General features: G+C 68.5%; 451 protein-coding genes, 6 tRNA genes and 4 pseudogenes (2 of these 461 running past the window's edge). 207 read left to right on the forward strand and 254 right to left on the reverse strand.

Going from position 1 to position 454551, the window contains the following annotated elements; genetic code table 11:
• From rplJ to J2853_RS29455, 7 genes are all read right to left on the reverse strand, one after another.
• Positions 1–430: the 5' portion of a 50S ribosomal protein L10 gene (gene rplJ, locus J2853_RS29425; protein ID WP_307563589.1), read on the reverse strand. The gene continues 95 nt to the left of window position 1, outside the view; only the first 430 of its 525 coding nucleotides appear in the window; it begins with the start codon at positions 428–430; its stop codon lies beyond the left edge, outside the window.
• 332 nt (positions 431–762) lie between these two features.
• The gene (locus tag J2853_RS29430; RefSeq protein ID WP_307563591.1) at positions 763–1593 is read right to left on the reverse strand and encodes an SCO4651 family lipoprotein; all 831 of its coding nucleotides are present in this window, start codon (positions 1591–1593) and stop codon (positions 763–765) included.
• A gap of 151 nt (positions 1594–1744) precedes the next feature.
• Positions 1745–2458 (reverse strand): 50S ribosomal protein L1, encoded by a 714-nt coding sequence (gene rplA, locus J2853_RS29435; RefSeq protein ID WP_307563593.1) that lies wholly within the window; start codon positions 2456–2458, stop codon positions 1745–1747.
• Positions 2459–2635: 177 nt separating this feature from the next.
• Positions 2636–3067 (reverse strand): 50S ribosomal protein L11, encoded by a 432-nt coding sequence (rplK, locus tag J2853_RS29440; RefSeq protein WP_307563595.1) that lies wholly within the window; start codon positions 3065–3067, stop codon positions 2636–2638.
• Positions 3068–3183: 116 nt separating this feature from the next.
• Entirely contained in the window at positions 3184–4086 is a 903-nt protein-coding gene (gene nusG / locus J2853_RS29445; protein WP_307563597.1) for a transcription termination/antitermination protein NusG, read from the reverse strand.
• Between the two features lie 68 nt (positions 4087–4154).
• Positions 4155–4403, reverse strand: coding sequence for a preprotein translocase subunit SecE (gene secE, locus J2853_RS29450; protein ID WP_307563599.1), 249 nt, complete (start codon positions 4401–4403; stop codon positions 4155–4157).
• 74 nt (positions 4404–4477) lie between these two features.
• Positions 4478–4550, reverse strand: a tRNA-Trp gene (locus tag J2853_RS29455).
• A gap of 280 nt (positions 4551–4830) precedes the next feature.
• On the opposite strand from J2853_RS29455, the gene J2853_RS29460 reads away from it, so the two are divergent.
• On the forward strand, positions 4831–6042 hold the full coding sequence (locus tag J2853_RS29460) for a pyridoxal phosphate-dependent aminotransferase (RefSeq protein ID WP_307563601.1): 1212 nt from the start codon (positions 4831–4833) through the stop codon (positions 6040–6042).
• Positions 6043–6279: 237 nt separating this feature from the next.
• On the opposite strand, the gene J2853_RS29465 is transcribed toward J2853_RS29460, so the two are convergent.
• The gene (locus tag J2853_RS29465) at positions 6280–8295 is read right to left on the reverse strand and encodes an ATP-binding protein (RefSeq protein ID WP_307563603.1); all 2016 of its coding nucleotides are present in this window, start codon (positions 8293–8295) and stop codon (positions 6280–6282) included.
• A gap of 26 nt (positions 8296–8321) precedes the next feature.
• Positions 8322–10271, reverse strand: coding sequence for an ATP-binding protein (locus J2853_RS29470; protein ID WP_307563605.1), 1950 nt, complete (start codon positions 10269–10271; stop codon positions 8322–8324).
• A gap of 269 nt (positions 10272–10540) precedes the next feature.
• Here J2853_RS29470 and J2853_RS29475 point away from each other — a divergent pair, with 269 nt between their 5' ends.
• Positions 10541–11560, forward strand: coding sequence for an adenosine deaminase (locus J2853_RS29475; RefSeq protein WP_307563606.1), 1020 nt, complete (start codon positions 10541–10543; stop codon positions 11558–11560).
• Here the strand turns inward: J2853_RS29475 and J2853_RS29480 are convergent.
• The 4 genes from J2853_RS29480 to J2853_RS29495 form a co-directional block, all read right to left on the reverse strand.
• Entirely contained in the window at positions 11549–12313 is a 765-nt protein-coding gene (locus J2853_RS29480; protein ID WP_307563608.1) for a hypothetical protein, read from the reverse strand. The two genes, J2853_RS29475 and J2853_RS29480, sit on opposite strands and share 12 nt — an antisense overlap.
• Positions 12300–12884 carry an RNA polymerase sigma factor gene (locus tag J2853_RS29485; protein WP_307563610.1) on the reverse strand — a complete coding sequence of 195 codons (585 nt, stop codon included), beginning with the start codon at positions 12882–12884 and terminating at the stop codon, positions 12300–12302. Before J2853_RS29485 ends, J2853_RS29480 begins: the two co-directional genes overlap by 14 nt.
• A gap of 287 nt (positions 12885–13171) precedes the next feature.
• Positions 13172–15226: an ATP-binding protein gene (locus J2853_RS29490; RefSeq protein ID WP_307563612.1), complete on the reverse strand. Its 2055-nt coding sequence runs from the start codon at positions 15224–15226 to the stop codon at positions 13172–13174.
• A 468-nt stretch (positions 15227–15694) separates the two neighbouring features.
• The gene (locus tag J2853_RS29495; protein WP_307563613.1) at positions 15695–17908 is read right to left on the reverse strand and encodes an ATP-binding protein; all 2214 of its coding nucleotides are present in this window, start codon (positions 17906–17908) and stop codon (positions 15695–15697) included.
• Positions 17909–18429: 521 nt separating this feature from the next.
• Here J2853_RS29495 and J2853_RS29500 point away from each other — a divergent pair.
• The 8 genes from J2853_RS29500 to J2853_RS29535 all read left to right on the forward strand — a co-directional run bounded on the left by J2853_RS29500 (position 18430) and on the right by J2853_RS29535 (position 26781).
• Positions 18430–19161 (forward strand): class I SAM-dependent methyltransferase, encoded by a 732-nt coding sequence (locus tag J2853_RS29500; RefSeq protein ID WP_307563615.1) that lies wholly within the window; start codon positions 18430–18432, stop codon positions 19159–19161.
• Positions 19162–19518: 357 nt separating this feature from the next.
• Entirely contained in the window at positions 19519–20073 is a 555-nt protein-coding gene (locus J2853_RS29505) for a hypothetical protein (RefSeq protein ID WP_307563617.1), read from the forward strand.
• A 151-nt stretch (positions 20074–20224) separates the two neighbouring features.
• A complete protein-coding gene (locus J2853_RS29510; protein ID WP_307563618.1) occupies positions 20225–20914 on the forward strand; it encodes a response regulator transcription factor in 690 nt (229 codons plus the stop codon).
• Positions 20914–22317 (forward strand): sensor histidine kinase, encoded by a 1404-nt coding sequence (locus tag J2853_RS29515; protein ID WP_307563620.1) that lies wholly within the window; start codon positions 20914–20916, stop codon positions 22315–22317. The genes J2853_RS29510 and J2853_RS29515 overlap by 1 nt, the downstream gene beginning before the upstream one ends.
• 32 nt (positions 22318–22349) lie before the next feature.
• Entirely contained in the window at positions 22350–24224 is a 1875-nt protein-coding gene (locus tag J2853_RS29520) for an acyl-CoA dehydrogenase family protein (protein WP_307563622.1), read from the forward strand.
• Positions 24225–24443: 219 nt separating this feature from the next.
• On the forward strand, positions 24444–25109 hold the full coding sequence (locus J2853_RS29525; RefSeq protein ID WP_307563624.1) for an RNA polymerase sigma factor: 666 nt from the start codon (positions 24444–24446) through the stop codon (positions 25107–25109).
• Positions 25106–26104, forward strand: a complete 999-nt coding sequence (locus J2853_RS29530; RefSeq protein ID WP_307563626.1) for a CU044_5270 family protein — start codon at positions 25106–25108, stop codon at positions 26102–26104. Before J2853_RS29525 ends, J2853_RS29530 begins: the two co-directional genes overlap by 4 nt.
• Before the next feature lie 503 nt (positions 26105–26607).
• A complete protein-coding gene (locus J2853_RS29535) occupies positions 26608–26781 on the forward strand; it encodes a hypothetical protein (protein ID WP_307563628.1) in 174 nt (57 codons plus the stop codon).
• A gap of 116 nt (positions 26782–26897) precedes the next feature.
• Here J2853_RS29535 and J2853_RS29540 read toward each other — a convergent pair whose 3' ends face one another.
• The 3 genes from J2853_RS29540 to J2853_RS29550 all read right to left on the reverse strand — a co-directional run bounded on the left by J2853_RS29540 (position 26898) and on the right by J2853_RS29550 (position 29886).
• On the reverse strand, positions 26898–27431 hold the full coding sequence (locus J2853_RS29540; protein WP_307563629.1) for a nuclear transport factor 2 family protein: 534 nt from the start codon (positions 27429–27431) through the stop codon (positions 26898–26900).
• Between the two features lie 366 nt (positions 27432–27797).
• Positions 27798–28943 (reverse strand): acetyl-CoA C-acetyltransferase, encoded by a 1146-nt coding sequence (locus tag J2853_RS29545; RefSeq protein WP_307563631.1) that lies wholly within the window; start codon positions 28941–28943, stop codon positions 27798–27800.
• A gap of 103 nt (positions 28944–29046) precedes the next feature.
• Positions 29047–29886 (reverse strand): phosphotransferase enzyme family protein, encoded by an 840-nt coding sequence (locus J2853_RS29550; RefSeq protein ID WP_307563633.1) that lies wholly within the window; start codon positions 29884–29886, stop codon positions 29047–29049.
• 309 nt (positions 29887–30195) lie between these two features.
• Here J2853_RS29550 and J2853_RS29560 point away from each other — a divergent pair, with 309 nt between their 5' ends.
• Positions 30196–30783 (forward strand): DinB family protein, encoded by a 588-nt coding sequence (locus J2853_RS29560; RefSeq protein ID WP_307563635.1) that lies wholly within the window; start codon positions 30196–30198, stop codon positions 30781–30783.
• Positions 30780–31241 (forward strand): VOC family protein, encoded by a 462-nt coding sequence (locus J2853_RS29565; RefSeq protein WP_307563637.1) that lies wholly within the window; start codon positions 30780–30782, stop codon positions 31239–31241. Before J2853_RS29560 ends, J2853_RS29565 begins: the two co-directional genes overlap by 4 nt.
• Positions 31242–31359: 118 nt before the next feature.
• Here the strand turns inward: J2853_RS29565 and J2853_RS29570 are convergent, their stop codons facing one another.
• The 4 genes from J2853_RS29570 to J2853_RS29585 form a co-directional block, all read right to left on the reverse strand.
• Positions 31360–32214: a class F sortase gene (locus J2853_RS29570; RefSeq protein ID WP_307563641.1), complete on the reverse strand. Its 855-nt coding sequence runs from the start codon at positions 32212–32214 to the stop codon at positions 31360–31362.
• Positions 32215–32227: 13 nt separating this feature from the next.
• A complete protein-coding gene (locus J2853_RS29575; protein WP_307563643.1) occupies positions 32228–32953 on the reverse strand; it encodes a hypothetical protein in 726 nt (241 codons plus the stop codon).
• A gap of 579 nt (positions 32954–33532) precedes the next feature.
• A complete protein-coding gene (locus tag J2853_RS29580) occupies positions 33533–34315 on the reverse strand; it encodes a class I SAM-dependent methyltransferase (protein ID WP_307563645.1) in 783 nt (260 codons plus the stop codon).
• Positions 34316–34403: 88 nt separating this feature from the next.
• Positions 34404–35552 carry a glycerophosphodiester phosphodiesterase family protein gene (locus tag J2853_RS29585; RefSeq protein ID WP_307563647.1) on the reverse strand — a complete coding sequence of 383 codons (1149 nt, stop codon included), beginning with the start codon at positions 35550–35552 and terminating at the stop codon, positions 34404–34406.
• Between the two features lie 559 nt (positions 35553–36111).
• Between J2853_RS29585 and J2853_RS29590 the strand changes: the two genes are divergently transcribed.
• The gene (locus J2853_RS29590; RefSeq protein ID WP_307563649.1) at positions 36112–37029 is read left to right on the forward strand and encodes a TIGR03619 family F420-dependent LLM class oxidoreductase; all 918 of its coding nucleotides are present in this window, start codon (positions 36112–36114) and stop codon (positions 37027–37029) included.
• A 169-nt stretch (positions 37030–37198) separates the two neighbouring features.
• Here the strand turns inward: J2853_RS29590 and J2853_RS29595 are convergent, their stop codons facing one another.
• On the reverse strand, positions 37199–38035 hold the full coding sequence (locus J2853_RS29595; RefSeq protein ID WP_307563651.1) for an ATP-grasp domain-containing protein: 837 nt from the start codon (positions 38033–38035) through the stop codon (positions 37199–37201).
• A gap of 310 nt (positions 38036–38345) precedes the next feature.
• Between J2853_RS29595 and J2853_RS29600 the strand changes: the two genes are divergently transcribed.
• From J2853_RS29600 to J2853_RS29615, 4 genes are all read left to right on the forward strand, one after another.
• The gene (locus J2853_RS29600; RefSeq protein WP_307563653.1) at positions 38346–39500 is read left to right on the forward strand and encodes an inorganic phosphate transporter; all 1155 of its coding nucleotides are present in this window, start codon (positions 38346–38348) and stop codon (positions 39498–39500) included.
• Complete coding sequence (locus J2853_RS29605) at positions 39497–39700, forward strand: hypothetical protein (protein ID WP_307563655.1); 204 nt, start codon at positions 39497–39499, stop codon at positions 39698–39700. The genes J2853_RS29600 and J2853_RS29605 overlap by 4 nt, the downstream gene beginning before the upstream one ends.
• A gap of 223 nt (positions 39701–39923) precedes the next feature.
• Positions 39924–40226, forward strand: a complete 303-nt coding sequence (locus tag J2853_RS29610; protein WP_307563657.1) for a threonine dehydratase — start codon at positions 39924–39926, stop codon at positions 40224–40226.
• 261 nt (positions 40227–40487) lie between these two features.
• The gene (locus J2853_RS29615) at positions 40488–40964 is read left to right on the forward strand and encodes an STAS domain-containing protein (protein WP_307563659.1); all 477 of its coding nucleotides are present in this window, start codon (positions 40488–40490) and stop codon (positions 40962–40964) included.
• A gap of 1223 nt (positions 40965–42187) precedes the next feature.
• Here the strand turns inward: J2853_RS29615 and J2853_RS29620 are convergent.
• Positions 42188–43198, reverse strand: a complete 1011-nt coding sequence (locus J2853_RS29620; protein ID WP_307563661.1) for a TetR/AcrR family transcriptional regulator C-terminal domain-containing protein — start codon at positions 43196–43198, stop codon at positions 42188–42190.
• A 301-nt stretch (positions 43199–43499) separates the two neighbouring features.
• Between J2853_RS29620 and J2853_RS29625 the strand changes: the two genes are divergently transcribed.
• Complete coding sequence (locus J2853_RS29625; RefSeq protein WP_307563663.1) at positions 43500–44642, forward strand: FAD-dependent monooxygenase; 1143 nt, start codon at positions 43500–43502, stop codon at positions 44640–44642.
• On the opposite strand, the gene J2853_RS29630 is transcribed toward J2853_RS29625, so the two are convergent.
• Positions 44624–44749 (reverse strand): hypothetical protein, encoded by a 126-nt coding sequence (locus tag J2853_RS29630; RefSeq protein ID WP_307563665.1) that lies wholly within the window; start codon positions 44747–44749, stop codon positions 44624–44626. The genes J2853_RS29625 and J2853_RS29630 overlap by 19 nt on opposite strands.
• A gap of 200 nt (positions 44750–44949) precedes the next feature.
• On the opposite strand from J2853_RS29630, the gene J2853_RS29635 reads away from it, so the two are divergent.
• Positions 44950–45465, forward strand: a complete 516-nt coding sequence (locus J2853_RS29635) for a BP74-related protein (RefSeq protein ID WP_307563667.1) — start codon at positions 44950–44952, stop codon at positions 45463–45465.
• An 84-nt stretch (positions 45466–45549) separates the two neighbouring features.
• Here J2853_RS29635 and J2853_RS29640 read toward each other — a convergent pair whose 3' ends face one another.
• The 4 genes from J2853_RS29640 to J2853_RS29655 form a co-directional block, all read right to left on the reverse strand.
• Positions 45550–45768, reverse strand: a complete 219-nt coding sequence (locus tag J2853_RS29640; RefSeq protein WP_307563669.1) for a DUF397 domain-containing protein — start codon at positions 45766–45768, stop codon at positions 45550–45552.
• Positions 45769–46359 carry a DUF5753 domain-containing protein gene (locus J2853_RS29645; protein ID WP_307563671.1) on the reverse strand — a complete coding sequence of 197 codons (591 nt, stop codon included), beginning with the start codon at positions 46357–46359 and terminating at the stop codon, positions 45769–45771.
• Positions 46360–46461: 102 nt separating this feature from the next.
• A complete protein-coding gene (locus J2853_RS29650) occupies positions 46462–47040 on the reverse strand; it encodes a PIN domain-containing protein (protein WP_307563673.1) in 579 nt (192 codons plus the stop codon).
• 18 nt (positions 47041–47058) lie between these two features.
• Positions 47059–47565 carry an excisionase family DNA-binding protein gene (locus tag J2853_RS29655; RefSeq protein WP_307563676.1) on the reverse strand — a complete coding sequence of 169 codons (507 nt, stop codon included), beginning with the start codon at positions 47563–47565 and terminating at the stop codon, positions 47059–47061.
• Positions 47566–48017: 452 nt separating this feature from the next.
• Here J2853_RS29655 and J2853_RS29660 point away from each other — a divergent pair, with 452 nt between their 5' ends.
• Complete coding sequence (locus tag J2853_RS29660) at positions 48018–48218, forward strand: hypothetical protein (protein ID WP_307563678.1); 201 nt, start codon at positions 48018–48020, stop codon at positions 48216–48218.
• Between the two features lie 26 nt (positions 48219–48244).
• On the opposite strand, the gene J2853_RS29665 is transcribed toward J2853_RS29660, so the two are convergent.
• Together J2853_RS29665 and J2853_RS29670 are read right to left on the reverse strand one after the other, a co-directional pair.
• Entirely contained in the window at positions 48245–49018 is a 774-nt protein-coding gene (locus J2853_RS29665) for a class F sortase (RefSeq protein WP_307563680.1), read from the reverse strand.
• Positions 49019–49311: 293 nt separating this feature from the next.
• Positions 49312–50634: a hypothetical protein gene (locus J2853_RS29670; RefSeq protein ID WP_307563682.1), complete on the reverse strand. Its 1323-nt coding sequence runs from the start codon at positions 50632–50634 to the stop codon at positions 49312–49314.
• A gap of 286 nt (positions 50635–50920) precedes the next feature.
• Here J2853_RS29670 and J2853_RS29675 point away from each other — a divergent pair, with 286 nt between their 5' ends.
• Positions 50921–52066 (forward strand): acyl-CoA dehydrogenase family protein, encoded by a 1146-nt coding sequence (locus J2853_RS29675; protein WP_307563684.1) that lies wholly within the window; start codon positions 50921–50923, stop codon positions 52064–52066.
• A gap of 252 nt (positions 52067–52318) precedes the next feature.
• Here J2853_RS29675 and J2853_RS29680 read toward each other — a convergent pair whose 3' ends face one another.
• A complete protein-coding gene (locus J2853_RS29680) occupies positions 52319–52849 on the reverse strand; it encodes a hypothetical protein (protein ID WP_307563686.1) in 531 nt (176 codons plus the stop codon).
• Positions 52850–53258: 409 nt separating this feature from the next.
• Here J2853_RS29680 and J2853_RS29685 point away from each other — a divergent pair, with 409 nt between their 5' ends.
• The 7 genes from J2853_RS29685 (at position 53259) to J2853_RS29715 (ending at position 58650) form a co-directional block, all read left to right on the forward strand.
• Positions 53259–53669: a TOBE domain-containing protein gene (locus J2853_RS29685; protein ID WP_307563687.1), complete on the forward strand. Its 411-nt coding sequence runs from the start codon at positions 53259–53261 to the stop codon at positions 53667–53669.
• Positions 53670–53679: 10 nt separating this feature from the next.
• Positions 53680–54501, forward strand: coding sequence for a molybdate ABC transporter substrate-binding protein (gene modA, locus J2853_RS29690; RefSeq protein ID WP_307563689.1), 822 nt, complete (start codon positions 53680–53682; stop codon positions 54499–54501).
• Between the two features lie 6 nt (positions 54502–54507).
• Positions 54508–55368, forward strand: coding sequence for an ABC transporter permease (locus J2853_RS29695; protein ID WP_370879356.1), 861 nt, complete (start codon positions 54508–54510; stop codon positions 55366–55368).
• The gene (locus J2853_RS29700; protein WP_307568868.1) at positions 55365–56396 is read left to right on the forward strand and encodes an ABC transporter ATP-binding protein; all 1032 of its coding nucleotides are present in this window, start codon (positions 55365–55367) and stop codon (positions 56394–56396) included. Before J2853_RS29695 ends, J2853_RS29700 begins: the two co-directional genes overlap by 4 nt.
• A complete protein-coding gene (locus J2853_RS29705; protein WP_307563691.1) occupies positions 56393–56701 on the forward strand; it encodes a hypothetical protein in 309 nt (102 codons plus the stop codon). Before J2853_RS29700 ends, J2853_RS29705 begins: the two co-directional genes overlap by 4 nt.
• Before the next feature lie 154 nt (positions 56702–56855).
• Positions 56856–57017: a hypothetical protein gene (locus J2853_RS29710; protein WP_307563693.1), complete on the forward strand. Its 162-nt coding sequence runs from the start codon at positions 56856–56858 to the stop codon at positions 57015–57017.
• A gap of 127 nt (positions 57018–57144) precedes the next feature.
• Complete coding sequence (locus J2853_RS29715) at positions 57145–58650, forward strand: protein kinase domain-containing protein (RefSeq protein ID WP_307563694.1); 1506 nt, start codon at positions 57145–57147, stop codon at positions 58648–58650.
• 17 nt (positions 58651–58667) lie between these two features.
• On the opposite strand, the gene J2853_RS29720 is transcribed toward J2853_RS29715, so the two are convergent.
• From J2853_RS29720 to pdxH, 5 genes are all read right to left on the reverse strand, one after another.
• Positions 58668–59441: an alpha/beta fold hydrolase gene (locus tag J2853_RS29720; protein ID WP_307563696.1), complete on the reverse strand. Its 774-nt coding sequence runs from the start codon at positions 59439–59441 to the stop codon at positions 58668–58670.
• A gap of 208 nt (positions 59442–59649) precedes the next feature.
• On the reverse strand, positions 59650–61890 hold the full coding sequence (locus tag J2853_RS29725; protein ID WP_307563699.1) for an ATP-binding SpoIIE family protein phosphatase: 2241 nt from the start codon (positions 61888–61890) through the stop codon (positions 59650–59652).
• 120 nt (positions 61891–62010) lie between these two features.
• Positions 62011–62715: an iron-dependent transcriptional repressor DtxR gene (locus J2853_RS29730; protein WP_307563700.1), complete on the reverse strand. Its 705-nt coding sequence runs from the start codon at positions 62713–62715 to the stop codon at positions 62011–62013.
• Between the two features lie 158 nt (positions 62716–62873).
• Positions 62874–64121, reverse strand: a complete 1248-nt coding sequence (locus J2853_RS29735; RefSeq protein ID WP_307563702.1) for an MFS transporter — start codon at positions 64119–64121, stop codon at positions 62874–62876.
• 63 nt (positions 64122–64184) lie between these two features.
• Entirely contained in the window at positions 64185–64838 is a 654-nt protein-coding gene (gene pdxH, locus J2853_RS29740) for a pyridoxamine 5'-phosphate oxidase (protein WP_307563704.1), read from the reverse strand.
• Positions 64839–65007: 169 nt separating this feature from the next.
• Between pdxH and J2853_RS29745 the strand changes: the two genes are divergently transcribed.
• Together J2853_RS29745 and serC are read left to right on the forward strand one after the other, a co-directional pair.
• Positions 65008–66114: a citrate synthase 2 gene (locus J2853_RS29745; protein ID WP_307563706.1), complete on the forward strand. Its 1107-nt coding sequence runs from the start codon at positions 65008–65010 to the stop codon at positions 66112–66114.
• 148 nt (positions 66115–66262) lie between these two features.
• Positions 66263–67372, forward strand: coding sequence for a phosphoserine transaminase (serC, locus tag J2853_RS29750; RefSeq protein ID WP_307563708.1), 1110 nt, complete (start codon positions 66263–66265; stop codon positions 67370–67372).
• A 71-nt stretch (positions 67373–67443) separates the two neighbouring features.
• Here the strand turns inward: serC and glyA are convergent, their stop codons facing one another.
• The 13 genes from glyA to J2853_RS29815 form a co-directional block, all read right to left on the reverse strand.
• Positions 67444–68781, reverse strand: a complete 1338-nt coding sequence (glyA, locus tag J2853_RS29755) for a serine hydroxymethyltransferase (RefSeq protein WP_307563710.1) — start codon at positions 68779–68781, stop codon at positions 67444–67446.
• Positions 68782–68939: 158 nt separating this feature from the next.
• On the reverse strand, positions 68940–69362 hold the full coding sequence (locus J2853_RS29760) for a BlaI/MecI/CopY family transcriptional regulator (RefSeq protein WP_307563712.1): 423 nt from the start codon (positions 69360–69362) through the stop codon (positions 68940–68942).
• Between the two features lie 189 nt (positions 69363–69551).
• Positions 69552–70205 carry a GntR family transcriptional regulator gene (locus J2853_RS29765; RefSeq protein WP_307563713.1) on the reverse strand — a complete coding sequence of 218 codons (654 nt, stop codon included), beginning with the start codon at positions 70203–70205 and terminating at the stop codon, positions 69552–69554.
• A 129-nt stretch (positions 70206–70334) separates the two neighbouring features.
• Positions 70335–70979 (reverse strand): rhomboid family intramembrane serine protease, encoded by a 645-nt coding sequence (locus tag J2853_RS29770; RefSeq protein ID WP_307563715.1) that lies wholly within the window; start codon positions 70977–70979, stop codon positions 70335–70337.
• 156 nt (positions 70980–71135) lie between these two features.
• A complete protein-coding gene (locus J2853_RS29775; RefSeq protein WP_307568870.1) occupies positions 71136–71885 on the reverse strand; it encodes a crotonase/enoyl-CoA hydratase family protein in 750 nt (249 codons plus the stop codon).
• A 79-nt stretch (positions 71886–71964) separates the two neighbouring features.
• Positions 71965–72738, reverse strand: a complete 774-nt coding sequence (locus J2853_RS29780; RefSeq protein WP_307563717.1) for an SDR family NAD(P)-dependent oxidoreductase — start codon at positions 72736–72738, stop codon at positions 71965–71967.
• Positions 72739–72771: 33 nt separating this feature from the next.
• Complete coding sequence (locus tag J2853_RS29785; RefSeq protein WP_089211686.1) at positions 72772–73125, reverse strand: STAS domain-containing protein; 354 nt, start codon at positions 73123–73125, stop codon at positions 72772–72774.
• A gap of 104 nt (positions 73126–73229) precedes the next feature.
• On the reverse strand, positions 73230–73961 hold the full coding sequence (locus J2853_RS29790) for an energy-coupling factor ABC transporter ATP-binding protein (RefSeq protein WP_307563720.1): 732 nt from the start codon (positions 73959–73961) through the stop codon (positions 73230–73232).
• Positions 73958–74725, reverse strand: coding sequence for a cobalt ECF transporter T component CbiQ (gene cbiQ / locus J2853_RS29795; protein WP_307563722.1), 768 nt, complete (start codon positions 74723–74725; stop codon positions 73958–73960). Before cbiQ ends, J2853_RS29790 begins: the two co-directional genes overlap by 4 nt.
• The gene (locus tag J2853_RS29800; RefSeq protein WP_307563724.1) at positions 74725–75747 is read right to left on the reverse strand and encodes an energy-coupling factor ABC transporter permease; all 1023 of its coding nucleotides are present in this window, start codon (positions 75745–75747) and stop codon (positions 74725–74727) included. The genes cbiQ and J2853_RS29800 overlap by 1 nt, the downstream gene beginning before the upstream one ends.
• A gap of 91 nt (positions 75748–75838) precedes the next feature.
• Positions 75839–77767 carry a glycosyltransferase family 2 protein gene (locus tag J2853_RS29805; protein ID WP_307563725.1) on the reverse strand — a complete coding sequence of 643 codons (1929 nt, stop codon included), beginning with the start codon at positions 77765–77767 and terminating at the stop codon, positions 75839–75841.
• A 210-nt stretch (positions 77768–77977) separates the two neighbouring features.
• A complete protein-coding gene (locus tag J2853_RS29810) occupies positions 77978–78919 on the reverse strand; it encodes a fimbrial biogenesis chaperone (RefSeq protein ID WP_307563728.1) in 942 nt (313 codons plus the stop codon).
• Positions 78920–78977: 58 nt separating this feature from the next.
• Positions 78978–79466 (reverse strand): hypothetical protein, encoded by a 489-nt coding sequence (locus J2853_RS29815; RefSeq protein ID WP_307563729.1) that lies wholly within the window; start codon positions 79464–79466, stop codon positions 78978–78980.
• A gap of 461 nt (positions 79467–79927) precedes the next feature.
• Here J2853_RS29815 and J2853_RS29820 point away from each other — a divergent pair, with 461 nt between their 5' ends.
• Positions 79928–82210, forward strand: a complete 2283-nt coding sequence (locus tag J2853_RS29820) for a transglycosylase domain-containing protein (RefSeq protein ID WP_307563731.1) — start codon at positions 79928–79930, stop codon at positions 82208–82210.
• Between the two features lie 121 nt (positions 82211–82331).
• Here the strand turns inward: J2853_RS29820 and J2853_RS29825 are convergent, their stop codons facing one another.
• The 3 genes from J2853_RS29825 to J2853_RS29835 all read right to left on the reverse strand — a co-directional run bounded on the left by J2853_RS29825 (position 82332) and on the right by J2853_RS29835 (position 85114).
• Positions 82332–83225 (reverse strand): helix-turn-helix transcriptional regulator, encoded by an 894-nt coding sequence (locus J2853_RS29825; protein ID WP_307563732.1) that lies wholly within the window; start codon positions 83223–83225, stop codon positions 82332–82334.
• 42 nt (positions 83226–83267) lie between these two features.
• The gene (locus tag J2853_RS29830; protein WP_307563734.1) at positions 83268–84137 is read right to left on the reverse strand and encodes a helix-turn-helix transcriptional regulator; all 870 of its coding nucleotides are present in this window, start codon (positions 84135–84137) and stop codon (positions 83268–83270) included.
• Between the two features lie 137 nt (positions 84138–84274).
• Positions 84275–85114, reverse strand: a complete 840-nt coding sequence (locus tag J2853_RS29835; protein WP_307563736.1) for a helix-turn-helix transcriptional regulator — start codon at positions 85112–85114, stop codon at positions 84275–84277.
• An 86-nt stretch (positions 85115–85200) separates the two neighbouring features.
• Here J2853_RS29835 and J2853_RS29840 point away from each other — a divergent pair, with 86 nt between their 5' ends.
• Positions 85201–85326, forward strand: coding sequence for a hypothetical protein (locus J2853_RS29840; RefSeq protein WP_307563738.1), 126 nt, complete (start codon positions 85201–85203; stop codon positions 85324–85326).
• A gap of 5 nt (positions 85327–85331) precedes the next feature.
• Here the strand turns inward: J2853_RS29840 and J2853_RS29845 are convergent, their stop codons facing one another.
• The 5 genes from J2853_RS29845 to J2853_RS29865 form a co-directional block, all read right to left on the reverse strand.
• A complete protein-coding gene (locus J2853_RS29845; RefSeq protein WP_307563740.1) occupies positions 85332–86270 on the reverse strand; it encodes an aldo/keto reductase in 939 nt (312 codons plus the stop codon).
• A 207-nt stretch (positions 86271–86477) separates the two neighbouring features.
• Positions 86478–87335 carry a helix-turn-helix transcriptional regulator gene (locus J2853_RS29850; protein ID WP_307563742.1) on the reverse strand — a complete coding sequence of 286 codons (858 nt, stop codon included), beginning with the start codon at positions 87333–87335 and terminating at the stop codon, positions 86478–86480.
• A gap of 165 nt (positions 87336–87500) precedes the next feature.
• Positions 87501–88085, reverse strand: coding sequence for a hypothetical protein (locus J2853_RS29855; RefSeq protein WP_307563744.1), 585 nt, complete (start codon positions 88083–88085; stop codon positions 87501–87503).
• Positions 88086–88365: 280 nt separating this feature from the next.
• Positions 88366–88554: a hypothetical protein gene (locus J2853_RS29860; RefSeq protein ID WP_307563746.1), complete on the reverse strand. Its 189-nt coding sequence runs from the start codon at positions 88552–88554 to the stop codon at positions 88366–88368.
• Positions 88555–88736: 182 nt separating this feature from the next.
• Positions 88737–88976 carry a hypothetical protein gene (locus tag J2853_RS29865; protein WP_307563748.1) on the reverse strand — a complete coding sequence of 80 codons (240 nt, stop codon included), beginning with the start codon at positions 88974–88976 and terminating at the stop codon, positions 88737–88739.
• Between the two features lie 531 nt (positions 88977–89507).
• On the opposite strand from J2853_RS29865, the gene J2853_RS29870 reads away from it, so the two are divergent.
• On the forward strand, positions 89508–89891 hold the full coding sequence (locus tag J2853_RS29870; protein ID WP_307568871.1) for an STAS domain-containing protein: 384 nt from the start codon (positions 89508–89510) through the stop codon (positions 89889–89891).
• A 271-nt stretch (positions 89892–90162) separates the two neighbouring features.
• Here the strand turns inward: J2853_RS29870 and J2853_RS29875 are convergent, their stop codons facing one another.
• Positions 90163–91692, reverse strand: coding sequence for a S1 family peptidase (locus tag J2853_RS29875; RefSeq protein WP_307563749.1), 1530 nt, complete (start codon positions 91690–91692; stop codon positions 90163–90165).
• Between the two features lie 243 nt (positions 91693–91935).
• Here J2853_RS29875 and J2853_RS29880 point away from each other — a divergent pair, with 243 nt between their 5' ends.
• Complete coding sequence (locus J2853_RS29880) at positions 91936–92262, forward strand: tyrosine-type recombinase/integrase (RefSeq protein ID WP_370879358.1); 327 nt, start codon at positions 91936–91938, stop codon at positions 92260–92262.
• Positions 92263–92314: 52 nt separating this feature from the next.
• Here the strand turns inward: J2853_RS29880 and J2853_RS29885 are convergent.
• From J2853_RS29885 to cysS, 3 genes are all read right to left on the reverse strand, one after another.
• Positions 92315–92387, reverse strand: a tRNA-Thr gene (locus J2853_RS29885).
• 70 nt (positions 92388–92457) lie between these two features.
• Positions 92458–93447: a 23S rRNA (guanosine(2251)-2'-O)-methyltransferase RlmB gene (rlmB, locus tag J2853_RS29890; protein WP_307563751.1), complete on the reverse strand. Its 990-nt coding sequence runs from the start codon at positions 93445–93447 to the stop codon at positions 92458–92460.
• 23 nt (positions 93448–93470) lie between these two features.
• Entirely contained in the window at positions 93471–94865 is a 1395-nt protein-coding gene (cysS, locus tag J2853_RS29895; RefSeq protein ID WP_307563753.1) for a cysteine--tRNA ligase, read from the reverse strand.
• 508 nt (positions 94866–95373) lie between these two features.
• Here cysS and J2853_RS29900 point away from each other — a divergent pair.
• Complete coding sequence (locus J2853_RS29900) at positions 95374–96699, forward strand: hypothetical protein (RefSeq protein WP_307563755.1); 1326 nt, start codon at positions 95374–95376, stop codon at positions 96697–96699.
• 374 nt (positions 96700–97073) lie between these two features.
• Here the strand turns inward: J2853_RS29900 and J2853_RS29905 are convergent, their stop codons facing one another.
• From J2853_RS29905 to J2853_RS29920, 4 genes are all read right to left on the reverse strand, one after another.
• On the reverse strand, positions 97074–97340 hold the full coding sequence (locus J2853_RS29905) for a GlsB/YeaQ/YmgE family stress response membrane protein (protein ID WP_307563756.1): 267 nt from the start codon (positions 97338–97340) through the stop codon (positions 97074–97076).
• Positions 97341–97433: 93 nt separating this feature from the next.
• On the reverse strand, positions 97434–97700 hold the full coding sequence (locus tag J2853_RS29910; protein ID WP_307563758.1) for a GlsB/YeaQ/YmgE family stress response membrane protein: 267 nt from the start codon (positions 97698–97700) through the stop codon (positions 97434–97436).
• A gap of 167 nt (positions 97701–97867) precedes the next feature.
• Positions 97868–98347, reverse strand: a complete 480-nt coding sequence (gene ispF, locus J2853_RS29915) for a 2-C-methyl-D-erythritol 2,4-cyclodiphosphate synthase (protein WP_307563760.1) — start codon at positions 98345–98347, stop codon at positions 97868–97870.
• Between the two features lie 17 nt (positions 98348–98364).
• Positions 98365–98847: a CarD family transcriptional regulator gene (locus J2853_RS29920; protein WP_030924410.1), complete on the reverse strand. Its 483-nt coding sequence runs from the start codon at positions 98845–98847 to the stop codon at positions 98365–98367.
• 261 nt (positions 98848–99108) lie between these two features.
• Between J2853_RS29920 and J2853_RS29925 the strand changes: the two genes are divergently transcribed.
• The gene (locus J2853_RS29925; RefSeq protein ID WP_307563763.1) at positions 99109–99723 is read left to right on the forward strand and encodes a copper chaperone PCu(A)C; all 615 of its coding nucleotides are present in this window, start codon (positions 99109–99111) and stop codon (positions 99721–99723) included.
• A gap of 381 nt (positions 99724–100104) precedes the next feature.
• Here J2853_RS29925 and J2853_RS29930 read toward each other — a convergent pair whose 3' ends face one another.
• Together J2853_RS29930 and J2853_RS29935 are read right to left on the reverse strand one after the other, a co-directional pair.
• Positions 100105–100794, reverse strand: a complete 690-nt coding sequence (locus J2853_RS29930; protein WP_307563765.1) for a response regulator — start codon at positions 100792–100794, stop codon at positions 100105–100107.
• Positions 100791–101972: a sensor histidine kinase gene (locus J2853_RS29935; RefSeq protein ID WP_307568872.1), complete on the reverse strand. Its 1182-nt coding sequence runs from the start codon at positions 101970–101972 to the stop codon at positions 100791–100793. Before J2853_RS29935 ends, J2853_RS29930 begins: the two co-directional genes overlap by 4 nt.
• A 158-nt stretch (positions 101973–102130) precedes the next feature.
• Between J2853_RS29935 and phoU the strand changes: the two genes are divergently transcribed.
• Positions 102131–102790 (forward strand): phosphate signaling complex protein PhoU, encoded by a 660-nt coding sequence (phoU, locus tag J2853_RS29940; protein ID WP_307563767.1) that lies wholly within the window; start codon positions 102131–102133, stop codon positions 102788–102790.
• Positions 102791–102889: 99 nt separating this feature from the next.
• On the opposite strand, the gene J2853_RS29945 is transcribed toward phoU, so the two are convergent.
• From J2853_RS29945 to mshA, 3 genes are all read right to left on the reverse strand, one after another.
• Positions 102890–103633, reverse strand: coding sequence for a phosphoglyceromutase (locus tag J2853_RS29945; protein WP_307563769.1), 744 nt, complete (start codon positions 103631–103633; stop codon positions 102890–102892).
• A 29-nt stretch (positions 103634–103662) separates the two neighbouring features.
• Positions 103663–104142: a type III secretion system chaperone family protein gene (locus tag J2853_RS29950; RefSeq protein WP_307568873.1), complete on the reverse strand. Its 480-nt coding sequence runs from the start codon at positions 104140–104142 to the stop codon at positions 103663–103665.
• A gap of 128 nt (positions 104143–104270) precedes the next feature.
• Positions 104271–105554: a D-inositol-3-phosphate glycosyltransferase gene (gene mshA / locus J2853_RS29955; RefSeq protein ID WP_370879544.1), complete on the reverse strand. Its 1284-nt coding sequence runs from the start codon at positions 105552–105554 to the stop codon at positions 104271–104273.
• Positions 105555–105653: 99 nt separating this feature from the next.
• On the opposite strand from mshA, the gene J2853_RS29960 reads away from it, so the two are divergent.
• The 18 genes from J2853_RS29960 (at position 105654) to J2853_RS30045 (ending at position 127926) form a co-directional block, all read left to right on the forward strand.
• Positions 105654–106391, forward strand: a complete 738-nt coding sequence (locus tag J2853_RS29960; protein ID WP_307563771.1) for an SDR family oxidoreductase — start codon at positions 105654–105656, stop codon at positions 106389–106391.
• Positions 106392–106393: 2 nt separating this feature from the next.
• Complete coding sequence (locus tag J2853_RS29965) at positions 106394–107185, forward strand: class I SAM-dependent methyltransferase (RefSeq protein ID WP_307563773.1); 792 nt, start codon at positions 106394–106396, stop codon at positions 107183–107185.
• A gap of 55 nt (positions 107186–107240) precedes the next feature.
• On the forward strand, positions 107241–107759 hold the full coding sequence (locus tag J2853_RS29970; RefSeq protein ID WP_307563775.1) for a GNAT family N-acetyltransferase: 519 nt from the start codon (positions 107241–107243) through the stop codon (positions 107757–107759).
• Positions 107760–107820: 61 nt separating this feature from the next.
• Positions 107821–108189 (forward strand): BlaI/MecI/CopY family transcriptional regulator, encoded by a 369-nt coding sequence (locus J2853_RS29975; RefSeq protein WP_307563776.1) that lies wholly within the window; start codon positions 107821–107823, stop codon positions 108187–108189.
• Positions 108189–109106 carry a M56 family metallopeptidase gene (locus tag J2853_RS29980; RefSeq protein WP_307563778.1) on the forward strand — a complete coding sequence of 306 codons (918 nt, stop codon included), beginning with the start codon at positions 108189–108191 and terminating at the stop codon, positions 109104–109106. Before J2853_RS29975 ends, J2853_RS29980 begins: the two co-directional genes overlap by 1 nt.
• Before the next feature lie 73 nt (positions 109107–109179).
• Positions 109180–109707 (forward strand): helix-turn-helix domain-containing protein, encoded by a 528-nt coding sequence (locus tag J2853_RS29985; protein WP_307563780.1) that lies wholly within the window; start codon positions 109180–109182, stop codon positions 109705–109707.
• 3 nt (positions 109708–109710) lie between these two features.
• A complete protein-coding gene (locus tag J2853_RS29990) occupies positions 109711–110160 on the forward strand; it encodes a hypothetical protein (RefSeq protein ID WP_307563781.1) in 450 nt (149 codons plus the stop codon).
• Positions 110161–110546: 386 nt separating this feature from the next.
• The gene (locus tag J2853_RS29995) at positions 110547–110873 is read left to right on the forward strand and encodes a DUF2516 family protein (protein WP_307563783.1); all 327 of its coding nucleotides are present in this window, start codon (positions 110547–110549) and stop codon (positions 110871–110873) included.
• A gap of 248 nt (positions 110874–111121) precedes the next feature.
• Complete coding sequence (locus tag J2853_RS30000; protein WP_307563785.1) at positions 111122–111676, forward strand: GNAT family N-acetyltransferase; 555 nt, start codon at positions 111122–111124, stop codon at positions 111674–111676.
• 105 nt (positions 111677–111781) lie between these two features.
• Complete coding sequence (locus tag J2853_RS30005; RefSeq protein WP_307563787.1) at positions 111782–112786, forward strand: LacI family DNA-binding transcriptional regulator; 1005 nt, start codon at positions 111782–111784, stop codon at positions 112784–112786.
• Positions 112773–114158, forward strand: coding sequence for a serine/threonine-protein kinase (locus J2853_RS30010; RefSeq protein WP_307563789.1), 1386 nt, complete (start codon positions 112773–112775; stop codon positions 114156–114158). Before J2853_RS30005 ends, J2853_RS30010 begins: the two co-directional genes overlap by 14 nt.
• A gap of 217 nt (positions 114159–114375) precedes the next feature.
• Positions 114376–115041, forward strand: a complete 666-nt coding sequence (locus J2853_RS30015) for a gluconokinase (protein ID WP_307563791.1) — start codon at positions 114376–114378, stop codon at positions 115039–115041.
• A 1-nt stretch (position 115042) separates the two neighbouring features.
• Positions 115043–116416: a GntP family permease gene (locus J2853_RS30020; protein WP_307563793.1), complete on the forward strand. Its 1374-nt coding sequence runs from the start codon at positions 115043–115045 to the stop codon at positions 116414–116416.
• A 395-nt stretch (positions 116417–116811) separates the two neighbouring features.
• On the forward strand, positions 116812–118395 hold the full coding sequence (locus tag J2853_RS30025) for a cellulase family glycosylhydrolase (protein ID WP_307563795.1): 1584 nt from the start codon (positions 116812–116814) through the stop codon (positions 118393–118395).
• A gap of 270 nt (positions 118396–118665) precedes the next feature.
• On the forward strand, positions 118666–121611 hold the full coding sequence (locus J2853_RS30030; protein WP_307563797.1) for a glycoside hydrolase family 48 protein: 2946 nt from the start codon (positions 118666–118668) through the stop codon (positions 121609–121611).
• 189 nt (positions 121612–121800) lie between these two features.
• A complete protein-coding gene (locus J2853_RS30035; protein WP_307563799.1) occupies positions 121801–124470 on the forward strand; it encodes a glycoside hydrolase family 9 protein in 2670 nt (889 codons plus the stop codon).
• Positions 124471–124568: 98 nt separating this feature from the next.
• Positions 124569–126146, forward strand: a complete 1578-nt coding sequence (locus J2853_RS30040) for a cellulase family glycosylhydrolase (protein ID WP_307563801.1) — start codon at positions 124569–124571, stop codon at positions 126144–126146.
• A 133-nt stretch (positions 126147–126279) separates the two neighbouring features.
• Positions 126280–127926: an endo-1,4-beta-xylanase gene (locus J2853_RS30045; RefSeq protein WP_307563803.1), complete on the forward strand. Its 1647-nt coding sequence runs from the start codon at positions 126280–126282 to the stop codon at positions 127924–127926.
• Between the two features lie 205 nt (positions 127927–128131).
• On the opposite strand, the gene J2853_RS30050 is transcribed toward J2853_RS30045, so the two are convergent.
• Complete coding sequence (locus J2853_RS30050; RefSeq protein ID WP_307563805.1) at positions 128132–128740, reverse strand: SGNH/GDSL hydrolase family protein; 609 nt, start codon at positions 128738–128740, stop codon at positions 128132–128134.
• Positions 128741–128889: 149 nt separating this feature from the next.
• Here J2853_RS30050 and J2853_RS30055 point away from each other — a divergent pair, with 149 nt between their 5' ends.
• Positions 128890–129624, forward strand: a complete 735-nt coding sequence (locus J2853_RS30055) for an alanyl-tRNA editing protein (protein WP_307563807.1) — start codon at positions 128890–128892, stop codon at positions 129622–129624.
• Here the strand turns inward: J2853_RS30055 and J2853_RS30060 are convergent.
• Together J2853_RS30060 and J2853_RS30065 are read right to left on the reverse strand one after the other, a co-directional pair.
• Positions 129621–131192 carry a sensor histidine kinase gene (locus J2853_RS30060; RefSeq protein WP_307563809.1) on the reverse strand — a complete coding sequence of 524 codons (1572 nt, stop codon included), beginning with the start codon at positions 131190–131192 and terminating at the stop codon, positions 129621–129623. The two genes, J2853_RS30055 and J2853_RS30060, sit on opposite strands and share 4 nt — an antisense overlap.
• Before the next feature lie 184 nt (positions 131193–131376).
• Complete coding sequence (locus J2853_RS30065; RefSeq protein WP_307563811.1) at positions 131377–132204, reverse strand: helix-turn-helix transcriptional regulator; 828 nt, start codon at positions 132202–132204, stop codon at positions 131377–131379.
• 197 nt (positions 132205–132401) lie between these two features.
• Between J2853_RS30065 and J2853_RS30070 the strand changes: the two genes are divergently transcribed.
• The gene (locus tag J2853_RS30070; RefSeq protein ID WP_307563813.1) at positions 132402–132698 is read left to right on the forward strand and encodes a putative quinol monooxygenase; all 297 of its coding nucleotides are present in this window, start codon (positions 132402–132404) and stop codon (positions 132696–132698) included.
• Positions 132699–133233: 535 nt separating this feature from the next.
• Here J2853_RS30070 and J2853_RS30075 read toward each other — a convergent pair.
• The gene (locus tag J2853_RS30075) at positions 133234–134274 is read right to left on the reverse strand and encodes a neutral zinc metallopeptidase (protein ID WP_307563815.1); all 1041 of its coding nucleotides are present in this window, start codon (positions 134272–134274) and stop codon (positions 133234–133236) included.
• A gap of 173 nt (positions 134275–134447) precedes the next feature.
• On the opposite strand from J2853_RS30075, the gene J2853_RS30080 reads away from it, so the two are divergent.
• Positions 134448–136154, forward strand: a complete 1707-nt coding sequence (locus J2853_RS30080) for a DUF2207 domain-containing protein (protein ID WP_307563818.1) — start codon at positions 134448–134450, stop codon at positions 136152–136154.
• Between the two features lie 35 nt (positions 136155–136189).
• On the opposite strand, the gene J2853_RS30085 is transcribed toward J2853_RS30080, so the two are convergent.
• A complete protein-coding gene (locus J2853_RS30085) occupies positions 136190–137131 on the reverse strand; it encodes an asparaginase (RefSeq protein ID WP_307563820.1) in 942 nt (313 codons plus the stop codon).
• Positions 137132–137188: 57 nt separating this feature from the next.
• On the opposite strand from J2853_RS30085, the gene dtd reads away from it, so the two are divergent.
• Together dtd and J2853_RS30095 are read left to right on the forward strand one after the other, a co-directional pair.
• Positions 137189–137614, forward strand: coding sequence for a D-aminoacyl-tRNA deacylase (gene dtd, locus J2853_RS30090; RefSeq protein WP_307563821.1), 426 nt, complete (start codon positions 137189–137191; stop codon positions 137612–137614).
• A 93-nt stretch (positions 137615–137707) separates the two neighbouring features.
• Positions 137708–138592, forward strand: coding sequence for a hypothetical protein (locus J2853_RS30095; protein ID WP_307563823.1), 885 nt, complete (start codon positions 137708–137710; stop codon positions 138590–138592).
• A gap of 61 nt (positions 138593–138653) precedes the next feature.
• On the opposite strand, the gene ygfZ is transcribed toward J2853_RS30095, so the two are convergent.
• From ygfZ to J2853_RS30115, 4 genes are all read right to left on the reverse strand, one after another.
• A complete protein-coding gene (ygfZ, locus tag J2853_RS30100; protein ID WP_307563825.1) occupies positions 138654–139637 on the reverse strand; it encodes a CAF17-like 4Fe-4S cluster assembly/insertion protein YgfZ in 984 nt (327 codons plus the stop codon).
• A 19-nt stretch (positions 139638–139656) separates the two neighbouring features.
• Positions 139657–140070: a Fur family transcriptional regulator gene (locus tag J2853_RS30105; protein ID WP_307563827.1), complete on the reverse strand. Its 414-nt coding sequence runs from the start codon at positions 140068–140070 to the stop codon at positions 139657–139659.
• A 708-nt stretch (positions 140071–140778) separates the two neighbouring features.
• Entirely contained in the window at positions 140779–141084 is a 306-nt protein-coding gene (locus tag J2853_RS30110; protein ID WP_307563829.1) for a DUF2470 domain-containing protein, read from the reverse strand.
• Positions 141085–141122: 38 nt separating this feature from the next.
• On the reverse strand, positions 141123–141632 hold the full coding sequence (locus J2853_RS30115; protein WP_307563830.1) for a heme-binding beta-barrel domain-containing protein: 510 nt from the start codon (positions 141630–141632) through the stop codon (positions 141123–141125).
• 68 nt (positions 141633–141700) lie between these two features.
• Between J2853_RS30115 and J2853_RS30120 the strand changes: the two genes are divergently transcribed.
• A complete protein-coding gene (locus tag J2853_RS30120) occupies positions 141701–142063 on the forward strand; it encodes a DsrE family protein (RefSeq protein ID WP_307563832.1) in 363 nt (120 codons plus the stop codon).
• Positions 142064–142244: 181 nt separating this feature from the next.
• Here the strand turns inward: J2853_RS30120 and J2853_RS30125 are convergent, their stop codons facing one another.
• From J2853_RS30125 to J2853_RS30140, 4 genes are all read right to left on the reverse strand, one after another.
• The gene (locus tag J2853_RS30125; RefSeq protein ID WP_307563834.1) at positions 142245–142961 is read right to left on the reverse strand and encodes a type 1 glutamine amidotransferase; all 717 of its coding nucleotides are present in this window, start codon (positions 142959–142961) and stop codon (positions 142245–142247) included.
• Positions 142951–144237, reverse strand: coding sequence for a Mur ligase family protein (locus J2853_RS30130; RefSeq protein WP_307563836.1), 1287 nt, complete (start codon positions 144235–144237; stop codon positions 142951–142953). The genes J2853_RS30125 and J2853_RS30130 overlap by 11 nt, the downstream gene beginning before the upstream one ends.
• 107 nt (positions 144238–144344) lie before the next feature.
• Positions 144345–147317, reverse strand: a complete 2973-nt coding sequence (locus J2853_RS30135; protein ID WP_307563838.1) for an ATP-binding protein — start codon at positions 147315–147317, stop codon at positions 144345–144347.
• A 172-nt stretch (positions 147318–147489) separates the two neighbouring features.
• Entirely contained in the window at positions 147490–149442 is a 1953-nt protein-coding gene (locus J2853_RS30140; protein ID WP_307563840.1) for a hypothetical protein, read from the reverse strand.
• A gap of 168 nt (positions 149443–149610) precedes the next feature.
• Here J2853_RS30140 and J2853_RS30145 point away from each other — a divergent pair, with 168 nt between their 5' ends.
• The 3 genes from J2853_RS30145 to J2853_RS30155 are packed head-to-tail and all read left to right on the forward strand — an operon-like array spanning position 149611 to position 152155.
• The gene (locus J2853_RS30145) at positions 149611–150276 is read left to right on the forward strand and encodes a hypothetical protein (protein ID WP_307563842.1); all 666 of its coding nucleotides are present in this window, start codon (positions 149611–149613) and stop codon (positions 150274–150276) included.
• Entirely contained in the window at positions 150273–150929 is a 657-nt protein-coding gene (locus J2853_RS30150) for a hypothetical protein (RefSeq protein ID WP_307563844.1), read from the forward strand. Before J2853_RS30145 ends, J2853_RS30150 begins: the two co-directional genes overlap by 4 nt.
• Positions 150929–152155: a hypothetical protein gene (locus J2853_RS30155; RefSeq protein WP_307563846.1), complete on the forward strand. Its 1227-nt coding sequence runs from the start codon at positions 150929–150931 to the stop codon at positions 152153–152155. The genes J2853_RS30150 and J2853_RS30155 overlap by 1 nt, the downstream gene beginning before the upstream one ends.
• A 63-nt stretch (positions 152156–152218) precedes the next feature.
• Here the strand turns inward: J2853_RS30155 and J2853_RS30160 are convergent, their stop codons facing one another.
• A complete protein-coding gene (locus J2853_RS30160; protein ID WP_307563849.1) occupies positions 152219–153508 on the reverse strand; it encodes a hypothetical protein in 1290 nt (429 codons plus the stop codon).
• Positions 153509–153614: 106 nt separating this feature from the next.
• On the opposite strand from J2853_RS30160, the gene J2853_RS30165 reads away from it, so the two are divergent.
• Positions 153615–154466: a DsbA family protein gene (locus J2853_RS30165; protein ID WP_307563851.1), complete on the forward strand. Its 852-nt coding sequence runs from the start codon at positions 153615–153617 to the stop codon at positions 154464–154466.
• 74 nt (positions 154467–154540) lie between these two features.
• Here the strand turns inward: J2853_RS30165 and J2853_RS30170 are convergent, their stop codons facing one another.
• The 9 genes from J2853_RS30170 to J2853_RS30205 form a co-directional block, all read right to left on the reverse strand.
• Positions 154541–154837, reverse strand: coding sequence for a DUF1416 domain-containing protein (locus J2853_RS30170; protein WP_307563853.1), 297 nt, complete (start codon positions 154835–154837; stop codon positions 154541–154543).
• Positions 154837–155676: a sulfurtransferase gene (locus J2853_RS30175; RefSeq protein ID WP_307563855.1), complete on the reverse strand. Its 840-nt coding sequence runs from the start codon at positions 155674–155676 to the stop codon at positions 154837–154839. The genes J2853_RS30170 and J2853_RS30175 overlap by 1 nt, the downstream gene beginning before the upstream one ends.
• A 15-nt stretch (positions 155677–155691) precedes the next feature.
• A complete protein-coding gene (locus tag J2853_RS30180; protein ID WP_307563857.1) occupies positions 155692–156090 on the reverse strand; it encodes a DUF4395 domain-containing protein in 399 nt (132 codons plus the stop codon).
• 63 nt (positions 156091–156153) lie between these two features.
• Complete coding sequence (locus J2853_RS47960) at positions 156154–156243, reverse strand: Ms5788A family Cys-rich leader peptide (protein ID WP_370879359.1); 90 nt, start codon at positions 156241–156243, stop codon at positions 156154–156156.
• 118 nt (positions 156244–156361) lie between these two features.
• Positions 156362–156778, reverse strand: a complete 417-nt coding sequence (locus J2853_RS30185) for a TlpA family protein disulfide reductase (RefSeq protein WP_370879360.1) — start codon at positions 156776–156778, stop codon at positions 156362–156364.
• 291 nt (positions 156779–157069) lie between these two features.
• Positions 157070–157927: an anti-sigma factor family protein gene (locus J2853_RS30190; protein ID WP_307563859.1), complete on the reverse strand. Its 858-nt coding sequence runs from the start codon at positions 157925–157927 to the stop codon at positions 157070–157072.
• Positions 157924–158475, reverse strand: a complete 552-nt coding sequence (locus tag J2853_RS30195; protein WP_442480519.1) for a sigma-70 family RNA polymerase sigma factor — start codon at positions 158473–158475, stop codon at positions 157924–157926. The genes J2853_RS30190 and J2853_RS30195 overlap by 4 nt, the downstream gene beginning before the upstream one ends.
• An 8-nt stretch (positions 158476–158483) precedes the next feature.
• Positions 158484–159164, reverse strand: a complete 681-nt coding sequence (locus J2853_RS30200; protein WP_307563861.1) for an LmeA family phospholipid-binding protein — start codon at positions 159162–159164, stop codon at positions 158484–158486.
• A gap of 354 nt (positions 159165–159518) precedes the next feature.
• Positions 159519–159770, reverse strand: coding sequence for a MoaD/ThiS family protein (locus J2853_RS30205; RefSeq protein WP_307568879.1), 252 nt, complete (start codon positions 159768–159770; stop codon positions 159519–159521).
• 204 nt (positions 159771–159974) lie between these two features.
• Here J2853_RS30205 and J2853_RS30210 point away from each other — a divergent pair, with 204 nt between their 5' ends.
• Positions 159975–160688: a winged helix-turn-helix transcriptional regulator gene (locus tag J2853_RS30210; protein ID WP_307563863.1), complete on the forward strand. Its 714-nt coding sequence runs from the start codon at positions 159975–159977 to the stop codon at positions 160686–160688.
• Between the two features lie 135 nt (positions 160689–160823).
• Here J2853_RS30210 and J2853_RS30215 read toward each other — a convergent pair whose 3' ends face one another.
• Positions 160824–162638, reverse strand: a complete 1815-nt coding sequence (locus J2853_RS30215) for a bifunctional metallophosphatase/5'-nucleotidase (protein WP_307563865.1) — start codon at positions 162636–162638, stop codon at positions 160824–160826.
• A gap of 131 nt (positions 162639–162769) precedes the next feature.
• On the opposite strand from J2853_RS30215, the gene mshD reads away from it, so the two are divergent.
• The gene (gene mshD, locus J2853_RS30220; RefSeq protein ID WP_307563866.1) at positions 162770–163759 is read left to right on the forward strand and encodes a mycothiol synthase; all 990 of its coding nucleotides are present in this window, start codon (positions 162770–162772) and stop codon (positions 163757–163759) included.
• 116 nt (positions 163760–163875) lie between these two features.
• On the opposite strand, the gene J2853_RS30225 is transcribed toward mshD, so the two are convergent.
• The 3 genes from J2853_RS30225 to dcd form a co-directional block, all read right to left on the reverse strand.
• Positions 163876–164880, reverse strand: coding sequence for an inorganic phosphate transporter (locus J2853_RS30225; protein ID WP_307563868.1), 1005 nt, complete (start codon positions 164878–164880; stop codon positions 163876–163878).
• The gene (locus J2853_RS30230; RefSeq protein ID WP_307563870.1) at positions 164881–165498 is read right to left on the reverse strand and encodes a DUF47 domain-containing protein; all 618 of its coding nucleotides are present in this window, start codon (positions 165496–165498) and stop codon (positions 164881–164883) included. It lies immediately after the preceding gene.
• A 627-nt stretch (positions 165499–166125) separates the two neighbouring features.
• Positions 166126–166701 (reverse strand): dCTP deaminase, encoded by a 576-nt coding sequence (gene dcd / locus J2853_RS30235; protein ID WP_307563872.1) that lies wholly within the window; start codon positions 166699–166701, stop codon positions 166126–166128.
• Here dcd and J2853_RS30240 point away from each other — a divergent pair, their 5' ends adjacent.
• Together J2853_RS30240 and J2853_RS30245 are read left to right on the forward strand one after the other, a co-directional pair.
• Positions 166702–166830: a hypothetical protein gene (locus J2853_RS30240; RefSeq protein ID WP_307563874.1), complete on the forward strand. Its 129-nt coding sequence runs from the start codon at positions 166702–166704 to the stop codon at positions 166828–166830. It abuts the gene before it with no gap.
• 4 nt (positions 166831–166834) lie between these two features.
• Positions 166835–166908: transfer RNA gene (locus J2853_RS30245), tRNA-Gly, on the forward strand.
• Between the two features lie 102 nt (positions 166909–167010).
• On the opposite strand, the gene J2853_RS30250 is transcribed toward J2853_RS30245, so the two are convergent.
• The 9 genes from J2853_RS30250 to J2853_RS30290 form a co-directional block, all read right to left on the reverse strand.
• On the reverse strand, positions 167011–168327 hold the full coding sequence (locus J2853_RS30250; RefSeq protein ID WP_307563876.1) for a tyrosine-type recombinase/integrase: 1317 nt from the start codon (positions 168325–168327) through the stop codon (positions 167011–167013).
• Positions 168327–168533 carry a helix-turn-helix domain-containing protein gene (locus J2853_RS30255; protein ID WP_089212647.1) on the reverse strand — a complete coding sequence of 69 codons (207 nt, stop codon included), beginning with the start codon at positions 168531–168533 and terminating at the stop codon, positions 168327–168329. The genes J2853_RS30250 and J2853_RS30255 overlap by 1 nt, the downstream gene beginning before the upstream one ends.
• An 11-nt stretch (positions 168534–168544) precedes the next feature.
• Complete coding sequence (locus J2853_RS30260; protein ID WP_370879361.1) at positions 168545–170272, reverse strand: replication initiator; 1728 nt, start codon at positions 170270–170272, stop codon at positions 168545–168547.
• Positions 170269–170463 (reverse strand): hypothetical protein, encoded by a 195-nt coding sequence (locus J2853_RS30265; RefSeq protein WP_307563878.1) that lies wholly within the window; start codon positions 170461–170463, stop codon positions 170269–170271. The genes J2853_RS30260 and J2853_RS30265 overlap by 4 nt, the downstream gene beginning before the upstream one ends.
• Positions 170460–171908 carry an FtsK/SpoIIIE domain-containing protein gene (locus J2853_RS30270; RefSeq protein ID WP_307563880.1) on the reverse strand — a complete coding sequence of 483 codons (1449 nt, stop codon included), beginning with the start codon at positions 171906–171908 and terminating at the stop codon, positions 170460–170462. The genes J2853_RS30265 and J2853_RS30270 overlap by 4 nt, the downstream gene beginning before the upstream one ends.
• A gap of 87 nt (positions 171909–171995) precedes the next feature.
• Positions 171996–172280 (reverse strand): hypothetical protein, encoded by a 285-nt coding sequence (locus J2853_RS30275; protein ID WP_307563882.1) that lies wholly within the window; start codon positions 172278–172280, stop codon positions 171996–171998.
• Positions 172280–172711 (reverse strand): plasmid replication, integration and excision activator, encoded by a 432-nt coding sequence (locus J2853_RS30280; protein WP_307563884.1) that lies wholly within the window; start codon positions 172709–172711, stop codon positions 172280–172282. The genes J2853_RS30275 and J2853_RS30280 overlap by 1 nt, the downstream gene beginning before the upstream one ends.
• A 112-nt stretch (positions 172712–172823) precedes the next feature.
• Positions 172824–173555, reverse strand: coding sequence for a GntR family transcriptional regulator (locus J2853_RS30285; RefSeq protein ID WP_307563885.1), 732 nt, complete (start codon positions 173553–173555; stop codon positions 172824–172826).
• A 261-nt stretch (positions 173556–173816) separates the two neighbouring features.
• A complete protein-coding gene (locus tag J2853_RS30290) occupies positions 173817–174107 on the reverse strand; it encodes a hypothetical protein (protein WP_307563887.1) in 291 nt (96 codons plus the stop codon).
• A gap of 349 nt (positions 174108–174456) precedes the next feature.
• On the opposite strand from J2853_RS30290, the gene J2853_RS30295 reads away from it, so the two are divergent.
• Together J2853_RS30295 and J2853_RS30300 are read left to right on the forward strand one after the other, a co-directional pair.
• Complete coding sequence (locus J2853_RS30295; RefSeq protein ID WP_307563889.1) at positions 174457–175746, forward strand: NsdA family TPR-like regulatory protein; 1290 nt, start codon at positions 174457–174459, stop codon at positions 175744–175746.
• Positions 175747–176165: 419 nt separating this feature from the next.
• Positions 176166–177056, forward strand: a complete 891-nt coding sequence (locus tag J2853_RS30300; RefSeq protein ID WP_307563891.1) for a DUF4231 domain-containing protein — start codon at positions 176166–176168, stop codon at positions 177054–177056.
• 22 nt (positions 177057–177078) lie between these two features.
• On the opposite strand, the gene J2853_RS30305 is transcribed toward J2853_RS30300, so the two are convergent.
• The 3 genes from J2853_RS30305 to istA form a co-directional block, all read right to left on the reverse strand.
• Entirely contained in the window at positions 177079–179433 is a 2355-nt protein-coding gene (locus tag J2853_RS30305; RefSeq protein WP_307563893.1) for a P-loop ATPase, Sll1717 family, read from the reverse strand.
• Between the two features lie 855 nt (positions 179434–180288).
• Entirely contained in the window at positions 180289–181068 is a 780-nt protein-coding gene (istB, locus tag J2853_RS30310; RefSeq protein ID WP_307558420.1) for an IS21-like element helper ATPase IstB, read from the reverse strand.
• Entirely contained in the window at positions 181065–182552 is a 1488-nt protein-coding gene (gene istA / locus J2853_RS30315; RefSeq protein WP_307558417.1) for an IS21 family transposase, read from the reverse strand. The genes istB and istA overlap by 4 nt, the downstream gene beginning before the upstream one ends.
• A gap of 2118 nt (positions 182553–184670) precedes the next feature.
• Between istA and J2853_RS30320 the strand changes: the two are divergent.
• Positions 184671–185159: pseudogene (locus J2853_RS30320) on the forward strand (IS110 family transposase); the annotation flags it as partial.
• 113 nt (positions 185160–185272) lie between these two features.
• Here the strand turns inward: J2853_RS30320 and J2853_RS30325 are convergent.
• Complete coding sequence (locus J2853_RS30325) at positions 185273–185920, reverse strand: hypothetical protein (RefSeq protein ID WP_307563895.1); 648 nt, start codon at positions 185918–185920, stop codon at positions 185273–185275.
• Positions 185921–186212: 292 nt separating this feature from the next.
• Between J2853_RS30325 and J2853_RS30330 the strand changes: the two genes are divergently transcribed.
• The 3 genes and pseudogenes from J2853_RS30330 to J2853_RS30340 all read left to right on the forward strand — a co-directional run bounded on the left by J2853_RS30330 (position 186213) and on the right by J2853_RS30340 (position 188485).
• Positions 186213–186692, forward strand: a complete 480-nt coding sequence (locus J2853_RS30330; protein ID WP_307563897.1) for a hypothetical protein — start codon at positions 186213–186215, stop codon at positions 186690–186692.
• Between the two features lie 6 nt (positions 186693–186698).
• On the forward strand, positions 186699–187178 hold the full coding sequence (locus J2853_RS30335; RefSeq protein WP_307563899.1) for a hypothetical protein: 480 nt from the start codon (positions 186699–186701) through the stop codon (positions 187176–187178).
• A gap of 321 nt (positions 187179–187499) precedes the next feature.
• Positions 187500–188485 (forward strand): annotated as a pseudogene (locus tag J2853_RS30340) (IS5 family transposase).
• Positions 188486–188628: 143 nt separating this feature from the next.
• On the opposite strand, the gene J2853_RS30345 reads toward J2853_RS30340, so the two are convergent.
• From J2853_RS30345 to J2853_RS30355, 3 genes are all read right to left on the reverse strand, one after another.
• Positions 188629–189540 (reverse strand): IS3 family transposase, encoded by a 912-nt coding sequence (locus J2853_RS30345; protein WP_307563901.1) that lies wholly within the window; start codon positions 189538–189540, stop codon positions 188629–188631.
• Positions 189537–189899, reverse strand: a complete 363-nt coding sequence (locus J2853_RS30350) for a transposase (RefSeq protein WP_307563903.1) — start codon at positions 189897–189899, stop codon at positions 189537–189539. The genes J2853_RS30345 and J2853_RS30350 overlap by 4 nt, the downstream gene beginning before the upstream one ends.
• 66 nt (positions 189900–189965) lie before the next feature.
• Positions 189966–190556: a DUF6461 domain-containing protein gene (locus J2853_RS30355; RefSeq protein ID WP_307563905.1), complete on the reverse strand. Its 591-nt coding sequence runs from the start codon at positions 190554–190556 to the stop codon at positions 189966–189968.
• A 592-nt stretch (positions 190557–191148) separates the two neighbouring features.
• Here J2853_RS30355 and J2853_RS30360 point away from each other — a divergent pair.
• Entirely contained in the window at positions 191149–192048 is a 900-nt protein-coding gene (locus J2853_RS30360) for an Imm10 family immunity protein (RefSeq protein ID WP_307563906.1), read from the forward strand.
• 104 nt (positions 192049–192152) lie between these two features.
• Here the strand turns inward: J2853_RS30360 and J2853_RS30365 are convergent, their stop codons facing one another.
• From J2853_RS30365 to J2853_RS30385, 5 genes are all read right to left on the reverse strand, one after another.
• Positions 192153–192695 carry a hypothetical protein gene (locus J2853_RS30365; protein WP_307563908.1) on the reverse strand — a complete coding sequence of 181 codons (543 nt, stop codon included), beginning with the start codon at positions 192693–192695 and terminating at the stop codon, positions 192153–192155.
• Between the two features lie 272 nt (positions 192696–192967).
• Complete coding sequence (locus J2853_RS30370; RefSeq protein WP_307563910.1) at positions 192968–193393, reverse strand: type II toxin-antitoxin system VapC family toxin; 426 nt, start codon at positions 193391–193393, stop codon at positions 192968–192970.
• Positions 193390–193635 carry a hypothetical protein gene (locus tag J2853_RS30375; RefSeq protein ID WP_307563912.1) on the reverse strand — a complete coding sequence of 82 codons (246 nt, stop codon included), beginning with the start codon at positions 193633–193635 and terminating at the stop codon, positions 193390–193392. Before J2853_RS30375 ends, J2853_RS30370 begins: the two co-directional genes overlap by 4 nt.
• A 346-nt stretch (positions 193636–193981) precedes the next feature.
• A complete protein-coding gene (locus J2853_RS30380) occupies positions 193982–194116 on the reverse strand; it encodes a hypothetical protein (protein ID WP_307563914.1) in 135 nt (44 codons plus the stop codon).
• Positions 194117–194185: 69 nt separating this feature from the next.
• Positions 194186–194836, reverse strand: coding sequence for a uridine kinase family protein (locus J2853_RS30385; RefSeq protein ID WP_307563916.1), 651 nt, complete (start codon positions 194834–194836; stop codon positions 194186–194188).
• Between the two features lie 319 nt (positions 194837–195155).
• Between J2853_RS30385 and J2853_RS30390 the strand changes: the two genes are divergently transcribed.
• Together J2853_RS30390 and J2853_RS30395 are read left to right on the forward strand one after the other, a co-directional pair.
• Complete coding sequence (locus J2853_RS30390) at positions 195156–195572, forward strand: hypothetical protein (RefSeq protein ID WP_307563917.1); 417 nt, start codon at positions 195156–195158, stop codon at positions 195570–195572.
• A 715-nt stretch (positions 195573–196287) separates the two neighbouring features.
• A complete protein-coding gene (locus J2853_RS30395; RefSeq protein WP_307563919.1) occupies positions 196288–198120 on the forward strand; it encodes an IS481 family transposase in 1833 nt (610 codons plus the stop codon).
• Between the two features lie 241 nt (positions 198121–198361).
• Here J2853_RS30395 and J2853_RS30400 read toward each other — a convergent pair whose 3' ends face one another.
• From J2853_RS30400 to J2853_RS30415, 4 genes are all read right to left on the reverse strand, one after another.
• Positions 198362–199225, reverse strand: coding sequence for a hypothetical protein (locus J2853_RS30400; protein WP_307563921.1), 864 nt, complete (start codon positions 199223–199225; stop codon positions 198362–198364).
• Between the two features lie 2 nt (positions 199226–199227).
• Positions 199228–199722, reverse strand: coding sequence for a SigE family RNA polymerase sigma factor (locus J2853_RS30405; RefSeq protein ID WP_307563923.1), 495 nt, complete (start codon positions 199720–199722; stop codon positions 199228–199230).
• A 427-nt stretch (positions 199723–200149) separates the two neighbouring features.
• The gene (locus tag J2853_RS30410; RefSeq protein WP_307563925.1) at positions 200150–200710 is read right to left on the reverse strand and encodes a DUF1697 domain-containing protein; all 561 of its coding nucleotides are present in this window, start codon (positions 200708–200710) and stop codon (positions 200150–200152) included.
• 263 nt (positions 200711–200973) lie between these two features.
• Positions 200974–202416 (reverse strand): amidase, encoded by a 1443-nt coding sequence (locus tag J2853_RS30415; protein WP_307563927.1) that lies wholly within the window; start codon positions 202414–202416, stop codon positions 200974–200976.
• Positions 202417–202927: 511 nt separating this feature from the next.
• Here J2853_RS30415 and J2853_RS30420 point away from each other — a divergent pair.
• The 13 genes from J2853_RS30420 (at position 202928) to J2853_RS30480 (ending at position 215375) form a co-directional block, all read left to right on the forward strand.
• Positions 202928–203923: a 2-keto-4-pentenoate hydratase gene (locus J2853_RS30420; protein WP_307563929.1), complete on the forward strand. Its 996-nt coding sequence runs from the start codon at positions 202928–202930 to the stop codon at positions 203921–203923.
• The gene (locus J2853_RS30425) at positions 203920–204855 is read left to right on the forward strand and encodes an acetaldehyde dehydrogenase (acetylating) (protein ID WP_307563931.1); all 936 of its coding nucleotides are present in this window, start codon (positions 203920–203922) and stop codon (positions 204853–204855) included. Before J2853_RS30420 ends, J2853_RS30425 begins: the two co-directional genes overlap by 4 nt.
• A complete protein-coding gene (gene dmpG / locus J2853_RS30430) occupies positions 204852–205892 on the forward strand; it encodes a 4-hydroxy-2-oxovalerate aldolase (RefSeq protein WP_307563933.1) in 1041 nt (346 codons plus the stop codon). Before J2853_RS30425 ends, dmpG begins: the two co-directional genes overlap by 4 nt.
• Positions 205889–206674: a 2-keto-4-pentenoate hydratase gene (locus tag J2853_RS30435; protein ID WP_307563935.1), complete on the forward strand. Its 786-nt coding sequence runs from the start codon at positions 205889–205891 to the stop codon at positions 206672–206674. The genes dmpG and J2853_RS30435 overlap by 4 nt, the downstream gene beginning before the upstream one ends.
• Complete coding sequence (gene thmT, locus J2853_RS30440; protein WP_307563936.1) at positions 206674–206874, forward strand: 2-hydroxymuconate tautomerase; 201 nt, start codon at positions 206674–206676, stop codon at positions 206872–206874. Before J2853_RS30435 ends, thmT begins: the two co-directional genes overlap by 1 nt.
• Positions 206867–208312, forward strand: coding sequence for an aldehyde dehydrogenase (locus tag J2853_RS30445; protein ID WP_307563938.1), 1446 nt, complete (start codon positions 206867–206869; stop codon positions 208310–208312). The genes thmT and J2853_RS30445 overlap by 8 nt, the downstream gene beginning before the upstream one ends.
• 178 nt (positions 208313–208490) lie before the next feature.
• Positions 208491–208907 carry a RidA family protein gene (locus J2853_RS30450; RefSeq protein ID WP_110697420.1) on the forward strand — a complete coding sequence of 139 codons (417 nt, stop codon included), beginning with the start codon at positions 208491–208493 and terminating at the stop codon, positions 208905–208907.
• Positions 208908–208966: 59 nt separating this feature from the next.
• The gene (locus J2853_RS30455) at positions 208967–209488 is read left to right on the forward strand and encodes a 3-hydroxyanthranilate 3,4-dioxygenase (protein ID WP_110697418.1); all 522 of its coding nucleotides are present in this window, start codon (positions 208967–208969) and stop codon (positions 209486–209488) included.
• 25 nt (positions 209489–209513) lie between these two features.
• The gene (locus J2853_RS30460; RefSeq protein WP_307563942.1) at positions 209514–210257 is read left to right on the forward strand and encodes an ABC transporter ATP-binding protein; all 744 of its coding nucleotides are present in this window, start codon (positions 209514–209516) and stop codon (positions 210255–210257) included.
• A gap of 2 nt (positions 210258–210259) precedes the next feature.
• A complete protein-coding gene (locus tag J2853_RS30465) occupies positions 210260–211132 on the forward strand; it encodes a branched-chain amino acid ABC transporter permease (protein ID WP_307563943.1) in 873 nt (290 codons plus the stop codon).
• Positions 211120–213018, forward strand: a complete 1899-nt coding sequence (locus J2853_RS30470) for a branched-chain amino acid ABC transporter ATP-binding protein/permease (protein WP_307563945.1) — start codon at positions 211120–211122, stop codon at positions 213016–213018. Before J2853_RS30465 ends, J2853_RS30470 begins: the two co-directional genes overlap by 13 nt.
• A 149-nt stretch (positions 213019–213167) precedes the next feature.
• Positions 213168–214376, forward strand: a complete 1209-nt coding sequence (locus J2853_RS30475; protein ID WP_307563947.1) for an ABC transporter substrate-binding protein — start codon at positions 213168–213170, stop codon at positions 214374–214376.
• 111 nt (positions 214377–214487) lie between these two features.
• A complete protein-coding gene (locus J2853_RS30480) occupies positions 214488–215375 on the forward strand; it encodes an MBL fold metallo-hydrolase (protein ID WP_307563949.1) in 888 nt (295 codons plus the stop codon).
• Between the two features lie 224 nt (positions 215376–215599).
• Here the strand turns inward: J2853_RS30480 and J2853_RS30485 are convergent, their stop codons facing one another.
• The 6 genes from J2853_RS30485 to J2853_RS30510 form a co-directional block, all read right to left on the reverse strand.
• Positions 215600–216292 carry a FadR/GntR family transcriptional regulator gene (locus J2853_RS30485; protein WP_307563950.1) on the reverse strand — a complete coding sequence of 231 codons (693 nt, stop codon included), beginning with the start codon at positions 216290–216292 and terminating at the stop codon, positions 215600–215602.
• 59 nt (positions 216293–216351) lie between these two features.
• Positions 216352–217380, reverse strand: coding sequence for an amidohydrolase family protein (locus J2853_RS30490; protein WP_307563952.1), 1029 nt, complete (start codon positions 217378–217380; stop codon positions 216352–216354).
• A 259-nt stretch (positions 217381–217639) separates the two neighbouring features.
• Positions 217640–217816, reverse strand: coding sequence for a GrpB family protein (locus tag J2853_RS30495; protein WP_307563955.1), 177 nt, complete (start codon positions 217814–217816; stop codon positions 217640–217642).
• Positions 217817–218948: 1132 nt separating this feature from the next.
• On the reverse strand, positions 218949–220355 hold the full coding sequence (locus J2853_RS30500; protein WP_307563957.1) for a serine hydrolase domain-containing protein: 1407 nt from the start codon (positions 220353–220355) through the stop codon (positions 218949–218951).
• A gap of 167 nt (positions 220356–220522) precedes the next feature.
• Positions 220523–221131: a hypothetical protein gene (locus tag J2853_RS30505; protein WP_307563959.1), complete on the reverse strand. Its 609-nt coding sequence runs from the start codon at positions 221129–221131 to the stop codon at positions 220523–220525.
• A gap of 571 nt (positions 221132–221702) precedes the next feature.
• Positions 221703–222173 (reverse strand): GNAT family N-acetyltransferase, encoded by a 471-nt coding sequence (locus tag J2853_RS30510; RefSeq protein ID WP_307563961.1) that lies wholly within the window; start codon positions 222171–222173, stop codon positions 221703–221705.
• 438 nt (positions 222174–222611) lie between these two features.
• On the opposite strand from J2853_RS30510, the gene J2853_RS30515 reads away from it, so the two are divergent.
• Positions 222612–222977 carry a ClpX C4-type zinc finger protein gene (locus J2853_RS30515; RefSeq protein ID WP_307563963.1) on the forward strand — a complete coding sequence of 122 codons (366 nt, stop codon included), beginning with the start codon at positions 222612–222614 and terminating at the stop codon, positions 222975–222977.
• A gap of 339 nt (positions 222978–223316) precedes the next feature.
• Here the strand turns inward: J2853_RS30515 and J2853_RS30520 are convergent, their stop codons facing one another.
• The 4 genes from J2853_RS30520 to J2853_RS30535 form a co-directional block, all read right to left on the reverse strand.
• Complete coding sequence (locus tag J2853_RS30520; protein WP_307563965.1) at positions 223317–223805, reverse strand: DUF5946 family protein; 489 nt, start codon at positions 223803–223805, stop codon at positions 223317–223319.
• A gap of 341 nt (positions 223806–224146) precedes the next feature.
• Positions 224147–224878: a phytanoyl-CoA dioxygenase family protein gene (locus J2853_RS30525; RefSeq protein ID WP_307563967.1), complete on the reverse strand. Its 732-nt coding sequence runs from the start codon at positions 224876–224878 to the stop codon at positions 224147–224149.
• A gap of 169 nt (positions 224879–225047) precedes the next feature.
• The gene (locus tag J2853_RS30530) at positions 225048–225395 is read right to left on the reverse strand and encodes a hypothetical protein (protein ID WP_307563969.1); all 348 of its coding nucleotides are present in this window, start codon (positions 225393–225395) and stop codon (positions 225048–225050) included.
• Between the two features lie 96 nt (positions 225396–225491).
• Positions 225492–228275 (reverse strand): ATP-binding protein, encoded by a 2784-nt coding sequence (locus J2853_RS30535; RefSeq protein WP_307563970.1) that lies wholly within the window; start codon positions 228273–228275, stop codon positions 225492–225494.
• Positions 228276–228377: 102 nt separating this feature from the next.
• Here J2853_RS30535 and J2853_RS30540 point away from each other — a divergent pair, with 102 nt between their 5' ends.
• Together J2853_RS30540 and J2853_RS30545 are read left to right on the forward strand one after the other, a co-directional pair.
• Positions 228378–229067: a hypothetical protein gene (locus J2853_RS30540; protein WP_307563972.1), complete on the forward strand. Its 690-nt coding sequence runs from the start codon at positions 228378–228380 to the stop codon at positions 229065–229067.
• 194 nt (positions 229068–229261) lie between these two features.
• Positions 229262–229891 carry a GNAT family N-acetyltransferase gene (locus tag J2853_RS30545; protein WP_307563974.1) on the forward strand — a complete coding sequence of 210 codons (630 nt, stop codon included), beginning with the start codon at positions 229262–229264 and terminating at the stop codon, positions 229889–229891.
• 153 nt (positions 229892–230044) lie between these two features.
• Here J2853_RS30545 and J2853_RS30550 read toward each other — a convergent pair whose 3' ends face one another.
• Positions 230045–231055 (reverse strand): hypothetical protein, encoded by a 1011-nt coding sequence (locus tag J2853_RS30550; protein WP_307563975.1) that lies wholly within the window; start codon positions 231053–231055, stop codon positions 230045–230047.
• A gap of 190 nt (positions 231056–231245) precedes the next feature.
• Between J2853_RS30550 and J2853_RS30555 the strand changes: the two genes are divergently transcribed.
• Positions 231246–231752, forward strand: coding sequence for a hypothetical protein (locus J2853_RS30555; protein ID WP_307563976.1), 507 nt, complete (start codon positions 231246–231248; stop codon positions 231750–231752).
• Positions 231753–231850: 98 nt separating this feature from the next.
• Here J2853_RS30555 and J2853_RS30560 read toward each other — a convergent pair whose 3' ends face one another.
• Both J2853_RS30560 and J2853_RS30565 read right to left on the reverse strand, forming a co-directional pair.
• Positions 231851–232975, reverse strand: a complete 1125-nt coding sequence (locus J2853_RS30560; RefSeq protein WP_307563977.1) for a CU044_5270 family protein — start codon at positions 232973–232975, stop codon at positions 231851–231853.
• Positions 232975–233562 carry an RNA polymerase sigma factor gene (locus J2853_RS30565; protein WP_307563979.1) on the reverse strand — a complete coding sequence of 196 codons (588 nt, stop codon included), beginning with the start codon at positions 233560–233562 and terminating at the stop codon, positions 232975–232977. The genes J2853_RS30560 and J2853_RS30565 overlap by 1 nt, the downstream gene beginning before the upstream one ends.
• Positions 233563–233885: 323 nt before the next feature.
• Between J2853_RS30565 and J2853_RS30570 the strand changes: the two genes are divergently transcribed.
• Together J2853_RS30570 and J2853_RS30575 are read left to right on the forward strand one after the other, a co-directional pair.
• On the forward strand, positions 233886–234548 hold the full coding sequence (locus J2853_RS30570; protein WP_307563981.1) for a DUF6461 domain-containing protein: 663 nt from the start codon (positions 233886–233888) through the stop codon (positions 234546–234548).
• Positions 234549–234572: 24 nt separating this feature from the next.
• Positions 234573–235061 (forward strand): GNAT family N-acetyltransferase, encoded by a 489-nt coding sequence (locus J2853_RS30575; protein ID WP_307563983.1) that lies wholly within the window; start codon positions 234573–234575, stop codon positions 235059–235061.
• Between the two features lie 56 nt (positions 235062–235117).
• On the opposite strand, the gene J2853_RS30580 is transcribed toward J2853_RS30575, so the two are convergent.
• The 4 genes from J2853_RS30580 to J2853_RS30595 form a co-directional block, all read right to left on the reverse strand.
• Complete coding sequence (locus J2853_RS30580) at positions 235118–235948, reverse strand: CPBP family intramembrane glutamic endopeptidase (RefSeq protein ID WP_307563985.1); 831 nt, start codon at positions 235946–235948, stop codon at positions 235118–235120.
• Between the two features lie 241 nt (positions 235949–236189).
• Entirely contained in the window at positions 236190–236621 is a 432-nt protein-coding gene (locus tag J2853_RS30585; RefSeq protein WP_307563988.1) for an SgcJ/EcaC family oxidoreductase, read from the reverse strand.
• Between the two features lie 209 nt (positions 236622–236830).
• Positions 236831–239221 carry an ATP-binding cassette domain-containing protein gene (locus J2853_RS30590; protein WP_307563990.1) on the reverse strand — a complete coding sequence of 797 codons (2391 nt, stop codon included), beginning with the start codon at positions 239219–239221 and terminating at the stop codon, positions 236831–236833.
• A gap of 154 nt (positions 239222–239375) precedes the next feature.
• Positions 239376–239762, reverse strand: a complete 387-nt coding sequence (locus J2853_RS30595; RefSeq protein WP_307563992.1) for a VOC family protein — start codon at positions 239760–239762, stop codon at positions 239376–239378.
• Positions 239763–240028: 266 nt separating this feature from the next.
• Here J2853_RS30595 and J2853_RS30600 point away from each other — a divergent pair, with 266 nt between their 5' ends.
• The 3 genes from J2853_RS30600 (at position 240029) to J2853_RS30610 (ending at position 242203) form a co-directional block, all read left to right on the forward strand.
• A complete protein-coding gene (locus J2853_RS30600) occupies positions 240029–240934 on the forward strand; it encodes a LysR family transcriptional regulator (protein WP_307563994.1) in 906 nt (301 codons plus the stop codon).
• Positions 240935–241018: 84 nt separating this feature from the next.
• The gene (locus J2853_RS30605; RefSeq protein WP_307563996.1) at positions 241019–241201 is read left to right on the forward strand and encodes a hypothetical protein; all 183 of its coding nucleotides are present in this window, start codon (positions 241019–241021) and stop codon (positions 241199–241201) included.
• Positions 241202–241360: 159 nt separating this feature from the next.
• On the forward strand, positions 241361–242203 hold the full coding sequence (locus J2853_RS30610) for a TIGR03621 family F420-dependent LLM class oxidoreductase (protein WP_307563998.1): 843 nt from the start codon (positions 241361–241363) through the stop codon (positions 242201–242203).
• A gap of 28 nt (positions 242204–242231) precedes the next feature.
• Here J2853_RS30610 and J2853_RS30615 read toward each other — a convergent pair whose 3' ends face one another.
• The 7 genes from J2853_RS30615 to J2853_RS30645 form a co-directional block, all read right to left on the reverse strand.
• Positions 242232–243197: an alpha/beta fold hydrolase gene (locus tag J2853_RS30615; protein ID WP_307563999.1), complete on the reverse strand. Its 966-nt coding sequence runs from the start codon at positions 243195–243197 to the stop codon at positions 242232–242234.
• Between the two features lie 177 nt (positions 243198–243374).
• Complete coding sequence (locus tag J2853_RS30620) at positions 243375–244469, reverse strand: hypothetical protein (RefSeq protein WP_307564001.1); 1095 nt, start codon at positions 244467–244469, stop codon at positions 243375–243377.
• A 132-nt stretch (positions 244470–244601) separates the two neighbouring features.
• Positions 244602–244970, reverse strand: a complete 369-nt coding sequence (locus J2853_RS30625; RefSeq protein ID WP_307564002.1) for a DUF4345 family protein — start codon at positions 244968–244970, stop codon at positions 244602–244604.
• Between the two features lie 62 nt (positions 244971–245032).
• Entirely contained in the window at positions 245033–245800 is a 768-nt protein-coding gene (locus J2853_RS30630) for an alpha/beta fold hydrolase (protein ID WP_307564004.1), read from the reverse strand.
• Between the two features lie 96 nt (positions 245801–245896).
• Entirely contained in the window at positions 245897–247231 is a 1335-nt protein-coding gene (locus tag J2853_RS30635; protein WP_307564006.1) for an MFS transporter, read from the reverse strand.
• A 367-nt stretch (positions 247232–247598) separates the two neighbouring features.
• Complete coding sequence (locus J2853_RS30640; protein WP_307564007.1) at positions 247599–248120, reverse strand: phospholipase; 522 nt, start codon at positions 248118–248120, stop codon at positions 247599–247601.
• 288 nt (positions 248121–248408) lie between these two features.
• On the reverse strand, positions 248409–249062 hold the full coding sequence (locus tag J2853_RS30645; RefSeq protein WP_307564009.1) for a class I SAM-dependent DNA methyltransferase: 654 nt from the start codon (positions 249060–249062) through the stop codon (positions 248409–248411).
• Between J2853_RS30645 and J2853_RS30650 the strand changes: the two genes are divergently transcribed.
• Positions 249061–249591, forward strand: a complete 531-nt coding sequence (locus J2853_RS30650; RefSeq protein ID WP_307564011.1) for an NUDIX hydrolase — start codon at positions 249061–249063, stop codon at positions 249589–249591. The two genes, J2853_RS30645 and J2853_RS30650, sit on opposite strands and share 2 nt — an antisense overlap.
• A gap of 47 nt (positions 249592–249638) precedes the next feature.
• Here the strand turns inward: J2853_RS30650 and J2853_RS30655 are convergent, their stop codons facing one another.
• Positions 249639–250343, reverse strand: a complete 705-nt coding sequence (locus J2853_RS30655) for a TetR-like C-terminal domain-containing protein (protein ID WP_307564013.1) — start codon at positions 250341–250343, stop codon at positions 249639–249641.
• On the opposite strand from J2853_RS30655, the gene J2853_RS30660 reads away from it, so the two are divergent.
• Together J2853_RS30660 and J2853_RS30665 are read left to right on the forward strand one after the other, a co-directional pair.
• Entirely contained in the window at positions 250342–250746 is a 405-nt protein-coding gene (locus J2853_RS30660) for a nuclear transport factor 2 family protein (RefSeq protein ID WP_307564014.1), read from the forward strand. The two genes, J2853_RS30655 and J2853_RS30660, sit on opposite strands and share 2 nt — an antisense overlap.
• Before the next feature lie 227 nt (positions 250747–250973).
• On the forward strand, positions 250974–251543 hold the full coding sequence (locus J2853_RS30665; protein WP_307564016.1) for a hypothetical protein: 570 nt from the start codon (positions 250974–250976) through the stop codon (positions 251541–251543).
• Between the two features lie 14 nt (positions 251544–251557).
• On the opposite strand, the gene J2853_RS30670 is transcribed toward J2853_RS30665, so the two are convergent.
• On the reverse strand, positions 251558–251935 hold the full coding sequence (locus J2853_RS30670) for a barstar family protein (RefSeq protein WP_307564018.1): 378 nt from the start codon (positions 251933–251935) through the stop codon (positions 251558–251560).
• Positions 251936–251943: 8 nt separating this feature from the next.
• Complete coding sequence (locus J2853_RS30675; RefSeq protein WP_307564019.1) at positions 251944–252357, reverse strand: ribonuclease domain-containing protein; 414 nt, start codon at positions 252355–252357, stop codon at positions 251944–251946.
• A 221-nt stretch (positions 252358–252578) separates the two neighbouring features.
• On the opposite strand from J2853_RS30675, the gene J2853_RS30680 reads away from it, so the two are divergent.
• The 5 genes from J2853_RS30680 (at position 252579) to J2853_RS30700 (ending at position 258961) form a co-directional block, all read left to right on the forward strand.
• On the forward strand, positions 252579–254195 hold the full coding sequence (locus tag J2853_RS30680; protein WP_307564021.1) for an AMP-binding protein: 1617 nt from the start codon (positions 252579–252581) through the stop codon (positions 254193–254195).
• 166 nt (positions 254196–254361) lie between these two features.
• Entirely contained in the window at positions 254362–255861 is a 1500-nt protein-coding gene (locus J2853_RS30685) for a CehA/McbA family metallohydrolase domain-containing protein (protein WP_307564023.1), read from the forward strand.
• Between the two features lie 151 nt (positions 255862–256012).
• Positions 256013–256549, forward strand: coding sequence for an NUDIX hydrolase family protein (locus J2853_RS30690; protein ID WP_307564025.1), 537 nt, complete (start codon positions 256013–256015; stop codon positions 256547–256549).
• 104 nt (positions 256550–256653) lie between these two features.
• Entirely contained in the window at positions 256654–258126 is a 1473-nt protein-coding gene (locus J2853_RS30695; RefSeq protein ID WP_307564027.1) for a glycosyltransferase family 39 protein, read from the forward strand.
• A 94-nt stretch (positions 258127–258220) separates the two neighbouring features.
• Positions 258221–258961 carry a metallophosphoesterase family protein gene (locus J2853_RS30700; protein WP_307564028.1) on the forward strand — a complete coding sequence of 247 codons (741 nt, stop codon included), beginning with the start codon at positions 258221–258223 and terminating at the stop codon, positions 258959–258961.
• Between the two features lie 551 nt (positions 258962–259512).
• Here J2853_RS30700 and J2853_RS30705 read toward each other — a convergent pair.
• Complete coding sequence (locus J2853_RS30705; protein ID WP_307564030.1) at positions 259513–260076, reverse strand: GNAT family N-acetyltransferase; 564 nt, start codon at positions 260074–260076, stop codon at positions 259513–259515.
• Between the two features lie 160 nt (positions 260077–260236).
• A complete protein-coding gene (locus J2853_RS30710; RefSeq protein ID WP_307564032.1) occupies positions 260237–260485 on the reverse strand; it encodes a cell division protein SepF in 249 nt (82 codons plus the stop codon).
• 245 nt (positions 260486–260730) lie between these two features.
• On the opposite strand from J2853_RS30710, the gene J2853_RS30715 reads away from it, so the two are divergent.
• On the forward strand, positions 260731–261411 hold the full coding sequence (locus tag J2853_RS30715) for a response regulator (protein WP_307568883.1): 681 nt from the start codon (positions 260731–260733) through the stop codon (positions 261409–261411).
• 103 nt (positions 261412–261514) lie between these two features.
• On the opposite strand, the gene J2853_RS30720 is transcribed toward J2853_RS30715, so the two are convergent.
• The gene (locus J2853_RS30720) at positions 261515–261868 is read right to left on the reverse strand and encodes a hypothetical protein (RefSeq protein ID WP_307564033.1); all 354 of its coding nucleotides are present in this window, start codon (positions 261866–261868) and stop codon (positions 261515–261517) included.
• Between the two features lie 183 nt (positions 261869–262051).
• On the opposite strand from J2853_RS30720, the gene J2853_RS30725 reads away from it, so the two are divergent.
• Together J2853_RS30725 and J2853_RS30730 are read left to right on the forward strand one after the other, a co-directional pair.
• Positions 262052–262996 (forward strand): ribose-phosphate diphosphokinase, encoded by a 945-nt coding sequence (locus tag J2853_RS30725; protein ID WP_307564035.1) that lies wholly within the window; start codon positions 262052–262054, stop codon positions 262994–262996.
• 55 nt (positions 262997–263051) lie between these two features.
• Positions 263052–263861, forward strand: coding sequence for an SAM-dependent methyltransferase (locus tag J2853_RS30730; RefSeq protein ID WP_307564037.1), 810 nt, complete (start codon positions 263052–263054; stop codon positions 263859–263861).
• Here J2853_RS30730 and J2853_RS30735 read toward each other — a convergent pair.
• Positions 263858–264772 (reverse strand): alpha/beta hydrolase, encoded by a 915-nt coding sequence (locus J2853_RS30735; protein WP_307564039.1) that lies wholly within the window; start codon positions 264770–264772, stop codon positions 263858–263860. The two genes, J2853_RS30730 and J2853_RS30735, sit on opposite strands and share 4 nt — an antisense overlap.
• Positions 264773–264803: 31 nt before the next feature.
• Positions 264804–265640, reverse strand: coding sequence for an MBL fold metallo-hydrolase (locus J2853_RS30740; RefSeq protein ID WP_307564041.1), 837 nt, complete (start codon positions 265638–265640; stop codon positions 264804–264806).
• Positions 265641–265762: 122 nt separating this feature from the next.
• On the opposite strand from J2853_RS30740, the gene J2853_RS30745 reads away from it, so the two are divergent.
• Together J2853_RS30745 and J2853_RS30750 are read left to right on the forward strand one after the other, a co-directional pair.
• A complete protein-coding gene (locus J2853_RS30745; protein ID WP_307564043.1) occupies positions 265763–266098 on the forward strand; it encodes a winged helix-turn-helix transcriptional regulator in 336 nt (111 codons plus the stop codon).
• Between the two features lie 409 nt (positions 266099–266507).
• Entirely contained in the window at positions 266508–267374 is an 867-nt protein-coding gene (locus J2853_RS30750) for a TIGR03619 family F420-dependent LLM class oxidoreductase (RefSeq protein WP_307564044.1), read from the forward strand.
• 84 nt (positions 267375–267458) lie between these two features.
• On the opposite strand, the gene J2853_RS30755 is transcribed toward J2853_RS30750, so the two are convergent.
• Complete coding sequence (locus J2853_RS30755) at positions 267459–267833, reverse strand: hypothetical protein (protein ID WP_307564046.1); 375 nt, start codon at positions 267831–267833, stop codon at positions 267459–267461.
• 288 nt (positions 267834–268121) lie between these two features.
• Between J2853_RS30755 and J2853_RS30760 the strand changes: the two genes are divergently transcribed.
• From J2853_RS30760 to J2853_RS30795, 8 genes are all read left to right on the forward strand, one after another.
• Entirely contained in the window at positions 268122–269696 is a 1575-nt protein-coding gene (locus tag J2853_RS30760; protein ID WP_307564048.1) for an amidase family protein, read from the forward strand.
• A gap of 163 nt (positions 269697–269859) precedes the next feature.
• On the forward strand, positions 269860–270144 hold the full coding sequence (locus J2853_RS30765) for a YiaA/YiaB family inner membrane protein (RefSeq protein ID WP_307564050.1): 285 nt from the start codon (positions 269860–269862) through the stop codon (positions 270142–270144).
• Positions 270145–270395: 251 nt separating this feature from the next.
• Positions 270396–271145 (forward strand): STAS domain-containing protein, encoded by a 750-nt coding sequence (locus tag J2853_RS30770; RefSeq protein WP_307564051.1) that lies wholly within the window; start codon positions 270396–270398, stop codon positions 271143–271145.
• Positions 271146–271427: 282 nt separating this feature from the next.
• Positions 271428–272111 (forward strand): hypothetical protein, encoded by a 684-nt coding sequence (locus tag J2853_RS30775; RefSeq protein ID WP_307564053.1) that lies wholly within the window; start codon positions 271428–271430, stop codon positions 272109–272111.
• A gap of 51 nt (positions 272112–272162) precedes the next feature.
• Entirely contained in the window at positions 272163–272813 is a 651-nt protein-coding gene (locus tag J2853_RS30780; protein ID WP_307564055.1) for a thymidylate synthase family protein, read from the forward strand.
• Positions 272734–273396, forward strand: coding sequence for an HAD-IA family hydrolase (locus tag J2853_RS30785; protein ID WP_307564057.1), 663 nt, complete (start codon positions 272734–272736; stop codon positions 273394–273396). Before J2853_RS30780 ends, J2853_RS30785 begins: the two co-directional genes overlap by 80 nt.
• Positions 273397–273591: 195 nt before the next feature.
• On the forward strand, positions 273592–274215 hold the full coding sequence (locus tag J2853_RS30790; RefSeq protein WP_307564059.1) for a winged helix-turn-helix domain-containing protein: 624 nt from the start codon (positions 273592–273594) through the stop codon (positions 274213–274215).
• Positions 274212–275540 carry an MFS transporter gene (locus tag J2853_RS30795; RefSeq protein ID WP_307564061.1) on the forward strand — a complete coding sequence of 443 codons (1329 nt, stop codon included), beginning with the start codon at positions 274212–274214 and terminating at the stop codon, positions 275538–275540. The genes J2853_RS30790 and J2853_RS30795 overlap by 4 nt, the downstream gene beginning before the upstream one ends.
• Here the strand turns inward: J2853_RS30795 and J2853_RS30800 are convergent.
• Entirely contained in the window at positions 275498–277990 is a 2493-nt protein-coding gene (locus J2853_RS30800) for a GcvT family protein (RefSeq protein WP_307564062.1), read from the reverse strand. The genes J2853_RS30795 and J2853_RS30800 overlap by 43 nt on opposite strands.
• Before the next feature lie 75 nt (positions 277991–278065).
• Here J2853_RS30800 and J2853_RS30805 point away from each other — a divergent pair, with 75 nt between their 5' ends.
• Both J2853_RS30805 and J2853_RS30810 read left to right on the forward strand, forming a co-directional pair.
• The gene (locus J2853_RS30805; protein WP_307564064.1) at positions 278066–279013 is read left to right on the forward strand and encodes a phosphotransferase family protein; all 948 of its coding nucleotides are present in this window, start codon (positions 278066–278068) and stop codon (positions 279011–279013) included.
• The gene (locus J2853_RS30810; protein WP_307564066.1) at positions 279010–280578 is read left to right on the forward strand and encodes an amino acid permease; all 1569 of its coding nucleotides are present in this window, start codon (positions 279010–279012) and stop codon (positions 280576–280578) included. Before J2853_RS30805 ends, J2853_RS30810 begins: the two co-directional genes overlap by 4 nt.
• Before the next feature lie 43 nt (positions 280579–280621).
• Here the strand turns inward: J2853_RS30810 and lipB are convergent, their stop codons facing one another.
• Both lipB and J2853_RS30820 read right to left on the reverse strand, forming a co-directional pair.
• Entirely contained in the window at positions 280622–281260 is a 639-nt protein-coding gene (gene lipB / locus J2853_RS30815; protein ID WP_307564068.1) for a lipoyl(octanoyl) transferase LipB, read from the reverse strand.
• Positions 281261–281276: 16 nt separating this feature from the next.
• Positions 281277–281462, reverse strand: coding sequence for a PspC domain-containing protein (locus J2853_RS30820; protein WP_307564070.1), 186 nt, complete (start codon positions 281460–281462; stop codon positions 281277–281279).
• A gap of 214 nt (positions 281463–281676) precedes the next feature.
• Between J2853_RS30820 and J2853_RS30825 the strand changes: the two genes are divergently transcribed.
• Positions 281677–283227: a M28 family peptidase gene (locus J2853_RS30825; protein ID WP_307564072.1), complete on the forward strand. Its 1551-nt coding sequence runs from the start codon at positions 281677–281679 to the stop codon at positions 283225–283227.
• 113 nt (positions 283228–283340) lie between these two features.
• Positions 283341–284828: a M28 family peptidase gene (locus J2853_RS30830; protein WP_307564073.1), complete on the forward strand. Its 1488-nt coding sequence runs from the start codon at positions 283341–283343 to the stop codon at positions 284826–284828.
• A 135-nt stretch (positions 284829–284963) separates the two neighbouring features.
• On the opposite strand, the gene J2853_RS30835 is transcribed toward J2853_RS30830, so the two are convergent.
• Both J2853_RS30835 and J2853_RS30840 read right to left on the reverse strand, forming a co-directional pair.
• Positions 284964–286103 carry a hypothetical protein gene (locus J2853_RS30835; RefSeq protein WP_307564076.1) on the reverse strand — a complete coding sequence of 380 codons (1140 nt, stop codon included), beginning with the start codon at positions 286101–286103 and terminating at the stop codon, positions 284964–284966.
• Positions 286100–286591: a SigE family RNA polymerase sigma factor gene (locus J2853_RS30840; RefSeq protein WP_307564077.1), complete on the reverse strand. Its 492-nt coding sequence runs from the start codon at positions 286589–286591 to the stop codon at positions 286100–286102. The genes J2853_RS30835 and J2853_RS30840 overlap by 4 nt, the downstream gene beginning before the upstream one ends.
• Before the next feature lie 402 nt (positions 286592–286993).
• Between J2853_RS30840 and J2853_RS30845 the strand changes: the two genes are divergently transcribed.
• The gene (locus J2853_RS30845) at positions 286994–287821 is read left to right on the forward strand and encodes an undecaprenyl-diphosphate phosphatase (RefSeq protein WP_442480524.1); all 828 of its coding nucleotides are present in this window, start codon (positions 286994–286996) and stop codon (positions 287819–287821) included.
• A gap of 39 nt (positions 287822–287860) precedes the next feature.
• On the opposite strand, the gene J2853_RS30850 is transcribed toward J2853_RS30845, so the two are convergent.
• Complete coding sequence (locus J2853_RS30850; protein ID WP_307564081.1) at positions 287861–288520, reverse strand: DUF899 domain-containing protein; 660 nt, start codon at positions 288518–288520, stop codon at positions 287861–287863.
• Positions 288521–288616: 96 nt separating this feature from the next.
• Here J2853_RS30850 and J2853_RS30855 point away from each other — a divergent pair, with 96 nt between their 5' ends.
• Positions 288617–289087 (forward strand): winged helix-turn-helix transcriptional regulator, encoded by a 471-nt coding sequence (locus J2853_RS30855; RefSeq protein ID WP_307564083.1) that lies wholly within the window; start codon positions 288617–288619, stop codon positions 289085–289087.
• 24 nt (positions 289088–289111) lie between these two features.
• Here the strand turns inward: J2853_RS30855 and nadE are convergent, their stop codons facing one another.
• The 3 genes from nadE to J2853_RS30870 all read right to left on the reverse strand — a co-directional run bounded on the left by nadE (position 289112) and on the right by J2853_RS30870 (position 291754).
• Entirely contained in the window at positions 289112–289942 is an 831-nt protein-coding gene (gene nadE / locus J2853_RS30860) for an NAD(+) synthase (protein ID WP_307564085.1), read from the reverse strand.
• 85 nt (positions 289943–290027) lie between these two features.
• A complete protein-coding gene (locus tag J2853_RS30865) occupies positions 290028–290213 on the reverse strand; it encodes a hypothetical protein (RefSeq protein ID WP_307564087.1) in 186 nt (61 codons plus the stop codon).
• Complete coding sequence (locus tag J2853_RS30870) at positions 290210–291754, reverse strand: alpha/beta hydrolase (RefSeq protein ID WP_307564089.1); 1545 nt, start codon at positions 291752–291754, stop codon at positions 290210–290212. The genes J2853_RS30865 and J2853_RS30870 overlap by 4 nt, the downstream gene beginning before the upstream one ends.
• A 466-nt stretch (positions 291755–292220) precedes the next feature.
• On the opposite strand from J2853_RS30870, the gene J2853_RS30875 reads away from it, so the two are divergent.
• From J2853_RS30875 to J2853_RS30915, 9 genes are all read left to right on the forward strand, one after another.
• Positions 292221–293420: a sensor histidine kinase gene (locus J2853_RS30875; protein ID WP_307564091.1), complete on the forward strand. Its 1200-nt coding sequence runs from the start codon at positions 292221–292223 to the stop codon at positions 293418–293420.
• Between the two features lie 22 nt (positions 293421–293442).
• Entirely contained in the window at positions 293443–294114 is a 672-nt protein-coding gene (locus J2853_RS30880) for a response regulator transcription factor (RefSeq protein WP_307564093.1), read from the forward strand.
• A gap of 450 nt (positions 294115–294564) precedes the next feature.
• Positions 294565–297297: an ATP-dependent RNA helicase gene (locus tag J2853_RS30885; RefSeq protein WP_307568885.1), complete on the forward strand. Its 2733-nt coding sequence runs from the start codon at positions 294565–294567 to the stop codon at positions 297295–297297.
• A 126-nt stretch (positions 297298–297423) separates the two neighbouring features.
• The gene (locus J2853_RS30890; RefSeq protein WP_307564095.1) at positions 297424–299424 is read left to right on the forward strand and encodes a S9 family peptidase; all 2001 of its coding nucleotides are present in this window, start codon (positions 297424–297426) and stop codon (positions 299422–299424) included.
• A 31-nt stretch (positions 299425–299455) separates the two neighbouring features.
• A complete protein-coding gene (locus J2853_RS30895; protein ID WP_307564097.1) occupies positions 299456–300307 on the forward strand; it encodes an SPFH domain-containing protein in 852 nt (283 codons plus the stop codon).
• Positions 300300–300497: a type II toxin-antitoxin system antitoxin gene (locus J2853_RS30900; protein ID WP_307564099.1), complete on the forward strand. Its 198-nt coding sequence runs from the start codon at positions 300300–300302 to the stop codon at positions 300495–300497. Before J2853_RS30895 ends, J2853_RS30900 begins: the two co-directional genes overlap by 8 nt.
• Positions 300498–300589: 92 nt before the next feature.
• Positions 300590–301981, forward strand: a complete 1392-nt coding sequence (locus J2853_RS30905) for an amidase (RefSeq protein WP_307564101.1) — start codon at positions 300590–300592, stop codon at positions 301979–301981.
• A gap of 162 nt (positions 301982–302143) precedes the next feature.
• The gene (locus tag J2853_RS30910) at positions 302144–302572 is read left to right on the forward strand and encodes an RrF2 family transcriptional regulator (RefSeq protein ID WP_307564103.1); all 429 of its coding nucleotides are present in this window, start codon (positions 302144–302146) and stop codon (positions 302570–302572) included.
• Positions 302573–302644: 72 nt separating this feature from the next.
• Positions 302645–303826 (forward strand): globin domain-containing protein, encoded by a 1182-nt coding sequence (locus J2853_RS30915; protein ID WP_307564105.1) that lies wholly within the window; start codon positions 302645–302647, stop codon positions 303824–303826.
• A gap of 116 nt (positions 303827–303942) precedes the next feature.
• Here the strand turns inward: J2853_RS30915 and J2853_RS30920 are convergent, their stop codons facing one another.
• From J2853_RS30920 to deoC, 5 genes are all read right to left on the reverse strand, one after another.
• Entirely contained in the window at positions 303943–305271 is a 1329-nt protein-coding gene (locus J2853_RS30920; RefSeq protein ID WP_307564107.1) for an ABC transporter permease, read from the reverse strand.
• A complete protein-coding gene (locus tag J2853_RS30925) occupies positions 305271–306020 on the reverse strand; it encodes an ABC transporter ATP-binding protein (protein WP_307564109.1) in 750 nt (249 codons plus the stop codon). The genes J2853_RS30920 and J2853_RS30925 overlap by 1 nt, the downstream gene beginning before the upstream one ends.
• Before the next feature lie 338 nt (positions 306021–306358).
• Positions 306359–307279 carry an aldehyde dehydrogenase family protein gene (locus J2853_RS30930; RefSeq protein WP_307564111.1) on the reverse strand — a complete coding sequence of 307 codons (921 nt, stop codon included), beginning with the start codon at positions 307277–307279 and terminating at the stop codon, positions 306359–306361.
• A gap of 191 nt (positions 307280–307470) precedes the next feature.
• The gene (locus J2853_RS30935; protein WP_307564113.1) at positions 307471–308895 is read right to left on the reverse strand and encodes an aldehyde dehydrogenase family protein; all 1425 of its coding nucleotides are present in this window, start codon (positions 308893–308895) and stop codon (positions 307471–307473) included.
• Between the two features lie 3 nt (positions 308896–308898).
• Positions 308899–309837, reverse strand: coding sequence for a deoxyribose-phosphate aldolase (gene deoC, locus J2853_RS30940; RefSeq protein WP_307564115.1), 939 nt, complete (start codon positions 309835–309837; stop codon positions 308899–308901).
• Between the two features lie 442 nt (positions 309838–310279).
• Between deoC and J2853_RS30945 the strand changes: the two genes are divergently transcribed.
• From J2853_RS30945 to J2853_RS30960, 4 genes are all read left to right on the forward strand, one after another.
• Positions 310280–310813, forward strand: coding sequence for a DUF4240 domain-containing protein (locus J2853_RS30945; RefSeq protein ID WP_307564117.1), 534 nt, complete (start codon positions 310280–310282; stop codon positions 310811–310813).
• A gap of 204 nt (positions 310814–311017) precedes the next feature.
• Positions 311018–311182 (forward strand): hypothetical protein, encoded by a 165-nt coding sequence (locus J2853_RS30950; RefSeq protein WP_307564119.1) that lies wholly within the window; start codon positions 311018–311020, stop codon positions 311180–311182.
• 122 nt (positions 311183–311304) lie between these two features.
• Positions 311305–314160 (forward strand): helix-turn-helix transcriptional regulator, encoded by a 2856-nt coding sequence (locus J2853_RS30955; protein ID WP_307564122.1) that lies wholly within the window; start codon positions 311305–311307, stop codon positions 314158–314160.
• Positions 314161–314305: 145 nt separating this feature from the next.
• Positions 314306–314935 (forward strand): hypothetical protein, encoded by a 630-nt coding sequence (locus tag J2853_RS30960; protein WP_307564124.1) that lies wholly within the window; start codon positions 314306–314308, stop codon positions 314933–314935.
• 41 nt (positions 314936–314976) lie between these two features.
• Here the strand turns inward: J2853_RS30960 and J2853_RS30965 are convergent, their stop codons facing one another.
• The 8 genes from J2853_RS30965 to J2853_RS31000 form a co-directional block, all read right to left on the reverse strand.
• A complete protein-coding gene (locus tag J2853_RS30965) occupies positions 314977–315546 on the reverse strand; it encodes a TMEM165/GDT1 family protein (RefSeq protein ID WP_307564126.1) in 570 nt (189 codons plus the stop codon).
• A 345-nt stretch (positions 315547–315891) separates the two neighbouring features.
• A complete protein-coding gene (locus J2853_RS30970) occupies positions 315892–316929 on the reverse strand; it encodes a UDP-N-acetylmuramate dehydrogenase (protein WP_307564128.1) in 1038 nt (345 codons plus the stop codon).
• A gap of 36 nt (positions 316930–316965) precedes the next feature.
• The gene (locus J2853_RS30975; RefSeq protein WP_307564130.1) at positions 316966–318204 is read right to left on the reverse strand and encodes a CysS/YqeB C-terminal domain-containing protein; all 1239 of its coding nucleotides are present in this window, start codon (positions 318202–318204) and stop codon (positions 316966–316968) included.
• Between the two features lie 124 nt (positions 318205–318328).
• Complete coding sequence (locus J2853_RS30980; RefSeq protein ID WP_307564132.1) at positions 318329–318757, reverse strand: MaoC family dehydratase; 429 nt, start codon at positions 318755–318757, stop codon at positions 318329–318331.
• Between the two features lies 1 nt (position 318758).
• The gene (locus J2853_RS30985; RefSeq protein WP_307564134.1) at positions 318759–319205 is read right to left on the reverse strand and encodes a MaoC family dehydratase N-terminal domain-containing protein; all 447 of its coding nucleotides are present in this window, start codon (positions 319203–319205) and stop codon (positions 318759–318761) included.
• A 259-nt stretch (positions 319206–319464) separates the two neighbouring features.
• Positions 319465–319629, reverse strand: coding sequence for a 50S ribosomal protein L33 (rpmG, locus tag J2853_RS30990; RefSeq protein WP_030921771.1), 165 nt, complete (start codon positions 319627–319629; stop codon positions 319465–319467).
• Positions 319630–319707: 78 nt separating this feature from the next.
• Positions 319708–319781 (reverse strand) — tRNA-Met (locus J2853_RS30995).
• 204 nt (positions 319782–319985) lie between these two features.
• Positions 319986–320058 (reverse strand) — tRNA-Thr (locus J2853_RS31000).
• 341 nt (positions 320059–320399) lie between these two features.
• On the opposite strand from J2853_RS31000, the gene J2853_RS31005 reads away from it, so the two are divergent.
• On the forward strand, positions 320400–320711 hold the full coding sequence (locus J2853_RS31005) for a hypothetical protein (RefSeq protein ID WP_307564145.1): 312 nt from the start codon (positions 320400–320402) through the stop codon (positions 320709–320711).
• Positions 320712–320720: 9 nt separating this feature from the next.
• Positions 320721–320975 carry a hypothetical protein gene (locus J2853_RS31010; RefSeq protein ID WP_307564147.1) on the forward strand — a complete coding sequence of 85 codons (255 nt, stop codon included), beginning with the start codon at positions 320721–320723 and terminating at the stop codon, positions 320973–320975.
• A 207-nt stretch (positions 320976–321182) separates the two neighbouring features.
• On the opposite strand, the gene J2853_RS31015 is transcribed toward J2853_RS31010, so the two are convergent.
• Positions 321183–321692 carry a GNAT family N-acetyltransferase gene (locus J2853_RS31015; RefSeq protein WP_307564148.1) on the reverse strand — a complete coding sequence of 170 codons (510 nt, stop codon included), beginning with the start codon at positions 321690–321692 and terminating at the stop codon, positions 321183–321185.
• Between the two features lie 211 nt (positions 321693–321903).
• Between J2853_RS31015 and J2853_RS31020 the strand changes: the two genes are divergently transcribed.
• From J2853_RS31020 to J2853_RS31030, 3 genes are all read left to right on the forward strand, one after another.
• Positions 321904–323040 (forward strand): threonine aldolase family protein, encoded by a 1137-nt coding sequence (locus J2853_RS31020; protein WP_307564150.1) that lies wholly within the window; start codon positions 321904–321906, stop codon positions 323038–323040.
• Between the two features lie 105 nt (positions 323041–323145).
• A complete protein-coding gene (locus J2853_RS31025; protein ID WP_307564152.1) occupies positions 323146–323481 on the forward strand; it encodes an ArsR/SmtB family transcription factor in 336 nt (111 codons plus the stop codon).
• Positions 323478–323936 (forward strand): SRPBCC family protein, encoded by a 459-nt coding sequence (locus tag J2853_RS31030; RefSeq protein WP_307564154.1) that lies wholly within the window; start codon positions 323478–323480, stop codon positions 323934–323936. The genes J2853_RS31025 and J2853_RS31030 overlap by 4 nt, the downstream gene beginning before the upstream one ends.
• 284 nt (positions 323937–324220) lie before the next feature.
• Here J2853_RS31030 and J2853_RS31035 read toward each other — a convergent pair whose 3' ends face one another.
• Positions 324221–325069 carry a glutaminyl-peptide cyclotransferase gene (locus J2853_RS31035; protein ID WP_307564156.1) on the reverse strand — a complete coding sequence of 283 codons (849 nt, stop codon included), beginning with the start codon at positions 325067–325069 and terminating at the stop codon, positions 324221–324223.
• A gap of 194 nt (positions 325070–325263) precedes the next feature.
• Here J2853_RS31035 and J2853_RS31040 point away from each other — a divergent pair, with 194 nt between their 5' ends.
• Positions 325264–325938, forward strand: a complete 675-nt coding sequence (locus J2853_RS31040) for a hypothetical protein (RefSeq protein WP_307564158.1) — start codon at positions 325264–325266, stop codon at positions 325936–325938.
• Between the two features lie 153 nt (positions 325939–326091).
• Complete coding sequence (locus J2853_RS31045) at positions 326092–326520, forward strand: hypothetical protein (RefSeq protein ID WP_307564160.1); 429 nt, start codon at positions 326092–326094, stop codon at positions 326518–326520.
• A 9-nt stretch (positions 326521–326529) separates the two neighbouring features.
• Here the strand turns inward: J2853_RS31045 and J2853_RS31050 are convergent, their stop codons facing one another.
• Both J2853_RS31050 and J2853_RS31055 read right to left on the reverse strand, forming a co-directional pair.
• Positions 326530–327429 (reverse strand): hypothetical protein, encoded by a 900-nt coding sequence (locus J2853_RS31050; RefSeq protein ID WP_307564162.1) that lies wholly within the window; start codon positions 327427–327429, stop codon positions 326530–326532.
• Positions 327430–327664: 235 nt separating this feature from the next.
• Positions 327665–328708 carry a saccharopine dehydrogenase family protein gene (locus J2853_RS31055; protein ID WP_307564164.1) on the reverse strand — a complete coding sequence of 348 codons (1044 nt, stop codon included), beginning with the start codon at positions 328706–328708 and terminating at the stop codon, positions 327665–327667.
• Between the two features lie 101 nt (positions 328709–328809).
• Here J2853_RS31055 and J2853_RS31060 point away from each other — a divergent pair, with 101 nt between their 5' ends.
• The 3 genes from J2853_RS31060 to J2853_RS31070 all read left to right on the forward strand — a co-directional run bounded on the left by J2853_RS31060 (position 328810) and on the right by J2853_RS31070 (position 332011).
• Entirely contained in the window at positions 328810–329757 is a 948-nt protein-coding gene (locus J2853_RS31060) for a helix-turn-helix domain-containing protein (protein ID WP_307564165.1), read from the forward strand.
• 134 nt (positions 329758–329891) lie between these two features.
• The gene (locus J2853_RS31065) at positions 329892–331076 is read left to right on the forward strand and encodes a hypothetical protein (protein WP_307564167.1); all 1185 of its coding nucleotides are present in this window, start codon (positions 329892–329894) and stop codon (positions 331074–331076) included.
• 248 nt (positions 331077–331324) lie between these two features.
• Complete coding sequence (locus tag J2853_RS31070; protein WP_307564169.1) at positions 331325–332011, forward strand: Lsr2 family DNA-binding protein; 687 nt, start codon at positions 331325–331327, stop codon at positions 332009–332011.
• 171 nt (positions 332012–332182) lie between these two features.
• On the opposite strand, the gene J2853_RS31075 is transcribed toward J2853_RS31070, so the two are convergent.
• The 3 genes from J2853_RS31075 to J2853_RS31085 all read right to left on the reverse strand — a co-directional run bounded on the left by J2853_RS31075 (position 332183) and on the right by J2853_RS31085 (position 336346).
• Complete coding sequence (locus tag J2853_RS31075; RefSeq protein WP_307564171.1) at positions 332183–332863, reverse strand: alpha/beta fold hydrolase; 681 nt, start codon at positions 332861–332863, stop codon at positions 332183–332185.
• Between the two features lie 114 nt (positions 332864–332977).
• Positions 332978–335227 (reverse strand): ATP-binding protein, encoded by a 2250-nt coding sequence (locus J2853_RS31080; protein ID WP_307568887.1) that lies wholly within the window; start codon positions 335225–335227, stop codon positions 332978–332980.
• Between the two features lie 645 nt (positions 335228–335872).
• Entirely contained in the window at positions 335873–336346 is a 474-nt protein-coding gene (locus tag J2853_RS31085; RefSeq protein WP_307564173.1) for a MarR family winged helix-turn-helix transcriptional regulator, read from the reverse strand.
• A gap of 105 nt (positions 336347–336451) precedes the next feature.
• On the opposite strand from J2853_RS31085, the gene J2853_RS31090 reads away from it, so the two are divergent.
• Positions 336452–336637, forward strand: coding sequence for a hypothetical protein (locus J2853_RS31090; RefSeq protein ID WP_307564175.1), 186 nt, complete (start codon positions 336452–336454; stop codon positions 336635–336637).
• Positions 336634–338034, forward strand: a complete 1401-nt coding sequence (locus J2853_RS31095) for an FAD-binding oxidoreductase (RefSeq protein ID WP_307564177.1) — start codon at positions 336634–336636, stop codon at positions 338032–338034. Before J2853_RS31090 ends, J2853_RS31095 begins: the two co-directional genes overlap by 4 nt.
• Positions 338035–338423: 389 nt before the next feature.
• On the opposite strand, the gene J2853_RS31100 is transcribed toward J2853_RS31095, so the two are convergent.
• The gene (locus J2853_RS31100) at positions 338424–339437 is read right to left on the reverse strand and encodes an aldo/keto reductase (RefSeq protein WP_307564179.1); all 1014 of its coding nucleotides are present in this window, start codon (positions 339435–339437) and stop codon (positions 338424–338426) included.
• Positions 339438–339567: 130 nt separating this feature from the next.
• Here J2853_RS31100 and J2853_RS31105 point away from each other — a divergent pair, with 130 nt between their 5' ends.
• From J2853_RS31105 to J2853_RS31120, 4 genes are all read left to right on the forward strand, one after another.
• Complete coding sequence (locus tag J2853_RS31105; protein ID WP_307564181.1) at positions 339568–340179, forward strand: TetR/AcrR family transcriptional regulator; 612 nt, start codon at positions 339568–339570, stop codon at positions 340177–340179.
• Between the two features lie 147 nt (positions 340180–340326).
• Positions 340327–341457: a F420-dependent hydroxymycolic acid dehydrogenase gene (locus J2853_RS31110; RefSeq protein ID WP_307564183.1), complete on the forward strand. Its 1131-nt coding sequence runs from the start codon at positions 340327–340329 to the stop codon at positions 341455–341457.
• Between the two features lie 139 nt (positions 341458–341596).
• On the forward strand, positions 341597–341836 hold the full coding sequence (locus tag J2853_RS31115; protein WP_307564185.1) for a hypothetical protein: 240 nt from the start codon (positions 341597–341599) through the stop codon (positions 341834–341836).
• 15 nt (positions 341837–341851) lie between these two features.
• Entirely contained in the window at positions 341852–342628 is a 777-nt protein-coding gene (locus J2853_RS31120) for an aldo/keto reductase (RefSeq protein ID WP_307564187.1), read from the forward strand.
• A 754-nt stretch (positions 342629–343382) separates the two neighbouring features.
• Here the strand turns inward: J2853_RS31120 and J2853_RS31125 are convergent.
• Positions 343383–343751: a VOC family protein gene (locus J2853_RS31125; protein WP_307564189.1), complete on the reverse strand. Its 369-nt coding sequence runs from the start codon at positions 343749–343751 to the stop codon at positions 343383–343385.
• 419 nt (positions 343752–344170) lie between these two features.
• On the opposite strand from J2853_RS31125, the gene J2853_RS31130 reads away from it, so the two are divergent.
• From J2853_RS31130 to J2853_RS31140, 3 genes are all read left to right on the forward strand, one after another.
• Positions 344171–344941 carry a GNAT family N-acetyltransferase gene (locus J2853_RS31130; protein ID WP_307564191.1) on the forward strand — a complete coding sequence of 257 codons (771 nt, stop codon included), beginning with the start codon at positions 344171–344173 and terminating at the stop codon, positions 344939–344941.
• A 222-nt stretch (positions 344942–345163) separates the two neighbouring features.
• A complete protein-coding gene (infA, locus tag J2853_RS31135; protein WP_307564192.1) occupies positions 345164–345388 on the forward strand; it encodes a translation initiation factor IF-1 in 225 nt (74 codons plus the stop codon).
• A 235-nt stretch (positions 345389–345623) separates the two neighbouring features.
• Entirely contained in the window at positions 345624–345932 is a 309-nt protein-coding gene (locus tag J2853_RS31140; RefSeq protein ID WP_307564194.1) for an NUDIX hydrolase, read from the forward strand.
• A 12-nt stretch (positions 345933–345944) separates the two neighbouring features.
• Here the strand turns inward: J2853_RS31140 and J2853_RS31145 are convergent, their stop codons facing one another.
• Positions 345945–346445, reverse strand: a complete 501-nt coding sequence (locus J2853_RS31145; protein WP_307564196.1) for a hypothetical protein — start codon at positions 346443–346445, stop codon at positions 345945–345947.
• A 2-nt stretch (positions 346446–346447) separates the two neighbouring features.
• Between J2853_RS31145 and J2853_RS31150 the strand changes: the two genes are divergently transcribed.
• Positions 346448–346939, forward strand: coding sequence for a hypothetical protein (locus tag J2853_RS31150; RefSeq protein WP_307564198.1), 492 nt, complete (start codon positions 346448–346450; stop codon positions 346937–346939).
• Here the strand turns inward: J2853_RS31150 and J2853_RS31155 are convergent.
• Complete coding sequence (locus J2853_RS31155; RefSeq protein WP_307568692.1) at positions 346936–348207, reverse strand: IS256 family transposase; 1272 nt, start codon at positions 348205–348207, stop codon at positions 346936–346938. The genes J2853_RS31150 and J2853_RS31155 overlap by 4 nt on opposite strands.
• Before the next feature lie 180 nt (positions 348208–348387).
• Here J2853_RS31155 and J2853_RS31160 point away from each other — a divergent pair, with 180 nt between their 5' ends.
• Positions 348388–348765 (forward strand): site-specific integrase, encoded by a 378-nt coding sequence (locus tag J2853_RS31160; RefSeq protein WP_307564200.1) that lies wholly within the window; start codon positions 348388–348390, stop codon positions 348763–348765.
• 68 nt (positions 348766–348833) lie between these two features.
• On the opposite strand, the gene J2853_RS31165 is transcribed toward J2853_RS31160, so the two are convergent.
• Both J2853_RS31165 and J2853_RS31170 read right to left on the reverse strand, forming a co-directional pair.
• The gene (locus tag J2853_RS31165) at positions 348834–349475 is read right to left on the reverse strand and encodes a GNAT family N-acetyltransferase (protein ID WP_307564202.1); all 642 of its coding nucleotides are present in this window, start codon (positions 349473–349475) and stop codon (positions 348834–348836) included.
• Between the two features lie 113 nt (positions 349476–349588).
• Positions 349589–349670, reverse strand: a tRNA-Tyr gene (locus tag J2853_RS31170).
• A 285-nt stretch (positions 349671–349955) separates the two neighbouring features.
• Here J2853_RS31170 and J2853_RS31175 point away from each other — a divergent pair.
• Positions 349956–350450 (forward strand): YajQ family cyclic di-GMP-binding protein, encoded by a 495-nt coding sequence (locus tag J2853_RS31175; protein ID WP_307564204.1) that lies wholly within the window; start codon positions 349956–349958, stop codon positions 350448–350450.
• Positions 350451–350708: 258 nt separating this feature from the next.
• Here J2853_RS31175 and J2853_RS31180 read toward each other — a convergent pair whose 3' ends face one another.
• Complete coding sequence (locus J2853_RS31180; RefSeq protein WP_307564206.1) at positions 350709–351572, reverse strand: alpha/beta fold hydrolase; 864 nt, start codon at positions 351570–351572, stop codon at positions 350709–350711.
• Between the two features lie 10 nt (positions 351573–351582).
• Positions 351583–351978 (reverse strand): hypothetical protein, encoded by a 396-nt coding sequence (locus J2853_RS31185; protein ID WP_307564208.1) that lies wholly within the window; start codon positions 351976–351978, stop codon positions 351583–351585.
• A 163-nt stretch (positions 351979–352141) separates the two neighbouring features.
• Between J2853_RS31185 and J2853_RS31190 the strand changes: the two genes are divergently transcribed.
• From J2853_RS31190 to J2853_RS31200, 3 genes are all read left to right on the forward strand, one after another.
• The gene (locus tag J2853_RS31190) at positions 352142–353080 is read left to right on the forward strand and encodes a LysR family transcriptional regulator (protein WP_307564210.1); all 939 of its coding nucleotides are present in this window, start codon (positions 352142–352144) and stop codon (positions 353078–353080) included.
• A 109-nt stretch (positions 353081–353189) separates the two neighbouring features.
• On the forward strand, positions 353190–353765 hold the full coding sequence (locus tag J2853_RS31195) for a pyridoxamine 5'-phosphate oxidase family protein (protein WP_307564212.1): 576 nt from the start codon (positions 353190–353192) through the stop codon (positions 353763–353765).
• Positions 353766–353884: 119 nt separating this feature from the next.
• The gene (locus J2853_RS31200) at positions 353885–354778 is read left to right on the forward strand and encodes a WD40 repeat domain-containing protein (protein ID WP_307564214.1); all 894 of its coding nucleotides are present in this window, start codon (positions 353885–353887) and stop codon (positions 354776–354778) included.
• 66 nt (positions 354779–354844) lie between these two features.
• On the opposite strand, the gene htpX is transcribed toward J2853_RS31200, so the two are convergent.
• From htpX to J2853_RS31235, 7 genes and pseudogenes are all read right to left on the reverse strand, one after another.
• Positions 354845–355696, reverse strand: coding sequence for a zinc metalloprotease HtpX (gene htpX / locus J2853_RS31205; RefSeq protein WP_307564216.1), 852 nt, complete (start codon positions 355694–355696; stop codon positions 354845–354847).
• A gap of 94 nt (positions 355697–355790) precedes the next feature.
• Positions 355791–357425: an NADH-quinone oxidoreductase subunit N gene (locus J2853_RS31210; RefSeq protein ID WP_307564217.1), complete on the reverse strand. Its 1635-nt coding sequence runs from the start codon at positions 357423–357425 to the stop codon at positions 355791–355793.
• The gene (locus J2853_RS31215) at positions 357422–359038 is read right to left on the reverse strand and encodes a complex I subunit 4 family protein (protein WP_307564219.1); all 1617 of its coding nucleotides are present in this window, start codon (positions 359036–359038) and stop codon (positions 357422–357424) included. Before J2853_RS31215 ends, J2853_RS31210 begins: the two co-directional genes overlap by 4 nt.
• Before the next feature lie 147 nt (positions 359039–359185).
• A complete protein-coding gene (locus J2853_RS31220; RefSeq protein ID WP_307564221.1) occupies positions 359186–361117 on the reverse strand; it encodes an NADH-quinone oxidoreductase subunit 5 family protein in 1932 nt (643 codons plus the stop codon).
• 233 nt (positions 361118–361350) lie between these two features.
• Positions 361351–361653, reverse strand: a pseudogene (gene nuoK, locus J2853_RS31225) (NADH-quinone oxidoreductase subunit NuoK); the annotation flags it as partial.
• Position 361654: 1 nt separating this feature from the next.
• Complete coding sequence (locus tag J2853_RS31230) at positions 361655–362191, reverse strand: NADH-quinone oxidoreductase subunit J family protein (protein WP_307564223.1); 537 nt, start codon at positions 362189–362191, stop codon at positions 361655–361657.
• Positions 362188–363003: a 4Fe-4S binding protein gene (locus tag J2853_RS31235; protein ID WP_503167748.1), complete on the reverse strand. Its 816-nt coding sequence runs from the start codon at positions 363001–363003 to the stop codon at positions 362188–362190. Before J2853_RS31235 ends, J2853_RS31230 begins: the two co-directional genes overlap by 4 nt.
• Between J2853_RS31235 and J2853_RS48210 the strand changes: the two genes are divergently transcribed.
• Complete coding sequence (locus tag J2853_RS48210; protein ID WP_503167749.1) at positions 362921–363103, forward strand: hypothetical protein; 183 nt, start codon at positions 362921–362923, stop codon at positions 363101–363103. The genes J2853_RS31235 and J2853_RS48210 overlap by 83 nt on opposite strands.
• Here J2853_RS48210 and J2853_RS48215 read toward each other — a convergent pair.
• The 6 genes and pseudogenes from J2853_RS48215 to J2853_RS31260 form a co-directional block, all read right to left on the reverse strand.
• A pseudogene (locus tag J2853_RS48215) lies at positions 363022–363243 on the reverse strand (NADH-quinone oxidoreductase subunit I); the annotation flags it as partial. The gene J2853_RS48210 and the pseudogene J2853_RS48215 overlap by 82 nt on opposite strands.
• 462 nt (positions 363244–363705) lie before the next feature.
• A complete protein-coding gene (locus J2853_RS31240) occupies positions 363706–364644 on the reverse strand; it encodes a hypothetical protein (RefSeq protein WP_307564226.1) in 939 nt (312 codons plus the stop codon).
• A gap of 239 nt (positions 364645–364883) precedes the next feature.
• Entirely contained in the window at positions 364884–365837 is a 954-nt protein-coding gene (nuoH, locus tag J2853_RS31245) for an NADH-quinone oxidoreductase subunit NuoH (protein ID WP_307564228.1), read from the reverse strand.
• On the reverse strand, positions 365830–366369 hold the full coding sequence (locus J2853_RS31250) for an NADH-quinone oxidoreductase subunit C (protein WP_307564230.1): 540 nt from the start codon (positions 366367–366369) through the stop codon (positions 365830–365832). Before J2853_RS31250 ends, nuoH begins: the two co-directional genes overlap by 8 nt.
• Before the next feature lie 172 nt (positions 366370–366541).
• Positions 366542–367039 carry an NADH-quinone oxidoreductase subunit B gene (locus tag J2853_RS31255; protein WP_442480520.1) on the reverse strand — a complete coding sequence of 166 codons (498 nt, stop codon included), beginning with the start codon at positions 367037–367039 and terminating at the stop codon, positions 366542–366544.
• A gap of 54 nt (positions 367040–367093) precedes the next feature.
• On the reverse strand, positions 367094–367465 hold the full coding sequence (locus J2853_RS31260) for an NADH-quinone oxidoreductase subunit A (protein WP_307564232.1): 372 nt from the start codon (positions 367463–367465) through the stop codon (positions 367094–367096).
• A gap of 204 nt (positions 367466–367669) precedes the next feature.
• Between J2853_RS31260 and J2853_RS31265 the strand changes: the two genes are divergently transcribed.
• From J2853_RS31265 to J2853_RS31275, 3 genes are all read left to right on the forward strand, one after another.
• A complete protein-coding gene (locus J2853_RS31265; protein WP_307564234.1) occupies positions 367670–369166 on the forward strand; it encodes a polysaccharide deacetylase family protein in 1497 nt (498 codons plus the stop codon).
• Between the two features lie 355 nt (positions 369167–369521).
• The gene (locus tag J2853_RS31270) at positions 369522–371375 is read left to right on the forward strand and encodes a 2-oxoacid:acceptor oxidoreductase subunit alpha (protein ID WP_307564235.1); all 1854 of its coding nucleotides are present in this window, start codon (positions 369522–369524) and stop codon (positions 371373–371375) included.
• Entirely contained in the window at positions 371368–372441 is a 1074-nt protein-coding gene (locus tag J2853_RS31275) for a 2-oxoacid:ferredoxin oxidoreductase subunit beta (protein WP_307564237.1), read from the forward strand. Before J2853_RS31270 ends, J2853_RS31275 begins: the two co-directional genes overlap by 8 nt.
• 204 nt (positions 372442–372645) lie before the next feature.
• On the opposite strand, the gene J2853_RS31280 is transcribed toward J2853_RS31275, so the two are convergent.
• Positions 372646–374274, reverse strand: a complete 1629-nt coding sequence (locus J2853_RS31280; protein ID WP_307568890.1) for a polysaccharide biosynthesis tyrosine autokinase — start codon at positions 374272–374274, stop codon at positions 372646–372648.
• Between the two features lie 194 nt (positions 374275–374468).
• Here J2853_RS31280 and J2853_RS31285 point away from each other — a divergent pair, with 194 nt between their 5' ends.
• Positions 374469–376088, forward strand: coding sequence for an outer membrane protein assembly factor BamB family protein (locus J2853_RS31285; protein ID WP_307564239.1), 1620 nt, complete (start codon positions 374469–374471; stop codon positions 376086–376088).
• Positions 376089–376097: 9 nt separating this feature from the next.
• Here the strand turns inward: J2853_RS31285 and J2853_RS31290 are convergent, their stop codons facing one another.
• Positions 376098–377189, reverse strand: a complete 1092-nt coding sequence (locus tag J2853_RS31290; RefSeq protein WP_307564240.1) for a hypothetical protein — start codon at positions 377187–377189, stop codon at positions 376098–376100.
• A 179-nt stretch (positions 377190–377368) separates the two neighbouring features.
• On the opposite strand from J2853_RS31290, the gene J2853_RS31295 reads away from it, so the two are divergent.
• The 6 genes from J2853_RS31295 to J2853_RS31320 all read left to right on the forward strand — a co-directional run bounded on the left by J2853_RS31295 (position 377369) and on the right by J2853_RS31320 (position 386354).
• On the forward strand, positions 377369–378265 hold the full coding sequence (locus J2853_RS31295) for a glycosyltransferase family 2 protein (protein WP_307564241.1): 897 nt from the start codon (positions 377369–377371) through the stop codon (positions 378263–378265).
• Positions 378266–378272: 7 nt separating this feature from the next.
• Positions 378273–379625 carry an O-antigen ligase family protein gene (locus J2853_RS31300; RefSeq protein WP_307564243.1) on the forward strand — a complete coding sequence of 451 codons (1353 nt, stop codon included), beginning with the start codon at positions 378273–378275 and terminating at the stop codon, positions 379623–379625.
• The gene (locus J2853_RS31305; RefSeq protein WP_307564245.1) at positions 379618–381216 is read left to right on the forward strand and encodes an oligosaccharide flippase family protein; all 1599 of its coding nucleotides are present in this window, start codon (positions 379618–379620) and stop codon (positions 381214–381216) included. The genes J2853_RS31300 and J2853_RS31305 overlap by 8 nt, the downstream gene beginning before the upstream one ends.
• Positions 381213–382106 (forward strand): sulfotransferase domain-containing protein, encoded by an 894-nt coding sequence (locus J2853_RS31310; protein ID WP_307564247.1) that lies wholly within the window; start codon positions 381213–381215, stop codon positions 382104–382106. Before J2853_RS31305 ends, J2853_RS31310 begins: the two co-directional genes overlap by 4 nt.
• A 212-nt stretch (positions 382107–382318) precedes the next feature.
• Positions 382319–385105 carry a fibrinogen-like YCDxxxxGGGW domain-containing protein gene (locus J2853_RS31315; protein ID WP_307564249.1) on the forward strand — a complete coding sequence of 929 codons (2787 nt, stop codon included), beginning with the start codon at positions 382319–382321 and terminating at the stop codon, positions 385103–385105.
• A gap of 1 nt (position 385106) precedes the next feature.
• On the forward strand, positions 385107–386354 hold the full coding sequence (locus J2853_RS31320; protein WP_307564251.1) for a glycoside hydrolase family 26 protein: 1248 nt from the start codon (positions 385107–385109) through the stop codon (positions 386352–386354).
• A gap of 56 nt (positions 386355–386410) precedes the next feature.
• Here J2853_RS31320 and J2853_RS31325 read toward each other — a convergent pair whose 3' ends face one another.
• From J2853_RS31325 to J2853_RS31360, 8 genes are all read right to left on the reverse strand, one after another.
• Positions 386411–386965 carry a glycosyltransferase gene (locus tag J2853_RS31325; RefSeq protein WP_307564253.1) on the reverse strand — a complete coding sequence of 185 codons (555 nt, stop codon included), beginning with the start codon at positions 386963–386965 and terminating at the stop codon, positions 386411–386413.
• Positions 386962–387411: a PssD/Cps14F family polysaccharide biosynthesis glycosyltransferase gene (pssD, locus tag J2853_RS31330; protein ID WP_307564254.1), complete on the reverse strand. Its 450-nt coding sequence runs from the start codon at positions 387409–387411 to the stop codon at positions 386962–386964. Before pssD ends, J2853_RS31325 begins: the two co-directional genes overlap by 4 nt.
• Complete coding sequence (locus J2853_RS31335; RefSeq protein ID WP_307564258.1) at positions 387408–388694, reverse strand: phosphotransferase; 1287 nt, start codon at positions 388692–388694, stop codon at positions 387408–387410. The genes pssD and J2853_RS31335 overlap by 4 nt, the downstream gene beginning before the upstream one ends.
• Before the next feature lie 83 nt (positions 388695–388777).
• Positions 388778–390217: a sugar transferase gene (locus J2853_RS31340; protein WP_370879385.1), complete on the reverse strand. Its 1440-nt coding sequence runs from the start codon at positions 390215–390217 to the stop codon at positions 388778–388780.
• A gap of 352 nt (positions 390218–390569) precedes the next feature.
• Positions 390570–390920 carry a hypothetical protein gene (locus tag J2853_RS31345; protein WP_307564260.1) on the reverse strand — a complete coding sequence of 117 codons (351 nt, stop codon included), beginning with the start codon at positions 390918–390920 and terminating at the stop codon, positions 390570–390572.
• A gap of 59 nt (positions 390921–390979) precedes the next feature.
• Complete coding sequence (locus J2853_RS31350) at positions 390980–391603, reverse strand: GntR family transcriptional regulator (protein ID WP_307564261.1); 624 nt, start codon at positions 391601–391603, stop codon at positions 390980–390982.
• Complete coding sequence (locus tag J2853_RS31355) at positions 391600–392592, reverse strand: DMT family transporter (protein ID WP_307564263.1); 993 nt, start codon at positions 392590–392592, stop codon at positions 391600–391602. Before J2853_RS31355 ends, J2853_RS31350 begins: the two co-directional genes overlap by 4 nt.
• Positions 392593–393147: 555 nt before the next feature.
• The gene (locus J2853_RS31360; protein WP_307564265.1) at positions 393148–393489 is read right to left on the reverse strand and encodes a hypothetical protein; all 342 of its coding nucleotides are present in this window, start codon (positions 393487–393489) and stop codon (positions 393148–393150) included.
• Positions 393490–393794: 305 nt separating this feature from the next.
• Between J2853_RS31360 and J2853_RS31365 the strand changes: the two genes are divergently transcribed.
• Together J2853_RS31365 and J2853_RS31370 are read left to right on the forward strand one after the other, a co-directional pair.
• A complete protein-coding gene (locus J2853_RS31365; RefSeq protein ID WP_307564267.1) occupies positions 393795–395720 on the forward strand; it encodes a sensor histidine kinase in 1926 nt (641 codons plus the stop codon).
• Positions 395717–396073 (forward strand): DUF742 domain-containing protein, encoded by a 357-nt coding sequence (locus J2853_RS31370; protein WP_307564268.1) that lies wholly within the window; start codon positions 395717–395719, stop codon positions 396071–396073. Before J2853_RS31365 ends, J2853_RS31370 begins: the two co-directional genes overlap by 4 nt.
• 101 nt (positions 396074–396174) lie before the next feature.
• Here the strand turns inward: J2853_RS31370 and J2853_RS31375 are convergent, their stop codons facing one another.
• On the reverse strand, positions 396175–396666 hold the full coding sequence (locus J2853_RS31375; protein WP_307564270.1) for a GNAT family N-acetyltransferase: 492 nt from the start codon (positions 396664–396666) through the stop codon (positions 396175–396177).
• Between the two features lie 103 nt (positions 396667–396769).
• Between J2853_RS31375 and J2853_RS31380 the strand changes: the two genes are divergently transcribed.
• Positions 396770–397399, forward strand: coding sequence for a GNAT family N-acetyltransferase (locus J2853_RS31380; protein ID WP_307564272.1), 630 nt, complete (start codon positions 396770–396772; stop codon positions 397397–397399).
• A gap of 282 nt (positions 397400–397681) precedes the next feature.
• The gene (locus tag J2853_RS31385; protein WP_307564274.1) at positions 397682–397915 is read left to right on the forward strand and encodes a hypothetical protein; all 234 of its coding nucleotides are present in this window, start codon (positions 397682–397684) and stop codon (positions 397913–397915) included.
• A gap of 126 nt (positions 397916–398041) precedes the next feature.
• On the opposite strand, the gene J2853_RS31390 is transcribed toward J2853_RS31385, so the two are convergent.
• Positions 398042–398584 (reverse strand): TIGR03086 family metal-binding protein, encoded by a 543-nt coding sequence (locus J2853_RS31390; RefSeq protein WP_307564275.1) that lies wholly within the window; start codon positions 398582–398584, stop codon positions 398042–398044.
• A gap of 50 nt (positions 398585–398634) precedes the next feature.
• Here J2853_RS31390 and J2853_RS31395 point away from each other — a divergent pair, with 50 nt between their 5' ends.
• Positions 398635–399513, forward strand: coding sequence for a helix-turn-helix transcriptional regulator (locus J2853_RS31395; protein ID WP_307564277.1), 879 nt, complete (start codon positions 398635–398637; stop codon positions 399511–399513).
• A gap of 169 nt (positions 399514–399682) precedes the next feature.
• Here J2853_RS31395 and J2853_RS31400 read toward each other — a convergent pair whose 3' ends face one another.
• The 3 genes from J2853_RS31400 to J2853_RS31410 form a co-directional block, all read right to left on the reverse strand.
• Entirely contained in the window at positions 399683–399970 is a 288-nt protein-coding gene (locus J2853_RS31400; RefSeq protein WP_307564279.1) for a DUF6295 family protein, read from the reverse strand.
• 13 nt (positions 399971–399983) lie between these two features.
• Positions 399984–400736 carry a dienelactone hydrolase family protein gene (locus J2853_RS31405; RefSeq protein WP_307564281.1) on the reverse strand — a complete coding sequence of 251 codons (753 nt, stop codon included), beginning with the start codon at positions 400734–400736 and terminating at the stop codon, positions 399984–399986.
• A 126-nt stretch (positions 400737–400862) separates the two neighbouring features.
• The gene (locus J2853_RS31410) at positions 400863–401306 is read right to left on the reverse strand and encodes a MarR family winged helix-turn-helix transcriptional regulator (RefSeq protein WP_307564283.1); all 444 of its coding nucleotides are present in this window, start codon (positions 401304–401306) and stop codon (positions 400863–400865) included.
• A gap of 346 nt (positions 401307–401652) precedes the next feature.
• Here J2853_RS31410 and J2853_RS31415 point away from each other — a divergent pair, with 346 nt between their 5' ends.
• The 3 genes from J2853_RS31415 (at position 401653) to J2853_RS31425 (ending at position 404438) form a co-directional block, all read left to right on the forward strand.
• Complete coding sequence (locus J2853_RS31415; protein WP_307564285.1) at positions 401653–402312, forward strand: hypothetical protein; 660 nt, start codon at positions 401653–401655, stop codon at positions 402310–402312.
• A 195-nt stretch (positions 402313–402507) separates the two neighbouring features.
• A complete protein-coding gene (locus J2853_RS31420; RefSeq protein WP_307564287.1) occupies positions 402508–402819 on the forward strand; it encodes a hypothetical protein in 312 nt (103 codons plus the stop codon).
• Between the two features lie 5 nt (positions 402820–402824).
• Complete coding sequence (locus J2853_RS31425) at positions 402825–404438, forward strand: amidase (RefSeq protein WP_307564288.1); 1614 nt, start codon at positions 402825–402827, stop codon at positions 404436–404438.
• A 115-nt stretch (positions 404439–404553) separates the two neighbouring features.
• Here J2853_RS31425 and J2853_RS31430 read toward each other — a convergent pair whose 3' ends face one another.
• The 8 genes from J2853_RS31430 to J2853_RS31465 all read right to left on the reverse strand — a co-directional run bounded on the left by J2853_RS31430 (position 404554) and on the right by J2853_RS31465 (position 408169).
• The gene (locus tag J2853_RS31430; protein WP_307564290.1) at positions 404554–404943 is read right to left on the reverse strand and encodes a type II toxin-antitoxin system death-on-curing family toxin; all 390 of its coding nucleotides are present in this window, start codon (positions 404941–404943) and stop codon (positions 404554–404556) included.
• Positions 404943–405143, reverse strand: coding sequence for an Arc family DNA-binding protein (locus J2853_RS31435; RefSeq protein WP_307564292.1), 201 nt, complete (start codon positions 405141–405143; stop codon positions 404943–404945). Before J2853_RS31435 ends, J2853_RS31430 begins: the two co-directional genes overlap by 1 nt.
• A 396-nt stretch (positions 405144–405539) precedes the next feature.
• Positions 405540–405896, reverse strand: coding sequence for a type II toxin-antitoxin system RelE family toxin (locus J2853_RS31440; protein WP_307564294.1), 357 nt, complete (start codon positions 405894–405896; stop codon positions 405540–405542).
• A complete protein-coding gene (locus J2853_RS31445) occupies positions 405893–406363 on the reverse strand; it encodes a hypothetical protein (RefSeq protein WP_307564295.1) in 471 nt (156 codons plus the stop codon). Before J2853_RS31445 ends, J2853_RS31440 begins: the two co-directional genes overlap by 4 nt.
• A 241-nt stretch (positions 406364–406604) precedes the next feature.
• Positions 406605–407021 (reverse strand): PIN domain-containing protein, encoded by a 417-nt coding sequence (locus J2853_RS31450; RefSeq protein ID WP_307564297.1) that lies wholly within the window; start codon positions 407019–407021, stop codon positions 406605–406607.
• Positions 406997–407308, reverse strand: a complete 312-nt coding sequence (locus J2853_RS31455) for a hypothetical protein (RefSeq protein ID WP_307564299.1) — start codon at positions 407306–407308, stop codon at positions 406997–406999. Before J2853_RS31455 ends, J2853_RS31450 begins: the two co-directional genes overlap by 25 nt.
• 208 nt (positions 407309–407516) lie before the next feature.
• The gene (locus J2853_RS31460) at positions 407517–407774 is read right to left on the reverse strand and encodes a helix-turn-helix domain-containing protein (protein WP_307564301.1); all 258 of its coding nucleotides are present in this window, start codon (positions 407772–407774) and stop codon (positions 407517–407519) included.
• Between the two features lie 38 nt (positions 407775–407812).
• Positions 407813–408169, reverse strand: a complete 357-nt coding sequence (locus J2853_RS31465; RefSeq protein ID WP_307564303.1) for a type II toxin-antitoxin system RelE/ParE family toxin — start codon at positions 408167–408169, stop codon at positions 407813–407815.
• 371 nt (positions 408170–408540) lie between these two features.
• On the opposite strand from J2853_RS31465, the gene J2853_RS31470 reads away from it, so the two are divergent.
• Positions 408541–409488 carry an NADP-dependent oxidoreductase gene (locus tag J2853_RS31470; RefSeq protein ID WP_307564305.1) on the forward strand — a complete coding sequence of 316 codons (948 nt, stop codon included), beginning with the start codon at positions 408541–408543 and terminating at the stop codon, positions 409486–409488.
• A gap of 157 nt (positions 409489–409645) precedes the next feature.
• Positions 409646–409777: a hypothetical protein gene (locus J2853_RS31475; protein WP_307564307.1), complete on the forward strand. Its 132-nt coding sequence runs from the start codon at positions 409646–409648 to the stop codon at positions 409775–409777.
• A 233-nt stretch (positions 409778–410010) separates the two neighbouring features.
• On the opposite strand, the gene J2853_RS31480 is transcribed toward J2853_RS31475, so the two are convergent.
• The 5 genes from J2853_RS31480 to J2853_RS31500 all read right to left on the reverse strand — a co-directional run bounded on the left by J2853_RS31480 (position 410011) and on the right by J2853_RS31500 (position 413459).
• Positions 410011–411363 (reverse strand): acyltransferase family protein, encoded by a 1353-nt coding sequence (locus tag J2853_RS31480; RefSeq protein WP_307564309.1) that lies wholly within the window; start codon positions 411361–411363, stop codon positions 410011–410013.
• Positions 411364–411846: 483 nt separating this feature from the next.
• Entirely contained in the window at positions 411847–412365 is a 519-nt protein-coding gene (locus J2853_RS31485) for a type II toxin-antitoxin system RelE family toxin (protein ID WP_307564311.1), read from the reverse strand.
• A gap of 2 nt (positions 412366–412367) precedes the next feature.
• A complete protein-coding gene (locus J2853_RS31490; RefSeq protein WP_307564313.1) occupies positions 412368–412661 on the reverse strand; it encodes a type II toxin-antitoxin system Phd/YefM family antitoxin in 294 nt (97 codons plus the stop codon).
• Positions 412662–412839: 178 nt separating this feature from the next.
• A complete protein-coding gene (locus J2853_RS31495; protein WP_307564315.1) occupies positions 412840–413256 on the reverse strand; it encodes a type II toxin-antitoxin system VapC family toxin in 417 nt (138 codons plus the stop codon).
• The gene (locus J2853_RS31500; RefSeq protein WP_307564317.1) at positions 413253–413459 is read right to left on the reverse strand and encodes a hypothetical protein; all 207 of its coding nucleotides are present in this window, start codon (positions 413457–413459) and stop codon (positions 413253–413255) included. Before J2853_RS31500 ends, J2853_RS31495 begins: the two co-directional genes overlap by 4 nt.
• Positions 413460–413721: 262 nt before the next feature.
• On the opposite strand from J2853_RS31500, the gene J2853_RS31505 reads away from it, so the two are divergent.
• On the forward strand, positions 413722–414714 hold the full coding sequence (locus tag J2853_RS31505; RefSeq protein ID WP_307564319.1) for a hypothetical protein: 993 nt from the start codon (positions 413722–413724) through the stop codon (positions 414712–414714).
• Positions 414715–414814: 100 nt separating this feature from the next.
• Here J2853_RS31505 and pip read toward each other — a convergent pair whose 3' ends face one another.
• Positions 414815–415780 (reverse strand): prolyl aminopeptidase, encoded by a 966-nt coding sequence (gene pip, locus J2853_RS31510; protein ID WP_307564321.1) that lies wholly within the window; start codon positions 415778–415780, stop codon positions 414815–414817.
• 146 nt (positions 415781–415926) lie between these two features.
• Here pip and J2853_RS31515 point away from each other — a divergent pair, with 146 nt between their 5' ends.
• Complete coding sequence (locus J2853_RS31515) at positions 415927–416163, forward strand: hypervirulence associated TUDOR domain-containing protein (protein WP_307564323.1); 237 nt, start codon at positions 415927–415929, stop codon at positions 416161–416163.
• Positions 416156–416485: a DUF3140 domain-containing protein gene (locus tag J2853_RS31520; protein ID WP_307564325.1), complete on the forward strand. Its 330-nt coding sequence runs from the start codon at positions 416156–416158 to the stop codon at positions 416483–416485. The genes J2853_RS31515 and J2853_RS31520 overlap by 8 nt, the downstream gene beginning before the upstream one ends.
• A 220-nt stretch (positions 416486–416705) precedes the next feature.
• On the opposite strand, the gene J2853_RS31525 is transcribed toward J2853_RS31520, so the two are convergent.
• A complete protein-coding gene (locus J2853_RS31525; protein ID WP_307564326.1) occupies positions 416706–418781 on the reverse strand; it encodes a WD40 repeat domain-containing protein in 2076 nt (691 codons plus the stop codon).
• Between the two features lie 233 nt (positions 418782–419014).
• Here J2853_RS31525 and J2853_RS31530 point away from each other — a divergent pair, with 233 nt between their 5' ends.
• Positions 419015–420406 carry an alpha/beta hydrolase domain-containing protein gene (locus tag J2853_RS31530; RefSeq protein ID WP_307564328.1) on the forward strand — a complete coding sequence of 464 codons (1392 nt, stop codon included), beginning with the start codon at positions 419015–419017 and terminating at the stop codon, positions 420404–420406.
• A 184-nt stretch (positions 420407–420590) separates the two neighbouring features.
• Here the strand turns inward: J2853_RS31530 and J2853_RS31535 are convergent, their stop codons facing one another.
• On the reverse strand, positions 420591–422411 hold the full coding sequence (locus tag J2853_RS31535; RefSeq protein WP_307564330.1) for a flavin-containing monooxygenase: 1821 nt from the start codon (positions 422409–422411) through the stop codon (positions 420591–420593).
• A gap of 137 nt (positions 422412–422548) precedes the next feature.
• Here J2853_RS31535 and J2853_RS31540 point away from each other — a divergent pair, with 137 nt between their 5' ends.
• Complete coding sequence (locus J2853_RS31540; RefSeq protein WP_307564331.1) at positions 422549–423178, forward strand: TetR/AcrR family transcriptional regulator; 630 nt, start codon at positions 422549–422551, stop codon at positions 423176–423178.
• A gap of 114 nt (positions 423179–423292) precedes the next feature.
• Here the strand turns inward: J2853_RS31540 and J2853_RS31545 are convergent, their stop codons facing one another.
• The gene (locus J2853_RS31545) at positions 423293–425776 is read right to left on the reverse strand and encodes a tetratricopeptide repeat protein (protein WP_307564333.1); all 2484 of its coding nucleotides are present in this window, start codon (positions 425774–425776) and stop codon (positions 423293–423295) included.
• A gap of 176 nt (positions 425777–425952) precedes the next feature.
• Here J2853_RS31545 and J2853_RS31550 point away from each other — a divergent pair, with 176 nt between their 5' ends.
• From J2853_RS31550 to J2853_RS31560, 3 genes are all read left to right on the forward strand, one after another.
• Positions 425953–426408 carry a carboxymuconolactone decarboxylase family protein gene (locus tag J2853_RS31550; protein WP_307564335.1) on the forward strand — a complete coding sequence of 152 codons (456 nt, stop codon included), beginning with the start codon at positions 425953–425955 and terminating at the stop codon, positions 426406–426408.
• Positions 426409–426551: 143 nt separating this feature from the next.
• Positions 426552–426692, forward strand: coding sequence for a hypothetical protein (locus tag J2853_RS31555; RefSeq protein WP_307564337.1), 141 nt, complete (start codon positions 426552–426554; stop codon positions 426690–426692).
• 203 nt (positions 426693–426895) lie between these two features.
• The gene (locus J2853_RS31560) at positions 426896–427930 is read left to right on the forward strand and encodes an ion channel (RefSeq protein WP_307564340.1); all 1035 of its coding nucleotides are present in this window, start codon (positions 426896–426898) and stop codon (positions 427928–427930) included.
• A gap of 168 nt (positions 427931–428098) precedes the next feature.
• Here the strand turns inward: J2853_RS31560 and J2853_RS31565 are convergent, their stop codons facing one another.
• The gene (locus J2853_RS31565; RefSeq protein WP_307564342.1) at positions 428099–428683 is read right to left on the reverse strand and encodes a TetR/AcrR family transcriptional regulator; all 585 of its coding nucleotides are present in this window, start codon (positions 428681–428683) and stop codon (positions 428099–428101) included.
• A gap of 170 nt (positions 428684–428853) precedes the next feature.
• On the opposite strand from J2853_RS31565, the gene J2853_RS31570 reads away from it, so the two are divergent.
• From J2853_RS31570 to J2853_RS31580, 3 genes are all read left to right on the forward strand, one after another.
• Positions 428854–429801, forward strand: coding sequence for an SDR family NAD(P)-dependent oxidoreductase (locus J2853_RS31570; protein WP_307564344.1), 948 nt, complete (start codon positions 428854–428856; stop codon positions 429799–429801).
• Positions 429802–429975: 174 nt separating this feature from the next.
• A complete protein-coding gene (locus J2853_RS31575) occupies positions 429976–430518 on the forward strand; it encodes a helix-turn-helix domain-containing protein (RefSeq protein WP_307564346.1) in 543 nt (180 codons plus the stop codon).
• On the forward strand, positions 430443–431045 hold the full coding sequence (locus J2853_RS31580; RefSeq protein ID WP_307568892.1) for a transposase: 603 nt from the start codon (positions 430443–430445) through the stop codon (positions 431043–431045). Before J2853_RS31575 ends, J2853_RS31580 begins: the two co-directional genes overlap by 76 nt.
• A gap of 186 nt (positions 431046–431231) precedes the next feature.
• Here the strand turns inward: J2853_RS31580 and J2853_RS31585 are convergent, their stop codons facing one another.
• The 3 genes from J2853_RS31585 to J2853_RS31595 form a co-directional block, all read right to left on the reverse strand.
• Entirely contained in the window at positions 431232–431495 is a 264-nt protein-coding gene (locus J2853_RS31585) for a GlsB/YeaQ/YmgE family stress response membrane protein (RefSeq protein WP_307564348.1), read from the reverse strand.
• Between the two features lie 167 nt (positions 431496–431662).
• Positions 431663–432100 (reverse strand): MarR family winged helix-turn-helix transcriptional regulator, encoded by a 438-nt coding sequence (locus tag J2853_RS31590; RefSeq protein WP_307564350.1) that lies wholly within the window; start codon positions 432098–432100, stop codon positions 431663–431665.
• 298 nt (positions 432101–432398) lie between these two features.
• Complete coding sequence (locus J2853_RS31595) at positions 432399–433106, reverse strand: SDR family NAD(P)-dependent oxidoreductase (RefSeq protein ID WP_307564352.1); 708 nt, start codon at positions 433104–433106, stop codon at positions 432399–432401.
• Positions 433107–433208: 102 nt separating this feature from the next.
• Between J2853_RS31595 and J2853_RS31600 the strand changes: the two genes are divergently transcribed.
• Complete coding sequence (locus J2853_RS31600) at positions 433209–434048, forward strand: helix-turn-helix transcriptional regulator (RefSeq protein ID WP_307564355.1); 840 nt, start codon at positions 433209–433211, stop codon at positions 434046–434048.
• Here the strand turns inward: J2853_RS31600 and J2853_RS31605 are convergent.
• Positions 433967–434242 carry a hypothetical protein gene (locus J2853_RS31605; protein ID WP_307564357.1) on the reverse strand — a complete coding sequence of 92 codons (276 nt, stop codon included), beginning with the start codon at positions 434240–434242 and terminating at the stop codon, positions 433967–433969. The two genes, J2853_RS31600 and J2853_RS31605, sit on opposite strands and share 82 nt — an antisense overlap.
• A 79-nt stretch (positions 434243–434321) precedes the next feature.
• Between J2853_RS31605 and J2853_RS31610 the strand changes: the two genes are divergently transcribed.
• Positions 434322–434927, forward strand: coding sequence for a TIGR03086 family metal-binding protein (locus tag J2853_RS31610; RefSeq protein WP_307564358.1), 606 nt, complete (start codon positions 434322–434324; stop codon positions 434925–434927).
• A 29-nt stretch (positions 434928–434956) separates the two neighbouring features.
• Here the strand turns inward: J2853_RS31610 and J2853_RS31615 are convergent, their stop codons facing one another.
• Positions 434957–436021, reverse strand: coding sequence for a DUF3800 domain-containing protein (locus J2853_RS31615; protein ID WP_307564360.1), 1065 nt, complete (start codon positions 436019–436021; stop codon positions 434957–434959).
• A gap of 454 nt (positions 436022–436475) precedes the next feature.
• Here J2853_RS31615 and J2853_RS31620 point away from each other — a divergent pair, with 454 nt between their 5' ends.
• The 6 genes from J2853_RS31620 to J2853_RS31645 all read left to right on the forward strand — a co-directional run bounded on the left by J2853_RS31620 (position 436476) and on the right by J2853_RS31645 (position 440719).
• Positions 436476–437198 (forward strand): CPBP family intramembrane glutamic endopeptidase, encoded by a 723-nt coding sequence (locus tag J2853_RS31620; RefSeq protein ID WP_307564362.1) that lies wholly within the window; start codon positions 436476–436478, stop codon positions 437196–437198.
• Positions 437199–437212: 14 nt separating this feature from the next.
• Entirely contained in the window at positions 437213–437590 is a 378-nt protein-coding gene (locus J2853_RS31625; protein ID WP_307564364.1) for a PadR family transcriptional regulator, read from the forward strand.
• Positions 437587–438327, forward strand: a complete 741-nt coding sequence (locus J2853_RS31630; RefSeq protein ID WP_307564365.1) for a hypothetical protein — start codon at positions 437587–437589, stop codon at positions 438325–438327. The genes J2853_RS31625 and J2853_RS31630 overlap by 4 nt, the downstream gene beginning before the upstream one ends.
• A 166-nt stretch (positions 438328–438493) precedes the next feature.
• Positions 438494–439462, forward strand: coding sequence for a GlxA family transcriptional regulator (locus J2853_RS31635; protein WP_307564366.1), 969 nt, complete (start codon positions 438494–438496; stop codon positions 439460–439462).
• A gap of 1 nt (position 439463) precedes the next feature.
• Positions 439464–440087, forward strand: coding sequence for a DJ-1/PfpI family protein (locus J2853_RS31640; protein ID WP_307564367.1), 624 nt, complete (start codon positions 439464–439466; stop codon positions 440085–440087).
• Between the two features lie 215 nt (positions 440088–440302).
• On the forward strand, positions 440303–440719 hold the full coding sequence (locus J2853_RS31645; protein ID WP_307564368.1) for a glutaredoxin domain-containing protein: 417 nt from the start codon (positions 440303–440305) through the stop codon (positions 440717–440719).
• A gap of 274 nt (positions 440720–440993) precedes the next feature.
• Here J2853_RS31645 and J2853_RS31650 read toward each other — a convergent pair whose 3' ends face one another.
• Positions 440994–441632, reverse strand: coding sequence for a maleylpyruvate isomerase N-terminal domain-containing protein (locus J2853_RS31650; RefSeq protein ID WP_307564369.1), 639 nt, complete (start codon positions 441630–441632; stop codon positions 440994–440996).
• On the reverse strand, positions 441629–442513 hold the full coding sequence (locus J2853_RS31655; RefSeq protein WP_307564370.1) for an NAD(P)-dependent oxidoreductase: 885 nt from the start codon (positions 442511–442513) through the stop codon (positions 441629–441631). The genes J2853_RS31650 and J2853_RS31655 overlap by 4 nt, the downstream gene beginning before the upstream one ends.
• Before the next feature lie 125 nt (positions 442514–442638).
• Between J2853_RS31655 and J2853_RS31660 the strand changes: the two genes are divergently transcribed.
• On the forward strand, positions 442639–443634 hold the full coding sequence (locus tag J2853_RS31660) for a GlxA family transcriptional regulator (protein ID WP_307564371.1): 996 nt from the start codon (positions 442639–442641) through the stop codon (positions 443632–443634).
• A gap of 389 nt (positions 443635–444023) precedes the next feature.
• Here the strand turns inward: J2853_RS31660 and J2853_RS31670 are convergent, their stop codons facing one another.
• The gene (locus J2853_RS31670; protein WP_307564372.1) at positions 444024–444446 is read right to left on the reverse strand and encodes a type II toxin-antitoxin system VapC family toxin; all 423 of its coding nucleotides are present in this window, start codon (positions 444444–444446) and stop codon (positions 444024–444026) included.
• Positions 444443–444673, reverse strand: coding sequence for a hypothetical protein (locus tag J2853_RS31675; protein ID WP_307564373.1), 231 nt, complete (start codon positions 444671–444673; stop codon positions 444443–444445). The genes J2853_RS31670 and J2853_RS31675 overlap by 4 nt, the downstream gene beginning before the upstream one ends.
• Before the next feature lie 601 nt (positions 444674–445274).
• On the opposite strand from J2853_RS31675, the gene rarD reads away from it, so the two are divergent.
• Positions 445275–446183: an EamA family transporter RarD gene (gene rarD / locus J2853_RS31680; protein WP_307564374.1), complete on the forward strand. Its 909-nt coding sequence runs from the start codon at positions 445275–445277 to the stop codon at positions 446181–446183.
• Positions 446184–446370: 187 nt separating this feature from the next.
• Here rarD and J2853_RS31685 read toward each other — a convergent pair whose 3' ends face one another.
• From J2853_RS31685 to nuoI, 8 genes are all read right to left on the reverse strand, one after another.
• Positions 446371–446769, reverse strand: coding sequence for a MarR family winged helix-turn-helix transcriptional regulator (locus J2853_RS31685; RefSeq protein WP_307564376.1), 399 nt, complete (start codon positions 446767–446769; stop codon positions 446371–446373).
• A 299-nt stretch (positions 446770–447068) separates the two neighbouring features.
• Positions 447069–448064, reverse strand: coding sequence for a polyprenyl synthetase family protein (locus J2853_RS31690; protein WP_307564377.1), 996 nt, complete (start codon positions 448062–448064; stop codon positions 447069–447071).
• Between the two features lie 16 nt (positions 448065–448080).
• Positions 448081–449634 carry an NADH-quinone oxidoreductase subunit NuoN gene (gene nuoN / locus J2853_RS31695; protein ID WP_307564378.1) on the reverse strand — a complete coding sequence of 518 codons (1554 nt, stop codon included), beginning with the start codon at positions 449632–449634 and terminating at the stop codon, positions 448081–448083.
• The gene (locus J2853_RS31700) at positions 449631–451160 is read right to left on the reverse strand and encodes an NADH-quinone oxidoreductase subunit M (protein WP_307564379.1); all 1530 of its coding nucleotides are present in this window, start codon (positions 451158–451160) and stop codon (positions 449631–449633) included. Before J2853_RS31700 ends, nuoN begins: the two co-directional genes overlap by 4 nt.
• Positions 451160–453001, reverse strand: coding sequence for an NADH-quinone oxidoreductase subunit L (gene nuoL, locus J2853_RS31705; RefSeq protein WP_307568894.1), 1842 nt, complete (start codon positions 452999–453001; stop codon positions 451160–451162). Before nuoL ends, J2853_RS31700 begins: the two co-directional genes overlap by 1 nt.
• A 70-nt stretch (positions 453002–453071) precedes the next feature.
• Entirely contained in the window at positions 453072–453368 is a 297-nt protein-coding gene (nuoK, locus tag J2853_RS31710) for an NADH-quinone oxidoreductase subunit NuoK (RefSeq protein ID WP_307564380.1), read from the reverse strand.
• Entirely contained in the window at positions 453365–454159 is a 795-nt protein-coding gene (locus tag J2853_RS31715) for an NADH-quinone oxidoreductase subunit J (protein WP_307564381.1), read from the reverse strand. The genes nuoK (J2853_RS31710) and J2853_RS31715 overlap by 4 nt, the downstream gene beginning before the upstream one ends.
• Positions 454152–454551: the 3' portion of an NADH-quinone oxidoreductase subunit NuoI gene (nuoI, locus tag J2853_RS31720; RefSeq protein WP_307564382.1), read on the reverse strand. The gene runs 116 nt beyond the window's last position; the window shows 400 of its 516 coding nt (coding positions 117–516); its start codon lies off the right edge, out of view — the gene reads right to left on this strand; its stop codon occupies positions 454152–454154. The genes J2853_RS31715 and nuoI overlap by 8 nt, the downstream gene beginning before the upstream one ends.

A 454551-nucleotide genomic window follows, 5' to 3' on the forward strand; every position in this document is an offset into this window, starting at 1 on the left:
GCTTCGCCTTCAGAGCGCCGGCCAGCTTCGCGAGGAGAACCTCACGCGACTCGAGGTCGGCAAGCTTGCTGATCTCGGCCGGGGTCATCGCCTTACCGTCGACGACACCGCCCTTGATGATCAGGAGGGGATTGGCCTTGGCGAAATCACGCAGACTCTTGGCAGCCTCGACCACGTCGCCGTTGACGAAAGCGATCGCCGACGGACCCGCGAGCAGGTCGTTGAGCTGGCTGAACCCGGCCTCATTGGCCGCGATCTTGGTCAGCGTGTTCTTCACCACGGCGAAATTCGCATTCTCACCGAGGGAAACGCGCAGCTGCTTGAGCTGGGCGACGGTGAGACCGCGGTATTCGGTCAGAACGGCAGCGTTGGAGCCGTCGAAGCTGCTCTTGAGCTCGGCTACTGCCGTTGCCTTTTCTGCCTTCGCCATGGGCCTCCTTCCAGATGTGCCGCCGGCGTGAAGGCCCATAAAAGCGAACAAGCCCCGGCGCAGGCGCACGGGGCTCACATAAGGAGGTTAATCCAGATGAAAACTCACATCACAACCTGCGCAGGCCGTCCACTTGGGTGGATCCTTGGGTCACCAGGCCATGAGGCTTGATGACGACCGGCGGTCTTCGGCGTTGACAGCTTACGTCCTGATCAGGACTTGTGCCAAATCAAACCTCGAACCCGGGTCGAATCGAGGCAGGACCCCGCACCGGAGCGGGGAAAGGCCCGCGCCCCCGGCCGTCGGCCGGGGGCGCGGGTCGTGCGTGAACGTCAGTTTCCGACGTGGTTCTTCGGCAGCTCGCTCACCTGGTCGGCGGGCGGGGCGGTGATCTCCACGGGCTCGTTGAAGCCCTTGAAGAACGCCGTCAGGTTGAACGTGGCGCCCTGCTGGGCGCCGCTCAGCGCGACCTTGCGCGGCAGGCTCTGGGCGTCGGCCCAGAAGTCGAACTTCACGTTCTTGGCCTGCGAGAGGTCCCGCTGGAGCTGCGCGCTCTTGGCCGGGTCGATCACCTGTGCGGCTTCGGCCACCGGGAAGGTGCCGCTGTAGTGCGTCGTGTCGACTCCGCCGACCGTCTCGGTGCCGACGGCCTTGACGTCCTTCGACGCGGTCAGCAGCTTGACGGTGCTCGCCAGGTCGAACTGCTGGATCTGGTCCATGAAGCCCTTGATCCCGGCCTGCTCCTTGGCGTTGACGTCGGTGAGCGACACCTTGACCCAGGGCTTGGCCGCGCCCGCGAACTTGTTGAGGAGTTGCGACTTCACGTACACGGTGTCACCCGACAGGATGGCGCGGGCGCCGCCCGGCACGTTCTGGCCGCCGTAGGTGATCGTGTCCAGCTTGACGTCCGTCGCGAGCTGGGGACGGCTCTGGTAGAGCAGACTGCCCTGGATCTTGCTCGTGCCCTTGTCGCCGCCGGTGGCCTCGAGAGCCACGTCGGCGGAGTAGGAGGTGACCGCCTCAGCCTTCTGCACACTCTGCTGTACCGCCTCGGCGGCGGCCAGCTTGACGTTTCCGAGGGAGCTGGTGCTCTGCGCACCGCATCCCGCGACCGCGACCAGCGCGGCCCCTCCCAATGCAAGTGCGGGAGCCAATCGACGCATTCGCCTTCACCCTTTCGTGTCCCCCGATGAACTTGTCTATGACACTACGTGGCGAGAAAGTCGATCGCGTCCTCCATGAGAACGAAGAAACAACAAAAGACCTCAACCGAATGGCCATTCGGTTGAGGTCTTTCGAGAAAAACGGTTTATATCAGGCGTCGAGCTCTGCGGCCAGGCCGCGCGTCGCGTTGGGGTCGACCGGAATGCCGGGGCCCATGGACGTGGCGAACACGACCTTCTTGATGTAACGGCCCTTGGCCGCGGACGGCTTCAGACGCAGCACCTCGTCGAGGGCGGCGGCGTAGTTCTCGATGAGCTGACGCTCGCCGAACGACACCTTGCCGATGATGAAGTGCATGTTCGCGTGCCGGTCGACACGGAACTCGATCTTGCCGCCCTTGATGTCGGTGACGGCCTTGCCGACGGCCGGCGTGACGGTGCCGGTCTTGGGGTTCGGCATCAGACCACGCGGGCCGAGCACGCGGCCCAGGCGGCCGACCTTGCCCATGAGGTCCGGGGTGGCGACGACCGCGTCGAAGTCGAGGCGGCCCTTGGCGACCTCTTCGATCAGCTCGTCGGCACCGACGATGTCGGCACCCGCGGCGCGGGCCTCCTCGGCACGGTCGCCGGTCGCGAAGACCAGGACCCGGGCGGTCTTACCGGTGCCGTGCGGGAGGTTGACGGTGCCGCGCACCATCTGGTCCGCCTTGCGGGGGTCGACGCCCAGTCGCAGAGCGACTTCGACGGTGGCGTCGAACTTGGCGACGTTGGACTCCTTGGCCAGCTTGGCGGCTTCGGCCGGGGAGTACAGGTTGTCGAGGTTGATCTTGGCCGCTGCTTCGCGGTATCCCTTGCTGCGCTTCACGTGCTCACTCCTATGGATCCGAGTGTCCGTGGTGCGGGCCAGCGCCTGGCCCCTCCACTTACTTCGACGGTGGGGTGACGAACGCGCTCCAGGTCGCGTCCGACGCCGGGCTCCTGGCGGGTGTCACGGATCCTGGTGGATGTCCGCTTCACCGCCGGCCCGGGTGGTCCGGTACTGCTAGTCGACGATCGTGATGCCCATCGACCGGGCGGTGCCGGCGATGATCTTCTCGGCCGCCTGAACGTCGTTGGCGTTGAGGTCCTGCATCTTGGTCTCGGCGATCTGGCGCAGCTGCTCCTTGGTGAGCTTGCCGACCTTGTCCTTCTGCGGGACGGCCGAGCCCTTCGCCACGCCGGCGGCCTTCTTGATCAGCTCGGGCGCCGGAGGCGTCTTCGTGATGAAGACGAAGGTGCGGTCCTCGAAGATGGTGATCTCAACGGGGATGATGTTGCCGCGCTGGGCTTCGGTGGCAGCGTTGTACTGCTTCACGAATTCCATGATGTTGACGCCGTGCGGACCGAGGGCGGTACCGACCGGCGGTGCGGGGGTGGCCTGGCCAGCGGGAAGCTGGACCTTGACCAGTGCCGCGATCTTCTTCTTAGGAGGCATGGTTCTCTCCGGGTCCTCATCGGGTTAGTGCGGCTCCCACGCAGACACGGGGAGCATGTCGGTGGGCCGCGCTTCGCGAAGCACGGCCCCCGAACGACTTAGTTTATGTGATCGAGTCAGATCTTCGAGACCTGGTTGAACGAGAGCTCAACCGGAGTCTCACGACCGAAGATCGACACCAGCACCTTGAGCTTCTGCGACTCGGCGCTGATCTCACTGACCGTGGCGGGCAGGGTCGCGAACGGGCCGTCCATGACGGTGACGGACTCGCCGACCTCGAAGTCGACGGTCGCGGCCGAGGCCTTGGCGGTCGACTTCTTGACTTCCTCGGACGGCTCCGGCGCCAGCAGCTTGGCGACTTCTTCGAGGCTCAGCGGGCTCGGCTTGTTGGACAGGCCGACAAAGCCGGTCACACCGGGCGTGTTACGCACCGCGGACCAGGACTCGTCGGTCAGTTCCATCCGGACCAGCACGTAGCCGGGCAGCACGCGCTCCTTGACGAGCTGGCGCTTGCCGCTCTTCACCTCGGTCACGTGGTGGGTGGGCACCTCGACCTGGAAGATGTAGTCCTCCATGTTGAGGGACTGCGTGCGGGTCTCGATGTTCGACTTCACGCGGTTCTCGTAACCCGCGTAGGAGTGGATGACGTACCACTCGCCGAAGAGGCTCCGCAGGTGGTCCTTGAACTCCTCGACCACGTTGACCTCGGGGAGGACGTCGCCGTCCTCGTCGACGGCGCCCGCCTCCGCGACCGCTTCGTCGTCGTCGGCCTCGTCATCCTCATCGGACTCGAGGTCACCGTCCTCGTCAACGACACCGGCCGCTGCCGCGACCTCGGTGTCATCGTCGGCGGCCTCGGCCTCTTCGGCCTCGGTTTCAGCGTCGACGTCGACGTCGGATCCGGCATCGACGGCCGACTCAGCGGACTCGTCGAGCGAACCCTTCGTCACATCGACGGCTTCCGACTCGTCCACGCGCTCCGCGCGGGACTCGCCAGCCGACTGTGAAGACTCGGACACTGTGACTCATTCTCTTTCCGTCGATGGGCTGAATGGACTGATCGAGGGACGACCCGCCGGATGCCGGCTCAGGCTCCGCCGAAGATTCGCAGCACACCCTCGGTGAACACGTAGTCCAGCAGGGACACGATTCCGATCATGATCACAACGAAGACCAGAACGATGATGGTGTAAGAGATGAGCTCCTTGCGCGTAGGCCAGATGACCTTACGCAGCTCAGCTATGATCTGCCGATAAAAAAGGGCGGGAGAAGTACGCTTGGTCTTCTTCTCACCACTCGGCTTGTCTGCGGTTTCGCCGCGCGTGTCGATCGCCACAGTCCTCACCTGATCCGTCGAATCCAACGCATATCAGCGGCGCGCTAGACGCCAGATGCGCGGACCGCTCCTCGCAGGGCACGAAGGACTCGAACCTTCAACCGCCGGTTTTGGAGACCGGTGCGCTACCAATTGCGCTAGTGCCCTAAGACATGAACCACCATACATCGGTTGGACCGAAGTTTGGCCGCGGCTCACGGTCTCACACCGCCGGTTCAGGCATTCGGCGGAAAGACCACGTCGGATTCTACGTCGGAATGGCCACTACGTCGAACCGGCGGACGATTGCCCAGATCAAGCCCAACTGACGTGCTTGTACGGCTTGTCGCGGGCCGTCCGCCTCCTGGAGGCCGTACGGCCGCCGCGGGGCCGCCCGCATCCTGGATAAGCGACGGAAACGACGAGGCCGATCTGTAAGCATGGGCGTATGACCCGTCCTCGCGTCTCCGCGCGCATCTCCGCGATCTCCGAGTCCGCCACGCTCGCCGTGGACGCCAAGGCCAAGGCGATGAAGGCGGCGGGCCGCCCGGTCATCGGCTTCGGCGCCGGCGAGCCGGACTTCGCGACTCCCGGCTACATCGTCGAGGCGGCCGCCGAGGCGTGCCGGAACCCGCGGTTCCACAAGTACACGCCGTCGGGCGGCCTCCCCGAGCTCAGGCAGGCCATCGCCGACAAGACGCTCCGCGACTCCGGCCACCGGGTCGACGCGGCCCAGGTGCTGGTCACCAACGGCGGCAAGCAGGCCGTCTACCAGGCGTTCGCCACGCTGCTCGACCCCGGTGACGAGGTCGTGGTCATCGCCCCCTACTGGACCACCTACCCCGAGGCCGTCAAGCTGGCAGGCGGGGTCCAGGTCGACGTCGTGACCGACGAGACCACCGGCTACCTCGCGAGCGTCGAGCAGCTCGAGGCGGCACGCACCGACCGCACCAAGGTCCTGCTGTTCGTCTCCCCGTCCAACCCGACCGGCGCGGTCTACAGCCCCGAGCAGGTCGAGGCGATCGGCCGCTGGGCCGTCGAGCACGACCTGTGGGTCGTCACGGACGAGATCTACGAGCACCTCACCTACGGCGACGCGACGTTCACGAGCATCGCCACCGCCGTTCCCGAACTGGGCGACAAGGTCGTCGTGCTGAACGGCGTCGCCAAGACCTACGCGATGACCGGCTGGCGGGTGGGCTGGCTGATCGGCCCCAAGGACGTCGTGAAGGCCGCGACCAACCTGCAGTCGCACGCCACCTCCAACGTCTCCAACGTGGCCCAGGCCGCGGCCCTGGCCGCCGTCACCGGCGATCTGTCGGCCGTGGCCGCGATGCGCGAGGCCTTCGACCGCCGCCGCCGGACCATGGTCCGGATGCTCGGCGAGATCCCGGGCGTGCTCTGCCCCGAGCCCCTGGGCGCGTTCTACGTCTACCCGTCGGTCAAGGAGCTGCTGGGCGGAGACTTCGGCGGCAGGCGCCCTCAGACGTCCGCCGAGCTCGCCGAGCTCATCCTTGAGGAGGCCGAGGTCGCCCTCGTTCCCGGCGAGGCCTTCGGCACCCCGGGTTACTTCCGCCTGTCCTACGCCCTCGGCGACGACGACCTCGCCGAGGGCGTGAGCCGGATCGCCACGTTCCTGAGTGAGAGCCGCCGGCCGTGACCGCGGGCGAGACCGGTCCCCGCGAATCCGGGGCCGGGCCTTCCAGACGCGAGAGGCCCCGGCAAGCCTGACTTTCAGGACATAGGCCACGTGGCCTCGCTCGGCACAAGACCGTGGCCGGATCTTCAGGACATGGGCCACGTGACCTCGCTCGGCACAGGGCCGTGGCCGGACCCTCAGGGCATGGGCCGGGGTGGCCCGGCTCGACGAGGTGGAAGACCGCCCTTTCCGGGCGGGTCAGGCTTTCAGGGCATAGGCCACGGTGGCCTCGATGGGGGAGGCCATGCCCTCCCTGAACGCCGTGTCGTAGTCGGCCGCGCCGATCAGCTCCAGGGCGCGGGTCGCGGCGCCCTGGCGGAGCGTGGTCATGGCGTCGGCCCCGAGGCCGGGCAGGCCGAAGGTGATCCAGATGCGCTGGGCGGCGCCCAGGAGCCAGGCGGCGCGCCCGCCGTCACCCGCGGCGGCGGCGACCCGCGCGAGCTGGTCGACGGCGAGGACGGTGCCGACCACGTCGCGCAGCTGCCATTTGATCTCCAGTGACGTCCGGGCGGCCCTGGCCGCCTCGGCGACCTCGCCACGGTTGAAGAGAGCGAGGGAGAGCGCGTAGTCGCAGAGGGAGCGTATGGACAGCTCGCCGTGGTCCTCGCAGCGGAGGCGGACCTCCCTCAGAATCTCCACCGCCTCGTCGAAGTCGCCGCCGAACGTGGCCGCCATGGCGAGGAGCAGTGGAACGGACGGCTCCCCCGCCGAACCCAGCTCCACCTCCTTGAACTTGACCGCCCCCTCCAGCGCGTACGCCCGCGCACCGTCGAGGTCGGCGGTGAACAGGCAGCTGCCGGCGAGACGGAGGTAGGCGTTCGCCTCCGCCTCCGCGTCGCCGTACCGCCGCGCGTTCTCGACGCACTCCTCGGCCCGGCTGCGGGCCAGGACCATGTCCCCCTGGACGAGCGCGAGGTGGGCGACGACCCAGAGGGTCCTGGATTTGACCGGGTCCGGGCCGGGAGAGCAGGCGGCCAGTGCGCGTTCGAGGTAGTAGCGGCCCTCCCTGATGAGGCCCAGATGGCACCAGAGCACCCACAGGGCTCCGCCCAGTTCCAGGGCCGCCCGATGGTTGCCCGCGTCAAGACAGCGGTTGAGGGCCGTGCGGAGGTTGGGGAGTTCCTTGTGCGCCCAGTAGGCCCATTCGAGCTGGCGCGGGCCGTACCACTCGGCGTCCATCCGGCGGGCGGCGGACAGGTAGTGGTCACGGTGCCGGCGGATCATGAGCTTGCCCTCGCCGAGCTCGTTCAGCCAGTCGCGCCCGTAATCCCTGATCGTGTCGAGCATGCGGTAGTGATCGCCCACCCGCGCGAGGACGGACTTCGTCGCGAGCGAGGAGAGCACGGCGGGTACGTCGGGCAGGCGCTCGTCCTGGCAGACGCCGCAGGCCGACTCGACGTCGAAAGCGCCCGCGAAGACCGACAGGCGGGCCCAGAGCAGGCGTTCGGCGGGGGTGCACAGCTCGTGGCTCCAGCCCGCGGCGGTGCGCAACGTGTGGTGGCGGATGAGGAGCCCCTCGCCGTCGGCCAGCAGCTTGAACCGGTCGTCGAGCTGGTCGGCGAGCTGGGTCGCGGACAGGCCGCGCATGTGGCTGGCCGCCAGCTCGATGGCGAGCGGCACCCCGTCGAGCCTGCGGCAGAGCCTGGCGACGGCCATCATGGCCCGTTCGTCCGTGCGCAGCCCGGGCGCCACGGCCTTCGCGCGGTCCAGGAAAAGGCGCATCGCGTCGTAGCGGGCGAGGTCGGCGGCCTCCGGCGGGGGGACGGGGAAGGGGTTGACGACCATGACGACCTCCAGCGGGAGGCCCAGCTCCTGACGGCTGGTGGCGATGATCCGGACATCGGGCGCGCCGGTCAGGATGGAGACGATCAAATCGGCGCACGGACCGGCCAGGTGCTCGCACGTGTCGAAGAGGAGAAGCAGGCGCCGCTCGGCGAGAAACTCGGTGAGCGTCTCCAGGACCGGGCGTTCGGACTGCGGGTGCAGGCCCAGCAGCCCGGCGACGCGACCGGCGAGCAGATCGCCGTTGATCTCCGACGACAGCTCGGCCACCCAGACGCCGTCGGGATAGTCCTCACGCACGTTCTGCGCGGCTTTCAGAGCCAGCCGCGTCTTACCGACCCCACCGGCGCCGTGCAGGGTGAGCAGGCGCGTCCGGGCGAGGAGCTTCCCGATCTCCTCCAGCTCGTCGGCCCGGCCGACGAAACTGCTCATCTCAACCGGAATGTTCCCCCGCGAGATCAAGAAAGGGCTCCCTGGAGCGCGTGGTCCACCGCCGTCCGAAGATCGATCGACTCTCCCGACGCGCGCAGCCGCTCGAACTCCGCCCTGCCCATCCGCCCGCGCAACCTCAACTCCGCCTTGCGGAGCAGGCTCTCGATCAGGGGGGAACGGCTGGGCGGGATCTCGGCGTTCTCCCATGCGGCACCGGACGCGCCGAGCATGGTCGCGGCGAACGTGTCGTTCACGTCGGCCTCGGCGATCACGACGAACACCTCGAGCGCCTCCATGAGGGAGATCGTGTCGCCGAACAGCCGGGCGCCGCGCAGGGCGCTACGGGCGGCCACCACGGCGGCGGCGGTGTTGCCGAGGAGGTGCTCCGCCTGGGCGAGCAGGAGATCCAGGCGGATGAGGGTCCAGTAGTCACCGCAGGACTCGCAGAGCTCGCGGCCCTCGTGGAGAACGGCCACGGCCTGGTCGTGGCGGCCGGTGAGCATCATCGCGGTGGCGACGACCGTGTAGGTGGGCAGGAAGCCGGGGAAGACGTTGCCGGTCGATCGGTGGCGCACCCGCGCGTGCTGGATGAGCTGGAGCGCCTCCACCACGTCGCCCTTGACTACCGCCAGGTGAGCCTTGAACTGGCTGACGTAGGCCGTGGCGTAGCCGTCGGAGTCTTCCGCGGCGCATTCGGTGAGGATGCGCTTCGCCCGTTCGAGGTCGCCGCGCTGGATCGAGACCCAGGCGTGCACCCACAGCGCCTTGACCCGCTCGGGGCTGGGGGTGTGGTCGAGATCCAGCCCGCGCTGGAGCAGGTCGTCCCCGGGAGACTGCATGCCGCAGCACGCCCACAGGAACCAGAGGTTGCCGACCAGGTCGAGGCCCTTGCGGTACTCCGAGGGCCGGGAGTAGCAGTATTCGATGGCCCCGCGCATGTTGGCGCATTCGAGCACCAGCCTCCGGTACCACTCGAGTTGCTTGCCCTGCCAGCTCATCTCGGCGCGGGCGGACAGGCCGAGGAAGTGGTCGCGGTGGCGCCGTCCCGTCTCGTCCGTCTCGCCGAGGCGTTCCAGCCAGACGGCGCCGAACGCGCGGACGGTGTTGAGCAGGCGGTAGCGGACGCCGCCCTCGCCCTCCTCGCGGGCGAGGATCGACTTGTCGAGCAGGCCCAGCAGCGCGTCGAGAACCTCCTCGACGCCGAGCGCGCCGCCCGCGCAGACGCCTTCCGCGGCTTCGAGGTCGAAGGTGCCGGAGAAGACCGAGGCCCGAGCCCACAGGAGGCGTTCCTGCGGGCTGCAGAGCTCGTGGCTCCAGCCGTAGGCGGCACGCATGGAACCGTGCCGCCGGGTGCCGGAGGCGGTGGCGAAAACGTCGGCGGCCCCCGGGCCGGGGCCCGCCGCGGCGAGCTCGATCGCCAGAGGCAGGTTGTCGAGCCGTTTGCAGAGTTCGGTGGGATCCGTCTCGCTGAGCCTGCCGCCGGCGAGGATGGTGAGCAGGTGGACGGCGTCGTCCTCGGGCATGCCGCCGACCGGGTAGAGGTGCTCGCCGGGCAGCCCCAGCCGCTGCCTGCTGGTGCTCAGGACCCGCAGCCCCTCGACCGATCGCAGCAGCAGGCCGATCAGGGCGCCCACGGCGCCGACGACGCGGTCGCAGGTGTCGAGAACGATCACGCTGCGGCGCGGGACGAGTTCGTCGATCAGGGATCGCAGGACGGGCACGTCCGGCTGCCGGCGGACGCCGATCGCGTCGGCGAGCATCTCGGTCAGGGCGTCCAGGTCCGCGGGGGCGTCGGCCAGTTCGACGACGTGGACGTCTCCCGGGAGCTCGTGTTCCAGGGTTCTGGCGAGGCGCAGCGCGATACAGGTCTTCCCGGCGCCGGCGGGACCGGTCAGTGTGACGTGACGCACCCTTTCGAGCAGGGTGGAGACGTCGGCCAGTTCGGTCTTCCTGCCGACGAAGACGTCCGCTCTCATGGCAGCCCCAGCATTGTCCTGACTACACGTGCCCCTACGGTCGCACGGAGGCAGGGTCTGCTGAAACCCCGTTGCTCACATTTCCATGGATAAGACTCAACCTGTAATGCGAACCATACTCTCGCTGTAATGCGAGCAGCGCTCCTGTTTCATGAATAAAACACAATCCGTAGCACGTTCCGTGCTTCCGGCCCTCCATCTCACGAGCGAACCGTCAGGCTGAGACCAAAAATTGTCGGGGCACGTCAGACGTACGGCACCATGTTGAAATGCCACGTCCCCTCATCGAACTGCCCAAGGCTCACCTGCATCTGCACTTCACCGGCTCGATGCGGCACTCGACCCTGATCGAGCTCGCCCGCGAGCAGAGCCTCCATCTGCCGGACGCCCTGGAGGAGGACTGGCCACCCCGGCTGCGGGCGACCGACGAGCGGGGCTGGTTCAGGTTCCAGAGGCTGTACGACATCGCGAGGTCGGTCCTCCAGCGGGAGAGCGACGTCTACCGGCTGTTGCGCGAGGCCGCCGAGGACGAGGCCGCGGAGGGGTCGGGCTGGCTGGAGATCCAGATTGATCCGTCCGGATACGCCCAGAAGTTCGGCGGGCTCACCTCGACCATGGAGCTGATGCTCGACGCGGCGCACAAGGCCGCCGACCACGCACAGATAGGCGTCGCGATCGTGGTGGCCGCCAACCGGACCCGCCATCCCCTCGACGCCAAGACCCTCGCCCGCCTCGCCACGCACTACATGGACCAGGGCGTCGTCGGGTTCGGGCTCTCCAACGACGAGCGCCGCGGCCGGGCCCGTGACTTCGACGGGGCCTTCCGGCTCGCCAAGCGGGCGGGGCTGCTGGCCGTACCGCACGGAGGGGAGTTGCTGGGCGCCGAAAGCGTGGCCGAGTGCGTGGACGTGCTGAGCGCGGACCGGGTGGGGCACGGGGTGCGGGCGGCCGAGTCGCCGCGGCTGATGGAGAAGCTCTCCCGCAGGCAGATCACATGCGAGGTGTGCCCGACCTCCAACGTCGGGCTCGGAGTGGCGGCGAGCGCCGAGGACGTGCCCCTGCGGCGGCTGTTCGACGCGGGCGTGCCGATCGCGCTGGGCGCCGACGACCCGCTGCTGTTCGGAACCCGGCTGCTGCCCCAGTACGAGCTGGCCAGGCAGGTGTACGGCTTCACCGACGCGGAGCTGGCCGAGCTGGCCAGGCAGTCGATCCGGGCGTCGGCGGCCCCGGAGTCGGTGCGCAAGGACCTCTTCCAGAGGATCGACGACTGGCTGGCGTCAGAGGACTGACCGGGCGATCCGCTGAGCCTCATGGACGTCGTCGACGCCTTCCAGGCGCATGCCGACCCCCTTCCGCTGCCAGATGAGAGTGGGATCGGCCGGCCGGGCGCGGGCCGTGGCCTCGCCGCCGCCCCGGGGAAGGTAGGTCAGACCGTGCCTGGCCGGGATCCACCACCCCTGGCCGGAGACGCCCAGGTTGACCGCCTGCGGCCAGGGCGGCCCCAGCTCCTTGCGGAAGACGACCTGGAGCGCGCCGTCGTACTGGTCCAGCCTGACGCCCGGCCAGAACAGCGACACCACCCGTCCGCCGTCGCTCACCCTGACCTCGGACGGCCGGCCCAGCCGGGACGGGACGGAGATCGCGAACGTCACCTGCTCGCGGGCCTGCTCCAGGGTGACCCTCCGCTCCCCCGGCAGCGGGCTCGGCACCCCCGACGGCAGCGGCCCGGGGCCGCCGATCCTGAGCTCGACCCCCGCGAACCGCAGGACCTCCACGACCGCGGCCCTTCCCACGGGCGTGGCGCCGAAGAACAGGGCGAGGAGGACGGCGACGGCGGAGACGACCACCCGCCCCCGCAGGCGGGCGCCGGACCTCGGCGCGCCCCGTGCCCGCCGTGCCGGCGCGGGCGACCGGTCCGCGCCCGCCGGGGATTCGAGGCGTTCTCGTACGGCCCGCGCCACGTCGGCGGGAGGCGGGGACGGGACGTCGAGGGACTCCCCGAGGGCGAGAAGCCCGGCTTCGAGATCGTCAGATGAGGTCACGTGCCACCTCCTCGCGCAGACGGGCCAGACCGCGGAAGGTCCGGGACTTGACGGTACCGACCGGGAGGTCGAGCACCTGGGCGGTCTCGGCCTCGGACAGCTGAAGGAAGTACCGGCAGACGACGGCCTGGCGTTCCCGCTCGGGCAGCGTACGCACCGCGTCGAGCAGCCGGGCCCGCCGATCGGTCGCGACGGCCACGTCCTCGGGAACCTCGCCCCCGGGGTGGTCGGCCTCGGTGAGCTTCACGACGAGCTCGGCGCGACGGCCCCGCGAACGGGTCAGATTGTGGGTCTCGTTGGCCACGATCCGCAGCAGCCAGGGGCGGAACGGAGCGTCGCGGCGGAAGGTGCCCAGGTGGCGGTAGGCCTTGACGAACGCCTCCTGAACCACGTCCTCGGCCTCGTCCCCCGCGCCGAGCATGGCCGCGGTGCGGTGCGCGAGCGTGCTGTAACGGGTGACCAGCGCCTCGTAGGCGGCCAGGTCACCGGCCAGCGAGCGGGCTATCGCCTCGTCGTCGTCCGTCGGAGCTCCTTCACGGATGTCGTGACAGATCTCACAGCACGGGAGCATACAAAGGGAAGCCCATCAAACCCACGAAGTCCGCAAAGCCCATAAAACCATCGAGGTCCATAAAACCCGCACAAACACGGAATTCATGCGGGCCGACTCTGTACAACCGGGGAACCCGCGGGCCGTGGACTCGTACAACCGGGAACCCGCCGGGCCGGGGATCCCGTGCAGCCTTGGACCGTGGAACCCGCGGGCCGTGGAACGCGTGCGGGGACCGTACGGGCCGTGGAGGCCCGCAGGTCCCTGCAAGAAGGCCGAGGAGCCCTCGTGGAGGCTCCTGGGAGCCCTCAGCCGAGGGCGTAGGCCATCGCGGAGTCGAGATCGTCGTCGTAGCCCTCGGCGAAGATCGCGTCGTAGGCGTCGTCCCCGAGCAGTTGCCTGGCCGTGCGCTCGGCCACCGTCCTCGGCTCCGACAGGCCCTTCGAGCCGAAGCCCCGCAGTCCGAACGTCTTCCACAGCCTCACCCCCGAACCCTGAAGTCTGGCCGTACGGTGGCCGTCGCCCTCGACCGCGGCGATCACCGCGAGCTGGTCCAGTGCCAGTGCCACGCCGGCGGTGTCGCGGAGCCGCCATTTGACGTCGAGCGACTGCCGGGCCGCCACCGTCGCCGCGGCGAGGCGGCCGAGACCGAGCTGGGCGATGGAGAGCACGTAGTCGCCGCAGGCGCGGACCCAGAGCTCGCCGCGCGCGTCGCAGAGCCGCTGCACCTCCTCCAGCACGGAGACGACCTTGGCGAACTCGCCGCGCCACGTCGCGGCCATGGCCAGCGTCACCAGGGCGATCGGCTCGCCGACGGTGACCACGTCGGCCTTCCTGAAGTATTCGCGCGTCAGCTCCACGGCGGACTCGACCTCGTCGGTGAGACCGGCGAACAGGGAACGGCGGGCCAGCCGGAGCTGGGCGTGCCCGGCCGCCGCGTAGTCGCCCCAGTCGAGCGCCGCCGACAGCGCGGCCTCCACCCGGCACCGGCCGAGCTCCAGCTCGCCCTGGGCGATGGCCACGCAGCCGTCGGCCCACAGGAGTCTGGGCAGCCCGGGATCGGTGATGGGCGCGGAGTCGATCGCCCGCCTCATGTAGTGGCGCCCCTCCCTCATCCGGCCCAGGCAGAACCAGAGGACCCAGAGCGTCCCGGCGAGCTCGACGGACAGCGAGGTGGACGGGGAGTCGGAGTCGAGCGCGAGCCGGAGGTTGGTGATCGAGAAGTTCAGGCGTTCCGCCCATTCCTCCTGCCGGGGGCCGTACCAGTCGGCGTCGGCCCTGCGGGCCAGGTCGAGATAGTGGTAGCGGTGCCGCCGGGTCAGGCGCTCCTCGTCGCCGAGCCGGGCGAGCCGCTCCCTGCCGTAGTCCCTGATCGGGTCGAGCTGGCGGTAGCCGCCGGGGACCGGGACGAGAAGCGACTTCTCCACGAGTCCGGCCAGGAGGTCCCGCACGTCGGCCAGGTGCCTGTCGCCGCACACCCAGGTGACGGCCTCCACGTCGAAGTTTCCCGCGAAGACCGACAGCCGGGCCCAGAGCAGGCGCTCCTCGTCGCCGCACAGCTCGTGGCTCCAGCCGATCACGGTCTGCAGGGTCTGGTGACGGGCGAGCAGCGCCCCGTCCGGGTACTCCGGGTACAGGGCGCCGAACCGGGCCTCCAGCTGATCGGCGAGTTGTTCCATCGAGAAGGTCCGGAGCCGTTCGGCGGCCAGCTCCAGGGCGAGCGGGATGCCGTCCAGCCGCCGGCAGATCCTCCCCGCGGCCGCCAGCTCCGCCTCGCCCACCTCCAGGGCCGGCACCGCGGTCCCGGCCCGGTCGAGGAGGAACCGGAGCGCGTCGTTCGCGTCCGGCGTCACGGCCCCGGGCTCGGGCACCTCGAAGGGCTCGACGAACAGCAGCGTCTCCTGCGGCAGTTCGAGGGCCTGACGGGAGGTCGCGACGATCCGCACGCCGGGAGCCGCCGCCAGGATGTCGGCGGCGAGGCCGCGGCAGGCGGGCAGGAGATGCTCGCAGGCGTCGAGGAGCAACAGCAGCTCCTTGTCCGCGAGGAACTCGACGAGCACCTCGATCTGCGATCGTGCCGACTGTTCGCAGAGGCCGAGGGCCGCCGCGACGGTGTGGGCGAGCAGGTCGCCGTTGTGCTCACCCGACAGCTCCACCAGCCATGCGCCGCCGGAATAGGAGTCTCGGCACTCCTCCGCGGCCTTCACCGCGATTCGTGACTTGCCGACTCCCCCGGCGCCGATGACCGTGATCAGCGGTGCCTCGGGCAGGAGCCTCAGCAGTCGCCGCACCTCGCTCTCGTGGCCGATGAAGCCGCTCATCTCCGCGGGGAGGTTCCCGCGCCACCATGGAACCTGTGCCATCGGTTCGCGCTCCTTCCACCTGGTGGAAATCCCACCTGGGATGAATCGCACCTTCTCAGCATCACGAAGCGGGTAGCACGCCGCTCGCGGGTGGGGTTTCCTTCTCCTCCGGTACAAATCTGACTGCCGTGTCAGGGTCGAATTTCCCCCGCGCGCCGCGAAAATTGGGAATTGCTCCTTTTCGATAGTCGAAGCGTCAGATTTGACGATCGAGGTAAGAGTGGGCGAATTCAGGAGACCAATCTTCGGTCCGAACCGGGAAACGGCGATCCGCCGTCGGCGACGTCATGCCCCGTCCGCCCTTCCACGACCGCCGGCGTTTCATCCCGCCCGCCCCACCCGGCACACGGAAATCCGCGCATCCCGCCGAACGGAAGGGGCGGGCAAGAACCGGTGGTCACCGATGAAAAGAGGAGTGATTCACAATCTCCTCAGAGATGCATTTTCTTCTTGAAGGTTGTCAAACCCTTACGCATCCCGGATCCAGGCCACCGCGACGTGTGAATCCATGATCAGCCCCCGGGAGAAGGCACGGTCGTAGCAGAGGTCGCCGATCAGTGCCCTGGCCTCGGTTTCGGTGCGTTCCCGAGAGAACGCGAGCCCGTACGGACCGCTCCGGGGCGGTCGCGGAGCGGGCCGCGTCGGCCGAACCGCCTCGGGCCCGGGCGACTCCGGAGGCCGAACCGCCTCGGGCACGGGCGGCCCCGGAGGCCGAATCACCTCGGGCACGGGCGGCCCCGGAGGCCGGATCACCTCGGGCACGGACGGCCCCGGAGGCCGAGCCGCCTCCGGCCGGAGCCGTTCCCGGCCCAGGCCGCCCCGCGACCGTTCCGAGGCCGTTCGCATCCGCTGCGCCACGCCGAGCAGTCCGGCGGCCCTCCGTCCGTCGCCACGGGCCGCCACGACGGCGGCGAGCCGGTCCACCACCGTGGCACTGCCCGTCACGTCGCCCAGACGCCACTTCACGTCGAGCGCCGCCCGCGCGTACTCCTCGGCCGTGTCGAACTCCCCCCGGCCGAGCTCCGTGAGCGACCGCGCCTGATCGCCGTGCGACCTCGCCCACTGCTCTCCGCGCTCCGTACAGCGCCCCCACTGCCGCGCGAGCACCTCCTCGGCCCTGCCGGGCTCCCCCTTGGCGTCGAGCACCGCCGCCAGCGTCACCTCGGCGACGGGCAGCCCTATGTGGGAGTGGATCGCCCGCTCGAACAGCTCGACCGCCTCGGTGGCCAGGCGTTCGGCCTCGTCGAGGTCTCCGCCGGCGAGGGCGACGGCGGCGGCGCATCGCCGGGCGCATCCCGCGGCGGCGAGGTCGCCGTCCGCCATCGCGGCCGCGTAGGCCTCGTCCGCCCGCTCCCCGGCCGCGGCCGTGTCGCCCGCGTCGAGTGCGGCCCACGCGCACACCCACAGAGCCTTGGTCCGCCCCGGACTCGGCTCCGGGTGCCGCTCCAGCGCCCGCTCCAGGTAGTGACGGCCCTGCTCCGCCCTGCCGAGACAGCACCAGACGAACCAGAGCGCCGTCACCGGCTCGAACCCCTCGTCGTGATCGAGGATCGCCTCCAGGTTCGGCAGTTCGCGGTGTGCCCAGGCGGCCCATCGCGGCTGGCGGGGGCCGTACCACTCCGCCTCCGCCCGGCGCGCCTGCGCCAGGTAGTGATCGCGGTGGCGGCGGACGAAGGTCTCCTCCTCGCCCAGCCTCCGCAGCCACTCCCTGCCGTAGTCGCTGATCGTGCCGAGCATCCGGTAGCGCGACCCCTCCGCGATCAGGATCGACTTGTCCGCGAGCCGGGGAAGGGCGAACCCGGTGAGCCACTCGTCGGCGCACACCGCCCGCGCGTCGTCGGCGTCGAACCACCCGGCGAAGACCGACAGGCGGGCCCAGAGCAGTCGCTCCTTCGCCGTGCACAGCTCATGGCTCCAGCCGACCGCGGTGCGCATGGTCTGGTGGCGCCCGAACGGAGTACGGCTCCCGCCGACGAGCAGCGCGAAGCGGTCGTCCAGCCGTTCGGCGAGCTGCCGCGGAGACAGCGCCCGCAACCGCCGGGCGGCGAGCTCGATGGCGAGCGGGATGCCGTCCAGCACGCGGCAGAGCTGGGCCACCGCCTCCGGATCGAGATCGAGCCCGGGAACCAGCGCGTGAGCCCGCTCGGTGAACAGGCGCACCGCCTCCGTCCCCGCGCCCCCGGCCTCGGGGACGGGCAGCGGTTCGATCGGGAAGATCCGTTCTCCGGGCAGTCCGAGCGGCTGGCGGCTGGTGACGAGCACCCGCGCGTGCGGGGCGTCCGACAGGACACGGCGCAGCAGCGTGGCGCAGGCGTCGATCAGGTGGTCGCAGGTGTCCAGGACCAGCATCAGGCGTTTGTCCGCGAGGAAGTCGGCCAGCACCTCCCACTGGGGCCGGACCGACTGCTCGCGCAGGCCGAGCACCGCGGCGATGTCGTGACCGATCAGATCGCCGTTCCGCTGGTCGGAGAGCTCGACCACCCACGCCCCGTCGGCGAAGGAGTCACGGAGGCGACCTGCCGTCCTGATCGCCAGTCTGGTCTTGCCCACCCCGGCGACCCCGGTGATGGTCACCAGCGGTGACCTGCCGATCAGTGTGGCGAGCTCGTCGAGCTCACGCCTCCGCCCGACCAGGCTGCTCGTCTCCGGCGGGACGTTGCCCCGGCGTATGCGTGTCTCCACCGAACTCCAGCCCCTCCAGTGAGGTGGCAAGCCAACCACGAAACCCATTACATATCCGATGCGATCGGACACCACCGGTTACGCAGCTTTCTCCTCCAGTGCATATTTCACAGCCAGCACCAGGTCAAGCCCTCGGCCTCGGGCAAAGAGGGTGTCGAATCCTCCACCGCCGAGGGTTCCGAGGGCCCGCGCGCCGGGACGGGACCACGCGGTCGCGCGGCGTGGTCGTCGCGGCGGGGTCGCCGCGGCCCCGACCGGGAGTGGCAGGGAGTGGCCGGGGTGGCCGAGGGTGGCAGGGAGTGACAGGGAGTGGCCGGAGATGGCACGACGCGGGCCGGCCGGTCACGCCGGGGTTGCCGGTCACCGTCTCCGGAGGCGGTCGCGGATCGGTCTCCGCGTTATCACGGAGCGGACCCGGCGCTCCGTCTGGGGCCGCTCCGTGATAACCGCCACTAGACTCTGGCTGTCCGTAACCGTGGCCCTCGCGCCACGCTTTCCTTGAGCGAGCTGGACGGAACCGCATGTCTGGGTATGACCGCGTAGTGCAACCCGCGGCCGGTGACGAGGCCCTGGAGAACCACCTCGGTGGGGACGAGGCCAAGAACTACCGGCAGTACGAGCTCGACATGGTCGCCCCGCACGTGGGCCGGTCCATGCTGGAGATCGGCTCTGGCCTGGGCCACTTCGCCGAGGCCTTCCTGCCCCGCCTCGACCGGCTCGTGACCAGCGACTTCGATCCCTACTGTGTGGAGCAGCTCAAGAAGCGCTTCGCCGGACGTGACGACATCGACGTGCTGCAGTTCGGTCTGCCGACCGAGATCCCGATCGGTGAGAAGGTCGACACCGTCGTGATGATGAACGTCCTGGAACACATCGAGGAAGACGTCGAGGCCCTGCGATCCCTCGCCAAGGTCACCCTCCCCGGTGGCCGGATCATCATCTGGGTCCCGGGCTACATGCAGCTGTACGGAGACTTCGACCGCAAGGTCGGCCACGTCACCCGCTACACCCCCGCCACCCTGCGCAGCACGGTCTCCAAGGCGGGCCTCGACATCGACGTGCTCAAGCCGATCAACTTCCTCGGCGGCATCGCCTGGTGGGCCGCCGTCCGCCGCGGCGGCGTCGGTTATCCCGACCCCCGCCTGGTCAAGATCTACGACCGTACGGTGGTCCCCGCGACGCGTTTCATCGAGCGCTTCATCCGCCCGCCGTTCGGGCAGACGGTCTTCTGCGTCGCCCGCGTCCCCCAATAACCTCGAACCACCCCCGGAGGGCACCGGGCGACGGTGCCGCGAGGTCCGTTCCGCGGACGGCGTCCGGTCTCCCTGCCGACGACCCGGCCCATGGCGTCTCTTCCGTCCTGGGCCGGACGCGTTCCCGTCCCGGGCCGGACCCGTTCCCTTCCTGATCGGGATGTGACCGCGGCCGGGCTCGGCCGATCTCGGGGCCCGTGGCCGCCCATGAGCGGGCAGGCCGTGGGCGGCGTCCCGCGCCGGCCTCGGCCACCTGCGCTCTCAGGAAATTCCCAGGCTTCTCCTTCGAGGATCCCAGCGCGAGACGGTTGTCTGATCAGCGTCTCCCCGCCGGGAAACACTTCCTGAAGGAGAATCATGAAAAAGCGACTCATCCTCGGTGCCTCGACCGTTACGGCGGCGATCCTGCTGATGGGTTCCTCCGCCTGGGCCATCGAGTCGGTCACCCCCGCGTCGGACGGCGTGACCACCATCGCGAAACGGCCGCCGAAGGCGAACGCCAAGCCGCGCAAGGCGAAGGCGCGCGCCCGGATGGCCGGGATCCACGGGCAGGCCACGGTCGGCGGCAAGGACTCGACGTTCGTCGAACGTACCTGGCAGCGAGGCGTGATCACGGCCAAGAGCGAGAGCTCGCTGACCGTCAAGAGCAAGGACGGGGTCACCTGGACCTGGACCCTCGACCGGTCCACCAGGATCCACAAGCTCGGCGCGCGCGCCGACCTCTCCAAACTGGTCGCCGGGTCCACCGGTGACAAGGTCTTCGTGATCGGCACCGCGACCTCCGCCAACCCCACGGCGACCTCGGTGTTCGCACCCCGCAAGCCCGCCGCGCCCACCGCGCCCACCGCTCCCACCGCACCCGCACCCGCCGCTCCCACCGCCCAGGAACCACCGGTCACCTCCGGGAGCTGACCGGGAGGCGGTGGGGTCACCTGATGCGCGGCGGCCCCACCGCCTCATGGTGTTCGCCCGAGAACGCGCGCCATCCGCGCGCCCCGAAAGCGACATACATCCAGCGAAGGGTGGCTTTCACATGGAACGAATGGGCGAGAATTAGTTCCCCATGAGTGAAACCACCATCCTCGTCGTCGAGGACGATCCCAACATCCGCGACATCGTCGAGGTCGCTCTGCGATTCCACGGGTTCCGGGTGACGGGCGTGGAGAACGGCAGGGACGCCCTCGCCGAGGTGGACCGCGAGCCTCCCGCGCTGATCGTGCTGGACGTGATGCTTCCCGGCATCGACGGCTTCGAGGTGTGCCGCAGGATCCGGGCGGCGGGACAGCACGTTCCCGTGATCTTCTTGACCGCCAGGGACACCCCCACCGACACCGTGCGCGGTCTCACCCTGGGCGGGGACGACTACGTCACCAAGCCCTTCTCCGTCGAGGCCCTCGTCGCTCGCGTCCGGGCGGTGCTCCGCCGGACCGCCGTCTCCGGCGAGCCGACGGGCGGTGTGCTCCGGGTGGCGGATCTGGAGCTCGACGAGTCACGCTGGGAGGTACGGCGCGCCGGGATTCCCGTGGAGCTCTCCCCCACCGAGTTCCGCCTGCTCGCCTTCCTGATGGAGCACCCCGGCCTGGTGCTGACGAAGCGCCAGTTGCTCGAACACGTGTGGGGTTACGGCGGCTCCTCCCAGGTCGTCGAGACCTACGTCTCCTACCTGCGCCGCAAGCTGGATCCGCTCGGCCCACCTCTGATCCACACCCAGCGCGGGGTCGGCTACGCGCTACGCCCGCCCCAGGTCCCCTGATGTCGCTCAGGGCACGCCTGCTCGCGGGCCTGCTCGCGGTGAGCACGGTCCTGCTGATCACGCTGGCCGGCGTGAGCGTCCTCGTCCTGCGCGAGCACCTGCTCGAAAGGATCGACGGGCAGTTGCGCGCGGCCACCGCGACCGCCGCCCAGCGGATCGCCGCGGCCCCCAACGGACGGCTCGCTCAGACGCTGACCGGATCCACCTACGCGGTGGCCTCGGTGAGCCTCGTCACCGGACGCGCCCGGCTGGTCAACGGCGACGCCCCGGAGGCGGCGGCCGTACCGCGGCTGGTCGAGGCGCTCGGCCTCAATCTCCTGAAGGACTACGCCGCGCGGCGGGAACAGTTCACCCTCGATCCTTCGAGCGGCTATTCCATGATCGCGAGGGTGTCCGGGACCAAACAGGGCAACCGGCTGGTGATCGTCGCCGTTTCCCTGGAATCGGTCGACGCGCCGGTTCGCCGGCTCGTCGTCGCCGAGTTCCTCACCGGCGGCGTGCTCATCCTGCTGCTCGCCCTCGTCGGCCGCGCTCTGATCACCAGGGGGCTCTCCCCATTGGCGCGGATAGCCGGTGCGGCCCACGGCATGGCCGGCAACGGCGACCTGTCGGTCCGCATGCCCGAGGGCCCCTCGGAGATCGGGCGGCTCGGGGCGGCCGTGAACCTCCTGCTCGACCGGATCGCCGAGGCCTTCAGGGACCGCTGGGCGTCAGAGGATCGCGTCCGCCGCTTCGCCGCCGACGCCTCGCACGAGCTCCGTACCCCGCTGTCCACCATTCGGGGATACGCGGAGCTCTACCGGACCGGCGCGCTGCGCACCGAGGACCTGCCCAGGATCATGGGCAGGATCGAGAACGAGGCGACGCGGATGGGCGATCTCGTCAGCCAGATGCTCGAACTCGCCCGCCTGGACCGGAACGCGGCACTGGAGCCGTCGGAGACCGATCTGGCCGAGATCGTCCGCGACGTGAGCGCGGACCACACGGCGATCGACCCCGGATCACAGGTCGTCGTCGACGCCCCGGACTCGCTGTCCGCCGTCGTCGACGAGGCGCGGATCCGCCAGATCCTCGTCAACCTCCTGGCCAATGTGCGGGCTCACACCCCCGAGGGCACCACGGCCACCGTACGGCTCGCACGGACGCCGGGCGGCGTGCTGATCGAGGTGTCCGACGACGGCCAGGGAATGTCAGGCGATCAGGTGGCCAGGGCCTTCGACCGCTTCCAGCGGGGTGAGGAGCGGCTGCCGGACGGCGCCGGGCTCGGATTGTCGATCGTCAAGGCGATCACCGACGCGCACGGCGGCCGTTGCTGGATCACCTCGGCCCCCGGCGAGGGCACCTCCGTGCACGTCGAACTCCCCGCGCACCAGCGTCTTCCGGGACCCTCCGTCTGGGCATAATCCCGGCATCATCCGCGCCCGAGGAGGTCACGATGACCGATTACGCCAAGGCACGAGAGGTGGCTGAGCAGGCCAGAGAGAAGGAATGGTCCCGCCCCAGCTTCGGCAAACAGCTTTTCCTGGGAAATTTCCGTCTCGATCTGGTCCATCCCGCCCCCGCTCTGTCCGAGGCAGAGACCGAGCGGGGAGAGGAGTTTCTGCGGGCCCTGAGGCGGTTTCTGGAGACCCAGGTGGATCCGGCCCTGATCGAGCGGACCTCGCAGGTGCCCGACGAGGTGGTCAAGGGGCTCGCCGAGCTCGGCGCGTTCGGGATCACCACCGAGAAGGAGTACGGAGGGCTGGGACTCAGCCACCTCGACTACGGCCGGGCGTTGATGCTGGTCGGGTCGTACAGCCCGGCGCTCAGCACGCTGCTCTCGGCACACCAGTCGATCGGGGTGCCGCAGCCGCTGAAGCAGTTCGGCACCCCGGAGCAGAAGCGGAGATTCCTGCCCCGTTGCGCGAAGGGCGAGGTGTCGGCCTTCCTGCTGACCGAACCCGATGTCGGCTCCGACCCCGCCAGGCTCGCCACCACCGCGGTGCGGGACGGCGACGACTACGTGCTGAACGGCGTGAAGCTGTGGACCACCAACGGGGTCGTCGCGGGCCTGCTGGTGGTGATGGCCCGCACCGGCAAGGGGATCTCGGCGTTCGTCGTCGAGGCGGACAGCCCCGGGATCACCGTCGAACGGCGCAACGCGTTCATGGGCCTGCGCGGCATCGAGAACGGCGTGACCAGGTTCCACCAGGTCCGCGTCCCCGTCGCCAACCTGATCGGCCGCGAGGGCCAAGGCCTGAAGATCGCACTGACCACGCTCAACACGGGGCGGCTCTCGCTGCCCGCCGTCTGCGCGGGAAACGCGAAGTGGGCGGTGAAGATCGCCAGGGAGTGGTGCAACGAGCGGGTTCAGTGGGGACACCGGGTCGGCGACCACGAGGCGGTGGCGCAGAAGATCGCCTTCATCGCCGGCACGGCCTACGCCCTCGAAGCGGTGATGGACCTGTCGTGCCGTCTGGCCGACGACGAGAGCAACGACATCAGGATCGAGGCGGCGCTCGCCAAGCTGTACGCGTCGGAGATGGCCTGGAAGGTGGCCGACGAGCTGGTCCAGATCCGCGGCGGACGCGGCTACGAGACGGCCGAGTCGCTGGCCGCCCGGGGTGAGCGCGGCGTCCCCGCCGAGCAGGTGCTGCGGGACGTGCGGATCAACCGGATCTTCGAGGGGTCCACCGAGATCATGCACCTGCTGATCGCCCGCGAGGCGGTGGACGCGCACCTGACGGTGGCCGGCGAGCTCATCGACCCGTCCCTGGACAACCGGGCCAAGGCCCGCGCCGCGGTGAAGGCGGGAGGGTTCTACGCGCGCTGGCTGCCGACGCTGGTCGCGGGCTCGGGAAACCGGCCCGGCTCCTACGCGGAGTTCGGCGCCCTCGCCCAGCACCTGCGCTACGTCGAGAGGACCAGCCGCAGGCTCGCCCGCTCCACCTTCTACGGCATGTCCCGCTGGCAGGGGAAGCTCGAACACCGGCAGGGGTTCCTCGGCCGGATCGTGGACATAGGCGCCGAGCTGTTCGCGATCACCGCGACGTGCATCCGGGCCAATGAGGAGGCCACCGATCTGGGGCGCAAGTCCGCCGAGATCGCCGACACCTTCTGCCACCAGGCCAGGATCCGCGCCGACGCGCTGTTCGACCGCCTGTGGGACAACAACGACTCGCGAGACGTACGACTGGCGCACCACCTGCTCCAGGGCCGCTACACGTTCCTGGAGGAGGGTGTCCTCGACCCCTCGATAGAGGGGCCGTGGATCGCCGCCGCCGAACCCGGCCCGTCGGCCACGGAGAACGTGCACCGGCCGATCCACTGAGGAGGCGCGGGTACGGCGCGCACGCACGCCGTACCCGCCCCCGCCCGGACCCGGTGCCGGACCTGACAGTGGCCGGAGGCGGCTCCGTCCTCACCGGTTCGGAGCGCTCCCCGATCGTCCGGCGGGCGCCGGCGACGGGTCGGCGTCACAGAACCGGCTGGATCTCCGTCCGCGGCTTTCCGGCGGGAACCTCAACCGATCCTCCGGATAAGTACCGTCGTGACAATCACCCCCGAACAGGAGCTCGCCTTGGCGGATCCTCCGCTTCGCACGGCCACGCGGTCGTCGATGCACGACCACGCCCGGCGGGCGGACCAGCGAGACGACTCATCGATCATCGAGGCGTCGCTGCGCACCCCCGAATGCTTCGCGGAACTGTTCGACCGGCATGCCGCCGTGCTGCACCGCTACGTTGTCCGGCGTCTCGGCCCCGAACACGCGGAAGACGTGGTCGCCGAGACGTTCACCAGGGCGTTCGAGAAGCGGCACCGGTACGACTTCGGCCGCCCGGAGGCACTGCCCTGGCTGTACGGCATCACCACGAACGTCATCGGCAGTCACCGGCGGGCGGAGATGCGCGGTTACCGGGCGCTGGCCCGCACCGGTGAGGATCCCGTGGCGGTGGCGTTCGACGAGCAGGTGGCCGCCCGGGTCTCCGCCTCGGCCACCCGGAAGCCGCTCGCCACCGCGCTGGCGAAGCTGGGGCGCGGTGAGCGCGACGTACTGCTGTTGATCGCCTGGGGCGACCTCACCTACGAGGAGACGGCGCAGGCGCTGAACATCCCCATCGGCACGGTGCGCTCGCGCCTGTCGCGTGCCCGAAGCAAGGTCGTCCGCGCCCTGGGCGGCGTCAACCCGACCCGTATGAGTGAGGGAACCTCGTGAACGACCTTGATCTGATCCAGGACCTGCGTTCGGAGGTACGGCGGAGCGACCCCCGCGCCCTGCACGCCGCGCGGGAGCGACTGCTCGCCGCGATGGTTCCCGAGCCGTCTCCCCGCCGGTCCCGGCGTACGGTGCTGAGTCTGGCCGGCGCCGGAGCCCTCGGTCTCGCGCTCGCCCTCGGCGTGACGGTCGCGCAGAATCTCGATGGCACCGCTTCGAGGAAGGGAATCGCCGGTGCTTCCGCATGGGTTCCGATGGCCAGCGTGGAGAGCCTGGCACAACGCGCGATGGCGGCTGCCGCGAAGCGGACGGACGTCTACCCTCGTGCCGACCAGTGGCTCTACACCAAGGCGTTGATTCATACCTCCTACGAGGAGAGCACCCCGGGGGCGGTCAAGCCGCAGATCCACGAACTCTGGCAGAAAGGTGACGGCAAGAAGCAGGCACGGCGTCCCACCATAAAGGGCGGCGGGGTCGCCGCCATCGGCAACGGCGTGATCACCACCAGCGTTATCACTGGCGACTCCGGGCTTCCCCGATGGGACGTCGCCTACCTGCGCTCCCTTCCCGTGGATCCGACCGCCCTGCTGGATCGTCTGCGCAAGGACCGTGAGGACCACCCCGCCCGGTCAGAGGCACAGGCTCTGTTCAATCAGGTCCAGATGATCCTTCAGCAAGGTGCCCCTCCGCCCCGCCTGCGGGCCGCCCTCTACACCGTCGTGTCCAAGCTGGAGGGCATCGGGGTCGAGGAGAACGTGCGGGACCTGATGGGTCGCCAAGGCATGGGAATCTACTTCGACGACACGGACGGGACGCGCCACGAGATCATCATCGACCCGGACGACTACACCTGCCTCGGAGGCCGACGGATCTTCATCGGGAGCGGTGAGCGGACTCCTCGTTCCCCCCAGGGCCAGTACGCCGAGGGCCATGTGATCGTCGCATGGACCCAGACGGCTCGTGGCATCGTCGACCGCGTGGGCGATCTTCCGTAACGCCTGGGACTCCGAGGGACTTGCCTCTGAACCTTGGGCCCGTGCGAAGAGCCGCAACAGGGCGGCGCCTGAAAACCAGCAGGACCCTCCGTACGGCCGAGGGCGGCCCGTCCTCCGAAGAGGGCGGGGCCGTCTTTTGGTCCCCCTACCGCTGAATCGCGTGTTCCGCGACGCATCCGACCGGGAAGCCGGCACCGCGCCTTCGACTCCCCCGAACCCGCGTCCGCATCCGCTCCGGAGCCCGTGTCCCTGTCGGCGGTCCCCGCTCACGCCGAGGCTTCCATCCGTACCGACGGGGTTCTGTCCGGGTCTGAAAATAAATAGGTTGCACCGTTCAAAGGGCCGTCGTACGGTCTTGGCATGTGGATTAACTCCTAAGAGCCGGCGTCGATCAGCCCTAGCTGATCCGCCCGCACTCAGCACTCTGGCCCGTTCGTCTGACGCGGCAGCTGAGTTTCCGACCCGGGATTTCGCCGCGTCGTCACAATCTTCAAGGAGTCCATATGCGAATTCATGCCGGCAAAAAGCGCAGCGGTAAAGGTAAGACCACCAAGACCCACACCCCGTTGCCCGAACGGAACCTGCCTCCGGCGGCGCCCCGGCACCTGCCGATGCCGCACCTGCCGATGAGGCCCACCCAGCAGCCGCGCCGGATTCCCGGCAAGGGCGGCCGCTGAGACGAACGTCCCGGCCCCGGCCTTCGCTTGCGGGGCCGGGACGTTCCCGCTTCCCAGGTGATCCCTCTGACCTGGCATGATGTCGTCGGATCCCCGCCCGTCGCCCTTCCGGTTGTTCAGCCCTTAAGCGCCTCGGCGACCGAAAGACTGTCCTCGTAGATGTGATAGCGGGTGATCAATCCGTCTTCGACCGTCAGGTGCAGGGCGAAGGCCGAGCTGTAGGATCGGCCGCCGGCCTTGACCGTCTGGGCGATGTGCCCGAGGACGACGGCGTGGTCCCCGTCCACCAGAATCCGCGTGACCGAGGTGCCGTTCAGCTCGGGCACGTGATGCGCGTCCAGCAGCCGGAAGTGCTGTCCGATGTCGGCACGGCCGGAGCGCGGGCGGATCCACGGGACCGCCGGATGTCCTTCGGCCGGCCAGTTGAGCTGCCAGTCGATCCGTTCGGCGAACAGCTCGGCGACCTTGTCATGGTCGCCCTCGCCGATCCGGCGGAGCAGCTCTCCCACGATTTCACGGGTCACGCCCTCGGCGGTCGCCACCGGATCGATGGAGGCGCCGTTCTTGGTCCGTGTCTTCTCGCCGGCGACGGGGTCGGTCTCGTCCAGGGCGGCGTCATGGCGGGCAATGGGCTGGTTGATGTGACTCATGGGAGAGACGTTAGGGGAACCGCCACCATGAGGAATCTGTCGTAGTTAAGTCACTCGACAGGTGTACTTAGGTAGTTTGTCGCTCATGCCGTACGGGGGCGAAGATATCCGTCATCGCCGGGATTCGCTCAGGGTATCCGCGCTCCGGTCGCCCGGTGAGAGCCGGGGATCGGCAAGACCGCCCTGCCGACGTACGCGGCTCCGATCGGTCGCGCGACCGATCGGAGCCGCCCCCACGAGCGGCCCGTTTCCGACGTCCGCCGGTCGTCGCTCCCGGGGGCGTCCCCGCTCTCGGCGAACGCCCCCGAGGCGAGACGCGAAGGGGACGACACCGGCGTGTGCCTGTGGCGGGCCGACGGTCGTCCGTTACAGGCGCTCGATGATGGTGACGTTGGCCTGGCCGCCGCCCTCGCACATCGTCTGCAGGCCGTACCGGCCGCCGCTGCGCTCCAGCTCGTGCAGGAGCTTGGTCATCAGGATCGCGCCGGTCCCGCCCAGCGGGTGGCCGAGGGCGATCGCGCCGCCGTTCGGGTTGACCTTGGCGGGGTCCGCGCCGATGTCCTTGATCCACGCCAGCGGCACCGGGGCGAACGCCTCGTTGATCTCGGTGACGTCGATGTCGTCGATGGACAGACCGGACTTCTTGAACGCCTTCTGCGTCGCGGGGATCGGCGCGGTCAGCATGTAGACCGGGTCGTCGCCGGTGAGCGCCAGAGTGACGATCCTGGCTCGGGGGGTCAGGTTGTGGTCGCGGACCGCCTGCTCGGAGGCGATCAGGAGCGCACCGGAGCCGTCGGAGATCTGCGAGGAGGTGGCGGCCGTGATGCGGCCTCCCTCCTTCAGGGTCTTCAGCGACGCCAGCTTCTCCAGCGTGCTGTCCGGACGCGGGCCCTCGTCGTCCTCGACGCCGTTGAGCGGGGCGATCTGGTCCTTGAAGTAGCCGTTCGCGATGGCCTTGGCCGCCCGCTGGTGGCTCTCGTAGGCGAACCGCTCCAGTTCCTCGCGTTCGAGCCCCCACTTCTCGCACATGAGCTCGGCGCCCCGGAACTGGGAGATCTCCTGCTTGCCGTACCGCTCCACCCATCCGGCGCCGAACGGGAAGGGCATGCCCTTCTCCATCGCGGCGCTGATCGAGGAGCCCATCGGCACGATGCTCATGGACTCCACACCGGCGGCCACGACGAGGTCCTGGGTGCCGGAGAGCACGCCCTGGGCCGCGAAGTGGATCGACTGCTGGGAGGAGCCGCACTGGCGGTCGATGGTCACCCCGGCCACGTTCTCCGGCAGACCGGCCGACAGCCAGGCGTTACGCGCGATGTCCATGCTCTGCGGGCCGAACTGCATGACGCAGCCCATGATCACATCTTCCACCGCGGACGGGTCGACTCCCGTGCGGTCGATGAGCGCCTTGAGAGTGTGCGCGGCCAGGTCAGTGGGGTGGACGGTGGACAGACCGCCCTTCTTCTTACCGACCGGGGTACGGACCGCCCCGACGATGTACGCCTCTGCCACAGTGCCTCCTGCTCATTAAACCGAGCATTGTTCGGTTACTAAGAGGCTACAACAGAACCTTTGTCCGTGTCCTGTCCAAGCCGACGACGGCCGGAGGCCGGTCCTACGGGGCGGCGGTGAGCCGCGTGGCGATGGCCGGACCCTCGTCCCGGATCCAGGCTTCGGCCCGGGGCAGGCGGTCCTTCAGTCCCTCGTCCCAGAAACGCCTGAACACCGGGTCGACCTCGGCGGCGGCGCGCATGTTGACGTGGAAACGGTGGATCATGGTGGTCGCCAGGGGAATCAGGGCGCGGCGCTGGGCCGCGTTCATGCCGTAGGCGTCGGCGAACACGGCGACGCGGTGAGGGATGTCGAGGTCCGCGAAGGCGGGCGCCCTGTCCTTCGGGTGCAGCAGCGGCGCCCAGTAGTAGACGGCGTTGGCGATGTCGTAGACCCTCGTCGTCGGCTTGGCGAGATCGAAGTCGATGAGAGCCGCGGGCAGCCCGTCGCGGAAGACGACGTTGCCGGGACAGTAGTCACGGTGGCTGACCACCGGGGGCTCGTCGTCGGGCGTCGAACTCGCGCCCTGCGTCCCGGGGATCCCTCCCCAGATCGCGTCCGCGGGCGGTGTCCAGCTCTGGGCGGCGTCGTGAAGCCGGCGAACGAGCCGTGCGAGCTCGACCAGGACCTCCTCGCCCGCCGTGTCCGGCGGGAGCGGTTCGCGGGGAACGTCTCCGGGGACGAACGACAGCACTTCGCGCCCCTGGTCATCGAGCCCGAAGGGGACCGGGGCTCCCGTGAACCCCTCGTCACGCAGGTGCGCCAGGTATGCCTGGACCGTCAGGGTGAAGGGCCGGACCGGGCGGCGGACGGTGTCTCCCACCCGCACGATGCCCTGCGTGACGCCGTCACCGACCAGCGGAATCTCGTCCTGCCGGTCGGCACCGCGGTCCAGGTCTTCCATGAGGCTGCTCCGTTCGCGATGTCACCGTGCGCTTCTCCCGAACGAGAACGCGTGATCCACCGTAGCGAGGCCGGAGTCCTTCACCGGCCGTCCGGTCCCGCACGTCAGGCCCGCTCACCGGCGACTGGGGGGAACGTCGCACCGGCCGCCAGCAGCCTCTCCGCCAGCACGCGGCAGCGCGTCCCGAGCTCCGGGGGGTCGAGCACCTCGAAGTCGTGCCCCGCTCGTCACCGCTCGCCACGTCCATGTCGCCCACCCTGCCAGAGATAGCGGACCGATTCTGTCCGCCAGGGGTGCCAGGGTGGCCGCATGGACACAGACGAACCCGACTGGAACCGGGCGCTGCGCGAGCAGTGGGAGTTCCACTGGAACCATCAGCTCCGAGCCCGGCTCGACGGCCTCACCGACGACGAGTACTTCTGGTCACCGGCGCCGGACGCCTGGAGCGTGCGGCCGCGCGGCAGCTCGACGGCGCCCGTGCAGTTCGGCTCCGGGGACTTCACGATGGACCACGCCTTCCCCGGCCCGGTCCCCGCGGCCTTCACCACGATCGCCTGGCGGCTCGGTCACGTCATCGTCGGCGTGCTCGCCATGCGCAACGCGGCGCACTTCGGCGCCCCCGCGGCGTCGCACGAGACCTGGGAGTACGCCGGCGGCGCGGCCACCGCGCTCGACCAGCTCCAGGCCCAGCTCGACGTCTGGCTGGCCGGGGTGCGCGGCCTCGGCGAGGCCGGACTCCTGGTCCCGGTCGGCGCGAAGGAGCCCTATCCCGAGGCGCCCATGGCCGATCTGGTGCTGCACATCCACCGTGAGCTGATCCACCATCTGTCCGAGGTCTGCCTGCTGCGCGACCTCTACTCGCACACGAAATCCGCCACGAACGGAGCGACCCGATGAGCCGCCACATCCAGATCACCTTCGACGCCCACGACCCGCGGGCGCTGTCGTCCTTCTGGCGCGACGCGCTGGGCTACGTCCACCCCGGCCCGCCCGGGGTCGACCTGCCCGAGGGCGCCGACCCGCTGGCCGCGTGGGACGACTTCCTCGCGCGGATCGGCGTGCCGGAGGAGCAGCGCAACACGAGATCGGCCATCGAGGACCCGGACGGCCACGGCCCGCGGCTGTTCTTCCAGCGGGTGCCGGAGGACAAGGTCGTCAAGAACCGCGTCCACCTCGACGTCCGTACGGCTCCCGGGCTGCGGGGAGAGGAGCGGATGGCGGCGCTGGAGGCCGAGTGCGACCGGCTCGTCGCGCTGGGAGCGAAGCGGATACGTCGCGACGAGCCGGAGCCCCCGATGAGCGCCGGCTTCATCGTGATGGCCGACCCCGAGGGCAACGAGTTCTGCCTGGACTGACCCTGGGCTGACGCGGCCCGGCCGTGGTCGCCGGGGCCACCGGCGGCAGACGTGCCGGCCCGGAGGACGACGCCGTCGACCGGCCTGGATCACCGGCCCTCGCCGGGCCGGGCGGCCCCTATTTCTTGCGGGTGCCCGTCATGGTCGCGTAGGCGATGACGTTGTCGGTGTAGTGGCCGGTCGCGTGGTTGTAGACGCCGCCGCACGTGATCAGGTGAAGCTGGGGGTTGGGTGATTCGCCGTACACCCGCTGCGTCGGGAACACCTCCTTCTCCGCCTGTTCGAGACCGCCCACGGTGAACACCGCGATGATGCCGTCCTTGCGGTACACCTCGATGACGTCGCCGTTGCGGATCTCGTCGAGCCGGGTGAAGACCGCGCTTCCCGACCGGGTGTCCTTGTGCCCGAGCAGGACGGCGGGACCGGCCTCCCCCGGGGTGGGGCCCGAGCGGTACCAGCCGACCAGGTTCGGAGCGGAGACCGGCGGCACCTCGATCGCGCCCTGCCGGTCGAGCCCGACGGACTTGATCGGCGCGTTGACGCCGAGCCTCGGGATGACCAGGCGCACCGGGGTCGAAGGCTGCATGGCCGGGGCGGGGGGAAGGCTCGGCTGGGGAGGCGGGGCGTTCGCGGGCCCCTGGAAGTACGGGTTCACCGGTTCGGCGGCGTTCACCTGGCTCCGCGGCGGCAGCGTGGTGCGCTGGTCCGCCAGGCCGTACTCCTCGGGCGAGGCGATCACGAGCAGCATGCCCACGAGGATCGTGACCACCCCGGCGATCCCCGCCAGGATGAGCACCGAGCGCAGGATCCTGCCGCCCGCGACGGGCTCGCCGGACGGCCACTCCTCGTACGGCGGGCCGTAGGGCTGGTATCCCGGTTGCCCGTACTGCGGCTGGATCGGCGGCTGCCCGTAGTGCGGAGCGGGCCCGTGGGGGTACCCGGGCGGCATGCCTTCCGGTGTCGGGGTGCTCATCCCGCCACCCCGATCAGCCTCGGTTCGCGGCGGTACGGCGCCGCAGCGCCAGCCCGCCGATTCCGGCGAACGCCACCAACAGCGCGCCACTCATCATGAAGAGCCGGGCATCCGGACCGGCGTCCCCGCCGCCGCCCGTGGAGGCGGCGCCCGCGGGAGTCCTCTCGACCTGGCCCGTCTTGGGCGGCTGTGACGTCTCGGTCTCGGTGACGGTGATGGTCGGGGAGGGAACGGTGACCGGAGGAGTGGTGGAGGGCGTCACGGGCGGGGTCGTCGAGGGCGTGGTCGTAGGGGAGGTCCCGGTGCCGGGAGACTGCACATTGAGCACCAGCGCCGCGGCGGACGCCTCCGCCGGGGTCGCGAGGGTGCAGTCGAGCATCTCGACATCGCTGTTGGTCCCGGTCCCGGTCCCGGTCCCGGAATTCAGGTACAGGGTGAATCCCCCGGGCTGAAGCGTGACGGCGCCGGTCGCCGTGGGCGTCACCGTGACGAGCATGGGGGGCGGTACCAACGCGGCCCCGGCCGCCACCGCGGCCGGAGCGGCGGTGGCGTCGACCACGCGGGACTCCGAGGGGGTCGGGAGGGGACCGGCGACCACCATGTCCGCCTCGACGATGAGGCGCCCGGTCGCGGGAATGCTCGCGGTGGCGGTGACGGCAGGGGAAGGCGCGGTGATCTTCCACGTCGCCACGACGGCGGTGTTCGGCGCCGGCGTCGTCAGCGGACCGGTGAGATCCATCTGGAACAGGTACGGGGAGGGCGACGTACCCGTCTCCCCGACCGTACAGCTGTAGTTCACAGGCTTGGGAGCTGCGGAAATGGAGGCGATCGCAGGAACTGCACCAAAAAGGATGCCCGCACCCGCTGCGGTGATCGCGGCTGTCTTGACCGCGACTCGACGTCGCGCCGTGGACTTCCGCACAGTTTCTCCCTGTTCCAGATTGATCGACCGGTTTTATGCCGGTTGCTAAGGCTTACAGGTCATGGTCACGGTTCGGCATAGATACTACGAAGAGAGAGTAAGACACGCGAGACGAGTGGGCTAAACGGACACAAATTCCCATCTATCTCACAGTGAACATCGCCGCAAATCCGCGGAACCCTCAAAAGGCCGGCTCCGGGGAGGGGTTTCGGAGCCGTCCGCGACCGATCACCCGGCCCCGCGAACGACGAACAGCAGGCCAGGCGCCTCGCGGGCGACACGGCCGATCATCGGGGCGGACGGGCCAACGCGCCGATCACGGATTTGGAGGTCGCGCGGCACCTGCTCGCCGGACCCACCTGATCACTCCGGGCCGAGCTCCGGGCCAAGCTCCGGTCAGTGAAGCAGTGCCCGGATCACCACCGTGACGATCGGAAGCTCGAACTCGCCGTGCGCGGTCTCGGGGGTGGATCGCAGGTAGTCGATGACCCGGGCCGTCAGCTCGGCCCGCTCGTCCGCGGGAAGGGTCAGCACGTGGGAGTGGGTGGCGATCGTCGCCGCCATCGACTCGACGGTCCGCCGCTGGCCGTGCGGGAACCGGGCATTCTCCACCACGAGGACGTCCGGTCCCTCCAGGGAGATCGACTCGGGCCGCCACCGGCTGAACGACACCGTGCTCCTGGCCACCTCCTTGAGCCTGCCGACCCACGGAACCTGGTCGTCGTCGAGGTTCCAGAGCCCCGCCAGCACCCCTCCCGGCGTCAGGACGCGGGTCATCTCGGGGATGGCCCGGTCGAGGTCGAACCAGTGCAGCGCCTGCCCGATCAGGATCGCGTCCACCGAGCCGTCCGGCAGCGGGATCCCCTCCGCCGACCCGGCCATGGCCCGCACTCCGGGCACCCGGTGGCGGAGCTGGTCGAGCATGGCCGCGTCGGGCTCCACCGCCACGACGTCGGTGACGTGCCGCAGCAGGACCCCGGTCAGCTTCCCCGTCCCCGCCCCGAGATCGAGGACGCGCAACGGCGCGCGACCCGAGACGGGTTCAAGCGCCCACAGCACGGCGTCGTCGGGGTAGTCGGGCCGTTCCTCCGCGTACGCCGCCGCCTCGGCGCCGAAGGACGAGGCTCGCAACGCGAGGACCTCGGAGGCGACATTCCGGAAAGGGGATGAACTGCTCATCCGACCACAGTAATCCTCTCTCCCCCGCCGCTCCTCAGGTCGGCTCTCTCGATTCTCCCCCCGCCGCTCCTCCGATCGGCCCTCTCGATCAGCCGCGCCGCGGGTGGCCGGCCCCGGCGAGCAGGCGGTCCCGGGTGACCCGGGCGACCCCGGGGTCGTCGGCGAACGCTCCGTCCACCCCGAGTTCGTACAGCCGCCGCACCCAGCCCACCGCGTCGCCCTTGGCGCGCGAGTAGTCCCTGTCGCCGGGATCGCCCCGTCTGTAGATCGCGGGAAGCTCGGAGTTCTCGCCGCGAACCGTCGCGGCGTGAACCACGAGGCCCGCGCGGTGAGCGTCCTGGACGAGCGAGGTGGGAGAGCCCAGCTTCCCTCGGGGACCCGCGGGCACGATCCACGTCGTGGTCACGCCGATGCCGTCGGCGTACCGGGCGACCTGCCGCAGCCCCTCCGGGGTGAGCAGATCGTGGTGGGCGGGCGCGCAGTCGAGCTTGATCTGACCGGAGGGGGTACGGGGCGCGCCGACGAGCTGGATGAGCCGTAACCGCGTGGCGGGCCGCAGCGCCTTGAGACTTCCGGGCTCGAAGGACTGGATGAACACCGGGTCCTTCGCGTCGTCCCAGCCGTGTCGCTTGAAGATCTCCAGCATCGGCTTTTCGAGCGGCAGCCCGATCGAGGCGGAGTAGGCCGGATGCTTGATCTCGGCGTAGATGCCCACGCCGTGCTTCTGCGCGAGGTCGGCGATCTCCTCCAGCGTCGGGATCAGTGCCTTCCCGTCGTACACCGTGTTGCTCGGCCGCCGTTTGGGGAGGCGTTCCCTGGCCCGAAGCGTGCGCAACTCGGCGAGCGTGAAGTCCTCGACGAACCAGCCGGTCCAGGTGTGACCGTTGATGATCTTGGTCGTCTTCCGGCCGGCGAATTCGGAGTGCTTCCCGACGTCGGTGGTCTTCGAGATCTCGTTTTCGTGCCGGGCGACCAGTACGTGGTCCTTGGTGGAGACCAGATCCAGCTCAAGGAAGTCGGCGCCCATCCGGATGGCGGACCTGTAGGCGAGAAGCGTGTGCTCGGGCCGGACGGCACTGGCGCCGCGGTGGGCGATGACGATCGGCACACGGCCGCCGTTCCTGAGCGTGAACCGCTCGGCCGACCGGCCCCCGTTCGTGAGGGCGACGGCCGATGCGTGCTCGCCGTACGCGGGTCGCTCACCTTTTCCCCCCGAGTACGGGAGGGTGGCAATCACCGCACATCCCACAAAAACGACCAGCGCATGCGTCGTTATCTTGCCCATCGCCCGATTACCCCTCATTCTCCGGACTCGCGGGGTAACCCATTGATATCATCGCATCTACCCAGAGTGACCAGAGGGGTGGCGGTCCGAGGCTAACTCACCGTTGTGTGCCTCATCGCCCAAGATCGACGGTGTTTCCGACAGCCGTCCCGGCATCGTCGCCGGACGACGGGGCGAGCCCGGCGCCCCGTCGGGCGCGGGCGTCGCGACGCCGGGCGCGGACCTGACGACGGTCACCACACCGCCGGACTCAGGCTTTGCGAGGGTCCCGGAACACCAGGGAAGCGCCCCCGCTGCCGTTCACCATAAAGTTCCCTTTAAGCATGTAAATGTCCAAATATACCAAATGATCCTGAAGTGACCCTAATGTACGCTATACATTCTTAATGGCGCCCAACAGAGGCTGTAAGCGCTTTGTGTCATCGCCGGGTCATGGATGCCCGCAGCGCGCGAGATCCGCGCGTCGTGACGAAACCCATCGCGCGAGATCCACTTCCAGGAGTTTGATCACATGCGTATCGGATTGGCCGTTCCTCAATACGGCGCATTCGCAAACCCCGAGGCCGTCATCGAGGTGAGCCGGGCAGCCGAGGCGATGGGCTTCGACAGTCTGTGGGCCGGCGACCGCATCCTCAACCCGATCAATCCCAGCAATCCCTATCCCACCAACGACGGCGTGATGCCGCGCGAGTTCGCCATTTATCTTGAGCCGCTCAGCGTCCTCACCCTGGCCTCCGCTCACACCGAACGGGTCCGCCTGGGCACCAGCACCCTCAACGCCCCGTGGTATCCGCCCGTGCTCCTCGCCCGCGCCCTGACCACTCTTGATGTGCTCAGCAGCGGTCGCCTGGACGCCGGATTCGGACTGGGCTGGCTGGAGGACGAATACACCGCCGTGAACGTGCCCTGGGAAGACCGGGGCGCCAGATTCGACGAGACGCTCGACGTCCTGGAGAAGATCTGGTTCTCCGACGTGATCGAACACAACGGGCCGCTGTTCACGATCCCCCCGACGAAGATCATGCCCAAACCCAAGCAGGGCTCCCGCCTGCCGATCCTGCTCGGCGGCTACACCCCGGTGAGCCTGAGACGCGTCGGCCGGCGAGCCGACGGCTGGCTGGGAGTCGGCAGACCTCTGGAGTACCTCACCGGCCTGTGGACGATCGCCCAGCGGTCGGCCGAGGCCGCGGGCCGCGATCCCTCCAGCCTGCGCTTCGTCCTTCGCCTCAACGTCAAACTGACCGACCACAAAGCCGAGCCCGACCAGATCCCCAGGTCCGGCACGCTCAACCAGATCATCGACTACGCGCTGGCCGCCACCGCCGCGGGCGCGGACGAGATCTTCCTCGACCTCGCGCAGACCGCCACGACCACGACCGAGGTGATAGACGTCGGCGGTACCTTCCTCCAGGCGATGCGCGCCGGATAGCGAGGACGGCGAACCACTTCCGGGGCCCTCGCCCGGGGTGCCCGTGAAGCGGCGTGGACGACGCGCGACCATCGAAGCGGGAACCCGCCTGGGCGCCGCGTGACGCGGCGCCGCAGGAGTCATCGGCCTTCAGACGCGGGAGTCCTCGGCCTCCAGATCGAGGAGGACGTCAGGAACGGCTCTCGGCGAGAAGACCGCGGAGGGAGCCCTTCATGCCGGAGACGAAGACCTCGCGGGTCGCGGAGTCGAGAAGGTCCAGGGACAGGTAGGGGTTCAGGTCCTCCAGCTCGACCAGCAGGAGTTCCCCCTGGGGGGTACGGCAGGCGTCGACGCGCTGGATGCCGCGGTCGACGGCGTTCCAGTCGACGAAGCCCTGGGCGAAGTCCAGGTCCGCGGGGGTCGGCTCATACCTCTCCAGGCGCCATCGCTGATCGGGCTGGGGAGCGTACAGGGCGTACTGGAAGGTGCGGTCCACGAAATAGAACGACACCTCGTAGCGGAAGCGGATGCGCGGCTGGACCAGGAGGTCGTCGAACGCCAGCCCCTCCAGCTCGTCCCGGGTCACGAAGGTCAGCCCGATGGAGTCCGCCCCGAGCTTGGGCTTGGCGACGTACTCCTCCACCTCGGGCAGCTGGTGGAGATCCGCGTGGCGGTCGACGGTCGGGATGACCGGAGACCCGGCGGCGCTCAGGTCGACCAGATACTGCTTGCCCGCCATGTCGGCCTTGCCCGTCAACTGGGTGTAGACACAGGTGCCGCGCCGGCGGGCCTCGGCCCGGAAGGCGTCGTAGCGATCCTGATAGCGCAGCACGGGCCCGCTGTTACGGATCACGACGGCGTCGAAGGAGTCCATGAGCGCCATCGCCTCCAGCGGATCGCACAGCGCGACGGTGAAATCCTCGCGAAGCCGCGAGGACAGGTAGATGTCCTCGTCGCAGTATCGGCGGCCCCTCGCCTCGTACATCAGATCGGTGACGTAGAGGAGGCGGATCGGCGTGGATGACATGGTGCTTTTTCCTGTCAAAAGTGGCAGCCTGATACGAAAGCAACTCGTCGTCGAGGATGCCAAGGGGGGATGGATACTATCCGGCGAGATGGGACAAAAGTCCCACACTCGACGCCGAGTTTTCCACGTTGATCGACTTCACGGGGGGCCCTCCAACGTGCGAACCTCTCGCTCTCGGGGCTACGAGGGCAAGATCATGCTTGCGCCCCGGGCTCGGAGACGGTAACGCGTGGCCGACGGGAGCATGAATTTTGCGTGAAGGTCGTCGTCAGACGATTGGACGACGACCGAAGTGTCATATGTGTCTGGTATGGACGCGAACCTCGTGCTGCTCGCCATCGTGGTCGTCACGGCTCTGTCATTCGACTTCACCAACGGCTTTCACGACACCGCCAACGCCATGGCGACCTCGATCGCCACCGGGGCGTTGCGGCCCAAGGTCGCGGTCGCGCTCTCTGCGGTACTCAACTTCGTTGGAGCGTTCCTGTCTTTAAAAGTCGCGGCGACCATCGCGACCGGCATCGTCGAAACCGGTGCCGTCACCCTCACCGTGGTCTTCGCCGGCCTGGTCGGCGGCCTGGCCTGGAACCTGGTGACGTGGTACTTCGGCATCCCGTCCAGTTCCTCCCACGCGCTGATCGGCGGCGTGGTCGGGGCCACGCTCATCTCGGCGGGCGCCTCGGCCGTCAAGGGCGCCGAGATCGTGTCCCACGTGCTGGTCCCGGCGGTGCTGGCACCGCTGGCGGCGATCCTCGTGGCCACCGTCGGCACCTACCTGGTCTACGTCCTCACCGCGAAGGTGCCCGGCAAGGTGCGCGACCGCGGGTTCAAGTACGGCCAGATCGGCTCGGCCTCGCTGGTCTCGCTCGCGCACGGCACCAACGACGCGCAGAAGACCATGGGCATCATCACGCTCGCGCTGATCGCGAGCGGCGCGATCGGCAAGGACGCGGGAACCCCGACGTGGGTGATCGCGACCAGCGCGACCGCGATCGCGCTCGGCACCTACCTGGGCGGCTGGCGGGTGATCCGTACCCTGGGCAAGGGGCTGACCGATATCGAGACCCCGCAGGGTTTCGCCGCCGAGAGTTCGTCGGCGGCGGTCATCTTCGCCTCGTCCCACTTCGGGTTCCCGCTGTCGACCACGCACGTCTGCACGGGCTCGGTGATCGGCTCGGGCATCGGCAAGCGGCTGGCCCAGGTCCGCTGGCACGTCGCGGGCAAGATGGCCGCCGCATGGCTGATCACCCTTCCGGCCGCCGGTATGGTCGGCGCGCTGGCCTGGGCCGGCGCCAACCTGATCGGCGGCTCGCTGGGCGTGGCGGTCGTCTTCTTGATCGCGCTGCTGCTGTCCGGAGGGCTGTACCTGGCCTCGCGCCGCCGGCCGGTGAACGCCGACAACGTCAACGACGAGTGGACCGGGCGGGTCGCCTCCGTCCCGGCGGTGAGGGAGCGCGCGGCATGAGCGACTACATCGATCTGGACGCGCTGTGGAAGGTCCTGGTCGCCTCGCTGCTGGCGGGCGCCGGCCTGGCCGCCGTCTTCTCCCTGTCCCTGGTCGGCCTGTCCAGCGGTCGTACGGCGGGCCGCGCGGGAGCCGCGCTCTGCCTCCTGGTCGTGGCCGCGGGCATCGTCCTCGGCCTCTACGTCATGCTCGCCAAATAAGCCAAATAAGCCGAACAAGGCGCGGGGCGAGGCCGGCGGAACGGCGAACGCGGGTTCCGGCAGAGGGTGTGCTTTCCCGCATGCCCATAGATCTATAGGTTGCCCCGCTTAAAGATCCCTGTGCCTGTAGTGACCTGGGAAAACGTGAAGGGTAGCGTTTTTGTCGGGGTACGTACATCACGCTCGCCGCTGTCTTGAAGCGGCATTTTCCACGGGGGTAGGCATGAGCGTTTCCACCGAACATCGCCAGCACACCGACCACGACCACAAGCATGGGCTCGGATGCGGGCACGTGGCCGTACCGCACGACGATCACGTCGACTACGTCCACGACGGTCACCTGCATCAGGTCCATGGGGATCACGTCGACGAATGCGAGGCGAGCGGGCACAGCACGCACGACAGCCATGACCACGATCACGGCTCGGGGTGCGGGCACGTGGCCGTACCGCACGGAGGGCACGTGGACTACATCCACGACGGGCATCGTCATGTCCAGCACGACGGCCATTGGGACGATCACTGACCTCCCTCGGCCGAGACGGCGGGCGTCCCGTGCCCGATCCGCGCCGTACGTCGGTGCGCCCCGCCTTCTCCGGAAAGCCATGAATCTCCGGCAGGCGGAGATCAACCGGTGGCATGTATGGTGTAAGGCAGGCCCAGAGACATGGCCGCCTTTCCGCCGTTCTCGCGGAGGTGACTCTCACATGTCCTTGGTTGAGTTCATGCGTTCCCACCTCGGGTGGATGATCATCCGCAACCCAGACCGGATCGACGTGCTTCTCTCATGAACCTGTCGGTGCATCCCACCATCGTGCACAAGGACTCGGCCGTGGTCGCGATCGACGGCGAGCTCGACATCAGCACCGTCTCGCTGCTGGACACGGTGTTCTTCCCGCTGCTCGGCCGCGGCATCCGCCATCTCGTCGTGGACGCCAGGCTGCTGCGCTTCTGCGACGTGTGCGGCTTCCGGGCGCTGAGCACCGTGCACACCACCATGTCGGCGACGGGCGGCGACCTGACGATCGCCGAACCCTCGGCCGCGCTGCTACGGCTGATGCACCTGATCGCGATGACCTCGTCGAGCGTCCCGAGCACGCCGATAAAGGTCTACGCCACGGTGGGTCACGCCCTGCGGCACGAGAACGATCGGCCGATCTCCTTCCTGGCTCACGCCGGATGTCCGGACGCTCCGCTGCGCCGGCTGCCGGTGAAAGCCGGTCACGGCCCCGGCGGCTCGAAGGGGCATCGACGCCACCCATAGGGCCCTGGCCAGGCCGGTTCCCCGGGAAGGACCGGGGAACCGGTGTCCGTGACCGCGCCGGCGAGCACCGCCGGCGCGGTTTTGCGAGGCTACGATCCTCAGCCGGTCAGTTGTCGTCGGCCGACGGGCTCAGCCAGTCGGCGATCGGCCATCGACCGTCCCGCTCCTCCTCGCGCGGGCGGGATCGGTCCGCTCCTCCCCGCCGGTAACCTCTGAGCTCCCGGTCTCGTGCCCGGTGACCCGCGTGAGGACCTCGACGGTGCCCGGGTCCGGCCCGATGCGCTCGGCGTCCCTCCCACTCATCCTGCGCCCACTGCCGGCCCCGGCCACCACGCGACCAAGGCCCCTCTTCCTCGCCCCGAGGCCCGCGCCCCTCCCGCTCGTCCTGCGGCCCGCGCCACTCTTCCTCGTCCTGCGGCCACTGACGGTCCCGGCCACCGCGTGGCCGGCGTCCTTCCTGCTCGTCCCGGAACCGGCGTCCCTCCCGCTCGCCCTGCGGCCACTGACGGTCCCGGCCGGCGCGCGGCCACGGATGGTCCCGCTCGCCCCTGCGCGAGTGAGCTCGATTCGCCCCTCGATCCCGGTGGCCCCTGAACTCGCGGTCCCGGGCGTGACGACCTCGATGATGACCGGATCCGGCCCGATGCGACCACTTCCCGTTCGGGTGGCGATCCTCCCGGAAAGAACCGCGGGATCGACCGGAGGAGGCCGCCCCCTCGTCTCGCGACGACGGCCGGCCGAAGATCAGGTCACCCAGCCCGCCCGACTGCCGGCCGTACGAGTCGTCCGACCGTCGCCCCCCGGGACGCTTGGCCATCCGGTCCTCAAACCGCTTGAACGCCCGATCCCTGTGCCGCTTGGCGGCCGAGCCCCTGTGGTGTTTCCCGTGTCCGTTGACGGCCGCGTTCGCCGGCCGTTTCGCTGTCCAACTCGCGGAACGGTCGGCTCCCGGCTTCGAGTGCTGGACCGCGCCGATGCCCGCCAACCCAATGATCACGGCCAACACACCGGCTCGCATGGCAGTCAATCGAATGCACCCCCCGTTTCCTCATCGTTCGGGGGGCAAACGCGTATAGAGCTACACAGCTCCCTACCCGGCATGACCAACCGGCTAACGATCAAGAACTCCCGTCACCCCGGGCCGTCCCGGAACGACCCGTGATCGGACAGCCCGGATTGCTCGATGAACGGCGCCCGCGGGCAGGCGGTCCGCCGGGGCGGATTCACGCCCCGGCGCGCCGGATGAGAATCGCGAGGCCGTCGAGCATCGACTGCAGGCCGAGCTCGAAGAGCACATCGAGGTCAAGGTCGTAACCGTCGCCGAGACCCGTGACGACCCTGGAGAAGGTCGGAGCCTCACCCGAGGCGGTGAGCGCGGTGAGGGCGGCGTTCTGGGAGTCCATCCACTCCTCCTCCGTCATGCCGGTGTCCGCTTCGGCCTGGGCCTCCGATTCGAGGTTCACGGCGATCCCCCGGACGTAGCTGTACAGCAGGACGTGCACGTTGAGCATGGTCTCCGCGTCGAGGCCGAGGCCGTCCACCGCGTTCAGCACCCGCTCCGCGTACGTCATCAGGTTGGGCAACGGCACCGGCCGGGTGATCGAGATGACCTGCGCCAGCCATGGGTGCCTGCGGTACATGACCCACTGCGCCCGCGCCGCCGTCTCCAGGCGCGCTCGCCAGCCGGAGGGAGGATCCTCCGGGTAGACGACCTCACCGGCCACGGCGTCGGTCATCAGCAGGACCAGCTCATCCTTGCTGCCCACGTGGCGGTACGGCGACATGGTGGCGACGCCGAGTTTGGCCGCGACGCCGCGCATCGACAGCGCGGCCAGCCCTTCGACGTCGGCGATGTCGATCGCGGCACGCACGACGCGTTCGCGGGTCAGCTCCTGATCGGGCTCATGCGCCGCCCGACGCGGAGGGGCGGGCCTCGGCTCCGGGCGAGACCCGGAACGGAGTTCGGGACGGAGCGGGGAGGGGGGCACGGACGGGGGTTCGGGGACGGTCACCACGGTCCCGACCCGGGGCATCGCCTGGACGAGGCCCTGCCGGCGCAAGGTCGTCAGCGCCTTGGTGGCGGTCGCGATCGCGACCCCCCACTCCTGGGCGACCTGCCGGGTCGAGGGCACCCGGTCTCCGGCACGCAACTCACCGGCCGCGATGCGGCGCCGGATCTCGGCGACGATCCTCAGGTAGGGCGGATCAGGTCGCGCGACAGGCCGGTTCATCATCGCCTCTTCCCCCGGATGGAGCGTTCTGTACTAGTACAGGGTGACTCGCTCAGAGAATAGCGGAACTCCCTGGTGAGCCGGGAGATTGAGGCGATCCGCCCCCTCACGGAGCACGTCATCCCTTACCTCTGTCCTAGTACAAAGAAGCGAGGCCATCTATCTTCTACCAGCGAATTCCTGGAATTCATCGCTTGCGCCATCGATGCGTACGCCGTACATTCAGCATGTGTACGGCGTAGCCGGCATGACCGACAGGTCGGCCGGGCGGCGACTTTCCCGACATCGACCAGGAGACCCCCGCATGAGAAACACCACCGTCCTCATTTCCGGTGCGAGCGTCGCCGGGCCCGCGCTGGCCTACTGGCTGCGCCGCCACGGCTTCACCCCCACCGTGGTGGAGAAGGCTCCCGGGCTCCGTCCCGGGGGTCAGGCGATCGATGTCCGTGGCTCGGCGCTCGGTGTCGCCGAGCGGATGGGGCTCCTGACCGACATCCGGCGGGCGAGCACCGCGATGCGCGGGATGAGCTTCGTCGGCGATGACGGCGAGGTGCTGTACAGCACCACCGAGGAGACCCTGACCGGCGGTGCGACCGGCGGCGAGGACGTGGAGATCCTCCGCGACGACCTGGCCGACATCCTCTACCGGGCCACCCGCGACGACGTCGAATACGTCTTCGACGACTCGATCACCGCCCTCTCGCAGGGCGACGACGAGGTGCGGGTCACCTTCGAACGGGCCGAGCCGCGCACCTTCGACCTCGTCGTCGGCGCCGACGGGCTGCACTCCAACGTGCGCGCGCTGGCTTTCGGCGAGGAGTCCCGATTCATCACCCACCTGGGCACCTACCTGTCGGTCTTCACCACCGACAACTTCCTGGACTTGGACCACTGGCAGGTGTTCCACCGTACGGCGGACCGGATGTCCGGCCTCTACAGCGCGCGGGACAACACCGAGGCCAGGGCGATCCTCGGCTTCAACTCACCGCCGCTGGACTACGACCGCCGCGACACCGCCCGGCAGAAGCAGATCATCGCCGATCGCTTCGCCGACGACGGCTGGGAGACCTCCCGGCTGCTCAAGGCCATGTGGGACGCGCCCGACTTCCACTTCGACTCCATGAGCCAGATTCGCATGGATTCCTGGACCAGCGGACGGGTGTCACTGGTCGGGGACGCGGGCTACTGCGGCTCGCCGCTGTCGGGCCAGGGCACCAGCCTCGCGCTGGTCGGGGCCTACATCCTGGCCGGGGAACTCATGGCCGCGGGCGGCGACCACCGGACGGGGTTCGCCCGCTACGAGGAGGAACTGCGGGGGTTCGCCGAGCTGAACCAGGACTTCGCACTGCGGATGAACGAGTGGCAGCAGGACCAGAGCGGCGAGATGCCGGACATCCAGCGGCTGTCCAACTCCATCATGCTCAAGGACTATCCCGGGGCCGAGTAGCCGTACGGCAGGACGTGCACGTTGTGCATGGTCTCCGACTCCGGGCCGAGACCGTCCACCGCGTTCAGCACCCACTCCGCGTACGTCATCGGGTTGGGCAACGGCACCGGACGAGTATCGACCGCGGAGCTCGATACGCATTCGGAATCGACGCGGCGCCTCCTTGACCGACCGATCCGTCGGGGGTGGAAAGATCCGGCAGAAGTCGGGGATTTTCTGATCAAGCTCGGGGTGGGGACCGGGTGGCCGGCAGGCGAAGGAGATTGGGTCGTGGTGATCACGACCCGGCACGACACAGGAGGAATCCGTGCGACGCTTCTTCACCAGGACCGGCGGTCTGGCCGCCATGGCGATGCTCGCCGCCATGATGGCCACGCCCGCCCAGGCCGCGCCCGCACCGCGCGCCTGCACGATGTCCCTCTCCGCCCAGGCCGACTCCGCCGAGACGGATTCGCCGTCGCGGGCCGCCACGGTCGCCCCGGCCTACTTCCAGATGACGACCATCGAACGCCCCAAGCCGTTCGTCATCCAGCTCACCGACGCCGCGAAGATCGAGCACGCCAGGAAGATCCTCAGCGGAAAGGAGACCGAGAGAACCCACATCCACGGCCGGATCATCAAGAGGACGGCCCCCTACAACCCCGCCTACAGCTTCTATCTCGACCCGAACACGATCGATTTCTTCCAGATGGCCATCGAGGTATGTGACGCGACGCTGTCCTACACCGAGGACCACCTGGACGAGGCCTGCGGCGCCTTCCTGCCCGGCTGCCACTTCTGCCCCTGGACCTCCAAGCTCATCGCCGAGATCCCCGCCCCCTGACACCCACCTCACCACGGACGACCGGGCACCCCTGGCGCCCGGTCGTCATCTCCGGCCCACCCAGCGGCAGTGCGCCATCCGTTCTCAGCCGTCGAACTCGCCCCGCTTCACGCCCTCGACGAAAGCGCCCCACCCGGACTCGGTGAACTCCAGGATCGAGCCCTGCCGATTCTTGCTATCGCGCACCGCCCAGCCTCCATCGGCCAGATGTGCGACCTCTACGCAGTTGTCACCGGTCGGTCCCGAGCGCGAACTTGTCCGCCAGGTCAGAGCCTGCACCACGCTTCGATCCAATTTGCTCACCTATCCCCGCAACTGCTCGATCACGGATTCCATGCACCGAGTCGACTCGTCCGGCGAGAGCGCCAATGCCTGTGCATGACCATAAATCACCGTATATCGATGCAACTCTTCCTGCTGCTCTAGATAGAGACCATCGGTAGCGGTCTCCAGGTATACGAGACTCGGATCGAGTGGGGATGCGAAGTCGAGGATGACAAAACCGCCCATGATCGCCGCATGCGCGCCGATGGAGAGCGGCAGGACCTGGACCGTGACATTTGGCCGCTCGTTCATCTTGATGATGTGCTCCAACTGATCGCACATCACCCTCGCTCCGCCTACGGGACGACGCAGAACAGCCTCGTCAATGACCACCAGGAGCTGAGGCGGAGTATCGCGGTCAAGGATTGCCTGCCTGGCGATGCGAGCCTTGACCCTCCGCCCGATCGCCGCCTCGTCGAGCTGCCGACCGCCTTTGAAGATCGCATGAGCATAATCAGGCGTCTGGAGGAGTCCAGGAACGATCGTGGGTTCACAGGTACGGATGACTCCGGCGCCGACTTCGATGTAGCGACGACCGGGAGAAGGACGCCTCTCCAGGGGCCGGCTCACGATCGATTTCTTCCCGATGGCGATCGAGGGTCGACTACCCACAGAGCCAACCAAGGCTGAGCCTTAATTGTCCTTTTGGACAGAAGTAGGAACGAGGGCTTCTCAATGCTGCAACAGCGACCGCGCTGTAGCGGCAAAAACAGGGGTGCCGCAGTTTTCCAACGAGCTCAGCACATCCTCAAGGGACATTGGGAGATGGGGTGGCTTGCCGGTTGCAGCGGCTTGCTCCCGTAACACCTGAAGGATGACGTCCGGCGCCTGCTCCAGCTCATAGCACAGAAATGTATCGGGGTGCTGGATCTCAATATCGAGATGCTCGCATGCCGAGCTTGGGAAATCACGCAGATTAAGAGTCACAATCACGTCAGCGTGGCCCCGGACCGCGGCAGCCAGGACATGGCGATCCTTGACATGGCGATCCTTGACATGATTTCCCATCGAGTCCTCAAAAGGCTCCCACCCCTCGATCATGGCTTCAGGGAAGGCGCCTCGAACAAATGACAACGTACGGTCAACAGCCTGTTCGGGGCGCCCGTTCCTCACAAGGGCTCCCCGAACTTCTGCCAGAATCCGCTCGCTCCATAGGGGCTGGTAGATGCCAGCCTCTGCTGTTCTTAAGAGGGTGTCTCGCAGCGCATTGGGGTAGAGCACGCAGGCATCGAGCACGGCAGAGAACGGCACCGGAACAGCATAATCCTCTTAGAACTCATTGGCGGGCTTGTCGTACATACCCGCACCCACAGACTCCGCAGTTAGCTCATCCAGAAGCCGTCGCCGCTCTGTACGACGCCTTTCCTTGAAGGCTATGACGTCTTGAAGCTTCACCCGTCGATGCGCTCCAGGACGATCTGTGGCGCGCTGGTAGGGAATCTCCCCGCTTTCTAGAAGCTTCACCAGAGTCGGCCTGGAGATCCCTAGCAGCTCAGCCGCTTCGTACGTGGACATGGTCATGTGCTGTGGCGCGACGGTGACAGCCAGGCCCTTTGACAGAGCCTCTGCCACTTGCAAGAGAGCCTGATAGACCTGCGTCGGCAAGGGAAGCCGTGGTGATCCATCAGGACCTGTGAGTAGCGCTGGGTAGTCAGCTACTGATCGCCCCCGTTTGCGCAGCTCCTCAACTAGGTCAACGATGGCAGCCCGAGTCTGAGGATCCTCCCCTGGCAGGAATGTCCTAGCGTCTGCTGCGGCCAACGACGTGTCGCCCATGTGAGTCCTCCGTCACCGCATAGTCCTGTATTTGGACGGTACCTCAAAACGAAACTAACGAAAACCCGCTTAAGCAAAGAGATACTCTCGCAAGGCGAGGGATCACGGTGACCCCCTCCCCAAACTGCGGTTTCAGCCAGAATGATCCATCTGTCCCTTCCAAAGGGATCATGAGATCCCCCTGTCACCGGAAATGACTTTGACTCCCTACATGGGTGTTTGAGAGGCGATCGCTGGGTTGTTTCGCCAGGTGGGTAGGGGTGAGACATGACACGAAACCGGCTTTTACCCTTCTGGCCTGACCGATGAGCAGTGGGCGCTGATCGAGCTGCTGCTGCCCGCTCTCCGTCACTGACGACGCCGGGATCGAGATCTCCGCGATCACAGCGACCGCCCACCTGACCCTTCTGGCCGAGCGCCTCCGGAAACTCGGCCTGCACTCCCGGGTCAACATGGCCTCCCGCCGGCTCCCAGAGCTGGTCGTCGTCAACCCTGACGCCTCCGCCCTCTCGGAGAGCATCCACGCGCTACCGGAGAAAGGAACCTGGTGGTTCTTGTGGTCCTGGAACGAAAAGATCGCGCCCGTCGCCGAGACCGACGCCGTCGCGGCGAGGATCCGCCACGTCCTGACCCCGATGGGCCAGGATCGGTGACGCTCCTCCGCCCCACTCTCACGTGATCAGGCGCGTATGACCTTGGACAGGGTCGCGTAGACGATGATGTTGTCGGTGTAGTGGTGGGTCTTGGCGTTGTAGACGCCGCCACAGGTGATCAGCCGCAGGGTCGCCTCGCCGGTGTTGCCGTAGACCCGCTTCGCCGGGAAGGCGGTCTTGCTGACCTGCTCCACCCCGTCGACCGTGAACTCCGCGATGTTCCCGTCCGACCGGGACACCTTGATCTTGTCTCCGCGCTTGATCTCCTTGAGACGGCTGAAGACGGCGGCACCGCTCCGGGTGTTCACATGCCCGAGGACCACCGAGGGTCCCTGCTGGCCGGGGATCGGCCCGTTCTTGTACCAACCGGCCTGGTTCGGCTTGCTCAGCGGAGGAGTCTGGATCTCCTTCTTGGCGTCCACGCCGAGGGCCATCAGCGGGGCCAGCAGGCCGATCTTCGAAATCGCGATCCGGTTCGGCCGCACGCCGACGCTGTTCAAGGGCGCCGGAGGCTGCACCACGGGCAGGGGCGGCGGCGCCGTGGGAGCGGCGGCCGTCAACGGCACGTCCAGCCCTCCCGGTCCCACCACGGGCGGCAGGCCGGCCGGGTCCTGGGGCTGGCCTCCCTGCTGCTCTCCCGGAGCCGGAGCGTTCTCCAACGCGAGGGTGTTCGCCGCCTCCGAGATCGGAGGCCCGTACGGCGCGTCGTCGGCCACCGGGCTCAGGTAGGCGAGCAGCCCCGCCATGATCACGCCCACCCCGCCCAGCGACCCGGCCACGAGCAGCGCGGGAAGCGCCATGCTCTTCATGGTCCTCGGGGGCTTCGGCGCCTTCGGGAGGTGGCCGTGGGGAGGAGGGCCACCGTAGGGAGGCTGCCCGGGGTAAGAAGACTGACCGGCGTAGGGGGGCTGCCCAGGGTAGGGAGGCTGTCCGGCGTAAGGGGGCTGGCCGGCGTAGGGAGGTCGGGCGACATAGGGAGGCTGGCCGGCAGGAATCCCCCCGTGCGCCGACTGGCCGTCCTGAGAAGGCTGGCCGGCGCCGTGGGGATCAGGGTCGCCCTGCGCAGGTCCTGGGTACATCCGGCGCTCCCTACTCAGTCCTGGCCGCGCACGTGCGCCGCCCGCCGCCTCTTCAACGCCACTCCCCCGGCAACGCTTCCGACCAGCATGACCGCTCCGAGGCCGAGCAGCCCCGCTCCGGAGGACTGCTCGTCGGGAGCCTCACCGGTCTGGGCGCCGCCCACGGGCGTGATGATGACCTGGGGAGCGGTCGGAGTGGCCCTGGTGGGCGTGACGGTCGCCGTCACGGTCAGGGTCGGCTTGGGCGTCGCGCTCGTGGTCGACCCGGCCGGCGGAGTGGTCGTAACCGTCACGGTGGGACTGGGGGAAGGCGACGGCGACGGACTGGGAGACGGACTGGTCGGCTCCTTCTCCACCTTCACAGTGACCGTTTCAGCCTTCGCAGGCGCGCAGATCGCATTGAAGTTGTTCACACCTGTGTAGAGCTCAGGCTTGGGCTCACGAAGCACCCTGAAAGCATCGACCATCATGTACTTATTGGCCGAGAGATTCTTGAGATTGATCGTATGCTGACCATACTTCAAGCCCTTGACGGACCAGAGAACCTGCTGGGTCTTTTTCTCGTCGGCCGGAACAGGGGTCCTTCCGTCCGCTTCCATGGAGGCATTTACCTTCTCCACCAACGGAGCCCCTCCGCCGGCTTTCTGAAAGGAAACTTCGACTTCACCCATGTCATCATCACGTTCGGTGATGTATTCGATGCCAGTACCCTCAAATGTGTAGCTCGCGGTGGCACCAAAAGTCTTGCTCGCGTGTACATCATTCTCGATGTCATCTATCTGAGGTTCGGCCCTTCGCGCCCAGTCATCAGGAGTCGCCGCGTAACGGATCTCAGCATTTTCGCCTCCATCAACACTGTCATTGACAATAGGTACCGACTCAGGCGGAATGAATTGCACCGTCAAGCTCTTGGGTGTGACCTTGATCTCGCCTTCCTTGCCGACGATGTAGGAGCCCGCAGTAAGCGTGGGCAGAGCCAGCGGGTCACCCTCCTGCAACGCATCGGGAATGGCAACTTCGCCCATTGAGTCGAGCGTCCCTACGCCACTCCAGTAATCGGAAATCCCAGCACTACCTCTGGCGATCACACGTGCCTTCTGCTCGAAATCACCCGGAGCCTCGAAAATCGAATCCCCAAGAGTCCATTTGAGCTCAAGTGGCTGACCAACAGAGACCGTTGTCGGAATCGAGACTTTGACCGAGATCTTCGCTCCCGCCGGGAACAGCTTGCTGCCCCCCTCGGGAAGGGTGCAGAGAAAATCAGAGGTGTAGTTGTCGGTCTCCGCGAAGCTCTGCGAACTGGACAAGATGACCAAAGAGCCAACCGCCAGCCCCATGACGGACGCTGCCGTGGCTGTCCTACGGAGTCTCGCTCCCCACCGCACCACTGGATACTCCACTCACGAGGCTCTGGTCGCAAAACGGGCGATCTCATCACAACTAGGACTGGATCGTACTGTCCTGTGATCTCGCTCCGCAGTGGTACGCCAAGACCCCCAGGGGACTGTGGCGGATTTGTGATGTTTCGTTCACGGGGCGCGTGCCGTACCGGCAGGTGGGTCAGGTGTACTAGGGAGTAACAGGATCTTATTCTGTCCCTGTAACCCCCTTAGGAGGCAGACGATGCAGCGAGACCTCTTCGAGGAGGAGCACCAGCTCTTCCGTGAGACCGTGCGCGAGTTCCTGGCCCGCGAGGTCGCGCCCCACCACGACCAGTGGGAGAAGGACGGCATCGTCCCCCGCGAGGTCTGGAAGAAGGCCGGAGAGCTCGGAGTGTTCGGCTTCGGGGTGCCGGAGGAGTTCGGCGGGGCGGGGATCACGGACTTCCGCTACAACGCCGTGATCGTCGAGGAGGTCATCAGGATCGGCGCGACCGGTCTGGGCTTCTCCCTGCACAACGACGTGATGGCCCCGTACTTCGTGGAACTCACCAACGACGAGCAGAAGGCACGCTGGCTGCCCGGGTTCGCCAGTGGCGAGCTCATCACGGCCGTCGCCATGACCGAGCCCGGTGCGGGCAGCGACCTGCAGGGCATCCGGGCCACCGCCGTACGCGAGGGCGACCACTACGTGCTCAACGGCCAGAAGACCTTCATCACCAATGGGATCAACTCCGACCTGGTCGTCGTGGTCGCCAAGACCGACCCCGCCGCGGGCTCCAGGGGCATCTCGCTGCTCGTCGTCGAGCGGGGCATGGAGGGCTTCAGCAGGGGCCGCAACCTCGACAAGGTCGGCATGCACGCCCAGGACACCGCGGAGCTGTTCTTCGACAACGTGCGGGTCCCCGCGGCCAACCTCCTGGGCGACGAGGAGGGCCGGGGCTTCTTCCAGCTCATGGGCAACCTGCCGCAGGAGCGCCTGTCGATCGCGGTGATGGCCGTGGCGGCGGCGGAAACCGTCCTGCAGGCGACCATCGAGTACTGCAAGAGCCGCAACGCCTTCGGCCGCAGCATCGGCAGCTTCCAGAACACCCGGTTCGTCCTGGCCGAGCTGGACACGGAGGTGGAGATCGCCCGCCACTACGTGGACAAGTGCATCCGGGCCCTCAACGCCAAGGAGCTCAGCGCCGTCGACGCCGCCAAGGCCAAGTGGTGGACCACCGAACTGCAGACCAAGACCATCGACCGCTGCCTCCAGTTGCACGGCGGCTACGGCTACATGATGGAGTATCCCGTCGCCAAGGCCTGGGTCGACAGCCGCGTCCAGACCATCTACGGCGGCACCACGGAGATCATGAAGGAGATCATCGGGCGCTCCTTCGGCTTCTGACCCGACACGGCTTCTGACCCGACACGGCTTCCAACCCGACACGCGACCTCTGCCCCGGCGCGGCCCGCGCCCATGAGAACCGCCGCCCTCCAGACCGGAGGACGGCGGTTCCTCGCGCGATCACCCGGTGGGTGCCGCCACCCCCTGACGAGCCCTCCGGCCGGACGGCCGTCTCACCCCGCACCGGGCCCCCTTACACGAAGCCGACGAGGGGAACGGCAAAGACGGAGGGCGAGGCAGCCGCCGGAGCCGTCACTTCTTGGCCATCTCCTCGATCTCCGTGGCCACGCCGTCCTTGATCGTCACCTTGGCGTAGAGGGAGCCGCCCGCGGAGAGCGTCTTCTGCATCTGCTGCACGTTGCACTCGTGCGGGACTCCACCCTGGTTGCAGATCTTCCCCCGGATGTCGAGGACCACCGTGAAGGGCGTGAGCTCGGCCTCCTGCGCGCCGCCCTGCTTGGGGGCCACCTTGATCGCGTTGCTTCCCCGCAGGCTGACCTGTCCCAGGAGCACGGCGTCGGTCCCCCTGCCTCCGGGCACGGGGACCGCGCTCGGCGTCGCCGGTGCCGAGGTCGACGGCTCCGGCACCGCGCTCTCAAGCGCCGAGGGGCCCGGGTTCGAGGGAGAGGGGGTCGCCGACTCGGAGGCAGACGCGGAGGCGGTGACGGTGACGGTGGCGGTGGGCGCCGCCGCGGAGGAATCGCCCCCACCGGAACATGCGGAAAGACCGGCGGCGAAGGCTGCCACCAGCAGGATGTGCGTTGCCTTCAACGATCTACTCATGAGGCGCAACGATCCCACGAGAGTCGACACCGCGCTTACTCGGCCCCGTGGGAGATATTCCTCAATACAGTCGAACCTGTCGACGCCGTCGAGCACCATGATGTTCAGGCCGGGTTCGGTGACTCCTCCAGGCTTCGCCCCAGGTCGCCCACCGTCGAGACGGCCAGGGGATCGGCCGACCCAGAAGGCCGGGAGGGGCAGGGAGGGGCAGGGAGGGGCAGGGAGGGGCAGGGAGGGGGCGCCGCCGTCCGGTTCCGGTCGCCCGAAGGGTGGTCGGTGACAACGGTCGACGGGACCGCCGGGCGCCGCGACCGATCTCTCAAGTGCCATGGAAAATCGGCCAACCCTTGCGAAGTTGCCATGGAATCCGGCTATCAGCTCCTGATTATGCGAAGGTATGGTGTTGTTCGTGACGACGTTTCGGATCAGTGAGGCCGCCGCGCTGCTCGGGGTCAGCTCCGACACCGTGCGGCGATGGGTCGACATCGGCCGGCTCCCGGCTCACCGGGATGAGCACGGTCACCGGACGGTGGCCGGTGCGGATCTGGCCGCGTTCGCGCGCGCCCAGATCGAGGCCGAGAACGGCTCGGGTCATTCCTCGGCGCGTAACCGCTTTCGCGGGATCGTGACCGAGGTGATCAAAGACGCGGTGATGGCCCAGGTGGAGATCGCCGCCGGGCCCTACCGGGTGGTGTCGCTGATGAGCCGCCAGGCCGCCGACGAGCTGGGCCTGGAGGTGGGGGTGGTGGCGATCGCCGTGATCAAGTCCACCAACGTCGTCGTGGAGATCGCCGACCACACTCACATGGTGAGTTCCTAAGGAGTCCTCGTTGTTCAGGCGTCTTTCCCGCTGGGCCGTCACCGTCCCGCTCGCCCTCACGCTGTCCGCGGCGCTGACCGGCTGCGGCTCCGGCGACCCGGCCACCCCCGCCGCCTCCACCGCCTCCGCCTCGGCGTCGGCCTCGGCCGCCGGGGCCGCGTCCGGGACACTGACGGTGTTCGCCGCCGCGTCGCTGACCGGCACCTTCACCGAGCTGGGCAAGACCTTCGAGGCCGCCCACCCCGGCACCACGGTGCGGTTCAACTTCGGCTCCAGCGCCACCCTGGCCCAGCAGATCGTCCAGGGCGCCCCGGCGGATGTGTTCGCCGCGGCCAGCCCGGCGACGATGAAGACCGTCACCGACGCCTCCCTGGCCGCGGCCCCGACCACGTTCGTGCGCAACTCGCTGCAGATCGCCGTCCCGGCCGACAACCCGGCGAAGGTCGACGATCTCAAGGATCTGACCGACCCCAAGGTCAAGGTCGCATTGTGCGCCGAGCAGGTGCCGTGCGGCGCGGCGGCGATCAAGGCGCTGGACGCCGCGGGCCTGAAGGTCACCCCGGTCACCCTGGAGCAGGACGTCAAGGCCGCGCTGACCAAGGTCGAGCTCGGTGAGGTCGACGCCGCCCTGGTCTACAAGACCGACGTGCTGGCCTCGGCGGGCAAGGTGACGGGCATCGACTTCCCCGAGGCCGCCAAGGCGATCAACGACTACCCGATCGCCGTGCTGTCCAAGGCGCCCGCGCCGGAGCTCGCCCAGCAGTTCACCGATCTGGTGCTGTCGCCGCAGGGCACCGAGGTGCTGACCAAGGCCGGCTTCGACGGCCCCTGACCTGACATGACACCCACCGCGACACCAGCCGATCGGGGCGGGGCCCGGCCCCGCCCCGGCCGGGCGGGCAGAGCGCCCGGCGGCGTGACGGGCCGCCTGCCCTGGGTGCTGGTCCTGCCCGCCGTGATCGGCATGGGCTTCCTGGTCCTGCCGCTGGCCGGGCTGCTCGTGCGTGCCCCCTGGTCCACGCTGGGCCCGCGGCTGGCCGAGCCGCAGGTGCTGGAAGCGCTACGGCTGTCGCTGGTGACCGCGACCCTGGCCACCGCGTTCTGCCTGCTGTTCGGGGTGCCGCTCGCGTGGTTGCTGGCCCGCGTCGACTTCCCCGGCCGGAGGCTGGTGCGCGCGCTGGTCACCGTCCCCCTCGTGCTGCCTCCCGTGGTGGGCGGCGTCGCGCTGCTGCTCGTGCTGGGACGGCGCGGCCTGGTCGGCCAGTGGCTGGAGTCCGCCTTCGGCATCACCTTGCCGTTCACCACCGCCGGAGTCGTGGTCGCCGAGGCGTTCGTCGCCATGCCGTTCCTGGTCATCAGCGTCGAAGGCGCGCTCCGGGCCGCCGACCTGCGCTTCGAGGAGGCCGCCGCCACCCTGGGCGCCTCCCGCTGGACCATCTTCCACCGTGTCACCCTGCCGCTGATCGCCCCGGGCATCGTGGCCGGGGCCGTCCTGTGCTGGGCCCGCGCCCTGGGTGAGTTCGGCGCCACCATCACCTTCGCCGGCAACTTCCCCGGACAGACCCAGACCATGCCGCTGGCCGTCTATCTCGCCCTGGAGACCGAACCGGAGGCCGCGATCGTGCTCAGCCTCGTCCTGCTCGCCGTCTCTGTGATCATTCTGGCCAGCCTGCGCGACAGGTGGGTGAACAGCCCGTGACCCTGCGCGCCCACCTCGTCGTCGAACGCCCCGCCTTCCGCCTGGACATCGACCTCACCGTCGCCGCCGGCGAGGTCGTCGCCCTGCTCGGCCCCAACGGCGCGGGCAAGACCACCGCGCTGCGCGCCCTCGCCGGGCTCGCCGCCCTGTCGGCCGGCCACATCGACCTGGACGACCGGCCGCTGCACACGATCGCCACCGAGCGCCGCCCGATCGGCATGGTCTTCCAGGACTACCTGCTCTTCCCGCACCTGTCCGCGCTGGACAACGTCGCCTTCGGTCCTCGTTGCCACGGCGCCTCCAAAACCGACGCGCGTCGCGACGCGGCCGTCTGGCTGGAGCGCGTCGGCCTCGCCGGCCACACCGGCGCCAAGCCCCGGCAGCTTTCCGGCGGCCAGGCCCAGCGCGTCGCCCTGGCCCGCGCCCTGGCCGTGCGGCCGCGCATGCTGCTGCTGGACGAGCCGCTGGCCGCCCTGGACGCCCACACCCGCCTGGAGATCCGCTCCCAGCTCCGCCGCCACCTGGCCGACTTCGACGGCGCCGTCGTCCTGGTCACCCACGACCCGCTGGACGCCATGGTCCTGGCCGACCGGCTGGTGGTCATCGAGAACGGCGCCGTCGTGCAGCAGGGCGAGCCCGCCGAGGTCGCCCGCCGCCCGCGCACCGACTACGTCGCCCGCCTGGTCGGCCTGAACCTGTATCGGGGAGCCGCCACCGGGCGGCAGGTCACGGTCGGCGACGTGTCCTTCAGCGTCTCCGAGTCCCTCGACGGACCCGCGTTCGTCGCCTTCTCCCCCGCCGCCGTCGCCCTGTACCGCACCCGGCCGGACGGCACGCCGCGCAACCTGTGGCAGGCCACGATCGAGGGCATCGAACGGCACGGCGACAACGTCCGCATCCACCTGCAAGGGCCGATCGTCGCCTCGGCCGACGTCACCCCCGCCGCCGTCGCCGACCTCGACCTGACCCCGGGCCAGAAGATCTGGGCCTCGGTCAAGGCCGCCGAGACCCACGCCTACCCCGCATGAACAGCCACCGGCCGCACAACGCCATCTGCCTGGGCGGTCCCTGCCACGGCATGCTCACCCACATCGACCAGGACATCGGCGTCCTCAGCGTGCCGGTTCCGCGCCGCTCCCCCGAGGAGCCCGAGGCCGCCGCCCGCTACCGCGTCACCCGCGAACGCGTGCACCACCCCTCCTGCGCCGAGCCGTTCATCGCGCTGTACTGGGCGGAGCCGCCTCCCTCGACCTGCTCCTGCGACCTCGGGGACGCGAGCACGTCAGGCGACGGCTCCAGCCGGTTCTCACGCGGGACGAGGACACCGACGTAACGGCGGCCCGGCGACGGGCCTCGCGCCGCCGGCCCGCGAGCCGTCCGCGGGATCCGGGCGCGCGGCTCACCGACAGCAAGATCTGGCCAGTTCCTCACGCGACCGGCGTCGCCGACGCATACTGGTCACCGTAGGCTTCCCCGAGGCGGTGACGATGGACAGCGGACTGATTCTGCTGATCTTCCTGGCGTTCCTGTTCGCCTGGGGCCTCAACCGGGTGCGCAGAGCCGTCCGGATGGGTCCCGTCGCCTACCTGGGCGTCATGATCGTGTTCATCATCGCGATGCTCGCCATCTGGGGACAGACCTACCGCTAGGGCGCCGCCTGCCCAGACGGTCCGGGCGAGTCGCGTTCCCGTTCCCGCCGTGCTTTCGTCATGCGGTCCCGGCGGGCACCCGTAGGGTGGGGTGCCAATCGCGAAGTTCGGATCAATGGCGGGAATCGTGAGTGCTGGGGAACGGACCCCGGTCGTGCTCGCAGGTCGGTATCGGCTGGCCGAGCTGATCGGCCGGGGCGGAACGGGCGAGGTGTGGCGTGGGCATGACCTGCGGCGAGACTGGCCGGTAGCGGTCAAGATCCTGTCGCCGCAGGTGGCCGACCTCTCGATGCGCGAGCGGTTCGCCAGGGAGGCGCGGATCGCCGCGCGGGTCGTCCATCCCAATGTGGTGACCGTGTTCGACGTGGGCGAGCACGAGGGCCGGCCCTACCTGGTGATGGAGTTGCTGACCGGCCGCGACCTCGCCGCCGAACTGGCGGAGAAGGGGCCGTTGAGCATTTCCGCGATGTGCCGCCTGGCGGGTCAGGCGGCGGTCGGGCTGGACACCGCTCATCGAGCCGGAGTCGTGCACCGCGACGTCAAACCGGCCAACCTGCACCAGAGCGCGGACGGCGTGCTCAAGGTCGTCGACTTCGGGACGGCCCGGAGCGCGGCCGAGGCCTCGATGCGGCTGACCTCCGTGGGAAGCGTCATCGGCACGGCCGCCTACCTGTCCCCCGAGCAGATCCTCGGCGAGGCGGGAAACGCGGCCTCCGACCTGTACTCGCTTGGCTGCGTGTGTTACGAGCTGCTGTGCGGGCGGCCTCCGTTCGTCGGATCGGCGCCGGAAGTGATCTTCCAGCATGTCCACAACGCTCCGGACTCACCTCGCCGGTACCGCCCGGACATTCCGGTGGAGCTGGAAAGGCTGGTGCTGGCGCTGCTGCAGAAGGACCCCGCCGTACGGCCCGCCAGCGGAGAGGTCGTCCGTCAGGTCCTGGCCGCGGTCGCCCGCCAGGCGCCGCCGCCCGCCCGGGACACCGCGCTGCTATCTCCTGCGGTGTCCGGCTCTCTGACGGAGCCGCGGGCGGCGAAGCCCGCGCCGGATCGGCTGCGGAATGATCTGCCGGGGCAGGGCGCCGGTGCCGCGCTGGGCATCGTCCTCGCCCTCATGATCGCGGTCTGGTGGATATCGGCCCCGTCGGGTCCGGCGGAGCCGCCCGTCTCCACGATCCCGGCCGCGATCTCGTCCGCGCCCGCCCCCACGACCCCGCCCCCGCCCACGTCGCCGGCCGTCTCGCAGAGCGCGTCGGCGAGCCCGACCCCGTCCCCGGCCCGGACCTCACCGTCGCCGCGGTCGGCGGCGGAGATATGGCGGACGCGCCTGGCGGCCTTCAGCCGTGCCGTCACCGACCAGGAGAGTCAGGGCGGCATCGGTTCGAGGCTGGCCCGCGAAACGCGCGAGAGGATCAGCCGACTGGCCGGGAAGATCCAGGAGGGCAAGGACAAGGAGGCTCGTGACGAGCTGAACAGGATCGGCCGCGAGCTGGTCGAAGCACAGCGAAGGGGCCGGCTCGCCTCCACGGGGCCTCTCGTCTCCTTCCTGCGAGACTCCGGGCTCACCTTCGCGCCGGACGATCGCAGGCCCGGCGATCACGACCGCGACCGCGACCGCGACGATGACGACGACTGAGGCCGCGTTCCGTCACCTCACTCCGAGGCGGCCAGAAGGACGCTCGCGACCAGCTCGGGATCGTCGCTCATCGGCACATGCCCGCACCCCTTGAGCAGCTTCACCCGCTGCCCCGACCATCTGGCGGCCCGTACGGCCTGCCGCCGCAGCAGCAGACGGTCGTGCTCGCCCCAGGCGATCGTGATCGGCACCTTCGGCGGGCCGGGGGGCATCAGCCACTCGAAGGAGTCGAGGGTGTCGTCGAAGCCCTGAGCCTCCCTGATCGCCTGCGAGGCCGCGAGCAGCGCCTCCGGGGAGAGCCGGGAGGGATGGGCCACCAGGAGTCCTGAGAAGGCGATCCGGCCCAGGGGGTTCGACGCGACGGCGAGCGCCCGCTCCGGAGAGATCGCGTCGGTCGAGGCCCTGATCGCCCTGAGGACGGCTCGCGCGTACGCGAGTTCGGTCCGGCTCCAGAACCCGGCGGGAGACAGTGCGGTGGCCGTACGGACCGATCCGCGCGAGGCCAGCTCAAGGGCGACGTAACCGCCCAGGGAGTTTCCCGCCACGTGGGGGTCGCGCAGGCCGAGCAGGTCGAAGAAGGACTCGATCGCGTCGGCGAGGCTTTCCGCCGTGTACGGCGTGCCAGGCGGCAACGGCGGCGAGACGCCGAAGCCGGGGAAGTCCACGGCGATCACATCCCGTCTGGCGGCGAGCCGGTCGAGCACCGGCAGCCATGCCTGCCAGTGATGCCCGATGCCGTGCAGCAGGACCAGGGGAGCCCCGGTCCCGCGTCGTTCGAAGGCCAGCTCCATGTCACCGAGTCAAGCACCGATCGGAGATCGCTTCCAGCCCTGCCCCGCCAAGCTCGGCGCGATTCACCGGAGACCGTTCCGGCTTCTCCGCGGGCGAACTCGGCGAGACCTGGTGAAAAAGGATTCCCGCCTCACCACGCCGGATCGGATCCGGCGTGGTGAGCACGGCTCCGGCCCATCGGACCGGACGCCGCGAGACGGGCCGGGCTCAGCGAGATTTGGTGGGAATCTCGAACCAGACGGCCTTGCCCTCCTTGGTCGGACGCGAGCCCCAGCGCTTGGCGAGCTGGTCGACGAGGTAGAGACCGCGTCCGCCCTCGTCGTTCTCCCCCGCGCTGCGGATGCGGGGAAGCCGCAGGTCCTGGTCGAAGACCTCCACCCAGACGGATTCCCCGCCCCGGCGGATCCGGAGCGTGAACTCCTTCTCGTTGGCGATCTCGTCGTCGAAGCCCGGGACGTCCCACGACTCCTCGAACGGCAGCGGCGGGCCGTCCATCGACAGCTCCCGGCGCGGGATGCTGGCGGTGGCGGCGTGGAGCACGACGTTCGTGACCACCTCGGAGACCAGCAGGCAGGCGAGCTCGGCGCGCTCCTCGGGGACGTCCCAGTCCGTGAACGCCTCCGCCGCCATCCGGCGGGCCTCACCGACCATGATCGGCTGGGCGGGGAAGGTGCGCTCCTCGACCTGGAGATCGTCGGAGGCGGACCTGACCACCAGGATGGCCATGTCGTCGTCGATCTCGCCGGGCACCGCGCCCGTCGCGGCGTCCGCGATGCCCTCCACCGTGATGCCGTCCGCCGCGGCGTCGGTGATCTCGACGAGCTTGCCGCAGAGCAGCGCGAGGGTCTCCTCGTCGTTGGGATTCCTGCCGTCGGCGTCACGCACGGGGCGCCGGTCCACGAGGCCGTCGGTGTAGAGGAGCAGCGCGGCGCCCGGAGGAAGGGTCCGGGTCTCCTCCTTGTAGACCAGGTCGGCGTGGAGGCCCTTGGCGCGCACGCCCAGCGGCTGGCCGACCTCCTTGATGTCGAGCTCGGTGCAGACGCCCTTGATGAGGAGCAACGGCGGGGCGTGACCGGCGTTGGCGAACGAGAGCTGCCTCGACCAGGCGTCGTAGACGAGGTACTGGCAGGTGACGATGGGCGGGATGCTGATGTCCGCGCCGCTCTCGTCCTGCTCGGGGGTGGCGATGATGCGCGTCCACTCGTCGAGCCTGGCGAGGATCTCCGCGGGCGGCTTGTCGTCCTGGGCGAAGGCCCGCAGGGCGGCGCGCAGCTGCCCCATGACGGCCGCGGCCTTGGCGCCCCGGCCCTCGACGTCGCCGATGACGATGCCGACCCGGCCCGCCGACAGCGGGATGACGTCGTACCAGTCGCCGCCGACCTGGGTCTGGATGCCCTGCCCGTGACTGGCCAGGGGTGCGGCGGGGAAGTAGCGGACCGCGATCTCCAGCCCGTCGAGCTGCGGGAGCGCCCTGGGCAGCAGGTATTTCTGGAAGGACTCCGCGGTGTGCCGCTCCTCCTCGAACAGCAGCGCGTTGTCCACCGCCAGCGCCACCCGGGTGGCGATGGCTCCGACGAAGTCGCGGTCGAAGGCGTCGTAGTGCGGGCTGCGCCGGTCGGTCAGGTTCGACAGTCCCAGGTACAGCAGCCCGAGGGTCTCGCCGCGCACGCACAGCGGCGCCACGATGGCCGAGGTCAGCCCGATCTCGGCGGAGAGCCGGGTCTGGGGTTCGCCGGGGCTGGGATAGTTCGTCTGGGAGAAGTCCTCGACGAGGATCGTCTCCTGGCGGCGCAGCGCGATGTCCGCGTAGTGACCCGTCGGGTAGAAGATCTCCGCGCCGAGCGGCGCCCAGGTGTCGGGCGGCGGGCTCCAGCCCAGGACGTGGGTGGAGACCTTGCGGAACAGCCGTCCGTTCTCCATCAGCTCGATGAAGCAGTGGTCGGCGAACTGCGGGACGAGCATCTCGGCGACGCGCTTGAGCGTCTCCTCGACGTAGAGGGAGCCGGCGAGGCGCTCGCCGATCCGCTCCAGCAGACCGAATCGGTCCTTCTCCCGCTCGTTGCTGCGCATCGCCTCGCGGGCGGTGATGACGATGCCCGTCACCGACCCGGAGGGGTGGCGCAGCGGCACGGCCTGGGCGCGGACGTAGATGATCGTCCCGTCTCCGCGCCTGACGTCGAACGTGCCCTCCCAGACGCCGCCCTTGAGCACGTGCTTGGAGAGCTCGACCGCGAGCGGATGGTCCTTCTCCATGATGCCCAGGGAGAGCGAGTGGTCGCGGGGTCCCGAGGTTCCGGGGCGGCCGAACAGCTTCTCCGCGAACGGATTCCAATAGAGCAGATTGCTGAACCTGTCGGTGACAACCACCGCCATTTCGGCATGATCCAGGACGGAACCAGCCGTAAGGTGATCGGCGGCGTCCTGGGAAAGATCCCCCCACCGCTTCATCCGGTGACCGCCCCTCGCGGGCGGGTATGCGCAAAGCGAACCACGGTTGCTCCTGCTGCAGTCTCGGCCGGGGAGTGGAGGGTCTCCCGCAGGGGATTCAACCAAGCGGAGGGGCCTGGGTCAGCGTGTGGAGACGAAGACATGTGCGGCGACGTCTCGCGGAAGCTCCGCAAGATGATTGTCCGCTTTGTCGTCACCTGTCACCCGCACACCATCGTCGCTCGCCGCGAGCATTACCTCGCGTCCGGGTTGTATCCCAACTTGCTTGAGTTTAAGCATCACAGCCGGATCACTTTGCACTTGTTCGCTAATTCGACGAACGACAACGGGTATATCCCTGGGTCCGGCCAGGGCGGCCATCGACGGCAGGGTCTCCCACCTGGTCTCGGGACAGTCCGCGACGCCGAGCTCCTCAAGGCCGGGGATCGGGTTGCCGTGCGGGTCCTCTTTGGGATTGTTGAGCAGGCTGACCAGCCGAGCCTCCACGGACTCGGACATGACGTGCTCCCAGCGGCACGCCTCGATGTGCACGTCTTCCCAGGGAAGACCGATCACATCGGTGAGCAGGCATTCAGCGAGGCGGTGCTTGCGCATGACGCGCGTGGCGAGCGTCCGTCCCAGGTCGGTCATGGTCAGGTGGCGATCACCCTCGACCCGGACCAGGCCGTCGCGCTCCATCCGCGCGACCGTCTGGCTGACGGTCGGACCGCTCTGCTGCAGCCGCTCGGCGATTCGTGCTCGCAGGGGGACGATGCCCTCCTCTTCCAATTCGAAAATCGTCCGGAGGTACATCTCGGTGGTGTCAATCAAACCGTGTGCGGTCAAGGTTCCTCCCGTCCTCTCTCGATGCTACGTCCATCGCGCGACGTTCCCGAGGGGCGGCGCTGAACTGAAAGATCTCGGACCCCGTACCCTATTGCGAGAACCACCTGTGGTGACAAAAGAAGGCAACATCCGAGGCGCTCGAATCCTTCCCAAGCCGCTCAAAGGCTCCGCACCGCGGGACGATATTTTCTGAAGGCCGGCACGCTCATCCCGACGGCGATCACCACGATCGCGCACGCGATCCCGCCGCCCACCCACGCCCCCGTGGCCCCGAACCAGGACGCCGTTCCCCCCGCCCTCAGGTCCCCCAGCCGGGGGCCTCCGGCGACCACAACCATGAACACGCCCTGCATCCGTCCTCGCATGTCGTCGGGCGCGTGGGTCTGCAGGATCGTCTGCCGCCACACCGAGGAGACCAGGTCGGCCGCTCCGCCGAACGCGAGCAGCGCCACCATCAGCCACAGCTGCCCCACGAGTCCGGCGGCGGCGACGGTCAGCCCCCAGAGGGCGATCACATACGTGAGCGCCATGCCCTGGCGCTGGACCCGGCCCACCCAGCCCGACATCAGGCCGCCGATCACCGAACCGATGGCCATGCTCGCCGACAGCCAGCCGAACGCGATCAGCGAACCGCCGAACCGCTCGGCCACGACCTCCGGGAACAGCGCCCTGGGCAGCGCGAACGCCATGGCGATGATGTCCACGACGAACGACATCATCACGATCGGGTGCCCGGAGACGTAGCGCAGGCCGTCCACGACCGACCGCAGGCCGGGACGGGTCACCTCGCCGATCGGCTTGAGCTGCGGCAGCCGTACCGCGGCGTAGAAACCCGCGCCGAACAGCACAGCGTCGATCAGGTAGGCGAAGGTGAAACCGCCCTGGGCGAGCACGACCCCGGCGATCAGCGGGCCGAGCGCGCTGCCGACCCCGCTCACCAGGTAGTTGAGAGTGTTGGCCGCCGGTACGAGATCGACGGGGATCAGCCTGGGGATGATGGCGCCCCGGGTCGGCCCGGTGATGGCGAATCCGGTGGCGTGCACGGCGACGGTCGCCATGAGCAGGCCGATGTTCGTCATGCCGAGGGCCGCCTGGAGCAGGAGCGCGAGTGTCGCGCTCCAGGCGATCAGCGCCCCGACGAGAAGCAGCCTCCGCCGGTCGACCGCGTCGGCGATCGCGCCGCCCCAGAGCCCGAAGATGATCAGAGGGATCAGGTTGGCCGGGCCGAGCATGCCGACCCAGAAGGACGATTTGGTGATGTCGTAGATCTGCGCGCTGACCGCCACCGAGGTGAGCTGGAAGCCGATGAACGACACACCCTGGCCGGCCCAGAGCCGCCGGTAGGCCGCGATGCCGAGCGGACGGGTGTCCACTCCCTGCCTCCGGACGAAGTCCCCGAACCCCACGCCGCTCCCTCCGCCCACCGACAAGACATATGTGGATATATCACTAAAAGGGCGGTTTGGGTGTCACGGGGCCAGGCGCTCGATGATCCACGAATCCCCGGAGCGGCGGTAACGGAGACGGTCGTGCATGCGGTCGAGCTGCCCCTGCCAGAACTCCACCTCCGTCGGCACCACCCGGAATCCGCCCCAGAAGTCCGGCACGGGCGGATCCTCCGGCCAGCGCTCCGCCAGTTCCTCGTAGCGGGCGTCCAGCTCCTCCCTGGAGTGCACGACCGCGGACTGCCGCGACGCCCAGGCCCCGATCCGCGAACCGTACGGACGGGACCTGAAGTAGGCGGCCGACTCCTCGCGCGACAGCCGTACCACCGGCCCGTCCACCCGGACCTGGCGCCGGATGGAGTGCCAGGGGAACAGCAGACCGGCCCGCGGGTTCTCCGCGAGATCACGGCCCTTGCGCGACTCGTAGTTGGTGTAGAAGACGAACCCGTTCTCGTCGTACCCCTTGAGCAACACGGTCCGGGCCGTCGGACGCCCGCCCGCGGAGCTGGTCGCGACCACCATCGCGTTCGGCTCGGGGAGCCCGGCGTCCACGGCCTCGCCGAACCAGGAGGCGAACTGTGACACGGGGTCGGGCGCGAGATCCGCCTCCAGCAGGGGCAGACCTTGATAGGTGCGGCGAAGTCCCGCCAGCGAGGGCGGTCTCGATGTGGCATCCACGGGAAGGTATTCTCCCGTGCCCGGCTGAAAACATGCGCGGCGGCCCCCACCTGGGGCAATCGCGCTTCAGAGGGTCCGGCGGCACACCGTCGCGGCCCAGGGGGTTGAATAAGACCCGCCGGTATCTCGACATCAAGGCTTTGACTTCAAGAAAGGGAGGCAGCCGAGAATGTCCGACTTCAAACCCGGGCTCGAAGGCGTAGTAGCTTTCGAGACGGAGATCGCAGAACCGGACAAAGAAGGGGGCGCCCTGCGGTATCGGGGTGTCGACATCGAAGAGCTGGTCGGCCGTGTCTCCTACGGACACGTGTGGGGCCTGCTCGTCGACAACAAGTTCCAGCCGGGTCTCCCCCCGGCCGAGCCTTACCCCATTCCTGTCCACTCCGGTGACATCCGCGTCGACGTGCAGAGCGCACTGGCCATGCTGGCCCCCGCGTACGGCTTCCGCCAGCTGCTCGACATCGACGAGGACCAGGCCCGCGACGACCTCGCGCGCGCCAGCGTCACCGCACTCAGCTTCGTCGCCCAGTCGGCGCGCGGCCTCGGCCTGCCGATGGTCTCGCAGAGCCAGGTCGACAAGGCCGAAAGCATCGTCGAGCGGTTCATGGTCCGCTGGCGGGGCGAGCCCGACCCCAAGCACGTCAAGGCCATCGACGCCTACTGGACCTCCGCGGCCGAGCACGGCATGAACGCCTCCACGTTCACCGCCCGGGTCATCGCCTCCACCGGCGCCGACGTCGCCGCGGCGATGAGCGGTGCGGTCGGCGCCATGTCCGGACCGCTGCACGGTGGTGCCCCCGCCCGCGTGCTGCACATGATCGAAGGCGTCGAGCAGATGGGCGACGCCAAGCGGTACGTCCAGACGGAGCTCGACAAGGGCCAGCGCCTCATGGGCTTCGGCCACCGCGTCTACCGTGCCGAAGACCCCCGGGCACGGGTGCTCCGCCGTACCGCCAAGGAGCTCAACGCCCCCCGTTACGAGGTCGCCGCGGCACTGGAGCAGGCCGCACTGGAGGAGTTGCACGCCCGCAAGCCCGACCGGGTGCTCGCCACCAACGTCGAGTACTGGGCCGCGGTCATCCTGGACTTCGCCGAAGTTCCCCCTCACATGTTCACTTCGATGTTCACCTGCGCTCGCACCGCGGGCTGGGCGGCCCACATTCTTGAGCAGAAGCGCACGGGCAGGCTCGTCCGCCCCAGCGCAGACTACGTGGGCCCGCCGCAGCGCTCGGTCAACGAGGTCCCCGGCGCCTCCGAGGTCGTCGACGCCCTCTGATCCGTGTCCTGTACGGCTGTCGCGCGATCTTCTCGCGCGGCAGCCGTTTCGCGTTCCGGGCCTGCCCGATGTCAAGGCCCGTCACGGATTTCATCTCAAAATCCGGACCCAGTCCTGCACCAATCCACAAGCTCAGTAGGCTGGTCAGGTGGCTGACATCGTGATTCCCTCTGACATCAAGCCCGTCGACGGCCGTTTCGGCTGCGGGCCCTCGAAGGTGCGCCCCGAGCAGCTCTCGGCTCTCGCGGCCTCCGGAGCCGACGTGATGGGCACCTCACACCGCCAGAAGCCGGTGAAATCGCTCGTCGGGCGCGTCCGGGCGGGGCTGTCAGAGCTTTTCTCCCTTCCCGAGGGCTACGAGGTCGTCCTCGGCAACGGCGGCACCACCGCGTTCTGGGACATCGCCTCCTTCGGGCTCATCCGTGAGAGGTCGCAGCACCTGCACTTCGGCGAGTTCTCCTCCAAGTTCGCCTCCGTGGCGGCGAAGGCCCCGTGGCTGGGCGACCCGACCGTGATCAAGTCGGAGGTCGGCACTCACCCCGAGGCCCGCCTGGAGGAGGGCGTCGACGTCTACGCGCTCACCCACAACGAGACCTCGACCGGCGTCGCGATGCCGATCAGGCGCGTCGGCGAGGAGGGCTCGCTCGTCCTGGTCGACGCCACCTCCGGCGCCGGCGGCCTGCCCGTCGAGGCCTCCGAGTTCGACGTCTACTACTTCGCCCCGCAGAAGAGCTTCGCCTCCGACGGCGGCCTGTGGATCGCCCTGATGTCCCCGGCCGCGCTGGCCAGGGTGGACGAGATCGCCGCGAGCGGGCGCTACGTTCCCGAGTTCTTCAGCCTGCCGGTGGCGATCGACAACTCCGGCAAGGACCAGACCTACAACACCCCGTCGGTCGCGACGCTGTTCCTGCTCGCCGACCAGATCGAGTGGATGAACGGCAACGGCGGCCTGGCCTGGACCACCGCCCGCACCGCCGACTCGGCCCAGCGCCTCTACACATGGGCCGACAAGAGCTCCTACGCCACGCCGTTCGCCGGGCCGGAGTTCCGCTCCAACGTGGTCGGCACGATCGACTTCGCCGACAGTGTGGACGCCGCCCAGGTCTCCAAGGTCCTGCGCGCCAACGGCATCGTGGACACCGAGCCCTACCGCAAGCTCGGCCGCAACCAGCTCCGCGTCGCGATGTTCCCGGCCGTCGACCCGAGCGACATCGAGGCCCTGACGCACTGCGTCGACTACGTGGTCGAGCGGCTCTGATCTCCGCCGCCGTACGGAGGGGCCGGTCATCCTGCCCCTCCGTACGGTCGCCGCGCGCGGCCCGATCCGGTTCAGACGGGCTGATCCGCGGTGAAGTGCACGCCGGAGAACCCGCTCCGCCACTCGGTCACCTCGGACGCCACGACGCCGGGGTCGACGGACGGATCCAGGCCGCGGGCGACGAACGAGGCCAGGGCGGGCATGTCCGCCTCGGTCATCCCGAGCCGGACGATCTCGGGGGTGCCGATGCGCAGCCCGTTCACGTCACCGTCGATCGGCTCGGCGGGCAGGCCGATGCCGCAGGCGAGCAGGTTCGCCCGCCTCAGCCGCCGGGCGGCCCGCTGGCCTCCGCCGTACCCATGGGCCATGACCGCGAACTGGTGGGACAGGGTGCAGCCGCGATCGGCGGCGAAGACCGGGACGTCGAGGGCGAGCAGCTCGGCCGCCAGCCGTCGCGCCGTGGCGATCATCATCTGCGCGTACGCCGGTCCCGCGGCCTTCCAGTCGAGCATCGTCATGGCGAGCGCCGCGGTCTTGCCCGCGTCGAAGTTGGCCGTCAGACCGGGGTAGGCGATCGCGTCGAGACGCTCGGCCAGCCCGGCGTCGTTGGTGACGACGAGCCCGCCCGCCGGCCCTCCCAGGCTCTTGTACGTGCTCATGCTCATCAGATGGGCCCCCTCGTCGAGAGGCTGCGGCCAGGTCTTTCCGGCGATCACGCCGCACAGGTGCGCCGCGTCGAAGAGCACGAGCGCGCCGACGGAGTCGGCGATCTCCCGGATCCGCGCGATGGGGTGGTGGAAGAGGTTGAGGCTGCCGCCGATCGTGATCAGCTTCGGCCGCGTCTCCTCGGCGAGCGACCGCAGGGCGTCGACGTCCACCGTGTAGCCGTCCGCCTCGACCGGGGCGGCGACGGTGTTCAGCCCGTACATGCCGGCCGCGCCCTGCCCGTGGTGGGTCACGTGGCCGCCGATGCTCGCCGGCGGGGCGATGATCGTGTCACCGGGCACGCAGGTGGCCATGAACGCGTAGAGGTTGGCGAGCGCCCCCGAACCGACGCGCACCTCGACGTAGCTCGCGCCGAAGACCTCCCCGGCCAGCTCGGCGGCGATGATCTCGATCTGCTCGATCGCCTCCAGGCCCATCTCGTACTTCTCACCCGGATAACCCAGAGACGGGCGTGAGCCGAGATTCGCCGACAGCAGTGCCTCGGCCCGCGGGTTCATGACATTCGTGGCCGGGTTCAGGTTGACGCACTCGACGTCGTGGATCCGGTGGTTCTCGGCCACCAGTCGCTCGATCTCGGTCTCGATCGAGGGGACGGCCTGATCGGTCACCGTCTTCGAGACGAGCCGGATTCGATCCTCGGTGACAGAAGGCACCCATGGGCGGGATGCGAGGGCACGGGGCATCAGTGGATCTCCTGGTGAGCAGGCAGACGGCAGGCAGGCCGCTGCCATCCGTCGTGTGTCGTCGGCGGTATCGGCAATACGACGTTAGGTCGCAAACGACGCCCGGCACATCGGGTGAACGACGGGACTTCAGCCACCCTTTCCTACATTTGTAGGAATCAGGACAGGGGCTGCGGCAACCTGTCCTGATCCTGGCCGGACACGGTCTGCTCACCGGCCCGGCGCGCCAGCTCGTGCAGCAGCCGCAGGGCGTCGTCCAGGTCCACCTTCTGCGCGAACTCGGAGAGCACGGGAGCCCGGTCGGGGCTGCCGGCCAGGGCGTCGAGCATCAGCCCGGCGACGTGCTCGTCGCGGGAGCGGCTGGCGGTGTAGCGGAAGGCGTTGCGGAAGGCGTGATTCGAGGGTGCCCTGATCAGCAGGCCCTTGCGGACCAGGCGCTCGGCGACCGTCTGGACCGTGGTGTAGGCGAGCGGACGCTCGGCGCGCTCGTTCAGCATGACCTGCAGCTGGCGAACCAGTACCGGTTCCTCACAACCCCACAGCACATCCATGATCGCGCGTTCCAGGGATCCCAGGTTCACCTGCGCCACCTTTCGAGGGTCGCGCCCGGCGGTGGTGGCCCTTGCGGAACGTGTACGGGCACGAGGCCAGGCAGGTTCACACCATCAGCTTTGACCACATTGTCACTTAAATACCTCGATGCGGCCATAGGTGATCTCGACCCAGGAGCCACCTCCCGCGCGATCGACCCCCAGGAGGCTCTCGTTCCCTCAGAACTCGTCGGCGCCGGCGACCTGGACGATGGGGAAGATGTGACGGGAGGCGGCGCAGATCGTTTCCAGGACGTGCACGGGGATGCCGTCGTCGGAGTAGCCGGCCCGCAGGATCTGCACGACCCACTCACCGGGGTCGAGCAGCAGTGTCTCAGCCTCGAACCCGGTGGGACGGCGGGCGATGAGGTGCTCCTCCGCATGGCCGAAGCGGTGACCGAGGGCCTCGATCCCGGCCTGCAGGCTCGGCCTCACGAAATCCGGGGCGGCGACGGGGGTGCCGCCGAAGAGGTCGAGGCGGAGGTAACTGGTGGCGATCCGCACGGGCACGTCGTCGGCGAGCAGCAGCTTCCGGCGGGCGAGGACATCCGTGCCCGGTTCGACGCGCAGGGCGGAGGCGATGTGGTCGGCGGCCGGTTCGGCGCCGACGTAGAGCATGCGGCGACCCGGGCGGACGCCCTGCTTCGCCGACTCGGTCATGAAGAGCGACGCCGACGCCCGTACGGCGGGGTCGGTGGGAAGCGCGCGCCGGACCACCACACGAGGCTCCCTGTGCGGCCCTGAAAGCCCGCCTGCCGCCTCCCCGGCGGCTGTCGTGACGCTTGCCGCCACGGCGCCGTTCGCCGTGGCGTCGGTCGGAATCTCGTCGCTCACGCGTATCGGCCCCTCCTGCGAGCAATCCTCCGAACCGACGATAATCCCTGGATCGATCCCTGGATCCACCGGGCGACGCCCGGACCCGCCGGATGCCCGGACGGTCAGACCTGCCGGATGCCCGGACGGTCAGGCGAGGATTTCCGCCCGGCGCCTGCGGCGCAGGAACCAGGCCGCCATCACCCCGCCGAACAGCCCGAACAGGTGGCCCTGCCAGGAGATGCCGGGCTGACCCGGGAGCACGCCCCAGACGATCGAGTAGTAGGCGACGGCGACGCCGACGCCGATCACGATGTCGAGGGCGCGGTGGTCGAACAGGCCGCGGGCGACGACGAAGCCGAAGTAGCCGAACACCAGCCCGCTCGCGCCGACCGTGAGAGCCCCCGGCGTGCTGGTGAACCAGATGCCCAGGCCGCTGACCACGATGATGATCAGGCTGGCGCCCAGGAACCGGACGATCCCGCGCAGCGCGGCGAGGAAACCGAGGATGAGCAGGGGCAGGGAGTTGGCCATCAGGTGCTCGAAGCCCGCGTGCAGGAAGGGGGCGAGGAAGATGCCGCCCAGCCCCTCCGGATCCCAGGGCTTGATGCCGTAGACGTCGAACTCCCCGGGCATCACGTAGTCGGCGACCTCGATCACCCACATGGCGGAGACCAGCAGGATGCTGAGGACCGCGGCCCCCGCGGCCCCCGCGGCCAGGCTGCCGACCCTGCGCTTGAGGTCCTCGCCGGAGGAACGGGTCGCCGGGGTCGTGCCGGTCACGTGGTCGTTCATTCGCTCTCCTGGCCTCGGAGCCGTCACGTGGACGTCAAGTGCCCCTGCCGAAGGCGCCCACACCTTTACCGTACGCACTCCTGGCCGTGAACGCGCCGGGCGCGACCCCACGGATCGCGCCCGGTACGGAGAAAAAACGAAGAGGAACCGGAAGGGCTACTCACCCTTCCACTGGGGGGCGCGCTTCTCGGCGAAGGCCGCCGCACCCTCCATCGCGTCCTTGGAGCCGAACACCGGACTGATGATCTCTCCTTGCTTCGCGAACATCTCGTCCCTGCTCCAGTCGGCGGACTCGACGATCACGCGCTTGGTCGCGGCGAGCGCCAGCGGAGCGTTCGCCGCGATCTTCTTCGCCAGTTCGAGTGCCCTGGCCAGCGCCTCGCCCGCGGGCGTGACGTGGTTGACCAGGCCGAGCTCGTACAGCCGGGAGGCCGGGAAGTGATCACCGGTCAGGGCGATCTCCATGGCGATGTGGTACGGAATGCGCTGCGGCAGCCGCATCACACCGCCCGCCCCCGCGACCAGGCCGCGCTTGGGCTCGGGCAGCCCGAACTTGGCCTCCTCGGAGGCGATGATGATGTCGCAGGCCAGCGCCAGCTCACAACCGCCGGCCAGGGCGTAGCCCTCGACGGCGGCGATGATCGGCTTCTTCGGCGGCGCCTCGGTGATGCCGCCGAAACCCCTGCCTTTCACGACCGGGAAGTCCCCGCTCAGGAACCCCTTCAGGTCCATGCCCGAGGAGAACGTGCCACCGGCGCCGGTGAGGACGTAGGCGGAGACGTCCTTGCGCTCCTCCAGTTCGTCCAGTGCCGCGGCGATGCCCCGGGCGACCGCGCCGTTGACGGCGTTTCTGGCCCGGGGCCGGTTGATCGTGATGACGGCGACGCCGCCGTCCACCTCGACCAGGACTTCAGCGGTCTCAGCGGCTGCAGCGGCTTCAGAGGGGGGTGTGGAATTGCCGGACGCGTCGGACACCGGATGACTCCTACTTGGGCTGGAAGCGGATGCCGCCGTCGAAACGGACCGTCTCGGCGTTCATGTAGTCGTTCTCGATCAGGGAGCGCACCAGCTGCGCGAACTCCGAGGCCTGTCCCATGCGCTTGGGGAAGACCACCGGGGCCACGAGCTTGGCCTTGAACTCCTCCGCGTTGGGCGAGAAGCCGTAGATCGGGGTGTCGATGATGCCCGGGCAGATGGTGTTGACGCGGATGCCGACCGCGGCCAGGTCACGCGCGGCCGGGAGGGTCATGCCGACGATGCCGCCCTTGGACGCCGAGTAGGCCACCTGGCCGGTCTGGCCCTCCAGCGCCGCCACCGACGCGGTGTTGATCACCACGCCGCGCTGGCCGTCCGCGTCGATCGGCTCGGTCTTGGCGACGGCCGCGGCGCCGATGCGCATGAGGTTGAAGGTGCCGATCAGGTTGACCTCGATGACCTTGCGGTAGGAGGCCAGGTCGTGAGGCGAGCCGTCGCGGTTCACCGTCCGGGTCGCCCAGCCGATGCCCGCGCTGTTCACCACGACGCGCAGCGGCTTGCCGGTCGCCACCGCCGCGTCCACGGCCGCCTGCACCTGCTCCTCGTCTGACACGTCGGTCTTGACGAAGACCCCGCCGAGCTCGTCGGCGAGAGACTTGCCGCGCTCCTCGTTGAGGTCGGCGATGACGACGGTGACACCGTGCGCGGCGAGGTCGCGGGCCGTGGCCTCGCCGAGGCCGCTGGCACCGCCCGAGATGATTGCTGCTGCTCCGTTCAGGTCCATGAGCGGACTTTAACGCGGAGACCGAATGAAGTTCTACTCGGGGTGGGCTAAATTTCCCCCGATGGCGCTGCCGACGTCGGGATAAACCTTTATCCGCCGGTCAAGTCCCGTCGTCCGCAGGATCCGCGCGACGGGCGCCTGGGGCGCGGCCAGGGAGACCCCTCCGCCCTCCCCGGTGGCCAGCCGCCAGGCCTCGATCAGCACGGACAGGCCGCTGGAGTCCATGAAGGACAGGGCTGTGAGGTCGAGGACCAGCCAGGCGCCGTCGAGCTTGATGGCGTCACGGACCTCGTCGCGCAGGAAGGGGGCGGTGAAGAGGTCGAGCTCACCCTCGATGGCCACCACCACGGCGTCACCAACAGCGCGGCGAGCCAACCGTAGTTTCATCAGTCCTCCTCGCGCCCATGGGGCAGACCTACTTTACGTCGCCGACATGGCGTGCGAGGTCATGCAACTCTACGATCATTCATGATCCTTTACCAGGAATTCCCTCAGGGCGGGGCGAAGCCGTACGGCAGCTCCAGCCTGTGGGCGGCGAGAAGGTCGGCGTCGGAGAGGATTCTCCGGGTCGGCCCGTCGGCGGCGATCACCCCGCCGGAGAGGATGAGCGCGCGATCACACAGCTCCAGCGCGTAGGGCAGGTCGTGGGTGACCATCAGGACGGTCACGTCGAGGCCCCTCAGAACCTCGGCGAGCTCGCGCCGGGAGGCCGGGTCGAGATTCGACGACGGCTCGTCCAGCACCAGGATCTCCGGCTCCATGGCCAGCACGGTCGCCACCGCCACCCGGCGGCGCTGGCCGAAGGACAGGTGATGCGGGGGCCGGTCGATCGTCTCCAGCATGCCCACGCGATCCAGCGCGTCCTTGACCCGGCGTTCCAGCTCCTCGCCCCCGATCCCGAGGTTGGCCGGGCCGAAGGCCACGTCCTCGCGGACGGTCGGCATGAAGAGCTGGTCGTCGGGGTCCTGGAAGACGAGCCCGACCCGCCTGCGGATCTCCTTGAGCGAGTTCTTGGCGACCGGCAGCCCGGCCACGGTCACCGTGCCGTGCCCGGCGGTCAGGATGCCGTTGAGGTGCATCACCAGCGTCGTCTTGCCCGCGCCGTTCGGGCCGAGCAGCGCGACCCGCTCCCCGCGCCCGATCGCGAAGTCCACTCCGAACAACGCCTGCGTGCCGTCCGGATAGGCGTACGCGAGACGGCTCACCTCCAGCGAAGGTGTCATGCCAGCAGCCCCCAGGTCCCGAGCAGCGCCACGAGCGCCGCGCCAGGCAACATACCCGCGATGAGCCACTGCCGCGAAGACGCGGACAGGTCCTGGATGATCGGCAACGAGCCGGTGTAGCCGCGGCTGAGCATCGCCAGGTGCACCCGCTCGCCCCGCTCGTAGGAGCGGATGAACAGCGCCCCGGCCGACTTGGCGATCACCGGGATGTGCCGTACGTCCCTGGCCGCGAATCCCCGTGACTCCCTGGCCACCCGCATCCGGCGCATCTCGTCCAGGATCACGTCCATGTAGCGGAGCATGAACATCGCGATCTGCACCAGCAGCGGCGGCAGCTTCAGCCGCTGCGCGCCCAGCAACATCAGCCGGGGCTCGGTGGTGGCCGCCAGCAGGATGCTCGCGACCACGCCCAGGGTGGCCTTGGCCAGGATGTTCCAGGCGGCCCACAGGCCCGCGGCGCTGAGCGACATCCCCAGGAAGGACACGCGCTCGCCGAGCCCGATGAACGGGATCGCCACCGCGAAGACCACGAAGGGGATCTCGACCACCATCCGCCGCAGCACGAAACCGGCCGGGATCCGCGCGGTCAGCGCGACGGCGGCCAGGAGCAGGACGTAGAGCCCGAAGGCCCAGAACCATTCGCGCGGGGTGGCCACCACCACCAGCGCGAATCCGGCCACCGCCGCCAGCTTGCACTGGGGCGGCAACCGGTGGATCAGCGTGTCGCCGGCCCGGTAGAGCTGATGGTGATGACCCGCGCCCACTAGACGGTCGCCTGTTCCTTGCCGGTACGGCGACGCACCACGAGGAACAGCCCGCCGCCGGCGGCCAGGGTCACCCCGACGCCGATCAGACCGGCCACGCCGACCGGGACGCCTCCCGCGTCGCCGTAGTCGGCGAGCGGCTGCTCACCCAGCGCGTGGTCGGTGGCCTGGCCGATGAAACCCTTGTCCTGGGCGACCCGCTCCAGGCCGTCGGGCGAGGAGGAGGCGTAGAAGCTGACGAGGCCCGCGAGCAGCGCCGCCACCGCGATGCCCGCCGGCAGGAACCAGCCGCGGCGGTGCGAGGCCGCCGCCACCGGGGCCGGGGACCTCCCCGCCACCGTGACGTCGCCGTCGGCGCCGCGCAGGACCAGCGGCGCGACCAGACCGCGCGCGCCGTACACCAGGTCGGGCCGGATCGCCAGCACGGTGCTGACGGTGACCGCCGTGATCAGGCCCTCGCCGATGCCGATGAGCACGTGCACCCCGCCCATGGCCATCGCGACCGTGCCGACGTCGATGGGCGCGGTGCCGCCGATCCAGAACAGCAGGCTGAACGCCAGCGCCGCGGCGGGCACCGAGAGCAGGGCGGCGACGAACGAGGCTCCCACGACGGCGGCCCTGCTGTGCAGGGCCCGGGTGATCAGGCGGAAGACGAACCACGCGACCACGATCGCGACGATGCCCATGAGCGTGATGTTGACGCCCAGGGCGGTCAGGCCGCCGTCCGCGAAGAAGAAGCCCTGCACGAGCAGGACCACGGCCACGCACAACACGGCCGTGTACGGCCCGACGAGTATCGCGGCGAGCGCGCCGCCGAGGAGGTGACCGCTCGTGCCCGCGGCGACCGGGAAGTTGAGCATCTGGACGGCGAAGATGAAGGCGGCGACCAGGCCCGCCATGGGGGCGGTGCGGTCGTCGAGCTCGCGTCGTGCGCCACGCAGGCAGACCGCGACGCCGGCCGCGGCGACTGCTCCCGCCGAGAGGGAGACGGCAACGTTGAAGAAACCATCGGGTACGTGCACGACAAGCCTCCGAAGTGCGGAATCGACCCCACTTTAGGCCATGGGCTTGTTGTTGCAACAGATTGGCATTAACGACGGGATGGCTGGAAGGTTAACGGAGCAGCCGCCGCAGGAACGTCCTGGGGCCGAAAGTGCGGACCACCGTGCTGAGCCGCCCCTTCCCCGCCGTGGCATAGGGCCTGACGCTCCACCTGGCCAGGCCCCTCCACCACGTGCGCGGCGGCACGATCGTCTCCGCCGTCGCCTCGATCCGGAAGCGCGCGGGCGGCCCTCCCAGGTCAAGCTCCAGGTAGGCGTCCCAGGTGCCGGATCCCAGCCGGCTCATCGCCTGCCGGATGGTGAACGCGCCGCCCGCCCTGACCGTGACCGGCACGCGCCGCTCCCGCCCGGACTCCCGCTCCCGCCACACCAGATGCCGTACGGCGCGCGTCGCCGGAGTGGCGGCGCCCACCGTGACCCTGCCGTCGAGCACCAATCTGTTCCCCGCCGTCCAGCGGGTGCGCGCCAACCGCACCCCGCCGGGGACGCCGACCACGTAACCGCCGATGTCGAGGCTGAGATTGCCGTAGGGCCGGGTGAAGTACGGGAGGACGACCACGTCGCCGACCATGTGGGCCACCGGCTGGGCGATCCGCCCGTCCCGGTCGGCGCCAAGCCGCGCGAGGCGGGGAACGCCCTCGAACTCGACGCTCACGTAGACGTCCCAGACGCCCGAGGACAGCTCGGCGACATCGATGATTCCGGTGAACTCCTCGCAGTCGCCGGTCACGGGGACCACGACGTCCGTCACGGAGTCGGCGAGGTCGGCGAGCGGCCCGGCGCCGCCGGGCCGGCGCCGCAGCACCAGGGCGAGGGCGCCGCCGACGATCTCCGGGCGGTCGCCCTGATCCAGCGTGCTCAGCGCGACCCTGCCGGAGACGGTCAGCCGTCCCTCCCGCTCCCATCGGAGCCCGGTGAGCTCCCGGCGGACCACCGCAGACTCGATGTGCGCCAGCCGTACCAGCCGGTCGATGTCCTCAAGCGCGGCGATCCGGCTCCGGTCGATCGCGGGGAGCCGGGCGCGGACCCCGTCGGTCAGCCACCGCTCGCACATGTCGGTCACCTCGGCGACGATCTCCTTGCGCTGGACGGACCCCGCCTCCAGGAAGGGCTTGCCGAGGCTGCCGAAGGCGTCCATCCGGAAGTGGCGCCGCAGGAGATGGTCGCGGAGCGTGCCGGGCTGCACGTGCTCGACCATCAGCTCGATCGGCCGCTTGATCATCTGGAGCCAGGAGACCGGGTCGCGGCTCCCCTGCCGCTGCATGATGCTGGTGCCGTCGGGCCGGGCGACCAGGTGGTAGCAGTCGTAGTCGGCGACCACCGAGATCACGTCCGCGTGGCAGTAGGCGTGGGTGGTGAAGATGAGGTCCTCGCCCACGAGCATGGTCTCGTCGAAGCGGATGGCGTGCCGCTCCAGCATCTCCTTGCGGAACAGCTTGAAGCAGCTCAGGCTGTTGTAGACCGAGCTGTCTTCGAGCGGCACCTGATCGGCGCTCTCGCGGAACATCGAGGCCGGCGCCTTGCGGCCGTGCCCCACGATCTTCCCGAGAACCATGTCCGAGCCGTTGCGGTCGGCCATCGCGAGCATCCGCTCCAGCGCCTCGGAACCGAGATAGTCGTCCGCGTCGCAGAAGAACACGTATCTGCCGCGGGCATGGGAGAGCCCGACGTTGCGCGGGCGACCGGCTCCGCCGGAATGCCCCTGCCGGATGACGCGGACGACGCCTCGATGGCAGGAGGCGTAGAGGTCGAGCAGTTCGGCGCTGCCGTCGGTGGAGCCGTCGTCCACGACGACGACCTCCAGGCTGACCCGCTGGATCAGCAGGGACGTCAGGCATCGGTCCAGATAGGACCTGCAGTTGTGGACGGGCACGATCACGCTGACGTCCACGTCGGACTGGCCGGTCTCTTCCCTCGTGATCTCGCCGGCGCTCTCGCTGCCGAGCTCCGTGCGGACTCGCTGGAGGATCGTTCTCGTCACCGCCGCGCCCCTCGTCGGTCACATAGCGCTTATGTAGCGTCTCAGTATGTGACGAAGAACCGTGCGCAGGCGGCCGATCTACTTTGTTGGTCCTTCCACCTGTCTATTTTGTTGGTTCTCCAACCCGCGCGCCGAGGTTGCCGTACCTGGTGAACGGCACCCGATTCGTGCGACTTGCCCCCTCAAACCCGGGCATCCTTACCCCCGGGCCTACACCTTCTCGTTCTGGTCGAGATCGTCGCGGTTCTGCTCGTGCAATGTCCGCGCGGCGACGAGCAGGTGTTTCCGGTAGCGCCGCCGCGCCAACCGCATGAGGACGTAGAACGCCACCGGTATTCCGACCAGCAGCGCGAGGAGGTGGACCGGGAAAATGATCAGGGTTCTGGTCTGGCTGGACGTCCCGTCGGTTCCGGAGGCCGACACCGTCGCGTGACAGATGCACATGAACGGCGGGTCCTCCCACTTGAGGGCGACCTCCCGGCTGGTTCCGCGGAGCACCGTGAAATCAGGGAACGGGACGTCGCGCCCGTCCACACGGACATTCAGGCTCTTCTTCCCGAAGAAATCCCGGTGCACGGTTCCGAGGTTGTCGACGGTGACCCCGAACTCCACGGGACCGCCCATCGCGAACTCCGGTACGCGCAGTCCATGGACCCGTATCGAGGTGTCGGTCGGCCCCGGCACCGTGATGTAGAGCGGCGTACCGATCGCCCGGTTGAGCTTGATGTTGCCGCCGCCGGGACCGGCCGGCGCCACGAAGAGCAGGGCGACCTGATGCTCTCCGTTCTCAGGTTTCGCCGGGAGGTCGATCCGTACGGTCACCTGCTGCTGCCCACCTGGAGCCAGCCGGAAGTCGCCGGGCCTGACCTTCAGCCAGTCCACCGCCGAGTGGGGGGAACTCGGCTGGAAGATCACCTTTCCGCTGCGGTCCGTGGTGAAGTCGGTCCGGTCGACGACGATGTCGACCGGCAACCGCCCCTTGTTCGTGACCATGAACGACTGACGGTCGCCGATCGCCTTGGGTTCGATGACGAGTCTCGTCGGACTCACCATCAGCGAGAAGTCCGGATCAGGGGCCGCGCCCGACATTCCAGATGCTCCCGGGTACGCCACCGACGCGACGCCGCCCGCCATCAGGAATGCGGCGATCACGCGCTGAAACGTTCGGACCACCGCGCAGCCCCCTTAATACGGTCGTTTGACGAGTGCCCTACAGGGTGATCGCGGAGTAGAGGAGCGTGCCGCTGTAGGTGTCCGGACGGACGGCCGGGATGGTGATCCGGTAGCCGTTGGTGATGACGTCGCCCCCGTCCGCCGACCGCTCGGTCTTCCGTGCCACCTGCACCGGGGCGTCGGGATCCAGCGGAACGTAGGCGCCCGCCTGGAACGGCCCTCTGACCTCCAGCAGGTTCATCGGGATGACGTCGGTGTTGGCCCCGATGGAGGGGGTGAGGTTCTGGGACGTCGGCTGGACCGTGACGGTGTAACCGGCGAAGTTGTTCGTCGTCACCCTCATGGTCACGGCGTCCGGGTCGGTCACCGTGTCACCGGGGTTACCGCTCAGGGTGAACGTGGGGGTCAGCTCGGTCAGCGTGATCGCCAGTCCGACCTCCACGTTCGCGACGGTGGTGTCGGTGCTGGTGTCCGCCTGAGCCGTCGTGACCTGGCCGGACAGTTGCCCGATCGTTACGCCGGTCATCGCGAGACTCATAACCATTAAACGGGCTTTAGATACCGTTGACATGAAAACCCCCAAAGATCTTTTCGCTCACAGTAGTCAGACAATCACAAAACGTGCAAGCATTTAGAGGCCGTGTCGCCGCCTCATCAAAAGTTATGAACCCGGCCGATCGCACAGGGCACCCAGATCCCCACCTATGCACACGCACATCGCACAAAACCTTCTGCGCACTTATGCGGGCATACCGATTGCGAGATCTCCCTGTTTCTGCCGGGCCGGCCGAATGATCCGGCTGCGGATTCCCCGGAAACACACGCGTTCTCCACGCGAACGCACGCATCGCGGATCGTGTCCGGCGCCGATCAGGGCAACCCTTTCCGACCTGTGATCGTCACCGACGGAAAGCAGTCACGCACGCTCTGGAATCATCGCAATCCGGTGCAGTCACATAAGGCACATAGACCTAATAATCTGGTCGCATGCCAAAACGGGGGATTGTTTGGACAGGGGCTGGCAGGGGCATCGCGCTTCTCCTGGCGGCGGGGCTCGCACTGGGCGTTCTGGCGGCGGGGATCATGCTGCCGGCGGTCGGCGGGGTGGGCGTCGGAATCATGGCGGCGTCGAACGAGCTGGACCTCAAGGCGGCGGACCTCCAAGAACCCCCTCTGGCGGAGAAGACGACCGTGGTCGACGCGCAGGGCCACCAGATCGCCCAGTTCTACGATCAGTACCGGGAGAGCGTTCCGTTCGACCAGGTGGCCGACGTGATGAAGACGGCGATCGTCTCGATCGAGGACGACCGCTACTACGAGCACGGGCCGATCGACATCGAGGGAACGATCCGCGCCCTGGCGAAGAACCTGACGTCGGGCGGGGTGAGCCAGGGCGGTTCGAGCATCACCCAGCAGTACGTCAAGCAGGTGCTGCTCAACAAGGCCTCGACGAAGGCCGAGCAGGACAAGGCCCTGGAGACCAGCTACGCGCGCAAGCTCAACGAGCTGCGGTACGCGATGGGCATGGAGGAGAAGTACTCCAAGGACGAGATCCTCGGGAAGTACCTGAACATCGCCTACTTCGGGGCGTCGGCCAACGGGGTGGAGGCCGCGGCCAAGCGGTTCTTCGGGGTGCACGCGTCCGATCTGAACCTGGCCCAGGCGGCGACCCTGGCGGGAGCCGTCCAGCAGCCCAGCAGAACCGACCCCGCGGCGGGCAAGGCGGCTCAGAAGCGGCTGCTGGAACGGCGAAACGTCGTGCTCGACCGGATGGCGGAGCTTAAAAAGATCACGCCGGAGCAGGCCGCCGAGGCCAAGGACGAGCCGCTGGGTTACAAGGGCACTCCCCTGCCCGGCGGGTGCGAGGCCAGCCGCTATGTCTACTTCTGCATGTACGTGCGCGACGACATCCTCACCAACCCCGTTTTCAAGGCGTTCGGCAAGACGGCGAAGGCCCGCGGCCTCTACCTCGACCGCGCCGGCCTGACCATCAAGACCACGATCGACCCGAAGATGCAGGCCGCGGCCGACAAGGCCATCAAGGACCGGGTCTTCACCACCGACAACCCCGTGGCCGCCGAAGCCCTCGTCGAGCCGGGCACCGGCGAGATCAAGGCGCTGGCGGCCAGCCGGAAGTACGGCACCGACAAGAAGAAGAACGAGATCTCCTACAACCTGCCGGCCAACGTCGCGCACGGCGGAGGCATCGGCTTCCAGGCGGGCTCGACCTTCAAGGTGTTCACGCTGCTCACCGCCCTCGACCAGGGCATGAAGATCAACGACGGGTTGCAGGCCCCCGCCGGTTACACCGCGCCCGGCTACGCGTCCTTCAAGAACTGCAAGGGCGGGAACATCGGCGACCCGACGCACACCGTCACCAACGACGAGGGGTCGGGCGGGTTCAAGACCCTGCAGACGGGCACCTGGCAGTCGGTCAACACCTTCTTCCTGGCGCTGGAGCAGCGGGTCGGCCTGTGCGACGTGGTCACGACCGCCAAGTCGCTGGGCATCAAGCGCGCCGACGGCCAGGCGCTCCAGGAGTACGAGACCTTCACGCTCGGCATCAACGAGATGGACCCGGTGACCGTCGCCACCGCCTACGCCGCCATCGGCGCGCGCGGCGAGTACTGCCCGCCCCAGGCCATCACCGCGATCACCGACCGCGACGGCAAGACCACCTCCTACGAGCCGCAGTGCAGGCAGGCCCTGGACCCGGAGGTCGCCGACGCGGCCGCGGACATCCTGTCGGGGGTCTTCACCAAGGGCACGATGTCCGCGGTCGGCGGCATCGGCCGCCCGGCCGCGGGCAAGACCGGCACCAGCGACGACTCCTCCACCGCGTGGTTCGCCGGATTCACTCCGGACCTCGCCGGCGCGGTCAGCCTCGGCGACCCCCGCGGAGCGAACGACCACAAGCTGAGCAACGTGACCATCGGCGGCCAGTACTACCCCGTGGTCTTCGGCGCGGACATCTCCGGCCGGATCTGGAAGTACACCATGATCAACGCGCTGAAGGGCATCGAGGCCACGCCCTTCACCCCGATCAACAGCGAGCGCTTCGGCGGCTGCAGCACCAACTGCCAGCCCCAGAAGGACCCGGTGGTGGACGACGGGGACCGCGTCGGTGTGGACCTCGGGACCGATCCGAACGGCAAGCCCGGCCCCGACACGCTGAACGACAACCCCGGCGCCCTCGGCGGCCCCGGCCAGGGACCCGGCCAGGGACCCGGCCCCGGTCAGGGACCCGGCAGGGGCGGGCGTGGCAATTGATCTCTGATCGGGCGCCCGTACCGGCCGGGTGATTTCCTCGGCGCCGGACGCGGACCTCCGCGCCGTCCCGGCCGGCGCCGGGCTCGGGCCCCGCGCGTCGTCCCGGCCGGCGCCGGCCTGCTCAGCGGTCGGCCCGGAGCCCGGCCTTCGGGCAGGGCCAGCCGCACGCGCCCGCGTTCAGGGGGTCACGCGACGTCACGGTGGAGAGTCCGCCCAGCAGGGCCAGTGCGTGAGCGGAAGGGCTCCCGGGCTCGGTGTGGAAGATGCAGAGCTGCTGACCGGGAGCTTTGTCGACGCTGAACACCTCGTAGGCGAGTTCCAGCTCGCCGACCTCACGATGACGGATGCGCCTGCTCTCCCCGCACATGTCCCACACGTCATGGAGGGCCCATATTCGACGGAAGTCGAGGCTTTTGAATGAGAGTTCACTGACCAGCTCGGTCAGGTATGGATTGTCGAGATCCGCTCCCCAGGCGGCGCGCAGCTGGGCCACCCTGTGACGGGCGATTCGCTCCCAGTCTCGGTAGAACTCCCGCGCCCCGGGATCCAGAAAGATCAGCCAGAGCATGTTGTCCGTGTATTTCAGCCCGCGATGCAGGGCCGCGGCCAGCGAGTTCCTGGCCCGCACATCCTGCCAGCGGTCGAGCACGAACGCCGGGGTGTGCTGCCAGCTGTGCATCAACCGCAGCAGGTTCGGATCCACCGGATCCCTCCGGCGGACCGTTTCGCGCTGCCGTGACCCGGGGTGGGCGAGCTCGTACAGGTACGTCGCGGCTTCGGGGCTGAGGTTCAGCACCCGCACCAGGGCGTCGAGCACCCGATCGGACGGGCGGTGTTCGCGTCCCTGTTCCAGGCGGACGTAGTAATCGGTGCTGACCCCGGCCAGCGTCGCCACCTCCTGCCGGCGCAGTCCCGGCGTCCGGCGCGGACCGGAGGGCAGCAGTCCGGCATGCGCCGGGGGGGTGGCCTCACGCCGAGCGCGCAAGAACTCCCCCAGCAGCTTTTCAGTGCCCATTTAGTAACGTTATGTCACGGATTAGTGGGCAAGGTAGCTGTGTTACTCCCAGGACCGGCCCGGCTCCCCGACGGAAGGGCCGCCTGACTCCATGTCGGCGAGACTGCTCAGCAGGATCAGGGCACGTTCGGAACGACTGCCAGGCTCGGCGTGATAGATGGCCAGTCGCTGGCCGGGAGCGCTGGTGATGCTGAGCACCTCGCTGGTCAGGTCCAGCTCGCCGACCTTGCGATGGTGGAAACGCCTTTTCTCCTGGGTTATGCCGGATACGTCATGGCGCGCCCACAGCCTGCGGAAGTCGGCGCTTCTGAGGGAGAGTTCACCGACCAGCTCGATCATGTACGGGTGGTCGAGATCCGCCCCCGCGGCGGTGCGCAGGTGAGCCACCCTGGTCCGGGCGATCTGCTCCCAGTCCGGGTAGAGCTCGTGCGCGGCGGGGTCCAGGAAGACCAGCCGGAGCAGGTTGTCGGCGTACTCCAGTCCATCGTGGAGGAGGGCTCCCAGGGGGTTCCTGGCCAGCACGTCCAGCCAGCGGTCGAACACGAAGGCCGGGGTGTACGACCAGCTCCGCATGAGCCGCAGCAGGGCCGGACTGACCCGTTCCCTCGTCTCGCCGGTCGGCTTGCGCGGCCGGGCATGGGGATAGGCGAGCTCGTAGAGGTAGTCGGTGGCGTCGGCGTCGAGACACAGCACCCGTGCGAGAGCGGTCAGGACCTGGTCGGACGGCCGGCGTTCGCGTCCCTGTTCCAGGCGGACGTAGTAATCGGTGCTGACCCCGGCCAGCATCGCCACCTCCTCCCGGCGCAGTCCAGGCGTCCGGCGCGGACCAACCCCGAGCAGCCCCACCTGCTCGGGAGTGGTGATCTCGCGCCGAGCACGGAGAAAGTCACCGAGAAGCTTGTCGCCACCCACTTCTTTACCGTACGCCCGTAAACAGACAAAAAGGTGGCAGCGTCACTCCCAGGATCATTCCGGTCAAAACACCAAGCCCACCCGGGACGCGACGGGCAGAACGTTCGAACCCCATGTCCGCCCAGGGCGGGGATCCGTCACCGCGCCGTATCGGCGAGGCTGCCCAGCCGGGACAGCGCACGCTCGGCGGGGCTGCCGGCCTCGGCGTGAAGAGTGATCAACTGCTGGCCGGGGGCGCTGTGGACGTTGAACACCTCACAACTGAGAGCCAGGTCGCCGACCTTGGGATGCCGATAGAAGTGCTTGGTCTCGCGAGACCTGCAGGTCACGACGGACATGCCGGGACAGGACCACATCCGGCGAAAGTCCGCGCTCTCGAACGCGAGCTCACCGATCAGTTCGGTCAGGTACGGATCGTCGAGGTCAGGCCCCGCGACGGTGCGCAGGTGGGCGACCCTCGCGGTGGCGACCTGCTCCCAGTCCCGGTAGAACTCGCGCGCCGCGGGGTCCAGGAAGACCATCCGGAGCAGATTGTCCATGTGTTTCAGTCCGTCGTAGAGGACGGCGGACACCTGGTTCATGGCCAGCACGTCCATCCGGAGACCGCACACCATCGCCGGGGTGCGCGGCCAGCTGCGCATCAGCCGCAGCAGGTCCGGGCCGACCGTCTGCCGCCGGCCGGTCGTCTTGTCCCGCGGCACCCTCGGGCAGGCGAGTCCGTACAGGTGCGCCGCGGCTTCGGGGCCGAGCCCCAGAGCCCGGACCAGGGCGCCGAGCGCCTCCTCCGACGGGCGGCTCTCGCTCCCCTCCTCCAGACGGCCGTAGTAGTCGGCGCTGACACCGGCCAGCATCGCCACCTCATCGCGGCGCAGTCCCGGCGTCCGGCGCGGACCGGAGCTCAGCAACCCCACCTGGCTCGGAGCCGTGGCTTCGCGCTGAGCGCGCAAGAACTCCCCGAGGAGCTTGTTGCTGTCCATTTCGCAATGGTATGTCGGGATTCCATTGGCAAGGTGGCAGTGTCACACCCAGGTTCAACCTGTCCCCTTGCCGGATGTGGCCGAGCGTGCTCCTCACCCTGCCCGACGTCCCCGTCCCCGTCCCCGTCCCCGTCCCCGTCCCCGTCCCCGTCCCCGTCCCCGTCCCGGAGCGGAGCGGGTCAGCGGCCCGGACCGCCGGGCGCGGCATCTGACGGCGTCATCTGACGGCGTCCAGGCGGGCGCGGTGCTCATCGTCGAGTTTGAGATCCAGGGCGCCCAGAGACTCCTCCAGCTGGGCGAGGGAGCTCACGCCGACGATGGGAACCGTCGTGACGTCACCGCCGATCAGCCAGGCCAGCACCACCTGGTTGACGGTCACGCCCAGCTCACTCGCGATCTCCCGCAGTACCGCGAGCCCGCGCGTGGTGCCCGGGTGGTCGTAGATCTCCTGGATCGGCCGGTCCTCGCGGGTGTAGGCGCCGAACATGAGCGTGTTGTACGCCCACAGGGTCAGGTCGGGCTCCGAACGCAGGTAGTCGAGCATGTCGTCCTGAACCAGGACGTGGCCCGCCTCCGGCAGCCGCACTCCGGGCCGGGGCCGCAGGTAGGTGTGGCGGAGCTGCACGTTGGTGTAGAGCGGCCAGCCGCCCGCGCGCGAGATGGCCCGGGCGCGCTCCAGGCGCCAGGCCGACATGTTGCTCGCGCCGATCTCACGGATCTTTCCCGCCCGCGCCAGTTCGGCGAAGGCGCCCAGCGTCTCCTCCAGGGGGACGGAACGGTCCTCGACGTGGGCCCAGTACACGTCGACGTGGTCGGTGCCCAGCCGCCTCAGGCTGCCCTCGGCCGCCGTGGCGATCGTCGTGGCGGACAGACCTTCGGCGGAGTTCAGGGTCCGGTCACCGGGAACGGTCGGCCGGGCGCCGCACTTGGTGCTCAGCACCATCCGGTCGCGGTTGCCCCGGGCGGCCAGCCAGCGGCCGATGGCCAGTTCGCTCTCGTCGCCGGTGGCGCCCTCGTTCCAGAACGGGTAGTTGTTCGCGGTGTCCAGCAGGGCGCCTCCGGCCTCGGCGAACCGGTCGAGGATCGCGAAACCGGCCTTGTCGTCGAGGGTCGTGCCGAACGGGATGGTGCCCAGGGCGAGGGGGATGTGTGTCATGGGAATCACCTTGCAACCTGGAGCTCACTCCAGGTCAAGCCAGATCGCACAAGAACATGCCCGGATTTATCCTGACTCGCCCGAGGGCGGATGAGCGTGAGCCGGCAGCCACCGCGACCCGGGCCATCCCCCGGTACGGCTGACGCCCTCCCCTGACCCTCGGAGCCCGCGAGGGCGGGAGGCGGCTGCCGCCTCGTCCCTCACCGCCTACGTCGAGACCGGTGGCACCAACCCGGGCGAACGATCCGTCACGGCGGCGATGCTGCCCAGCAGGGCCAGGGAATGCGCGGAGGGACTTCCGGGCTCCGCCTGAAAGGTGAGCAACTGCTGGCCCGGCGCGCTGGCGACGCTGAACGCCTCGCAGGTCAGGTCCAGGTCGCCGACCTCGGGGTGACGGAGACGCCTGACCTTGCAGGGAATGCCGACGTCGTGACGGGCCCAGATCCGGCGGAAGTCCGCGCTCTTGAGAGAGAGCTCACCGACCAGTTCGATCAGGTTGGGATCGTTGAGGTCCGCTCCCGCGACGGCACGCAGGTAGGCCACCTGCGCGCGGGAGATCTGCTCCCAGTCCCGGTAGTACTCGTGCGCGGCCGGATCCAGGAAGATCAGCCGGACCAGGTTGTCCGTGTACTCCAGCCCGCCGTGGAGAGCGGCGACCAACGGATTGGCCGCCAGTACGTCCAGCCAGCGGTTGCACGCGATCGCCGGGGTGCGCGGCCAGTTGTGCATCATCTGCCGCAGGTCCGGGTTGACCCGGTCCGCCCGGCCGACGGTACGCCACTGCCGTGGCCGCGGAAAGGCGAGCTCGTACAGATGCGTCGCGGCGGCGGGGCCAAGGTCGAGTGCCCGTACCAGCGAGCCGAGCACCTGATCTGACGGATGGCGTTCGCGTCCCTGTTCCAGGCGGACGTAGTAGTCGGTGCTGACCCCGGCCAGCATCGCCACCTCCTCCCGGCGCAGCCCCGGCATCCGGCGGGGACCGACGTCCACCAGCCCCACCTGCTCGGGAGAGGTGACTTCACGCCGAGCGCGCAGGAACTCCCCCAGAAGCTTGTCGCTGTCCATTTATGAACGGTATGTCGGAAATAGGGCGACAAGGTGGCCGTATCACTCCCAGGGTCGATCCTCGCCGCGAAGGCCTGCGGGGGGCTGAACGACCACATCGACCCGCTCGACAAAGCACAAGAACGATTCAGCGGTGATTGTTGACACGACTCCGCGTCCGATGCGTCAGTCGTAGTCGGTGCACGTCGCGTACCAGTCGCCGGTCACATGATCGAATGAGGACACACCGAGATCCTCCACACGCCCATCCGGAACGTGAGCGAATCCGCACTTGATGAACATTCCACCGGAATTGGCAAGACCAAGACGGGTGATCCCCTTCCAGCGCTGCGCCGTGTCGACGGTGAACAGGCCGACGCGCTTTTCTCCGAATGACAAACGCTCCTGTTCGGGAAGCGACCGCGCATAGCCGGTGAGAGCAGGCTCGGAGATCAGGAAAGCCGCCCGCATCGGAAGCCGAGAATTCACCAGGGCGAGTGTGAGTGCCCCGATGAGTGGCGTCGCGATGATCCATGGACTGCGCCTGTAGCCACTGCCCCGGGTCATGAGGAGCGAGATCCATATGAGGCCGGACAAGAGCCATACGGGGACGGCGAGGAAAGCCAGGAGATGGTTACCCCCGGGATGAGTCGCGGCGGAGAGCGTCAGGACGGCACCCACGGTGACGGGGCCGAGGAGGAGCGCCGCTCGCCGGCGCCGGCTTCTGTCGGGTGCCTGATGCTGGAGATCCGCGACTGAGGGGGTGTCCACGCGAAGGACCCTAGCCCGGCGAACAGGATGACGCCCGGGATTCTTGCCGCGCGGGCCGTCCACGCCGGAACGCGATTCCCCTTGTTCCCCGGCCTTACTGGTTTTCCCCGCCTCACTGGCACGCGAACGACATGCCCTGAACGCCCGACCCCGTACGGAGATCAACCCTCATCAGGCGGTCGTGAGGGTGGTACCGGCCTCGGCGCCGCATCACCGGCTTGAAGACAGCGCCTGTCGTGGGATCGACGGTGGACAGCGTGGGCCAGGGCGGGCAGGCTGATCACACGGCGATGAGGGAGAAATCATGAATTTCAATGCCGCGGGCGTGAGCGTGCTCTTCATGCTGATTGGCGCTCTCATTCAGTTCCTGGTCATCTATTTCGCCGTACGCCTGGCTCTGAAGCATGACCGCGAACGTTTCGAGCGCGGCCGGCCGCAGAGGTAACCCCGGACCGTCGATCGCCCTCACCACCCACCAGGGTCAACCATCGCAGGGCGACCGCGAGGGTGGCATAGGCGCGGCGACATCATGAAGGCGGCCAAGCCAGATCAGCAACTTGGAGCGCGACCATTCAGGGCGGTTCCATTTAAGCCGAAACCCTTCGGTGATCCTCCCGGAATGGCTGGTGCGGTGAACCGGACCCCATCAGGTCAGCCGGAGGTTCGCCACCACTTCATGACGCTAGGCCAGACGCTCTTCGTCCATACCCACCAGGCAAACCCCCCCAAGCTCAAGAGAAGCAGGCCGTACAGGTAAGACCACCAGCCATCCCCCTCGGAGAGGTGGCGGATGCCGTGATTGATCCAGAAGACGCCTGCGATAGGGAGGAGAATCTTTCCCCAGAACCACGCAAAATCAGACTGCTTGCTGGACGGTTCATCGGCAGCCATACCACCACTATAAAACTCTTTCCATCCTTCGCGATCTTCAGTCTGGGCTGGGACGATGCGTCTAACCGTCACGATGTCTCTAGTCAGTGTGACGCTCGGCAAGCGGGAGCTGCGGAGCGAAAAGTGAGCTCAACGATCAAAGGGCCAGGTCTCCGGATACCGGTTGACCTGACCCTTTGTTATGAGCCGACGAGGGGAATCGAACCCCTGACCTACAGTTTACAAGATTGCGGCGCGCGACCCTCTGAGCTGCTGAGTCCCAGGTCAGGGACAGTCCCGCCTTACCCGTGAATCCCCGTGATTCCCCCTTGCTCACCCTCCTGACGGGCACGCAACGGGCACGGCTGGAAGGGGTGTCACGACCCGCCGACCGGCCCTGTGGTGGCATGCTCCTACACTGCCTTGACGCGTAGATGTCACCGCTTGATGCCTAGACCTCACGTGAAACAAGCAAGACAATCGTCTTGTTGGCCAGGGGCGTGACCGTAGGGGGGTGGCGCCGTGGCTCGGGATCCGGAGACGCAGCTGGAAGTGCGGAGCTGGCGCCTGGACTCGCTGTGGGTCCTTCGTCTTGTGGGTGAGCTGGATGCCTGTACGGTCCCCAGCGTCTGGGTGAAGCTGGACAGGGTCTTGCTCACCTTCGAGGCGCTCACGTTGGTCGTGGATCTTACGCATGTGACCTTCATGGCCTCGGCGGGTGTGGGTGCCATGGTGGAGATCCAGGAAAAGGTCTTGGAACGTAGCGGGCGCTTGATGGTGGTCCTTCCTGCTGGGGGCTGTCCTCACCGCCTCTTTGAGCTGACCGGCATGATGGGTTATCTCGATGTTCGAGAAACCTTGGAAGGCGCTGTGCGTGCGCTGCGAGAGGGAGAGCTGTCTCCGGCTCCGGGGACCGTGGCCGGCGAAATGCCGTAGGTGCACGTAGAGGGGGAATCGAACCCCTGACCCACAGTTTGCAAGATCTCGCTACGCACTCCTTTGAGTTGCTGCTGCCCAGGTCGGCGACGGTCTTGTCCTGCCCGTGAGCCCCCGTGATTCCTTATTGTTCCCCGTGAGATCCGGCACGCCTGTGGCACGTGAATCGGGGTGTATCTGGGGGGGAGGGGTCGAGCCGCCTGAAGGCTGTTTGCCCCGCCTCCGTACCCGCAGTACGGAGGCGGGGGGTCACGGGGGAAGACGGGGCGGGTTACGGTGCCCTGAACCCCAAGGTGTAGGGGCTGGAGCCGTTGGAGGCGACCACTCGGTAGCGGTAGTAACCGGGGGTGCCGGTGTAGGTGATCTTCTCGTCGGAGCCCGCGCTCTCAGAGGTGGCGACGGTGGGCCAGGTCGAGCCGTTCCACTTCTGCAGATACAGGTCGAAGTCGACGCCCGCGTTGGCGTCCAGGCAGCCGGTATGAACGCCGCGGACGGTCGACTGGTAGTAGCGGTTGCTGGGCTGGTAGGCCGACTGACCCCTGGTCAGGGTGCCGGTGAAGGCGTTCGGGTAGCCGGTGCAGGCGCCCGGGACCGGCGGCGGGGGGGTGACCGGTGGTGTGGGGGTGCCCGTGGTGGTTTTCAGGGACAGCCCGTAGGCGGTGAGGATCTCACCGATCGGCTGGAAGTAGGTGGTGCCGCCCGAGCTGCAGTCGCCGGTGCCGCCGGAGGTGACGCCCTGGGCCTGGTCGATGGAGATGAAGGCGCCGCCCGAGTCGCCGGGCTCGGCGCAGACGTTGGTGCGGGTCAACTGGAGGACGGTGCCCTGGGGGTAGGTGACGCTGGCGTCGCGCTGCTGGATGACGCCGCAGTGAAAGTCGGTGGTGGAGCCGGACCGGCAGACCGAGGCACCCTCGATGGCCACCCTGTCGCCGGCGACGGGCAAGAGGCCACCCTCGCCGTTGTCCACCGACGACTTCGACGTCCAGTTGGTATTGACGGCAATCCAGGAGTAGTCGCTGCCGGGGAAGACCGATCCCTGGAAGACGCCCTGGGCGATCCGGTTGAAGCCGGTGGTGGTGGCACCGGTCTTGCCGCAGTGGCCGGCGCTGACGAAACCGTTCTGGGCGCCCTTGGTCACGGGAAAACCGATCGAGCAGCGGCTGGTGGTGCCGATGTAGTAGGCGGTGCCGCCCACCAGGTCATACAAGGGCTGGGGGACCTCGGTGGAGGGCAGCACGATCACCGCCTCGGTGTCCACGCCGGCGCTGTCGACGACGTTTTCGGCCTCGTCGGGTTTCGGGGCCAGGACGACCACCTTGTTGCGCTTGACGTCGACGTAGCGCGCGCTCGACACCAGCGGATTCGCGGGCAGAGTCTGATCGAGCTTCTGCTTGATCGTGGCCAGTTCCGCCAGCGACCTGGTGACGACCTCGGCCTGGGCGCCCGCGGCGAGGATCAGGGGAATGTCGGCGGCGCTGGTGGTGGCCACCACCAGCGCTTGTGCGCTGTTTCCGCGCAGCCAGGCACCGCCGAAGCGGGGGCCGAGCGCCTTGCGGATCCGCGTCTCGACCGGCACCAGGCGGGCCTCGTTGATCAGGCGGGCCTCGGCCTGTGCCTTGCTGAGATTCAGGTCGCGCTGGAGCGCCTCCACCATGCCCGGCGGCGGTTTCAGCGCGGCCGGAGCGGCCGCGGCGACCGGGGGGCCCGCTGCCCGGCGTTCGGCGCCGGCCGGAACCGCGACCAGGGTAAGTGCGGTGATCGACAGAACGCATCCCGTTGTAACGACATGTCTTCGGGGCATGGGGTCTCTCCTCGGCCTCGGCTTTCACAGCATGAGGGGGGAGATCACCCCGTATCGCAGGTTGATCATGCGATGTGGGCAACGCCACCCTAATTCAGCCGTTGCCGTTCAGGGCCGCAAAAGCCGCGCGCCACGCGGGCGGCAATTTCCCGTTGAGCCGTTGGCGCGCTCGACGAAGAACAGAGGTGTCTATCAAACGAGGTCAACTCCACACGACCAGCACGTCCCCGATCCTTTGCTCTGGTGAACGGTGGGCCGTTGAAGCACTCTGGGTTCCGCCGGACATGGCACCGGACCCGTACGGCTGTCGGCCTCCCCAGCCTCCACTTCCATGACCTCCGCCACATCGGCAACACCCTGGCGGCCTCCAGTGGGGCGAGCCTCAAAGAGTTGATGTCCCGCATGGGGCACTCCTCCACGCGAGCGGCGCTGATCTACCAGCACGCCAGTCAGGACCGGGACAAGGCCATCGCTCGGGTGCTCGGGCAGGCATTCAAGAAGGCACAGGCAGGAGGGCACAAGAAGCCATCGGGCACGCAACGGGCACGGAAGATCATAAAATTTCAGTGAACAGCAAAAGGCCAGGTCACCGGATATTGGTTGACCTGGCCTTTTGTATGCGAGCCGACGAGGGGAATCGAACCCCTGACCTACAGTTTACAAGACTGTTGCTCTGCCGATTGAGCTACGTCGGCACTGCCGCCAGACGAGTGTAGTCGGCTCGCACCCCGCACGTCACCGCGACAGGGTTGCGAACCGGAAAAGCTAGCGGCGGCGGTGGCGAGCCACCTCGTAGAGGGCGATGCCCGCGGCGACACCCGCGTTGAGCGACTCGGCCGCGGCGTGCATGGGGATGCGGACGATCAGGTCGCAGGACTCTCGGATCAGGCGGGACAGGCCCTTGCCCTCCGAGCCCACGACGACGACCAGCGGGCCGTCGAGGAGATCGCTGTCGCCGATGTCCACCGTGCCCTCGCCGTCCAGGCCGATCACGAACAGACCGGCCTCACGGTATTCGCGCAGTGCGGCGGTGAGGTTGGCCGCACGGGCGACCGTCATGTTGGCCAGCGTGCCGGCCGAGGTCTTCCAGGCGCCTCCCGTCACGCCGGCGGAGCGGCGGGAGGGGATGACCATACCGTGGGCGCCGAAGGCGGTGGCCGAGCGGGCGATGGCACCGAGGTTGCGTGAGTCGGTCACGCTGTCGAGGGCGACGATCAGAGGCGCCTCACCGGCGTCCTGGGCGATGCGGACCAGGTCCTCGGGGTGGGCGTAGTCGTACGCCGGGATCTGCAGGGCCACACCCTGGTGGACCGCGCCCTCGGTGAGGCGGTCGAGCTTCTCCCTGCCGACCTCCAGCATGGCGATGCCGTTGTTGGCGGCGATCCGGATCGACTCCTTGACCCGGTCGTCGTTGTCGATGCGCATGGCGACGTAGAGCGTGCTCGCGGGCACGCCCGCCCTGAGCGCCTCGACGACGGGGTTACGGCCGCCGATGTACTCCGGCGCGTCGTCACTCCGCCTCGTGCGGACCTGGGGACGCGAGGAGGCCGAGGCGCGAGGGGAAGAGGGTCTGCCGCCCTTCTCCTCGCGCTCGATCCGCTCGGTGCGCGCCTTGTCCTTGTGCCAGTGCCGCATGTGCGCCGGCGGGGTAGCCCCCTTGCCTTCAAGACCACGGCGGACGTTGCCGCCGGTGCCCTTGATCGGATTCTTCTTCTTCGCGGGTCGCCCGGACCCCTTGTTACCCCCACCAGCCATGCTGTCTAGGGTACGGCCTGCTTTTACCGCGACAGTTCCCAACGAGGACCTTGGGGGGTGTCCTCCACGTGGATCCCGGCATCGGCAAGCTGGTCACGGATGCTGTCCGCCGCCGCGAAGTCCTTTCGCGCCCGGGCCGCCTGCCGCTGTTCCAGAGCCACGGCGACCAGCGAGTCGACGGTCGCGCGCATGCCGAGGTCGCCGCCCGATGAGCGCCACTGCTCCGAGCGCGGGTCGAGACCGAGCACGTCGAGCATGTTCTGGGTCTCGGCCAGCAACCTGGCGACCTGCTCCTTGTTGCCCTGGGACAGGGCGACGTTGCCCTCGCGGACCACCTCGTGCACCACGGCGAGCGCCTGCGAGGTGGCCAGGTCGTCGTCGAGCGCGTCGGTGAACGCCTGGGGCAGCGGCGCGTGCGCGTCGACGTCGTGGATGACCTCGGCGGCCCTGGTGACGAAGCCCTCGATGCGCTGGTAGGCCGTCGCGGCCTCGAACAGCGCCTCCTCCGAGTATTCGATCGGGGACCGGTAGTGCGGGGCGGCCAGGTAGTAGCGGAGCTCGACCGGGCGGACCTTCTTGATGACCTCCGGGACCAGCAGGGAGTTGCCGAGCGACTTGCTCATCTTCTCCGCGCCGATCTTGAGCATGCCGTTGTGCATCCAGTAGCGCGCGAAGCCGTCACCGGCCGCCTGGGACTGGGTCAGCTCGTTCTCGTGGTGCGGGAAGATCAGGTCGACGCCGCCGCCGTGGATGTCGAAGGTCGGCCCGAGGTATTTCGTCGCCATGGCGGAGCACTCCAGGTGCCAGCCGGGACGGCCGCGGCCCCACGGGGTCGGCCAGGTCGGCTCGCCCGGCTTCTCGCCCTTCCAGAGCGCGAAGTCGCGCGGATCCCGCTTGCAGTCGGTCTCGGTGTCACCCGCGGCTCGCATGTTCTCGAGCTTCTGGTTGGACAGCGAGCCGTACCGGTCCGCGTAGGACATGACGTCGAAGTAGACGTCCCCCTCGGCGGCGTAGGCGTGACCGGCTGCGATCAGCCGCTCCATCAGCTCGATCATCTCGGGCACGTGGCCGGTGGCTCGCGGCTCGACCGTCGGGGGGAGGCAGCCGAGCACCTCGTAGGCCCAGGTGAAGGCGCGCTGGTTGCGCTCGGCGATGACGAACCACGGCACGCCCTCGGCCGCCGCGACCCTGATGATCTTGTCGTCGATGTCAGTGACGTTCCGGACGAAGGTGACCTCGTAGCCAGACCGGGTCATCCAGCGCCGGAGCACGTCAAAGTTGACGCCGGAGCGGATATGCCCGATATGCGGCGGGGCCTGCACGGTGGCACCACACAGGTAGATCGAGGCCAGGCCGGGTTCGACCGGAACGAATTCGCGGACCGTACGTACGCTGGTGTCGTATAGGTGCAGACTCACGAGGCCAAGGCTAATGCCTCACCTCGCCTCACAAGCCGGGTTGCGCGACGTTGAAGCCTCCTTGCAGAGTCTTTTGTGGACATTAAGTGGCGAATGCCAGTCATACCCGCTTAAAGAACAACCTTGTAGGCATACTCCCCCCAGAAATGACATGTCCGGTCGATCACCGCACGCGTACCGCCGGCAGCCGCGTCTCCGGACGCACCCCCTCGGGACGGCACACCCTCTCTCCGGACACACCCCTCGGGACGGCGCACACCCTCTCCGGACGCACCCCCTCGGGACGGCACACCCTCTCTCCGGACGCACCCGGTCTCTCCGGACACCCCCTCGGACGGCTCCGCTGCCCGTCCCCGGGCGGGCCCCTCTCCCCCGGCTGATTTCCGTCGATCACTCCACGTGCTGATTCTGTAGGCTCGTGGTCGCCATGGACGTGAAATCTCCCGCGGCGGCAGACGTGATCTCCCGCCCGTCCTCAACCCTGTCCGCACCCGCCGAACCGAGCCGAGTGACCGTTGCCCTGCGCCGCGCCGGGATCGCCGTCGCCGGAGTCGGCGTAGCCGCCCTCACCGCCGCCGCCTGCGTGCTCTCCTTCGAGGACCTGCGCACCCTCGCCGTCATCGGCGAGGCCCGCCCCGACCTCGCCTACCTCTACCCGGCGGCCTTCGACGCGCTGGTCGTCATCGCGATGATCAGCGTGCTCCTGCTGAGGGGCGGGTGGTGGCCGGTCCGCCTGCAGGCAGGCGCGATCCTGACGCTGCTGTTCGCCGCCGCCGCCACCGCCGAGGTGACGACGGCCATGCGGACCACGACGGCGGTGGACGTACGGCAGGCGGCCATCGTGGTCGCCGTCTCCCCCTGGGTGATCCTGGTCGTGGCCCTGTGGCTCTGGCTCCTGCTGATCAAGCATGCCGCCGCACGGCGCACCGCCGTCGACGAGGCGCTGCCCGACCATGAGCGCGACATCGTCCCGTTCCCCGACACGAACCGGCCGACCGCGGAATACCCGGCCCAGCCGGAATGGAGGGACCGCCCGAGCCGCCCGGACCGGCAGGTCCATCCGGACCCGCTACAGCACGGACGACCGGCGCAGCCGGTCCGGCACGAGGAGCCGCTCCAGCGCGAGGAGCCGGTACGGCGAGACCGGGACGACCCGGCCGTCCGGCCCGACCGTCAGGCCTCGTCGACCCGTCCCGGCCAGCTGGTCCACCATCCCGCGGCCGAGATCATGCTCGACCCGCAGGCCGCCCCTCCGATGGAGTCCGCACCGCATCACGATCTTCCCGCGAGCGTCCCTGTCGTCGGCCCCACCCCCGCCCCGGAGACCCCCGAGGTCACCGAGATCCCCGCGGTCCCGCCGCCGGCCAAACCCATGCGCTGGGGTGACCTGGTACGGCCCCGCCAGGGCGACATGCTCGTCCACCCGCCCCGCCCCGCGCCGGAGGCCGTACAGGAGCGGCAGGAGGAGGCCAGGCCCGGCGGCAGGGTCAGCGAGCGCGTAAGAACCTGGGACGCCGACATCGACTCCCCCGAGGAGGAGCCGGAGCGGGAGCGGGCGGCCGAGGAGAGCGAGGTCGGCGACCGGGACGCCGACACGCAGCCCATCCGCACGATGAGCGGTCAGGCGACGGATCGCACGGCGGCCGATCGGGCGGCCGATCGCACGGCGGACGAGACGGCCGGCGACACGGCCGGCGAATCGTCCCCGGATCTCGCCCACGGTGCCGAGGCCGCGGATCCAGGGGAGGGTCTGGAGTCCGGATCACGAGAGAAGGACACCGTGGCCCCGCCGTCCGGACGGATGCGCAGCACTCCGGTTCCTCCGGGCGAATGAGAATCCGCCCCTGTCCCGGCGTCCCGGCCTGATCGGGAGGAACCGCGGCGCCCTGGAGAGGGGCGGCGACGGGGACGCCGGGACTTCCCACGTGGGGGACCGGCCCGCAGCTATTCGCTCACACGTGGTGAGCGGCGCCCCGCTGCGGACCGGCGATTGCTCACCTCCGGGCCCGTTTCAGGATTGGCCGTTCCAGGCCGGTTCGAGGAGTGTTCCGAACCGGCCTGGAACGGCCGAGACCCGCTCGGTGCAGACGGGACCGAGCGGGTCTCCCTGGAGAAGCGGTGACATCGTGCGTGTCACTGCGGGCGCCTCCGGACCGGAGGGTGTCCAGTTAGGCCTCGATGAGGTGACCGGGATGGTCCATCCCGTTGTCAGACTCTGGACCGCTTCAGGCCGGCGACCAGGCCGACACCGACGACGGCCAGGACGACCTGCATGACGAGTTCGATCCAGTCGATGCCGTTCGTGGTCGCCACGCCGAGGACCTGCGCGAGGGCGGTTCCGATGAGCGCGGCGACGATGCCGACGACGATGGTCAGGATCCAGCCGATCGGCTGCTTACCGGGAAGCAGCAGCCGCCCGAGGGCGCCGATGACAGCGCCGATGACGATGGCCCCAAGGATGGACGCGATAGTCATTACAACCTCCCAGTGAGCGTGATCCCTTCACTCTCACAAGAAGGTGGATACCCCCCAGGTCAAGGTTATTCCTGGCGATGTAAAAATCCCTGATCAGCGGGCCTTCCTCGCCCCCATCTGGACCACGAGCAACACGCCGAGCACCGCGAGCGCCAACTGGAGAATGTGCTCCCACCAGTCGATCCCCCGCGTATTGGCGAAACCGAGCGCGCTCGCGATGAGAGTGCCGATGAGCGCCGCGACGATGCCGACGACGAGTGTCAGACCCCAGCTGAAATTCTGCCGCCCGGGAACGATGAGCCGCGCCAGCGCTCCGATGATGGCCCCGATGATGATCGCCGAAACGATCGATCCAATCATGTCCAGCTCCCCCTGTTACGAGACATGGTCAATAGGGGGCTACCCAGGACATTCATAGATCATCCGTAAAAAGGGGGTGGCCCGCACCGCGCCAGGAAACGGGCCACCGCCCCGGATGTGTCGACGGGCATTCCGCACCGCCCGCCGGAGCGTTTTCACGCTCCGTATTAAAAGACGTCTGGCCCCGGGTTCAGGTTCACCACGATCGCGGTCGCGACGGCCGCCACACCTTCGCCACGCCCGGTGAGACCCAGTCCGTCGGTCGTGGTGGCGATGACGCTCACCGGAGCGCCCACGGCGGCGCTGAGCGCCTTCTCGGCCTCCGCCCGGCGGGGGGCCACCTTGGGCCGGTTGCCGATCACCTGGATGGCGACGTTGCCGATCTCGAAGCCCGCGGCGCGCACCTTGCGGGCGGCCTCCCGCAGCAGGGTGACGCCGGAGGCCCCTGCCCAGCGGGGATCGGAGGTGCCGAACAGCCCGCCCAGGTCACCGAGACCCGACGCGGACAGCAGCGCGTCACAGGCGGCGTGAGCGGCCGCGTCACCGTCGGAGTGACCGTCCAGGCCGGTTTCGCCCGGCCAGTGAAGACCCGCGAGATGCAGCTCGCGTCCGGATGCAAACGGGTGGACGTCGACTCCGACGCCCACCCGTGGAAATGTCGTGTTCAGGAGTTGAGAACCTCATCCAGCAAAGCCTCGGCCTTGTCCTCGTTTGTCTTCTCCGCGAGCGCGAGCTCGCTGACGAGGATCTGCCGTGCCTTGGCCAACATGCGCTTCTCTCCTGCGGAGAGTCCGCGTTCCCTGTCTCGTCGCCATAGGTCGCGAACGACCTCGGCCACCTTGTTGACGTCACCGGACGCCAACTTCTCAAGGTTGGCCTTATAGCGGCGGGACCAGTTCGTAGGCTCTTCGGTGTGAGGCATGCGAAGCACGTCGAAAACGCGCTCAAGGCCCTCTTGTCCGACGACATCGCGAACACCGACGAGTTCGGCGTTGTCTGCCGGCACCTGGACGGTAAGGTCGCCCTTGTCGACCTTAAGAACCAGGTAGGTCCTTTCCTCACCTTTGATGGTTCGGGTCGTGATCGCCTCGATCCGAGCAGCCCCGTGGTGGGGGTAGACGACAGTGTCGCCGACCTGGAAAGTCATGTGACAAGTACCCCTTCCGCTGTACTCAAGAGTACCACGTATCCACAGCCTCCCGGAACAGTGAAATCACCATAACTGCAGGTCAAAGCCGCATCTTATGGCTTGACAAGCGCTCAACAGTATGAATCAAGGGGCTAAAAAGCACCTATGACCTGCATTCCCCGCCTTCCGGCGATCAGGTGGGCCACCGCAAAACCCGGGAATCCTGACGGATAGGGTTGCCCTTGCCCTACCTCATGTGTGACAAGGAGAACTCGCACCGTGACCCGCAACAGCCGTCACCGGGTGATCGCCGCCGCCGCGTTCCTCGCAGCCGCCCCGGCCTTGGCCGGCTGCGGTGCCGGATTCGACGCGATCACCAACCACCCTTACGCCCCGACCGAGGCCCTGGCGACGGAGGCGAAGGGAATCAGCATCTCCCAGGCCTTCTTCCTGGGCCCCGACTCCGGCACGACGATCCCCGCAGGTGCGGCGACGCCGCTCTACCTGTCCATGGTGAACACCAACCAGGCCCCCGACACGCTCGTCGGCATCGGCGTCGACCCCGCCCTGGGCACCGCGAAGGTGAGCGCCCCGGTCACGCTCCCCGTCCAGACCCGGGTGGGCGTCGGCAAGCCCACTCCCACGATCCTGATCGAGGGGCTGAAGAAGCCGCTCTCGGGCGGCGAGAGCATCCAGGTGCAGCTGCAGTTCGCCAACGCGGGGCTCATCCCCCTCACGATTCCGGTCATCACCCGCAGCCGCGAGTTCACCAGCCTCCCGCAGGCTCCGGGCGTCAGCGCGACCCCCACTCCGACGCCCACCTCCACTCCCACCCCCTCCACCTCTGCCTCCACCGACTCCACGGAGGACGTGGGGCACTCCACGGACGGGTGAGGTCCGTACGGGGGGCCGGGAGCGCCGAGCACGGCCGCTGAGCGCGCCGGGACGAGCGTGAACGCCCCAGGATACGAACGCCGAAGTCGGCGGCTCTTCTCCAAGAGCCGCCGACTCTGTTTCGCCTGAGGCGCATCGTGGGTCGCCAGAACCAGGACCGGCGACCGTGGACAGCCGGAGACGCACCGTGGGTCGCCGGAGGACATCGTGAATCGCCGGGGCCGCCGACCGTGGACGGCCAAGGGCCTCACGGCCCCTGAGACCGCCTCACGCCACGGGACGGGACCGCTCGGAGGCGGCACGCCACGAGACCGGAGCCCGAGGGACGGCAGGCCTCAGGGCCGGATCGCCTGAGGCCTCGGCCCGGAGCCGCCGTGAGCCTCAGACCTCGGCGGGGTCGAACTTGTAGCCCAGACCTCGGACGGTCAGGATGCAGCGAGGGTTGGAGGGATCGGCCTCGACCTTGGCGCGCAGCCGCTTGACGTGGACGTCCAGGGTCTTGGTGTCGCCCACGTAGTCGGCGCCCCAGACCCGGTCGATGAGCTGGCCCCGGGTGAGCACCCGGCCGGCGTTGCGCAGCAACACCTCCAGCAGCTCGAACTCCTTGAGCGGGAGCTGTACCTGCTCACCGCGGACGGCGACGATGTGCCGGTCGACGTCCATCCGGACCGGTCCCGCGGCCAGCACGGCCGTCTCCAGCTCCTCCACGTCACCCTGGCGGCGCAGCACCGCGCGGATGCGGGCCACCAGCTCTCTGGAGGAGAAGGGTTTGGTCACGTAGTCGTCGGCGCCGAGCTCCAGCCCGACGACCTTGTCGATCTCGCTGTCCTTGGCGGTCAGCATGATGACCGGCACGTTCGAGCGCTGGCGGAGCGAGCGGCACACCTCGGTGCCGGGCAGGCCGGGAAGCATCAGGTCGAGCAGCACCAGGTCGGCGCCGTTGCGGTCGAAGGTTTCCAGCGCCTCGGGGCCGGTGGCGGCCACCACGACCTCGAAGCCCTCCTTGCGCAGCATGTATGACAGGGCGTCGGAGAACGACTCTTCGTCCTCGACAACAAGCACGCGAGTCACTGCGCGGCCTCCAGGGGAATCGTAGTGGTGCCGGGTGCGGCTACCGCCATGCCGCCGAAGGCGGGCATGCGGAGGGTGAAGGTGGAGCCTGAGCCTTCCTTGCTCCACACCGTGACCGCGCCGTTGTGGGCGGCGGCCACGTGTTTGACGATGGCCAGGCCGAGGCCCGTGCCACCGGTCGCGCGTGAGCGGGCTGCGTCCACGCGGAAGAACCGTTCGAAGATCCGCTCTTGAGCGCTCTCGGGGATGCCGATCCCCTGGTCGCTCACGCTGATCTCGACCGATTCGGTGTGAGCGCCCGCCGCGCGCGCGCTGACCACGACCCGGGTGTGCTCGGGACTGTAGGCGACGGCGTTGTCGATGAGGTTTCGCAGCGCGGTGACGAGGAGTTCGTCGTCACCCCAGATCTGCAGGCCCTCGACACCCCCCGCGACCAGGGTGATGTCCTTGGCCGCCGCGGTGGTGTTGCAGCGGTCGATGGCCTCGTGCACCACCTCGTCGATCGGGACCGGGCCCGGGGTGGGGATGGGTTCGGCTCCCTGGATCCGGGAGAGGGTGATGAGGTCCTGGACGAGGTAGGTGAGTCGTGCGGCCTCGTGCTGCATACGCCCGGCGAACCGGGTGACCGCCTCGGGGTCGTCGGCGGCGTCCTGGATGGTCTCCGCCAGGAGGGACAGGGCGCCCACCGGCGTCTTGAGCTCGTGGCTCACGTTGGCCACGAAGTCGCGGCGGACCGCCTCGACGCGACGGTGCTCGGTCTGGTCCTCGGCGAGCACGAGCACCTGGCCGTAGGAGCCCAGCGGCGCGACCCGTACCGCGAAGTTGGTTGATTCCTGGCCGAACTTGTGTCCGGCCACCTCGATCTCGCTCTCGCGGATCTCGCCGTCCCTGCGCACCTGCCTGGCCATCGCGAGCAGCTCCGCCGCCATCAGGTGGTCGCCCTTGACCAGGCCGAACACGCGTGCGGCCGAACTGGCCCGCAGCACCCGGTCTCCCTTGTCGAGCACCACCGCCGAGGACGGCAGCACGGCCAGCACCGAGGCGACGCCTTGGGGCAGCGCGTCGGGCTCGACATCGTCTGTCGGTGTCATGACCTGCCTCTGTCCCACGCTCTGGCGGACGACCATCACGGCCAGTGCTCCCACGACAAAACCGGCCAGTGCGGCCAGGCTCGCCATCAGTTCACTCACGTGGTCCTCCTGTAGGCTTCACGCCCTCGATGGTAGGTGGGTGTTTTCGGTTTCGGGGCAGCTCAGGGGGCATGACCACGGGCTTTCCCATAAAGTTCACTTTATGGTCGAGGTTCGTTCATTGTTTCGCACATACGGTGGCTTTCATGCGCGATGCCTATCACGACGAACTTGATGCCCTCACCGACCAACTGGTTGAGATGACCCGCCTCGTCAGGTCGGCGATCTCAAGGGCCACCACCGCCCTTCTGGACGCCGATCTCCACCTCGCCGAAAGCGTCATCTCCCAGGACGAGGAGGTCAACAGGATCTTCGCGGAGATCGAGGCGTCGATCTTCGAACTGATGGCCAGGCAGCAGCCTGTGGCGGTCGACCTCCGGATGGTCATCGCCGCCCTGCGCATGGGCACCGACCTTGAGCGCATGGGCGACCTGGCCGAGCACGTGGCGAAGGTGGCCAGGCTGCGCCACCCCGAGTCGGCGATCCCGCCGGAGATCCGCTCCACCATCCTGGAGATGGGCCAGATCGCCGAGCGTCTCATCACCAAGACCGGTAGCTGCATCGCCTCGCGCGACGTGGACACGGCCATGGAGCTGGAGGCGGACGACGACGCGATGGACAAGCTGCACCGCAAGCTGTTCAAGGTCCTGATGGCCAAGGACTGGAAGTACGGTGTCGAGCCGGCCATCGACGTGACGCTGATCGGCCGCTACTACGAGCGTTACGCCGACCACGCGGTCCGCGTCGCCCACGACGTGGTCTACCTGGTGACGGGCTCCCGGCCGCAGGACGTCACCACCGTTTAGTCCCCGGTCCTTCCGCATCGGCGAAGGAGAAGGGCCCGCCCTCGGCGGGCCCTTCTCCTTTTGTTCTCCGGTTGCTCGTCCGCCTACCCGGCCGGGGACCTACTTGCCCTGGTTGGCCACGGCCTCGATGGCGGCCTCCGCGGCGGCGGGGTCGAGGTAGCGGCCGCCCTTGACGGTCGGGTGGAAGTCGCCGTCCAGCTCGTACCGGAGCGGGATGCCCGTGGGGATGTTGAGCCCGGCGATCTCGTCGTCGCCGATGCCGTCCAGGTGCTTGACCAGGGCCCGGAGCGAGTTGCCGTGCGCGACGACCAGGACGGTCCTGCCCTCGGCGAGCTCCGGCACGATCCGGTCGTACCAGTAGGGCAGCATGCGCGCGACGACGTCCTTGAGGCACTCGGTCCTCGGCATCAGCTCGCTCGGCAGCAGCGCGTACCGGGCGTCGCCGACCTGGGAGAACTCGTCGCCGTCGGCGATCGGGGGCGGCGGGACGTCGTAGGAACGGCGCCAGAGCATGAACTGCTCGTCGCCGAACTCGGCGCGCGTCTGCGCCTTGTCCTTGCCCTGGAGCGCGCCGTAGTGACGCTCGTTGAGCCGCCAGGACCGCGAGACCGGCAGCCAGAGCAGATCGGCGGCGCCCAGTGCGAGATTGGCGGTCTGGATCGCCCGGGTCATCACGGAGGTGTGGACCGAGTCGGGTCGCACCCCGGCGTCGACGAGCAGCCGTCCGCCGCGCCGCGCCTCCTCCTCGCCCTTGGCCGAGAGCCCCACGTCCACCCACCCGGTGAACAGGCCCTTGGCGTTCCATTCGCTCTCACCGTGCCGCAACAGCACCAAAGTCGACATGAAAGCAAGCTAGCTTAACCAACGGCCGTTCAGCGCTCGGGGTCGGCGAATCGGGCGAACGCCTGGAGGTTGGCGAGCGACTCCCCGCGCTTGGCCCGCCACTCCCACTCCCGCCGGATCGAGGAGGCGAAGCCCAGCTCCAGGGCGCGGTCGAACCCCTCGTCCGAATAGGTGAGGACGCACCCGAGAAGCCGGTCGATCTCCTCGTCGGAGATCGCCGCGAGGGGGATCCGGCCCACGAGATAGACGTCGCCGATCGGGTCGAGGGCGAAGTGCACGCCGTACATGGAGCCGTTCTTGGTGAGCAGCCAGCGGTAGAACTCCACGTGGTTCTCGTCGGGCTGGCGGCAGAAGAACGCCTCCACGTGCAGGACCTGGTCCCCGACGATCAGCCAGGTCATGGTCGCGAGTTTGTGCTGGCCGGGCAGCTTCACCAGGAAGGCCCCCGGCCGGGGCTGCTCGAAGGAGACCTCGGCGCTCTTCAGCGCCGACTCGATCGCTTCACTCATGGGACCCCGACTCTCGACACCGGTGAACCGGCTCCTCATGGACAGGCTCTCGATCGCCTCCGCGGACCGGCTCCCGATCGCCTCACGCATGATCCCAGCTTACGATCCGGCCGCGACCGGGACACGCCTCATGAGTTGATCGTGAGCGGAACGCGGTGCAGGTTCGCCATCGCCCCGGCGTAGACGTCGGCGAGCCGGGCCGCGGTGGCCGACCAGCCGAAGGCCGCGGCGTGGGCCACCGCCCCCGCCGCCAGCGCCTCCCGCCAGACGGGCCGATGGAGGAACTTGGTGAGCACCTGCGCCCAGTCGTGTGGGTCGTGCCCCTCGACGAGCACACCGGACACACCGTCGCGTACGGCGGTGCGCAGCCCGCCCACGGACGCCGCGGCGACCGGGGTGCCGCAGGCCTGTGACTCCAGCGCGACCAGGCCGAACGACTCGCTGTGCGAGGGGACGACGGTCACGTCGGCGGCGCGGTACCAGTCGGCCAGTTCGTACTGGGGCGCCGGGGGGACGATCCTGACCACGTCCGAGATGCCCAGTGAGGCGGCCACGTCGGTGAGGTAGGAGGGCCGGGCCAGGCCGTTGCCGCTGGGGCCGCCGACGCAGGCGACGACGAGCCTCGACCTGAGCGAGGGATCGTCGATGAGCATCCGGGCCGCGGCGCGCAGCAGCACGTCCGGGGCCTTCAACGGCTGCACGCGGCCGACGAACAGCAGCACGTGGGCGTCCTGGGGCAGGCCGAGCCGGTGACGGGCCGCCCCCTTGGAGGCGGGCTGGAAGACCCTGAGGCTCACCCCGGGGGTGACGACCTCGACCCGGCCGGGGGCGGCGCCGTACAGGTCGACGAGTTCCTGGGCCTCGGTCGGGGTGTTGGCCACCAGCCGGTCGGCGACCTCCACGACCTGCTGCTCGCCCAGCACGCGGGCGGTCGGCTCGGGCCTGTCGTCGTCGGCGAGGAGGAGGTTCTTCACCTTGGCCATGGTGTGCATGGTGTGCACCAGCGGCACGCCCCAGCGCTCCTTGGCCAGCCAGCCCACCTGGCCGGACAGCCAGTAGTGAGAGTGGATCACGTCATACCGGCCCGGCTCGTACATGGCCTCGGTGCGCAGCACGCCCGAGAGGAAAGCGCAGAGCTGACCGGGCAGATCGCCCTTGTCGAGCTCCTCGTAGGGTCCGGCGGTGACGTGGCGGACCCAGACACCGGGAACGATCTCGGCGACCGGCGGCAGGTCACGTGCGGTCTGCCGGGTGAAGATCTCGATTTCCATCCCGAGCTCGGCCAGACGCTTGGCCACCTCGACGACATAGACGTTCATGCCGCCCGCGTCCCCTGTCCCGGGTTGATCCAGGGGGGACGTGTGCATGCTGATCGTCGCGACTCGGCTGACCCGCCGTCGCCTCACCGACACCACCTCCAAACGGGCTACAACCACCCATTTGTTCGCAACATTCCCGTCATGTGAGCGCCATGGGCCTGATACCTCCCACTCCTGGCAGGATTGGGTGCCATGAACAGGACAGCTGTGGTTACAGGGGCCAGCAGTGGCATCGGGGAGGCGACGGCGCGCCGTCTGGCGGCCGAGGGCTTCGACGTGGTGGCCGCGGCACGGCGCCGGGACCGGCTGGACCGGCTGGCCGCCGAGGTGCCCGGCATCCGCGCGGCGACCCTGGACGTGACCTCCCAGGAGTCGGTGGACGAGTTCGCCGCCTCGCTGGACCGGTGCGACGTGCTGGTCAACAACGCCGGCGGCGCGGTCGGCCTGGAACCGGTGGCGAGCGGCGACACGGCCGACTGGCAGCAGATGTACGACGTCAACGTGCTCGGCACGTTGCGGGTGACCCAGGCGCTGCTGCCCCGTCTCATCGACTCGGGGGACGGGGTGCTGCTGATGCTGACCTCGGTGGCCGGGCTGGTCTCCTACGAGGGCGGCGGCGGCTACAACGCGGCCAAGCACGCCCAGACCTCGATGACCGAGGTGCTCAGGCTGGAGCTGGTCGGCAAGCCGATCCGGATCGTCGAGGTCGCCCCCGGCATGGTCCACACCGAGGAGTTCTCCCTGAACCGCTTCCGCGGCGACTCCGCTGCCGCCGACCGGGTCTACCAGGGCGTTCCCGACCCGCTCTCCGCCGACGACGTGGCCGACGCCATCTCCTGGTGCGTGACCCGCCCGGCTCACGTGAACATCGACCGCCTGGTCATCCGCCCCCGCGCCCAGGCCGCGCAGTACAAGATCCACCGCGTCTGACCGTGCCGAAGCCGATCGGGGAGATCACCAGGGGGACGACGGGGCACAACCGGCTACGGCGAGCCGACCGGTGGATCGCGGGCGTCCACGGCCGCCTCCTGCGTGGCGCGGACCGCCCGCTGGTGGTCGACCTCGGCTACGGCGCCTCGCACACCACGACGCTGGAGATGTTCCTGCGGCTGCGCGGCGTCTGCCCGTCGGTCGAGGTCGTCGGCATCGAGATCGACCCGGCCAGGGTGGCCGCGGCCAAGCCGTACGAACGCCCGGGGCTGTCCTTCGCCCTGGGCGGTTTCGAGCTGCCGGTGGACCGGCCCCCGCTGGTGATCAGGGCGTTCAACGTGCTCAGGCAGTACGGCGAGGCCGAGGCGTGGGGGTACTGGGCGATGCTCAGGGAGCGGGTCGCCGAGGACGGGGTGATCGTCGAGGGCACCTGCTCGGAGGTGGGCCACCGCGCGGTCTGGGCCACGCTGGACCGCTCAGGCCCTCGCACCCTCACCCTCTCCGCCCGGTTCGACGGCTTCGACCGCCCGTCCGACCTCGCGGAACGCCTGCCCAAAACGTTGATCCACCGCAACGTCCCCGGTGAGCCCATCCACGCCTTCCTGCGCGACTTCGACCACGCCTGGGCGGTCAACGCCCCCCTCGGCTCGTACGGCTCACGCCAGCGCTGGATCGCCTCCGCGAAGACGCTCGCCGGGACCTGGCCCGTGGCGGGCCATCCCCCCTACGGCGGCCGGGCCCGGTGGCGGCTCGGCGAGCTCACCCTCCCGTGGACCGCCGTCTCCCCCAGGTGATCCGGGGCTCCTCCCGGCCTCCGCCCTTTCGGAACGCCCGGATAAAATGCCCCGCATGTCCGAACTTCGCTTCGTGGTGAACCCTGAACTCACCACTGAGCTGATCGACGAACTCATCGGCTGTTGGGTCGACGTGACCAACGCGGGTGGAGCCGTGGGGTTCGTGCCCCCGGTCACCGCCGACGACGTCAGGAAGACGGCGGTCTCCTCGTTCGAACGCTGTGGCGGCCTCGACCACCTGCTGGTCGGGTTCGACGCGGAGGACCGGGTCGCCTGCTGGCTGATCCTGGCCGACTCCGGGTCGTGGCTGCACGCGCACTGGCGCTGGCTCCTGCGCGTGATGGTCCACCCCAAGCACCAGGGCGACGGCTACGGGGCCGATCTCATGCGCGCCGCGGACTCCGCCGCCCGGGACCTGGGCCTCGACGCCCTGCACCTGACCGTTCGCGGCGGCACCGGAATCGAGGGCTTCTACACTCGCCAGGGGTACACCGAGGTCGGCCGTATCCCCCGGTCGATCCGCCTCGCCGAGGGCGACGAACGCGACAGCATCTACATGGTGAAACATTTGTGACGCATATCACTCGACAACCCGTAGTACTACCCCTCGTGGTGCGGGAGTTAGGCTGGGATGTGTGAAAGGTTTGGGCGAGCTGGAACGCAGCGTTATGGACATCATCTGGGCGCAGCCATCCCCTGTGACGGCGCGGGAGGTCGGGCGTCTGATCGCCGACCGTGACCTCGCGCCCACCACGGTGATGACCGTGCTCGACCGGTTGACCCGCAAGGGCTTCCTGGTCCGCACTCGCGACGGTCGCGCCTGGCGGTACGAACCGGCAGAAAGCCGCGATGCTTACATTGCGGAGCTTATGCTGGGGGCACTGGACTTGACCGGCGACCGGTCGGCGGCCCTCACCAGGTTCGCCCAGGCCGTCACCGGCACTGAGGCCGAGATCCTGCGCAAGGCCCTGACGGGTCTGGAGACGGAGCTGGAGGACGAGTGATGACCGCTGCGGTCCTGGCGACACTCGCCCTGGTCTGCACGGTCGGAGCCTGGCAACTCACCCGGGCTCGGTGGCCCTATCGCGCTCCGCATGTGGCCATCGTCCTGTGGCAGGCGCTCGGGGTGACCTGGGGGCTGGCCGGGACCGGCGCGCTGCTCGCTTATGCTCTCTCGCCCTACGGCCAGGGAGTGCTGCACGGACTTCACGCGCTCCTCACCTCCGAGCTCGGCGGCCGGGGTCTGCCCGAGTCGTACGGGGCGCCGAGGGTCGTCGCCCTCATCGCGGGACTGGCCGCGCTCGCCGTACTGATCGTGGTGCTCCTCGCCGCGGGCGCGCAGACGTCCCGCGCCCGGCACCGCCACCGCGCCCTGCTCGCCCTGATCGCCCGCGAGGACCCCGTGGTCCCCGGCGTGCGAGTGCTCGACCACCCGGGCGCCGCCGCCTACTGCGTGCCCGGCCTCCGCTCCCAGGTCGTGGTCAGCGAGGGCACCTTGAGGCTGCTCTCGTCGGCCGAGCTGACCGCGGTGCTCGCGCACGAGGCCGCCCACGTCCGCGAGCGGCACGATCTGGTGCTGCTGCCGTTCGCCGCGCTGCGCAGGGCACTGCCCTGGTCGAGCGTGGTCAGGGACGCCCAGAGCGAGGTCAGCCTGCTGGTGGAGATGGCCGCCGACGACGTCGCCCGCCGGTTCTGCTCCCCGCGCCGCCTGGCCACCGCCCTCCTCCGCTTCGGTACGGCGGGCGCCGTACCGGCTCCGCACGGAGCCCTGGGCGCCACCGGCTCCGCCGCGGTGATGGCCAGGGTCGAGCGCCTCGTCACTCCCGGACCCGCCCTGTCCGCCGGCATCCGCTACAGCATCGTCGTCTTCTCCATCACGCTGACCTCCTCCGCCCCGTTGCTCTGGTTGATCCCTCATTAATCTCACTTCCAAATGCTTGCAACTGTTAGCCATAGCGTTTGCAATTGCAAGCAGTGCCGTGCAGACTGGTGCCATGGCACTACCCAAGGTCGGCTCGATCGGCGAGTACATCCGCGAGCAGCGCACGGTGGCGAAGATCTCCCTGCGCCAGCTCGCCGCCTCGGCGGGGGTCTCCAACCCCTACCTCAGCCAGATCGAGCGGGGATTGCGCAAGCCCAGCGCCGAAATCCTGAACCAGATCGCCAAGGGCCTGCAGATCTCGTCGCAGGCGCTCTACGTTCAGGCCGGTCTCATCGAAGAGCGTGAGCCGGACAGCGATGTGCTGACCGCGATCAGGGCCGATCACCTCATCACCGAGCGCCAGCGCCAGGTGCTGATCGACATTTACGAGTCGTTCCGCAAGGAGAACCGGGCCGAGGCTCCGGATGAGGACGCGCAGACCTCCCAGAAAGCGCATCCCGCACCGGAGCCCCCGCAGGGTGACCCGGACTCCTCGCCGGCCGGCGAGGAGTCACTGCCCAAGGGATATCTCAGCGCGCTGAAGCCCTACGAGACTCCCCCGAGCAACGGTCACGTCACACAGGAAGCCAAGGAAGGTTAACCCATGCCCATCGCCACCGAGATCGCCACCGAGGTCGAGAAGCTCGTCAAGTCCAAGCCGTTCTACGCCGTCGCCGGCGCCGGCGACCTGGCCGTCAAGGAGCTCCGCAAGCTTCCCCAGCGGATCCAGAGGCTGCAGGGCCGCAGCGAGGAGATCCGCGAGGTCGCCAAGGACCTCCCGGAGAAGGCCAAGGAGCTCGCCGGCAAGGCCGAGGTGTACGCCCAGCACTTCCCGGAGAAGGCGCGCGTCTACGCCGACCACGTCGCCGACAGAGCCACCAAGATCTACGACGAGTTCGCCACCCACGGCCGCAAGGTCGTCTCCAAGGCGAGCGGGGAGGCCGCCCGCGAGCTGGAGGAGGTCTCCGAGGCCTCCGCGCCTCCGCGCGCCTCCGCGCCCAAGAAGAACGGCCGCGCCCGCGCCCCGAAGTCCACCGCCGCTCCGAAGTCCTGATCCAGGCCGTCGAACGCGCGCGACACGATTCCGGGCATCGGGGTCTCGGGGTCCCGGGATCGGATCCGCGCGCCCGCCTGATCCAGGCCGTTCGGACGCGGGCGATCCCGGCGAGCGGCGCGCTCGCTCCGGTGAGGTCGCGTGAGAGGTCTTCGCGAGAGGTCTTCATGAGGCGCGACGGGGCGGACCCCCGGCGCAGAAGACCCGTCCCGGCATGCCGGGACGGGTCTTTCACCTCCGGCGCCCACGCCTCGATGACCGCTATGTCCCAAAGACACGCTCCTCGGCCCCTATCGGATTGAGCACGCCGGACCGAGGACGCCACGAATGGGATTTTCAGCATTAGGCTGATGAGAATTACCTGAGGCAAGCGGTTGGGAGAGACGATGTTCCAGGTGTACGGCGTTCTGGGCCTGATCTTCACGGCTCTGGCCATCGGCGTGTTCGTCATGGCGGCCTGGGCCCTCATCCACGCCGTGAAGACCCCGGCTCGCGCGTTCGCGGTCACCGGCAAGCAGACCAAGAACCTGTGGTTGATCATCCTGAGCCTGGCCGCGCTCTTCGGGTTCTCCGCCGCCGTGGGGTTCATTCAGCCTCTGAGCATCTTCACCATCGCGGCCGTCATCGCCGCGGGCATCTACCTCGCCGACGTCCGCCCCGCCGTGAAGGAGATCGGCAAGGGCGGGAACCAGGGCCCCTACGGCCCCTGGTGATTCACCCGGTGAATCACCGGCGAATCAACCCGGCGAACGCACCGGCGGATTCGGCCGGCGAGCGAACGGATGAATCGGCTGACAACAAAACGGCGAATCGGCTGGGAAAAACCGGTGAATCGGTCGGTGAACGAGTTCGCGAATCGCGCCGGTGAATGATCCGGTGAACGACTCGGCGAACCGGCCGCCGGACGCACCGGCGGATCAATCCACTTGCCCTGGGAGACCTGGGCCGATAGACACGCCGGATGATGTTCGCGAACAAACCCACCCTGGCCGGCGAGCGTGTGATCCTCCGGCCCGTCGGCCCCGAGCACGTCGACGGCCTCTGGGAGCTGATCAACGACCCGGAGACCGTACGGCTGACAGGGTCGCACGGACAGCCCGACTATGAGACGACCAAGCTGTGGTACGGCTCGCGGGGCGACCACGACGACCGGCTGGACCTGGCGATCTGCAGGGCCGAGGACGACTCCTACGTCGGCGAGATCGTGCTCAACGATCTCGACGTCCACAACTTCTCCTGCAACCTGCGCATCGCCCTGGTCGGGCCTCGCGTGTTCGGCAAGGGGTACGGCAGCGAGGCGATCAGGCTCATGGTCGACCACGCCTTCACCACCACCCCGCTGCACCGCATCGGCCTTGAGGTCTTCGACTTCAACGACCGGGCCGCCCATGTTTATCGCAAGGCGGGTTTCGTCAAGGAAGGCGTGTGCCGTGACGCCCTTTTCCAGGGAGGCGAGTGGCATGACTCGATCATCATGTCGGCACTTGCGCCTGACTGGGGTGTCAAGGAAGTCTGACACACATATGGTGATTTTCCGGAAACATCTTTTGACACTCTCGAAACAATGCTACGTTCATTGGGAGCGCTCCCACCTGTGCGGAATCTTGGTGTGGAGGAAGTTATGGCCGATCTACCCACACTTGCCCATGTCGCCGCGGAAGCAGGGGTCTCCCCCGCTACCGCGTCCCGGGTAATCACCGGTTCAGTCAGAGTCAGCACATCGACTCGTAGGCAGGTGCATGACGCAATCTCGCGTCTAGGTTACGTACGACACCGCGCTCCCCGAGGCGGAGCCGGGCGGCGATCCGACCAAGTCGTGGCGATAGTGGTCTGTGAGCCCGCGCACCGGCTGTTCACCGAGCCCTTCTACGCCAGAATGATCACCGCGGCGGAGGAGGTGCTCACCGGTCACGGCGTGCCCCTCGCCGTGATGACCGCCACGGCGGCCACGTCCACCATCGCCACGCCACCGCTTGTCGCCGGCGGGGTCGACGGTGTCCTGCTGATCAGCGCGCGGGACAGGCACCCGCTCGTGGTGACGCTCGCCGCCTCCGGCATTCCCGTGCGGAGCGCGGGCCGCCCACCGGACGGGATCGATCTCCCCCACGTCGACATGGACAACCGCGACGGCGGCAGGCAGGCGGCGGAACACCTCCTGCTCGGCGGCCGGCGGTCCATCGGTGTCATCGCGGGGCCGCCCACCCTGCCCGCGGCGCGGGATCGGCTCGACGGCTTCATGCAGACGCTCACCCTGGCCGGGATGACCGGCGTGCCGGTCGCCTACGGCGACTTCAGTCACGCGTCGGGCGTGCACGGCATGCAGTGGCTGCTGCGCAGGATGCCGAACGTCGACGCCGTGTTCGCCGCCTCCGACGTGATGGCCGCGGCGGCCCTGCAGACCCTGCGCCGCACCGGCCGCCGGGTGCCCGAGGACGTGGCCGTCATAGGGTTCGACGACGCCCCCATCGCCCGGCGGACCTCGCCCGCTCTCACCACCGTGCGCCAGCCGGTGGAGGAGTTCTCGGCGCTCGCCACCCGGTTGCTGCTGCTCTCGATGAGCGCGGACGACGCCCCCCCGAACAACCCTGTCCTGCCCACAGAGCTGGTAGTCCGTGAGTCCGCCTGAACTCGGCGGACTCCGTGCGGGAGACGTGCTCACCCGCAGGTATCTGTTGCTGGAGCAGATCGCGTGGGGCGGCATGAGCGTGATCTGGCGTGCCTTCGACCAGTCGCTGCAGCGGATGGTCGCGGTCAAGCTGCTCGACGGAGAGCTCGGCTCCGACCGTGGGGGCCGGGAGCTCATCCGCCGCGAGGCCCGCGCCACCGCCCGCCTCATCCACCCCGACGCGATCGAGGTCTACGACTACGGGGAGACCGTGACCCCGCACGGCCGCCTCGCCGCCTACGTGGTGATGCGCCTGCTGGAGGGGCGCCCGCTGTCCGACCGGATCTCCGAGGGCCCGCTGCCGTGGGCGGAGGCCGCGCTGATCGCGGCCAGGCTGGCCACCGTGCTGGCCGCCGCCCATGAGAGGGGGATCGTCCACCGGGACGTCACCGCCGAGAACGTGCTGCTGACCGCGACGGGCGCCAAGCTGCTCGACTTCGGCATCGCGGCGTTCATCGGGGAGGACGACGACGACGGCACCTCCGACTACGGCACCCCTCCCTACGTCGCGCCCGAACGGCTGACCGGTAGGACCGCGGACCCGGCGAGCGACGTCTACGCGCTCGGCGTGCTGCTGTTCGAGATGCTCACCGGCAGCCCGCCGTACCCCGAACGGACCTGGGAGGAGATCGAGAACGCCCGCCGCGAGGGGCCGCCGCCCGAGATCGGCGTCCCGGGGCTGCCTCCCTGGATCGGCGCGCTCTGCCGGACCTGCCTGTCGCACCGGCCCGAGGCCCGGCCGAAGGCGCAGGAGATGGCCGACGGCCTGGCGGAGGCCCTGGTCGTGGTCCGCAGGCCCACCGAGAACGAGGTCATGCGCTGGGCGGTGGCGGCGGCGGCGACGGTCGTGGTGCTGCTCGCGGGCGCCCTGGTGTGGAACCAGCTCGCCAACCCCGCCGGTGGCCGATCCACCCCTTCCGTGGCCCTCAGCTCCGGCGCCACACGTCCCGCACCGGTCGTGACCCCCGGGCCCGACGTCTCCAAGCCCTTTCCCCACCCCACCGCCCAGGACCACCGCACCACCGTTCAGGAGCATCGGGCGACGAAGAGGCCTCCCGAACCGAAGGTGATCCCATCGTCGGCGCCGGGCCTCAACCAGAGCGTCCGGCGCTTCAACGCGCTGCTGGCGGAGGGCGAGGGCAAGGGCAGGATCCGCCCGGACGTGGCCCTTGACCTGCGGCAGGTGCTGGCCAACAGCATCTGCTGCTCGCGCGATCTCACCTCGATCCGCGGAAAGATCGCCGACCGGCATCGGGAGGGCTCCCTGCCCGACGAACTCCGCCACGCCCTGGAGACGCAGCTCATCCGCGTATCGGTCGCACTGACCCGGTGACCTCCGGCCGGGACGCCTTGAGACGCCCCACATGGGGAATAACCCTCTTATCCGAGTCAATCGGAAACGCGAGCGATGAAACTTGTGCGAATCGTGTGACGGAGCGGGCGCCACGGGCAGTGCGATGACGCCGGCACCGCGGTGACCGATCATCTGCTGATCGCAGACGACCAGGCACGCGACGCCGTCGCGAAGCTCGACACGAGAGGCATTTCCGATGGATACCGCTCCGAACTCCGCCGCTCCGGCCTCCGCCGTCCCGCTGCTCGTCGTCATGGGCGTGACCGGGTCGGGCAAGACCACCGTGGGCATCGCCCTCGCCCAGCGGCTACAGGTGCCGTTCGCGGACGCCGACGACTTCCACAGCGAGGCCAACGTCGCCAAGATGTCGGCCGGCGTTCCGCTCGACGACGACGACCGGCTGCCGTGGCTGCGGTCGGTCGGCTCCTGGCTCGCGGGGAAGGCCGGCACCGGCGGGGTGATGAGCTGCTCAGCGCTCAAACGGAGTTACCGCGACCTCCTGCGAGACTCGGCGCCGGAGGTGGTTTTTGTCCATCTCCACGGCGACGCCGAGGTCATACGCCGCCGGGTCTCCGGCCGGCCAGGGCACTTCATGCCGGTTTCCCTGGTCGACTCGCAGGTGAAAACCCTGGAACCCCTGGAGCCGGACGAGCCCGGGATCGTCCTCGACTTCGGCAGGCCCGTCGACGAGCTCGTCGACGCCTATCTCGCCGCGGCGCCACTCCCCCGGACGCCGTCGCGGTCCGAATCACCTCCCGGGGCGCCGTCACGCCCGCGACCGTCCTCAGAAACGCCGTCGCGCCCGGCGCCCTCCGCCGATCCGGGGTCGGGCCCCAGGATTCCAGAGAAGCCGGGAGCGTGACATGCCGACCGTCCTGATCGCACTCGCCCCGCCCGACGCGGTCTCCCCCGGCCGGCTGATCCCCGCGGCGCTCATCGGCATCGCGCTGATCGTTCTGTTGATCACGTACTACAAACTGCATCCCTTCCTGAGCCTGACCCTCGGCTCGCTGGTCGTCGGGGTCGTCGCGGGCCTGTCGATGGCCGACACCATCGACGCCTTCACCAGCGGGTTCGGCAGCACGGCGGCCGGCGTCGGCACGCTCATCGCACTCGGCGCGATGTTCGGCAAGCTGCTCGCCGACTCCGGCGGGGCCGACGAGATCGTCGACACGATCGTCGGACGGTCGAGCCCTCGCTCCCTGCCCTGGGCGATGGCCGCGGTGGGTGCGCTGATCGGCCTGCCGATGTTCTTCGAGATCGGCCTCGTCCTGCTGATGCCGGTCATCTTCCTGGTCGCCCGCCGTGCGGGACTGTCCCTGGTCCGCGTCGGAATCCCCGCGCTGGCGGGCCTGTCGGTGATGCACGGGCTCGTGCCTCCCCACCCGGGACCGCTGGTCGCCATCGACGCGCTGAAGGCCGACCTGGGCGTCACCCTGCTGCTCGGCGTGCTCGTCGCCATTCCCACGGTGGCCGTCGCCGGGCCGTTGTTCTCCAAGTACGCCGCCCGGTGGGTGGACGTGCCGGCCCCGGAGCTCTACGACACCCCGCCCCCGGCGCAGGACGCCCGGCGGCCGTCGTTCGGCGTCACCCTGGCCACCGTGCTGCTGCCGGTCGTCCTGATGATGGGCAAGGCACTCGCCGACATCTTCACCCCCGAGGGACACCCCGTCCGCACCGTGCTCGACTTTCTCGGCACCCCGCTGGTGGCGCTGCTGATCGCCGTCATCGTCGCGATGTTCACCCTCGGTCGCGGCGCCGGCATGGGCAGGAAGGAGATCGCGAAGTCCCTGGAGCAGTCGCTGCCCCCGATCGCGGGCATCCTGCTGATCGTGGCCGCCGGAGGCGGTTTCAAGCAGACCCTGATCGACACCGGAATCGGCGGCCTCATCGCCGGCTGGGTGGAGAACAGCGGGCTGTCGGTGTTGCTGCTGGCCTGGCTGGTCGCCGTGCTCATCCGGCTCGCCACCGGATCGGCGACCGTCGCGACCGTCACGGCCTCCGGAATCCTGGCCCCGCTGGTCGCGGGCCTCGGCACAGGGGAGACCTCGCTGCTCGTCCTGGCCATCGGCGCCGGTTCGCTGTTCTTCTCCCACGTCAACGACGCCGGGTTCTGGCTGGTCAAGGAGTATTTCGGGCTCACCGTGGGTCAGAACATCAAGACCTGGTCGACGATGGAGACCATCATCTCGGTGACCGGGCTGGTGCTGGTCCTGGTGCTGGACGTGTTCATATAGGCCGGTTCGTATGAGCCACCCCATGCGGGCCGCTGCGGGTAGGCCGCCTCATGCGGGCCGGTTCGCGTAGGTCGGTTCGCGTAGGCCGCTTTGTACAGGCCGCTTTGTACAGGCCGCGAACGGCCACGGCCGCCTCCGGGTCCATGAAACTTTCACGACCCGGACCTTCGCGGGGGAGCCGTGCAGGGCGAGCTAGAGGGGGTCGTGCGTACGCGGGGAGGCGGAAGACGGCCCGGTGGGCGGTTGACGGGCGACGGGCGAGCGCCGAAGCATGACGAACGCGACCGGCCGCACTTCTGTTCACGGGGCCCCGTGAGCGGATCCCGTCCCCGAAGGGCATCCTTCTTGACACCCTCCCCACGGCTGAGGCCCGGGGCCCACACAGAGGGAATTCGATGAAAGTCCTGCGTGCTCGCAGGTGGTCGGCGGCGCTAGCGGCGCTCGTGACCACCTCGGCGCTGGCGGTCGCGCTCGGTTCCTCTCCCGCGGGTGCCGCGGGCGGAACCGGTACCGGCTACCTGCACACCTCCGGCAACAAGATCGTTGACAGTACGGGGGCGACCGTCCGCCTGACCGGCATCAACTGGTTCGGCATGGAGACCGACAACAAGACGTTCCACGGGTTGTGGGCGAGCAATCCGTGGAGGGGCCAGCTCGACAAGATGGCCTCGCTCGGCTACAACACCCTCCGCGTGCCGTTCTCCAACGACGCCCTCAAGCCCGGAGCGGTGGCCAGCGGCATCAACGACTTCGTCAACCCCGACCTGGTCGGCAACACCCCGCTGCAGATCCTCGACAAGGTCATCGACTACGCGGGCGGCAAGGGCATGCGGGTCATCCTCGACCGGCACCGCCCGACCGCCGCCGGGCAGTCGGCCCTCTGGTACGTCGCCGCGACGCCGGAGAGCACATGGATCGACGACTGGAAGATGCTCGCCCAGCGGTACGCGGGCAACACCACCGTCATCGGGGCCGACCTGCACAACGAACCGCACGCCGAGGGCACGAACCCGGCCGCCACCGGGGCCTGCTGGGGCTGCGGCGACACCGCGCGCGACTGGCGGCTGGCCGCCGAGCGGGCGGGCAACGCGGTGCTGTCGGTCAATCCCAACTGGCTGATCTTCGTGGAGGGCGTGAGCTGTCCGAGCGGCGGCCTGTCCAACGTCTGGGACAACGACCCCGGCAACGACGAGGACTGCGGGTGGTGGGGCGGCAACCTGTCCAAGGCGGGGCAGTTCCCCGTACGGCTCGACGTGGCGAACCGGCTGGTCTACTCTCCCCACGAGTACGCCACCTCGGTCTTCCACCAGACGTGGTTCGACGCGCCGGACTACCCGGCGAACATGCCGGCGATCTGGGACAAGTACTGGGGTTACCTCCACAGGCAGAACATCGCCCCGATCATGATGGGTGAGTTCGGCACCACCCTCCAGGCGCCCGTGGACAAGGTCTGGCTCCAGGAGCTGATGAAGTACACGGGCACCGGGGTGAACGGCATGTCGTTCACCTACTGGTCGTGGAACCCCAACTCCGGCGACACCGGTGGCATCGCCAAGGATGACTGGACCTCGATCAACCAGGACAAGCAGGACATCCTCCAGCCCTACCTGATCCCGCCGGTCGGCGGCGGGGGCGGGGGCGGGGGCTCCACTCCGAGCCCGACTCCCACGCCCGCCCCGGCGTCGTGCACGTCCGCGTTCAGGCTCACCAACTCCTGGCAGGGCGGCTTCCAGGGCGAGCTGACGATCAGGAACACCGGCGACTCGGCGCTGAACAACTGGACGTCCGCCTGGACCATGCCGTCCGGCGTGACGCTCGGCAGCGCCTGGAACGCCGTCGTCACGGCCGGCGGGACGAACTGGACGGCGAAGGGGCCCGACTGGGCCAGGAACCTCCCCGCCGGGCAGTCGGTCGTCATCGGCTTCACCGCCAACGGCCCCCAGGGACAGCCCTCCGGCATCACCTGCTCCGGCGGCTGAGGGGCGCCGAAGATCACCCGGCTCCGAAACAAAGCAAGCGCTCGGCTTGAAAGTTTCAGAACCGGTGAAATCATCCGTTCGGATCACAGCAGCCTGGTGGCGTGACACATGAAACATCGGCGTAACCGGGGACGCCCGCCATTGACATCCCGTCCGCTGTCTCCAGAATCCCTTATGGGAGCGCTCCCACCCCCTCTCTCCCTTGCTCGATCCGGCGTGAGGTCGCTACCAGCGGTTTCACCTCGGGCCCACCCATGGAGGCCATTCTCAATGCATCTGTTACCTATCAAAGCGGGAGCGCTCCCACGCTTCCGGAGGCGAATCGCCGTGCTGGCGCTGTTCAGCATGGCGGCCGGCACGGCCACCGCGCTGGCAGCCTCGCCCGCGATGGCGGCCGTCGCCTGCGACGTGACCTACACGACCAACGACTGGCAGGGCGGGTTCACCGCCAGCGTGTCGGTCAAGAACCTGGGTGACCCGCTGAACGGCTGGACGCTCGGATTCACCTTCCCGACGACCACCCAGCAGGTCACGCAGGGCTGGAGCGCCACCTGGGCGCAGAGCGGCCAGGCGGTCACCGCCAGGAACCTCGCCTGGAACGGCAGCCTCGCCACCGGCGCCTCGACCAGCATCGGCTTCAACGGCTCCTGGTCCGGGACCAACCCCAAGCCGACCGCCTTCACGATCAACGGAACCACCTGCGGCGGGACCACCCCTCCCGTCAACCAGCCGCCCACGGCGGCGATCACCAGCCCGTCGGCGGGCGCCACCTTCACCGCCCCCGCCACGGTGGCGATCGCCGCCAACGCGGCCGACGGCGACGGCACCGTCGCCAAGGTCGACTTCCTCAACGGCACCACCCTGCTGGGCAGCGACACCACCGCGCCCTACGCCTACAACTGGACCGGCGTCGCCGCCGGCAGCTACTCCCTCACCGCGAGGGCGACCGACAACCAGGGAGCGGTCACGACCTCCGCCCCCGTCGGGATCAGCGTCACGGGCACCTCCACCACTCCCGCGGTGGTCGTCACCCCGGCCACCCTCACCGTCGCCGAGGGCTCGAACGCGAACCTGGCGGTCAGGCTCTCCAGGGCTCCGACCGCGAACGTCACCGTGGCGACCACCAGGACGAGCGGCGACGCCGACCTGACGGCCTCCCTCGGCGGGTCGCTGACCTTCACCCCGGCGAACTGGAACACCGCGCAGACGGTGAGGATCTCCGCCGCCGAGGACGCCGACCAGACCTCCGGCAGCGCCGTGTTCACCTCGACCGCCACCGGCCACACCTCGGCCACGGCGACCGCGACCGAGGTGGACAACGACGGCACCGGCGGCGACAACGAGTACATCCGGCGGTTCACCACGCTGTACAACAAGCTCAAGGACCCGGCCAACGGCTACTTCTCGCCGCAGGGCGTGCCGTACCACTCCGTCGAGACCTTCCTGGTCGAGGCGCCGGACCACGGGCACGAGACCACCTCCGAGGCCTACAGCTACTACCTCTGGCTGGAGGCCGCCTACGGCAAGGTGACCGGCGACTGGAGCAAGTTCAACGCCGCCTGGGCCTCGATGGAGAGATACATCATCCCGGCCACCGCGGACCAGCCGACCAACTCCTTCTACAACCCGGCCAAGCCCGCCACCTACGCCGGCGAGTGGGACGACATCAGGCAGTACCCGTCCACCCTGGACGGGGGCGTGAGCGTCGGCGTCGACCCGATCGCGAACGAGCTGAAGACCGCGTACGGCACCAGCGACGTCTACGGCATGCACTGGCTGCTCGACGTCGACAACACCTACGGCTTCGGCCGCTGCGGCGACGGCACCACCAAGCCCGCCTACATCAACACCTACCAGCGCGGCCCCGAGGAGTCGGTCTTCGAGACCATCCCCCAGCCGTCCTGTGACACCTTCGCCCACGGCGGCCCGAACGGCTACCTGGACCTGTTCACCAAGGACAGCAGCTACGCCAAGCAGTGGAAGTACACCAACGCCCCCGACGCCGACGCCCGCGCCGTCCAGGTCGCCTACTGGGCGCACACCTGGGCCACGGAGCAGGGCAAGGCGTCCGACGTCGCGACCACGGTCGGCAAGGCCGCCAAGATGGGCGACTACCTGCGCTACTCGATGTACGACAAGTACTTCAAGAAGCAGGGCTGCACCAGCACCTCGTGCGCGGCGGGCACCGGCAAGGACAGCTCCGCCTACCTGATGAGCTGGTACTACGCCTGGGGCGGCGCCAGCGACAGCTCCGCCGGCTGGGCCTGGCGGATCGGCTCCAGCCACAACCACTCCGGCTACCAGAACCCGATGGCCGCCTGGGCCCTGTCCAGCGTGGACGCGCTCAAGCCCAAGGGTGCGACGGCCGTACAGGACTGGACCACCAGCACGAAGCGGCAGCTGGAGTTCTACCGCTGGCTGCAGTCGTCCGAGGGCGCGATCGCCGGTGGCGCCACCAACAGCTGGCAGGGTCACTACGCGGCCCCGCCGTCCACGCTGCCCACCTTCTACGGCATGGCCTACGACTGGCAGCCGGTCTACCACGACCCGCCGTCCAACCAGTGGTTCGGCTTCCAGGCCTGGTCGATGGAGCGGGTCGCGGAGCTCTACTACGCGACCGGCAACGCCGAGGCCAAGGTCGTGCTGGACAAGTGGGTCAAGTGGGCCACCGACAACACCACGATCAACGCCAACGGGACCTACCAGATCCCCTCGACGCTGGTGTGGACCGGCCAGCCCGACACCTGGAACGCGTCCAACCCCGGCTCCAACGCCGGACTGCACGTGAGCATCAGGGACTACACGACCGACGTCGGCGTGGCGGGCTCCTACGCCAAGGTGCTGATGTACTACGCGGCCAAGTCCGGTGACGCCACGGCCAAGGCCGTCGCCAAGGGCCTGCTCGACGGCATCTGGCAGAACAACCAGGACGCCAAGGGCGTCTCGGTCTCCGAGACCAAGGCCGACTACAGCCGCCTCAACGACCCGGTCTACGTTCCCCCGGGCTGGACCGGCGAGATGCCCAACGGCGACGTCATCAACTCCGACTCGACCTTCATGTCCATCCGGTCCTTCTACAAGAACGACCCGGACTGGCCGAAGGTCGACGCGTACCTGAAGGGCACCGGCCCCGCGCCGTCCTTCAACTACCACCGGTTCTGGGCCCAGGTCGATGTGGCCGTCGCCCTGGCCGAGTACGGCCGGCTCTTCCCCTAAAAGGAGCCGGGTAAGGCCGGGCCTCTCGCTCCCGAGGACGAGGCCCGGCACCCGAGGACCTCGGGGCGCGGCGGCATCCCTGACCTGTCACCGCGCCCCGAGCACCACCCTTTGAAGACCTCGGGGCGCGGCGATGCCTCCGACGCACCGCCGCGCCCCGGGCACCACCTCCTTCCGCGAGAGGCACCCATGAGATCCAGCGAAGGGACCGCCGGGTTCGCCCGGCGGGGGAGTCACCTCCCCGACGGCCTTTCTCCGCTTGAGACGGGCAGGACCGACCCGTCGCCCACCCGGGCCGGGAGGACCCCCTCCGGGCTCGGAGGAGTCGCGAGGAGATCCCTGGCGGCGCTGGCCCTGCTGGCCCCGCTGGCGTTCGTCGCCGCGCCGGCGCCCGCCGCCCAGGCCGCCGCGCCCGCGTTCAGCTACGGCGAGGCGCTCCAGAAGTCCCTCTGGTTCTACGAGGCCCAGCAGTCGGGGGACCTGCCGAGCTGGAACCGCGTCGGCTGGCGCGGCGACTCCGCGCTCGACGACGGCAAGGACGTCGGACTCGATCTGACGGGCGGCTGGTACGACGCGGGTGACCATGTCAAGTTCGGGCTGCCGATGGCGGCCTCCGCGACGATGCTGGCCTGGGGCGCGGTGGAGTACCGGGACGCCTACGTCTCCTCGGGGCAGCTCACCCACCTGCTGAACAACCTCGCGTTCGTCAACGACTACTTCATCAAGGCCCACCCGTCGCCGAACGTGCTCTACGGGCAGGTCGGCAACGGCGGCACGGACCACGCCTGGTGGGGCCCCGCCGAGGCGATGCAGATGCAACGGCCCGCCTACAAGATCGACGCCTCCTGCGGCGGCTCGGACCTGGCCGGGGAGACGGCGGCGGCGATGGCCGCCTCGTCGATCGTCTTCCGCCCGACGAACCCGGCCTACGCCGACACGCTGGTGACGCACGCGAAGCAGCTCTACACCTTCGCCGACACCGTGCGGAGGAAGTACAGCGACTGCATCACCGACGCGTCCGGGTACTACCAGTCGTGGAGCGGCTACAACGACGAGCTCGTCTGGGGCGCGATCTGGCTGTACCGGGCCACCCAGGACGCCTCCTACCTGGCCAAGGCCGAATCCGCCTACGACGCCCTCGGCACCGAGCCGCAGTCCACGACCAAGTCCTACAAGTGGACGATCGCCTGGGACGACAAGTCCTACGGCGCCTATGTGCTGCTGAACAAGCTGACCGGCAAGCAGAGATACCTCGACGACGCCAACCGCTGGCTCGACTTCTGGACGGTCGGGGTCAACGGGCAGCGGGTGAGGTACTCCCCGGGCGGCCAGGCCGTACTCGACCGCTGGGGATCGCTGCGCTACGCGGCCAACACCTCGTTCGTGGCCCTGGTCCACAGCGACACCATCACCGACGCCGCCCGTAAGACGAGATATCACGACTTCGCGCTCCGGCAGATCAACTACGCGCTCGGCGACAACCCGCGTAACTCCTCCTACATGGTCGGGTTCGGCGCCAATCCCCCCAAGAACCCGCACCACCGCACCGCGCACGGCTCGTGGACCGACCAGCTCACCTCGCCGGTCGCCAGCCGCCACACCCTGTACGGCGCGCTCGTCGGCGGCCCGCCCGACCCGGACGACGTCTACACCGACAAGCGCGACGACTACGTGATGAACGAGGTCGCCACCGACTACAACGCGGGCTTCACCAGCGCGCTCGCCCGGCTCTACCGGGAGTACGGCGGAGCCCCGGCGGCGAACTTCCCCGTCGCGGAGACCCCCGACGGCCCGGAGATCTTCCTTGAGGCCGGGGTGAACGCCTCGGGTTCGACGTTCACCGAGATCAAGGCGATCGTCAGGAACCAGTCCGGCTGGCCCGCGCGCCCGTTGACCAACGGCTCGTTCCGCTACTACTTCACCCTCGACGGCGCCACCACCGCGAGCCAGGTCTCGGTCTCCTCCGCCTACAACCAGTGCAAGGCGCCGACCGGGCCGACCCTGCTGTCCGGCAAGACCTACTACGTCACGATCGACTGCTCCGGCACCTCGATCTCCCCCGCGGGGCAGTCGCAGCACCGGCGCGAGGTGCAGTTCCGCCTCGCAAGCTCCGGCACGTGGGACCCGTCCAACGACTGGTCGTATGCGGGGGTCGCCACCACTCCCGGCGCGACTCCCGTGATGGTGCGGAACATGACGCTCTACGCGGGCACCACGAAGATCTGGGGAGACCCCCCGGGTGACGAGCCGCCCCCGGTGGAGGACACGACGGCCCCGGCGAGGCCCGGCAAGCCCGTCGTCTCCGCCGTCACCGGGAGCACCGCCAGGCTGACCTGGACGGCGTCCACCGACAACGTGGGCGTGAGCGGCTACGACGTCTACCGCGGCACGACCAGGATCGCGACGGCTCCGGGCACCTCCTTCGACCTCACCGGCCTCACCCCCTCGACGGCCTACACCGTTCAGGTGGTGGCCAGGGACGCGGCGGGCAACTCCTCCCCCGCGTCCGAGAGCACGGCCTTCACCACCACCCAGGCTCCGCCCACGCAGACCGGCGGGTGCGCCGCCACCTACACGATCGGGAACTCCTGGCAGGGCGCCTTCCAGGGCGAGGTGACCGTCAGGAACGAGGGTGCCTCCGCCATCGCCGGCTGGACGGTGACCTGGAGGTTCACCGGCGGCCAGACCATCAGCCAGCTGTGGAGCGGTACGCACACCCAGACGGGAGCGGACGTGTCGGTCAGGAACGTGGCCTGGAACGGCGCCCTCGCCCCCAACGGCTCGACGACCTTCGGGTTCACCGCGAGCCAGAACGGCACCAACGGCGTCCCCGTCCCGGTGAGCTGCACCGTGAGCTGACGCCTCCCTCCGCCCCGGCCGGGTGTGATGACCCCTCCACCCGGCCGGCCACATCCCCTCAAGACCGCCGACCACACACTCCCCCACAGAGGTGGGTCATGCGAATCCGAATCGCGATGCTCATCGCGCTCCTCCTGTCGTTCCTCGTCCCGATGGCACCCGCCCACGCCGCCGTCGGCCTCCACGTCAGCGGAACGAGGATCCTCGAATCGGACGGCAGCGCGTTCGTCATGCGCGGCACCACCCACGCGCACGCCTGGTACACGACCCAGACCGGCTCCTTCGCCGCCATCAAGGCCCTCGGCGCGAACACCGTGCGCGTGGTGCTCAGCGGCGGCCGCTGGCCCGCCAACAACACCGCCGACGTGGCGAACGTCGTCTCGCTGTGCAAGCAGAACAAGCTCATCTGCGTGCTGGAGAACCACGACACCACCGGATACGGCGAGCAGAGCGGCGCCTACACCCTGGACCAGGCCGTCGACTACTGGATCAGCGTGAAGAGCGCGATCACCGGCCAGGAGGACTACGTCGTCCTCAACATCGGCAACGAGCCCTTCGGCAACAACGCGACCACCCCCGGCTGGGTCCAGGCCACCTCCGCCGCGATCACCAGGCTGCGCGGGAACGGATTCCAGCACCTGATCATGGCGGACGCGCCCAACTGGGGCCAGGACTGGGGCTTCACCATGCGCGACAACGCGGCCACGGTCTTCGCCGCCGACCCGCAGCGCAACACGGTCTTCTCCGTCCACATGTACGGCGTGTACGACACGGCGGCCGAGGTCACCGACTACATGCAGCGCTTCCAGACCGCCGGGCTTCCGCTGGTGATCGGCGAGTTCGGGTTCAACCACTCCGACGGCGACCCCGACGAGGACACGATCATGGCCCAGGCCCAGGCCAGGGGCATCGGCTACCTCGGCTGGTCCTGGAGCGGCAACGGCGGCGGCGTCGAATACCTCGACCAGGTGACCAACTTCAACCCCGCCGGCCTCACCAGCTGGGGGCAGCGGCTCTTCAACGGCCCGAACGGCATCGCGCAGACCTCCGTCCAGGCCAAGATCTACGGTGGGACGAATCCTCCGGATCCGGCGGACACCACCGCACCCAGCAGGCCCGGCACTCCCACCGCATCAACCGTCACCGCCACCGGCGCCACCCTCACCTGGACCGCCTCCACCGACAACCGCGCCGTCACCGGCTACACCGTCTACCGAGGCACCACCCAACTCGCCACCTCCACCACCAACACCGTCACCCTGACCGGCCTCACCCCCGCAACCGCCTACACCGTCAACGTCGTCGCCCGCGACGCCGCCGGAAACACCTCCACCGCCTCACCCACCACCACCTTCACCACCCCCGCCGGACCCACCAACCCCGGCACCGGCTGCACCCCCACCTACCGCACCACCAACACCTGGCAAGGCGGCTTCCAAGGCGAAGTCACCATCCGCTGCACCAGCGCCGCCACCACCTGGCGAACCACCCTGACCTACCCCACAGGCGTCAACGTCACCCAAAACTGGAGCTCCACCCTCACCACCAACGGCACCGCCTTCACCTTCGCCAACGCCCCCTGGAACGGCACGATCCCCGTCGGCGGAACCACCACCTTCGGCTTCATCGGCTCCTGGAACGGCACCGGCACCCCACCCACCCCCACCCTCTCCTGACACCCCGGAAGGGGGTACGGCCCGCGTGCCGTACCCCCTTCCCTTGGCATCTCACCGAAAGTTTCGGAGAATGTCCATAAGTTTCCATCCCCTCGGACCCCCACAGGTTCCCGCACCCCCAGGAAGGAATCCCATGCCCAGTCTCCGCAGAGCGATCTCGATCGGGGCGCTCGCCGTCCTCCCGATCCTCGCGGCCGTTCTTCCGGCGCTTCCCGCTCACGCCGATCAACCCCTGCGCGCGCACGCCGAGGCGCGCGGCAAGTTCATCGGCACCGCGCTCTCCACCTCCCCCCTGGCGAACGAGACGGCCTACCGCAACATCGCGGCCACCGAGTTCAACCAGATCACCCCCGAGAACGCGATGAAGTGGGATGCCACCGAACCAAACCAGAACCAGTTCAACTGGTCGGGGGCGGACGCGATCGTCAACTTCGCCACGCAGAACAACCAGCAGATCCACGGGCACACGCTGGTCTGGCACAGCCAGACACCGGCCTGGGTGCAGAACCTCGGCGCCGACGCCATGCGTACGGCGATGCGCAACCACATCGCCCAGGTCGCCGGCCGCTACGCCTCCAACCCCACCCTCGTGTCCTGGGACGTCGTGAACGAGGTCTTCGACGACAACGGAAACATGCGCAACTCGTTCTGGTACCAGAGGCTGGGCGACACCTACATCGCCGACGCCTTCAGGGCCGCGAAGGCCGCCGACCCCGACGCCAGGCTCTGCATCAACGACTACAACGTCGAGGGCATCAACGCCAAGAGCACGGCGATGTACAACCTGGTGAGGTCACTGCGGGCGCAGAACGTGCCGGTCGACTGCGTGGGCTTCCAGGGCCACCTGTCCACCCAGTACGGCTTCCCCAGCCAGGTCCAGCAGAACGTGCAGCGCTTCGCCGACCTCGGCGTCCAGGTCAGGTTCACCGAGATCGACATCCGGATGCTGACCCCGAGGACCGCGGCCAAGGACACCCAGCAGGCCACCTACTACAGAGACATCGTCAACGCCTGCCTCGCGGTGACCCAGTGCGCCGGCATCACGATCTGGGGCTTCACCGACAAATACTCCTGGGTTCCCGAGACCTTCCCCAGTGAGGGCGCGGCCCTGATCTACGACGAGAACTACGCCCAGAAACCGTCCTACACGGCGGTGCACAACGCCCTGGCCGGTGGGACGAATCCTCCGGATCCGACGGACACCACCGCACCCAGCAGGCCCGGCACTCCCACCGCCTCAGCCATCACCGCCACCGGCGCCACCCTCACCTGGACCGCCTCCACCGACAACCGCGCCGTCACCGGCTACACCCTCTACCGAGGCACCACCCAACTCGCCACCTCCACCACCAACACCGTCACCCTGACCGGCCTCACCCCCGCAACCGCCTACACCGTCAACGTCGTCGCCCGCGACGCCGCCGGAAACACCTCCACCGCCTCACCCACCACCACCTTCACCACCCCCGCCGGACCCACCAACCCCGGCACCGGCTGCACCCCCACCTACCGCACCACCAACACCTGGCAAGGCGGCTTCCAAGGCGAAGTCACCATCCGCTGCACCAGCGCCGCCACCACCTGGCGAACCACCCTGACCTACCCCACAGGCGTCAACGTCACCCAAAACTGGAGCTCCACCCTCACCACCAACGGCACCGCCTTCACCTTCGCCAACGCCCCCTGGAACGGCACCATCCCCGCCGGCGGAACCACCACCTTCGGCTTCATCGGCTCCTGGAACGGCACCGGCACCCCACCCACCCCCACCCTCTCCTGACATCGAACGTCCTCTGACACCCGCACGTGGGGGTGCGGCCGCCGGCGATCTCTCCGGCCGGCGGATCGTCAGAGGCGAACGGCGGGCGGTGGCACGATCACACCGCCCGCCTCCGGGGGCGGCGATGCGGCGATCGCCGCCCCCGGGTCACCTCGGTGTGCGCCCGGGACAGCCCAGGCGTCCCCGGCGGTCATCCGGCCCACGCTCAGGCGCTCGGACCGAACCCGTACTTGCGCAACCCGCCGACCAGCCACTGCGCGATCTTCGTATGGCCCTCGTAGGTGGGGTGGACGCCGTCGGACAGGGTCGCCCCACTGCCCCAGCTCCGGCCGAGCGGATCCAGGAAGGGCGTCTTCGCCTCCTCGGCCGCGACCGCGATGGCATCCCTCACCTGGTAACTCCACTCGGGGGCCTTCGCCATCCAGATGGGACCGATCACCACGACCCTGGTCCGCGGCCATCGGCGGCCGACCAGCTCCAGCAGGCGCTCGACCGCCTGATGAACCGTCCCGGGGCTGACCTCCCGGTCGTTGTGCCCACCGGAAATGATCAGCAGACTGGGGGGCGGACGCCAGGAGAGCTCCTTGTCGAAGGACGTCTCGAAGGTCCGGCCCACCGAGCCGGGGTTGACGAAGCCCGTTCCGGACGCGCCCGCCGTGACCAGCTGCCAGCCCATCGCCCGCGCGGCCTGCGCGGCGTAGCTGTCCCACCCCCCGACCGGGCCCGACCCGACCGTGAAGCTGTCACCGATGATCATGACCAGTGGAGCCGCCGACCGGTGCAACGCGAACGAGGGAGTGGAGGACAGGGGCACCCGGGCCCCGGTCTCATCCGTCGGCGATGCGAACCCACTACATCCCGATATAAGGCAAGAAATCGCCGTAAAAGAAGCGATGGTGAGCACCGGGAGTCGCCTGCGCACCTGCCCGTGCATGCCACCTCGGTGAGCTTTAGGCTGCCGACATGAGTAGTGACCTCTACGGGCGCACGCGGCGACTCGAACTCGCCGACCAGAACCTGCGCTCCTTCGAAGCTGTGGTCCTGGCGTCGTCGCCCGACGGGATCGTTCTGAGCACGTCGGCATTCTACCCAGGCGGAGGAGGCCAGCCCGCGGATCGCGGAGTTCTCCTCTGGCAGGGAGTGGAGACCCGCATCGCCGGTGTGCGCAAGGGCGACGACCTCTATCTGATTCCGGTCGAGGACGACCCGATCCCCCCGCCGGGGACGACCGTGCGGGCGGCGGTCGAGGACGAGAGACGCTCCGCCCTGATGCGCACCCACTCGGCCCTGCACGTGCTGTGCGGGGTGGTCTTCCGCGACTTCGGCGCCCTCGTCACGGGCGGCAACATGGAAGAGCTGACCGCTCGCATGGACTTCAACCTGCCCGAGGTGCCGCCCGGCTTCAAGGAGACCGTGGAGGAGGCCTGCAACGCGGAGGTCACCGCCGACCGCCGGATCGACGTCCGGGTCGTCCCCCGCGCGGAGGCCTTCGCGATCCCCGACATCATCAGGACCGCCACGAACCTGGTGCCCGAGACGGTGGAGGAGGTACGGATCATCGACATCGTCGGTCTCGACTGCCAGGCCGACGGCGGCACCCACGTCGCCTCCACCAAGCAGATCGGCCGCATCCGGGTCGCCAAGATCGAGAGCAAGGGCAAGGGCTTCCGCCGCCTCCGCATCGAGGTGACGGACTAGCCGTCCGCCTCCCCCGCGCCGTCACCCGGTTTCACCGAGCAGAGGTCCCGGCCGAACAGGGCGGCTCGTTCACGTCGATTCAGGCGGTTCATCCCCCGCGTAAAAGGACGAATCAATCCCACCTGCTCGGAGGGGACCGCTCCTTGCCCGGCAGGGCGGCTCGTGCCCGCCGGCTTCGGGCGATCCGTTCCCGTCAGCTCCTCCGAGGAATCGGGTTCCACGGGCTGGTTCCCGGCCGTTCGTCCGGCGTGCAGCAGAGGGAGCCGCAGGACGAAGCGGGCGCCCCGGGTGGAATCCTCGATCCGCAGGGTGCCGTGGTGGGCCTCGGCGATGTCACGGGAGATGGCCAGACCGAGCCCGCTGCCGCCCGAGTCGCGGCGACGCCCGTCGGCCAGGCGGGTGAAACGCTCGAAGACCCGCTCCCGGTCTCCCGGGGCGATCCCGGCGCCGTCATCGAGCACCGTCACCACGGCATGATCGCCGACCGCGCCCACCGAGATCTCCACACCGGTGGCGGCGTGCCGGCGCGCGTTGCTCAGCAGGTTTCCGATCACCCGGATCAGCCGGATCTGCGAGCCGGAGACCCACACCCCGGAGGCCGCGTGAACATGCACCGGTACCCCGGTGCCCTGCGTGGCCTCCTCGGTCACGAGCCTGCCCAGATCGATCAGCTCCCGGGCCGCGGGCTCGGCCACCCGCAACCGCGCCAGCAGCAACAGATCGTTGACGATCGCCTCCAGCCGGCCGGTCGCCGTCAACGCCCCCTGGATGCTCTCCATCGGATCGACCTCGCCGGGGTACAGCAACGCCTCCTCAAGTTGCATGCGCAACCCGGTGATCGGAGTCCGCAGTTCGTGGGAGGTGGTGGAGGCGAACTGCCGCTGCTGCTCCACCGCCCCTTCCAGCCGCTCCAGGCTCTGGTTGGCGGTACGCGCCAGCAGCGCGAACTCGTCCTCTCCCTGCGGCACCGGCACCCGCAGGCTCGCATCACCCACCGTGATCTCCGCCATCCGCGCCCGGATCGCCGCCACCGGACGCAGCGTCCGGCCGACCGTCCACCACGTCATCCACCCCGCCAGGCCCAGCAGGGCGAGAGCGCCCGCGGCGAGGTAGAACTCCAGGAGGTGCCCGCCCAGGAGAGGCGGCTCCGCGATGCCCGCGTAGACGACCGGAGCGTCCGCCGCGGGAGAGATCCGGATGGCCATCAGCATGAGACCGTTCCCGGTCAGCCGCTGGAAACGATCGTCGGCCGGCGGCCGGATCGTGCTCAGGGGCGGCCTACCCCACGCATGCCTGCTCGCCCCCAGCACCGTGCCCCGGGCGTCCACCAACTGGACGAGATCGGCGCCGGCCGAGGCCGGGATCGGAGCCGGCACGGTGCGGTCACGCGCCGCCGCGCTCCACTGGCCGGCCACCCGCTCGGCGTTCTTGAACACGTCGTCCTGAATCCGGTACCGGATCGCCAGGTCGGAACTCACGCTCACCACGACCAGCACCACCAGCAGCAGCGCCGTCACGATCGTCGTGTAACGCGCCTGGATCGAACGCGGGCGCGGTGGCAACCTCACCGGGTCCTCGTCCCGGGAAGAGCGCCGCTCACGAGCAGGCCGTCACGCGGCAGAGGCCCGAGGAGGCCATGCCGTCGTCCTCGCACGCCGGCGGGGGCCGAAGGCACATGGACCGCCGAACTCGGTGACTCCCGCCGAACGGCACATCGGGACCGGGAGTCGTGGCGGGTCGGGAGGCACGCCGTCATGGCGTCATGATGGCGAGGCTGCCCAGCAGGGCCAGGGCGTGCTCGGAGGGGCTGGCGGGCTCGGCCTGGAAGACGTGCAGTTGCTGGCCGGGAGCGCTGCCGACGTTGAACAGCTCGCAGGTGAGGGTCAGGTCGCCGACCTCGTGATGGTGGAGGCGCTTGGCCTCGTGGGTCTTGCCGACGACGTCATGACGCGCCCACATCCGGCGGAAGTCATCGCTTTCGCCGGAGAGCTCGTCGACCAGTTCGGTCAGATAGGGGTGGTCGAGGTCCGCTCCCGTGGCCGCGCGCAGGTGTGCCACCTTGGAACGGGCGACCTTCTCCCAGTCCCGGTAGAACGTGCGTGCGGCGGAGTCCAGGAAGACCGCCCGGACCAGGTTGTCTCCGTGCTCCAGTCCGGAGAAGAGAGCATCGGCCAGCATGTTCGTGGCCAGTACGTCCATCCAGCGGTTGCAGACGAACGCCGGGGTGTACGCCCAGCCCCGCATCAGCCGCAGCAGGTCCGGGCCCACCCGCTCCGCTTCGTCGACCGCACGGCGCGGCCGTGTCCTCGGGTGGGCGAGTTCGTACAGGTGCGCCGCGGCGTCAGGTCCGAGATCCAGCACCCGCACCAGGGCGCAGAGCACCCGCTCGGACGGATGGCGTTCGCGTCCCTGCTCCAGACGGATGTAGTAGTCGGTGCTGACATCCGCCAGCATCGCCACCTCCTCCCGGCGCAGTCCCGGCGTCCGGCGAGGACCGACGTGCAACAGCCCTACCTGTCTGGGAGTGGTGACCTCGCGTCGAGCACGCAGGAATTCACCAAGAAGATTCTCGCTGTCCATTTCGTCACCGTATGTCGGAAGTCTCTCGACAAGGGGGCCGCGTTACACCCAGGAACACCCCTCGGCGTCGGCCGGAGTCCCGGATCGCGCGCCGGGCGCGGCCGTCCGTGCGAGCGAGCGTCCCGTGGCCGTCCGGGATCTGTCGGTGCGGGGATCTAATGTGTCGGGTGTCGTCCGCTCGATGCCATCTCGATGCCATGGAGACCCTTTTGATCATCGTGTCAGGGAAGCTTTATGTGAACCCGGATGTCCGCGACAAATATCTTGTCGGGTGCCTCGACGTCATGGAGCGGGCCCGCGCCACCCCCGGCTGCCTCGACTTCGTGCTGACAGCCGACCCGCTCGAACCGGATCGGATCAACGTCTACGAACGCTGGGAGTCGGACGCGCACCTTCACCGGTTCCGCGACACCGGCCCGGAGCCCGAACAGACGGCCGAGATCCGCGAGGCGCAGGTCGCGAAGTACCGCATCTCCTCCTCCGAGGCCCCGTAGCCCTTCACCGCGCCCCCGGCGGCACGGCAGGTGGCCGACTCGCCGGAGCCCTGCGGACTCCGGACCGGAGTCGCGCCGCCACCCCGGAAAGGGCGTCCCCGCGGGCGCGGGAGGCCCCTCGGGTCTCATAAGTTCACACCCGCCCCACCCGTCTCCCACCAGGAGAAAATCGGAGCTTTGTGCAGGTAAAGCCTTGCCAACGATGCATGGCATGGGCATTATCTGGCATTACGGGTCGTCTTATCTCAGCCTTGCGCAGCCGCTCCCTCAAAACTCGGGTAGGACGACCCGTCCACTTCCAGAACCGCGTCATCACATGATCATCGGATGACGCGGTGTCACAACAGACCACGCATCCGGCAGAGGGCTCTCCTGTGAGCGCACCGAATCCGAACCGGGCACCCGTACCGCCCCAGCAAGGACGAGGGCCCCATGTGTCTCTGGCAGATGTCCTGCCGGACGGCCCCCGTCCCTACATCCCGGGAACCAGGCGGGGGCCGCGTCTCCCCGATCTCTCAGGGGTGAGGGCCGTGTCTCAGCTGACCTGCGAGGCGGCGACGGACCAGGTGTTGCAGTAGCCGATCCGGGCGTACTTCCAGCCCTGCTGGAGCCAGCCGGCGTAGTGCTCGCCGCTGCCGTGGTCGCGCAGTCCCAGGCCGTTCTGGTCGTCGCCGCGACGGTACTCCGTCTGCAGCACGGCCTGCCAGCGGGCGGCGGTGACGCCGAGCGGAACCCGGACCGCGCGGGTGAAGACCCCGGCGAGACACTGGGCCTGGAGCTCGGACCTGCGCGAATGGGCGTCCTGCGCGGCCTTGGACTTGTTGGAGACCTCCCACCACCACGCGCCGCCGATGCCGGCCATGGACTGCACGTGGTGACCGTACTCATGGGCGAGCACGGACAGGTAGGGCACGTGATTCTCGGCGGGATCGATCCGGTCGGTCTGCTGGATGAGGTGGGTCAGGCCGATGTACATGCCCCGGTTGGACGGGCAGTAGTAGGCCGCGGCGCCGGAGGCCGGGTAGCTGCCGCAGGGGCCGCGGCCCGGACGGGACCAGTAGACCCGGCGCGGCGCCAGGAAGACCGCTCCCGCCTGGGAGAACTTCCCCGCCCACGCCCGGTCCAGGCAGCCGGTGACGGCGTTGAGATAGCTGAGCATGGCGCGCGGCTGCGTCGAGGGCCGGGGGGCGCGGCAGGACACGGGGCTCATCTGGCTGGTGGCGTACAGCGGGTTGCGCTTGAGCCGGGCGCCGGTGTCCGAGCGCTGCATGTAGCGGAGGTCGACGACCATCTTCCCCTGCGCGGCGCTCTCCTGCGCGGCCAACGCGATCTTGGCGTCACCCAGCCCGTTGAGGTTCAGCTTCTGCGGAGGGGCGAAGGTAGGCGGCGTGACCTCGGTCTCGCCGGTCTGCGTGGGCTCGGCGTTGCCGGTCGCCACCGGACCGGTCTCGGGGCCGGCCGGAACCTCGGCCTCCTCGCCACCGGCCAGACCGGAGACCACCACGATCACGGCGAACGTCATGGCGACAACACCGAAGACACCGAGGGCCAAGGGGTTCGGCCCGCGTGAGCGCATGCGACCGCCTCTCCGGAAGAGAATCTTCGGGCGGCAATCTAGCGGATATCTATCTATAGGTGCTTGTAGACGGAAAAATATGGAAGAAAGCGCTCTTCGAGGGGCGCCGGTTCTCGCTAAGCTCCCCAGCCATGGCGGGATCTTCCTTATACCGGGCAGCCGGGCGCGCGACCGTGACGGTCGCCCTCGCGGTGACGTTGAGTGCTCTCTCGACCCTGGCGGCCGGTACGGCGAACGCGGCCGGTATCACGGACGCGGCCGGTATCGCGGACGCCGCGAACACGCCGGGCCTCCCGGAGGCGGCCGGTCCCGCGAACGCGGCGCTCGCCCAGGCCGGAAAGATCACGAACGACACGGTCCAGCTCGAACTGCGGCAGGACGGCGTGCTGCACGTCAAGGAGACCGTCACCTTCGAAGGCGGCGCGCCGACGCGGAGCCTGGTCGACCGCACGCGTTACGACGACGGCAACGACCGGCTCTACCAGGTCACCGGCCTCAAGGGCGACGCCACGCTGGCCGACGCCTCGATCACCCTGAAGGGCTCGGGCACCGCCGAACTCGAATACGACGTCAAGGGCGCGGTGACCCCGCTGGCCGGCGCCCAGGAACTGCGGTGGTACGCCGTGGGAGGCTGGTCCGTCCCGGTCGAGCAGGCCAGGGTCACGCTGAAGGGCCCCGCCCAGCTCCAGAACCTCTCCTGCTTCGCGGGCCCGCTGAGTTCGGCGATCGCCTGCACCGAGGCCTCGATGGATCACACGGGCGTCACCGCCGAGTTCGGCCAGCAGGCCCTCGGCACCGGCGAGGTGTTCACGGTGGTCGTCGGCTACCCGACGGGGGCCACGAAGGGCACGCCGATCCTGGAGCGCCGCTTCGAGTTGTCCAACGCCTTCGCCCTGAACGCCGTCACCGGCGGCGCGCTGGCCGGTCTGATGCTCCTGCTGCTCGGCGGCATCGGCATCCTCTACTGGACGCGAGGCCGCGACGAACGCGTGGTCGGTCACGAGTCCGGCGCGCAGAGCGGCGTCGAGAACGGCCACTTCGCCCCGCCGGACGGCGTGCGTCCCGGCCAGATCGGCACGCTCATGGACGAGCAGGCCGACGTGATCGATGTGACCGCCACGATCGTGGACCTGGCCGTCCGAGGCTACCTCAGGATCGACGAGCAGCCCCGGCAGACCTACGACGCGCCCGACTGGACGCTGGTCCAGATGCCCAACGCACCGGTCAACTCCCTGATGTCCTACGAGCGGGCGCTCTACGACGCCATCTTCGACGGCCGCGACGCGGTGCTGCTGTCGCAGCTCAAGGGGTCGTTCGGCCACAAGCTCGGCAAGGTCCGCGACGCCCTCTACCGCGACGTGGTCACGCAGGGCTGGTTCGCCCGCCGTCCCGACAGTGTCCGCACCCGCTGGACGACCCTCGGCGTGGTGCTCACCGTGGCCGGGGTCGTCGCCACCGTCGCGCTGGCCTGGTTCACCTCGTACGGCCTGCTCGGCCTGGCCCTGATCATCGCGGGTGCCGCCCTGTCCGTCGGCGGCCAGCACATGCCGGCCAAGACCTCCAAGGGCGCGGGAGCCCTCGCCCACACCCTGGGCTTCCGGGAGTATCTGGCCGGCGGCGACCTCGGCGGCGACGTTCCCGTGGCCCAGCGGGTGGAGCTGTTCTCCCGCTACCTGCCCTACGCCGTGATCTTCGACAGCGTGGACCGCTGGGCCCGGGTGGTCTCCTCCGTGAACGGCAACGGCCGGCAGGTCGACCATCTGTACTGGTATCACGGCCCGGCCGAGTGGGACCTGTCCAAGTTCGCCGACTCGATGCGGACGTTCACCATGACGACCTCGGGTGCGATCTCCTCCACCCGCCAGTTCCGCTCCTTCTGACCCCGGAGGCCGGGCACGGGGAGGCCGCTCCGCCGCTACCGCACGCGGACCTCGCCGACCGGACGGCCGCCGCCGAGCAGCACACCGGTCGCGAGCTCGTCGAGTTCGGCTCCCCCGAAACCGAGGGCGACCAGGGCCGCGACGGTGACCGGGGTCCGGGCCCGCTGCCCGCCGTCCTCGATCTTGACCGCGCCCGCGCGGCCGTCCTCGAAGGCGAAGGCGTCGAAGGCCTCGGCCCCCGCCTTGATCATCAATCCCGGGATCGCGCGCATCAGCCGGGCCTCGGGACGGGTCGTGCCGGAGGTCCACTCGGGGTGGGCGCGGAAGGCGTCGGCGACGCGGCGCTCGGGGGTGCCGGGCTCGGCCTGGACGAGGGCGCGGAACGCGCGTGCCACACCCGTCATCGACACGAAGAACAGCGGGGCACCGCAACCGTCCACTCCCGTGGCGGCGACGCGCTCACAGGTCAGCTCCTCGACCGTGGCCCGGATGGCCTTCTGCAGCGGGTGGGCCGGGTCGAGGTAGGTCTCCAGCGGCCAGCCGTTGGCCGCGCAGGTGGCGAGCATCGCCGAGTGCTTTCCCGAGCAGTTCATGTAGATCCTGGCCGGGCCTCCGCCCGAACGCAGCACCTCGTCGCGGGAGGCGACGTCCCCGGGCAGGTCCTCGGGGCAGCGCAGCGCGTCCTCGTCCAGCCCCGCCCCGGAAAGGATCTTCCTGGCCCCGTCCACGTGGAACGGCTCTCCCGCGTGACTCCCGCACGACAGCGCGAGCAGCTCCCCCTCCAGGGCGAGCCCCGCGCGCACCATGGCGAGCGCCTGCAGGGGCTTCATCGCCGAACGAGGCGAGACCAGGGCGTCCACCGCCCCGTGCGCCCTCACGATGGAACCGTCGGAGGCGACGGCCAGCATCCGCGCCCGATGCGTGGACTCCACGAAACCAGAACGGACAACCTCGACAACCAATGACTCAATAGACACTTTTATCCCCTTTCATCCAGAGTCTAGGGATACCGGCGAACACGAGATGATGGGGCCATGCGTGCGGTCGTACAGCGGGTGAGTTCCGCTTCTGTGGTGGTGGACGGCGTGACGGTCGGAGCGATCGACGAGCCCGGACTGCTGGTCCTGGTCGGCGTGACCCACACCGACACCCCGGCGGAGGCGGCCAGGCTCGCCGCCAAACTCTGGGGCCTGAGAATCCTGTCGGGCGAGAAATCCTGCTCCGACATCGGCGCGCCGCTGCTCGTGGTCAGCCAGTTCACCCTGTACGGCGACGCGCGCAAGGGCCGCCGCCCCACCTGGCAGGCCGCGGCTCCGGGGCCGGTGGCCGAGCCGCTCGTGGAGGCCGTCTGCACCGGACTACGCGAGCTGGGCGCCCAGGTGGAAACCGGGGTGTTCGGCGCGGACATGAAGGTCACGCTGACCAACGACGGACCCATCACTTTGGTCCTGGAGATCTAAAAGGGCTACAAAGAAGCGGGGTGCATCCAAGATCTGACTCGTAGGGTCGCGACTTGTTCGCAACAAGTCCGCCATCACCCACGGGGAGGGTCAATGCGCATCTTCGTCAAGGCATGCGTCGCCGCCGCCGCGCTGGTCACCGCACTAGCGCCCATCGCACACGCACAGACGAAAACCGCCAACGCCACCAACGCACCGAGCGCACAGAGCGCACCGGCCGCCGCCGCGCCGAGGCAGGCACCGGTTTTCTCCGCCTACCACGGCGTCACACCCGGTAAGCAGACCGAGCGCCTCAACACCCTGCGCAACCAGGGCTACCGGCCGATCACCCTCACCGTGGACAACGCCGCCGCACCGCGTTACGGCGCGGTGTGGGTGCAGACCCCCGGGGCTCCGTGGGTGATGTACCAGGGCATGACGTCGAACGGGTACCAGAACCGCTTCAACGCTCGCGTCGCCGACGGCTACCGTCCGACCTCCGTGAGCGCCAGCGGCTCCGGGAACGCCGCGGTCTTCGCCGCGATCTTCGAGAAGGTCCCGGGGAGGTTCACCGCCAGGCACGACCTCAACGCCGACCAGTTCGCCAAGGCCAACGCGAACAACGCCCGGCGCGGATACATGCTCACGGCGCTGAACGCCTACGGCACCGCCAACGACCCGCGCTACGTCGCGGTCTGGGCGCAGGCTCCGGGAAGCTGGACCGTCACCACGGCCCTCAGCCCGCAGGAGCACCACCAGGAGTTCCTCACCCGCACCAGCAACGGTGAGAAGCCCTCGCTGATCACCGTCGGCCCCGGCAACACCTACACCGCCGTGTGGGTCAAGGATGACGGAGAGAAGTGGCACGAGTTCACGGACATGAGCTCTGCCGGCTACCAGAACCGGTTCAACAACCTGAAGGAGAGGGGATTCCTCCCCGTCAAGCTGGACGCCGAGGATGGTCGCTACGGGGCCATCTGGGCCCCGGCCGCTTCCTGAGTGAACCGCTCCCGGTCGCGCCGCCGTACCGTCCCGGTACGGCGGCGCAGACCCGGGACCGTCAGCGGATGCGACGGCGCAGCGCGGGGTCGATCTGGACGTTGCGGCCCGCGTCCGGCGGCACGATGACCTCCTGGGTCGCCGCCACCTCACCGGCCGTCAGCGTGGCGTCCACCGGCACGGTCCGCTTGACCACGGCCAGCGCGATCGGGCCGAGCTCGTGGTGCCGGGCGGCGCTGCCGACGAAACCGACCTCCCCCTCGTCGAGGACGACGGGGGTGCCGTGCTTCGGCAGCGTGTCCACGCTGCCGTCCAGGTGGAGGAAGACCAGGCGGCGCGGCGGGTGGCCGAGATTGTGCACGCGGGCCACGGTCTCCTGGCCCTTGTAGCAGCCCTTGTTCAGGTGAAGGGCCGAGCCGATCCAGCCCACCTCGTGCGGAATCGTCTTGTGGTCGGTCTCGAAGCCCAGGCGGGGACGGTGGTCCTCGATCCGCAGCGCCTCGTAGGCCCAGAGCCCGGCGAGCTTCAGCCCGAGCCGTCCGGCCAGCAGGTCGCGGGGAAGCAGCACGTCGTCGCCGACGAGAACGGCCCCCTCCGGCAGGGCGAGCCTCCCGGCCTCGACCACGGACACCACCGCGTAGTCGTCCGTCACCTCGGCGACCTCGACCCTGAGCATGAACCGCATCCTGTCGAGGAACGCGGTGAGCCCGGCCGCCGTGCCCGGCTCCACGTGCGCCCACACCGCCTCGCCGTCGTCGACGAGCGTGAGGTGGTGCTCCACCCGGCCCTGAGCGTCCAGAAGCAGCGTCTGGGTGGCCTCGCCGGGTTTCAGGATGTCGAGTTTCTGCGAGCTCAGATTGTTGAGCCAGCTCAACCGGTCGGGCCCGGAGATCCGGACGACCTCACGGTTGCTCCGGTCGACCATCGCCTCACCGGCGATCAGCGCGCGCTGCTCGGCGAAAGGATCACCGTAGTGTCCGGCGACGTCGGCGTCAGGGGTCTCGGCCGCGACCGCGCCGGGAGTGTCCAGCAAAGGGCTTCGCATGCTCCCAGACTACGAGGCCTCAGCGGCACTTTCGGCAGCGGCCGAAGACCGTCAGGTGATGCACGTCGGTGGCGAACCCGAGCTCGGTGTCGAGGCTGTCGACGAAGGCCCGCACCAGCTCCGGGCGGGCCTCGCTGATCTCCCCGCAGTTGCCGCAGACCAGGTGCACGTGATTGGCCTCGGCGGCCAGGTGATAGGTGGGCGCGCCGTGCCCGAGATGGGTATGGGTGACCATGCCGAGCTCCTCGAGCAGTTCGAGGGTCCGGTAGACGGTCGAGATGTTCACTCCGCGAGCGGTCTCCCGCACCCGGGCGCAGATCTCCTCAGGGGTGGCGTGGTCCACCGCCTTGACCGCCTCAAGCACCAGCTGGCGTTGCGGAGTGACCCGGTAACCGCGCGCCCGCAGTTTCTCGTGCCACGACGTCTCGGTCATGCCCAGAGTCTAAGAGCATCGGAGCACGATCGGGATTACGTCCTCCTGCACCGGAAGACGTGCCTTGGCCGGCGGGCCCCGGGAGACCTTTCCCACCTGTGAAAACTTGATCACGAATATTCGTTTTTTCCTGACCGAAATCACCGGACCGAAATCGCGTCCGACGCCGGTCCGGGAGCCCCGCCAGTGGTGACGAGGCCCGCGACCGCCCGCGGGGCGTCCCCCCTCGCCGGACCCGATCCGGGATCCGTTCAGGGCCCTGACCTGGGGCGGGACGGAGATCGAGGCCGACCGCGAATATTCATTTGCCCTGGCCCCGCGAATTTCATACGGTACAGACACGCTGAAAGGAGGTGGTCCGAACGATGGTTAGTCATAGTTGGGCTAGCGAGGTGGCTGTCCGCTAGGACGCCGCAGCTCCGGACTTCTGTCCGGACGTCTTGCGACGTTCGGCGAATCCATGACAATCACCGGAACCCCGGGTTGCCGGAAGGCGGTTCATCCCGTCTTTGGTCCATCCGGCCCTTCTGCCGAGCAGGAGGAGCAGGCCCGGGGTTCTTCCTTTTCCCGACTTCCCGACCGTCTTCACGGTCGTTCCCGGCCGCCTTCACGGTCGCCTCTCGTATCGCCTCTCCGAACCTCTCTCGTGTCGCCTCTCCGAGACGGGCGGTGGCGAGGTCGCCTCAGTGCTCACCGAGGACGGGAAGCTCAGTGCTCGCCGCGGGCGGGAAGCCCGAGCGCGGCGCAGGCCTCCCGGTAGAGGCGGACGACCTCCCCGCGAACCTGGGAGCGCTCGGTCAGCGTGGTGCCCCACGGCACCCGGACCGTGACGTCCTCGCCGTCGACCACCGCGACGAACTCGATCGCCTCGGAGTCCACCCCCGTCGTCGTCGCGCCGGTGGCCTCGGACTGTCCGCCGAGGCCCCGGCAGATCAGCAGCGCGTCGTCACCGTGGTCGTCGTTCATGTGACGCTTGATGGCCTCGACCGCTTCGGGGGTGAAAGGAGTGCTCATCCTCCAGAGCGTATCCAGGCGGGCCCCCGGACGGCTCGCTAGACGGTGTCCGGCACGAAGTCGCCGACCTTCTTGAGCTCGGCCGAGAGGTGCGACTGCAGCGACTGACCCATGGCCGCCATGTCGTAGGCCCACATGAGGTTGCCGTTGACCAGGCCGTAGAGCCGGTGGGCGGCGGTGTACTCCTTCGCGGTGGAGGTGCGGGCCACCACGTCGGTGTGAAGCTCGATCTTGTTGAAGACCACCTCGCCGAGATAGATCTCCACGATGCCCGTCGGGTGCGCCAGGCACACCTCCAGCCGGCGGTTGGGCAACTGGCGCCAGAAACCGGTCTCGGTGCCCAGGGGGCGAACCTTGTCACCCGCCTCGTCGAGCAGCCAGGTGCGGCTGGTGTAGCTCAGGAACGGCTTGCCGTTGTGGCCGAAGACGACCTCCTGGCCGAAATTGAAGCTCTCGATGGTCGGATATCCCCCGACTCCGGCTCCCTCCCACCTGCCCACGAGGAAGGCGATCGGCTCAAGATCAGGATGCAGTTCGGGAACGTCCATGAAAACGAGCCTAAAGGCGTCCCGATGCGGTTCGCGCCCGTGACACGGACCCGCATAGGCTTCAGGGCATGGCACGATCACTGGTGATCAAAGTGACCGCCGGCATGGAGTCACCCGAGCGCTGCAACCAGGCGTTCACGGTGGCCGCGGCGGCGTTGGCGAGCGGGGTTCCCGTCTCGCTCTGGCTGACAGGCGAGTCGGCGTGGTTCGCCCTGCCCGGACGGGCCAAGGAGTTCACGCTGCCGCACGCGGCCCAGCTCGGCGACCTGCTCGACGCGGTTCTGGCGACCGGCAAGGTGACCCTGTGCACGCAGTGCGCGGCCCGGCGGGACATCACGGTGGACGACGTGATCGAGGGCGTGCGCATCGCGGGCGCCTCCACCTTCGTCGAGGAGATCCTCGGCGAAGGTGTTCAGGCACTCGTCTACTGACCGGCGCGGTCCTGCTCCCCCGGCCGGCGGGGTACGGCCTCTCCGTGCGGCGCCGGCCCGGGTCCTGAGCCCGGCCCGGCCCTCTCCGGCCGCCGCCGGGAGCCCGTCCCGAGCCCGGCCGCGGGTCGCTCCACGGTCACGCCCGCGGAGCGACGATCTCAGGCCGCTCCGCGAGGATCCGTCAGTGGGGCAGCACCGCGTTCAGCCGCTCCTCGCGAAGCCGCTCGAACCAGGAGTCGTCGATCGGCGGGAGCTGGGCGCCCACCGCCCAGGTGAGCAGCAGGTCCGCCAGGCCGGGGTTTCGGGCGAGCGCGGGACCGTGCAGGTAGGTGCCGACGATCCTGCCCGTGTAGCAGCCCTCGGTGCCGTCGCCGTTGCCGACGCCGACCGTCGTCCGGGCCAGCGGCCGGACGCCGGGGCCCAGCCGGGTGACGCCCATGTGGTTCTCGAAGCCGGTGAGCGTCGGAAGACCGAGCGCCGCGTCCGTCTCGCCGGCCAGCTCGCCGACGGCGCGGCCCTCGCCGCGGCCACTGGCGATGTCGATCAGTCCGATGCCGTCCACCGGCTGGCCTTCCTCACCGCCGAACGTGGTGCCCATGATCTGGTACCCCGCGCAGACGGCCAGCAGGGACGCGCCCCGGGCGATGGCCCGATGCAGGCCGCCGTCCCGCCGGAGGCGCTCGGCGGCGAGGATCTGCGGCCGGTCCTCTCCGCCGCCGATCAGGTAGATGTCACCGCCCTCAGGCACCGGGTCGGCCGAACGCACGTGGACGGTCTCGACCGGGATTCCGCGACGCCGGGCCCGCTGTTCCAGGATCAGGACGTTGCCCTGGTCTCCGTAGGTGCTCAACAAATCCGGATAAATCCAGACGAGGCGCAGGGCGCTGTCAGACTGCACGACCGAACTCCGATCGAATGTTCTGGAAGGCGGTGTAGTTGGCGATCACATCGACCTTGCCCGGCGGCTGCGCGGCGAGCGCCTGCCCGAAGGATCCGGCCAGCTGGAACGGCACGCCCGCCACGTCGAGCCGGAGCGCGAGGTCCAGCCGCCGTTCCCCGGCCACGAAGACCGGTCTGCCGCGCAGCACGCGGTAGTCGACGTCCCACAGCCAGGAGGTGTCGCGACCGTCGGGACCCTGGGCGTTCACCGAGAGGATCACCGGCAGCGAGGGGTCGAGCACGTCGAAGGCCTCCAGCCAGCCGGCCGGGTTCTTGGCCAGCAGCAGGCGGGCGTGCCGGCCGTCGCGCTCCACCGTGGTGTAGCGGCCGGCGACCGAGGTCACCTCGCGCAGCCGGGGCAGCGCCCGCTCGACCGGCAGGCCGAACACCTCGGCGGTGGCCAGCGCGATCGCGGCGTTGGCCCGGTTGGCCCGGCCGGGGAGCCGGAGGTCCAGCACCCAGCGCCGGCCGCGCGGGTCGATCACCGCGTCGTCGTCGAGGACCCAGGCCGGCACGGGCCGCCGGAAGGTGCACTCCCGGCAGGCCCAGTCGTTCTCCGTCGTGCCGGGTTTCGACCCCGACCCGGCGCTGCCGGGCGGGACGTACTCCATCCCCTTGCGGTCCAGCGGACCACCGCACTGGGGGCAGCACCAGGAGTCTTCCTTCCACGGCTGCCCGGCCGACACCCAGGTCACCGAGGCGGCCGTGGAGGCGCCCCAGGTCACCAGCGGGTCGTCGGCGTTGGCGATCACGTGGGTGTTCCTGCCCGCCAGGGCCCGCCGCCACTTCTGGGCCAGCAGCCAGATCTCACCGGCCCGGTCCATCTGGTCGCGGCTGAGGTTCATCAGGCAGACGACCCCCGCGTCGGTGGCGTCGATCACCTCGGGCAGGTATTTCTCGTCGACCTCCAGGACTCCGTAGGGGGCGTCCTTGGCCGACGACAGCGCCGAGACGTGCCCGGCGGGCATGTTGGCGCCGAAGGCGTTGGTGGCGACCTCGCCGAGCTCCTGCAACGCGGAGGTGATCAGCCGGGTCGTGGTGGTCTTGCCGTTGGTGGCGCTCACCAGCGCCAGTTTGCGGTCATGCGCGAGCTGGCGCAGCAGATCGGGCTCCAGGACCAGGCTGACCCGGCCACCGATCACTGATCCGTCGCCGCGCCCGGTCGCTCGGGACAGGGTCGCGGCCGTCCGGCCGAGAGCACTTGCGAGCTGCGCCCGCAGCGGAAGCTGGGTCATGTCAGGGATCCTAGCCGCGGATGGGCATGGTCACCGACCACCGGGAGACCGCGGCACGCATGCGCGGACGGTTCCGCGGACGATGATCCACCGTGGTCCCCGTGGTCTCACTGCTCGGCGAAGGCGAGCTCCGCGGTCTCCGGCGACCCGGCGTCGAACGGCAGCACGAACCGGTGCGGCCAGGACAGCACGCTCTCCATCCACCCCGCCCCCATCGTCTGGGCCACGTGCCGGAGCCGCTCGGCCGGATCGATGCCGATCGTGACCGTGAGGATGTCGCGCTGCACGCCCTCGTGCTCGTCGTCGCCGAGGATCACCCGCCAGGCCAGTGCCCGGTTGCGGTCCACCTCCATGGACAGCGGGTGGTGGCGGAGCGCCTTGGCCCGGTGGCCGAGCAGCTCGGGACCACCCGCCGGGCGGTTGAACAGCGCGTAGTCCATGACCGGCGCGGGACTGCGCGGGTTGGGCGCGGGCTGCCCGTAGGGGAAGAGCCGGTCCACCTCGTGCAGCCACCGGATCTGCGGGATGACCCAGGCGGGACCGGCCCGCTCGCCGGCGTCCCGGTCGGGCCCCAGCAGCCGGGTGGAGATCTTGGCGACCTGCTCGGTCAGTTTCCCCGGATCGCTGACGGTCCGCAGCGACCACGCCCGGCGGCCCACGCTCCGCTCCACCGCCGTGGCCAGCAGGCATTCGCGCCTGCGCAGCGGGAGCTCCGCCCACAGATCGGCCAGCGCCCTCGGCACCCCCGGCATCGGCCGGTCGGTGCAGTGCGCCAGCACCACGGTGTCGGTCCAGATCCGCAGCCAGGCCCACTCGGGCGAGGCGACGAGCAGGTCGGCCTCCCGCAGCTCGACCAGCGTGCACGCCCGTCCGCTCCGGCACTCCTGCCCGCACGCCGCCGAACGGCGTCCGCAGATCGGCGGCATGTGGCCGGGGATCAGCCGCTCGCGGTCCTCGCCCAGCGGCACCTGGATGCGCAGCGGCCGGTCCATCCCGTCGGCGAAGACCGCCGCGACACCCGGCGGCAGCGAGACGACCTGCCGGGACTGCTCCTCGTTCAGGTTCATCGCGGCCCCGACCAGCTGGCGGTCGTCCTCCGCCGGAAGCCGGTGCACGACCTTCAGCGCGGTGTTCTTCACGACGTCGGAGACCAGCTTGGTGGGGATCTGCTCGGCCACCACGATGCCCTCGCCGTACGCGCGGATCTCCGCCAGCATGCCCGCCAGGAGCTCGACGGCGTGGGTGCTGGCCCGTCCGGCGCCGCGGTCGCGGAGCAGCCGGTGCGCCTCCTCGATCACGATGACGTGCCGGAGCCCGGTGCTCCGTTCCTTCCTGGCCCGCATCCGCAGGTGCTCCACGATCCGGATGATCAGCGTGCCCATCAGGAACGCCTTGTCCTCGTCGTTGGCCACGTCCTCGATCGCGAACACCACGTTGCGCTGGAGCAGGTCGCCGATGTCGGCGGGGTGGCCGCCCTCGAAGAACCGGCCCGCGGAGCCGACCCGCAACGATCGCAGCCGCAGCGAGATGAAGCCCTCGACGTCGGCCTGGACCTCCCTGCCGTAGCCGATCTCCTTGATCACGTCCATCGCGTGCTGCTGCAACTGCTCAAGGGTCGGTACGGCGGGCCGCACGGCCGCCCCGGGCGCCGCCCAGCCGGTGACCACGTCCCAGCCGTTGGCCTCGTACACCCGCTGCAGGGCGAGCGACATGATCTGCGGGAACGGCTCCTCGGCGTCGAAGGCCGCCATGAACAGCGCCCGGACCATGTCGATGTGGGCCTGGACCGGATAGCCGGGCTCGGGAGCGAGCGGGTTGACGCTGAACGGCACGCTGTCGGGGGCGGAAGGATTGATCACGGTCACCGGGGCGAGGTGCTCGATCCGGCCGCCCATCGCGGCGTATTCGGACTTGGCCGGCTCGATGGCGAGCCACGGGATGCCCGCCCCGGTGAGCTGCTCCAGCAGGTGCCTGACGGTCTGGGACTTTCCGGAGCCGGTGGCGCCGGTGATGAACGCGTGCCGGTTCAGGGTGGCGAGGGGAACCTTGAACGAGCCGACCGCCCTGTCCTGTCCGTCCAGGATCGACCCGAGATCGATGGTCAGCGCGCCGGGGACGACGTCGGCCTCGCTGGTCACGTCGAAGAAACCCGCCTCCAGCACCCGGACCCCCGGCACCTCCCTGCGGGGCAGCCCGGCGAGCGCGGCGAGCGCCCCGGCGGTGGCCGCGAACGGGGCCGCGGTGCCGTCCGCCGGATCCTGGAGCGTCGTGGACAGCGCCTCGGCGAAGCCGTACACCGGCCCGGACAGCGCGCTGCGCAGGCGGTAGGGGTGGTGGCTCATCTCGGCGGAGCCGACCAGCACGGGGGCGATCTGGCGTAACTCCTCGGGACTCGCGGCCCCGGCCAGCACCCGGACGCTCCAGAGCCCGGCCTCGCGGAAGGCGTCCAGCTCCTGCATGCGCCGCTCGGCCCGCTCGGCGTCGTAGCGCGAGCGCTCGGAGGCGTCGCCGTACTGCCTGAGCACGTTGAGCTGGGTCCGCAGGTGCGCGACCTCGGCGTCCAGGAGATCGGTCTGCTCGGCCACCACCAGCCAGGCGAACGGCCGGGACATGAGCGTGACCAGCGTGGACTCGAAGAGTGTGGGCCGCTTGGTCTCGTCGGCGTCCGGCTCGCGGCGACCGCCGAGCGGCGGGGCCTGACGTCCCGGGCAGATGGTCCAGGCCAGGTCCGACAGGTCACGGAGCCATTCGTCGCCGATCCGCACGCCTCGGGCGCCGCTGGGGAAGAGCAGCGGCTCGGGACCGATGGGGGGCGGCTCCGGCTCGTTGGCGGACCGGCGGGGCGGGCGCGGCGGGGTCAGCGGCCCGGCGTTGGTGACGAGCTCCAGCGGCGCGCCGGACCCCCGGGATAGCCAGCCGACCACGAAGGGCCGGTTACGCTGTGCCGCGGAGAGCACGGCGGGCAGGACCGTGACGAAGTCCCACTCGGCGGAGGAACTGCGCGAGGGAGCCGTGATCGCCTGGATTCTGTACCAGGGACCGGTCAGGGCATGGGGCGGACGGGACACGCTTGGCTGCATTTGGTCTCCACCCGGGGGACCCGGCTCCAGGCCGGGGGGTTGACGCTTCACGGATCGCTCCGTCGTACCGGCCGACGGGGAACCGGGGGCGGGTCACCCCCACCACCAAGGTCGAACCTCACTCGGGGATCGCACCTCCGCATTGACCATGCCATTACCGCAAACAGACGCTTCATTGACGCTTGCGCCAGTCCAGCCGCGCCGGAGGCGGCCCGAGGTTGGGTGGGGCGTCCTCGAAGGGGTTCGGTTCGCGGGTCTCCGCGGCCGTCTCCTCCTCCGCCCGGTCCAGCACGGCTTCCTTGATCGCGTCGAACTCGCCCAGCGTCGTCTTGGGGAAGGTCAGTATCGCCGGGTTGGCGTCGGCGAGGCGAACCCGGCGCCCCTGCGCGGTGGCGTCGGTGACGATCACCGAGGTGGTGGGGAGCTGCTGGAGCTGGTGGGGCTCGACGAGGAACTCCCTGGAGCGGTGCAGGACCCGCTCGGTCTCCCCCATCGCCTTGGTCGCGCGGCGGCCCCACTCGGTGGATTCGGTGATGTCCTCCTTCAGGTCCTGACGGCTCACGTCGCGCTCGTCCTCGCCCTCCTCGGTCTGGCCCACGGTGGAGACGTAACCGCCGTCCAGCCCGGCCCCGGCGGCGCTGATCGTCTCGGTGAGCTGGGCGAGCTCCAGCCGGTGCTCGGTGCCGACGTGCTCGCTCGCCACCCGGGCGTCCTCGGCGTTGCCAAGCCGCATGAACGTCACCGCCGCGTGCCCCCGGCCGAGCCGCTCCCGCACGGTCGGGGTGAGCGACCTGTAGGTCAGCACCAGCCCGGTCCTGGAGGTCTCGCAGGCGTCCATCAGCCGGTCGAGCACGTCGCCCCGGAGCTTGTCCGCGCCCGCGACGATGATCGTGTGATACCAGGGCCGCTCGGAGGCGGGCGACTGGCGCAGGATGTGGGTGAGCGCGGTGGTCACGTAGGTGCCGAGGACGCGGTTGCCGAACACCCCGGCCTGCCGGTCCATCGACACGACCCGCAGGCGCGCGGGCGGCAGCCGTACCGCCTCGGAGCCGAGGGTCTCCAGCTTGCGCAGCTGCGACTCCAGCGCCCACGCCCGCTCGATCACCACGCGGTCGCTGACCCCGCGGCCGAACAGCGTGCCGATCCGCTCCAGCTGAGTGGCGGTGATCAGGCCGAACCTGAGGTCTTCTCGTGGATCCCCGACCTGGGCCAGGGCTCGCAGGGCGGCGGTGACCTGATTGATCGTGGCGCTCTCGCCGAGGACCTCCAGGACCCGCTCCAGGATCGCGTTGTCGAACGACAGATCCCTGGTCGTGCGGTGCTCCTCGCTGACGCTCACGACGTGGGCGAGGACGTCGGCGAACGCCTCGGGGGCCAGCGTGGCCCCCAGGTCGAGCCGGGGAAGGTCCACCGGCAGCACCCAGACCAGCGGCTCGTCGCCGCCCCTGCGCGCCAGCTCGATCAGGTCCTTGGCGATCGCGCCCTCGGACAGGTCGAGCACGGTCAGGTGGCCGCCGCTGTAGAGGCGGGTCGCGCCGAGCAGGGTGATCAGCGCCGACCAGCCGGGCAGGGTGCCTCCGGCCACGTCTATCCGGTCGATCTCGTCGGGCACCGCCACGGCGTACCAGGTCAGCTGACGGTCGTGGCGCTCCTTCTTCTCCGCCCACTCCCGGTATCTGGCGGCGTGCTCCTCCTGGGCGCGGAAGAGCTCCCTGTCGCGTTCCTCCCGCTGCCGGTCGCCGACCGCCTGGTGCTCCCGGATCCGGTGGCGGACCGCCCTGTCGCCCTGGTGGACCGCGTAGGTGCAGAACGCCGCGATCCCGCCGGTGGCGATCAGGCCGGCGGCGACGAAGGACCAGCTCAGCATCTGGGTGAGACCGAGCCCGAGGATGAGTGCGGCGAGCGCGAGCATGAACACTCGGACGATCTTCACCGGCCGGTTCAGCAGGTCTTCGTTGAGCCGCTCCCGGCGCACCCACTCGTTGTCGACGGGGTCGGCGGGGTTCTCGACGGGAGAGGGTCGCTTCGGAGCCGGACCCGGATCAGGGTGCAACAAGGCATACTGCCAGCCCAGGTAGATCCGGTCCGCCTGGAGCTGCGCATGCTCGGGATGCACGTCCGCCACGGAACCTCCGCCATCGGGCTCATCGGAAGCCTCGATGACAGCGTAAGAGTTGGACCTCCTATTCGGGCAGCGTTCCCGCCAATCCGCTCCATATTTCCCCGCATTCGCCATTACTTAGGGGACAAATGAGGCGGAGGGGGCGGACGCCAGCGATTACCATCCTTTGTCATGACGTCTGCCCCCGGTGACGGTCCCAGAGGTACCCGGCGACGGCGCGCGGTCGCAGTACCCGTCGCGGCTCTGGTCGTTTTCACCGGTCTGGGCGTCGTCACGGCCTTCGGCGGACTCGGCGACGCCCCGGACAGGCCTCCCAAACAGCTCGGTCCGGGTTCGATCCTGGATCAGGAACAGTTTCTCACCACATTCGTGGGGTCGCGCGCTACCGTCGAGCCTGGAACGTTCGATGCTCCGGACAAACACGTCGTGGAGATCGAGATGGAGGTCACCAACAAGGGTGACACGACCACTCTCGTGGGGCGGCCCAACGACAAGGGCTACAACAGCCCGTTCTTCGCCGGATCCCTGCTCAAACTGACCCCCGAGATCAAGATGGAGTACGGCCCGGACGCCTTCGCCTCGGCCGACGGCGTCCAGAGCGGCCAGCTACAGCCCGGCATGCCGACCAAAGTCGTGATCAAATACGAGCTACCGAACGGGCAACGGGTGCCTGAGCGGGTGAGAATGGACGTCGGCACATTCGAGTTCTCGGAGGGGATCACCCTGACTCCGGGCTGGCACCTGGTGACGGAGGACGCGGTCGACGAGACCAGGCCCTCCCTCACGGTCGCGGCCCAGGTGACCCTCCCCGTCCAGTCGGAAGGAGCGTCCGGATGAGCGCGGTCACCCGATCCCGGCCCGAGCCGGTCGCCCCTCCGCCTGCTCCGGCGCCGCCCGGCCGGTGGCGCAGGGCGGGCGCCGTCCTCGTCGGAGTCGCCCTGGCGGCGGCGGCCGTGAGCCTGCAGGCGTTCGGATCCGACGCCGCGGATCACAACTCCCCCCTCACCTGGACCGGAGGCGTCGGCGACGAGGTCGTCGCCTCCCGGTTCTCCGCGCGGGTGAAGGCGGTGCAGGCCGCCAAGGCCCTCGAGACGAAGGGCTTCTCGGACGAGGTGAAGCGGGTGACCACGAAGGGGATCTTCGTCATCGTGCAGGTGGGCGCCATGTCGGCCCGCGAGCCTCTGAAACTGGGGACGCCCGTGCTTCTGACGGACAGCGGGCACGGCTACGAGGCGACGGACAAGGTGGACGCCTCGCTGACCGTCACCGAGCTCTACATCCAGCCCGGCTGGTGGGGCGAGGGCATCACCGTGTTCGAACTCCCCACCGGCGAGCTACCGGGCTCCCGGATCGTGCTCAGTCCCTTGTCCTCGGCCCTCGTCGAACCCAGCGGCCCCGAGATCGAGATCGACCTGGGCCTGGACGAGGCGGCCGCGCGGCGCCTCGTCTCCACCGCCAAGGACGTCTACACGGTGGCGGGCAGGACCTGATGGAAAGCACCCCACCCACCGGAGCGCCGGAGGACGAGCAGCACCGCGACTGGTTCACCCCGCAGGAGAAGCGGCCTCCCGCGCCCCTGCGTCGTCCGCGAAGGTTCAGGCAGGCCTCACCCGAGGAGCCCGACGGGCCCTCGTCCCTGTTCCCCCCGCAGGACGACAGGCCTCCGACCATGTTCCCCCCGCCGCCCGCACCGCGCGGCTCGGCCGCCCCCGGCGCTCCGGGCCCTCAGCGAGCGGCCTCCGGTCCGGCGGGCCCTCCCGGCACGGCTCCGACCGGCAGGCGGTGGGCGCCCCGCCCCCAGCGGGTGTTCGGCGACGAGCAGGTCTGGCCGCCGCGTCCGCAGCGGCCGGCGGAAGAGGCGGGGATCTCGACCCAGCCGTTCCCCGCCGTCACGGCGACCCCGTTGCCCAGACGCGCCACCGCCGCTCCCACACCGTCTCCCGCCGCTCCCACACCGTCTCCCGCCGCTCCCACACCGTCTCCCGCCGCTCCCTCGCCGTCTCCCGTCGTTCCTTCGCCGTCTCCCACCGCTCCCGAGACCCCTCTCGCCGCTCCCGCGCCGGCTTCCGCACCGCCCCTCGCCGCTCCCGAGCCCCCTCCCGTCTCCCCCACGGAGAAGCTCGCTCCGGCATCCGAGGAGCGGGCCCCGCGCCGGCGGGGCCGTACGGCGCTCAAGGTCGGCGTGACGATCGTGACCGTGGTGCTGGCGGCGGCGTTCCCCGCCTGGAACAACTACGACGTCTACAAGGCGAGAAACCCCGATGACAGGATCTACACGGTGGCCGCCGGCGGCAGTGCGACGCTGATGCAGGTGTCCTGGAAGGCGGCGATCGAGCCGGCGGACGGCACGCCCGGCCTGAACGACGTCCCGGCCGACCGCCAGTGGCTGAAGGTCAGGCTGACCCGGACCTTCCTGGACGCCGACGGAGCGCTCAGGCGCGGCGCCCCCCAGGTCGAGTTCAGGGACGCCGACGGCCGTAGCTGGCAGACCCAGGTCACCAAGGACGACCTTCCGACCGAACCCGGGGAGCAGCGGATCGGCACCGGCTACGACTACGAGGTGGTCGGCCTGGTGCCCAAGGCCCTGGCCTCGAAGGTCGAGGTCTACGTCCGTCCCGCCCTGGCCCGCATCATCCCGGACCAGCCCGTCGAAGACCTCTTCAAGCCGTCCGAGGAGGAGGTCCCCGCCGACCAGGTGCTGCGCTTCAGGCGGTGAGAGTCTCTCCGGCCGCCCCGGTTACGGGTGGCCGCGATTCGAGAAGGAGGAGGTCCTCGCGCTTCAGGCGGTGAGCGTCTCCCCTGCCACGCGACTGCGGGTGGCCGCGATGTCGAAGGTGGCCGCCAGCACGGCGACCGTCAGCACCATGATCACCAGATCTCCGACGAACTCCACCGGGCCTCCGATGACCACCCAGCCGAACGGCTGCTCGCTGCCGATCAGCATCTGCACGCCCCGGGTGGCGTAGTCGGTCGCCACGCGAATCGCGACGTAGCAGAGGCAGAACATGCCGAACAGCGCGGCACCGCCGCGGGTGGTAAGCCGGAAGGCGTTCGCCGGGGGGACCCAGCGCTCCTGGAACCCGCCCGTCGCCTGGGTCACGGTGTTCCGGGTGAGGGAGTGCGTGCGCTCCATGCGGTCGGCGACGGTGTCCAGCCGGGTGCCGCGGACGACCGCGCGGGTGTCCTCGGCGAACGCGCCGTAGACGAGCGAGGCGACCGTGAGCCAGACGAGCGGGAGGATCAGCCCGTCCGAGAAGTACGGCCAGACCTCCCCGACGGCCTTCCAGAAGTCCTTCCACCACGGGACGGCGTCGCTCACCCGCTCAAGCCAGTCGGCGACCGCCGCCACGGCGACCCGGTGTTCCAGCCAGTCCGCCCGCGCGGTGGTGAAGACGAACAGCGCGTTGAGGCTGTAGAAGGCGAAAGCCAGCTCGAAGAAGGTGGTGAGCACGCCACTGCCCCTGACCTTGCCGTTCGCGTACCACCAGCCGAACAGCGCCTTGAGGAGATAGGCCGCCACCGCGACCCCGAGGGAGACCCATGGGTCCAGCCCGACGAGCCCGGTACCGCCTTCCGGCGCGCCCCCGCCGGCGAGGACCGCCGCGTCCGCGTCGATCTGCCTGTTGAAGTCCAGCGCGATGAACTCCTGGGCGTCCTGGTTGTGGAAGCTCCAGGCGAGGTAGATGGTGGCGAAGACGAGCGTGGCGCGGTTGAGCGCGCCGAGCATGCTCTCGTCGGCCTCGCCGTCCTCCCGTCTCGCCTGGATCTCCCTGAGCGCGCCGCGCGCCGAGTGCAGCATGCCGACCATGACGACGAGTTCGTTCAGCACGATCAGGGTGAAGACGAACATCGTGATGACGAGCCGCACCTGGCGGTGGTCGCCGTGGGAGAGCTCGCTGCCCATCAACATCAGAGCCGCGCGGACCGCCCGGCCCGCGGAGAACCAGAGCACCAGCGACAGACCGCAGGAGCCGAGGATCCTGAGCGCGTGCGCCGGAAGCCCGTACGCCGAGAGCGCCCGGACAGCGACGGGGGGTGGCGGGGGTGGCGTGACAGTCGTTCCGGACACCCGAGGCATGGTAGCGCCCCACCGTGACGAATCATGGTCAAACACCGCATGGTCTCGCGGAACGCTCCGGCGGTATGGAAATGACACATATTTTGTTACACCGGTCATGAAGCGCATCGAAGTCTGGGCCGACGTGGTCTGCTCGTGGGCTCACATCGGCAAGCGGCGTCTGGAGAAGGCCGAATTCGGCGAGGACGTGGAGGTCGTCTGGCGTCCGTACCTCCTCGACCCTGCCGCGCCCGCCCCCTCCGGCACGTTCGACGCCCACCGGGTGCTCGCCCTCGCCCTCGAACGAGGCGGTCCCGAACTGCAGAACACGCTCGTCGAGCGGATCATGAACGCGTACTTCGTCGACGGCGCGGACATCGGCGATCGGGCCGTCCTGGCGGCGCTCGCCGCCGAGTCCGGCCTGGACGGCATGGCCGAGGCACTCGACGCCGGAGAGGGAACGGACGAGGTCCACGACCAGCTCCTGCGCGGCAAGGCCATCGGCGTGACCACCTCACCCACCTTCGTGGTGGGCGAGTCGGCGATCGCCGGGGCGCAGCCGCCCGAGGTCCTGGCCGATCTGGTACGGCATGCCGTCCCGGCGCGCGAGCTCCCCGACGAGGTCACGCGTCTGCGTCACGCCGAATCACTGCTGGAGGCCCGGGACCCCCTCGGCGCCCTGCGGCTCATGGGACCGTTGCTGGCCGAGCACGGCGACGACCCCTCCGTCCGTCTGCTGGCCGCCCGCGCCTACTTCGGCTCGGCCCAGCTCGGCCGGGCGAGGGAGACGCTGGAGTCTCTGCTGGAGCGCACCCCCGGCGACCACTACGTCAGGTTCCTGCTCGGCAGGACCCTCCAGCGGTCCAACCGCCTCCCCGAGGCCCTGCCTCATCTGAGGATGGCGGCGGCCATGTCCTCCGACCCCGACTACGCCGACGCGCTCCGGCGCGCCGAGAGCGAGGTCTCCTGACCGGCCGCGAGCCGGGCACGCGAAAGGACCGGCACCCCGCGAACGGGATACCGGTCCTTTCGGTGAATCACAGGTCAGACGGCCACGGCGAGCTGGGTGACCTCGCCCAGGCGGGCCTGGGCGGGGATGTCCTTGGTGATGCCGCCGCCCGCGATGATACGGACGGTCCAGTCACCGGGAGCGGCGAAGAAGCGGAAGATGCCCTCGTCGGACACCACGACCTCGCCGGTGAACTCGCCGGCGTGGTCCAGCAGGCGGGCGTAGGCCGTGCCCGTGCCGGAGACCACACCCTGGATGACGGCCTGGCTCGAAAGATCGATCCCGGCCGGAATGGCAACCGTCTGCTCTGGAGCAGCGCATCCGTCAGTCATTATCGTGCCTCTCCAAGTTCGATCGGCACGCCGACGAGCGAGCCGTATTCGGTCCATGAACCGTCGTAGTTCTTGACGCTTGCCTGGTCGAGAATCTCGTGCAGCACGAACCATGAGTGCGCCGAGCGCTCGCCGATGCGGCAGTAGGCGATGGTGTCCTTGGCGAAGTCGATGCCCTCGGACTCGTAAAGGGCCTTCAGGTCCTCGTCGGACTTGAAGGTGCCGTCGTCGTTGGCGGTCTTGGACCACGGGATGTTGCGGGCCGTGGGCACGTGACCGCCGCGCTGTGCCGCCTCCTGCGGAAGGTGGGCGGGGGCGAGCAGCTTGCCGGTGAACTCGTCGGGCGAGCGCACGTCGACCAGGTTGAGCTTGCCGATCGCGGCGACGACGTCGTCGCGGAAGGCGCGGATGGACAGGTCCTGGTCCTTGGCCTTGTAACTCGTCGCGGGCCGGTCGGCGATCTCCTTGACCAGCTCGCGGGACTCGAGCTCCCACTTCTTGCGGCCACCGTCGAGCAGCTTGACGTTGTCGTGGCCGTAGAGCTTGAAGTACCAGTACGCGTAGGCGGCGAACCAGTTGTTGTTGCCACCGTAGAGGACCACGGTGTCGTCGTTGCCGATGCCCCGGGCGGACAGCAACGCCTGGAAGCCCTCGCGGTCCACGAAGTCACGGCGGACCGGGTCTTGAAGGTCCTGCTTCCAGTCAATCTTCACGGCGCCACGGATGTGGCCCTTGTCGTAGGCACTGGCGTCCTCGTCCACTTCGACGAGAACGACACCAGGGGTGTCGAGGTTCGCCTCGACCCAGTCAGCGTCGACCAGGACGGCAGAGCGGCTCATGTAGATCCTCCGGAATTATCTTGCGGCGGGCAATAGGCGGCGAATGATCAAGTACATCTCGCAGCCGAGGCAGAAACCGAAAGCGGCGTTGAGAAAGGCGGCGAAGAGGGCCGCGGCGGTGGCTCCGTAAGCCAGCGGCGCGATTTGTGCGACATATCCGACCAAACCCACCAGGGCGAAGGCGAGTCCGACCCCCTGCGCGAAGCGCGGCGGGGCGGCGTCCTCTAATTCCCGGGGAGGGCTCTTCACTATCCCTTTGAAGATCATCCCGTACGGCGAGGCACCCAGAAGGCCCAGTGCGAACACCACGGCCTGAACGGCGAGCAGCCACGCGCTGCCTGTGATCAGGACGAGCGCGAGGACGACAGTCGTGACGACCGCGGCGAAACGGAGAGCCCGGGGATCAGCTTGCATCGCTTGATGCTCCTGCAGGGTTGTGCAGATCGGTGCGGCTCGACGGCCGCTTGAGATCGCCCTTTAGGAAGTGCGACAGAGCGCGGTGGCCACGCGGCAGAAATCAACCGCGCGCCGCTTCGTCAGCAGCTCTGTCCCGGAGTTCATGCTCATGACATTACCCCGACGCTCCGCCGCCTGTCACATCTCTGTCCAATTTCTGAGACAGAATTGTTCATTCAACGGTAGGGTGCCTCGCGCTCGCCCGCTGAACACCCTATTCATTCTCGGCTCATTCGCCGATCGCCAGGCCCAGGGCGCCGATCACGTCGGCCTTCCGCGGCTGGCCGGAGGCACGTTTCACCACACGTCCCGACGCGTCGAGGACGAGGACCGTCGGAGTCCGGAGAATGTTCAGCGACCGGACCAGATCCAGGCGGGACTCCGCGTCGATCTCCACGTGCGCCACCCCGGGCACCAGCCTCGTCACCTCGTCGAGGACCCGCCGGGTCGCCCGGCACGGCTGGCAGAAGGCGCTGGAGAACTGCACGAGCGTGGCCCGTTCCCCGAGCTCGGCGTGGATGTCGCCGGACGTCAGCAGCTCCACGTCACCCCTCACCTCGCGTGGCACGCCGCTACGGCGCCGCATCACCACGCCCACGAGCGTGGCCACGACGAGCGTGACGACCACCACGATCAAACCGGTCACAGAGCACGACAACACGCCGCCCCCGCCGGCCATTCCCCGTGCGGGTCCGCGAGCGGCCCCGCACCCACGCGCGCCGCCCGCGTTCGGGGCCGTCGGTCCGCCGTGTTCGCGAACGCCCCGTGTGCGTGGGCGGCCCGCGTTCGGGCCGTTTGGTCCGCAGTGCCCGCGGACGCCCCATGTGCGTGGGCGGCCCGTGTTCGGGGCCGTCGGTCCGCCGCGCTCACGGACGGCCCGTGTTCGCGGACGGCCCCGTGTTCACGGACGGCCTCGTATATGCGGACGGCCTCTCGATCAATGCCCGGAACGGGCGGGAACCGAGAGCAGCACCCGGCCTCCGGCGGTGGCGATCTCGAACCTGGAGATGTCCCGCGGCCGCATCGTGGTGGTGGCGAAGCCGTCCGACTCGTCGTAGGCGGCCTTGTCGACGATCCAGTTTCCGGCCCTCTCCCTGCTCCCGTCGATTCCGATCACGTCCAGCCGGCAGCGGGTGCCCTTGGCCACCCCGGAGAGCATGACCTTGATCTTGGTCCCTCCCTCTCCGGCCAGGGCGGTCACCGTGGCGCGGACGGAGCCGTCCGCGCTCCCGCCCTCGACCCTCAGATCCCCCGGCCTCAGCTCGCCGGGCTTCTGGTCGCCGAACCCCTGCGCGGCATCGGACTCCGGCCCCTCCGGAGCGCCCATCAGGGTCTCCGCGTCGGAGGTGGACGATCCGGAGGGGCTGGGTGGCGCGGCGAGGTCGGACTTGCGCTGCGCCGCGAAGGGTTCGCCGGCGCTCGCGGCGGCCGACTGGGACGCGGACGCCGTCGTGGCCTCGTGCGTGGGCCGGTTCACGGCCCAGATGCCCCCGCCGAGCCCGACCACCAGGACCGAGGCCGCGAGAGAGAGCATCACCCGGGTCATCCGGCGTCGCTTGACCGTGGCGCCGAGCAGCCGGTCGAGCACCACCTGGGGCGGGCTGGCCACCTGCGCCACGTCGCCCTCGGACACCTTGCCGAGGAACGCGGACACCCCGGTCAGCTCGTCGAACTCCGCCCGGCAGTCGGCGCACTCGGCGAGATGCGCCTCGACCAGGACGCACTCGTCCGGCTCCAGCGCGCCGAGCACGTACACCCCGAGCGACATCCGTACTTCTTCACAGGTCATCATCATGGCGCGAGCCCCCGCTCCTCCAGCGCCAGCTTGAGCGCCCGAAGCGCGTAATACGTGCGCGATTTCACCGTTCCGGCGGGGATGCCGAGTGCCTCGGCGGCTTCCTTGACCGACTTCCCCTGGTAGTAGACCTCGGCGAGCACCTCGCGATGCTCGGTCCGCAGGGTGGCCAGCGCCTCGGCGACCGCCCACGACTCCACGGCGCGGTCCAGCTCGTCGTCGGCGGGCACCACGGCGAGCGCCTCGTCTCCCGTCTCCGGGGGACGCGACCTTCGCGCCCGATGCTGGTCGACGACAAGGTTGCGGGCCACTGTGAACAGCCATGCGCGGATGGAGCCGCCGCCGATCGCGTCGGGATGCCGCCAGGCCCGCAGCAGCGTCTCCTGCACGACATCCTCCGCTCTCCCCGGGTCCCCCGTCAGCCGCAGGACATAGCCGTAGAGTGGCCCGCCGTGTTCGTCGAAGAGCGCTCTCACGAGCTGCTCGTCGGCGGTTCCGGCCTGGCTCACATCCTCACGACGTACGGTGAAGCGCCTCGGTTCATCCACGGGCCGCCTCAGTTGTGAAGCGGGACATCGGTGGCCTCGCCCGAGACCTCGATGCCCTCCGGAACGACCTTCACCCCGGTGACCTTGAGATCGAAGGGCAGGTTCTTGATCGGGATCGTGTAGGCGATGAACCGCTCCGGCTGCGGCACGGGGATGCCCTCGCCCAGCGTCACCTTCTCCGGGGTGAACCGCAGCTCGTCCTTGACCAGCTCGATCTTCATGGTGGCCTTCGCCGACACCTTCTGACCCAGCACGGTGATCTCTCCGTCGACGTTGAGCCCGTCGCCGGCGACCGCGACCTTGATCCCCTGCGGCGCCTTCTGGTTCAGCGTCGCCACGGGAATCACCACGGTGCCCGCCACGCGCTCGGCGCGCATGTCCAGCTGGTCGGCGCGGAGCACCAGGTCCTCCAGCGGCGCGGTGATCCCGTACAGCGTGAAGTCGACGCTGGACAGGCGGACCCCGGCGACGCTCATCGCGCCCGCGTCGACCTTGACCTCGTCGTACCGTCCGGCGATCGCCTGGGTCAGGAAGGGGACGCCGACGATGGTCACCTCGGGCGGGGTGTCGAGGTCGTACACGGCCATCGCCCTCGTGGCGATCTCCCGCTGCGCTCCGGCGACCGCCACCCTGTCCAGGATCACACCGAGAACGAGCAGCAGGATCAGGAAAGCGACCAGCTTGCGCATCTGACTCCCTGTTCATTCTGCGGATTCAGCCTGGGTGCCACCGCAGCACATCCCCTGGCAATCTTGTCTGAAACGCCGCGCCGCCGGTAGCACTTGCCCGCATATGAGGGGTCTGATCTATCGACTTTCTCCTCGCTTTTCCCCCGATAGTCCCCCGCCTTTCCCCCCAATGGTCTCCCGCCCGCCTCTCCCCGCGCGCCGATTTCCCGCGATGATCTTCCCGTCCGGGTCTCACGGCGCACCGGCTCCCCGTCGATCTCCCGCCAGGCTTCCCCGGTGATCTCCCGTCCGGGTCCTCGGTGATCTCCCGTCCGGGCCTCGCGGCGTGCCGCCCCGCAGGGAGGGCGCCAGCGGTCAGCCGCCCGCGAAGGGGGGAAGCACCTCGACCGTCGCGCCGTCCGCGAAGACGATCGTGTCGTGGGCCCGCGTGCCCACCGGATCACCGTTCACGAGGAACGACGCCCGCCGCATCACCCGGGCGAGCTCGTCGCGGCCCAGCGTGACCTTGCCTGTCAGCTCGGCCAGCGTCGCCGCCTCGAAGGACTCCTCCGCGACACCCGCCGCGTCCTTCGCCGCCGCCCAGTAACGGATCAGGCCCGTCGCCATACGCACACCAACTCCTTACGAACACATACAGTTACCACATCATTACGGCGAATCCGCCGGGGAAACATGTTCACCAGGTGGACGCTTCATGGACGCTTCCTCCTCGTGGGCTATCCTCACCTACTACGGGACCTGGGCGACGTAGCCCCCGGGTCCTTACGTGTTTGTACGGCTCTCGCCGACATAACGCGGGAAGGAGGCATCGTGAGCAATCTCCTGCTGCTCACCAACGCCCTGGAGCCCTCGACTGAGGTACTCCCGGCGTTGGGGCTGCTACTGCACTCGGTACGGGTCGCGCCGGCGGAGGCGTCCGCGCTGATCGACGCTCCGCCCGCCGACGCCATTCTGGTGGACGCGCGACGCGAACTCGCTCAGGCGAAGAGCCTGTGCCGCCTGCTGCGCACCACGGGCGTCGCCTGTCCCCTGGTGGTGATCGTCACCGAGGGCGGCCTGGCCGGGCTGACCGCCGAATGGGGTGTCGACGACGTCATCCTCGACAGCGCCGGGCCCGCGGAGGTCGAGGCGCGACTCCGGATGGCCGTGGGCCGCCTCAACCTGTCCGCCGCCGAGGAGGTCCCCGACGAGATCCGCAACGGCGACCTGTCGATCGACGAGGCCACCTACACCGCCCGGCTCCGCGGACGCGCGCTGGATCTGACCTTCAAGGAGTTCGAGCTCCTGAAGTATCTGGCGCAGCACCCCGGCCGGGTCTTCACCCGGGCCCAGCTCCTCCAGGAGGTCTGGGGCTACGACTACTTCGGCGGCACCCGGACCGTGGACGTCCACGTCCGGCGGCTCCGTGCCAAGCTCGGCGCCGAGTACGAAGCGCTGATCGGCACCGTCCGCAACGTCGGCTACCGGTTCGTTCCCGAGCGCGGCAACGAGGCCGCCGAGGAGCGCGAGCCCGTCCGGCGCTAGCCGTACCCCCAAAGTCGTTCAGATTTGCGCAAAATCATGTGCAGCAAATTTCGCGCAGGAGATGGTTCGCGCAAAAAACGGCGTAAGGCCCACCGGAGGAATCCGGTGGGCCTTACGTGTTCGGCTACGAGGTGACTACGGGACGACGGTGATGTGGTTGGGGACCGGGGGCGTGATCAACGGGTTCGCGGCGAAGTAGGCGGCGAAGGCGTCGATGTCGAGCGGTCCGCTCCACAGGTCGGTGCCGCCCTGGAAGGCCAGGAAAGCGTCACCGCCGCCGACGAGGAAGTTGTTGGCGGCGACCCTGATGCTCTGGGTGTCCGTCACGGCGACACCGTCGATCTTCATGTTGGAGATCTTCGAACCCCACGGCGCACTCGTGCTGTAGGTGTAGGTGAAGTTCGACGACGGCTGAAGGATCTTGGTGAAGGCCTGGTTGTTGGGCCCGCCGGTGAACTGCTGCTCCAGAACGGTCTTGAGCTGCGCACCGGTCAGCGTGACGGCCTGCATGAGGTTGTTGAACGGCTGCACGGTGAAGGCCTCGCCGTAGGTCACCACGCCGTCGCCTTCGAGGGCAGGCGAACCCGCGTAGGTGAGAGGGGCACGCACGCCGCCCGGGTTCATCAGGGCGATCTGGGCGTTGCCGCCGGTCCTGGTGGCCGCGAGCTGGCCGTCGGCGATGAGGTTGCCCAGGGAGGACTCGCCGGACGCGCCGCCGCTGCTGGTGATGTCAGCGGTGATCTTGCCGAGCGGCTTGTTGGCCACCGACGCGACCTTGCCCTTCCAGTAGTCGACGAAGTCGGAGATCTCCTTGTCCGGGGTGACGGTCCGGGTCACGACCTGGTTGTCGGCCACGACCGAGGAGCGCACGACGTCGCGGGTCTTGACGTCCACCTGGAAGTCGACCTTGGTGATCACTCGGCCGAACGAGCCGCCCTGGCTGTACAGGCGCGTGCCGCCCTTGGGGTCGGACACCTTGCACAGGTAGGCCTGGTGGGAGTGGCCGCTGAGGACCATGTCGATCTCGGCGTCGACCTGCGTGGCGATCCGGTTGCCCGCGCCCGGCTGGGCGGCGCAGGCGTCGGGCGACTGGCCCGCGGCGACCTGGTCGCCCTCGTGCACCAGCACGACCTGGGCCTTGACGCCGACGATCTGGAGGAGCTTGGAGGCGACGTTCGCGGCCTTGACCTCGTCGGTGAACTCCAGGTCCTTGATGCCCTCGGAGGTGACGATGTTCGGGGTGGTCTGGGTGACCAGGCCGATGAAGCCGATCGGCACGCCGTTCATCCAGCGGATGGCGACCGGGGGCAGGGCCGGGATGCCGTAGCCCTTCAGCAGCTTGCGCAGCTGGCCGGTGTGGCCGCCGCCGAGCGCGTCGAGCGCCTCCTTCTCGGCGGTGTTGTTCGGCCGCTTCAGGAGCACGTTCGCGCCGAGGTAGCTGTACTGCGCGCCCTTCCACTTGCCGGCGGGCGAGCAGCCGTCCACCGGGTGGCAGCCGCCGTTCATGATGCGCTTCAGCTCGGTGTAGCCCTCGTCGAACTCGTGGTTGCCCACGGCCGAGGCGGTGACGCCGACCTTGCCGAGGAACTCCACCGACGGCTCGTCGTGGTAGGCCGCGGAGATCAGCGGGGAGGCGCCGATCAGGTCGCCCTGGGCGACCTTCAGCGTGTTCTTGTCCGACATCTGCTTGAGGTGCGTGGCGACGTAGGCGGCGCCGCCCGCGTCCACGGTGGTACCGGTCTCATCGACCATACGGCCGGACGAACCCGTCGGCGGCTCCAGGTTGCCGTGGAAGTCGTTGAGGGAGAGCAGCCGGACCGGCACCGTCTTGGCGGGCTTGGAAGGCTTGGAGGGCTTGTTACCCGCTTCGGCCGTCCCGATGAGGAGCATCGAGCAGGCCCCGGCGAGAACGCCGGCCATAGCCAACCGCTGGAAGGAACGAGACATCATGAACCATGACACTAGGGTCACTATCTATGCAGAGAGTGTCTTAGAGATAACGATTCATCCGCCCAGAAGCTGGCGGATTTTGCCAGTCCCCGGTGATTCGCCGAACCGAAAGTCCCCTTAGAGTCCAGAACATGAACGTGCGTGTGGAACACAGAGGACGACTCGGCGAACAAGAGGTGACCGCCGTCCTCGCGGTGGTCGAGGCCGCCACGGAAGCCGACGGGGTCCGGCCACTCAACGAACACGTGATGCTCCACCTACGTTACGGCGGCGACGAGCGGGCGGGCGCCGTACTCCTGTACTCCGGGGAGGACCTCGTGGGCTACGCGCACGTGGACCCGACCGACCCGGTCGAGGGCCCGAGCGGGGAACTGGTGATCCACCCCGCCTTCCGCGGACGGGGTCACGGGCGCGACCTGCTGCGGGCCGTACTGGATCGGACGGGCGGGCACCTGCGCCTCTGGGCGCACGGCGGACACGCCGGCGCCGAGGCGCTCGCCGCGTCGGCGGGGTTCGCCAAGGTCAGGTCGCTCTGGCAGATGCGCCGTTCGCTGTTCTCCCCGATTCCCGACTTCACCCTCCCCGAGGGGGTACGGCTGCGCACGTTCGAGCCCGGATCCTCCGACGAGGAGGCCTGGGTCGCGCTCAACGCCAAGGCCTTCGCCCATCACCCGGAGCAGGGCGCGTGGACGCTGGAGGATCTGAAGCGGCGCGAGCAGGAGCCGTGGTTCGACCCGGCGGGGTTCTTCCTCGCCGATCGGCAGGCCCTCGCCGATCTGCGGGCCGGATCCGACGGCGACGGCCCGCCGGGAGCACCCGGCGCGGACGGCGGCACGGCGACGGCCGGGAGCCGGCTGGTCGGTTTCCACTGGACCAAGGTTCACGGGAACGGCGACCACGGGCACGAGCCGATCGGCGAGGTCTACGTGGTCGGCGTGGATCCCGCGGAGCAGGGAGGCGGGCTGGGCAAGTCGCTCACCCTCGCGGGCCTGGCCCACCTGCGTTCGCGGGGCCTGGCCCAGGTGATGCTGTACGTGGACGAGAGCAACACCGCGGCGATCCGCCTCTACGAGGGGCTGGGCTTCACCCAGTGGGACGTCGACATCATGTATCGCAAGTAGAGGTCTGCCGTCGATGGGAGAACGCCGGTCGGAACGGTCCCGACCGGCGTTCTTCGATCATTCGGCCGAACGCGGGTTCCCGGCGGCCCGATGGAACGCCGTGGATCCCGCGACGGTTACTCGACCATCCAGTGGAGCGCGTAGTAGGACAGCGCGGCGACCAGCGCGGCGGCCGGGATCGTGAGGATCCAGGCGGTCACGATGTTGCCCGCGACACCCCAGCGCACGGCCGACAGACGCTTGGTCGCGCCTACGCCCATGATCGCGCTGGTGATCGTGTGGGTGGTGGAGATGGGTGCGCCGAAGCCGATGGCCGCGGTGTAGAGCACGGTCGCCGCGGCGGCCTCCGCGGCGAACCCCTGCGGAGGCGTGAGCGCGATGATCCGGCGGCCGAGGGTCCGCATGATCCGCCAGCCACCCGCGTAGGTGCCCAGCGAGATCGCCGTCGCGGCCGAGAGGATGACCCACTGCGGAATCGGATCGCCGTCGTTCTGGTACCCCCCGACCACGAGCGCCAGGAAGATCACACCCATGGTCTTCTGCGCGTCCTGCAGGCCGTGACCGAGGGCCATGGCCGCGGCGGAGATCGTCTGCGCGTGACGGAATCCGCGGTTGGTCTTCGACGGCTGGGACCGGCGGAAGCCCCACAGGATGCCGATCATGATGACCGCGGCCAGGGTGAAGCCGATCAGCGGGGACAGGATCATCGGGATGACGACCTTGTCCAGCACACCGTCCCAGTGGACGGCACTCGACGAGGCCAGCGCCGCCCCGACCAGGCCGCCGATCAGCGCGTGGCTGCTTGAGGACGGAAGGCCGAAGTACCAGGTGACGAGGTTCCAGACGATCGCCCCGATGAGGCTGGCACCGACGATCACCAGACCGTGGGTGCCCTGCGGGGCGTCGATGATGCCCTTGCCGACGGTCGCCGCCACCTGCGTACCCAGATGGGCACCCAGGAAGTTCATCGCCGCGGCCATGAAGAGCGCGGCCCTGGGCGTCAGCGCGCGCGTCGAGACGGAGGTCGCGATCGCGTTCGCGGCGTCATGGAAACCGTTGGTGTAGTCGAAGACCAGCGCCACGACCACCACGCCGATGACAAGTGCAAGTGAAAGATCCACTTAACTTTCCTTGACCGCGATCGACTCGATCGTGTTGGCCACGTGCTCGAAGGCGTCGGCGGCCATCTCCAGCTGATCGATGACCTCCTTCATCTTGAGCACGGTCAACGCGTCGTACTCCCCGCCGAAGAGCTTGGCGAGAAGGCGGCGGTAGACCTGGTCGGCCTGGTTCTCCAGTCGATTGATCTCGATCCAGTACTCGTTCAGGTTCTTCATCGAGCGCAGCCGGGGCATGGCCTCGGCGGTCAGCTCGGCGGCGCGTTCCAGCACCTCGACCTGTCGGATGACCTCCTTGGGAAGGTGGTCGATCTGGTACAGGACGATGAGGTCGGCGGCCGCCTCCATGTAATCCATCACGTCGTCGAGGTTCGACGCGAGACGGTAGATGTCTTCGCGGTCGAAAGGCGTGATGAAGCTCTCGTTGAGCCGGTTCATGATCGCGTGAGTGCGTTCGTCGCCGGTGTGCTCACAAGCGCGCATCTTCTCGGCCAGGGCTTCCCTGTCCGATCCGTCACTGATGATCTCGACCAGCAGACGGGACGCTGTGACGAGGTTGTTCGCCGAATCAGCGAACAAGTCGTAGTAGCTGTCCTCACTAGGCGTGAGACGCAGGCGCACGTCGTTCTCCAGATGTGCGGGGATGGTCCGCAGAGAAGGGTACGGGTTACCAGCGGAAATGCGAACTTCACCCGCTCGACACACACTCTTCCACTAGTCGCCACCTGGCGTATACCCAGCGACCTTCGGTTTGAGGGAGTCTTGAGGGCATCTTCCCGATGACCGTTTTTGCTCGTTTTCGGCCACATTATGCCGAAGACAGGTCACGTATGGGACTCTCCCCCCGGGGGGACGTCCGGGTCGAGGCACTCGCCCCGCCCTCAAGCTCCGGCGCCGTCGACCGTACCGCCCGAAATCCATTGACGTGAGATCACGGACGGATTCGGAATCCGGGGACGGTCACGGTGACATCCGCCATGACGATCCACCGAATCGGCGCGGAGGCCGTCGCTCGCGATCGTCCTGAGGCGGGGTCACCCTGAGGCGTGCCCCGAGGTGTCTCCTTCCCGAGGTGGCTCCTTGAGGTGTCTCCCGCCTCGGGGGCTTGCGTCGGGTCCCGTCCGGCGCCGGGGTGTCAATGGTCGATCCGGGGATGTCTCGCCGGTCCACCTCGGAGTGAGCCTGTCCGCCTCGGAGTGAGCCTGTCCGCCTCGGAGTGAGGCGGCCTCGTTCACCCGATGAGCGGCCTCAGATCCGGGTCTGGTGAAAGTTCAGATAGGAACGGCTCGGCGTCGGCCCCCGCTGCCCCTGGTAGCGCGAGCCGTACTTCTCGGAGCCGTAGGGATGCTCGGCGGGCGAGCTGAGCCTGAACATGCAGAGCTGCCCGATCTTCATGCCGGGCCAGAGCTTGATCGGCAGTGTCGCGACGTTGGAGAGTTCGAGAGTCACATGCCCGTTGAAGCCCGGGTCGATGAAGCCTGCCGTGGAGTGGGTGAGCAGACCGAGCCTGCCGAGCGAACTCTTCCCCTCCAGCCTCGACGCGATGTCATCGGGAAGGCCGACCACCTCGTACGTGCTGGCCAGGACGAACTCTCCCGGGTGGAGGATGAACGGCTCGTCCTTCTCCGGCTCGACCAGCCGCGTGAGATCAGGCTGCTCGATCGCCGGATCGATGTGCGGGTATCGATGGTTCTCGAAGACCCTGAAGTAGCGGTCCAGGCGGATATCGATGCTGGACGGTTGCACCATCTCCGGTTGAAAAGGATCAATTTTGACCCTCCCGGATTCGATCTCGGCAAGGATGTCACGATCGGAAAGCAGCACGTGAAGCAACCTACCAACCAACGCCACATCCCCGGGCAGCCGCCGGCGCCCCTGCTCGGCAGGTTGCCGATCTTCGGCCCCGTGGACGACGAGGGGCTCGGTTTCCGCTACAGTGGTGTCGCGACATAACGCTGCGGGTGTAGTTCAATGGCAGAACATCAGCTTCCCAAGCTGACAGCGCGGGTTCGATTCCCGTCACCCGCTCCAATCTTTAAGGCCCAGGTCACGGATAACTTCCGGAGCCGGGCCTTAATCGTTTCTCGGACTGTTCGATCTTCTCGGGCCATTAGCGGGCCATTAGCTCCGCGATCATCCTGCGGGCACCTCATCGGCGTCGCCGTCGTTCCGCTTCGTCAGCTGCCTGTCGATCGCGTCTGTGATCGCCCGGTCGGCACCCCGTACGGCGTGCTGATAGATCATCGCGGCGCGCACGTTGTCGTGCCCCATCCTGGCCATCAGGTCCTTGAGCCCTGCGCCCGACTCGGCGGCGAGCATGTTGCCTGTGTGCCGAAGGTCGTGAAAGTGCAGACCTGGCATGCCCATCTCCTTAACCACGTCCACCCACCGCGTGCGGGTGTTGAAGCCACTCCGTCGTAGTGGCCCGCCCTTGGCACCGGGGAACAGCAACGCGCCCGGCTCGTCCTGAACGTAGGTGGCGATGTGCTCGCGCAGCGCCGAAACGATGTCCTTGGGAATGCCGACCACGCGCCGACCGGCTTTGGACTTGAGCGGACCAAGAACCAGACCACCGGTCGAGCGTTCAACGTAGGCAACTCGGATACGTACTGTTCCCGCATCAAGGTCGACGTCTGTACGGCGCAGCGCACTCACCTCACCCCATCGCAGACTGGCGAAGGTGGCCAGCAACACCAGGGCGCGGAAGCGCCGGTCATGGGTGCAGTCGGCCCGCCCGTCCGTCCCCATCTTCCACAGCGCCCTTTCGGCGTCGGCACGACCAGTGAAGACCTCGGGATGGGTGCGCATCTCGCCGTACCGCTGAAAGCGCAGCCGGTAGGCGTTGTCTTTGAGCTTGCGGACGTTGCCGACCGGACGACGGCCCACCAGGTCGGCCAGCTCGAAGACCTGAGCCACGGTGAGCACCGGGCGCTCCTGGGCGTGCTCGTCGCCGGCCCCGCGGATCCGGCACGGGTTGCGCGAGATGATGTGATCCTCTTCGACCGCCGTCATCAGCACGGCCCGCAGCAGGCGATACGCCTTAGACGCCACGCTGACTGAAACCCCGTTGCCGAGCAGGTCGGCTCGCCACTGCCGAACCATCGCGGTGGAAATCTTCCCGACTGCGGTGTTGCCGAGATACGGGGTGATGTGTTTCTTAAGGAGCCAGCGATAGAGATCGACCGTGCGCGGCCGGAGGCCGGGACGCTGGGAGATCCACGTCTCGGCATAGTCCTTGAACTTGACCTTGCCGCGTTCCGGGTCGGTCCACTCGCCCCGGATGATCTGCGCCTCGATCAACAACAGCGCCCGCTCTGCGTCGGACTTGCGTTCGTAGGTCTCGGTACCGCTGCGCATCAGCCCATCTGGACCGGGATAGCGGATCTGGTAGCGGCCGGACTCGCGCTTGCGGATGTTGCCGAAACGTCGGTGACCGTCTCTGTTGGCCATCAGGCCGCCCTCCCAGTGATGTCGGAAGCCGCCAGGGGTTCGACCGTCCCTGCGGCGACGAAAGCGAGTAGTGCGGACTCCCGGATGCGGACGTGACGGCCGATCTTCACGAACTCGATCCGGCGTTCCGCGATCAGTCGGCGGATGAAGCGCTCCGAGGTGTGGAGCAGTGCGGCGGCCTCATGGGCCTTGAGTAGTTCGTCCATGCGTTCTCCTGTCAGGCGGCCAGTGACGTTGCCGAAAGATCTGGGGTGGGTCTTCCGTCTGCTCTGGCTTGGAGTTCGGCCAGTCGCGCACGGGTGCGGTGGCGGTTGGCGACGCCGCGCAGCAGGCGTTTGGCCAGCGGGGTCCGAGTCGGGTCGGAAGTGGAGACCGGCCGCCAGAGGTAACGGTGTGGGTCAGTGGCCGTCTCATCGGGCAGGCCGAGCATGTCGAGCACCCAGGCACGGCGATCTTGCTTGTGCTCGCGCAAGGTCTTGTTCGACCACTTGCGCGAGACCAGGACGCGGCGTCCGGCGTAGCCGAGGTGCTCGGGCTTGTGCGCCTTGCCCTTGCACCGGCCCGGCATCATCCCGGCTTTGGCGCCCTTGGGCTGCACCCCGTAGCGCAGCCAGTTGGCACACGTCGGCGAGCACGGTTCGTAGCGCAGCGCCTCCACCATCCGGGCGGCATGGTCGCGGCGAACACGGTCATCAGCGTCGAGGGTGTCGCCGAGGGACTTGGTCAGGTACTTGGTCAGGTAGCTGACGCGCTTGTGAGCATCCGGGGACCCGGCGACGATGCCCTGAACATCGACCTGGGCGCCGAAGCGCAGCACGTGCAGCGGTTCGGCCGTCTCGTCGGCGTCGAGCTGGTCGAGCGCCTCATCCCAGGTGGCCAGGAGTTCACCGGTGGCCGGGTCGAGGTAGTCACCGCTCTGCCCATCCAGGTAAGCGGCCCCATCGCCGAGGTCGGCCCGTTCGGCCCAGACCGGCAGGTGATCGCCGTCGAAGCGGACCTCATCCACGGCAGGCCACCACACCTGGTGGTAGGTCGCGGCGGCGATGGCCTTGATCTCCGCACGGGGCAGCGTCCCGCGGATCGCCATGTGCAGATGCGGCGCGAACCTCTTCTGTGGTTCCACGGTGGCGAAGTACTGCACGTCGTAGCCGGCCACCCGCCGGAGGTTTTGCACGAACCGGTCGACGAGCTTGGAGAAGTGCAGCGCGTCCCGAGCCGCCGCCGCGTAGTCATAGGTGCTCGGATCGACCGGCACCCCCTGACCGGAGCGGATCCGGCCGTAGGAGGGAAGGGTGAGGGTGACGAACAGCGACGGCCGATACACCCTGCCATCAGGAGCGCTGAACGTGCGCCCGAGGGTGGTGTCCTGCTTGGCGCGCTTGGGCAGGTCCGGGGCATCTTGGCGACGCCGGGTGGAGCGCGAGCGCTTGGGAGCACTCCGGCCGCCCAGGACGTTGCCGCGTATCCCGGAGGCGTTGATCTCCGCATCGATGCCCACGATCGCCTCGTCCCAGTCGGCGACCTCTTCGCCGTGACCGTCGCGTTCGGCCTCATCGCGCTTGGCCTGCACGTCGGCGCGGAACTCGATCAGCCACTGTTGCTCTTCGGTGGAGGGGTTCGGTTCGGCGACGGGTTCGGCTTCCAGGTGCCAGCCCTCGCGGCATTGGGCCATCCGGAGTTGCCGGTTGCGCTTGGCGCACGGCGGGCACTTGGCTTCTTGGGTGGCCCCGCATGGGACGTCGAATGACTCGCTCTGGCCGGTGTGGACGTCGAGGCGCCGTAGTTCGATGGGGCGGATGCAGACGCCGTTGAGTTTGGCGACCTCGATCGCCACATCCAGCGCCAGGGGCAGGGTGTCACGGACCAGGCGGGGAAGCGTGCGGTCGGAGGCGTCTGCCGGGATCTCGGCCGCGGGGGTGGATGGGTGGGTGGGGATGTCGGTCACATGGCCTCCTCTGCGGTGAGCACGTCGGCGGTGAATCGGTAGGAGGGGCTGTAGGGGTCGCGGCGGAGCCGGATGTTGACCAGGTTGGAGAGCACCAGCTCAAAGCGCGCCGGGGAGTCGGACAGGGTGTCGAGCAGGCGGAAGGGGATCGCGTCGATCTCGGCGAGGGTGCCCTGAATGATGATCTTCATCGGGCCACCTCACCCGTCAGCGGTAAGGGCAGGGTGTTCGCGGTGAAGGCGGCGGCCATGGCGCGGATGTCGGCGTCGGAGACGTAGCTGGCACGGGCGCGCATCGGCTCCGGCGAGGTCTCCAACCGGGCGTAGGCGATGCCCGCGCCGAGGTCCGGCTGAGGGGAGATCAGGTCGGCCAGCGCTCCCCTATCGCGTGCGCCGTCGCCGAGGACCATGTCCACCTGTTCGGACTCATCCAGCCGTAGCGCGATCTTGTCGGGGAACAGGTTGCGGATGCTCAGCACGTCTTTTCGCGGGTCCTGGAGAGCGGCCAGCACGCCGACCCCGACCGCGCGCCCTTGGGTGGTGAGCGTGGCCAACGCGGCCGAGATACGGACCTTGAGGCCCTTGTCGGATTGGTAGGCGGTTAGGAACGCCACCTCGTCGACCACCACCAGGACGAACGGATCATCCACGGTGGGGATGTGGTTGCGTTGGATGCCGGCGAAGCGGCCCGCCCGCTCTTGCATGACCTTGACCGCGTCTTCCAGAAGGTCGGCGCAGGCGGCCGGATCGGCGGCGTAGCGGTCGAACAGGTCACGGCCGAAGGACAGCTCCATCAGCTTGGGATCCAGTGCCCAGATCTGGACCAGGCCCGCGCGCATCGCAGGCAGCAGGCCCCGGATGGCCGACCAGATGATTGAGCCCTTGCCCGCCCCGGTAGCCCCGGCGACCAGAACGTGCGTGCCGTGGACTTTGAGCCGCCACGGGGTGCCGTCCTCGCGCTTGCCGATCTCGACCGGCCCGACCGAGGCCACCGCGGGAATCGGCAGGGCCGGTAAGGGGACGGCCAGCGGATCACGCCGGGGAAAGGCCAGCAGCAGGCGGCCCGGCCGAGCGACGGTGACCCGGCAGGAGGTCGCGCCGAACCCGTGGGCGAGGTTCTCGATGCGGTCGGACCAGTCGGTGACTGATTGGCCGGTGAGCATCTTCACCGTGACCAGGTCGGCCCAGGAGGTGCACCGGACACCGACGAGGTGGGGCAGGTAGTCGCGGCCCTTGAGGTGGCGGCCGAGGCCGGAGATGAACATCACCGGTTGCCAGTGCCGCCGGTAGATCCAGGTGAGCCGCCACCAGGCCAGCAGCCGCCAGCCGACCAGCCGCAGGAATGAGGGACGGTCGGCCACGCGCCAGGCGGTGAGGCCGACGAGCGCCAGGACGACCAGAGCCACGCCCCATTGCCAGCCGACCAGCCAGGCCAGCGCGCAGGGGGCGGCGATGGCGGCCGAGGCGATCGGGTGGCGCCAGAGTAGCCGTACGAGGCCGGCCAGCAGTCGCCAGGCGAAGATGACGATGGTGATGATCGCCGGGGTCTGGACCACGGCCGGGCGAAACACCACAGCGGTGTCGGGGGTGGTGGAGACGAGGTGTTGCGCCTCGTCTCCAGGCAGTTTTTTGAACATTAGGCTTGAGCCTTCTTCCTTGGATTTGCGTGTGAGGGAGAACTGAGGGGCCGCCGGAATGCCAGTTCCAGCGGCCCCGCTTGCTTGTCAGGCCGCTTTGCCCTGGTCGGGCTTGCTGGTCTGGGGCGAGGTAGTGAACTTGCTCTCGACCGAGCGGGCAAACTGGTCGGCCTCGTGGGCGAGCTGGCGGGCGAAAGCGACATCGGAGGCGGTGACCAGGTCGCCGGCGGTGGTGGTGACCAGGACCGAGAGGGCGCCGAAATCGAGCGCCAGGACCGGGGTGCGTGACGGGTAGGGGTGGTTGGTGGCGCGGGCGCCACGGCCGGTGTTCAGGCTGATGGTGCTGATGCGGTGGGTTCTACGACGCGTCATTAGGCGACGTCCTTTCCAGCGGTAGCGGGGGTCTTGGCAGGTGCGGCACCGGAGCCGGTGCGGGGGGCGCGCATCGCGCGGACCTTGATGGAGTAGGCCAGGCGTCCAGTGCCGTTGACGTAGGGGGTGACGGTGATGTGGTCGAACTCGACCGGGGTGAAGGGCAGGCCCGGCATCGGGGCCGGCGGCACCGGCTGAACCGGGGTGAGGATCTTGACGGCGACGGTTTTCTGTCCGGGCTTGACGGTGGGGTCGGCGTCCATGACAGCGACCTGCCACATCGGCTCGCCGGTGGACTTGTCGCGGGACTGAACGAAGCGGCCGTTGGTGGAGGCGTCGAAGTCCTTGACCGGTTCGACTTCGCCGACGATGTAGCAGCCGTGGGGGAAGACCATGTCGAAGGTGACGGGGATGGGTCCTTGTAGAGCCATGATGGCACTCCTCTTGTTGACTGACAGGCACTTGACCTATCAAGTGATTTGAGAATAAGAGAGCCCGCTTGATAGGTCAAGTGCCTAAGCGGACTCAGAGGGTGAGACTGACCTAACCGATCGGATAGGCATCCTCCAACTCGTGGCGATCGGCCGGAAGCAGCACCTCGACGACGACCAGGGCGTGGCCGGCCGCATCGCGCACCGCCGCATAGACGCCCAGCAGCGGGACGTTCTTCGGCATGCCGAGCCGCTTGATCTCCTCGGGGGTAGGCATGCGCGCGGTGATCTGTTCCACGATGTGATCGAAGCGCACCCCCTTACGCGAGCGCAGATGCTCCCCCAACCCCTCGGGCAGCGGTTCCGCGCTGGTCAGGTCGGTGCCCTCCGACAGCTCCAGCGGCAACCACACCGAAACGATCTCAGCCGGTTCGCCATCACGGCTGACCAGACGCCGGCGCAGGAATGCCTTGCTCTTCGGGGCGATGCCGAGGAGAGCGGCGATCCGGTTGGGTGCGGCCAGTGCCGCAGCTTCCAGTACCTCACCCGTAGAGCGGGTCTCGGCGCCGGTCAGGTATGCCTGTCCGGGGCGGGGTTGTTCCATCGTGGTCATCGCCGGGCGTCCGCGGACGAAGCGGCCCTTGCCCTGCTGGGAGTCGATCCAGCCTTGTTCGCGCAGTACGCGTAGTGCGGCGACCACGGTGGGCCGGGAGACGCCGAACTCGTTGATCAGCTGGTTCTCGCTGGGCAGGAGCGAGCCCGGAGGGTAGTCCCCCGACTCGATGCGCCGTTGAAGGGCCTGGACAAGCTGGGCATACTTCGGCGGCACGGACTCTAGTGACATTACGACCGTCCATCACCCGACAGGTTGTTTTACCAAGCTAGAGCGTAACTTGGCTTCCCCCACCTGTCACGCGACGCAGGACAGGAAGGCCATACAGAACAGAGCCCGGCAGGCAGCGAGCGGGAAGAAGGACGTATGGGTACGGGGGTGGGCCGCATACGTCGGCTCTGCTGCCTGCCGGGAGGTGAAGAGCGTGACGAGGCAGAGGTAATGCTCCCTGGCGCCCCTCCGCGCCGGAGGACACCGCCTCGCCACGCCCGTCTATCGGCCGATGTAATCGGCCAAGACCTGAGCCGCGCCCGCCACGTCATTCACCGGGTGCCGCTTCTCGGCGGACTGCCAGGAGTAGAAGGTGCCGCCGTAGCCGACGAACACCCACACCGGCAGACCAACACCGGGCCGGGGAATCATCAGCGCGCTGTCGTTGTCACGCAGCTCAGCGCGCACCCCGAGCCGCACCAGCGCCTCCCGCAGCAAGGTGAGGGCGAGGGCGTCGTTTTGCTGCTGTTGCTCGTACAAGCGGGCTGCGGCGGCTTGCATGATCGGATTCATCTCACGTTCCCTTCGGCCCGGCCGCTTGCGAGGCAGTCGAGACATTCCTGTTCTCCATACGTCTCGGGATCACTGCCGCTCTCGCCGAGGAAAAGGGCACGGCGCGAGCTGCGCAGCTTGGTTCCACGTCCCCGACAGGCAGGGCAGGGGCGTGTCTCGCTGGTCTCCTCTGGCCGGGTCACCGTCGCCATCTCCTCGAATGTGATCCGCGCTCCCTGCGGCGGAAGGCGGGCTGACGTACCGTGGTTGCTTGATGGCAAGTCCACCGGCAAACCACGAACGGCAGGACCCCCGAAAGGCCCCCCTCATTCCCCCCTCTTGAGCCCCCAGCCGGGAGGAAGGCCCCCAGATGCCCGATAACATCCCCAACGTCCAACTCCGGGCGTGGCGGAACGAGCACTATCTGACGCGTGCCGATATGGCCGTCCGGGTCAACGCCACTGCGATTGGTATCGCCGAACGGCTGACATGCGACGAGGAGCGCATCAGGCGTTGGGAGGCGGGCGAGGTCTCCTGGCCGCACACGTCCTACCGGCTTGCGCTGATGCAGTTGACCGGCATGCAACCCGAAGCACTGGGATTTCGCCAAAACCGGCGTGGTCAGAGCCGCCTCATTGAGGCCACGGCGATGCCCATGGACGCACTCCGGGCCGAGGCCGACCTGTACGGAACCATGGAACTCGCCCAGCAGCTCCAGGCGTCCGACGTCGGCAACGGAACGCTTGAAGCTCTCGCCGAGGCTGTCGATCTCCTCTGCCGCGCCTATCCCATCGTTTCGGCCGCCACGTTGCGCGACCGGACCCAGAAACGCCTGGCTCAGATCACTCGGCTGTTAGCCGGTCGAGTCACCCTCGACCAGCACCGCGAACTCCTGGTCATCACAGGCTGGCTGACCGCGCTACTGGGATGTGTCCATTACGACCTAGGCGAGCGCGAAGAGGCCGAGACCGCCCGCCGTGCAGCCTATGAGATGGGTCGCCAGGTCGGACACGGTGAACTCATGGGCTGGGCCTATGAGATGTCGGCGTGGTTCGCCCTGGTCGAAGGCCGCTACGAAGACGTGGTCGCCTCAGCCCGCATGGGCCAGGCCGCTGCCGGCCAGTCCAGCGCCATGGTCCAACTCACCCTGCAAGAGGCCCGCGGACTGGCCCGCATCGGCGACCGCCGCGAAGCCGACAAGGCCCTCAGTCGAGGAGCCGACATCCTCGCCAAGCTCCCGCTCCCTGGAAACCCTGACCATCACTTCGTGTTCGACCACGCCAAGTGGGTCTTCTACGCCGCCACGGCATACACCTGGCTCGAAGACAACGACCGCGCCGAAGAACATGCCCTTGAGACGATCCAAATGCACACCCGCCCCGACGGCACCTCCAACGCCCCCATGCGCGTCGCCGACGCTCACATAGACCTCGGCATCATCCATGCCCGACGCGGCGATCTCGACGCCGCCGTAGAGCAGGGAATGACAGCGTTCGACATCGACCGCAAATCTCTCACCGACCTTGTCAACCGCGCCGCAGATCTGGACCGCGTCATCCGACAGCGCTACCGTCGCGAAGCTCTCGCTGAGGAGTTCCACGAACGTTATGTGACCGCCCGCCGCGCCCTAACCACTCGCCGTCCCGAGCTCCTTGGCTGACCGCTTTAGAGCGACCACCAGCGGCACCTGCCAAACATGTCCCAGGACTGATATGCCAAGCGCATTCTGGAGCAGGACATAACAGCACATATCGCCAGATGGGAACCTTCTCCACATCGCCAAGGCACATGCCGCCTGCGGTGTCCCACGCGTCGGGCGGTCGCTGGCCGTGCTGCGGCTCTTCGGCCGGCCAGCACTGCCCACGCACTCGGGAAGCCATGGAGTTTCCAAGGCATGCTGCAGATGCATCGGGGACAACAACGCCAAGTTGCCAAGACTTGCGCCGAAGAACATGACCACAGCACAATCCAACATGAAGCTCTCCGCTAATGCGCCCAGAGCCGTAACAGCCGAGATTCGATTACTACGCAAGGCGTTTCTGAGGTCTAAGCAATCCAGCAATCAATGGGATGTGAGAGTTGAACAAGTTTAACCCCTCATTAGAGGATACGCCATCCCTGTATCGTGCTGCTGACTCAGCATCAACTAGCGGCCAACGACGGTTCCTCCATGCTACTAAAACTAGGTTGATCCTATTATCCTTAGCGGCAGCATCCGCGATAACTAGTTGGCGAGTTGGGGGCACTGAAGTATTAGCGTTAGTATCTGCAGTAGCATTCGCCGGAGCCCTTATCGCAGAAATATATCTCGCACTGACGAAGCCCGAGAAATTATGGTATGAAGGGCGAGCTGTTGCCGAGTCAGCGAAAACGCTAATGTGGCGTTTCATGGTAGGTGGTGCGGCGCTAGGAATAAAAGAGCCCAAGCTAGCTGCAGAAGACCATCTTCTAAGCAGATACCGAGAGATTGCAAATGACCTGCCCGGCCTAGAGCTAATCCCTACCGTAGGACTATCGGATCAAATAACTGAATATATGCGCAAGGTTAGGGCCTTGCACCTGAAAGAACGCATGCGATACTACATAAAAGGACGACTTGATAATCAGATAGATTGGTACGGCCAACGGTCCAGATGGAACCGCAAACATGCGACTATATGGGTGACGTTATTGCTCATGCTAGAGCTAGCGGGACTAATCGCGGCGATCCTTAGAGCTACCGGAATGCTCCCGATCGATATCATGGGGATTCTCTCCGCGGTAGCTGCTGGCGGGATAGCGTGGGTGCAAGCGAAACAATATCAGGCACTTGCAGCAGCATACGCTGTTGCTTATCATGAGTTGGCCATCATCAAGACAGGCGCTTCAAAGGTTCTTTCTGAAGAGGCTTGGGCAACTTACGTGGCCGCAGCCGAAGATGCCATCTCGCGTGAGCATACTTTGTGGCGCGCATCGAGACCCTTCGCCTAAAGCAAACGCACTGCGCCCTGAGCTATTCGCGTATCTCTAGATAAGGGCGATAGGCTGGATGAATCTCAAATCGCGCTTGCTTTCCGGAAGATTTCTCCAATTTGCGCGCCAAGACTTCTGCTCGCCGCATTTCTCCAGGCGTTCCGTAGTAGTCGAAAACACCTCGACTAGTCTCGATGCCAATGAATCCATGCCTACGAAGAATACTGAGGATGGAATCGATGGCTTTCTCATCTTTCGCGTTGGACTGTAAGAGCTCTCTGATCTGGGCAAGTTCTAGAATGGCAGGTTCTCCTGCAAACTCAAAAAGTATAGGCTCAAGATCGAGCGATGCCGCAATCCCTTCCACTAAGAGCGCCTCATACGCGAACAGGCTGTAGGATCGCTCAGCTTCGAGGACATCCTCCTCAGTCACGAGCGCATGTCGAGCGTTAGCGGCACGACTGACAGCTGCATTCGCGAAAAAAACTAGGTCTCTAGGACGAGGCTGCACCCGTGACAGTACGTATTCTTTGGAGTCGATGCCGCGGATCTTTTTTTGAAATAGCATGGTCCACAGATCTTCTGGACTGCCTTTTTTCCGAGAATCCCAGAATCTATCCTCAAGGACTCGAGCTAGGAGATCCTTATCGCGCCATTCTATCTCCGAAACAACGATCTTATCAGGCTCTCTGGCATGGTTGCGCACATACGCAAAAATATCGCTTCGAATAAACACAGTGAGCGACACGTTGACTGGATTCTTGGCTGACTTTTCGCGATGGAATTCGTCTGTTATTCGACCAATCGTAGACAATAATCCCAGGAGCAGGCGAGAGAGCAGATCAAGGTCTGCGCCATTTTCCCATGCCTTATCGAGGTTGTCGATCAAGAGAGCCACTCTTTCTCGCCTCGCGAGAGCGGCGCCTAGAAGCCGCCGCAGTTCTTTAAGCGTGCCTCCGAATAGTGCTGAGTTGATTTGATTGCGAGCATTCTGCACACCAATAACAGCTAGATCGGCATCGAGCCAGCCCTTCAGTGATTCTGTCAAAATATCGAGACGCACGGCGAAGCTCGCTTCGAGACCGCCGTGCTTCTCTTCAATACAGCTTCGGAGATCATCTAGTGGGGACCCAACAGCAATGCCGGCAGGCATTCGTTCTGCCTCATCTATGGCACGTATGGCTATTTCGGTATAGATGAGATATTTCCAGAAACCCTCTATTAGATAGTCTTCGAGATGCTTCGGATTTAGCTTTTGAAGTATCTCAATGAGACCATCCAGCTCATAACTTGCAGGCTTTATAACACATACGAGATTGCGAGCATCCTGCTGAAGTGTTTGAGCCGCCTGTAGCATATTGGCCGTTTTCCCAGTTCCCTTTCGGCCACTGAAAATTACAGCTCGCGCTTCTAGAACATCCTTGTAATCTCGCGTTTCTACAAAATATCTATCGAGTCCGGATTTATCGGATTCCGCAACATGGTTCCCGAATTGTAGAGATTCTAGCCCCATCGACAAATGTTTCCGGACTCTCGATGCCGGTCGAGAATCAGGGAGGCGGATGTTTTCCATCCAGGCCTCGATGCCCTTACGTATCTCTCGTGTTGCTGAGTATCTAATCGCCAAGTCTCGATAGTCGATCGCAGTCTCTTCCTGGCGTTCGGTTACCAGGAGAACGTCCCTACTGAGCCCTCGAGCCAAACCCGCCAGAAGAGACACCCTCGGATTCCATATTTCAGCAAGATAGGCTCGCGAGGGAGTTAGGTGGAAAATAGCGGCATGCGACTTATGCACTTCTTCTGCAAACCATGCTAACGGGGCGCTACCATACTCGGACAGATCAAGCTGTTCAATTGAATACTTTTTGTATAGCTTGAGAGTTCGATCGAGCATATGTGATGGCTCGTCTCGCTTTCCACTGGGGATGTATAGCAGTCGCGATTCCTCGTATGATTCGGAGGATCCACCTAGCAAATCATCCAGAAGTGGAGTTGAGGCTTTTTCTATGGAAGAAGCTATTTTATAAGTAAGCTCTTCCGAGTTTGCGTAGCCAATATATCCTGTAGTAGTTAGGAGGGCAAAGTCACGCCATCTCTTCTCTGCATCTTTGTCTTGAGAGTCCCGCACGATTAAAACTTTCTTACTTTTTCCAATCGCAAGGCCCAATTCAAAGAGAACGTTGTGGTTCATGCTGGTCAGGTCAAATATTCCAATTGTGCAATTATCAATCGCGCTTTCGACTTCATTTATGATGAGTCGGCCATCTACCTGAAGGTCTTCCCACGTAAGAGACTCAGTTACGAGATCGCTTGAGGATAGTTGTGCTGCAACGCTGGCCAACGTCTCACGTAGGACTTCGGGCTTCGTGCTGTAGCCAAAGAAAAGACGGTCCATAATTTCCCTTTCATGGAGTCTTTATCCGTGATCGACTCACGGTCCCAGACACCGTGCAGGCTCCTCGAGAGAAGTAAGCGGACGCGCCAGATTATATGAGCCCATTTCTTAATCTTCTAGCAATGTCTAAAATGTCTTCAAAATATCACTTTTTGAAGATTTGCGCGTTTTGGTACCTGTGGGGCCAAGGATGCCTCGCTGATTGCCGAAGAAGCTTAGGGTGGTTGGCTGCCTCGCCGCTTCCAGTGCTCGAGCCTTGGCCGACCCTGCGCCCCGGGTGGCCTGCCATCGGATGACGTGGTGACCACAGCTGATGGGCTACATGGGATATTCGCGAGATAATCGAAATGATCAAGCTGCCCGGATGAGCCATCACCGCGTTTCAGTAGTTCAGTTCATATGGGCAGCCAGCCCCGCCCGCGCTCTCCTAATGTGAGTGCCCTTAGACCATTGCCGAATTGTTCTTGTAGGTATCAAGGCGGCGGCGCGGCGCGCCGCCGCACGGCCCTCCACCCGCCCGCCGTCCGGGCATGCGGCGTGGGCGCCGGTCCCGAACGGCGGCGGAAATCGGGCCGCCCGCCGCACCGCCCGCGCGCCGCACCCAACCAACCCGCCGCACCGGGGCCACACCACCGCGGCCCGCAAGGAGACTCGGGCCATTGACCTAACAGCCGCATGACCCCGGCACCTCCGGATCGGAACAGGCCCTTCCATTCTTGTGGATATGCACAAGCTATCCCGCGAGTAACGCCTTACCCTACGATCACCCGTTATGGTCGTCTACTGGGACTGTCAATGGCCAGGTGCGTGTCGCCGCTGGTGGCCAAGAAAAAGTCCCCAGCTCTTCGTAGTTGACTACTTCATGGTGGGTCGTCCTGGGCCTCGGATGCGGGCCTGTCGCATGCGGAAGGACTCGCCCTCGGTGACCACGACGATGCTGTGGTGTAGGAGCCGATCCAGCAGGCTGACCGCGGTGGTGTGCTCGGGCAGGAAACGCCCCCACTGATCGAAAGGCCAGTGCGAGCCGATCCCGAGCGCGCGGCGCTCATAGGCGGCGGCGACGAACCGAAACAGTAACTGGGTGCCGGTATCGTCCAGCGGAGCGAATCCCACCTCGTCGATGACGACCAGATCGGCGCGCAGTAGATTCTCGATCACGCGGCCGACGGAGTTGTCGGCCAGACCCCGATAGAGCGTCTCGACCAGCTCGGCGGCGGTGAAATAACGGACCTTGTAACCGGCCTGGATAGCGGCGACGCCGAACGCGATGAGGCTGTGGGACTTGCCGGTGCCGGCCGGCCCGACCGCGCAGTAGTTCTCCGCCGCTCGAACCCACTCCAGCGAGGCCAGGTAGTCGAACGTTGCCCGGGGGATCGAGGAGGCGGCGACGTCGAACTCCTCGATCGTCTTGATGACCGGGAACGCGGCGGCCTTCATCCTCATTCGGGCGTTGGAGGCATCCCGAGCAGCCAGCTCGGCATCGATGAGCGTGCGCAGGAACTCCTCGGGGTTCCACCGTTGCGTGCGGGCAGTGAGGAGCAGCTCCGGTGCCAGAGCCCGGATCGTTGACAGCTTCAGACGGCGCAGCCCGCCATCGAGGTCGGCGGCCAGTGGCGGAAGAGCGGGCGCGGTCATGACACCTGCCCGATCTGGTTGAGCTTGTCGAGGGTATAGGCCGACAGCGGCCGGGTCGGCACCTGCGGCAGCTCCAAAACGAGGGCCTCTCCGGCCGGGCAGGGCTGCGCGGTTCCGGCTCCAGCGGCCAAGATCGAGCGCACGTCCTCGGCCCGCCAGCGGCGAAAAGCGACTGCGCGCTCCAGCGCCGACAGCAGGGCCGCTTCGCCGTGCGCGGCACGCAGTGCGGCCAGCTCCTCCAAGTCAGCGGCCAGGCGGGTGTTGCCGGAGGCGGCCGAGGCTGCCAAGAACGCCTCCGCGACCGGGCCGAGTCCCAGGAAGGTCTTCTCCGCCTCGGTCCTGGGCCGGGCGGGGCGGCGTGGTGCGGGCCGGGGACCGCCGTAGTGTGCGTCGGTGACCGCTGCCTCGCCGGGAGCGACCGGGACGTGCTCGGCGACGATCTCACCGGTGGCCAGGTCCGAGACCAGCAGCCGCCCGTCGGCCTCCACGACGGCGACGGCGGCGCCGATCAGCCGGGTCGGCACCGAGTAGCGGGCCGAGCCGAAGCGCACGCATGAGAGTTTGTCGACCTTGCGGGTGGCCGGCGCCTTGCCGATCGCGGGCCGCAGCGACGGCAGCGCGCTCAGCAACTCGCGCTCAGCGGCCAGTCGCTCGACCGGGATCGCGCAGATCTCCGAGTGCGGCACCGCGTTGACCTCGGCGCACCACTGCCGCGCCGCGACGTTGGCCGCCGTCAGATCATCGAACGGGGCGTGCGGTGCAATCAGGTCACGCTTGGCATAGCCGACCAGGTTCTCCACGATCCCCTTCGATTCGGGATCAGCGGCCTCGCACCAGTCCGGCCGAAAGGCGTAGTGCGTCGCCAAGCGGACGTAATCGGCGGTCGGGATGACCTTGTTGGCGACCACGCCGCCCTTCAGGCAGCCCATCCGATCGGCCAGCACCGCTTTGGGCACCCCGCCGAGTTCTTCGAAGCATTCAGCCAGCATGGCCAGGGTGGTGGCGGCCCGCTGGTTGTCGGCGAAGCGCACGAACCGGATCCTGGACCAGGCCAGCACCGCGCAGAACACGTGCAACCCACCGCCGGCGTCCCCCCAGTCGATGACCAGCATCTCGCCCGGCGTCCAGATCGCCGGACGCCGCCCGCGATGGTGATCGCGCCGCCAGGTCTTCTTCGCTGATGCGACCAGACGCCGCAGGTTACGCGCCGATCCGGTATACCCGGCGGCCTGGGCCAGCGGCAGCAGCCGCTTGGCCGAGATCTTCCCCGCGGTGGCCTGCACCTTGCCGGCTACCAGTTCGGTGACCGCGTCGAAGTTGTGTTCACGGCGTTTGCGGCAGGTCGGCTTGTTGCCGGTCAGGGAGCGCTCGATGATGCGTCTGACGGTCTTGTGCGTGGTGCCGCATATCTGCGCGGCCCCGCGATAGGTGCCTACCTCGCGGTAGGCGGCGATGATGTCCATGACTTCCCCCGAAGATTTCATGGCCGAACAGACCCCCTGAGCGGTGATCTCGTGACTGGCTGACACCGTCACGATCACCGCTCAGGGCACACACCTCCCGACGACACGCGAACGAGAAGCGGGGACCTAAATCGGCCATCAGTGGTGACCTCGAACTGGCCACCTGTGGGGACTTTTACATGGCCACGGACAGGGACATAGAGAAACTGTTTTCATACATCTGGCTACTGTTCGCACTTGCGATACCTCTACTGCTCACGCTTCGGCATCGTTCACGTACAGGGTCATGGCCCACCGCCCTGAGAACCGCTAGCACAACATTCCTGATCATCGGGTCTTGGACTCTGCTGCGTGCTGGCTGGGCCCTCCTGGAACATGGCGCCGCTGGCGCCCAGTTTGCTGATGCAGGGAGCAAGGTTGGAGGAGGACTGGTGATCACAGCGGCCATCTTCACTCTTATTGATTACCTCCGAAGAGAGCAGCCTCCGGCGGGGGCACTCCGACTCCGGGATGATCGCCAGGAGCAAGAGCTAGGTCTGTAGGTGGCTGCGAGCCGGCTCTTCCCGTCGCCGCCGTCCCAGGGCAAGCCGAGCAGACCGGAACCAGGGCGCCAAGGTCGTTCGTCCGGTGGGGCGCTCCACCTTGGCGCCCTGGCCCCGGCCCGCTCCCCAGAGGGTGGGACGACGGCGACGGGAAGATCCAGCGGGCGAGGTGTGTGCGTCCGCACGGGGTTCTCAGGCCGTGCCCGCTGCGTGCCCGTCAGGAGGGTGAGCAAGGGGGAATCACGGGGACTCACGGGTACTCGGCCCTCTCCCCCGCAGGTCAGCACTTCGCCAGCTCAGGGGCCAAGTGCGTTAGAGACTTCCCAAGCTGACAGCGCGGGTTCGATTCCCGTCACCCGCTCCACACAGAGCTACCGTATGACTCCGTACGCTAGCCGCCATGGACCCTGAATCTGTGGACTGGGCTGCGATTCCTGGCCCCGAGTGGTACCAGTCTTGCAACGTGGTGGACGTCTTTAAGATCTTGATGCGGACCACACAAGCTGACGGGGATCAGGGAGGTGGTGTTCGCTCAACCCTGGGAAATGATCACTCTGGGACGCTCTACCCGGCCGCTGTTGCCGGCACGGACGTATTGCTGCACATCATCGCCACGTGTCCTGGCCCACCGAGAAACGTTGCTTTATGCATCCTATTGGATTGGTGGGGATGCTTCCAACCCGAACCAGGCTTCGAGTCGTACATAGATCAGGACGGGCAACAAGTTGAGGTTGTTCCCACCATCATCCAGCGGGTCGAGCGAGCAGCCGGCACCCTATGTGCGATCGAGGAGCAGGACACGAACGCGCGGGGTCTGGTTCGCCGACTGCTCCGGAACATGGGCCAAGGGTGGACGATCGAGGAGTAGAAGACCGCGGACAGCTCACAGCAAGCCCAACCCATGGGCGGTACCCGGGCCATTAGCGGGCCATTAGCCAGGGTGACGAGGGGTCAACCACGGTCACTCACGACCGGCCCGGCACCCAGGCCAGCCGCCCTACGAGGCGTGATCGATGTACTTCCCAAGCTGACAGCGCGGGTTCGATTCCCGTCACCCGCTCCAAACGAAAAGGCCCAGGTCACGGATAACTTCCGAACCCGGGCCTTATTCTTTTCGGGGCTCACTTCGATCTTCCGTGCCCGTTACGTGCCCGATCCCTCTTGATCTTGGGCCTTTCTCAGCGCTTCGTCGGCCAGTCTGCCCATGCCATCGGCGATCATCTGGTCCCGCCCGTTCTCGGTGTGCAGATAGATCAGCGCGGCCCGCGTGGTCAAGACGGCGGCGCGGCGTGCCGCCGCACCCCGGCCCTCCGCCCGCCCGCCGTCCGGGCGTGCGGCCTAATGAGAGCTACCGGGTCAGCTTCGAGTTTCGGGCAGACTCGGTAACGGTAGCCGTCGGCAGGTGAGCACTCGTGCGGCCGGAACCCTTTCGGGGAGTTCTACCCCCAGATCGTGCCCCTGTCGGTGGTCGGGAGAGTTGATCGCTGATGGGATGTCGTGCCAGGCAGTCGGCCTTGAGCACTAGATCATTAGGTTGCTGATAGTTCTCCCGCGAGCTGCTGAACGAGGGTGCCGTCAATGGCTGGGAGGAACTGAGGTGCTGTTCGTTGGGGATGACTGGGCCGAGGAACACCATGACGTCGAGCTGCAAGATGAGACGGGACGACGGCTGGGCAAGGCGCGGATGGAGGAGGGCGTTGCCGGGATCGCGAAACTGCATGAGCTGATCGGCCGGCATGTGACCGAGGACGCCGCAGCCGATCAGGTGGTGATCGGCATTGAGACCGATCGGGGTCCGTGGGTGCAGGCGTTGATTGCGGCGGGCTACCAGGTGTATGCGGTGAATCCGTTGTCGGTGGCACGTTACCGCGAGCGGCACAGCGTGTCGGGGGCCAAGAGCGATGCCGCGGACGCGCGCACCCTGGCCGACATGGTGCGAACCGATCGGCATCAGCATCGGGTGATTGCCGGTGATACTCCTCAGGGTGAGGCGATCAAGGTAGTGGCCCGGGCGCATAAGACGCTGGTCTGGGAGCGCACCCGTCACGTGCAGCGGCTACGCCATGCGTTGCGCGAGTACTTCCCCCGCGGCTCTGGCCGCCCACCGACCGCCGGCCCCGCCGCACTCAACCAACCCGCCGTACCCGGGCCGCACCGCCACCCAAGGCAGATTACGTCCGCTCACCACCACGGCGAACCTCAACCATGCAGACCCCAGCGGTCCAGGCCCGTATAGACGAACGCGGTCCGGCACACAGGAGCAGACAGACACTCCGCCTCTCCTCTGTAGACCGCCACAAGCGAATCCGGTCCCCTCCACCAGGTATCCGCCAGCCCGGCCACCTCTTGCACAGGCTCATGACCTTCGAGCCGGATCGCTTCGACCTCATCTGCCACAACCTTCACGACCTTCTTGGCGTACATGGCCGCGTGATAGGCCAGGGCCACCGATTCCACCCAGCCCTCGACCGTCGCGTGCAGTGGCACCCAACGATCACCATGAACACCGAACTCACCACCAGGACCGATCATGAAGGAATAGGGAACCGCCGTCCGCTGCATACCGGCCTCGAACCACCAACCTTCAGCCGGTGAACCTTCCGGTGTATCCGGACACAGGATCCTGGGGCCACCGTCGTAATGCGGAGCCGGAGGAAGCACAACCCCACCCCAGCGAGCCGAATACTCCGCGACCCGATCGACCTCACGTGCCGGAATACCCAACGCAAGCCAACCGTCCCGGTATTGATCAATCTTTAAAGAGTCCACCCGCAGGCCATGAACCTGGACAAAGCTGCGTGCCCTACGAGTGAGCCCTTGAGGAACATCGGCGAGGTAGAGATCCATTCGGCGACGTTACAACGCCTCCGGCGGGGGCGCTCCGACTCCGGGATGACCGCTGAGGGCACGCCCATTACTGCCGGCCTGTCGGTGGCTGGGGTAGGGGACCTGATCATCCCGTCTGCCATCAACCCGGGACAAGCCGAGCAGACCCCAAGTCAGGGCGCCAGGTCGTTCGTCCAGTGGGGCGCTCCACCTGGCGCCCTGGCTCGTGGCCCGCTTCCCCTTCGGGCGGGTCGACGACAGACGGGATGATCAGCCGGGCGAAGCTTGCGCGGGCGCGCGGGACAATGAACCCGTGCAACGATTCGACGCCGCAGGAGCTGACCTCGTCCCTGGTCAGCGCGTCCGAGTTCATGTGACTCATCAGCACCCCTGGGGCGTCAGCGTGACGATCATCGGACATGAGGACATCGGAGCATCGATCGACGGCGCAGCGATCGACAGTCCTTCTGGCAAAAGCCGCGCTGGGTTAGAGGAGTATCCCGCGGTCGGGTCGGAGATTGACGCCGTGGTGCAGCAGATCCGCCGCTGGCATCCACCGGCATGGGTGCGATTGACCATCCGCGCCCGGGACCTGGACAGCTTTCAATGGCCGTGCGACTTCTGCGACAAACCCACAATCTTGAGCCCGGGAGGCGATGGTGTGGTCATGGACGTCAGGAGCGCCGAAGGCCCCGGTAGCCATGCCATCGTTGCCCACCGAGAGTGTCTGAGAGACCGTCTGAATGAGCGCAGCTACGAACGCGCTCGCGTCGACTCGGTCGGCCGAAGCTGAGTGAAGATGGCAGACGGAGACGGCTCGGCCGAGGCTGGCGACGTACGCAACCAGTGGATAGCCGCCTATCAGCTCAACCAACTCCATGCTCAACTCCCCGAGCAAGGTGAGGGCCGACGGGTGTTCGCCCGCATGGTCTTCTTCGCACTGGACGGCGCGGAGAAGGCCGGCTACCCCAAGCGGAATGCAGACGCCGTGCGGTTCAACCTCCGCGGCTTGCTGATCGAAGAGCTACCGCCGGACGGAGATCCCCTATGGGATCCCGATGCGCTGGGCGCGGACGTGCTGGCCGCATTGCCGCTGTCCCTACAGCGAGCCCAAGCATGGAGCACAGATTGGACCACCCGACCCCGAATCGAGATCCTGGCTCTGCGCACCTGCAAGAACCTGCTCGGATCGATGAGGACGATCGCCGACCGTGTGACCGCTGAACCACTGAGAACACAGGTTGATCAATGGTTGGAACTCTGGCCGCGTCTACCCTGATCGTCGTGCCATTAGCGTACCATTAACCCCGGTAACGAGGGGTCAACCACGGCCACTCACGACCGGCCCGAAGCCCAGGTCAGCCGCCCAACAAGGCATGATCCATACGATTCCCAAGCTGACAGCGCGGGTTCGATTCCCATCACCCGCTCCAATCTTTAAGGCCCAGGTCACGGATGGTTTCCGGACCCGGGCCTTGATTGCTTCCAGGGCGTTCTCGATCTTCCGTGCAATTAACGTGCAATTAGGGCCTGTGTGATGTTGTGATCAATCTTCGGGTTCCGCTCCCGTCCCGGGGCGGGATCCGGTAGAACACTGGGCGTGACGCGTAGGCAACTCACCGACGAGCAGTGGAAATTCATCAAGCACTATCTGCCGATCGGCCGCTTCGGCCCATACCCCGAGAGGCTGCGCGACCAGTTCGAAGGGGTGATCTGGCGGTTCCGGTCCGGTGCCCAGTGGCGGGAGATGCCTCCCGAATTCGGTCCCTGGCCGACTGTCTACGGCCGCTTCCGAATCTGGCGAGACGCCGACGTCTTCACCGCCCTGCTGGAAGGCCTGATCGCCGAGGCCGCCCGCCAGGAAGAGACGGACTTGTCCCTGGTCAGCGTGGACTCCACGATAGCCCGCGCCCACCACGACGCCGCCGGGATGCACATCGACAAGGAGGTCCTGGACGCCCTGGAGGAAGCCGCGCGAGAGCAAGAGCAGGCCCGGGAAAAGGGGGCGGACAGGAGGAGGGAAACGACCCCGAGCGGGAAGAGCGACGACGCATTCGGCGCCGGCGCAAACTTCGGTTGAAAGCTGCCCTGCTCGGACGATCGAGGGGCGGACAGACCAGCAAGGTCCACCTCGCCGCTGACCGGAAGTGTCGCCCGCTGTCGATCGTCTTGACCGCGGGACAGGCCGCCGACAGCCCGCAGTTCATTGCCGTGCTCAAGAAGGTGCGGGTCCGCCTGCCCGTCGGTCGTCCCCGTACCCGGCCCGATGCGGTCGCCGGCGATAAGGCCTACTCCTCTCGCGCCAATCGCGCCTACCTGCGCAGACGCGGCATCAAGGCGGTCATCCCGGAGAAGAAGGACCAGGCCGCCAACCGAAAGAAGAAGGGCGGCAGGGGCGGGCGGCCCGTCAGCCACGACGCTGATCTTTATAAGGAGCGGAACACTGTCGAGCGCCTGATCAACAAGCTGAAGGCCTGGCGGGGTATTGCCACCCGTTATGACAAGACGCCCGGGAGTTATCTCGCCGGCCTTCACCTCCGCGCTGCGATGATCTGGATCGACGACCTCCTGCCGACGACCGATTGATCACAACATCACACAGGCCCTAGCCCACGGAGGCGAGCACCCCGGCTGAGCCGTTCTCATCGTCGTCCCGCTTCTCAAGCGGCGGCGCACTGCGCCGCCGTACTTACCAGTCCTGTCAATCCCCTCAAAGCGTGGAGACGGTCCTATGCCACAGCAGCCCTCACCAGGGCCAATGACGCTTGCCTTTTCTCCATCATCTGACGCTCGAAGGTGATGGGCGGCAGCCCATCGTTGGCGCTGTGCCGCCTGCGCGTGTTATAGAAATCCGCGATCCAGGTCGCGACCCTCAACCGGGCCTCGGCCCTGGTCCGGAACCGGTGCCGGTACACGAACTCGACCTTCACCGTGCTGTTGAACGCCTCAGCGGCGGCGTTATCCAGTGCGCAGCCGACCCGGCCCATCGACTGCACCACCCCGCTGCGGTGGCAGGCCGCCTGGTAGGCCGCCGCGGTGTATTCCGACCCGCGATCCGAATGGAAGATCACTCCGTCCACTCCGCCGCCCCGTGTCGCGACCGCCATCTGTAAGGACGCGACCGTCAGTGCGGCATCATGGTGCTCGCTCATCGCATAGCCCAGCAGCCGCCGGGAGAACAGGTCTTCGACCGTGGCGAGATACAGCTTGCCCTCATCGGTGATGATCTCGGTGACGTCGCCGCACCACAGGACATCGGGTGCGACCGAGGTGAATTGGCGGTGCATCAGGTCCGGCGCGGCCGGCCGCCGGCCCTGACGGGTCGGCGAACGTGGCCTGCGGCGCACCCGGGCGACCAGGCCGAGCTCGGCCATCCGCGCCGCGACCGTGTTGACCGAGATCCTCCACCCCTCCTCGCGCAGGTCACGAGCGATGCGCGGCGAGCCGTAGGTGCCACCGGAGGCGGTGAAATGCTCTGCGATCGCTTCGTCCAGATCGGCGCGCCGTTGCTGTCGCGGCGTCGGGGCGCGGTCCTTCCACTTGTAGAACCAGGACGGCGAGACCCCCAGCGCCCGGCAGGAGGTGACGTGGCTGATGCCGTGCTCGGTCTTCTGGGAGCGGATGAAGGCCGCCACGCTCACCGGCCCATCGCCTCTTTGACCCACAAGACCACCGAGCGCTTGAGGACATCACGCTCGTCTTCCAGTTCGGCGCGTTCCTTCTCCCAGGCCGCCTTCTCCTGAGCGAGTTCACGCGTCAGCTCGGTCTTTTCTCGCCGTAGCCGGGCCAGTTCTTCCTGCTCGGACTCCGCCGGCGCCGTGGTCTGGTCGCCGCTGCCGTGCTGGGCGGCGAGCCGGTCCATGTGCATCCAGTTGTTCAGCGTGTAGGGGTTGATTCCCAGGTCCCGCGCGACCTGCGCGACGGGCTTGCCGGTCTCCTTGACGATGCGCACCGCGCCCGCCCGAAACTCCGGATCAAATCGGCGCCTTTTGCTTGCCACGACCCAACCTTCTCTCAGGTTCGGGTCTCCACGCTATGAGGGGAAGCCCAGTCCCGATGGGAACGCTCACGTGGTGGTCGGCGGCTTGGAGATGACTCCGGATAGGTAAGCGGACCCCTCCAGGATCTGGGGGGTGAGCTTGATCCCGGTGAGGCTCTCGATCAGGATGAGCCCTGGCCCCCGGTAGAGCTCCCACTTGTGCTCCCCGTAGTCGCGATCGAGCTGCTCCATGGTCTCCACGAGTTCGTCGGGAACCTCGGAGAAGCCGTCCTGGGCCCAGAAAGCGAACCGGGTCTCCCCGTCCTCCACCCAGCGGAACTCCTCCAGGCCCTTAATGTCGAGGTGGTAGAGGGAGACCAGGCGGGTGCCCGCCGACAGCGGCACGATGAATTCGTCGTTGGCGCCGAGCCAACTGTTGTACTGCGCGACGAACGCCCAGTCACCGACGGTCGTCACCGCGACGAACTCGGTCTTGTAGTCGTAGCGGGCGCCGGCGTCGCCCGACTCATAGAGCGTCATCCAGGAGAAGTCTTCTGCTCGACCACCCATCCGGGCTATGAGCTGCTCGGGTGTGAGCCCCCGGACGAAGATGAAGCTGTAAGCCTCCGCGAGATCGGAGTCGGCGAACCAGGCATAGTCACCAGGGGGCGTGATCATGCAGCGATCATGGCAGAGCCCACCGACACAACCTGCTGAGGAATCGGTCTCTCTTGACCGATCGTCGATCGGTCACAGGTGCCGATAAGGAAAAGGTCACGTCCATGATCGCGTTCCAGATCCGTGCCAGAACAGGCGGGGAACCACGGTCACTCACGGGGACTCGACCCGCCCCGGCAGTCGTCATCCCCGTTGTAATGGCTATCGCGCTTATCCGCCTCTTCCGAAGCTGACGCCTCCGGCGGGGACTCCGCTCCGGGATGATCGCGACTGCCGACCGCAGAGCCGTGGTGGGCTGGGGTGGGGCCGGACCTTCCCGTCTGCCATGTCCCAGGCGAGCCCAACATCTCGACTCCTCCGGATCAAGGTCGTCTGTGACCGTTGGCATCCGATGGTCGAGGAACGTCTACCGGTTGAGGTACACGCGAAGACGGCCTTGATCCTCCGTCTTCGGGCTGTTGCCCCTCCGGGGTGGGACGAGGCAGACGGGCGAAGCATGCGCTTGAGCGCATCCCTGATCGGACGTAGCCACCCAGAAAGACGCCCAATAAGCTCCTGTTCTCGTTCGCCCGATGGAAAAGGCACGGTGAGTATGTCATCCGACCTCACACACGAACTCTGCATCGAGATCGGGTGGGCCGTGAAGGCCGGCGCCCCAGACGGCTGGCAATGGGTCGATGTCCATCGCTGCCAGCTCGGCACCTTCAGCACAACCGTGATCACTTATCAGATGGCGGACGGTTCCCAGCAGATTCGACATGTCGAGGACCTCGACGACCTTTTCCACCGGTTGAAGGTGGCCCAGTACAAGCCGAGCGAGGGGACGTGGTTCGTCTGCCGACTCGATTACAGCCCGCGCGGGAAGTCCTACAACTCCATGCTGCACACCTTCGTCGCTGAGTCGCCCTTCGCCCCGGACATCGAGGTGCCCGCTTCGGCCTACGTGGAGGAACTGACCATGTTTCCGCGCAAGCCGGCTCTCATACCGCAATGGATGACCGCGGCTTGGCCCGAAGGTGTGCCCCTGTCAGAAGGCGGCTCCGCCCCCACCTCGCTGGCAGACGAGGTACCCGGCTCTGCCTGGCCTCCTCTGGGAACCATGGTCGTGCGAACTGTCGGTCGAGACGATGACTCGGAGACGACCGTTTTCGGAATGGCCGAGCATGAGGACGGCACCGGGAATGCCTTGATCTTCATGATGTCCGCTGAGGAACCGGACGAGCAGGAGATCGGGCTGGGCATGGACACCTACTGCGTCGTCCGAGAGGACCAGGCGGGCACCACCTATGGCGGCGTGACTCACTGCGAGATCGCCTCCGGCCGGCTGACACTCCACTTCACCGAGGACGCCGCGAAGGAACTGAACGTGGAGCCGGTCGTCCGGATCGATCTCCAGATCGATGACAACGGCGTCGAGCTCCTCCGAAACGGCTTACGAGAGATCTTGCTGTCTGGCCGTCACGACCAGCACCCCCACGGCATGCACCTCTGATCGCCGGGCCATTAGCGGGCCATTGACCAGGGTGACGAGGAGTCAACCACGGGCACTCACGGCTGGCCCGAGGTTGTCGTTGGCCAGGGGCCCAAAGTCCGTGATCATTGCGATTTCCAAGCTTTGGGGTTCAGCAAGTACTGGAGGAATTGACTCGTAGTTTTCAGCACGGCGGGATCATGCTGCGGCGCGGGCCATATCTGAAGGTAGTAGCCATCTATGGGCCAGCTCTCCATATCCCCTTGGGTGTGATACCGCAAGCGGTATGTTCCGGGACCAGCAGGCAACGGAGGAAGGCTGTGCGCCTTTTCATCGTCCCAATCCATTTGCCATCCATCCAGGAGGAGCTCGCCCGACGAGGACTCAAAACTGATCTCCACGATGTCTTCGTAGCCGTCAAAGTGGGCGCCCGGGTCCTGATCGGCGACAGCCACCGTGAAGTCCACCACCCCACACTGAGCGGCGATATGCAGGCAGGCGATGCCTCTCCCCTCCACTTCGATGAGCCCGATGGAGTGAGTCGGGGAGTCATCTAACCCAACGCCGGCCCCATAGTCCTCCCGGTCCAGGAGATAGACCGAACCGCAGTCCTCCACCTTCACCTCCATCCGCTTGATGTGCACGACAGGGGTCTCATCTCTGCTCATGGGCGGGAAGCATGGAGTCCGTCAGCGACAATTTCGGCTGTCGGGGCAGCGCAAGCGGGCTGCCCGCGAGCGATGGATATCGAGCGGCTTCCGTGCCAGATCCGTGCCAGGACAGGCGGGGAACCACGGCCAACCAGGGGAACTCACGGGGACTCGACCTGCCCTGACCTACACCTCTGTTTTCCCAGCTCAGGGCAGCAAGGTCAGTAGATGATCCCCAAGCTGACAGCGCGGGTTCGATTCCAGTCACCCGCTCCAAGCTTTAAATCCACTCAGACGAGCACTTCGGGTAGCAATGTGAACGCCGACACATGCCGAGGCCGAATCAGGGTGAAGTCACGGCGATCGATCGTGGCGATCTGGGTAACACCGAGACGTTCCGCGATGGCGACCACGGACATGTCAGCGGGGTCGAGTCGAGCATCCTTGTAGAGCCGGACGAGTTCGGCCATGCGCCGCACATCGGCAGGAAGCAGATCGACCAACTCGAACTCTTCAATCACTTGATCAAGGAACCGCGCGTGCACTGAGGAGCCCATATGCCTGTTGATGATCCAACCAGCTTCGATAAGGACCGTCGAAGGCAGCAGCAGCGGCCCCTCCAACTCCTCCAGAAGGCGCAGACATGAGGCGTGGTGCTTGTCATCTCGATCAACGACGGCGACCAAAGGCCCGGTGTCCAAGAGCGTGGCGTTCACACTGACTGATTGAACCGCTCCGCCAGCAGATCTTCGACCCGTTCCGACAGATCGCCCTCCCCAGATGCGCCGATCCCAGCAATCGACAACCGACGACGCCGAACGGGCTCATCCGGCTGCTCGTCCGTGGCCTCGGCCAGTTCCGGATCCGTCTTCACCAGGCTCAGCAGACGACGCGCCTGGTTCGGCGAAAGCCGGTCCACCAGGTGGTGAAGCTCCTCATGCGCATGTCCAGCGGTCATGGACACGAGTCTACGCAAGCGGTTCCGCTTGCGGCAGCAGCACGTGCACGCCAACGGCCACGAGCCGAACGGTTCACCGTCCTTTGAAGTGTCAGAAAATCTCTCGACATCGAGATTTCGTGCCAGATGCGTGCCAGAACAGGCAGGGAACCACGGTCACTCGACCCGCCCTGACCTGCACTCCCACTTTCCCAGCTCAGGACACCAAGACCAGGAGATGATTCCCAAGCTGACAGCGCGAGTTCGGTTCCCGTCACCCGATCCAATCTTCAAGGCCCAGGTCAGGATGCGAATCCGGACCAGAGCCTTCGTTGTTTTCGGAGCCGATTCTCACTCGCGTGCCAGATCAGTTGATCTTGACTTCGACAAGAGGCAGATCATCGCCGTCGCCTTCCTTGGACTTGAGCCCTTTCCTGATGATCTCCCCCAGTGCGTCAGTGATGGCCCGGTCCCGATCCTTGACGGTGTGCAGATAGATCATCGCGGCCTTGGTACTGGAGTGGCCCATCCGCGCCGTCAGTTCCTTGAGCTGCGAGGTGGGTCGGCCGGCCTAAAGGCTGGTCGGCGGGGCGACGACCAACTCGGTGTCCGGGTCGTGGTCGATCTGCGGAGGGCCGGCGACGGTCATGGTGGCTCGGGCCCATGGCTGTTCTCGCAAGATGAACGGCAGTTCCTCCAGCAGCCAGTTCGCCACGTGCTCCAACTGCTCGAGAGAGTCACCGTCGCGGACGACCAACAAGCGTTCTTGCTCATCGAGGTCACCCTGCATCCACACCGAGGCGTCCAACCACGGGGCAAGCTCCTCACGGATGATGCCGGTGCCCTCGACCCAGATGAAGTCGGCGCCGGCGGGGAGGGTGATCGATCCGGGCCGGTCGTGGGCGATCCAGGCATCAGGGCGGAAGTCCACCGCCGTACCCCGATGCAGGGGTTGCAGGATGTTCTCGATGAGCACGGCGCCCCAGTCGAAGTAGGCGTGGTTCCAGGCGATGTCGTCGGTGTGCACGATGGCGGAGTTGGGCACCACCTTGCGTAGCCGTTCGGCCAGGGTCGTCTTGCCGGCGCCGCCCCGGCCGTCGATCGCGATAATCCGCGGACGTCCGGTGACGTCGGGTGATGCATCGCGCAGTTGCCGGACGGCGTCGAGCACGGTCATCACCCGCCAGCCAGCGGCCTCGGTCTCGCCTGGATGTAGACGCATCGACACCCTGTCTCCAGTGGTGAGGCCACGGGTCCGGCCTGCCCGGATGGACCGCCGGTCACCTGACCATATCGACGTTATCGGCAAACCGTTAACGGCGTTCAGACGGCAGTCCACCCACCGGCGCGACGGTGTGCGTCCTATCCCCAGCACTGGCATTCGAGCGGAGTCGTATCGGACAGTTCCCCGCCAACAAAATCGCCTGAGAACCGGTCCAACAGGAACTCTGTCACCGTCATGCCGACCACCCGGTGGACATACCGGATTCCACTACTAGATTGTTCACCGTGGGATGATCTATTTTCCCTACGCTTCTGTCATGGACCCCTTTGATCCCATTAATAACTTTGTGCGATCTGTGTCTGAACCCGCCTTCGCATACGCACTCGGACACGCCAGTTTCTTTCTCTTGACGACTCTGATCGCTTTGCTACTTATCTTCGGCAGCTACTACCTGCGGAATCGTCGCGCAGACGTGCCCAGACCTTTCGCGGCCCGCGCCCTTCGGACTTCCTTTTTCGTCCTCGGCTCCATGGTTCTCATCCGAGTCACCTATTTCTCGGTCGTTCACGGAGGAGTCCATGACGTACTTGACATCCAGGTCAAGGCAGGGATAGGCCTGATGATCGGCGCACTCGTATGCGCGATACTCGAAAAGCGGCCCGAAACAGAACCTGCCTCCGGCGGGGGCGCTCGGCTCCGGGATGATCGCCAGGAGCAGGAACCCGGCTCGTAGGTGGCTGGGGTGGAACCCGGATCTTCCCGTCTGCCACGTCCCAGGCGAGCCCAACATCTCGACTCCTCCGGATCAAGGCCGTCTGTGACCGTTGGCATCCCATGGCCGAAGAACGTCTACCGGTTGACGTACACGCGAAGACGACCTTGATCCTCCGTCTCCGGGCTGTTGCCCCTCCGGGGTGGGACGAGGCGCACGGGAAGATCCGGCGAGCGGGATGCGTGCGTCCGCACGGAGATCTCAGGCCGTGCCACTCGCGTGCCCGTAAGGCCGGGGAACAAGGGGGAATCACAGGAACTCACAAACCGCCTCTCACCTGCACCGCAGCAGGTCAGGGAGCCGCGTACCGAACTGGTGGTCACGCATGGAGCAGGATGTGCTGATCAAGTGCGTCGCAGCAGACATCGAATCCACTGCGCCGGGGGCATTCGACCTCCCTGGACCGCGGACAGTAGTAGATGTCCGCGCAGCCGCAATCAAAGAACTCGGGCAGGGGGTCGGGAAGACCGTTCATGATCATGGACATGTGCCGAGGATCCCCTGTTACGAGGTAGAGCCGAGGCGACCGCCGGGCCATTGGCGGGCCGTTGACCAGGATGACGAGGGGTCGACCACGGTCACTCACGACCGGGTGTCAATGTGAGGTCTCGGGACATGCTTAACCGGTCGTTCTCAGGACACGCTTGACGATTGCGCGGCACCATGTTCACCCGGAATGGTGGTCGGATCGAACTCCGCACGGGTGGCGATCGTGGATCAACAGGCGTTGGTGGAGTACCGGTATCGAGCGGTGCGCGAGGTGCTGGCCGGTTCGCCGATCGGGGAGGTTGCGGCCCGGTACGGGACCTCACGCCAATCGGTGCACACCTGGCGGCAGCGCTTTCAGCAGGAAGGCATGCCCGGGCTGGCCGACCGCTCGCGGCGGCCCCGCACCAGTCCGACCCGGCTGTCGGCCGAGATCGAGGCGCTGATCTGTGAGATGCGGCGCCGGCATCCGCGCTGGGGCGCCCAGCGGATTGCACACGAGCTCGGCGCATGCGATCTGGAGCGGGTGCCGGGCCAGGCCACGGTGCACCGGGTGCTGGCCCGGAACGGGCTCGTCACCGCCCAGCAGCAAGAGCACAAGCGCACCTGGCGGCGCTGGCAGCGTGAGGCGCCGATGCAGCTGTGGCAGCTTGACCTGGTCGGTGGGGTGCCGCTGGCCGATGGCCGGGAATGCAAGCTGGTCACCGGCATCGACGACCACTCCCGGTTCGTGGTGATCGCCGCCGTGGTGGCGGTCCCGTCCGGGCGCGCGGTGTGTGCGGCGTTCACCGCGGCGATGCGCCGCTACGGCGTTCCGTTCGAGGTGCTCAGCGACAACGGTAAGCAATTCACCGGCCAGCACATCCGCCCGCAGCCGGTCGAGGTGCTGTTCGAACGGGTGTGCCGGGAAAACGGCATCATGCAGCGGCTGACCAAACCCCGCTCGCCGACCACCACCGGCAAGATCGAGCGGTTCCACAAGACCCTGCGCCAGGAACTGCTCGACCACGTGGCACCGTTTGAATCACCGGACGCAGCCCAGGAGGCCATCGATGCCTGGGTGCACACCTACAACCACGCCCGGCCGCACCAGGCGCTGAACATGGCCACCCCGGCAAGCGTGTTCCGTCCGCACGGACCCACCCGCGACGACGCCTTGTCCGCCGCCTCTGCTGAACCCCACCCCGAGCCGACGCCGGCACCGCAGCCGATGATGATCGAGGTCGCCGAGCCGCCCGTTGCGCCATCACCGGCCGCGGCGGTGGAGTTCGACATCCGCGTCCCGCCCAGCGGGGAACTCAGCCTGGTGCCCGGCAAACAGCGCGTCGGGGTGAGCCAGGGCCTGGCCGGTCGAACCCTGACCATCTGGGCGGATCTGCGCAGCATCCACCTGCTGTTGGAGGGGCATCTGGTGCGCACCGTCGCCTCCCGGCTGCTGCCCGAGGATCTGGCCTACCTGGCCATGCGCGGTGCCCGCCCGGCCGGAGCCGAACCCGCCACGGCGGCACTGCCGCGCCTCAACGGTCGGCCGGTGCTGGCGGCGGGCCAGGCGGTGGAGGTGGATCGCAAGGTCCACCGCGATGGCCATGTCCTGATCGCCGGCATCAAGTGCCAGGTCGCCTTCGCGCTGGCCGGACGCTCGGTCACGCTGCGGCTGGACGGTCACCTGATGCATGCCATCGCCGATGGCGCTCTGGTCGGCACGTGGCCCTGCCCGATCAGCACCGACCGGCTGACCAGCCTTGCTGGAGCGCGAGCGGCGTCAGCGCCGCTGCCGCCGCCTCCGCTACCGGCAGGGTCAATCCGAGCGCAGCGGCGTGTCCACGCCAGCGGCCGGATCATGGTCGCGAAACAGGCCATCAAGCTCGGGTCGCGTCACGCTGGCAAGCTCGTCACCGTCGTCATCGAAGACACTCATTTCCGGATCCTGCACGGTGAGGAAGAGATCGCCGTCAGGCCGCGCAAGGACCTCACGCCCATCACCCGGCTCTATGTCCGTGGCGTGAACACCCAGCCGAGCTGACGTCAACCATGTCCTGAAACCAAAGCGTCAAGGATGTCCTGAGACCTCACATCGACACCGGGCCGACACCCAGGCCAGCCGCCCTACGAGGCGTGATCGATGTACGTCCCAAGCTGACAGCGCGGGTTCGATTCCCGTCACCCGCTCCACACTCGAAGGCCCCGATCAGGATGTACATCCCGACCTGGGCCTTCGTTGTTTTCGGAGCCGATTCTCACTCACGTGCCAGGCTCATACCACATCAATTGATCTTGCCCTCGACAAGGGGCGGATCATCTCCGTCGGCGTCTTTCGAAGGTTCAGCGTCTTTCGGAGGTTCGCCGTTCGGTACGGGCTCGGCTGCGGGGCGGTCGTAGATCCCGACGGCCCACTCGCCTGGTTGTTCGCCGACCTCGGCCGTCAGACGTTCGCGCACTTCGGGGCTCCCCAGCGCGCTGGACTGGGCCCTCTCGTCACACCCTTTCGACTCCAGGATCGGTTTGCAGCCCGTGACGGCTTTCGCCACCTCTCTGACCGGGGCGTCCGCCGGAAAGACCCAGACCTGCAGGGACTGCGGACGCTTCAGCCAGTTGGAGGGCGCCGAAAGCCGGTCGTGGTGTCCGCCCACCGAACCGTCGCACCGTCCGATCGCACCGCCCGATTCGCCACCCTTGAGCTGATGTGAGATGACAACCCAAGCTCGAGGATCGTCGCAGACCACCTTGTACCCGGTGAAGAAACTGCTCGGAGTGAAGGTCACCGTCCGGGCGACACCCTCTGTCTCGAACCGCTGGGAGTGGATGAGGGAGAGATCAAATTTATTGGCTCCCAACACCACGGGAAACGTTTCGGGGAGCTTCGGTCCGGGATCCACCCGGGCCGAGTCCACAGGACGTTGGGCGACCATCGTCTCGACCACCCCGGATGGCCCGGTCAGCAGGCCGCTCACCGGTCCGACGGCGATAACGGCGAAGGCCACCGCTGCCCCGGCCGTCACCGCCCGCCGAATACGGCGCGTGCGGTGGCCCCGCTTTACGATCGCGTCGAGATGAACGGACGGTCCGTGGGCCCGTTCCCGGCCCTGCTCGGTCAGGAGCTTTCGCAGATCACCCTCGGTGTGCCTCATCGCTAAACCCTCTCCAGCTTCATGGTCTGCATGTCCGGATCGACTCGAAGACGGGTGAGGGCCCGGCTGAGCTGACGCTTCACCGCCCCCAGTGAGCACCCAACGATGTCCGCGACCTGGGCGAGCGTCCGTCCCTCGAAGTAGTGCAGAACGATCACCGCACGTTGGCGCGGGGAAAGTGTGCCGATCGCGCTCCACAACACGGCCTGATCGTCTACCTCGGCGGCCGTGTCGCGTGGATCGGCCGTCTCAGGGATACTCGCGGCCGGCACCTCCCCGCGCCAGCGCCTTCGCCACCATGAGGCGTGGGTGTTCACGATGATCCGATAGACGTATGGGTCGGGGTTGCCCTCGACCCGCCGCCAGGCAAGCCAGGCTTTCGACAGTGCGGTCTGCACTAAATCCTCGGCTGTGCCCCAATCCTGGGTGAGGAGATATGCCATCCGACACAGCCGTAAGCGCCGGTGCGCCACATACTCGGCGAATCCGTCGTCCATCCATCATCTCCGTTTCGTTGTTCCCGGCGATGACTACCGTCCGGGGGACGCATTCGGATGACAGGTGTCCCGTACCAAGATGACCCATGGGAAAAGGAGGAGGAGAGAAGCGCGATGGGGCTCCGCCTCAGACCCCGGCCGACCGTCGGCCGTCATCCGGGGTAAGGGGGAACCGGTCGGGAGGACTTCCTCTGCCGGAGCCGGCTCTTTCTCTCGCGGTTCGCGCACCGCGTCTTCCAAGGTTTCCCGAACATCGAGATAACCCATCGTGCCGGGCAGCTCAAAAAGACGGTGAGGACGGCCTCCAGGAGGAAGAGCCACCGTCAAACGCCCGCCACGTGCGGACTGCGTCCGTCTTTGATCGTCGGTATTCGCGGCGAGGCCGGAGCGGGCGTCGATGACGGCGGCCCGCCGTTCACAGCGGCAGTCAGGCGGGCTGGGCCTGGGTCAGCTCCACCAGCTTGGTGACGGTGTTCCAGTTGCGGCTGGTGGCGATGACACCATTGGCAGGCACGGATCTCGTCAGGGCTTCCGCGAGCTTGGAGCGGCCCAGGCCGTCCGGAGCGTAGAGGTAGAGCGCACGGTCGCCGAGCCGGAACTCTTCGGGGAGGTACCTCGCCGCGTCGAAGGACGCCAAGCGCGACGCGGCGACCGGCTCGGAGAAGTACGTGACGTGCAGTTGCTTACCTTCAAGCGAAGCCGCAGGAAACGGGCAGGTGTCGACCACCGCCTTCAGATACGCGTGATCACGCACCAGGACGTCGACGCCGAAACCGAAGTGCTTCTCGATGGCCTGCTCCAGCTGCGCCGCGAGCGCCTGCTCATCGCCCAGGGCACTGGTGAAGACGGCATTGCCGCTCTGCAGATAGGTGCGTACGTCGCCGTGGCCGAGCTCGGTGAGCAGCGCTCGCAGTTCGGCCATCGGGACCTTCTTGTGGCCGCTCACGTTGATGCCCCGAAGGAGCGCCGCGTACGCCTTCGTCGTCATCCCCACACATTACTGGTGATCAAAGGTTGGCGTTGTCCGGAAAACTCCTGTTCTCCGAGACCGGAGTCATGATCACAGGTGATGTCGAGCTTTCGGGTTCGGCACTGCGACGAACACCCGTCCGGCACCGTTCGGGGTCGGACGGTAAGCCCTCGACCGTGGCCGGGATGGTCCCGATGAGGAAGAGGTCCTGGTAGCCCCCAGCTCAGAGGTCCGGTGAACCCGAGTGGTCACCGTACCGGACAACGCGACCGCGAGACGCCCTAGTGCGGATCGACCGGTGTCAGGACACCCGCGTTGGCCTCGATCAGCGCGCCGGCGTCGAGCAGCGCGGACTCGTCGAATCGTCGGGCCAGCAACTGCACCCCGACCGGCAGGCCGTCGGCGACTCCGGTCGGTACGGACAGCGCCGGAAAGCCGAGTACGGGAATCGCCATCATCGAATACTGGATCGCCGCGAGCTCGCACATGCTTTCAGGCGTGACGATGTCCCGGTCCCATTCGAATGCCTGTTCGGCAGAGGTCGGCATGAGGATGATCGGATAATCCTCGAGGAACTGTTGCAACTGGCTGATGAGCGTGCCACGCCGGGCCCAAGCGGCGAGGCACTCGTCGAGTGTCGGCTCGGCGCCCCACCATTGCTCGGCGACCGCATAGCAGTGCGCGACGATTCGCTGCAGTCCGATGTCACCGACCTGGCCGACCAGCGGCAGCATCGGACGGAAGTCCTGCATGCAAAGCAGGTACCAGAGCCGGTAGGCCTCCTCGAGCAGAGGCAGTTCGATCTCTTCGACCTCGTAGCCCGCGGCCGCCAGCCAGCCGGCGGCCGAGTCGACGGCGTCGTCCACCGCTTGGATGTTCGTGCTGACGCCGTTACGGCGAAGCACGCCGACCCTGCGCGGTTGACGTGCCGGCGAAGGGGACGGGACGGTGTGAAGCGAGAGGGGATCGCGAGGATCGAAGGACGACATCGCGTCGAGGGCGAGCCGTACGTCCTCGACGGTGCGGGCCAGCGGGCCTTGGACCGCCATGAGCTGCATGGACAGCGAGTCGTCGACGTCGGGCGGCACCATGCGTCCCGGAACGCGGCCTACCGTCGGGCGCAGGCCGACCACCCCACACGCATAGGCGGGATACCGGAGCGAGCCCCCGATGTCGTTCCCCTGGGCGATGGGAACCATGCCGCTCGCGACAGCGGCCGCCGCTCCTCCGCTGGAGCCGCCGGGCGTCCTGGTGGAGTCCCACGGGTTGGAGGTCCGGCCGAACAGGTCGTTCTCCGTGAACCAGCGATAGGAGAGAGTGGGCGCGTTGCTGCGTCCGACGAAGATGCCTCCCGCGCTGCGCAGAAGCCGGGCTTGCGGGCTGTCGTCGGTCGCGATCGCGTCGGCGAAAGCCACGACGCCGTTGCTGGTCGCGAAGCCTTCCTGGTCACTGTTGATCTTTAGTGAGGTCGGCACTCCGTGTAGCGGCCCGAGGGCCATGCCGGCCGCCACCATGTCATCGGCTACCTGGGCGGCCTCGACCGCCTCATCGAAGGACAGGTCCACGAGCGCGTTGATCCGTGGATTCACCTCGCCGATGCGCTTGACGCAGTTGTCGAGGACTTCGCGGGCCGACACCTCTTTGGCTCTGATCGCCCGTGCCAGATGGGTGGCCGACCAGCGCCAGAACTCGTCAGACGTCGGTAGATGCGGATCGGGTCGCATATCGTGCCCTTTCGTGTGCAGGCTGAGCGTGGACGGAAAGATCGGGCTTTATCTCGGCAGCTGAGCGCGTTCGTCTGCGCGCCCGAGGCGCCGCCCACGCTGAAAAGGGAACGGACGTCCTGATCAGCTTGGTCAGGACAAGCCGCCGCGCCGCAGGATGCCATCCACCCGAGAGACTCGAGGGAGTCGAGTGGGGAGCCGAGCGCCGCGACGAACTGATTCGTCAGGTCGCGCCGACGGTCGAGCGGTCGCCGGCCGGGCTCGCCCTCTTGAGGGATCCGCACGGCTTGCGCGGCATGGATGCCGTCGACGGGACGCGGGTTGAACCGGCTCTGAACCGACTGGATCGCCACTCCGGACAGTCGCGCATGCGCCAATGCCTCCGTACCCGTACCGGGGCCACCACCGTCTGAGCGTGCGGCGGCACGAGGGCGATGACCGACTACCGCAGCGACCATATTCATTATATTCAAAATGGTCAAGGGTCGACAGGGGGACGTAATGACGACCCATGCGGGTACGCGTCGAGCGACCGGTCGAGAAGCCGGCGACGTCCATGACCAGGACCGACTCGATCATCGTCGGGCCGCGGAGCCCGGTCGCCGACCAGGCCAACAACAGGCCATTGACGCCAATCAATATGATGAATATGGTGAAAACGATGAATGAGCAAGATGGCCCGGTAACCGCGTCGCGACCCACGCCCAGGCGGGCGGCGTCGCCGTCCCTCCTAGCCGGCCTCGCAGGACGCCTGTCCGCCGCGCGTACCAAGCGAGAGCCGATTCCGCCGCTGCAGGACCCCGATGTCCCGCTGACCATTGATGACGCCTACGCGATCCAGCAACATCAGCTTGATCAGTGGATAGCGTCCGGCTCGCGTTTACTCGGGCACAAGGTCGGGTTGACCAGCGCCTCGATGCAACGCCAGCTCGGCGTCGAGCAACCCGATTTCGGCAACCTCATGGATGACATGTTCTTCCCGGAGAACGTGGCCATACCGGCGCGGCGATTTCTGCAGCCCCGGATCGAGCCGGAAATCGCCTTCGTTCTCAGTCGGCCGCTGCGCGGCCCGGGAGTGACCGTCGCCGAGGCGATCCGGGCGGTCGAGTACGTCGTGCCCGCGCTCGAACTGATCGACTCGCGCATCGCCGACTGGAAGATCGGCATCGTCGACACGATCGCGGACAACGCGTCCTCGGGCGGTGTCGTGCTGGGTAGCCGGCCGGTGCGGCTGGATCAGATCGACTTGCGTCTCGCCGGCTGCGTACTGCACCGCAACGGCGAGCTCGCCGGAACCGGTGCCGGTGGGGCGGTCCTCGGATCACCGATCAACGCGCTGGTCTGGCTGGCGAACGTCCTGGGCGAGCGTGGTGTCGAACTCGGCGCCGGCGAGGTCGTGCTGCCCGGCTCCATGACCGCCGCCATTCCCTTCAACCCAGGTGACGTCGTCACGTCCACCGTCGCCGGACTGGGCAGCGTCACCGCTCGGATGGGAGATCTCGCATGACCGCCACCGCGGCGATCGTCGGGTCGGGCAACATCGGCACCGACCTCATGTTCAAGCTCTTGCGGCGCAGTGACGTGCTCACGCCGCGCTGGATGATCGGCGTCGACCCGGCGTCGGACGGTCTCGCTCGCGCCAAGCGGCTCGGGCTGGAGACCAGTGCCGAAGGTGTCGACTGGCTGCTCAGACAGGACGAACTGCCGGACATCGTCTTCGAGGCGACGAGCGCCAAGGCACACCTCGCGAACGCGCCGAGGTACGCCGAGGCCGGCATCACCGCCGTGGACCTCACGCCGGCGGCCGTCGGGCCGTACGTCTGCCCACCGGTGAACCTGGACCTGAACCTGGACGCGCCGAACATCAACCTGATCACCTGCGGTGGACAGGCGACCACGCCGATGGTCGCGGCGATCAGCCGGGTGGCCCCGGTCGAGTACGCCGAGATCGTCGCCTCGATCGCGTCCAAGTCGGCCGGGCCCGGAACCCGCGCGAACATCGACGAGTTCACCGAGACGACCGCGGAGGCGCTGTCGGCCGTCGGCGGGGCGAAGCGCGGAAAGGCGATCATCGTCCTGAACCCCGTCGAGCCGCCGATGATCATGCGTAACACGGTGTTCTGCTCGATCCCGGCCGAGGCGGCCGAACCCGGCGACGTCCAGACCGCGATCCTCGAGTCGATCCACACCATGGCCGACAAGGTGCGCGAGTACGTCCCGGGCTACCGCCTCAAGGCGGATCCACAGTTCGACGCGCCGCGCGACACCTGGAACGGCATGGCTCGCGTGGCCGTCTTCCTGGAAGTGAAGGGCCGCGGCGACTACCTGCCGGACTACGCCGGCAACCTCGACATCATCACTGCCGCGGCCGCCCGCATCGGCGAGCTCCTCGTCGAGCACAAGGCCGCGACCGCCATTGCAGGAGGTGCATCGGCATGACGGAAATCCAGCGGAAGGTCCGGATCACCGACTCGACGCTGCGTGACGGCAGTCACGCCATGCGTCACCGGTTCACCGAGGGGCAGGTCCGCGGCATCGTGTCGGCGCTGGACACCGCCGGGGTGCAGGTGATCGAGGTGTCGCACGGCGACGGCCTGGGTGGGTCGTCGTTCAATTACGGCTTCTCCGGCACCGACGAGTTCGCGCTGATCAAGGCGGCCGTCGACGAAGCCGAGCAGGCCCGCATCGCGGTGCTGCTGCTGCCCGGCGTGGGAACGATCCACGACCTGAAGCACGCACACGACTGCGGCGCGCAGGTCGCCCGTATCGCCACTCACTGCACCGAGGCGGACGTGTCGATCCAGCATTTCGCCGCGGCCCGCGACCTGGGCATGGAGACGGTCGGTTTCCTCATGCTCTCGCACCGCCTGGGGCCTGAGGAACTGGCCAGGCAGGCGCGCGTCATGGTCGACGCCGGTGCGCAGTGCGTCTACGTCGTCGACTCCGCCGGCGCCCTCATCCTCGGCGACGCGCAGGAGCGGATCAAGGCCTTGTACGCCGAGATCGGCCACCAGGCCCAGGTCGGCTTCCACGGCCACCAGAACCTGTCGCTGGGCGTGGCCAACTCGGTGCTCGCGGCGCAGAACGGCGCGCTGCAGATCGACGGCGCGCTGTGCGCCCTCGGCGCGGGCGCGGGCAACGCGCCCACCGAGGTCGTGGCCGCGACGTTCGAACGGCTCGGCATAGCGACCGACGTCGACGTGCAGCGGGTCATGCAGGCGGCCGAGGACGTGGTCAAGCCGATGCTGCCGCGGCTGCCGTGGATGGACCGCGCCGCGATCACCCAGGGGCACGCCGGCGTCTACTCCTCGTTCCTGCTGCACGCGGAGCGAGCGGAGGAGCGGTACGGAGTGCCCGCGCACGAGCTCTTGCAACGGGTCGGCGAGCTCGGATACGTCGGCGGCCAGGAGGACATGATCATCGACGTGGCCCTGTCCATCCTGGAAGAGCGCGAGACGGCCGGGAGCGCGCGATGAGCACCTGGACCGTCGACCGCGCGGCCACCACGCTGCTGGCGTGCGAGGACGAGCGCACCGACCGCGAGCCGATCACCGACCAGTGGCCCGACCTCGACCTGCGTACCGCGTACGAGATCCAGGACGAGACGCTGCGCCGCCGCCTCGCCCGCGGCGAGCACCTGGTGGGGGTCAAACTCGGCCTCACGTCGAGGGCCAAGCAGGAGCGGATGAACATCTCCTCGCCGCTGGTCGCCTGGCTGACCGACGCGATGGTGCTGCCGGCCGGCGCCCCGGTCCCGGGCGCGCGGCTGATCCACCCGCGGGTCGAACCGGAGATCGTCTTCCTGATGCGCGAGCGTCTGGCCGGCCCGGGCGTCACAGCGGCGCAGGCCCTCGCGGCCGTCGACCGCGTCTACGCCGGCGCCGAAGTGATCGACTCCCGCTACCGCGACTTCCGCTTCACCCTGCCCGACGTCGTCGCGGACAACGCGTCGTCGGGCGCGTTCCTGGTCGGGGCGATCGGGCTCAGGCCCGAGCAGCTGGACCTGACGCTGGAGGCGGTGCTCGTCGAGATCGACGGCCGTGTCGTCGACTCCGCGACCGGCGCCGCCGTACAGGGCAACCCGGCCGAGGCGCTGGCCCTCGCGGCCAACGACCTCGCGCGGCGCGGCCTGGCGATCGAGGCGGGGCAGCTGGTCCTCACCGGCGGCATGACCGACGCCGTTCCCGCCCCGGCCGGGGCGCGGATCGCCTTCCACTTCAGCAGCCTCGGTTCGATCCACCTGTCCGGAGGCGCGTGATGCCACTCGTCCAGGTCACTCTGCGCGAGGGCCGGTCGCCCGAACAGCTCCGCGCCCTCATCAGCGCGCTCACCACCGCCGTCACCTCGACGGTCGGAGCCCCGAAGGAGGCGGTCCGCGTGATCATCTCCGAGGTGCCGCCGACCCACTGGGCAGCCGGTGACGTCACACTCGCGGAAAGGACACAAGCAGATGGCTGACCTGCCCTTCTTCGGACATGTCATCGACGGGGCCGAGGTTCCCTCGCTCGACGGCGCCCGGTTCCCCTCGATCGACCCCTGGACGCGTGAGCCGTGGGCGGACGTGGCGCTGGGCGGCCAGGCCGACTCCGACCGCGCCGTCGCCGCGGCGCGGAAGGCGTTCGACGAGGGGCCGTGGCCCCGGATGAGCTTCGATGAGCGCGGGGCGATCCTGCACCGTCTCGCCGACCTGATCGAGGAGCACGCGGACGAGCTGGGGCTCGCCGACACTCGCGACATGGGCAAGCCGATCGCCCAGAGCAAGGGCAACGACGTAGCCCGTGCGGCGCACAACTTCCGCTTCTTCGCCGACCACGCGCGCCTGTCGGTCGGCGAGGTGCTGCCGATGGGCGACCGGCACCACACGTACACGCTGTTCCAGCCCGCCGGCGTCGTAGCCGCGATCGCCCCGTGGAACTTCCCGCTCATGCTGGAGACCTGGAAGGTCGCGCCCGCACTCGCGTGGGGCAACACCGTGGTGCTGAAGCCGGCCGAGGACACCCCGACGTCGGCGACGATCCTCGCCCGCCTGGCGATCGAGGCCGGCATGCCCGCCGGCGTGTTCAACGTCGTGCACGGGTACGGCCCCGACTCCGCCGGTCAGGCGCTGACGGAGAACCCGGACGTCGACCGGATCACGTTCACGGGTGAGTCCGGGACCGGGCGGATCATCGCCCGTGCGGGGGCGGCGAACCTCGTCCCGGCCAGCCTGGAACTGGGCGGCAAGGGCGCCAACATCGTCTTCGCGGACGCCGACCTCGACAACGCCGTGGACTGGTCGATCCGCGCGATCTTCACCAACGCCGGCCAGGTCTGCCTGGCCGGGTCCCGGCTCTACGTCGAGCGCTCGGTCTACGACGAATTCCTCGCGCGGTTCGTGACCGCGGCGGAGGCCATGGTCATCGGCGACCCGAAGGAGCCGACGACCCAGTTCGGTCCGCTGGCCGGCGAGGAGCACTACAACAAGGTGCGGTCGTACGTCGAGAGCGTCGAGGCGGAGGGCGGCAAGATCCTCACGGGCGGTCTCGGCGACGGCTGGATCGTTCGGCCCACGGTCGCGGTCGACCTTCCCGACGACTCCAAGCACGTGTGCGAGGAGATCTTCGGGCCGCTTGTCCGGGTCGCGCCGTTCGACACCGAGGACGAGGTCGTCCGGGCCGCCAACGACACCCCGTACGGACTGAACGCGATGGTCTTCAGCGAGAACCTCAGTCGCGCGCACCGTGTCTCGGCGCGGTTGAAGGCGGGGACGGTCTGGGTGAACTGCTTCTTCATCCGCGACCTGCGGGCCCCGTTCGGGGGCGTCGGCGACTCCGGCATGGGGCGCGAAGGCGGCAACTTCAGCCGTGAGTTCTTCACCGAGCCGAAGGCCGTCGTCATGCAGATCGCCCGGAGCTGACAACCGATCCGGAGGCATTGACGCCAATCATTATTATGAATATGTTGCCTGCAACCGGCGGGAACGGACACGGACGGCGTGCGACCGGGAAACGGTTGCCTCAGCCGGGCGTGCGGACGTCCCGCCCGCGACGTCAAAAATCCACTCACTCGACCAGTCTCGATCAGTAAGGAAAGGCATGTCTCCTCACCCCGTTTACACTCCCGCGGCCCCGATGCTCGGCTTCTCGGCCGGCACCCCGTCGCCGCTCTCGCAGGCGGTCGTGCACAACGGCGTCATCTACTGCTCGGGCAGCGGCCCGCTCGACGCCGAGACACTCGAGATCGTCTCGGACGACATCGCGGAGCAGACCCAGAAGGCGCTGACGAATCTGCTCGCGGTCGTCGAGGCCGGCGGCGGCACGAAGTCGTCCATCCTCAAGGTCAACACCCACCTGCGCGACCTCGCCAACTTCGCCGAGTACAACCGCGTTTACCGCGCCTTCTTCGAAGGCGTCGAGTTCATGCCGGCCCGTACGACGACCGAGTCCTCGCCGCCCCGCGCCGGGGTGCTCGTCGAGATCGAGTGCATCGCCGCGGTCGTCTCCGACGAGTGACCCGACCGATGTCGTCAACGCGGCCCGTAACCGGTGGCCGCGTCAGATAGGAGCTTCAGATGTCCAGCGAACCGCTCACCCTTCCCGTCATCGACCTCGACGAGGTCACCCGCCGAATCGAAAGCAGCACCGCTCGGGTCGAGGTCCTGTGGCAGCAGGGGGAGACTCTCGCCTTCGTGGCGCGGGGCCGCGAGTACCGCAGCGAATTCCACATCAATCCGAGCGACGAGATGTCGTACGTGATCCGCGGTGAGATGAACCTGCACTACCTGACGCCGGAGGGCGAGGAGAAGATCGCCACGATCCCGCAGGGATCGATGAACTACACCCCGGCCGGCGTCCCGCATTCGCCGCGTTTTCCGCCGGAAGCCTACATCGTCGTGATGGAGCGGCAGCGCCGCCCGGAGGAGATGGATCGCTTCCAGTGGTTCTGCCCGTCGTGCGGCGAGTTCCTCCACGAGGTCACGTTCCACGTCGGTGACTACTCCGCGGATCCGGTCGGCAAGGCGTACCGGAGCTTCTGGGACGACCTCGACGCGCGCACCTGTGACAAGTGCGGCTCAGTCATGCCCGCCGAGTAGTCAGACACCGAAGGCACTCACCCCCATGATGACTACTGAGCCGAGCCCGATCCTGCGGGCCAGCGGCATCTCGGTCCGCTACGGCCTCGCCACCGCGGTCGCCACGTGTTCGCTCGAGATCGCGCGCGGAAGCTACGTGTGCCTTCTGGGCCGCAACGGCGCCGGAAAGACGAGCCTGGTCAGCGCCCTGGCCGGTGCCCTTCCGCGAGATGGCCGCATGTGGTTCGACGGGCATGAGGTGGCGACGAGCAAGTCCACGTGGTTGGCGCGCAACGGAATGCTGGTCATCCCCGAGGGACGCCACCTGTATCCCAGCCTGACGGTCGAGGACAACCTCGTCCTCGGGGCGTACGCCTGGACCCGCAGCGCCAGGGAGGCGCGCCGGGCCCCCGAGCTGGAACAGGTCTACGACCTGTTCCCCCGCCTGGCCCAGCGCAAGCGGCAACTGGCCGGGACGATGTCCGGCGGTGAGCAGCAGATGGTGGCGCTCGGCCGGGCGCTGATGGGACGCCCGCGGCTGTTGATGTTGGACGAGCCCTCGCTGGGCCTGAGCGAGGCGATGATCGAGAAGACGTACGAGGTGTTGCGCGACCTGCGGGCGACCGGATTGAGCGTACTGCTCGTCGAGGAGAGCCCGCACCGCGCACTCGAACTGTGCGACGTCGGCATCGTCATGTCCTCGGGATCGATCATCGCCGAGCGGCCCACCGCGGAGCTGCTGGCTCCGGGCGTCCTCGAGTCTTATTACCTCGGAACGAAAGCCGCCTGACCATGACGACGTTCCTGCAGCTCATAGTGTCCGGGATCATCTCAGGCGCCGGCTTCGGTCTGTTCGCGCTGGCCCTCTCGCTGGTCTACCGGGTCACCAACGTCATCAACCTGGCCTTCGGCGAGATCGCGATGGTCGGCGTGCTCGGGGCCGTTTTCCTGCACGACCACGGACTGCCGTGGGCGGTCGCGGGAATCGTGATGATCGCGGTGGGCGGTGTCCTCGGTCTGGTCTTCGACCTGCTCGTGACGCGCTCCGGCAGGGCCGGCAAGCTCGGCGGCTCCGACTTCACCCAGAAGTTCCTGCTGACCCTGGCGCTGTCGATCACGCTCCAGGGTGTGGGTCTGCGGATCTTCGGTCGCGACGTGCACACCCTGGCTCCGATTCTGGAAGACAAGGCATGGCGGCTGGGCTCGGTCGCGATCGACCCCAACGGCGTGCTGGTCGTGCTCTTCGGGTTGGCCGTCGTGGCCGCGCTGTGGGTCGCCTTCCGTACGACCCTGGTCGGCAAGGCGATGCTGGCCTGCGGCATCAGCGAGCGCGGCTCGCTGGCCGTCGGGATCAACCTCCGGTCTTTCCGGACCGCGGCCTTCGTCATCGCCTGCGCGATCGCGGCGACGACCGGTGTCCTCATGGGCTCGTCGGTTCCGTTCAGCTACACCAGCGGGTTCTCGATCGCGATCATCGGCCTGGTGGCGGCAAGTCTGGTATCACTCGGCAACCCCATCCTCGGCTTCTTCGGCGGCATCGGTGTGGGCTTGCTGCAGTCAATCGTTGGAGGCTACATGAGTGGTGACTACCAGAGCAGCATCACCATCGCAGTGATGATCGCGGTCATTCTGGTCAAGCCGAGGGCCACGCAGTGGGCAACCTGACTCTTCGCCGTCCGTCCCGTGGCGGCTCCGGCGCCCTCGGTGAATGGGCTCGCCCGCTCGGCCACGGCACGCTCGTGGCCGGATGCGGCGTCATCGCCCTGCTGGCGATGCAGAACAGCTACCTGCTTCCGACCCTCGTCCTGGCCATCGTCTTCTCGATCGTGGTCGTCGGCCTCGACGTGCAGCTCGGCTACGCCCGGCAGCTGGTGTTCTCGCAGCCGGTGTTCATGGCGGTCGGGGCGTACTCGACCGGGTACCTCACCTCCGTCCGGCAGATGGGCACGGTGCCGGCGTTCCTCATCGGGCTGGGCATCTCGCTCGTGCTGGCCGTGGTCGTCGCCCTCGCGGTCAGCCGCGCGCGCGGAATCGCGCTGACGATCGTCACCGTCTTCCTCGTCCTGATCCTCACCAACATCCTGAGCGTGACCAAGTCGCTCGGTGGTACCGACGGCCTGGCGGGCATCCCGGCGGCGGCGATCGGCGGGCACGAGATCTCGACCCCGCTGCAGTTCGGCTGGCTCGCGCTGGTCGTCCTGGTCCTGTGTGTCGGCGTGGCCTCCCGCTTCGTGCACTCGGGTACCGGCGTCGAGGTGGCGCTGGCGGCGGAGAGCGAGGAGGCGGCCCGGGCGTTCGGCGTGCACGTCGCCCGCCGTCGTCTGCTCGTGTTCGTGTTCGCGGCGGCCTGCGCGGACATCGCGGGGTCGCTGTACGCGCAGTCGCAGGGGTTCGTCTCGCCGGACGGGTTCAACATCACGCTCGCGATGAATCTGCTGCTCATGCTGTACCTCGGTGGCAAGCGCTCGGTGATCGGCGGCATCGCCGGGTCCGTGATCCTGACGTTTCTGCCGGTGGTGTTCTCCGGCATCGCCGACTACTTCCTGCTCGTCGAGGGTGCGGCGTTCGTCCTGGTGCTCCTGGTCGCGCCTGACGGCATCGTCGGCCTCGTGAGCACCGGTGTTCGCCGGCTGACCGCCCGGTGGGGCGTACGGTTCGGCCGGGCGCGTCTCTCCGGGGCCGTGACCGGCGAGGAGGCGACGACGCCCGCCCACGCCGCCGCCACGGTGGACACCGTCGTTCATGCGCGCGACCTGACCAAGCGCTACAGCGGCATCACCGCCGTCAACGAGTTGTCCCTGGCGGTGCCGGGGACCGGCATCACCGCCGTGATCGGCCCGAACGGCGCCGGCAAGTCCACGTTCTTCGACCTCATCGCGGGAGCGCAGCGCAGTGATGCGGGAACGCTCCAGTTCCGCGGTGCCGACGTCACCGGCGAGCCCGACTGGCGCCGTGCCCGGATGGGCGTCGCGCGCACGTTCCAGCGAGTACGGCTCGCCGAAGAGCTCAGCGTGCTCGACAACGTCGCGGCCGGTAGCCGTCTCGCGAACAAGGCCGGACTCGTCCGTACCCTCTTCGTCCCGAACCTGACCAGGGCGCGGCGTGCGGCCTGGCAGACGCTTGAGCGGATGGAGCTGTCTCACCTGGCGGCCGTCCGGCCGGGCGAGCTGACCCTGGCGAACCAGCGCATGGTCGAACTCGCCCGCTGCCTGGCCGGAAGCCCGGCGCTGTTGCTCCTCGACGAACCCGCGTCCGGGCTCAGCGACAGTCAGCGGTCTGACCTGGCGCAGGTGTTGAACGCACTCGAGAACGTGCCCGTGCTGATCATCGAGCACGACCTGGATTTCGTCGGAGCACTCACCGACCACGTCGTGGTCGTGGCGCTGGGCGAAACGATCTTCGACGGACGGTTCGACGAACTCGCGGCGGACCGGGGAGTCGCCGACGCGTTCCTGTCGGCCGGCCGGCACAAAGCCAACGGCGAGAGCCGTACCGAGGACGCCGACCGAAGTCTCGAAGCCGCGACGGGGGCACCGACCGGCGACGGGTGACGGTTGACACGGAGAACACCTGGTACAGCGGGCCGCCCGACGTGCGGGCGGCCCGGAAGTCGATGTACCGCAGCTGGTGCGGCATGCCGCCACACCGGTAGGTCGAGCTGCGCCGATAGCGGGCGCACTCACGAAATGAGGTAGTTGAAGTGAAAGTTCGATCTGCTGTTGTCGCGGGTGTGCTCGGTGCCGTGCTCGCGACCAGCCTGACGGCCTGCGGTTCCTCGTCGGCCTCCGACGCCGACTCCGCCGGCGGCTCCGGCTCGGGCGGCGACATCCAGCTGGGCGCCGTCTACTCGCTGACCGGCCCGACCTCGGTGCTGGGTCTGCAGGACAGCGAGGGCGCCAAGGCGGCGGTGAAGTACCTGAACGACAACGGCGGGCTGCTGGGCAAGCAGATCAACCTGACGGTACTGGACGACAAGTCCCAGCCGTCGCTGGCCGTGCAGCTCGTCGGCCAGCTCACGAGCCGCAACCACGTGTCGGCGATCGTCGGCCCGGACGAGCAGACCGCGGTGACGGCCGCCGTGCCGGCCGCCGCCCGGGCCCAAGTGCCGATCATGACGAACGGCGGCAGCTGGCCGGGTCCGCTCAAGGCCGACCAGCAGAAGTGGGGCTGGGCCGCCACCACGCCGACCACGGTGATGATCGACCAGTTCATCGACTACTTCAAGGCCACCGGCGTGAAGAAGGTCGCCATCCTCGGCAACGGTACGTCGTTCTCCGACGCGCTGCCGGCGTACCTGGCCACGAAGACGGACCTGCCGTTCACGGTCGTGGTGAACTCGAAGTTCACCTCGGGGGCCGTCGACGTCTCGCCGCAGGTCCTCCAGGCGGTCAACGCCAAGCCCGACTTCGTCATGTCGTGGATGTCGGGTCCCGACGCGGTGAACGTGGTCAAGACGTTCAAGCGGCTGAACGTGGACGTCCCGCTGGGCATGAACGGCGGCACGACGACACCGAGCTTCGTGGACGCGGCCGGCAAGGACGCCCTGACCGGGGTGATCGCCGGCACCTACTCGGCCCAGCTGTACGACTCGCTGCCGGCGGACACCGCCAACAAGACGCAGGTCAAAGCCTACCTCGACGGTATGGCCGCGGCAGGCCTCGACGCCGCCGGCGGCGCGAGCAACGCGATCATGGGCTGGGAGTCCGTGATGTCGCTCGCCGACGCCATCAAGACGGCCGGCTCCGCCGACTCCGAGAAGATCAACACGGCTCTGGCCGGCCAGCACTTCGTCGGCGCGATGTCGGTGTGGACGCGCACGGCCGACGACCACGCCGGCGCCGAGGGCGGTTACCTCCTCGCCAAGTTCGACGGCAACGAGTGGAAGGGCCTGAGCAACCCCGAATCCTGACCCGGCTCGCGGGACCGGTATCCACCATCGTGGGTATCGGTCCCGGCCCGTTTCACCACTACAGACGACGACAGTCGCTCGGGCCGCCGCCCGGCACCGCTTGGAGGACGAATGGACAGCATTGAGATCGGCGACGTCTCGGTCAACCGCATCGAGGAGTTCGTCCACTGGGCGATGCCGATCGATCGGTACTTCCCCGGAACCGACGAGGCCGCCTGGCTGGCGAACCGGGACTGGCTTGAGCCGGACCACTGGGACGCCACCTCCAAGCGGGCGCACACCGTGTTCCACAGCTGGTTGATCCGCAGCGGCGGGCAGAACATCCTCGTCGACACCGGGGTCGGCAACGGCAAGCTGCGCCCGTCCATGCCGGACTTCAGCATGCGGCAGACGCCGTACCTGCAGACCCTGGAGTCCGCCGGCTTCCGGCCGGACGACATCGACCTGGTGATCTGCACGCACCTGCACGTCGACCACGTCGGATGGAACACGCACGGTGTGGACGGCGAGTGGGTCCCGACGTTCCCGAACGCGCGTTACGTCTTCGCCCGGCCCGAGGTCGAGTTCTGGGATCCCGGCAACAAGATCCGCCGCCGCGGCGAGCAGGTCAACGAGAACGTCTTCGACGACAGCGTGCGGCCGATCCTGGACGCCGGCCTGGCCGACGTCTGGGACGGACCGAGCCTGACGATCGACGAGAACGTCCGCCTCGAACTCGCCCCCGGTCACACGCCGGGCCTGGCGGTCGTGAAGGTGCGGGCCGGATCGGACCAGGCGATCTTCGTCAACGACATCCTGCACTCGCCGATGCAGGTGCTGGACTGCGCATTGAACAGTTGCTTCTGCGAGGACGAGGCCGAATCCGTCGAGACCAGGAAGAACGTTCTGGGCTGGGCGGCCGACAACCGTGCGCTGATCTTCCCGGCCCACTTCAACGGACAGCACGTCTTCCGTGCCGAGCGGCGGGACGGCCGCTTCGCGATCGCCGAGTGGATCTGAACCCGCGGCGACTGCCGCGCTCCGGGCGGCCCCGGATCCGGCCGCTCCGGAGCGACCCAGTCTCGGTTTGTGGTGCCTCTTCCTGATCACGTATCGCCCGGGGTCAGGGAGAGGCTCGTGGTCCGCGCGTCTACCGCGGCCGACGTCGCGGAGGCAGCCGTGACGGACGCCATCGCGGCCGACCGAGTATCGGCCGGCCGCCTGACGACGGCATGACCGGCGCTCTAGCGACGCGAGGCGGTCAGGCGGGCATGCCGCGCCGCCATCGTCTCCGCACGCTTGCGCGAACCGCTTTCGATCGCGTCGACCAGGTCGCGGTGCACCATCACACCGTCGCCGTTGAGGGCCGTTTCGGTCGTCACCGCGGAAACTCGGCTGGATACGAAATCCAGGAGCCCCAGGTACAGATTCCGCAGAATCAGGTTGGGCGAGATCTCAGCCATGCGGCGGTGTAGTTGCCAATTCGTCTTCAGGTATTGAGCAGCGTCGCCGGCGGCGCTCATCTGCTCCAGGATCTTGCGTAGGTCCGCGATATCGGCCTCGGTGCGGTGCTTGGTGGCATCGCGAATGACGAGTGGCTCCAGGCCGTCACGAATGTCCAGTGAGTCGGCGACGGATACCGATTCCCCGCTGAGTTCGAGCATTTTGCGCCCGAGACGAACAACAAGGGTCGGGCTGGCCACGAAGAGGCCTCCGCCGATGCCCGGCCTGACCTCGATCGTGCCGCGCGAACTCAGCAGCCGAACCGCCTCGTTGACGGTCGCGACCGCGACGTTGAACTCTTGGCGCAGGCTTTCCTTGGTGCCGAGGTGGTGACCGGCAGGCAAGTTCTGTTCGCTGATCCGCTCCTCGATCCGCTTCGCCACGGCGTCGGAGCGGGATGTCCACGGCACGCCCGACGTCTGGTCGCTGCTCACAGCCTTGCCTTTCCATTCGTCCGCGTAGATACAAGCCTAGCGTGCTATGGGCCTTGATCCTAAGGGGCGGGTCGTGCTCGTTCCGCCAAGGCGCTGATCAAACGCTCGGCGTTCCCTCCGAGGATCGCATCCCTTGCCTCTTCGGCGACCGACAACTTGCCGACCGTCGAGGCGGCGTCGACGTCGGCGAGATCGAAGGGCATGTCGGTGCCCAGCAGCACCCGCTCGGCACCCACTTCTTCGATGAGCCGCTCGAGCATCTCGCCGCTGAACACCGCGGTGTCATAATGCAGCCGCCGCAGATAGTACGCCGGAGGATTGGGGACCGTCTGGGTCTCGGCTTTGCGCGTCCACCCGATCGTCAGGCGGGGGGCGAGGCCGGTGAGGCACCCGCCGCCGTGGGCCAGGCAGAGCACCGGACGGTGGCGGTCGAGAACACCGCCGAAAATGAGGCGCGCGACGGCGAGAGCGGTCTCGGCCGGGTAGCCCAGCAGCTGCGCCAGGTGATAATCGCGCAGTCGCTCCGGTGACGACGTCCGGCTCGGATGGACGAAGCAGAAGGTCTGTCGTTCGCTCAGGAAAGCCCACACCGGCTCGTTGATCGGGTCATCGAGTTCGCGCCCACCGCCGAACGTGCCGATCGTGACCCCGGCCATTCCCAGTTCCTCAACGCATCGGGCGGCCTCCTGGGCGGCGCCTTCGATTCCGATCGGAACCGTCGCGAGGGCGACCAGACGTTCGGGGGCCGCTGCGACGAACTCGGCCAGCGCGTCGTTCGAACGGCGTGTCACGTCCATCACGAACGCCGGGTCCGTGGACATCGACGCGAAGACGAACGGCGCCGCCGAGACCGCTTGGATGTCGATGCCCGCCGCGTCCATGGACGCCAGCCGGTGGGAGACGCTGTACTGGTCCGGCGGCAACGGGATACGCGCGCTCTGGGCGATGCCCGAGATGCTCGGGTGCAGGTGCAGCGCCATCTCGTCCACGTGGGACAGGTCCGCCAGCCCGTGCGCTGCGAGGTCCTCGAGCAGCCGCATGGGCAGTGCGTGGGCGTGGACGTCGACGACAGGTCGGTGGGTGCTCATCGACACGCGCACCCGGCCCGATGAACCGCGTCCGAACCCTCGGAACGCATCGCCCGACACGCAGGACCGGCACCCATTCAATTAGACCCTTCGCCGTGGGAGTGGAGGCCGGCTCGACCGGACCGAGTTGCGGTCGGCACATGGACGGCCGGGGACACGCGCGATCACTGTTCCCGTACCGGATCGCCGACACCGGGCAACTAGCGCGTGTCCACACACAACATATTGGTAATAATGGTTGCTGTCAATGACGAGGGCTTCAGGCGTCGCTGGGCCCGGGCTCCCATCCGGTCTGTTGCGCCCACTCGTCGGCCCGCTGGATGATCTGCCAGCAGATCGCATCCTTCGCCTGGGTGTATGTCAGCCGGTCATGCCGGTGGCGTTCCGCCGGCTCGCGTTTGACCTCGGCGTAGGCGTCCCTCGACGGTGCATCCATGATTACCGACGTTTTCCCGGTCCGCGGCGCGGATCCGGCGGGCCCGGCACCGTCGCGACCACTCTCCGAGCCCGTTCCCCGCCGCCTCCGGCGGGCGGGTCGACGGCAAGGGAGGTGGGATGTGCGCGGGTACGCGAACGTGGTTGCGGACAGGATCACCGCTTTGTCATGGTGTCCGCCATGAAGCGTGAGCCAGGCACCGACCCCGACCGCCACCGCGACCCGGGACGGTGGTTGGCTCAGTTCGCCGGCCGGATCCTCGTAGTCTGCCCACAGTGCGGTGGGCGTGCCGTCGTCGTTCCCCGGCCGGGTCTTCCTGAACTCAAATACTTCAGTGAGCTGTTGTTCCGGCCGCGCCGTTTGACGTGCGGGGAGTGCGGCGCCATCGCCGAGTGGGCATCCGAACTGCGAGGGGGCGGGTTGGTCGGCGCGGCATTGGGAGGCACTGAGGACCCGTTCTTCCGTCGACCTCTGTGGCTGCAGACCCGTTGTGCCGGTCAGATCCTCTGGGCCTACAACGAGGAGCACGTCAACGAACTGGCGGCCTACGTTGACGCCCGGTTACGAGAGCGCGGCGTCGCTCGGCCGACGATGGCCATGTTCGCGCGATTGCCACGATGGATGAAGACCTCTGGCAATCGCTCAGACGTCCTCGCCGGCTTGGAGAGGCTGCGAGTTCTTGCCAGGCGATCGGCGTCCGCCGACCGGTCCGACGTCGCACATGAGCGCGGCGACCGTCCTCGGCCACACGGGAGCGTGTTTTTCCGGGGCGGCCCGTACTAGGCAGGGTCTTCAGAGCACCGAGTCAAGTGGCCGACAAGCTTCCACGGCCCATCGTCGATCCACCTTGAGCCATTCAGTCTGGCTCCCGGGCCATTGACCAGGGTGACGAGGGGGCGACCACGGTCACTCATGACCGGTCGCACACCCAGGTCAACACCCCTGACGGTCGTGATCCACACGATTCCCGAGCTGACCGCGCGGGTTCGATTCCCGTCACCCGCTCCACGTCGAAGGCCCAGGTCCCTGATTGTTTCCAGAGCGTTCCCGATCTTCCGTTTTCCAGGCCGGGAGTTCACTGCCGTATCTGCGAGCCCAGCCGGCATCACCTACGCGACGTCGGGCCGTGTCATCAGCGGCGACCGCACATGCAACGCCAGACTGGGGCTGGCCAGGGGCACGGTACTCCACGTCGCCACCGCTGTCCCCGCGCCGGCGTCGACCACCAGCCGGACCCGGTGCGGGGTGGTGATGACGTAAAGCTCGGCGACGAACGTGTCGCCCTGCCAGGCGCCGGCCGCGACGACAGGACGGCCGAGCGGCGAACTTTCCCGCCATTCGCCGTGACCGACCTCGACGTCGAGGACGACCCGAATCGCAGGAGCCATCCACCGTCCACGGGATCGACGATCACCGTGGTTCCGTCGGGCAGAGCCGAATCCTCGGCGGAGGCGTCGAGTCTCGCCTTGACGGAACGCTCCGGGGCTGCCGAACCCGGCACCGGCGCGAATGACAGCCGCCGCAGCCGATCGGCGAGGATCTCGTCGTCCCGGGTGCTTCCCGCGTGGTCCATGCCGGGCAGCAGGCACTCCCATATCGCGTCGAGCATCACCTGTGCCTGCGTATGGGCGCCGGTCACGGCAACCACGAGATCGTGCGACGGGACGACCACGCATAGCTGGCCGAAGGAGCCGTCACCGTGGTAACCGTGACGCGACACCCAGAACTGGTAACCGTAACCGCAAAGGTAGTCGGCGTCCTGCGACCCGTCCTCGAACGGCAGGGTATCGATGTGCCGTCTGGTCGCGAGCTCCACCCATTCGCGCGGGACGAGCCGCCGGTCGCCCCACAGGCCACCGCGCAGCAGCAGTTCACCGAAGGCGGCGACGGCCTCGGTCGTGAGGTGCAGTCCGTGGAATCCGAAGGCGGCACCGCTCGCCACCCGGTCCCATTCGGCGTGGTCGACGCCCATCGGCGTGAAGAGGCGCTCGTCGAGCAGTTCCGGGAGGCCGCGGCCCGTGACCCGTTCCACCATCCGGGCCAGGATGAAGGTGGTCGGATTGTCGTAGGCGTGCCGTGTTCCCTCGACCTCGGGAAACGGTACGCGCAGGAAGCCCTTCACCAGGTCGCCCGGTTCCCGTTGCCAGGCCTCGGCGAGGCTGTCCGTACGGTGTCCGGCCGTCATGGACAGCAGGTGATGAACGGTGAGACGGCGTCCCTGCTCCGAGATGTCGGCCGGAACGTGGCCGGGCAACACGTCCACCACCCGATCGTCCAGCGAGAGCAGCCCGTCGGCGATCGCGAGCCCCACGGCGATCGAGGTGAACGACTTGGTCAGCGAGTAGAGAAGATGCGGGCGCTCGGCCGAGTACGGCGCCCACCAGCCTTCGGCGACGACGTGACCGTGGCGTACGACCATGATGGAGTGACACTCGACGGATTGCGCTTCGAGCCGGTCCAGCAGCGCGGTGATCGAACGGGACGACATCCCCGAGGCTGCCGGTGTCGAGCGCGGCAGGAGGATGCGCTGAGAAGGCATCCGGGAACCCTAACAAACCCACCCAATCGAGTGATCTGCCGGTCGATCGCGTCCGTGATCGTTCTGACGGGGTGCGCCGACGAGGAAGGCGTCCGCCACCGGTTCGTAGCCCGACTCCAGTTCGACATCCGCCTCGGCGCTGAAGTCGATCCCGTGAGCGGACACTCTCACTCTTCGACGCCGCCCACCAGAAGGTCATAAAGGCCATCCCCCTGCGGGACCTTCTTGGTGGCGGAGAAATCGACCACATGCAAGGAAGCCCTGTCATAGAGGCTGTACGACATGAAGTCCTCACCTTGAGCAAGGATCATCAGCCGGGACCCGACCCGCCAGACCGCGTGATGCCAATCGTCGTCGATGTCCCCATGCCGACCCACGGTCTCTGCCGGCCCCAACAGATTCGACACCGCCTCGAAGCCCGTTTGCCAGGCGGTGCCGAATTGCTCCCGGGTCGCCGACTTGTCAAAACGCCACTGCTCGGACGGCGCGCTCTCCGGTAGGTCCAGTAGATCCTGATCTTCCTCGGGATCGTCATCGTCGTCCGGCTCGTAATAGAGAGCGAACGTTACATCGAACATCTTCACTCGGCCGCCGTCCACACCGTCGCCCCAGGAGACAGTGACGTTCCAGTCACCGGCGGTCAGCGCGGGCGGCGCATTCTGGACATCACTGAGGTATCGAGCGATCGGGCCGCCGGGAGGAGCCGGCCATCCTGTACGGTCCCAGGCGGCGTCCAACGATCCTTGGTCCCAACCGGAACCGGCAAGGCTGATCATGGAGTGGACCAGTGCAGGATCGATGGGACACCACACAAGGGCCACGGCAATCGAATCCCTTCACACGAGCGCGACGCAGAGGCTCGGAAACGGTAGGACCTGAATCACCCCGACCCGCAAGGCCGGGTAAATCATGATCGTAGTGCGATCATCCCCTGGTGGAATGCAGACTTGATCACGTACCGGATGCGCGCCGGAACAGGCGGGAGGTCACGGTCGTTCACGAGGACTCGGCCCGCCCTGACCTGCACCCGCGGCTTCCCGGGCCAAAGCATCAAGATCAGTAGATGCTTCCCACGCTGACCGCGCGAGTTCGATGCCCGTCGCCCGCTCCACGCTTCAATGTTCAGATCAGGGAAATGATCCCGACCCGGGCCTTGATTCTTCCGGGGCCGTTTTCACTCGCGTCAGATTGATCGATCTTGGCATGAGAGGCCACCGGCAGGCAGGTCTGTCATGACGGCGGTCCCACCACGCCACGGCCTCGGTCTCCGATCTGGTGCGACAGGCCCGATCGGCGACAGGCGGGAATCAGGTGGGCACATCACGCGGAGTCGTCCCCCTCTCCGGCTCAGAGCGCCCTGCTCAGCCGCACCTCTTCCTCGCTGTAGCCCAGAGCGGCGTAGAAGTCTCGAGCGTTCGTGTTGGCCGCCCCCGTTTCGAGCGTGCTCCGAGCATGCCCCCGATCCTTCACCCAGGATTCGGCGGCCTCGATCAATGCCCGACCAACACCAAGCCTCTCCTTGTCGCGCGCGACGACGAGTTCGCCGATGTAACCGTCCGTCTCCCCGGTGAAGTGAGCTCGTTCGGTGACGCCGACGAATCCGACGACTCCGTCGGCATCTTCCGCGACGAACACCGCCGCCTTGTCACCCTCGGCTCTCCTCACGGAATCTCTGACCCAGCCACACGCAGCGTCCGCTACCGCGACGGAGTCGCGCCAGGCGGCTCCCCCCTCTGCGAGCCGCGGAGCCAGAGCCATCACCGCGTCATGATCGGTCTTCTCGTAACGGCGAATCCCTATCCGAAGCCCATCTGCCATGAGATCACCATGACACGTCACCCCCGCCATAAAAAAGATCATCTTCGCCGGGGATCGTCCCGGCCACGCCATGATCGTCGTGCCGCCGGCGCACTGTTAGTCCCGAACCCACATCACGTGCGACTGCCGGGCCCCCACCCGCCAGGAGACACCGCCGGCCGCGAACTCACGGGCATTTCGGAGCTTCACGGCCGGCAGGTCGTTCACCGAACCGTTGTCCTTGGGAATGCCGGCCCGATTGCCGGCCTGCGAATCACCACCTTGTCCAGGTTCGGACGGCGCTGGGAGCGTGTCTCAGCAACGGCGATCGTCCCGCTGCCGTAGTGGCGTCAGCGAGGCGCTTCAGAGCGGTGCGACGCACATACGAGTTGTCAGGGCGTCCCTGACGGCCTAAGGTTGTCAGGGACGCCCTGACAACCTTAGGAGTGTGCTGTGACAATGCCTGACACCCTGACCGGACTCGCCCGGTGTTCCTTCTGCGGCAAGCCGACCACCGAGATCGACAAGCTGGTCGCCGGCCCCGGTGTGTACATCTGCAACGAGTGCGTGGCCCTGTCCGTGTCGATCATCGACGGGAGCCCCAAAAGCTCCGCGGCACCGCGCGTGCCCATGTGGGAGTCGCTGACCGACGAGGAGATGCTGAGCCACATTCCGCGCGTCGCCGCGCACATCGACCAGGCCGAGGCCGACCTGCGCTCGTGGGCACAGGAACTGCGCCGACGCGGCGTCACCTGGGCCAGGCTCGGGGAAGCCCTCGGAATCACCCGCCAGTCCGCGTGGGAGCGATTCTCCGGCGAGGAGTGACGCGATCTGGGGCAGCCCGCCCGCGCCTGGGGATCTTTCGTACGGCATGATCCCGGCATGTGTGGCAAGAGCGGGTTGTTCCAGGCCGGCCTCTCACGATCGCCCAGGGACTGCCGACCTCCACAGGTGGCCGGGAGTTCCGTGATCGCCCTGTCAGCACCCCGCACGGCGTGCTGGTAGATCACCGCGGCACGCAGGTTGCCGCCGTACCAAGTGAACCCGCCGACCACAGCGCCACGCCGCCGCGCAAACCCGGTCGCACCGTCGTCGGCGGTGTCTTGAGACAGGGTTCATCTGCCGCCCTCCTTCGGGAGGGCGGCAGCCAGAGCGGGCCGAGGATCAGGCCTGGACGGATCTCCAGGATTCCACCGTCGCTTCGACAATGGTTTCGATGCGGCGCCCGTACGCCAGATGCCCGTCAGACACGAAGCTGCCGTCGCTGAACGGCAGTTCGCAGAACGCGGCGCGGAAGTGCCCGGGGGGTCCGCCCGGCGGGAGCGACCCGTATCCCTCGAACGGCCTCATGTCGTAGCTCGACCGTGTTCCGTGCTTGTTCCTCGCCACCTGATGAGCCGCCACCCGAAGCAGCGCGTCGAGGCCCTTGTCCACGTAAAGCTGCAGCATGCGGAACTGAACGTCGAGGTACTTCTCATGAGCTCCGGAAGGATGCTGCAGGAGATACGCGCAGACCACAGGCGCGTGCCACCTGTACATCTGAGGATCGGCCTGCTCTTCAGCCAGGATTCCGTGATAGTAATCCGCGCACACGCCCAGCGGACCGGCGACCGCACCGCACTCACACTGACCCATGCCGGGACCATCTGTCATGGCCTGCACCATAGGCGGCCGGTAACGGCCCTGTCGACGGCGTTTCGGGGCCGCCTCGCCACAGGCTGACCGCGCGGGTTCGATCGGGTACGGATGCGCCGCGGCGGCCACCGTTCAGCTCGGACCGACGCCGCGGTCTTCGCGCCGTATCTCCCCGGTGCCGGGGATCCCCGCACCGAGGCCGTAACGCAGGAGCACCGCGCCTTTGGGCGAGGCGACGGGCGGCTCCAGATCGGCCGCCGGCCCACGCCGGAGCCCGGGTCCACTGTACTCGGCGCGCTCCCCCGAGCCGACAGCGCAGGTCCGGCTCCCGTCGACCACTCCACGTACGGGGGCCCGGTTCAGCCGCCGTTCGCGAGGGCCCGGGCCAGTGCGTTGCTCCCCTCCGGGGTCACCGGCTCGGTCAGGAAGATGGGGCCCTGGGCCATGAACCTCGGCTCGTCACCTCGGTGTTCGTCGGCGGCGTGGACGGTGAAGGGATGCACCAGGTACATGTCGCCCGGCCGGCCCGTCGCGTAGACCAGTGGACGGTGCGCGCTGGCCGCGTCCACCAACGGCCCGGCCTCGAACGGGTCGAGTGTGCGGCCTGCCAGCACCGCGGCCGCGTCCCGGTGCGACCCGACCCGGATACGGGTCGGCGCGTCGTCGGGACCGACCTCTGACAGCAGGGTCAGCAGCAGCATCGTTTCGGGCTTCCCGCTGCACAGGTAACCACCGTCCGGCTGTGGGGCGTTGGCGTCGATATGCCATCCCCGGTCGTCAGCGGGAGGGAGACGCGGGAACCGGACCGGCACCATGCCGAGCGCACCGCGAGGCCCCCAGCCGCCGATCCCGCAGAGCTCGTCCAGCGCACCGGCCAGCCGCGCACTCCGCATGATCTCCCCGAAGGGCCCTTCGCCGGTGAGATCCGCGGCCCACACCACGGGCTCTTTCCATCCGGCGGGATCCTGTGGCGACAACCCGATCTGTTGCCACAGCAGTGTTCTGGCGGCGTCGCCGACCTCGCGGGGAGCGGCTGCCTCCAGCTTGACGAACCCGTCCGCGATGAACCGGTCAATCTCAACAACACCCATACCTGGAACGCTAACAACCACGTCCACCCGTTTTCAGGAAGCCGTGACCTGAGCCGAACGACAGCGCGGGCTCGACTCCCGTCATGAAGACCAAGGTCAGGGAACGGTTCCCGGCCTGGATCCGCTCGCTTTCCCGGCCGTTCGAGCTTCACGGGCCGCCGGTTCCCGTTCAGCCCATCGGCACCGGCGCGCCGGCCTTCCCGTCCCCCTCGTCGTCATCGCGCCACCGGCCCGCGTGGGCGACGATCTCGACGGTGGTCAGAACGGTGCTGACGAGGCCGACCCGGGCGGCCTGCCGGGTGCCGCTCTCGACGAGTGCCTTGAACACGTCGGCCGACTCCTGATCGCCGAATACGGCCGTCGTGTGGCTCCTGCCGCTCTCCGGATCATGCATCCAGCAGCCGACCAGGAACCCGGGCTGGCGCGTGACCAGCGGGACGATCTCCTCCCGCAGCAGGCGGCGTTGCTCGTCGTGCCAGGCCGGGTCCACGGTCCAGATACCGATCACCGCATGCATCACGCCGCCTCCTCCCCCGGCCGATCGGCCGACTCCATCGCTCACGCTAGGCGCCGCGACGGTGGTGGCCATCCGGGAGACCACTCAGGCCGGTACTCAGCCTGGGTGCCGGCGTGCGGTGTACCAGGCGGCGACGCGGGCGCGGGAGTCGAAGCCGAGCTTGGTCAGGATGTGCGTGACGTGGTTTTCCGCCGTGCGTTCCGCCATGCGCAGGCGGTGGGCGATCTGCCGGTTGCTGAGCCCCTCGGCGACCAGCTCGGCGACCTGTTCCTCGCGTGGGGTGAGCACGCCCGCGCGTCCCCGGGCCTCGTGCAATGTCTCGGCGTGGGCCAGCAGCGACGGCATTCCCACGCGGCGGGCGATCCGCATCGCGCCGTCGAGATGCTCGTCGGCGGCCGCTCCGGTGCCGGACGGCGGGCGCAGCCGCAGCAGCCTGGCCAGTTCCAACCGGGTGTACGCCTCGTACGGCGCCGAGCCCATCGCCTGGCAGGACGCCAGCGCGGCGTGCAGATGTTCCCCGGCCGCCTCCCACCGCCGTAGGAGCGTCGCGAGCATGCCGAGATACAGCGAGACGGGGCCGGAGCTGGGGGTGTGCGCCCCGGAGGCGACCTGCCGGTCGGCGTACGGCAGCAGGGCCTCGTAGACGGCGGCGGCCGTGACCCGGTCGTCGAACGCGACGCAGAGCTGCGCGTTCCCCGCCCCGGAGACGATCCACTCCGGTGCGTCCCGGGGGAAGGCCGCCAGATGCGGGGTGATGGCCTCCCACAGGGCCGCGGCGTCGTCGAGCCGCCCCATGCCGGCGAGCACGAGCGCATGCCAGCTCCGCGCCAGGTAGGGGCCGGTCTCCACGAAACCGCGCACGGCGGCCTCGGCCTGATCCAGCCCCGCCCCGTCCTGCAGGCCCATGTGCGCGAGGAAGACCAGGTGGACGAACTCCGCACCCTCGTGTCCGGCGCGCAACCCGATCGCCAGCGCCTCGTCGGACAGCAGGCGCGCCTGCTCGAACCGGCCCTCCAGCAGGGCCACCGCGGCCCGCGTCAAGGTGAGCCTCCACTGCCACAGCGGCTCTCGCAGCTGCGCCACCACGACGCCGAACGCCTTCAGCTCGGCGTCGAGCTGGACTCTCCGGCCCAGCGCCCAGAACGCCTCCAGCCGCCAGGTGTGTCCCCACGCCGCGTATTCATGGTGTCCGGTCTCGCTCGCGAGACGGATCGCGCGCTCGCCGATCGACAGCCGCTCCAGCACGTGCCGGCCGTCGACCAGCTCGGTGTAGCGCGCCTGCATGGCCAGAAACCGGGCGTCGGCGTCACCGGTCGCCTCGGCCATCCGCAGGGCGCGCAGGCCCAGGTCGCTCTCACCGCGTTCGGCGAAAGGGTCCGCCGTGATGACGAGCTGAGCCAGCGCCTTCGCCTCGCGCACCTCGTCGGAGCCGCCCAGCATGGTCAGCGCCTCCCGGCACAGCACATGGATCGCGGCCGTCACCGGCGAGTTGGAGATGCCCCGCAGCACGGTCGCGGCATCCGCGACGACCGCTCCCCCGCCCGTCGCCCGCCCCAGGTCGGCCGCCGCCTGGCACGACCGCCACGCCTCCTCCACCGCGCCGGAACGGAACTCGCATCGCGCCAGCTCCAGCAGCAGCTCCGGCCGCTGAGCGGCGCCGTACGGCACCAGCGTCAGCAGGTCGAGCGCCGCGCGATATTGGAAGGCCGCGTGCTCGTAGGCCAGTTGGGCACGTGCCCTCGTCGCGGCCGTACGCGTGGCCCGCAGCGCCTCCTCCGCGTTGCCGAGCGGAGCGGACTGGCGCAGGTGGTACGCCAGGGCGTCGACCGGGATCTCCCCCGCACTCGTCGACCTGACGACGTCGGCGGCCTGCGCGTGCAGCCGGCGGCGCGCGACGGTGGGCAGCTCGGCGTACAGCACCTCCTGCGTCAGCACATGCGTGAAGCGCAGGGAATGCCCGTCGGCGCGGATCACGTTCGCCGCGAGTGCGGGGTCGAGGAGGTCGAGCACATCCTCGATCTCCTCGCCGACGAGCGCGCCCACCGCCTCGCCGGTGAACTCGCGCCCCAGCACCGCGGCGTGCCTCAGCAGTCGGCGGGTCTCCGGCGGCAGGCCGTCCAGTCGGCGTCCGACGACGTGGCGCACGCCGCCGGGCAGTCCGGGGTCGAGGCTCCCGATCGTCTCGACCAGCCGCAGCAGCTCCAGCACGAACAGCGGATTGCCCTCGGCGCGCTCATCCACCGTGCGCAGCAGAGCGGGTTCCGGGCGGCGTCCGAGCACCCGCGCGGCCAGCTCGGCGACCTCGGCCGGGGCGAGGCCTCCCAGGCTCAGGCGGGTGACGGCCCGCTCCCTGGTCAACGGCCGCAGCGCCTCGGCCGGCCCGGCATGCGAGGACGCGTCGCGGGTGCGGCAGAGCCCGATCACCAGCAGCCGGGAATCGGCGACCGTCGACGTGACCGCCTGCAGCAGGCGTATCGACGGCACGTCCGCCCAGTGCAGGTCGTCGAGGATCAGCAGCAGGCCCGCGTCTCCGGCGGCGTCGTGGAGCATTCCCACCACGTCCTCGAAGACGTGGAAGCGGCTGCCCGTCTCGGTGACCGCCGGATCGAGCAACACCGTGGAGGACCGCCCCAGCCCGCGCAGGATCTGAACCCACGGCTGGTAGGCCGGGGCGCCTTCGCCCTCGCGGCAGGAGCCCCACGCCGCCCGCACACCGGCACGCCGCGCGCTGCGTGCGACCGAATGGGCCAGTGCCGTCTTCCCGGCACCGGCCTCGCCCTCCACCAGGACCAGCGCGCCGCCGCCCTCGCGGGCCGCGGCCACGCGCCGTTCCAAGTCCGCCAGCTCCCTGGCCCGGCCGACGAAGACACCGTCCTCCATTGAGTGATCGTAAACTGCGATCCCGGAGCGTGGTGAGTCTGAGTACTCCACTGAGTGGTTTCCCGGATGGCCCCGCCCCGGCCGTTCCCTACCGTCCGGCATATGAACATCACCTCCACAGCCGGAACGCGGCCCGGCTTCGTGCGCACCTCCGGGCGGCTCTGCCTGATCGGCGCGGTCATCGGCGTGCTCGTCGCGCTGGTGGGCCTCCTGATCTCGCCCGCCGTCGGCACCGACCGGTACAGCTACCCCCACACCCCCGGGGCCTTCGCCGTCTCGGAAAGCATGATCATCGTCAACCACCTGCTGCTGCTCGCCGGTGTGTTCGGGCTCATCCGCTCCGGTGCCGCGGGCGGCGGTCTGGGACGCGCCGGTTCGTGGACGGCCGTGGCGGGTCTCGTGGGGCTGACCTTCTGTGAGGTCGGCGCGATCCTGCTGGCCGACTCCGCGTATCCCACGTCTCAGACCGATGCCCTCGATGCGGGCTACGGCATCACCAGCATCGTCATCGGCGCCGGGTTCGTCCTGGCCGGAATCGCCACCGTCAGGACCAGGCGGTGGACGGGATGGGCCGCGTACGCCCCGCTCGCCTGCGGCCTGGCGGTCTTCCTGCTGGTCCTCCCCGGTGTCTTCCTGTTCGGCGACGACACCTTCACCGTCGGCCGGCTGACGCTCATGGCCTGGATGCTCACCTTCGCCGCGCTCGGCCTGGCTCTCGCCCGCCGGACACCGGTGGAAACGACCGATGGTCTCCGGCCCGCTCAGAGCCGGCCCGCTCCGAGCGATCGGTGAGGTTCGCGTCGGCACGTCGCCGGTCGCGCTCCGAGAAACGACGAGGTCCCCGGCCCGCGACGGCGGATCGGGGACTCCCGGGGTGCGACGGCGGATCGGGGACTTCCGGGGGTGCGGCTTCAGGCCGATTGTGGCAGCGTGTGGTCCGGAGACCCGCCCTTGAAAGCACGTCCACGAGTAACTACGGTTTCTCGGTGATCACCTTGCCCGATGTCCTCACCGCTGCGGCCGGTGGGCAGATGCCCCGGCCAGGAGCCGGTCCCACGATCGTCCCGCAGCCGTCGGCGCGTGACGCGGGGGTCATCGCCTTCACCGCCCACAATGTGATCTTCGCCGACCTCGACGAGGACTGGATCAGATCCCGGCTTCCCGACGGCGACCTGTCGGCACCGCTCAACCCGCCCTTCCTCAAAGACCTCGAAGAACGCATGGGACGCCAGGTCACCAACATCGACATGCTCGCCCTGGCCACCCCGTGCGCCGGTCACCCGCCGATCGAGCTGACCGAGGTCACGGACAGAGACCATCCACGGGTCGAGCGTGCCCGCCGCTACCGCGACGACGTACGCGTCTGGACCTGTCCCGGAGGGCTCTTGGTCATCGGGCGAGGCGTGGCCGGGCGGTGGGAGGTCGCCATCGAGGTGGACCCTGCCGTCCGAGGACACGGCCTGGGCCGGACCCTCGCCCGCGCGGCCCGGCACCTCACCGTCCACCCGCTCTGGGCTCAAATCGCCCCGGGCAACGCCGCGAGCGTTCGGGCGTTCCTCTCCGCCGGCTACGTCCCGATCGGCGCCGAAGCACTTCTCGTCCCGCCTTCCCCCTGACTTCGGCGCCGTCGCCGAAAGCCTCCGGCGGGGGCACTCCGGCTCCGGGATCATCACCCAGCAGGCGCGAAGGCCGTAGGCGGCCAAGAAGGAGAGATTTCCTACCCGGGCTTCCTTCACTCCGGGCCACCCGTCGCGCAAGCCGATCCCGGCTCAGCCCGGGGAGGGGGACCACGGTGGCAGCGGGGCGTGACGTGGCAGCGAGGCATCCGGGGTCGGCGAAAGCGGAGCAGGCGAGGGCAGCGAGGCATCCGGGGTCGGCGAAAGCAGGGAGATGTCCGGGGTCGGCGAGGACAGGGAGGCATCCGGCGGCGGCACGGCCGGGAACCGCTCTACCCCGTACGGCACCGGCAGCCCGCTCGACGCGTCCAGCATGATCCGGTCGCCGAGCGGCTTGGCCAGTGTGACCTCGGTGGTCCCGACCAGTCCCACGGCGGTGCAGGCCCCCTCGGCCGTCTCAACATCAAGATCGACCACCACCAGGTCGTCCGTCTCGAAGCTTCGCACGCCCTGCGGCTCGTCACAGCTGCCGGACATGTATTCGAGCCGGACGGTCGTCCCTTCACCCGGCCGGTAGCCGTTGACCTCGGCCGCTCCGAGAGCGGGAGGAAGGCTGGAACGTGCTGTGGGAGCGATCGCGACCCGGCTGAACGTGCCCGGTACGTCCCGCACGCTGAACTGCCACGCCGGGACGACGGCCGGCCCCCGGCTGGTCTGGATCCGGACCTCGCCCAGGCGCGCCCCGATGACCGTGAGCAGCCCGCACTCGCCCGGAGCGCACTTCTGGTGCGGGTTGGGCACGCTCATCTGCTCGTACGCCGCCGAAGCCCGCAGCATCGGCGACGTCATCGTCGTCCCGTCACGCCACCGGATCTCACCGTGGGAGGGAGCGCCGTCCGGCAGATCCGCGTGCCGTTCCCATTTCCCGGCGAGGAAGGCCAGCTTGCTGCGACCGGTGAACCGAACGTCCTTGCCCAGGACCGTGAGCGCCTCCTGGGGGACGAACCCGCGCACCCATTCCTCGGACAGCCCCGTCGCCCGCCACCGCTCCGCGACCGCGCGCATATCGACGTCCGGCGAACCCGGGGCGACCAGGGCGCCCCCCTGGCCGCAGCCGGCCAGCAGGATCACCCCGGCCACCGGTGCGAACCATGAAGCCCTCACACCTTCTACGACGCGTCCCGCCTTCAACCGGTTCACCGTTGCCGTCCCTTGGCCGCCCTCCTCTGCTTGCCTTCGTCCCGGTGACGTCGCCGTTCGCGGACCGGCCGGGAGCCGGACAGATGCGCGTTGGTGCTCGAACCGTGAGATCAGGCGACTTGTGCCCTGCTGCAAAGTGTCCGATGTTGAAGGCATGAAGATCTCAATCGCCCTCGTCGCGGTACTACTCGTGGCCGTGGTGAACGGCTGTGGCGTCGTACGGGCGGAGGGTGCCGGCGCGTCGCCGTCGCCGTCGTTGCTTCCCTGCCCGGCCGCCGCCGAGGTGCCGCCCGGCGATTGTGTGACGATGCCCTCTTGGGAGGAGAAGCACGCGGACAACGAGGCGTATCGCCGCCGCGCCGCGCTGCCGGAGAAGGTGGCGGCTGAGGCCGAGCCGGTGGCCGAGGCCTTGCATGTCAAGCTCGCCGAGCTTCGCGAGCAGTCGTTGTACGGCGAGGCCCACGTCGGGAAGGCGGTCCGGGCGGTCGCCCCGGCGGGGACGAACGTCATCATCCGCCCTGTGGACGCCCGCTCCGGCGTGGTGTTCGCGATCGAGATGGCAGGTGGATGCGTGACCGGTTTCTACGATGAGCGCGATTCAGAGGTGGAAGTGGGAGGCTACATCGCCGACGGTGGGTGCCTTACGGCTCCCGGCAACTGAACCTCGACGGCCGGCGATCGAACGCGCCACGGCCACCCGGGAGAAACCATGACCCGCATCGATTTGATCGTCGTCTACACCGAGGCGACCAGGGATCGCTAACAGTACGCTGGCGCATCGGCGTCCTTGGGAACCTCCGGCATGGAATCGACGACCTTGATCGTCATCATCGCCGTGCCGGCGCGCATGGTCTCTCTGGTGCGTCCGTCCTCCTGCTTCGTTTCCGTCCAGCTCCGCCAGCCGAGAAATCTGTATGTCCCAGGCTCGAAGATGAGCTCCTCACGTTCCTGGCCGTCAGGGCCTTGGTAGCTGATCGAGGCGCCCACTCCGTGGCGGCCCGCCGGATCGGTGAGGTCTGGAACCATGGTCGTGGTGGGCATCTTCGACAGGGCGCCGAAGACCACGGCGCGAGTCCGGGAAGAGCCGAAGGGATTCTCGACCAGGGAGACGAGCTTCATCGCGACGGCTCTTTCGATCCGGCGTTTGATCTGGTCGCCGCTCGGAGGGGTCTCTCCCTGTGCGGGCTTTTCGGCGCGGACAACCGCTTCCGCGTCCTCGCGGATCCGCGTGAGAAGCCGGTCGGGGTCGGTGGGAAGATCGCTGACATCCTGCGACGGCACGTGTAGAACGTCCATGGGGCACTGACCGGCACGCTGATACTCCACCGTTCCGGAAGCTACGCCCACCTGGCTCTGGTCGCCGCTCGTATGTTTCTCTCCGTACGTGGAACGCGCCAGGGCCTTGCCGGGATCGGCGGCGGGGATCCACACCTCACGGCGAACATCCTGCGCCAATTCGTACCTCCCGGTACGCAAGGCGCCGACAAAATGCCACTCGACGTCCTTACGGTCGACGTAGACGAACTGATCCGGTCGCGGCCGCGGGTCCTCTTCGACTGCCACCGCGGCCGCATACCGAAGCAGCTCCGCGGCGTTGGCCGGCCGGGTCCCCAACAGAGATGAGCCGTCGTCTCCGCGTACCACGATCACGCCCGCGGTCATCGCCGCCGCAAGCCCCACGACGACGCCGGCCCTGAGCGCGATGCGGCCACGGCCAGGAACATGTGAGCGTCGAGGACGCGACGGAGCCGGCGTGTGGGGACCGCCACCGGCCCGCTCGGCCTCGGCCTCAGCCGCCAGCCGGTCCCACGCTCGTGCGGCGACCTGAGGAGCGGGCCCCGGCAGACTGTCGTGGTGAGCCTTGATTGTCTGGAGATCATTCATCACAGCGCCTCCTCATAGGGACCGATGACCTTGCGGAGCTTCTTACGGGCGCGGTTCAGACGTGAACCGACTGTCCCCCGGGGTATGCCGAGGGCGTCGGCCACCTCCTCGTAGCTGAGCTGAGCGCACGCGACCAGCATCAGAACATCCCGGTCTCCGGCCGAGAGCCGGGCCAGACCGGAGGCCAGTTGCGGCTGCATGGTCGCCGCGGACACGCGTTGGACGACGCGGTCGTCATGACTCGCGACATCTGGGAGCTCGGCGCTTCTGGCCAGGGCTCGATACCTCCGGGCCTCATTGCGCCGATGGTCGGCGACCAGGTTGGAGGCGATGCCGTACAGCCAGGCGCGGGCACTGGGGCGACCGACGTCATAGCGCTGCCGACTGCGGAAGGCGCGTAGGAAGGTCTCCGCGGCGATGTCGTCCGCGGCCGACTCGCCCAGGCGCATGTGCACATAGCGATGGAGGATGTCGAAATAACGATCGAAGAGGGCGCCGAACCGTTCGGGCTGACGCCATGATTGCTCTATCAGGTGGGCGTCGGTGACCTCGATCGGAGGCGCTGAGCCTTGAGGGGGAGCTGACATGCACACTGTTCCTTCGGAGGGGTACGTCGGACACGAGTAGTTCGGCGCAACCCCGATCCCTGTTCACGAAGGGTCGGTCTCCCAACGGTCCGGCAGGGGCCTGTCGTCACCGGGGGGAACGCCGCCCAGCGGATCAGCGGCGCGAGTGACCGCTCAATCTCAGTGGCGGCGGAGGAGACGCCTCTCCCGGAGATCGAATGAGTGAATTCTTCCCAACCCGACGGCGCCGGTCGCGATGAATACGGAGAGCCCGGTTGAGAAGAGGGCCGCTTCTTTGAAATGACCGTTCTCATTGTGTCGGTGGGTGCTGCGAGCATGACGAGGTGATCGCGACTCCCGATGATTACTCCTGGTTCTCCAGCGAGCGTTTCCCCGGACTCGCGGGTGCCCACTGCTTCACCTACGTCCGCGGCCTGACGCCCGAGGAACTGGTGACCCGGCTCGGTGCCCGGGTCGAAGACCGCTCTCATATGACGCTTGACGAGCTGATCTGGGATTTCTCCTTCGACCCTTACGCGTGGCAAACCTTCGGTGCCGTCGCCGTCGGAGACTGGGTGCTCATGGTCGAGGCCAACGGCCTGCTCGGCATCACCGAAGAGGTCATCACGCCGCTGTCGGCGGGCACCCGCCTCGTCTCCCATCTCTACTTCGAGGGCGAAGGGGTTGAAGACTTCCGCTGGATCGACGACGGAGAGCTCCGGTTCGATTTCACGCATGACGACGGCTACTCCCACTGGATCGAAGACGGCAGGATCCAGCTCAAGTTCCCACTCCCGGAATGGGGCTTACAGGAACGCTACTCGGAGAAGACGCCGGACGAACTCGCGGAGACCATGGAGCGGATCGACTCCGTCTACCCTCCGTACACCGACCCCCACGAAGGGCCGGCGTTCCTCCTGGCCGAGCGCCTCACCGGGATCACGCTGACGCCGCAGCTGCTCAAGGAGCCCACTTACCTATGCGGAGCCGTTCCCAGATCGAGGTGAGCAGGGGGCGATAACATCCCAATCATGGCGGATTGGGAGCTTCGGCCGGCTTCGGTGGCGGACCTCGAGGGAGTGGCCGAGTTGCGGGCCGTGGTGCTGAGACCGGATCTCGAGCGGCTCGGACGGTACGACGAGCATCGTGTGCGGCAGCGGCTGCGGGACGGGTTCGCACCGGCGCACACCTGGATGATCGAGGTGGGCGGCGCCTTGACCGGCTGCGTGGCGCTACGGCCGGCGATGGACGCCTACTGGCTGGAACACTTCTACCTGGCCCCGGATCGGCAGGGAAGGGGTGTCGGTTCCGCCGTGCTGAGCCGGCTGCTGGAGCGGTGCGACCGCGAAGACGCCGTGGTCCGGCTGAACGTGCTGCGAGGCAGTTCGGCCCTCCGGCTGTACGAGCGGCACGGGTTCACGGTCGAGACCGAGGACGAGGTGGACGTGTTCATGGTGCGCGCCCCCTTCTCCACCAGAGAACCCGCGCCGGACTCGGTGAACCTCGCCCGATCCCGATGAGTCGGACGAGTGACCGCCGGGCCGCCGGCCGGTGCGGCAAGGGGTTCGGTCCGTCGTCAACGGGCAGGGTCCGGTTCGAGGGCCTGCCAGTTCAGGCGTTCCCGGTAGAGACGTTCCACGGCCATCCAGCCGAGTGAGAACGGCAACGCGCCCAAGGCGACGATTCCCAGGACGTCGAACCCGGTCACGTCGAAAACGGCTCCCGCGCCGTCGAACAACTGGGCAACGGTCTGGAAGGCCAGATGGAAGCCGATGCCCGCCCAGATGTCGCCGGTGGCGACGCGTAAGCCTCCGAGGACGAGGGCGAAGAAGAAGAAGATAAGCAGCCTGTCGAGGGAGCCGGCGGCTCCGACGAGGAATCCGAACAGGGTGAACAACGCGGCCTGCGCGATGACCGTCTGCCAGGCCGGCAACGCGGTGACGAGGTTGCGTTGCAGGTAGCCGCGGAAGACGAGTTCCTCCGGCAGCGCCTCGTACAGGAAGACGAGCACGACCAGGAGCGCCGCCACCTGGAGGGCGTCCGCGACGGAGGTGCGCAGGCTGATCTCGACCCAGCCGAAGCCGAGACAGAGCGCGAACCCGATGGCGGCGGGGACGAACCAGCAGGCCATTCCGAGCAGCAGGCGCCGCCGGCCGGTGCGCAAGGAGGGCAGCCCGAGGCCGGTCCAGGGACGACGGTCGAGCAGCCGGCGAGCGGCCACGACCATGGGAACGACGAGAACCGTCGTGAGGACGGCCCTGACGGCATGGGTGAGGCGGTCGTAGTCGTGGCCGAGCGGGATGCCGCGGTAGACGAACAACCAGAGCAGGACGGTGGCGGCGAAGACGATGAGGATTCGCCAGAGCAGGGCGAGGCGGGGGGCGGGGGGTGTCGGGGGGTCAGGCACGTCAGGCTCGCTCTCCACGAATGGCCCGGCAGCGGATCTTACGTTTGATTCCATGGTGGCCGCTCGGCGCCCGCCCCGCGAGATGGGTTTTCGGGCAGGTGCCTCGCGGCCTTCACCACCCCGGGGTTTCCGCCCTGCCCCCTCCGGCGGCGCTCATCGTGATCGGCGTGCCAGGTTCACGCCGGGTCGGCCGGGCTTTTTTCGAGACCTGGGGCGCGGGGCCGGCGAGGGCCGGTCGTCATCAAGCGGGCGGGGCGCCGACCGCGGTGTTCTGACCGGCCACGATCTTCCAGCCGTCCGCCTGCTTGGCGATCACGTAGAGCGCCGCTCCCCGGACACCTTCGACGGGGTCGCCCGAGCTGTCGGTGGGCGTCTGCGCCACGTTCACCGCGATCACATCGGGCGCGATCTCCAACAGCTTGACGACGTCGTACCGTGCGTAGGAGTCGCGCAGGAAACCCTTCATCGCCGGGGCGCTGAACTCGGCGATCGCCTCGCGATCGTCCAGGCGCGTGCCCATGGCGTTGCTCCAGGACGTCATGTGGGTGAACTGCTCGCTCAGCGCGAGGGGGTCTTTGACGTTGAACGCCTTCTCCAGCCCCTTCACCACCCCGGTCACCGCCTCCTGGGTCTCCGGCGAAATGACTCCCACCACAAGAATGTCGTTCGTCATGACCGTTCCTTTTTGATGCCGGACGCCGTCCGGGGCGACGGTGTTCGCCGCCATCGCCGATCCAACGCCCTCAACCTCGGTTGAGGTCAAGCCGGGGCGCCGTCTCCCCCGGGGACCCCGGGGGAGACGACGCCCCGCGGCCACCGCGCCCGGTCCCAGGAGGGTGTGTTCCGGGTCCGCGAGTATCACGGCGTCCGCGAGCGCCTCGGTCAGGCGTCGATGTAGGCCGCGAGGTGCTCGCCGGTGAGGGTCGAGCGGGCGGCGACGAGGTCGGCGGGTGTGCCCTCGAAGACGATCCGGCCGCCGTCGTGGCCGGCGCCGGGGCCGAGGTCGATGATCCAGTCGGCGTGCGCCATGACCGCCTGGTGGTGCGCGATGACGATGACCGACTTGCCGGAGTCGACGAGCCGGTCGAGCAGGCCGAGCAACTGCTCGACGTCGGCGAGGTGCAGGCCGGTGGTCGGCTCGTCGAGGACGTAGACGCCGCCCTTGTCGCCCATGTGGGTGGCCAGCTTGAGCCGCTGCCGCTCGCCGCCGGACAGCGTGGTGAGCGGCTGGCCGAGGCTGAGGTAGCCGAGGCCGACGTCGACGAGCCGTTCGAGGATGGCGTGCGCGGCCGGTGTGCGCGCCTCGCCGGCGCCGAAGAACTCCTCGGCCTCGGTGACCGACATCGCGAGCACCTCGCTGATGTCGCGGCCGCCGAAGTGGTACTCCAGCACCGAGGCCTCGAACCGCTTCCCCTCGCACTCCTCGCAGGTCGTGACGACGCCGGCCATCATCGCCAGGTCGGTGTAGATGACGCCGGCGCCCTTGCAGGTGGGGCAGGCGCCCTCGGAGTTGGCGCTGAACAGCGCGGGCTTCACGCCGTTCGCCTTCGCGAACGCCTTGCGGATCGGGTCGAGGAGTCCGGTGTACGTCGCCGGGTTGCTTCGCCGCGAGCCGCGGATCGGCGTCTGGTCCACCGACACCACGTCCGCGGAGGCCGGGATGGAGCCGTGGATGAGCGAGCTCTTGCCGGAGCCCGCCACGCCGGTGACGACGACCAGCACCCCGAGCGGGACGTCGACGTCGACGTCGCGCAGGTTGTGCGCCGTCGCGCCGCGGATCTCCAGCGCGCCGGTGGGCGTGCGCACCTTCTCCTTGAGGGCGGCCCGGTCGTCGAGGTGGCGGCCGGTGATGGTGTCGCTGCCCCGCAGCCCCTCGACGGTGCCTTCGAAGCAGACGGTGCCGCCCGCCGTACCGGCGGCCGGACCGAGGTCGACGATGTGGTCGGCGATCGCGATCGTCTCCGGCTTGTGCTCCACGACGAGCACCGTGTTGCCCTTGTCCCGCAGCCGCAGCAGCAGGTCGTTCATCCGCGCGATGTCATGGGGGTGCAGGCCCGTGGTGGGCTCGTCGAAGACGTAGGTGATGTCGGTGAGCGAGGAACCGAGGTGGCGGATCATCTTGGTGCGCTGCGCCTCGCCACCCGACAGCGTGCCCGCCGGCCGGTCGAGCGAGAGGTAGCCCAGCCCGATCCCCACGAACGAGTCGAGGGTGTGCACCAGCTTGGCGAGCAGCGGCGCCACCGACGGCTCGTCGAGGCCGCGCACCCAGTCGGCCAGGTCGCTGATCTGCATCGCGCAGGCGTCGGCGATGCTGATCCCCTTGATCTTCGACGACCGCGCCGCCTCGGACAGGCGGGTGCCGCCGCAGTCGGGGCAGACGGTGAACGTCATCGCCCGCTCCACGAAGGCGCGGATGTGCGGCTGCATCGCCTCGACGTCCTTGGACAGCATGGACTTCTGGATCTTCGGGATCAGCCCCTCGTACGTCAGGTTGATACCGTCGATCTTGATCTTGACCGGTTCCTTGTAGAGGAGGTCGTGGAGCTCCTTCTCGGTGAACGCGCGGATCGGCTTGTCCGGGTCGAAGAAGCCGCTGCCGCTGAACATGCGGCCGTACCAGCCGTCCATGCTGTAGCCGGGGATCGTGAGCGCGCCCTCGTTGAGCGACTTGCCGTCGTCGTACAGCGCGGACAAATCGATGTCGGTGACCGATCCCCGGCCCTCGCAGCGCGGGCACATGCCGCCGGTGACGCTGAAGGTGCGCCGTTCCTTCGTGGTCTTCCCGCCGCGCTCGATCGTGACCGCGCCCCCTCCGCTGATCGAGGCGACGTTGAAGGAGAACGCCTGGGCCGAGCCGATGTGCGGCTGCCCGAGACGGCTGAAGAGGATGCGCAGCATCGCGTTGGCGTCGGTGGCGGTGCCGACCGTGGAGCGGGGGTCGGACCCCATCCGCTGCTGGTCGACGATGATCGCGGTCGTCAGTCCTTCGAGGACGTCGACCTCGGGCCGCGACAGCGTCGGCATGAAGCCCTGCACGAAGGCGCTGTAGGTCTCGTTGATCATCCGCTGCGACTCCGCGGCGATCGTGTGGAACACCAGCGAGCTCTTGCCCGAACCGGAGACACCGGTGAACACCGTCAGCCGGCGCTTCGGGAGCTCGACGCTGACGTCCTTGAGGTTGTTCACGCGCGCGCCCTGCACGCGGATCAGGTCGTGGCTGTCGGCGACGTGCAGTTCAGGCGACTGCGTGTCCGTCCTCGTGACCATGCTCATGGTGTCTCCATCCGTTGCAGGGGGGTGGCCGCCTTCTCGGTCTTCCTCGGCGTCGCCTGGCTCGATCTAACCAGCTTCGAGCGGTACGTCTGGTTTCCTTCGTCAGCGCCGGGAGACGCGGATTCGCATCCCGGCCGGCCGGGCGATCGCGCTTCTACCCCTCGGCGTCCTGCGGGTACCAGCGCAGTTCGACGGTGTTGCCGTCGGGGTCCCGCACGTAGATCGAGGTCGCGCTGCCGCGCGCGCCGAACCGGCCCACGGGCCCCTCGATGACGGTGAAGACACCGGACTCGACGACCTCCTGCCAGTCCAGCGGTTCCACGACCAGGCAGATATGGTCGACGTTCGACTCGTTCCGAGGGCGGCGGACCAGATCGACGATGGTTTCCGGAGTGACCCTCACCGAGGGGAATCCGACGTCACCGGCCCGCCACTCCGCGACCCGTACCGGCTCCAGCCCGAGAAGCCCGCAGTAGAACCCCAGCGCGCGCTCGACGTCCTCGACGTTGAGCACCAGGTGATCGAAGGCTTTCACCCGCATGCCCGTCACCTCGTTTCCAGGTCGCAGGCCTGACGCGGCCGGTCGGCGAGAGGCCGTGGCGGGCCGTCGGGCCCCGTCGGACGGTCGACGGTGTCCGTGGTGGTGCCGAGCATGTGATCACTCCGTGTGTCGTCGAGGTCGGGGACCGGTCCCGGGATTCTTGCCGTGTGACCGGATGACGCTCTCCACGATGCTCCGTGCGACGGCGGCCACCAAGCCGTGAGGTGGCTACGATTGTTGACGCAGATTCAACGATGGAGAGGCACATGCTCGAACGCCACGAGATCGAGACCTTCCTTACGCTGGCCGAGGAACTGCACTTCGGTCGTACGGCCGATCGTCTGAGGGTGACGACCGGGCGGATCAGTCACGTGATCAAAAAGCTTGAGCGTCGCATCGGGGCTCCGCTGTTCGAGCGCACCAGCCGCGTCGTGCGTCTCACCTCGATCGGTCGACGACTGGCCGACGACCTGGCGCCGCTGGCGTCCCAGATGGACGAGGCGATCCGCCGGGCCGTCGACGCCGGCCGCGGCGTCACCGGAAGCCTTCGGGTGGCCTTCCTCGGCGAGTGGACCGCGCCGACGCTGCTCAAGGCAGTCGCCCTGTTCAACGAACGCCACCCCGACTGCGAGGTCAGCGTCCACGAGGTGCAGCTGTTCAACTCACGAACGAGCCTGCTCGACGGCTCCATCGACGTCCTCTTCGCCGCGCGTCCCTTCGACCGCATGGCCTGCGGGCCGACCCTGCTGACGGAGAGCCGCTCACTGGCCGTGGCCGCCGGGCATCCGCTGGCCCGTGAGAAGTCGGTGTCCCTCGAAGTTCTCGCCGACCACCCCGTGGTGCAGTACCCGGAGGTCACGTCGGTGGAGTTCAAACGCGACCGCACACCCGAGCACACCCCTTCGGGTCGACCCGTCCCGAAGGGGCCGACGGGCAATACGTTCTCCGAGATGTTGTCCTTTGTCGCGATGGGCAAGGGCGTTCTCCCGGTGGGCGAGCACAGCCGGCAGTACTACCCCCGCCCCGATGTCGCATATGTGCCGATCCATGACGCGCCACCGGTCGAACGGGGACTGGTCTGGCTGGAGACCAACACGACCGCTCGGATCCACGAATTCGTGCGGGCCGCGACAGACGCCTGCCTCCGGAGCGCGGCGCCGTCCGCGTCGTGATCGGTCGCCGCCCGCTCCACCACCGGAGACGAGTGGCCGCCTCAACCCGTCCAGGTGATCTGACGGACCTGCGGGCAGGCGGCTGTGACGTTGGTCACGGCGCGAGCCGTGGGCGGCGACCTTCGCGGCGGCGCCGGAGCCGACGAGTTCGTCCGGATCTCCGCCGCGGTCGGCGACGGTCCGCTCGGCGCTCCTCGCGGTCCGATGCGCGGTGTGGAAGGCGTCGAGGCCGCCCGGCCGGAGCCGGAAGGCGCGCCTGTCCGGTAATGCGGTGGATCACAGACGCGGTGATCATCTGTGTTCCACCGCCCTGGACACCCGGACCGCCACCCCGGTGACAGGCGTCGGGCGAAGGGCCGCCCCGGCATAATCCGCTGGTGGGAGGCGTATACACGTAGGTTTGTATCGCCTTTCGGAAGGTTGCCCATGAACGATCGATCGTTCCGTTTCGGGGCCAGTCTCCTCAGTGCCGGACCTTCCCGATCGACCTGGCGCGCGCGGGTCCAGGAGGTCGAGGATCTGGGGTACGACGTCCTGCAGGTGCCCGACCACCTCGGCATGATGGCGCCGTTCCCGGCGCTGGTGGCCGCGGCCGATGTGACCGGCATCCGGCTGGGGACGTACGTGCTCAACGCCGGCGTATCGAGCCCGGCCTACCTCGCCCGGGAGGTGGCCGACACCTACCGGCTCACCGACGGCCGGCTTGAGCTCGGTCTGGGCGCCGGTTACGTGCCGGAGGAGTTCGCGGCGGCGGGCCTGTCGTTCGGCACGCCGGGGTCGCGTCTGCGCAGGCTCGAAGAGGTCCTCACCGGGGTTCGGGAGCTGCTGGCGGCCGAGGCCGACGCTCCGCGACCGCCGATCATGCTGGCCGGTTCGGGCGACCGCATCCTCTCGCTGGCGGCCCGCAACGCCGATATCGTCAGTTTCCCGATCACGGCCGGCTTCGGCGCGGGTACCCCGGAGCAGGCGTTGGCGGCCCGCGTCCAGCGGGTCCGGGAGGCAGCCGGCGAGCGAATCACCGACATCGAGCTGAACCTCTTCGTGGCCGGCGTCGGCCGCCAGGTGACCGACATCGATCTCTCGGTGATCAGTGCGGCCACGGGCATGTCACCCGAGCAACTGGCCGACCTGCCCGGCGTCCTGGTCGGCTCGCCGCAGCGGATCGCCGACGATCTGCTGCGTTACCGCGAGGAGTTCGGCATCGGGTACATCAGTGTCCTGGAGCCTCACATGAGGACGTTCGCCGAGGTCATTCCGCTGCTGCGGTGATCGCGGGCATTCGTTCGGGCGCGCCACGCTACGGGCCGACGATCCGGTCCGCGGCGGACGGGTGCCCCTGCTCCACGGATGAACGGCCGGCCCGTGAGGCGGTGTGTTCGAGGATCGGCTCGGCGATCCGGCGGGGCAGTCCCGGAGAGAAGAACCCGTGCCCCATTCCGGGGATCGTCCGCAGACGCGCGTTCGGGATCTGAGCCGCGACGGCCCGACCGTGCGGCAACGGGCGGAGAGGGTCTTCGGTGCCGTGGACGACCAGCGTCGGCGCCGTGATCGAGGAGAGCGGGACCAGCCGGTCTTCGGTCATCCGCCGGGAGGCCAGATCGTGGTTGGTGGCCGCGGCGGGGTCGGCGGCCTGGTCGTGGGCGGTCTCCACGAACCGCCGTGCGGCCTGCTCGTCGAAGGGGAGGACGTCGCCGTTCAGCACCCGCCAGGTCTCCACGTTCGCGGCGACGTGCTCGTCACGCGTCGTCGGCGGCGTGGTCGCTCGCCGGACGAGGTGGTGCAGGAACTCCGGCGTGGGTGGCGGCAGATCGCCGGGATCCGGTTCCTGTCCCGCCATGGCACGCGCCCACGCGGGCCCGGCGCTCTGGCCCATCGGGCCCGACATGATCGCAGTCAGGGTCAGCACGCGCTCCGGCCGGTGAGCCGCCAGCCACTGCCCGATCGCTCCGCCGAGGGACGCGCCCACGACATGCGCGGCGGCGATGCCGAGCCCGTCCAGCACCGCGACGGCATCGGCCGCCATGTCCGCCAGCGTGTAGGGACGCGTGGCGAACGTCACGCACGTGGATCGCCCGGTGTCTCGATGGTCGAAGCGGATCACTTGCCGCCCGGCTCCGACGAGCGTCTCCACCATGTCGTCGGGCCATCCGGCACCCGGCGCGGAGGTGCCCATGATGAGCAGCACCGCGGGGTCGCCGGAATCACCGAATCGTTCCGTCCACAGCCGCAGATCGCCGGAGGCGACGTATTTTCCGTCGGTCATGTCTTTAATGTAAAGACGATTAGGCCATTGATGCAAATATGCGAATATCTGCAATTCATGCTATAATACATTTATAAGAATGGCATTTTAATCGCGAGCGGCGAGCCGCTCTGATTTCACCTCGGAGTGCGGACGACCACCGCCGTGATCACGCAGGCGTCACCCCGGCCCGCGCGATCAGATGGGCAGGGTCGCGGTCAGCGGTGCGCCGATCTGGATGTCGAAGTACCCCGAAAGACCGTCTCGGCCGACAGCGCCCCGGTGCGCGTCGATGATCAGAATCGTCCCGGCCACGATGCCGGTGAAGCCGGTTCCGGACCGCCGCGACTGTTCGATGCGCTCGGTGATCGGGCCGCGAACCGCCTCGGTGAGAAAGGTGAGGCCGTGCGGGAACTCCTCGCCGAGCGGATGACGTTGCCGCCCCGCCTCGATCTGGCTGCCGATGCCGAACCAGGCCGAAACGATCTGATCACCGCGGAGGGAGACCCGGAAGTCGCCGTTCGACTGAGGGCGGTCGCAGTTCTGCTGGGGCGGATAGAAGCAGTCGTAACCACCGGCCCGAAGATCGTCCACCGCCGAGCTCATCGTGGTCGCGTAGTGCTCGGCGCCGAACGGCCAGCGCCGCACGGAGCCGTCCCGGGCGGCGACGACCAGCCCGTTGATCATGGAATAGTCGTAGTCCGCGTGCGCGTCCCGCCATGTGGCATGGGGGACCCCGTCGTCCTGTCGCACCGTCCGGTCCCGGAGGTCGTCCTCGAAGTCGTCGATCTCCTGTCGCGCGCGATCACCGGCGTCGGACCAGATCGCGGCCAGCGCCGGCGCCGCGGCGGCGACGGCCTGATCGTCCGTCTCGGGGTCCGCCGACCGTTCGGTGGGAGGGGGGAACCACGCCCAGGCGAGGCGGTTGTCGTGGTCGAGCAGGAACTGCGCCACCTGCGAATGGACGGTGTCCGCCTGGTCACGGTGACCGATCCGGCACCACAGGGCGCGGCCGTCCGCATTGGCCCGGACCTGCGCGCAGAACCAGCCGGCCTCCTCCAGGGGCCGGGTGACGGCCCCTGCCGCGCCGCCGGCCGGAACGGGTCCGGCTTGGGAGTCCTCACCCGCCGCGGCGTGGTCGTAGACGCCGGCGGGCGGCAGCGACGGCGGCTCGGCCGATCGGGTGCAGCCCGTCAGCGCGAGCGGGCCGAGGATCATGATCATTGAGGCGATCGCGATCGCGCGAACGGCCGGTCCGCATCGGCGTGCGGCCAGGGAGAACGGACGGGACACGGATTCATCGAAGCCGCTGGACCGGCGATTCTGCAACTTCGATCACCAGTCGCGGGTTCGCGGTGACGTCGAGACGATCGGCGGACGGTACCCGTCCAGGAGCCGAGGACACCCCGTGAGCCGCCTGCGCGCTCACCAGCCGGTGGCGAGGAGAAGACCACCGCCGGCCGCCTCGACCCAGAAGTAGAGCCAGGAAGGGTAGAACGCCGAGGGCCGCTCGACGAGGTGCGCCGTCAGCCGCCCGAGGGCCATGCCCAGTAGCGCCACGGCGACGGCCACCACGGCGCCGCGCCGAATTCCGCCGACATCGGCGAGCGCCAGGGCCAGCAGTACGGCGATGCCCACCCCGAACCCCCCGTACACGGCACGTATCTCCGCCCGAGCTTCGGCGGAGCCCGCGATCATCCCGAACGGCCTGATCAGCGCGGCCGGCACGAGGAGTCCGTACAGGCCCATCGCCAGGAAGAAGACCATCATGACGATGACGACCGCGGTGGCCATAAGCTCGCTCCTCGTGTCGTGAAAGAGTCGTTCGCCGGAGATGATGCCGCTGTGAGCCGGTCTCACCGATCCAGGTGTCCGGTCAGGAGACGGAGCAGGGCCTCAGGATCTTCGATATGCGGATCGTGCCCCGTCGGCAGGGACGCTTCCCGCACCAGGGACGACTCTCGCACACTCGCGTCAAGCCGCCGCCGTGTCCAGACGCAATAGGCGCTCCAGGCGGGGACGAGATGCTCCGGGAACACGCCTGCGAAGGCCATCGCGTCGCCGCTGACGACCAGGAGCGGACAACGCGCGGCACGATAGGCGGCGAACAGGTCGAGGGCGTCTATCTCACGCATGATGTGGAGGAACGACTCGGGGAGCCCCCGCCCCATCTCGGCCAGGAACGAACCCATCTCCCGGCAGGCACGTTCCGCCGAGTCCTCGTCCAGGCCGAAGAACTGGTCAGGCCGCGTCGGGTTGCCGTGCCCGTCGAGGTTGACCGCGAGGGGGCACTCCGGGTGCTCCCCGGCCCACAGGGCGGCGACCATTCCCCCGAGGGAATGCCCGACGATCACAGGCCGGCGGAGTTCGTACTCCGTGACGACGGCGGCGACGTCCGCGAGCGCCTCTCGCCACGACCACGGCGCCTGGCCGGATTCGCCGTGGCCACGGAGATCCATGGACACCGGGCGGAACCCGTCGTCGACGAGAAGCCCCGCGAAGACCTCCCAGTCCTCGCGGGTCCGCCCGCCGCCGTGCAGGAGGAGAACGTCCCTGCCGTGTCCGCCGTGGTCTTCCGCCACGATCGGCACATCACCGGCCATGAGCTTCCTGATCGCTCCCACGTCGTCCGCGCCTCTCGTCCTCGTCCCTCGCATGCCGCCCTTCGTAACACCCCGGCGCGGGCGGTCGCCACGGCTTTTCCGACGGCCGGCCCCCGCCTACGACCGCTGCTCGGTCAACTCCGTCCGCCCCGGGCCCTCGGCGTGCTCGGCGCCCTCCTGCCGGTCATCGGCACGGTCATCGTGACGTCGTTCCTTCTCCACGGGCCCGCCGTCGTGGCCGTCCTGCCGCCCATGCGCGGCGGAGGAGACGAAGTTCCGGCCGAAGGGGCGCCAGGCCACGACCGTGAGCACGGCCATCACCACCGCCGACACCCAGAACGGGCCCGTGATGCCCAGCCAGCGGGCGATGGATCCGCCGACCAGGGCGCCCAGCGCGGAGCCGCCGACGACGAGCATCATGTACACGCTCTGGACACGGCCGCGCAGCTCGTCGGGCACACTCCGCTGGCGCAGCGTGACGCTGACCGCGCCCAGGATCGAGCCGTGGACGCCGAAGGCGATCAGGACCGGTCCGGCGACCCACACCGTGGTGGCGAGCGCCAGCCCGACGTGCGTCAGCGTCTCGATGATCAGGCCGATCCGCAGCAGCAGCGAGTCGGAGAACCGTGCCTGGAGGCGAGGGGCGATCATCACCCCGATCAGCGAGCCGACCGCGGACACCGTGATGAGGATGCCGTAGCCGTACTCGTTGAGTCCGAGCCGCTCACGGCTGTAGAGCACGAGGATCGAGAAGCCGGCGAAGAGCGTGATGTTCATCAGGAACAGCGAGATGGCGAGCATCCGGATCGCGGAGTGGTGCCAGAGCCAGCGCATGCCCTCGCCGATGTCGGCGCGTACCGACCGCCGCCCGGCCGGAACGACCTGCCGTACCCCGCGCAGGGTGGAGATCAGCACGGCCGCCAGCACGAACGACACGGCGTTGATCCCGAACGGCAGCGCCGCCGCCACCACGAACAGGGCGGCGCCCACGGGCGGCGCGGCGAACTGGTTGACCACGAGGAAGACGGTCTGCATGCGCGCGTTGGCGCGCGGGAGATCCTCCGACTTCACCACCATCGGCACCAGCGTCCCCGAGGCGTTGTCGCCCAGGGTCTCGCACGTGCCGAGCAGGAACCCGGCGGCGTAGATGATCGGGATCGTCGCCATGTCCTGCCATACCGCCAGTGTCAGCGCGCCCACGATCAGGCCGCGGAGCACGTTGATCACCACGATCAGCCGCCGGCGGTCGAGGCGATCCACGAAGACGCCGCTGACCAGCGAGAACAACAACCAGGGCACCTGCTGGACGAACACGGCCAAGCCGACCAGCACCGGATCGTCGGTGAGCGAGGCGACGAGCAACGGCGCGGCGGCCGCCGCTATGCCGTCGCCGATGTTGGAGACGGCGGTGGCCGCCCACAACGTGTTGAAGTTCCTGCCCAGCCCGGCCATCTTCCGCACTCCTGTCGCTGAGAACGCCCGGCAGAACGGCCGTCGCGCCGACGTCGAGGGTCTGTTCCCAGGGGAGGGGAGAGCCTCGACGCCAGGTGATGCTCAGGTCGGCGGCGTCGAACACCGGCCGAGAGCCGAGATCATCCTCGCAGAGTGCGCATACCGGGAAAACCGCGACGCCGCCGTACCCGGGCAGGTGGCCTGGGGACCGGCCCCGGGCGGCGGCGATCCGAGTCGTCGCCGCACCACACGCCCGCCGTACCCCGGGCGACGTCACGGCCGCTCACGGATCCGCCGGGCCGGCACGAAGCCGGCCCGGCGGAGAGCGCAGGTATGAGTGACCCGCGCGTGCGGGGAATGGGACGGGTCAGTTATCGGCGTTCTGGGCGGCCCGTTCGGCGGTCTGGCGGATCTGTTCGATCTGCGCCTCGGTGACGTTGAGGTTGCCGAATGTCTTGACCGCCTGGTAGTAGGTCCAGGCGAGGCTGTTGCAGCTGGCCTTGGGAATGGCGGAATATCCCGCGCAGATCTGCTTCATATCGAAGTAGAACGCGTCGTCGATACGTGGCTTGTTCGCCGGGAACTGGCCCACCACCTTGTAGTTGCGGTAGCCGAAGTCGTGACGCCGGCACGGCATTCTGAAGTCGAATCCGAGTGGCTGGTCGGGGCTGGTCGAGCAGAGGTCGGTCGACCAGTCGAAGGCGTAGTCCGCCCAGCCGGCCTGGTTCTGCCAGGCGGAGCGCCAACTGTTGGCGCTGGCTGTCGTGGGCTGGCTGAAACCGGAAAGTGCGGCCAGCTTTTGCTCCGGCGTCACCGCGTAGGCAGGAAGCGTTAATCCGAGTAATGTCGTGAGGGAGAGGGCGACGGTTATGAGGGCGCGTTTAACCATGGGGGGATCCGCCTTTGACTGGGATTACCTCACGGCAGGGTTCTGCCACCGCCTAACAATGAAACGAAACATCCTGGAAAGCCGGAACGGATCTTCGCAAAGATCGGCATGAGTGCTTGTCGACAATCACCGTTTACAGGGATTACCGAATCCTGTAATATCGCCTTCCGAAAAGTCGAGCCATAAAGGCGCGCGCCCTGCTCACGGTGGCCCCGGAAAGCCGATGGGTTCCTCCGCCCGCGAAAAGGCGCCCCCTCCCCCGCGCACCGCCCGCCTGCCCGCCGCCGGTCACGGCCGTTCGGGCTTGCGGGCCAGCAGGCAGACCTGCTGCCTCTTCTGTCCCTCGCGGGGCTCCTCCAGCAGTCGCGCGGTGACGACGAACCCGGCCTCGGTGAGCAGTTCGGCGATGCGGTCGGGCGGCAGCAGGTAGGACTCGTAGGACACCGGGTGGCCGTACCCCTGCTGCGGACGCAGGTGCTCATCTCCGACGTGAGTCCCCAGCAACAGGTAGCCGCCCGGCGCCAGCGTCCGGTGGAACTCGGCGTACACCACCGGCAGTTGCTCCCACGGGATGTGGTGGGTCGACCACCAGGCGAGGACTCCGCCCAGTTCGCCGTCCTTGAGATCCAGCGCGGTCATCGAACCCTCGCCGAACCGCAGGCCCGGGTGCCTGCGCCGGGCCACCTCGACCATCCCGGGCGAAAGGTCGACGCCGAACGCCGGCACTCCCAGCGCGTCCAGGTGCGCCGTCACATGGCCGGGCCCGCAGCCGATGTCGGCGACCGGCCCACCCCCGGCGGCCTGTACGAGTTCGGCGAACGCGGCCAGCATCGCGCGGCTCAGCGGCATGCTCGCAAGCGCGGTTCCGTAGCGTTCCGCGTAGTCGACGGCGACGGTGTCGTAGGACATCCGGATGGCGTTCAGGTAGGGGAGCTCGGTCATGCGGATCACCGTAGCCCGTCGCTCTCGTCGTCTCCTCCCCGTTCCGGGTACGGCCGACCTGCGGGCGGACCCGCCCTCGATAGGATGCGCCGAGGTCAGGCAGACGTGGGAGCGGGGAGGCGGCGCGATGTCCAAGGTCATCGACAAGGTGGCGTGGGTGCGCCTGGAAGACGGCAGGATCCTCAGCACGCGCTCGCGGGGCAAGGACGTCTACTACATTCCCGGCGGCAAGCGGGAGACCGGAGAGAGCGACGCCGAGACGCTGGCACGGGAGGTCGAGGAGGAGCTCACCGTGGCGATCCTGCCGGAGACCGTCGCCCGTCTCGGCACCTACGAGGCTCAGGCCCACGGTCATCCGGAGGGCCTGCTGGTCCGCATGACCTGCTACACCGGCGACTATCGCGGCACGCTCACCCCGAGCAGCGAGATCGAAGAGGTCCGCTGGCTGTCCTACGCCGACCGCGACCGGGTGTCCCCGGTGGATCAGCTGATCTTCGACGACCTCAGGGCATCGGACCTCCTGGCCTGACCCCTCGGCCGGACCTCGGCGTCCCCGGTGGAAGTGCCTGCGTGGCCCTACGCGGGCTTCGGCAGCCCCGCGATGATCATTTTTGCCAGCAGTTCGTAGCTGTCGTCCAGGTCGAAGGGGAGCCCGAAGCCACCCGCGGCCTCCAGGACGGCGAAGCCGTGGACGGCCGCGCGCAGGCACCTCGTCGCGTGGATGGCGTCCGCCCCTTCCAGCCCGTACGCGCGAAGCGTGGCGAGCACGATGTCGACCAGCCGCCCGCCCACCGCGGTCAGATCGGCCCAGTCGGGGTCGAGGGTGCCCACGAGGACCAGCGCGGGGACGCGGAGGTTCGGGAGCTGGGCGCCCGCGTCGGTCGGGGCGGACGTGCCCATCCTGCTGACCACGGCCATCCGGCCCGGCCGGCGCAGCGCCCTCTCCAGCGCGGCCATGGACTCGTCGTAGTCGGCGGGCTTGGCCCCGGGGTAGGCGTGGTCGAGGTAGCGCATCCACAGCCCCACGCTGCGCAGCATCCCGGTGACCATGAGCAGGGCGATGCCCTTGCGGTGCCGGCCGTTGCGCAGCAGGCCGCCCAGGTCCGGCTTCTGGGCCCGGGTGAACGGGGCGATCTCGACGATGGCGCTGACCAGCTCCGGATCCAGCGCCGCCGCGATGGTGGCCGCGCCTCCGGCGAAGGAGTGACCGACGACGACCGCCGGCCCGCCCAGGAGGCGGATCGCCCCGGCGGGGATCGTCGTGAGCGAGGATGGACTCATGGACACTCGGGAAGCGGCGGAACGGTTCGCCCAGACGTGGGAGCGCGGCTGGACGGCGCACGACGTGGATCTGCTCGGCGCCCTCTACGCCGGCGGCTGCACACATCGCTCGATGCCGTTCCGGCCCGTCCATCAGGGCCGGACGGGGCTGCTGGACTACATTCGATGGTCGTTCGTCAGCGAACGCGCCACCGACGTGCGCTTCGGAAGCCCGATCGTCGACGGCGACCGGGCGTTCGTGGAGTACCGCGCCTTCCTCGTCGAGAACGAAGGGGACAAGCCGGTCACCCTCGCCGGGTGCGCGGCCGTACGGTTCGACGAGGACGGGCTGGTCGTCGAGGCCCGCGACTACTGGCACATCGCCGACGGCCATCACGAGCCGGAGGGCGACCTCTTCCTGTGAGCCGCCGGTCTCCGCGGCGGCCGGGTCCGGTCGCTCGACGGGTGCCGGGGACGCCCCTCACGACCGGGCCGTCGGGTCGGCGAGGATTCACCGCGCCCGGATGAGAGCCCGGATGAGAGCTCGGATGAGAGAACGTTAACGTTCGTCTCACCGAGCCCTCACCGCCGGTCGAAATCCTTCGTATGGCCGGGCAGACAGCCCGAGCCGAAGCTGACGGAGGGTGCGACATGAACAAGATCAAGCTGACGCTGGCCGGAGCCGTCCTCGGTACCGTCTTCGGCGGGCTGACCGTGGCCACCCCGGCGTTCGCGGACGAGCGTTCCTGCCGGGGCACCATCCGCGCCGTGACCGTCGACGACATCCGCGTGCCGAAGGGCGCGAGTTGCACCCTCGTCGGCACCAGAGTGAAGGGCAACGTCAAGGTGGAGCGGAATGCCACCCTGACGGCCCGCAAGGTGAACGTCGACGGCAACGTCCAGGCCGAGGGCGCCCGTGCCGTGTCGGTGACCGGCGGCTCGACGGTGCGCGGCAGCGTCCAGGTGAAGCAGGGCAACGCCGCCACGGTGACCTCGTCGCGGATCAACGGTGACATCCAGCTTGACGCCAACCGCCGCTACCTGCGGGTCAACGACAACCGGGTCGGCGGCAACATCCAGGTGGTCGGCAACCGCGGCGGCGCGCAGATCCACCGCAACGCGGTCAAGGGCGACCTGCAGTGCAAGGAGAACCGCTCGAAGCCGACCGGTGGAAAGAACTCCGTCGGCGGCGACAAGGAAGACCAGTGCCGCCGCTTCTAGATCCGCGCGACCGGTCACGCCAGGGCGGCGGCGACCTGGCGGCGGAGCAGGGCCTCGTGACCGGGGTCGGTGCACAACGTCACGGTCAGCCCGGTGCCGGCGGCGTCCGCCAGAACGGACAGCAGGGCGGTGAACTGCTCGGGGGGCTCCGCGCCGAGCAGTTCCTCGGCGTGCTCCACGATCAGGGCGACGTTCCCGGCGCGGGTCACGTCGCGCAGGGAGTCGGCGAGTGCGTCCCAGTTGCGGCCGAAGTAGCCGGGCAGGCGCAGAACCCGCGCCACCTCCTCGAAGAAGGCGGCGCGGGTCTTGCACGCGCGTCCGTCGACGACCGCCGGCGCGGGACTGGTGGACACCGCCAGCCATTGCGGCAGCGGACGTGCGGCGGATGTCATGGGAGTCCTTAGAGCCTGTAGAAGTCGGTGTAGTGGTTCGGCGAGAACCAGGTCACGCCGGTGCTGCGGTTGACGACGATCCGGTACGCGTCACGCGCGGCACCCCGCGTCCGGGGGTACACGTCGTACTCGTAGTAGGTCCCGCCGCTGGGAAGCTGACCCTCGCGGTTCTGGAAGCGCCCTCCGGTGTAGTTGTACTTGCCTCCGGACCAGGTGTACCAGCCGGCGCTGGTGGGGTAACCCTTGGAAGACCAGGTCGCCTTGGCCGAGCGCGCGTCGGCGCACCGTGAGATGGTGCAGGAGTTGATGACCGACGCGTCGGCGGGGGTGATGCCGACGACGCCGGTCAGGGAGACGATGGCGGCGAGCATGACGATGAGCCGTGCCGGCCAGAAGGGGCGGGGGCGTTGCAGGGTGTGCACGAAGCCTCCATGCGAGGGGTGTGAGTGACAGACACCCGTCAGGATCCTCGCCCGAACGCGGTCAGGTAAAGGCAAAGATCACCAAAGGTACGGTGAACTTTTCGCGACACCTGACCGGCGCCGCGACGGGGACACCGTGCCGGACCCCGCGTTGTCAGGGAGTCCGCCGCCCCTATCCCCGGCGCCGAATCCATGAGATCTATGGAGGTGGAGGTTCTGTCATGCGCGCGTACTCATCTGGCGTCTCCGGCATCGCTCTCCTGGGCGAGACGATCGGCGAGAACCTGGAGCGGACCGTGGCCCGCTTCGGAGACCGGGAGGCGCTCGTCGACGTGGCCACCGGCCGCCGCTGGACCTATGCCCGGCTCGACGCGGACGTCGACCGGCTCGCGCTCGGCCTGCTGGGCCGCGGCGTCGCGAAGGGCGACCGGGTCGGCATCTGGGCGCCCAACTGCGCCGAATGGGTGCTCGTGCAGTACGCCACCGCCAAGATCGGCGCGATTCTCGTCAATGTGAATCCGGCGTACCGCGGCCACGAACTGAAGTACGTCCTCGACCAGTCCGGCGTGCGGCTGCTCGTCAGCGCGGTGCGACACCGGACGAACGACTACCGCGCGACCCTTGAGGAGATCGGGTTCGGCGACGTCGTCTACATCGGCGAACCGAGCTGGGACGCCCTGTTCGCCGAAGGGGACACCGCTCCCGTCCGCGAGCGCATGGCGGACCTCGCGTTCGACGATCCCATCAACATCCAGTACACGTCGGGCACCACGGGATTTCCCAAGGGCGCGACGCTCTCGCACCACAACATCCTCAACAACGGCTACTTCGTCGGCGAGCTGATCCACTACGACGAGACCGACCGCGTCTGCGTCCCGGTGCCCTTCTACCACTGCTTCGGCATGGTGATGGGCAATCTCGGCGCGACGTCACACGGGTCGTGCATCGTGATCCCGGCTCCCGGTTTCGACCCCGAGGCGACACTGCGGGCCGTGGAGCGGGAACGCTGCACCTCCCTGTACGGCGTCCCCACGATGTTCATCGCCGAACTCGGTCTCGGCGGGTTCGGCGAGTTCGACCTGTCGAGCCTGCGCACCGGCATCATGGCGGGCTCCCCCTGCCCCGTGGAGATCATGAAGCGGGTCGTCACGGAGATGAACATGACCGAGGTCGCCATCTGCTACGGCATGACGGAGACCTCGCCGGTCTCCACGATGACCCGGTCCGACGACAGCCTGGCCCGCCGTACGGAGACGGTGGGCACGGCCATGCCGCACGTCGAGATCAAGATCGTCGATCCCGCGACGGGCCTGACGGTGAGACGCGGGGAGTCCGGGGAGCTGTGCACCAGGGGATACTCCGTGATGCTGGGCTACTGGAACGCGGCCGACCAGACGGCGGAGGCCGTCGACGCCGCCCGCTGGATGCACACCGGCGACCTCGCCACCATGGACGCCGACGGATACGTGAACGTCGTCGGAAGAATCAAAGACATGATCATCCGTGGCGGCGAGAACGTCTACCCGCGAGAGATCGAGGAGTTCCTCTACGGCCACCCGGACATCGCCGACGTCCAGGTGATCGGCGTGCCGGACGAGAGGTACGGCGAGGAGCTCATGGCATGGATCGTGATGCGGCCCGGAACCCGGCCCCTGACCGCCGAGGCCGTACGGGAGTTCTGCGACGGAAGGCTCGCGCACTACAAGATCCCGCGCTACGTCCATCTGGTCGAGGGATTCCCGATGACGGTGACCGGGAAGATCCGCAAGGTCGAGATGCGCGAGAGCGCCGTCGACGTCCTCGGTCTGCGCTCCGCCGCGGAGATCCGGAACGCCTGATCGGGTCCGGACGGCGACCGGACGCCGGAAGCCCCTGCGCAGCGGCGATTCGAGGGTAAGTCCGTTTGTTTTCGATCAGCCCGACCGCCGTTCATGTTGCGTTCAGCGCGCTCTTCGAGACTGACCCGCCGGCACCCTCTTGAAGTGACGTACGGAAGGCTTCATCGTGAAAGACAAAAATATCGAGGATCCCGAGCGCTCGACGGTCTCGCGGCGCCAGTTGGTCAAGTACGCCGGTCTCGGAGCGACGCTGGTCGCCGCGAGCCCGATGGTGACCGGCACTCCGGCGTGGGCGGACGACGACGACCGTCAGCACGGGAAGCCCAGCGACTCCCGCGGCCGCGTGTGGCGCGCCGGCGACCACCACGTGCACTCGGAGTACAGCGGCTCGTTCGACACGAAGACGAACCCGCCGAAGTTCACCAAGGGCGGCGACGCCGTCTACCCGATCGTCACCAACGCGATCATGGCCAAGTACTTCGGCCTCACCTGGGCGATGTGCACCGACCACGGCGGCCCGACGCACTCGAAGGTCAACCTTGAGCAGGCCTACCCCGACCTCCTGCGCTCGCGCGTGATGGTGCCCGAGGTACTGCAGTTCTGGGGAATGGAGTTCGACGCCCCGGCGCTGGACCACCACACGCTGATGATCCCTCACCACGCGGACGAGGCGCAGCAGCTGTTCGAGCTGGAGAGCCGGTTCGCCAAGCTCGACCCCTTCCCCGCCGACCCCGGCCGCGACACCGAGGCCAAGATGGTCGAGTTCCTGAAGGCCGCGAGGGGCATGCCCCGGCAGCCGCTGGTGATCGCTCACCACGCCTCCCGCTCGGCGACCGGCCTCGGCGTCTACGGGCAGGACACTCCCCGTGAGTTCCGTAACGGCAACAACGCCGCCCCGGAGATCTACGTCGGCTTCGAGGGCGCTCCCGGTCACCAGGCGGCCCCGCTCAACGGCGGCGCGCGCGGGTCGTACGGCAGCCACCCGACCTACGGCGGCTTCGACCAGATGACGGCCCGCGTCGGCGGCCTGTGGGACTCGCTGCTCGGCGAGGGCCGCCGCTGGTGGATCACCGCCACCTCGGACTCGCACGTGCACTGGACGCGCGGTGGCTCCGACTTCTGGCCGGGCGAGTACAGCAAGACCCACGTGCTGGCCAGGCAGGACTACGCCGACATCATGGACGGCCTTCGCAACGGGCGCATCTGGGTCGGCACCGGTGACCTGATCACCAGCCTCGACCTCACGCTGAGCAACCAGGGCAGTGACGCGGCCATGGGCGAGACCCTCACCGTGAACCGCCGCAACCGCACCGACGTCGACATCGAGATCAAGTTCCGGCCGCTGGACGGCAAGAACGGCAACGACGAGCGTCCGGAGGTCAGGCGTGTCGACCTGATCGTCGGCAAGGTCACCGGCGTCAGCTCCAACCTCGACGCCGACACCAACCCCACCACGAAGGTCGTGGCCCGCTTCGGCCCCCGCGACTGGCGCAAGCAGGGCAAGGACTACGTCATCCGCTACACCCTGCGCGACGTGGACGGCGACCTCTACGCTCGCGTGCGCGGCACGAGCACCGATGAGGCCGAGCCCCTCGCCGACGGCAAGGAGAGCCCCTGGGACGACCTGTGGTTCTACTCCAACCCCGTTTTCGTCGAGCTTCGCTAGTCCTCCGACCGGTCGGCCTCCCTCCCCGCGAGGGGGGCCGCCCGGTCATCGCGTCCGGTTCGATGTCCGGTTCGATCGGAGCCGCGCCCGCGGCGCGACCCGGCCGCCCCCGTTCCCTCCACGACGGCCGACCGGGAAGTACGATCGGGAGATGATCGATAAGACCGAAACCGTACCTGGGTGGCTCGCTCCTGAAGAACTGGAGTCGGTACGGGGGCGGATGCCGATCCTCTACGTCGACGCCGTGCCGGTGCGCGTCGACGACACCGGCGTGGTGACCCACGTCGGCCTGCTGCTGCGCATCGCATCGGACGGGACGGTCAGCCGGGCCCTGGTCTCCGGGCGGGTCCTTCACCACGAGCGTGTCCGCGACGCGCTGCTGCGCCACCTGGAGAAAGACCTCGGTCCCGTGGCGCTGCCCCATATCCCGGCCTCCCCGCAGCCGTTCACCGTCGCCGAGTACTTCCCGACGCCGGGCGTCACGCCGTACCACGATCCGCGCCAGCACGCCGTGTCCCTGGCCTACGTCGTCCCGGTGGCCGGTGACTGCCGCCCCCGCCAGGACGCCCTCGACCTCGTCTGGTTCACGCCGGAGGAGGCCTCCTCTCCGCTGGTGCAGCAGGAGATGCCCGGCGGGCAGGGAGTCCTGCTGAAGCAGGCCCTCGCACACGTCGGCCGCCTTTCCTGAACGGCCGGCGGCCCGGCGGACGGCCGAGCGCCTCGGCGGTCGTCCGGCCCCGTCGACGCGGGACGAGTACCGCAGCAGTCTCGTCAATGGTGTGAAATAGCCCGATGACGATGGACGTTGCGGAGACGACCAGGGTTCGGCGACGTGCCCGATCCCGTCTGCCGGAGGTGATTCCGGCGGTGGCGGCGACCCTGATCGGCCTCTGGAGCATCACCACGCCCTCGTTCTGGCGGGACGAGTCGGTCAGCGTGATGGCCGCCTCGATGCCCCTCGGTGACCTGTGGAACCTGCTCGACAGCATCGACCGGGTGCACGCGCTCTACTATCTCCTGCTCCGGCCGATCGCCGCGATCTCGACCGGCGAACTGGCCATGCGCCTGCCCTCGGTCGTCGCCACAGCCGTCGCCGCGTACGGCATCGCGCTCCTGGGCGGGAAACTCGCCACCCCGAGGGTGGGCCTTCTCGCCGGGTTGTTCTACGCCACGCTGCCGATGGTGAGCCGGTACGCCCAGGAGGTCCGCAGCTACGCCATCGTGACGGCGGTGGCCGTACTGACCACATGCGTGCTGGTCGAGGCGGCGCGGCGATCGAGCCTCCGGTGGTACCTGGGCTACGCGGCCGGCCTGGTGCTGCTCGGCTGGTTCCACGTCTACGCCCTGCTCCTGGTCGTCGCGCACGTGGTGACGGTGCTCCTGTGGCGCCGCCGTGACGTCGCGCCGACGGCGCCGCCCCGCCCGGAGATCGCGAGGTTCGCCGGCGCGCTGGTCGTGGCCGGGGCCGGAATCGCCCCGCTCGCGCTCCTCACGGCCGGGCAGCGCGAGGCCCAGCTGTCGTGGTTGACGTCGCCGGGGCTCTCCGACGTCTCCACGTTCGGACAGGAGCTCGCGGGCAACGCGTGGGTGGCTTTGCCCATGGTCGCCCTCATGATCTTCGGGGCGTTCGCGGGCGGGCGGCTGACCAGGGTCGCGCTGCCCTGGGCGCTGCTGCCGTTCGTGTCCATGGTCGTCTCGCAGATCTATCCGGTCTACAGCCCGAGGTACGTGCTCTTCGCCGTCCCCGCCATGGCGCTGCTCGCGGGGGCGGGCCTGAACGCCCTGCGGCCCCGGGCGCTCCCCTGGGCCGGGCTGGTCCTCATCGCGGCGCTGACCGTCCCGGCGCACCTGACGATCCGCGAGCCGAACACCCGGCCCGACGATCTGCGCGGCATGGCGGCCGCCCTGCTGGCCAAGGAGCACCCCGGAGACGCCGTGCTCTACGTGGGCGCGCACTGGCGCCTGTTCGCCGCCGTGTACGAGGACGCGTACCGGAACCTGCGCGATCTCACCTACGCTCCCGGTCAGACCACGCCGAGAACCGGGGCGCAGCTCAGGGCCGCCCTGGACGGCGTCGAGCGCGTCTGGGTGGTCACCGGCGGCAGAAAACACCAGAACAGCGCCTTCGTGGAGGACGACGAGCGCTACCTGGCCCTCATGGGTGACCGCGATTTCACCCTGAGGTCCACCGACGACTTCGGGTATTCGTGGATCGGCCTCTACGTCCGCACGCCGGTCGGCGACGAGAGCGACGCGTCGAACTGAGACACCTTCAAGGGCGAGGATCGCCCGGCCGCCGCCTGTTCCATGCCCGCCCCGGTAGGACCGGACCCGCCCCGATGGGAGTAACCTGCCCGCCATGCGTATCGCGGTTATCTCCGATCTTCACGGCAACCTCCCGGCTCTGGAGGCTGTGCTCGCCGACATCGCGGAACGCGGTGCCGACGTGGTGGTCAACCTCGGCGACATGGTCTCCGGCGGCCTGGCCCCCGGGGCGACGGCCGACCGGCTGATGGAGCTCGGCCAGGTCAGCGTGCGCGGCAACCACGAACGCCAGGTCCTTCAGAACCCCTACGAGCGGATGTCCAGGTCGGACCGGCTCGCCCACGACCAGCTCACCGAAGCCCACCGTGCCTGGTTCGCCTCCCTGCCGCTGACCGCCGAGATCGTGCCCGGCGTGCTGGCCTTCCACGGCAGTCCGTACGACGACCTCGTCTACCTGCTCGACACCGTCGAGCAGGACGGCGCCAGGCCCGCCACCGAGGAGGAGGTCACGGCGAGGCTCGGCGAGTACGCGACGTGGCCGCTTCTCCTCTGCGGCCACACCCACCTGCAGCGGCGGGTACGGCTCAGCACGGGGGCGCTCGTCGTCAATCCCGGGAGCGCGGGCTGGCCCGCTTACGACGATGACCAGCCGTACCCGCACGTCATGGAGTCGGGCACCCCGCACGCCCGCTACGCGATCGTCGACGATGCGAGCGGACGCTGGGAGGCCGAGCTCCTGGCCGTGAATTACGACTGGGAGGCCGCGGCGATGCTGGCCGAGAGCAACGGCCGTCCGGACGTCGCCGGGCAGCTGCGCACCGGCCTGGCCCGTTAGAGAGCTCCCGCCGCCGGTGAAAGGCCGGGCCGGCCGCGGCGATGAAGGGCCGCGAGCGCGAGGCGCCGGTGTCCAAGGGCCGGGCGGGGTGAGAGCCGGACGACAACCGGCTCGCGCGACCGGAGCGGGTGCCGGGCGAAGGGCCGACGGCCCGCGGGTCGCCGGACCCGTGGGCGGCCGACGAGCCGAGGTGATTCCGGGTCGTGCGTCGGAACGCACGGGGACCGCGTAATCCAAGAAATGTGGCTAGCATTATTGGCATGCCTGAGCCAGTCACGCTTCCCAATGGCCAAAACCTGAGTTGTGACACGTGCGAAAATCAGCTCTTCGATTCATTCCAGTGGAAGCTTCAGACCACGGGGATGACATTCTTCAACCTTGACTGGGCCAATCGCAGTGCGACCTGCTTTGTATGCGCCTCGTGCCGTCGCATTCACTGGTTCCATTTGTAAACCGGGGTCGTCGGCACGCCTGCCGGCACCGCCGTATCGGTCACCCGGCATTCGGCCGTTCTCCCACCGGGGGCGTTTCCCCGCCCGGTCCGGAGAACCTCAGGGACGCGCCTCCCAGTCGGCCTTGGTCAGCGCGTACTCGACCTCTCCGTGTTCGGAACCCTCGATGGCGTCCGGCCAGTCCTGATGGAAGGTGCGCACCAGCGTCAGGCCGCACTTCTCCATCACCCGCCGGGAACCGAGGTTGACGGCCATCGTCTCCGCGAACACCCGCTCCACGCCCAGTTCGGTGAAGCCCTTGCCGATCAGCGCACGCGACCCCTCGGTGGCGTAGCCCCTGCCCCAGGCGGACGCGCGCAACCGGTAGCCGAGCTCGATCTCGCCGTCCTTCGGCTCCTCCAGCCGTGGCCGGAAGTGGAACCAGCCCAGGAACCGGCCGGTGGATTTCTCCACCGCCGCCCAGAAGCCGAACCCCTTGAACCGGCTGTAGTACCCGAGGAACGCCGGCAGGACCCTGTCTCGGATCTCTTCGCGGGGGGTGGCCCTGCCTCCGTTGAGGAAACGCATGACCGCGGGGTCAGCGTCGAGCTCGACCAGATCGTCCTCGTCGGCCTCGGTGAAGCGGCGCAGCGTCAGACGCCCGGTCTCAAGGAAGATCGTCATGTGCCGCAACGTATCGAATCCGCCGATCGGCCGGCCACCGTATAAACCGCGCCACCGCACCGCGCCACCACACCGGGCACCCTCGCACAGAGCACCCTCACACCGGGCACCCTCACACCGGGCACCCTCACACCGGGCCCGCCGCCACCCGGCCCTCCGTTCACCGCACCTCGCCGACGTCCGATCCGCGGCCGGCCGTTCCCCGGGGCATCAGCAAGAACACCCTTGGAGCCAGACGGTCCATATCCCCGCCCCTGCCGAACACCAGGCCGGCGGCGAAGTCGACGAACTGCTTGGCCTCGCCGTTCGGCATCTTGGTGAGGTCCATCACCACGGGGACCCCCGTACGGAAGTAGTGCCCGACGTAGAGCGCCTCGTTGTAGGTCTGAGGACAGAGTGTCTTGAACACCGCACCAGTCTCCCCGCTCAGCGCCGGCAGTTCCATCTCATTGACGTGCCCAGCGCGTTGTCCCGGTTCCGGGCCTCTCCCCGGCGGTGGCCGACGTCGCCGGTTCATGTGCGGACGGTGGCAGCCACGTCAGATGTTCCCGGATCCGCTGGGGCACCCGCGGCTCTCCGCCGACGACCGTTTACCCTCTGCCGATGACCGTCACGATCGCGTGGCGGATCGCTCGTAAGGAGCATTCGATGAGCATGCACGGCAGTGCGGTCGGCGACGGACCGATCCGGGTGGTGGTCGCCGACGACCAGGAACTGATCCGCGGCGGCTTCGCGATGATCCTCGACGCCCAGCCGGACATCCAGGTGGTCGCCGAGGCGGACGACGGGCACACCGCCGTCGCGGCCGTACGCGAACATCAGCCCGACGTCCTCCTCCTCGACATCCGCATGCCGCGTATGAACGGCATCGAGGCGGCGACCGTGGTGTGCGCGGAGACCACGTGCCGGGTGCTCATGCTCACCACGTTCGACCAGGACGACTACGTCTACGACGCCCTGCACGCGGGGGCCAGCGGCTTCCTGCTCAAGGACGTGCGCCGCGCCGACCTCGTGCACGCCGTACAGGTGGTCGCCGCAGGGGAGTCGCTGCTCTCGCCCTCGATCACCCGGCGCCTGATCAGCGACATGGTGAGCAAAGGGCCACGGCGACAACCCGCGCCCACCGGACTGGACGTACTCACCGTCCGGGAGAAGGAGACGCTGGAGCTGCTCGGCCGCGGGCTCTCCAACGCGGAGATCGCCGCACACCTCGTCGTCAGCGAGCACACCGTGAAGACCCACGTGAGCAACGTGCTGTCCAAACTCGGCCTGCGCGACCGCGTCCAGGCCGTGATCCGCTCCTACGAGTCCGGTCTCATCCTTCCCGGAGAGTGAGTCCCTCCCGCATGGCTCTCGGCGACGCCCGTCCCCATGTCCTCCGGCGCGTGAGAGCCGGCCGGAGGATTCGGCCGTCGCGCCGACTCCGCGGCGGTCGCGATCAGACGGACGGCGTGCGCGCGGCTGGGCCCCGGTCCGCGGTGCCCGGCATCCGGCGGAGCAGACTCCCCTGCGCGTGCGTGATGCCCCTGACGACCCAGGGAGTCGCGAAGACGATCGCCACCGGAAGCACCAGCAGGGCATAAAGCGTTCTTCGCCATGTGTCGGCCGTGAACGGCATCCGCCACCAGGAAACCCTCGGCGATTTCGAGGGCAGGCGGGGATATAAGGAGTCCGGATCAATGGCGGACACGTCATCTCCTTCGCCCCGATCACCGATTCGGCCCGGCACCGCCCACGACGCAAGGTCCGACAAGTCGCGCAGCGCCTTTGAACGACGTTCTTTTGAATCCATGTCCTTTCATCGGCGCGTGGCGGATTCGTTCGAATCGCTTCGCACCGGCGTCCGCCGCCCGGATTTCATGACGACGGTCATGCCCTTACGCCCCCCACACCGGCGGTGAGGTGGGCGGGGGCCACCGGTAACATTCCGCTCGCCTGGCCGATCCGGAACCGGTCCACAAGCAAGGAGCGCCTCGTGCGAGACATCACCGTGTTCAGCGGTAGTGCCCACCCCGAACTGGCCGCCGAAATCTGCTCTCACCTCGAAACGCCGCTCCATCCGGTCCGGGTCAAGCGTTTCGCGAACGACTGCCTGGAGGTGCAGCTACAGGCCAACTGCCGGGAACGGGACGTGTTTCTCATCCAGCCCCTTGTTCCGCCGGTTCAGGAGAACCTCGTCGAGCTGCTCCTCATGCTGGACGCCGCCAGGGGGGCCTCGGCGGCCAGGACGACCGTGGTGATGCCCCACTACGCCTACGCCCGATCGGACAAGAAGGACGCCCCGCGCATCTCCATCGGGGGGCGCCTGGTCGCCGATCTCCTGGTGGCCGCCGGAGCCGGCCGGGTGCTGACCATGACCCTGCACTCGCCCCAGGTGCACGGTTTCTTCAGCGTCCCGGTCGACCATCTGCACGCCCTGCGCGAGCTGGCCTCGCACTTCCGTCAGTACGACCTCTCCAATACCGTCATCGTCTCCCCCGACCTGGGAAACGCCAAGGAGGCCGCGGCCTTCGCCCGCCTCCTGGGAGTCGACGTCGCCATGGGCGCCAAGCAGCGGCTCAGCGACGACCGCGTCACCATCAGCTCGATCATCGGTGACGTCGCGGGCAAGGACGTCATCGTCCTGGACGACGAGATCGCCAAGGGCACGACGGTCATCGAGCTTCTCGACCGCCTCCGCGAACGCAAGGTCAACTCGGTACGCATCGCCTGCACCCATGGCCTCTTCACCGACGGAGCCATCGATCGCCTCGGTGACCAGCCCGATGTCGAGGAGATCGTCTGCACCAATACGGTGCCCCTGCCCGAGGCCAAGCCCGGCTCCAAGCTTCGCATCCTGTCGATCGCCCCCGCGCTGGCCGAGGCCATGCGCCGCATCCACGACGGCGAATCGGTCAGTGCTCTGTTTGACACCCCCTGACCCATGCGGACGGGTCATAATACAAGTCTGATTACTCCATTAAAGGACGGCATAAATGGAAACGGAACAGGCACCGGCAGGGATCGATCCGACCGTTCCAAGCGTTGCCCGCATCTATGACTACCTTCTCGGCGGTAAGGACAATTTCGCCTCCGATCGGGCGGCGGCCGACAAGCTCATCGAGCTCACGCCGAATGTCAGGGAGGGCGTCCAGGCCAATCGGCGTTTCCTCAGCCGTGCCGTGAACCTGCTGGTGGAGGCGGGAGTCCGCCAGTTCCTCGACATCGGCGCCGGCCTGCCCACCCAGGAGAACGTGCATCAGGTGGCCCTGCGCGTGGCACCCGACGCCCGTGTCGTCTACGTCGACAACGACCCGATCGTGCTCACCCACGGACGCGCCCTTCTCGCGGACAACGGGCAGACCATCGTCGTGGACGGCGACCTGAGAGATCCCAAGGCCATCCTCGATGACCCGCGGATCCGCGAGCACATCGACTTCGACCAGCCGGTGGGCCTGCTCATGCTCGCCGTGCTGCACTTCATCCCCTCCGACGACGTCGCCCAGAGCGTCGTCACGACCCTGCGGGACCATCTGGCTCCCGGCAGCGGCATGGTGATCAGCCACCTCTCCTTCGGAGACCTCGACGAGGACAAGCTGCGCGAGGGCCGCGAGCTCTACACCCGTACGTCCGCGGGTTCCGCGACGCCCCGTCCCCGGGCGGAGATCCTGCGCTTCTTCGACGGATTCGAGCTCGTGGAGCCCGGCCTGGTGCCCACCGAGGACTGGCGTCCGGAGACGGACCTGCCCGCCCTTCCCCGGCTCCCCGGCGTCAACGGATACAGCGGCGTGGGTCTGCTCCGTTAGACGTCCGTGGTGGCGGGCCTTCCCCACAGGCGGCGCAGGAAGGCGGTGGTGGCCTCGGCCGCCTGGGTGACGTGGGGTTCCACGTCGTACAGATCGATGTGCCGGTCGCAGTCCAGCCAGACGATCTCCTTGTCCCCGCCGGTGTTCTCGTACAACTCCGCGGCGAGGTCCGGCGAGCAGTAGGCGTCGGCCTTCCCGTGGACGACGAGAAGGGGCGTGTCGGCGAGCAGCGGCGCGGCGCCGAGCGCGTCGAAGGTCATCAACGAGTGGAGCGATCCTCTCGTCACCCGGCTCTCCCAGTGTGACGAGGCGGATCGGGCCGTGCCGTAGTAGGCGTACGGCTCGTCACCCCCCATCGCGGCCTCGCCTCCGGACGGGGCCACCACCGGCAGATACTCGTCGTAGCGGTCCAGGAACGATGCGAGTGCCGCCCGGTAGGGACCGTGTCCCATCTGCCGGGCGAACCACGCCGGGCTGTTGTAGGCGCCGGCGATGCCCGCCACGGCCTTCACCCTGGGGTCCTCCGCGGCCGCGCGCACCGCGTATCCACCCCCCAGGCACACCCCGACCAGGCCGATCCGGTCCGGGTCGACCTCATCCCGCGCCGCCAGCATGCCGACCGCCGCCCGCAGGTCGGCCAGCTTGCCCTGGCTGTCCTCGTGTCCCCGCCGGCCCCCGCTCTCCCCGAAGCCGCGGTGGTCGAGGGCGAGGGTGGCGAAGCCGTCCCGGGCGAGCCGGTCGGCGTACACCCCGGCGACCTGGTCCTTGACGCCGGTGAACGGCCCGGTGAGGGCGACGGCGGGCACGGGCCCGCCGGCCTCGGGAAGCCGGAGCGTGCCGACCAGCTCGACGCCCTCGCTGACGAATCTGACCTTCTCCTCGCGGATGCCTCCGCGCCCACGGTCGTCCATGTCCTCATCCTTCACGTGTTCGGTCGGGTGTTCAGGCGGGCACGGCCCGCGCGGCCAGTTCCGTGGCCACGGCATCGGCGCCCAGGCCGATCAGCCAGGCCAGTGGCGCGTCCGGCAGGAAGCGGGTCATCACGTCGGTCAGTTCCCGCTTCTGCGGGTCGGTGAGGGTGGCGGCGCCCCCGGCGATCCTCCGCACCGCCTCCCGGTACATCAGCAGATACCGTCGCTGCTCATCCAGCAGTGCGCGCCCCCGCGGCGCACCGTGGCCGGGATACAGCCGCACGCCGTTCAACTCTCCGGTCAACCGGTCCAGCGCGTCCAGCCACCGGCCGGTGTGCCCGTCGGCGGTGTAGGAATGCACGCCGTCGAAGGCGAGGTCACCGATGAAGGCCTCCCGCCGCGAACCCGCGTGGACGAGAAGGTAGGAGTCGGCGTGGCTCTCCGCCGCGCCGAGACCGTGCACCTCGACGCGCAGCCCGCCGACCTCCACGACCTCTCCGGACGCCAGGGGGTGGTCGGGAACCCGATACCGGTCGGGCCACTCGTCGCCGTAAAGCGGCTGCCACTGCTCCCGCTTCGGCAGCGCGATCTCACCGATCGTCTCCGCGACGGCGGCCGTGGCGTAGACCGGCACGTCATCGCCCGCCACGTAGGGCAGGCCGTTGAAATGATCGGGGTGGGCGTGGGTCACGAACGCCGCCAGCAGCGGCTTTCGCAGCGCGGCCAGCCGTGCGGCCAACGCCCGCGCGTCCGACACGAGCAGGTTGGCGTCCACGAGGACGACCCCGTCCTCGCACTCCAGCAGATAGCTGTTGGCGAAGATGCCCGGCTCGGCGGCGGTGTAGGGGTGAACTCTGAGATCGGTCATGGTGGGGGGACCCCTTCGGCGCGTATCGTTGATCTCGACGCTAGGCGGGGCCGGATTCACTGACCAGAAGGCACCTTTCGGTGCCCATGCCCGGCCGGCGGCCGGGGCGACGAGGAGGTCTGATGGCGCTGGTGATCCCGGACGTGCTGGAGGAGAGCTGCTCGACCCGGCAGGCTCTCGAACGGCTGGCCGCGAAGTGGCGGGTGCTCGTGATCTACGCGCTTCTGGCCGGCCCGCAACGGCACGCCGAGCTGCGCCGCCGGTTGCCCGACATCACGCAGAAGGTGCTGACCGAGACGCTGCGCGGGATGGAGTCCGACGGGCTGGTCGAGCGGCGGGTCCTGAAGGAGACCGCACCGCAGCACGTCGAGTACTCCCTGACCGCCCTGGGAAAGACCCTGCAGGAACCGCTGGCCGCGATCTGCGACTGGGCTGCGGCACAGGCCGCCTCCCGCTGACCCCGGTGCTCTTCGCGCGAAACGTCCCGGCCCCGGGCTCTCCGCCTTTCCCGTTCCGGCCCGCGGCGGGTGCCGGAGGGGAGGGCGGACGCACGGCCGGACGACCTCCGCGCGTCGAGTCACGGCCGTACGGCCAAAAGACCGAAAGATCCGCGCCAATAATCCCGCAACGCCGCAAAAATCCCATTCACCCGGCCGGGAGCACCGCCTAGGCTTTGTACGGAACGACACTCCGCGAGCGCGTCACGCGACGGCCGGTGACGGCCGCCGGGACGCTCCAGCCGGATGGCGCGGGGACGGGGAAGCCCGGCCTGGCAGGTCGATCGCATCGAACCTCACCGTTTGATCCGTTGCCATGTGACGAAATACACCGACAAGCACCCCAAACGATTGATCTATGGAGTATTAAGTGCAAATAGGCGTGAACGTCCCCAACTTCGGTCCGGGCACCAATCCGGACACGCTAGAGCGGTGGGCGCTGGTCGCCGAGGGGCTCGGCTTCGACCTGCTCATGGTGTCCGACCACGTGACGGTGACTCCCGACGTCGCCACGCAGTATCCGGCGCCGTTCTACGAGCCGTTCACCACGCTCGCGTGGCTGGCGGGCATCACGAAGCGGATCCGGATCGGCACCACGGTCCTGATCATGCCGTACCGGCATCCGCTGCTGACCGCCCGCATGGCGGCGAACCTCCACCTGCTCAGCGGGGGAAGGTTCGTCCTCGGCGTCGGCGTGGGATGGGCGCGGCAGGAGTTCGAGGCACTGGGACTGCCGTTCCAGCGACGCGGCGCGATGACCGACGACTACCTCGCGGCGGTGCGCGCCCACTGGAACCAGGACGTCGCCGAGCATCACGGGCCGTTCGCCGACTTCACCGACGTCCACACGACGCCCCGGCCGTCCGGGCTGCCGATCTGGATCGGCGGCAACAGCGGCGCGGCCATGCGCCGCGCGATCCGGTACGGCGACGCCTGGCATCCCATCAGCTTCACCATGCCCTGGTTCCGGGAGGCACTGACCCGCCTGCGGGCCGAAGGGCAGGTCGCCCTCGCCCCGCGGATAAAGCTGCGCATCACCGACACGCCTCTCACCGCCGAGGACCGGCCGGCGGGCGAGGGCACGCTCGATCAGGTCCGTGCCGACCTGCGGGAGCTGCGGGACCTCGGCGCCGAGAGCGTCGTCCTGGACCCGTTCGGCGGCGACCCCGAGGAGACCTTCCACCCCGAGCGTCACTGGAGCGATCTGGCCACCGTCGCCGCCGCCCTGAAGGAGTAGGGCGTCACACGCCGGCGGCCTCGGCGAGGTCGCCGGAGATGTCCGGGCTCACGACGCGCCCGGTCCGGTCGATACGCCGGAACGTCATCGATAACGGAAGCCGTCGAGGAAGCGCCGGAAAACCCCGCCGATCCGGGGCAGGGGCGGGGCCGGAGGCGGCGCCACCGAGCGTTGCCGGGCGATGGGCCGGTCGTAGTCGGTCCGCACGATGGCGTCGAGAGCCTGCTGCTCGTCGAAGTCCTCGGACCCTTCGATGACGGGCACGAAACCGACCAGCATGCCGTTCCGCATCACCTGGGCTTCGAGGCCCGCCGTGCCGTCGGTGTCCCATTCCGCCTCACGCCCGTCGGGCAGTGACACGCGTATCCCGAACTGATACACGCCGACCCTCGCCAGCTGGGCGTTCACACCACGCTCGCGCAACGCGTCAACGATCCGTCGTGCCCGGTTCTCTTCCACCTCTCCCAAGATAGCTCCGCCGGAGCACATCCGCTTTCATGATCATGACCGAACGCGGCCGACGCCGATCACCAAGCCGCTGACACCTTCCACTTCGAACCTTCTGCGATGTAACACATTCGAAATGTAGGCATAACGCCCGTAATGCACCCTTCTGTGTGATCATCCCTGTGTGATCATCGTTTTCTCGGGCTCCGCCTCCGAGATTGGGACCCACCTAAGGACGTGCGCGTCATGAATCGTTCTGGTTTCCGACCTGGATTACGCCGTCTAACCTCTCGCACCAGCGTGTACGCCACCTCGCTCGCCACCGCCATGGCTCTGGGCACGGTGGTGCTGACCTCTCCGACCGAAGCGGCGACCGGCAACAAGCCTCCGTTCTCCATCGACCTGGAGACGGCGACGGTCACGCAGCTGCAACAGGCCATGAGTTCGAGGAAGATCACCTCCGAGTGGCTCGTCAACGCCTACATCGAACGTATCCGGGCGCTCAATACCCACGGCCCCGGCCTGAACGCCGTCCGGGTGCTCAACGACGACGCTTTGAACGAGGCCAGACAGGCCGACAAGGACCGCAGCAGGGGCAGGGTCCGCGGCCCGATGCACGGCATTCCCGTGCTGGTGAAGGACAACACCGACATCAAGAAGTTGCCGACGACCGCGGGCGCGCAGGCATTGGCCGACTCCTATCCCGCGGACGACGCCTTCCTCGTCAAGCGACTGCGGGCCGCGGGAGCGGTCATCCTCGGCAAGACGAACCTGACCGAGTTCGCGAACTTCACCACGGCGGGGATGCCGTCCGGATACAGCGGGCTCGCCGGACAGGTCCTCAACCCCTATGACGTCAGCCAGACCCCGAGCGGATCGAGTTCGGGCTCCGGCGCGGCGGCGGCCGCCTCCCTCGCCGCGGTGACCATCGGCACCGAGACCTCGGGCTCGATCCTCAGCCCGTCGGTGGCCAACTCGCTCGTCGGCGTGAAGCCGACCGTCGGGCTGGTCAGCCGGACCGGAATCATCCCGATCGCCGCGAGCCAGGACACGGCCGGACCGATGACCCGTTCCGTGTACGACGCGGCGGCGCTGCTGACCGCGATCACCGGCATCGACCCCGAGGACCCGGCGACCGCGACCAGCAAGGACGTCGTCGGCACCGACTACACGGCGGCGCTGTCGAAGGACGCGCTCAAGAACGTGCGGATCGGCGTCGTCGGCACGCCGACGGGGAACCAGGGCGCCGCCTTCACCAAGGCCGTCGATGTGCTGCGCGCCCAGGGCGCCACGGTCGCCCCGGCGACGGTGGACACGAGCGGGCTGCCCGCGAGCATCCTCAACTACGAGTTCAAGCGCGACCTGAACGCCTACTTCGCCCGGCTTCCCGCCCGCGCTCCCATGAAGACGCTGGACGACGTCGTGCGTTTCAACCTCGCCCACGCCGGCGAGGGATCGATGAAGTTCGGCCAGACCCTGCTGGAGACCTCGAACAACATCAATCTGGACGACCCCGCGACCAAGGCCGCCTACGAGGCCGACCGCGACAACGGCATCTCCGGTTCCCGCCAGCGCATCGACTCGGCCCTGCAGGCCGGCGACTTCGACGCGCTCGTGTTCGTCGGCCCCGGCTCGGCGGGCATCGGCGCGCGGGCGCAGTACCCCTCGGTCGCCGTGCCCATCGGGTACGACCCGGCCAACGGCCGGCCGTTCGGCATGACCTTCCTCGGCACGGCCTACACCGAGGCCAAGCTCCTCGCCTACGCCTACGCCTACGAGCAGGCCTCACACGAGTGGCGCCCGCCGTCGGTGATCAACCCGTCCCTGTTCCGCTGCGCCCAGCCCGGCAAGCAGCCGCGAGACTGCGCGCCCTGACCCTGTGATCCCTGATCCCGCCTCGCACCCACCTTTTCCGGGTGGGCGCGAGGCGGGATCCGCCGTTTCCATATCGGTACGGCGGGCCGGTACGAAATTACTCACCAGTAACTAAGTAGCCGCGCTCATGACCCGAGGACAAATCGTCCCGACGATGGGGTACATGACACGACAGGTGAAATCCACTACGACGACTGCTTTCTACGTTCAAGCCGTCATCTCGTTCGGGCTGGCCGTGACGGCTCTCACGATCGGCATCACCTATCTCCCGGTGAACGCCTGGGTCCGATCCTTCATGGGGCTCGGGCTGCTCTACGTGGTGACGTCGACGTTCACGCTCGCCAAATGCGTCCGCGACCGGAACGAGGAGGCCACCGTCGTCAGCCGGGTCGACCAGGCCAGGCTGGACAAGCTGCTGGCCGAGCACGACCCCTTCAAAACCGACTGACCCCGGGCTCGCGGGAGGCCGCCCCTCCGTCAGGCGTCCGCGGGGAGTCCCCACGCGCCCGCTCGAACCGAGGCCGGACGGAGCCGACCTGCCGTCACGGCGGAGCACGATGCACGTTTAACCGTCCCCAGGATGGGATGAAATCTCCCAGGTACACTGTAATTCCTCACCGTCCCGGGCTGCCGAATCTGCATACCCGGCAGGACGGAGGGAACGCCCGCCCTGTGAATCGCGGGTCTAAGGAGACTTCCATGCCACCCGAGGGTGTTAACACGCTCTCCATCTCGTCCGGCGTGCACGGGACCGCCCTCGTTATCCGGGCGATCGGAGAGCTCGACTACGACTTCGCACCGATCTTCCGGAGGAGGATCACCCAGATCTGGAGCATGAGCGCCGGCGACCCGTCACCGCTCTCGTCCGAGCTTCTGACTCCGCCCTCCGGCGCGTCACCGCTCTCGCCCCCGCCCGAGACCCCCTCACCGCTCTCGTCCGGGATCTCGTCACCGCTCTCCCCCGCGACCCCCTCACCGCTCTCCCCGGAAAGCCCGTCACCGCTTTCCCCCGCGACGCCGTCACCGCTCTCCCCGGAGACCCCCTCACCGCTCTCCCCGGAAAGCCCGTCACCGTTTTCCCCCGCGACTCCCTCACCGCTCTCCCCGGAAAGCCCGTCACCGCTCTCCCCCGAACCCCCGGTGACACCGGCTCCCCTCTCAGCGGGGCCCGCGCCCCCGCTTGAGGCGCCGTCCGGCATGCCGATCCAGGCCGGGACCGTGCCGTGGCTGATCCTCGATCTGACGGAACTCACCTTCTGCGACTCCACCGGAATCGCGGAACTGCTGTGGATCCTGCACAGGAGCCAGGAGACGGGGACTCGCCTGGTTCTGGCCGGGGCAAGCCGGACGCTGCGCCACATGCTGACCACCACCGGGCTGCTGCCCTACTTCACCATGTCCGCCTCCGTGGAGGCCGCCCTGGAAGAGGGAGAGATCCAGGCCTCCTGAGGGAGGAGCTCCGGGGCGGCTGAGAACTACCGGGGAGCGGGCGGACAGCGGTACCGCTCTCCGGCGTGGAACGAGCTCTCGATCAGGGATCAGTGCCGTCGGAGCCTCCACAAGGCTCGCATATCGGGTCACCGCCACCGCGGAAAATCTTCCTCGAAGAAGTCGTGAGACGTATGTCGCCAAAAAGCACTCGTTGGCATGACAAGTGCGTCAATATCTTCTTACTGGGAAAATCCACTAGCCCTTGAAAGTGGGGTCCCGATGCGAAAGATACCGCCTCGGATGACCGCGGAGTCCCTGCCCGAAAGGCTGGACGAGCTGCCCGTCGAACCCAGGGAATTCCTTGCCCTCGTCTCCGTGGACTTTACCGGGACATATCAGGTATACCTCGCGGCCAAGGACGAACGCATCAAAATGACCCGGCTCTCCATGAGCCTGCTCGGCGCCCCCTTCGCCGCCGCGATCGCGCTGGTCAGCGCGAAGGTGGTCAGCCCGGTCGCGCTGACCACCTGGGACGCCGTACCCGCGTATCTGTTCGCGACGGTCGCCGGGTTCGGGGTGCTCAACGTGCTGCCCTTCCTGCGGCTGATCGAGGCGGTCAACGCGCACATGAGGACCGCACGGGCCCTCAACAACTTCCGCCTGCTCTACGTCGTCCAGCTCAAGGATCACCTCTCAGCCCTCGGCTGGACCCCCAACCTGCCGGTTGACCCCCGATACCCGGAAACCTACGCGCCACTGGCCTGGCCGGGGATCAACGTGATGATGCTGGCCCTGGTCAACAGTTCCTACATCGCGATCGGCGTGCTCGGCCTGATCGGGGCCGAGCCCACCGCGGCCCTGATCCTGGTGGTCATCGGACTGCTCGCGCTGATCCACTATTTCGTCTACTACGTCCGCGCCAATGTCTCCCGGCAGCGCCGGCTCCCACACAATCCTTTCCATTTTCCCAACGTGGAGACCTGAATGCCCGACCTCCTCAGATTCGCGTCTTGTGGGGAGACGTGGATCTGGCTGATGCGACATGTGAAGGACAACGGCGGGCCCGCCGAGGACGACCGGGGCCCGATCATCGAAGCCTCGGCGGTGCTGTTCGAGATCACCGGGCTGACCTGGGACGATCCGGTCCTGAAATCCTACGGCGACGCGAGGAAGATCCCGCTGTACGCCAGCAAGTTCACCGAACGGACGATCGTGCCGCCGTTCAAGTACAGCTACGGCGGGCGGCTCCGCCAGGCTCTCGACGTCGACCAGCTCCGCTGGATCACCGATGTGCTCCGCGCCAAGCCGTACACCAAGAGTGGCTGGATCTCGCTCACCGTCCCCGGCGAGGCTCCCAACGCGGTTCCCTGCCTGACCGGTCTGGCCTTCCGGCTCCGCTCCGGACGGCTGGTCATGACCGCCGCCTTCCGCTCGCAGAACGCGTTCACCGCCTATCTGAACTACGTGCCACTGCGTAGTATCCAGAGCGAGGTCGCCGGTGACCTTGGAGTGAGCTGTGGGTCAATGAGGGTCTTCGTCGACGTTCCTCACATCTACGTCGCGGACGAGGCGATGGTCGAGAAGATCCTCCAGCTGTCGGAGCACGATGGGCTCGGCGAGGGAGAGTCGACACCAGGTCCTGCTCGTCGATCTCGACGGGACCGTGGTCGACTACGCCCAGACTGAGCGTCTGGCCCTCCACGAGATCCACCGCCGGTTCTTCCGTACCGGCCGGGCCGAGTTCCTGAGACAGTTTCACGCCGCCAACGAACCGCTCTGGGCCGCCTACCGCGAGCACCGGATCACCCTCTCCGAGCTGCGACTGGAACGCTGGGCGCGGATGGGCGCCCAGCCCCGGGTGGCCTCCGCGTTCGAAGACGCGCTGGGGCGCAACGTGACCCTCTTCTCCGAGGCCCGCGCCGCCCTGCGCCGGCTGTCACGGAGGTTCCGGCTGGCCCTGGTGACCGACGGCATCGCCCACGTCCAGCGGGCCAAGCTCAGCCGTACCCGGATCGGCGGGTTCTTCGAGCACGTGGTGATCGCGCCCGAGGTGGGGCTGCGCAAGCCCGACGGCGAGCTGCTCCACCACGCTCTGAACCTGCTGGAGGCCAAAGCGGACGACGCCCTGATGGTCGGCGACTCTCCGGTGAGCGACGGCGGCTGCGCTGAGGCCGCGGGCGTGGACTTCTGCTGGGTGAACCGCACCGGAGCGTCCCCCACCCCCGGCATCCCCGTTCACCGCACCGTCGCCGACCTCGGCACCGTCTAGAACCGTCGCCACGCGGTGAAGTCACCGCGCAGCGAAGCCACCGCGCTATGGAGTCACCGCACAGCGGAGCCGCGCCGTGGAGTCACCGCACCGTGGAGACGCCGCACGGTGCCTTCATGCGGTGACGACAACTTGCAGAGAGTTCTCTGCGGAGAACCCTATGCAGAGGACTCTCTGCAAGGTATCGTCATCGTCATGATCGATGACCCCCAAACCACTCCCGAAGATGCCAAACCAACCCGTCTCATCGATGCCCGCAGCCTGCGCGGGCTGGCGCACCCGCTGCGGGTGAGACTGCTCGAACTGCTGAAGCTCGACGGCCCCGCCACCTCCACAGGACTCTCCGAGCGGCTCGGCGAGAACACCGGAACCGTCAGCTGGCACCTGCGCCACCTCGCCGAACACGGCTTCATCGAGGAGGAGACCGGACGGGGCACCAAACGCGAGCGCTGGTGGCGGGTGGTGAATCAGCCGAGCGTGCTGAACACCGTCGATTTCCGCGACAACCCCGAGACCCAGGGCGCGCTCTCGGTCTACCTGCACGAGCTGGTGAACCAGCAGTTCAACCGGGTCATCAACTACATCGGCGAGGACTGGGCCGACGAATGGCGCAACGTCGGCACCCTCTCCGCCTGGAGCGACCTGCGGATGACCCCGGCCCAGCTCAAAGCGCTGAACGAGGAACTGACCGCCGTCGTCGAGCGCCATCTCCCGGCACCGGGCGCGGAGTCCGACCCGGACGCGGAGCCCGACCCGGACGCGCTGCCCATCATCGTGCAGCTCCAGTCGTTCCCGCGGAAGGAACGCGACACCAGATGAGCAACAGCACACGCGGTGGCCTGCTCCGTCGCCACCGCGATTTCCGGCTGCTCTGGTGCGGCGAGACAGCCGGCAAGTTCGGCGCCTCCGTCACGGGTGTGGCGATGCCGCTCGTCGCGGTCTCCACCCTGAACGCCGGCACCTTCGAGGTCAGCCTGCTGAGCGCCGCCTCGTGGCTGCCCTGGCTGATCATCGGTCTTCCCGTCGGCGTCTGGGTGGACAGGTTCCGCCGCAGGCCGATCATGCTCGCCTCGGCGGCCGTCTCCTTCCTGCTGTTCATCGGGGTCCCGATCTCCTCGTGGTACGGCCGGCTGAGCATCGGCCTGCTGCTGGCCGTCACGCTGCTGGCCGGCACGGCCGCCGTGTTCTTCCAGACCGCCTACAGCGCCTATCTCCCCAGCATTCTGGAGCCCGCCGACCAGTCCGAGGGCAACGCCAAGTTGCACGGGAGCGCGTCCGCCGCGCAGATCGCCGGACTCGGGGCCGGAGGTCTGATCGCGCAGGTGGCGGGCGCGGTGAACGGACTGTTCGCCAACGCCGCGACGTTTCTCGTGTCCCTGCTCTGCCTGTCGGGCATCCGGCACCGCGAACCCCCCGTCGCCAAGGTCGAGCGTCCCCCCAGGGCGCTGGTCAGAGAGGTCGGCGAAGGTCTGCGGCTGGTCGCCCGCGATCCCTGGTTCCGTACGCTGACGCTCTTCGGGGCCGCCTCCAACCTCGCGCTGATCGGCTATCAGTCGATCCTGGTGGTCTTCCTGGTCCGAGACGTCGGCCTCGATTCCGGCGCCGTCGGCGGACTGATCGCGGCCGCCAGCACCGGTGGCATCGCCGGGGCGTTCGCCGCCCGCCGGGTCGCCGCCCGGATCGGCACCGCCCGCGCGACGCTGTTCTTCGAACTGGGTCTCCCCGTGTTCGCCCTGCTCATCCCGCTCACCGTCGGCGGCGCGGGACTGCTTCTGTACGTCGTCGGCAGCTTCTGTGTCTCCGCCGGGGTGGTGGCCGGAAACGTCATCAAGTCAAGCTTCCAGCAGGCGTACTGCCCGCCCGCCCTGCTCGGGCGGCTCACCGCGAGCGCCGCGTTCCTCAACTACGGAACGATCCCGCTCGGCGCGCTGCTGGGCGGCGCCCTCGGCACCGCCCTCGGAGTCCGCCCGGCGATGTGGATCATGACGGCGGGGGTCCCGCTGGCCGCGCTGATCCTCTACTTCTCCCCGATCCGCCGGGTCCGGGACCTGCCGGCGTCCTCCATGGAGGAGACGCCCGAGCCCACGGTGGAGCCGGAGGATCAGTCCGGAATGCTCCTGACGCGCGTCGAGGCCGGGTCATAGAGGGGTTCGGCGGTGACCGTGGCCTCGGTCCACGCACCGGTGATCCCGACCTCGACGCGGTCGCCGGGCGCGGTCCCCGCCGGCAGGTAGGCGTAGGCGATCGAGCGGTCCACGCGATGGCCGTACCCGCCGCTGGTCACCCGCGAGGCCGGTCGGCCTCCGACCCTGACCGGCTCGCCGCCGAGGCACACCTGGCGGGGGTCGTCCAGGACGAGGCAGACCAGGCGCGAGGCCGGGGTGCCCGCGGCGGACGGGCTCGGGGAGGAGTGCCGGGTGGCCGCCTCGAGCGCGGCCCGGCCGAGGAAGTCCTTGTCCCCGGCCACCGCGAAGCCCAGGCCGCCCTCGTACGGGGTGGTCTCCGGGGTGACGTCCAGCCCCCAGACCCGGTAGCCCTTCTCCAGGCGCATCGAGTCGATCGCGCGATACCCGGCCGGTCGCATGCCGTACGGCGCGCCCGCCTCCATGAGCGTGTCCCACAGCGTCAGCCCGTACTCCGACGGGCAGTACAGCTCCCAGCCGAACTCGCCCACGAACGTCACCCGCTGGGCCAGCACGGGGACGTTTCCGACGCTGATCTCCCTGGCCCTCATGTAGCCGAAGGTCAGGTCGTCGCCGGAGACGGAGCCGAGGATGTCGAGCGCCCTCGGGCCCCAGAGGCAGTAGCAGGCGTGGGCCGAGGTGACGTCCCGGACGTCGAGGCCGTGGCCGCGGAGCCAGGCGGCGTCGTGGACGCCGAAGGCGGTGCCGGTGACCAGGCGGAAGCGGTCCTCGGCCAGGCGGGTGACGGTCAGGTCGGCCTCGATGCCGCCGCGCTCGTTCAGGAGCTGGGTGTAGACGATCGAGCCGACGGGCCTGTCGAGCTGCCCGGCGCACACCCGCTGCAACCCCGCCAGGGCAGTGGGTCCCGACACCTCCAGCTTCGAGAACGACGTCTGGTCGAACAGTCCGGCCGCGTCCCGCGTGGCCAGGCACTCCTGCCGGACCGCCGAGGACCAGACCCTGCCCGCCCACCCCTCCGGACGCGCGTCCTGCGACGGGCCCGCCTCCTGTGACGGGCCTGACTCCTGCGGCGGACCCGCCTCCGGTGAGGGACTCGCGTTGGACTCGAACCAGTTGACCCGCTCCCAGCCCGACTTCTCGCCGAAGACCGCGCCCAGTTCCGCGTGCCGTACCCACGCCGGGGAGCGGCGCAGCGGCCGGGCCGCGGTGCGTTCCTCGCCGGGGTAGACGATGTCGTAGTACTTCGAGTAGGAGTCCAGCGCCTTGGCCCGCGCCCACGAGGCGGAGCGGGCGTGGCCGCCGAACCGGCGCAGGTCCATGCCGAACACGTCGTACTCGGGCGAGCCGTCCACGATCCACTCGGCCATGACCTTGCCGACGCCGCCCGCCGCCGCCAGCCCGTGGACGCAGAACCCCGCCGCCGCCCACAGGCCGCGGACCGTGGTCTCGCCCAGCAGGAACTCTCCGTCCGGGGTGAACGCCTCCGGCCCGTGGACGACCTTCGCGATCGGGGCCGCGCCCAGCGAGGGGACTCGCCGCGCCGCAGACTCCCACGATTCTTGAAATTTCGGCATATCAGCGGGGAACAGCGTCCGGGGCTCCTCCAGCGGGCGAGCCGTGTCCCAGATCTCCGGTGTCCTGATATATCCCCCGACCAGGATCCCGCCGCCTTCCTCCCGGAAATAGACGATGTTGTCCGGATCCCGGACCGTGGGCGTCGACGCGGGAACGCCGAACGACTCGGTGACGACATACTGGTGTTTGATCGGCACGACCGGGATGTCCACCCCGGCCAGCCTCCCGACCCGCCCGCTGGCGGCCCCCGCCGCGATGACCACGGTCCCGGCCCGGACCGACCACTCCTCGGCCCCCGACGCGAGGCGCACCCCGGAGATCTCGCCGCCCGCGACGTCGAGCCCCACCACGCGGGTCCCGGTGAAGATCCGCACGCCCAGCGTCGACGCCCCGGCCGCCAGCGCCCTGGCCAGCAGCGCCGGATCGAGCCAGCCGTCACCGGGGAGCCAGAGCGCGGCGCGCACGTCGCCGACGTCGAGCAGCGGGAGCATCTCCCCCGCCTCCGCCCCGGAGAGCACCTCCAGTCCGAGGCCGTAGGTCTCCCCGGCCCCGGCCAGCCGCAGCGACTCCTCCACCCGTTCGGGCGTGGTCGCCAGGCGCAGCCCGCCGACCCCGTGCCAGCCGGGATCCAATCCGGTCAGCTCGGCGAGCTCGGGATAGAGCCCGGCCGAATACATAATCATCTTGGTCTGGGTGACGGTCGAGCGGAGTTGTCCCACGAACCCGGCCGAGTGCCAGGTGGTCCCCTCGGTGAGCTCGTGCTGCTCGACCATGATCACTTCGGTCCAGCCGAGCCTCGCCAGATGATAGGCCACGCTGCACCCGGCCACCCCGCCGCCGATCACGACGGCGCGCGCGGAGTCGGGAAGTTTCAAGGTCTGCAACCCCTCTGTAACAACCTGTACTCAGAATCTGATCAATGGTACGAAGGTAGGCCAAAGGAGTGCTGTATGCCAGATGCTCTCGCTGCCATCCGAAAATGGGCCGGACAGCCCATAACCGAGACACCGATCAAAGGTGGGCTCAGCCACCGGATCGCCCGGCTGGACGCGGCCGACGGACAGCGATGGCTGCTGCGAGTGCTCGATCCGCGGGTCTCCGAAGCGGGCCTCGGCATCCCCCTCGACCAGGAGATCTCCAACACGTTGCGCGCGGCCGACGCGGGGGTCGGCCCGGGGGTGCTGCACCGGATGCCCGGCGCCCTGCTGCTGGAGTATCTCGACGGGACCACGCTGAACGCGCACGCGGTGCGGACGCTCACCGGTCCCATCGCGGCCGCCTGCCGCCGCCTTCACGCCGGTCCCCGGTTCGTCAACGACTTCTCCATCTTCCGCAAGCTCGACCAGTTCCTCGACCTCTGCCATACCCACGGGCTCCCGACGCCCGAGGGTTACGAGGACCTGCTGCCGGTGGTGGCCGAGATCGAGCGCGCGCTGGCCGCCGATCCGCTCCCCTCGGTGCCGTGCCACAACGACCTGCTGCCGGAGAACTTCATCCGGTGCGGCACCGAGATCAGGATCGTCGACTACCAGCTCTCGGGGAACAACGACCCGTCCTTCGAGCTGGGTGACATCGCCGCCGAGGCGGACTACGACCCGGACCTGACCCTGCGCCTGGCCCGCGCCTACTTCGGCCGGGACGAGCGGCGGCTGACCTCCAGGGTCCGGCTCAACCTCATCATGTCCAACCTGACCTGGACCCTCTGGTTCGCCGTGCACCACGGGCTGCTGAGGGAGCAGGCGGCCGACGCCGACTTCGACTACGACGCCGAGGCGGCCGACAAGTTCGAGCAGGCCGTACGGGATCTGGACGACCCGGAGTTCGGGCTGCTCATCGATGACGTCCGAGGTTCGCGCCCCGGATCTTCACCCCCCGCACCACCAAGGAGGCTTGAGTGACCAAGCCAACACCGGTCGACGACGACACCAGACGACTCGCCGAACTCGGTTACAAGCAGGAGCTCTCCAGAACCTGGAGCGGCTTCTCCAACTTCGCCATCTCCTTCTCGATCATCTCCATCCTGGCCGGGTGCTTCACCACCTTCGGCCAGGCCTGGAACAACGGCGGTCCCGTCGCCATCTCGTGGGGCTGGCCGCTGATCTCGATCTTCATTTTGATCATCGGTCTGTGCATGTCGGAGCTGGTGTCGGCCTATCCGACCGCCGGCGGCATCTACTGGTGGGCCGCCAAGATGGGCAGGCCGATCCACGGCTGGTTCACCGGGTGGTTCAACCTCATCGGCCTGATCGCGGTGACGGCCTCGGTCGACTACGGCTGCGCGACCTTCCTGAACATCACCCTCAACCGGTTCTTCCCCGGCTGGGACCCCACCCTGACCAACGCGTTCATCCTGTTCGCGGTCATCCTCGTGCTGCACGGCCTGATCAACGTCTTTTCCCACCGGCTGATCGCGACGCTGCAGAACGTCTCGGTGTGGTGGCACGTGTTCGGCGCCGCGGTGGTCGTGCTGATCCTGGTCTTCGGCCCCGACTCGCACCAGTCGATGTCGTTCGTCTTCACCGAGACGATCAACAACTCCGGCTTCTCCGACTCGTCCTACTGGTTCTACGTGCTGCCGCTCGGCTTCCTGCTGACCCAGTACACGATCACCGGGTTCGACGCGTGCGCGCACGTGTCGGAGGAGACCCAGGGCGCCTCCACCGCCGCCGCCCGGGGACTGTGGCAGTCGATCTTCTACTCGGCGATCGGCGGCTGGGTCCTGCTGCTGGCCTTCCTGTTCGCCGCCACCGACGTGAACGCGGTCAACGACGCGGGCGGCTTCGTCGGCGCCATCTTCGACAGCGCGCTCCCCGGCAACCTGGCCACGGCGATCTTCGCGATCTCCACCATCGGCCAGTTCTTCTGCGGGATGAGCTGCGTGACCTCGATGTCCCGGATGACCTACGCGTTCTCCCGGGACGGCGCGATCCCCGGCTGGCGCCTGTGGTCGAGGGTGGACGCCAACCGGACCCCCGTCAACGCGATCGTCTTCGGCTGCACGGCCGCGCTGATCCTCACCCTGCCCGCGTTGTACGAGGCCCCCGGCGGCTTGCCGCTGGCCTTCTACGCGGTCGTGTCGGTGGCGGTCATCGGCCTCTACATCGCCTTCGCGATCCCGATCTGGCTCCGGCTGCGGATGGGCGACCGGTTCCAGCCGGGTCCCTGGACGCTGGGGGCGAAGTACAAGGTCATGTGCTGGATCGCCATCGTCGAGATCGCCGTCGTCTCCGTCTACTTCATCATGCCGCTGGTCCCGGCCGCCGTGCCGTTCAGCGCCGACTTCACCTGGACCGCGGTCAACTACGCGCCGATCGTGGTCGGCGTGATGGTGCTGGCCGTGGGCCTGTGGTGGGCGCTGTCGGCCAGGCACTGGTTCACCGGCCCGCGCCGTACGGTCGACGCGGCCGACGCGGCCGACTCGGCCGGCCCCGCGGACCAGGCCGGAATGGAGACGATCGGCTGAGCGGCTCCGGCCACGACGTGACCGGCCCGCTCCCCGAGAGCGGTCAGCTCGCCTCGAAGGCTCCCGCCACCGCCGCCCGGACCCGGTCCATGGTGGCGGCGGCGGGGGCCTCCCTCCCCATGGAGGTCATGTCGACGTCGGGCATGCCGCAGGCCACCGCCCAGTCCCACGGGGTCAGGTCGCCGTCGACGTTGAGGGCGAACCCGTGGCTGGTCACGCTGCGGCTCTGCCGCATGCCGATCGAGGCGATCTTCCGGCCCGTCTCCTTCGTCCACACTCCGGTGAGCAGCTCGGAGCCGGGCGGGGTGTCGCGGCGCTCGGCCGGGACGCCCAGCCCGTCGAGCGCTTCGACGAGCCTGAGCTCGACCTCGCGGACGTAGTCGACGATCCCCTCGTCCTCGCCGAGCTTGACGATCAGATACCCGACCAGCTGGCCGGGGCCGTGGTAGGTGAGCTGACCGCCGCGGCCCGTGCTCAGGACGGGGATGCCGTGGGAGGGGTCGGGCAGGTGCTGCTCCAGCGTGCGCCTGCCGACCGTGTAGACCTGTGGGTGGCTGAGCAGCCAGAGCGTGTCGGGTCGCTCGTCACGCTGCCGCAGGCCGACCAGGTCGGCCATCCGCTCCATGGCCTTCTCGTAGTCGACCAGGTCGTCCTGGATCAGGGACAGGGGTCGTTGCCTCATGCCCACCAGCTTATTTTCAGTACTGGGCTGCGGGCGCCTTGGGCATGAAGATCCACAACAGGACGTAGGCGACCCAGAGCGGACCCGGGATGAGCGAGAACAGCAGCCACAGCACCCGGACAATCGTGGGCGGAATGCCGATGCTGTCCGCGATCCCGCCGCAGACGCCGGCGATTATCTTGTGGTTTCTGGAACGGTGCATGTTTCCTCCCCGAATCGATGTTCTTCATCCCGTCCAACGTATGGCGGAGAGGCTCCCGTTCCCTCGGCATCCCTGAGAAAACCCTGACAGGGTCGGGGCCGTGGCCATTTCCTGACACTTGGTGCGAGGACATCTATACGGAGGCGGGTGCTACCTGTACGTTCCGCTTTGTACCTGTAGGGATTTCTCCCTGCGTTCCACCCCAAGGAGCGTTATGCGCCTGAATTTACGACGCAGCATGGTTCGGACCGCCGCCCTGGTCACAGCCATCGCACTCCCCCTCGCCTTCACCCCACCGGCGAGCGCGTCCAGCATCGATGTCTCCGACGTTCTGGCCAACGTCTTCGCCACGCAGATCAAGGGCTCGAACGTCAAGAAGCACCTGGACCGCTTCCAGGAGATCGCGAACGCCAACGGCGGCAACCGCGCGGCGGGCACGCCCGGCCATGAGGCCTCCCTCGCCTACGTGCAGGACAAGCTCCGCAAGGCGGGGTACAAGACCTCCACGACCAACGTCGAGTTCCCGCTCGGCTGGGAGGAGCTCAGCCCCTCGGTGCTGCAGCAGACGGCCCCCGAGGCGAAGACCTACGCCAACCCGGCCGACTACGTGACCGTGGTCTCCTCCGGCGCGGGCGACGTCACCGCGCAGGTCCAGGGCGTCGACCTGATCCTCCCGCCGCCGCCGGTCTCCAGCTCCACCTCGGGCTGCGAGACCGCCGACTTCGCCGGGTTCGTCCCGGGCCGGATCGCACTGCTCCAGCGCGGCACCTGCCCGTTCGTGGACAAGGCCACCAACGCCAAGGCGGCCGGCGCGTCCGGAGTGATCTTCTTCAACGAGGGTCAGCCGGGCCGTACCGACCCGCTCCTCTTCGACATCGTCGAGTGGCGCTTCGGCTTCCCGATCGTGATGGCGAGCACCGCCGTCGGCCAGGACCTGGCCGACAGCCCGAACACGACCGTGCGCCTGAAGGTGGACGCCAAGACCACGATCGGCCAGAGCAAGAACCTCATCGCCGAATCCCGGTGGGGCAGGTCCGACTCGGTCGTCATGGCCGGCGCCCACCTGGACGGCGTGCACGAGGGCGCCGGCATCAACGACAACGCCTCGGGCAGCGGCGCCATCCTGGAGACCGCGCTCAAGCTGGCCAAGGTGCCCACCAAGAACAGGCTGCGCTTCGCCTGGTGGACCGCCGAGGAGCTGGGGCTGCTCGGCTCCGACCAGTACGTCGCGGGTCTCTCCGCCGCCGAGCGGAACAAGATCCGGGTCTACCTGAACTTCGACATGATCGCCTCGTCCAACGACGTCAGCTTCATCTACGACGGTGACGACTCCGACGCCGAGGGCGCGGGCCCCGGCCCGGTGGGCTCCGCCCAGATCGAGAAGCGCTTCGAGCGGTTCTACAGCCAGCGCCGCCTGCCGTCCAAGGGCACCGACTTCACCGGCCGCTCCGACTACGGCGCCTTCATCGCGAACGGCATCCCGGCGGGCGGGCTCTTCACCGGCGCCGAGGGCGTCAAGACCGCCGAGGAGGCCGCCGTCTTCGGCGGCACGGCGGGCATCGCCTACGACCCCTGCTACCACGCCGCGTGCGACGACATCAACAACATCAGCACCGCCGCTCTCGACCGCAACTCCAAGGCCGTCGGCTACGCCACCGCGTACTACGCCTACGACCTCTCCTCCATCCCCGCCCGCACCACGGCGGCCCTCTCCAAGGTCGCCGCGGCGCCCGCCTCGCGGGCACCCGAAGGCGCGGCCTTCTAAAAGCGCACCACCACGCTGTACGGCGCGCACCCCCGCCAGGGAGTGCGCGCCGCTCGGGGACCCCCCACCCTCCCGACCCGAGGAGCATGATGCGCAGTCCGTGGACCATTGGCATGGCAGTGATCCTGGCCATCCCACTGGCACTCACCGCACCGACAACGGCAGCGTCGGCCGCCGTCCCACCGGACATCTCCCTGACCGCCGTGAAAGCACACCTGACCCAGCTCCAGTCCATCGCCACCGCCAACGGCGGCAACCGCGCCCACGGCCGCCCGGGGTACCTCGCCTCGGTCAACTACGTCAGGGGCCTGCTGGACGGCGCCGGGTTCACCACCACCCTCCAGCCGTTCACCTACAGCGGCGCGACCGGCTACAACCTCATCGCCGACTGGCCGGGCGGTGACCCGAACGACGTCCTCATGGTCGGCGGGCACCTCGACAGCGTGACCGTGGGGCCGGGCATCAACGACAACGGCTCCGGCAGCGCCGCGATCCTGGAGACCGCGCTCGAGGTCTCCCGCCAGGCGCTGGCCCCGACCAAGCACCTCCGTTTCGCCTGGTGGGGAGCAGAGGAGCTGGGCCTGCGCGGCTCCCAGTACTACGTGAACAACCTCCCCGCCGCCGAGCGAGCCAGGATCAAGGGCTACCTCAACTTCGACATGGTCGGCTCGTCCAACCCCGGCTACTTCCTCTACGACGGCGACAACTCCGACGGCACCGGTTCGGGCCCCGGCCCGGCGGGCTCGGCGCAGCTGGAGGCGACGCTCCAGAGCTACTTCTCCTCGATCGGCGTGCCCACGCGGGGCACCGACTTCGACGGCCGTTCCGACTACGGGCCGTTCATCAGCGTCGGAATCCCGGCGGGCGGCACCTTCACCGGCGCGGAGGGCATCAAGTCCAGCGCTCAGGCCACCCTCTGGGGCGGTACGGCGGGGCAGGCGTTCGACCCCTGCTACCACCGGGCGTGTGACACCACGTCGAACGTCAACGACACCGCGCTCAACCGCAACGCCGACGCGATCGCCTACTCGGTGTGGACGATAGCCACGGGCACTCCGCCCACCCAGCCGACGACGGTCTACTCCGACACCTTCGAGACGGCGACCGGCTGGACGGTCAACCCGGGCGGCACCGACACCGCCACCCTCGGCGCGTGGGAACGCGGCGACCCCGCGGCGACCACCTCCAGCGGCGCCAAACAGCTCGGCACCACGGTCAGCGGCACGAACGACCTGGTCACCGGACGCCTGGCCGGCACGGCCGCCGGAGACTACGACCTCGACGGCGGCACCACCAGCGTCCGCTCACCCGCCATCACCCTGCCGACCGGCACGCTGAACCTGTCGTTCTCCTGGTATCTGGCACACGGCTCCAACGCCTCCAGCGCCGACTTCCTGCGGGTACGGGTCGTCGGCTCCACCACCACCCAGGTGTTCCAGCAACTCGGCGCGGCCTCCAACCGCAACGGCGCCTGGGCCACGGCCACCGCCAACCTCTCCGCCTTCGCCGGGCAGAGCGTCCGCATCCTGATCGAGGCCGGCGACGCCTCCGGCGCCTCCCTGGTCGAGGCCGGAATCGACGACGTCAAGATCACTCGGTAGCCGGGCACCAGGTGCGGCCCGCGTCCCCGAGAACGCGGGCCGCAAGCCCGGGCGGCCGGGCGCCGGCCGCACCCGATGACGACGTGCGACACGGCTCCCGCCTCCGTTCGCGAGGCGGGAGCCGTATCCGGGAGATCAGCGCGTGAAGTAGGAGGTGATCGTCCCGTCGGGGGCGACGGATCTCTTCACCTTCGACTCGGGCTCATCCCACCGCTGGACGGAGACCTCCCAGTTTCCCGGCTCGGACTTCAGCGTCCGGAGGAGCTGCTTGGCCTTCGCCGCCCCCGTCTGAAGGTCCCGCATGAAGTCCACCTCGCTCGGGACCTGATCGCGCCGGACCACCGCGACCAGGACTCCGCCCCCGTTGGCCTGGAACTCCCACTTCGCCGGTTTGGCCCCGCAGGGCTGGGCGACGGCGAGCACGCCCTCGCTCGCCCAGATGAACGCGTACATGTCCTCGCCCTCGCACCTGACGTAGACCTGACCCGGTCCGTCCACCACGGTCTTGACCGAGAATCTCTTTTTGGTCTCGGTGAAGTAACCGCCTCTGACCGAATGGCTGTTGGGCAGGCCGGCCAGGTTCCGCTCGCCCTTCGTCGCGAGCGTCGTGCCGCTGTACAGGCAGATGTCCGGCGAGCAGGACCGGGTGGAGACGCCACCGTCGTGGATCGCGATCTCCCAGAGGCCTGATCCCGTCCTGGCCTGTGCCAGCACCCGGTCGAAGTCTTCACTGGAGAGCTCCTTCTCCGCCGTGATATCCGCCGGAACCTGTGAGTCCGGCACGGTGAACACCTCGACTTTGGCGGTGATTCCCTCCTTCGTTCCTTCGAGCCTGCCGATCGCGTGCCTCCCAAGCGCCTGCTCGTTTCCGCATCTGCTGTGATCGATCTGGTCACCGAAACGCACGAAGGCCTGGACCGGACCGGCGCAGCTCACCCGGTAGGACGTCCTGTCGCTCCTCGGGGTGAAGGAGATCGTCTCTGCCTTTCCCACGTTCTCGAAGCGCGCGCCCGCCAGCCGTACCCCCTCTCCCTCCGGTTCCCGCACCTCGGCCGCGATCCGCGCGTCCGTCACCCCGCCGCCGGGCAGCGGCACCGGCGTCAGGACCGCCACGACCGCCAGCGCCGCGACCGCCGTCCCGGTGGCGGCCCACCTGCGCCGGCGCCGGATTCTCCGGCCCCTCGCGATGATCTCCTCCAGCCGGGCGGTGCCCCCGCCGCCGCCCTCGCTGTGCTCGGCGAGCGTTTCCTTGAGGTCGTGCTCGGTGTGGCTCATCGCTCCGCTCCCGTCATCGCCTGAATCCCCTGATCGACCCTGAGCCGGGTGAGAGCCCTGCCGAGCTGGCTCTTCACCGCCCCGACCGAGCACCCGAGCACGTCGGCCACCTGGACGAGGGGCATCTCCTCGAAGTAGTGCAGGACGACCACCGCGCGCTGACGACCCGACAGCGTGCCGATCGCCGTCCACAACGTGTCCCGGTCGCCGATGTCACTCGTGAAGTCCCTCGCGATCGCCTGGTCCGGCAGGACCTCGGTGGGGACCTCCCCCCGCCAGCGCCGCCGCCACCAGGAGGCGTGCGTGTTCGCGATGATTCGGTAGACGTACGGGTCGGGGTCGCCGTCGATCCGCCGCCAGACGGTCCAGGCCTTGGCCAGCGCCGTCTGCACCAGGTCCTCGGCGATCGCCCAGTCCCGGGTGAGGAGGTACGCCGTTCTTCGCAGGCGCTCGTGGCGCTGCGCGACGTACTCCGTGAAATCGGTCATCCTTACCTCCGCCTCGGCACTCCGAGGATGACTACCGGTGAGGCGACCGGTTCGGTTCACAGCGGCGCCGAATCTTCTTCGTCCTGGAGCCGGGCCATATCGTCTCAGCGGAAATCCGACCCGTCCGATCGCGGGAATATCGCGGGACGGTGGTCATGCTCACCCGCCGTCCGGAGCCGGCGAAATCCCGGCCCCTTGATCACAGAAATATCCACAGAAGAAGACAAACATCCATTAGGGTCATTCCGCGCCCTCACCCGACGCGAACCGCGTTTCACACCCACCTCATGCGGACCGCGTCACGCTCGACAGCCTCAACCGAATGGCCGAGTCACAGGCGTCCTATCACTCCGCTAGCCTCGCCTAGTCACGTACGTGCTGGTATGGAAGGTGCATAAGTTGATCGGCTGGTTCGAAGCGGTGGTCCTCGGGCTCGTTCAGGGATTGACGGAATTCCTGCCGATCTCCTCCAGTGCCCACATCAGGGTCGTATCGGCCCTGGCGGGCTGGCAGGACCCCGGAGCCGCGTTCACCGCGGTGATCCAGCTCGGCACCGAGGCCGCGGTGGTGATCTACTTCCGCAAGGAGCTCTGGGAGATCATCTCCACCTGGGTCCGGGCACTGTGGACCCCCGCCCTTCGCAGCCACCACGCGGCCCGGATGGGCTGGTATCTGATCGTCGGCACCCTCCCGATCGCCATCCTCGGCCTGGCCTTCAAGGACTCCATCGAAACCGCCTTCCGTGACCTGCGCCTGATCGGCACCACGCTGATCGTCTTCGGCCTGATCCTCTGGTTCGCCGACCGCACCGCCCGCAACAAGCTCACGCTGCAGAAGAACCTCAGCTTCACCCACGCGCTGGTCTACGGCTTCGCCCAGTCGCTCGCCCTGATCCCCGGCGTCTCCCGCTCCGGTGGCACCACCAGCGCCGGTCTGCTGCTGGACTACCGTCGCGAGGAGGCCGCGAAGTACTCCTTCCTGCTGGCCATCCCGGCCGTGCTCGCCTCCGGCCTCCTGGAACTGTTCGAGATCGGCGAGGGCAAGGCCCCCGACTGGGGTCCGACGATCCTGGCCACCGTGATCTCGTTCATCGTGGGCTACGCCGCGGTGGCGTGGTTCCTGAAGTACATCAGCACCCACCGCTTCACCGGCTTCGTGATCTACCGGATCGCCCTGGGCCTCCTCATCATCGGCCTGGTGGCCTTCGGCGTCCTGACCCCCAACGCCTAGACCTCTCAGCGGTCCCCCGCTCTCGCCTCCGGGGAGCGGCTAGACCCCGTACTCGTCGCGCACTCTCAGCCAGCTCATGGTCGGGTCCTGCGGCCAGCCCTCCGGTGAGTCCTCCCATTCCTCCTGCCTGCCGTACGGGGTCAGGTCCAGGAGGTTGAAGTCCAGCCGGAGCCGGTCCACCCCGCGGCCGTTGGTGAAGTAGGTGCGGAAGAACTCCTCGCCGTCGCGCAGCAGCACGCTCAGCCCGAAGCCTCCGCCCAGGCCGAGGTCGTCGTTGAAGTCACTTCCGTAGGAGGAGTACCAGGGCACGGTCCAGTTCATCCGCTTCCGGACGAGGTCGATCTCCTCCTGCGGCGCGCGGGCCATGAGGATCAACGTGGTGTCCCGGGCGTTGAGGTGCGACTGGTCGGCGATGTTGTCGGTGAACGAGGCGCAGCCACCGCAGAGCCAGTCCTGGCCCGGTTCGAGCATGAAGTGGTAGACGACCAGCTGGCGGCGGCCCTGGAACAGGTCCGCGAGCCCGACCTCCGTGCGGTCGGGCGCGGTGAATCGGTAGTCCTTGTCCAGCCGGACCATCGGCATCCTGCGCCGTACGGCGGCCAGCGCGTCCAGCGCGCGGGTGTGCTCCTTCTCCTTCACCAGCAGCGCGTCCCGCGCGACCTGCCATTCCTGCGCCGAGACGACCCGGGGACGGTTCATGATGTTCCCTTCCAGAGCATTCCCTCAAGGAACTGACGACTCCGACGATAACAAGAGAGCGTTTCCTCAGGGAACCCTTTCGCCTAAACTGGACTCATGCAGCGAACCCGGTTCGGCGACATGGCCTGCTCGATCGCCCGCACCCTGGACGTCGTCGGCGAGCCGTGGTCGCCGCTGATCCTGCGGAACGTCTACGTCGGCATCACCCGCTTCGAGCAGATCCAGCAGAGTCTGGGCATCTCGCGCAAGGTGCTCGCCGAGCGGCTCAGGTGGCTGGTCGAGAACGGCGTGCTGGAGCGGCAGGAGTATTCGAGCCGCCCGCCGCGCCACGAGTACACGCTCACCGCCAAGGGCCTGGAGCTGTGCGACCTGCTGCTGGTGATGGTGCGCTGGGGCGACCGGTGGACGGCGGGCGAGACCGGCCCGCCGGTGCTCTACCGGCACCACGCCTGCGGCGAGATCAGCCACGTCGAGCTGCACTGCTCGGTGTGTGACCTGCCGATGCGCGCCACCGACGTCGACGTGCTGCCCGGCCCCGGGGCGGAGGCCGAGGCTGCCCCCGCCTGAACCTCGCCCGCGTCGGCGAGAGACTCAGGGGGCGATCGGCAGCCGCCGCTTGTGGTCGGTGAGCCGGTAGCGGCGGACGATGGCCGCGAAGGCGGCCTCGTCGACCGGCTTGCCTTCCAGGAAGTCGTCGATGTCGTCGTAGGTGACGCCGAGCGCCTCCTCGTCGGACCTGCCCGGGTTCAGCGTCTCCAGGTCCGCGGTCGGGGTCTTGTGAATCAGCGCGGACGGCGCACCCAGAGCCTGCGACACGGCCCGTACGCGCCGCTTGGTGAGGCCGGTGAGCGGAACCACGTCGGCCGCGCCGTCGCCGAACTTGGTGAAGAAGCCGGATACCGCCTCAGCGGCGTGGTCGGTGCCCACGACCAGTCCTTCGTGCGCGTTCGCCACCGTGAACTGAGCGATCATGCGCTGCCGGGCCTTGATGTTGCCGTGCGAGAAGTCCTGGTGGTGCGCGTCGCGGAAGACCGTGCCGCCGGCCAGCACCGCCTCCAGGGCGGCGTCGCTGGCGGACTTCACATCGACGGTCAGGACCCGGTCGGGCCGGATGAACTCCAACGCCAGCTGTGCGTCCTTCTCGTCGGCCTGGGCACCGTACGGTAGCCGCATCGCGAAGAACGTCGATTCCCGCCCGGTGGCACGGACTCGCTCGACCGCGAGCTGGCACAGCCTGCCCGTGGTCGTGGAGTCCACACCGCCGCTGATGCCCAGCACCAACGAGCGCAGGCCCGTGGAGGTCAGCTGGTCGGCGAGGAAGGCCACCCGGCGCTCGATCTCCTGCCGCACATCGAAGGACACGCTCACCTGAAGATCCCGAGCGATCTCCTGCTGCAGGGATATGGACGCCGTATCGGTCACGGTTGCTCCTCGGTCGGCCCGGTGGGCCTGGTCGGCACGCGCCGTCGGCCGGGGCCACAGGCGCGACTGGATCGACAGCCGGTGATCAAGTGGGGAGAGTTCGCTTCGCGCCCGCGAAGGTCCCTCGGATGGAGTAGAGATCCCCGGCCGGTTTGGTGATGAACAGGTTGTTTCGCCTGATTCCACCGAAGGTCAGGGTACTGGCTGATTCGAGCAGCGGCAGCTTGCCGATCAACGTGTCGTCGGGGTCGTAGCAGTGCGGTCCCGTCAAGAGCCGCGGCCCGGATCCGTCCCTGGCAGTCGAGCCGTCCAGCCCGGCAGGCCGACCTGCAGGCCGGATGCCTGGTCCGGCGGTACGGCGGCGCACCGCGCCCCCTTGGCGGGCACGGTGAGCGACACCAGGTAGCGGTCGAACGCGCTGGTGACGCATTCTCCCCGGCCGTAGATGTGGTGGCCCCAGCCTTCGTAGGTGAGGAGCCTGGCCTCCCGGCCGATCTGCCGCGCGGTACTCACCGCCCACGGGTATCCGGTGGCGGGGTCGTGGAGAGCGTTGACGAGCAGCAGCGTCAGGGGCGCGTCAACGTGCAGGCGACGCTGCGGGTTTGGGATCGTGGGCTGGCCCAGGCAGTTGACGGTCAGCAACATCGCCCTGGGGCCGTAGCGCATGTCCGGCGCGATCTTGGCCGCGGTGCGCAGGTGGCTGTGGTACTCGCGGTAGTCGTGGATCGGCAGATCGAAGTCCTGGCACATGATCTGGACGGTGTTGTTGTACGTCTCCTCCGCCCGTGCGGGAGCCGCTGACATCAGTTGCGGGGTCGCGGTGCTGGTGTCGATCGCCACCAGCACCTCCGCCAGTTCTTTCCAGTAGGGCCCGTAGAAAGCGCCGATCACCTCGTTCTCAAGGGTCATCCGAGGAAGCGGCGTGCCGGGCCGGCCGGGCATGTGCAACTCGCCCCGGTCGGCGCGGGCCCGCAGGTTCCTCCAGAACGCGCGAACGTCCTGGCCGTGCAGTGCGCAGGCGGTGTCCTTGGCGCACCAGGTGACGAACTCGTCGAAGGAGTCCTGGGCGGTCCACGCCACGCCCCTCAGGAACGCGGCGGTGTCGAGGCTGTGGTCCACGTTGCTGTCGAGGGCCAGGGCGCGTACTCGGTGGGGGAAGCGTTCGGCGTACTGCTGGCCGAGCAGGGTGCCATGCGACAGGCCGTAGTAGGTGAGCTTGTCGTCACCGAGGGCGGCGCGCAGGGCGTCCAGGTCGCGGACGACGCTACCGGTGTCGACGTGGTCGAACAGCGGCCCCGTACGGGCTCGGCAGTCCCGCCTGACCTGCTCGTTGTAGGCCAGCCACCGGTCGAAGTCGGCCTGGCTGCGCATGATGACCTCAGGCGCTTGTCCGGCGAGGGCCACCGAGCACAGGATCGGATGGCTGCGTCCGACGCCACGCGGGTCGAACCCGACGACGTCGAAGCGGCTGGTGATCTCCGAGGTGAAGCCGAACGTCTCCTCGAACACGGCGCTGACGCCGGAGCTGCCCGGCCCGCCGGGGTTGACGACGAGGGAGCCGATCCTGGCGGCCGGGTCGGTGGCCTTGCGGCGGGCGAGCGCCAGCTCGAACGTCTCGCCTCTCGGGATGTTCCAGTCCACGGGCAAGGTCAGTGTGCCGCACTCGACGGCGGAGTTCTCCGCGCATGGCGTCCACGTGATCGCGGCGGAAGCCGCTGGTGGGGCGATGGCCGAGGCCGCAGCCGTGGGTGGTGCGGCGAGCAGGGGGAGAAGGAGCGCGAGCAGGACCGTGATCAGAACGGGTTTTCGCACGAAGGGTCCTTACGGGTCTGGGAGTGGGCCATCTGGCAACTCCTGGTTGATGGCTGCCGCGGGTGAGCGCCGTCGGTGTGGGCCAGGTTCGACGTCAGCGCTCAAGATCGGGTGTTCCTGGCCGGCGGGCGGGGTTCAGGTGGGGGCGAGGAGTTGCCGGGCGTCGCCTCGCAGGGCGGTGATGGCCGAGACCGTGATGGCCGCCATCAGGCCGGCGAGCGCGACGGCGCACGGTGTCAGGGCTTGGCGCAGGTCGATCGCGGGGGTGAGGGGCAGGCCGGTGGCGGTGGCTTGGTCAGCCGCTCGGCGGTGGCCTCGGGGGTGGATGCCATGCGTTCATCGCACCGCACGGCCCCGCCCGCGGTCACTACAGGTATGTCGAGGGCCGAGGTAGGCGAAAGCCCACTCGGAAGAGTCCGGGCACCCTCACTGCCCGAAGATCCCGCGATGCGTAGCGTCTCCAGGCATGTACCACTCTGCGGCACTGACCGCGTTGCGAAGGTCCCCCGTCCGATTCTGGTTCACGCGCTGGCCCTGGACGTCGCTGGCGTATCTGGCGATCGGCGCCCTGCTCTGGATCTTCACCTTGCTGGCCTTCACCTTCATCGGCACCATCCCCTACTGGGCGCGCTGGATCGCCACCGCCGAGCGCCACCGGGTGCGGCTGGCCGGGTTCCGGCCGATCCCCGGCCGCCCGCCGGGAGCCGGGCTCCCCGGCCTGCAGGAGCCGCTGCTGTGGCGTGAGATCGCGTTCGCGCTGGCGCACATGCTGATCGGCTTGTTCTCCTTCGTCGCCCTGATCACAGGCACCACCTTGGTCTTCGCGGCGATCGTGGCGGTGTTCGTGCTGGCGGGCGTGGACACGCCGCTGATACAGGACCCCTCACAGGCGCCGCTCCTGGTGCCGGTGGGGCTGCTGATCGTGGTCGCCTCGCCGTACGCGGTGACGCTGTTGGCCTACGTCCAGGGGGCGCTGGCCACGGCGTTGCTGTCGCCCCGAGCTGAGGAACTGCAGACGCAGGTGGCGTCGCTGGCCAGGGCCAACATCGCCGAGCTCGACCGGTTCGAGGGCGAGCGGCAGCGGATCGAACGCGACCTGCACGACGGCACCCAGCAGCACCTGGCCACCTCGGCGATGCGCCTGGGCATGCTCGAACTGGATGTACGCGAGACGTTCCCGCCGGGGCCGGAGCAGGACTCGGCACTGGAGTCGCTGGAGGCGGTCCGGCGGGAGACCGAGCTGGCGCTGGACACCTTGCGCGACGTCGTGCACGGGCTGCGGCCACGCACCCTGATCGACGACGGGCTCGGCGCCGCCCTTCGCGAGCTGGCACGGCGTGTGCCCATCAACGCCACGGTCGACGCCGAGGGCGTCGGGCGCTTCGCCCTGCCGGTGGAGTCGTCGCTGTACTACATCGCCAGCGAGGCCGTCACCAACGCGATCAAGCACGCGACGCCGGACCACATTCACATCGAGCTGGCAGCGACATTCGACCGGATCATGCTGACGGTGTCCGACGACGGCCTCGGCGGCGCGAACTCGGCGCACGGCACCGGGATGGTCGGCATGTACGAACGGACCTCCCTGCTGTCCGGCGAGCTCATCGTCGACAGCCCACCGGGCGGGCCGACCAGGATCATCGCCGACATCCCGCGCCCGTACTGATCACATGTCGCACAATGGCACCATGCGTGTAGTGATAGCCGAAGATGCGGCCCTGATGCGGGAAGGTCTGACCGCCCTGCTGCAACGCTTCGGCCACCAGGTCGTGCACGCGGCCGAAGACGCCGACGAGTTGCTGCGGGCCGTCTCCGACCACCGTCCCGACGTCGTGATCACCGATGTGCGGATGCCCCCGCGTAACCTCGACGACGGTCTGCGGGCCGCGCTGACGATCCGCGCCGAGCATCCGGGGATCGGCATCCTGGTGTTGTCGCAGTATCTCGGTGACGCCTACGCGGCCAAACTGATCGCCGAGCCCGCGAACGGGCCTCGCGGCGGCGGCGCCGGCTATCTCCTCAAGGACCGTGTCGGCAGGGTCACCGACTTCATGCACTCCCTCGACGTCATCGCGGGCGGCGGTATCGTCATCGACCCCAAGGTCGTCGGGCACCTGATGTCCTCCGGGCGCCCTCACGCGCTCGACACGCTCAGTGAGCGTGAACGCGAGGTCCTGGGCCGGATGGCGACCGGGGAGAGCAACGCCCACATCGCCGCGGGCCTGCACGTTACCGAGGGCGCGGTGGTCAAGCACATCGGCAACATCTTCGCCAAGCTCGGTCTCCAAGCCCAAGACGGCAACCGGCGCGTCCTGGCGGTCCTCACCTATCTCCAGGCGGCCCGGCCGGAAGATCCCTAGATGATCGATTCCACGGGGTTCAGCGGTCCCCGCCGTTGAAGCATCCGATCCGACGCAAGGTTCGGATGCCCTGGCCAGGGGCGGTGCCCCCACCGCGCTGCCGGTGGCACACGGCTGCAACGTCGCCGATGACCCCGGCCGTCGGCGGCGCGAAGGCGCTGACCCTCGGCCGGCTCTCCCCCGTCGATCAGACCTACCCTCCCGGGTGAGGTCGTGAAGACGACTCCCACGCGGGAGGCACCCAGGGCGCGCAGCCCCGCACCGAAGGCCGGACGGAGCCCGCCACGCAATCGCGAGGCGGCGGTCTCCGCGTTACGACGCAGGTGGCTCCCCGGAGCCGGGGTCGAGACGGCGGAGGCCGTATGAGCCCACCGCCCTGAGGATCTCCATGGCGCCGGGGTGGACACCGGCGCCGTCCTGCGGGTCACCGAACTCGGGGAGACTGGTCGGGTGCGTTCCGACTGGTACGACCTGCCCGTCCGTCATGTCCTGCCCGAGCTGACCGAGGCCCTGGAGCGGCGTGGCGTCGCCGTGCTCACCGCCCCTCCGGGCACCGGCAAGACCACGCTCGTCCCGATCGCGCTGGCCGGGCTCCTCGACGGGTCGCCGCCGAAACGGGTGATCGTGGCCGAGCCCCGGCGGATGGCGGTACGGGCCGCGGCCAAGCGGATGGCCTGGCTGCTGGAGTCGACGGTGGGCGCGGAGGTCGGATTCTCGATCCGCGGCGAGCGCAGGGTCGGCGCGGAGACCCTCGTCGAGGTCGTCACCACCGGCGTCCTCCTGCAGCGGCTCCAGCGCGATCCCGAACTCGACGGGGTGGACGTGGTCCTGCTGGACGAGTGCCACGAACGCCATCTGGACGCCGACACCGCACTGGCCTTCCTCCTCGACGTCCGCGCCACCCTCCGTCCCGACCTGCGGATCATCGCCACCTCCGCCACCGCCGACGCCACCCCCTGGGCCCGGCTGCTCGGCTCCGGCGACGCCGTTCCCCCGGCCCGTCACCCGGATTCCGGCGACGCCGCCTCCCGGAGTCGTCCAGCCGACTCGACCGGCTCCGCCTCCCCGGGCCGCCCGGCGGACTCCGGCACCTCGGACGGTCCCGGCGGCCCGGCGCCGATCGTGCACGCCTCCGGCACCATGCACCCGGTCACGCCGATCTGGGCTCCGCCCACCAGGCCCGTGGCCCCTCCCCACGGTCTGCGGGTGGACCCTGCCTTCCTGGCTCACGTCGCCGACCTCGTACGGCGTGCGCTGGCCGAGCAGGAGGGGGACGTGCTGTGCTTCCTGCCGGGGGTCGGCGAGATCGGCCGGGTGGCCGCGATGCTCGCCGGCGTCGACGTCCTCCAGGTCCACGGCCAGGCCCCGGCCCATGTCCAGGACGCGGTCCTCTCCCCCTCCGCGGAACGGAGGGTGGTGCTCGCCACCTCGGTCGCCGAGTCGAGCCTGACCGTGCCGGGCGTCCGGGTCGTGGTCGACTCGGGGCTGGCCCGCGAGCCCCGCACCGACCACGCCCGCGGCCTCGGCTCGCTCACCACCGTCCGCGCGTCCAGGGCCTCGGCCACCCAGCGAGCCGGGCGAGCGGGTCGCGAGGCGCCGGGCGTGGTGTATCGATGCTGGTCACAGGCCGAGCACGACCGCCTCCCCGAGCACGCCCAGCCCGAGATCGCCCTCGCCGACCTGACCGGCTTCGCCCTGCAGGCCGCCTGCTGGGGCGACCCGGCCGCCACCGGCCTGGCCCTGCTCGACCCGCCCCCGCCCGCCGCGATGGACGCCGCCCGGCGGACCCTGCACGCCCTGGGCGCCCTCGCCTCCCCCGGCGGCCCGCACTCCCAGGGCGGCTCGGGCACCGCGCGCTCCTCGAACTCCCCGAACGCTTCGGACTCCCCGGGCGCCCCCGACGGCCGGATCACCGCCAGAGGACGCCGGATGGCCGAGGTCGGGGTCCATCCCCGCCTGGCCCGGGCCCTGATCGACGTCGGCCCCCGGGCCGCCGAGGTCGTGGCGCTGCTGTCCGAGCAACTTCCCCGTGACGCGAGCGACGACCTGGTCGCGGTCTGGAGGTCCGCCCGGCAGGGCGGTGGCGGAGGCGGTTTCTCCGCTCGGTGGCGCCGGGAGACGGAACGGCTGGCCCGGGCCGTCCCCCGGAAGGACCGGCGGGGCCCTTCCGGGGAGAACGGCGTCTCCGTGCCGCCCGGCTGGGGCACGAGGTCGGGGTGGAGCGACGACGCCGTGGCCGGGCTGGTCGTGGCGCTGGCCTATCCGGAGCGGGTGGCCCGGCGCAGGGGCGGGTCGTACCTGATGGCGTCGGGAACCGCCGCCGAGCTGCCGGGGGGATCACGGCTGGGCACGGCCGAGTGGCTGGCCGTGGCGGTCGCGGACCGGCCGACCGGGGCCGCGTCCGCCCGGGTCAGACAGGCCGTGGTGATCGACGAGGAGATCGCCGGATTCGCCGCCGCCCCTCTCCACAGCAGCGGGCAGGAGGTCGGCTGGCGGATCCCGCCGGGAGAGCGACGCGGTGACGTCTCGGCTCGCCGGGTGGAACGGCTGGGCGCGATCGAGCTGTCCGCCTCCCGGCTTCGCGACGCCGACGTCCGTCCCGCCATCCTGGACGGCCTGCGCGTCGAGGGCCTGTCGATCCTGCGCTGGACACCCGAGGCCGTCGCCCTGCGCGAACGCCTGGCCTTCTGCCGCCGCACGCTCGGCGACCCGTGGCCCGCGACGGACGACGACGCGCTGATCGACGCCGCCGACCGATGGCTGGAGCCCGAGCTGTCCCGTGCCCGCCGCCGCTCCGACCTGGAGCGCCTCGACGTGACCTCCGCCCTGCACCGCCTGGTCCCGTGGAGCGTCCGGCTGGCGGAGGTGGCCCCCGAGCGGATCGAGGTGCCGAGCGGGTCGCGGATCAGGGTCGACTACTCCGGCGACCAGCCGGTCCTGGCGGCCAAACTGCAGGAGCTGTTCGGCTGGGCCGAGGCCCCTCGCATCGCCGGGGTCCCCTTGGTGATCCACCTGCTCTCCCCCGCGGGCCGTCCGGCCGCCGTCACCGCCGACCTGGCCTCCTTCTGGCGCGAGGGCTACCGCGCGGTCCGCGCGGAGCTGCGCGGCCGCTACCCCAGGCACCCCTGGCCGGAAGACCCCCTGGCCGCCGTCGCCACCCGCCGCGTCAACCCACGCCGCTGACTCCCGGCGTTCGCGGACCGGAAGGCAGGTGCCACGGCCGACCGAGGATGCCGGGAAACCCGGATAAAACGCCCTTCATGTGACAGAATGCGCGGACATTTGCCGGTGCCGGGAAGGGCGAACCTGATGAGCGAAGTCACACCGCAACTGGTCGTGGACAGCACCATGCCCCTGAATCCGGTGGTCTCCCCGGACGGCCGCTGGGTCGCCTACGCGGTCACCACGGTCGGAAGGAAGGAGCGTCCTGCCGGCGCGCTCTGGGTCGTCGCCGCCGACGGGAGCTCACCCCCCAGGAAGCTGACCGCGGGGACGGCGAAGGACTCCCTCCCCCGGTGGGCGCCGGACTCGGCGTCGATCTTCTTCCTGTCGGACCGGGTGGAGCGGGGCACTCGCCAGCTGCACCGCATATCGCTCGACGGCGGGGAGGCCGAGGCCCTGACCACCTGGAAGGGCGGGATCTCCGGTCATCTCCCGCTCGCCGACGCCCACCTGGTGGCCGTGGTCGCCGCGGACGAGCCGACCGAGGAGGACGAGCGCAGAAAGGCCGAGCGCGACGACGCGATGGTGTGGGGAGAGCGGGTGCCCTACGGCCGGTTGCGGCTGCTCGATCTCGGCACGCGCGAGCTCCGGGTGGTGGACGGGCTCGGTGACAGGCACGTCGCCGAGCTGGCGCAGCGTCCGGACGGCGGCCCGCTCGCGGTGCTCAGCTGGGCCGCCCCGGACCTCGACCCCGTCGACTTCACCTCCGAGTTGCACGTGGTCGACCTGGAGCGCGGGAAGGTCCGGGATCTCGGCCGGACCGAGTTGGAGGCGTCCTCGCCCACCTGGTGGAAAACCGGCGGCACCTGGCACCTGGCCTACCTGGCGGTGACCCCGCCCGGCCCGGTCGGGGGCGGTGCCGTCTTCGACGTCACCGTGCACGAGACGGATGACACGGGCGACCATCGCAACCTGACCGCCGGTATGACCGTCTGCCCGTCCGACCTGGCACAGGTCACGGACGGCCCGCCGCTGGCGCTGTTCGCCGACGGGCTCGACACCGCGATCCACCGGCTCGATCCCGGAGCACGGCGGTTCCAGCGGATCTCCTCCGTGGAGGGCTTCGCCGGTTCGCTCACCGCGAGCCGCTCGGGTGAGGTGGTCGCCGCGCTGGCGAGCACGGCCTACGAGCCGAAGAACGTTCACGCCGGACCGCCCGCCGGTCGGCTCGTCCGGCTCAGCGACACCAGGCCGGAACTGCGCGCGGTCAGGTGGGGAGTTCAGGAGCGCCTCTCGTACAAGGCGTCCGACGGCCTCGACCTCGACGGGCTCCTGATCCTGCCGGCGGGCAAGAGCCGGCAGGACGGCCCGTTCCCGCTCGTCACCCTGGTGCACGGCGGCCCCTACGCCCGGTACGCCGACGAGTTCAATCTCGCCTGGTTCCCCTCGGGGCAGTGGCTCGCGACCGCGGGATACGCGGTCTTCCTGCCCAACCCGCGAGGCGGTATGGGACACGGCCACGCGTTCGCGGCGGCGGTCGCGGGCCGGGTCGGCCTGGAGGAATGGACCGACATCGTCAGCGGGATCGACCTGCTGATCGCCGACGGGGTCGCTGATCCGGACCGGCTCGGGATCGGCGGAGGGAGCCACGGCGGATTCATGGCCGCCTGGGCGGTCGGGCAGACCGACCGGTTCAAGGCCGCGCTGATGGGCTCCGGCATCAGCGACTGGGGAATGCTCGTCGCGACCGGCGAACTGGGAACCTTGGAGGCGGGGCTCGGCGGCAGTGCCGGCTGGGAGGGGCCCGGCCCGCATCCCCACGACCGGCTCAGCCCCATCTCCTTCGCCTCGAAGATCCGCACCCCGGTTCTGATCCTGCACGGCGAGGACGACACGAACGTGCCGCTCGGCCAGGCGACGTTCTTCCACCGCGCGCTGCGTCACTTCGGGGCCGAGCACGAGTTCGTCGTCTATCCGAGGGAGGGGCACTCCTTCCAGGAGCGCAACCACCAGATCGATGTGCTCCGGCGCACCCGCGCGTGGTTCGGCAGGTGGCTCGGCGACCCCGCGTCGGATCGGGCCCCCGCGGCCGAGGAAAACCCGGCACCCCCGAAGCCGCGCGCCACGCCCGGCGGCGCGCTATCGTAGTGATATCACTTCGATAGCAAAGGTGGAACTCATGGAACGACGTGCTTTCCGTACGAGTGGATTCGCCGTACTGGTCGGGCTCCTCCTGCTCGGAGGCGTCCTGGCCGCGGTCACCCTGCCGATGGGGGCGACGGCGCAGACCGTCGCCGCGGCCGCGTGGATCGCCGTCACGTTATTCGTGTTCACCGGGTTCGCGGTGATCAATCCGAACGAGGCGAGGGTCGTCCAGTTCCTCGGCCGCTACGTCGGGTCGGTGGACCGGGCGGGCTTCCAGTGGCTGGTGCCGTTCACCAGCAAGCAGTCGATCTCCCTGCGGGTGCGCAACTTCGAGACGGCCAAGCTCAAGGTGAACGACGCCGACGGCAACCCCGTGGAGATCGGGGCGGTCGTCGTCTATAAGGTGATCGACACCGCCAAGGCCGCGTTCGCCGTGGACCACTACGAGGAGTACGTGGCGATCCAGTCCGAGGCCGCCGTCAGGCACCTGGCCACCACGCATCCCTATGACTCCCACGAGGAGGGCCGCACCAGCCTGCGCGACGGCGCCGAGGTGGCCGCCGAACTCACCGTCGAGCTGAGCGACCGCACCCAGCTCGCCGGGGTCGAGGTGCTTGAGGCCCGGATCACCCACCTCGCCTACGCGCCGGAGATCGCCCAGGCGATGCTGGTCCGCCAGCAGGCGACCCAGGTCGTCGCGGCGCGCACCCAAATCGTCGCCGGTGCGGTAGGTATGGTCCAGCTAGCGCTGACCAAGCTGCGGGAGGAGGACGTCGTGGAGCTCGACGAGGATCGCAAAGCGCAGATGGTGTCGAATCTTCTGGTGGTCCTGTGCGGCGATCGGGCGACGCAGCCGGTGATCAACACCGGCAGCATCTATGGCTGAGCGGAAGAAGGTCCTGCTCAGGCTCGACCCGGCCGTCTACGACGCGATCGCCAAGTGGGCGGCCGACGACCTGCGGAGCATCAACGCGCAACTGGAGTACGCTCTGCGCCTGGCGCTCAAGGGATTGGGCCGCGATCCCAGACAGATCGAGCGGAATGACGCGGATGAGTCAAACAAATCATCTGATTAAGCACATGATCCGGACAAGTCATCTGATTGAGACGTGAGGCGCTTCCCCTTCCGCAGTTGCCAGACCACACTCGGTTCATGTCGTGGGTTGGAGTGTCCGCAGTGGAAATCGCGGAGGCCGTGCGACGGGGGAAGGTCGCCGCGTCCATGGTCGTCGAGGAGCACCTCGACGCGATCGCCGCGCGAGACGGGCGCATCGGGGCGTTCCGCAAGGTCCGCGCCGAGCAGGCACTGGCCGAGGCGCGGGCCGTGCAAGGGCGGGAGGATCTGGCCGGGCTGCCGCTCGCCGGGGTGCCGATCGCGATCAAGGACAACGTCGCGATCCGGGGCGAGGCCTCGCGCAACGGCTCCGCGGCGACGCCGGACACGCCCGCGGCCGAGGACCATCCGGTGGTGGCCAGGCTCAGGGCGGCGGGCGCGGTGGTGGTCGGGATCACCAACGTTCCGGAGCTGTGCCTGGTCGGCTTCTCCGACAGCGTGTACGGCGTGACGCGCAATCCATGGGACCTCGGGCGCACCCCGGGCGGGTCGTCCGGCGGGAGCGCGGCGGCCGTGGCCTCGGGAATGGTCCCGCTGGCCCACGGCAACGACGCGCTCGGCTCACTGCGCATCCCCGCCGCCTGCTGCGGGGTCGTCTCGATCAAGCCCGGCCAGAACGTGGTGCCGTCGCCCGAACACGACTGGTACGGGATGTCGGAGAACGGCCCGCTGGCCACGACCGTGGCCGACCTCGCCCTGGCCCTGGCCGTCATGGCGGGAGACATGTCCCTGACGACGCCCGGCGAGACCGAGTCCCTCCAGGTGGGCAGCACCATCGACGACTACCCGGGCGGGCTGATCCCGTCGGAGCCGATGACGTTGCGGATCGCGGTGGCGCCGATGCCGTTGCCGTCCGGATTCTCGGTGGACGCCGAGTTCCAGAACGCGGTGACCCGGGCGGCGGAGGTCTTCGGCGCCGCGGGGCACACCGTCGTGGACCACGGCGAGCAGCTGCCCGCGTGGCTCGGCACCGCCACGGTCGCCACCTGGTTCACGTGCGCGAGGACCAACGCGGCGGGGCTCGACCCGCGCAGGCTGGAGCGTCGCACCAGGTCCCTCGCGAAGGCCGGCCGGCTGCTCGCCAGGCTGGGAATGGACGGCTCGGCGGGCCGCGACCGCTGGCGCGCCCATGGAGCCGACCAGTGGTTCGGCAACGCCGACGTGCTCGTCACCCCGACGCTCGCCACCATCCCTCCGGGCGCGGAGCGCTGGGGTCGCCGCGGGCTCCTGGCGAACGTCCGCACCAACGTGACGTACGCCCCCGTGACCGGAGCCTGGAACATGGCCGGCTGGCCCGCCATGAGCATCCCGTACGGCCTGCACTCCAGCGGCCTGCCCATCGGCGTCCAGCTCGTCGCCGCCCCGGGTGGCGAGTCCCAGCTCCTGGCCCTCGCCGGGCAACTGGAGGCCGCCCACCCCTGGCCCCGCCACGCCCCGCTCGGCTGACGCACCGCAGGTCCCCGCGTCCCGATCGGCCGGGAGGCCCCGGCTCCCGCCGTCCCGAACGGGGGTCCCGGACGCCCGGAGGCGATCGCGAGCGGGGACGCCCTCGCTCTTTCGAGCCTTACCTAATTGGTATTTTATAATCCAATTTGATACCCTCGCTTTGTGCGACTGACAAAGTTCACGGACCTGGCCCTGCGCGTCACGATGCGCCTGGCCGTCATGGAGCAGGGCTCGACCCTCACCACCCGGCAGGTGGCCGAGGCGATGGCCGTTCCCTACACCCACACCGCCAAGACCATCGCCAGGCTTCAGCACCTCGGGGTGGTGGAGGCTCGCCGGGGGCACGGCGGCGGCCTGGAGCTGACCGGCTTCGGCCGTACGGCGTCGTTGGGCTGGCTGGTCCGCGAACTGGAGGGCGAGGAGGAGGTCGTCGTGTGCGAGGGCGAGACCCCGTGTCCGCTGCGGGCCGCCTGCCGCCTGCGCGGCGCGCTGCGCGACGCCCAGCAGGCCTTCTACGCGTCGATGGACCCGATCACCATCGACGACCTGGTCGCCTCGCCGACCGGACCGGTCCTGCTGAGCCTCGGATAGCCGACCGGCGCGCGGCCGGTCGCCGACGCACACCTTTTAATATGAAGATCATTTACCAATTTGGAGGCTGCTGTGCTTTCTCCGGAATCGACCACGATCGTCCGGGCCACGTTGCCCGTGGTCGGCGGCGCCATCGAGGACATCAGCGCGCGTTTCTACGAGTCGATGTTCGCCGACAATCCCGATCTCCAGCGGAACCTGTTCAACCGGGGCAACCAGGCCAACGGCGAGCAGCGCAGCGCCCTCGCCGGATCGATCGCCGCCTTCGCCACACTCCTGGTGGAGCGCCCCGAGGTCCGGCCGGACACGATGCTCTCCCGGATCGCCAACAAGCACGCCTCGCTCGGCATCGCCCCCGAACAGTACGTGGTGGTCCACAAATACCTCTTCGGCGCCATCGCCGAGGTGCTCGGCGACGCCGTCACCCCCGAGGTCGCGCGGGCCTGGGACGAGGTCTACTGGCTGATGGCCAACGCGCTGATCGCCCTGGAGGCCAGACTTCTCAGCAACACGGTCGAGGGCTGGACACAGGCGACCGTGCTCCAGCGACAAGAGCAGAGCGCGGACGCGATCTCCTTCACCCTGCGGCCGTCGATCCCCCTGTCCTTCAAGCCCGGCCAGTACATCAGCGTCGCGGTCACGCTGCCCGACGGCGCGCGGCAGATCCGGCAGTACAGCCTGTCGTCCGCCCCCGAGCGGGACGACTGGCGGATCACCGTCAAACGGGTGCGCGGCGGCGACACCCCGGAGGGCGAGGTGTCCAACTGGCTGCACGCGAACGTCCGGGCCGGGGATGTGCTGACGGTCTCCGCGCCGTTCGGCGACCTGACCCTTCCCCCGGGTGACACCCCGCTGCTCCTCGCCTCGGCCGGAATCGGCGCCACCCCCATCCTGTCGATGGTCGAGCACCTCGCGGCCACCGGTTCCACCCGCCCGGTCACCGTGGTCCACGCCGACCGCGCCCCGGCCGACCACGCCCACCGGGAGGAGCTCACGCGACTGGTCGACGACCTGCCCGACGCCACCCTGCACCGGTGGTACGAGACACCGTGCGAGTACTCCTGCTCGCCGGCGCCCAACGTCGGCACCGTCGACCTGGCCGGCGTCGATCTCCCCGACCGGGTGGTGGCCTACCTCTGCGGACCGCTGCCGTTCATGCGCGGCGTCCGCTCCCAGCTGCTCCGCCGTGGAGTGCCCGCCTCCGACATCCACTACGAGGTGTTCGGCCCCGACCTCTGGCTCGGCAGGGACTGACCGGACGGACGCCGACGCTGTGGCCGCCGATCACCGGAGCATCCGCGACGGCCGTTCCACCTGAAGAACCATCCGGTACCGAGGTGGAGGCGAGACCGAGAAATCGGCCGAAGAGGTCAACCGGCCACCAGGGGACCGCGCCGCGCGCGGCGGGTGGAGAGCAGGCTGCCCGCCAGGCCACTCACCGCGCACAGCCCGAGCACGGCCAGATACTGCGGCACCGAGTAGACGAATCCGGCCTCACCCGTACCCGCCAGGCTGAGCGCCACCAGCGAGACGACCGCGATGCCGGTGCCCAGCAGCGCGCCCGAGCACGTCACGATCGCCGACTCCCAGCAGATCGCCCGGGTCAGCTGCGCGGGAGTGATCCCGGCCGCACGCAGCAGACGCAACTCGTCGGCGCGGTCGCCCATCGACATGGCCGAGGAGTTCAGCACCGAGATCACCGTGTAGAGCACCGCCGATCCGATCAGCACCGGAAGCCCCCAGGCGTCCGGCCCCGTTCGCTGGATCCCGGACGCGGCGTCCGAGGTCGCGACCGCGAACAGGAACGTGCAGGCGAGCGCGATCGTCAGCATGATCGGCGAGGCCGTGGAGGTCGCCCGGCGAGGCTGGGTCAGCACCGCCGCCCGAGCCAGCTCGCCGGGGCCCGGATCGAGCGCGGCCAACGGAGCTCCGATGACCCAGGCCATCGCACGCAACAGGACGGGACCGAGCGCCGAGCCCGCCACGCAGAGCGACGCCGCCCCGCCGAGCGCCAGCTCCATCCCGCGTTCCCCGCCGTGCTCCGTGGCGAGGAAGAGCAGCACGACGCCGCCGGCCACGGTGAGGACGCCTACCGTCGCACGGCTCCGGGACAGCAGTCCGGCCTGGGCCGCGACCTCCTGCAGCACCTCCAGCGGGGCCACCCGTGAGGCCTTGCGGGAGGCGCTCGTCGCGGCGACCATCGTGACGATCAGCCCTACCGCGGCGGACCACACGAAAGGCCCGGCGGTGACCCGCAGGTGAAACCCCGAGGGCGCCAGCCCCGTCGCCACGAGCGCCCCCGCGAGCGCCTGCCCGTAGAGCACCGCGAGCACGCTACCCGCCACCGTCGCCATGACGGCGACGACCATCGCCTCCGCGGTGACCACCCGGCGCACCTGGCCTGGTGTCATGCCGACGGTCCGCAGCAGCCCCCACTGCCGGCGTTGCTGCATCACGTGGAAGCTCAGTGTCCCGGCGACGACGAAGATCGAGACGAGCCCGGAGAGGACGGCCATCAGCGCCAGCAGGGACACCACCGTGTCCATGTCGGGGTGACCCGCCTCGCGCACCGTGTCCGCGGAGACCAGCAGCAGACCGCTGCCGCCCACGAGCGCGACGGCCAGCGAGACGGCCGCGAACGCCGCGGCGAAGGCCGTCTTCTGCCGCCGCACGTTGTTCCATGCCAGTACGGCGAGCATCAGCGCCGCTTCCCCTCGTCGAGCCCGGTCAGACGCGCCGTCACCTGTGCCGCGGAGGGACGGTCGAGCTCGTCGACGATCCGGCCGTCGGTCAGGAACAGCACCCGGTCCGCCCACATCGCGGCGTCCGGGTCGTGGGTGACCATCACCACGGTCTGTTCGTGATCGTCCACCGCCTCTCTCAGCAGGGTGAGGACCTCTCTGCCGGTGTTGCGGTCGAGCGCGCCGGTCGGTTCGTCCGCGAAGATCACGTCCGGCCGGCTCAGCAACGCCCGCGCGATCGCCACCCGCTGTTGCTGCCCGCCGGACAACTGGGCCGGCCGGTGCCTCTCCCGCCCGGTCAGCCCGACCCGGTCGAGCACCTCCTGCACCCGTGCTCCGTCCGGCCGCCGTCGGCCGAGGCGCGTCGGCAGCACGACGTTCTGCCGGGCGGTCAGCGAGGGCACGAGGTTGAACGCCTGGAACACCATGCCGATGCGATCCCGGCGCATCACCGCCAGCTGCGCCTCCGACAGCCGGGAGATGTCGGTGTCCCCGACGGAGACCGTGCCCGCCTGGGGGCGGTCGAGCCCGGCGCCGCACTGCAGCAACGTGCTCTTCCCCGAGCCCGACGGTCCCATCACGGCGGTGAACGTGCCACGGCGAAAGGCCACGCTGACCTCTCGCAGCGCGGCCACCTCTGTCGAGCCGCGTCCGTACGTCCTGGTCACCCGGTCCAGCCGGACCGCGAATTCTTGATCATCGTTCACATGATCAACAATCTCGCCTCCCGGCCCGGCGTCCCATCGGGGATGTCCCTGGTTCACCCCTTGGCCGCACCCCGGAAACGCGGTTGGAGGACACACATGACCGCTGTCACCTTCAGCGGTGCCATGCGACTCCACTGCATCGGTGCCCCCACGAAAACACGGGTGGAGGACACCCGTGATCGCCTTCACGGGACGGCCACAGCCGCGCGGCCCCTGGCCGGGTCGTAGTACGCAGGCGGAGTGCCCGTCGTCGTGACTCCGGTCGCCCTCGGCGGAGCCGTACGGGCAACGAGGTCAGGCCGGCGCCGGCCTGCGAACGGCCGGCGCCGGTGGGACGGTCAGGCGCCGGTGGGGTGCCAGACGGTCTTGGTCTCCAGGAAGGCCGTCAGCCGCCTGGTGCCGGGGTCGGCGGACCAGTCGGTCTTACCGGGACGGAAGACGCGCTTGAGGTTCTCCGCCGCCGCCTCCTCACACGCGATCGCCAGGTTCTCGTCGCCGACCCCGGTGAGGTCGAGGGCGTTGACGTCCATGTGCGCGGCCAGCCAGGGAGCGATCTCCTTCACCGAACCGGTGAGGACGTTGACCACCCCGGCGGGCAGGTCGGAGGTGGCCAGCACCTCGGCCAGGGTGATCGACGGCAGGGGTGCCCGTTCGCTGGCGATCACGACGCAGGTGTTGCCCGTGACGATCACCGGGGCGATCACCGAGACGAGCCCGAGCAGCGGCTCGTCGGGGGCGACCACCGCGACCACGCCGGTCGGCTCCGGCGAGGAGACGTTGAAGTACGGCCCGGCGACCGGGTTGGTCGACCCGGTGACCGCGGCGATCTTGTCCGCCCAGCCCGCGTACCAGACCAGCCGGTCGACGGCCGCGTCCACGACCTCGCCGGCCTTCTTCGTCCCGGTCTCCGACAGCTCGGCGGCGAACTGGGCCCTGCGGCTCTCCAGCATCTCGGCGACGCGGTAGAGGACCTGCCCCCGGTTGTACGGCGTCGCGCCCGACCAGCCTCCGAACGCCTTGCGCGCGGCGGTCACCGCGTCGCGGGCGTCCTTGCGGGAGGCCTTGGACGCGTTGGCCAGGAAGTCGCCCTTGGAGGAGGTCACGACGTAGGACCTTCCGCTCTCCGAACGCGGGAACGCCCCGCCGATGTACAGCTTGTACGTCTTCCGTACGGCCAGCCGCGCGGAGTCACGACTCTGGTCGCGCCCGCCCGGGTGCTCGGCGGCCCGCGCCCGGCTCGGCCTCTCCGTCTTACTCATTTCCCGGCCCTCTCCACATGCTTTCCTGCTCTGCCAGCCGTGCCGGAACGAAGATCTGACCGCAGCGGCTCACCCCGCACCGGTGGGCGAACCAGCCGTGCGGCCTCGGGCGGCCGGCGCGGGCGAAGTCGTGGCCTCGCGTGCTCTGGGCACGGCGGGCGCGGCGTCCGGCCCTGCCGGCTCCCTGATGGTCACACATCGAGATACGCCTCCAGCCCGTGCCGCCCGCCCTCTCGCCCGTATCCGGACTCCTTGTAGCCGCCGAACGGGGAGGTGGGGTCGAACCTGTTGAAGGTGTTGGACCACACGACGCCGGCGCGGAGCTTGCTCGCCATCCACAGGATGCGCGAGCCCTTCTCCGTCCAGACCCCCGCGGACAGGCCGAACGGGGTGTTGTTGGCCTTCTCCACGGCCTCGTCCGGGGTACGGAAGGTCAGCACGGACAGGACCGGGCCGAAGACCTCCTCCCGGGCGATCCGGTGCGACTGCGCGACGCCGGTGAAGATGGTCGGCGGGAACCAGAAGCCCTTGTCGGGCAGCGAGCACGCCGGGGACCAGCGGTCGGCGCCCTCCAGCTCGCCGGCGTCCGACAGCTCACGGATCTTGGCGAGCTGGGCCGCGGAGTTGATCGCGCCGATGTCGGTGTTCTTGTCCAGCGGGTCGCCCAGGCGGAGCGTGCCGAGCCGCCGCTTCAGGGAGTCGAGCAGTTCCGTCGCGATCGACTCCTGGACCAGCAGCCGGGAACCCGCGCAGCAGACGTGGCCCTGGTTGAAGAAGATCCCGTTGACGATGCCCTCGACGGCCTGGTCGAGCGCGGCGTCCTCGAAGACGATGTTGGCGGCCTTGCCGCCGAGCTCCAGGGTGACCTTCTTGCCCGACCCCGCGACCGACCGGGCGATCTGGCGGCCGACCTCGGTGGAGCCGGTGAAGGCGACCTTGTTGACGTCGGGGTGGTTCACCAGGGCCGCGCCGGTCTCACCCGCGCCGGTCACGATGTTGACCACGCCGGGCGGGAGGTCGGCCTGCCGGCAGATCTCCGCGAACAGCAGCGCGGTCAGCGGGGTGGTCTCGGCCGGCTTGAGGACGACCGTGTTCCCGCAGGCCAGCGCGGGAGCGATCTTCCACGCGAGCATGAGCAGCGGGAAGTTCCAGGGGATGACCTGACCGGCCACGCCGAGCGGACGCGGGTCGGCGCCGTATCCGGCGTATCCGAGCTTGTCCGCCCAGCCCGCGTAGTAGAAGAAGTGCGCCGCCACCAGGGGGAGGTCCACGTCACGGGACTCGCGGATGGGCTTGCCGTTGTCCAGGGACTCCAGCACGGCCAGCTCGCGCGAGCGCTCCTGGATGATGCGCGCGATCCGGAACAGGTATTTGGCCCGCTCGGAACCGGGCATCGCCGACCAGGTGCCGAACGCCTTGCGCGCGGCCTGGACGGCGCGGTCCACGTCCTCCTCGGACGCCGTGGCCACCTCGGCCAGGACCTCCTCGGAGGCGGGGTTGATCGTCTTGAAGGATTTTCCCGTCCCGTCGGCGAACTCGCCGTCGATGAACAGACCGTAGGACGGCTGGATGTCGACGACGTCGCGGGACTCGGGGGCCGGTGCGTATTCGAACATCGCTCAGTCCAGGGTGAAGTAGTCGGGGCCCGCGTACCTGCCGGTGGCCATCTTCTGGCGCTGCATCAGCAGGTCGTTGAGCAGGGAGGACGCGCCGAGGCGGAACCAGTCGGGGCTCAGCCAGCCCTCACCGGCCGTCTCGTTGACCAGGACGAGCATCTTGACGGCGTCCTTGGTGGTCCGGATGCCGCCCGCGGGCTTCACCCCGACCTTGCGGCCCGTCGTCGCGAGGAAGTCACGGACCGCCTCCAGCATGATCAGCGTCACCGGGAGGGTCGCGGCGGGCTGGACCTTGCCCGTGGAGGTCTTGATGAAGTCGCCCCCGGCCAGCATGGCCAGCCAGGACGCACGCCGTACGTTGTCGTAGGTGGAGAGTTCGCCGGTCTCCAGGATCACCTTCAGGTGCGCGTCGCCGCACGCGGCCTTGATCGCGACGATCTCCTCGAAGACCTTCATGTAGTCGCCCGCGAGGAACGCGCCCCGGTCGATGACCATGTCGATCTCGTCGGCCCCGGCCGCCACCGCGAGCGCGGTCTCGGTGGTCTTGATGTCGAGGGAGGAGCGTCCGCTGGGGAAGGACGTCGCGACGCTGGCCACCTTGACGCCGGACCCCTTCAGGGCGTCCACCGCCTGGGCCACCAGGTCGGGGTAGACGCACACCGCGGCCACCTTCGGCACGGAGGGGTCGCCCGGGTCGGGGTGGACGGCCTTGGCGCACATCGCGCGAACCTTGCCCGGAGTGTCGGCTCCCTCAAGGGTCGTCAGGTCCACCATGCGGATGGCCAGGTCGATGGCCTCCGCCTTGGCGGTTGTTTTGATCGATCGGGTTCCGAGCATCGCGGCCCGCTGGTCGGCGCCCACGCGGTCCACACCGGGCAGGCCCTGCAGGAAGCTCCGCAGCGTGACGTTGGACGAAGCCACGTCGGCGAGCGAAGTAGTCATAGTTGACACCACCCCAGCATGCCGACTGGTGTGATTAGTTCCAAACTGGACCCTGCCCAGCCCCATCACTCGTTTTCGTCAACATTCGCCGGGTTCGACGGCGGGACCGGGCAGGCCGCCGCACCCGGCGCCTCCGCGCTCCCCGCGTCCAACCGCGAAAAATCTTCGTTCGCGCCGCGTCCGGACGCGAGGAACCCCGCGTCCGGGCACGAAACCGACGGTCGGCGGGCGCCTGGAACCTTCCCGAAGCCGCCGAGGCCGACCGCCGGCGGGAGCGGCTCCGGAAGACGCCCGGCAGTGGCTCCGCGCCCTCAACCCGTTCTCGTGCTCTCCCCACCGATATCGGCCGGTCGTCGCCCGGACGGAAGGTATCTGTCGGTGCCGCCTGGTTCTGTGATCGGCACAGCGCACAGGTCGGTCATGAGAGGTGGCGACGAACGTGATGGTTCAGCGATTCCCGGTGGAGCACGAGGAACGTCTCTGGGACGTGGTGGAGGCGGCCTGGGCTCCGCTGGGAGTGGAGGTCGATCAGGCACGAAGGGCGCTGACGCATGGGACGCCCGGCCCCGGCGAGGACCTTCACGGCAAGCCGCCGCTCGCCGTGGTCGAAGCCGCGCTGAAGGAGTTCCTGAGCAATCTGGGCTCCATCGGCGAGGGGCTGTCGGCGGACGAGCTGACGGATCTCGACCGGGTGGTCGAGGCCAAGCTCTACGACATCGACCGCGCGGATGTCCAAGCGGTCACCGACGGTTCCGATGACGGCTTCCTCTACGCACGCGGCTTCATCGTCGCGATGGGCCGCGACTTCTACGCCGCGGTGGCCGAGGATCCGAAGAAGGCGGTGCCGGACGCCGAGTGCGAGGGGATGTGCTACTTCTTCGCCCACCTGCACAACAAGCGCTACGGAGACTTCCCGGACACCGGATCGGGAATCTCCCGCGAGTCGTGTTCGAACCCGGCCGGCTGGCCTTCCTGACCCGCGCCCGCGACGCTCGTGCACGGCCTGGACCATCCTTTCAGGACCAGTAAGGCGGCGAACCGGGATGTCTTAGGCAGTTCCTAGGCGAAGGTCGTCCGGATATAGGGCATCCGCCCGATGTGAGGGCAGGGGCCTTAGGACGAATCTTGAGTGTGTAAGGAAATCGCACCACCTGGTCACACGCTCAAGGAGAACCCAGAAATGATTCCCGAGTTCCACTCGCAGATGATCGCCCACCGCCTCGATGAGCTTCTCGCGGAGGCAGACGCCTACCGCCTCGTCCGCGAGGCGCGGGATGCCGAAAGGGAGGAGCGCCCGAAGGCCAAGCGCCGTCGGAGCCTCTTCGGCAAAATCATCCCGGCATGACCGTCGCACGAGAGCCCGGCCGCCTCCTCCCGCGCGGCCGGGCCTCTCAGCCCCCTTGATCCGGTTTCGCCGAACGATAAACCAGAAGAAGACCACCCATAGGGCATGACATGCTGGCAGACATGATGGGTCGGGCGGTAAGTCCCGTCTTCGTAGGACGGAAGGCCGAGCTCACGGACCTGGCCGAGGCTTTCGGGCAGGCTCGCGGGGGAGCCGCGACGACCGTGCTGCTCGGCGGCGAGGCGGGGGTCGGCAAGTCCCGTCTGATCGGGTGCTTCGCCGAGCGTGTCGCGGACGACGGCGCGCACGTGCTCATCGGCGGCTGCGTGGAGCTGTCCACGGAAGGTCTCGCCTACGCGCCGTTCACCGCGGCGATCCGCCAGCTCGTCCGTGAGTCCAGCGCGGAAGAGGTCGCGGCACTGCTGCCCGAGGGCGGAGCGCGCGACCTGGCCCGGCTGCTGCCCGAGTTCGGCAAGCCGAGCGGCGACCTGGAGGGCGACACCGCCCGCGCCCGGCTCTTCGAGCAGATCCTCACCCTGCTGGAACGACTGGCCGAACGCCGCCCGGTGATACTGATCATCGAGGACATCCACTGGGCCGACCGGTCCAGCCGTGACCTGATCGCCTTCCTCAGCCGGAACCTGCGCACCGCGCCGGTCCTGATGATCCTCACCTACCGCTCCGACGACCTGCACCGCCAGCACCCCCTCCGTCCGGTGCTGGCCGAGCTCGGCAGGCTGGACGGGGTCCTCCGGATGGACCTGCCCCGGCTCACCCAGACGGAGGTGGCCGCCCAGATGGCCGGCATCCTCGGAGCCGCTCCCGAGTTCGCCCAGGTCGACAGGGTCTTCCAGCGCAGCGAGGGCATTCCGCTGTTCGTCGAGGCGCTGATGGAGTGCGGCGGCGACTGCACCTTCCCCGACTCCCTGCACGACCTGATCATCGGTTCCGTCGAGCAGCTCTCCGAGGAGACCCAGCGGGTGCTGCGCATCGCGGCGGCCGGCGGGCTCCGGACGAGCCACGGCCTGCTGGCCGCGGTCAGCGGTCTGTCCGACGTCGACCTGGAGGCCGCGCTGCGGACCGCCGTCGCGGCCAACGTGTTGCAGGTCGCCGACGGCGACGCCTACGTCTTCCGGCACTCGCTGATCCGTGAGGCCGTACACGACGAGCTCCTGCCCGGCGAGCACGCGCGGCTGCACGCCCGCTACGCCGAGGAGATCAGCAGGGACCGCACGCTGGTCCCGCACGGCCGCGCCGCGATAGAGATCGCCCACCACTGGTACTCCGCCCGCGACGACCTGTGGGCCCTCGTCTCCGCGTGGGAGGCCGCGGGCAAGGCCGCCAAGACCTTCGCCTACAACGAGAAGATGCAGCTCCTGGAGCGGGTGCTCACCCTGTGGGGCAAGGTCCCCGACGCCTCGGCGCGGATCGGCGTGGACCACACCACGGTCCTGGAGCAGGCTTCGGAGGCGGCCAACGCCTGCGGCGAGATCGACCGCGGCATGAAGTTCGTCAAGGCCGCGCTGGCCGAGCTGGACGAGGAGGCCGAGCCCGAGCGGGTGGCCGAGCTGTTCGTACGGCTGTCGCTGTTCAAACAGTCCAAGCGGAGGCCCGGGGCACTCGACGACCTCCGCTACGCCGAGCGGCTGGTCCCCGAGCCCGGGCCGGAGCGTGCCCAGGTGCTGTCCAAGCTGGGCGCGTTCCTGATGTTCAGCGGCGAGATAGCCGAGGGGACCGCGCTCACCGAGGAGGCGCTGCGGATCGCCCGCGAGCACGGTGACGACCCCCTTGAGGCCGACCTGCTGCTCAACCTCGCCATAGGCCATTCGATCGCCGGACGCCTCGACATCACGATCGCCCTCAACACCACCGCCCAGACGATCGGCGAACGCGTCGGCTCCGGCCGCATCGTTCTCCGTGCCCTCGCCAACAACGTGGACGCGCTCAACAACATGGGCCGCTCGGCCGAGGCGGTCGAGCTGGCGATCGAAGGGGAGCGGCTGGCCAGGAAGTACGGCCGCCACCGCGTCTCGGGCACGTTCGTCGTCAACAACCGGGCCGAGGCGCTGGAGGCGCTGGGCAGGTTCGAGGAGGCGGCCGAGGCGGTGGAGGCGGCTCTCGCCATGGATCCGGTTCTGCGTCACCGGCATCACCTGCGACGTGCCCGTGCGGACGTCGCGCTCGCCCGGGGCGAGATCGACCTGCTCAGGTCCGTCCTGACCGAGGTGGACGCCTTCAGCCTCAAGGAGACCTTCACCCAGGAGCTGACGGCCAACGCCCGGCTCAAAATAGGTCTTCACCTGCTCAGCGGCGAGCCGCTGGCCGCGTTGGAGGTGGCCGAGCAGGTCGCGCGCGAGGCTCGGATCATGAGTAAGCCCATGCTGGGGTGGCGGATGCTGGGCCTGCTGGCGGGGGTCTGCGAGACGGTCGAGGCGGTCGCCCCCGAGCGGACGGCGGCGTTGCGCGCCCAGATCGACGAGACCTGGCCCACGATGACCGTGGACAGCCCGGTCGCCGAGGCCTACCGGCTCGGGCTCGCCCGTGACCACGACGCCGCGGCGGCCGCCTGGGAACGGCTGGGCCGCCCCCTCCTCCGCGCCAAGTCGCTGCTCCACGCGGGGCGGGCGGCGGCCGGCGCGGGTGATCGAGACCGCGCCGGAGCGCGGCTGCGAACGGCCCATCCGATCGCCCTCGCGCTGTCGGCCCGGCCGCTGGTCACCGAGATCGAGTCTCTGGCCCGCCGGGTCGGGGTCTCACTCACCGAGGAGGCCCCGGCCGCGGAAACCCTGCTGACCCCGCGCGAGCGGGAGGTGCTCCGGCTGGTCGCCCGAGGAGGGTCGAATCGCGACATCGCCGCCGAGCTGTTCATCTCCGCCAAGACCGTGAGCGTCCACGTCTCGAACATCCTGGGCAAGCTGGGCGTCGCCACCCGCGGCGAGGCCGCCGCGGCGGCCCACCGCCTCGCCCTGATCGGCTGACCTCCAGCTCCTCGGCGCGTCGCCGAACCACGCCTCGGGCACCGCCTCACCGCCCCGATGCGGCCTGCGGGCCCGCGGCTGGCACGGGAGACTGATGTCCCGAATATCCCGTGCATCGGCCATCGTGATTACGTAGCTTGATCGCATGGACTTCTTCACCGCACCGCCGCCGCCCCCCGAGCCGGAGCCGGTCGAGGAGAGAGTGCTTCCCCCCTGGGTCGGCCCCCCGGATCGCATGCTGGGCGGCACCGTCCCCATCGAGCGGATGCTGTTCCACACCGAAGCGCTGGTCATCGCGCTCACCAGCGCCGTCGCCTTTCCCGAGGGCACGAAGCTCTACCTCCGGATGGCGGCCCGTCGCGTCGAGGGAGTGAACGCGGATACGTGGTGGGACCGGCGCGAACTGTTTTACGGGGGACCTCATCGCCACGGGGCCCGCCCCGGGCAGTCTCTCGACGACGAGGTCCTTCGCTTCGGCGTCCGCTTCCCCGACGGCGGCAAGGCGACAACCGTCGACGGCAGGCAGCACCGGGGCGAATGGCCCCCTCCGCGTCCGGAAGGTCCGCTCCTCCAGTACGGCGGCGGAGGCAGCGGAAGCGGGGGTGACCACTTCGTCTCCAGCAGCCGGAGTCTGTGGCTCTGGCCCCTTCCACCGCCCGAGCCGTTCGAGTTCGTGGTCGAGTGGCCCGCCTTGGACGTGCCGCTGACGTTCGTCGAGATCGACGGCGCACCGATCGTCGCCGCCGCCGGACGCGCGCAGCCGTACTGGCCCTGATCGGCCCGGGGCGCGGAAGGACAGAGGAACGGCCGGCCTGGTCAGACGACCAGGGGCTCGACCAGGAGGATGATCCCGAAGACGGCGAACGCGGCGGCGGCGCCGTACCGGATGACCTTCTCGGGCAGGTGCTTGCCCAGCATCCGGCCGACCACGATGGCCAGCGCGTCGGCGGCGACCATGCCGACCGTCGAACCGATCCAGGTGCCGAGCCAGCCGTGCTGGGTGGCCAGGGTGATGGTGGCGAGCATGGTCTTGTCACCGAGCTCGGCGAGGAAGAAGGCGACGCCCACGGCGATGATCGCCGATCGGGTCGTGCGATTCGCCTTCTCCGACTCCTCGTCGGTCAACTCGTCTCCACGCAGCGTCCATACGGCGAAGCCGAGGAACGCGATGCCCGCGATGATCGTGATGGCCGTGGTGGGAAGGAAATCGCCGAGCAGGCCACCCATGGCGACACTGGCCAGGTGGACGATCGCGGTGGCGATCGTGATCCCGGCCAGGACCGGCCACGGCTTGAACCTGGTTGCGAAGGTCATCGCCATGAGCTGACTCTTGTCGCCGAGCTCGGCAACGAAGATCACGGCAAGACTGATCCAGAACGCTTCCAACAAGATGCCCTTCCGCGCGCGCGACCGGGCCGGAAGGGTGCACCCGGGGAGTCGGGCACGGCTTCGGCCCGGCAGCATTGGTGTATGCCAACCAGGCCGAAGGTCTCGTCCGCCTGGACTCTCATCGAATCCGAGGCCCGCGTGACCGGGCGCCGCAGGGCGCCAGTATGTCGATCACGCGATTGGGACTACTCCCCTTCGGGTGTTTCTCTACGTGACCCTAACAGTCCGATCGCCTCGACGATTCCCGCGCGCGAGGATCTCGTCACCGACGATCACCACCGGACGGGGCTCCGGAGACGGGCGGGGACCTGAGGGCGAGTGGATCCGAAGGCGGGCGGGGATCTACAGGCGGGCGCCGACCAGCACGGGTTCGTTGACGAGGGTGACGCCGAACTTCTCTCGCACGCCGTCGCGGACCTCGCGGGCCAGGTCGAGGAGCTCGGTCGCCGTTGCCGACATTTCCGGATTTGTCATGGCAAGGGTGTGCTTGGTGGAGATGCGGGCCGGGCCTCGCCGGTAGCCCTTCGGGAATCCCGCGTTCTCGATCAGCCAGGCCGCCGGAACCTTGACGGAGCCGCCCGGCATGTCCCAGCGGGGGAAACCCGGGGCCCGAAGCTCCAGCTCGGCCGCCTCCGGCCCGGAGAGGAGGGGGTTGGTGAAGAACGAACCCGCGCTCCTGGAGTCCGGGTCGTCGGCGTCGAGCACCATTCCCTTGCCCCTGCGCAGTTCCAGCACCGCCGCGCGGACCTCCGCCAGCGGCGCCCGATCGCCCGGGGCGACCCCGAGCCGGACGGCCAGCTCCTTGTACGTGACCGGCCCGGACAGCTCATCCTTGAGAAGCTCGTAGGTGACCGCCAGCACGACGTATCGCCCGGGATCCTCCTTGAACACGCTGTGCCGGTAGGCGAACCCGCACTCCCGCGCGCTCAGGTCGCCCAGCTCGCCGGTCCGGCGGTCGTAGACCCGGACCCCGGCGATCGTCTGCGACACGTCCTGCCCGTAGGCCCCGACGTTCTGGATCGGCGTGGCCCCGACCCGCCCCGGGATCCCCGACAGGCACTCGATCCCCGGCCGGCCCTCCGCCACCGCCCGGGCCACCAGCGTGTCCCAGTCTTCCCCCGCCTGCACGGTGATCCGGTCGCCGTCGACCTCGACGCCCCGCGAGGCGACGCTCACGACCAGCCCGTCGAACCCCTCGTCGGAGACGACCAGGTTGCTGCCGCCGCCGAGCACGAGCACCGGCTCGCCCGCCCGGTCCGCCGAGGCCACCAGCTCGACGATCTCCTCGGCCGATCCGGCCGTCGCGAACGCCCTCGCCGGTCCGCCCAGCCCCAATGTCGTGTACGGCGCCAGCCGTACCCCTGCCAACCGCTCAGTCATGCGCTTCCCCACAGCTCGCCCGCCTCCGCGACCAGCCTAGGGGGCGCGGAGCAGCCCCAGGACGCGGTCGTAGGTCCGGCGTGACTCCCTGTCCCGGTAGCCGGGATCGACGTCGTGGTAGCCGCGGTGCCGTTCCTGGTGGACGGGGAGATCCTTGCCCAGGGCGACGAGAGTGCCGGGGAGCGTGAGAGAGAACTCCAGGTCGGCGTTGCGGTAGTACCGGGCGTCGGCGGGGAAGCCGCCCGCGGCGAGCGCGGCCTCGCGCCTGACCGCGAACAGGTGGCCGAGCAGCCCGCGGACCTCACCGGGAGCCGCGTCCACCCATTCGTGACCTCCCTCACGGGGGTTCACACCCCTCCATCCCGCCCCGGTCACGTCGTCCTTCAACTCCCCGACCAGCGGGGTGATCGCGTCTCCGTCCAGGATCGTGGAGGTCTCCATCACGACGTGCACGTCCGCCGTGTCGAGTCTCAGCAGCTTGGTACGGCTCTCGCCCCACCCTGCCGTGCCTCCCCGCCAGTGCGGCGTCTCGGCCACGTGCCAGGCCTCCACCCGGCGGGGGAACTCCTGGACCAGCTCGTTCAGAACCGTCCCCGCGCCGTCCATGTTTCCCAGGTCCAGAGCGAGGATCTTGACCTCGGTGCGGGCGACCAGGGCGCGCACGCACTCCCGGAGATCGTCCGGCCAGCCGTCGACCACGAGCCCGACCGTCACGGTCGGTGGCGCGGCCTCCGCCTCCGCGACCTCGGCCGGAGGAGTGATCGACTCGTCGAGCCGGGACACCGACAGACTCGCGTCCCACAGCAACTGGGAGGAGACCATCCGCTCGGCGTCGCCGCCGAGCTCGTCCGACCGCCCGACGAGCTCGGAGCCCTCGGGTTGCTGCTCGGGGGCGGCCTGGGTCTCGGCGACCCGGCCGGCCTCCTGGTCGCCGAGCCGTTCGGGTCTGCGGGCGGGATCGGCGGCCTCGGCGATCTTGCCGGAGTCGGCGGAGACGTCCCGGTCCGGCGCCTTCGGCGTTCTCGTCGCCTCCTCGCCGGCCTCACCGGCCCGCCCTGTCGCCCTGCCGCCCGTTTCGGGCACGGAGCCCACCGTGGGCCACACCTCGAAGGGCGGTCGGGGAATGAGCTCGAACCCGTCCGCCGTGTCGCGGACGAGCCAGCCCTCGGCTTCGATCTCGTCTCGGAGGGCGTCGGCCGTGGCGTGGTCGCGCTCGGCTCGCGCATCGGCCCGCTGCTCGGCGAGATCCTTCACGTACGGTGGTACTTCGTTCATGTACGGACGCTACCCACGGACCGGGAGAAGATTCGGTCTCCGGCCCGCGGGCCGTGCCCACGACCGCCGCCGGGTCGGTCCACGGCGGCCGGACCACCGCGCGGGCAGGGGCCCGAAGCGCCGCCTACGAAAGCTGGACCACCGCGCGGGCCCTGGAGAGCACCCGGGAGCCGTTGGCCTTGGCGGTCAGCGCGACCACCACGCGCTTGTCCTCGAGCTTCTCCTCGATGATCCCGCTCACGGTGATGACCGTGCCCTGATCGTCGTCCGGGACGACCACCATGGAGGAGAACCGGACGCCGTAGTCGACGACCGCACCCGGGTCACCGGCCCAGTCGGTGACGAACCGGCCGCCCTGGGCCATGGTGAACATGCCGTGCGCGATGACGTCGGGCAGGCCGACGGTCTTGGCGAAGCGCTCGTTCCAGTGGATGGGGTTGAAGTCGCCGGAGGCTCCGGCGTACATCACCAGGTTCGTACGGCGTACCGGATAGTCGACGGCCGGGATCTGCTCGCCGGTCTCCACCTCGTCGTATCTGACTGTCGCGGCCATGTCAGCCCGCCCCTCCACGCTCGACGATGGTGTTGTAGGCCGTACAGACGAGCTCGCCCTCGACGGTCGAGACATCGCTCTTCACGGTGATGAACTCGTTGCGGCCGACGCTGCGGATGTCGGTCACGGTCGTGACGCCGACCAGCACGTCACCGGCGTGGATCGGCCGGCGGTACTCGAAGCGCTGCTCGCCGTGGACCACCATGGCGAAGTTCAGGCCGAGTTCGGGATCGGCCAGAAGCGAGCCGGCGTCCTGGCTGATGGCGATGGGGAAGGTGGGCGGCGCGATCACATCCGGGTGACCGGCGGCCTGGGCGGCCTCCTTGTCCCGGTAGATCGGGTTGTTGTCGCCGATCGCCGTCGCGAACTCTTTGATCTTCACGCGACTGACCTCGTAGGGCGAGGAAGGCGCGGACGTCCGCCCGACAAAATCACGATTCAGAGCCATCGTGCTCCTTTGCGGATACCGAGCTGGTGAGGCCGACAGTAACAGAATGATATTCGGGATGACACTCCCGGAGTGCCACCAGGAAACCGTAACCCGGACCGCGCGGGCGCCCGTTACCGGCCATGGTCAACACTCGGGCGGGAATGCTGTGCGGATACGACAAACCGGCGCCCTCAATGAGAACGCCGGTCTACGTTGAGTTTATGAGTGTTACTGAAGAACCCGTCTCCCGCGGGGACGCGGGAGGCTTCGCAGAGACCTAGCGGGTCTCGCGGTGCGCCTGGTGCGTCTTGCAGTTAGGGCAGTACTTCTTCAGCTCAAGCCGATCCGGGTCATTGCGCCGGTTCTTCCGCGTGATGTAGTTGCGGTGCTTGCACTCCTGGCAGGCCAGCGTGATCTTGGGCCTAACGTCGGTGGCAGCCACTTGGGAGTGCCTTTCTACGTTCGGGACAGTGGACAACCCACGCCGGAGCCCTTTGTTAGAGGGGACCCGGGAGGGTAGTAGCGGAGGCCGGACTTGAACCGGCGACACAACGATTATGAGCCGTTTGCTCTGCCTGGCTGAGCTACTCCGCCTTTGGGGCCGACGAAATCGACCGACCCCGCAAGGATACCCGACCCGTTGAGTGCCTGCGTACTTGTGCAGGTCAGGGCCGTCGCTTCTGAGTTTTCCCCAGTATGCCCGCTCATGCACCGGGAACCTGGAGAATTTTCTGGATGACCACTTGTGTTCACCCAAACCAAAGGCCCCAACCGGATGGTCAGGGCCTTTAGGCTTTGAGCCCCCTTACGGAATCGAACCGTAGACCTTCTCCTTACCATGGAGACGCTCTGCCGACTGAGCTAAGGGGGCCTGTCCGCTTCGCTTGCGCCTTGCGGACAGGTGTAACCATACACGGCTCTGGAGCACGATGCGAAATCAATCGAGGGCCATCTGGATCACCGCATGTCCGCCACATGAAGGCCCTCGGGCGAGCCCGTCCCGAGCCGTCTCCTCCACGGGCCAACGATGAAACGATCGGCAGAGACCGGACGCCGTCCGCGGCGGCCGGCCCGGCCGTCGGAGGGCGCGCGTTCACCGTACGAGCGTTGATCTCCCCCCGAGGCGGACCGGGAACGCGCGACGCGACAGGGGCGGCCCACGCGCCCCCGGCCGGCATTCGGCCGGCATTGGATCGATCTTCAAGGAGCACGATGCTGCAGGACCGCCGCAGAGAGGCCATCCGGGCGCTGGACGAGAGCGACAGGCCTCACCTCTACTGGCACGGAGTGGACGGCGACGGCCACGTGTGGCTGTTCGAGACCGTCGTCGACGACGGCGGGGAGTACTGGCCCGTCAGGCACGCCGAGCTGGGCTCGGACGGCCTTGCCCGCTGCTATTCGTGGGGCCACATCGAGGACGAACACGGCTTTCTCGCCGAAGGACCGATCTATCCGGACGACTTCGGCCTGAACTCCCTGAACGCCGAGGAATTCGGCACCCTGTGGAGCGCCCTCAGTCGATAGGTTGCTCGCATGAGCGGAACACCCGGCCTGAGGATGGCCGACACGGACAGGACCGCGCTGAGCCTGTGGACCGCCGACGCGGTGGTCCTGTTCGACTGGCTCATGAGTGTGGATCTCGATCAGGTCCCCGTAGGGCACCTGGCCCAGAAGCAGGCCCTCATGGATCTCCTCAGCCAGCTCGACCGGAGCATCCCCGACTACACCGCCGCGGATATCGAGCACGCGCGCGATCTGGTCTCCCGCGACGCCGTCCTGCCGTCATAGGCGAGGGGCCCCCGCTCGCCGCGGGCCGTCCCGAACGGGGCCTCGCGCGCCCGCACGCCGCGGGCCGTCCCGAACGGGACCTCGCGTGCCCGCACACCACGGAGGCGGCGGCTCGAAGAAGGGCGGCGGACAGCACGGACTCCCCTCGCGCGCCGTCAGGTCGCCCCGCCCGGCGTCCACGGCCCGGCCCGGTCTCCTTTCGGCGCCTCAGAGCGCCTGCTCCAGCAGACGCCTCATCGGAGCGAACCCCGAGGCCACGTAGAAGGCGTGTGCCTCACTGTTGAAGTCCCAGACATCCGTCACGAAGCGCCTGCATCCGGCCGAACGGCCCGCATCCCGGACGGCGTCCAGCAAGGCGGTCGCGACCCCGCGGCGAATCGCCCGGGGACTGACGGCCAGGTGATCCAGAACGATGAACGAGTCCTGCCGCATGAGCACGCCGGCGGCGCGCCGGTGGACGGTGGCCATCGCGTATCCGGCGGCCCGGACGTCGGGGAGGTCCGCGATGAAGATCCTGACGGATTCGCGCCCGAGCTGTTCCTCGAACCCCGAGGCGAGCTCCTCCGGGGACGGATGCTCCTGGTAGATGTCGGGACGCCGACCGGCGTGAAGGTCATGCACGAAACGGTTCAGCTCCGCGAGGAGAGCGGCGTCGTCAGGGGTCGCCGGGCGAATCGCCGGGGGGCCCGAGGGGTGATCCTTCAGGTCGGAAGACATGCGCGAACCCTAGATCAAGGACCACATACGTGCCGAATCTCCGGAAGACGGCGTCGTCACGCTCGCCGGTTCACGCGACCGGCCGGTCGGTGGGCACGAGCTTCCCGCCTGTACGGCCGGCCTCGGCCGTCTGCCGCGTCAGCCCCTGGACGGGCGTCGGTAGGGTGCTCTCTGTCGTTGCCGATATGTCGCAACAGTGAAGGAGCCTCACATGGCTGACCCCACCTCACCCCTGCGGCGGGCACTGTTCTCGCACGCGCCGATCCGGCGTAAGCCGCGCCAGACGCTGGAGCGCATGCTTGAGCTGGTGGACGACGACACCCCGCCGGACGGCCCCGAAGGTCCGGTCGCGGTGCTGGAGCGGCGGCTGGCCGAGCTCCTGGGCAAGGAGCGCGCGCTGTTCTTCCCGAGCGGGACGATGGCGCAGCAGGCGGTGCTGCGCGTGCACGCCGACCGGCGTGGCCGCCGCGCCTTCGCCGCCCACCCGCAATCGCATCTGGACACGTGGGAGGAGCAGGGCTACAACGCCGTCCACGGCCTGTGGCTGCGCCGTACCGGCGACCCGCACGAGCTGATGACGGCCAAGGACCTGGCGGCGATCGGCGAGCCGCTCGCGGCGGCCATCTGGGAGTTGCCGCAGCGCGACCTCGGCGGACTGCTCCCCGAATGGGAGGACCTCTGCGAGCAGGTCGCGCTCGTACGGGCCGGCGGCGCCGCCGCGCATCTGGACGGCGCCCGGCTCTGGGAGACCCAGACGTACTACCGGCGGCCCCTCGACGAGATCGCCGCGTTGTTCGACTCGGTGTACGTCTCGCTCTACAAGGGCCTGCAGGGCGTGCGCGGCGCCGTGCTGGCCGCGGACGACGCCACGGTACGCGCCGCCGAGGTGTGGCGGCAGCGGCTCGGCGGCGGCATTCCCGACGCGTGGCCGCTCGCCCTGGCCGCCTTGGTCCACCTCGACGATCTGGGCGCGCACATGTCCGCCTACCGCGAGCACGCGATCGCCATCGCGGCGGCCGTCAACGCCGACGGCGCCGCCCACGCCCACCCCGCCCCTCCGCAGACGCCGATCTTCCACATCCACCTGCCGGCCTCCAGGCGGGCCGTCGAGCAGGCCGGCGCGGAGATCCTCGCCGAGCACGGCATCAAGCTCTGGGGCCGGGTCCGGTCGGTCCCGGATCCCACCCGCTGCAGCTTCGAGGTCAGCGTCGGCGAGAACGCCATGGAGTTCACCCCCGACGAGGTGGTCGCCCTCATCCACGACCTGCTGGCCCGCGCCGAGACCCACTCCCGTCCTCCGTCCGCGGCGGCGGGCGAACCCCCGACCGCGACCGTCCCCCTCACCTGACCCCGTCCGGGGCACCACGCGAACCCGGGTGACGCCGTGATCGTCATCGGCCGAAGGCGTCCTTTTTCATTGAACCTTTCGGTTCAGTGACCTATGCTGAACCATATGGTTCAGCATCCGGCTCTCGATCTGGTGTTCTCAGCGCTCTCGGACGCGACACGGCGGCAGATCCTGGTTCGCCTGGGCGACGGGCCGGCATCGATCGGCGAACTGGCCGAGCCGTTCGGCATGTCGTTGACCGGCATGAAAAAACACGTACTCGTTCTCGAGAACGCCGGCCTGGTCACCACCGAGAAGATCGGCCGATCGCGGCAGTGCCGCCTGGGAACCGAACGATTGGACGACGCCATGTCCTGGATCGCCTTCTACCAACGGCTCTGGGAACGCCGGCTCGACGGCCTCGACGCCTACTTCACTCTCAAGAGAGGAAGCGAACAGTGACCGAACGAACCGAGACCACCCGGTTACGGATGACACGCCTGCTGCCTGCCACCCCCGAGGAGGTCTTCGACGCCTACACCGACGCGGAGAAGCAGAAGATCTGGTTCGGCATCCTCAACGACAAGCCCGGCATCATCGAGATCGAGGTCGACCTGCGCGTCGGTGGCCGGCAGATCGCCGTCTGGGGGCCGGATCGCGACAACCTGTTTCGCGAGACGCAGACCTTCGTGGTCGTCGACCGTCCGCGTCGCCTGGTCACCGAGTCCACCGGCAGCAGCCCGGACGGGATGACCATGACGACGACGATCGAGATCACCTTCGAGGAGCACGACGGGGGCACGCTCTTCACCGTGGTGCAGAGCGGGTTCCCGACCGTCGAGATGCGCGACTTCTTCGCCGGGGAAGCCTGGACCGGTGCGCTCGATCGTGTCGAGACCTACCTTCTCCGCCGATAGCGGCCGTCGGCACCGCACGACGGGGATCCACACGTCCGTGCCGGCCGTCGTTCGCACGCGCACGACCGCCGTGCCCGCACCTGCCCGGCGCGGGCGCGGCGGAGGAACGCTTATCCGCGCGCCGATCCCCGTCCATGCGTTCGACGCATCGGGCGCCGATCAGGGAGACGGCCGGGCAGTGTCGCGAGGCCGACGCCGGACCGGATGAAGGCCCGGATGTGAACCCGTCCGCCTCAAGGGGCCGGGAGGCGGGAAGGCGCCGTGACAGCACGGAGCCACGGCGTTCAGAGTCTGTCGCCGGACGAGCGCGTGCCGGAGTCGGGGACGAACCGCACGCGGAACATCTTGGGCCACAGCTTGCCGGTCAGCAGGAACTCATCGGTTCCGGGGATGGCCGCGATGCCGTTCAGGACGCCCGCCTTCCGGCGTTCCAGCGGGGTGAGCAGGCCCGCGGCGTTGATGCTGCCGGTCACCGTGCCGGTGCCGGTGTCGATCCGCACGATCCGGTTGGTCCAGTAGACGTTGGCGTAGACGGTGTCGGAGCCCGTGCATTCAAGCTCGTTGAGCTGGGGGACGGCATCGCCGTACTCGGTCACGGTGAGCGTGCCGGTGGAGGCGAATGTGACGGGGTCGCGAAAAACGAGGCGGGCGGAACCGTCGCTCATCACCAGCCGGTTGTTCCGTCGCTGGTGGCACAGTCCCCAGCCTTCCCCGGCGTAGGGGACGCGGCGGCGTTCGGCGAGGGTACGGCTGTCACGTTCGATGGCGACGCCCTCGCTCCAGGTGAGCTGCCACAACGTCGGCCCCAGGACGGTGACCCCCTCACCGAACAGCCGGGGCGACAGCTCCGCACGGACGGTGGGCGCCTTCCCCGCAGGCCCGGCCGTGATCGTCGACTCTCCGTACCCGCCGGTGCTCTCGTACAGCCTGCCTTCGGCCATCTCCAGCCCCTGGGTGCTGGCACGGGGATCGTGCGGCAGGACCTGGAGAACTTCGACCCGCAGTCGCTCCACCGGCGGCCGGCCCGTGCTCGACACAGCCGAGGCGTCTTCCGCGCGGGGAGGGCAAGCCCGGTGGCCGTCGAGGAGGAGAAGCGCGACCGCTCCTACGGCGACGGACATGACGCGACCCATGGTTCCTCCTGCATGACGTTGTCCGGGTGATCCAACGGGAACCTTCCCCGGGCGCCCCGCACCCGTCACCTCTTTCCCCCGGCCTCCCCCGCGTGGTCCTGGTCCGTGTCGGCCTGGTCCGTGTCGGCCTGGTCCGTGTCGGCCTGGTCCCGCCGGCCGCTTTGGAGCCCGCGCCGTCCGGCTTATGTTGGCGTGTGAAGGACATCGATGCCGACAGGCCAACCGGACCGGAGGTCAGTGCCATCATCAGCGGGTCGCAGTCTCGCGAGAACGAGATGGACATCATCGAGACGGGGCCGCGCAGGCCGCCCCTGTCATGGTCGCGGGGACGGGGCGTCACCGGCCTCGTCGCTGCGGCGCTCGCCGTCGGGGCCGTCGCCGGCTATCTCGTCGGCATCCGGCACGCCGAAACCCAAGCCCGTACCGCCGGCCCGGGCTCGCACGCGTCGGCGACCGATTCGGTGGCCCCGCTGGACGCACAGGCCGTGACCGGCACCGGCACCCGGTGTTCGGCCCAGCTCGGAGGCAGACTGCAGCTGGGCGTCGAGATCGTCAATCGATCGGCCACCACCGCGACGCTACTCCGGGTCGAAACGGCCCTTCCGCTGAACGGACTGCGAGCGACGGCGAGCGCATGGGGCGGTTGCGGCCAGTTGCCGCCCGTGGACACCGCGACCTCGCACTCGCTCCCGCCTGGCGCCACCACCTGGTTGACGAGCACGTTCGACGTGCTCATCCCCTGCCCGGCGCCGATTCCGGTCCTCTTCACCCTCACCTACACGCAGGAAGGTCACACGGTCAGCTCTGACCTGCGCGGTTTCCCTGACCTGGGCGACGTTCCGTACACCCGATGCACCGCCGGTTCGTGACGGCGCTCAACCGCCGGCGGGTCGACGGCGGGCGGGCAAGTGACCGGAGCCGCCGGCACACGAGGTGGCCCGCATCCGGCCGCGCGTTGTACGTTCGTCGGAGGAGGACGGATGCTTCATGGCAGACGAGCAGATCACGACAAGGTGAGTGGCATGCACTCGGAACTCCTCGCGGCGCTGGAGCCGGTGTGCCGCGACCTGGAGACGAACTGCGCCGTACCTCCCGACATCCGTGAGGCCCCCGCCTACCCCGGCGGTGGGGAAGGACTGGCGTGCGCCATGTTCCATGCCCCTGACGGCAGTGGACAGGGAGTCTCCGTGGTGCTCGGCCAGGACCCGAGCGAACAGGTGGCCAGGCTCGCGGACCAGGTACAGGAGTGGGCGGTGGAAGCACTATGGACCGCGGGTCTGCCCGCGGTGTGGCCACATTGCCCGGCTCACCCCGATACGCACCCCTTAACCGCCAGGGTCGACGGCAACGAGGCAGCGTGGTTCTGTCCGCACACCGGCGATCGGGTCGCCCCCATCGGGGAACTGCCCACCATCGCGCTTCCCGGAAGGGACGTGCGCGGGAAGCCGTAGTGCGGGCGGTCATCCCCCGGAGAACCGGAGGCCACGACGGCGTAGCAGGAGTCCGGTGGCGGCGGCGAGGGTGAGCAGGAAGCCGGTCACCATGAGCATTCGCCCGTCGGGGCCGGACTCACCACCGCCTCCGGTCGCTACTCCCCCCGCCGGGGTTTCGACCACCGTGCCGATCCCGTCCGCTTCCGGGTCCCCGGTCACGGTCGCCGTGACGGTCTGGGTCGGCTGCGGGTCCGAAGGCACCGGTACGGAATCGATCGGCTGATCGTCCGAGGTTGTCGTGACGGTGGGGGTCGGCTGTGTACTCGGGGTCACCGGGAGGGAGCCGGCCGGCTGGTCGTCGGCGGAGGTGACGGTGAGGGGATAGGTCGTCAGGGCGTCGGCGTTCTTCACCTCACACTCGATCGCCGGTCCGGTGGGCCCGGTCCCGAAGTTGACGGCGGCCGGCCGTACCCTCGCGGTGCCCGCGTTGGCCGATGTGGTCTTCAGGGGAACCGTGGTCGTCGGCAGGGCGATGATCTGACCCGCGCCGAGCGCGGTGAGTTCGCCCACCCCGGTGGCGGAGGTCATCCCGGCGAGCTCGCTGATGGACGCGTACGCGTACAGCTTGGTGCCGCCGGCCAGTTCCGTGGCGGGGGCCCGCAACGCGGTGGCGTCGTCGACGTAGGTCCCTCGCCAGCCGATGGTCATCTGCTCGCCCGTGACGGCGTCGGCCGGCATCGTCAGCTCGATCTTGACCTTGATGTCTTGTTCCTCGGTTACGCCGGACGTGGTGCATCGGTATTCGACGATGTCGGTGGCGACGACCGCACCCCGTGGCACCTCGGAGACGGCGGCCTGCGCCGGTTGGCAGACCAGGGTCAGGCTGCCGGTCAGAGCGGCGACCGAGAGAAGCGAGCGGACGCGCAAGGCGACTCCTGGTGCGACAGATGAGGAAGACACAAGTGAGACGAGGGGAGCGAACGTTCGGTTGACACCACTTCGCGCCTTTCGCCCAGCAAAAACGCATGTCGATCCTGTTCGACGCGCGAAACCGGATGACGAGAGGTCGCAGGCCCCTCCCTCTGATCGCGCGGTCCGCGGTCGACGTGCTCGGCGAGATGCCGCCGCCGTTCGACCAGGCCGTCACCGGGCAAGTCGCCGGTCAGTCGCGGGTGTCGAGCGGGACGTGCAGCGACAGGTGCCCGGACAGGGCGCGGAGGAAGTCCGGGGCGTCGAAGAGCGCGCCCGCGGAGGCGACGCCGACGGTCCGGGTCCGGCCGGTGAGGATGCGCTCGACGGCCTCCACCGCGAGCGGAGCGCTGACGGCGTAGATGTCCCGGCCGGTGGCGGCCACGCGGCGTTCCGTGCCGCCGGAGCGGACCAGGACGTCGACGACGAAGGTCTGCGCGGAGCGGCCGTGCTCGTCGACGGCGGCCGGTGCCGAAGCGTCGGGAGCGGACAGGTCCGCGGCCGCCCTGGCGGTCATGTAGGTGCGTACCTCCGGGATGTCCAGGTGGCTGGGAACGGTGACGACGTCGGCCATGGTGAACTCTCCGATGACGCTCTGGGAGCCGAGCGGAGCCGGGAAGGGCCACTCCAGGGTCGGCAGGGCGTCATCGTGGTATTCCAGCCGTCCGTCGGTGTAGCGGACACGGCGGCCACCCCGTCGTTGCCCCGAGACCGTGCCCGCGGCGAGCGTTCCGGCGGTGGGGTGCCAACTGCTCAGGCCGTAGGCGATGTGCGCCTCGTCCGCCGTCGTCCAATCGCCCATCGCGGTGGTGACCAGCAGGTCTCCGAGGCCGCCGTAGAAGGCCATCGCCGGGAGCACCACGGTGCCCGCGGCGCGGGCGCGCTCCGCGAAGTGCGCGAACGTGTCGAGGTTCGCCTCGATCTCAGCCGCCACGTCGACGTACGGGATGCCGGCACGCAGCGCCGCCTCGATCAGCGGGGCGGCGGTCGTGGCGAAGGGCCCGGCGCAGTTGATCACGGCGGCCGCGCCGTTCAGCGCGCGGTCGAGCGAGGCCGGATCGTCGACCGACGCCTGCCGCGTCTCAAGCCCGGGGTGGGACGCCGCCAACGCCCGCAGCTTGTCGGCGTCACGGCCGGAGAGAACCGGGATGTGTCCGCGCTCGCGCAACTCCGCGACCACAAAGCGTCCGGTGTGTCCGTAGGCGCCGAACACCGCCACGTTCTGACCCGATTCCATGTCTGCTCCCTGGTGCTCAAAGTGATCCACTGCGGAAATCCTGTCCTTGTTGATCCATCGGTGCCAGCGTCTGGAACGCCATGACCCGTACAATTCCCGACATGAGTTCTGTCCCGCGCTCCGTCGCGGTCGCCGCCACCGATGGGATGCTGCACTTCGAGCTGGCCCTGGCCTACGAGGTCTTCGGTGCCGTCTCGGACGCCCTGCCAGACCCTTGGTACGACGTGAAGGTGTGCGGCACGCACGCCGTGCGGGTCGGCCGGTTCCTGCTGGAGCCGGACTGCGGGCTCGACCGGCTGGCGCACGCCGGCACCGTGATCGTCCCCGCCCTGGCGGACGTCGACGAGGACCCACCGGCCGACCTGGTCGAGGCGGTGCGCGCGGCCCACGAGTCGGGCGCACGAGTGGTCTCCCTGTGCACGGGCGCGTTCGTGCTCGCCGCCGCCGGCCTGCTGGACGGGCTGCGCGCGACCACGCACTGGGCCCACACCGAGGAGCTGGCCGCACGCCATCCCCGGGTGGAGGTCGACCCGGACGTGCTCTACGTCGACAACGGCAGCGTGCTCACCTCCGCGGGCAAGGCCGCGGCGATGGACCTGTGCCTGCATCTGGTCCGCCGCGACCACGGGTCGGCGATCGCCAACGTGGTCGCCCGCCGCCTGGTCGTGCCGCCCCACCGGGCCGGCGGTCAGGCCCAGTTCGTCACCACACCGGTGCCCGACCAGGACGGCCATCCCCTGTCCGAGTTGCTCACCTGGGTGATGCGGCGGCTGGACCAGCCGCTCACCGTCGAGGACCTGGCCCGCCAGGCGAACATGAGCTCGCGCCACCTGGCCCGTCACTTCCGTTCGGCCGTCGGCACCACCCCGCTGCAGTGGCTGCTGACCCAGCGGATCCGCCGCGCGCAGGAGCTGCTGGAGACCACGGACGACAGCGTCGACGCCATCGCCTCGGCCGCGGGCATGGGCACGTCGACGACACTGCGCCGCCACTTCCACCGCACGATCGGCGTGCCGCCGGACGCCTACCGCCGGACGTTCCGCGCGTGAGGCCGCGGTCCTCGCCCTGACGGTTCTCGGCCGTCCCGGCGGCCGAAGGGCCACCGGCGTCCACGGACCGGCAGGGGACGACGCGACAGGCCGGGCTGGCAAGGCGTCCCCCTCGCTGTCAGACTTCTTCACATATGAAGCGAGTCCTGATCCTGGCTCTGCTCGTCGCGGGCTGCGGCGCCGATCCATCACCCGTACGGCCGACCGCCGCGCCGCCTCCGCCGGCCACCGCCACCGCCGATCCCCTGGAAACGACGGACTCCTGCCCCAGCCCGCCCCGTGGGGTGAACCAGTTCTCCCCGCGGGAGGCGGCCTCCGGCTGGGAACTGGCGTGGAGTGCGCCCGGTGGGGGCCTGAACGCCGGCACGGCCGCCGACGGCTCCCTGTGGGCCATGCACATCCCCCCGGCCGAGGACTCGAAGATCATCCTTATGCGGTGGGACGGCCGGACGTGGAGCGAGCTGCCGGTCATGCCGGGTGACAGCGCCCTGTGGCCGTACTCGGTCGCCGACACCCGCCATGTATGGGTCTTCGCCCAGCCCGCACGGTTCTGGGACGGTACGGCATGGCGGCAGCGACCTGCCCCACTCGACGAGGCGGACGGCTCCGTGCACGCCGCCCGCGGCCGCTGGGCGGTCAACCACACCGCGTCGGCCCACTGGAACGGCACGGCCTGGCAGCTCGCCCCGGTACCCATCGAGGGCGGTGGCAGGATGGGCGGAACCGACCAGGCGCCCTGGCTGCTGGGCGGATTCTCCGCCCGGGGAGAGAACGAACCGGTCGCGGAGCTGGCCAGATGGACCGGTACGGCATGGCAGCGGGTTCGGCTCCCCGCCATGCCGCTGCCCCGCGACGCCAAGCCGGTGCACTCGGATACGGGCCGGCTGCTCCTGGGCGGCGTCGCGCCGACGGGCGACGGCGAGTTCTGGGTACTGGGCGACTACCGCTGGGACGAGTACCCTCCGGACGGCGACGAGCCGGTGAGCCGGCCCAGGCCCGTCGCGCTCCGCCACGCCGACGGCAGATGGACCTGCACGTGGGGACCGGCTTCGAGGGAGAACCAGGGCTTCTCCGATGCCGAACCCGACGGCTCCGGCGGCCTGTGGACGATCCTTCGGACGCAACCCGTCTTCGACGGGCGGGGCGAGGTGTGGCACCTGGCCGAAGGCCGCTGGACCAGGGAGTTCCTCCCGGTCGCCGACGGCCTGCCGTACGAGATCAACGACCTTGCCGTCATCGGTACCACCGTCTACGCGCTGGGGGTCATCAGAGACCCGCGCGGGACGCAGTTCTCGGCCCTGTGGCGGCTCAACCGCTGAGGCCGGCGGCGCGTCGCCCAGGCGGTCGACGAGGTGTTGAACCCGCCCCCGGCGTCGCGGTGACACCGACGAAGGCGAGGAGGTGGCCGGCGTGGTGCTCGTAGCGGCGGTGCGGCGTCGAAAGGCGTTCGGCCACGCCGTCGTCCGCTCTTCACGGCCTCGGACGACTCCGATGGATACTTCACGGACACCGACTTCGCCAACCCCGACCACGCGGCGCAGCGGAACCGACACCGACTGGAAATCGAATGACCGACCTCGAAGCCCTCGTCCGGCTGTGTCCTCCCCCGAACTCAGCGACGCACATCGACTGGAACGGAATCGAGGCCGGGCTCGGGATGCCCCTGCCCGATGACTACAAGGCCCTCGCCGAGCGGTACGGGCCCGGAAACTTCTGCGACTACCTCACCCTCTACCATCCCCACGGGCCCACCGAGTACGTCACTCTCACCGGGCCCATGCCCGCGCGGATCCGGGCCCATCTACGCACGGACTACGACCGTGGCACACACCCCGTGCCCTACGACCCCGATCACCTCTTCGCCTGCGGTGTGACCGGCAACGGCGAGTACCTCTTCTGGATCACCGACCCCGTGACCGACGGCGGCCGCCGGCGGATCGCGGTCAACGAGGCCCGGGGCCCGCGCTGGTTCACCTACGACGGAACCGTTACCGGCTTCCTCGTGTCCGTCCTCACCGGCGAGACGCGCGTACCCCAGTTCCCGTCCAGCCTGCTCGAAGATCCTCCCACGTTCACGCCCGCATCTCCCGTTCCCGCTCTTTGGGAACCCGTACCCTTCGACAGTTTTCCCTCCGCCCCTGTCGATACCGCGGCCGTCCGCGCGTGGGCCCGTGAAAACGGCTACGACGTACCGTCCCGAGGGCGCGTCTCCCCGGACATCCTCAACGCATGGGCCGACTCCCACGACCACTGAGCCTGTCAGGCACTCACGGATACCTCGTCGGGTGACACGGACCCGAGCGGAGATCCCACCAGGAACGTCCCTTCGGGGTGGGATCGTCCGCCAGGCGGCCTGCCGCACGCCCCCGTTGGGGGCGTCGCCGCGAACGACGGTCCTTCCGGTGCGACGCCGGTGACGCCTCGATCAGGCGGCGGCCTGGCGGATGAGGTCGGCGACCGCGGCGGGCTGCGAGACGTAGACGGCGTGGCTGCCGATGACCTCGACGACGGTCGCTCCGGCGCGCTCGGCCATGGCGCGCTGGGCCGGCGGCGGGATCATGCGGTCCTCGGTGGCCACCAGGTACCAGCTCGGCTTGTGCCGCCAGGCCGGCTCGGTGACCGTGCCGCCCAGGGCGCCCACGCCCCAGGGAACCTGGGAGTCGGCCATGAACGCGGCCGCCTGCGCGGGCACATCGGCGGCGAACGAATCGTGGAACTTGTCGCGGTCCAGGAAGAGGAAGCCCTCCACGGGAGGGAGGATGGGCGGCACCGGCGCGCCGGGCGGCGGGTCGGCGATGAGGGTGTTGACCGATTCGCCCTTGTCGGCGGCGAACGCGGCGATGTACGCCAGTGAGGCGACGTTGGGGTGGGTGCCGGCCTCGCTGATGACGACTCCGCCGTAGGAGTGGCCGACCAGGACGGCCGGGCCGTCGAGGCCGTCCAGGACCCGGCGGGTCACCGCGGCGTCGTCCTCCAGCGACAGCGTCGGGTTCTGCACGATGTGGACGCGGAAGCCGTCCCGGGTCAGTTCGTCGTAGACGCCCTGCCAGCCGGATCCGTCCACGAAGCCACCGTGCACGAGCACGATGTTCTTGATGGTGGTCATGGTCTCTCCTGACCTGGGTGGACAGGCACGGCGCCTGTCTCCTGTGCACTCCATTCAAGTCGCGCGCGCGTGACCCGGCCACGCAGAACAGGACGCAGAATTGGCGCGGAACCGTCAGGGCGCGGCGTTCGCCAGGTCGCGGCAGCGGCTGCTCGCCTCGGCGTCGCCGAGGGCCTCGTACACCTCGGCGGCCCGCGCGTGGGCATGGCGGCTCTCGCCGGTCCGTCCCTCGTCGGCCAGCAGGGCCGCCATTGTCTCCAGGGCGCGGGCCTGCGGTACGGGCAACCGAACCTGCTCCATGAGGCTGATCGCCTCGGTGAGCTTGACGATCGCTTCGGTCCGGTGGCCGAGCGATCCCAGGCATTCGCCGACGCGGGCAAGCGCGATCGGCCGGGTGAACGCCGCGATGCTCGGCGTCATCCCCGAATGGTCGTCGTCCAGCAGGGCCAGCACGTCGAGGTACTGCGCCAGTGCCTCGGTGTGGCGTCCGGCGTCGCGAAGACAGGTGCCGAGGGCGCCGAGACACTGGCTGTACGAATCGACGTCGCCGCTCGCCCTGAACGACTCCGCCGCCCGGGATTCCGACGAGACGGCCTCATCGAGCCGTCCCAGCCTCCGAAGCGCGCCCCCCTCGTTGTGGTGGGCCGAGGCGATCTGCGCCGTGGCCCCGCTGCGGGTGGCGAGGTCCATCGCCTGGGCTGTGTACCGCAGTGTGGTCTCCGGATCGTCTCGTGGCACCAGATGGACCCAGGCCAGCAGGTTCAGCTGCGCGGCCTGCCGGGCCGGATCGCCCAGGGCCGCGGCGGCCTCTGCGCCGAGGGCGAAGACCTCGTGCCAGTGCGGCGCGTGCATCCACCGGTCGGAGAACCAGTCCATCGAGTCCGCGCAGTCGAGGACGGCGGAGTGCCTGCCGACGCTCGCCGCGTGACGTAACGCCCCCAGCCAGTTGTCCGCATTCGCGCGCAGCCAGGCGTCGGCCTCCTCCAGTGAGGACAGGCCGGCGTCGGGCCGGTCGGAACGGCCGTAGGCGGGCTCGAACCACCGCCCGGCGGTGGTGGCCGTCCGCAGCAACCATGACGTCACCGTCTCGTTGATCGCGTCGCGCTCGGCCGCGGGTTCCTCTTCCCGAAGCCGGTCGCGGGCGAACAGCCGGACCAGGTCGTGGAAGCGGTAGCGGCCCGACGTGCTGTCCTGCAGCAGGCCGAGGTCGACGAGTTCGTCGAGGGCGTCCCAGGCGTCCTCGATCGGGGTCCCGCCGGCGACCGCGGCCAGAGCGGCGTCGAAGTCGCGGCCCGGCACCAGGGCGAGCCGGCGGAAGACCCGCCGTGTGAGTCCCGCGAGCTGCTCATACGACATCCCGAACGCCTTGGCGATCGTGAGGTCGCCTGCCCTGAGCTGGTCGAGACGGCGCTCCTCGTTCGTCAGCCGGGCGGCGAAGTCGGCGGCGTTCCACCCCGGTCGGCTCGCCAGCCGGTTTCCCGCGATCCGCAACGCCAGCGGCAGGCCACCGCACAGGTGCGCGAGCCGGGTGAGCCCCGGTTCCCCGTCCGAAGCGGACCGTTCGCCCAGGATCCCGGCCAGCAGTTCCGTGGCTTCCGCGAGCGGCAACGGGCTGAGGCTCAACCTGCGCACGCCCTCCAGGCCGGCCAGCAGCCGCCGGCTGGTGACCAGAGCTCTGCCTTCGCCGCCTCCCGGCAGCAGCGAGCGGACCTGTTCCTCGGACGCGGCGTTGTCGAGCACGACCAGAACGCGCCTGTCCCGCAGCAGCGATCGGTACAGGGAAGCACGTCCGGGGATGTCGCCCGGTATCTGCTGATCCGCGACGCCGAGCGCACGCAGCAGCAGGAGCAGGGCCTCATCGACGGCGAGGGGTTGCGGGGACATGCCGAACAGATCGAGGAAGAGCACCCCGTCGGCGAAGTCCGGGCGCAGGACGTGGGCGGCGCGGACGGCGAAGGTGGTCTTGCCCAACCCGGCGGGGCCGGTGATGAGTCCCACGCCGGCGGCACCCGGCGCGTGGTCGGCGTACACGAGATCCTTCGTCCAGGCCAGTTCCGCGACCCGGCCGGTGAAGTCGTCAACCGAGCGGGGCAGCTCGCACAGCCCGGTCGGGCGCGTCCAGTGATCCCGTAGCCGGCCGTCTCGCGCCAGTTCGACGAGCTGGTCGCGGGCGGCCTCCGTCAGAGCGAGCGCGTCCGCCAGGGCGGTGACGGTTCGGTGCCGGGGTCCCCTGCTGCGTCCGCGCTCCATGTCCGACAGGGTCCGGGCGCTGACCCCGGAGGCTTCGGCGAGTTGCTCCAGGGTGAGGCGTGCCGCGTGCCGATGGCGGCGCAGCAGCTCCGCGAAGCTGTGTGGGGTGGTGATGGGGTGCTCCTGGTCAGCGGTGGGGTACGTGACCCGCTGCGAACAAGTGGGGTGCCCCGGCTTCGGGACCGGTCGGCAGCCCGCTGATCCGCGACTCGAACGCCGTCTGGAGACGACCGCTCAACGGCAGCACCTCCGGCAGTCGTGCGGCACCGGATCGTTGCGGACCCGACAGCGTGAGGGGAAGCTCAAGCGAGGCCGGCGGATTCCCCTCACGCCTCCTCCAGGAGACGTCGCCGCACCGCGGGGCACGAGCGCGGGGAACCGGTTCACCGCCGGCGCGTCCGCGGCCTCGTCCGTAAGCGGCCGCACCTCGTGAAGGGGCAGGCCCGCACGGTCGCGGAGATCGCCGTCCCGCTCGAACAGATCAGCGTCGCCGACCGTCTCGGGACCGCCGGATGGCGAATCGGCCACGGAGGCTCCTTCATCTACCCCGGGAGGGCCTGGCCCGGTGCTTCGTCATCTTATGAGAGCAGCGGAGCAATGAACTAGATCATCCTGGTTTGAGGCATGCCCGGCCCCCGGCCTCTCCGAATGAGACAACCTCCGAGGTCACCCGGCTCCTGATCCCACGCGATCGACCGGCTGACCTACCTGGCGGTCCGACGCCGGACGAGCGTGATCTGCTCATCTCCGCCCACCGCGTCAGGTCGCCGGCCGCACTGCCGTGGCGGCCTCGTTCCAGGCACGTTGGTGGCGGGTGACCTGCTGGAGGGTGTCCTTGAAGGCGGTGTACCGGTCGGCGCCGAGGGCCTGTTCGTAGCGGTCTTCAATCGCGGCGAGGATGGCGCGGGCTTTGGCGATCTCGTCCAGGGCGCGGTCGGTGGGGACGATGAGCTTGGCGCGACGGTCGGCGGGGTCGGGCCGGCGGGTGACGTAGCCGAGGCGGGCGAGTTCGTCGGTGATCGTGCCGACGATCTGCTTGTGCTGGCCGGACCGGGCTGACAGATCGGTCGCGCGGGTGCCGCCGGGGTCGAGGAAGGCCAGGACCGTTCCGTGCCGCGGGCTCACGTCGGGGTGCCCCTGCTCAGCCAGGGTGTGGAACAGCTCCTCCTGGATGGCCCGCATGAGCTGGCCTGTGAGCATGCCCAGGTCTGGTCCTTTGCCGGTGATGCCCATGGAAGTCCTCTCCGGATTTTTTAGTCACGATCATTGACGATAATTGATCGTGACTTTATCGTAGGTCTCAGCCGATCCCACCCCCCCGGCCCGAAGAGGCAGATCATGCGCAGGATCATCGCATCCACCTACGCCACCCTCGACGGCTTCATCGACAACCCGCACGAGTGGTCGATGAAGTACTCCGACGCCGAGTCCCAGCACTACGCGTCGTCCTCACCTACCGCCCCGAGCCCTCCGCCTAGTCCGTCGCGGGACCGGCGAACACCCAGAAGGGAGCGGTCATCATGACCCTGACCGGATCGAGGAACACCCCCACCTCCGCGCGCCGTCTGCGCGCGGGCTTCACCGGCGCCGTGCACCTTCCCGGCGAAGCCGGATACGAAGAGCACCGGCGCCCGCTGTTCACCCCGATCGACCAGCGACCCGCTCTGGTGGCCGAGGCGACCAGCGCCGAGGACGTACGGGCGGCGGTCGTGGCGGCTCGGGACGCCGGCCTGGCACTGGCCGTGCAGGCGACCGGGCACGGCACCCACGCGCCCTGCGACGGCGGCCTGCTGTTGAGGACGTCCCTCATGGCCGGAGTGCTCCTCGATCCGCGCCGGCGCATCGCCCGCGTCGGCCCCGGCGCCCGATGGGGCCAGGTCATGACGGCCGCCGAGCCGTTCGGACTGGCCCCTCTGTCGGGCTCGCACGCCGACGTCGGCGTGACCGGGTACACCCTCGGCGGCGGCCTGGGCTGGCTCTCCCGCGCGTACGGCTTCGCCGCCGACAGCGTGCTGCGCGCCCAGATCGTCACGGCCGACGGGCGGCTCGTGACCGCTGCTCCCGACAGCCACCCCGATCTGTACTGGGCGCTGCGCGGCGGAGGCGGCAACTTCGGCGTGGTCACCTCGCTGGAGTTCCGGCTGCACCCGGTGGCCCGGGTCTTCACGGGCACCGCCTGTTTCCCGGTCGAACGCGCCGGCGAGATCGTGGCCTTCTACCGGGACTGGATCACCGGGCTGCCCGACGAGCTCAGCACCGCCCTGTCACTGACCTCGATGCCCGACGACCCAGGGGTGCCCCCACTCGTGCGCGGCCGCCGCGTCCTGCAGCTCAAAGCGCTGTACGCGGGGAGCGCCGACCAGGGCCGGCGGCTGCTGCGGCCGCTGTGGCGAGCCGCGGGCCCGGCGCTCATCGAGGACTTCCGCACCATGCCGTACGCCGAGGCCTCCATGGGCGGCACCGCCCCCGGCCAGGTCGAACTCCTGAGGGAGCTGCCGGACTCGGCGATCGCGGCGATCATACGCGTCGCCGAGCCGTACGACGGGCCGGCCGTGGAGATCCGGCACTGGGGCGGCGCCATGGGCCGCCCCGGCCCCGACGCCGGCCCGGTCGGCCACCGCGCCACCCGCCTGTCGGTGATCGCCGACGCCGGCTCTCCGGTCCTGGCTGACGCCCTGCGCGCGCACACCAGCGGCGGGGCGTTCCTGAACTTCCTGCACGACTCGACCCGGACCGCGGACGCCTACACCGCCGCCGACCACCGGCGGCTGAGCGCCGTCAAGCGCCTGTACGACCCTGACAACACCTTCGGTGTCACGCACAACATCCCGCCGGCACCGCTCATCGCCGCCCGTCCGACGTCATCGAAGTGGGCTCCGTCTCCGGGGTCGAGGAGCGCGGGGACAGCCATCGGCGGTTAGATGGATCAACCGGGTCGAAGGCCTTGATAATCGTCGGACCGGACGCCCACGGCGGCACTCCCCTGCGCCACCGCTCCAGATCCACCCGCGACGGCGGCCCCGCGTACCGGGGTCGGCAGCCCGGCATCGAGCGATCCCTTGATCCGCAGCACGATGTCCACGTGTGACTCTTCGTCCTCACGGTAACCGTGGAGGGCACGGCCGGGTGCGATCAGCCGCTGCTCCTCAAGGAGCGCGGCAGCCGACGGGATACGCCGGTACGCTCCGCGAGCTCTCCGATTCTCACGCGCTCAGGCCTGCGCCCTTGACCTTCACGTCAACAGGGGGCGTGTCCGGATTTCCGGCAGACGCACTGTTCCCAGGCGTCCGTTACCGCTGGGCGAGGGTTTTCAGCGGGGCGGGGTCACTCCGTTGAACCAGTTCTGCGCGGCGACAGCGGTGTCGTGCTCGCGGTCGCCGGTCACGGTGATGCGTTCGAGAGCGGCGAGGTGTTCCTCGGTCAGGGCAAGGTCGGCGGCGAGGCTGTTCTCCTCGAAGAACACCGGCCGTCGGGTGCCGGGGATCGGGACGACGTCGGGCGCCTTGGCGAGCAGCCAGGCAAGCGCGACCTGGCCGGGGGTGGCGTCGAGGTCGGCGGCGATGCCGCGGACGACGTCGATGGTCGACAGGTTACGGTCGAAGTTCTCCTCGGAGTACCAGGGCATGCCGCTGCGGTGGTCCTCGTCCTTGAGGTCGCCCCGGGAGGTGATGGTGCCGGTGAGGGCGCCGCGGCCCAGCGGACTGTACGGCACGACCCCGATGCCGAGTTCCCGGGTGAGCGGGAGGATCTCGGCCTCGATGCTTCGCTCCCACAGTGACCACTCGGTCTGGAGCGCGGTGATCGGGTGTACGGCCGCGGCCCGGCGGATGGTGTCGGGTGCGGCCTCGGAAAGGCCGATGTGGCGCACCTTTCCCTCGGCGACGAACTCGGCCATGGCGCCGACGGTGTCCTCGATCGGGACCGTCGGGTCGACACGGTGCTGGTAGTAAAGGTCGATGTGGTCGGTGCCCAGACGCCGTAGGGACCGTTCCAGACGCTCGCGCGCGTAGGCGGGGCTGCCGTCGATGCGCGCTTCGCCTCCGCCGAACGGGGCCGAGACGATGCCGAACTTCGTCGCGACGACGAACTCGTCGCGGCGCCCGGCGATCGCACGGCTGATGATCTCCTCGCTGGCCCCGTAGCCGTCGGCGGTGTCGATCATTGTGACGCCGAGCTTGGCGGCACGGTCGATGATCTCCCGGGCCACCGTGTCCGGGTCGTAATCGCCGTTCTGGCCGTAGGGGTTGGCGAAGCTCATCGCGCCGTAGCCGATCGCGCCGATCTCGAGCCGATCGGGCCCAAGGAATCGGGTGGGAATGCTCATGGCCAGGTCCTTTCGGGCGCGCAAACATGTCCTCATTCGGGGACTTGCATGCACGCAGGTATGTCCTCACTTGGGGACAAGTGTAGTCCTCAAGTGAGGACAAGAGTCCAGGGGGCCTAGGATGAGGGGCATGGCCACCGATGCGTCCGCTTCCGCGCCCCGGCGCACGCGCGACGCCGAGGCCACCCAACGCGCCATCCTCGGCGCGGCGATCGACGCGTTCGCCCGCAGCGGCTACGACGGCGCGAGCACGCGCGACATCGCGCGCGACGCCGGCGTCGACCCTCGGTTGATCACCCGCTACTTCGGATCGAAGGAAGCGCTGTTCACACGAGCGGTGGAGGAGACCTACCGCCACCCCCTCATGATGATCCCCGGGCGCAACCGCGAAGTGGCCAAGGCGCTGCTCGGCGGCGCGCCGCTGGAGCAGGCCAAGGGACTCCTGCTCACCATCCGCTCGGCCGGGAACGAGCGGGCCGTTGAGATCATGCGCGACCATCTCGAACAGCACTATCAGCGCGACCTCGCCGACGCGCTTTCCGGCCCCGATCCGGAGATGCGCGCCGCGTTGTTGATCGCCGTCTGCACCGGGATGCAGATGCAACGCAACGTGCTGGGTAATCGAGCGCTGCTGAGTTCGGACTCGGACATGAGCGTTGATCTGCTCGCCGCCGCACTCGACCTCATCGGTGCGAGCGACGCGCCCGCCCCCGCTTCCGGGGACACCCTTCCGAGCACGTGACACAGGAGCGCTCGGAAGGTGTCGTCACATGACGCATCGGGCCTCCTGCCATCCCAGGCACCATTTGTCTCTTTTGTCGCATTTATTTAGTTTTTTGTGGTTTTTGGTCGGGTAGCCCCTGAAAAGACCTTCTCGGGAGGGCACACGATGAGCGAGCACGAGGAACCGGCCGGCGGAATATCAAGGCGGGAGTTCTCCATCCTGGGCGCAGCGGCACTGGGCGGTCTGTCACACCTGGGAGCTCCCCGCCAGACCTCACCGAGCCCGAACCCCACGCCAACCCCGGACACCGGGCAGCGCGCCCGGGTGGGGTTCGTCCTCGGGCACGAGCAGTTCCGCACGCCGGCGCTCGTGTCGTTCGCCGAGCGGGCCGATCGGGCGGGATTCACTCACGTCTGGGCCAGTGACCACTCCCATCCCTGGCAGGACAACGAGGGCCACGCCATGTTCCCCTGGATCACGCTGGCCCTGGTGGGCGACCACACATCGCGCGTGACGTACGGCACCGGCGTGACCTGCCCCCTCTACCGCCACCACCCCTCCCAGGTAGCGCAGGCGTTCGCCTCCCTCGGCATACTCACGCCCGGCCGGGTGTTCCTCGGCGTCGGCACCGGCGAGGCCCTCAACGAGCAGGCCACCACCGGCAGCTACGGCCGCTACCCCGAACGCCACGACCGGCTCATCGATGCCATCACGCTGATCCGCAAGCTGTGGACCGGGGAACGCACCACCTACAAGGGCGATTACTACCGCACCGACCAGTTCAAGCTGTACGACGTACCCGACAAGCCGGTGCCCATCTACGTCGCCGCCAGCGGGCCGAAGAGCGCTTACCTGGCGGGCCGGTACGGCGACGGCTGGGTGGCCCAGACCAAGGACATCGCCAACCCGCAGCTCCACGCGGAGTTCTCCCGGGGCGCCCGTGCCGCCGGCCGGGATCCTGACGCCATGCCGAAGCTGGTGGAGACCTGGGTGGTCGCCGGCGATCAGGCCCAGGCCGAGTATGCGGCGAACCAGTGGCGGTTCACCCCCGGCGGCTTCGGCGATCTGCTGTACCAGCCCAACCCGGTCACCATCCAGCAGATCGCCGAGAAGCGCTGGCCCCTGTCCGAGGTGTACAAGTCGTGGCCGCGCGGCACCGATCCCGAGGTGCACATCAAGGCGCTGCAGAAGATCGTCGACGTGGGCGGCATCCCCATGGTCCACTCCGGCCAGGCCGACCAGGCGCGCGTCATCGACTTCTACGGCCGCGAGGTTCTTCCCCACGTGCACCGCTGAATCGGTCGCGACCTGCTCCACAGACCAGGTGATCTCGCCGGACGCGGCGATGCGATGGACGGGCCCGGATTCCTCACGCTTGATATGCGGAGGCGACTCGAGCGACCCCGACGTCCTCATCGTGCCGGCACGCGAGGGGGTGCTGAATGTGCTGCGCGCGGCGACGGTGGTCGACGTGCGCGACCAAATGGACCTGCGCATCCGCGCCATGACCACCCCTGAAGCCGCCGGTCGGCGCTTTCTGGGCACGGGGGAGTTCATGTGGATGCGGGACATCGCATGTGCGCTGCGGAACGGCCTCGGCGACCAGGGCACGCGCGTGCCGACACGTCAGCCGCCCGTGGCCGGCGAGCGGCCGTCGGCCAAGGCAGGGTGTTGAGGCAGAATGCTTCGCATGACTAAGACAGTGAACCTGCCTGACGGCACTGCGCTGCCGTTGATCGGCTTTGGGACCTGGCAGCTGCAGCCCGAGGCGGCGTACGAGTCGGTGCGTGCCGCGCTTGAGATCGGTTACCGGCATGTCGACACCGCGACCTTGTACCAGAACGAGTCCGATGTCGGCAGAGCCGTGAAGGACAGCGGCCTGGACCGGGAGCAGGTCTTCCTCACGACCAAGCTCCGCCCGCAGGACGCACGGCGTGCCCGCAGCACCTTGGAGTCGAGTCTCCGGCTGCTCGGCACCGACTACCTGGATCTCTGGCTGATCCACTGGCCGACGGACCAGGACGAGCTCGTCTCGACGTGGCAGGAGTTGCTGTCCGCCAAGGACGCCGGGCTGGTCCGCAACGTCGGGGTCAGCAACTACAGCCCGGAACTGATCGACCTGCTGACCGAGGCCACCGGGCGGCAGCCGGCGGTCAACCAGATTCCGTGGAGCCCGGCGCAGCACGACCCGGCCCTGCTGGAGGAGCATCGCCGCCGAGGCGTGGTCGTCGAGGGCTACAGCGGCCTCAAGAACACCGACCTGAACGACCCGGTCCTCACCGGGATCGCCCAGAGGCACGGAGTCACTCCCGCCCAGGTCGTCCTGCGCTGGCACCTGGAACACGACATCGTGATCCTGCCCAGGTCCTCCCGCCGGGAACGCGTCGCCACCAACTTCGACCTGCAAGGCTTCGACCTCACCCCCGAAGACGTCACCGCGATCGACGCCCTCACCCAAGCCGGCTGACCGAAGACGGCGGGCGAACCCCGCGTGAAGACAATTCGCTGCGGGGCGCCCGCGGACGGGGCGGACGCCGGGGCCGGATTGCGGTCGTTTGTGATAGATCAGGCGCCGGCGTGAACGTGGGCGGGTCGCAGGGAAGACCAGAGCCGACCCGCCTACCGACCGCCCAACGTGCGGCATGACCGGACGTTCCACCGCGAGCCGCCTACGCTGAGGCTGTGTCCGACGATGACGGAAGCCGGCCGGCTCGCGTCGAGGACGTGCGCGAGCCGGCTCTGGCCATGCCGCACGTCACCGTCGAGTACGGGACCGGCGACAATCCGGTCTACCAAGTGGGCGGGAAGTCGTTCGTCTTCTTCCGCACCCCACGGCCGGACGCGGCCGGCCCTGACACCGGGGAACGCTACGTGGATGTGATCGTCTTCTGGGTTGAGTCCGAGGCGGACAAGCAGGCACTGGTTCAGGACGAGCGTCGCGGTTCTTCACCACCGCGCACTTCGACGGTCACCCGTCGGTGCTGCTGCGGGCCAGTCGGATCGGTGAGCTCACCCGGAACGAGCCGGCCGAGGTGGTCCAGGACGCGTGGCTGTCCCGCGCATCGGCGCGCAGAGCGGCAGCCTGGCTCCGCGCACGTCACCCGGCATGATCACACCTCGCCTCCTTGTCCTGCCTACGGGCGGCGTGAGGATCGCGGCAGAAGAGGGCATGTTCGGTGGGACGCGCATGCGTGCTCCGGAGCGTGGATGAAGCGGTGAGTTCAGCGGGATTGGTAGCAGACCGCCTCGACGTTGTTGCCGTCGGGATCGCGGACGAAGGCGCCGTAGTAGTCCGGGTGGTACTCCGGCCAGACTCGCGGCTCATGCAGGGCCTCCGCGCCGGCGCCGATGGCCGCGGCGAAGAAGGCGTCGACCAGCTGGCGGTCGGTTGCCGTGAAGGCGATGTGCGACTCGCGGAAACCGTCGCCGGTCGACTGCCGGCCGATCCAGAACGTGGGGCGGTCAATGCCGTATCCGATGACCGGACCGAATTCCATGATCCGTCGGCCGCCGAGCGGCGCCAGAACAGCGTCGTAGAAGGCCGCGCTCTTGACGAGATCTCCGCACTGAATCGATAAGTGATCAAGCATGGCGGCAGTCTGCCAGACGGCACCGACAGCGGCATGATGAAGTGTCCGCGTCCTCAGCGTCCTCAGCGTCCTCAGCGTCCTCAGCGTCCTCAGCGTCCTCAGCGTCCTCAGCGTCCTCAGCGTCCTCAGCGTCCTCAGCGGCATCGTCGCGCGTTCGCGCGCCCCGCGGCAGATGAGCGCATTGGCGGCCCGCCGAGTCGATCGGCGGGAAAATGGTTGGACGGGACGACATTTGGGCTGATAGCGTCCCGCAGACCGTGACATCGCGCTAGGAGGTGAGACCCATGAACGCTGTATCGATATGGGTGCTCCCTATCTTCTTCACGGTTGGGCGATTGACGTAGGTGTCGCCGGGAGCGCCTCGACAAGGCAATCCCGAAAGGCAACAACCTATGAATTCTGTGCATTTCACTCCGGGCATGAACGAGCCTGCCGTAGTGATCACGCGGGTCGCGGAGAGGCAATGGCACGCCGTGGAGGACGACCGGGTGGTCGGCCGCGGCGACGCTTCGCGTAGACCCGACGGGCGGATCTTCCTCAGCATCGACGCGTGGCACGGCGCGGTCTTTGACCGGCTCGCCGATGCCATGTTGGCGGACCTGCCGAAGCCGCTGTACACGCTGGTCGACGAGGCCGACCTCGACGTGACGTCCCATTGGGAGCGAGCCGGCTTCACGACCCGACGCCGTGAGTGGGAGTATCTCGTGCCCACCGACCCGCGGGTCACGGGACTCGGCTCAGTGCTACCGCCGTCGGACGTGACGACAGTGGCCGTCGGCGAGGCGGAGGAGGGCCCTCTGCGCGAGTTGGACCGCGTGATTCGCGACGAAGTGGAGGCCACCGTCGGATGGCAGGAGATGCCGGCCGAGGTGTTGCCCCGCCTGGACGGCGCCACCCTGCGGGATCCGTCGAAGTACGCGGTGGCAGCACGGTCCGATGAATACGTGGGACTGCTCCGGGTGGCTCCGGTGACCCGGCAGCCACGGATCGGGCTGATCGCGGTCCGGTCCGACCAGCACCGCCGCGGTATCGCGCGGGCGCTGCTCGCCCACGTGCTGGGTTCGCTGCACCGGGGCGGGATCGAAACGGCATCGGCCGAGGTGAACGAATCCAACGGGGCGGCCATGGCGCTGTTCGAGGGCGTCGGCGCCCGGCGTGTGAGCAGCAACCTGGAGTTGGTGCTCCGCTGACGCCTCACCGCGTCACCGCGCGAGGGGACCGGGCCCGAAGCGCGCGCGGCACAGGCCGAGCCGAGCTGATGAGCGAGCCTCGGTTCCCGTAGCGCGCGGGACGGCCGGTCGCGGCCGCCGTCCGCGACAACCACGTCTGCCGAGACGCCTCGATCACGGTTGCGTCAACGTAATTCGTTTCCTCACCGACCCCACGGTCACCGACCGGAGAAGGGCGAGAATATGACAAGAACATCAGACGGCATCGAAGTCGAGGGCACCGTCATCGAGTGCCTGCGCAACGCCACCTTCAAGGTGGAGCTCCAGAACGGGCACAAGGTGCTGGCGCACATCAGCGGGAAGATACGGAAGAACTACATCAAGATCTTGCCGTATGACCGGGTGCTCGTGGAGCTCAGCCCGTACGACCTCACCCGCGGCCGGATCCTCTTCCGATACAGGACGTAGCGGCGGGCGGGACGCGCCGAAACAGGAAAAGAAGTCTCCGATCTGGATCGGAGACATGCTCGACGCAGGAGTCAGAACCGACGACTCGGCTCGGTTCTGACTTCTGCGTCTCGGCCGGGTAGGCACGTCGCCGGCCTGATGCGACAGCGGTATCGAGCGTCTGGCTTCGAGCCGGTCGCTCGATACCACTGTGGCATCGCGTCTTTCGTCGGAGCCGGCCCGTCCGCTCATCGGCATGAAGCGGTTCGAACATCACGCGGCGCATCTGGATCGGGCGGCGATCGCCGTGGTGGTCGACGAGCAGAACCGGGTGCTGATGATGTGGCGGCACCCGTTTCTGTCCGACCGGTGGGGTTGGGAGTTGCCCGGCGGCTTGGTCGACGCGGGTGAGGACGCGATCACGACGGCGGCTCGGGAGGTGGAGGAGGAGACGGGGTATCGGCCCAAGGAGATCGAGCATCTGATCACCTATCAGCCGATTTTCCTACTTGGCCATGCCTGCGGAAAGCAGCGCCGTGTGCTGGTTTGCTCGGGCACCAGCTAGCGATCAAGAAGCTCAGAGATGTTGACGGGTTTGAGCGCCACTATGCATGGGCTTGCGAGTGAATGAGGAGATCGCTTGGTGCGACTGATGATTTGTGGTCACGCTTACTTGGCTGCCGAGCAGGGGTAGCTGGAAGTCCTCGAAATGCCTGTACGGCTTCCACATGACCACCAACACAAAGGCCAGGAGGAGCGCGAGGCTCTGGGCCAGCACGAGTTCCCTGCGGCGATGCTTCCACGCCAGCGCGGCGGTCAACGCCAGAATCACGACCACAACTGCCAGCGACGTGTACGCAACGGTGCTACGGACCTGCATCTCCGCCAGCCACTCCGCACGGGTCGGGTCTCCTCCGGCACACAAGACGCTGTCCCCGTCACAGAGCACCCCCCGGCGCCGCACACGTCCCAAGATCCAATCAACCGCCGCGAAAAGCACTCCGTCCCCGAGCAAGACGGCGACTACGGTCATGATCCGCATAAGTACAGGGCTCGACTTCGCCTGCTGGTCGGTCACGCGTGGATCGTACGAGAATCTTCCCCGCCGCGTTCTATGAGTTGCTTTTTTCCAGGTACGACAGTTACCCATCGTGGAGCGGTTCCCGAACCATCGATATCGATCTCTGTCGTATCGGGGCGCATGCCGTCCTTGAGTACGCGGTGGAGCTGGACGCCAACCCTCTGCACAAGGTCAAGTGGAAGCCGCCCAAGGTCACCGAGGCCGTGGATCCCTGTGTCGCGGTCAATCCGCGGCAGGCTCAGAAACTCCTGACCATGGTCACCTACATGGGTGGACGTGGCCGGGGCCGGCGGCTCATGGCGTTGTTCACCTGTATGTACTACGCGGCGCTGCGTCCGGCCGAGGTGGTCAGTCTGCGGCTCCAGGACTGTCACCTACCGCTCAGGGGCCGGGGACGGCTGACCGTCGATGTCTTCCGGCCGGAGGTCAACACGCACTGGACGGACAGCGGGAGGAGCAATCGTCAATACCTGTGGATCAAGATCTTTTAAGCGGCTGCGGATGGGACGTGGTCGTCGGGTCGTTCGACGAGCTTGCCGCCGGTGAAGGTCGCCCCGGCGCGGACCAGCGCGACCAGATGAGGGGCGTTGACCGCGCGCCAGCGGGCCTGGGCGGACTCGATCAGCTTGAACGCCATGGCCAGCCCGGCAGCGCGTGAGCCGGGCCCCTTGGTGACCTTGGTGCGGTGCCGGACGGTGGCGAAGGTCGACTCGATCGGGTTGGTCGTGCGTAGGTGCACCCAGTGCTCGGCCGGGAAGTCATAGAAGGCGAGCAGCTCCTCGAGGTCGTCGACCACCTTGGTCACGGCCTTGGGATACTTGGCGCCGTAGGCGGCCTGGAAGCCCTTGACCGCGGCCTGGGCATGGTTTTTGTCCTCGGCGTTCCAGATCTCGGCCAGGGCCTTCTTCGCTGCGGGGTGAGCGGACTTCGGCAGCGCCCCCAGCACATTAGCGATCTTGTGAAACCAACACCTCTGCTCTCTGGCCTGCGGAAACACCTCCCGAAGCGCGGACCAGAACCCCAGCGCACCGTCCCCCATCGCCAGCACCGGCGCCCGCATCCCGCGCCTTTTGGCATCGCGCAGCAGATCGGCCCACGACTCAGCCGACTCCCGATAGCCGTCGCTCAGCGCGACGAGTTCCTTGCGGCCATCAGCGCGCACCCCGATCATCACCAGCAGGCACAGCTTGTGCTCCTCCAGCCGGATGTTGACGTGGATGCCGTCGACCCACAGGTAGACGTAGTCGGCGCCGGACAGGTCGCGGGCGGCAAACGCGCGCTGCTCGCCCTTCCAGGTCTCGGTCAGACGAGTGATCACCGGCGCGGACAGGCCCGCGGTCGAGCCGAGGAATTGGCCCAGCGCGGGGATGAAATCGCCCGAGGACAGGCCGTGCAGGTACAACAGCGGCAACACCTCGCTGACCTGCGGGGTCTTACGCGCCCAGGCCGGCAGGATCGATGAGGAGAACCGCTGACGCTCACCCGTCTGCTCGTCGATGCGCTTGTCGTTGACGCGCGGGGCCGTGACCTCGATCGCGCCGGCCGCGGTGAGGATCTCGCGCGGCTGATGGGAGCCGTTACGCACCACCAGACGGCGACCGGCCGCATCGCGCTCGTCAGCGAAGGCGGCGATGTAGGCGTCCACCTCGGCCTGCAACGCGGCGGCCAGCATCTTACGGGCGCCCTCACGGACGATCTCATCGATCAACGAGGAGGCGGCGGCCGTCGATGAGCTGTCGTCAGCGGGCGGTTCGGGCACTACGGTGAGCGGCACGGGTGTGCCTTCCCGACCGACGCGCCAACGTCGGCCTTATCTCGAAACCATCATCGGATGATCCGGGAAGGTACACCCCTCCCCGGCAGATCCACAGGTTTCGATCATTGCTCCAGCGGGAGCACACACGAAGAACGCGGGCTCAAGCATCGTGGTCGTGACGACGTGCGCCCGGTCCCGATCCCGCCCGAACTCGTCAAGATCCTTCGGCAACACATCGACGAGTACGGGACCGGGGAAGACGGGCGGCTGTTCCGTAGCGAACGCGGCGGAGTGATCGGTTCAACGGCCTACACCGAGGTCTGGCAAGAAGCCCGGAAGCTGGCTTTCACACCCGCTCAAGTGGCATCGCCTCTCACGCGCAGACCGTACGACCTGAGGCATGCGGCGGTGTCGCTGTGGCTCAATGCGGGCGTCTCGGCTCCTGATGTGGCAGAGCGGGCCGGACACAGCGTGGACGTCCTCCTGCGGGTCTACGCCAAGTGCCTCGACGGGCACAAGGATGTGGCCAACAAGCGGATCGGTGACGCGCTGACCGTATGACCTGCCTGCCGTACGACCAGGACCCCGGAAGCGCTCCGGGGTCCTTCTGCGTTTTGGGGAATCGGTTCTCAGTGCTGTGTCGCCTGGGCGGCGCGAACGGCGGCGGGAACCTGCTGGAGATAGAGCCGGAATCCTTCCGCTTCCGGCTCGAAGCCCAGCGAGGTGTAGAGGCGATGGGCTCCATCGGTGGCATGGCGCTTGTGGGACAGGAGTTGGATCTTGTTGCACCCTGCAGATCGAGCGTCGCTGAGGAGTCGGCGCATGATCGCGGTGGCTATGCCCGTGCGGCGATGATCGATGGCAACTACGACTGCTTCGACAAATGCGGTGGGGGCACAGTTGTAGGTCAGGTTCGGCATCGTCATCAGCGTTGCCGTCCCGACTACCTGATCGTTGATCTCAGCGAGGTAGACGGTGAGATCGTCGGATCGCATCATCCGTGTCCAGGTCTGCTGTTCAAGATCCGAGACTGCGCGGGGAGAGCCGTCGTTGGGGTCCCGTTCGGCGGCGTATATCTGCAGGATCGCCGGCAGGTCCTCTGGACGGGCGGTTCGAACAGTGCACGTTACGACAGCGTCCATCACTTGATCAGCATGCCCGTCTTGAGCGGTCATCGCCACCAAGGCAACGTCTGCAAGCTGAGGGGGCAGACGTTGGCTGAAACGGCGCCAGAAAGCCCGGATCACCTGGGAAAACACGGCCAAGATCATTGCACGCATATTGGTGGAGTGGTGACATGCGGCTGCTTGGAGCTGCGTTTGGCTGCATGTCCCGGAAAAGCAAAAGAGCCCCTTGCGGGGCTCTGAGCTGGGAAAAGCTGGTGTGGCAGGTGCAGGACTTGAACCTGCGTAGGCTGAGCCGACGGTTTTACAGACCGCTCCCTTTGACCACTCGGGCAACCTGCCGTGTCATCCGCTTGCGGCGACAGGAAGAAGAATAGCGGACTTCGGGGCGGGACGTGACATCCGCGGAGACCCCCCGTCGATAGCCTGCCTAACCATGACTTTCGCGACCTACGCTGCTTCTCACGGCCGGCCCCGTACGGGGGGTGAAGTCGCGTCGATCCCTTGCGGAGACGGCGGAAAACCGGTCTCTCGACGCCGTCGTCCTGATGTTGACGGTCACCTTCATCCTGAGCCGATAAGCGAAGCGCTAGGGTCGACAAGAGAGCTAGAGAGGATAGTCGACGCATGGCCGACAGCAGTTTTGACATCGTCAGCAAGATCGACCACCAGGAGGCCGACAACGCGCTGAACCAGACGGTCAAGGAGGTCGGGCACCGATTTGACTTCAAGGGTACCGGCGCGACCATCGCCTGGTCCGGTGGCCAGAAGGCCGTAGAGATCAAGGCGAACAGCGAGGAGCGCGTCAACGCGGTCCTCGACGTGTTCAAGGACAAACTGATCAAGCGGGGGCTCTCGCTCAAGATCCTGGAAGCGGATGAGCCCAGGCTGTCAGGCAAGGATTACCGTCTTCAGGTCACCCTCAAGGAGGGCATCGACCAGGAGCACGCCAAGAAGATCTCAAAGATCATCCGCGACGAGGGGCCCAAGGGCGTCAAGGCCCAGATCCAGGGTGAGGAGCTGCGGGTGAGCTCCAAGAAGAGGGACGAGCTGCAGGAGGTCATCGCCCTGCTCAAGGGCAAGGACCTGGAGATCGCCCTTCAGTTCACGAACTACCGCTAGCAGGCTGGGCGATCATGGCTCTGGACTGCACGTTCAGGGTTCGCTCCGCTCGGGAGGGCACATCCGGGGCACACGGCTGAGGGCACCGTCCACCAGGGCGCGTGCTTTCTCCTGTGCCTCGGGCCACCCCGCACACCGGAGCCCCGCCTACCTCCTCGTGCCACCCCATACACCGGGACCCCGCCTGCTTTCTCGGGTCACCCCGCACACCGGGGCCCGTCTACCTCTTCGGCGTCGCCCCGCACACCGGGACCCCGCCTATCTCTTCGGCGTCGCCCCCTCGATGTGGCGCAGCGCCTCCTGCAGATAGGTCCTGAACACCGGATAGTTCTCGCTCATCGGGAAGTGGCCGATCTCCGGCATCTCGATGAAATGGCCGCCCTTGATCTGCTGGGCGCTGCGCCGGCTGTCCTCCGGTGTCGTGAGGTAGTCATAGGTTCCGGTCATCAACACGACCGGGCATTCCTCCCCGTTGATCTCGTGGAGCCGGTCTCTCAGGTCGTGGTCCACGGAGTAGAAGTACAGGTCGCCCTTGAACGCCTCCGCACCCTGGCTGTAGTAGAACCAGGTGAGCCGCCGATCCATCTCGGGCGACTGGGGTGCCATGAGGTCCCAGACACCGCTGGCGCACACCTGGGCGGCGTTGGCGTGAGGGTGTTGCCACCAGTCGAGATAGAAGCCGGGTGAGTAGTCGGCGGCCTCGACCGGGATGACTCCGGCGAAGCGATCCGGGCGGCGCAGCGCGAGTTGAAGCGCGACGTTGCCGCCGAACGAGGAACCCATGAAGATCGGGTCCTCCAGTTCGAGGGCGTCGCAGAACTCGATGATGAAGTCGACGAAGTAGTCGGCGGTGAGCCTGTACTCCTCCTTCCACCACTCGGTGTTGTGCGGCGGGTCGGACTTGCCGTGCCGTGCCAGGTCATAGGCGATCACCCGGTAGTCGCGGGTGATCTCCTCGTCTTCCAGCAGGTCGCGCCACTGGTGGTTGTGGCAGCCCGCGGTGTGCTGGCAGACGAGCGGACGGCCCCGGCCGTTCTCCAGGTAGAAGACCTTGCATCGATCGCCCTGTACGTCGATCGTGACGTAGTGCCCGGTGACGGGCGAAATGACTCCCCGCGCCATCGCTCCTCCCTCACACCGGCGCGCCGGTGACGCGCAGCAGTTCGAGCTGGCGGGTCAGGCATCGCAGGTTCTGCATGAGCACGAGCAGGTCGCCCTCAAGGCTCATGTCCTCCCTGAACGAGGCCGCCCAGATTCCGTGGAACATCGGCGGAGGCGGGTTCTGGGAGAACTTCCGCCAGGTGTCGGCACTCGCCCGGAGCGCGAACTGGTACGCCTCCAGCGGGCCGGGATCGGCGACGATCTCCTCGATCTTCCCGCGATGAACGCGCACGATGTAGCTTCGCTCACCCATGTCGAGCAGGTAGTCGCACGAGAAATACCTCCCGTGCGCCGAGATCTCGGCGTCCCCGTCGGAGACGCGCTGGAATTCCTCCGCCCAGCGGTCGGCCACAACCGTGGTCCTCATAGGACGTCCCTCCCGGCTCCGGACGGTCGCGGATGGGTTCTCCGTACGCTCCCGACGCTAGGAATGCCGCTCGCCGAAGTCCAATAGCGAATCCACGCCGGGTGATAGACGGCGTCTAACACCCGGCGTCGGGTCCCTGGGGAACGAGTTCTACCGTGGAAGGGTGGACGAGAATCTCCGTCTGGTGCGTTACTTTCTCGCGGTCGCCGAGGAGTTGCACTTCCGCCGGGCCGCCGCACGCCTGTTCGTCTCTCAGCCGACGCTCAGTGATCAGATCCGCCGTCTGGAACAGCACCTCGGCGTGCAGTTGTTCGAACGCACCGGCCGCGGAGTCGTCCTGACACCGGCAGGCAAGGAGTTCGAGGGTGAGGCTCGTACGGTTCTCACCGCCTGGGAGCAGGCGGTCGCGATCACCCGGAGTGCGGCCGCGGAACGGATGCGGACGTTCGTGATCGGGTTCGTGGCCAACGCCGCCGCCGAACTCACCCCGTTGATCACACGGCGCTTCCGCGGTCGCCATTCGGGCATCGGCCTGGAGATGCGTCAGTACGATTTTCGCGAGCCGCTCGCCGGACTCGGCGCCGGCCAGGTCGACGTGGTGCTGACCCGGCCTCCGCTGGGGCACATCCCGTGGCTGCACACCCGGACTCTCTTCGCCGAGCCACGCGTGCTCATCGTCCCCACCGCTCACCTTCTCGCCGGCCGTGACACGGTGAGCGTCGAGGACGTGCTCGACGAACCGTTCATCGCCTGGAAGGCCCCTGGGCCCTGTCGTGATTTCTGGCTCGCCCTGGACCAGCGGAAGGGCCACCCGATCCGCATCGGCCGAGAGGTCGTCACGGTGGACGAATGCCTGGAGTCGATTCTCATGGGCGCGGGGGTGGCATTCGCACAGGCTTCGTCGCGACGCTTCTACGCGCGCCCGGGCCTGGCCTTCGTCCCCACGACGGGGCTGCCTCTCACCTCCGTCGTCGTGGCCTGGTGCTCCGATCACGAAACCCCGCTGGTGCGGGATTTCGTGCATGTCGCCCGCGAGATCGCCGAGATCGACGGGTGCCGGGTACCGGTTCCGGGTGCCGTGCCAAGAAGCGCTGCCTTGTAATTCGCCGGTACCGTCGCCGTCCTGCTGGTCGCCGGGTGCGGTGGACAGGGACGACAAGCGGCGGATCAGGTAGCTGCCAGATGAGTGACGACGAATTATCTTTCTTTTCATGGGGAAAATTCACGACAAGCTCAACGATCGGCTGCGTGAGTTCATCGGAGCGCAACCGGTCTATTTCATCGCGACCGCGCCCGAGCAGGGCGGTCATGTCAACGTCTCCCCCAAGGGATACGCCGACACCTTCACCATCCTCGACGACACCACGGTCGCCTACCTCGATCTGGACGGCAGCGGCGTGGAGACCATCTCCCACCTCCGCCAGAACGGCCGCATCACGATCATGTTCTGCGCCTTCTCCGGTCCCCCCAACATCCTTCGCCTGTACGGCACCGGCCGGGTCCTCGTGCCGGAAGACCCCGATTTCTCCGACCTGATCAAACGGTTCGGCCCGCACCCCGGCGTCAGGTCGATCGTCGTCGTCGACTGCGACCGGATCTCCGACTCCTGCGGTTTCTCGGTGCCGTTCATGTCCTTCGACAAGGACCGGACGCTCCTGGACAAGTGGGCGGGGCGCAAGGAGGTCCAGCAGCGGCGCTCCTATCGCGCCAAGAACAACCGCGAGAGCATCGACGGCATCCCCGGTCTCTCTCCGGAGGAGACCGATCCGGTGGTTCACCACTCCTGAAAGGGGACCGGCCCCATCCCGATGACACCTGCGGCGGCACCGTCGGCCGGCATCCCGCGCGGCGTACAGTAAGCCCGTACGCGACGGCCCCCCTGTCCGAGAGCTCAGGGGGGTGCTCGATGAGGCTGTTGCGCCTGCTGGCCGTTCCCGTCGGCGTGATCGTCGTCGTCGGGATGGGGACCACGGCGGAGGCGGAGGGCAGGGAGATCCTGGTCCGCTACGCGGGACTGGGCGATTGTGACTGCGCCCCGTGGAAGCTGTGGATGCGGGACGGCCGGGTGATCAAGCTCCCCGAGGCGCGGGTGTTCTCGGTGGGCGGGCGACGGGCGCCGCTGGCGCTCTCCCCGGACGGGCGGTACGTCGCCTACTTTCAGCTCAAGGACGGCGCCCTGGTCATCCGCGAGATGTCCACCGGCACCGTACGGAGCGTTCCCGGTGTGACGTGGTCTCGCGAACTGCGCACCGCACGACTCGATCTCGCCCCGGCCGGGCGCTACGTGGTCCTGGGCAACGGACGAGACAGTCAGGTCATAGACGCGCAGAGTGGGATGAGTTCAGCGGTACCGCTGGGACTGCGGCCGTGGAGCTTCAGCCCCGACGCCAAGTTCGTGCTCGCGGTGGACGACTCCTTCCGAGCGGGGATCTACTCGACGTCCCCCTGGGGCGAGACGGGGCGGGTCCCGGTAGGGGGCGCGCTCAGCCCGGACGGCAGGACCGTCGCCCACTTCACGGCCCGCGACTCGGCCATCAGCCTGTGGGACGTGGCCACGGGCAAGGCCATCACGCTCAGACCGATCGCACTGCCTGCCAGGAAGATCCCGATCCGGCTGCGCTGGGACGGCGAGGGCCGTCTCGACCTGCAAATGGTCACTCCCCGCAGGGCGCGGGGCAGGATCGGCGTCCCCTATGCCTGGTATCGGGTTGATCCCACGACGGGCCGCGCGTGGCGGATCGGTGCCTTCACCGTGCCCAGTTCGGTTCGCCATCCCATCGTCACCGGACTTGCCCCGTGACCGGAGCCTCGTTCGCAGCCCGGTCCTCGGGCTTGGCCGTGGAATCCCGGCCAGGCCCTGGACGCGTCAGCGGCGATAGCCCGCCATCCGCTCCAGACGGGCGACGCGCTCGGCCGTGGGCGGGTGGGTGGAGAACATCCGGCCGATTCCGGCTCCCCGGAAGGGATTGGCGATCATGAGGTGGGAGGCGGAGGCCAGGCGGCCGTTCTCGGGGAGCGGCAACTGGCGGGTACCCATCTCGATCTTCCTCAGCGCCGAGGCGAGGGCCAGCGGATCGCCTGTCAGCCGGGCTCCGGACTCGTCCGCCTGATACTCCCGGGACCGGGAGATGGCCATCTGGATCACCCCTGCGGCTACCGGGCCAAGCACGATCATGAGCAGCGCGCCGATGAAGCCGGGGCCCTCCTCGTCGTCCCCACCGCCGAAGAACAGGCCGACATAGCCGAGGTAGGTGATGATCGTGGCGAGCGCCCCCGCCACCGAGGAGATCAGGATGTCCCGGTTGTAGACGTGGGACAGCTCGTGCCCGATGACTCCCCGCAGCTCACGCTCATCGAGAAGCTGGGTGATCCCGTAGGTCACGCAGATCACCGCGTTGCGGGGGTTACGTCCGGTCGCGAAGGCGTTGGGCTGCATCGTCGGAGAGACGTACAGTCTGGGCATGGGTTGGCGAGCCTCGGTGGAGAGCTCACGCACGATGCGGTAGAGGGTCGGCTGCTCGACCTCGCTCACCGGCCGGGCACGCATGGCGGACAGGGCGATACGGTCGGAGAAGAAAAAGGCGATGCCGTTCGTCGCCAGCGCGATCAAAACCGCGATCTGCACGCCGGCGCCGCCTCCCAGCCACGCTCCCGCCGCGATGATCACCGCGGACAGTGCGCCGAGAAGGATCGCCGTACGCAGACCGTTGTGGTGCACTACACCCCCCTTTCGGTTGATGCTGTCTCACCAGTCCAACGTCTCCGGCCAGGTTGAACGTTCCCTTGAGTGTTCAGCCCGGACGATGAGATGTTCAGCCCGGGGCGATGAACGCCGTCGGCAGGAGGTCAAGGACTGTTTGAGGGGCTATCGAGAACGCCACCGCGATGATCCCGGCCAGCGCGATCGCCACGCTCACGGGCACCCATCCGGTACGGCGGCCGCCCGCCCCGGCGGTCATATCCGCGCCGCTCGCGGGCACCGGGGCCGGGGTGAAGATCCGCACGATCCAGGTGACGTAGTAGTAGAGGCCGATGACCGTGTTGACCGCCATCACCGCGGCCAGCCAGCCCCCTCCGCCGCCGACGATCTCCCGGAACACCACGATCTTGGCGAACAGCCCGGCCAGCCCCGGCGGCAGACCGGCCAGGCAGGCCAGGAAGAAGGCCAGCGCCAGCCCGGCCACGGGGTTCTGGAACACCAGGCCCCGGTAGTCGTCCAGCTCGTTTCGGGCGGACCGCCTCGACACCAGCATGACCACGGCGAACGCCCCGATGTTCATCGCCGCGTAGAACACCAGGTAGGCGATCGACGCGCTCATCGCCTCCTCGCTCCGGACGCCGAGGGGGGCGAGGATGTAACCCGACTGGGCGACGGAGGACCAGGCGAGCAGGCGCACGGCGTGACGCTGACGCATGGCGAGAAGGTTGCCCACGGTCATGGTCAGCGCGGCGATGATCGCGATCAACGGGGCCCAGGTGGCGGCCTGGCTCCCCAGGGCGATGACCAGGATGAGGATCATCCCGGCGAACCCGGCCGCCTTGGAGACGACGGAGAGAAGGGCCGCGACGGGGATGGGGGCGCCCTGGTAGACGTCGCCCGCCCACGCGTGGAACGGCACCGCCGCGACCTTGAAGGCGAACCCGGCGAGAACCAGCACCACGGCCACGGTGACCACGGCGGGCAGGTCGTAGCCGATCTCTAGCGAGGAGGAGTAGGCGCCGCCCCCACCGGCGCTGGACGAGGGAACGCCCTCTCGCAGAACCCTGGCGATCCGGTCGAGGTAGACGGTCCCGGTCGTTCCGTACAGCAGGGAGACCCCGAAGAGCATCACCGCGGTGGAGACCACGGAGACCAGGAAGAGCTTGACCGCCGCCTCGGAGCCGCGGCCGTCGTACCGCTTGAGCGCGGTGAGCGCGAACACCGGTAGCGAGACCAGCTCCAGCGTGACCAGCAGCATGATCAGGTCGCGGGAGGCGGGAAGGGCGACGGCACCCGCGAGCATGCAGAGCAGCAGGAAGTACCACTCGCCGACGGGAATGTCTCCGGAGGAGAGCTCCGCCGCCGACAACAGCACCACGACGATCCCCGCGGCCAGTGCGAGGCCAGCGAAGATCAGCGTGAAGTCGTCGACCACGAATGAGCACGGCGCGACGGCGACCGGTCCCGTCAGCGGCTCGGCGGACAGGGTGGGGATCCGGCGGGGCACGTCGAGAGGATCGAGCAGCCCCTCGGGCACGCAGAAGGTCTTCAGCGCGTCTCCGGTGCGCATGGCCTGGGAGACCACCACGGCCAGGGCTCCCGACACGCCGGCCAGCGTGACCGCGCCGAGTGCCCGCCTGACGTACGGCCTGTGGGGCAGGAAGGCGTCCAGGAGCAGCACGAGCCCTGCCGTGACGGCGAGGATCAGCAGCGGCGCGATCGCGTAGTAGTCGATCGACTGGATCACGGCGCCCCCAGGAGGCTGTGGACCACCGGATCGGTGAGGAGGAGAAGTGCCTTGGGCCAGAGACCGAACAGCACGATCAACCCGACCAGCGGCACCCAGGCGGCCAGTTCGTAGCTCATGACGTCTCGCATGCGCGCGTTTCCGGCGACCACGTCCCCGGAACGCCCGCCTCCTCCGCCTCCTCCGCCCACCGCGGCGAGCAGCGGGGCGTGAATCGTCTCGGTGCCCCGGCCGTGGGTGACTCGGGAGAGCATGAGCAGGAAATAGGCGGCGGTCAGCACGGTGCCGAGACCTCCGACGACCATGAAGGTCAGGTAGAGGGAGCGAGACAGACCGGCGGCCGGTTCGAAGGCACCGAGGAGGGCGAGCATCTCGCCCCAGAAACCCGCCAGCCCCGGCAGCCCCAGAGAGGCGACGCACGCGAAGGTCAGCAGGGAGCCGAGGCGCGGCAGGCGCGACAGCATGCCGCCACCGAGCGTGGGCATGACGGAGGTGCCGTAGCGCTCTTTGATCGCTCCGGCGATGAAGAAGAGCAGGGCGGTGATCAGGCCGTGGGCGATGTTGCCGAACAGGGCGGCGTTGAAGCCGACCGGCGTGAGCGTGGCGAACCCCAGCAGCACGAAGCCCATGTGCCCGACGGAGGAGTAGGCGATCATCCGCTTGAGGTCGCGCTGGGCGAGACAGGCAAGGGAGCCGTAGATGATGCCGATCACCGCGAAGGCTCCGAGCCAGGGAGCGGCCGCCGCGGCGCCCTCGGGCAGGACCGGGATCGCGATGCGGGCGAAGCCGTACGTGCCCATCTTGAGGAGCACGCCCGCCAGGAGCACGGAGCCGACGGTCGGTGCCTCGGTATGGGCGTCGGGCAGCCATGTGTGCAGCGGCCACATCGGGGTCTTGACCGCGAAGCCGATGCCGACGGCCACGAAGGCGATGATCTGCACCGAACGGGACATGCCCGTCCCCTGGGCCCGCGCGAGGGCGACCATGTCCAGAGTTCCGGTCTGCGCCCAGATGAGCAGCAGGCCGAGCAGGAGGACGACCGAGCCGAGCAGCGTGTAGAGGATGAACTTGATCGCCGCCGCCCGCCGGGCCCGCCCGCCCCAGATGGCGATCACGAAGTACATCGGGATGAGGACGACCTCGAAGAACACGAAGAACAGCAGCAGGTCGAGCGCGAGGAACGTGCCGATCATGCCCACTTCGAGGATGAGCAGTGTGAACACCAGTGCCCGGGGACGGTTGCCCCCGGCTCTGGGCCGCATTAGCTGCCCGGGGCCGTCGGCGCTGCCCCAGCACAGGTAGACGAAGCAGAGAAAGGTCAGCAGGGTGGTCAGCACGACCAGCGGCAGCGAGATGCCGTCCAGGCCGAGGTGGAATCTGAGGTCGAGCCCGGGGATCCAGGCCAGGTCCGTCGAAAACTGCACCCGGGCCGCGTCACCGTAGTCGAACCCGGCGGCCAGCACCACGGACAGCACGAACGTGACTCCGGACACGGCCAGGCCGTGCACCCTGAGCAGTCGCCCCCTGGCCGCGGCGTCCAGCCTGGACGGCGCGAGAAGCGCGGCGGCACCGGCCAGCGGCACTCCGAGGAGTGCGATCAGCACCCAGCTCATGGCCCGGCCACCTCTCTCGAGGTCGGAGAGGCGATCCGGGCGTGTCGCCCGGACGACACGATCGAGTTCGTGCTCATCGGCGCAGCACCGCCAGACGGATCAGGATCAACACGACGGCGGCCACGATTCCCCAAAAGAACAGAGAGATCATCTAAAGATCACCGCCCCGGCCGCGATGAGGAGGATGCCCGAGAGCAGGCCGGTGATGTAGAGCTGGGCGTTGCCGTTCTGGGCCAGACGCACCAGCCTCGACAGGCCCATGGTCGCCCGGCCCGAACCGCGCACCGCACCGTCCACCAGGTGGTCGTCGGTCTGGACGACGAGGTGGGCGAGGGCGAGCACGGGACGGACGAACAGCGTGGTGTAGACGGAGTCGACGTAGAAGGCTCGCTCGCAAGGACCGCGGAAGGGGCCCAGCATGCGGGCCGGGTCGCTCAGAGGATCGCTGCGCCACACGGCGTAGACCACGCCCGCGCCCAGCAGGGCCATCGCGACACTGAGGACGGCGGCGCCCCAGTGGACGTCCGCGATCCCGGCGAAGCCCAGGAGCAGGGCCGGAACGGAGAGGATCACGATCGGCCAGCGCATGCTGGCCGGTGCCTCATGGACGTCGATGACGTGGGCCTTACCGGGTTCGGGCTCGGGGAGGGCGATGACGGGACGTTTTCCGAAGAAGGTCCGCAACCACGCGCGGGTGGCGTAGGCGCCGGTCACCGCGACCGTGACCAGTGCGCAGCCGTACAGCAGCAGGGCCGCCGCGTCGGTGAGCGGTCCGCTGGACAGCGCCCGCTCCATGGCCACCAGCACCTCGTCCTTGCTGAAGAAGCCACTGGCCGGAGGCAGCCCCATCAGGGCGGCGAAGCCGATCGTCATCGTGACGAAGGTTGTGGGAAGCTCCCGGCGCAGGCCCCCCATCGCGCTCATGAGGTTGGAGCCCACCGCGTGGATCACCGCTCCCGCGCAGAGGAAGAGCAGCGCCTTGAAGGCGCCGTGGGTGATCAGATGGAAGATCGCCGCACTCTCGGATCCGGCGGCCAGGGCACCCGCCATGTAGGCGAGCTGGCTGATCGTGGAGTAGGCGAGGACGCGTTTGAGGTTGTCCTGTGCGAGGGCGGCGAGGGCGGCGCCGAGCATGCCGAGCGCGGCGAGGACCGCGAGCACGTCCAGAGTCGGCCGGGCACCGAGGAAGACCGGGTAGAGCCGGGCGACGATGAAGATCCCGGCGGCGACCATGGTGGCCGCGTGGATGAGGGCGCTGATCGGGGTCGGTCCGGCCATCGCGTCGGGGAGCCAGACGTGCAGCGGAGCCTGGGCGCTCTTTCCCGCGACCCCGGCGAGGAGCAGCATGGTCGCGGCGATGATCGTGCCGGAGGACATCTCGGGGACCTTGGCGATGACGTCGGCGATCCTGAAGCTGCCGGCCGCCGTTCCGAGAACGAAGATGCCGAACAGGAAGCCGACGTCGCCGATCCGGGTGACGAGGAACGCCTTGATCGCCGCCCGGGAGTTGGCCCGGTCTTCCCACCAGTGCCCGATCAGCAGATAGGAGCACAGCCCCATGATCTCCCAGCCCACGTAGAGGACCAGGAGGTCGGCCGCGTAGACGACCAGGAGCATGGCGCTGGTGAACAGGCTGATGAACGCGCTGTAGGACGGGTAGCGCCGGTCGTCGCGCATGTAGCCGATCGAATAGACCTGCACGGCGAGCGCGACCACGGTGGCCAGCACCGCGATCGACGCGGCGAGGCCGTCGACGAGCAGCCCCACCGAGATCGGCACCGAGCCCGTATCGATGACGTCGAACGTCGCGGTGACCCCGTCGATCCCCGCCGAGCCACCGGATCCGGCGGGAAACAGCGCGCCGCGCCCCGCGCCCATGCCGGCCCAGTCGGCGTAGGCGAGCCAGATCGCGAGCACCGCGGAGATCGCGGTGGGCACGACGGCGATCCAGGCCGCCCGTCGGTTCGCCGACGCGTCGGCGACTCCGCCACGGAGGCCCCGGGGAAACCGGGAACCGAGAAGCCCGGCGACCGCGGCGACGAACGGCAGCAGGATGACGAGCGCGGCGATAGTGATCATGGGGTGTCACCTGGCCGGATGACCGATTCCGGGGCGGCCTGGGCCTGATCGGCGACGCTGCCGGAGGGGGAGGTGCCGGAGGGGGAGACGGCCGAGGCCGACCTCCGCGCCGAACCGGCATCGGGATCGACAGCGAGGTCGGGAGCACCGGCCGGGACGTCTGCGACGGGGCGGCCTTCCGGGTCGGTGCCGGTGCGGGTGCCGGCGTCGGTGTCGGTGTCGGTGTCGGTGGGTTCGGCCAGGGTGCGGAGGCGGTCGAGGTCGACGGTCTGACGGTTGCGGTAGAGCGCGAGAATGATCGCCAGGCCCAGCCCGACCTCCGCGGCGGCGATCACGATGACGAACAGCGTGAGAACCTGACCGCTGTGCAGCCGGTCACGCAGCCACACGTCGAACACGACCAGGTTGAGGTTGACGGCGTTGAGCATGAGCTCGACGGACATCAGCACGAGGATCGTGTTGCGGCGGGCGAGCACGCCGTACACGCCGATGGAGAACAGCAGCGCGGAGACAACCGTCGGATAGACGACGTGCACGTCAGTCCCTCCCACGGATGTCGGTGCGGGACAGGACGATGGCGCCGATCAGAGCGGCCAGCAGAAGGATCGAGAGCACCTCGAAGGGAAGCACCCAGTTGCGGAAGATGCTGGATCCGAGCTCCTTGGCCGAACCTCCTCCGGCTTCGAGGGGAGCGTAGGCCGCACGGAAGCCGTCGATGACCACGGTGACCAGCACGCCCGCGGTGGCGATCGCCACGATCGCGGCGGCCGGGCGATTTCGGCTGTCGAGGTCGGCGGTCCTGCCGATCGGGGCACGGGTGAGCATGATCCCGAAGAGGAGCAGGACCACGATCGCGCCGACGTAGATCAGCACCTGGACCCAGGCGACGAACTCGGCTGTCAGGAGCAGATAGCACCCGGCCAGCGCGCCGAAGCAGACGACCAGCCACAGGGCCGCGTGGACCACCTGTTTGGTGGTCACGACGAGCAGTGCCGACCCGACGGCCACCACCCCCAGCAGAAGGAAGACGATCTCCTGCCCGGTCGGCGGCAGATAGGGCGGCACCTCGGTCACGGCTCCTCCTTCGTCTCTCCGCTCGGATCCGTCGAAGAAGTCTGCCCCGGTGTGCCCGCTGCCGGGGAGGCACCGCCTTTGCCTGTGGATAACTTTCCGGGAGGCGGCCCATCTGTGGACGACTCATCGGCGGACGGTCCGTCCGCGGATGCCTTCCCGGCGGGCGGGCCGTCTGTGGACGAACCACCGGCGGGCGGGCCGTCTGTGGACGAACCACCGGCGGGCGGGCCGTCTGTGGACGAACCACCGGCGGGCGGGCCGTCTGTGGACGGGTCGCCGGCGGATGAATCGTCTTTCTTCGGGAGGGCTCCCGGCGGCCGGATGGCTCGGACACTCGCATGTCCTGCCGAAGTCCGCGCCGGCCTCGCCGGGCGATCCGGACGGTCCGGACGATTTGGCCTGTCCGGCCTGTCCGGCCTGTCCGGGCGATCCGGGCGCGCGCCGGGTGTCGTTCCGGCTGCGCCGGAACCGTCAGCCGCACCGGGATCGCCGGCTGCACCGGAGACATCCGCCGCGACGCCGGCCGTGCCCGCCCGAGAGGCACCACCCGGGACAGATTCGCCCGTTTCGGGTGGCACGTCGGGCTTCGCCCTTCCCGCGCCGGGGCGGGCCGGACGGGAGGCGGCCGACAGCTCCTTCGGAGGATCGGCGTTGGGCTCATGGGCCGGTGGCGGCGGAACGGCCTGGGCCCAGGCTGCGAGTTTGTCCTTCTCGTGAAGAAGATTGCGGATGTCGCCCTCGGCGTACTCGAACTCCGGAGCCCAGAAGAGCGCGTCGAACGGACAGACCTCGATGCAGATCCCGCAGTACATGCACAGGGAGAAGTCGATCGCGAAGCGGTCGAGCGCGTTGCGGGCGCGGGGACGGCCGCCCTCGGGGGCGGGGAGGGTCTCCTTGTGGGAGTCGATGTAGATGCACCAGTCGGGACACTCGCGGGCGCAGAGCATGCACACCGTGCAGTTCTCTTCGACCAGCCCGATCACTCCCCTGCTACGGGGAGGAAGCTCCGGCTGCACCTCGGGGTATTGCTGGGTCACCGATCGACTCAGCATGTGGCGAAGGGTGATGGATAGTCCCTTTGCCAGCCCCACTCCCGGTATGCGTGCCACAACTCAACATCATGACGTACGGCGAGGCGCTCGGGAATGCGGCAGGCCCGGGAAAGGGATCGCCATGGGACTTCCCAAGTTATCCACAGCAGTTATCCACAGTCTGTGTGTTCGACTATTGAGCCTCATCGCCCAACCAATTCCGAGGAGACCGCGCAGAGCTTAAAAAATCCGTATTTTTTCGGGACATATCCCAGCGCCGCCCGAGGACGTGCGTGCTCGCGCACCCGGGTCGTCAGCTCCAGGTACCGTTCACGGCTCAGCCCACGGAGCGTCAGGACACCGCGCCCCGCGGCACCGCTCAGCTCCACACACGAAGCGTCAAGACTCCGCGTCCCGCGGCACCGCTCAGCACGCGGGAATCAGCACGCGAGAATCAAGGCACGGGAATCAGCACACGGGACATCAGGGCACCGCGTCCCGCACCTGGGTCGTCAGCTCCAGGTACTGCTCGCGGCTCAGTTCACGGGTCGTCAGGGCCAGCCCGTTCCGGGTGGCGAAGCGGTCCGTCTGCTCGGGGTCCCAGTGCCCCGGCAGATGGAACAGCCCCTCTCCCACCACCAGCCCCGTCGCCCCGGACTCCGCCGAGTACAGCAGCAACGTGGACGCGTCGATCTCACGGGTCCTGCGCGCGGTCTCCAGCAGCAACCGGCCGTGGACGGCCACCAGGCGGCAGTGCGGGTCGCCCCGGCGCCGGAGCACCCGGCCCTGGGCGGTCTGGTTGTGACTGCGGCGACGGCCGACCCCGACCACGACGACGGCGCCGACGACCGTCAGCCCCGCCAGGACCAGGGCCACGATCCCGAGCGGGCCCATCCCCCTGGTGACCTCGGCGCGCGTGTCCGTCATGTTGATGACGACCAGCATCGCGAAGGCGGCGCCGTAGGCGAGCACCAGCCACATGAGCCCGTACAGCAGTTGCTCGCGCCACCAGACCTTCGGCGAGCTCATCGGCGGTCGCAGGCTCCTCGCCCCGGGCACGCGGATCCGCGGCAGAGCCGGTGGCGGCCTGCGCCAGGTCACCCCCTGCCAGCACGGCGACCTGCGGGCGAGCGCGACCCTGGCCTCCTGGGCCGTGTCGAACACCCGTGCCTCGAACTCCAGGCCGCTCTCCGCGGCGAACGCCTCCACCGCCTTCCGCGAGCGGGAACCCGGCGCCTCCAGCATCACCAGACCGGACTCGTCGAGCATCGCCAGGCCGTACCTCGTCCTGCCCCTGCCGGGGTAGCCGAAGAACAGCAGCGTGCTCACCCGGTCCCGCCCGGCCAGCGGCAGCCGTACCGGTCGATGCTCCGGCACGTCGACGATCAGCTCGTCTCTCTCCACGGCAAGCGCGAGGGTCATAGGTTCCGTCCTTGGCCTTTGTGTCACATGTGTGCGTGCTTCCTGCCCAGCGTGCACACTTCGAACGTCGGACCGATCCGTACGATCCGGGCGGCAAAACGGTGCGTCTCCCCCGCGGGCTCACATCCTCGTCCACTCCCCTGTGGACGCCCTCCCCGGACTCACATTCTCGTCCACTCCCCTGTGGACGCCTTCGGCGGGCCCGCATTCCCGTCCGCCCCGATCCGTGCGGGCGGAGATCATCCCGCGAGGACCCTGACGACCCCCGTCAGCGCGAGCTGGATCAACGCCAGCGGCACCAGGCCGACCCAGGCGAGCCTCTGGAGCTGGTCCTCACGGAGCCGGGGGTAACTCACCCTGAGCCAGATGACCACGAACACCAGCAGGAACACCTTGATCAGCATCCACACGGGCCCGGGAAGAAGGGGACCGTGCCAGCCGCCCAGGAACAATACGCTGGTGAGAGCGGAGATCACAATGATCCCGGCGTACTCGGCCAGCATGAACAGGGCGAACCTGATCCCGGTGTACTCGGTCATCGGGCCCATGATGATCTCGGAGTCCGCGATCGGCATGTCGAACGGCGGGCGGCGCAGCTCGGCGAGCCCCGCGACGAAGAAGACCACCGCTCCGATCGCCTGCCAGGGCAGCCACCACCACTGCCAGGCCTCCACGATGCCCGGCAGCGAGAGCGTGCCGGCGGCCATCGCGACGCTGGAGGCCGCGAGGACCAGCGGCAGCTCGTAGGACATGAGCTGGGCCGCCGAGCGGATCCCGCCCAGGACCGAGTACTTGTTGCCCGACGACCATCCGGCCATGATCGAGCCGAGCACGCCGATCCCCAGCACGGCGAGGACGAAGAACAGGCCCGCGTCCAGATCCACCCCGACCAGCCCGGGGCCGATCGGGATGACGACCATCACCACGAGGTAGGGGATCAGCGCCACCCCGGGCGCCAGGGCGAAGACCCGGCGGTCGGCGGCGGTGGGGATCACCTCCTCCTTCTGCATGAACTTGACCCCGTCCGCGATCAGCTGGGCCCAGCCGTGGAAGCCTCCGGCGTACATCGGGCCGAGGCGCGCCTGCATGTGCGCCATGACCTTGTGCTCCATCTGCCCGGCGACCAGCGGCAGCACCAGGAAGATCGCGACGATCACAACGAGCCGGACCGCGACGTCGAGCACCTCAGCCATCACGCCCCCAGTCGGCGGGCACGCCGGGAGGGAGCGCCTTGCGGCGGCTCGGCGAACCGTGGTCGGACTCGCCGGGTTCCTTGGCCCCCGGCCAGGCCTTGGCGACCCGGGCGGCCAGCACGAAGTCCTTGCGCAGGGGGAAACCCTCGAAGCCGTCGGGCAGCAGCAACGGGATCAGGTTCGGGTGCCCCTCGAAGATCACACCGAACATCTCGAAGGTCTCGCGTTCGTGCCAGTTCGCGCCGCGGAAGACGCCGACCGCGCTGGGCAGCCGGGGGTCGGCGCGCGGCACCCGCGTGCGCAGCAGCAGGCGGCGGTGCGAGACCCGGTCGAAGACGTGGGCGACGATCCCGAACTCGTCCGGCGGCTCGTCCACCCCGGTCAGCCAGTCGAAGAACTCGTAGCCCTCGGAGCGGACGAACTCCAGCAGGTCGATCCAGTCGGCGGCGGCGACGTCGACCGTGGTCTCGCCGAAGGACTCCGACACCTGGGCACGCGTGCCGTATCGCTCCTCGATCGGACCGGAACTCATCGGCCGCTCACCGCCCCTCGCTGCTCGGCATACGCTCGGCTCCTCGCGGAATCAGACATCGGGATCAAGCATCGGGATCGGACGCCGGGACCGGACGTCGAGATCAAGCATCGCCGGAATCAGGCATCGGATCCAGATGTCGGGAGCCGGACATCGCGATCAGACATATCGATCAGACATATCGTTCGCCCAGATTCTCGGCGGCGATCTTCTCCTGGAGCATCATGATGCCGTGGAGCAGCGCCTCGGGCCGCGGCGGGCAGCCGGGGACGTAGACGTCCACCGGGATGATCTGGTCGACGCCCTTGGTCACGCAGTAGGAGTCCCAGTAGGGGCCGCCCGAGTTGGAACAGGCGCCGAAGGAGATCACGTACTTCGGTTCGGGCATCTGCTCGTACAGCCGCTTCACCGCGGGGGCCATCTTGTCGGTCACCGTGCCTGAAACGATCATCAGGTCCGCCTGCCGGGGACCGTTGGCGAACGGGATGACGCCGAATCTGATGAAGTCGTGCCTGCTCATCGAGGTCGCGATGAACTCGATCGCGCAGCAGGCCAGGCCGAAGTTGAACGCCCACAGCGAGTAGCGGCGCCCCCAGTTGAGGATGAAGCGCATGGGCTTGGGCGCCAGCCGCGAGACCGGCCCCATCGTGGGCATCGGGAGGTCCGCCATGATCCGCATTCTCCTTCGGAGTCGAGGCTCGCGTTCGCCCGGCCATCCGGCCCCTCAGGTCCAGGTGAGCACGCGCTTGCGCCAGCCGTACAGGATCCCGAGCGCGATGAAGCCCAGGAAGACGAACATCTCGGCCAGGGTGGTCATCCCGAAGCCCGGCGCGGCGAAGATCGTCGCCCAGGGGAAGAGGAAGACCGCGTCCACCGCGAACACTACGTACAAGTATGTATAGACGTAGTAGCGAACCTGGGACTGGGCCCAGTCGCCGCCGACCGGGTCGACGCCGCATTCGTAGCTGAGCAGCTTCTCGGGGGTCGGACGGTCCGGACGGAGCATCCGGTTGACGAACAGCGCACCTGCGACGATCACCAAACCGACCGCGAACAGCACGAGGACTACTGCATAAGAGCTGAAATATCCGCTCATGACGCCTCCTCCCGGTGGAAGGCCCGTCCTCCCGGGAGACCCCGGTCGCACAAAGGTCTCCCACTCTCCACCCACTAGAAGTATTAGCAGCATCCGCCGACCCCGTCACCCGGCGAAGCCGCCCTGCCCCGCGCCGCTAAAGCCTGCGCCCCGTTAGCCCCAAAAGCGCGCAAATGGGATAAAGGCACATTTATGGTGGCATTCATGCCCAAAACCCGAATCGCAGGGGGAATCGCGCTGGTTGCCGCGACAGCCGTCGGCTGCGGCGTCACCACCGCCTCTCACGAGGAGAGCCCCCTCCCTTCCGAACCCACGATGATCGACTATGTGGACCCCTCCCGGGTTTTCGGCCTGAGCACCCAGACCATGTCCGACGACGACCCCGACGCCCGGCACGTGCACGCCGTCTACCCCACCCTGACCGACGCCCCCCGCCTCAACGAGAGGCTTCGCCGGAAGGTGGCCGAGGAGCTCGACCGGTTCACCGGGTCCACCGCGGAGCCGCCGGGCGGCACGCCGCCCGCTCCGGAGTTCAACGTGGACTGGCAGCTCTCCGCCGTGTCCCCCGAGGTCATCGGCGTACGGCTGCGCATCGGCACCTCCACGGGATCCAGGTGGTCCGAATCCCGCACCACGATCTGGTACGACCGGACGGACAAACGCGCCCTGGACTCCACCGGCCTGCTCAAGGACCCGGCCGCGCTGAACACGCTGACCGGCCTCGTCAGGAGCAGGCTGGCCCAGCGGTCGCCGGAGACGGATCCCTCCTCGGTCAGGCCGGACCCGAAGATGTTCGACTCCCTCGGGTTCAACCCGCGCGGCGAGCTCGTCGTGGAGTTCGACGACCGCCAGGTGGCGCCGGAGTCCCTCGGCCGGGTGGCGGTCGCCCTGCCCCGGTCGCAGACGGAGGGGCTGCTGTCGACGGCCGGGCTGCGGGCACGGCGGGCGGCCCTGAGGCCCGTGACCGCGCCGCCCCCCGCGCCGCCGTCGAAGGAGGCCGTCGACGCGACGAACGCGGCCGAGCCCCCGGCGGCGAGCTCCCTGGCCGGCAGCGTGGACTGCGCGAAGGCCAAATGCGTGGCACTGACCTACGAGGACGGCCCGGGGTCCCTGACCGGGCGGCTGCTGGACATCCTCACCGACCACAACGCGCGGGCCACCTTCTTCTGCCTCGGCTCCAACGCGTCCGTACAGCCCGAGCTGCTCCGGCGGATGAGCATCGAGGGGCATCTGGTGGCGAATCAGACCTGGTCCCACCGCGATCTCACGACCATGTCCCCCGCCATGATCGCCGATCAGCTCACCGGCGCGCAGCGCGAGATCATCCAGGCGACCGGGCAGGCTCCCACGCTGATGCGCCCGCCGTACGGCGCCACCGACAGCCGGGTCGCCTCCGTCGCGGGCGGCCTGGGCCTGGCGGTGGTCCGCTGGAATGTGGACATCCGGGACGAGCGCGACTCCGACCCCCGGGCCATCGCCGACCGGGTCGTCTCAAGCGCCGAGCCCGGCGCGATCGTCCTCCTGCACGACGTCCACTCCGCGACCGTCGACGCCACTCCCGAGATCCTGCGGCGTCTGACGGCCGACGGGTACAGTTTTGTCACCGTTCCAGAGCTGTACGGCGCGCGCGGAGTCCAGGCGGGCAAGACCTACGACTCCGGGAACGCCGCTCCCGCCCTCGACGAACAGCCGATGCCATAACCTCTGGCTATGAGCCCATAGCCAGAGGTGATGAGACCTGCCCGTATCCGGGACATATAGTTAGGCACCGTGACCCTAACTGTCCTCTTCGGCCGCTTGCACATAGACCTGTGCAGGCTCGTCGCCGGGTTGTGTCGGGCCAACTGCTCGCGATCGTGACCTTCACGCGGCCATGTCATGGCCGCACCGTTCGCGCCCCAGACTCCATCTCAGCGGTCGCCGAGAACACGCGACAAACGTCACTCTCCTCCGCCGAGTGGAACGCGAAAGCCTACGCGTGACCCCGAGGATCTAGCATGGAAAAAAGAATGTGCCATCAGCAACGGCGCCCTGTCGCGTCGAGGAGGACTGAGCTGTGACCAAGCAGGTTCAGCAACTCGACCGCGTGATCATCCGGTTCGCCGGTGACTCCGGTGACGGCATGCAGCTGACCGGTGATCGCTTCACGGCGGGAACCGCGGAGTTCGGCAACGACCTGTCGACCCTCCCCAACTTCCCCGCCGAGATCCGCGCCCCCGCAGGAACGCTGCCGGGCGTGTCGAGCTTCCAGCTTCACTTCGCCGACCACGACATCCTGACCCCCGGCGACGCGCCCAACGTCCTGGTCGCGATGAACCCCGCCGCGTTGAAGGCCAACCTCGGCGACCTGCCGCGTGGCGCCGACATCATCGTCAACACCGACGAGTTCACCAAGCGCAACCTGCAGAAGGTCGGTTACGACGGCAGCCCCGTCGACGACGACTCCCTCGCCGAGTGGCGGGTCCACCCGGTGCCGCTGACCTCGCTGACGGTCAAGGCGCTCGAAGGCTTCTCGCTGTCCAAGAAGGACGCCGAGCGGTCCAAGAACATGTTCGCTCTCGGGCTCCTGAGCTGGCTCTACCACCGGCCGACCGAGGCGACGATCAAGTTCCTCGAGAACAAGTTCGCCAAGAAGCCCGACATCGCCAAGGCCAACATCGCGGCCTTCCAGGCGGGCTGGAACTACGGGGAGACCACCGAGTCCTTCTCGGTCTCCTACGAGGTCAAGCCGGCCAAGCTGGCCCCGGGCGTGTACCGCAACATCTCCGGCAACCAGGCCCTCGCCTACGGCCTGATCGCCGCCTCGGTGCAGTCGAGACTGCCGCTGTTCCTCGGGTCCTACCCGATCACCCCGGCGAGCGACATCCTGCACGAGCTGTCCAGGCACAAGAGGTTCGGCATCCGCACCTTCCAGGCCGAGGACGAGATCGCGGGCGTCGGCGCGGCGCTCGGAGCCGCCTTCGGCGGAGCGCTGGGCGTCACGACGACCTCGGGCCCGGGTGTGGCGCTGAAGGCCGAGACCGTCGGCCTGGCCGTGACCACCGAGCTGCCGCTGATCGTGGTGGACGTGCAGCGCGCGGGCCCCAGCACCGGAATGCCCACCAAGACCGAGCAGACCGACCTCCTCATGGCCATGTTCGGCCGCAACGGTGAGTCCCCGCTGCCGATCGTGGCGCCGTCCACGCCGTCCGACTGCTTCGACGCGGCGCTGGAGGCGGCCAGGATCGCGGTGAAGTACCGCACGCCGGTCATGCTGCTCTCCGACGGTTACCTGGCCAACGGCTCCGAGCCGTGGAAGCTGCCCAGCGCGGCCGAACTGCCGGACATCTCCACCGAGTTCGCCTCCGGGCCGAACCACGAGGACGGCGTGACCTTCCTGCCGTTCAAGCGCGACACCGAGACCCTCGCCCGCCCCTGGGCGATTCCCGGCACCGCGGGCCTGGAGCACCGGATCGGCGGCATCGAGAAGGCCGAGAACACCGGGAACATCTCCTACGACGGCGAGAACCACGACCGGATGGTCCGGATGCGCCAGGCCAAGATCGACGGGATCGCCGACGACATCCCGGCGCTGGAGGTGGACGACCCCGACGGCGACGCCCGCGTGCTGGTGCTCGGCTGGGGTTCCACCTACGGCCCGATCGCGGCGGCCGCGCGGCGGGTCAGGAAGTCCGGCGGCAAGGTCGCCCAGGCTCACCTGCGGCACCTCAACCCGCTGCCCGCCAACGTCGGAGAGGTCCTGCGCTCCTACGACAAGGTGCTCCTTCCGGAGATCAACCTCGGCCAGCTCGCGCTGCTGCTCCGCGCCCGCTTCCTGGTCGACATCATCAGCTACAACCGTGTGCGCGGGCTTCCGTTCAAGGCCGAAGAACTCGCCGGCGTGATTCAGGACGTGATCGACAGTGAGTAGTGCTGACCTGTCCGCTCCCCACGAGGCCGTCACCAACGGCAGGGGGCTGTCTCTGATCCCGAAGTCCGAGGTCAAACTCGGTATGAAGGACTTCAAGACCGACCAGGAGGTCCGCTGGTGCCCGGGGTGCGGGGACTACGCGATCCTGTCCGCGGTCCAGTCCTTCGTCCCCGAGCTCGGCCTCAAGCGCGAGAACATGGTGTTCGTCTCGGGCATCGGCTGCTCCTCCCGGTTCCCGTACTACATGAACACCTACGGGTTCCACTCGATCCACGGCCGCGCCCCGGCGATCGCGACCGGCCTGGCCGCCTCGCGCCCGGACCTGTCGGTCTGGGTGATCACCGGTGACGGCGACGCGCTGTCCATCGGCGGCAACCACCTGATCCACGCGCTGCGCCGCAACGTCAACCTGAACATCCTGCTGTTCAACAACAGGATCTACGGACTGACCAAGGGCCAGTACTCCCCGACCTCGGAGATCGGCAAGATCACGAAGTCCACTCCGATGGGCTCGCTGGACAAGCCGTTCAACCCGATCTCACTGGCCATCGGCGCCGAGGCCTCCTTCGTGGCCCGGACCCTCGACTCCGACCGCAAGCACCTGCAGTCGGTGCTGCGCGAGGCCGTCGAGCACAAGGGCACCTCCCTGGTCGAGATCTACCAGAACTGCAACATCTTCAACGACAACGCCTTCGAGCCGTTGAAGGACCCCGCGCAGCGTGACGACATCACACTGCGCCTGGAGCACGGCATGCCGATCGCCTCCGCCTCCAAGGCGGTACGGCGTGCGGCCGACGGCGGCATCGAGGTCGTCCCGAGGTCGTCGGTGAGCGAGGACGAGATCCTCGTTCACGACGCCCACCGCGCCGACCCGTCGCTGGCCTTCGCGCTGTCCCGGCTGGACGAGCCCGCCTTCGACCACGTCCCGATCGGCGTCTTCCGCAGTGTGGACCGCCCGTCCTACGACGAGCTGATGGCGGAGCAGCTCGCGGAGGCCGTCGACGAGCGCGGCAGGGGCGACCTGGACGACCTGCTGCTCTCCGGCGACACCTGGCGCATCGACTAGGAACGGCAAGCCTTCACCCGGCCTCTTCGGTCCCCGGACCGGAGAGGCCGGATCCGTTCGGGCCCCGACGCCCGCCGGCGGCATCCCGCTCAAGACGCGGATCACCCCGATCGGCGCGTTCCGCCGCAACGAGCACTCCACCGACGAACCATCCACCGGCCATGGTGCGCGCGGGAACGTCCCGGCGGGTCCGCCAGGTGGGGCTCACCCCTTGACGGCGGGCTTCCCCGAGCCGTTCATGTCCTTGACTATCGAGAACACCTCGGTGGACGGACCGCTCTCGACGACCGGGAGCTCCTCGTCGCCGCGGACGAGCTCGGGCTTCCCGACCGGCTGCGACGTGATCACCGCTCCCCTGGGGGGCGGGAACGGCACCTCGGTCTGCTGCGGGATGACCACCACTCCGACGAGAGGCGCTCCCACCCGCTCCATCTGCTGGGCGCCGTCCCTGATCTGGTCGTAGCGCGTGTCGTGCGCCTCGGCGGTCAGCACCACGATGTCGGCGATCTCGGCCAGGGCCTGCGTGTCGGCACCGAACGCGGTCGACGGCGCGTCGATGACGATGAACCTGGCACGGTTGCGCAGGGAGTTCACCAGGCGGCTCATCCGGGCGCCCTGCAGCATCTCCGAGACCAGCTCGGTCCGCTGCCCCGCGGGGATCACCCGGAGCCGGGGGATCACCGGGGAGCTGACCTCCACCTCGTCCAGGGTGCTGTCCTGGAGCAACAGCTCGGCCAGCCCGCTGCCCTGTACGCCTAGCAGCCCGGTGCTCACCCGGGACTCCAGGTCCGCGCTGACGAGGAGCACGTTGGACTCGATCCGGGTCAGCGTGGCGGCGATGTTGGCCGCGACGATGTTGCCCCCCTTGCCGGGCGAGGCACTGGACACGACGATCACGTGACTGCTCGGTCCGGAGCCGAGGATCGCGGTGAGCGAGTGGCAGAGCTCGTGGAAGCGCTGCCCGACCCGGCTGCGGGCCGCCAGCAGGCCCAGGGCGTTGTGACGGCGGCCCGGCGGGACGTCCAGCAGGATCCTCATCTTGAGCACGCGGGCCACGTCGTGACCGCTGCGCACGCGCTTGTCGGAACGGTCTATCAGCAGGGCCGTCATGACGCCCAGCATCAGGCCCACGATGAGACCGCCGGGGAGAAAGGTCACCGGGCTCGGACTGGCGGGGCCCTCAGGGAGCGACGCCTCCATGATGATCTCGCCGGAGGCGACGTTCAACGCCTCGATCTTCGCGTCGGCCAGACTCCTGCCCAGCACCTCGAACTGGCCCATGATGATCTCCCGCTCCGCCAGGCTGGACGCGGGGACCTTCTTGAGCTGCTGCTCCAGCTCCTCCAGCTGGCTCTGCAGGTTGCTGACCTGGCCGTTGGAGCGCTGCAACCCCTTCTCGCGGCGGCTGTCGAGGTAGGCGACGGCGAACGCGTGGGCGCCCTGCTGCGCCTGCAGCGCGCTGGACCCCTCGAAGTCGATCTGCAGGATGGCGGACTCGCCGCTGGTCGTGACCGTGACGTTCTCGGTGAGGTCGACGGGGGACTCGGAGGACTTGAGGAGTTGCCCGGCCCGCCTCGCCACCTCGACGGAGCGCACTCGCTGCGCCTCGGTGTCGATGCTGACGCGCATCGCCGTCCGGTCCAGGTCGGCCGAATTGGTTACCAGCACGACGGCCTGAGACACGTAGGACTGAGGAAGGACAACGACGGCCATGGCGGCCGCGGCCAGTCCCGCGGCTGCCGCCGCGACGACAATCCACCAACGCCGCCGGAGAATGCCCGCATAATCGGCTACTTCAAGCGATTCCCTGCTGGACATGGGGTCCGTCACCATGGGCACGTTTCCTCTCCTACTGCCCCGGCTGCCGGACAAAGGCGCCGTGTTACATAAGATACCTGCCCTTGACCCGTAGCCTACCGTTGAATTTAGTTAGAGTCGTGGCATTACCTCCGCATAGGGGGGCGATGGCATTGCCATGGGTCTATGGAAAATCGACCCCTTGTGGAGACTCCGTGAGGTTTATCCGCGTGACAGGCATCGCCTCGTGCGCCGTCCTTGTCGCTTTCACCGCCATCTCCCCCGCACACGCCGACTACTCCCAGCAGGCACGACCGAGCTGGGAGCCCAACGGATCGGTCTACGCCATCCAGCGGGCCGGAGACCGGGTCGTCATCGGCGGCGCCTTCACCTCCCTGTTCAACCGGCGCACCGGTGAGACGGTGAGCGCGAACCGCCTGGCCGCGTTCGACGCCGCGAGCGGTGACCTGCTCCGCGGCTGGAACCCCGCGGCGAACAACACGGTCGAGGACCTCGCCGTCTCCTCCGACGAAGCGACCCTCTACGTCGGCGGCCGGTTCACCTCCGTCGACGGGCAGACCCGCACCAGGCTCGCGGCCGTCGAGGTCGGCGACGGCGACCTCGTCCCGGGCTGGACCCCGACCGCCAACAGCACGGTCCGGGCGCTTTCCGTGATCGGGGACAGGCTCTACCTCGGCGGCGACTTCACGAACGTCTCCGGGAGCGGGCGCGCCCGGCTCGCGGCGCTGAACGCCTCCTCGGGCGCGCTGGTGAACGGCTGGAACCCCGGCGCCGACACGACCGTCGACGTGCTGGAACCCGGCTCCGGAGGAACCAGCCTGCTCGTCGGAGGCCTGTTCCGGCAGCTGGGCGGCCAGAGCCGTGACTACCTCGGCTCGGTGGACCCGTCCACGGGCGCCGTGACGACGTGGCGGCCGCCGGCGGTCTGCATCAACAGCAACCCGTGCCGGGTATGGGACCTCGGCGTCATGGACGGCGGGGTCTACGCGGCCGTCGGCGGGCCCGGCGGCCGCCTGGCCGCCTACAACGCGAGCTCCGGTGCCCTCCGCTGGCAGATCTACTCCGACGGCGACGTCGAGTCGATCGGCGTCCGCGACGGCAAGGTCTACGCCGGCGGTCACTTCGCCCCCTCCTTCGGGACGGTGGAGCGATGGGGCCTCGCCGCGGTCGACGCGGCCGGCGGAACCATCGACGCTTTCTTCGCCCCCCGCCTCAACGTGACGCTCTCGACGTACGCCGTGGACGCCGGACCCGACCAGCTACGGGTCGGCGGGCAGTTCCAGCAGGTGAACGGCCAGCCGAAGGCGCGCTACGCCGAGTTCCCGCTGCTCTCGTCCCCCACCGCCGTCGTCTCCTCGGGGTCCGCCTGGCGCTACTCGGACACGGGCGCCGACCCCGGCGCCGGATGGCAGACGGACGGGTTCGACGACACCTCCTGGCCGAGCGGAGCCGCGCAGCTCGGATTCGGTGACGGCGACGAGGCCACCACGATGGCCTCCGGCCGGATCGCCTACCACCTCCGGCACACCTTCACCGTGACGGACGCGAGCCGGCTGACCCAGGCCGCACTGGATCTGGTCCGCGACGACGGGGCCGTGGTCTACCTCAACGGTGTGGAGATCCTGCGCTCCAACATGCCCGCGGGAACGGTGACCGCCCAGACATTCGCCTCCGGCACCGTCGGCGACGCCGACGAGTCGGCGTGGTACTCCACCCCTGTCAATCCCGGACTGCTGCGCACCGGGCAGAACGTCCTGGCCGTCGAGGTCCACCAGGCCGCCGCGAACTCCTCGGACGTCTCGTTCGATGCCAGGCTCACCGTGAGGTAGGCATCGGGCTCACCGCGAGACGGAAGCGGCGCCGGTGCGTCTGGCCCGCCGGATCCGGCCGACGTTCAGGGCGATCAGAACCACCGTCACCAGGCCGGATCCGACGGCGATGGCGATCATCACGAGGTCTCTGGAGCTGTCGCCGGTCTCGGCGCCGGTGAACTCCTCAAGCACCTGCGGCGGCGTCTCGGTGTCGGCCGCCTCGGGCAGCGGCACGCGCCAGAGCGGCTGCTTGGGGCCTTCGGAGTTCGCCAGCAAGGCGTGGCCGTCAGGGGTGAAGGCGATCCCCTCGCCCTGGCGCTGCGCGGGAAGGTTGACCTCGATCGGCTTGTCCCTGAAGGCACCCGCCACGTCGCCGTTCTTGACCCGCCAGATGTAGGCCTTCTCCCCGTTGCGGACCGCGATCCGGTCGCCGGTGGGGGAGAAGGCCGCACTGGACGCCTTCAGGACGGGGACGTGCGCGACCACCCGGCGCAGCACGTTCACCTGACCCTGCACCAGGGGCGCCGGCGCGGCCCAGAGAGCGGCTCGCTGTTCCGGCTTCTCCGTCTTGTCCAGCGTGAAGATCCGGCCCGTGCCGGGCTGCACGAGCAGCGACTCGCTGTTGCGGGCCGCCCTGTCGGAGTATCGGATCGAATAGGAGACCACCCCGGAGGCCGCCTGCGTGCCCGTGGCGCCGGCAGCGGGTTCGTCCATGCGGACGATGCCGAACGTCGTCCGCGGAGGAAGCCCCTTGTCCTTCCGGATGAAGTGGGCGTCGCCCATGTCCGAGACGTAGACGTATCCCTTGCCGTTCTTGCCCCGGAAAGTGGCGATGTCCTCCCAGTCTTCGTTGGAGCCGGCCGGGAGGGTGAGCGTGAGATCCGTCTCGCCTCGTTCGTTGATGACGTATACCTCGGTGCGTCCTCGCGCGTCTCCACTCGTGTAATACCGCTTTCCGTCGCCGGACAGGCTGAGCCCACTCGCCTCGAGGATGCGCGGGTCGGTGACCGTGAGCACGGAGGTGGGGAACTGTGGATCGTCAAGGGCGAGCGCGGGCGTCGCCGTCCCGCCGATCATGACTGCGACGACGAAGATCGCCGCTGGACTACGTACAGCCACCGGTAGTTACCTCATCCCAGTTGTCCAGCCATCGCCTGAAAAGTAGGCTCCAGCCGAGCCGACATGTCGAGTGGATCACCCACAGACCGGCGGCACGGAACGCCAAGTGTAGGCCAGCGGATACGAAAGGGGCTGACCACTTGAACCCGTCAGCGGACGACGGCTCAACACCTCCGACAGTGAGCGTCGTCATCGCGACCCGCGATCGCATCGCTCTGCTGCGACGCGCCGTCGCCGCCGCGCTCGACCAGGATTATCCGGGCACCATCGAGGTCGTGGTCGTGTTCGACCGGTCCGAGCCGGAGGACCTGGGGATCGAGGAACGCCCGGGCCGAAGGCTGCGCACGACGCGCAATGTCAACACCCCCGGCCTGGCCGGAGCCCGCAACTCCGGCATCGCGCTCACCACCGGTGAATATGTGGCATTCTGCGACGACGACGACGAGTGGCTCCCCGGGAAGATCCCCGCCCAGATCGAGCTGATCTCCCGGCATCCGGACGCCGTCGCCGCCGGATGCGGCGTCGAGGTGCGATCCGACGGCCACAGCGTGACCAGGCTCAGCCCCTACCCGGTTGTCACGTTCCAGCACCTGCTGCGCGACCGGGTGATGGAGCTCCACCCCTCGACCCTCATCGTCCGGCGCGACGTGCTGGTGGACCGGGTCGGGCCGGTCGACGAGCACCTTCCCGGAAGCTACGCCGAGGACTACGACCTTCTCCTCCGCATCGCGAAGATCGGCACGATCCCCTGCGTCCCGGCGGCCCTCACCGCCATCAACTGGGGTTCGTCCTTCTTCGCCGACCGCTACGTCATGATCACCGAAGCGCTCTCCTATCTGCTGGACAAGCACCCGGAGTTCGACGGGGAGCCCGCGGGCAAGGCCCGCATCGAGGGCCAGATCGCGTTCTTCCACGCCGCCGCCGGGCAGCACGCCCAGGCGCGGCGGTGGGCCGTGCGGACGCTACGCCGCAACTGGCGGGAGCGTCGCGGCTACCTCGCGCTGGGCATGGGCATGCGGGTGATCGACGCCAAACGAACGATCAGGTTCCTCAACGCGCGCGGACGCGGCGTCTGATCCTCACATGACCGCCATCCGCTCCCCCCTCCTGACCGCCGGCTATCTCGGGTCACAGGTGACCCAGCTGACACGCCCGCTGCCGCTGTGGCCGCTGCACGTGCTCTTCACCGCGTTCCCTCTGCTCTGGGTGCTCGGCGTCGGCGCGTTCGCCGCGCCGATCGCGGCGGCGCCGATGGCGATGGTCATGTGGCGCAACACCCAGCGGGTGCAGATCCCCCGCGGTTTCCTGATCTGGGTGCTGTTCCTGGTCTTCCTGTTCGCCTCGGCCACCCAGCTCGACACCGCCCCCAGGATGGTGGGGTTCGCCTTCCGGCTGATGAACTACCTGGGCGCGACGATCGTCTTCCTGTACGTCTACAACTGCTCGATGCGCACGCTCCCGGCCCGGCGCGCGGCGGGCCTTGTGACGATCTTCTGGCTCTGGGTCGTCATCGGCGGCTTCCTCGGCGTGTTCTTTCCGGGGGGCTCGCTCAGCACGCCCTTCGAGCAGATCCTGCCCGGGGCCATCTCCACCAACGAGTTCGTGGGCGACCTCGTCCATCCCAAATTCGCCGAGATCCAAGAACCGTGGGGCTCCCCGACGGTCTTCGAACGGCCGAGCGCGCCGTTCGCGTACACCAACGCGTGGGGCAGCCACTACGCGCTTCTCCTGCCGTTCGTGCTGCTCTATGCCCTTACCGCGGCCAAAAAGTGGCACCGCCCGGTGATCGCGCTGATCGCGCTCGCCTCGCTCGTCCCCGCCTTCGCCACCCTCAACCGGGGCATGTTCCTGGCCATCGGCTTCGGCCTGCTGTACGCCGCGCTCCGCTTCGCCCTCCGGGGGCATGTGCGCTGGCTCGTCGCCGTCTGCACCCTGATGATGGTCGGGCTGGGCGCGGCCTACCTGTCGGGGCTGAGCGAGGTCATCAGCACCCGCACGGAGTACAGCACCACGAACACCGGCAGGGCCGCCATCTACCAGGAGGCGTTCCTGCGCACCCTGAACTCGCCGATCCTCGGCTTCGGCGGCCCTCGCCCCTCCCTCAGCCTGGGCATCTCGGTGGGCACTCAGGGCCACTTCTGGAACGTGATGTTCTCCTTCGGATTTCCCGCCCTGGCTCTGTTCTGTCTGTGGTTGTGGAGTCTGGCCTGGCGCACCCGCTGGGCGCCCTCCAGCATGATGTGGCTTCACGTCGTGCCGGTGATGGCCCTTTTCATGGTCTTCTACTACGGACTCGACGGGACGCAGCTCGTGCTCATCTTCATGGCCGCCGCCCTGGGGCTGCGGCCTCCCGACGCGCCCGAGGTCCGCCCGGTCGCACCGGAGCCGTGGCTCACCGGTGCGCGCCCGAGACAGGCGGTGACCGGCGATGAGTGAGCGAACGGACGGCAAGGCGTCCGGTGCCGACCTGTCCGAGGCGGCGCGGGGCGGGGCGATCGGACTCGTCGGATCGATCGTGTCGGCGGCCGCGGGCTTCGCCCTCACCATCGTCGTGGCCCGGCTGCTCGGTCCGGTTCAGGCCGGCGTGTTCTTCACCGCGGTGGCACTGTTCATGATCCTTTCCGAGGCCACCGAGCTCGGCGCCGACACCGCGCTCGTGCGTACCGCGGCGCGATTACGAGCCCTGGGGCGCGTGGGGGAGCTCCGGCGCGTCCTGTTCTTCGCGCTGGTCCCCGTCGTGGTCGTCAGCGTCGCGGTCGCGGCCGCCCTGTACTTCGCGGCCCCGTGGCTCGCCCGGCTCCTGGCCGATCCCGCGCAGCACGCCGACGCCGTCCTGATGCTGCACATCATCGCGCCGTTCCTCGCCGTCTCGGCGGCGCGCTCGGTCGCCCTGGCGGGGACTCGCGGCCTGGGCGACGTGGCCACGTTCACCGTCATCAACAACATCTTCATGCCCGGGGCCCGCCCGGTGCTCGCGCTGGCCTTCGCCGCGCTGGGCTACGGAGCGGGCGCGGTGATGTTCGCCTGGTCGCTGCCCGTCGGGCTGGCCATGGTCGTCGCCGCCTTCGCGCTGTGGCGTCTCGTACGGCGGGCGGAGGCCGCACCGGGGCCGCTGACCCCGTACGCCCCGGACGAGCCGTCGGCCGTCCGCGAGTTCTGGGTGTTCTCCGGGCCGAGGGGCGTCGCGGCGGTGATCGAGATCCTCATCGTCTGGCTCGGCGTCCTCCTGGTGAGCGCCATGGCCTCCAGCCACGACGCGGGGATCTACGCCACCGCCAGCCGGTTCATCACCACCGGGACGCTGGTCGTCGCCGCCGCCCGGATCGCCGTCGCGCCGCAGCTCGCGGCCATGCTCGCCCGCCGGGAACACCGGGAGGTCGAGCACCTGCACGCGGTGACGACAGGGTGGATCGTGGCCGGCTCGTGGCCGCTGTATCTCGCACTGGCCGTCTACGGGCCGTTCGTGCTCACCATGTTCGGCGAGGACTTCCGTGCCGGCTCGCTCCCCCTGGCGATCCTGGCCGTGGCGATGCTGCTGGTGATGGCGGCGGGCAACGTGCAGACCGTGCTCCTGATGGGCGGGAAGAGTTCGTGGAGCCTGCTCAACAAGGTGGTCGCGCTGATCGCCACGGTGGTCCTGACCTTTCTGCTCGTCCCCCCGTTCGGCATCGTCGGAGCCGCGGTCGCCTGGGGGGCGACGATGCTCATCGACACGGTGCTGGCCGCCGTACAGGTCCGGTACAGGCTGGGGCTGGGGCTGGGTCTGCGGACCATAGCCTGGCCCGCGATCTGGGCGGTGGTCTGGTTCGGGCTGGTGGGGGTCGCGATCCGCTGGGCGCTCGGCGCGACGGCGCTCTCCTTCGCCGCGTACCTGCTGGTGGCGGGGGCCGGATACGGCTACGTCCTGTGGCGCCGGCGGGCCCACCTGCACGCGGACGTGTTGCTCGACGCGGTCCGACGGCGGCGCGGCCGGCCCGGCACGGCCGAAACGGCACCTGACGAAACGACAGAGAAGAGCACGACGTGAGCATCACCACCCGGATCAAGGACCGTTCTCCTCGCTGGGTCAAGGACATCGTCAACGCCACCACCCGGGCGTACGGCGTGCGTACGGCGGGGGCGCGGCACCTGCCCGACTTCCTGGTGATCGGCACGAAGCGCGGCGGGACGACCTCGCTCTGGAACTACCTGATCCAGCATCCGATGATCATGCCGATGTTCCCGGAGTCGCGGGGTCTGAAGAGCCCGTACTTCTTCGACATCAACTACGGCAAGGGCATCGACTGGTACCGATCCCATTTCGCCACCGAACAGCAGCTCGACGCCATGGCGCGGCAGCTCGGCACCCGGCCGCTCACCGGGGAGGCCTGCCCCTACTACATGTACTGCCCGCCGGTGGCCGAGCGGGTCCGGTCTCTGATCCCCGGTGTCAAGCTCGTCGTGACGCTGCGCGACCCGGTCAAGCGGGCCTACTCCCACTACTGGGAACGGGTGGGTGACGGGGTGGAACCCCTCACCTTCGAGGAGGCTCTCGCGGCCGAGCCCGAACGGCTCGCGGGCGAACGTGAGCGCATGGCCGCCGACCCCTCCTACTACAGCCGCGCCCATGACTACTACACCTATCGCGACCGCGGAATCTATCTCCCGCAGATAAAGCGATGGATGGAGATCTTCCCTTCGGAGAACATCCTCATCATGCCGGCAGAGGATCTTTACAAAAGCCCTCAGTTGGCATTTGACAGGGTAGTGGAATTCCTCGGTCTCCCTCCTTCGCAGCTTCTCGTGGCCGAGCGCCACAACTATCTTCCCGCTCCACAGATGAACCCCCTGACCAGGGAAGAGCTCACCGAGTTCTATCGTCCACACAATCGTGACCTATTCGATTCCATGGGCGTCGATTTCGGTTGGGAATGTTAATTCAGATGTCCTTCAACGGTCATTGACCACAGTAACTCACTACGCTATCTTTGCCCCCACACCATAGGGTGAGGCGCTTTAATCGGTGACGCCCACCCTGGCGGCGCAACTTCTCTCCGACCACCCCATGAGGGGATTTTCTTGTGATCGATTCAGCTGCCGCATTCCCTTCTCCACGGACCCGCAGAACAGCCCTGTTCGCGAGGCTCTCCGTGGCCGTGCTCATCGGCGCCGCCGGCCTCGCCGTCCCGGGCACCGCCTCGGCCGCGCCGCCGCCGCCCGCGGACGGCACCTCGGCCGACAAGGCCGCGCCCTCCTGCTGGGCGATCAAGCAGCAGACGCCGTCGAGCGCGGACGGCGTCTACTGGCTGCAGACGCCCGCGCTCATCGCGCCCCAGCAGTTCTACTGCGACATGACCACCGATGGCGGCGGCTGGGTGCTGATCGGCCGCGGTCGCCAGGGCTGGGAGTTCGACTACAACGGGCAGCGGACGCCCGCCGAGGTCCGCAACACCCCGGCCGGCACTGGTGCGTTCGCGCCGGCGGCGCTGCCCGGCGACATGGTCAACGGGTTGCTGAACGGCGGCCGGGTCGACGCCCTCACCGACGGCATCCGCCTGCGCAGGGCGTCCAACGCGGCCGGCAGCACCTGGCAGGAGGTGCGCTGGAGGCTCTCGAACCGCGACAAGTGGTCGTGGACCTTCGACGGCGGCCACCCTCTCAGCTCCACCAGCTTCGACGGCGCCTCCTCCAACGGAGGCAACACCCGCGACGTGAACGTCAACAACGGGGTCCGGCGCGTGTTCACCTACGAGTGGCAGAACCACAACTACCAGAAGGGCTTCTCCTACGGCTCGCTGGGCGGCGGGTCCAACAGCGCCACCAACTACCTGTGGCAGAACGGCACCGAGGGCAACCCGATCCCCTTCACCCAGGTCTTCATCCGCCCGAAGATCACCACTGTGGCACACCCGGCGATCCCCGACGGCGGCACGGCCGCCAGCACGGTGACGCCGCTCGTCTCCAACCTGACCGCTCCCACCCCCTGGGGCGTGACGGGCGTCGTGGGCGGCGGCAGCGGCGAGCAGAACATCGAGGTGCAGTCACTGGCCGTCCTCGGCGACACCCTGTACGTCGGCGGCAAGTTCGAGTACGTCCAGAGGGGCGCGAACCCGGTGCCGGCCGACAGGGTGCGCCAGCCGTACCTCGCGGCGTTCGACGTGAGCACCGGCGAGTGGAAGCCGGGTTTCCGGCCGGTCCTCAACGGCCAGGTCTGGGACATCCAGGCGGCCGACGACAAAATCGTCATCGGCGGTGAGTTCACGAACGCCAACGGCGAGACCGACACCGGCGGCCTGGCCGCGCTCGACCCCGCCACCGGCGCCGTCGTGCCCACCTGGCGGGCGCCCATCGCGCACACCTCGTCCACCCCCCTGGTGCGCACGCTCGACCGGGAAGGCGACTGGATCTACGTCGGCGGTCAGTTCAACCGCATCAGCGGCGGCGTGCCGATCGGCGCGCAGATCACGCTGGGCCGCGCGGCCCGCGTACGCGTCTCGGACGGCAGGCCCGACGGCACCTGGAAGCCCAACTTCGACGGCGTGCCGATGGAACTCGACGCCACCGCCGAGCGCGTCTACTTCGGCGGCCACTTCACCACCGTGAACGGCAACCCGGCCCGCAAGGTGGCCGTCATCACCACCTCGGCGCCGCCGACGCAGGTGGCCGGGCTCAACGACCAGAACTGGTTGCCGTCCACGACCAACGTGCAGACGCAGTACCGCCAGATCATCCGAGAGTTCGGCGACAACGTCTGGATCGGCGGCTCCGAGCACGACTTCCAGATGTACACCAAGAGCGGGTTCAACCGGGTCCGGGGCAACATCGGCGTGCAGGGCGGCGACTTCCAGACCGCGGTCGAGCTCAACGGGGTCGTCTACGGCGCCTGCCACTGCGACGACTTCATCCACCTCGACGCGAGCACCTGGCCGGATCCCGGAACCAACTGGACCGAGGTCAACCAGATCAGCTTCATCGGAGCCTGGGACGCCGAGACCGGCGACTACCTCCCGAACTTCAACCCCTCGATCGACTCCCGGGCGGGCGCGGGCCCGTGGGAGATGATCAAGGATGACAACGGCTGCCTCTGGTTCGGCGGTGACATGTCACGGGGCGGCTGGACGAACGGCGCCTACCAGTGGCTCGGCGGCTTCGGCCGGCTCTGCTCCACCGACGCGCAGGCCCCGGCCACGCCGACCGGGCTCACCACCGCGACCACGCCCGGCGGCAACCAGCTCACCTGGGGCGCCGCGACCGACAACGCCGGCGCCCCCCGCTACGAGGTGCTGCGCGACGACCACGTCATCGCCACCGTCGGCGGGACGTCCTACACCGACACCTCGGCCTACGGCACCCACCGGTACTTCGTGCGGGCGATCGACACGGCGGGCAACCGCTCGGCGAGCACCCCGGTGCTCCGCGTCGAGAGCACGACGAACCTGGTGGCGAGCAACGCCACGTGGCGCTGGGTGTACGACGGCGTGGACCAGGGCACGGCCTGGCGGGCTCCCGGCTTCGACGACTCGTCCTGGCCGACCGGCGCGGCCAAGCTCGGCTTCGGCGACGACGAGGACACGGTCATCCCTGCCGGTACCACGCCCCGTCCGATGACCGCCTACTTCAGGTCCACGATCGAGGTCGCCGACCCGGCGAGCTACCAGGAGCTGACCATCGACCTGGTCCGTGACGACGGCGCCGTGATCTACATCAACGGCACCGAGGTCGGCCGGGACAACCTGCCCGCGGGAGACGTGTCGTACGGCACGGCGGCCGTGATCGGTCTGCAGACCAACACGGAGGAGAGGACCCCGGTCCGCTTCACCGTCCCGGCCACGGCCTTGGTCGCCGGCACTAACACAATCGCGGTGGAAATGCACCAGGCGAATGCCTGGAGTGCCGATCTCGGCTTCTCCCTTAGCATGAACGCGACTGTGAATTAAAGTGAAAGCCTCCTTCGTCGAGAGGCTCACCATGTTCGGTGCACATCGGCGTGGCCGCTACACCCTGGCCGCTCTGCTCGCGGGTTGTTGTCTGACCACCGCCTTCGTCTCCTCGCAGGAGCCCGGCGAACTGGACTTCCCCGACCCGGCTTACGAGATCTCCGGCTGGCCCATCCGGCCGGACGATTTCGAGGCCCTCATCGAAGACTGGACGGTCCCGCCGAAGGACGCGGAAGGCCTCCCCGTTCGCGGGGAGGCCCCCCCGGCCGCCACCCAGGCGCCCGAGGTCTCTCCGCCCCCCGCCCTGCCCCCCGTCGGGACGGGCCCGGCCACGGGGGAGTGCACGGTGAGCGAGATCCTGGTCCCGTCCTGCGGGGCGTGGTGGGGCATCTACTCGATCCGGGGTCGCGACCTCAGCGCCTCGGTCACCGATCTGGAGCAACAGATCAACCGGCCGTTCGACATCGTGCTGCGCTACCACGACTTCTCCGGCACCCCCGGACCGGGGGTGTTCCCCGACAAGTCCGAAATCGAGCTCGGCGAATCCCGCATGCTCTTCTTCGCCTGGGAGAGCCGGCTCTTCTCCGAGAAGACCGAGCTCCGCTGGTCCGACATCGCCGCCGGCCGGCACGACGACGTCATCCGGGCGGCGGCGGACCGGATCCGCGACTACGGCAAGAAGGTGTTCGTCTCCTTCGATCCGGAGATGGACCGGCGCACGACGGGTCAGGACATCGACAAGGGCGGCACCGCCGACTACGTCGCCGCCGCCAGACACGTGCACCGGCTCTTCGAGGAGGCCGGCGCGAGCAACACGGTGTGGGTCTGGACCGTCACGGGCTACCTCGGGGAGGGCAACGACCAGCGGATGGCGTCGATGTACCCCGGCGACGAGTACGTCGACTGGGTCGCCTACGACCCCTACAACTTCTACGGTTGCAAGGGTTCCTCCTGGGAGACCTTCGAGCAGTCCATCTCCGGCACCTACCGGTGGCTCAACGAGAACGGCCTCGGCCACAAGCCGTTCATGCTCCCCGAGTACGGCACACAGTACGATCCCGCCGATCCGGCCCGGTCCAAGCAGTGGTACACCGACATCCCGGAGACCCTGCAGGAGTATCCGAACATCAAGGGTCTGGTCCGCTGGGACTCCGACTTCGGCTGCGGCCTACGCCTGGACAACGGTCCGGGCATGATCGACGCCTTCGAGGAGGCGGGCCTGCACCCGCTCCTCAACCCCTCCCGTTAGCCCTGAGCGCTCGGGTCTCCGCCACGGCGGAGACCCGAGCGCGGCAGGAGCGTCCGTCACCCGCGCCGCAGGCGGCGGGTGAGCAGGGAGCGGCGGGCGCGTGGCGCGAGCAGCAGCTCGTCGATCAACTTTCCGGCCCGTTCCACGGCCTCGGCTCCACTCGCCTCCTGCGGGTCCGCCCGGTACGCCGAGGGGTCACGGAGCGCGTGGTCGAGCAGGTCGCGCAGATCCTGAGCCGTCTCCGCCGGAGCGACCTTGCCGAGCCTCGCGAGGTGCCTGGCGAAGGCGACCTGGTGGTCGTCGACGACCTCCCGCAGCCGCGCTATCCGGGGCACCACGATCGGGAGGCGGCCCGCCTCCCTCGCCTCCATGATCGACCCCGGTCCCCCTTGGCAGACGACCACGTCGCAGGTCGCGAACAGGGTCTGCACCTCCTGGTGGGGAAGCAGGGCGTGGCACTCGGCTCGCACAGGCGGCCGGGAGGTGCCGTGCTGGACCACGCATCGGACGCGGCCGGGCTCCTGGGCGAGGAGCCACTCCTCAAGCCAGTCCATCAGCCGATCGAAACGATGGTGGTCGGTGCCGACGGTGACGAAGACCAGGGTGCTCACAGGAGCTGCCCCACGACGACGCCCTGCGGGTAACGGCGCTGCTGCTCGGGCCACTGCAGCAGGAAGAGGTCCGCCAGCGGATAGCAGAGCCGGCCGGTGAGCGTCCCGGAGTCGATCCGGTCGTAAACCTCGAGGTAGACCGTACGGGCTCCGTAGAGGCGCCCGAGCAGGAAGAACGGGTAGGCGACCCCGGCCCCGGTGGTCACGACCACGTCCGGCCGGTAGCGCGAGACCAGTTTCACCGCCAGCCACAGGTTGCGCATCAGGTTGCGAACATTGCGCGTGGTCGGGTGATAGGCCCAGGTCACCTCCTCCCCGGCGAGCAGCGACTCGGCGTCGGCCTTCTCGAAGGTCACCCAGTGCCGTTCGTGCTGCTCGTACCAGGGCCGCAGCCGGTGCAACTGCGTCAGGTGGCCGCCCGTGGAGCAGACCAGAAGTGCCTTCACCGTGACCGCTCCATCCGAGCCAGTTCGTCGATCATGTGTGGGTGGAAGCGGTCGCTCCACCATCCGCCGCCGCGCTTGAGCCTGCAGACGCGCAGGAACATCTCCACCAGATAGAGGTCGGCCAGGCAGTGGCGCGCCTCCTCGGGCACGCCGTACTCCGCCAGGTCGTCGTGCGCGGCGCCGATCACCGCGGAGACCGCACCGCGCAGGCCGAGGTCCCGCAGCTCCATGGCGACCTGGAAGCGCCAGTGCAGCGAGTCGAATCCGACCGGGGCGTCGCCCCCGCTGTGCTCCCAGTCCCACACGCACAGGGTCCCGTCCGCCCAGGCGAGGTTCCACGGCACCCAGTCACCGTGCCAGCGACCGAACCGCAGGGAGACGTCGCCGCAGGTGAGCTCGACCCGGTCGAGGACCCGGCCCATGGCCGCCGCGAGCTCGGCTTCCTCGGCCGCGACGATCGCGACCTCCTCACGGATCCCGCGCCAGAACCCCGACGCCCGCAGGGGGGCGACGTAGCCGCCGGTGCTTTCCGCCACGGCCAGGGAGAACCGGGCGGCGGGCAGACGGTCCGGCTCCCGGTGCCGCCGGACCGTCTCGGGCAGCGGCGCCGTGACGGTGAGCCGGTAGTCGCGCCAGGTTCCCTCGTGCAGCACCCGGGGGACGTGCATCTCGTTCATGTCGCCGACCAGCGAGAGCGCCTCGGCCTCGGTCGCCACCATCGTGCGGGTGGCGTCGTTCCAGCCCACCTTCACGTATCCCACGGGTTTCCCCGCGGGAGAGAAGAGCTGCAGCACGGGCTTGTGGTGGGGGTCGATGCGGTGGACGCCCGCCCCGACCACCACGTCGGCCTCGCCGAGAACCTCGCGCAGGTGCGCGGAGAGGAGGTGGCCGGGCAGCGCCCGTTCGTCCAGTCGCTCGTCCACGCACACGACCAGGCGGTGCCGGATGACCCGCTGGGCGATCCTGAGCCGGTATCCCAGGCCCAGCAGGAAGCGGAACACTCTCGTGCCGGGTTCGCGCAGGCCGTTGTAACGACCGACCGAGGCCGCGGCCGCCGCCGCGGTGGCCAGGGGAACCAGGAATCGGGCCCGCTCCGGAGAGGGCACGACGGCGTAGGTCTCCACGGCGCGGAACCCCGGCGGGACCTCACCGCTCGTCACGCGTACCGGCCAGGACGTGACCTCTCCCTCGGGGAGCCAGAGCTGGCTCACGAGGTTCTGCAACGCTCGCAGACCGGGCGGGGTCTCGGCGGCCAGGGAAGGCACGGCTTCGGTTTCCTTCAATCCCTGATTCTCTCAACTAGAAGATGGCCTACGTCACACAGCACGTCGGGTACGTTAGCCGCGCCATGTCACGAACGTGAACCTCAGTAGGCGCCCGACCCTCGCATCACGGCGGACCACGTCTTCCAGAGGATCTGCATGTCCAGCGCGAGAGACCAATTCTCCACGTAGCGCAGGTCGAGTCGGACCGATTCCTCCCACGACAGGTCGGACCGTCCGCTGACCTGCCACAGGCCGGTCAGACCGGGTTTGACCACCAGGCGGCGCCGTACGTCGGTGCCGTAGCGGGCGACCTCCTCCGGCAACGGCGGGCGGGGACCCACCAGGGACATGTCTCCGCGCACCACGTTGAAAAGCTGGGGCAATTCATCAATTGAATAACGACGCAGCCAGCTGCCGAGCGGGGTGATTCTTGGATCGTTCCTAATTTTGAATAGGACGCCGTCGCCCTCGTTGAGCTCAGTTAATATTCGCTTAATCTGTTCGGCGTCCGGAACCATGGTCCGGAACTTCAACACGGTGAACTCCTCGCCGCCTTTGCCGACCCTGGCCTGGCGGAACAGGACGGGACCGGGACCGGTCGACTTGATGAGAGCGGCCACGACGAGCAGAAAGGGCGAGAGCGCCAGCAGGGCCAGCGCCGCGACGACCTTGTCGAAGACCCCCTTGACCAGCTGGCGGGCTCCGTCGAGGTCGGGGTGGGCGACATGGAGCAGCGGGAGCCCCGCCACCGGGCGAATGTTGATGCGCGGGCCGGCGACCTCCATCAGCGCCGAGGCGACATAGAGGTCGGTGTCGGTCTCCTCCAGCCGCCACGCCAGCCTCCGCAGGGCCACGCCGTCCAACTCCGGGCAGGCCAGCACGGCGACCGTGTCGGCACCCGAGTCACGGACGACCTGCGGCACGGTCGAGAAGTCTCCGAGCACGGGGAAGCCGTCGAACTGCTGCAGTCCTTCCGTCGCCTCCGGAGACGGCACGCACGCGGCGACGATCTTCATACCGTGGTAGGGCTTGCGGCTCAGCTGCGTGTGCAGCTCCAGTATCGACGCCCAGTGGCCGACCACCACGACCCTGCGCATGCACTCACCTTCGTAGCGGCGGCGGTGCAGCCCCTGCCGCATGCCGTACCGGAGGAAGACGTTCGCCAGGCCGGCCAGCGGAATTCCCGCCATCACGTAACCGCGGGCGATCGGCGTCTGGGTGGCGTAGGCCACGATCGCCACCGATGAGGCCATGACCGCCGTAGCCTGGAAGATCCGACGGTATTCGTCTGATCCGTCCCCTAAGTAACGTTTGTCATAACCGCCGGTGACCATGACGATCAACGGCCAGAGCCCGATGATGAACAGCGCCAGCCACACTTCTGAGACATAGAGCATCTCAAGGTGCCTTCGTACCAGCACCAATCCGAGGAGCGAGACCGCCACGCAAGCCATGTCTCCCAGCACGGCCATGCGCAGGTATCGCCTCATCCAAACGTACGAACCCAGTCGCTGCTGTGTCCCCTGCAGCGACTCACTCACCACAATGCCCATTGCTCCTCGCTGTGCTTGCCCCACCTCTGCACAAACTAGACGCCACTGCCGCCTCAGTGGTTGACCGCTTACAGGCAGTTGTCACATATATCTAGAGAGCGTAGAAAGTGAAGAAGTTCACGGATAGGCAAGGCCAACGTCCACATCAGGACACATGTGTATGAAAATGCGTGCTTGACATCACTCCGTGGCTGGTCAGCGACCCTCCCCCACGCCAAGCGCCCCATCCCCAGCGTCTCTCCCTCACCACGCATCACTAGAGAGACCACCATCCACGGCACAATTGTATCTATATGGCTTCGTCACAAATTATCCTTGACACCGGGCTCACACCCAGCGGTCAGTCGTACTCGAAGTCCGGTAGCGCCGAAGGCGGCTCGGGGCTGCGCCAGACTACGACATATACGTCACGGACGGTGTCCGCTGCCGCGCTGAGTCGATCGAGGTCGAAGTCCGGAAGATACCGGAGACGCGCGACAAAGGTCGCGTCGGTCGCCGATTTGGGCACCACGCAGCCTTGACCGTCGCGGTCGAGAAGGATGTACAGGATGTCCGAGTCCGTATCGCCCACGACCCGCACCTCGACGACGTCCTCCCACGCGAGGGCGTCGACGCTGCCGTCCGCGTAATGGCGGGTCACGCCTTCTTCGGTGACATAAACGTAGGAGTCCGGCACTGAATTGCCGTGCATGGCCGCGATTGTGACGACTTCAGGGCTCTTGGTGCAAGAGAACCGTGCAAGTCGGGCAACTAATGTGTGCCCCAGCCGTGATCCAGATGGGCGGCGACGGCCCTCCTGGCGGCCTCCGGCGGGCCCTGGCCGATCCTGTCGAGCAGGTCGCGATGCTCGGCGACCAGCAGATGCCTGTCGGAGTAGACGGTGCGCAGCCGCACGAGACCGAGCCGGGTCTCGACGGCCAGGGCGGTGTAGAGCCGCTCCAGCCGGGGACTGCCCACCGCGACGATCAGCGCCTGGTGCAGCGCCATGTGCTCGGCCACCACATCGGCCCAGGGTGCGTCACCGGGCAGCGCGGTCATCCGCGCCAGCGCCTCGTCGGCCTCCTCGACCCGCCGCCCGGTCAGCGCGGTGGCCATGAGGTCCTCCAGCGGACGGCGGACGAACATCAGGTCGTCGAGGTCCGCCTCGGTCACCTCGGTCACCTGCGCGCTGCGATGGCGCTCTCTTCGGAGCAGCCCCTCGTGCACGAGCACGGCCAGCGCCTCACGCACGGTCGGGCGGGCCACGCCGTACAGGGTGGAGAGTTCCTGTTCCGGCAGCGCGGTGCCCGGAGCGATCTCGCCGGAGAGCACTCGCCGCCGTAGGGCGTCGGCGAGTGCTCCGACGGCGGAGACGGGATGGAACGGGAGAGTCACGCGGACGACCTTATTGCGCCGTCGGCCGCCTTGCCCGCTCGTTCGGGAAGGGCCACCGCGACCAGGCTCACACCGAGCAGGAACAGCCCCCCGACCGAGACGGGTGTGAGCCGCTCGCCGAGCACCACGACGCCGAGCAGCGCCGCCACCGCGGGTTCGGTGAGGGCGAGGGTCGCGGCGGTCGCGACCGGGGTGGTGCGCAGGCCCCTGCCGTACAGGAGATAGGCCAGCGCGGTGGTGGCGCAGCCCAGGTAGAGCGCGGTGAGCAGGCCCTGCGGCTCGGCGAGCCAGCCGGTGCCCGTCCACAGCAGGACGGGGAGCATGACGAGCGCGGACCCGCCGAACATCACCCCCATCACGGCGTTGGAGGAGGCTCCCGCGTTGATCGACCGGGCCGCCGTGACCGTGTAGAAGGCGTAGAGCAATCCGCCGAGCAGCGCGAGCAGGATGCCGTCCGCCCGCGCCTCGCCCTCTCCACCGGTGAGTACGGCGCAGCCGATGATCGCCATCGCGGTCGCCCCCGCCCAGCGCCGGGTGGGGGGCACCCGGTCCAGTCCCCAGGAGAGCAGGCCGGTGAAGACGGGACCGCTGCCGATGGCGACGACCGTGCCGATGGCCACCCCGGTCCGGGTGACCGCGGCGAAGTAGCACAGCTGGTAGGCGGCCACGGCCACCGCGGCAGGCAGGAGCACGCCGACCCGGAGCGGGGCCTTCTGAAACGGGACCTCCTGGGGCGGAGCCTTCTGGGGCGGGGCCTTCTGGGGCGGGGCCTTCTGGAGTGTGCCGGCGCCGAGCGGTGTCTTCGGGGACATGCCGATACGAGGCCGGACCGCCGATCGCATGGCCGGGCCGACGGCGATCGCGAGCACCAGGCCACCGATCACCAGCCGGGCCGCGGCCAGGGAGACCGGGTCGACCCCGGCCACGAGCAACCCGGCGGTTCCGGCGGTTCCCCAGAGCACGGCGGCTCCGATCACGGCGAGCTTCACGGATAAATTGTCTGACAACTAGACAATGGATGTCCAGTCTTTTTCCGGCGACGATCCCGCACCGGCTGCCACTTCCTTGATCGCGACAACGAAAGAGGTGACCGAAACCCCTGGCCACCCGACTGCTTCCGGCGCGCCCTTGACACTCGCCACAACCGCCCGAACGGTCCGGAATAAGGCACGGCAGGACGCGCCTCGGCACACGGCACGGGGTGAGAGATGCGACGCCGGCGCGGCAGCACGACGCGGGCAGCACGGCGCGAAAGGTGTGACACGACGCGGGCAGCACGGCGCGAAAGGTGTGACACGACGCGGGCAGCACGGCGCGAAAGGTGTGACACGACGCGGGCAGCACGGCGCGAAAGGTGTGACACGACGCGGGCAGCACGGCGCGAAAGGTGTGACACGACGCCGCGAAGGCGCGGCGAGTCACGCGGGTGACGCGACCGGCGCAGGTGGCGCGGCGTGATGCCGACGCGGCACCGGCGCGCGTCGCCGTCCCGGGCGCGAGCCTCCGCTCCGGGCCGGAACTCCCGGCCCCGGCGACCGCCCGGCCTACGACGCGATCGGGAACGTGCCGGTCGGCGCCGCCTGCGGCCGCACGTCCGGAGAACCCTTCTTGCCCGTTCTCACCCTGACCGACCGGGCCGTCGCCACACAGTGCGCGCAGAAAAGCCCACTCCGGCCGTCACGACAGGTGCAGTGCCACCGCAGGACCCCGTCGACGATCCGGAACTCCACACAGGCGGCGCCTTCGTCCACCTCCGCGGTCACAAGCGGCGGGCTGAATCGGACGAGTTGCACCGCTCCCGATTTCTCCAGCTCATCGCCGTGCTCCAGCGCCGCCTGGTCCGCGCGGTCCGCCTCTGCACCGATCAGGTCCGCGATCCTCTGCATGGGACGCCCCCTCTCTATCTAGAAAGACGTATCAGAAGGGTCGCCAGTTCCTAATCACCACGTAGATCAATATCGAGTGAATAAATCCTTTCTTGATCTAAATCACCCGCACGTCTGGTCGCCGATCACCCACGTTGCTAGGGTTTCGCCACTGTCAACCGCGCATATCGGTAATGCGAGGTATTATGGCTAGCCGCAAACACTCGATCAGGGCCAAGATTTCCACCCTGTTGTTGGTGCCAATCGTCTCTCTTGTAGCGATTTGGGTATTTGCGGCGACCCTTACCCTCCGGGACGGCCAGCAGTTGCTCAATGCCGGCAAGGGCTATCAGTACGGGGTCGTCCCCGCCCGGGCGTTGACCACCGCGTTACAGCACGAACGGCTGCTCTCCCTTTCCGTGCTGGGCGACGACGTGATCTCGCGTGGCGAGCTGGACGCTCAGCGGGTCCGGACGAACGCCGCGCGAGCGGAGCTGGAACGGCTGGCGCCCGCGCTTGAGACGGGCGTGAGTCCGGCCGTGTGGAGCCGGCTGGACCGGTTGCTGACCATGGTGGGCCGGCTCACCGGCATCCGCAGCGGGATCGACAGCCGCTCCGCCACCCGGTTGCGGACCCTGAACGACTACAACACGATCATCGCGACGGCCTTCGAGGTCTACGAGAGGATCCGGGTGTCCTCGGACACCGATCTGAACGACCAGACCCGGGCCGTCGTCATGGTCGGGCGGAGCCGGGAGATGCTCAGCCAGCAGGCCGCGCTGATCTCCGGCGCCGTGGCCGCGAAGACCATGAGCGGCGAGGAACGTGCCATGTTCAGGGAACTGGTCACCGGCCGCAGGCTGCTCTACTCGCTGGGGTTCAACCAGTTCGACGAGGAGTTCCAGGGGCTGTACGGGAAACTGCAGGACTCCCCCGCCTACGCCTCGTTCGAGCGGATCGAGAACGCCGTCGCCGCCGAGGCGAATCCGGAAACCTCCTGGGCGACGGTCGCCGCGCCCCTCTCCGACGCCTTCGACAGGCTCGGCGGAGACGTCAGCAGGCGCATCACCGAGCGATCCGCGCCTCTCGCCACCGGCATCCTGGTCCAGATCGGTCTCGCCGGCGGGCTGGGACTGATCGCGGTCGCGGTGTCCGTCTTCGTCTCGGTACGGTTCGGCCGCCGGATAGGCACCGAACTCGTCGGCCTCCAGCAGGCCGCCCTCGACCTGGCGAACAGACGGCTGCCCGACGTGGTCGAACGGCTCCGCCGGGGTGAGGAGGTCTGCTCCGAGGTGCCCGAACTCCACCACGGCAGCACCACCGAGATCATCAGCGTCGGCGAGGCGTTCTCCTCGGTGCAGCGAACCGCCGTCGAGGCCGCCGTCGGCCAAGCCCAGATGCGCAAGGGCCTCAACAAGGTCTTCGTGAGCCTGGCCAGACGGAACCAGTCTCTGCTGCATCGTCAGCTCTCCATGCTGGAGACGATGGAACAGCGGGCCGGCGACCCCGCGACCCTTGAGGACCTGTTCAGCCTGGACCACCTGACCACCCGCATGCGCCGTCACTCCGAGGGCCTGATCATCCTGTCCGGTTCGCCCCCCGGCCGAGGGTGGCGGGTGCCGGTCACGGTCTACGACGTGGTTCGCGCCGCCGTCGAGGAGGTCGAGGACTACCTTCGCGTGGCGGTGAGCGTGCCGCAGGGGCCGGCCGTGATCGGAGCGGTCGTCACCGACGTGATCCATCTGATCGCCGAACTGGTGGAGAACGCCGCCGTCTTCTCACCCCCGCACACCTCGGTGCGCGTCCACGGCCAGCTGGTGGCCAGGGGGTACGCCATCGAGGTGGAGGACCGCGGGCTCGGCATCTCACCGGGGGAGATGGCCCAGCTCAACGAGCGGCTGGCCAATCCTCCGGAGTTCGACCTGGCCGACAGCGACCGGCTCGGCCTGTTCGTCGTCACGCAACTCGCCGCCCGCCACAACATCCGCGTCTCCCTGCGGTCCTCCCCCTTCGGGGGCACCACGGCGATCGTGCTCCTCCCGAGCGAGCTGATGGCCGAGACGCCCAGGTCACGGCCCACCTACTCGGCCGAGCTCGAACGGATCGCCTCGGGTGGCCGTCTTCCCAGGCGGGTACGGCAGGCCATGCCGAACCAGGTGCGAGAACCGGAGCCCGGACCGGCGTCGGGCAGCGTGCTGACCTCGTTCCCCGAGGGACGGCGGCGCGCCGAGCAGGACGGTGAGTCACCATGACGGAGCGCTGGCTCGACCGGGAGGCGGGTCCGATCGTCCGTCCCTACACGGTCACCCGCGGCCGGACCAAGGCCACCGGAGCCCAGTTCGACCTGACCACCGTGGTGGTGGCGACCAGGACCTCCTGGCGGGACCTGTCACCCGAACACGTGTCGATCATGAACACCTGCCACGTGCCGGTCTCGGTCGCGGAGGTGGCCGCGGAGACCGGCCTGCCCATCGGGGTGATCCAGGTGCTTCTGAGCGACCTGCGCGACGCCGGTCTGATCACTGTGCGACCCCCCACGGCCCCCGTCACGGCTCCCAGGGAAAGCCTTCTTCGCGACGTGCTCGCCGGGCTCAGGGCGCTGTGACACCTCCGAACCGACCACTCGATCAGAACAATCGCGGCATCGCGCGGCCGGAGGCGACCTCAACGCCGTGAGAAGCCGTGAGAAGGGCAATCCGTTCGTGGTCAATCGGTGGCCAGCCGGGCGTGCCGCTCCACGTCGTATCGCACGCCCTCATAGCTCAGCTTGGCCCGCTCGATCCCCTCGACCAGGAAACCGGCCTTGGTCGCCACCGCGCAGGAGGCCGGGTTGTTGAGCCGGTGCCCCAGCTCCAGCCGGAACAGCCCTCGCTCCTGGAACGCCCATTCCGCCATCTTCCTGGCCGCGGCCACGGCCACTCCGCGCCCCCTGGCCCGCGGTGACGTCCAGTAGGACACCCAGCCGGTGTCATGCGTGTCGATGTTGCTCACCGCGACGTTCCCCACCACCTGGCCGCCCACCACCACGGCGAACGCCTGCGCGTCGTCCCGGAACCCCCACAGCCCCATCCACTCCAGGGCCGCCCGGTGCGTGTCGATCGGCTGCGCCGCCTGCTGTGCCATATCCGGAGAACTGAACGCGTCGAGCAGAACCGGCACGTCGTCGGGGTGCCACCCACGCAATTCCACGTCAATCATGCCGTGCAGGGTATCCACCACGAAAAGGACCATCGAGGCCGGTGAACCACCCGATGCCCAACCCCTTGTGAGAGCGCTTTCAGTGAGGGCAGGATGGATCTCCATGACGACTGTCCGGCCGTACCGCCCCGACGATCAGGCCGCTCTCTTCGACATCTGTGTCCGGACCGCCCACCAGGGCGGCGACTCCCGGCACATCTATCCCGACCTCGACCTGATGCCGAACATATTCGCAGCTCCCTACGCTTTCCTGGAGCCGGATCTGACCTTCGTCGCCGACGACGGAGACCGCGCGGTCGGCTACGTCCTCGGCACGGCCGACACCGTCGCCTTCGCCCGGGCCTTCCGCGCCTCGTGGCTGCCCCGGATGAGAGAGCGGTTTCCCGAGCCGGCCGGGCCGCCGGCGAACCCGAGCGAGACCATGATCCGTCTGATGTACCACCCGGAACGGATGGTCCTGCCGGAACTGGCCGCCTACCCGGCGCACCTCCACATCGACCTGCTCCCGGAGCACCAGCGCAAGGGCCACGGCCGCGCGCTGATGAACACCTTCCTCGACGCGCTGCACCGCAGGGGCACGGAGGCCGTCCACCTCGGCATGGTCAGCGCCAACACCAGGGCGAGGGCTTTCTACGACCGCCTCGGTTTCCACGAGATCCCGGTCGCCGACCCCGGCGAGCTCACCTACCTCGGCCGGAGAACGGACCGGACGGCACAGCCCACCGCGACCTGACGGCCCTCGCGTCCGTGACCTCCCCCGATCCGACCAGGTCCAGGTGCTTCGCGAGAGGGAATTCCTCGATCTCCGATCGCGACGCCACCCAGGTCGCGGCCCCCTCCGATCGCCCGATCGGGTACGACGCGTGCGGCATGCCGTCGTTTGAATCGAAGATCCCAGATAGATCTACGATCTGACGGGCACTCAGCAGCTATGAGTGACGCTTCGAAGAACCACGACTTCTGCGGGAACGGTGTCGGCGACGGGCCCTTGAACCGGCCAAAGACGATGGGAGAGGTGGCTGTGAGTCTGGCGGTCAGCGAATCACTCGCCAACCACGGCCACCATGCGCTGGCCAACGCGCACGAGACCGCCGCCGTCGATCACCAGCGCATGGCCGAGGCGGGGGTGGGCGACATCGAGGAGCACCTCGACCTGGCACGATGGCACCGCTGGTGCGCGATCGTGGAGGATCAACTCGCCAGTGAGGCGGACGAGCGGACTCCCGCCAGAAGAGGAAACGATTCCTGAACGCGGCGCGCCTCTCGCCTGCCCTCGTGGGGAAGAACACCGCGCCGCGGGAACCGGGGGGTCGCGTGCGCCCGTCGCCGGAGCCTCACGGGGAACGTTCTCGCCGTTCCCGGAGGATTCAGGCGTTCACCAGGCGTAGGGGTCGCGTCCGCTCATGGCGAGGGCCCGCTCCAGCGTGGAGGCCGAGGCGGGAACCGCCACCTCCGGGCCCATGATGCCGTACGCGCGGCCCCGCTCCGCCGTCATCGTCACCGCTTCGAGGGTCACCGTCGCGAGTTCCTCGCTCACGACCGGCTCCTGACCGGTCGCTCGCGCCAGGTCCCAGCCGTGCAGGACCAGCTCCGTCAGGTACAGCCTCCCGACGACCGGGGCGGGCATCTCCGTCATGGCCATGTAGCTCGTTCCGTCGAGCGCGCCTGCCTCTCCCCAGGCCGCCATCGTTCTCTCCATCTGCTCCGCGAAGCCGGCCTGATGTGGTGTGCCGTCGAAGGGCTCCTTGCGTGCCGCCAGCTCCGAGCCGTATCCCGCCCAGGTGGTCAGATGCTCGATCAGCGCCTCCACGTTCCAGCCGTCGCAGGGCGTGGGATCGCCCAGCCGTTCGGGTTTGACGCCTTCGACCACCGTGACGGCGTTTCGGGCCGCCTCACGCATCCGCTCGTAGAACTCCATGACGGCTACGCTAAAGACGTCCGTTCGTCCTTGTATTGAAGAAATGCGACATGCGACCCCAGTACGGAGGCACCCGGGGCATCATCAACCCCGCGACCGCCATCACCGGTTTTCACCTCGACCGCCGGCCGCCGTCGGATGACCTCACCCCGTTCGTCGCGCACTACTGGCACGTCGAATGGAATCTGAGGGAGCCGTACGAACAGTGCGTGCTGCCCCATCCCTCCGTGCACATGACCTTCGCACCGGACGGGTCGAGCAGCGTCAAAGGAGTGATCCGCGAGCGGTTCCACCAGATGCTCGCGGGCAGGGGACGGGTCCTCGGGGTGCTGTTCCATCCCGGCGGATTCCGGCCTTTCCTCAACGCGCCGTTGTCCACCGTCACGGACCGCACGCTCGACCTGGCGGACGTCTTCGGGCCGGCCGGTCCCCGGCTGGCGGAAAACGTCCTGAACGCTCCGGACGGGGCAGGGATGATCGCGCTGGTGGACGAGTTCCTTCGAGCGGTACGGCCGGAGCGTGACGCCGTCGCCGAGGAGGTGACGGGAATGGTCGCCCTGGCGGCGGGTGACTCCGGCGTCGTCCGGGTCGACGATCTGGCGGAACGCCTCGGCGTGTCCGCGAGAAGACTGCAGCGGCTCTTCGCGGAGCACGTCGGAGTGGGGCCGAAATGGGTGATCCGGCGCTATCGGATGCACGAGGCCGCGGAACGGGCGGGATCCGGCCTGACCGTCGACTGGACGGCCCTCGCCGTGGAGCTCGGATACAGCGACCAGGCCCACTTCATCCGCGATTTCACGAACACGGTCGGCATGCCCCCGTCGCAGTACGCACGAACGGTCCGCGACAGCGGGGCCGAGTCGGAAAGGCGCGCTTCCGCGGGTGGCGAGGGCGACTCTCCAGGGCGCCGGACGGCCGGCGGAGACTGAGGGGCTTCGGCCCTCGGTCCACGGGTCTCTTCGCATCTAAGGTTCGTGGGCCTCTTCAGGACCACGAACCGACGACCCTTGGGACTTCCTGGCCGGAGGTCGGCGGCCTTCCGGCGGCGGGTGGGTCACCACGCTCACCGGAAGGCCCAGCCGTACCTCAGATGACGGCTCAGGATGAGGTGACGCGGCTCCGGCCGGAGGCGAGCCCGGCGGGCGCGGCGGCCAGAGCCTTCTGGATGGCCTCGACCAGGGCCAGCGCCGACTCCTCGGTGAGCTCGACCGCCACCCGCGCCGAGGGACCGTCCGCCGGGTTCGTGAAGTCGATGTTCACCGTGTGCTCGTGACAGGCGTGGTAGGGGTGGTCGATGTAGACGGCCCCCTCGCTGAGCATGAACCAGCCGGAGCCCCCCTTGCCGGCGCCGTCGAGTTCGATCTTCTCGGTGAGATATGTGCACATACTGGTCTCCTGCTCAGACGCTGAGGTGACGGCCGTAGAAATCGAAGACCCTCTTCCAGCCCTCCACCGCGGCGGCGGGGCGGTAGGAGGGCCGGTCGACGGCGAAGAACGCGTGCCCCGCGTCCGGGTAGCTGTGGAACTCGTGCTCCTTGCCCAGCTTCTCCAGCTCGGCGGAGAGCGTGGCGACCTCCTCCGGCCCCGGGTAGGAGTCCTCGTCGCCGAACAGGCCGAGCAGCGGGCAGGACAGATCGGGAGCCTTGGGGATCAGGGACTTCGGCTTGAACGGGGATTCCGCGGGCGCGTCGTTCACCACGAACGCGCCGTAGCAGTCCACCGCCGCGTCGAGCTGCAGTGAGGTGGCCGCCAGGAAGGCCTGCCGGCCTCCCGAGCAGTATCCGATCACGCCGATCTTGCCGTTGGCGTGGTCGAGGGAGTTGAGGTAGGCCGCGGCCCCCGCGACGTCGCCGACGAGCTGCTCGTCAGGGATACCGCCCTTGGCCCGTGCGGCGGCGGCCTGGTCGTCGGGGCTGACGCCGGCGCCTTCCCGAGAGTAGAGGTTCGGGCAGATCGCCGCGTAGCCATGCGCCGCGAACGTGCGGACGATCTCCTTGGTGGATTCGTCGTACCCGGGCAGGTGGTGGATCACCACCACGCCGCCACGCGGGCTGTCGCCGAGCGGCCGGGCCAGGTACGCCTCAAGCTCGGCCTCCCCGCCCCCGGTGATCGCCACCGTGCCGGCCCACATCGTGTCGTTCGTGTTCGTCATGTCCGTGTCTCCTCGTGCTCCGCGCGAATCTGTTCCATATGCGTGTACCGGCCGCCCCTCGCCGCAGGCTCGCGGCAGGTGTGGGTCCGTACCCGCAGGTATCCCACCGGGACCGAGCCGGCCTCGTCAGGCGCCACCGGCCTCGCTCCTGTCCATGATCTTGTTCAGCAGCCTTGCCGCGTCCCGTAACCGGGCCGTCTCCTCGCCGGTGAGTTCCTCATCGATCGCGGTGACCAGCCACCGAGCCCGCCGAGCCCGATCCTCGACGACGACCTCGCGGCCACGCGTGGTGACCGACCACAGGATCTGCCGGCGGTCGTGCGGATCGGGTGTTCGGTCCACGAAGCCCTGGTCGTACAGGGCCGCCAGGGTGACCGCCATCGACTGCGGGGTGATCCGTTCGGTGACCGCGAGACCGCTCGCCGTCATCGGGCCGTGTCGTTCGAGCCACCACAGTGCCGTGACCTGGTGGTTGGGCATGCCCGACTCCTGCCGGAGGCGACGTACCACCCGGCCGATCGCGGTTCGGATCTCCTCGGCGACCGCCTCCGCGTGAGATAGATCGCTCACCCCGAAATGGTACACAGTCAAACTTAATAGTTGGGATGAGCCTGTTTGCGTCAGGGACACCCCACGTTCGGGCGCGAGTCCGCAGCCCCCATCGCAGGGCGCGGAACGGGCCCCCGGCCATGGCACTCCGCACCGAGCGAGCAGGCCGCGGGTTCTCAACGAGCGGCCGGCCCCTTCGGCAGCCCCGCCCCACCGAGCGTGAGCGCCCTCCACACATCGAAGCATCAACCCAAAAAGAGAGCATCGCTCTTGACTTCACCGCCCAAATACAAGAGCATTGCTCTCGAATCAGGGCACCGAGCTCTTCGCTCCGGATGGCCCCTTCCCGTCTTTGATCGGAGAACTCGTGAACACCGGCAATTCCCCCGCCGCGGCGGGACGGGCACGCCTGGGGGCCCTGTCCATCGCGATCAGCGGTGTCCTGTTCCTGCTCTATCCGCTGGTACGGCCCTACGCCGACGAGACGTCGATACAGGGCGCGGAGGCGATGGCGTCCCCCGCCTGGGTCGCGGCGCACCTGTTCGGCATGATCGGCTTCATCCTCTTGTCCCTGGGCCTGCTGGGCCTGCGCGTCGCGCTGAGGGAGACGTCCGCCGAACCGCTCGTCTCCCGCGCGGTCGTGGTGACCTGGATAGGGGCAGGACTCACCCTGGCGTACTTCGGAGCCGAGGACTTCGGCCTGAACGCCATCGGACAGCGGGCCCTCGACACACAGGACCTCAAGCTGCTGGTGGAGCTGACCGAAGCCGTACGTTTCAACCCGATCGCGATCACCGTGTTCGGGGCCGGTCTGGTGTCGCTGGCGGTCGGCTCGATTCTGGCCGCCGTCGCCGTCTGGCGGTCCGGCATCCTGCCCCGATGGAGTGGAGTCCCGATCGCCATCGGCTTCGCCCTTTTCATCCCGCAGTTCTTCGGCACCCCCGCGATGAGGATCGCCCACGGCGTGCTGATCACCGCGGGAAGTCTCTGGCTGGCGTCCGCCCTGTGGCGAGCACAACGCCGATGACCGCGGCCGACCCGCACCGTGCCAGGAGAACCGCCCGAAAGCCCTCCCGGCACGATCTCCCCGGCTGCCGGCGCCTTTCCCCTCACCCGAAAGGGGATTCGCCCGTGTTTTAACGAGTTTGTGATCTTTGGGTCATCGGGCCGACACGGGGTGCTCTGACAGTGAACGGGCTTCCTACCCTCGGGAGAAACACCTGTGACTCCACCAGCACCCGCCGACGCCGAACTCAACGTCCTGATCAGAGCCCGGCTCGCCTCACTGGGCATCGATCTCGACCAGTTGCCACCCGGAACGACGGCGGATCCGGAAACCGGATCGCCGGGCCGCGACACGGTCCTCGCCTCCCTGCGTTCGTTCATGCGCGGCACGGTCGCGACCCTCGCCGCCTACCGGCTTCCCGCCCCGGCGACGACCGGCTCCACCGCCGACCCCGCAACCGCCACCGCGCTGTCCCAGCAACGTGCGCCGATGCTCTATCCCTCCATCAGCCTGGAGTGGCGAAAGTGAGCACGATGGAAGAGACAGCGGACCAGCCCTCGGATCTCACCTTCGACCGGCGCGCGTTCCTGGCCAGGACCGCGGCGGTGGGCGCGGTCGCCGGCATCGGGGTGGCCCTGCCCGCACCGGCATTGGCCGGCGGCTCGGGCAGGGACCACAACGTCGACTCGCCCAACGCCTACGTGAAGCCTCGCCCGCAGGCCATGGCCGACCCGACCGAGCTGACGCTGGCCGAGGCCGCCTGGATGATCCGTAACCGCAAGATCAGTTCGTTGGAGCTGGTGGAGGCCTACCTCGCCCGGGTCGACGCGTTCGAACCGACGTACCTGGCCTTCAACGCCGTCCTCGCCGACGCCGCCCGCGCCGCGGCGAGGAACATCGCCCGGCGGCCCCATCGCGGCCCGCTGCACGGGATACCGCTTGCGATCAAGGACAACTTCTACACCGCGGGCGTACGCACCACGGCGAACTCGTTCCTCTTCAAGGACTTCGTACCACCGTTCGACGCGACCGCCGTGGCCGGCCTCAAAGCCGGCGGGGCGATCGTGCTCGGCAAGACCCAGATGGGCCCGCTGGCCACCACGCGGGCCACGACCCCGGCCGGCGTGATCACCACGGTCAACGCGTGGGCGCCGTCCCAGCTGGACATCGATCCCGGCGGATCGTCGTCGGGCACGGCGACCTCGGTGGCCGGCCGGATGGCCACCGCCGGTACCGGGACTCAGACGGGCGGCTCCATCACCGCGCCGTCGAACGCGCAGAACCTCACCGGCCTCAAGCCGACCATGGGCCGGGTCTCGCTGTACGGAATCATCCCGCTCTCCTACTCCCGCGACCACCCCGGCACCCTCGCCAGGGACGCCAAGGACGCGGCGATCATGCTTACCGCGATGGCCGGTGAGGATCCGGCCGACCCCCGTACCCAGGGCCTGCCCAAGGTTCCCAACCTCATCGACGCGGCCACCCCCGTCTACACCGGCAACCGGCTCAAACTGCGGTGGAACACCCGCATCGGCGTGCTGCCCGGATACGCCGACGGCACCTCCGAGACCGCCACGGCACGCAGGAAGTTCCTGAGCGCCATGTCGGCGATCCGGGGGGTCACGCTCGTTGACGTGCCGTTCCCGGACGAGTGGGCGCTGCTGTCCGGCAACGACTTCAACAACGTCCGCCTGCCGGAACGCAGCGAGCCGTTCATGCCGTACCTCCGCTCCGACCTGCGCGGTTTCGGAGTCTCGGTGCTGGGCTGGCTGCAGGGGGCGATGCTGGGCGCGAACGAGCTCGTCACCGGGCAGCGGGCCAAGCTGCTGTTGCTGGAGCGGGTGCTGGACCAGGTGTTCGACAAGTGCGACGTGGTGGTGCAGACGTCGCCGACGCCGTTCGACGCCATCGGCCTGCCGGAGATCGGCTTCCCGATCGGGTTCACCGCGGCGAACACCCCCATCGGGACGATCCTCGGCGGCCTGCCGTACGCGGAGGATCGTTTGCTGTCCGTCGTCGCCGCCTACCAGGCGGCCTCCGACTGGCACTGGCGCCGACCGGCGGACCCGTCGGCCGCCGGGCTGCGCGCGACGGCGGCCGAACGGGGTCGTCTCACCGCCGAGGAGGCTGCCGAGCAGTCGCAGTAACGGACCCGGCCCCGGATCGTCCCCGGGAAACCGGAACGATCCGGGGCCGGCATCCCGACCGGGCACATGACGCTGGTGCCACCGATGCGGCAGTAATCCCTCCGCCTCGCGGCCCCTACTCCGCTTCGGGTCGGCGGCCGAGGCCCCGAAGCCGGCGAGCCAGGTCAGGGATATCGTCCAACTCCCCCTTGGCCAGCGAGATGACGAGACTCTCGGCCTCGTCGACATCCCGGTATTCCAGGATCTCCCCGTTGTCCTCAAGAAAGGCGACGGCAGCGGCCCAACCGAGCCGCTTGTTGCCGTCCACCAGGGGGTGGCCCAGGACGATGCCGTGCATGAGCGCGGCGGCCTTCTCCCAAAGATCCGGGTAGGCGTCCTCACCGAACGCCGACGTTTGCGGACGCAACACGGCCGCGTGTAACTGACCCCCGTCACGCACATCGACGGCGGGAAGCACGGCGCCGGCCAGAGCGAGGATGTCCTCCGTCGTCGGAAAAGAGGTCATCACGCCAGGCGATCCAGCAGTTCCCGATCGCGTTGCGCAACCTTCCTGCCTATCGACTCGTAGCGCTCACGTCGACGCCGAACGATGTACTCCTCGATAGCGACGATCATCGCGGAATTGACGCTTTGAGCGTCACCGCTGGCGATCTGCTTGATCTGCTCATAGGTCTCATCGGGAAGACGCAGTCTGGTCTCAGCCATGTTCGGATGGTACCACTTTTTGGTACCATCCCTCGGGGCTTTGACGCTGCAGTAGAAATATCCAGCCGATTGGACGCAAAGTGACGCCGCGTCTCCTATAGGGCCTCACCGAGCCGTGGGCCGCAAGGACGCGATGCGCTCATCAGCTGAGGTCCGACCAGCCAACAAGGTAGACGATCGGTAAGACCGCCCACGTCCAGAATTCGAGCGTGAGCCATACGGCGGAGAGCTGTGGAGCTACTCCTCGATCGAGAGCAGACCCGTCTGACAGAAGCTCCACTTCGATGGGTCACCTGGCTTGACGCTGGTGCCGCCGAGGCTGGGGTATCCATCGGATCTTCCGAGGCTGCCGCGGTCCGGGTGGGAGATCACCTGCTCGGATTCCAGCCCTCGGCTTCAGGCGTCGGTGTCCTTCGGGTGACGAGGTGATGCGTAGACGACCCAGACAGTTCGGGTGGCGTCATCGACGGCATAGCGGACGCGCCCGCCGCTGGTGACCTCGAATTCCCATTGTTCCAGTTCCTGGCCATTGTGGCGATGAGTCGCGAGGTCGCCGCGTAGGCGATGTTGACGCTCGTGATCAGCCCGTGAGCGTGGATTAGCGCGCAGTGCCTCAAAGCACCGGCGCGTGTTGGCCAAGGCATGACGGCACAATTCCTCCCATCCCTTGACCGCATCGCTGCTACCGAACCGGATATCCCATTCGCCATCCGGAGGTGGGACCGTGACCCGATCACCACGCTTCGGACTCATGCTGAGACCTCTACCGGTCCGAAGTCACCGCTTGTGGCCTTGCGAGCCTGGGCGTAGCGCACGGGGTCGGCCTTGATCCGAGCGGTCGCCTGCCAGCCCGCGATGACTTCCTGGGTGGTGACGTCGACATCCAGCTCCGCGGCATCGGAGAGCGCCTCTACCAGTTCCAGAGTGAAGGCACGCAGTTCGGTGGAGGTGAGGTGGCGCACCCAGGGGAAGACCTCGGGCATGGCGATGACCAGCGTGCGGGCGGTCGGATCGTGCTTGATGAGGGCAAGGAACAGGCGGGATGCGGTAGCCAGCGTCTGCCCGCGTTGATCCTCGCGGTCGGCGGCGGTCAGGTAGAAATCGGGGGCGTCGCGGTGGGTGATGCGTACTCGACCGAGGCGTGCGGCGCGTTCGGCGACAGCTCGGGGGTTTCTCGACAGGTCCGAGAAGGTGACGGCGTCGGCGTTACCAGTGCTCACCCCGCCATCGTAAGTCAGAACACATTCTGATAGATGGTGAACGCAGGAGAGATTGCTCTGCCGTCGCCTACCGGCAAACCGGGCAAGCCGAACCGTCGGACGACTCACCCCCGAAAGACATGCAAGCGCGGGAAGTCATCTTCGGCCGGGTCCTCGCCCGTCCGGCAAGACCTCACGTGGATGGGTCACATAGCTTGACGCTGGTGCCGGCCACCGTGCACTGCCAAGTGGCCGGTGAGCCTCAGACTCCGATGACCTTGACGGTTTTTCCGCAGAGCTTGTCCATGTCGTCCTTGTCGGAGGTGAGGACGATCACCGGCCTGGCCGCACGCAAGGCGGTGGCAGCCACCACGGCATCAATGGCGTACTTATGACCATGTAGCCGAGCATCACGCAGAAGCTCGATCGCCCGCCCACAGATGTCCTCGGTCACCGGCTCGACCTTCAGCCGGGACAGATGCCATCTGAGGCGATCACTTTTCACACGGACGTCCTGAGCCTCGATCGGCGTCATCGCGCTGACGACGACCCGGAAGTCGTTGTCCTGAGCTCCCCGCACGATCGCGGTCACCCTCTGATCGGCCTCGCACCACCTGACGAGGCCTTCGCAGTCGAGGACCACGGTGCCCGCGCTCAGCTTGCTTCGTGCGCGCGCCATCCGCCCTCTTCCTGAAGCTCGGGTGCGGACTTCACGCTGCGAAACAGCTCCGCCGCCTCATCGCGCAATCCCTGCGGAATCGATCCGCAGGCGGCCTCGTTAGCCTGAAGCGCCTCCTCCAGGAGATCTCGCTCGATCTGACGTTCGACCGCGGCATCGACATAGGCGGAGAACCCGCGCGCTCCGACGCGTTCTCTGACCGCCCGGATGTTCCCCGCACGCAAGGAGACACTGACCTTGGCCGCCGGACCGTCCCCCGGGGCGAACTCCCGCTCAGGCACACTCATGCGACCAGTTTACTACTCGAAGTAGCAAATAGCTGGGAAGTTCACCCATCGATGGATCGAGCGGTCGAGCCCTACTTCTCGGTGGGAGCCAGACCAGCCTGGCAGGTGCCCCACTCGGATGGGTCACCTAGCTTGACACTGGTGCCATCTACCCCACAGTGGCCGTCGGAGCTCTCGACAGCGTGATAGCGGGTTTCCGGATTCAGCTTCAAGCAGCGGGGGCCCGCGGCGTCAGACGGACCTCGACATCCGCATCCAAAGCACGCGCCAGGCGCTCCAGCACCGGCAACGTCGGGATCGTCCCGCCCGCCTCGAACCGCGCCACCGCCGACTGGGTCATACCGGCCGCGCGCGCCAGGTCATTCTGGCTCCAGCTTCGTCCCTCGCGCATCGCCCGGACCGTTTTACCCAGCTCGTAGGCGATACGCGTGGCCTCGTAGGCTTCAGCCGCACCCGGCTCGGCCATCCGGCGATCTCTGAGCTCTCGCCAGCTCCCTTGCCCGCTCATACCGCTTCTTCTCCCTCGTCGACGGTGTGCGCCCGTTCGACACAGCGACGCATGGCTCGCCGAGCTCGCTCAACCTCACGATCATCGCGCGTCCGCGTCTTGTGGAATACGGTCAAGAGCACGATCCGGCGGCCGGTCGCGATCCAGTAAGTGATTCGCACAGCGAACTCGTCGAGGTTGAACCGGAGCTCCCGAAGCTTGCCGTCCAGCTGCTTCGTGTAAGGCTCCCCCAGCAGAGGACCCTCCGCCGCCAGCAGATCGACACAGAAAGCCACCCTCGCAAACGATGTCGCAGGCAGAGCTTCGAGCCACTTCCGAACTTCTGGCTCCAGCTTTACGGTACCCCAGCTCATAGCGTTGATGCTATGAGCCGTACCTCTGTCACATATTGTTTTTGCCCGAACACGATGACGTACGAATGCCCACCACTGATGGAGCACGACGACACGTTAGATCGAGCAAATACAGCTCACGCCCAGGAGATGAGTCTGAGCCGCATGGAGCAAGATTCGGAAGGCCGTTCCGCGGTCGACCGGGCCGGCCTGCCGAGAATCTCCTCGGACGGGTCACCTGGCTTGACGCTGGTGCCACCGCTGTCGCAGTAGCCGCTGGGCGAAGGCCCGGTCCGCGGGAGAGGTGAGCGCACGCCATTGGCCGGATCCTTTCGCATATTGATCGCCTGGCCACTTTCCGATGCCGCCGGGTCGTTGAAATGCTTGTCGGCATGACTGCGACGACGATGCGTGCGATCAGCCAGGACGTCCTGGGCGGCCCCGAGGTGCTGAGGGAGGTAGAGGTGGAGCGGCCCACTCCGGGTCCGACCGAGGTGCTGGTGCGGGTGCATGCGGCCGGGGTCAACCCGACGGACTGGAAGCATCGCGCCACGGGCGGCCTGCTGGGACGGCCGCCGTTCGTCCTCGGATGGGACGTCTCCGGTGTCGTCGAGTCCGTCGGGATCGGGACAGCGCTCTACAAGCCGGGTGACGAGGTGTTCGGCATGCTGCGCTACCCGTACGGCCACGGTGCGTTCGCCGAGTACGTGGCCGCACCCGCCCGCACGTTCGCCCGCAAGCCCGGGAGAATCGACCATGTGCAGGCGGCCGCGCTCCCGCTGGCCGCGCTGACCGCGTGGCAGGCGCTGGTGGACATCGCGGGAGTGAAGGCCGGGCAGCGGGTGCTCATTCACGCCGCCGCGGGCGGAGTGGGCCATCTCGCGGTGCAGATGGCCAAGGCCCGGGGCGCTCACGTCATCGGCACGGCAAGCGCCGCCAAGCACGAGTTTCTACGCGGCCTCGGGGCGGACGAACTCATCGACTACCGGAGCGTCGACTTCGCCGAGGCGGCCGGAGCCATCGACGTGGTGATCGACACCATGGGCGGCGACTACGGACCGCGTTCACTGCGCACCCTGCGCGAAGGCGGCGTCATCGTGTCGCTCGTGCTGTCCAATATGGCCGAAGGGCTCAACGCTCAGGCCGAGGAGCTGGGCATCCGTGCGGAGTCCATGCTCGTGGAGCCGGACTACGCCGGTATGAGGGCGATCGCCGCGCTGGTCGAGAAGGGCGGACTCCGGGCCGAGATCGATACGGTACTGCCACTGGAAGAGGCGGCCAAGGCCCACGAGCGAGGCGAGACGGGGCGCACCACCGGCAAGATCGTGCTCACCGTGTAGATCGGGCTTCTTCGATCCTGCTCCGCGGATTTGAGGGGCGGGAGCCGCTCTGTCGAGGCGGCCCGCACGAAGAGGGCAGCAGCGAACCCGGCGTCCACGCGAGCACGAGGCACTGCACTCGCTCATCAAAGGCGAGTGGTGGCTGGCCCCGACGAGGATGGCCACCAACGAGGAGGGCCTGGTCCGGTTCAACGGGTTCCTCGGTGAGTACGAGGTATCGGCGGCTGGGAAGACGGCGGCGTTCAGACTCGACGAACCGGGTGAGACAGCGATCAAGGTGGCTCTCTGACCCCCTGCTGGCCGGGTTCTGACCGCGGTCGCCCTCCCGGCGCTGTCCTCCCCACGCGGCACCCCGGAAACGACCCCGCGCCGAACCATACGACCCTCACGACCGGGGCGGCACCCCCGTACCCCGGTCAGCCACCGACACATCCCGCACCGACACGGCCATCCTGACAGTCCTGATGGAAGGAGAGATCGCACGAACCGCTCAACGGAACCATCAGGAACTGTGAGGGATTTCTAGGACCTGCTTGAGCCGATCAGGGAACGATCCCCGCGGGAGGCACCTTCCTGGGGTGGCCCGTTCCGCTCCCGCTCGCCGACGGCGCCGGCGAGGCTGCGGCCGAGACTCTGGGCGGGTTTCTCGATGAAGCGGTAACTCAGCGCGGCACAGCCGATCACCGTCGTGAAGAGCATCGCCTCCCACGCCAGCCGCACCGGCAGCGAGATCCTCGAAGGATCCACGGTCAGTCTCCTGACGACCTGCAGGATCAGGGGATGCAGCAGGTAGATGGAGTAACTCATCAGGCCGAGCCACACGAAAAAGGGCAAGATCGCACGACGGCGCAGGACAAGGCCGGCGGCGAACGTCAGCCACGCCGCGACGACGGCGGTGGACCAGCTCCACTTGAACGCCTGCTGCCCGGCCTCCGACATGCCCCACCCCGGCCCGAATGCCACCGCCGCGATGACCGAGAGGACGGGCACCAAACCGATCATCCAGCGCGATCTCACCCATTCGGCGGGCGACCGTTCCAGGCGGTAGATGGCGGTTCCGCCGAACATGGTGGCCAGAATGATCAGGCTCTGCCACGCGCCCACCCTGCTATCGAGGGTGAGGAGCAGGAGGGCGAGGAAGGCGAGGACGGCGGCACCGTACCTCCGTACGCCACGGTTCGCGCTGAGAACGGCGGCGATCCCACCGAGGAGCGCGACGGCCGTGACCCACACCACACCCTGTCCCAGGTTGTCGGACAGCCAGCCCGCCGGTACGAGGGTGCCGGCGAGGAGCGCACACACCGCGAACGTCAGCGAGGTGCGCGCGCTGGCTCGATGGACGCCGAACACGAACATCGCGGTCACGAGCAGGTAGAACACCATCTCGTACGAGAGGGTCCAGAAAACGTTGACGACGCTGGGCACCCGGAGCAGGTCCTGCAGCATCGTCAGGTGTGCCAGTACAAAGGTCACCGGCTGCCCGGTGGCCTGGGAGGGCAGGGCGGTGTAGACGCCGACGATGCCGAACACGGTGCCGGCCACCGCCGCCAGCCCCCACAGGGGGTAGAGACGGAAGAAGCGAGTGATCCAAAATCCCCGGACACTGCCTCGGCGTTCCAGCGAGACCGGCACGACATAGCCACTGACCAGGAAGAACACCAGCACGCCGTACTGTCCAAAGTCGAACCACGGGCTGACCGATCCCCGGATCTCGGGCAGCAGGGCGTCCAGCGAGTGCTCGAAGACGACGATCAGCGCGGCGAACCCGCGTAGGGCGTCGAGCCAGGACTGCCGGGCACCTTGGGACGAGGGGATCGGGCTGGTTCCGATGTTCATCTGCCCTGTTTTGTCCGGAATCTCCTCGACCTCAGCCACCCGGTAACACTAGTGGCGCAATCGGGATGAAAGGTAATTTATGCCTCATAACTCCCACAAGATGACGGCTGACCAGCGTGAACCTGGGGCTTTCAGGCGCCTCAGGCCCATGGCTCGAACGCCCGGCGGGAGAACGCCGGGCTATGGAAGGGCGCGTCGGCTGTCACACTCGTGCGGGCGGCGCGTCGAGGAGCTCGGGGGCACGGAGCCGACCACATGAATCGGTGGTGTGGGCGGGCTTTCAGCCCCAAGCGCGGCGAATCAACGACAAAAAGGCACTCTTACCCCGAGACTGTTTTCGAGGCATCCCGAAGCTTCGGTGCCGGTGGTAGCGGTTCACTTCATGCGATCACGCCGGCAGGCGGAGTGAGCGGCCCCCAGACGGGTCACCTGGTTTGACGCTGATGCCACCGTCATCGCAGTGGCCCAGCGCCGAACGGCTTTCGCCGTACGCGGTCCCAGCCCGTGAACGGCGACGACGGGTCAACGCGGCCCCGAGCGGAACTCCGTCCAGAGGTCGACGGCTTCCTCCAGGTCCAGTGCGGCCACATCCTCGCGGGCCATGCCGGCCGTATAGATCAACCGATCGGCGAGCCAGTCAGGGACCGGCTCTCGCGCAGGCGCCTCGTCGACGTGAAGGTGATCGGTCAGAGTTCCCAGACGGTCGATGACCTCGCCGAGGCGCACAACCTCAGGACGCGAAACGCCGGCCGCTCGAACCCGCGCCTTGGCTTCGGCGTAGACCTCGGCGTCGGCCCTCTCACCGACCGCCCAGATCTCACAGATCTCAACCGCCTTGTCGTCGGTGATCCGGTAGACGACCCGCCACGTGTTCCGCCCGACGACGAGCTTGCGGAACCCGGTCAACTCACCGCCCAGCGGGTAGCCAGCCTCGGGGTTCTCCAGCAGCAGGAGGATCTTCTTCAGGACCTCGGGTACGGCATCCGGGCCGATCCTTCGGAGATCGTCAACGGCCGGGTCGGTGAATACGACGTCGGACATCGCTACTCGTCGTCATCCGGGAGCGCGGCCAGCGATTCACGGGTGTGCCCGAAAGCGGAAAGGACATCGTCGATCGACGTCCGCCGCCCACTGTCGGTGGCGGCCCTCACGAGAACCAGCGCCAGATCTCGCAGATCGGCCGCGGCCTCTTCCAGCTCATTGAGACGTCGCATGCTCACGACGGCTGCGACCGGCTGGTGCCGACGGGTCACCACCAGATCCGCCCCCTGCTCCGCGTCAGCCACCAGACGAGCCACCCCGCGCTGCGAGGCCTCGGTGACCGTGAGCTCGGTCACATCATGAAGAACAGCCATACAAAAACTATATAGAAATCTGTATAGGACAGCAATCATCGGGCCGATAGCCTCGACTACCGAGCCGATCGGACGGGTCACCTAGCTTGACGCTGGTGCCACCGGTGTTGCAGTAGCCGATCCCCCGAATACCTCTAGCGACAATCCTTCAGCCCCATACTCAGAGCTGCGCAGGCAAGAGGGTGAACGCGTCTACGTGCCGGGGACGTACAACAGTGAAATGACGACGATCGAGCGTGGCCACCTCGGCCAACCCGAGCCTCTCAGCCACGGTGATCACGGAGGCATCAGCCACAGCCAATGGAAGATTGGCATACATTTCGACCAAATCACTCATTCGGTCCAGGTCTTCGTTGATGAGGTCGATCAGAACCAGGCCAGATTGGAAAGACCTCAGGAAAGCCGCTTCCGCTTTGCTTCCCTGACGCTTCTCGATGAGCTGGCAGACTTCCGTGACAACCGTGGCGGGAACGAGAAGCGGACCCGGATGAGTCCTTAGAAGCCTGACGCAGAGTTCGTGATGGTTGTCCCGGATATTGACCGCTGCGACCAAAGGTCCTGAATCAATGACAATCACGAAGAGTGATTGTCCTCCGAGCGCAAGATCTCTTCAGAGCGTTCCGCGAAATCCGGCTCAGCCTCGAGCATTCCGATGAACGGCAGATCGCGGGCGACGGGCTCTTCGTCGAGCTGGTCCCGGACAAGGCGGAGCAGTGGAGCCACCTTCTCCTCGGGCAGGCGGTCCACCAGATGGTGAAGCTCCTCACGCATCACGCTCATGTATCGAGTGTAACCAGACACCACCGGAACGCACCCGGCCGAACCACGATGCACATCGCGCGGTAAGCCGACCCGCACCTGGAAGGTCGGCATGTGTCCCAGGGGCAGCATCCGGAGCTCTCGTCAACGAGGGGGCGGACTTCCGAGCGGCACCGGGAACCGAATGCGTTATGTAGCGAAAAGTCTTGATCGTGATGAGGTCACATCCCATAGATGACCTTGTCTCTGGTTCGCGCCGGCCCGGTTCACCAGGCTGTCAACCATGACGAACCTGCTCACCCGCCCTCACCCTCACCGGGAAGCCCGCCGCGACCTGATGACCGCTCACCGCCCGCTGCTGTTGTGCGCGGCGGGCATGACCGTGCTCGCCGTATTCAGCGGCATCGGAATGGTGATCGACGAGCGCGCCGTACTCGGCGAGCCGGTCTGGCTCAAGCCGTTCAAGTTCGCCGTGTCCTTCGCGCTGTACGCGGCCACGCTGGCGTGGATGCTGGGCAAAGTCCAGCGATGGCGGCGAACGCTCTGGTGGTTGGCCACGGTGGTCGTCGTGGGTTTCCTTCTCCCGGAGATCGCGGTCATCACCTTTCAGGCCGCGCGCGGTGTACGCAGCCACTTCAACTTCTCCACGCCGCTGGACGGGACCCTCTTCGCGATCATGGGCGGTGCGGCCTACCTGGGCTGGTTGATGACCTTCGCCGTGGGCGTCTTCCTCCTCTTCCAGCGCCGGCTCGACAGAGCGATGGCATGGGCGATTCCCCTCGGGATCGCACTGTCCCTCGGCGGCATGTCGATCGGCTACCTGATGACCGCTCCAACCCCGGACCAGGCGGAAGCGCTCAGGAACGGGCTGGAATCGACCACGATCGGGGCACACTCCGTCGGCGGGTTCGACGGCGGCGCCACCATGCCGCTGACCGGATGGGCAACCGAGTCAGGCGACCTCCGCGTCGCGCACTTCGTCGGACTGCACGCCCTGCAGGCACTCCCCCTGGTCGCGGTCGGACTCCGGCTGCTCGCACGCCGCTTCCCCGTCCTGCACGATATGACGACCCGCACCGCCCTCGTGATCGTCGCCGCGCTCGGCTACGCCGGAGTCGTCGTCCTCCTGCTGTGGCAGGCTCAGCGTGGCCAGGCCCTGACCCACCCGGACGGCCTGACGCTGACCGCCGCGGGAGCCCTCCTGGCCGCGGTGACGGTGAGTGCGACGATCATCGTGTCCGTACAGCGAGCTCGCCGTCTCTCCAGGAGTCGCTGATCCATCGGTCGCGTTGTCTCCGGAGACGCGCCGTCCGAGCCGCCGAAGGCCACGGACGTGAGTGCGGCGGTGCGACCGAAGCCGTACGGGGCGGATCGCGTCAGCTCCGGCGAAGGGCGAGGCGATCGGTCGTCTCGATGAGGCGATCAAGGATGCCGGGCTCCGAGTAGGCGTGCCCCGCGTCGTCGACGATGTGGAACTCGGCTTCCGGCCAGGCGCGATGAAGGTCCCAGGCGGTCCTGGCCGGGGTGCACATGTCGTACCGGCCCTGCACGATGACGCAGGGGATGTGCCGGATCCTGCCGACGTCCCGGATGAGCTGCCCCTCCTCGAAGAACCCGCCGTTGAGGAAGTAGTGGCTTTCGATTCTGGCGAAGGCGACCGCGTAATCGTCGCCGGAATGCGTGGCGATGATCTCGGGGTCTGGCCGCAGGGTGACGGTCGAGCCCTCCCAGACGCTCCACGCGCGTGCCGCGGGCAGCCGTACCTCCGGATCCGGATCGTTGAGCCGGGTGTGGAACGCGGCGATCAGATCTTCGCGCTCCTCCTCCGGGATCGGCGCGACATAGCTCTCCCAGGCATCGGGGAAGACCAGCGACGCCCCTTCCTGGTAGAACCACCGGAGCTCGAAGGGCCGCAACGTGAAGATGCCGCGCAGCACGAGTTCGGAGACGCTGTCAGGGTGGGTCTGCGCGTACGCGAGCGCCAGTGTGCTGCCCCACGACCCGCCGAACACCATCCAGCGGTCGACGCCCAGGTGCTCACGCAACCGCTCCAGGTCGGCGACGAGATGCCACGTCGTGTTGTGCTCCAGCGACACGACCGGGTCACCGGCATGCGGCCGGCTGCGCCCGCAGTTGCGCTGGTCGAACAGCACGATGCGGTACGCCCGCGGGTCGAACTGCCGGCGATGATCGGGGGTGCAGCCGCCGCCGGGCCCCCCGTGCACCATGACCACGGGCTTGCCGTCGGGGTCGCCGGAGACCTCCCAATAGATCTGGTTACCGTCGCCGACGTCGAGCAGACCGGAGTCGTACGGCTCGATCGGTGGATAGAGCGTCCTCATGACGGCCCATCTTCGCAGCACGAACCGCACGCCCGCCGGACCGCCCGGGTTCGGCGGGGCGCTGACGCGTCACCGGCCTTTCAACAAGGCAACCATGGGAAATCCATGAATGATTGTCCTTTTACCTCACGGGTACTCCACCCCCTATGAGCGAAAAGGAGAAAAACAGCGAACTCTCGGTGGGTGACAAGGTCACCTGGGAAAGCCACGGCTCTTCCACCTCGGGCACGGTGGAAGAGAAGATCACTGAGAGGACCGAGGATTCCGGGCGCACCGTGAACGCCTCGCCCGAGGACCCCCAATATCGCGTCCGCAGCGACAGAAGCGGCAAAAGCGCCGTACACAAGCCGTCGGCTCTTCGCAAAAAGGACCGCCATGACTGACGACAGAAAACAGATCGCCATAGATTTCCGCCAGACGGTCAACATGACGGCCGAGGAGCTCGACCACTGGCTCGGCACGCGGGAGTCGAACGCCGTCGGAGACAAATCCGGCGGCACCGAGTCGATCGGGCACGAGTCCGGTCGCCAGATCGTGAAAATCCTCAGGAGAGCGAACGGCGACCTCAGCGACGACGACTACGCCCACATGCGGAAGGTCGCCGGTTACATCCGCCGGCATCTGGCGCAACGACCGTCAGGTGACGTCCGGGAAACCGCATGGCGTTACTCCCTGATGAACTGGGGGCACGACCCGATCAAGTAGGTCTCCGCCGGCCGATACCGAAGCGACCGCCCCACCGAGGCGGTCGAGCCCGAAGGGCCACCACGCGCCGGGGAGGCGACGTCTCGGCGAACGGGCGCGGGGATCACCGAGGCGAGCGCGGCACCGGCCCGGCCGCCCACGGGCCGTGCGGCGTTTCGGTGACCGCGGGTGGGTCTGTGACCGCGAGAGGGCCGGTGACCGCGGGACGGCCTGCCGGTTGTCACGCGGCCGGACCCAGATCCCAGGTCCACAGTGCCTCGCGACCGCCGCCGACAAGCACGGCGCGGCCGTCGAGGTAGCTCATCGAGAGAGAGCCGAGGTAGCGGGAAGGACGCTGAAGCGTCCCGACCTGCCGGCTGGTGGTGAGGTCCCAGACCCGCATGCTCCTGTCCTGCGGCGAGTGGGTGACCGCGATCGGGACGCCGCCGACCCGTCCGAAGGCGACACTGCTGACCTGCTTGGAGTGGCCGAGCAGCGGACGCTCGACCTGCTCGCCCGTGGCGAGGTCGTAGAGCTCCACGGTCCTGCCGGTGGCCACGATCGCGACCGTCGTGCAGTCGAACCGGGCGATCTCCACCGGGGCCGAGTGCTCGGTCTTCGCGATGCGGAACGACGCCATCCGTTTTCCCGCGCCGACGTCCCAGAGCCGGGCGCGGGTGGCGCCGAAGGTCACCGCGACCGGCCGGCCCGCGAGGCGGATGAGGGCCAGCTGCCCGGCCGGACCGTTTCCGACGCTGAGGTCGTGCAGGAGCGTCCCCAAGGGAAAGTCCCAGATGCGTACCGCGCCCCGGGACGCGGAAGAGTCGCCGGCCGCGTCGCCCCTGTCACCCGCTCCGACCACGAGCACCCGGCGATCGGCCTCGGTGAGCGCGACCCCGGTGACGAGGCCGTCATGGCCGAGGAGGGGTTCGCCGATCGGCGTGCGACGTTCAAGGTCGAATATCCGGATCATCGAGGGATCTCCGACGCCGATCCCCGCGACCAGGACCGCTCGCCCGCCGTATTCGCCGGTCGCGAACGAGGTGACGCGCCCGGGCAACCTGACCGGGGAGTCCAGCGGTCTGCCACTACCGAGATCCCACACGCCCAGGACTTCGCCGTCGTTCCCGTGGGCCACCGTGACCGGTCTGCCGTGCAGCTCGCCGTTCACCCCGTAGACGTCCCCGTTGGGCCCTCCGGTGGCGGGAGGAGCGGACTCCCGGCCCGTGACGAGATCGTAGGCGCGGACGGCGTTGTCGCGCCCGCCGGTCACGATCACGGGACGGCCGCCGAGGTCACCGACCGCCAGCGACGTGACGTGCCCCGGGACCTCGAAGGACGGCAACCGCTCACCGGTGGCCGGATCGATGACCGCGACCGGGCTTCGGAGCCGCGATCCGTAGGGGTCGGTGGCGAGGTCTCCGGCGGTCTCGGCCGAGACGAACACGGTCCGGCCGTTCAGCACGGCGAGCGACGAGGGACCGAACCTCCCCTGCAGCGAATGGCGGGTCACCTCACGCGTGATCAGATCCCAGCGAATCACCCCGAGGTCGGCCGTGGGGATCAGGGCCACCGGACGACCGCCGATCGTGGTCGTCCTGATCGTGGTGATGTTCTGGATGAACTCGTCCTGGAGGACGAGCGGTTTCCCGACGGGTTTTCCGGAGAACGGATCCCAGGCGATCACCGCGTCGCTCTGTCCGGCCAGCACGAGCGGGACGCCGTGAACGCGGACCAACGCGACGGCGCTGAAGATCCCGGTACCGATGGGCGGGCCGATCCGGCGGCCGGTCGCCAGATCGAACACGTAGGCGCCGTCGGTGCCCGCCGTGGCGGCGATCGGCCTGCCGTCGAACTCGCCGAACGCGACGGACCGGAACCGCCCGGCGGGGAGCGGCCCGCCGACGGGCAGCCGGGTGGTGGCGTCCCACCTCTGGAGCGCCCCGCGGCTCCGGCCGAGGATGACGGGTCTGCCGCCGACGGTGCCGTACGCCACCGGGCCGTCGCCGGGGATCGGATCGCCGATCGGTTCCAGAGTGGCCCTGTCCCAGATCCGGATGGTGTGCTCGGCACCCGCGCTGATCACGACGGGCCGGTCGTCCAGTTCGCCCACGGCCACCGAGGTCACGTCGGCGTGGCCGCCCATGTCCATCGCGACGGGCGCCGCGAACGAGGCGGGAACGACGCCGCGTGACGTCTCCTGGCAGGTGGTGCCCGCCCGGGGCCAGCTCACGACGGTCGACCCGGCCGAGGCCAGCGGCACGGACCCGGCCAGGAACAGCGCGGCGAGGACGGGTGGCAGCCGCCGAAAGGACATCCGAACCCCTGTCGCCGTAATCGCTCCCCGAGCATAAACCGCACCCCTCACCGAGGGTGCCGCCCCGGCGTGATCCGCCGGAAGGGCGCCGGGTCCGGCCTGCCGCCACGGCCACGGGCCCCGGTGGTCACATCGGTGAAACCGGTGATTTCACCGATGCCAAACGATCTGCCGCCGGAGATCATCTCCGGGTGTGGCCGCACATCCGGCCGTGCCGGAAGGAGATATGAAGCATGGTCTCGCTGGTGAAAATGGCCAGAGTCATGGTGGCAGGCGTGGTGATCGCCGGGCTCGCGGCCGGACCGACCCACGCCGACACCCGGCAAACACCGCGATCAGCTCCTGCACCCGTCCCAGCCCCGACCGTCGAGGGGCCCGTTCCCGGCTCCGTCCCCGGTGACCCGTCCTCACCGGACGTGAAGAACACCTACCCCTGGTTGTCCACCGACGTGAACCTGGCCGCCCGCGGCTACGTGGAGCAGGAGTTCTACCTCTCCGGTGCGGCCGACGCCTACGACACGACCGGCCGGCTGCTCGCCTCGGACGTCCCCTACCGCACCCGGATCATCGTGCGCCGTCCCGCCCACCAGGCCACCTTCAACGGCACCGTGCTCGCCGAGTGGCAGAACGTGACCGCCGGGTACGACCTGGACGCCCTGTGGAGCCCCGACCAGATCACCCGTGCCGGGTACGCGTGGGTCGGCGTCTCCGCGCAGCGGGTCGGGGTCGACCAGCTCCGCGGATGGAGCCCGGCCCGCTACGGAACCCTGGACGTCACGGGCGGCGGCCGTTTCACCGCCGACGAGCTCTCCTACGACATCTTCTCCCAGGCGGCCAAGGCCGTCCGGGCGCGAGGCGGCAAGGCTCCCCTGGACCGGTTGAAGGTGGACACGGTGCTGGCGATCGGCGCCTCGCAGTCCGCGGGCCGGATGACCGTGTACTACGACGCCGTGCTGCCCCAGATCGAGAGCGTCTTCGACGGGTTCGCCAACATCGTCGGGGGCGCGCCCACCCGTGTCGGCGCCGAGCCGGTGTTCCAGGTGTTGTCGGAGACCGATGTGCGGTCACCGGCCCATCGTGCGGACAGTGACCGGTTCCGCCACTGGGAGGTCGCCGGCGCGGCCCACTCCGGCTGGACCGGCCAGGAGTACCGGCGCCCGCTGCTGACCCGCGACCTCGGTAGCGCACCCGCCTACACCTGCGACCAGCCACCGTTCAGCCGCGTGCCGTTGAGCCATGTGCTCGCCGCCGCCTACGACCACCTGACCCGCTGGGTCGAACGCGGGATCGCTCCCCCGACCGCTCCCCCGCTGCGGTTCAACCCCGACGGCACGAAGGTCCGCGACGAGCTGGGCCTGGCCCAGGGAGGCATCCGGCTCTCCCAGGTCGCGGCGCCCACCGCCCTCAACAACGGCGACAACTCGGGAGAGTCGTTCTGCCGGCTGTTCGGCACGCACGTGCCCTTCGACCAGGCCCGGCTCAAGCAGCTCTACCGCCTCCGGGGCCTGTACATCGCCGCCGTCGCGGGGTCCGACGCGGGCAACCTCCGCAAGGGCTACCTTCTGCCCTCCGACGCGGCCCAGAACCTGAAGGACGCCACCAAGGTCGACGTCGGCCGACACTGAGGCGGTGACACCTCACCCGTACGAGAGGGAGCGCGAGCCGAAGCCCGCGCTCCCTTTCCGGGACCTCGGCCGAACGGACGTGTGCGGCCTTGACGGCGGTCGGGCCGCGTTCACGTCCTCCCGGGAGACGTGCCGGTGACCAGGGGGCGGAGACCGCGGGAGCCGTCCGGCCCGCCGTGGTGCGTCACCGGAACTCGAGACCCGCGAACGCACCGGACGTGCGCCATTCGTCGAGGTAGGCGAAGTAGGCCGTCGCCCCGTGCGGGTAGCCCACGTTGAGCCGCGCCCGCAACCCCGCGTCCTGGCCCTCGTTGTTGTAGTAGCCCGGCGTGCAGTCCGGCGAGTTCAGCAGCCGGCCCGTGCCGGACAGCAGGAGCTCGACCCACGCGTCCTCGGCCTCCTTGGCGACCTCGATCTCGTCGAACCCGTTGTCGAGGGCATGCCTGATCATCAGCGCGATCGTCCTGCCCGCCTCCGTGAGGTTGTGCGGGATGTTGGAGATGAGGTTCGCGCCCTGCGTCGGCTGCACGATGAAGGCGTTCGGAAAACCGTGCACGTGGATGCCGTGCAGGGTGCGCATGCCCTCGGCCCAGTACTCGGAGAGCTTGACGCCGTCGCGACCGGTCATGTCGTAGCCGGCCCGTCGCGTGTATTCGGTGCCGACCTCGAAGCCGGAGGCGTAGATGACGCAGTCGACCTCGTACTCCCTGCCGGCGACGACGACTCCGTTCTCGGTGATCCGCTCCACGCCCTTGCCGTCGGTGTCGACGAGGTGGGTGCCGGGGACGTTGTAGGCCTGCAGGTACTCGTCGTGGAAGCACGGCCGCTTGCACAGCTGGCGGTACCACGCCTTCAGATTCCGGGCCGTCTCGGGATCCTCGACGATGGAGTCGACGCGCGCGCGGATCTCCTCCATTTTCTCGAAGTCGGACTCCTCGAAGGCCTCCATCATCTTCTCCGGGGTGAAGTCCTCGGGCGCGAGCTTCATGACCTTGGAGCGCAGCCGCCGGGCGATGTCGGTCCAGCCGTCCATCACCAGGTCCTCGTCGGCCATGCTGTTCGTCTGGTTGGCCGTGAAGTTCTCCAGCCAGCGCTGCTGCCAGCCCGGCGTCGCGATCTGGGCGAACCACTCAAAATCGGTCGGCTGGTTGTTGCGGACGTCGACCGACGACGGGGTGCGCTGGAACACGTACAGCTCCTCGCACGCCCGAGCCAGGTGCGGCACGCACTGCACGGCCGTCGCCCCCGTCCCGATGACGGCGACGCGTTTGCCGGCCAGCTTCTCCATCGGCGCACCCGAGGGGTCGCCCCCGGTGTAGTCGTAGTCCCAGCGGCTCGTGTGGAACGAGTGTCCCTTGAACGACTGGATGCCGGGAATCCCCGGCAGTTTCGGCACGTGCAGCGGACCGGTGCCCATCGCGACGAACCGGGCGGTGAAGTCGTCGCCCCGGTTGGTACGGATGATCCAGCGCGATCGCTCCTCGTCCCATCGGAGATCCTTGACCTCGGTGTGGAAGAGCGCGTCGTCGTACAGACCGAACTGCTTGCCGATGCGCCGGCAGTGTTCGAGGATCTCGGGTGCGTGCGCGTACTTCTCGGTCGGCACGTGACCGGTTTCCTCAAGGAGCGGCATGTACACGAACGACGCCGTGTCGCACTGCGCGCCGGGGTAGCGGTTCCAGTACCAGGTGCCGCCGAAGCCGCCTCCCTTCTCGATGATGCGGACGTCGTCGACGCCGGCCTCCTTCAGCCGCGCGCCGGTGACGAGACCGGCGAAGCCTCCGCCGATGAACGCGACCGTCACGTGGTCGGTCTTCGGCTCGCGTGGGGTCATCGGGGTGTGGGGGTCGTCGAGGTAGTGCGCGAGGTGGCCGGTGAGCCGGAGGTACTGGTCGTTGCCGTCGGGACGGAGCCGCTTGTTGCGCTCCTCCAGATACCTCTGGCGGAGGGACTCCTTGTCGATGGCGGTGCCATCGGGGCTGGCGAAGCGGCCTGTGACGGTCATGCGTGCTCCGTGTTCGACGGGGACGGGACGTCGATACGCCGAGCGGCGGGGGTGCCTCCGGCGGCATCCGCCCCTCAGCAGTGTCAGGATGTCACTCATGAGTGACATGCGGCAAGTGCCGCCGCTACGATCGTCGTATGACCCCTGACGCCGTGACCGTGACGTCGCTCTCCGACGAGCGGCGCGACGTCGCCCGATCACGGATCCTTCGCGCCGCACGCGTGGTGCTGGCGGAGCGCGGCCTCGCCGCGACCGTCGACGACGTGGCCGAAGCGGCCCACGTCAACCGGCGTACGGTGTTCCGCCACTTCGCCACGCGCGACGGCCTCTTCGCCGCCGCCATCAAGGAGGGCGTGCGCAGCTACGCCCTGCACATCCCGGCGCCGCCCGAGGACGACGACCTGCGGGCCTGGCTGCTCGATCTGCTGTTCGTCACCCACCGGCTCAACGCCCGCAACGGCCGCATCTACTGGGAGCTCGCGGCCCTCGAACCGGACAACCTCTCCGCCGAGCTCGCCCAGGCGGCCGCCGAGCGCCGGGAGAGCCGCAAGCTCTTCGCGGTCGGCGTCACCTCCCGCATGTGGCAGGCGCGCGGCGGGCGGGAACACCCTCCGGCGTGGCTGGTCGACGCCGTCGCCGTGCACCTTTCGGGATTCACCACCCAGTCGCTCACCGGAGACTTCGGCCGCACTCCCGACGAGGTGGCCCAGGTGTCGGCGCAGGTTCTCGAGGCCGCGCTGAGCGCCGCCCTCACCGCGTCGCGGTGATCGCCCGGCCCGACGCCGCCCGTCGGCGACCCGTAACGGCGCGGCCGGGCTCGGCGGGGTACCGCGGCGCCTGGCACCTGGTGCCTGAAAACGTGGGCCGGACCCGCGGTCACGTCAGGCCCCCGGTTCGAGTTCCTCCCGGATGGCCTGCCCCGCCGCGCGGTGCCCGGCGGCGGCAGCCGGGTCCGTCTCGTCGAGGACGGCGGCGATCCCCTCGTGGGCCAGCGCCTCCCTGTGCCGGTTGCCCACCTTCGGGGCCAGTTCGAGTGCCTGACGGTGCAGGCGCAGGGCCTCGTCGGGCAGGCCGGCCAGTCGGCAGGTCTCGCCGTAGTCGTTGAGGAAGTGAATCTTCCAGTGTTCCTCGAACAACTCGTCCAGGAGGGCGAAGGCCTGCCGGTGGCCGGCCAGCGCCTCCTCGTGGCGGCCCATCTGGCGCAGGGCGACGCCCAGGCAGTTGAGACACCACGCCTCGTTGTTCTTGTGGCCGTCCTCGCGGGCGACTTCCAGGGCGTGGCGCAGGTGCTCCGCGGCCTCGTCGGGTCGCTCGTGGGCGGTGGCCATGCCAAGGGTGATCCGGGCCGTCAGCGCGGCCGGCCAGGCGGGGTCGGCGTGCGCGGCGTCCAGCACCTCACGGGCCAGCCGCGCGGCCTCCTCGCGGTGTCCCAGTTGCAGCATCGCCCACGCCTCGTCGGCGGTCGCATGGGCCGCGCCCATCGGACAGCCGGCGTCCGCGTACAGCTTTCCCGCCGACCGGAACAGGCCGAGTGGCTCCTCGACACAACCCTCGTCCCACCGCAGGTAGCCGCGGCGCATCATCAGATCCGCCTCGGAGCGGGTGTCGCCCGCCTGGGACACCAGCGGTGCCGCCGCCTCGTACGCGGCGCCTGCCTCCGCCATCCGGCCCGCGTTGTAGCGGGCGAAGCCCAGGTCGCTGTGCGCCTCGGCCAGTTGCCACGGATCGCCCAGGCGCTGCGCGGCCGACAGCGAGCGCTCGAACAGGACGTTGAGGTGCGTCGTGCCGCAGCGCCGCGCGAAGTACGCCCGCATGAAGCGCGGCAGCTCGCACGCGTGCGCGTCGGCTCCGGTGGCGACCGCCACCTCGAAGGCGCCTATCAGGTTGGTGTACTCGGTGCCGTACCAGCCGAGAGCCGCGTGCTTGTCGGTGAACCGCGGCAGTTCGGCCGGCGGCCGGCCCGCGGAGGCCGGGCGGCTGCCGGACACGTACGGCATCGCGGCGTCGGCGGAGGCCGCCGCGTGTACGTAATAGTCGAGCACCCGGCCCAGCGCCTGCTCCCGCTCCGCCGGAGAATCCTGCTCCGAGGTGGCTCGGCGCGCGTGCTGGTGCACCAGGTCGTGCAAGATGTACCGGCCGGCCGACGGCTGCTGGACGAGGTGCGCGTCGAGCAGGTCCTCCAGCATCGCCCGTGCGCCGCGCAGCGGCACGTCCGCCAGCGCCGCCGCCACGTACTCGTCGAAGGACGACCCGAACAGCAGGCCCAGCAACCGGAACAACCTGCGCTCAGCCCGGTCCAGTTGCCGTACGGACATGGCGAACGCGGTGTCGAACTCGCTCGTGCCCTCCGCCATGCGCTCGACGAGGATGCCCACGGTCCAGCCCGGCCGGTGCCGCAACCGGGCCCCGGCCAGGCGCAGGGCCAGCGGCAGATGGCCGCACAACCGCAGGACTTCGGCCGCGGACTCCGCGTCACGGGCCAGGCGGCCGTCGGGGCCGCCGGGATCGCCGCTGGCGCGGGCCAGCAGCTCCGCGCTCTCCTGCGGGGTCAGGACGTCCAGTGAGACCGGGGGCACCTCCTCCAGGCCCAGCAGCCGATTGCGGCTGGTGATCAGGACGACGGAGGGCCCCGCGCCGGGCAGCAGCGGGCGGACCTGGTCGGCGCCGGCGACATTGTCGAGGACCACGACGGCCCGCCGGCCGGCCAGCTCCGAGCGCCAGCAGGCGGCCAGCGGCTCGACACCGCCCTCCTGCGGGATCTTCTCCGACGGGACGTCGAGCGCGGCGAGCAATGCCCGCAGCGCGGGATCGGGATCGAGCGGTTCCCGCCCGTCGGTGAACCCGTGCAGGTCCAGGTAGAGCTGCGCGTCCGGGTATCCGGCGGTCAGCAGGTGCGCCGCGTGCACCGCCAGACAGGTCTTGCCGACGCCCGCCATGCCGTCGACCGCGACCACCCGGCTGCTGTCCACCGCGGCGAGGACGGCGGCGAGCTGGGCCTCACGTCCGGTGAAGTCGGGCACGTCACGCGGCAGATCGTTGCGGGGCGGGCGCGGGACGCCGGCGGGCGGCGAGGGAGGCTGGACCTGGCGGCTCGTCTTCGGGGGCGACGGCAGGAGGTTCGTCACCCGCTCCCACACGGGGCGCAGCGGGCGGGGGTCACGCTTGACGAAGCGGCAGAGTTCGATCACCACGGGCCAGGGCGGCACCGACTGGCCGCTGAGGTAGCGCGACAGCGACGACGAGCTGAGGCCCGTGTCCCGCGCGAGGGCCCGCACGCCGCGCCCGGACAGCTCCTGGAGTAGACGCAGCCGGGCGGCCAGTTCGTCCTGGGGGTCCGCCTTCGCCGTCCGCTGGTTCACCGCCACCGTGCCCTGCCTTTCCGTCCCATCGCGAAAGAAACTTACCGGGACGAATAACCACAGGCCACCCCCGTTCCGGCTGTCCCACGGTGTCCCATCGCCGTCGTCATGGCACGCCGTTCCGGCTGTCATGGAGTCACGCCCCGAGGGACGGGGCGCCGATCCGAAAGAGGAGAACCACGATGCAGTCCCGTATGCAGAACCCCGCCTTCATCCTGTCCGGCGCGATGCAGCCCATCCAGGAGCTCTTCAAGGCCGTGCACACCGGCGGGGTGGACGCTCAGACGCTGGAGCTGGTGCATCTGCGGGTCAGCCAGATCAACGGCTGCAGCGCCTGCGTCGACGGGGGTGCCAAGAGCGCCCGCAAGGCCGGGGTGAGCGAGGAGCGGCTGGCCACGGTCGTCGCCTGGCGGGAGACCCCGTACTTCACCGAGGAGGAGCGGGCGGCGCTCGACCTGGCCGAGGCCGCGACGCGGCTGGCCGACCGTGCCGAGGCGGTGAGCGACGAGGTCTGGGACAGGGCCGCCACCTATTTCGACGAGAAGCAGCTGGCCGCGATCATTTTGATGATCGGCGTCACCAACCTGTTCAACCGGCTCAACGCCACCACCCGCCAGATCGCCGGCGCCTGGGGGTGAGCGACGCCCGTCCCGGGCCCCCTGATTCGAACCCGAGGCCCGGGACCGCTCGCCTCACCCCGGCGACCCCGGACGAGCCACCGCGCCGGCCGTCCCCCGCAAGCCACTCATCCCCATGAAGATCACAGGCGAGGAGTCCCACCATGACCGAGAAGCCGAAGACCACCACCGCGGCCGGCAAGAAGTTCGACGGGTTCACCGACGAGGAACGAGCCGCGCTGACGGAGCTGACCGCCGACGACGAGGCGCGGATCAGCGCACTCGCACGGCGAGCGGCGAGCTGAGAACCGCGCTCGCGCCGCGCCCTCGGCACGCACCCCCGAGACGACCGCGCGCCGAATCGCCCGACCACCACGACCGGGCGCGACCACGCCGTGATGGTCGCGCGCCCGGGCACCCGCGATGGGTCCGCACGTCGCCGGGACTATTTCCACGAGTTCCGTCCCGTTAAGGTGGCCGAATCGGAGGGTTCCGTGCAGGAGGAAACGTGCCGGTCTTCTTAGCCCGCTTGCTGGCCCGAATCACGACGCTGGGAACCTGGTGGACACCGGTCATCGTCCTCGGCCTCGTGTTCGTGACGAGCTGGCCCCTCATGACGCTCGTGGAACCCGCGGACAACACGATCGTCGAACCCGCCAACTTCTGGTGGTACTTCGTGGTCACCGCCTCGACCGTCGGCTACGGCGACCTGTATCCGACGTCGGCGGCGGGCCACCTCGTCGGCGTGTACATCATCGTCGGCGGCATCGCGACACTGACGACCGTGTTCACCAAGCTGTCGACGGCGCTGGAACAAGCGAGAGGACGAAGGATGCAGGGTGCCATCACGGTGGAGGACTCCGGCCACGTCGTGCTGCTCGGTTACACGCCGGGACGGACCGAGCAGATGGTGGACGAGCTGGTCGCCGACGGTTCGACTCGCGTCGTGCTCTGCGCTTGGAACGATGTATCGACGCATCCGATGCCCGACCGCGACGTCGCGTTCGTGCGCGGTGACCTGACCGACGACGGCGTGCTGCGCCGGGCCGGCGTGCAGCGGGCGTACAGCGTGCTGGTCGACGCCCGCGACGACAACGAGGCGCTGGCGATCGCGGTCACCGCCGACCACGTCGCCGAGGGCGCCCATCTTGTCGTCGCGCTGCGCGACATCGGCAGGGTCCGGCATCTGCGATACGTCGACGAGGCCGTGCGCTGCGTCCAGTGGCACAGCCCCCATATGATCACCGAGGAGTTGAAGGATCCCGGCATCACCGAGATCTACACGCAACTGATGACCCACGGCGGCGCCGACACCTATTCGGTCCGGTTGCCGGAGTCTCTGGGACCCGTGCTGGTCGACCGCTGCCAGACCTCGCTCGGCCGGCTGCACGGCGCCACGATGCTCGCCGCGCGTACCGGCGACACGCTGCTGGTCAACCCGGGCTGGCGAACCCAGTTGCCGGCGGGGGCCGTGCTCTACTACGTCGGCTCCCGCCGCCTCACCCCCGACGAGATCGCGAAAAGCCTGCGCGAGACCGGCTGACCGCCCGCTCCGGGCCGGACGGCCGGGGCAGGCGGCCGTCCGGTTACCTGGCCGTGGCCGCGTCACCGCCGTACGTCCCGCACCAGCCGGTCGGGGTCGCGTACGGCGTCGTCGGCCGGGGCACGCCGGCGACGGTCAGATACCTCGTGACCGTCGCGGGGGCGCTCGTCAGTCCGCGGCGGCGGCCCGGTAGCGCAGGCCGTCCATCAGCAGGTCGAGCAGCCGGCGAGCCTGGTCACGCTGCTCGGGCGCGCCGGCGGCGAGGGACACACCGTTCATGCTCACGAGCACGTCGACCGGCTCGACGTCCGGCCGTACGGTCCCGGCGGCGGCGCCGGCCTGAAGCAGCGTCGTGATCGCGGCGACCAGCCGTTCAAGACTCTCCGCGTACGGGTTCCCGCCGGACGCGATGACCGCGCGCAGCGCGTCGGCCATGCCGCGCTTGGTCGTCATGTAGTCGACGAACCGATCCATCCAGGTGCGCGTCGCCTCGTCGGGCCGCATGGTCCGCAGGAGTTCCGTCGCGGCGTCGCACAACCTCGTGAGCTCGTTGCGGTACACCGCCTCGATGAGCGCCTCACGGGTGGGGAAATGGCGGTAGAGCGTACCGATGCCGACGCCCGCGTCCTTCGCGATCGCGTCGAGCGTCACGTCCGGCCCGTCCTGGGAGAACGCGCGTACGGCGGTGTCGAGCAGCCGGTCGCGGTTGCGCTGCGCGTCGGCGCGTAGCGGTCGGGGGTCTGTGGACGCCACAGGCTTCTCCTCGTCAGTCCGTTCGGACGTCGTGGCGACAGGTCACCGTGAGACACGGCTTGCTAAATGGAGGAGACTCCGCTTAGAGTCCTATTTAGTGGAGGGTCCTCCGCTTCACATCGTACCGGCTGGCCCTCTCCTTCGCATCGTCACTCAGGACAGGCAGGATCATGACCGCGACCACACCCGTCACCACACCGTTCACCGCCCGGTCCACCGCGGCCGAGGTCCTGGACGGCATCGACCTCACTGGCCGCCGCGTCATCGTGACCGGCGGGGCGTCCGGCATCGGCGTCGAGACCGCCCGGGCACTCGCCGGCGCGGGCGCCGAGGTGACCCTGGCGGTCCGGAACCTCGAAGCGGGAACGCGCACCGCCGAGGACATCACCGCGACCACCGGCAACAAGCAGGTCCTCGTCGCACCGCTGGACCTTTCCGACCAGGCGTCCGTCGCGGCCTTCACCGCCGCGTGGGACGGCCCGCTGCACATCCTCGTCAACAACGCCGGGGTGATGGCCTCTCCCATGACCCGGACGCCGGAGGGCTGGGAGCTCCAGTTCGCCACCAACCACCTCGGTCACTTCGCGCTCACCACGGGACTGCACCGGGCGCTCGCGGCGGCCGGCGACGCCCGCGTCGTATCGGTCAGTTCGAGCGCGCACCTGCGCTCGCCGATCGTCTTCGACGACATCCACTTCCGGGAGCGCGCCTACGAGCCCTGGTCGGCGTACGGACAGTCCAAGACGGCCAACGTCCTGCTCGCGGTCGAGGCGACGAGGCGATGGGCGGACGACGGCATCACCGTCAACGCGCTGATGCCCGGCGCGATCCGGACCAACCTGCAGCGGCACGTCACCCAGGAGGATCTCGACAGGCTTCTCGCCCAGAACCCCGACGCGGCGAGCACCGTGTGGAAGACGCCCGAGCAGGGCGCCGCCACGTCCGTGCTGGTCGCGACGTCGCCCCTTCTCAAGGGCGTCGGCGGGCGCTACTTCGAGGACTGCAACGAGGCGGAGCCGAACCGGCCGGGCATGCGCCAGGGCGTCGCCGCGTACGCGCTCGACCCCGAGGCCGCCGCACGGCTCTGGCAGGTCTCCATCGAGACGCTCGCCGCATGACCGCTCCGTCTTCCGCCCGGCGGAGGTCGTCCATGTGATTCGGGCGCCGCGGGCGACCTCGACGGCGCCCCGCGGGACCGTCGCCGCGATCCATACTGATCAAGAAGGTCTGAGGTCACGTGCGTCTGGAGGGCAGGTTAAGCGGCGCGTTCGGGCAGGTTGTAGACCTGGAATATGAGGTATTCAGATCGCGGAGGCCTGTCGATGCGGGCCCGCGCCGAACGAGAGCGACTTCGGTTCATAGCGGCGGACCTGTTCGCCGGAGGCATGAGCGCACCGCAGGTGGCGCGAGAGTTGAGCATCACCCGGAAGTCGGCGTGTGCGTGGCGTCGAGCCTGGCAGTCCGGAGGCAAGACCGCGCTGGCCTCCAAAGGGCCCGGCGGCAACGTGTGCCGGCTGTCGGCTGATCAGCTGGAGCGGCTGGCGTGGGAACTGGAACGGGGTCCGGCCGCGCACGGCTGGAGCGATCAGCGCTGGACACTGCCCCGGATCGCCGCGGTGATCAGGGAGGTGTTTCGGGTGTCGTACACGGCGCGCGGGGTGGCCTATCTGCTGCGCGGGCGAGGGTGGTCGCCGCAGGTGCCGGTGCACCGGGCCACCGAGCGCGACGAGGAGCAGATCACCGCGTGGAAGGGCTGGCGGTGGTCGGCGTTAAAAGAACCGCGGCGGCTTGGGACGCCTGGATCGTCTTCTGCGACGAATCAGGCCAGAGTCTGAGGCCGCCCAAGGGGCGTACCTGGGCACGGCGCGGCCACACCCCGATCGTGGCCGTGCCCGGGCGCGGAACGGGCCGGGTCTCGATCGCTGGGCTGCTGTGTGTCAAGCCGGGGCAGCGGACCCGGCTGATCTACCGGATGAGCGTCTATCACGGCCGCAAATACGAGCCGAAGGGCTTCGGCTCGGCCGACTTCGCCGCTCTGCTCACCGACGCTCACCAGCAGCTGCACGGCCCGATCATGGTCGTCTGGGATAATCTCCCGGCGCATGTCAGCGCCCCGATGCGGGCCTGGATCGCCGCACGCGCCGACTGGCTGCTGGTCTACCGGCTGCCACCGTATGCTCCGGAGATCAACCCGGCCGAAGGGGTGTGGGCCAACCTCAAGGGCAAGATCTACAACCTCGCCATCCACGGCATCGATGCACTGGCTGTGCTTCTGAAAAGCCATCTCAAGCGTATGCAGTACCAGCCTGACCTGCTCAACGCGTTCATCACCGAGACCGGTCTGAGCCTCGAACCTCCATAACCCCAGACCTTCTTAATCAGTACATCCGGCGGGGGCGGCCGTCGCCCGTTCAAACTCGGCGCTGTTTTTGATGACGACGGAACCTCACCGGAAAAGACCTGACCGGTAGGGCCCGAAGGCCCTCGCACGGTCATTCCGGCGTCAATGACAATGACACATGAGAAACGCTGGAGTGATCGGCCGGATTCAGACCTCGCTCTGCTCGTCTTTCTTGCGGCTCGCCACGACGCCCACACAGACGACGGCCAGGAGGAGCTGCAGGATGAGGACGCCCCACGTGTTGTCCTCGAAGTCCAGGAGGTAGGCGATCCCTGAGCCCACGAAGGCGGCCACGATGCCGGCGAGGATCGTGGCGACCAGACCGATCTCCTGCCGACCGGGGATCAGCAGCCGGCCGAGGCCGCCGGTGACCGCCCCGACCAGAATGGCGCTGAAGATGAACGTGATCATATAGATCTCCCGCAAGGTGTTTTTCAACGATTCAGGGCCGCCCTGAGGCGCCTTCGTTGATATGAACTTGACAGCGCATATACGGAAAACGGGGCGCATATACGCGACGGAACAAAGCTATCCGGTTCGCCGGGTGATTACCCCTCGCGGACTAAGACATTCCATGATCAGGCGTTTGTGATCTCTTCGTGAGGCAGGGCGGCGAGCGCCCGCAGGGCACGTAGGAAACCACGCCGGTCCTCGACGGAAAGGCGCGCCAGCAGGCGTTCTTCCTTGTGCCGGATGCCCGTCTGCGCGGAGTCCCGCACGCGGCGCCCCTCGGCGGTCAGCGACAGGACCCGGGCGCGCCGATCGGCGGGGTCGGGGGTCCGGTCGATGAGACCTCTCCGCTGGAGATCGTCGAGGACTCCGATGATGCGGGTCTTGTCCGCGCCGATGGACTCCGCGAGCGCGGCCTGGGTCCGGAGCGGCCGCTCGTCCAGAGCGAGCAGGACCGAGTAGGCCCACATCGACAGGTCATGCTCGCGCAGCACGGGCAGCTCCGCGTCGACGAGCGCCCTGCTCAGAGGGACGATCATCGCGGCCAGGTCAGGACGGTCGGTCACGGGAGCACATTATACGGATCGACATACGATACGCATATGTAGATTATATGCATAAGTCTATTAACTGAAAGAGTCTTGCACGCCTGTCCGGGAACCGGACAGGCGTGCAAGACTCGCGAGCGCGGACCTGGCCGCCACGGTGGCGATCGAGGACCTCGAACGGTCGACGCCCTGCGCACGGCCACCGACCCACCGGGATCAGCCGCTCCGAGGACGAGCGCGCCGTGCTCATCTCCGAGGAGGAGACGAGGAACCGCTCCGCCTCCGTCGTCCGCGACCTCCTGCGCCAGGCCGCGTCTTACCAGGGAAGGGGGCCTTCGGCGTCGAAGTAACCTCCGGTGGGGCCGTCAGCGCCCACCTGCGCCATGCGCACGATGATCTCGGCGCCCTGCTCAACGGTCTGGATGCCGGTGTTCCCGTTCAGGTCGGTCTTGGTGAAGCCGGGTTCCACCGCGTTGATCCTCATGTTCGGGAACGCCTTCGCGTACTGCACGGTGATCACGTTGACCACGGTCTTCGACGCCGGGTAGGCGACGCCCGGGTAGGCGTACGCCGGGGTACCCGGGGTGGTGACCCGGGTCAGCGAGGCCAGGCCGCTGCTGACGTTGACCACGACAGGGGCGGCGGAACGCTGCAGCAGCGGGAGAAACGCGTGGATGACGCGCACCGTGCCGAAGACGTTCGTCTCGAACGTCTGCCGCATCAGGTCGGCGGTCACGTCCACAGGGCCGATCACGGCGTTGTTGTCACCCCTCTCTTCGACGCCGGCATTGTTGATCAGTACGTCCAGCCCTCCATCTGCCTCGATGGCCTTCACCGCGGCCTCCACGGACGCGTCGTCGGTGACGTCGAGCCGGACCGCCCGCGCGCCCAGCCGCTCGGCGGCCCGGCGCCCGCGCTCGGCGTCCCGGCTGCCGACATAGACGGTGTGACCTGCCGCGCCGAGCCGGCGGGCGGTCTCGAAGCCCAGCCCCTTGTTCGCTCCAGTGATCAGTGTTGTTGTCATGCCCCCAGGTTTTCGGTGCGGCGGCCTGGTCAGCCAGTCGTCCCCTCTTCCTGGGACTGCCGGTACCAGGCAGGTCCCCGGTGGACGGTGTTCACTGGTGGCATGACGACGACGGAATTCGGGCAGGCGGTGCGGCGCTGGCGCGACCGGGTTCCGCCCGAGACGGCCGGGCTGCCCACCGGCGGACACCGGCGCGCGGCCGGGCTGCGCCGCGAGGAGCTGGCCCTGCTGGCAGGGATCTCCGTCGACTATGTCACCCGCCTCGAACAGAGCCGGGCGACCAACCCGTCGGCACAGGTCGTCGAGGCCCTGGCCCGGGCGCTGCGGCTGTCGGCAGACGAGCGCGCGTACCTGTTCCAGATGGCCGGGCTCGTGCCGCCGGGACCCGAGACAGTGCCCGCGTACATCACCCCGAGCGTTCAGCGACTGCTGGACAGACTGGCCGGCACTCCCGTCGGGGTCTACGACGCGGCCTGGACGCTGCTCATGGCCAACCCGCCGTACGCGGCGCTCATGGGCGATCCGTCCGGGTGGCGTGGCAACGAACGCAACGGCGTGTGGCGCAACTTCCTCGGCCCGGGCAGCCGGGTCCGTCACACACCGCGGGCACAGCGCGCGTTCGAGGCCGCGCTGGTCGCCGACCTGCGCGCGACCGCCGGCCGGTATCCCGCCGACCGGCACCTGCGGCGCCTGGTCGCACAGTTGCGCACGAACAGTGACCGGTTCGCCGAGCTGTGGGATGCGGGCGTCGTCGGCCGGCATCGGGCCTCACGCAAGACCATCGAGCATCCGCAGGTGGGCCCTCTGACGCTGGATTGCGATGTGCTCAGCGTCGCGGGCAGCGACCTGCGCATCATGATCTACACGGCCGAGCCCGGCACCCAGGACGACGAACGGCTCGCGCTGCTCGCGGTCATCGGCACCCAGACACTCGTCGGATAGCGGCCCCGCCGACCTTCCCTCGTCCAAACTTCCTCGGGCGCGGCCTGGGTCCGGAGCGGCCGCTCGTCCAGAGCGAGCAGGACCGAGCAGGCCCACATCGACAGGTCACGCTCGCGCGGCACGGGCAGCTCCGCGTCGACGAGCGCCCTGCCCAGAGGGACGATCATCGCGGCCAGGTCAGGACGGTCGGTCACAGGAGCACATCATACGAATCGACATACGATATGCATGAGCATATGATGTGCGAAAGCTTATCAATTGAAGGAGTCTTTCATGGATGTCCGGGAGCTGGACAGGCGTGCGGTGCTCGCGAGCGTGGACCTGGTCGCCACGGTGGCGATCGAGGACCTCGGACGGTCGACGCCCTGCGACGGCTGGACACTGGCCGACCTGCTCGCCCACATGACCGTCCAGCATCACGGCTTCGCCGCCGCGGCGGAGGGAGCGGGAGCCGATCTGTCGGTGTGGCGGGTCGAGCCGCTCGGTGACGACGCCGTCTCCGCCTACGCCGTCGCCGCCGAACGCGTGACGGCGGCGTTCGCGGCGGACGGCGTGCCGGATCGCGAGTTCGCGCTGCCCGAGTTCGGGAAAGGCGCGACGTTCCCCGCGTCACAGGCCATCGGTTTCCACCTCATCGACTACCTGGTGCACGGCTGGGACGTCGCCCGGTCACTCGGCGTCGGGTTCACCGTGGAGCCGGAGCTGGTGGAGGCCGTCTGGCCGATCGCCCTGGCGATCCCGGACGACGAGCGACGCCGCAGACCGGGCTCCGCGTTCCAGCCGGGCCTGGTCGTCCCCGAGGACGCGACCCGCTTCGACCGGATCCTCGCCATGCTCGGCCGTTCCCCCGCCTGGGGAACCCCTGCCACCGGAGGCTGAGAACCCCTGGCCGGCGGGCGGGTCGATCTTCATGGCCGGAGGCTCCGCGGAGGTCCCAGCAGAGACCAGCTTCGGTCATCCCCCCAGATCGAGGACGAGTCCACGTACGGTCGCAGCAATGCGACGAGTTCCGCGTCGCCTCGATCGTTGAGCTCGTCCGAGGCGATCTTTCGCGCCACCCCGGCGAGGAAGTCGGCGACCTGAACCCGCGGATCCAGGCGTGAGTCGACGAGCCTCAGGCCGGCCAGCCGACCGCTCGGCGAACGGCGGAGATCGGCGGGCCGCGGCCTGCCGAACATCTCCCTGAGCTGCGCGACGCGCTCCTCCGTCAACCCGTTGTGTTCGTCGTGGACGATCGAGACGAGCTTTCCGCCCTCACCCCAGTGAACGACGGCCTGGACAATGGCCGGAATCAGCGGGTCCAGCGCCGGAATCGTCTTCGGATTGTCGAGAAGTCCTGCCCGGAAAGAATCGGCGTGAGGCCTGGACCGCCCGAGCAATCCCATGATCTCGTCAACCCGGCCCCGCGTGCCGTCGAGACCCATGGCGTCGACCACGCGAAAGAACGAGTCGACAGACGTCCTGGCGCGCATCAGGTCGTTGAACGACTCCAGGAACGCGTTCCATCGCTCGCGGCCGAACATGCGCGGACCCTCGCGATACAGGGTGACGGCCATTTCCTCGGACCCCTGGTTCCGGTACGGAGCCAGGCCCGTCGCGTGAACGACCTCCCCGGCGAGCAGGTCGACGATCTTGCCGACGGCGAAGAACGTCTTGTCGGTCAGATAAACGTGCGCGTTCCCGAGGATCGGCCCCAGCGGCCCGAGCAGCCAGGTGAGGACCGGCCGATGCTTCTCGCGGAGCAGGTGGTTCGCCTTGTACTCCATCGCCGGAGATCTTATTCTGTCCCGTATTTCCCGGACGCACTCCGCCGCCGATTCGGCACTGAGCAGAACTCCGGCGTGCGCGAAGACATCGGTGTTTCCACCGATGAGCTTCTCCCCTTCCGAACCGGACTCGTCGCAGGCGATCTCAACGAATCGACCGGCCGACGAAAACCCTGATCGCACGGAAACCTGACGGTCCCCCGTCACCGCCCGGTTCCCTCATGGACGAGATGTCTCCCAACAAGCGCGTCACCTCGATACCCCCGCAACGAATTTCGCCCCACTCGTATCGATGAACGATGAGCCGGAAAAGGCGCACGAATCAATACGGCCAGGAATTCCGGGCCGGTCGGCTTTTCCCTCACCCCGGCGAGAATCCCGAATCCCTCATATCGCACAGCAAACCCCTACGATAAATTCACCCGAACTCTACCAACGAATTCATATTTCCGATAATGGATTTTTGGTTGGGGCGGCCGTCGATCCGGGACCCGCCGCGAGCGACTCCACGACCGCGACGGCACGGGTCTTCCACCAGCCTGACCGCCGCGCCCCCTCGGCATCACTCCCACCCGCCCAGTAGACCGAGATGCAAACTAGATTGCATTCCTAACTAGCTTGCTTTACCTTCTAGGTAGCACAGCACCTAAGGAGACCCCCGATGTCGTTCACCTCCCTGACGCTTCTCATGACGGCCGTCCTCGTCGGATATCTGGCCCTTGTCAGCCCCCTGATCGGCAAGCGCAGCTACGACAGGCTGGCCCGCTCCCGCGACCAGGACCCCACGCTCTATCGCCGGACGAACGTGCTCTGGGGCGCCGAGTTGTGGACACTGGCCGCCGTGGCGCTTCTCATCGTCGTGGTGGAGCCGAGTCTCGACACCGCGGACATCGGCCTGGTGATCAAGGAGCCGCTGAGTGACACCCTCGGGACGGTCGTCGGCTTCCTGTGCGCCGCCGCGGTCGGCACGTTCGTCATCTCGCGGCTGGCGGCCAAGGGCAAGCCCGTCCCCGGGCAGCAGACCATCTCACACCTGTTGCCGCGCACCTCTGCCGAACGCTGGTACGCGGCGGGCCTGTCGGTGACCGCCGGCATCACCGAGGAGATCGTCTACCGAGGACTGCTCATCGCGGTCGGCACGGGCGCGCTCGGTCTGAGCACGGAAATGGCCGCCTTCCTCGCACTGGTGGTGTTCGTCGCGGGCCACCTCTACCAGGGCTGGCACGGCATGCTCCTGGTCACCCTGATCGGCTTCAGCCTGACCATGCTCTATCTGAGGACGGGCAGCCTGCTCCTGCCGATCCTGCTGCACGTCCTGATCGACCTTCGCGGCCTGCTGCTCACCCCGCAGCCGCGACGTGAGCCGGTCGGGCAGGCAGCCTAGGTAGGATCGCCACCATGACGAGCGACCGCCGTGCGAGCTGGCTGAAAGGCGTGCTCGACCTTATGGTTCTCGCCAGCCTGACGACCGGCGAGAACTACGGCTACGAGATCGTCAAAGACCTCGCCGAATCGGGCCTCGGCCAGATCAAGGGCGGCACCCTCTACCCGGTGCTCAACCGGCTGGAGGAGGCGGGACTGGTCTCCGCGGAGTTCCGGGCGACCGAGCGCGGGCCCGGCCGCCGCTACTACCAGCTCACCGACCTCGGTAGGCAGACACTCGCCGAGCAGGGCGGGCTCTGGCTGACCTTCGACGAGTCGGTGCGCACCGCACTGCTCAAGAGCGGCGTCAAGCCTCATCATCCCTCCGGCCCAGACGACGAGGAGCTCCGATGAGCGGCGATTCCGTGGAGACCGCCGACACCTACTTCGGCGAACTCGCCGTGCTTCTGTCCGAGGCGGGCATGCCGGCGGACCGGGTCGGCGCCACGCTGGACGAGCTCGCCGGATACCTCGCCGAAAGCGGCGACGACCCCGAGGAGGAGTTCGGCCCGGCGTCCGAACTGGCCAGGGAGCTGACCGTCGCCTCGGCCCCGCCCGCCGAACCCGCCGCGAACGCCCACACCTGGCACTGGACCGCCGACCTGTTCCAGGACGTCAAGATGCTCAACGAGTACGGCGCGCAGGGCTGGGAGGTCGACAGGGTCGACGTGAAGGGCCTGTTCATCAGCGTCCGCGACCCCGAGCACCCGCAGCAGTGGGAGTACCGCAGAGAGCTGATCGCGCCCGGCCGCCGCGAGAGCGTGCTCGACCGGCTCGCCCCCGATGGCTGGGAGCCGTGCGGCAGGTGGATGCGCTTCGAATACTTCAAGCGCCCCAAAGCCGCCAGCCTGGGGCCCGCCGCGGAGCTGACCGCCCCGCCGCAGGCTCCCGGTCGCGGCATCTTCCTCAGTCCCTGGTTCTACGCCCTCGTCATCGTGCTGATCCTGGCGGTGGTGACGGCGCTGCTGCGGATCGAAGAGCCGAGCGACGGCCGGGGCACCGTCCTGGGCCTGCTCGTCGGGGCGGCCGTGGGCACGCTGGGCGTGGTGATCGTGGTCTGGTCGGCTGCCCGGCGCGACAAGAGGCGCTGAGCCCGGCGGTTCTCCGGGCCGGGGCGCATCGACGAGAGATCCCTCGGTCTTCTCCTCCATTTGACGGCTCACGCCCATTCGAACCGTGCGATGGACAATCCTCATGGCCGAATCTGCAAGGTATGTGTCCTTGCGGCCATAACGTCGAAGGTTCGACCATGGTGGCATGTCACAACGCGTGGTCATGGTGCTTTTCGACGGCTTCCAGCTGCTCGATCTCGCGGGCCCTGCCGATGTCTTCTCCTCCGCCGGGCTGCTGAGTCCGGCCGCCGGCTACCAGGTGGAGACCACGGCTCTCCGCGAGGGAGCCGTGCGCTCCTCGTCCGGCGTCACGGTGGTCGTCGAGACGCCGCTGCGGGAAGTGAAAGGGCCGATCGACACGCTGCTGGTCGTCGGTGGTCTCCCCACCCACATGGATATCGCCGACACCGCGGCACTGACCCCGGAGGTCCGCCGGCTCGCCGGGGAGTCGGCCCGTGTCGGATCCATCTGCTCGGGCACGTTGCTGCTGGCCGAGGCGGGCCTGCTGAAGGGGCGAAAGGTCACCACCCACTGGGCGGTGGGGAACATGCTCGCCCGCGAGTATCCCGACGTACGAGTGGACGCCGACCGCATCTACGTGCGCGACGGCAACGTGTGGACCTCGGCGGGAGTCACCTCGGGAATCGATCTCGCCCTCGCCCTCGTCGCCCACGACCACGGGCACGAGCTGGCCAGGGACATCTCTCGCTGGCTGGTCGTATACCTGCAGCGACCGGGCGGACAGAGCCAGTTCAGCACGCCGCTGAGCGTACGGACACCAAAGCGCGAACCTCTGCGCGACCTGCAGACCTGGATCGAGGAGAACCTCGACGACGACCTGTCGGTGGAGGTCCTCGCGGGACGCGTGAACATGAGCGTCCGCCACTTCTCACGCGTGTTCAGGACCGAGGTCGGTGTGCCGCCCGCGCGGTACGTGGAGCACGCGCGGACGGCGGCGGCCAAGCGGCTGCTGGAGAGCGCCGACGAGCCGCTCGACCGGATCGCCGTCCGGGTCGGGCTCGGAACACCGGAAACCCTCTATCGCGTCTTCCGGCGGCACCTCACGATCTCGCCGGGAGAGTACCGGCGCCGATTCCACACCAAGGAGAGCTGATATGCACATCGCCATCCCCCTGTACGCGGGCTATGACGCCGCGGACGCCCTGGGCCCGTACTTCGTGCTCCGCAACATCCCCGGCGCGACGGTCACCTTCGTGGCCGAGCGGCCGGGCGTCGTCGCCGACGGGGAGGTCACCCTGACCGCCACCGCCTCCTTCGCCGACCTGCCCGCGCCCGACGTCCTGGTGGTGCCGGGCACCAAGGACGTGAAGCGGAGCATGGCCGACCCGGAGTTGATCGACTATGTGAAGACGGCACACTCCACCACCACCTGGACCACCTCGGTATGCGTGGGCTCGCTCACGCTCGGCGCGGCAGGTCTCCTGGAAGGAGTCAGAGCGGCCACCCACTGGGTGGCCTACGACCTGCTCGCGGAGTTCGGCGCCCAGCCGGTCCATGAGCGTTTTGTCAAGGACGGAAAGATCATCACTTCGGGTGGCGTGCTGGCCGGTGTCGACATGGCGCTCTACCTCGCGTCCTTGCTGGCGGGCGAGGACATGGCCAGGGCGATCCAGCTCGGGCTGGAATACGCGCCGCAGCCGCCGTTCGACGCCGGAACGCCGGAGACCGCGCCCGCGGAGATCACCGAGCTGGTGCGCGCCTTTCTGAGAGGGGCCTGACACCCACCCCTGAACGGCTCGCGTCGTCGACCGCGACGTCCCGCGCCTCGCGCCCGAACGCGGTGTGAGCGGCCGGCGGAACGCCCCGGGACCGGCCGAGCACGAGCGGGGGCCCGGGAGGTCGACCGCGGAGACCGCGGACCGCCGCCGAAACACGTGGGGAGCCCCCTCACGACCAGCGACCTAAAAGTCGGAATTAGGATATTTTCTCCCGCATGACCCCTTCTGCGATCTCCAGCGGGCTCCACACGGTCGCGATCTCCTTCCTCGTCCTCTACGCGGCGTGGATGATCATTGCGAACCTGCCCAGCAGGAGCCGGGCCAGAACGTCGATCACGGACACGGACCGCGAAGGCGTGGTCGTGTACTGGCGGCCCGGATGCAAGTACTGCATGCGGTTGCGCATGCGTCTGCGCTTCACCCGGTTGCGGTACATCGAGGTGAACATCCGGCGAGACGATGAGGCGGCGGCGTTCGTCCGCTCGGTCGCGGACGGGAACGAGACCGTACCGACCGTGACCGTGGCCGGGAAGGCGATGGTGAACCCGTCGAAGCGTCGACTGCTGGAAGCGGTCGAAACACATGCCCCGCACCTACTGCCCACGGCAGGGGAGCCGACGGACCGTGGATGACCAGGCGGACGACCGCCGGTCCCGGATGGTGGTCGTGATGACGAAGACCCCCGCGACGGGCCGATGCCACCGGATCGTCATGGCCGCGTCCGCAGGACGTTCACCGTCCACAACGATGGAGAACCGCCGCGCTTACCGCTCCGGGTTCGTCAGGCCCGTCGGGCAGGACACCCGGACGGTTCACCCAGCTTGACGTCGGTGCCGCCGAGACCGCGGCGCCATGGAGCACCCTTGCGCCGCGGTGTGCGGGACCGCGGTGGAGATCGGCGCGACCCTATGCGGTGCCGCCGTACCACTGCCACTCCGTACGCCGGGGCATCCCGGGGAGCGAGATGCGGCCCGTACACCACAGCAGAGTGGCGGACGGACCATGCCCCGGTGGGGCGTCCGGGAAGAGGCGGGCGAGGGCGGCGGTGCTGGGCTCACCGGGCGGTGTCCAGGGCAGGCCGAGAGTGCGGGTGATGTCGTAGGTGTGAACGGCCAGTTCGACGACGCCCATCGCGGCGAAGCCCGCAGCGTCGGAGTGACCCCAGGGATGCCATGCCCGCACGTCCGCGGCCGTGTCCCGGACCGTGGCGCTGAGCATGGACGCGGCGATGCCGAGCCCCTCCAAGCATGCGGGAACGGAGGCATGGGGGTCGAGGGAGGCGAAGAGGGTGATGTAACGGTCACGGGGGCGGGCGATGAGCAGACCGGTGTAGCCGATCAGCCCGAGAGCCAGGTGGTCGAGGGTCTGGCGGCAGGTCCAGTCGAGACCGCCGGCCCGGCGTGACCAGTCCTGATCGGCTCCCTGGAGGAGAACGGCCAGGCACTCGCCGGCGACGGCCGACACCAGGCCCGGCCATGACACGGCGGTGGCGGGAGACACGGGGCCAGGCGGGGAGGGCAGGACGGTCTCCGGCACCGCGCTCATCGGCCGCCCCCCGGGTTCCGCATGACCTCGATCACGCTCGCGTAGCTGTCGGAACCGTGACCCGCCGCCCTGGCCCGCTCCATGATGTGCTTCAACAGCTCGGGCAACGCGTTGTCGACGCCCCGCGCCGCCGCGGCGTGGACGAGGTGGTCGACGGCGGCGATCTGCACGTCGACGGTGGCGTCGTCACCTGGATAGAGGCCGGCGTCCACCTGAGGCGCGTACGCGGTCATGAAACCGGCCACGGTGGTCAGCCAGCGGACCGCGAAGGGGGTGAAGGCCGTGGCTTCCGTCTTCTCCGCTCCGACCAGTGCCGTGCCGTGCAGCCAACCGGTCAGGGCGGACCACATCAGGCCGAGCAGCGCGGCGTCGTAGAGGGACGCCAGGCCCGGGTCGGCGCCCAGGTGCAGGGGGTCGCCCAACGCGGCCAGGGTGGGGCGGTGGACGTCGAAGACTTCGGGTGAACCGCTGTAGAGGAACATCATCTCCGGTCTGCCGACACCCGGGGGAGTCGTCATGACGGCGCCGTCGAGATAGCCGGCGCCGAACGAGCGGGCCCACGCGGCGGTCTCCCGGGCCTGCTCCGGGGAGCCGGAGGTGAGGTTGACCAAGGTCCTGCCTTCGAGGGAGCCGCCGACGGGCTCCAGGACGCCGTGCAGCGCCTCGTAGTCCAGCACGCACGCGACGATGAGCGGACTCGCCGTGACCGCCTCCCCGGGGTCGGCTGCGGGACGGGCTCCCCGAGCGGCCAGCGCCTCGGCCCTGTGCGCCGTACGGTTCCACACGGTGGTCGGGTGACCGCGGTCCAGCAGTGCGGTGGCCAGCGCCGAGCCCATCGAACCCAGCCCGATGACGGTCACGGCCGGATGGTCAAATGTCATTACATCTCCTTGTCTGTCCGCCCATGGCGGTCGATCACGCGGAGACCACGTTCTCAACGGGCCGCGGCCCGCGACAGTGACGGGGATGACGGGTGTCACCAAATTCCTGCCATAGGCTGCGGGTCATGAGTGCCGGTTCCGTCGCCGTGGTCGTGACCGACGACATCGAAGTGCCCTCCTGGGACCTGTACGAGCTGAGCATTCCTTGCACCGTCTTCGGCAAGCCGCAGCCTGATCTCGCCGATCCCTGGTACGACCTGCGGCTGTGCGGGACGGGCGAGCGGCCGCCGGACGACCGAAGCGGCCTCTCCGGAGCAAGGCTGACGGTGAGGACCGACTACGGGCTCGACGGCCTCGTCGGCGCGGACACGGTCATCGTGCCCTCGGTTCCCGACTCCTGTGTCGAGGAGGGCACGCCGCTGCCGCCCGAGCTGGTGGCGGCCCTTCGCCGTGCCCATGCCGCCGGCGCCCGGATCGTCTCCCTGTGCACCGGCGCCTTCGCCCTCGCCGAAGCGGGGCTGCTCGACGGACGCCGCGCCACCGCCCACTGGATGCACACCGCCCAGCTGGCCGAGCGTTATCCGAAGGTGCAGGTCGACGACTCGGTGCTTTACGTGGACGACGGCGACGTACTCACCAGCGCCGGGCTGACCGCGGGGCTCGATCTCTGCCTCCACCTGGTGCGTCGCGACCTCGGTGCGCACGTCGCCAACCAGCTGGCCCGCCGCATGGTGGTGCCCGCCCATCGGCCCGGTGGTCAGGCGCAGTTCATCGACATGTCCGTGCCGGCGACCGATGACGAGAGCCTGGGTCCCGTCCTGGAATGGGCCCGCGCGAACCTGGATCAGCCCCTCACGGTCGAGGAGCTGGCGCGACGAGGAGTGATGAGCCCCCGGACCTTCTACCGGCGGCTGCGAGCGACCACCGGGATGACACCGCTGCAGTGGTTGCTCAACCAGCGCCTGGCACGTGCCCGGAGTCTGCTCGAATCGACGGGCCTGCCGATCGCGAAGGTCGGGGAGCTGAGCGGGCTCGGCACGGCCAACAACCTCCGCCACCACTTCCTCAAGCAACTGGGAGTGTCTCCGGGCGACTACCGGCGGGCCTTCCCCGTGCGATGAACGGCTGATCGCACGGGTGCCGGACGGGTCGAGGAAGGCACGGTCGCGGACGCCGTCGGGCTGGTTGATGGGTTCTTGCATCACTTCAGCGCCCGCGGCCTCGATGTGCTCGAAGGTGACGTCGCAGTCGTCGGTCACGAAGGCGAGTCGGCCCAGCAGGCCGTCGGCCGTCAGGTCCTCGTCGGCCTGGCATACCCGAACACGGATCGATTGGGCGGAGGGCTGGAACTCCTTGGCGAGCTCTTCCGGCGACCGCCCCGCGCGCACCAGCTCGACCATCTGCCGGCGAAACTCCGGCGGATAGTTGTTCGGCACAGTGAACTCTTTCTTCCGGGAACCGGGGTTCCCCAGAAATCAGGTGTCCACCAAGCCGGGTCAACTCCAAGGGATCAACCAGGCACCAGCGTAAACGCGGCGACATGCGCAGGCCGCACCACAGAAAAATCTCTGTTGTCCACGGTGAACACCTCGGGGATTCGAAAGCGCTCCGCGACGGCGACAACCGAAGCATCAGCCGATCCCAATGGAAGGTCTGCGTAGCGCTCCACCAAGTCCGCGATACGAGCGAGATCATCATCAATGAGATCAACCAGGTGAAAGACTCCAGATCTCAGCGAACGCAGGAATCCGGCCTCCACCTTGGCGCCGCCGATCTTGCCCAGCATGTAGGAAACTTCGCCGGCCACGAAACTGGGAACGAGAAGTTCGCGTCGTTCCCTACGGAACTGGTTGAACACCTCAACGCATACATCGTGCTTGCGGTCATTTCGGATGGCAGCGGCGACGATGGGGCCGGTGTCAACGACGATCACACTTCGCGACCATACTCCTCGCGCAAGATCGCCTCAGTGCGTTCAGCGATGTCGTCCTGTTCGGTGGTGACAGAACCGAACCAGGAAGGCGGCCACTCCTGGCCCGGCTCACCCTCATCGGAGTGGACGAGACGCAGAGTGTGCACACGCACCTCATGAAGCTGGTCCGGCGTCAGCCGATCGACTAGCCGATGCATGTCCTCGTACTCTTCATGAGCAGCGGTCATAGCCGAAGTCTACGCCAGCTGGTCTGCAAGCACCGGTTCTGCCGACTCCTGCGCCGAAACGGCGAATCGAAGTCCCACACGTTCCGGAAGAGACCGATTTCATGGACTCGTTTGCATTGGGTCACTTAACTTGACGCTGGTGCCACCAATTCCACGGTAGCCACCGAGGTTTTTTGTAGAGATACCGCCGGTGGTAGCGGTTCACTTCATGCGATCACACCGGCAGGCGGAGCGGGGCCGACTGCCGGCTGAGCCTGAGGACGGCCTGGGTCGTTCGTGGGTCGGCGGCGGGGGGCGAAGGGGGTGACGGGACGGGCCCCGGGCCCGAAGCGATGTTCCCCGCACGCAAGGACACACTCACCGTGGCCGCCGGACCGTCCCCCGGGGCGAACTCCCTCTCAGGGGCACTCATGCGACCAGTTCACTACTCGAAGCGGCAACTAGCCGGGAGGTTCATCCATTGATGGATCGAGCGGTCGAGCCTCATTCCCCTACGGAAACCACGGTCCGCGACGCGTGCGTTTTCTCGTAAGTGTTCCTTAACGATCCTAAAAGGACTACTAACTTGTGTTAAATACCGTAAGGAGCAAAAATATGCGACATGCCTGAAACGCGCCGTGGAGTCCTGTACGGCATCGCCGCCTACAGCATATGGGGCCTGTTCCCGCTGTACTGGCCGCTCCTGAAGCCCTCCGGCGCCCTGGAGATCCTCGCCCACCGCATGGTGTGGTCCCTTGTGGCCGTCGTGGTCATCCTGGCGGTCCGGCGCCACTGGTCCTGGATCGGCGAGCTCCTGCGCACCCCCAGGAAGCTCGGCCTCCTGACCCTCGCCGCGATGCTCATCACGACGAACTGGGGCGTCTACATCTACGCCGTCAACGCCGGCCATGTGATCGAGAGTGCGCTCGGATACTTCATCAACCCGCTGGTCAGCGTCCTGTTCGGCGTCCTCCTCCTCAAGGAGCGCCTGCGGCCGTGGCAGTGGGGCGCGGTCGGGCTGGGCGCCCTGGCCGTCGTCATCCTCACCCTCGACTACGGGCGGCTGCCGTGGATCGCGCTGGTGCTGGCGGCCAGCTTCGGCACCTACGGACTCGTCAAGAAGGTCGCGCGGGTCGGCGCCGCGGAGAGCATGACCATCGAGACGCTGGTGCTGCTGCTGCCGGCGCTCGGCTACCTGGTCTATCTGGAGTTTCAGGGGACGGCCACCTTCGCGAGCGCGGGCGCGGTGCACGCGATGCTCCTGGTCGGGGCGGGCGTGGTCACCGCCGTTCCGCTGCTCTGCTTCACCTCCGCCGCGATCCGGGTGCCGCTCACCCTGATGGGTCTGCTCCAGTACATCGCCCCGGTCCTGCAGTTCGTCGTCGGCGTGTTCGTCGCGCACGAGATCATGCCGCCCAGCCGCTGGATCGGGTTCGCCATCGTCTGGCTGGCCCTGTCGATCTTCACCTGGGACAGCCTCCGCGCCGCCCGTCAGGCCCGCCGTACGGCGCTGGAGCCCGTGGCCGCCTGAGAGGGGCCGGAAGTCTCACAGGCCGCCGCTCACCCGGCCGACGAGGCGGGGTGCTCCATCCACCATTCGGCGAATTCGAGGCAGCGGCCGTCGGCGTCGAGCCGGATCACCCACAGGTCGCCGTAGGCATCGCCGCGCCCGCCACCCGGCCGGGGAACGGCGCGGCGATCACCGCGGGCTTCGTCGCTCAGCTCCGCACCGCCGTCACCAGTCGCGACAGCGCCGGGTCGGCGTGTGCCTGCTCCAGTGCCGCGGCCAGGGAGCGCTCGTAGGTGGGCGTGGCCTCGGCCAGGCGGACCCGTCCCTCGTCGGTGATCACCGAGTAGACGCCCCGGCGGTCGGCCGAACACAGGTCACGCCTGGTCATTCCGGCCTCCTCCAGGCGGGCGACCAGCCGGGTCACCGAGCTCTGGTTCAATCCGACGGCCTCGGCCAGCTCCTGCATCCGCAACTCGCCGTCCGAGGCGTCGGAGAGCTGGACCAGAGCTCGGTATTCGGACAGCCCGAGCCCGTGCCCGCGCTGCAGCGCCTTGGCCAGATCGGCCTCCACCCGTGCGTACAAGAGGGCGAAACGGTCCCAGGTCATCGTGAGTCTCCTTGCGATCTTCAACGTGGCAGGATTCTACATGTACATGCAGCATTTGCATGCATCTGCAAACACATATGCCCACGAAGATCCGGTCATGCGTGAAGACCGGTACGAGCCCCACCCCGCCGGCGCCCCTATGCGGATCTTCCCGCCGGACCCGGGCCCGACGGGGAAATCAAGATCACGGTGGCGCCCCGGAGGGTCGTGGGACCACGGCCGCCGGGGCGGACTCGCGACAGGCGGCCGGACGGCGCCTGAGAGGGCCCTGACGGGGCCGGAGGGCGCGAGGGCCGACCTCAGCCGGAGCGCTCGATGACGTAGTCGCACAGAGCCAGATAGGCGGCGCGGGCCGGAATGTCGGGAAGACCCCCGAGTGCCTCACGGGCCCGGTCGACCCAGGCGACCAACTCGGCGCGGGCGCGGACCATCGCGGGGTCGGCGCGCAGCAGGCCGAGCGTCTCCTCGATGTCCTCCTCCGCCACCGGGCCGGCCAGCAGCTCACGCAGGCGGGCGCCCTCGGGCTCGTCGGAGGCGAGGACGTAGAGCACGGGCAGGGTACGGATGCCCTCGCGCAGGTCGGTGCCGGGTGTCTTGCCGGATTCGATCGAGTCCGAGGCGACGTCCAGCAGGTCGTCGCCGAGCTGCCAGGCGACCCCGATGGCCTCGCAGGCTCCGGTCAGACGCTCGACCACCTCGGACGAGGCGCCGCTGAGCATGCCGCCGAACCGGCCGGAGGTGGCGATCAGGGAGCCGGTCTTGTCGGCCAGAACCTCGATGTAGTGGGCCACGTGGTCCTCGCCGGGGCGGGGACCCACGGTCTCGCGGATCTGACCGCGGACCAGGCGGGAGAACGTCTGGGCCTGGATCCTGATGACGTCGGCGCCGAGATCGGCGAGGATCTCCGAGGCCTGGGCGAACAGATAGTCACCGGTCAGGATCGCCACGGTGTTGTCCCAGCGGGCGTTCGCCGACGGAGAGCCCCGGCGCAACGGGGCCTCGTCCATCACGTCGTCGTGATAGAGCGTCGCCAGATGGGTCAGCTCGATCACCACGGCCCCGGGCACGACGCCCGGGGCGTCCGGAACGCCGAACTGGGCGGCGAGCAGCATGAGCATCGCCCGGAACCGCTTGCCCCCCGCCTCGATGAGATGCTTGGACGCCTCCGTGACGAAGGCGTCCTCGCTCTCCACCGAGGATCGGAGCAACCTTTCGACCTCGGCCAGTCCGGAGGCGAGGTCCTGCGCCAACCGTTCGTCGACGAACGGCAGATCAACAACGGGTGGCGCAGCCATGGTTCCCAGCACTCCTCTAACGAATGAACAACGCGGACGCAGCGTGGTCCGCCAGATCCAGCACCGGCTGGGGGAAGACCCCGAGCACTACCGTAGCCGCTGCCGCGAGGGCGACCACAGCCGAGGTCCCCACGGTAGGCGCCGCGATGGTCGGCCCGTCGGCGGCCGGTTCGCTGAAGAACATCAGCACGATCACCCGGACGTAGAAGAACGCCGCGATCGCCGAACTCACGGCACCCACGATGACCAGCGGCAACGCGCCACCGGAGATCGCCGCCGCGAACACGGCGTACTTCGCGAAGAAGCCGCTCGTCAGCGGGATGCCCGCGAAGGCCAGCAGGAAGAAAGCGAAGATTCCCGCCAGAAGGGGCGAACGCTTGCCGAGACCGGCCCACCGCGACAGGTGCCCGGCCTCGCCGCCCGCGTCGCGGACCATGGTGACCACCGCGAAGGCGCCGACCGTGGTGAACCCGTACGCGGCCAGGTAGAACAGGATGCCCGACAGGGCCTGCTGGTTCTGCTCGACGGTGCCGATCGCGATCACGCCGGTGAGCAGGAAGCCCCCGTGCGCGATCGAGGAGTAGGCGAGCATGCGCTTGATGTCGGTCTGGGTGATGGCCAGGATCGCACCGACGATCATCGTCAGGATCGCGACGCCCCACATGAGCGGCTGCCAGTTCCAGCTGTAGCCGCCCAGGGCGACCCAGAAGACGCGGAGCACGGCGCCGAAGGCCGCCACCAGCACGGTGGAGGCCATCAGGGCGGTGACCGCGGTGGGCGCGCCCTGGTAGACGTCGGGCTTCCACGCCTGGAAGGGCGCGGCACCGATCTTGAACAGCAGACCGACGCCGAGCATCGCGGTGCCGATCAGCAGCAGCGGCTCCTGGCCGCTGACCGAACTGAGCGCCGAACTGATGGCCTTCAGGTCCACCGACCCGGCGTAGCCGTACACCAGGGCCATTCCGTACAGGAAGAAGGCCGAGGAGAACGCGCCGAGCAGGAAGTACTTGACCGAGGCCTCCTGCGAGAGCAGGCGGCGACGGCGGGCCAGGCCGCAGAGCAGGTACAGCGGCAGGGACATGACCTCAAGGGCCACGAACATGACCAGCAGGTCGTTCGACGCGGCGAAGAGCAGCATGCCCCCGACCGAGAAGAGGACCAGCGGGTAGACCTCGGTCTGGGCGTATCCGCTGCGGACCGCCTCCTCCTCGTCCCTGCTTCCCGGTACGGCCGCCGCCTGCGCGACGAACTGGTCCTCGTCGTTGATCAGCAGCGTGCTGATCAACGCCAGGATGAGGATGACGCCCCAGATGAACAGCGAGGGACCGTCGACCGCGACCGCGCCCATGGCGGCGGCGGTGGTCGGCAGGCCGTTCAGGGCCGTCAGGATGGTCGTGACGAACGCGCCGGCCAGGGCGAGCAGCGTGAGCGGTACGTGGATCGACTTGCGCAGGTAGCGGGGCGCGAACGCCTCGACCAGCACGCCTATGATCGCCGCGCCGAACACGAGCAGCATCGGAGAGAGCAGCGCGTATTCGATCGTCGGCGCCTGAATGGTGGTGCCGTTCACTGCCCGGCCCCCTTCTTGTCAGCGACGGCGGGTGTGAACTGGCCAACCTGAACGGTGGACAGTGTCTTGCCCACCGCGGGGTTGATCACGTCGAGCAGTGGCTTGGGGAAGAAGCCGACGGCGATGATGACCGCGATCAGCGGAGCCACAACCCACTTCTCCCGGATGTCCAGGTCGGGGAAGACCTTGACGGACTCGGCCGTGGGGCCGGTCATCATGCGCTGGTACATCCACAGAACGTAGACCGCGGCCAGGACCACGCCGGTGGTGGCGATGATCGCCGGAATCGGGTGGGTCTCGTAGGTGCCGATCAGGACCATGAACTCGCTGACGAACGAGGACAGGCCCGGCAGGGACAGGCTGGACAGGCCCGCGATCAGGAAGGTGCCGGCGAGCACCGGGGCGACCTTCTGGACCCCCCCGTAGTCGGCGATCTGGCTGGAACCCCGGCGGTAGATCAGGAATCCGGCGATCAGGAACAGCGCGCCGGTCGAGAAGCCGTGGTTGACCATGTAGAGGGTGGCGCCCGCACCCGCGTTCGCGGTCATCGCGAAGACACCCATCGCGATGAAGCCGAAGTGCGAGATCGAGGTGTAGGCGATGAGGCGCTTGATGTCGGTCTGGCCGATGGCCACGATCGCGCCGTAGACGATGCCGACGACGGAGAGCACGATCACCAGCGGGGTGAAGAACTTCGACGCGTCCGGGAACAGCTCCAGGCAGAAGCGGAGCATGCCGTAGGTGCCGACCTTGTCCAGCACGCCGACCAGCAGCACCGCGGCGCCGGCCGGAGCCTGCGCGGCGGCGTCGGGCAGCCAGGTGTGGAACGGCCAGAGCGGCGCCTTGACCGCGAACGCGATGAAGAAGCCGGCGAACAGCCACTTCTGCGTGGTCGGGTCCTGGATGGCCCCGATGAGCTCGGGGAACATGAAGGTGCCCTTGTCGGCGATCACGTAGAGCGCGATCACCGCGACCAGCATGAGCAGCCCGCCGAAGAGCGAGTACAGCAGGAACTTCACGGCCGCGTAGGACCGCTGGGCGCCGCCGTACGACCCGATCATGAAGTACATCGGGATCAGCATGGCTTCGAAGAACACGTAGAAGAGGAAGACGTCGGTCGCCGCGAAGACGCCGATCATCATCGCTTCCAGCACCAGCAGCAGCGCGAAGTAGGTCTTCACCGACCGCTTGGGCGGGGCGTTGGCCCCGGTGCCGTCGGCGTCGTGCCAGGAGGCGAGGATCACGATCGGCACGAGCACCGCCGACAGCGCGATCAGCACCAGCGCGATGCCGTCCACGCCGACGCCGTAGTGCACGCCGAAACGGGGAATCCAGTCGTAGACCTCGGCGAACTGGAAGCGCGTCTCCGAGTTGGGGCTGAACTGGGCCGCGAGCGCGCCGGTCAGTACGAGGACGACCAGCGAGACCGCGAGGGCCAGTTGCTTGGCGAGCTTGTCACTCTTGACAAGGGAGACACCCACCGCGCCCAGAACGGGCACGGCCATCAGGGTCGAGAGCCAGGGCATCACATGTTCCCTACGTAGAGCAGCGCGCCAACGACCACGGCGGCACCGAAGAGGATGGACAACGCGTAGGACCGTACGTAGCCGGTCTGGATGCGACGCAGCCGTCCGGACGTCCCGCCGATCGTCGCGGCCAGGCCGTTGACCAGCCCGTCGACGCCGCGGTTGTCGAAGAAGACCGCGAGCCGGGTCAGCCACTGGCCGGGGCGCATGAACAGCGTCTCGTTCAGGGCGTCGCCGTACAGGTCACGACGGGCGAACGTGGTGAGGAACGACCCACGCGGGGCGACCTGGGGCACCTCCGCCGCGCCGTACCGGAACCAGGCGAACACGGCGCCGACGGCGACCAGCGCGAGCGTGGCGAGGCCGGCCGTGCTGAAGGGGTGGAACTCGGGCAGGTGCTCGGGCAGGCCGACAGCCGGGCCGATGAACCTCATGAACCGGTTGTCCAGGATCAGGAAGGCGCCCAGGAAGATCGAGCCGATGGAGAGCAGGATCAGCGGCACGGTCATGACGGCGGGCGACTCGTGCGGGTGTGCGTCGTCGGCCCAGCGCTTCTTGCCGAAGAAGGTCATGAAGACCATCCGCGACATGTAGAAGCCGGTGAGGCCCGCGCCCAGCACGGCCAGCCAGCCGAGGATCTCGTTGTGCTCGATGGCCGTCTCGATGATGCCGTCCTTGGTGAAGTAACCGGACAGCAGCGGGAAGCCGATGATCGCCAGATAGCCGATGATGAAGGTGACCGCGGTGATCTTCATCACCGGGAACAGTCCTCCATACTTGCGCATGTCGACCTCGTCGTTCATGCCGTGCATGACCGAGCCGGCGCCGAGGAACATGTTGGCCTTGAAGAAGCCGTGCGTGATCAGGTGCGCGATGGCGAAGGCGTAGCCCGCCGGGCCGATGCCCGCGGCGAGCATCATGTAGCCGATCTGCGACATCGTGGAGCCCGCGAGGCCCTTCTTGATGTCGTCCTTGGCGCAACCGATGATCGCACCGGCGAGCAGCGTCGCGACGCCGACGATGGTGACGACCAGCTGCGCGGTGGGAGCGACCTCGAAGAAGGCGCCGGATCGGACGATCAGGTAGACACCCGCGGTGACCATGGTCGCGGCGTGGATGAGGGCCGAGACCGGGGTCGGGCCCTCCATCGCGTCCAGCAGCCAGGACTGCAGCGGGAGCTGCGCCGACTTGCCGCAGGCTCCGAGGAGCAGCAGCAGGCCGATCGCGGTCATCGTGCCGTTGGAGGCCTCACCCGCGAGCGGGAAGACCTTGCCGAAGGCGACCGAGCCGAACGTCGTCCAGACCGTGAAGATCGCGATCAGCAGGCCGAAGTCGCCGACCCGGTTGACGATGAAGGCCTTCTTGGCCGCGGCCGCCGCCGTGGGCTTGTGCTGCCAGAACCCGATCAGCAGGTAGGAGGCGAGACCCACGCCCTCCCAGCCGATGAACAGGGCGACGTAGTTGTCGGCCAGCACCAGCAGGAGCATCGCCGCGACGAACAGGTTCAGGTAGGCGAAGAACCGGCGCCGGTCGGGGTCGTGCGACATGTAGCCGATCGAGTAGATGTGGATCAGCGATCCCACACCCGTGATCAGCAGGGCGAAGCTGATCGACAGCGGGTCGATCAGCAGCCCCATGTCGGCCATGCCGGGGATGAACTGGTAGAGCGCGACCCCCATGCGGCGCTGGTCCTCGGGCAGGCCCAGCAGCTCGACGAAGGCGGCGACGGCCACCGCGAAGGAGGCCAGGGCCATGACGACGCCGAGGAAGTGGCCCCAGCGGTCGGTACGGCGGCCGCCCAGCAGGAGGATCGCGGCACCCAGCAGTGGAAGCACGATCATCAGCCAGGAGACCCCGACCACTCCACCGGAGTGCGGAATGATCTCAACAGGAGATTGCACCGGCCACCTCTTAGTACTTCAGCAGGTTGGCGTCGTCCACCGACGCGGACCTGCGGGTTCGGAAGATCATCACGATGATGGCAAGGCCGATCACGACCTCGGCCGCGGCCACCACCATCACGAAGAACGCGATGATCTGACCGTCCAGATTGCCGTGCTGCCTCGCGAAGGTGACGAACGCCAGGTTGCAGGCATTGAGCATGAGCTCCACGGACATGAACACGACGATCGCGTTACGCCGCACCAGCACGCCGATGGCGCCGATCGCGAACAGCAGTGCGGAGAGCACCAGGTAGTGAGTGGTCACCTGTCGTCCTCCTGCTCGGGCGCTTCCTTCACGACAATGTCCTTCTCAATGACCTGCTTGATGAGCGCGGCCTTCTCCGGGTCGGTCGGTCTGACGCCGTCCTCCGTCTCGTGCCGGGCGAGCACTCGGTTGATCGACTTGGGCGACACCGTGCCGTCGGGCAGCAGGGCCGGCATGTCGATCGCGTTGTGCAGGGCGTAGGTGCCGGGCCCCGGCAGCGGGGACGGTTGCGGGCCGATGAACCGGGCGCGGGCCAGGTCGCGCTGGGTGGCCTTGGGGCGCACCCGCTCGCGGTGGGCCAGCACCATCGCGCCGAGCGCGGCGGTGATCAGCAGTGCCGAGGTGACCTCGAAGGCGAAGACATATCTGGTGAAGATCAGCTGGGCCAGCGAGGGCACGTTGCCGCCCGCCTCCTTGACGGCGGCCTCCATGCCCACGGGCGCGGCGAAGGTCACGTTGCCGACCCCCAGCGCGAGCAGGGCGGCGAAGCCCAGGCCCGCGATGGCCGCCCAGAAACGCTGACCCTTGATCGTCTCGACCAGGGAGTCCGCCGAGTCCACGCCGATGAGCATCAGCACGAACAGGAAGAGCATCATGACCGCGCCGGTGTAGACGATGATCTGCACCGCGGCGAGGAAGGGAGCGTCCTGGATCGCGTAGAGCACGGCGAGGGACAGCATGACCACGCCGAGCATCAGGGCCGAGTAGACGGCCTTGCGGCTGAAGACGAGTCCGAAGGCGGCGGCCACCGAGACGACCGCGAGCACCCAGAACGTGATGGTCTCACCCATTGTTCCGTCCCAGCCGGTAGTAGTCCTCTTCGGTCTCGCCGAGACGCATGGGGTGCGGCGGGATCTCCATCCCGGGGCCGAGCGGTGACAGCAGCATCTCCTTGGTGTAGATGAGGCTCTCACGGCTCGTGTCGGCGAGCTCGTACTCGTTCGTCATGGTCAGCGCGCGAGTCGGGCAGGCCTCGATGCAGAGGCCGCACAGGATGCACCGCAGATAGTTGATCTGGTAGGTGCGCCCGTAGCGCTCGCCCGGTGAGAACCGCTCCTCGTCCGTGTTGTCCGCACCCTCCACGAAGATCGCGTCGGCCGGACAGGCCCAGGCGCAGAGCTCACAGCCGATGCACTTCTCCAGGCCGTCGGGCCAGCGGTTGAGCTGGTGCCGGCCGTGGAAA

Origin of the sequence: Streptosporangium lutulentum, from assembly GCF_030811455.1 — a bacterium.
GTDB classification, from domain to species: domain Bacteria; phylum Actinomycetota; class Actinomycetes; order Streptosporangiales; family Streptosporangiaceae; genus Streptosporangium; species Streptosporangium lutulentum.

Excerpts from the sequence above, each read along its gene's own strand:
- J2853_RS29430 (WP_307563591.1), bottom strand. The coding sequence starts at position 1,593 with ATGCGTCGATTGGCTCCCGCACTTGCATTGGGAGGGGCCGCGCTGGTC.
- rplK (WP_307563595.1), bottom strand. The coding sequence starts at position 3,067 with ATGCCTCCTAAGAAGAAGATCGCGGCACTGGTCAAGGTCCAGCTTCCC.
- J2853_RS29460 (WP_307563601.1), top strand. The coding sequence starts at position 4,831 with ATGACCCGTCCTCGCGTCTCCGCGCGCATCTCCGCGATCTCCGAGTCC.
- J2853_RS29465 (WP_307563603.1), bottom strand. The coding sequence starts at position 8,295 with ATGAGCAGTTTCGTCGGCCGGGCCGACGAGCTGGAGGAGATCGGGAAG.
- J2853_RS29470 (WP_307563605.1), bottom strand. The coding sequence starts at position 10,271 with ATGAGAGCGGACGTCTTCGTCGGCAGGAAGACCGAACTGGCCGACGTC.
- J2853_RS29475 (WP_307563606.1), top strand. The coding sequence starts at position 10,541 with ATGCCACGTCCCCTCATCGAACTGCCCAAGGCTCACCTGCATCTGCAC.
- J2853_RS29485 (WP_307563610.1), bottom strand. The coding sequence starts at position 12,884 with ATGCTCCCGTGCTGTGAGATCTGTCACGACATCCGTGAAGGAGCTCCG.
- J2853_RS29490 (WP_307563612.1), bottom strand. The coding sequence starts at position 15,226 with ATGGCACAGGTTCCATGGTGGCGCGGGAACCTCCCCGCGGAGATGAGC.
- J2853_RS29500 (WP_307563615.1), top strand. The coding sequence starts at position 18,430 with ATGTCTGGGTATGACCGCGTAGTGCAACCCGCGGCCGGTGACGAGGCC.
- J2853_RS29505 (WP_307563617.1), top strand. The coding sequence starts at position 19,519 with ATGAAAAAGCGACTCATCCTCGGTGCCTCGACCGTTACGGCGGCGATC.
- J2853_RS29510 (WP_307563618.1), top strand. The coding sequence starts at position 20,225 with ATGAGTGAAACCACCATCCTCGTCGTCGAGGACGATCCCAACATCCGC.
- J2853_RS29515 (WP_307563620.1), top strand. The coding sequence starts at position 20,914 with ATGTCGCTCAGGGCACGCCTGCTCGCGGGCCTGCTCGCGGTGAGCACG.
- J2853_RS29520 (WP_307563622.1), top strand. The coding sequence starts at position 22,350 with ATGACCGATTACGCCAAGGCACGAGAGGTGGCTGAGCAGGCCAGAGAG.
- J2853_RS29535 (WP_307563628.1), top strand. The coding sequence starts at position 26,608 with ATGCGAATTCATGCCGGCAAAAAGCGCAGCGGTAAAGGTAAGACCACC.
- J2853_RS29540 (WP_307563629.1), bottom strand. The coding sequence starts at position 27,431 with ATGAGTCACATCAACCAGCCCATTGCCCGCCATGACGCCGCCCTGGAC.
- J2853_RS29550 (WP_307563633.1), bottom strand. The coding sequence starts at position 29,886 with ATGGAAGACCTGGACCGCGGTGCCGACCGGCAGGACGAGATTCCGCTG.
- J2853_RS29560 (WP_307563635.1), top strand. The coding sequence starts at position 30,196 with ATGGACACAGACGAACCCGACTGGAACCGGGCGCTGCGCGAGCAGTGG.
- J2853_RS29565 (WP_307563637.1), top strand. The coding sequence starts at position 30,780 with ATGAGCCGCCACATCCAGATCACCTTCGACGCCCACGACCCGCGGGCG.
- J2853_RS29570 (WP_307563641.1), bottom strand. The coding sequence starts at position 32,214 with ATGAGCACCCCGACACCGGAAGGCATGCCGCCCGGGTACCCCCACGGG.
- J2853_RS29575 (WP_307563643.1), bottom strand. The coding sequence starts at position 32,953 with ATGGATCTCACCGGTCCGCTGACGACGCCGGCGCCGAACACCGCCGTC.
- J2853_RS29580 (WP_307563645.1), bottom strand. The coding sequence starts at position 34,315 with ATGAGCAGTTCATCCCCTTTCCGGAATGTCGCCTCCGAGGTCCTCGCG.
- J2853_RS29590 (WP_307563649.1), top strand. The coding sequence starts at position 36,112 with ATGCGTATCGGATTGGCCGTTCCTCAATACGGCGCATTCGCAAACCCC.
- J2853_RS29595 (WP_307563651.1), bottom strand. The coding sequence starts at position 38,035 with ATGTCATCCACGCCGATCCGCCTCCTCTACGTCACCGATCTGATGTAC.
- J2853_RS29600 (WP_307563653.1), top strand. The coding sequence starts at position 38,346 with ATGGACGCGAACCTCGTGCTGCTCGCCATCGTGGTCGTCACGGCTCTG.
- J2853_RS29605 (WP_307563655.1), top strand. The coding sequence starts at position 39,497 with ATGAGCGACTACATCGATCTGGACGCGCTGTGGAAGGTCCTGGTCGCC.
- J2853_RS29610 (WP_307563657.1), top strand. The coding sequence starts at position 39,924 with ATGAGCGTTTCCACCGAACATCGCCAGCACACCGACCACGACCACAAG.
- J2853_RS29615 (WP_307563659.1), top strand. The coding sequence starts at position 40,488 with ATGAACCTGTCGGTGCATCCCACCATCGTGCACAAGGACTCGGCCGTG.
- J2853_RS29620 (WP_307563661.1), bottom strand. The coding sequence starts at position 43,198 with ATGATGAACCGGCCTGTCGCGCGACCTGATCCGCCCTACCTGAGGATC.
- J2853_RS29625 (WP_307563663.1), top strand. The coding sequence starts at position 43,500 with ATGAGAAACACCACCGTCCTCATTTCCGGTGCGAGCGTCGCCGGGCCC.
- J2853_RS29655 (WP_307563676.1), bottom strand. The coding sequence starts at position 47,565 with ATGGGCGACACGTCGTTGGCCGCAGCAGACGCTAGGACATTCCTGCCA.
- J2853_RS29660 (WP_307563678.1), top strand. The coding sequence starts at position 48,018 with ATGGCCTCCCGCCGGCTCCCAGAGCTGGTCGTCGTCAACCCTGACGCC.
- J2853_RS29665 (WP_307563680.1), bottom strand. The coding sequence starts at position 49,018 with ATGGCGCTTCCCGCGCTGCTCGTGGCCGGGTCGCTGGGCGGGGTGGGC.
- J2853_RS29670 (WP_307563682.1), bottom strand. The coding sequence starts at position 50,634 with ATGGGGCTGGCGGTTGGCTCTTTGGTCATCTTGTCCAGTTCGCAGAGC.
- J2853_RS29675 (WP_307563684.1), top strand. The coding sequence starts at position 50,921 with ATGCAGCGAGACCTCTTCGAGGAGGAGCACCAGCTCTTCCGTGAGACC.
- J2853_RS29680 (WP_307563686.1), bottom strand. The coding sequence starts at position 52,849 with ATGAGTAGATCGTTGAAGGCAACGCACATCCTGCTGGTGGCAGCCTTC.
- J2853_RS29695 (WP_370879356.1), top strand. The coding sequence starts at position 54,508 with ATGACACCCACCGCGACACCAGCCGATCGGGGCGGGGCCCGGCCCCGC.
- J2853_RS29705 (WP_307563691.1), top strand. The coding sequence starts at position 56,393 with ATGAACAGCCACCGGCCGCACAACGCCATCTGCCTGGGCGGTCCCTGC.
- J2853_RS29710 (WP_307563693.1), top strand. The coding sequence starts at position 56,856 with ATGGACAGCGGACTGATTCTGCTGATCTTCCTGGCGTTCCTGTTCGCC.
- J2853_RS29720 (WP_307563696.1), bottom strand. The coding sequence starts at position 59,441 with ATGGAGCTGGCCTTCGAACGACGCGGGACCGGGGCTCCCCTGGTCCTG.
- J2853_RS29725 (WP_307563699.1), bottom strand. The coding sequence starts at position 61,890 with ATGAAGCGGTGGGGGGATCTTTCCCAGGACGCCGCCGATCACCTTACG.
- J2853_RS29745 (WP_307563706.1), top strand. The coding sequence starts at position 65,008 with ATGTCCGACTTCAAACCCGGGCTCGAAGGCGTAGTAGCTTTCGAGACG.
- glyA (WP_307563710.1), bottom strand. The coding sequence starts at position 68,781 with ATGCCCCGTGCCCTCGCATCCCGCCCATGGGTGCCTTCTGTCACCGAG.
- J2853_RS29770 (WP_307563715.1), bottom strand. The coding sequence starts at position 70,979 with ATGAACGACCACGTGACCGGCACGACCCCGGCGACCCGTTCCTCCGGC.
- J2853_RS29780 (WP_307563717.1), bottom strand. The coding sequence starts at position 72,738 with ATGGACCTGAACGGAGCAGCAGCAATCATCTCGGGCGGTGCCAGCGGC.
- J2853_RS29785 (WP_089211686.1), bottom strand. The coding sequence starts at position 73,125 with ATGAAACTACGGTTGGCTCGCCGCGCTGTTGGTGACGCCGTGGTGGTG.
- J2853_RS29790 (WP_307563720.1), bottom strand. The coding sequence starts at position 73,961 with ATGACACCTTCGCTGGAGGTGAGCCGTCTCGCGTACGCCTATCCGGAC.
- J2853_RS29815 (WP_307563729.1), bottom strand. The coding sequence starts at position 79,466 with ATGACCGGCGTAACGATCGGGCAACTGTCCGGCCAGGTCACGACGGCT.
- J2853_RS29820 (WP_307563731.1), top strand. The coding sequence starts at position 79,928 with ATGCCAAAACGGGGGATTGTTTGGACAGGGGCTGGCAGGGGCATCGCG.
- J2853_RS29825 (WP_307563732.1), bottom strand. The coding sequence starts at position 83,225 with ATGGGCACTGAAAAGCTGCTGGGGGAGTTCTTGCGCGCTCGGCGTGAG.
- J2853_RS29835 (WP_307563736.1), bottom strand. The coding sequence starts at position 85,114 with ATGGACAGCAACAAGCTCCTCGGGGAGTTCTTGCGCGCTCAGCGCGAA.
- J2853_RS29845 (WP_307563740.1), bottom strand. The coding sequence starts at position 86,270 with ATGACACACATCCCCCTCGCCCTGGGCACCATCCCGTTCGGCACGACC.
- J2853_RS29850 (WP_307563742.1), bottom strand. The coding sequence starts at position 87,335 with ATGGACAGCGACAAGCTTCTGGGGGAGTTCCTGCGCGCTCGGCGTGAA.
- J2853_RS29865 (WP_307563748.1), bottom strand. The coding sequence starts at position 88,976 with ATGGCTGCCGATGAACCGTCCAGCAAGCAGTCTGATTTTGCGTGGTTC.
- J2853_RS29875 (WP_307563749.1), bottom strand. The coding sequence starts at position 91,692 with ATGCCCCGAAGACATGTCGTTACAACGGGATGCGTTCTGTCGATCACC.
- rlmB (WP_307563751.1), bottom strand. The coding sequence starts at position 93,447 with ATGGCTGGTGGGGGTAACAAGGGGTCCGGGCGACCCGCGAAGAAGAAG.
- J2853_RS29905 (WP_307563756.1), bottom strand. The coding sequence starts at position 97,340 with ATGACTATCGCGTCCATCCTTGGGGCCATCGTCATCGGCGCTGTCATC.
- J2853_RS29910 (WP_307563758.1), bottom strand. The coding sequence starts at position 97,700 with ATGATTGGATCGATCGTTTCGGCGATCATCATCGGGGCCATCATCGGA.
- J2853_RS29920 (WP_030924410.1), bottom strand. The coding sequence starts at position 98,847 with ATGACTTTCCAGGTCGGCGACACTGTCGTCTACCCCCACCACGGGGCT.
- J2853_RS29935 (WP_307568872.1), bottom strand. The coding sequence starts at position 101,972 with ATGGCGAGCCTGGCCGCACTGGCCGGTTTTGTCGTGGGAGCACTGGCC.
- phoU (WP_307563767.1), top strand. The coding sequence starts at position 102,131 with ATGCGCGATGCCTATCACGACGAACTTGATGCCCTCACCGACCAACTG.
- J2853_RS29945 (WP_307563769.1), bottom strand. The coding sequence starts at position 103,633 with ATGTCGACTTTGGTGCTGTTGCGGCACGGTGAGAGCGAATGGAACGCC.
- J2853_RS29950 (WP_307568873.1), bottom strand. The coding sequence starts at position 104,142 with ATGAGTGAAGCGATCGAGTCGGCGCTGAAGAGCGCCGAGGTCTCCTTC.
- J2853_RS29960 (WP_307563771.1), top strand. The coding sequence starts at position 105,654 with ATGAACAGGACAGCTGTGGTTACAGGGGCCAGCAGTGGCATCGGGGAG.
- J2853_RS29970 (WP_307563775.1), top strand. The coding sequence starts at position 107,241 with ATGTCCGAACTTCGCTTCGTGGTGAACCCTGAACTCACCACTGAGCTG.
- J2853_RS29980 (WP_307563778.1), top strand. The coding sequence starts at position 108,189 with ATGACCGCTGCGGTCCTGGCGACACTCGCCCTGGTCTGCACGGTCGGA.
- J2853_RS29985 (WP_307563780.1), top strand. The coding sequence starts at position 109,180 with ATGGCACTACCCAAGGTCGGCTCGATCGGCGAGTACATCCGCGAGCAG.
- J2853_RS29990 (WP_307563781.1), top strand. The coding sequence starts at position 109,711 with ATGCCCATCGCCACCGAGATCGCCACCGAGGTCGAGAAGCTCGTCAAG.
- J2853_RS29995 (WP_307563783.1), top strand. The coding sequence starts at position 110,547 with ATGTTCCAGGTGTACGGCGTTCTGGGCCTGATCTTCACGGCTCTGGCC.
- J2853_RS30000 (WP_307563785.1), top strand. The coding sequence starts at position 111,122 with ATGATGTTCGCGAACAAACCCACCCTGGCCGGCGAGCGTGTGATCCTC.
- J2853_RS30005 (WP_307563787.1), top strand. The coding sequence starts at position 111,782 with ATGGCCGATCTACCCACACTTGCCCATGTCGCCGCGGAAGCAGGGGTC.
- J2853_RS30015 (WP_307563791.1), top strand. The coding sequence starts at position 114,376 with ATGGATACCGCTCCGAACTCCGCCGCTCCGGCCTCCGCCGTCCCGCTG.
- J2853_RS30020 (WP_307563793.1), top strand. The coding sequence starts at position 115,043 with ATGCCGACCGTCCTGATCGCACTCGCCCCGCCCGACGCGGTCTCCCCC.
- J2853_RS30025 (WP_307563795.1), top strand. The coding sequence starts at position 116,812 with ATGAAAGTCCTGCGTGCTCGCAGGTGGTCGGCGGCGCTAGCGGCGCTC.
- J2853_RS30030 (WP_307563797.1), top strand. The coding sequence starts at position 118,666 with ATGCATCTGTTACCTATCAAAGCGGGAGCGCTCCCACGCTTCCGGAGG.
- J2853_RS30035 (WP_307563799.1), top strand. The coding sequence starts at position 121,801 with ATGAGATCCAGCGAAGGGACCGCCGGGTTCGCCCGGCGGGGGAGTCAC.
- J2853_RS30040 (WP_307563801.1), top strand. The coding sequence starts at position 124,569 with ATGCGAATCCGAATCGCGATGCTCATCGCGCTCCTCCTGTCGTTCCTC.
- J2853_RS30045 (WP_307563803.1), top strand. The coding sequence starts at position 126,280 with ATGCCCAGTCTCCGCAGAGCGATCTCGATCGGGGCGCTCGCCGTCCTC.
- J2853_RS30055 (WP_307563807.1), top strand. The coding sequence starts at position 128,890 with ATGAGTAGTGACCTCTACGGGCGCACGCGGCGACTCGAACTCGCCGAC.
- J2853_RS30065 (WP_307563811.1), bottom strand. The coding sequence starts at position 132,204 with ATGGACAGCGAGAATCTTCTTGGTGAATTCCTGCGTGCTCGACGCGAG.
- J2853_RS30070 (WP_307563813.1), top strand. The coding sequence starts at position 132,402 with ATGGAGACCCTTTTGATCATCGTGTCAGGGAAGCTTTATGTGAACCCG.
- J2853_RS30075 (WP_307563815.1), bottom strand. The coding sequence starts at position 134,274 with ATGCGCTCACGCGGGCCGAACCCCTTGGCCCTCGGTGTCTTCGGTGTT.
- dtd (WP_307563821.1), top strand. The coding sequence starts at position 137,189 with ATGCGTGCGGTCGTACAGCGGGTGAGTTCCGCTTCTGTGGTGGTGGAC.
- J2853_RS30095 (WP_307563823.1), top strand. The coding sequence starts at position 137,708 with ATGCGCATCTTCGTCAAGGCATGCGTCGCCGCCGCCGCGCTGGTCACC.
- ygfZ (WP_307563825.1), bottom strand. The coding sequence starts at position 139,637 with ATGCGAAGCCCTTTGCTGGACACTCCCGGCGCGGTCGCGGCCGAGACC.
- J2853_RS30105 (WP_307563827.1), bottom strand. The coding sequence starts at position 140,070 with ATGACCGAGACGTCGTGGCACGAGAAACTGCGGGCGCGCGGTTACCGG.
- J2853_RS30110 (WP_307563829.1), bottom strand. The coding sequence starts at position 141,084 with ATGAGCACTCCTTTCACCCCCGAAGCGGTCGAGGCCATCAAGCGTCAC.
- J2853_RS30115 (WP_307563830.1), bottom strand. The coding sequence starts at position 141,632 with ATGGACGTTCCCGAACTGCATCCTGATCTTGAGCCGATCGCCTTCCTC.
- J2853_RS30120 (WP_307563832.1), top strand. The coding sequence starts at position 141,701 with ATGGCACGATCACTGGTGATCAAAGTGACCGCCGGCATGGAGTCACCC.
- J2853_RS30130 (WP_307563836.1), bottom strand. The coding sequence starts at position 144,237 with ATGACCCAGCTTCCGCTGCGGGCGCAGCTCGCAAGTGCTCTCGGCCGG.
- J2853_RS30135 (WP_307563838.1), bottom strand. The coding sequence starts at position 147,317 with ATGCAGCCAAGCGTGTCCCGTCCGCCCCATGCCCTGACCGGTCCCTGG.
- J2853_RS30145 (WP_307563842.1), top strand. The coding sequence starts at position 149,611 with ATGACGTCTGCCCCCGGTGACGGTCCCAGAGGTACCCGGCGACGGCGC.
- J2853_RS30150 (WP_307563844.1), top strand. The coding sequence starts at position 150,273 with ATGAGCGCGGTCACCCGATCCCGGCCCGAGCCGGTCGCCCCTCCGCCT.
- J2853_RS30155 (WP_307563846.1), top strand. The coding sequence starts at position 150,929 with ATGGAAAGCACCCCACCCACCGGAGCGCCGGAGGACGAGCAGCACCGC.
- J2853_RS30165 (WP_307563851.1), top strand. The coding sequence starts at position 153,615 with ATGAAGCGCATCGAAGTCTGGGCCGACGTGGTCTGCTCGTGGGCTCAC.
- J2853_RS30170 (WP_307563853.1), bottom strand. The coding sequence starts at position 154,837 with ATGACTGACGGATGCGCTGCTCCAGAGCAGACGGTTGCCATTCCGGCC.
- J2853_RS30175 (WP_307563855.1), bottom strand. The coding sequence starts at position 155,676 with ATGAGCCGCTCTGCCGTCCTGGTCGACGCTGACTGGGTCGAGGCGAAC.
- J2853_RS30180 (WP_307563857.1), bottom strand. The coding sequence starts at position 156,090 with ATGCAAGCTGATCCCCGGGCTCTCCGTTTCGCCGCGGTCGTCACGACT.
- J2853_RS47960 (WP_370879359.1), bottom strand. The coding sequence starts at position 156,243 with ATGAGCATGAACTCCGGGACAGAGCTGCTGACGAAGCGGCGCGCGGTT.
- J2853_RS30190 (WP_307563859.1), bottom strand. The coding sequence starts at position 157,927 with ATGATGATGACCTGTGAAGAAGTACGGATGTCGCTCGGGGTGTACGTG.
- J2853_RS30200 (WP_307563861.1), bottom strand. The coding sequence starts at position 159,164 with ATGCGCAAGCTGGTCGCTTTCCTGATCCTGCTGCTCGTTCTCGGTGTG.
- J2853_RS30205 (WP_307568879.1), bottom strand. The coding sequence starts at position 159,770 with ATGGCGACGGGCCTGATCCGTTACTGGGCGGCGGCGAAGGACGCGGCG.
- J2853_RS30215 (WP_307563865.1), bottom strand. The coding sequence starts at position 162,638 with ATGATGTCTCGTTCCTTCCAGCGGTTGGCTATGGCCGGCGTTCTCGCC.
- mshD (WP_307563866.1), top strand. The coding sequence starts at position 162,770 with ATGAACGTGCGTGTGGAACACAGAGGACGACTCGGCGAACAAGAGGTG.
- J2853_RS30250 (WP_307563876.1), bottom strand. The coding sequence starts at position 168,327 with ATGGCCAACAGAGACGGTCACCGACGTTTCGGCAACATCCGCAAGCGC.
- J2853_RS30255 (WP_089212647.1), bottom strand. The coding sequence starts at position 168,533 with ATGGACGAACTACTCAAGGCCCATGAGGCCGCCGCACTGCTCCACACC.
- J2853_RS30265 (WP_307563878.1), bottom strand. The coding sequence starts at position 170,463 with ATGAAGATCATCATTCAGGGCACCCTCGCCGAGATCGACGCGATCCCC.
- J2853_RS30270 (WP_307563880.1), bottom strand. The coding sequence starts at position 171,908 with ATGTTCAAAAAACTGCCTGGAGACGAGGCGCAACACCTCGTCTCCACC.
- J2853_RS30275 (WP_307563882.1), bottom strand. The coding sequence starts at position 172,280 with ATGACGCGTCGTAGAACCCACCGCATCAGCACCATCAGCCTGAACACC.
- J2853_RS30280 (WP_307563884.1), bottom strand. The coding sequence starts at position 172,711 with ATGGCTCTACAAGGACCCATCCCCGTCACCTTCGACATGGTCTTCCCC.
- J2853_RS30285 (WP_307563885.1), bottom strand. The coding sequence starts at position 173,555 with ATGTCACTAGAGTCCGTGCCGCCGAAGTATGCCCAGCTTGTCCAGGCC.
- J2853_RS30290 (WP_307563887.1), bottom strand. The coding sequence starts at position 174,107 with ATGAATCCGATCATGCAAGCCGCCGCAGCCCGCTTGTACGAGCAACAG.
- J2853_RS30295 (WP_307563889.1), top strand. The coding sequence starts at position 174,457 with ATGCCCGATAACATCCCCAACGTCCAACTCCGGGCGTGGCGGAACGAG.
- J2853_RS30305 (WP_307563893.1), bottom strand. The coding sequence starts at position 179,433 with ATGGACCGTCTTTTCTTTGGCTACAGCACGAAGCCCGAAGTCCTACGT.
- istB (WP_307558420.1), bottom strand. The coding sequence starts at position 181,068 with ATGACCGCGCCCGCTCTTCCGCCACTGGCCGCCGACCTCGATGGCGGG.
- istA (WP_307558417.1), bottom strand. The coding sequence starts at position 182,552 with ATGAAATCTTCGGGGGAAGTCATGGACATCATCGCCGCCTACCGCGAG.
- J2853_RS30325 (WP_307563895.1), bottom strand. The coding sequence starts at position 185,920 with ATGGATCTCTACCTCGCCGATGTTCCTCAAGGGCTCACTCGTAGGGCA.
- J2853_RS30335 (WP_307563899.1), top strand. The coding sequence starts at position 186,699 with ATGGCAGACGGAGACGGCTCGGCCGAGGCTGGCGACGTACGCAACCAG.
- J2853_RS30355 (WP_307563905.1), bottom strand. The coding sequence starts at position 190,556 with ATGATCACGCCCCCTGGTGACTATGCCTGGTTCGCCGACTCCGATCTC.
- J2853_RS30360 (WP_307563906.1), top strand. The coding sequence starts at position 191,149 with ATGTCATCCGACCTCACACACGAACTCTGCATCGAGATCGGGTGGGCC.
- J2853_RS30365 (WP_307563908.1), bottom strand. The coding sequence starts at position 192,695 with ATGAGCAGAGATGAGACCCCTGTCGTGCACATCAAGCGGATGGAGGTG.
- J2853_RS30375 (WP_307563912.1), bottom strand. The coding sequence starts at position 193,635 with ATGACCGCTGGACATGCGCATGAGGAGCTTCACCACCTGGTGGACCGG.
- J2853_RS30380 (WP_307563914.1), bottom strand. The coding sequence starts at position 194,116 with ATGATCTATCTGCACACCGTCAAGGATCGGGACCGGGCCATCACTGAC.
- J2853_RS30385 (WP_307563916.1), bottom strand. The coding sequence starts at position 194,836 with ATGCGTCTACATCCAGGCGAGACCGAGGCCGCTGGCTGGCGGGTGATG.
- J2853_RS30390 (WP_307563917.1), top strand. The coding sequence starts at position 195,156 with ATGGACCCCTTTGATCCCATTAATAACTTTGTGCGATCTGTGTCTGAA.
- J2853_RS30395 (WP_307563919.1), top strand. The coding sequence starts at position 196,288 with ATGGTGGTCGGATCGAACTCCGCACGGGTGGCGATCGTGGATCAACAG.
- J2853_RS30400 (WP_307563921.1), bottom strand. The coding sequence starts at position 199,225 with ATGAGGCACACCGAGGGTGATCTGCGAAAGCTCCTGACCGAGCAGGGC.
- J2853_RS30405 (WP_307563923.1), bottom strand. The coding sequence starts at position 199,722 with ATGGACGACGGATTCGCCGAGTATGTGGCGCACCGGCGCTTACGGCTG.
- J2853_RS30410 (WP_307563925.1), bottom strand. The coding sequence starts at position 200,710 with ATGACGACGAAGGCGTACGCGGCGCTCCTTCGGGGCATCAACGTGAGC.
- J2853_RS30415 (WP_307563927.1), bottom strand. The coding sequence starts at position 202,416 with ATGCGACCCGATCCGCATCTACCGACGTCTGACGAGTTCTGGCGCTGG.
- J2853_RS30420 (WP_307563929.1), top strand. The coding sequence starts at position 202,928 with ATGCGGGTACGCGTCGAGCGACCGGTCGAGAAGCCGGCGACGTCCATG.
- J2853_RS30425 (WP_307563931.1), top strand. The coding sequence starts at position 203,920 with ATGACCGCCACCGCGGCGATCGTCGGGTCGGGCAACATCGGCACCGAC.
- dmpG (WP_307563933.1), top strand. The coding sequence starts at position 204,852 with ATGACGGAAATCCAGCGGAAGGTCCGGATCACCGACTCGACGCTGCGT.
- J2853_RS30435 (WP_307563935.1), top strand. The coding sequence starts at position 205,889 with ATGAGCACCTGGACCGTCGACCGCGCGGCCACCACGCTGCTGGCGTGC.
- thmT (WP_307563936.1), top strand. The coding sequence starts at position 206,674 with ATGCCACTCGTCCAGGTCACTCTGCGCGAGGGCCGGTCGCCCGAACAG.
- J2853_RS30445 (WP_307563938.1), top strand. The coding sequence starts at position 206,867 with ATGGCTGACCTGCCCTTCTTCGGACATGTCATCGACGGGGCCGAGGTT.
- J2853_RS30450 (WP_110697420.1), top strand. The coding sequence starts at position 208,491 with ATGTCTCCTCACCCCGTTTACACTCCCGCGGCCCCGATGCTCGGCTTC.
- J2853_RS30455 (WP_110697418.1), top strand. The coding sequence starts at position 208,967 with ATGTCCAGCGAACCGCTCACCCTTCCCGTCATCGACCTCGACGAGGTC.
- J2853_RS30460 (WP_307563942.1), top strand. The coding sequence starts at position 209,514 with ATGATGACTACTGAGCCGAGCCCGATCCTGCGGGCCAGCGGCATCTCG.
- J2853_RS30465 (WP_307563943.1), top strand. The coding sequence starts at position 210,260 with ATGACGACGTTCCTGCAGCTCATAGTGTCCGGGATCATCTCAGGCGCC.
- J2853_RS30480 (WP_307563949.1), top strand. The coding sequence starts at position 214,488 with ATGGACAGCATTGAGATCGGCGACGTCTCGGTCAACCGCATCGAGGAG.
- J2853_RS30490 (WP_307563952.1), bottom strand. The coding sequence starts at position 217,380 with ATGAGCACCCACCGACCTGTCGTCGACGTCCACGCCCACGCACTGCCC.
- J2853_RS30495 (WP_307563955.1), bottom strand. The coding sequence starts at position 217,816 with ATGGATGCACCGTCGAGGGACGCCTACGCCGAGGTCAAACGCGAGCCG.
- J2853_RS30500 (WP_307563957.1), bottom strand. The coding sequence starts at position 220,355 with ATGCCTTCTCAGCGCATCCTCCTGCCGCGCTCGACACCGGCAGCCTCG.
- J2853_RS30505 (WP_307563959.1), bottom strand. The coding sequence starts at position 221,131 with ATGATCAGCCTTGCCGGTTCCGGTTGGGACCAAGGATCGTTGGACGCC.
- J2853_RS30510 (WP_307563961.1), bottom strand. The coding sequence starts at position 222,173 with ATGGCAGATGGGCTTCGGATAGGGATTCGCCGTTACGAGAAGACCGAT.
- J2853_RS30515 (WP_307563963.1), top strand. The coding sequence starts at position 222,612 with ATGCCTGACACCCTGACCGGACTCGCCCGGTGTTCCTTCTGCGGCAAG.
- J2853_RS30520 (WP_307563965.1), bottom strand. The coding sequence starts at position 223,805 with ATGACAGATGGTCCCGGCATGGGTCAGTGTGAGTGCGGTGCGGTCGCC.
- J2853_RS30525 (WP_307563967.1), bottom strand. The coding sequence starts at position 224,878 with ATGGGTGTTGTTGAGATTGACCGGTTCATCGCGGACGGGTTCGTCAAG.
- J2853_RS30530 (WP_307563969.1), bottom strand. The coding sequence starts at position 225,395 with ATGCATGCGGTGATCGGTATCTGGACCGTGGACCCGGCCTGGCACGAC.
- J2853_RS30535 (WP_307563970.1), bottom strand. The coding sequence starts at position 228,275 with ATGGAGGACGGTGTCTTCGTCGGCCGGGCCAGGGAGCTGGCGGACTTG.
- J2853_RS30540 (WP_307563972.1), top strand. The coding sequence starts at position 228,378 with ATGAACATCACCTCCACAGCCGGAACGCGGCCCGGCTTCGTGCGCACC.
- J2853_RS30555 (WP_307563976.1), top strand. The coding sequence starts at position 231,246 with ATGAAGATCTCAATCGCCCTCGTCGCGGTACTACTCGTGGCCGTGGTG.
- J2853_RS30560 (WP_307563977.1), bottom strand. The coding sequence starts at position 232,975 with ATGAATGATCTCCAGACAATCAAGGCTCACCACGACAGTCTGCCGGGG.
- J2853_RS30565 (WP_307563979.1), bottom strand. The coding sequence starts at position 233,562 with ATGTCAGCTCCCCCTCAAGGCTCAGCGCCTCCGATCGAGGTCACCGAC.
- J2853_RS30575 (WP_307563983.1), top strand. The coding sequence starts at position 234,573 with ATGGCGGATTGGGAGCTTCGGCCGGCTTCGGTGGCGGACCTCGAGGGA.
- J2853_RS30585 (WP_307563988.1), bottom strand. The coding sequence starts at position 236,621 with ATGACGAACGACATTCTTGTGGTGGGAGTCATTTCGCCGGAGACCCAG.
- J2853_RS30590 (WP_307563990.1), bottom strand. The coding sequence starts at position 239,221 with ATGAGCATGGTCACGAGGACGGACACGCAGTCGCCTGAACTGCACGTC.
- J2853_RS30595 (WP_307563992.1), bottom strand. The coding sequence starts at position 239,762 with ATGCGGGTGAAAGCCTTCGATCACCTGGTGCTCAACGTCGAGGACGTC.
- J2853_RS30600 (WP_307563994.1), top strand. The coding sequence starts at position 240,029 with ATGCTCGAACGCCACGAGATCGAGACCTTCCTTACGCTGGCCGAGGAA.
- J2853_RS30610 (WP_307563998.1), top strand. The coding sequence starts at position 241,361 with ATGAACGATCGATCGTTCCGTTTCGGGGCCAGTCTCCTCAGTGCCGGA.
- J2853_RS30615 (WP_307563999.1), bottom strand. The coding sequence starts at position 243,197 with ATGACCGACGGAAAATACGTCGCCTCCGGCGATCTGCGGCTGTGGACG.
- J2853_RS30625 (WP_307564002.1), bottom strand. The coding sequence starts at position 244,970 with ATGGCCACCGCGGTCGTCATCGTCATGATGGTCTTCTTCCTGGCGATG.
- J2853_RS30635 (WP_307564006.1), bottom strand. The coding sequence starts at position 247,231 with ATGGCCGGGCTGGGCAGGAACTTCAACACGTTGTGGGCGGCCACCGCC.
- J2853_RS30640 (WP_307564007.1), bottom strand. The coding sequence starts at position 248,120 with ATGGTTAAACGCGCCCTCATAACCGTCGCCCTCTCCCTCACGACATTA.
- J2853_RS30650 (WP_307564011.1), top strand. The coding sequence starts at position 249,061 with ATGCGGATCACCGTAGCCCGTCGCTCTCGTCGTCTCCTCCCCGTTCCG.
- J2853_RS30645 (WP_307564009.1), bottom strand. The coding sequence starts at position 249,062 with ATGACCGAGCTCCCCTACCTGAACGCCATCCGGATGTCCTACGACACC.
- J2853_RS30660 (WP_307564014.1), top strand. The coding sequence starts at position 250,342 with ATGGACACTCGGGAAGCGGCGGAACGGTTCGCCCAGACGTGGGAGCGC.
- J2853_RS30655 (WP_307564013.1), bottom strand. The coding sequence starts at position 250,343 with ATGAGTCCATCCTCGCTCACGACGATCCCCGCCGGGGCGATCCGCCTC.
- J2853_RS30665 (WP_307564016.1), top strand. The coding sequence starts at position 250,974 with ATGAACAAGATCAAGCTGACGCTGGCCGGAGCCGTCCTCGGTACCGTC.
- J2853_RS30670 (WP_307564018.1), bottom strand. The coding sequence starts at position 251,935 with ATGACATCCGCCGCACGTCCGCTGCCGCAATGGCTGGCGGTGTCCACC.
- J2853_RS30680 (WP_307564021.1), top strand. The coding sequence starts at position 252,579 with ATGCGCGCGTACTCATCTGGCGTCTCCGGCATCGCTCTCCTGGGCGAG.
- J2853_RS30690 (WP_307564025.1), top strand. The coding sequence starts at position 256,013 with ATGATCGATAAGACCGAAACCGTACCTGGGTGGCTCGCTCCTGAAGAA.
- J2853_RS30695 (WP_307564027.1), top strand. The coding sequence starts at position 256,654 with ATGACGATGGACGTTGCGGAGACGACCAGGGTTCGGCGACGTGCCCGA.
- J2853_RS30700 (WP_307564028.1), top strand. The coding sequence starts at position 258,221 with ATGCGTATCGCGGTTATCTCCGATCTTCACGGCAACCTCCCGGCTCTG.
- J2853_RS30705 (WP_307564030.1), bottom strand. The coding sequence starts at position 260,076 with ATGACGATCTTCCTTGAGACCGGGCGTCTGACGCTGCGCCGCTTCACC.
- J2853_RS30715 (WP_307568883.1), top strand. The coding sequence starts at position 260,731 with ATGCACGGCAGTGCGGTCGGCGACGGACCGATCCGGGTGGTGGTCGCC.
- J2853_RS30720 (WP_307564033.1), bottom strand. The coding sequence starts at position 261,868 with ATGGATTCAAAAGAACGTCGTTCAAAGGCGCTGCGCGACTTGTCGGAC.
- J2853_RS30730 (WP_307564037.1), top strand. The coding sequence starts at position 263,052 with ATGGAAACGGAACAGGCACCGGCAGGGATCGATCCGACCGTTCCAAGC.
- J2853_RS30735 (WP_307564039.1), bottom strand. The coding sequence starts at position 264,772 with ATGGACGACCGTGGGCGCGGAGGCATCCGCGAGGAGAAGGTCAGATTC.
- J2853_RS30740 (WP_307564041.1), bottom strand. The coding sequence starts at position 265,640 with ATGACCGATCTCAGAGTTCACCCCTACACCGCCGCCGAGCCGGGCATC.
- J2853_RS30745 (WP_307564043.1), top strand. The coding sequence starts at position 265,763 with ATGGCGCTGGTGATCCCGGACGTGCTGGAGGAGAGCTGCTCGACCCGG.
- J2853_RS30765 (WP_307564050.1), top strand. The coding sequence starts at position 269,860 with ATGACACGACAGGTGAAATCCACTACGACGACTGCTTTCTACGTTCAA.
- J2853_RS30770 (WP_307564051.1), top strand. The coding sequence starts at position 270,396 with ATGCCACCCGAGGGTGTTAACACGCTCTCCATCTCGTCCGGCGTGCAC.
- J2853_RS30775 (WP_307564053.1), top strand. The coding sequence starts at position 271,428 with ATGACCGCGGAGTCCCTGCCCGAAAGGCTGGACGAGCTGCCCGTCGAA.
- J2853_RS30780 (WP_307564055.1), top strand. The coding sequence starts at position 272,163 with ATGCGACATGTGAAGGACAACGGCGGGCCCGCCGAGGACGACCGGGGC.
- J2853_RS30785 (WP_307564057.1), top strand. The coding sequence starts at position 272,734 with ATGGGCTCGGCGAGGGAGAGTCGACACCAGGTCCTGCTCGTCGATCTC.
- J2853_RS30790 (WP_307564059.1), top strand. The coding sequence starts at position 273,592 with ATGATCGATGACCCCCAAACCACTCCCGAAGATGCCAAACCAACCCGT.
- J2853_RS30795 (WP_307564061.1), top strand. The coding sequence starts at position 274,212 with ATGAGCAACAGCACACGCGGTGGCCTGCTCCGTCGCCACCGCGATTTC.
- J2853_RS30805 (WP_307564064.1), top strand. The coding sequence starts at position 278,066 with ATGCCAGATGCTCTCGCTGCCATCCGAAAATGGGCCGGACAGCCCATA.
- lipB (WP_307564068.1), bottom strand. The coding sequence starts at position 281,260 with ATGAGGCAACGACCCCTGTCCCTGATCCAGGACGACCTGGTCGACTAC.
- J2853_RS30820 (WP_307564070.1), bottom strand. The coding sequence starts at position 281,462 with ATGCACCGTTCCAGAAACCACAAGATAATCGCCGGCGTCTGCGGCGGG.
- J2853_RS30825 (WP_307564072.1), top strand. The coding sequence starts at position 281,677 with ATGCGCCTGAATTTACGACGCAGCATGGTTCGGACCGCCGCCCTGGTC.
- J2853_RS30830 (WP_307564073.1), top strand. The coding sequence starts at position 283,341 with ATGGCAGTGATCCTGGCCATCCCACTGGCACTCACCGCACCGACAACG.
- J2853_RS30835 (WP_307564076.1), bottom strand. The coding sequence starts at position 286,103 with ATGAGCCACACCGAGCACGACCTCAAGGAAACGCTCGCCGAGCACAGC.
- J2853_RS30840 (WP_307564077.1), bottom strand. The coding sequence starts at position 286,591 with ATGACCGATTTCACGGAGTACGTCGCGCAGCGCCACGAGCGCCTGCGA.
- J2853_RS30850 (WP_307564081.1), bottom strand. The coding sequence starts at position 288,520 with ATGAACCGTCCCCGGGTCGTCTCGGCGCAGGAATGGCAGGTCGCGCGG.
- J2853_RS30855 (WP_307564083.1), top strand. The coding sequence starts at position 288,617 with ATGCAGCGAACCCGGTTCGGCGACATGGCCTGCTCGATCGCCCGCACC.
- J2853_RS30875 (WP_307564091.1), top strand. The coding sequence starts at position 292,221 with ATGTACCACTCTGCGGCACTGACCGCGTTGCGAAGGTCCCCCGTCCGA.
- J2853_RS30880 (WP_307564093.1), top strand. The coding sequence starts at position 293,443 with ATGCGTGTAGTGATAGCCGAAGATGCGGCCCTGATGCGGGAAGGTCTG.
- J2853_RS30890 (WP_307564095.1), top strand. The coding sequence starts at position 297,424 with ATGAGCGAAGTCACACCGCAACTGGTCGTGGACAGCACCATGCCCCTG.
- J2853_RS30895 (WP_307564097.1), top strand. The coding sequence starts at position 299,456 with ATGGAACGACGTGCTTTCCGTACGAGTGGATTCGCCGTACTGGTCGGG.
- J2853_RS30900 (WP_307564099.1), top strand. The coding sequence starts at position 300,300 with ATGGCTGAGCGGAAGAAGGTCCTGCTCAGGCTCGACCCGGCCGTCTAC.
- J2853_RS30920 (WP_307564107.1), bottom strand. The coding sequence starts at position 305,271 with ATGCTCGCCGTACTGGCATGGAACAACGTGCGGCGGCAGAAGACGGCC.
- J2853_RS30930 (WP_307564111.1), bottom strand. The coding sequence starts at position 307,279 with ATGAGTAAGACGGAGAGGCCGAGCCGGGCGCGGGCCGCCGAGCACCCG.
- J2853_RS30935 (WP_307564113.1), bottom strand. The coding sequence starts at position 308,895 with ATGTTCGAATACGCACCGGCCCCCGAGTCCCGCGACGTCGTCGACATC.
- deoC (WP_307564115.1), bottom strand. The coding sequence starts at position 309,837 with ATGACTACTTCGCTCGCCGACGTGGCTTCGTCCAACGTCACGCTGCGG.
- J2853_RS30945 (WP_307564117.1), top strand. The coding sequence starts at position 310,280 with ATGGTTCAGCGATTCCCGGTGGAGCACGAGGAACGTCTCTGGGACGTG.
- J2853_RS30950 (WP_307564119.1), top strand. The coding sequence starts at position 311,018 with ATGATTCCCGAGTTCCACTCGCAGATGATCGCCCACCGCCTCGATGAG.
- J2853_RS30955 (WP_307564122.1), top strand. The coding sequence starts at position 311,305 with ATGATGGGTCGGGCGGTAAGTCCCGTCTTCGTAGGACGGAAGGCCGAG.
- J2853_RS30960 (WP_307564124.1), top strand. The coding sequence starts at position 314,306 with ATGGACTTCTTCACCGCACCGCCGCCGCCCCCCGAGCCGGAGCCGGTC.
- J2853_RS30970 (WP_307564128.1), bottom strand. The coding sequence starts at position 316,929 with ATGACTGAGCGGTTGGCAGGGGTACGGCTGGCGCCGTACACGACATTG.
- J2853_RS30975 (WP_307564130.1), bottom strand. The coding sequence starts at position 318,204 with ATGAACGAAGTACCACCGTACGTGAAGGATCTCGCCGAGCAGCGGGCC.
- J2853_RS30980 (WP_307564132.1), bottom strand. The coding sequence starts at position 318,757 with ATGGCCGCGACAGTCAGATACGACGAGGTGGAGACCGGCGAGCAGATC.
- J2853_RS30985 (WP_307564134.1), bottom strand. The coding sequence starts at position 319,205 with ATGGCTCTGAATCGTGATTTTGTCGGGCGGACGTCCGCGCCTTCCTCG.
- J2853_RS31005 (WP_307564145.1), top strand. The coding sequence starts at position 320,400 with ATGCTGCAGGACCGCCGCAGAGAGGCCATCCGGGCGCTGGACGAGAGC.
- J2853_RS31010 (WP_307564147.1), top strand. The coding sequence starts at position 320,721 with ATGAGCGGAACACCCGGCCTGAGGATGGCCGACACGGACAGGACCGCG.
- J2853_RS31015 (WP_307564148.1), bottom strand. The coding sequence starts at position 321,692 with ATGTCTTCCGACCTGAAGGATCACCCCTCGGGCCCCCCGGCGATTCGC.
- J2853_RS31020 (WP_307564150.1), top strand. The coding sequence starts at position 321,904 with ATGGCTGACCCCACCTCACCCCTGCGGCGGGCACTGTTCTCGCACGCG.
- J2853_RS31025 (WP_307564152.1), top strand. The coding sequence starts at position 323,146 with ATGGTTCAGCATCCGGCTCTCGATCTGGTGTTCTCAGCGCTCTCGGAC.
- J2853_RS31035 (WP_307564156.1), bottom strand. The coding sequence starts at position 325,069 with ATGGGTCGCGTCATGTCCGTCGCCGTAGGAGCGGTCGCGCTTCTCCTC.
- J2853_RS31045 (WP_307564160.1), top strand. The coding sequence starts at position 326,092 with ATGCACTCGGAACTCCTCGCGGCGCTGGAGCCGGTGTGCCGCGACCTG.
- J2853_RS31055 (WP_307564164.1), bottom strand. The coding sequence starts at position 328,708 with ATGGAATCGGGTCAGAACGTGGCGGTGTTCGGCGCCTACGGACACACC.
- J2853_RS31060 (WP_307564165.1), top strand. The coding sequence starts at position 328,810 with ATGAGTTCTGTCCCGCGCTCCGTCGCGGTCGCCGCCACCGATGGGATG.
- J2853_RS31065 (WP_307564167.1), top strand. The coding sequence starts at position 329,892 with ATGAAGCGAGTCCTGATCCTGGCTCTGCTCGTCGCGGGCTGCGGCGCC.
- J2853_RS31070 (WP_307564169.1), top strand. The coding sequence starts at position 331,325 with ATGACCGACCTCGAAGCCCTCGTCCGGCTGTGTCCTCCCCCGAACTCA.
- J2853_RS31075 (WP_307564171.1), bottom strand. The coding sequence starts at position 332,863 with ATGACCACCATCAAGAACATCGTGCTCGTGCACGGTGGCTTCGTGGAC.
- J2853_RS31085 (WP_307564173.1), bottom strand. The coding sequence starts at position 336,346 with ATGGGCATCACCGGCAAAGGACCAGACCTGGGCATGCTCACAGGCCAG.
- J2853_RS31090 (WP_307564175.1), top strand. The coding sequence starts at position 336,452 with ATGCGCAGGATCATCGCATCCACCTACGCCACCCTCGACGGCTTCATC.
- J2853_RS31095 (WP_307564177.1), top strand. The coding sequence starts at position 336,634 with ATGACCCTGACCGGATCGAGGAACACCCCCACCTCCGCGCGCCGTCTG.
- J2853_RS31100 (WP_307564179.1), bottom strand. The coding sequence starts at position 339,437 with ATGAGCATTCCCACCCGATTCCTTGGGCCCGATCGGCTCGAGATCGGC.
- J2853_RS31105 (WP_307564181.1), top strand. The coding sequence starts at position 339,568 with ATGGCCACCGATGCGTCCGCTTCCGCGCCCCGGCGCACGCGCGACGCC.
- J2853_RS31110 (WP_307564183.1), top strand. The coding sequence starts at position 340,327 with ATGAGCGAGCACGAGGAACCGGCCGGCGGAATATCAAGGCGGGAGTTC.
- J2853_RS31120 (WP_307564187.1), top strand. The coding sequence starts at position 341,852 with ATGACTAAGACAGTGAACCTGCCTGACGGCACTGCGCTGCCGTTGATC.
- J2853_RS31125 (WP_307564189.1), bottom strand. The coding sequence starts at position 343,751 with ATGCTTGATCACTTATCGATTCAGTGCGGAGATCTCGTCAAGAGCGCG.
- J2853_RS31130 (WP_307564191.1), top strand. The coding sequence starts at position 344,171 with ATGAACGAGCCTGCCGTAGTGATCACGCGGGTCGCGGAGAGGCAATGG.
- infA (WP_307564192.1), top strand. The coding sequence starts at position 345,164 with ATGACAAGAACATCAGACGGCATCGAAGTCGAGGGCACCGTCATCGAG.
- J2853_RS31140 (WP_307564194.1), top strand. The coding sequence starts at position 345,624 with ATGAAGCGGTTCGAACATCACGCGGCGCATCTGGATCGGGCGGCGATC.
- J2853_RS31165 (WP_307564202.1), bottom strand. The coding sequence starts at position 349,475 with ATGATCTTGGCCGTGTTTTCCCAGGTGATCCGGGCTTTCTGGCGCCGT.
- J2853_RS31175 (WP_307564204.1), top strand. The coding sequence starts at position 349,956 with ATGGCCGACAGCAGTTTTGACATCGTCAGCAAGATCGACCACCAGGAG.
- J2853_RS31180 (WP_307564206.1), bottom strand. The coding sequence starts at position 351,572 with ATGGCGCGGGGAGTCATTTCGCCCGTCACCGGGCACTACGTCACGATC.
- J2853_RS31185 (WP_307564208.1), bottom strand. The coding sequence starts at position 351,978 with ATGAGGACCACGGTTGTGGCCGACCGCTGGGCGGAGGAATTCCAGCGC.
- J2853_RS31195 (WP_307564212.1), top strand. The coding sequence starts at position 353,190 with ATGGGGAAAATTCACGACAAGCTCAACGATCGGCTGCGTGAGTTCATC.
- J2853_RS31200 (WP_307564214.1), top strand. The coding sequence starts at position 353,885 with ATGAGGCTGTTGCGCCTGCTGGCCGTTCCCGTCGGCGTGATCGTCGTC.
- J2853_RS31215 (WP_307564219.1), bottom strand. The coding sequence starts at position 359,038 with ATGAGCTGGGTGCTGATCGCACTCCTCGGAGTGCCGCTGGCCGGTGCC.
- J2853_RS31220 (WP_307564221.1), bottom strand. The coding sequence starts at position 361,117 with ATGATCACTATCGCCGCGCTCGTCATCCTGCTGCCGTTCGTCGCCGCG.
- J2853_RS48210 (WP_503167749.1), top strand. The coding sequence starts at position 362,921 with ATGTCGCCCTCGGCGTACTCGAACTCCGGAGCCCAGAAGAGCGCGTCG.
- J2853_RS31235 (WP_503167748.1), bottom strand. The coding sequence starts at position 363,003 with ATGTACTGCGGGATCTGCATCGAGGTCTGTCCGTTCGACGCGCTCTTC.
- J2853_RS31240 (WP_307564226.1), bottom strand. The coding sequence starts at position 364,644 with ATGACCCTCGCGCTTGCCGTGGAGAGAGACGAGCTGATCGTCGACGTG.
- nuoH (WP_307564228.1), bottom strand. The coding sequence starts at position 365,837 with ATGGCTGAGGTGCTCGACGTCGCGGTCCGGCTCGTTGTGATCGTCGCG.
- J2853_RS31250 (WP_307564230.1), bottom strand. The coding sequence starts at position 366,369 with ATGAGTTCCGGTCCGATCGAGGAGCGATACGGCACGCGTGCCCAGGTG.
- J2853_RS31255 (WP_442480520.1), bottom strand. The coding sequence starts at position 367,039 with ATGGCGGACCTCCCGATGCCCACGATGGGGCCGGTCTCGCGGCTGGCG.
- J2853_RS31260 (WP_307564232.1), bottom strand. The coding sequence starts at position 367,465 with ATGAGCGGATATTTCAGCTCTTATGCAGTAGTCCTCGTGCTGTTCGCG.
- J2853_RS31265 (WP_307564234.1), top strand. The coding sequence starts at position 367,670 with ATGCCCAAAACCCGAATCGCAGGGGGAATCGCGCTGGTTGCCGCGACA.
- J2853_RS31280 (WP_307568890.1), bottom strand. The coding sequence starts at position 374,274 with ATGGTGACGGACCCCATGTCCAGCAGGGAATCGCTTGAAGTAGCCGAT.
- J2853_RS31300 (WP_307564243.1), top strand. The coding sequence starts at position 378,273 with ATGACCGCCATCCGCTCCCCCCTCCTGACCGCCGGCTATCTCGGGTCA.
- J2853_RS31305 (WP_307564245.1), top strand. The coding sequence starts at position 379,618 with ATGAGTGAGCGAACGGACGGCAAGGCGTCCGGTGCCGACCTGTCCGAG.
- J2853_RS31345 (WP_307564260.1), bottom strand. The coding sequence starts at position 390,920 with ATGCACGGCAATTCAGTGCCGGACTCCTACGTTTATGTCACCGAAGAA.
- J2853_RS31360 (WP_307564265.1), bottom strand. The coding sequence starts at position 393,489 with ATGCAGAGGATCGCGGACCTGATCGGTGCAGAGGCGGACCGCGCGGAC.
- J2853_RS31370 (WP_307564268.1), top strand. The coding sequence starts at position 395,717 with ATGACGGAGCGCTGGCTCGACCGGGAGGCGGGTCCGATCGTCCGTCCC.
- J2853_RS31375 (WP_307564270.1), bottom strand. The coding sequence starts at position 396,666 with ATGATTGACGTGGAATTGCGTGGGTGGCACCCCGACGACGTGCCGGTT.
- J2853_RS31380 (WP_307564272.1), top strand. The coding sequence starts at position 396,770 with ATGACGACTGTCCGGCCGTACCGCCCCGACGATCAGGCCGCTCTCTTC.
- J2853_RS31390 (WP_307564275.1), bottom strand. The coding sequence starts at position 398,584 with ATGGAGTTCTACGAGCGGATGCGTGAGGCGGCCCGAAACGCCGTCACG.
- J2853_RS31395 (WP_307564277.1), top strand. The coding sequence starts at position 398,635 with ATGCGACCCCAGTACGGAGGCACCCGGGGCATCATCAACCCCGCGACC.
- J2853_RS31400 (WP_307564279.1), bottom strand. The coding sequence starts at position 399,970 with ATGTGCACATATCTCACCGAGAAGATCGAACTCGACGGCGCCGGCAAG.
- J2853_RS31405 (WP_307564281.1), bottom strand. The coding sequence starts at position 400,736 with ATGACGAACACGAACGACACGATGTGGGCCGGCACGGTGGCGATCACC.
- J2853_RS31425 (WP_307564288.1), top strand. The coding sequence starts at position 402,825 with ATGGAAGAGACAGCGGACCAGCCCTCGGATCTCACCTTCGACCGGCGC.
- J2853_RS31430 (WP_307564290.1), bottom strand. The coding sequence starts at position 404,943 with ATGACCTCTTTTCCGACGACGGAGGACATCCTCGCTCTGGCCGGCGCC.
- J2853_RS31435 (WP_307564292.1), bottom strand. The coding sequence starts at position 405,143 with ATGGCTGAGACCAGACTGCGTCTTCCCGATGAGACCTATGAGCAGATC.
- J2853_RS31440 (WP_307564294.1), bottom strand. The coding sequence starts at position 405,896 with ATGAGTCCGAAGCGTGGTGATCGGGTCACGGTCCCACCTCCGGATGGC.
- J2853_RS31450 (WP_307564297.1), bottom strand. The coding sequence starts at position 407,021 with ATGGCGCGCGCACGAAGCAAGCTGAGCGCGGGCACCGTGGTCCTCGAC.
- J2853_RS31455 (WP_307564299.1), bottom strand. The coding sequence starts at position 407,308 with ATGAGTGTGCCTGAGCGGGAGTTCGCCCCGGGGGACGGTCCGGCGGCC.
- J2853_RS31460 (WP_307564301.1), bottom strand. The coding sequence starts at position 407,774 with ATGGCCGAGCCGGGTGCGGCTGAAGCCTACGAGGCCACGCGTATCGCC.
- J2853_RS31465 (WP_307564303.1), bottom strand. The coding sequence starts at position 408,169 with ATGAGCTGGGGTACCGTAAAGCTGGAGCCAGAAGTTCGGAAGTGGCTC.
- J2853_RS31470 (WP_307564305.1), top strand. The coding sequence starts at position 408,541 with ATGACTGCGACGACGATGCGTGCGATCAGCCAGGACGTCCTGGGCGGC.
- J2853_RS31475 (WP_307564307.1), top strand. The coding sequence starts at position 409,646 with ATGGCCACCAACGAGGAGGGCCTGGTCCGGTTCAACGGGTTCCTCGGT.
- J2853_RS31485 (WP_307564311.1), bottom strand. The coding sequence starts at position 412,365 with ATGTCCGACGTCGTATTCACCGACCCGGCCGTTGACGATCTCCGAAGG.
- J2853_RS31500 (WP_307564317.1), bottom strand. The coding sequence starts at position 413,459 with ATGAGCGTGATGCGTGAGGAGCTTCACCATCTGGTGGACCGCCTGCCC.
- J2853_RS31505 (WP_307564319.1), top strand. The coding sequence starts at position 413,722 with ATGACGAACCTGCTCACCCGCCCTCACCCTCACCGGGAAGCCCGCCGC.
- pip (WP_307564321.1), bottom strand. The coding sequence starts at position 415,780 with ATGAGGACGCTCTATCCACCGATCGAGCCGTACGACTCCGGTCTGCTC.
- J2853_RS31515 (WP_307564323.1), top strand. The coding sequence starts at position 415,927 with ATGAGCGAAAAGGAGAAAAACAGCGAACTCTCGGTGGGTGACAAGGTC.
- J2853_RS31520 (WP_307564325.1), top strand. The coding sequence starts at position 416,156 with ATGACTGACGACAGAAAACAGATCGCCATAGATTTCCGCCAGACGGTC.
- J2853_RS31525 (WP_307564326.1), bottom strand. The coding sequence starts at position 418,781 with ATGTCCTTTCGGCGGCTGCCACCCGTCCTCGCCGCGCTGTTCCTGGCC.
- J2853_RS31530 (WP_307564328.1), top strand. The coding sequence starts at position 419,015 with ATGGTCTCGCTGGTGAAAATGGCCAGAGTCATGGTGGCAGGCGTGGTG.
- J2853_RS31535 (WP_307564330.1), bottom strand. The coding sequence starts at position 422,411 with ATGACCGTCACAGGCCGCTTCGCCAGCCCCGATGGCACCGCCATCGAC.
- J2853_RS31540 (WP_307564331.1), top strand. The coding sequence starts at position 422,549 with ATGACCCCTGACGCCGTGACCGTGACGTCGCTCTCCGACGAGCGGCGC.
- J2853_RS31550 (WP_307564335.1), top strand. The coding sequence starts at position 425,953 with ATGCAGTCCCGTATGCAGAACCCCGCCTTCATCCTGTCCGGCGCGATG.
- J2853_RS31555 (WP_307564337.1), top strand. The coding sequence starts at position 426,552 with ATGACCGAGAAGCCGAAGACCACCACCGCGGCCGGCAAGAAGTTCGAC.
- J2853_RS31570 (WP_307564344.1), top strand. The coding sequence starts at position 428,854 with ATGACCGCGACCACACCCGTCACCACACCGTTCACCGCCCGGTCCACC.
- J2853_RS31575 (WP_307564346.1), top strand. The coding sequence starts at position 429,976 with ATGAGGTATTCAGATCGCGGAGGCCTGTCGATGCGGGCCCGCGCCGAA.
- J2853_RS31585 (WP_307564348.1), bottom strand. The coding sequence starts at position 431,495 with ATGATCACGTTCATCTTCAGCGCCATTCTGGTCGGGGCGGTCACCGGC.
- J2853_RS31595 (WP_307564352.1), bottom strand. The coding sequence starts at position 433,106 with ATGACAACAACACTGATCACTGGAGCGAACAAGGGGCTGGGCTTCGAG.
- J2853_RS31600 (WP_307564355.1), top strand. The coding sequence starts at position 433,209 with ATGACGACGACGGAATTCGGGCAGGCGGTGCGGCGCTGGCGCGACCGG.
- J2853_RS31610 (WP_307564358.1), top strand. The coding sequence starts at position 434,322 with ATGGATGTCCGGGAGCTGGACAGGCGTGCGGTGCTCGCGAGCGTGGAC.
- J2853_RS31620 (WP_307564362.1), top strand. The coding sequence starts at position 436,476 with ATGTCGTTCACCTCCCTGACGCTTCTCATGACGGCCGTCCTCGTCGGA.
- J2853_RS31625 (WP_307564364.1), top strand. The coding sequence starts at position 437,213 with ATGACGAGCGACCGCCGTGCGAGCTGGCTGAAAGGCGTGCTCGACCTT.
- J2853_RS31630 (WP_307564365.1), top strand. The coding sequence starts at position 437,587 with ATGAGCGGCGATTCCGTGGAGACCGCCGACACCTACTTCGGCGAACTC.
- J2853_RS31635 (WP_307564366.1), top strand. The coding sequence starts at position 438,494 with ATGTCACAACGCGTGGTCATGGTGCTTTTCGACGGCTTCCAGCTGCTC.
- J2853_RS31640 (WP_307564367.1), top strand. The coding sequence starts at position 439,464 with ATGCACATCGCCATCCCCCTGTACGCGGGCTATGACGCCGCGGACGCC.
- J2853_RS31645 (WP_307564368.1), top strand. The coding sequence starts at position 440,303 with ATGACCCCTTCTGCGATCTCCAGCGGGCTCCACACGGTCGCGATCTCC.
- J2853_RS31650 (WP_307564369.1), bottom strand. The coding sequence starts at position 441,632 with ATGAGCGCGGTGCCGGAGACCGTCCTGCCCTCCCCGCCTGGCCCCGTG.
- J2853_RS31655 (WP_307564370.1), bottom strand. The coding sequence starts at position 442,513 with ATGACATTTGACCATCCGGCCGTGACCGTCATCGGGCTGGGTTCGATG.
- J2853_RS31660 (WP_307564371.1), top strand. The coding sequence starts at position 442,639 with ATGAGTGCCGGTTCCGTCGCCGTGGTCGTGACCGACGACATCGAAGTG.
- J2853_RS31675 (WP_307564373.1), bottom strand. The coding sequence starts at position 444,673 with ATGACCGCTGCTCATGAAGAGTACGAGGACATGCATCGGCTAGTCGAT.
- rarD (WP_307564374.1), top strand. The coding sequence starts at position 445,275 with ATGCCTGAAACGCGCCGTGGAGTCCTGTACGGCATCGCCGCCTACAGC.
- J2853_RS31685 (WP_307564376.1), bottom strand. The coding sequence starts at position 446,769 with ATGACCTGGGACCGTTTCGCCCTCTTGTACGCACGGGTGGAGGCCGAT.
- J2853_RS31690 (WP_307564377.1), bottom strand. The coding sequence starts at position 448,064 with ATGGCTGCGCCACCCGTTGTTGATCTGCCGTTCGTCGACGAACGGTTG.
- J2853_RS31700 (WP_307564379.1), bottom strand. The coding sequence starts at position 451,160 with ATGCCCTGGCTCTCGACCCTGATGGCCGTGCCCGTTCTGGGCGCGGTG.
- nuoL (WP_307568894.1), bottom strand. The coding sequence starts at position 453,001 with ATGATCGTGCTTCCACTGCTGGGTGCCGCGATCCTCCTGCTGGGCGGC.
- J2853_RS31715 (WP_307564381.1), bottom strand. The coding sequence starts at position 454,159 with ATGGGTGAGACCATCACGTTCTGGGTGCTCGCGGTCGTCTCGGTGGCC.